Source organism: Bdellovibrio sp. ZAP7 (genome assembly GCF_006874645.1).
Lineage (GTDB): Bacteria > Bdellovibrionota > Bdellovibrionia > Bdellovibrionales > Bdellovibrionaceae > Bdellovibrio.
On the sequence record NZ_CP030082.1, the window covers coordinates 1,209,944 to 1,671,316 of the forward strand.

Sequence of the window (461,373 nt, forward strand, 5' to 3'; positions counted from 1 at the left end):
ACCACCATGAAGCACGGCTTTTTTCTCAAGCTCGCGGTAACCAGGAGTGGTTTTGCGAGTATCCAGGATTTTAGTTTTTGTATGCTGAACTTGTTTTACAAAGCGGCGAGTGACCGTCGCGATCCCTGACAAGTGACCTAAGAAATTCAAAGCCACGCGTTCGGCTTTCAAGATTTGTACGAGGTCGCCTTCGATCGTGCAGATGATTTGGCCATTCAGGACTTCATCGCCCTCTTCGAAATGCCATTTCACGCGGCAGTTAGGTTCAAGGGTTTGCATCGTTTGCTCAAATGGAGCTGCACCAGAAAGAACCAGGTCTTCTTTGGCTTTTAAACGAGCTCTGCCGATTTTTGGAGTGAGTGCGAGTGATTCTGTTGTGACATCGCCATTAGGCATGTCTTCTTTGATAGCGGCGCGGATTAATTCAACCAATGTCATAGAACCTCACATGTAGGCGTACCTTGATGTGAGGGTGAACGGAAAAGAAGGTACTAGATAGATTTCTCGGTTTCGCGCATAAGTTTATTCAACTCTTCGCGAACGATACGTTCTGCGATCTCGGGAAGGAGTTTCCAGCAAACGGATTCAATCACTTCGCGAGCTTCCTCACGAACAATCTTTTCCATCATTTCGTTGGACAAGTCCACCTTGGATTGGGTTTTACCCTGAGCATTAGCCGGTGAGGGTTTTGCCCCTGCAGCACTCGGTTGCGCTTTATTTGCAGAAGGACCTTTGTTTAAGGTCTCCATCATTTGATCTTTTACAGATTTTTCGACTTTTCCTAAGAAAGAATCCTCAGGTAAAGCTTGTGGGGGAGCCTTCGCTGCCACAGTTGTCGGTCTGTCAGTCAGATCGGGACCGTTTTCTTCAAAACTGATCTCTTCAAAATTTCCAGAAACTTCGATGTGCGCGTTTGAAAGATCCTCGTCTTGAGGAATTACAAACTTAGACGCAAAATCGTCTGTTTCGGCCTGAGGGATGTTCAATTTAAATTTTGTTAAATCCTGATGAGCCCAGCCATTTTCGTCCATTTCCTCTTCGCTTTTAGGCGTCGTCAAAGGAACAGAAGCGAATTCCTCATCAGGTATATCCAAGCTTAAAGCTTCGTCTTCGCTGATCTCTGGAATCGCATCTAAACTTAACTCAGAGTTTTCGGCAGGCATCTGCACTCCGCTCTCTGCCGGCATTTCTTCAAATTCAGGCATTTCGGGGAATGTCAGGTATGGGCTAACGGGATTTTCAGATGTTTTTTTAACGAGTTTGTTCACCAAACCACGCAGGTGCTCTGCATCGAAGGGCTTTTCCAAGCGGTCGTCGGCTTTGGATTCAGAGACTTTACCTTCATCGATTTCCATGAAGCCACTCCACATCAAAACGACGGGAATATTTGCAGTTTCGGGATCGTTTTTAAGTTCCTGGCTGACTTCGTAGCCGTTTCTTTTTGTCAAAAGTACGTCTGCAAAAATAATATCTGGTTTGAAGCTTTTCGTGACAGGTAAAACGTCAAGACCCACAGGGACTGCTTTTACTTCGACCGCGAAGTCGGACAATGCCAGTTGCATTACCTTTTTGATTGTGGAACTCTCATCTGCAAGTAAGACGCGTAAAGCCATAAGCAAAGTTAAATAGGATTTTGGACCTGAGTCAAGGAAACTCTAAGAATGAACAGAATTGATCGATACACATCTTGGCTTTTCTTCGGTTACTTCCTGGGTGGCCTTTTGATTTTCCTGACGTTGTTCACGGCTGTCGATGCGATGTCGACGATTTCTGAATACAAAGGTGTCAGCACAACCACGATTTTCACTTACTACCTTTACTCGTTTCCTGACATTATTTCGAAACTTCTTCCGGTCGCTTGTTTATTGGGCACAATCCTGACTCTGACGAACTTAAACAAGAATAATGAACTCGTCGCGTTATTTTCGGCAGGGATGAGTCTTCTACGTATCGCGACTCCGGTTTTGTTCTGGGTGACGCTGATTTCTTTGGGTGGTTATTTTATGACCGATCGCCTGGTTCCTCGCGCGAACACTCAAAAGAACTACATCTTGTACTATGAGCTTAAAAAAGAGCCGCATCGCTTTTCGACGGTGAAAACCAATAAGATTTGGTACCGCACGAAAGATGCGATTTTCAATATCAAAACCTTGAGTGCCAAGGGTGATCGCGCTCAAGGTTTGACGATGTACTTCTTTAGCGACGAGTGGGATTTGATTCAGATGATCACCGCTCACGACGTTGAAATTAAAGGCAGTCAGTGGCTCTTAAATACGGGGACGGTGACCTTGTTTACTAAGGATTCCAGCTTCCCTTTGACCACAGATTTTAAAACCAAAAGCATCGTGATGGCCGAAGATTCCAAGGATCTGCAAAGTGCGGGTCAGACAGCTGAAATGATGTCCCAGGGCGAACTAAAGCATTTCATCATGAAGAATAAAGATGCGGGTTTGGATACTATTGCCTATGAGGTGGGCTATCAGTCGAAATATAGCTTTGCCTTTGCGGGGCTTGTCATGAGTCTTTTAGGACTCCCTTTTAGTGTGGGGAGAGGCCGTTCAGGCGGGACTATGATCAATCTGGGTATCTGTCTGGGCCTGGTTTTCGCCTATTACGTGATGTATTCCTCTGGAATTACTCTGGGGCAGCATGGGTCAATACCTCCGGTGGCAGCCGCTTGGGCCCCGAATATCTTAATGACCGGATTGGCCTTGGTCCTTCTCAAAAGGCTGAAACGCTGATATAATGGGGGCCTCGTTGGAGGCCCTATGATCATGAAAATCCTCACTTTCCCTGACCCAAGATTGCGCGAGGTCGCAGACCCTGTATCGCTATCTGAGTTCGGCACACCTGAGCTTAAAAAGCTTCAAGAGGACATGATTGAAACTATGTACGATGCTCACGGTATCGGTTTAGCAGCTCCCCAAGTGGGCGAGCTTCGCCGTATGATCGTCATCGACACTCGCCCCAAAGACGAAAAGGGCCGTCGTTATAAAGATCAAGAAATGACTGATTTGGAAAAACAAGTTGAGCAACCTTTGGTGTTGATCAACCCAACGATCGTTAAAGGTGAAGGTAAAACGACTTTTGACGAAGGTTGCCTGTCGGTTCCAGGTTATTACGAAACCGTTGAGCGTTACGATTACATCGAAATGAAAGCCTATGATGTGAATGGCAAAGAGTTCATCGTGAAAACGGATGGTTTGCTTGCGATCTGCATGCAACACGAATTGGATCACCTTGAAGGCACATTGTTCATCGATCACTTGAGCTTCGTAAAATCCAACAAGATCAAAAAACAAATTCAAAAGCACGGCTATCCAACGAAAGAAGAATTGGAAAAAGCTCGTTCAAAACAAGTTGAAGGCGAAGAGCGTGAGTAAGGTCCGCGTCTGCTTCCTGGGGACACCAGAATTTGCTGTCACATCTTTGAAGGCCTTGCTTGCAGATGAACATTTTGAAGTTGTCGGAGTTGTGACTCAGCCGGATCGTCCTGCGGGTCGCAAAATGCAACTCACTCCAAGCCCGGTAAAAGTCCTAGCACTTGAGCACGGTCTTAAAGTTCTAACCCCTGAATCCCTTAAAAAAGATCCTGAAGCCGTCGCTGAAATTCGCTCCTGGGGAGCGGAAGTCGGCGTTGTCGTGGCTTTCGGTCAAATCCTGACTCAAGACTTTATGGATTCATTCCGCTTTGGATGCGTGAATGTCCACGGTTCGATCCTGCCGCGCTGGCGCGGAGCTGCTCCAATTCAACGTGCGATCGAAGCAGGCGATGAAGAATCCGGCGTGGCTTTGCAAAAAATGGTAAAGAAATTAGACGCGGGCGACATTATTGGTATTCGTCGCGTGAAGATCACTCCCGAAATGCATGCTTTACAGTTGCACGATGTGCTGGCTGACTTGGGTGCAGATTTATTGCGAGTGGAGTTGATGGATTATGTGCGCGGAAATTTGGCGCCAATTCCTCAAGATGAATCTTTGGTGACGATTGCACCAAAAATCGACAAGGCAGAGTCTTTGGTTGATTGGAGCAAGTCAGCGAAGTCCATCGACGGTAAAGTTCGTGGTTTCGTTTATGGACCGGGTACTTACACAGTGATTGATGGTAAAAAATTAAAACTCCATGTTGTGCGGCCTTTGCCCGCATCGGGTTCAGCTAAGCCAGGCACAGTGACGGCGGTTGACGCAGACTCTGTGACTGTCGCAACGGGTGATGGATTATTGAAATTGCTTGAAGTTCAGCCTGAATCCCGCAATCGTATGAAAGTTGCCGATTTCTTAAAAGGCCACACTTTGAAACCAGGAGATCACATTGGCTAAAATGGTTGCCCCTTCGATTCTGTCCGCGGACTTTGCAAACCTTGAAAAAGAGGTGAAAGCAATCGCCGCTGCCGGAGCAGACTGGGCCCATGTTGATGTGATGGACGGTCACTTCGTTCCAAATCTGACAATCGGTATTCCGGTTGTGAAAGCCCTTAAAAAAGTTTCTCCGATTCCTTTAGATGTTCATTTGATGATCACTGAACCTGAAAAATACGTGGCGGATTTCATCAAAGCCGGCGCTGATTATTTGACGATCCATGTGGAAGCAACAAAAGATCCCGCATCGGTTCTTCGCCAAATCACGGCGTTGGGTGCAAAGGCGGGGATCACTCTGCGTCCTGGAACTTCGATCGATACGGTTATTCCATTGCTAAATCTGTGCGATTTGGTTTTGGTGATGACGGTGGAACCTGGATTCGGTGGTCAGTCTTTCATGCACGGGCAGATCGCCAAGATCTCTCGCTTGCGCCAAGAAATTTCCAAACAAAACCTAAACTGCCTGATCGAAGTCGACGGTGGTATCAACGCCGAAACAGCCAAGCTTTGCAACGAAGCCGACGTCTTCGTCGCCGGCAGCTACGTCTTCAGTCAAGACTACAAAAAAGCCATCGCTTCCCTCAGGTAACAGTTCCCTTTTCGGAATGCAGCGCGGAACCGCCGCGGTTCCGAAAAGTGTCGCCTTTAAGAAAAGGCTGCATTTGTACTGTATGACCCGGTTACGACTCCAGTAGTGTTTCCCTGTCGAAATTACTCTGTTTTGAATTTCTCTGGAACGGTCTTATTAATGGTTCGCATAGTTAATAAACTGAATAACCATTATTTGCCGGGAGAAGAACGTGTCGAACGCGAAACTAGCACTTGCAGTTTTAACGGTCCTTGGAATGTCGTTGAGCTTTCAGGAAGAAGCCCACGCTGGTGGTGTAAAAGGCCACAAGCATCACATTAAATGTGGTCACAAACCACCGAAGCCACCTAAACCGCCAAAACCACCAAAGCCGCCGACGCCTCCAAAACCTACGACACCAACACCGACTCCTTCTCCGACTCCTGTAACGCCGGTGCCGACGCCAACACCAAGTGTTCCGGCAAACCCGCAACCGACGCCGCAACCATCGGCGACGCCAACTCCATCGGCAACTCCAAAGCCACAGCAACCTCCGGCAAAACCGGAGGAAAAGCCACCTGTGAAGCCAGCGGAGCCGACAAAGGAGCCAGCTCAAGAGCCTGCAAAGGAACCGGCAAAAGAACAGCCAGCACAAACGGATAATCAGAACAATGAGCAAGAGCCAAATGAAGCTGCTCCAGCTCCAGAACGTCGTGACAACAAACCGAAAAGAAAATTGAAGGCAAAATTATTGCCAGCGTTTTTCTTGAACTTCGACTGGGGTACTCAGGTTGTCAATAAAACGGCATATAATCCACGTTTGGCAAAAGCCCTGACTTCTGCAGTGAAAGAAGATTTCAATGCGGCGAACGACACTTTGCTTTCTGGTGATTATTCCGGGGGCTTTCAAGTGACGAAATATAAAAGTGTTGCTGCAGGTGTCGGCGTGAACTTGATGTTCTATTTTGAAAACGCCACGGGCCTTGCTCAATCTTTCTGGGGGAGCATTGGTTTGATTCCTTTTGAAGGTCGCGACATGGTCTCCACACGTAACGTAAGAACACAGTCAGAAGCGCGTAGCTTTCCAGCTCTGTCCTTGCCAGGAAAGGCTTCTGATTTTAATGCTTGGGCGACTGGTGACAATGTAACATATGCGTCGAATGGTGGAATTATCTTCTCATCATCAGTGGGCTTTGCCTCTGTGGGCGCAGGTCCAACTTACGTAGCGCAAGGAACTTTCCAAACTTATGTTGAAAAAATTGATAGCCAAAATGTTTACGTCCGTATTGATGACGTAAAAATTGATACTTTACAGGCTCAAATGTCAGTTTCTTTGGCAACAGTGAGTACATCGAAATTCAAAAGTGTTTCTGATGGCATTTCGTACAAGATTAACGTACAGGATCCAGACGGTGCTAAAGCTTATAGTGATTTGATCAGAGGAAATGTCGCGGGCGTGCAAAAGTATGCGGCTAAAAATCCTCAAGGTCCTGTGACTAAGTGGGAAAAAATCAATCAACGTCAAACCGGTAAGCTGAATAACTTTTTCTTTGGTATTCCAATTTTGGCTTACAAAACGTGGTCTGCAGGTAAAATCTTTGATATTTCTTCCACTCAAGCGTTCTATGATCAAACTAACTCCGATGTTCAATACGGAATTTACTTGAAAGAAAAACGCAGCAAGCAGGGTGACACTCATACGTCTATGACAGAAGCCTTTTACGGAGCTGTCGTTAAAGTGAAAGACTTGAAAGAGCGCAGAGTTGAAAAGGCACTTTTCGGACAATACACTTGGACTGCTGATGATGAATCTTCAAGTCACAAAGACGTTCGCACTGCGATCAAAGAGTTGGTTAAAAAGACGGGCATGGCAAATGTCCTGATGGTGAATCTGCCGACGTTAACTGATTTGCAGTATGCGAAAGTGAACTTCACAGCGACTTTGGATGAAGCACAGACTTTAAAAGTGATGCACAAGATTTCTGCTATGTCTGAATATCAATTCAAAGCGCTAGTAAATAAAAAAGCTGAAGAATACACACGCAACTCCGACACCTGGGAACTTTGCCGTAAAGACGAAGGCATGAGCAGCTGTGATATGCGCCTTAAGTGGAGTGCCAATGATGCCGCAGAAAAAATGTACTCTGCGGTTGGCGATATGGAAATGTATGCGAACCGCAACGACAAAGCGTTCGCCAATTCGTATGCAAATTTCGGTAAAGAGATGCTACGAAGCCCGTTCTTGTTCCAAACAGTATTGGATATCGCTGGAGCAGGTGTGGAGATGAACTACTCAATCAACAACACGTTCATGTCTTCGTATAATGTGAAGTACACGACCACGAATATTCCTGGTCGTTACTTGAAAGAATATGTGAAGCCAGTGATCTCTGAAGTTCCTGGCGTCACGAAAGATGCAGTGAAAAATGGCTTGGCAACTCTGCCACCATTGAAACCAGCACTTTAAAGAGGTAAATCTCGGGGCGGAATCTTTCCGTCCTCCAGATACACCATCATGTAATTTTCAGAAACAGCCTTCAGTGCACTGGCAACCCGGCGAGAAATCGCCGGGACTAACATGGAATAAGCCACGTCGATATCGACGAATTTAAAGTTTTTAATTTCCATCATCGACACCACAACGTTTTGTGCCTGCTTCTCGCTTAAATCGATCGTTCCGAACAGAAAACTCAAGTATTCACCTTTTACGTCTTTGTTCGAGATGTAATCGATCGCCAGGACATGGGTCGGGGTGATGTTAATTCCCAGATTTTCGCGAACCTCTCGCATCAGTCCATCCATTGGGGATTCCTCGGCCTCAACCGTGCCACCAGGCAGGATCCATCCCGCAGAATAGCTGGGTTGAACTAAAAGCAGCTGGTTTTTATAAAATATCAGGGCACAGGTGCTAACGCGTTTACCGGGGAGTGATTCATAATATTCTTTGTCGTCTCTAAAGGCGGGTCTAGCCATAGTGGTCTCCTTGACCTCGAGCTCAGGTGCTTCCAGAATTGTAGAGCAAGTAGTTTTATTTTTGTTGTTACAAAAGGAGAAGATGATGAAAAAAATGTGGCTCGTTCTGGCTTTGTTCTTGGGACTATCGGGCACAGCGCACGCTGGCGTTATGATTGAACCATATTTGGGTTTTGAGATGGGTAAATTCACTGACAACAATCCAGATGCAAAAACAGAGTTGGTCAACATGGGGGCGCGTCTTGCTTGGACTACTCCTGTCATGTTGTGGCTTGGTTTGGATTACAACTTGGGTGTGAGCGGTAACTACAAACCTGATTCAGGTTCTAACGAAACAATGAAGCGTAATACATTGTTTGCTGTGGCTGGTATCGACCTTCCGATCTTGCTTAGAGGTTGGGTTGGTTATGGTGTAACGAGTGAATTGAAAATGGATGGCGGCTCTAACGCGAAATACACTGGCAACCCGATCAAAATTGGTGTGGGTTTCACAGCTCTTCCGTTCATTTCTTTAAATCTTGAGTACATCAACGAAAACATCAACAAAGTTGAAACTAACAGTGGTACGGACAACAGCCCAGACAACAAAGCAAGCTCTTATATGTTGTCAGTTTCCTTGCCTCTTCACTTCTAATTTTGATCTCACAATTCGAGAGAAAAAAAGCCGGTTCACAGCCGGCTTTTTTATTTGATTGGGCGCAGCGTTATCGGTAAAGTCGGGCCTCGTTTTAAGACTGAACCCGAAAGGCCCCCACCATGCAACTTACCGGTGAAAACATCACTATTGAAAACCTTTATAAAGCCGCGCACACACCATCCACGAAAGTGGAGTTGGCGGACTCAGCTCGCGCTGCGATGAAAAAGTCCCGTGACTATATCGAAGGCCGTATTTCCGGTGGCGAAGTAATGTACGGTGTGAACACTGGTTTTGGTGCTTTCTCTTCAGTGCGCATTTCTGATTCTGAAATTGAACAACTGCAAAGAAACTTGATCCGTTCTCACTCCATGGGGATCGGGGCTCCTTTCACAAAAACTGAAACACGCGCGATGATGATCTTGCGTGCGAATGCTTTGGCTAAGGGTCATAGCGGTATTCGTCCGACAGTTGTTGATAAAATTTTGGAATTTTTGAACAACGACATCATCCCGGTTGTGCCATCTCAGGGTTCTGTGGGCGCATCGGGTGACTTGGCGCCACTGTCTCACTTGGCTTTGACTATCATCGGTGAGGGTGAGGCTTGGGGAGCTGATGGCAAACCAGTTCACGTGAAAGAATTATTAGAAAAGAAAAAAATCACAGCTCTTGAATTGAAGGCCAAAGAAGGTCTTTCCATGATCAATGGTTGTCAGGTGATGACTTCCATCGGTTTGCTTTCTTTGTGGGAAGCGCGCCGCTTGTTGTGGATCGCGGACCTTGCGGGAGCCATGACTGTTGAAGGGATGAGAGGTTCCAGAAAACCTTTCGATCCATTGATTCAAGCCAGCCGTCCTCACGCGGGTGAAGGTAAAACAGGTCGCAATCTTATCAAGCTTATGGGGGAGTCGAGTGAAATCGGCGACAGCCATTTGCATGAACACCAAGATCACCGCGTTCAGGATGCATACTCTCTTCGTTGTATGCCAGCGGTTCACGGTGCTGCGAAAGATGGTATCCGTCACGCCGTTAAAGTTTTGGAAATCGAAGCAAACTCTTCGACAGACAATCCGTTGGTATTCGCTGATGCGAACAAAGTTCTTTCTTGCGGTAACTTCCACGGTATGCCCGTGGCACACGCGATGGATTTTGCAGGTATCGTAATTTCTTCTCAAGCAAGCATTTCTGAGTGCCGTATTTCTAAATTGATCTCGACACAAATGAGTGACCTTCCTCCGTTCTTAACACCAAACGGTGGTTTAAATTCCGGTCACATGATCGTGCAAGTGGCAGCAGCTTCATTGGTAAGTGAAAACAAAGTTTTGGCACATCCAGCGTCAGTGGATTCAATCCCGACATCTGCTGAAAAAGAAGACCACGTTTCCATGGGAACCATTGCAGCAAGAAAATTTGCACAAATCCTAAGAAACGCAGAACACGTGGTAGCGATGGAATTGCTTTCTGGTGCGCAAGCGATTGACTTGATCGCTCCACTAAAACCATCCGCAGCTGTTAAAGCTGTGCATGATCACATCAGAAAAACAGTTCCGTTCGCAAAAGAAGACCGTATCTTCCATAAAGACGTTGAAGCTATCAAAGCGATGATGATCTCTGGGGAACTAATGAACATCGTCGAAAAAACAGTGGGTGAACTAGAGTGGTAAAACAGTGTCTCTGGTTGAGACACTGATAACCTAATGTTCCCAAATTCCTCTGTAATTTGATGGCGGTTTTTTTACGTCAATCACTTCTAATTTAGCCGTGGGCAGATAGCGCTCAGCCTGCGGTTCAATTTACACCTTCTCCTTCCGATTATAGACTACAATGGTAATCGGGGGATGAATGATGAATGCACCGTCAAAAATCGGAGCCCTGCTTTTCGCTCTGAGTAGTTTAGTTGTCAGTTGCGCTCCCTCAGGCAATTCCTGGCAATTGGATCAATCATCAAGTTCAGAAGAATCCGATCAAGGAGTTAAACCAACTCCGACGCCATCAGTGTCGCCAAAACCATCGGTAACCCCGTCGCCAACAGTTTCACCAACTCCATTTCCGACAGTTAGTCCGACGCCTTCAGTAACACCATCTCCAACCGTAACGCCAACTCCAACGGTAACTCCGACACCAACTGTCTCGCCGACACCTACGGTTTCGCCGTCACAGTCGCCAAGCCCAACGCCATCGCCGTCAGCGACTCCGTCTCCAACGGCAACACCAATGGTGACAATCACTGAGGTCGTGAACAGTCAGATGGCGACATCTCACGAAGCTAAAATTCCTGATATCCGTTACGAGTGGCAAAAAAAGCCGGAAATAATCATGCAGTCTCCAGCGGCCGCAGATATTCCAAGTTGGTTTCCTTACACGAAACCTGCATGGTGTACGTTGCTAAATTCTTGGATGCAGGTTTTTGAAGCCGAAGGCAACACAGCAACGAACACGCGCGTTCAATATCGTAATTTGAAAATTTACGTGCTGTCTGAATCCACTCGCACTTGGAAGCTTCTGTCCAATAATGTGGGCCCAGGAACTGACACGTGGAAATATCCATTCGATTTCGCAGCCGATGGTGGAACTCGTAATGAAACAACCGGCGGAGTTTCCTTCAAACCTAAGTACCCGCAATTTGCCCATGGTTATGGTTCGCAAAACACCATCGTCCCGCAAGACGTACGCGCGGTGTTCGTATCGATGGACACGCGTTTGATATTGGATAAAGCAACCGGCACAGATGATCGCGCTTCTGCACGCTATCTGGTGAATGTCGGCGCTGACTATTGGCCGAACGCTCAAGCCGTTAATAACTCCTGGTCCTATGCGCCGGGAGTAGGGCAAGGCCGGTTTATCATTGCGACTCCCGAGTGGAGAAAAGCAACTATGATCGTGCCTAATGGTCGCTATGGTTCATCAATGCAGGAAATGATCTCGAATCCGCCTCCTTTAGATTAATAATATAAATTCCTAAATAAGAAGCACTGCAGAACCTAACAAGGGTTTTGCTGTGCTTTTGCAGAAATTCGACAGCTTCTTTTGATTCCCTCGCAAAGATGGTGCTAGATTGGCGGCATCAAGAGGAGTTGATATGAAAGCATTGACGGCGTTGATTCTTACAAGTTTCCTGGTTCTTCCCGCGTTTGCGAAAAAAACGATTTGGGTGACTGGCACTGGCAGTGCTTCTGGTTCTTGCAAAGGCGGAGATTCTTTCTGCCCACGTAATCTTCAGTCTCGCGCTGAAACCACCGCGAAAAACAATGCAAGTTCAACTTGCACTATCAAGGGTGGCGTCTCGATGGGAATTCCATCTTGTTCATCCCATTGCTCGCCAGGATATATTTCCCCGGGCAATAGCGCTTGGGTAAGCTGCAATGCCAGCTGCCGTGTAAGCTGCCGCGTGGATGACAACGTTCCTGGATTTGGTTTGCAACCAAATGGTTTCTTCGAAGGCACTGACGAAGAAATTTAATAAAATTAGATTTCGATAAAGCGACCCACCCGGGTCGCTTTTAGTTTCATCTCAGACCGATCGCTCGGGGAACGCTAATTCTATGCATTGATATACGACTAGTGGCTTAAAACCATTTCATACTTGATCGGCTTGATTATGGTTGCTACTTGTAGGCAATGGATTTTATTGGTCACATATCATTTTCTGTCTCAGATTTTCAAAAATCTCTAGCGTTTTACGATGCAGTACTGGGCGAGCTTGGACATCAACGAATGTATACCGCTGCTTCAGGGGCAGGTTGGGGTAGATCTGTAGGAAGAGAGTTTTTCGAGATCAAAAAACGCGTTGAAAAGGCAAGCGCACCGAGTGAAGGTTTTCATTTGGCTTTTCATGCTAACAAAAAAGAGGAAGTTCATCGATTTTATGAACAGGCTCTGAAGCATGGAGGCCGAGACAATGGAGCTCCTGGGCCTCGCCCTGATTACGGAACAGACTACTACGCAGCTTTTGTCATTGATCCTGATGGCTATGAGCTTGAAGTAAAATTATTCGTGTAGACTGACTAAACCTATTGTTTCTAATCAAAAGCCTGTCCCTAAAAAGACGGGCTTTGTCGCGTTTAGAGGCCGTCCTATGGCGATAAGCCACGTACGAAATTGATTCATGCCAGACCTGTAAAATGAAATAGTGTCCTCTGAAATAAGCGGCGGAAAAATTTGGATTCAGCTGTGAGGAGCGGTTTTAATCGTCGTCATTTAGTTTTACAAAAAAATTCAGTTTCTGCTCTCGTTTGCTCCAGGAGATTACGCCGAGCTCCTATTGCGCTTTGGTGACCACAGCCGGATCCTATTCACTCGTGATTAGGAACTCTGGGGCTGATCTCTGCAGTCTCAATTAACGTAAGGATGATTCATGCAAAGAAGACAAGTCTTGCAATCCGTTGGCAGCTCTTTGGTTACTGCTCTATCACTTGCTACTATTTCCAGAACTGCTGAGGCAGCAGTTTTGCCACCAAGTTTGGCTCAAGGAGACATCGGGTCCGTAGCAGAGCTGCGCACTACAAAACCCTCAGCTAATGGCGCTAAGATGACAGTAAGAAGCTATCATTCGGGGCTTAACGTTGGTGGTGGCGACTTTATCGGTTATTTATCAAGTGGAACAGATGATGGCGGGACTGTCTTTGCTGGCAGTGGCTTTTATTGGCGTCGTGTGATCAATGATCCCAACAATCTGACGGTGTTTGATTTTGGTGCAAAGGCCGACGGTAAAACTGATGCATTACCGGCAGTCAGAGCGATGTTTGATTGGTCAAAAGCTAACTATCCCACACTTGGCATTCAGTTTCCTGCGGGCACGTTTTTTATGTCAGGTTTTAATTTTGGAGCAGCAGAAATACCATTCTTCCGTATGGCGGGAGCGAACGTAAATTTCGGTTATTTCGCGGGGACGACGTTGCTTTCGGATGGAGCTACGAGTTCTTTGATTAAAGTAAATGCGCGCAGGGTAGAGCTTTCAAATCTGGTCTTCAAGGGACAGGCTGATACAAAACCAAATTACCAAGGGTTCTTTGATAATATTTGTACTGGTGGACAGTTTTTCCGAGGCTCCTGTTTGCGCTTTGATAAAGTAGGGGGCGCTTCTATAAGTCTTTTGGATACTCTAGATTGCAAAATTGACCAATTTTACGCAAGTGCCTGTCAAAATGATGTGATCAGAGCCCGTTGGTCAGGGCGAGCAGCTGGAAATTGGGATCACAGCACTGCGATTGAACTTTCCAATTTCAATTTGCAAAACTGTAAAAGCGGCAAGGTTTTAAACTTGCCACGCTGTACTCAGTCGCTAATTTATAATGGGTGGATCGAGCACTGTACTAATCCAGGAGATATCTCCAACGGACAATGGATTCTTGATGCATTCAGTATTGAAGACTGTGAGAACCCGTTGAATGCGCGTTGGTCGCGCTTGAATTCGCGTCAGATTAATTTGCAATCTGGAAGCAGTATTGACAATTCCATGCAAGGCACTGACCCTAGCCGCTGGTTGAGTGCTTGGGAGATGGGTTCATCAAGAGTTGAGTCCTTTGGTGCCGCTTTCGACGGAAGTCTGAAATATAATTTCCTTACTTCACGTTTTAGACTTAGCAACGATACTGGTCAGGCGACTTGGTTTCAGTTGGGAAATTTCTTTACGCCTAACATGGGAGATAGTTGGGAAATTGAATTATTTGGTCAAACACAGTACGGCAACGGTAGTGACACTCAGGTACTAATGAATCCGGTTAATGGGAAAACCACTGGCGGGCGCGCTGTCATTCACATGCAACACAAAACGGATAAGTTGGCAGAGGCGAGTTGGTCAGCAGAAGGAAATTCTCCGGTGCAGGAAGTGCGAATTGTGCAACGATCTGCTACAGATACTAGAGTATTCGTGAAGATTGCGAACTGGACGCCAATTGTTATGGTGTTAATGAAGACTAACGGTAAGGATCGCTTTATGGCTGGGCAATGCATACGCTTTGACGCCGTCATGACAGCTGAAACTCCTCCGAGTAACAGTCTAGTAGCTCCTCAGCGCTTTAGTTTGCACAATGGAAAAGCCGGAATCGGTGGCAACGAGCAGGGTGATTTGTTGATGGCGTCGCGAGTTCTAACTGCTTCGCAGGTCGACACAAGCAAAGCCAAAGGCTATTTGTCTGTGGTGATCAATGGTGAACAAGTCGCCATTCCTTATTTTGATGTGAAGTAAAATTCTTGTTTCTAATCCAGAGCCCGTCCTAAAAAGACGGGCTTGTTGCGTTTAGAGGTTGGATGGAATGAATAGATTCAATATGCCTGTGCGTTTTAAGCCATGAGTTGGCTTAAAAGCATTTACTAAGTGACCTGTCAGAGATTCGTAGCTATAAGAAACTATGGTTGAATTGAAACCAACGGAATTGAAAGGATACAGAATCCAACTTCGCTCCTTAAAAAAAGGGGATGCAGTTCCGTTGTTCCATCACTATTTTGGCTCCACATCGTCCTCTAAATTCCTCGCACGCCAACCTTATAAGTCCATTGAACAGGTGGACGATTTTCTAAATCAGTGGACGCAAAACGCTTGGAGTTCGGCTGGGAGTCCGTTTGCATGGGTCATTGCAGATATTGTTGCGTCGGAACCCATCGGCATCTTTCTGGTATTCCCGAAAATGCAAGAAGTTGAAATTCACTATGGAATCTCAGAAATGCACGCGGGTCACGGATACGCATCTGAAGCTTGTGATCTAGCTACAACTTGGCTGCTTGATCAGAAAGGAATTGAACTTGTTCAGACTGCTGTTGACGTCGAACATTTTGCGACGCAAAGGGTTCTAGAAAAATCAGGATTTCAGAAAAAAGAAATTCTAAAGAATCGACTGGTACTACCGGCTTTTGGACCAGAATCTCGCGATGCAATTTTATATCAAAAAAATAAGTTAGCTTTGGCCAAGTAATCCTTATTTTCCATTCAAAGCCTGATCAGAAATGATCAGGCTTTATGCCGCGGCCTTGAAGCGTGCCTTCAAGTTTTACGCGGTAAAGTTTCATCAAAGGTTCTTTGGCAGCTTCGCCTTCGATAATTCCGATAGCTTCCGCAATGGCTTGCAAAGTCGCCATACCTTCCGGAGTGTTTTCTGCGCGCATGTGTACTGGTGACTGGTTTGGTGTTTTGATCATCACTCGCGGGACATCTTTTAACTCATGATGACGATAGTGAACTTTACTGGCCTGGCGCCAGTTTCCATCCGGAACAATCAATTGAATGGGGCGGGGATCTTCGGCGACAAACTCTGCCGTCAATTCCCTGGCATCATCTGAAGGATAAAACATGACGGTGCGATACTCCGGCGTCAGCAAATCACTCAAGTCCAAAGCATTTTGATCGGCTCCGCGAATGCGCATTTCGCTGTTCACCAAGGCTTCAATCGCCAGTCTGCCGGTGTTGGTTGTGCGTTTGAGCTCTTTGGCATGTACGACCAGGCAAAGGCGGGTTTTTAGGTCTAATTTAGGAATGAACGCACAGACACAGCGGCTTTTGTTTAAAAAGCAGACGGGGCAAGGGTCTTTGGTCTTTCTTTTACGTTCTAGAGTCATCGGGCCCACTATTGATGCAGAGCGCTTAATTGTCAATACCAGCGACCTTTGTTAGGTTCTAGCTCTTCAGATTTCAAAGGAGAGCACATGTCTCGCGTCGTTAAGGCCCCAACGGGTAACAAGATGGTTTGTAAAGGCTGGTTGCAAGAAGCCGCTTACCGCATGATCCAAAACAATTTGGATCCAAGCATCGCTGAACATCCAGAAAACTTGGTTGTTTATGGTGGTATCGGTAAAGCTGCTCGTAACTGGGAATGCTTCGATAAAATTCTGGAAGCACTTAAAGAACTGGAAAACGACGAAACTCTTTTGGTTCAATCTGGAAAACCCATCGGTATCTTGAAAACTCACGAAGACGCTCCAAGAGTTTTGCTTGCGAACTCGAACCTTGTTCCTAAGTGGGCTACTTGGGAAGTCTTCAACGAACTGGATAAAAAAGGTTTGATGATGTACGGCCAGATGACGGCGGGTTCATGGATCTATATCGGAACTCAAGGGATCATCCAAGGAACTTACGAATCCTTCGTTGAAGCTGGTCGCCAGTACTTCAATGGCGATTTGAAAGGCCGTGTGATCCTGACTGCTGGTTTGGGCGGTATGGGTGGAGCACAACCTCTTGCAGGAGTGTTTGCTGGCGCTTGCGTGCTTGCGGTTGAAATCGATCCAACTCGTATTCAAAAACGTCTTGAAACAAAATACATCGACGAAGTTGCGACAGATATCGACGATGCGATTGCTCGTATCAAAAAATACACCGCAGCGGGTGAAGCTAAATCCGTAGCTCTTCTTGGTAACATGGCGACAGTCATTCACCAATTGATCGACAAAGGTTTCACACCGGATCTTTTGACAGACCAAACATCTGCGCATGATCCGTTGGTGGGTTATATCCCTGAAGGTTACACTGTCGAGACAGCAAAAACTTTCCGTGAAAAAGATCAAACGGCTTACTTGAAAGCAGCTTACGATTCCATGGCGAAACATGTTCGCGGTATGCTTGCGATGAAAGACAAGGGAGCTGTTACTTTCGATTACGGAAATAACTTACGTGCCCGTGCTCAAGAAGCGGGTGTTGAAAATGCATTTGATTACCCAGGATTCGTTCCTGCTTTCATCCGTCCATTGTTCTGCAAAGGCTCGGGTCCATTCCGTTGGGTTGCACTTTCTGGTGATCCAGCTGATATCAAAGTGACTGACGATGCGATGAGAAAGCTATTCCCACACAAAAAAGATCTTCTTCGTTGGTTGGATATGGCTGAAGAGCGTATTGCGTTCCAAGGCCTTCCGGCGCGTATCTGCTGGCTTGAATACGGCGAGCGTGCGAAAGCGGGCGCGATGTTGAATCAGCTTGTGGCAGAGGGCAAAGTGAAAGCCCCGATCGTTATCGGTCGTGATCACTTGGATTGCGGTTCTGTGGCTTCACCAAATCGTGAAACAGAAGCGATGAAAGACGGTTCCGATGCAGTCAGTGACTGGGCATTGCTAAACGCCATGGTGAACACAGCTTGCGGAGCTACGTGGGTGAGCTTGCATCATGGTGGTGGTGTAGGCATGGGTTACAGCCAACATGCGGGCCAAGTTATCGTGGCAGACGGCACTGAAAAAGCCGCTCGCAGACTTGAGCGTGTATTAACTGCGGATCCAGCAATGGGTGTCTTCAGACATTTGGATGCTGGTTATGATCTTGCAAAACAAACTGCAAAAGAGCGCGGCGTAAATAGCTGCTGGTTGTAGTCTCAACGCGGTTACATAATTCTACCAAAAAGACTGTTACTTAACTGGCCGAAGTGAAAAACACTTCGGCCTTTTTTCTCACATTAACGCTGTCTCTGCTTGATAATTTCACTCTCAGCCGAGGGCTGCTTATTCTCAGCTAATTCTTGTTTGCATTCTTGTGCCATCAGTCAGACCATTAAGTGATGGTTTAAAAAACTGGAGGTCTTCATGATGTCTCACAAGATTGTTTTCACCACGCTTTTAGCTTCACTTTCATTAGCTCCCTTAAGTTTCGCAAATGCTCAAGCCAAAGGCGCACCTGATGTGGTGCGAGTGGGAAATTTGAAATTTGCGCACTATGGTGCCATCAGTTACATGTCGGAATACTGCGGTAAATATAATTTGAAAGTTCAAGAGCGCGTGTTTGCAAAAGGTATCGATATCATGCCAGCGATTATCGCTGGAGAAATCGATGTTGCGGCTAGTGCAGCTGATGCTGCCATCGCGGGTCGTGCTAGCAAAGTTCCTATTTACGCGATTGCAGGATTCGCTGAGGGTGGCGCTCGTATCGTTGCGGGTAAAGATTCCAAGATCACCTCTGTCAAAGATTTCAAAGGTAAAAAAGTCGGTGTGGCCCGCGGGGGAGCGCAAGAATTATTGCTTTTGGCAGAGCTTGCGAAAAACAATCTGACTTGGTCCGATAAACCAGGCAAAGACGTGACGATTGTCTACATGGCCTTTGCCGATTTGAATCAGGCATTGGCTGCGAAACAAATCGATGCCATGGCGCAAAGTGAGCCGCAGTCTTCCCAAGCCATCAACAAAGGCTGGGGAACTGAATTGTTGAAACCCTACGATACAGAAATGGGTAAACCAATTCGTACGCTGGTCATGACCGAAAAAATGTATAACGAGAAAAAGCCGGTCGCTGAAAGATTTGTAAAATGCTTTGTCGAAGTGACTCAGCTTTTCATGGATAAACCAGAGATCGCTGAAAAATTCGTTGTCGAAAAAATGTTTAAAGGTCAGATCACAAATCAGGATTTTAAAGATGCTATCGGCAACTCTCCCTATGTGTATCACTTAACTGCAGAGCACATTCAAATCACGACAGACTTTATGCAAAAATTCGGTGTGGGTCGTATGCAAAATCCCCCGAAAGCAACGGACTGGGTGAAGCTTGATTTGTTGGAAGATGCGAAAAAATCTTTGGGTGTGAAATAGGGGCGTTGATGGCTAAGGCTAAAATAGATTTCCTATCGCGTATCAAAGGGATTTGGGTGCCAATACTTGCCATCGCCATTTGGGAGCTGGTGGTCCGTATTGGGTGGGTGAACCCGCAAGTTCTTCCGGCCCCCTCGGCGGTGATCGTTCGTTGGTACCAATACCTGATGCCCCAAGAAGCCTATGATCCTGCTTCAGGAGTTTCCAGATTTTCCTGGATGTTTTCTGGCGAACTGGTTCACGATTTGTGGGCCAGCTTTTATCGTGTGATCCTGGGATGTGTGATTGGCGGAGTTTTAGCGTTGCCACTGGGTCTATTGATGGGAGCAAGCCAAAAGGTTTACGATTACTTTAATCCTTTGGTTCAAGTGCTTCGTCCTATTCCCCCGATTGCCTACATTCCGCTTGCGATCTTGTGGTTCGGTTTGGGAAATCCTCCGGCAGTATTCCTGATTGCTTTGGGAGCTTTCTTTCCGATTCTAATGAACACCATCGTGGGAGTGCGCGCCGTGGATTCTATCTATATCCGTGCAGCTCGTAACTTAGGTGCGGGATCTTTTTTAATGTTTAGAAAAGTCATCGTACCTGCAGCCATGCCGTACATTCTAAGTGGCATACGTATCGGTATCGGAACGGGATTTATCTGTATGATCGTTGCAGAAATGATCGCTGTAAACTCCGGTCTTGGTTACCGCATTCTGGAAGCTCGTGAATATTTCTGGTCTGATAAAATTATTGCAGGGATGTTCTCGATCGGTTTGTTGGGGCTTGCGATCGATACGGTGGTGGATAAATTGAACAACTACTTGCTCCGTTGGCACCGAGGTCTTGAATAATGGCAAACACAGAAACACAAATCAAAGTTCAAGGCGTCGATAAAATCTTCGTTGGTGGCGAAGAGGGTAAAGACGTTATCGCTCTGAAAGACATCAATCTAGAAATTCCCCGTGGGCAGTTCTTGTGCCTGCTGGGGCCGTCAGGCTGTGGTAAGAGCACTTTGTTAAACGCAATTGCGGGATTCTCGCTGCCCACGAATGGCCAAGTTCTGGTCGAGAATAAAATGATCGAAGAGCCAGGACCAGATCGTGGAATGGTTTTTCAGGAGTACGCATTGTTTCCGTGGATGTCGGTTGAAGACAACATTACTTTCGGTCTGCGCATTAAAAAGAATGTGCCCGAAGAGCAAATCCAAAAGACTTTGGAATCATTGTTAGAGAAATTGAAGCTAACAGAGTTCCGTAAGCGCTTCCCGAAAGATCTTTCCGGTGGTATGCGCCAACGTGTGGCGATCGCGCGCGTCTTGGCCTTGGATCCACCGATTATGCTTATGGATGAGCCCTTTGGAGCGTTAGATGCCTTGACCCGCAGAAGTCTGCAAGACGAGCTGATCAAGCTGTGGCAAGAAACCAAAAAAACCGTGGTCTTCGTCACTCACAGTATGGAAGAAGCGATTTATCTCGCCGACCGTATTGTGGTCATGACGTACCGACCAGGAACTGTGAAGAAAGATCTGATTGTGGATCTTCCTCGTCCAAGAAATCCAGCGGCCACTGATTTCAATGCCCTTAAACGTGAAATCAGCGACATGGTTATGGCCGAGCAAAACCGCTTCCAAAACGCTCAAATTCGCGGTTCTACCGGCGACTAAATCAAATTCCTATTCAATAGTGCACTCAATTCGAGCGAGTTCTCGGCATCAGCCGAGAGCTTGATACGAACTTTCACAGGGGCTAAGCATGCTTCAGCGTAAGTCATCCTATAAGTTATCCTGGCATTCATCTTATCTTCGCTGATCGCCACATTAAAATGATTGGGAAAATAGTTTTGATTCGTTTCGAACTGTAAATAGGTCGAATCAATCTCCACATGCAAGGGTTGGCTAAGGAAACCTATGGCTTTTGAAACATCAAAGTCTAACGTCCAAAGAATGTTTTCATTTTGCACTTCAGCGGGAACATCACCACGCTGAATGATGTCTAGAACGCGGTTGATGTGTTCTTGAGTTAGGTTCCCCTTGTTCATCGCCGCAGCGACGGCCGCTTCATTTGAGCGTTGCAGAAAGGTATCGATTCTTTTGCGGTACAGTCTGCAGCTCGTCTGTTCCTGGGTCTCATTCAGCACCTGGGCTGTTTGAATTTTAATTTCACCGACCAACTGATCGGCGAAGGCGGACGGTGAACTGATTAAGATAAGACTCAAAAGAAACCATTTCATAAATCTTCCTTAGTCTTTTGAAAAGCCAACAGATCCGCTAAACATGACAGGCGTTGTGATTTCGACCGTCTCTTCCGCCTTGGAGTTATTCGCTGAAATATAGGAGTCTGTTTTAGAAGCTCCCCCGAATGTTGAGTTGGCGATATCCAACACAATCGCGCCAGCCTGGCAATAGGGATGAGCACATTTTCTTAGGCCCTCAGCTGCGGCAGAAGCCCCGTTTTTACCTGGCGTTCCTGATTCCACAGGCGGAAGTGAAACCCCAAGCCTTGCCATGGAAATGTCATCTAAAACTTCCTGCATCAGTCTTTGTTTAATATCCCAGGCGGTCTGGGCTTTGACTTCTGCACAAACGCGAGAGTCATTACAACTCATCGTCAGTGAAAACCAGCCCGAGGTTTCGGCAGTTTCTATGAGTGAAGAGGCCGTGGCGGTTTTAAAGAATCCACCTTTGGATGAAGACTCGCGAATTTTTTTAGCTAACAATCCTTTATTGTAAGTGGCAGTGTAACCAAATGTCGCACCTACTTCGTATTTGTAGAAGGCAGTTGGCGTGATGAGGCCTGCTAAAACCTGGGAATCGATTTGCTCAGGAATTTCGCGCGTGAAAGGATCCCGAAGTTTACAAGCTCCAAACAAGCTTAAATCCAATCGGGCAGAGTAGCTTCCGGCTCCAACATTGCTATCCTTGGGAAGCGGCAGGTCCTCGTTAAAAGCAATACGCATATCAGGATCTTGGTTTTTTGCCTGATTCCAAGCAAGCGTAACTTCTTTCAGCGGGACCGCCATGAAGGCCACAGGAACAGCGGTATTGTATTGACGAAAGCGTTGAACATTTTTTTCGATGTTCATATCAAAGATCATTTCCACCGAGGCACCTAATGCCGAAGCCAAGTCGCCATAGTCGGATTTAATTTTTTCACGCGCCTCGCGAATGGTGGTCAAGGCCTCCTCGTTGACCTTTCCCTTGATAGCTTCTGTCGTCTGTCTGTTGAGTTCTGCCATCATTTTATTCAAGGAGCTGATCTCTGAGCAGCGGCCCAGGTTGCCACTGGTGATTCCTGTGACTTTGCGGGAAGCTTGCGCCGGAGGCAGTACATAAGCCGTCTTGCAATCCGCGGTTAGAAAATAGCCACCGCTGTTCGGTGGCGTGCGGATGCTTTTTGCTACTTCACAAGATGAGGAAATTCTTGGACCTATAGCAAATGCCGAGCTTGAAATCATCGATACGACGAGGAACCATTTTTTCATAAATTTTCCTTTTTCAAAAATTCCTTCGCCAGATTCAACATTTCGTACGAATCACTTCTTGGGTCCGATATTTTAGGAAAGTCTTCCAGAAGCAATTGAATGCTTTCTGATTTGGGTTGGTTCTCCAGTTGCAGTATCACTGAGCCCAAGACATATGCCTGAGTGATCGTCAAAGACTTCGGATCAGGTTGTTGCCACTGAATTTTGCCCATTTGCGAGCTCCAAGATTTGTGCAATTGACTTAAAATCGTCGCTTGCATCTGAACCTGCGAAGAGACACCCGGCGTATTCTGTCCATTATTTTCAGGCGGGGGAGTGCCGGGATTTTCACAGGCTGTTAGCAGTGAAACTAAGCAAATGAGTCCGAGCAGGTTTTTCATTTTAGTCTCCGATATTTACATCCAACGTTTCCCCAATAACGCAATTCAACGTGTATTTGGGATTTTCAGGTTTTACGTAGTCAATGTTCATTCCCCAATTATTATAAAGCTCAGAGTCTTTCGCAGTCGCTTTCTGGGTGGCATTTAGAGTCACATAATCGGCTTTCACCGAATTCAAGAAGGTTTGAATTCTTTCGGCAGAATTAAGCATTTCTGATGTTGCCACGACAGAACGAGCGGCAACACCCAATGCGAAGGCCTCTGCAATTTCATTTTGCTTCGGAGTGTTCTTGTTGCTGACTACGTTGGGTTGGAATTTCCAGAACTGTTGGTAAATGGAAGTATAAGCACTTTGCTTGATCCACATGGTTTTGTCTGGAAGGGCTTTTTCATATGTGATATCTCTTACGACCGAGAATTGAACAGTTTGCTCCATAAGATCACAGGCCAAAGCGTTCTTATCCGAAAGATCAATTTGAATCTCCCGACCATCGGACTCACGAACTTTAGCACCGATCAAGGAAATTTCATTTTCTAAAGATCCTTTGCTTTCGCGGTACTCCGTATCGTTAGAAATCCAGTAGCCATAGTTTTTTGTCAGGTTTATTTTTGGTTCACCTACCACGACAGAGTTTTCAAAGGTCGAAAACTTGGCAAGAGCTGCCGCCGAAATTCCATCCCCGGGAATAACTAGTTTCGCTTTAAATCTCTTTCCAAGAAAGATCGACAATTTACAAAGATCGCCAGCTTTCGAATTTCTTTTTGCGTCGACAATCACCTTTATCGGTGTGTTTTTAACGAACAGGCGGTGAAAGCGAGAAGCACCTGTGGGCAATTTGTAAACTTCAGCGCGCAATCCCGTATCAGGATCCAGATAAATACTTTCGCTTTTAAGGGAGGGAGCCCACTTTCCAAGTGAACCCCAATCTGTTGCCTGAGCGTTCGCAGTCGCCGCGATTATTAGAATGAATGTTGCGAATTTCATATAATTCTCCAATTAATTGAAACCTGATGTGTGATCCACGGTCGTTGTTTGATTTGCTTCCAAAGTGATATGTTCACTGATCCAGGAATCATCTTTAATGTCTTTAGTCAGCTCGCTCACACCATTGCGGTCTACTCTTGTGTAGATCGTTTGAGTGCTGCAGCTTCTGGATGCCCCGATTCCAAAGAAACCCGAATTGCTTGAGCAGACCTGTCTTGTACCGGTTGCCACGTCATCGGTGCCCGGTTGAATTTCAGGAGCGCCTGCAACCGGTTCTTCACTGAAAATACCCAGCTGCTTTAACTTGTTCTCTGCACGAAGAAAGTACTGTTGAATACTTTTGTTGATAATGCGAGCGAATGGGGAAAGCTCTTCGCCATCAGCGGTGCCTTTCATATAGTCGTCAAAGCTGTAAGGGCGACCTTTGTCGTCGATAGTAATACTGAGGGAATTGTCAAGTCCGCCGGCGATCACGCCTTGGGTGAAGTCTCTGCGAGTGTACTTTCCTCTTTCAATGAAACTTTCGATGTTGTTTAGGAAATCCGTTGTCTTGATAGTTGCATTCACGTCCAGCTTGATCCCAGTTTGCACATTAACCTTATAAGCAAGATTCAGTGCGACAGTTTCGCTAATCAGTCTATCTAGATCCTCGCGGTTGTCTTTGGTATTACAATAAGCTGACGTCGAAATATCAACCAGACCAGTCAGTCCACCGTTCATCGCCACATATGTTGCCTCAGAATCCAGAGTCACCCCTGAAGCCGCGGGCACGCGATAACTTGGAAAATCGACATTCAGAATCGTTTTTCCGACTGTGGTTTTTGCTGACTTTCTTGAAATAACCAAAGTTGAGCTGGTGATTAATGCCGGTGTGAACTTCGTTGGACCATTAGAACCATCAGGCAATGCATTTGCTATACGGTAAGCTTCCACGTTTTGCATGATGCGATCTTCAAGAGTGTACTTAACACGCAAGGCAGGCATGAGGTCGTAGATACCAAAGATATCGTTCTTTCTTTTCGTGTAATAGGCAATTTGCTTTCTGAGCTCTTTGATTTGCAACTCGTAAAGATCTTTCTTGTCAGCAGGGGCCTCTGTGATTTTCAAGATCACTTGATCAAGTTCTGCACTCAGGCTGGCGATTTTTGCATCGTAGTCAAATGATTGGGATTTTTTATTAAGGATTTCCTTACAAAAACGATCGGAAGCCCCTGGCAGTTTTGCCCAAGTTTTAACCGCCTTAATTGTTTTCTGAGGCAATACATAAGCAGTGCTGCAGTCTTTGCTAAAATAGATCGGGGCCTGGTTTTCCATCGACGGAGCTTTGACCTGACAGGATTTCTCTGGCTTAAGAACGGCGAACTGGCTTTCCTCAGGCGCGGCATGAGTAGGCTGGACCATGCTCAATGACAGGATGGTTCCTACGAGCAATTTATTTTTCATGGAGATCTCCTTTATGTAGGTTCGGAAATTATTTAACTTCTTTTTCTCGTTGTGTGCCGCAGACGATCCATCTCTTGGAGGTCTTGTTGGCCCGTTGGCTTTGACTGCTGTATCCGATTTCGATGTACTCTAATTTTTTTAAATCAGGAGTTTTTACGAACTCGACGGCCCAGCGTTCATCACGGCCCGTGGCATCGTCGTAGTTTCTGTCGCGAAATCGATAATGCAGCATTCTCGAATTTTGGATTTCCAATTGATGTGTTTTTGAGTAGTCGAATTCAGGAATATAAAAGGGGACGTAGCGCTCAAAGCCAGTTTTGTCGACAACGAGCATATCGGCGATGATGGTACCATGAATTTCACGGGAGGATTTTGCGACTCTGCAGACCTGAATTTCAATGTGGCAGCTACCGAGGTCGTAGCGGCCTTCCATTTCTCTAAGAAATTCGATCATGCGCAGATCTTTGGGATTGTGCGCAGCATGCGTGGGACACGCGCCTAATTTAGCCCAGCTTTGCTGTGCCAAGAGTACCAGTGCGATGATGAAGAAAGTCTTCACGGGGCCCCCTCGTCAGAGTGACGTGAGGCTATCGAGCAAAGGGGATACCAGTGACTTTAGAGCTTGAATTCGATTTTAGATGAGCTGAGTGAATTTGGTCCGGTGCCCGAGACTTGAATTTCGGACATCGGCCGGACGATTTTCGTGCGGGCTATTGCCCGCATTGGCAGTCGGTACCAAGGCAAGAAAGAACCTTGCCATGATTGTTAAACTGAAACTGGAAAACTTTATTGTCGTGCATTTCCAAGCTCACGGAAGAATTATCCTTAAGCTTCAAATCCATCTTTTTTTCAACGCGGGTGATTTTTCCAGTTGCTAAAAGCTTTTCAACGGTGTCGTCAACTTTTAACGGAATTTCTTCCGGAAGATCTTGCGCATCCAATTTATAGAACTTTACAGTCTTTTTGGATTTCGCATTCGTATTATCAGCACCGATCACATGCACACGACGTTTTGTGCCGTCGGGTTGGTCCAGGTGATAGTTTTCCAAAGTCGTTTCTTCAGTTTTAACACCCAAGCTTTTACGTAAGTATTCGACCAAAGCTTCTGGCGTTGCCACAGCTTGAGCAGCGATTTCGGGAGCACAGGCTTTCAAAGAGTCATTGAATGTGTCTTTGTCAGAAACTGCCACCGGTGATTTTGCCACTGTTGCAGTTCCGGCCTCAGAACCTGTCACAGCTGTATTCGGTGCAGAAGCGCTTTCTCCGGCAGAGATCACGGCCGTATTGGCACCACTATTAACTGGTTTTTCGTGAAAAAGAATATGCAGGAAATAATAATCCGCAGCCACTCCTAAAATGAAAAGTACTGCAGCCCAAAAAAACCAATGCCTAAACTTAATTTCTTTCATAATTCCTTTAATCCTGTTTCAGATTCGGAACCCAAACATCCCATGACTTACAGCTTCTTGCACGCTGCGAAGGTCCACGGAGCTGACCCCAACGGTACTGTGCTTCGTCCATGGGATTGTTTGAAATGAGTCCCGCAAACAATCTGCGTTTGAACTCGGCTAAGTCAATGTACTGACCAGAAGAATATTCAGTGGTACAAACAGAAATTCCGTCAACGCCCACCGGGGCCATTTTTCGAGTTTCGCTGAGCATGCTTTCTTCGATGAAAGGATAAATCTTGTTCAGACGCACACGCATGTCCAAGCTTAAATCGGATGCATTGTTGGCCAGAACCAACTCGCGGTAAACTTTGCGCAAAGTCACATAGTCATCAAATACGCGTTGGTCACGGCTTGGTGTGGAGTAAGTGTCATAGTCTTCATACGACATACAACCACGAGTGGAGCGCAAAGCATTCAAACCATCGTTCACCGCACTCACTCGGCCGACCAAACCTTGGCAAGTTACTTTCATCAAACGCGCCATCATTTGCTCATCCGTTTCGCGACGAAGTTGCAAACGGCCTTGTGCGTATTTCACCCAGCGTTTCAAAGGAACTTTGTATTGTTCTTCGCTGTAGCCCGGAACTTTCCAAACAGGTTGGTTCAAATACTCAACCGGTCTCCAGTAACGGAAGCCCGCGCCACCCGCCGGAGTTTGATCGCCTTCAAAAACCCATTCAGGGTTTGGCCAGGATTGGCGCTCTTGCAAAGTCGAACCTGAAGTACGACCCACCGTGGAGTTGTAAACCAAGTGAGGTACACCGATCGGCAGCATTTCTTTGATTGTCCAAGAATGGTGATTTACCGCAGTTGTCAGAATCAAAGAGCCTGCACGAACAGTGTTGCGTGAAATCGCAACAGGGTAGGTGTCATTGGCAACGGATTTAGTGCTGACCATGTCATAGATATACAGCAGGAAACTTTTCACACGTTGTTCTTCACGCTGCTTATCGAAACGCTTCATTTGATTTGAAATCGTGCGACCATAAGCCGTGGGATCTTGAATCACGAAGGGAAGTTTATTTTCGTAAGCGAAAATCAAACGCATGGAATACACAGTGTCGGCGCAGTCCGTACGGAGACCGTAATAAGGATTGCTTTGGCCATTCGGAAGCTTTTTGCGGGCAAAGAAATCAATTTGCCAATTGTTTTCAACCCACTCAGAGAAGCGGTCTTCCCAAGCCGGTGACCAAGAGTTAACTTCTGTCCACACGGCCGCGTGGGCAAAACTACAAGAAACCAAAACCACAAGAAGCAAAATCAAACGTTGCATGATGACTCCACAGATTACGCGAGGAAAACGGTACATTGCCGGTTTTTAAGATTCAAACAAAATGCCCTGCGGCCAAGCCCCATTTTAGCTAGAGGTGACGTGTCATAAAATTCGGGCGAGTGCGTATTGAAATTCATCTGGTGAGTCATAGAATAAAGAAGTCGGCCGTTGCTTTTGCGGTCAGCACTCTGGAGGAGATATGAACAACTTGAAGTGGGTCCTAGGTCTTGTGTTCCTTGTGGGGACAGCAAACGCGGCCATTCGAGAGATTCCCGTCACGAGCGGCCGTACGCTGCGAGCTCAGGTCGACAGCTATGTCGAGCTTCTGCAGAAGGAAATGGGCCTGGCTAAGAATAATAAAGAGCGTTTTCGCGCGATTCGCCGGGTGACTGACGAAATTAAAGTCGTGCGTGAAAATAATATGCCTCAGACAGCAGCAGATGAGGCCTACATGGATTTAATGTTGGCTGTTTTTGATTCCGTACCAACCGAGAAAAATTTCAAAAAAAGTGACTGCACACGCTACGAAAGCGATATCTTGAATCAATACGAACCCACGGCGGATATAGAGCCAATGGAGCCTGCGGTTAAGCCTGCTTGGTTTGCCCTCTCCGTACTGTGTAGATAATGCCCTTGTGATTTAAGTCCAAATCCGCTAATTCTTCGGGGGATTAATGTTTAATGCCCTACGAGGAGTTATAGAGTGAAAAAGCTTATTTTGATGATCGCAGTGACGGTGTCTTCTTCAGCATTTGCAGCCCCTAGCACGCCAGAATTCGTCGATACTTTGGTAGATACAATTAACGCGAAACTTGTGGTGATCAATAACGAGCGCACACAAGAGGGTGCTAAACTTTATTGCAATCAACTGAATGCAGACCAAGTAAATCTAATCGCTGCGTATTTCCGTAACAAAAAAGCGAATGCTTGGAAAACGTTGAGTTCGGTAAATGCCAGCAGCTTTGTGAGCTCTGTAGGTTTCAATCTTTCCTGCTTCCCGAAACCGTGCAAAAACTATGATGATTTGGTTCATGGTATTTGCAATGCAAAATCCTATAAAATGGATCGCGCGCTTTTGACAAATTCCTTAGAAGCCATCAAGGGTGGAAAAATCTATGTCAACACGACAATGGATGAAGTGGCTCGCTAGTAGCCATTATCATTGTAAAGTTGAAATTTAAAAAGGGACCTAATGGGTCCCTTTTTTTGTCCTGCATAATCACATCTTGAACAGACTTTCAGTTTGGGTCGAAATATTTAAAACAAATATTTCCAAGGAACATCCATGACTGGTCGGTCGTTTAAGGTCTTGCTCGTTTTCGTGGCTTTGGTATTTCAACTTCCTTTCCAAGCGGCACACGCCGAACCGGAACCGGGAGCGGAAATGTTCATCTTCCATCTGGGATATTTTCTTCCTTCCTTTGATACAACTTTGCGCGTGGATAATAAGGCTCTCGGCCGCGGGGATGAAGTAAACCTTGAAAACGATTTGGGTCTTGATGTTGAAGAAACGACCATTCGCGCAGATGCCCTCTGGCGGAAGTCAGAGCATAATCGCTTAACTCTAGGAATATTTAATTTTAATCGAACGGGCAATCGGGTTATCAACCGTCAAATTCAAATTGGTGATCAAATTTATCCGGTCGGCGCGACTGTGAATACCAATTTTAATTTCACGGTGATTCCCATCGCTTGGTCTTATGCATTTATCAAAAACTCAACTTGGGAAGTTGCTGCAGGAGCCGGTCTGCAGTGGTCGCAAATTAGTTTTAAAGCGGAAGGCAGTGCTTCACTAAGTGGGCTGAGTGGCAGTCGCGAAGCCACAGCCTCTACAAATGCGCCGCTCCCCCTAATAGGAATCGATGCAAAATACTATATCTTTGATAACTGGAGCGTGGGCTCGAATCTGGGGGTATTTGCTTATAAAGTTTCAGCGTCGAATATGGACATGCAGGGTAATGTCGTGAATGCCACTATTTCTACGGATTGGTGGTTCACTAAGTATGTGGGCGCTGGTGCTGCACTGAACTGGTATTATGTTGGTGTTGACGTGCAAGGCAGTAAGTGGACGGGGGAGTTTAACTACCAATACTTGGGACCCCAACTCTTTTTATCAGGGCGATTTTGATATTTTTGTTCGCCATAGCAATCAGTGCGACGTTAGAATCAGAGCATGAGCAAAGTCGCAGTCTTTTTTCAAAGTGAACCACCTCCAGCCATCGATGGAATTAAAAAACCTTTTAAACCCGGCGGCTACAGTGATAGCGGCGCTGATATAGCCTATGCCCTTAAGGAAAGTGGTCAGTTTGTGGCGACGCCGGTGGCTTTTCCTGAACCACAAAATGATAAAGACTGGGTCTTTCCTGATAGCGAATCAGGCTTTGCGAAAGCCTATGAAGCTGGTGCCAGAGTCTTTTGGCTGAACACTGTTTTGTACGTGGGCCATCCCGTTGAGAAAATAAAATATCCTGATGTAAAGTTCGTGGGACAGCTTCCTGCGGATGTGCAAAAGGCTGACGATAAGTTCGCGACCAATAAGCTTTTGCGAGAGCGTGGACTTCCGGTGGCTTTTTCTGAAGTTATTAAGCTTGAAAACTGGCAGTCATTAAATTTAACGGCTCCCATGATGATTAAACCTATCCGTGGTCGTGGCAGCCAAGGTGTGGAAGTCGTCAAGGAATCCCCAGCATTGAAAGCGTTGGTTGAAAAGTGGAAGGCCTCTGGGGAGTTTGGTGATGCTTTTATGGCCGAAGAGTTTTTGCCCGGTGACGAGATAACGATCACGGTGATGCCGGCAGGGACTTATCGTGTTCAAGGGGAGAACGTCGTTAAAGACACTCCCTGGGCATTGCCTCCGGTGCGACGTGTGAATCATGTCGAAGGGGTTGCGCCTTACAACGGTGTCGTAGCGGTGACCTCTAATAGTGTTCTTCTGTCGCCAGTTGAGGCGCAGGAAGCCGCTATTCACAGTGCGGTACAGGCTTGCGAGCGAGCTGGAACTCTTTTGGAAATTCATGCGCCGATTCGCATTGATTGCCGTCAAAACTCCGACGGAAAGTACCTGATTTTTGATTTAAATATGAAACCGAATATGACGGGGCCAGGAAGGCCGGGGCGGGATAATCAAGACAGTCTGTCTGCTATTGCTGCCCGAGGAATTGGCTGGGACTTTAAAGACTTGCTGCTAGCGATGCTAGAGCAAGCCTTTAAGATGGTCGTTAGTAGCCAAGGATATCTACGTAAGTAATGCCTTTAGCAACGCTGGAAGAAACTTTAGCGCGTTGGCCTTTGATTTGAATTCTGCCATCCAAGAACAACTGTTTGAAAGTTGTGCGAGTGATGTTGAACAGATTCAGGTTTTCTTTTTGATTGCGAAGGGCGTTTAATAAAACCACATCCAAACGTTTGGCTGATTTGTGAAGCTCAATCGTCACGCGAAATGATTTAGGTGGTTGTGGTGGAACGTGATTTACGCCTTCGTATGCATCCATGGGGTCTCCGAATTTAATAAGGCCGAAAGATGCCACGGGAAGGCCGCATTTGTCCATTTTCTTTGAGGTTGAGGGCTCTTATGGGGTCCGAGCCCTAAAAAAATGCCACGAATTGGGCTCAAACCAGCTGTTTTTAGTTACATTTGCCGACCGGGCCGTAAGTAACGACACTTTGGCAAACGAAAGCAAGCTTTTGGCCTTTTTTGATATTTAAAGTCTGAGAGATTTTCTTAGAAACCTTTTTTACGACAGCGTATTCAACTGTGACTTCGGCTTCATTCTCAAAGCATTCTTCAGTATAATTTTTCGCTTCAAATTTTGTCCTATTGGTTTGCTTTAGAACTAAATTGAAGATGTTGCCATCCTCGTCCTTTTCAATGCCATCCCAAGTTACCAGATTTTCTTCTTCAGAAAGTTTGTCTGATTCAATTCTGTAGGCATCCATGGGACGGCCCGCGACGCCGATTTTCACTTGGTTGCCGTCGATCGTATACGCTGTGCAATTAGAAGTTAAATAAACACCACCTGCAAAAACAGGGTTAGCAGAAATAAGAAGCGCCAAGGTTACAAATACAGATTTCATAAATACTCCTATGTTTTTAAAATTTAGTGGCAGTCTAGGCCTGTGGGAGCCTGAACCGTGGTAGTGCAAGCGAAGCGCAGGGTTTGGCCCACTTTGATGCCTTTTGATTTGGGTAAATAAGCAGATACTTTCGTGACCTTCGCCAGTCGAACCGAGTCCCATCTATGACCTTGAAGGCAGCCGTCGTCGATAATATCGCGAGTGACAATAGTTTCTTGGATAACGTTTAAAACAATTGCGGCATATTTCGGAATATTGTTGCCATAAGAAATGCCTTCAAAATTGACCCACTTGCTTTGCTCTTCTTCAGAATCTGATTCGATCGAGCGAGCATCACCTGGCAAAAGATAAAGGGCGATAGTTTGGCCCGTTGGAGTTTGAGCGATACATTCTTCAGTCATAGTTTCTTCTGTCGCGTAGGCTGTAGAAGCTGAAATGACTAGTGCCAAAATTGCGATTAAGTTTTTCATAATATTCTCTATATAAATTCTGGTGAAAAATTAAGTTAGCAAGTTGCCAAGTTGAGAGCGGAGTTCAGACAAAGTCTTTTCTACTTCTTCAAGTTTGATAAATAGATCTGCGTGCTTTGGCTTACGACCCGTCATCAGCTCAAACAGGGAAACGTCTAATGCTTTTGAGAGCTTTTCATAGGGCTCACCCAGAATCTGACGGCCATTTTCCCACTCACGGTAAGTGGTTACAGGGATGCCTGTAAGATCTGCGATTTGTTGGGCAGATTTGTCTTGTTCTGTGCGTAGTCTTTTAAGGCGTTTCGCTAAAGTTTCCATAACATTCTCCGTGGAGGCCGTTATAGACAGATCGCTGCCATGCGTAAATTAGAATGATTCGATAGAATTCATCGAAAAAGTAGAAAGGTGCCAGGTCCGATAGCGCCTATTGGAAGCGGGTGATGTATTGGCAGCGTTGGCAGAGGTTTTCGACCAATTTATGGTCTTTAAAACCTTTTAAAATTTTCATAGCGCGGTCGGAACCAAGGATGGATTCAACGGAGGCGTCCTTTACATTGCCGAGTGGAACTTTGCCTTCTTTGTCCAGGCAGCATGGCACTAAAGTTCCATCAGCAAGGACGCCAAAGTGGCTGGAAAGGCCATAACAAGTGCCTTTGGTGCCGAGTAAGGGCAGGTCAACCGAGGGCCACGTGAACTCAGTATCGAAGTGCAAATATAAGCGATCTTGGATGCGAATACTTTTGTTCCTGCGAACGTCGATGGCTTCGTTAAAATTAAAACCAAACTCAGTGCCTACGCGGTCTAGCATCGAGCGATTGTGGGCACCAGTGCCCAGCGGGGCGTCCAAATTCCACAGACGGAAATTCAGATACAAATCTGGACGCTCGGCCATTGCTCGGCGAGTGTAGTTAAAGATCTTATTCAAATAGATAGTTGGGTCTTTGTCTCCATAGTTGTCATGGAAGCTGTGCAAAGAGAAATTCACCTGACGCAAAATCGGGTGTAGCAAAAGATCTTCTTTCATCGCATTCATCAAGACGCCGTTGGTAACCAGGAACACGGGAACCTGATGATTCGCGCAGATATTGATGAACTCTGCCAATTTGGGGTGCACCAAAGGGTCGCCCATCAAATGTAAAGTCACTTGGTCAGTCAGCGGGGCCACTTGCGTGATCACGGATTCGAAAACCTCCAGGCTCATCATTTTCTTTTCACGCTCAACAGGCGGACAGAAGCTACACTGCAGATTGCAGATGTTGCTGATCTCGATATTCACCTTGTTAAAGCGGTTCTTAGATTTAATAAGTCAGGATCCTTAAAATAAAAAAGGCCCCTGGGAAATCCCAGAGGCCTTGGATTTGGAACTCTCTTACATCTGACGAGCGCGTTTTTCAACCGCCAGGGCGGCTTCACGCACAACTTCTGACAAAGTAGGGTGGGCGTGGAAGGATCTTGCAAGATCTTCACTGCTGCCACCGAACTCCATACACACAATCACTTCGTGGATCAGCTCAGATACGCCAGGACCCACCATGTGAGCGCCCAAAAGCTTGTCTGTGGCCTTATCCGCGATGATTTTTACGAAACCTTCAGTGAAGCCTTTCGCGCGCGCACGGCCGTTTGCCAGGAATGGGAATTTACCCACGTTGATTTCGATACCTTTTTCTTTAGCTTGTTCTTCGTTGATACCTACAGTTGCAACTTCTGGGTGAGTGTAGATCACGCCTGGAACTGTGTTGTAGTTCACGTGACCTGCGCCACCAGCTAGCATTTCAGCAACTGCTACGCCTTCTTCTTCCGCTTTGTGCGCAAGCATTGGGCCCGCGATAACGTCACCAATGGCATAGATGCCAGCAACTGAGGTTTGGTAGTGAGCATCGACGATGATGCGACCTTGTGGATCCTTTTGGATACCAGTTTCTTCAAGACCCAAGCCTGTTGTGAATGGTTTGCGTCCAGTTGCTACCAGAACAACTTCGGCTTTCGCAGTTGTTGCTTTGCCGTCAGTCAAAGATTCGTAAGTCACTTCAACGCCGTCAGCAACAACGTTAGAGCCCGTTACTTTCGTCGAAAGAAGGAACTTCATGCCTTCTTTTTCCAAGTTACGTTTAAGAACGTTCATGCAGTCTTGATCTGTAGCGCCGCCCAAGCGGTTCGTGTACTCGATCACTGTTACTTCAGCACCCAGGCGCTGCCATACAGAACCCAGTTCAAGACCGATCACACCACCACCGACAACGATCATCGTTTTAGGAACTTGTGGCAGGATCAAGGCACCTGTGTTGGATACGATTCTTTTTTCATCGTATTTTAGGAATGGAAGTTCCACAGGAACAGAACCAGAAGCAATCACGATCGCTTTAGTCGTCAACACTTGAGTATTACCGTCGTCTGTTTTCACTTCTACTTTGCCAGCTCCCAAGATTTTCCCGAAGCCGTTGATGCCTGTGATTTTGTTTTTCTTGAATAGGAAGTTAATACCATCAGTGTTGGCTTTAACCACTTTGTCTTTACGAGCGATCATCGTGCCCAAGTCCAATTCAACTTTAGGAACTTTGATACCATGAGCAGCGAAATCATGTTGAGCCGCTACGTAATGTTCAGAACTTTCCAAAAGAGCTTTGGAAGGGATGCAACCTACGTTCAAGCAAGTGCCACCGTAAGTTTTGTCTTTTTCAATAACTGCCGTTTTCAATCCCAATTGAGCTGCGCGAATTGCGCCTACATAACCACCGGGACCGGAACCGATAACAATAAGATCAAATTGATTGTCTGACATTCGTAACTTCCTTTGATGTGCACTACAGGGCGGAGTTTTTAATTACTCTCTTGGTATACGCTATTTTAGCATTCGCGGTCACTAAGTAAGGTTCGTTTTAGGCGAGGCTTTTGGCTGAATTTGATTTGATGTTGGTTAGCGGCACATTTTGAGGCGCGAGAATTACTCAATATATTTAGCTATTTATGATCCAGATCATGCTTCACTAAGAAATATTACCTAGTACCTTGCATTCCGAGGTACCATGGATTACTTTGTAGCTGTAAGGGGCACTCATGAATGTTCAATTTAAAAAAGGCGTGATCGAACTCTTGGTTTTGTCGCTGCTGAATCGCAAAGACCGCTATGGGTATGAGCTGGTCGAAGCGATCTCAGAAAGCATCGAGATAGCCGAGGGGACGATCTATCCCTTGTTAAAACGAATGACCGATGAAGGTTATTTCAAAACCTATCTGCAGGAATCGGCGGAGGGGCCTCCGCGCAAATACTATCAAATGACGACGAAGGGTCGGACGTATTTCGACGAGCTTCGCAAGGAATGGCGCGAGTTTTCAAAAAGTGTTGAAAAGATTTTGGGAGAATAAATGACGAAGGCAGAGTTTTTCGAACAACTAAATGACGGTTTGAAAAAAGTAAGAAAAGACGAACGCGCCGATATTTTGGCGGAGTACGAAGAGCATTTCCATCATGCTTTGGCGAAAGGTAAAACGGAAGATCAGATCTGCAAAGACCTGGGTTCGGTGGATCAAATCATAAAGGACTACCGTATTGAAAAAATTTTGGCCGATCAAGTGACGGGGGAGACCGGTAATGCCAAGTCTATCATGCGTGCTGCACTTATATTGATGGCACTGGCTCCGTTGAACTTCCTGGTTTTCATTGGACCATTCCTGGTGACGATGTGTTTGCTGGTCGCCTTTTGGTCTGTGGGGGGCTCGCTGTTTTTAGTGGGTGCAGCGATGTTCTTTACATTGTTGGTTAAAATATTCTCAAGCTTATTGGTGCCAGTTTTGATGATTGGGTGCGTGGGGATCGCATCCCTCGGGATTTTCTTTATGCTCTTGTTATTACCAATTACTCAATTAATGGGTGCAATGACATTTAGATATTTGAAATGGAATCTTGATTTTGCGAGAGGTCACTAAGATGAAAAAGTACTATATCGTTTCTTTGATTGCGAGTTTCTTTGTTGCGGCTATCTGCCTGGGAGCCACGGCTTCATTTGTATCCACTTGGAGTAAAAAAGAACGTGATGAAATTGAGAAAATCGCTTTTTCTAAAACTTCTTGGGCTTATAAACTGAGACCTGACGCCGAAGAAATCGGTAACGCCTCTAACACCAATCCGCTGGAAATTTCTTTGGCGGGAATTACTGAAGTTGAAGTGGTGGTTCCGGATGGCGATGTTAAAATTTCCGCGGGTAAGGACGCCGCAGGAACATTCACGGCGCAAGAATTGGCAGAGGGCTGCCAGTTGCGAGTGACTCGCCGTAAGGATGAATTGACCATTCGCTTTTCAAAAATTGATAAGAAAAGCGAAGGCTGTTCAGGAAGTTTGATCGCAGAGATTCCTTCGTCGGTGGACTTGCACATCACTGGTGGGCAAGGGGATGTGACAGTCGAGAAAATGAAGGCTGAAATTAAGGCTCATATCGGTTCTGGTAAACTTACGATCGCGGAAAGCAAAGGGGGCGTTCGTGGCGAAGTGGGCGTAGGCGACGTTTTAATTTCGGGAGCATCTCCAGAAATCAAAATTGAGCTTGGCGTTGGTAAACTTGATGTAAAACTCATCGAAAAAATCAATGAGGGAGAATGGTCTTTAAAAGTTGGCATGGGCAGTATCAATGTCGAACTTCCGCAAGGGCAAATTGTAAAAGAAAAGTATAAAACGGGAATGGGCAGTAGAACCCTCTTGAATAAGGAAAAAACTGACGCAGAGTTTGAAATCAGCGCCACCTCTGGGGTGGGCGATATCGCAACTACGGTCAGGTAAAAAAAGGGTTCTTCGGAACCCTTTTTTCGTTTACTTTACGAGTCTTTTTGCCCTCTCTGGCATGTCTTCTGAAATACCTCTTTGCATAGATTAATAAAGAATTTCTATTCCAAGGAGAACCCTATGGGCATGTCTAAGGTGCATAAGTTTTTGACAGTGAGTGGCCTGTTATTGTCCTCGGCGCTGGCACCCTCGGTGGTGATGGCAGCTGAGCAGTGTTCGGCTATCTTCGCCGCAGAAACCCAGGCTCCAGCTCCAGCAGTAAATCCTGCGATTTTGATGGGTCTTTTAAAGCAGCAGCTGCAGGCTCAATTGGGCGAGTATGCCTTTCAAATCGTAAAGGGTGATCCGACTGAAGTTCTTAAAACGAAATCCATTTCTCCTTTGAATGTGCGTGACCTGGCAGAGCTGGGCACGGTCAAACAAGAGGCGATGCTTTTAAATCAATTAGCTGTGTTGTCTAGTTCCGGCAAACTGACTTCTTCGTTGGTTTCGCTTTTGGCGCAGTTGAAGGCTCTGCCGGAATTGGGAGGAAAACCAAATCCATTGATCGGACTTTCTAAAGAAAAGGAAGCCTATCTGATTGAAACCGCTGTCAGCAACATCGAAGGTGTTCTGGCCTTGCGTGGATTAACGAATCCTTCTGTTAAATATGTCGAGTGGTCGGCACTTTCTAAAACGATGACGGAGCGTTTGGATAAATCTCCAGCGGGTCTGGATAATATTTTGCATTTTGCTAAGTCTGAATTCCATAAGACTTCTAAAGTTCAAATCTTGATCGACGGGGAGCAATCATTCGCCTTGCGAGACAGCTTGATGAGTAAAGCCAAAAAGTCCATTGATGTGATGACATGGGCTGTTTACTCCGACAAGACCGGATTTGAAGCAGCGGATCTTTTGATCGCCAAACACAAAAGTGGCGTGAAAGTTCGCTTGATCGTGGACGGTCAAGTGGCGAAAAAGCCGGGATATACTGAGGTCGTTCAAAAAATGGAACAAGCTGGTATTGAAGTAGTTCGTTGGACGAATCCCTCCCACGTTTTCGAAGGTCAACATCGTAAGATGCTGATCATCGATGGGGAGCATGTGATTTCTGGTGGTTTGAATTTTGGTGATGTGTACAGCCATAAAAATCCAGATATGAATGTTCCACGCTGGAGAGATACAGACGTTTATGTTCAAGGTGAGTCGGTGAACGAAAGCCGCCGCCTGTTCGCTGACGTTTGGAATCAGCAAGTAAAAGAAAAGAACCTGTCTTATAAGACAATTCAAGTTCGTCAATCCAAACAAGTGGCACCAGAAACAGGTGATGTGGTTGCAGTTTTGAATCATGACCCAGTAAAAAATCAAAACGGCAGTACTATTATGATGACGCTTCTTAAAGGTATCCGCGAAGCGAAAAGCACGGTAGATATTGAAAATGCTTACGTCGTGATGTTCCCGGCTTTGAAAAATGAAATCCAGGCGGCAGTGGCGCGCGGTGTTCGTGTGCGTGTTCTTACGAACTCTCACACCTCTGTGGATGAGCCGATCGTAAGTCTTCCGATCTTAAGAAGTGCCCATGATCTGGCAGCAGTTGGTGCGCAAGTTTATTTGAAAAAAGGCGCGACTCTTCACTCTAAGCTTGCGGTGATCGATGGCGAGTACTCGATGGTGATGTCTTATAACTTGCATCCACGTTCTGAAAAGGTGGAAGGCGAGATGGCTGTGGTTGTAAAAGGCAAACGCTTTGCGGATACAGTGACTCAGGCCTTTATGAATGACATCAGCTCAGATCGCGCGACCGCAATTCCTTTTGCAGATGCGATCCAGTTGCCAAGCAGCCCCGAAGTGATTCCAGTTCTGCGAATCTTCTTTGATATGCTTTAATCGGGTAACAGTTCCCTTTTTGTACTGCGATGCGGAACCGATGCGGTTCCGCACGCACAATAAGGGGCTAAAAATCTAAACCATTGTTTTAAGCAGGCCGCCTTCAACTCTCATAGCAGAACCTGTGATAGCAGACGCTTCATCGGTCGCAAGGAAAGCCACGACATTGCCGATTTCTTCAGGGCGAATAAAGCGCTGAATGATCGAAGTTGGACGAGCGGTTTTAAAGAAGCCCTCTTCAACTTGTTGTTCAGAGATATGATCTTTCTCGGCTAATTGTTTTAGGAATGTGCCAACGCCTTCTGATTTCGTTGGTCCAACCAAGACAGAATTTACGGTTACATTCGTGCGCGCCGCTGTTTCAGCAAGGCCACGGGCTAAAGCCACTTGCGCGGTTTTTGAAACTCCATAGTGAATCATCTCTGTTGGAATTTGCAACGCAGACTCGCTGGAAATAAAGATCACACGACCCGCGTTCTTTTTCATCATGCGCGGGAAATAATGACGAGAGAGGCGGGCACCCGACATGAAGTTTCCATTCCACATTTTTTCCCAGTCCTCATCGCTGATATCAGCGAACTCTTTAGGTTCAAAGATACCAAAGTTATTTACCAAAACTTCCACTTCCGGGAAAAGCTCGGTCACTTTGGAAATACCAGCCGTGGTTGTAAGATCTGCCGCAACTCCATGAAGGGAGGTTTTGTTTGCGCCAGATTTGATAAGCTCATTGATGGCGTTATTCACGCGCTCTTCCGTGCGACCGTTGATGATCACATCGAAACCTTTTTTCGTCAGGCTTTGCGCGATGGCGAAACCAATTCCAGCCGTGGAACCTGTGACTAATGCCAATTTATTTTTTTTCATAGAGCACCTATTTTTTTCTCACTAGCACGTCAACGGAGTAGTGATTGTAGTTAAGGAAAAATAAAACAACTGTGTAAAGCAGGATGTAAATCATCTGGATGCCGACGATTTCCCAGTTTTGGATCAAGCAGCTTCCAGCCATCAACATAATCATCACCGCCAGTCCTGCAATGGTTGTCGGCATTAAGAACAACCCCAAGATTAGTAGCAACCCGATGATCGCTTCAAGGGGAGGAATCGCATAAGCAAATGCTTGAACCGACCAAGCGGGAAGGGGAGCGTCTTTAAATGTCTCTGTGATCCAAGCAACGAACTTGGAATAGTTCGGTCCAAAGCGCACAATTCCGTGAAGAAAAATGTTAATCCCCAAAGCGATACGCAAAATTGAGATGGCTAAATCCTGGTGGTTGAGTTTCATATGGGCTCCTGTTTCTTTGTGAAAAGTCCTGATGAGCTCAGATTAGACCTTTTCTGATGCGATGATAAGCCCTTGTTTTTGAGAAACATTGTTTCTAAAATAGAAAAAATGAAAATCCAGAATATTGAAGACATTGTGGCCTTTTTATCCGTTGCTGATGCGCAGGGTTTTACTCAAGCCTCGCGCAAGGTAGACATCCCGGTTTCGATTCTTAGTAAGCGTGTCGCACGTTTAGAAGACGATCTGGGGGTGAGGCTGTTTCAACGTTCCACTCGTGCGGTGGCCCTGACAGATGAGGGTAAGACGCTGATGCCGCAGGCTCGTCGTCTGCTGGGTGACATCAAAGAGATGGAAGAACAGTTTTCTGATAGTGATGAACTTAAAGGTCCTATTCATCTGACGATGCCATGGGGTTTATCACAGGGGCCGGTCGCGAAGATTCTGACAGAGTTTCGCAAGCAGCATTCCCAGGTCGAAGTCGACGTGCATTTCAGTGATGCCTATGAACGCTTGGTTGAAGCGGGATTTGATCTGGCGATTCGTTTTTCCACCTTAGAAGACTCCACCATGATTGCCAGAAGGTTGGGACCGAACTATTTAAAGATGGTCGCAAGTAATGCTTATTTGAAAGAGCACGGCACACCTAAGACAGTGAAAGATCTGAAAGAACATTCCCTTTTGATGATTGGCATTCATCGCCACCGAAAGTTTATGAAAAGCGGGCTTTCACTGAATGAGATCGCCAGCTCCTCGTCGGTCATTTCGAACAATGGATTGTTCCTAACCGAGGTCGCAAAGTCGGGGGGAGGTATCGCCATTCGTTCGCATTGGGATGTGGCGGAATCACTTCGTCGTAAAGAGTTGGTGGAGGTGGTCGTGAATGATCGCCTGGAATCAGGTCATGATGCTTATATTGTGACGCCGTCGAATCGGTATATGTCAAAACGAGTGCGTGCCCTGATGGACACGCTCGTTAAAGAATTCCCTAAATTTTTAAAGGAATAGTTCTTAGTAAGAGGACATCATTCCTTGGTAGCTGGTATAGCTTTCCACCGGTTTGAAGTCGAACTCACCCTTTTTAGTCAGATCGCTTGCGATGTAAGCGATAGAGCCCGGCGATTGTGGATTCACTTTGGCTAAGTGATAACCCACATACTTAGGAGATGTGATCGACATTGTGTAGTTGTCGACGATTTCCCATTTCACATCCACTTCGAAATCCATGATCTCTTTGATCTTATCCGTGTTGATCGCAATTAATCCACCTTTGGAATTTTTAAACTGGAAAAGCATTTTATCCACACGCAATGCTTGGCGGATGAAGCTGCCACCGTTTTGTAGATAAGCGCGGCAAGGTTCTGACATGCCACTATAAACCCACATACCGAAGGCGATTTCATCCAGGTATTCAATGGAAGCACCATCAATGTGCACATCCAATGTTTTTAGCTGAGTGTAGCTGGTTTTAAGTTTGAATAATGGTGTACCACTTGCTGCTAGGAAGTTTGCATCCATCCCCGCGCTGATCGACATCTTTTTGGAGATCTCTGGCAGCTGAGCATCCACAGATTGGTAAAGTTGCGTGTCTGCTCCGTTATAGGAAGTAGGGAAGCACGTTTTAGATGGAGAAATGATGCGCAGTTGATCAGGAGAGCCTGCCAGCAATGCACCCACACCCACTTGAGACAGTGGTTGTTGAAAAGGAATGTAACCTTGATCTGAAATAAAGTTCTCGTAAGTAGTCTTAGGGCTGCAAGCCACAAGTCCGCCCATAACCAATCCCATCAATAGAATTCTTGAATCTAAAAACATATATCCTCCCAGACGAGGAAATTTATCGGCCGATTGTTTCGCGGCTTTAGTCCAGGCGAATGTGTCGAAAGTTTTTACGGCGGCAAATTTTCACGGGCTAAAACGTGTTGATGTGAAGCAGATCTGTAAACGAAGAAGACAAAATCGCCACTTGGAATCCAAAGTAATCAACGCTTCCAAGCGCCGCTCATAAAAAAACCCGCGATTGTTAACCGCGGGTTTCTAAAACTTCTAACTTTGACATCGAGAGATTCGAAAGAACTTTCGCCAGCATTCCATTTAGCGAAGAACTTTTTGTCAGAAAAGAAAAACCCCGCTTTGTGAGCGGGGTTTTAAGAGTTTTAGATTTCTAGAAGAAGTCTTTCAGGATCTTCAACAAGCTCTTTGATCTTCACTAGGAAGCTCACGGCTTCTTTGCCATCCACGATTCTGTGGTCGTAAGTCAAAGCCACGTACATCATCGGGCGGATTTCAACTTTACCGTTTATGGCCATTGGGCGGTCTTGGATTTTATGAAGACCCAAGATCGCTGACTGAGGCGCGTTTACGATCGGAGTTGAAAGAAGGGAGCCGAACACACCACCGTTTGTGATGGAGAATGTCCCGCCACCCAAATCGTTTGGAGAGATCTTGCCATCGCGACCTTTTGCAGCCAGATCGCGAACTGCCACTTCAACACCTGCCAAGGACAATGTGTCTGCGTCTTTGATGTTCGGAACCATCAAGCCTTTTTCAGTGGATACCGCGATACCGATGTTGTAGTAGTTGTGGTATTCGATATCAGTGCCAACGATCCATGCGTTGACTGCAGGGAAAGCTTTCAAAGCTTCAACAGAGGCTTTCACAAAGAAGCCGTTGAAACCAAGGTTCAGACCGAATTTCTCTTTGAATTTATCTTTGTACTTCGCGCGAAGCTCCATCACTTTCGTCATGTCGATTTCGTTGAAAGTCGTAAGAAGTGCCGCCGTGTTTTGTGCTTCTTTCAATTTTTCAGCAATACGCTTACGGATCGTTGTCATCGGAACAAGTTTTTTATCGCCTTGTTTCGAAGGACCTGTAGCTACTGGAACAACAGTTGGAGCCGCAGCTTTAGCTGCCGGTGCTGCAGAAGGAGCTGCTGCTGCTGTTGGAGCGGCCGCTTTTCCTGCTGTACCCGGAGTGGCTGCAAGAACATCACCTTTCGTCAAACGGCCATCTTTACCAGTGCCCGCAACTTGAGAAGGATCGATTTGGTTTTCAGTCACAATTCTTTGCACCGCTGGTGAAAGATTTGGATTAGAACCGCCAGATCCTGCCGGAGCAGAAGACATCTGTGCAGGAGAAGCAGAAGTTTGAGCTGCTGGTTGTGCGGGTGGTGGAGGTGGAACTGCACCTGCCGCCGGAGCCGGAGCACCTGCGCTTGCTTTAGCATCAGTATCCAGGGTCGCAACTGTTGCACCAATCAAAACTGTTGCACCAGCTTCACTGCCTGGAAGGATCGTCAACACACCATCATTTTCCGCGACAACTTCAACGCTGGCTTTGTCTGTTTCAAGAAGCATCAAAACTTCATTACGCTTAACGAAGTCGCCGGATTTTTTAGTCCAGCTGCCGATTGTCGCCTCGGTGATAGATTCGCCCACTGCGGGAACTTTAATCTCTTGTTTCATGTTGCTTATCCTTTAGCTAAAGATGCTTTTAATAATGTCAGCTTGTTCCGTTTTGTGCCTGTGGACTGAACCCACCGCTGGAGAAGCCTTTTCAGGACGACCCGCGTACTCAAAACGAAGTTGCAATCCGGCTTTTTGAACCACTTCAATAAATTTGAAGTAAACATGTTGGAATGCGCCCATGTTTTTCGGTTCTTCCTGAGCCCAGATAAGTGTCTTAGCCTTAGGGTAGCCCTTAAGAACTTCTGCCACTTGGCGAGCCGGGAATGGATAGATCTGCTCAAGACGAACAAGCGCGATGTTATCCTTTTTAGATTTTTCTCTTTCTTCCAAAAGTTCGTAATAGAACTTACCGGAAACAAATACCACTGTATCCACTTTGGATTTATCAGTCGCATCTCCAAGAACCGGTTGGAAAGAACCATTTGCCAGGTCTTCAATTGGAGAAACAGCTTTTGGATGTCTCAACAATGATTTTGGCGTCATGATCACAAGGGGTTTTCTGAAATCACGAACCATTTGGCGACGAAGTGCATGGAAGATCTGTGCTGGTGTCGTCAGGTTGCACACTTGCATGTTGTACATTGCACAGCTTTGCAAGAAGCGCTCAAGACGGGCAGAGCTATGCTCTGGGCCTTGGCCTTCGTAACCATGCGGAAGTAACAACGTCAAACCAGACATTTGCTGCCATTTGGATTCAGCCGCAGCGATGTATTGGTCAATCACGATTTGCGCGCCATTGACGAAGTCACCGAACTGAGCTTCCCACATCACCAAAGAGTTTGGATCGTAAGTGGTGTAACCGTATTCGTAACCCATGACACCGTACTCAGACAGAATCGACTCTGCCACCAAAAGTTTTGCTTTCGGGTTTGTATCAGCCAGAGGGAAGAACGCTTTATTTGTTTTTACATCATACATGCCGGCGTGACGGTGAGTGAACGTACCACGAACGCAGTCTTCACCTGTCAAACGCACAGACTTACCTTCGGCAAGAAGAGATCCGTATGCCAGAAGCTCGCCCATGCCCCAGTCCACTGGATCTTTTCCAGAAGCCATGTTTTTACGGCTTTCCAAAAGCTTCAAAAGTTTTGGATGAGGAGTGAAGTCTGCTGGGTACGAGGCTGCTTTTTCACCGATTTGTTTTAGTTTTGCCAAATCGAAGGATGTATTCACTGGTTTGTCGGCATCGGCTTCAACACCTTTGCGAAGACCTGACCAGTTGCCCTCGAACTTAAAGTTTTTAAGTTTCGGTGGAGCTTTCTTAGTGTCTTCGAAGATTTTTTGCAGACGATCCATCGCTTGTTGGTAAAGATCATCAGCCGTTTTTTGATCTACGCTGTTTTCACCCGCCAATTTTTGCGCGTAAAGCTCACGCACAGTCGCGTGTGCTTTGATCAGATCATACATCAAGGGTTGAGTGAATGCAGGTTCGTCACCCTCGTTGTGACCGTACTTACGGTAACAGATCAGGTTGATCACAACGTCTTTGCCGAATTGTTGACGGTAGCGAATAGCGATATCCATACCACGCACACAAGATTCAACATCGTCACCGTTTACATGAATCACCGGTGTGAAAGTCATTTTCGCTGGATCAGAAGCATAACGAGTGGAGCGCGCATCTTTTGCACTTGTCGTGAAGCCCACTTGATTATCGATGATAACGTGGATTGTTCCGCCAGTTGTATGAGACTGAACTGCAGCCAACTGCAAAGTTTCCTGGATAATGCCTTGGCCAGCGAAAGCGGCGTCCCCGTGAATCAAGACGCAGACAGCAGATTTTCTGTCGCCCGCGTTTAAATCTTGAGCGGCACGAGTAATGCCCAAAGCAACTGCATTCACAGTTTCCAAGTGAGAAGGGTTGTAAGCCAAAGTCGCCTTCACGGAAGATCCGTTAGTCGCTTTCTTTTCGGTTTTATAACCCAAGTGATATTTTACGTCGCCATCGAAATCTTCGACGGCTTTCTCAAGTTCTAATGGACCATTGAAATCACCGAAGACGTATTCTTCGCCCTTACCGAAGAAATTCACCAGCATGTTCACGCGTCCGCGGTGAGCCATACCCATGTGAAGTTCTTTGATGCCAGCTTGTGAACCACGGTTCACGATTGTGTCCATCATCGGAAGGATTGAGTCGGCGCCCTCAACCGAGAAGCGCTTTGTTCCCACGTAACGTGTGTGAACGAATTTTTCCAAAGTTTCAGCTTTCGTCAAAGAAGCCAAAACAGTTTTCTTTTCTTCAGGAGTAAGTTTGAAAGAAGATCCTTCGAACTCTTGCTGCAACCATTTGTATTCAGCTGCAGATGCATCCGCCGCTTGCAAAGCGATTTTACCGCAATAAGCTTTTTGCAAGTGAGTGATGATCTCAGACAAAGAAGCATTTTGTTTTCCAACGATCGCACCGATTTGGAATTTCGCGTTCAAGTCTTTGTCACTCAAACCGAAAGTTTTAAGATTCAACGCTTCGTTAGCAGTCGGTTTGTAAAGTGGGTTCAAATCCGCTTCAAGATGTCCTTGAGCGCGGTAAGCTTGAATCAACTGGAAAACTGAAAGCTCCTTGTCAGACATTCCGAATTTGCCAGATTGGGCAAATTCAACGCCTTCAAAAAAACTTCTCCACTCGGGAGCAAGTGTTTCAGGCTTTGCTTTGAAGTCACCATACAGTGCTTCAATGTATTCAAGATTTGAGCTGTTGATACCATTGTTGTTCACGACGAAATTCCTCACTTTAGGCAGACCTTGTTTTTTCCAAAAACTCGCGCGTTTGTAACGTGTTAATGCGTAGCAAAAATCGAGAGTTTTCATATTCAAGGATGCACGGTCATGTTAGCTCTTATTTTATTGAAAATGAAGGAGTTTAAGCGTGTATAAGTTAGTGCTGATTAGACACGGTGAAAGTGTTTGGAATCAAGAGAACCGCTTCACAGGTTGGCAAGACGTTGATCTTTCCGAAAAAGGTCGTGCCGAAGCTGCAAAAGGAGGCAAATCTCTCAATGACAAAGGCTTCAAATTTGATGTTGCTTACACAAGCGTTCTAAAAAGAGCTATCAAAACCCTCAATTTCGTTTTGGACGAGATCGATCAAGTGTGGCTTCCTGTCCACAAAGACTGGCGCTTGAATGAACGCCACTATGGCGCTCTTCAAGGTCTTAACAAGTCTGAGACTGCGGCCCGTCATGGCGAAGACCAAGTTAAGATCTGGCGTCGTAGCTATGATGTTATGCCACCGGCTATGGAAAACAATGATCCACGTCATCCTTCGCACGATCCGCGTTACAAAAATGTGCCCGCAAGCCTTTTGCCTAGCACGGAATCCCTAAAAGAGACGGTGGCTCGCTTCCTTCCACTTTGGAACGAAACTATTGCTCCCAAAATCAAATCTGGCCAAAAAGTGCTAATCGTTGCCCACGGGAACAGTTTGCGAGCTTTGATCCAGCATTTGGAAAATATGACGCCGGATGAAATCATGGGCGTGAATATGCCGACGGGTATTCCGTTGGTCTATGAACTTGATAAAGATCTTAAGGTGATTGGCAAAGAATTTGTCGGTGATCCTGAAGAAGTGAAGGCAGCAATGGAAGCTGTCGCGAATCAAGGTAAAGCGAAGTAGACCAAATTACATATGTTTTCAAAAGGGAGATTTTAAGAATCTCCCTTTTTTTTGACCTCGCCTTGACACTTTTTAAATCAATTCCATAGTTAATTATGAGAAGTGATCCGGAAGCTTCCTCGAACTGTAAGCACTCCAGCCCTGCTGGAGTAGATTCTCTGCACAGCAGAGTTTAAACGTTTATATAGGAGGATTTTATGTCAATGCGTTCATTATCACCATGGTCCGCTCGTCGTCCAACAAACGATCTTTTTAGTCAATTCGAAGAGTTTTTCGGTGACTTGGATCGCGGGTACACACCTGCCGCTCGCTCGACGATGGACTTTTCTCCCTCTGTAGATATAGAGGAAAAAGAAAATGCATATATCGTAACGACGGATTTGCCGGGCTTCAAAAAAGAAGACATTAAAATTGAAATGGCAGACAACGTTCTGACTATTTCAGGCGAAAGAATCAAAGAAGCCGGAGATAAAAAATATTCCGAGCGTTCTTGGGGCAAATTCCAACGTACATTCAGTCTTCCAGTGCATGTTGCTGGAGACAAAATCGAAGCGTCTTATAAAGACGGTGTGCTTGAAGTGACTCTGCCGAAAGCAGAAAACGCAAAAAGCCGTTCGATCAAAGTGCAATAATCCACCTTCGCCAAGGCTACGGCGGACAGGTCCCCACGGGGCTTTGGCAGCCGTAGCTTCAGCGAAGGATGCTTAGCTAAAGTTTGGGGTTGGTAAGACAGATGCTTGAGCTTCCCTCCAGGGGCCGCCTTGCTTTCTATGTCTTTCCTCCCGAACAACCTCGACACACATTCTTTTCTCTCTCCTCTTCGAACCTTGTATTTATAGGCCTCGAAGCTTTCCGAGAATCTGCCTTATCAACCCCCAAATTTTAGCTAAGCATTTTCAACCTTTCCCGAGGGGAAATGTTTTTGAAAGTGACTACCTTTTAGTCACGCTCTCGAAATGAATGACTCAAGAAGAGCATTTGTGGCGACTCCAAATCAGCTGGGGTACAGTGTTTCCTGTGCTTATGAAAGTCGCCAGGAGGGTGCATGAATACATCGTTCAATAAACTTGTGATCGCAACCGGGATGGTTTTTATCGCTTCTTGCAGTCCACAATCTGCAACGAATTTAAACTCCGAAGTCGCCTCGTCTCTTTCGATCGATTCATCCAGAGAAGCGCTGGTTAATTTCAAATTGGTCGATGCGCCTAATAAAGATATTAAATCTGTTGTCGTAGATATCGACCATCTTGAGGTCGTGGTTGCGGGTGCGAGTAAGGTCGGACGCTTGATTTTGGCGAAGGGCCTGGGTTCGGTAGATCTTTTGAAATTGCAAAATGGGATCAGCCTGCCACTGCAGGAAATCGTGGCTCCTAATGGTTTGCAAATTCAGCAGATTCGTCTGATTTTGAAAGATTCAGGACACTATATTATCAAAGGTGATGACTCTATCTGCGAGCTGAAAACTCCAAGCGCTCAAAAAACCGGTGTTAAAATCATCCTAACTAATAAAGTTCAGTTTGAAGCTGGCCAACAATATAATGTGACCTTGGATTTCGATGCGATGAAATCCATCGTTTTGCAGGGCAATGGTGGTTGCTTGTTAAAACCAGTGTTGAAATTGATTTCTGTAACCAAACAACAACTGCCTGAAGTCGTAGATCCACAACCGACAGTGACGCCGTCTCCTTCTGTGGAACCGTCACCAACAGTAACTCCGGAACCGCCAGTGGAAATCATCACAACTCCGGATGAAAATGATGGTTCCGGTGACGGCTGGGATTACACCCCCTTGGTTGATGGCCAAGAGCCGATCGTTGATGAAAGTCAGTTGCCATACTTGTAAGATTTCTCGGTATTAAAATATATCGGCGGAGCCAGTTCCGTGCTGGCTCCTCGCTTTTGAGGAAGCAATGAAGAACGCAGAAAAAAATGTCTTCCTAGGTGCCATCGATGAAATTCTGGAAGAACATTTCGAGCAGAAAAAGAATGAAGTGCCGGTTTTTGTAAGTCGTCATTTTAGCCTCGGCGAAGCATTGAAAATCCAACGACAATCTGTCTTGTTGGATTTGATTTTTTATCCCTTAAATGCTCTTTGGGCGATTCCTTTCTTAACTGCTAAAAAGGGGATCGAGATCGCGGATAAACTAGGGTGGTCCCAGGGGAATTCACTTATTAAAAAAGTTCCTGCTGGGTTTAAAACCCGCTATCAGAAGGTTTCTGAAAGAATATTGCTGGATGAACTCCTGGCCTCTTCGCAGGATGAGGTGTTTCAGAAACTGCAAAATCAACTGCAGCTTGAATCGCACTTTTCTGATGCCGAACTTACCCAGATAAAGAGAAAAATTACGGATCTTTATAAAGAAGAAGTCGATAAATTTTCTTCAGCTCAGGTGCTGGTGACGGATTTAATTACTACGGTACTTTCGTTGTGCGTGGGTAAGATGTTTTTTAATGATGGTGGCTTGGGAGTTACCGGCATGGGCTCAAAAATTGCTCGTAACGTCGCTAATAAAGATGCTGCAGATCACTTTGTTTTCGGTAAGAAATTAGGCTCCGCTTTTTATAATGTTTTTCCGGTGGCCCCGACGCAAACTCAAGTCGTGGCAGCTACATTGGGTGTGGGTGTGTTGCTGACGGTTTGTAGTATCGCGGTTGCGGTATTTAGTGATCCTTTGCGAAAAGCTTTGGGTATTCAGGATTATAAGCTGACATCCTTGGTTCAATCCTTAGAGCAAAATCTGTATGTCCTTTTGAAGAATGAAATTAAGAATAAAATGAAGCAAAATAAGGTCTCTATAGCGGCCTAAGGTTCGCAATTCTGCATTGCCACAGATGAGCTGATAAAGTGATGCCGAGCTGATGTTTATGCGATATCAGTCAGGATAGAGGTTTATCCGTGGAAAAAATGATGACTGAAAAAGATAAAATGTTGGCCGGTGAGTTGTACGTCGCGGATGCGGCCCTTCAGGCCGAGCAAGTTTTGGTACAACAACGAGTTTTGGAATACAACCAATCAAATCCAGCCGACACAGAAAAACGCACAGCACTCTTGCAAGATATCTTTGATGACGTGGGCGAAAGGGTGACTGTACGCCCACCGTTTCACGTGGATTACGGCAGTAACACCTCCATCGGGGCTCGTACTTTCATCAATTTCAATGCAGTATTTTTGGACTGTAATAAAATCACCATCGGTGAGGACTGTCAGATTGCTCCGGGTGTGCAATTCTATACGGCGACTCATCCGTTGGATTCTAAAACGCGCAAAAGCGGGCTGGAATCAGCGCATCCCATTACTATTGGGAATAACGTCTGGTTAGGTGGCAATGTCATCATCTGCCCGGGCATCACTATCGGTGATAACACCGTGGTGGGGGCTGGGTCTGTGGTCACTAAGAGCCTTCCGGCGAATGTGTTGGCCGTGGGAAATCCTGCAAAGGTAATTAGAGAGCTGCGCTAAGTTCGACTGCGGCGCATTCCAAAAAGGGAACTGTTACCTTTCGGGATTTCGTGGTCTACTAGGTCCCATGATTTTAATTCGCGACATTTCGACTTTACTGACGATGGCAGGGGCGGCTTCTAAAGAAGGTCGTCGTGTGACCGAAGCTGATTTGGGAATCTCTCAAAAGCAGGCGATCTTAATCGATAAAGGCGTGATCCAATGGATCGGTCCTTCTGGTAAAGTTCCAAAACAGTTTGCGAAATCTAAAATCAAAGAAGTGAGCGCCAAAGGTCTGACAGTGTTGCCGGGCTTTATCGAGTGCCACACGCATTTGATTTACGCGGGCAATCGTGCGGCTGAGTTTGAACTGCGCAACAATGGGGTTTCTTATCAAGAAATTGCTGCCAAGGGTGGCGGCATTTTGTCGACGATGAAAAACACGCGTCAATCTTCTGTCGCGGAACTTGCACGCACGGGGCAAGAACGCCTGGATCACTTTGTTTCTCAAGGTGTGACGACGGTGGAAATCAAATCTGGTTATGCATTGAACTTAAAAGATGAAATGAAGGTTCTGCAGAGTGTGCAAAAGCTTGAGGGCGCGCGCACAGTCGCGACTTTCCTGGGGGCCCATGCGCTGCCTCCGGAGTTTAAAACTTACGAAAGTTATCTGCTGCATCTAGGTGAGGTGGTTTTACCTGAAGTTAAGAAAAAGAAACTCGCTTCACGCGTGGATGTCTTTATTGAAAAGGGATTTTTCCCTTTGGCTGAATCTGAAAAATACCTACGCCGAGCTCAAGAGCTGGGCTTTGATGTTTTGATTCATGCGGATCAAATGACATTGTCGGGCGGGGCTGATCTTGCTGTAAAGCTGGGTGCCTTGTCAGGTGACCATCTTTTGCAAATCACAGGCAAAGAAATCAAGAATCTTGCAAACTCCAATGTCACTTGTGTGCTGCTTCCGACAGCGGATCTTTATACCAAAACGAATTATCCCAAAGCCAAAGAGTTGATCGAGGCAGGGGCCCGTGTGGCGCTTGCGACCGATTTTAATCCCGGCACTTCTCCAACTCAAGAATTGAACTTGGTGGGGTTGTTGGCACGACTTGAAATGAAGATGACTCTGCCACAGGTGCTATCGGCATACACGGTCGGGGCAGCTCACGCTTTGAATCTGCATAAAGAGATCGGTTCATTAGAGGTTGGCAAGTCTGCTGATGTTTTGTGCATCGATCAGAGCTGGGATTGCCTGTTCTACTCGGTGGGTGAACGTCCGAAGAAGCTTGTTTTCTCTCGAGGAAAGAAGATTTTCGACAGTCTTAAATAATCCAATGCGTCACAAATTTAAGAATCTTACATGGATTATAAATTTTTGTTTGAACTAGGTGCTCTTTTCTTTCTAGTCTTGTGGTGTATCCGGGGGGAGCAACAAGATGAGATCATCGTACACGACATTAATGCAGTCGAAGTATTTCAATCCTGCGTTTAACAGCGCCATCTTCGATGGGCCCGTTCGAATCTACTTTGCTCAGTTTCATGAAGCCTTGGCTTTGAAAATCTATTTTATGATTCAACAGCAGTTGTCTGCCGAAACAGCAAAAGCCAAAGAAGCCGCAAAATCTTCCGGCGCTAACATCCTGGTGATGGTTTACCCAACTTCCGACAGTTTCCAACTTTCCTTCGAAAGCGCTAAAACAGAGAATCCTCTGGAATGCGAAAAATGGGGCGAAGACGTGGTCATCGGATTACGTGGACCGCTCGAAGATGAGAATTTGGATCTATTAGTCGATACATTGCGTATGACGATGAACAACTGGCAGCCGGCTAGTCTAGTTCGTCCTAGCGCAATTCAAGAACTCTGATATCATTATTTACATGAATAAACGCGGTCAGATCGTGGTGGAGTACGTGCTCCTCCTCGTCATTGCAACGGGCGTAGCAGCTTTGCTCGTCAGTCAACTTGTCAGTCGTAACACTGACAAGCCAGGCGTTTTAACGGCTCAGTGGCAATTGATTCTTAATGCCGTTGGTGCCGACATTCCAGATTCCAATAAAAAATAGGTAACAGTTCCCTTTTCGGAATGCATCGCATTCCGAAAAGGGAACTGTTACCTATAGGAATGGATTTCCGCGTTTGTGGATTTCTTCTTCGATCGCTGCCTGCATTTTCTCCTGAATATCCTGGGCAATTTCATGCACCAATTCAGCGTCTTCAACCGCTTCCGGTTTGTAAGGCAGGTGAATCGGTTCCAAGAAACGAATGCGCCATTTTGCTGGCAACGGGATGATATTCAAAGGCAGTGGAATCACCGAGCCTTTTAGGAATTTGGTGAATTTAAGCTTCTTAAGATTGATATGAGTTTCTTCAGCTCCCAAAATCACCACCGGAACAATGGGGCTTTGGGTTTCTAAAGCCATACGCACGAAACCGCGTTTGAACTCCTGCAATTGATAGCGTTTCGAAGTCGGTTTAAAATTTCCGGCTTCGCCCTCCGGAAAAAGAACGATGGCATTTCCTTTTTTTAGGGAGTTCACGCCGTTTTCATAAGTCGCTTCCGTGAAACCCATTTTGTGAGCGGGGATAGCGGTCGTTTCTGTTAAAAACCAAAAATGATGAGTCAAAACCCTTGGAACGCGTTTACCTTCTTGTTGCACGATGTGCCCAAGCAAAAAAGCATCGAATCCAGAGTATCCCGAGTGATTAGGAGCAATCACGCAGGCACCACGGCGGGGAATATTTTCGGCCCCTAAAATTTCCATACGGAAGTATTTGCGAAGGATCTCAAGCAGAAAACGGGGCAGCACTCGAAAGATTAAGGTGTCCTTGTCGAGGTTCTTCAATCCGAAGATTTTTTCGTTGGGTTTCTGCAAGAAATTCATCATGATAATTCTCAGGCCCCATGTTGCTTCATCGATAGTTTTTGAGGTGAATTTATGTCTTCTAGTTTTATCATGGCGATTGATCAAGGAACAACCAGCTCCAGGGTTTGCATAATCAATCAAGCCGGAGGTCTCGTTTCTGAGGCTCGTGAAACCTTTAAGCAAATTTTTCCTAAACCAGGTTGGGTGGAACACGACCCTGAGGACATTTGGTTTACGACACAAAGATCGATGCGCCTGGCGATTGAAAAAGCGAATATCAAAGCTTCAGCGATCAAAGCCATCGGTATCACCAATCAACGTGAAACAGTGATGGTGTGGGATAAAAAATCGGGCAAATCCGTATACAACGCCATCGTTTGGCAGTGTCGCCGCACTCAAGCGCAGTGTGAAAAATTAAAGAAAAACAAAAAAGAGAAAATGATCACAGCGAAAACCGGTTTGGTGCTGGATCCGTATTTCTCGGCGACAAAAATTCAATGGATTCTCGCCAACGTCAAAGGGGCTAAAGAACGTGCTCGCAATGGCGAATTGGTGGCGGGTACTGTGGATACGTATTTGCTGTCGCGTTTGACTCAAGGTGAATCCCATAAAACGGATGTCACCAACGCTTCCCGTACGATGCTGATGAATATTCACACGGGATGGTGGGACGAAGAACTGACAAAGCTTTTTGGTGTGCCAGAAAGTATGCTTCCTGAAATTTGTCCTTCAAATGCTGATTTCGGTACCACTCGTGGTTTGGGTTTTATGCCCGATGGAATTCCTATTTGCGGAATCCTGGGTGATCAGCAGTCAGCTCTTTTTGGTCAGGCTTGTTATGATGTCGGCGAATCTAAATGTACTTTCGGTACGGGCAGTTTCCTTTTGCTGAATACGGGTAAAAAGGCTGTGAAATCTAAAAACAGATTGCTGACGACGATTGCCTGGAAGCTTAAAGACGGGGACATGACTTATGCCCTTGAAGGCGGTGCCTTTGTTTGCGGAGCTGCTGTTCAGTGGCTTCGGGATGGCTTGGGTTTGTTCCAACAATCTTCCGAAATTGAGGCGTTGGCAAAAACTGTTGAAACAACAGATGGTGTGGAGTTCGTTCCGGCTTTGACGGGTTTGGGGGCTCCTCACTGGCAACCTGACGCGCGCGGCGTGATTTGCGGTTTGACCCGCGGAACTACGAAGGCCCACATTGCGCGGGCGACTTTGGAAGCTATGGCATTGCAAAATGTGGATATCCTAGTCACCATGGAAAAAGACTTGGGTAAAAAAGTTCGCTCTGTGCGAGTGGATGGTGGGGCCGCTGCAAATGATCTGTTGATGCAGATGCAGGCGGATTATACCGGTGTGAATGTGATTCGCCCGAAAAATCTGGAAACAACAGCCTTGGGTGCCGCTTTTATGGCGGGACTGGGGTGTGGTTTCTGGAAAGACATTAAAGAGATCAAAAAAATCTGGGCAACTGACAAAGAATTTAAAGTTAAAATGTCTACCAAAGAACGCAATGCTCGCAAGGTTCGTTGGCAAGAGGCATTGAGCAGAGTTTAGAATGCAGCTAGGTCAAAATATCTTTAAGAAAGTTCCAGTCTCGGAAAAGAAATTTCTTTTTCGAGAGTTGGCTCATGACAAGATTCAAGTCTCCGTTAAGGGCGATGACGATTCGTTTTTCAATTTGATCGCCGTGCAAACGGAAAGAGACGAAGATCTTCTTTGTCATCACACTTCCAATTCTAAAATGTTCACTAAAAACCAATCGGTTGTGGTGAACTTTATGTTTAAAAATGAGCGCTACTTTTTCCGCACGGATCTGGTGTTTTCCACGGGTTGGGCGCACCTAAGAATTGACGGGGATTTGTTTCAACTACAAAGGCGCGCCAATGCCCGCATTGATCTTCCGCAGAAATACGACGGCGTTTTCAATCTTATGCAGCATAACGCGCAAAAGTTTTTCATCGATTGCAAAATTTTGGATATCAGCGCTGGTGGTGTGCGTGTGGCCATGGCGAATGACATTCCTGCATTTAAAGAAGGCGATAATATTCGCGGCACTGTGCGCTTGGGAATTCGTCGTCCGATTGAATTTGAATTGGAAGTGCGTTTTTCTTCCAGCAAAGATGGAATTCAAACCGCCGGAATGCAGTTTAAAAACGTCGACACTCGTATGGAAAGCCGTCTGCTAAGTCTTATGGTGGATTTGCAGCGAGAGATTTTCATTAAGTATCCGTCACAGAAATAAATCCAAAAAGCTCTACCCAAGATTCATGACTGCACTGAGAATGGAGTCATGAACGTCGACCTTCCGAAAAGAAAATTCACTCAGTTTATCGGTCCCGGTGTTTTGGTAGCCGTCGGTTATATGGACCCGGGCAATTGGGCCACTGACCTTGAAGCGGGTTCTCGTTTCGGTTTTAATCTGCTTTGTGTGATTTTATTTTCGTCTATCGCAGCGATGTTATTGCAATCCATCTGCGTACGCGTGGGTGTCGTGACGGGAAAAGATCTCGCCGAACTTTGTCGTGATCAATATCGTCCCTGGGTGAAAAATATCCTATGGGTCTTGGCCGAGATCGCAATCATCGCGACAGATATCGCTGAAGTCTTAGGAACAGCCTTAGCCTTTAATATGATTCTGGGAGTTTCAGTTGAAAACGGGATCTTGCTGACAGCCTTTAACATGGTCTTTATCTTTATATTGCAAGGTAAAGGCATGCGCAGGATTGAAGCGATCGTCCTCGCCTTTGTCTTAATGATCTTGCTTTGCTTTGTGGTTCAAGTTTTCTTAAGCTCGCCGCCGTGGTTGGAAGTTCTAAAGGGATATATTCCAAAACCCAGTTCCTTCAATACGGCGCACGCGTGGTACGTGGCGATCGGGATTATGGGAGCCACCGTGATGCCGCATAATTTGTATCTGCATACAGCCGTCGTGCAAAGTCGTGTGGTCAAGGATACTCCCGCGGAACTGAAGTATTCGATTCGCATGATCACCTGGGAAGTGATTCTAAGTTTGGGAATCGCGTTCTTTATTAATTCCGCGATCCTGATTGTGTCGGCATCGGTCTTTCACTTAAATCGGTATTATGAGATCACAGAGATTCAGGATGCTTACAAATTGCTAAGTCCTCTATTGGGAGCAAGTGCTGCGAGTTTCTTGTTTGCGTTGGCATTGTTCGCGGCAGGGCAAAGTTCAACGATCACAGGAGCTATTGCGGGACAGGTGATCTTAGAGGGATTCATGCATTTTCATATGCCAGTCTGGATTCGTCGCGCGATTGCGCGAGTCCTGGCAATCATCCCCGCCTGGATTGGGGTGCACTATATGGGCGAGCACTCCGTCGGGAGATTACTGGTGGGGACGCAAGTGATCTTAAGTCTGCAGTTGCCTTTTGCTGTGGTTCCTCTGTTGATGTTTGCTTGTTCAAAAAATCTTATGAAAGAGTGGGCATTGTCTGCGAAGTTTAAGACGGCGGGCTGGGGTATTTGTGCTGTTATTATTGTAGCCAACATCTATATGTTGATGCGCTTGATTCAGGAATAAAAAAAAAGCCCACTGGGGGGCGGCTTTTTAATTTTTAAACTTGTTGGTCTTTTTGTTCGTCCATGATCTTTTTCAGACGACCCACAAATGATTTCAGCATGCAGTTAGCCCAGACAGGCAGGTCATTTAACAGTTCTTGAAATCCGTCTTCAGAAACTCGAACTACCACTACGTCCGTTACACACTTCGCGGAAGCAGAGCGGGGAGCATTGTCCAGAAGTGCGAACTCGCCAAAGGATTCTCCGTCAGCGATCCGGTTGATTTCCACTTCTTTACCCGCTCGATCCATGGTGCAGATTTTAACTGTGCCCGTTTCGATGATGTAGAAATGCTTTTCCACGTCGCCTTGAAAGAAAATAAATTCGCCGGCCTTATATTCCTGTTTGTGTAACTGCTCGAGTGCTGACATCCGTATCGCCTCTGGTTTTTTTGATTTTATACAAGAATTGTACACAGAATTGCGGACTGCAAGCAAGAGGGTTGAATTTGTCGAGAATGCGGTCTTATCATGGACTCATGAAGATGAAGTACGTCTTACCCATTTTAATCGCATTAGGCAGTTCTTCCGCAAAGGCTTTCAACACCGTGTTTGTCGGTGATTCTCACAGTTATGGGCAGTTTGGCGAAGAAATCGATAAATATCTGCGGAGTGTTTCCAAAAATGTTACGTCGATAGCTGGCTGTGGATCATCGCCTTCAACTTGGATGGCGGATGGAAAGAAGTTTAAATCCACCAACTGCGGTTATTGGAGACGGGACATCAAAGGCCAGGAAATCCGCGTGAAAGAGCACCAGGTGGATTCCTTTTCCAAAGAGCTCAGCGCTTTACATCCGGATCTGACGGTGATTGCCCTGGGCACAAACATACTGTCAACGCCGACGAATATTCTAAGCGAAAAGAAATCGATTCAGGCCATGCTCGACACCATTAAAAAGAATGATAGCGAGTGCATCTGGATCGGGCCGCCGGATACAGGAAATAAGACTTTGAAACTAAATCTTGCTGATGGCGTGAAAGAAATCAAAGCGTTGGTTGAAAAGGCGAACTGCGCCTTTGTCGATAGCTCTGAACTGACAAAGTATCCTGCCGGAAAAAGTGACGGTATTCACTACGGACCTAAGGATTCGGCAGAGTGGGGTAAGAAAGTCGTGGCGAAAATAGAAAAGCTGCCTCAAGTTTCACGGGCTCGTGAAAAAGTGGTGCAGCCTTTGCTTGAAGAGGATACGACAGGGACGACGTCTGAACCAGGCGCCGTCCGCTAGATTTTCCGATTAAATCAGACGGCTCAAATCTTTGACGTTTTTGATGTAAGAAATTTTCTTATCACCAGAAATTTTCAAATCCGCCAAGTGGCGTTTATTTGAGTACGGAATAACAAAATGTTGGAAGCCGAGTTTATCAGCCTCTTTGATACGGCTTTCAACGAATGAAACCCCGCGAACCTCGCCCGTCAAACCGATCTCGCCAAAGAAAACCGTTTTAGCGTCAAGATCACGACGACCTTCCGTTGATAAAATGGCAGCGGCCACCGCTAAATCTGCAGCCGGCTCCACCAATTTCAGACCACCCACGACATTGACGAAAATATCGTTACTGGATAAGCGCACATCCAAGTGACGATCCAAAACCGCCGTCAATAAATGCAGACGATTCACATCAATACCCAAAGAAGTACGACGAGGCATGGCCATATTCGTGGAAAGAGTCAGCGCTTGTACTTCACATAAAAGCGGGCGCGTCCCTTCCATTGACGCGAAAACCGCGGAACCGATCAATTGATCGCCACGTTCCTCCAGGAAAAGTTCCGACGGATTTAAAACTTCTTCCAAACCTTTGGAGTTCATTTGGAACACGCCCAATTCGTGAGCGGCGCCGAAACGATTTTTTAAAGTTCTGAGCAAGCGGAAGTCATAAGAAGTGTCGCCATCAAAGGACAGCACACAGTCCACCATATGTTCCAAAACTTTGGGACCTGCGATGGTTCCATCTTTGGTGACGTGACCGATTAGGATCACGGCGATGCCGTCTTGTTTTGCCAGACCCATCAAATGCCCGGCACACTCACGAACTTGAGAAACCGAACCCGGGGCTGCCTGCAAATCAGACAGATACATTGTTTGAATCGAGTCGACGACCAAAACATCTGGTTTTTTATGACGAGCCAATTCCATGACGTTATGAAGGTTGGATTCGGCACCCACTTCGATGAGAGGGGAGCGAATACCTAAGCGATGGGCACGGGATCCTGTTTGCGAGACACTTTCCTCGCCGGAGATGTAGAGGATTTTGCGCTTGTCGGAAGCTAAGCCGCCAGCCATTTGTAAAAGCAAAGTCGACTTACCGATTCCCGGTGATCCACCTAATAACACGAAGCTTCCACGCGCGAGACCGCCGCCCAGCACGCGATTCAGCTCTTGGAATCCCGTATCAAAGCGATCCAATTTAATCGCCTCGAGGCTTTGGTCTAGAGAAACCGGTTTTCCTGCACCAGGTGCGGTGCTCGTTTTTTCGACACTTCCTGTCGACCATCCTCTGGTTTTAGGCTCCTCCAGCTGCAATTCCTCGACGAAAGAATTCCAGGCGCCGCAGTCCGAGCACTTACCTTCCCAGCGAGGTCGCTGGGCTCCACAATTTTGACAGGTATAGACAGTTTTATTTTTCGATTTTGCCATAGATATTCGGTATCATTGTTAAATGATGGTGACAAGGATGATGCCATCATTGATTCGAGGGAGTGACGGGATGCGGACCACTACTGTAAAAGCAGTTTTGCTATCTATTATGCTTTCAGCGCCGATGGCGATGGCTCAGTCTAATAAAGACGAGCTGGATTCTTTTAAGAAAGCTTTAGATCAATTTAAATCTGGTAAATACGAGCAAGCCATCCCTACGTTTCAAACGATTGCTCAAAATAAATCTGAAATGGAAGAGTATGCGCGTTATTACTTGTCGCAATCTTTCTTAAAAACTTCCAAATTGGATGAAGCTTACAAAGAGTTGGAGCAAATCCAAAAACTTTCTCCGAATGTGAAAATGACGATCGACGTGCAAACGACGATGGGGCAAATCGCGCTTGAAAAAAAGAATTATAAGCAGGCGGCTGACATTTTCACGAAACTTGAAAAACGCACACGCAATACCGAATCTTATCCCGAAGTTATTTACAACCTGGCGGCGGCAGAGCAGGGCCTGGGTAAGCGTGCTTTAATGTGTAAGTGGTTGGTGAAACTCTACGAAAAACACCCGGGCTATTCTAAAGTGGCTCACTGGGAAGTGGACCTGGCGTCTTCGAAATTTGAAGGCAAAGAGACTGCTTGTGCGACTAGTACGGAAGACTTCCGTACCCGCGTCAGATACTTGCTGTTCGCAGGTCTTGATTCTCGCGCACAAACTGAAATCAATGCCATGAAAACCAATCTTGCTAAAATCGATAAGTATCTTGCAGATAAATTGCAAGTTCAGTTCTACATGCAGGAAGGGGAGCTGGGGAAAGCGGTTGATCTTTTAAAACCTTATTATGAAGAGAAAAAACGCGACTTCGATTACTTGATCCTGTTTGCATCGGCATCGGCTCGTGCCGGTGAAGTGCAATTGGCGGTGGGTTCTTATTACTCCGCTTACAAATTGTCTCCGCGCTCAAAAACCGGCCGTCAGGCATTGTATCAATCTGCATTCCTTAGTTATCAGTTCCAGGACTATGATGGTGCGGCTCGCAGATTCCAAGAGTTCATGAAGCTTTATCCGACATCGGGTCTTTCTAAAGACGCGAAATGGCACTTGGCTTGGTTGAAGTATCTTAAAGGTGATTATACCGGTGCCTATAAAGCTTTCGCAGAAATGCAAAGTGAGAAACGCAGTAACAAACGTGCGTGGAAGACTTTCCCGAATGATCGCGTGAATTACTGGATGGCGATGAGTTTGTTCCGCCAAGGTAAAATAGTTGAAGCCCGTAACAAGATGACGGCTTTGTCTAAAGATCCTCTTTTGGGTTACTACGCAATCGCAGCTCAGGCTCGATTGAAAAAGATGGAAGTGATTCCTTTACAAAAGGTCGCAACTACGAATTTGCCCACGACTCCACGTATGATCGCTCGCTTTTCTGCGAGTGAATTCTTAATGCCGAATGTGGATGATATCAGCTTCCGTGGTGACGATTCTGAATCCGAAGAGAACTTGATGATCACTCAGTACTCTGCTGATGATGAAAAAGAAAGCGATGAAGAAGCCGACGTGGAAGCAAACCCAGACAATAAATCTGTGGATGTTGCGCAAGGTGAAGATGGTGCTCCGGCTGAAGGCGATGAAGCAGCTGAAGGTGGCGATAAATCCGTGGCTTTCTCTTCTCCGATTTTAATGAAACGCTTTGAGCGTGCACGCGATTTGATGATCATTGGTGAAAACGAGTGGGCTCGTTGGGACCTTTATGACATCGAAAAGAAAACGCGCAATCGCGATTATTTGAAAACATTGATGTCTGAGTACTCAACAGCGGGTCACTTTAATCGCTCTTCTTACATCGCGCAGGTGACGTTCGGTACGACGCGTGCCTCTCAAGGTGTTGAGGGCGGTCGTGCAATGTGGGAGCTGGCATACCCGCGTGCATATTCTGATTCTGTTGATAAATATACAAAGCAGTTCACGGTTCCGACAGAACTTGTTTGGGGCATTATGAGAGCGGAGAGTTCTTACCGCCGCGATGCGATTTCTCCGGTGGGTGCTTTGGGATTGATGCAGGTTATGCCGTTCACAGGTTATAAAGTAGCGACGTTAGTGGGCGATAAAGATTTTAAACCGCCGCAATTGCTTGAGCCTGATGTTGCGGTAAAAATCGGTTCTCGTTACTTGAAACGTTTGATGGACCGCTTTGATAACACGATTCCATTGGTTGCTGCAGGTTACAATGCGGGACCTCACCGTGTGAAAAACTGGTTGGTGTCTTTCGGTACTTTAGAAACGGATGAATTCATTGAACACATTCCGTTCCTTGAGACTCGTAACTATGTGAAACGTGTTGTGTCCAACGCATATGTTTATGCAAAATTGTACGGCAACAAAAAGGATCTTTTCCCATACCTATCAGAAGCGGTGCCCGTTAAGGTTAACGCAGAGTTGGTTGGCAAAGAAAACTGGGACGACATTTAGTATTCGTCCAAGAGAGCAGCATTGATTAACAACTGGGTACGTTTTCTGATTAATAAAGCGATCGAGATTATTGCGTCACTGGCGGTGCTAGTGGCGCTTAGTTTTTTGTTGCTGAAGGCTTTGCCTGGCGGTCCATTTGATAATGAGGCGGCTCTTCATCCGACGGTTCGGGCAGCCTTGGCAGAGCAGTGGGGACTTCAGGATTCCACGGTTTCTCAGGTTTCCAAATATTTGGGATCGTTGGTTCGCGGGGATTTAGGGGTGTCGATGGCTCATCCAGATCAGCGAATCTCCACGATGATCGCAAATGGCTTTAGCAATACGTTAAGTTTGAATCTGATTTCTTTGGTTTTGGTGGTTGTCGGAGCCTTTGTCTTGGCGTTGCTTTCCCAGCGTTATAGCGGGGGCCTGTTTGAAAAGAGCGTCGATCAATTGATGATCACGTTTATTTCTTTACCCAGCCTCTTTTGGGGACCTTTACTGATTTATCTGTTTGGTTTTTATTTCAATCTGTTGCCGACGGCATTCTTAACTTCTCCAGTGAATTACATTTTGCCGGTTCTGACTTTAAGTCTGCGCCCTATGGCGTCCTTGGTTCGCCTGCTTAAGACGTCCTTAAAAGAAAACTATCGCTTGGATTACGTGCGCACCGCCAAAGCCAAAGGTGTTGAAGAAGGCGATGTCCTGCTTCATCACGTGCTTCGAAATTCGATGATTCCGTTTTTAAGTTATCTCGGGCCGTTATTGGTGGGGTTGCTATCGGGTTCCTTCCTGGTGGAAATGCTTTTTGCAATTCCAGGCTTGGGGGGTCAATTCATCATGGCTTTGGGTGATCGCGATTATACGTTGATCGTGGGTCTGACGTTGTTTTACGGAACTTTGCTGATCATCGTAAATTCTGTGATTGATATTTTAATGCGCGCTGTGGACCCAAGAATTCAGGAGGAGATGTGATGAAACGTCCCTCGGTGATTCTGGCCATTTCTTTTTTAAGTATTTTGATTTTAGCGGTCTTAATCGGTCCGTTTGTATTCACTCAAGGCTTTGAACAAAACGTCGATCAGATTTTGCTCGCACCATCATGGGCGCACTGGTTCGGAACGGACTCGTTGGGACGTGATTTGTTCGCGCGGGTTTTGTTGGGAGCTCGGGTATCGTTAACCGTAGGCATCGTCTGTGCTATTTTGACTTTCCTGATCGGCTTTACTTACGGTTCCATCGCCGGATGGTTTGAGGGAGTCCTTGATCGCATGATGATGCGCTTTTGTGACATCATTATGGCGATTCCAAGTTTCATCCTGGTGGCGGTGCTGTGCTTAAGTGTGCAAGTCATTCTGCCAATCGCAGACCCGCAGTGGGCGGCACTGGTTGGGTTGTGTGTCGGGATTTCTTTTACTCATTGGATTAACATGGCTCGTGTGACTCGCGGGATGGTGATTGAAACCAAACGCAAACCGTTTGTGGAGGCCGCGATCGCAGTCGGGGGCAACCGTCCGCATATTTTGCTTCGTCATATCCTGCCTAATATCGGAAGTACGCTGTTGGTATTGGTGGCGATGCAAATTCCTACCAACATTTTGTATGAAAGCTTTATGAGCTTTATCGGGATCGGTGTTCATCCTCCTTATACAAGTTGGGGAATTTTGGTAAGCGAAGGATGGAAGACTCTATCAAGCTTTCCGCATCTGATTTTATTCCCAAGCTTAGTCTTGTTCCTGACAGTGTGGAGCTTCCACATTCTGATCGATAACCGAAAGCAGACGTAGTCGCTTCGAACAACTGTTGATAAACTTTTAGTAACCATTTTTTGAGTGACCAAGGGCTTGTTTCGGATTGAGGGATCTGCCGCCATATTGTGAACACCAATAATCCTCATATACTGATTGAACAGGAGAACAAATGATCAAGACAGTATTCGCGAGCCTGGCGTTCACAGTCAGTGCGGCCCATGCAGCCCCATTGGCAGCCGTCGACAATTCCTTTAATTGCGATAACACGATTAACAATCTAATCAGTGGCGCAAATATGACGGCGACGGGTGGTTTTGATCCGATCCTGACGGTGGAAAACGGTCGCGCGAAAATCAACAAAGAATCAAAGCGTATCAAAAGCTTTAAAACCGATGCTAAGTACGTCTTCGTGACATTTAAAAAAGATATCATCGTGAACGGCAAAACCGATACGGTCGAAGAAACTGTAAAATACGAAGTGAATGACCAGGGCTATATCATTAATTATGAAAATGATAGGGCCGGGGTTAGAAAGTACGATCCGATGAGAAGATTCGGAACCAAAGCGAGGCTATCTAAATTGAGCGACGGCAACTGCGCGATCGATCAATTCAGTAACGTCGTGGGAACTCCAGATGGTTCAACTGCAGAAGTTGTTATTCAGGATAAAAAGTTTTGTGATTCTGTGAAGGATGTTATCTCTCAGATGAATCAAAAGACTTTCAGCCAATGTAATTCTTTGTTGGATAAAGCCGCCGAGGCCTACGAAGCGCGCGCGAAAGAATTGGGTAAAGAGAGTAAAAAGCTAGCAATCTTGGGTGAAGCCCCAACCAGTACAATTGCTCTGACGCTGCAAGCACTGAACATGTGCGCACCGGACGAGTGGTACGATAAAGCGATGAGTCCGATGGGGATGATGAGAACCCTAAAAGCCGTTCCGGTAGAGGCTGCAAAAAATACTTCTGGTTCTAAGAAAAAAGGCGTAAATAACTAAACTGCAATATCCACCTCCGCTGCGGAGGTGGGAATTGCAAAACATTAAGACTGATAAATAAAAAAGGCCTCTGAAGAGAGGCCTTTTCTTTTTTGGAATCTGAAAAGTCTAAATTAGAATTTATAAGTCAGATCCAAGTAGTGACCAAAGCCTGAAGTTTCCCCAGCGAAGCCACCACTTTTGAATAAAGCCATGTTCTGATAGTACTTTAAACCGTAACCAGCAGCATATTGCTTAGAATGCCAGTAGATACCATTGAACCACTCAAGTGACCAGCTAGTGCGATTTACATCATCTGCGATTTTGTTCGCGCCGAATTTATAATCCAGATATCCCTGCCAAGTGATGAAGGATTGATTCTGGAATTCCACGAAAGGCTTAAACCAGTTGGTGGAAAGGATATAACCATTCCACTCGCCCTCATCAGAAGCGCCATAATTTTCACGTACGTGACGAGCCATCAAGTTCGCACCCAATTTCCCAAGCCATGGGATTTGGATGTCAGAACCAAAACCAATGTATTCCTCAAACAAGGCGCGATCGCCCACGTTGAACAAAGTAGCCACATACCACTCTTGTACAGGACCCAGAGACAGATCGTGACCTGTCATGAAATCCAAAGAAAAGCGCGGAGCAAATTTAAAGAAGAAGTTGTCGTCTTGAGTCGCAGCCGTTGAAGTGTCGCCATGACGATCGCTGTTCGGGGAATTGAAAATATCAAAGATATCCAAGTAACCATAAAGATCCAGGATCCCAGAGCGTCCACCAAACTCCATCTCAAAATAAGTGTCCTGCTGATTTTCAAATGGAATCTTGTTGTCGATAGATTGCATCAGATTGAACTGCAACCAGCGGTAATCACCTTTATGAATATCGCCATCCGTAATTTTCGCAGCAAACGCATTTTGCAAAGGGGAGAGAGCAAGCAATACCAACAACGTACTAAAAATTTTCTGAATCATGATTCCTCACTGGTTTTTGAGTGAGCTCAGTAAAGTAGCTCCTGCACTTGAGGTCAAGATTGTCAGATTCATTTCCGCTGCGGTTCCGCGCTGCATTCCAAAAAACCGGCAGGCGCCTTTTGAAAGTTATCAAATGTAAAAAAAAGGCCCTTATAAAAGAGCCTTTTCAAAGAATTAAGTTTTTGAGTTTCAACTAAACATTGAAACGGAAGAATAAAACGTCGCCGTCTTTCACGACGTACTCTTTACCTTCGACACGGTATTTGCCCGCATCTTTTACCGCTTGCTCGGACTTGTAAGTGAACAAGTCTTCACAGTGATAAGTTTCCGCACGGATGAAACCTTTTTCGAAGTCCGTATGGATCACGCCCGCTGCTTGTGGAGCTTTCGTGTTTGCACGGATTGTCCAAGCACGAACTTCTTTTTCGCCCGCTGTGAAATAAGTTTGAAGGCCCAACAAAGTGTAAGCTTCGCGGATCAAACGATTCAAACCTGGCTCTTCAGCACCCAAAGCTGCCAAGAAGTCTGCGCGATCTTCCGGTGGCAACAATGCGATCTCTGCTTCCATCGCAGAACAGATCATGATCGTTTTATTGTTCTCTTCAGCAGCGCGAGCGATAACGGATTTAGTCCAGTCATTGCCACCAGCTGCGAAGTCAGAATCAGAAACGTTCATAGCATAAAGAACTGGTTTAGCAGTCAACAAATGCATTTCTTTAAGAAGGGGAGCCTCGAAATCGTCCAAAGTGACTGAGCGAGCTGGAAGACCTTTACCCAAAGCTTCTAGAACTTTCTTAGCGACTTCAACTTCCGCTTTCAATTTCTTGTCAGTGGAGTTCTTAGCTTGTTTTTCGATACGTTGAAGACGTTTTTCAACTGAATCCAAATCAGCTAGCAAAAGCTCTGTGTTGATGATTTCGATGTCACGGATAGGGTCTACAGAGCCCGCAACGTGCACGATATTTGGGTCGTCAAAGCAACGAACCACGTGAACGATCGCATCTGTTTGACGGATGTGAGAAAGGAATTGATTCCCCAAACCTTCACCTTGGGAGGCACCTTTAACAATCCCCGCGATATCCACGAATTCCATTGTCGTTGGAATTACTTTTTGTGGCTTGATGAAGGAAGTGATCTTATCCATACGAGGATCTGGAACTGTTACAACGCCCACGTTTGGATCGATAGTACAGAAAGGGTAGTTGGCTGCCTCAGCCTTAGCTGAAGTCAACGCATTGAAAAGCGTACTTTTACCAACATTCGGAAGACCGACGATACCGACTTGTAAAGCCATTAGTAACTCCTTAAAAACCTGATTTTAACACGGGGAAATGTAACTTACCCGTTGAATTTTGTCGAAGCTTTTTGAATGCCATCTAGAATGATGCTCTCAATTGCGTCGATACCTTTGTTGAGGAAGTCCGGCATTTTATCGAACTCTTCCTTGGTAAATTTCCCCAGAACGTAATCCGCGACTGGATAGTTCGGGTTTTCGGGGCGGCCGACACCCAGTTTAAGTCGGGCATAGTCCTGAGTTCCCATTAATTGCGAGATACTTTTGATTCCGTTGTGACCACCGTGACCACGGTTTTTATGAATCTTCATTTGATTGAAGGGCTGGTCGATGTCGTCGTGGATAACGATCAGGTGATCCAGAGGGATTTTAAAATAGCCCATCAGCGGTTGCACCGATTCGCCAGAAAGATTCATGTACGTTTGCGGCTTGCAGAAGTAAAGCGTGTGACCTTGCCACGTCGCTTGCGCCACTTCGGCTTTGAATTGATTCTTGATAGAAGGATTGCCCAGGCCTTGCATGAAATAGTCGACAGCCATAAATCCAATATTGTGACGAGTAAGTTTGTACTCTCCACCAGGATTTCCAAGACCTACGATTAACCATGAAGACATAAAGCACCTCGTTCAAAATCAAAAAAAAAGGCAGCCCTTTGAGGGAGCCGCCTTTTTGTGTGTGCAATAGTTTAAAACTATTTTTTAGCAGCTGGTTTAGCAGCAGCTGGAGCAGCTTTCGCGCCTGCAGCTGGAGCAGCGGCAGCAGCCGGTGCAGCAGCAACTGGAGTTGCAGCAACTTCTTCTTCTTGAGCAGATACAACCGCGATAGTTGTGTCAGCAGAAGAGATCAATTTAGCAGAGCCAGTGATTTTCACGTCAGATGCGTGAAGAGCGTCGCCTACTGCCAAGTTAGAGATGTCAGCAGTGAAGAATTCAGGGATCTCAGTTGGAAGAACTTCGATCTCGATTTGACGGTTAACTACGTTCAACATACCGCCTTCAGACAAACCAACTGGTTTACCTTCAAGACGAACTTCAACGTTAACGCGTACTGCTTTTTTAAGATCCAAAGCGTAGAAATCAACGTGTTGTGGGCGACGAGTAACAGGGTGAACGTCAACTTTTTTAACAAGTACAACGATACCGTTTGCTTCTTTAACTGGAGATTTCAAGTTGAAAAGAGCATTTTCGTAAGCACGAACGTTGTACTTAACGATTTCTTTTTCGCCAACAGAGATGCTAACTGGAGAGATAGCTCCGTAGATAACTGCAGGAACTTGGCGGTTAACGCGCAATTCGCGGCTGTTACCTTTACCAGTTTGACGAGCTTCTACGTTTAGTTCGATTCTATTTTTCATAATGTCTTCCTTCTAGTCCGATAGAGGATTGGTTGTTTCGCTCCTTGTGGGAGCTTTTAAATTTCAAATAAATTCATCCGCCGAAGCCCAAAGGGCGAAGGAGGATTAATCAAACAAACTGCTGACAGAATCATTGCCGTGGATACGCTTGATCGCTTCAGCCAAAACTGGAGCTACGGATACCACTTCGATTTTCCCGCAGTTTTTCGCTGCTTCCGATAACGGAATCGTGTCGGTCACCCAAACTTTTTCGATTGGGCTGTCCTTCAAACGGGCGATGGCAGGGCCTGATAAAACAGGGTGCGTTGCAACAGCGAACACACGTTTTGCCCCATTCTTGTAGAGACTGTCAACTGCTTGTGTAAGTGTTCCAGCCGTATCGATCATATCGTCCACGATCACGGCAGTTTTTCCAGTCACATCCCCGATCAAGTGAAGCGCTTTTGCCTCATTTGGGCCGGAACGGCGTTTATCGATGATAGCCATGGAGGATTCGATGCGTTTTGCGAAGGCGCGGGTTCTTTCCACTCCCCCGGCATCGGGACTCACTGCAACAAAGTCAGATCCAATACCGTGGGATTCGCGCCAAGCACGAGCCAGGGTGGGGATGGCGAACAAATGGTCCACGGGAACGTTAAAGAAGCCTTGGATTTGAGCCGCATGCAAATCCACGGAAACCACCCGGTCTGCACCGGCCGTGGTGATCAAATCGGCCATTAGTTTCGCAGAGATAGGGGCGCGAGGAGCGACCTTTCTGTCTTGGCGAGCGTACCCGAAGTACGGGATCACAGCCGTAATGGAAGCTGCCGAGGCTCTGCGAAGAGCATCGAGCATCACGAAAAGCTCCATATAGCTTTGGTTCACGGGAGGGCATGTACTTTGGATTACAAAGACATCCTGACCTCGAACACTTTCATGAATTTCTACTTGGATTTCGCCGTCGGCGAAAGTGCTGACCTCGGAGTAACCGAGTTCGATACCGGCAGCCGCAGCCACCTTCTTAGCCAGCTCAGGGTTAGAATTAGCGGTAAATAATTTAAGGCCCTTCATCATTACTCAAGTCTCCAGAGTTGACCCGACATTGTCGGAATAGGGTTTATGTTTGGAGGACACTAACAAACCGTTATTACGGAGTAAAGTTAGGAACGTTTTTTATTCTAAAAAGCGGAAGAAATAAGCAGTTTTAGGCGGTTTTGGCCGCAGCGGGCAAAGAAGAATTCGTACTTGCGGAGGACTCACATTCGTCAGGCGGGGGAGTGGGTCACTAGCCTAATCTCCGAGGGCCTTGGTCTACATTTCGTGTGGGAACGCAAAACTTTCTCTGAAAAATGTCAAGAAGCGGTAAAAATAAGACGTAACGCCATAAGAAATCTTGAATCGCGTAAAGGAACTTTGAAATGAAGAGTTTGATAACAAGTCTTGTCTTCGCCTCAATGACAAGCTTTCTAATTTCATGTTCCTCTGGTGGAGATTCGAACACCGATGCTGTCACGGCTCCACCAGATGAATCGTCTCAGTCACCAGCTCCCTCGCCAACGGTATCTCCTTCTCCGACTGTGACACCTTCGCCAACTGTAAGTCCTTCCCCAGAGCCGACCGTGAGCCCGTCGCCAACCGTGGCGCCAACGGCCGAACCTTCGCCGTCGCCATCGCCGACTGTTTCGCCTACAGCGACACCGTCTCCTTCGCCGGAGCCGACTGTTTCGCCTGCACCGACTGCTTCACCAGCTCCGACAGCAAGTCCTTCCCCGGAGCCAACAGTGACTCCGCAACCGGCTCCTACTGTAACGCCATCTCCGACGGTCACTCCGTCACCAACGGCTTCGCCATCACCGACAGTTACTCCTTCTCCTACGGCGAGTCCTTCACCGGCGCCGACGGTCACGCCGTCTCCGACAGCGAGTCCTGCTCCGTCGCCCCAACCAACAGTCACTCCGTCGCCAACCGTAACGCCTTCTCCGACTGTGACCCCGTCTCCGACGGCATCGCCAAGTCCTTCTCCAGAGCCAACGGTGACGCCATCGCCGACAGTAAGTCCATCTCCAAATCCGTCGCCATCACCATCACCATCACCATCTCCATCACCAACACCGGTGATGAAATGCCCGACGAATTTTGAAATGGTGAGTGCGAATTCTTCACTTGGAACTTCGGCATTCTGTATCGCTAAATTTGAAATGAAACAAAGTTCCGGCTCAGCTGTATCGACGGCCTCAGGTAAGCCGTGGATTGCGACGAAGGCAACGGCAGCAGCTGCGTGTGCTGCACTTGGTATCACGTATCGTTTACCGACGAATGCCGAGTGGAATGCGACAGCTTTGGAAATTTATAATCGCGGAGAAAATTGGTCGGGTGGAGTAAAGCTTTCCGGAAATCTTTATACCGGTTATTACTCCGGTTGGAGCGAACCTATTGCCGTCAGCAACACAGCAAATCCTTACGATGGAACGGGAAAAAACAAAGACGAAGAACGTCGTACCTTTGTTCTTGGAAGCGGAGCCGTGATTTGGGACTTCGGAGGCAATGCCTGGGAGTGGGTCAGCGACACGATTTATGGAAACTCCTACTCTCCAGATTTGTCATCACCATATGGACGTAATTATCATAACAATAATTGGGACGTGAAGCCTGGCTCGAAAGCGATGCTGGATTTCACGGGCATGACCGATACCCCTAAAAAAGATGTCTTTATGGGGAATCTATTCGGCGGCAGCTCGGGCAAGGTTATTCGCGGCGGAGCAAACTGTGTGAACAATCGCGGCACCGTTGGAATCTTCACAGCGAACATCGGCGACATCACGGCAAATGAAGTGCAGGCTCCTGCGTCGTGGGGAATCAGCATTCAGAACGTGGGCTTCCGTTGTGTCGCAACTCCAGGACAGTATTAATTTTTTTATTTAATTGCACGTGCCGGATTCAGCGCGTTTCAGCTTGAGCGTATCGAAAATTTTTAGCGCGTTTAACAAAAAAAGCCGATCTTGTGGATCGGCTTTTTATTTTTTTAGATATTGCCTGTCTCTTTAAGTTTCGCCAGGAATTGTTTCGTGGCTTGAGCGCGGTGGGAGTGTTGTGCTTTAAATCCGCTCGCAAGTTCCGCCAGGGTTTGCGTTTGTCCTTCTGGAATGAACACAGGATCATAACCAAAACCATGCAGACCGGCTGGTTTACTTGCAATCGTGCCCTTCATCTCGCCTGTGAAAACCCATTCTTCGCCTGTTGGCGTATAGACGACAGTCGTGCAAACGAATTTCGCATTCTTATTTGCCATAGGTTTCAGAGTGATCATTTTCAAAAGCTTCGAAACGTTTTCGCTATCAGAAGCCTTGGGACCCGCATAGCGAGCAGAGTGAATTCCTGGAAGATTGTTAAGTCCTTCCACCTCAAGTCCGGCGTCCTCACCTAGAACCCAAACATTGTTTTTAACGGCGCGCAAAGTTTTAGCTTTGATACGGGCGTTGTCCAAAAATGTTTTTCCGTCTTCTGGACGGGGCGTGAATGACGTGATTTCACCTTGATGATGAAGGTTCAAATCCGCCACTTCGTTCAAAAGAATGCGGTATTCAGTAAGTTTGCCTTTATTGCCAGTTGCAATCCAAAGTTCCATTTACAAACTCCTTTAATTAAACGCCAGCCAAACGGTAAGCTTCGCCAACGATCGCTGCCTGGTGAATGAATAATTCACGGCAACCTTTTTCAGCAACGTCCATCATCTTGTTCAATTGCTGACGAGTGAATGGCATATGTTCCGCTGTTCCTTGAACTTCAATGAAGGTTCCTTTGTCTGTCATGACAAAATTCATATCAGTGCCGATCGCGCTGTCTTCGTCATAGTTCAAATCCAACAGGATGTTGTCCTGATGAAGACCTACGCTGATCGCAGAAACATAATTGATCAAAGGCATAGATTTAATCTCGCTCACTGCTGCAAGCTTTTTAAGAGCCAACGCCAAAGCAACGTAACCACCAGTTACCGAAGCCGTGCGTGTGCCGCCATCAGCATTCAAAACGTCACAGTCGATGATGATTTGTTTTTCGCCCAATTGTTTCAAATCAACCGCCGCGCGCAGGGAACGACCGATCAAACGAGAGATTTCTTGAGTGCGACCCGAGTTCAAAGATTTTTCGCGTTTATTACGAGTGTGAGTTGCGCGAGGAAGCATGCCGTACTCCGCTGTGACCCAGCCAGCACCGGTGCCTGCCAACCATTGGGGAGCTTTCGCTTCGTAGCTGGCAGTGCAAAGAACTTTTGTTTTACCAAATTCCACCAAAGCAGAGCCTTCAGCGTATTCAGCAACATTCGGTGTAATTTTGATATTTCTAAGTTGGTCGAAAAGACGGCCGTCGCTGCGCATAGGTACTCCTTGAAGCGGCTGGTGAAAAATATCCATCTGCTGCGTTGTCGGGTGCGGTCCTCGCTCCGACGCACCAGGAGTGCGCCTGCGCTGCGGTTCGCTCCCTCCGCCTTGCATCTGAATGTTTTTGATCAGCCTCTATAGAATGGTTAGAGGCCCCTAATTTAAGTTCTTGGCCGAGGAGTTGTCCATCTTTTCTTTGTATGAGACGAGGGCGTTATAGATTTTTTCGGCGAGATCTTTTTGATAATCCTTTTGTTGCAGGCGTTTGGCCTCGCGCGGATTCGAAATAAAGCCAATCTCAATTAATACAGCAGGCATAGAAGTCTTTGAGATCACATAAAAGGGAGCTTGTTTTATGGTGGCCTGCATGGCGTTTTCGTCGTTCTCCCAAATCGTCGTGAGAGCCTTCGTTAAACGCAGGCTCGAGAACATACGGTTTTGACGGCGCAGGTCTTCAACGATGGCAGCAATATCTCCTTTTTTGGAAAGCTCATCACCACCAGAAATAGTGTGCAGGTCGCGGGCATTCATGATGGCCTGACTTTCCTGGTTCGCTAGAAACAGGCTGTCTTCATCAGAAGGCATGTTGTTTTGAAAGAAAAATTCCACGCCACGCGCACGCTGATCTAAAGCAGCATTGGCGTGAAGGCTTACATACAAGTCTGCATTGGCTTTTTCAGCGGTTTTCACTCGCTCGGGTAGGGAAATCGCGCGATCTTTTTCGCGAGTCATGGTGACCAGGAAGTTTGGATCTTTGCTTAACAGGGTTTGCAGTTTTTGAGCGACTGTTAAAACGAGCTCAGCTTCTCGAATGGAATTGTAAACTGCTCCCTTGTCGACACCGCCGTGACCTGGGTCAATGACGATATGAAAAGAGGCGAACGCTGGAGTTGCCCACATACTCAGCAGCAGAGCACAGAAAGACTGTTTCGTTTTGAGAGAGATCATCTTCTATAAGTAGAAATTCCAGCGGCGGTTCTGTCGAGTCCAGTCAGCACGAGATTTTTTTGATCCAGTAGGAAGGCTAGGAGTTGGGCCGACAAAGGGCGCTCTTCGTCTAAAACCTCGACACTGGTAGTGAACCGAGCACTGTTTAATTGGATTTGAACATAATCTTTGGTTGGCACCTCCATTGCTCTAGTACTAAAGCAACCCCCCCTTGCGGCCAGGACCCTCCCCCCCCATCCTGGTCGCTTTTTTTTTGCCTAAAATGCATATATCCTAAGTTCCTGTTAGATAACATCTATAGGAGACAGACATGCATTCTAAATCACTGGGGATTCTTCTTGTTGCAGCACTGATCACATCGACGGCGACTACAAGAGCAATGGCACAAGCCGACAGCAAACAAATTGAAGCCGAAGAGGCGATTGCGGATTCTGAAGGCGCAAAGGCTGAAGCTGCTGAAGCGAAACGCCGTGCCGAAGAAGAACGCAAAGCCCGTGATAAGGCACGCTCTGAAGCGCAAAATGCAATCGCTAAAGCTCGTAACGCAGAAGCGGAAGCTAAAAGAGATCAAGCAAATGCTGAGCGCGATGTTGCTAAGCTAAAAGCAGAAATTGCGGGTCACGACCGTGATCAGAAAAAAGCTGAAAAAGAACAAGCTGAAGCAATCGCTCGCAGCAAAGCCGCTCAGGAAAAAACTGAAAAGCAAAAAAAGGTTCTTGAAGAAGCCGTAGCTCATAAACAAGCGGAAGAAAAGAAAGCGTCTGAAATGAACTCTCAAGCAAAAGATCTTGAGAAGCAGGCGGCTAACGCCACTGAAGCGGGTATGAAGGCGACTAGAGAAGCTGATGCCGCTAAACTTGAATCTGCAAAAGCGGCTCAAAACCTTGCTAAAACTAAGTTGTTGGTCGAAAAAGCGGTTGCTGAAAGCAAAGCTCGCGATGCTAAAGCGAAACAAGACATTGCCCGCGCTGAAGCTGAGAAATCAAAAGCTGAAGCAGAAATGGCTCGTTTGAAAGCTCAACAAGAGCAGTCAAAAGCCATGGTTGAGAAAACTGAAGGCGAATTGAAAGCAGCTACTGAAGAAGCTAAAAAGCTGAACTCTCAAGCTGAAGACGAACGCAAAAAGTTGAACGACATCAAAAAAGACGAAGAAAAAGTTAAGCAAGCTGCGGCTAAAGCAAAACAAAATCTTGAAGACAACCGCATGAAGTACCGCGCAGAAGAAGCTAAAGCTTCTCAAGAGTTGGCTCGTGCAAGAAAGTCTATCGAAGATAACGAAGCAGCAGCGAAACAAGCTGATGCAGAACTTGCTAAATATAAAGCTAATGCTGAAAAAGCGAAAGCTGAGCTAGAACAAATTTCTTCTCGTATGGAAGATGCAAAAAACAAAGCAGAAGACGCAAAGATCCGCGCTGAAACGGTAAAAGCGGAATCTGAAGCAGCTGAAGCGCAAGTTGAAGCAGCTAAAATCAGAGCCGGCACAGCAGGTGTCGATTTGAATGCGGCTCCAGCAGCAGTGAAAAAAGAGACTAAGAAAAAGAAAAAGTAATTAGATCGAAAGATTTGAAATAAAAAACCCCGGTGATGAACCGGGGTTTTTATTTTTAAATACACATTGTCTTCCGCGATCGTCTTTCCCGCGCTACCCGGAAAAGGTGCGTTAATCAGATTGTGTGTGCTCTATTTTTTGTCTTTAACATCTTCACAGAAGGGCAGCGTATAAGACTGGCTGCCGTGTTTGAATGCCACCGGTTGGCCTGTCGTTAGGTGAGCTGGGGAGAAGACAAGGTTTGATTGTGTTTTCTTTGGAACAAGATCAGCGCGAGGTCGCCCGCTGTTATCCAGATGAATTTCCAAGCCCCATTCCAAGTATTCCAAATTATAGGTTACAAGACCGTGTTGCAGGCCTTGCTTCGCGCGCAGCTTATCTTTTTTAAAGTTGATGCACGAAGGTTTAAATGTGACATCGCTTACGCGGGTTTGAATGCCGTCGAAGGCTTTATTCTTTTGATCGACGTCCCACAACACCACGTATTTGCTTTGTGCATGAAGCTTATTTAGTTCGGCGTTCACATCTGCATTGAATGACTTCATCAAAGGATCTGTGAAGCGACTGATCAGGCTGGCCGTGGCACCGCGAATGCTTTCGGAAACTATCGTCTTATTGCAATCAGGATGTGGAGAGCTTGCTGTCGCCAGCCCCGGAATATTTAAGCACGCAAAGTTGGAACCGAAGCTTACGTGATAAAAAGGCGCCTTTTTTAGGTTCACATCCGCAGCGGTACCCATCGAATTTAAAAGTCCTTTTACTTCCATCGAAGCCGTCATCAAAGGGGAGCCGGAATTACCCTTCATTGTTTCGCAAGGAACCATCGCGATGATTGGGCTTTTTACTCCCGTAAAGAATGGATTTGCCAAAGAGTTTTGAATCGCAGGGCAAGTGACTTTGCGTAAGATCCCGGTGCCCTTATCCGTCGGGTCGATTTTAAACATCGTCACGAGCTCGCCATCAGAAAAACCATTGGTATTGATCGGGGCATGCATGCGCGGAGCTTTTTTAGCTAGTTTGAAAATCGCCCAGTCCGGAGTCAGTGGTGTGTCTTTCAGTGGTGAAGAAACAAATTTGATTTGTTCGCAATCTTCATGCTGTTCTTCGCGACTGCGAGAAGCGGGGAAGGTGACCACGATGCGGCCCTTACAAGAAGCATCGTTTTGACGAATGTCCTCGGGAATACAGTGTAGATTTGTGGCGATAGTATCTTCCGCGACCAGAACCCCAGTGCAAACTGATTTTCCATCTTGGATAAGTCCCACCACGGGTTCGGGGCAGGCATCCAGGTTTTCACAGGTCACCGGATACGGTGCTGATTTAGCACTCGCCTGGCTCTGTATCAAAATGAGAATGGAAAAAATCACGAAGGTTTTCACACTGTACTTATCGGTGAATATCGAAACCTGCAAAAGCCAGTTGCCACAGTTTAAAAGAGCCCAAGCGCGGCTCTGTCGCTGCCCCAAAAAGTCTGACCCGCAATATTCCATGAGTCATCGTTGCGGCGTCTCTATCGCTCTGTTTGGAGCTAACAAATTCAGTGAATCATCTTGATTCACTTTTCTCTCGAGTCGTTCTGCGCACACGAATTGCAACATAATCTTTCAGGCAAACGAAGTCTTCCTACTCACGTCCACTCAAAGGAGAGAAACCATGGCCACTATTCCCTATGTTATCGAAAGCACCGCAAGCGGCGAACGCTCATACGACGTCTACTCGCGCCTATTAAAAGACCGCATTCTGATTTTAGGTAGCGTTGTAACTGATGAGGTCGCAAACGCCTTGATCGCGCAGATGTTGTTCCTGGAATCAGACAATCCAGAAAAAGACATCCATCTGTATATTAACTCGCCCGGGGGTTCGGTGTCGGCGGGACTCGCGATCTATGATGTTATGAATTATATCAAGTGTGAGGTGGCGACTTATTGTATCGGTGTCGCTGCGAGTATGGGTTCTTTCCTATTATCAGCAGGGGCGCCCGGAAAAAGATTTTCCATGCCCAACAGTCGTATCTTGATTCATCAGCCCCACTTGGGTGATGGCGGCATCGGCGGGCAGGTGAGCGATATTGAAATCCACGCCCGCGAACTGGTGCGCTCGAAAAAGAAATTAATCGACCTTTACGCAGAACACACCGGTCAAAGCGCCAAACATCTGACGAAACTGATGGAGCGCGATCACAACATGACGGCTCAAGAAGCCAAAGAGCTTGGTTTAATTGACGGAGTGATTGAATCACGAAAGAAAAGAATCTTAAAAAACGCCGGATAAAAAAAAGGGACCTTGATAGGTCCCTTTTTGTTTTACATGGGCTGAACAGTGGGTTGTTGGAGCTGTTGTTGGTCGGAGTCGCCGCCGCCGCCACGGTAGTAAACCGTTTGGGTTGGGTAGGCGAAATCGACTTTGAGTTCCGCGCCGATTTTTAAGATCTCAATAAAGATCGCTTGCTGGCGTTCCATTTCTTCGGCGCCGGTGAAGACTTGAAGATGGAATTGTACCAAAACGTTTAACTGAGAATCCGCAAAACCATTAAAATTCACGGTCACAGTGTCTGGAACTACCACCGATTCCTGGCGAATTGCGTAGCGAACGCGGTCGCAGAATTCTTTAATTCTGTCTGGGGGTGTTTCGTAGGCGATTCCGATGACCTGACGAACGCGGCGATAAGGGCGGACACCCATATTGTCGATGGTTTCTTTAGCCATCATCGCATTGGGAATAGTGATGACGGAGTTATAGAAAGTTCTTACGCGAGTGGATCTGAAACCGATCTCCTCAACTGTTCCTTCCATGTCTTTTACTTTCACCCAGTCGCCTAATTGGAAAGGGTTGTCGATCAGGATTGTCACTGAACCAAAAAGATTGGCAGCCGTGTCCTGAGCGGCAAGGGCTAAGGCCAAACCACCCAGCCCCAGGCCGGCCATCAAAGACATCACGTTTAAACCGAAGCTTTGCAGGATCAACAAGAAACCCAGGATAACCACCAGGGCTTTCATGGTTTTTGTCGCAAAGGGAACTAAGTTGTCATCCATTTTGCTTTCAGTTTTTGCTGCCACATCGGCGAAAACAAAACCCAAAGCGTCCACGCAGTAATAAACCAGGCGGATCACGTGGAAGCCCAGCATGCCTTTTAGGATGTACTCGTAATAAGTTTCAAACTTACCGCTGACTTCGATGGCATCATCAATTGCAAACCACAACAGAATGATAAAAATCCAGGCTAAAGGGCGTTCGATTTCAAATCTAAAGAAATACGCCGTAAAACTTTTAACGAATTTTTTAGCGATCGGGTTATGGATCTTTAATTGTTTAAAGCACCACTGAACAATCGGGCGGAGTGCAAAACCGGCAACAATGCCGCCGATCAGGATAATCCACTTCCAATTAGGCATCACCAGATAGGAATGCTTTAAGAAAGACGTGAACTCGGTAGAAAACCACTGTGTACCTTCAAATAAGAACTTTTCCATGCGTGCACCTCAATTAGTTCATTTGCAGGTCATGACCTGTATAGATCAAAACCAGGATCACAATACCTAATACAATACGATAATAACCAAAACCGCGGAAACCGTAACGGCTCACAACACCGATGAAGAACTTAATCGCAACCATGGCCACGATAAATGAAACCACCAAACCCACCAGCAAGATATTGATCTGCTGAGGTTCGATTGTTTTATAAATTTTCAAAAGCTTGTACAAAGTGGCAGCGGCCATCGTCGGAACTGCTAAAAAGAAAGAAAACTCTGCCGCTTCTTTTTTATTCATTCCTAACGTCAAGCCCCCCATGATCGTAGCACCCGAACGAGAAACACCGGGAATCATCGCGATCGCCTGAAATAAGCCCAGCTTCACGGAGTCTTTATAATTCAGATCGTTCGTTGTGCGACCCACTGCTGTCAGATGTGCAAATGCCTTGTCGGACCACACGAGGACTAATCCCCCCAGAATCAAAGACCAAGCCACAACTTGTACGTTACCCAAAAGGTGCTCAACCACATCCTTGGCCAAAAAACCAATGATGGCAGTCGGCAGGAAGGCCACGAACAATTTTTTATAAAAGCTCCAGTTTGGTAGGAAGCGTTTCCAGTACAAAACTAGTACTGACAAAATCGCGCCGAACTGAATGATGACCTCAAAAGCTTTGGTAAAAGTGTTTTCCTCAATGCCCATCATCGAGCTTGCGATGATCATGTGACCAGTGGATGAGATGGGTAGGAACTCGGTGATTCCTTCAACGATACCTAAAATAATAGAATGCAAATAGCTCACGGATGCCTCGAGTTTCAATGTTGATCATCAGCCCGCAATATTCTTGTAAGCTTCATTGCCGTGTTCAACTTTCGATCACACGTGTCATTAAAATAAGCTGTAGTTTAAAAAAAATCTGTTTTTCGTAAGAAATCCGAATATGATTTTCGATAACCACGGAGGGAATAATGAAACGTGCATTACTAATGGGTGCAATGTTGGTTGGATCTCAAGCATTCGCAGGGGAATACTTGGTTAAGTACAACAACACAAGCGCTCTAAATATGATGAACTCGATGTCTTTGGTATCGGCTTCTGCTTTGAACGTGATGGATCACAATCAAAACGCAAGCTTGGTTAAAGTAGACATCATGAAAAAACAAGAAGCTCAAGTTTTGGCAACTTTGTTGTCTCAGCCGGGCATCGAATACGTAGTACCGAATGCAAAAATGAAAGCATTCACTCACTCAGTTGACACGGCTGCATTGCGTGAACAATGGGCGATGGGCAAAGTTAACGCTGAAAAAGCATGGCAACGTGCTGGTAACAAAGGTAACAAAGGCATCATCGTAGCAGTTATCGACACTGGTGTTGACTACACTCACGAAGCTTTGTCTCCAAATATGGTAGCAGGCTACAACTTTAAAGATAAAAACAACGACCCAATGGACAAAACGTCTTACCAAAACCCAGGTCACGGTACTCACTGTGCTGGTGTTATCGGTGCGACTGGTTTGGTTGATGGTGGTATCGTTGGTATTGCTCCAAACATCTCTATCATGCCACTTCGCTTTTTGGGCGAAAACGGTTCTGGTGATTTGAATGACGCTATCAAAGCGATCGACTACGCTGTTGAAAAAGGCGCGCAAGTGATTTCTGCTTCTTGGGGTGCGACTATTCCAAGAAACCAAGCTGAACCACTTGTTGAAGCTATCAAACGCGCTGACGACAAAGGTGTTATCTTCGTTTCTGCCGCTGCAAATGACGGTAAAAACAACGATACAACTGAAGTTTACCCAGCAAACAACGGTTTCCCGAACTCAATTACGGTTGCAGCTTCTGGTCCAAGTGATGCTAAACCATCTTGGTCAAACTACGGTACAGCAACTGTTCACGTAGCTTCTCCTGGTGAAGACATCATGTCCACTTTGCCGAAAAATAAATACGGCAACTTGTCTGGTACTTCTATGGCGACTCCGCTTGTTTCTGGTATCGTGGCTCTTATGAAATCTCAGGACCCTTCTTTGACGGGTGCTCAGATCCGCGCGATCTTGCAAACAACAGGTGCTAAAGTTTCTATCCAAACTGCTTGTAACTGCCGTGTTGATGCATTCAACGCAGTTGACGCTGTTTTGGCTAAGAAAATGGTAGTTGTTCCAGCGGCGGCGACTTTGGCTGCTAATGAAACAGTGAACTTGGCTGTTTTGAACGGTAAAGCACCATTCAAATTCACAAGCAGCAACTCTGGTGTTGCATCTGTAAACGACAGCGGTGTTATCACTGCGGCGTCTAACGGGACAACTGCAATCACAGTGACTGATGCTGATGGTAAAACAGCTTCTACATTGGATATCAATGTAGGCAAAAAAGCTTCTCAAAACCCAGGTAATCCTGATCCAGGCAACCCGGGTAACCCAGGCGATGGTTCTTGCCCAATTGGCGATCAGTCAATGTGCGATATCATCTGCCAAATCAAACCAGATCTTCCATTCTGTAAACAATAGTTTCAGGGAAACATAAGAGTTTGATTCCAAGGAAGGGCTCCATTTAGGAGCCCTTTTCTTTTTTGTTGTGTGAATGCGAATATTTCTTAATAATTAATGTCATATGAAAAGAAAACCTTGGGCCATCATCGTACTCGCACTTCTTCACATCATCGCGCCTCTTGGAAGCTTTATCTTTAATGCGGTCCGAGCGGGACGCACCTTCGAAGCACAGTGGTATTTTTGGACAAAAGTACTTCCACCCATGTTCATGGTTATTTATGTCCTTTTGCCAATCTTGGCGGGGATCTTCATCTACCTTTGTAAACGCTGGTCCTACTGGGCGTATCTTGGCTGCTTGTTGATTATCTTTATCACTAACGTGATGGCGTTCATTAACAGCATGAGTTGGTTGAACTTCTTCTATTTATTAGGTGTTTTGGTGGTGGATCTTTTGGCGGTGGCCTACTTTGTGGTACCAGCAGTTCGCCAAGTTTACTTCGACCCAAGAATGCGTTGGTGGGAAGCAGCACCTCGTTTTGTTTTTAAAAATCCAGTGATGGTGAACGGTTCTGAAGGCGAAATCAGCAATATCTCTAAAGGTGGTATGTTTGTTCGCACGTCATTGAATCTTTTTGAAGATCAAAGCGTGAACCTTGAATGGCAATTTGAGGGTGTCACTTATAAGGGTCTGGGCACCGTAGTTTTCAAAAAAGCAACAGGCGATGGTTACGGCATCCAGTATAAAGAGTTGGATTCTCCTTCTGAAGTGAAGGCACTTTGTAGTAAGTTAAGTTCTCGTGGCCAAATGGTTCCTGAGCGCTTGCCGGGACCTGACGACAGCTTCGGCGTTTGGCTTAAAAAGGTCTTCAAAAATCGAGAAGGCTTGTTCCCTAAAAAATAGGATCCAAGTACATGTCTTTTTATTCGCAAAGTTTCCCGCATTTGAAGGTGTCTTTTAAGAAACATCAACTGTGGGTGACTTTGGATAATCCTGAACAAAGTAATGCGATCACTTACGAGATGATCGATTCTTTGACCAAAGTTCTTCGCCATGCCGATTTTGATTCTGAAGTTCGAGTGATCGTCCTAACCGGCGAAGGCGCGAACTTTTGCGCCGGTGGTGACGTCAAAGCCATGGAAAATAAAACCGGAATGTTCGCGGGGGAGCCCAACGAACTTCGCATGCGTTATATCCACGGTATTCAGCAAATTCCAAAATGCATCGAGGAACTATCCACTCCGCTGATTGCTATGGTGAACGGTGCCGCGATTGGGGCAGGCTGTGATCTGGCGATGATGTGTGATCTGCGCGTGGGATCTGATAAATCCAAATTCGGCGAAACTTTTGTAAAATTGGGTTTGGTGCCGGGTGATGGGGGCAGCTTCTTTTTGCAAAGAGTGATTGGATATTCCCGCGCGATGCAGATGTCTTTAACGGCAGATTTGGTTGTGGGGGAGGAAGCCTTTAAGTGGGGACTTCTGAACTATTACGCTTCTGGAGATTTAGTTGCGGAAACTGAAAAAGTGGCGGAGAAAATTGCTGCTAATGCACCAGTAGCCGTGCAAATGACCAAGAAATTGATGAAGGCTGCCTACTTGCAAGATGCCAATAACGTTTTGGAGCAAGCTGCCGCTTATCAAGGGATCACGCAAAGAACCCAAGATCATTTCATCGCTCTGCAAGCTATCAAAGAAAAGAAATCCCCTGAATTCAGTGGGAAATAATCTTTGATGGATCTGCAGACCTATTTATCCAATAAAGAAAAATTAAAAACCACGGGTCCCGTTTATCGGGAGCTGTGTGATGCTTGCGTGCAGCCTTCCTTTAGCTGTTACTGCGAACATGTGAAATCCTTTGATCCAGGAATGGATGTGGTGATTTTGATTCATCCGATCGAGATGAAGCGCAGAATTGCCACAGGCCGCATGTCGTACCTTGTTTTGGATAACTCCTTCTTGATTCGTGGCCAGGATTATTCGAATGATGCTGAAGTGAATGAACTTTTGCAGGATCCCGGTCGTCATTGCGTGATGCTTTATCCGGGAAAGAATTCTGCTAATTTAAGTGAAATGTCTGAAACGCAAAAAGCCGAACTGGTGCCCCCTGGAAAGCGTCTGACTTTGTTTGTCATCGACGGGACGTGGGCGACAGCAGTAAAAACCATTCGTCAAAGCACGAATCTGCAGGCGATTCCCAGAATTTGTTTTTCTCCGGATAAGCCTTCTAATTTCCGGGTGCGCAAGCAGCCTAAGTCTTTTTGCTATTCCACGATTGAAGCGATACACCAAACAATCGAGCTTGTCGGTGGTGTGTTAGGATTCGATGTTCATTCTCGTCGTCATGATGACTTGCTTTATGTTTTCGATAAAATGGTCGAACGCCAAATCGAGTGCGCTAAAAGTGGCGAAGCAAAACCAAGACATCTTAGATACAGTCGCGATCTTAAAAAACAACTGGGGCTGACTGGAAAAGTCTTTTAAGGATCGGAGTTCATCTGGGACAAATATTAGAAGTGTTCTGGATTTTCCTGCGCTTGGGACTTACTTCATTCGGTGGGCCGATCGCCCATCTGGGGTATTTCCGCGATGAATTTGTCGAAAAAAGAAAATGGTTTGATGACCATTCCTATGCGGATATTGTAGCCCTTTGTCAGTTTTTACCAGGACCTGCGAGCAGCCAAGTGGGAATTTCTATCGGACTTTCCAGGGCTGGAATTGCCGGAGCGATCGCCGCATGGGTGGGCTTTACTTTGCCGTCAGCAATTGTGTTGATGACATTTGCTTTTGGTGTCGCCGCTTACGGGGGAAGTTTAAAAAGTGGTGGGCTTCATGGTTTGAAAGTCGTCGCAGTCGCTGTCGTCGCGCAAGCCATCTGGGGTATGGCCAAAAGTCTCACTCCTGATTTTAAGCGCGCGGCAATTGCAGTGACCGCTGCGGCATTGACGCTTTCATTTTCTTCGGCGTTAGTACAAATCGGAGTCATTGTTTTGGGTGCGATCTTGGGATTGATCTTGGTTAAAAATGTTTCAAGCCTTCCGCACACATCGATTCGAGTTCCGTTAAGTCATCGCGCAGGAGTGATTTCATTGGTTCTGTTTGCGGGATTGCTTTTCGTTCTGCCACTTCTTGGTTCCATGAACGAGTCAGCAAAAGTCATCGACAGTTTTTATCGCACGGGCTCTTTGGTTTTCGGTGGCGGTCATGTGGTACTGCCCCTTTTGAAAGCGGAAGTAGTGAATACCGGATGGGTGAGTAGTGATGCCTTCATGGCGGGATACGGAGCCGCGCAAGCAGTGCCGGGACCACTTTTTACTTTCGCGGCCTATCTAGGTGCTATTCTAACGACAAACTTAACCGGGGTATTCGGTGCCGCTGCCTGCTTGATTGCCGTCTTCTTGCCATCCTTTTTAATAGTGTTCGGAGTGCTGCCGTTCTGGGAAAAGCTCCGCCGCATTAAAAAAATGCGCTTCGCAGTGGCAGGAATCAATGCCTCCGTCGTCGGACTTTTGATCGCAGCTTTTTACAATCCTGTTTGGACCAGCGCCATTTTCACAGTGAAAGATTTTATTTTAGCCATAATCTGCTTCGTTCTTTTGCTGTTCGCAAAAGCACCATCATGGGCCGTCGTCATCTTAGGCGCACTGGCCGGTGCGGTCCTTTATTGACTTTGCTGTTCTTCTTGAATTTTTTTGATTTGTTCGGCGATTTGTTCAGGTGTTAAAGCCTTCATCGCGGATCTGCGGATGTATAAAACTTCCAGCAACATATAGACGATCAAGCTGACTGTTAGCCCCACGCCTTTAAGCAGAGCCCAAGCATTCGAGCTCCAGTGAAGGGCAGCCCAAGTTGCCAGGACCGCGTGCGCGGCAAAAAAGATCCCCATTCGGAAAGTCATGCCACTCATGCGAGTTTTCATGAACTCTGGAAGTTTCTGTCCTTGTTGTTCAGCTAATACCACAATCAATGGCTTTTTAATAAACCACGAAACCCACAAAGCAATCGCAAAGGCTGCTTCCATGATCGCGGGTTGCATTTTAAACCAGATGCCTTCGTCGGAAATTAAAGAGACACCACCCAAAACCAATAACAATCCGTTACCAATCCAAGTGATCTTCTGAACTTTTTTATGCTTATAAAGTTCAAAGCAAATTTCGCCCACACCAAATACCATCCCGGCGATCAAACCCGCGATGGTGCCGTACTGATCTTCAATAACTGTAAAGGCAATAACCGGCAAAAGCCCGGCGAAAAAGACCGCCATGGCTTTAGATTTGGCAGAATTCTGCTGCATTAAAGAGTGCCCTCGAAATTCACCGCAGTTCCAGAATGTGCTTCCACAATTTCACCGTGAGCATGCGCTAATTTTCCAGATACCACTGTGTGAGTGACCCAACCAGTCACTTGCATGCCATGGAATGGGGTCCATCCGCAGCGGCTCGCAATCCAGGAATTATCAATCGTCATCTGCTTTTTCAAATCCACGATCGTGATGTCGGCATCATAACCTTCGCGCAGGCGTCCTTTGTTTTTGACGTTGAACACGCGGCAAGGGTTTTCAGTGACCAGTTCCACGAACTTTTGCAAAGACAAGCGGCCTTCATGGACGTGGTTCAGCATAATCGGAACCAACGTTTGCACACCAGGAACTCCCGAAGGACTTGCTGGGTAAGGACGGTCTTTTTCTTCGCGAGTGTGAGGCGCATGATCGGACCCGATCACATCTACTGTTCCATCTTGCAAGGCCTTCCACAGACGATCCAAGTGACGTTTTTCACGGATCGGTGGATTTTGTTGCGCGTATGTTCCCAAACGGTCGTAACAATCAGGAGCATATAATGTTAAATGCTGAGGCAGAACTTCGACAGTGGAGATATCTTTTGCATTCTGCAAGATGTCCATTTCTTCAGCTGTGGAAACATGCAGAACGTGGATTTTACGACCCGTTTTGCGAGCCAAACGTAGCAAACGTTGGGTTGAGTTCACTGCCGTTTCAACGTCTCGCCATACCGGATGATAGTGAACATCAGCCATTTCAACTGCGATATGACGGCGCTCGCGCAGGCGCATCTCGTCTTCGCTGTGAACGATGACTCGACGATGGCCCTGATTTAAAATATTTTCCAGCGTCTCATCGTCTTCAACTAACAGGCTTCCGGTGGAGCTGCCCATGAAGATTTTGATCCCAGAGCAATGGGGCAAGATTTCCAGGTTTTGCAAAATACCCACATTATCGTGAGAAGCTCCGGCAAAGAACGCATAGTTCGCATGCGCACGGTTTTTTGCCATATCCAATTTATCTTGAAAGTGAGCGACCGTGGTTGTGGGAGGGTTGGTGTTGGGCATTTCAAAAATGCTCGTCACTCCACCCAAAACGGCTGCTTTGGTGCCGGTTTCCAGGTCTTCCTTGTGGGTTAAGCCGGGTTCGCGGAAATGCACTTGGCTATCGATCACGCCAGGCAAGATGTGGAGTCCAGTTGCATCGATCATGCATGGTGCAGAGTCGAAGATTTTTTCGCGAATCTTAGTGATGCGGCCGTTGCTAATTCCGATGTCGGCCTGTTGTTCAATCAAACCGATGTTGGAGGGGTGGGGAAGTAAACAGGTTCCGCCTCTGATTATTATGTCGTACATAGACACCTCAATGAGGGGACTGTACCACCAGACTGGATCAAAGGTCTAGCATTGACGACAAACGGCTGATAGACGAGAATTTGGATTGTGACAATCGACCAAATTCTTCATTTTTTCAGTCAGCACAATGTAGCCATCATTGAAGGCTTAGTAGCAGCGATTATTCTGCTAGGTCTTTTCGTGGGATATCGCGGATTTTTCGGTAAAAAAGATGCTGATTCCGGCCTGGGTGGCGGATTAGATTCAGCTCAGTTGGAAAAGACTCTGCAAAAGATTTTGGATAGTCAAGGTCATGCACCAAAAACGGGCGATGAAGCCTTGGCTGCTGCGTTTAAAGACGGCGCGGCCGGTCACGGTGAATCCCCTGAAGAGGTTCAGCAACTTAAATTGAGTCTCACGGAAAACATTAAAGAACTTGAAGTGATCCGTGCGGAACTGCAAATTGCTGAGAAAAAAGTTGCCGAACTGCAGGCGAATCCGCCAGCGGGTGGTGGAGATGCGGCTCCAGCTGCAGCAGTTGATACTTCTGCACTTGACAATAAAATCAAAGATCTTGAAGCTCGTTTGGCGGAATACGAAATTATCAGCGAAGACATCGCTGATCTTTCTCGTTATAAAGAAGAAAACGAACAGCTCAAAACTGAACTCACTAGCTTGAAGCAAGCACCTCCGGCACCAGCGCCAGCGCCGACTCCGGCAGCTCCAGTTGCTGAAGCTGCTCCGGCTCCTGCGCCAACTCCGGAACCGACTCCAGCTCCTGAAGTAGCCGCTGAGCCAGGGATCACTGAAGCCGATGTTGACGCAGCAATTGCAGCCGCGGAGGCAGAAGCAACTCCGGCAGCTGCTGAACCTGCTCCCGAAGTTGCGGCAACGGAAGCCGCATCGGCAGAATCCGAATCTATTATCGATGATGAATTGATGAAAGAGTTTGCGGCCGCGGTAGAAAACCAAAAAAAGGACCTTGATTCCGTCGCGGAAAAAGCCGGAAAAGGTGAAGCCGCCGCAGGAAAATCCACTGAAGATAGCCAATTGATGGATGAGTTTGAAAACTTCGTTAACAAGAAAAGTTAGGTCATCATGAATACGAAAATCCTGTTGCCCGTTTTGTTTATCGGTTTTTCTTCAAGCGCTTTCGCAGCTAAAAACATTCCTTCACCTGATACTTTAAGTTCCGCAATGGAAGTCCTGAATTTGCCAGGGGAAAATCGTCGCATGGCGATCGATGGCAACCCTAAATTCTATGACAGTTTTATTTCTTTGGCCTTCAGTGACAAGCAGCCGATGAATATTCGTTGGAAGGCTTTGATGGGAGCTGCAGAAGCAAAACGCCTTGAAGCCACGGCGGATCTTTTGAAAGCCGGCTCCCATGATCAGTGGTATATGAGAAATGCCGCTTTGATTGCTTTGTCTGAAGTAAACCCAACTCAAGCTGATAAATTGGCGCAAAAGCTGGTGAAGGATAAAGCCCTGGTGGTTCGTTCTGCTGCGGTTGAGGTTTTGGGTAAAAATATGTCTGATGAGACTCGTGGCCTTTTGTGGGAAGAGTTGAATAAAGATTATAACTTTAAAAACAAACAAAGCCTTTGGATCCGTCATCAGATCGTTGAGCAATTAGCGAAAAAACCAATGGATAGCGAAATGAAGACTTTCGCGGGTCTTTTAACGGATAATGACCAAAGAGTTCAGCTGCCAGCGGTGCGCGGCCTGCAAAAACTAACCGGGGTTAAGCTCGGGGAAACCAAGCTTAAGCAAAGCGAACTCGTGAGTCTGTGGAAAGACTACGTTAAAAAAGAAAAGCTATAGAAAAAAAGGCAGCGCCCCAGCTGCCTTTTTTATTTCCTGGAACACTGAATACAATAAGTCTTCATGAAGTGGTCCCGTCCTTCCATGTCAGGACTTCAATCTCTGAAAACTCGAATATATGATGCTTCTTACATATTAGGAGCATTTTCAATGCTACAAGGAGCGTTTCTATGAAATGGATCATCTTAGCCCTTTTGTCTTTGTCAGTTGTGGCTGCGAGTGCCTCAGATAAAATCAAATTTAACTTCTTAGACACTGAAGTTAGCAAAATGATCGAAGCTTATTCGAAATCGACAGGACAGAAATTCGTCGTGGATCCTTCTGTTCGTGGTAAGGCGTCCATTTTTGTCCAAGAGCCCATTACGACTGAAGAAGCCTTCAATCAATTGTCTTCAGCTTTGGCCGTGAATGGTTTTGCGATCAGTAAGCAAGGCGACACTATGATCGTGAAATCTGCTCGCAACATTCAACGTGATTTGATTGAAGTTAGCACCGAAGTTCCGGCATTAAAGCCTGAAAGAATGGCGACTTGGATTTATACTTTTAAGAATATCGCAGCTGCTGAAGTCAATCGCAGTGTCCGAATCATGCCTTCTAGAGATGGCGAAATGAACACATTCGATAAAAACAATCAGATCATCTTTACAGATTGGACTTCGAATCTGAACCGTATGGCGGCAATTTTGAAAGAACTTGATAAACCAGCAGATCCGGCCGCAGCCAAATTAGCGGCAGAGGATAAAAAAGGTTCCATGAAAAGGGAAGCCTCTAAGAAAAAAGAAGAAACTAAAACTTCAAACTAAAAAAAAAGGCAGCTGATGAAGCTGCCTTTTTTTTCTTAGACTTTGCTGCCCATTTTGTTATCGATTGAAAATCTACCGCCACCATAACAAGCAAAGAAAATACAGACGAACATGTAAAGAAACGCCAACTCTTTCACGTTAAAGGGATCGGCTGCATGCACGAAAGTTCCCGCAACAAACATCGTGAAAGCCATAAAAATCGCCGCCGGGCGAGTCAATAAACCCAACGCCAATAAAACTCCGCCGACCAGTTCACTGAGTGCCGCTGCATGGGCGAACATCACTGGCATCGGAAAACCCACCGAAGCCACACCTTGAATCAGTTGTTCGGAAATGGGGAACTTACCCAGTCCGTGAACGAATGCCATAACTAAGCCGACAAAAATCCGGAAGATGGCCAAGCCAACTTGTCCCGTGGTTCCTGTATTCGTCGCGAAAATAAAATTCTTAATGTTCATGATGTGCCCCTCTTGTGAGTTTGTTCGTTAAAAGAATTTCTTGTTCGCGTCCTAATGGCAACCAAATACAGCGGCTGAAATGGGGGTATTTAACACTTCTAAGTACTGGCGCTTACTATCAGGCAGTTTTTGAGGAAATATCGCTATCGACAAAGTGCATTGCCAATCCTTAACTCTGCTGTTACTTTCACCGCCGTTAATACGTCCTTTATAAATTCAAGATCTGGTTGAATGTCTCTACCAACTTCCTCAAAAAGTTGACTATCGGAATGATTATTAACTGACACATAAATTTTTAGTCAGTGGTAGTTATGATAAATCAATCCGGGTCTCTTGAAGTTCACGATAGCTCTCGTTTCAATAATCTTTTATCTGGTGTTTTATTTGTTGCCTTGGGTTCCTCCAGTTACGGCATGCTTTCCACTTTCGTAAAACTCGCTTACAAGCAAAATTTCACCACGGCCGAGGTCACGGTTTCTCAAGTGATCTGGGGCGCTTTGATTTTGACGATCATGAATGGTCTTTTTAATAAGAACGCTAAAAAATTGACGACGATTGAAACTCGTCAATTGATGATTGCTGGGATCCCGGTGGGACTGACCAGTGTTCTTTACTATCTATCCGTGAAATATATTGATGCTTCTGTCGCTGTCGTTTTGCTGATGCAATCAGTATGGATGGGGATCGTGGTTGAAACGATTCGCAGCAAGCGTGCTCCTGGCATCGACAAAGTTTTGGCAGTGGCGATGATTTTATTTGGCACCTTGATGGCGACAAATGTTTTTGGTGCTTCCCATAATTTGGATATGCGGGGAGTGGTGCTGGCGGTGTTGGCGGCGATGTCTTTTAGCTGGGCGCTCGCTTCAACTCAAAGTGTGGCGTCTCATTTACATCCCATCAAGCGCAGTCAGATCATGATGTATGGGGCTTGCATTGTTGTGGGGTTGTTTGGATTTCTAACTCAACTCGGGCCTTATTATCTGAACGTGCGCCTGATCGGCGAAGAGTTCATTCGCAATCAGCCCTTTAATTTTTCTATCTTTATGTCTTACGGTTTGATCATCGCGATCTTTGGAACGGTGATTCCACCGATCATGTTGAACAAAGGGTTCCCCATCGTGGGAGTGGGCTTAGGGAGCATTATCTCGGCCGTTGAACTTCCTTTTGCGATGACGATTTCATTCTTGGTATTAAACGAATCCGTCGTCAGCACGCAGTGGCTGGGAGCGATGGTCATCATCATGGCGATCGTCCTTTTAAATTATAAAATGATCTTAAGAAGTGACTGTTAAAAAACGCTCTTGATCAAATCGGCCAATTCATTTAGCATTTAAGAAGTGGCATCAAGTCACGTATCACTCAAGGGAGGTCCTTATGCACATTCTATCTGTACACCAGGGCCTTCATTCGCACCTGAACTAAGCAATACAATTTAGGTTTTCGAAAAGGCCCTTTAGTCATTTTCAATTTTTGAAATTAACTTTAGGAGTTTTCATGTTTATTTCCGATAAGGAATTTTTGTTTCTTTTTGGTTGGGACGACTTTTTTGAAAGTCAGGTTCCTAGCGATTCGTCGTCGTCTTTATTTCCTGCCCGTGTTGTATGCGAAGAAAGAAATCTCTATCGCGTGCAATCGGGATTTGAACAAGTATTTTGGGCGTCCGTTACTGGCAAGATGCAGTTTAATGCGACCTCAAGAGTCCAATATCCCGCAGTGGGGGATTGGGTATTAGTGGAGCTACCCCATCAGTCCGACCGCGGGGTCATCCACCGAGTGCTCGACAGAAAATCGACTGTTCACCGAAAGCAGGTGGGATCAAGTGCTGACATGCAGATTCTTTCCACGAATGTGGATTATGCATTTATCACCTCATCTGTGAACGCGGATCTAAATTACCGTCGTATCGAAAGATACCTGGCGGTGGCTTATGATGCGGGGGTGGTACCGGTCATTCTTTTAACTAAGGCGGATACCGTTCAGGGAAGTATCGACGAAGTTTTGGCCGAGGTTCAAAATGAATTTGCGGGAGTGAAAGTGCATACCCTTTCCAGGGATGAATTCCAACAGGCAGAGTTCCTGCCGGAATACCTTAAAAAGGGCACGACTTCGGTGGTTATTGGTTCTTCGGGCGTGGGTAAGTCGACCTTGGTGAACTTCTTGATTGGTGAGGACGTCATCAAGACACAGGAAATCAGGGAGGATGATGATAAAGGTCGTCACACCACCACGTCTCGGCATCTTTATATTAGCCGTTACGGTGGATTGATTATCGATACTCCGGGAATGCGTGAGTTGCAGTTATCCGATCATTCTGAAGGGTTAAGCAGTCAGTTCGCTGAAGTGGAGGAGTTGATTAACAGTTGTCGTTTCAGCGATTGCCAACATCAGACTGAGCCAGGTTGTGCGGTGAAAGCGGCGTTGGAAGATGGAACTCTGTCTGAAGAAAAGTGGCGCAGTTATCTTAAGCTTGAAGCCGAAGTGCGCGCAGGTTTACGGAAGCAAGACCGCGTTCTGGCAGCCGAAGATCGCAAGATGTGGAAGAAGTTAACCAACGATGCGAAAGAACGGGCCCGGTTTAAGAAAAGAATCAGGTAAAACCCAATAAAAAACCCACCGAGGAGGTGGGTTTTTCTTTATTCTGGATCAGCTCCGTTCGGGGCGTCTTCCGTTTGGCTATTGCCCTGGCCGTTGTCTTGGCCATTGTCATTGTCGTCTTCGGAATCTGCAGAATCATCTGGAGGCAGTTCTTTTTTCTCGTTTTGCAGACTTGCATCCAGTTTTGAAGGTGTTTTTGCAAGCATCGCATTGCAAGAAGGCTTTGCTCTATAGAAATGCTTCCACATTTCTTCGCCCGGTTTTCCCTTAATCTCTGGAGACTGAAGCTCGGAGCCCATGTAAGAGCTCATCTTGGCCCATTCTTTCAGGTGTTTCAATTTACGTGGAATTTTGCGTTCCCCATCACATTCACCTTGGGAGGCTTTTCCGCCTTCAACGATAAAGCTGTAAGCTTTCGGTGGGCCCTTCTTTTTTGCGAAGGCAAAAGAACCGGGATTCAAAGTCGGCTGAAGAAACAGAACACTTGCTAGGACGAAAACTTTTTTAAAACTGATTTTCCACATATAGGAAAATGCTAACAGCAAATCCCCCGGGAAGAAAAGATTAAAAGTAAGTCGTGTACCTGTTGATTTTAAACTACAACCCACATTTTCGTCTTTAAAGAACGCCAAAACGCATAAAAATAGACTGATCTATATCATGGTTTCGAGATTTGAACCGGGACGGAGACAATCTTTTTCATTTATGTTGGCGGTAATTGAAAACCCTTAGTTGTGGAAGTTGAGGATAAAAAAAATGGGTAATAGGCGGTTGTGGTTATTATTTACTTTCGTCGTCGTGGCATCGTTTGCTGTCTTGGGATACTATGGCAGCGAAATTTACAGGCAGGCCCCACCCATACCGAAGCAAGTTGTAACAACCACAGGTGAAGTTGTTTTTACGGCTGAGCAAATTAAAGATGGGCAGAATGTATGGCAATCCATCGGCGGTCAGCAAGTAGGTTCGATCTGGGGGCACGGAGCTTATGTCGCACCCGACTGGAGTGCCGACTGGCTTCATCGCGAAGCCGTTTTCATGGTAAATGAGCTCGCTCAATCTCAGCACCAGAAAAAATTTGATGATCTGAGTGATGAAGATAAAGCCGCGATAACAAAACGACTCCAAAATGAAATCCGTAAAAATTCCTATAATGTGGAAACAGGAGTCCTCACGATCAGTCCTGCGCGGGCCGCGGCGATACGTGAAAACAGTCGTCACTATTCAGAAATTTTTATGGATGGTCCTGATGGCGATAAACTTCGTGGCGCCTATGCCATTCCTAAAAACGCGATCAAATCAACTGATCGCATGGGAATGATGAATGCATTTTTCTTTTGGACTTCTTGGGCTTGTGTGACCGAAAGACCGGGACACGACATCACTTATACCAACAACTGGCCTCCAGATAAGTTAGTCGGAAATGAAGCGACGGGTTCGCTCTTACTGTGGACAGGTTTCAGTGTGATCTTGCTTCTTGCCGGGATTGCATTGTTAGCTTGGCACCATGCCGTGACTTCAGCAGAAGGAGTTCCAGCAGAAAAGCTCCCAAAGTTGGATCCTTTGTTGGGCTTGCAGCCAACCCCCTCTATGTCAGCGACCTTGAAATATTTCTGGGTGGTGTGTGCTTTGATGGTGGTGCAAGTCATCATGGGCGGGATCACCGCTCACTACGGAGTTGAGGGAAATGGTCTTTACGGAATTCCACTTTCTGATTGGATTCCTTATTCACTCACTCGTACCTGGCATGTGCAGATCGGTATTTTCTGGATTGCGACTTCGTGGCTGGCGACGGGTTTATTTATTGCGCCAGCAGTTTCTGGACATGAACCAAAATTTCAGGCAGCCGGTGTGCACTTCCTTTGGGTGTGCTTACTGATCATCGTTGTGGGGTCGTTAGCAGGTCAGTGGTTTGCAGTGATGCAAAAACTTGGCTTTGAAATGAACTTCTGGTTTGGTCATCAGGGTTATGAGTATGTGGACTTAGGAAGATTCTGGCAGTCTTTCTTGCTTATTGGTTTATTCTTGTGGCTCTTCTTAATGGCCAGAGCGATTTGGCCCGCATTTAAAAAGCAGGAGGAAAATCGCCACCTGTTGACGATGTTTATGATTGCATCCGCGGCCATCGCACTCTTTTATGCCGCGGGCTTTATGTGGGGTCGTCATACCAACTTGGCTATTGCGGAATACTGGAGATGGTGGGTCGTGCATCTTTGGGTGGAAGGATTCTTTGAAGTCTTTGCCACTGTCGTGATTGCGTTCTTATTCACGCGCATGGGACTTATCGATACGAAAGTTGCAACAACCAGCGTGTTGTTTTCAACTATCGTATTTTTAGCGGGTGGTATTTTAGGAACTTTCCATCACTTGTATTTCACGGGAACTCCGACAGCGGTCTTAGCCTTGGGTGCGACCTTCAGTGCTTTGGAAGTTGTTCCATTAGTGTTGCTAGGTATCGAAGGGTACAGTCACTTTAAAGTCAGCAAAGCTGCAAAGTGGTTGGAAGCTTATAAGTGGCCAATTTACTTCTTTATCGCCGTGGCGTTTTGGAACTTGGTCGGTGCCGGTATTTTTGGTTTCTTGATCAATCCACCGATTGCACTCTATTACATGCAAGGTTTGAACACCACGCCGGTGCATGGACATACGGCTTTGTTTGGCGTGTATGGAATGCTTGGTATTGGTTTGATGCTCTTCGTTTTAAAAGGAATGGCCGCACGCCATGTTTGGAAAGACGGTGTGATTCGTTTTGCCTTTTGGTCGATCAATATCGGTCTGGCTTTAATGGTTCTGATCAGCGTTTTGCCAATTGGTTTTCTACAAACATTGGCAAGTGTTCAACATGGTTTTTGGTACGCGCGTTCTGCCGAATTTATGCAGCAACCGGGAATGGATACTTTGCGCTGGTTGCGCGTTATCGGGGACACGATTTTCACGGTTGGAATTCTGGCTTTGGGCTGGTTTGTGATCGGTCTTAAAGTGGGATTTTCGGTCAAAGGTACAGTGGACCTTTCACTGGAAAATCATCCCTCCGGAAAATAGTAAAAACAAGAACGTCTCTAAAAAAGCCCCTTGGTTTCCAGGGGGTTTTTTTTATTCTCCCACCCGGGTGGAATCCATAGTCGTGTTTCAGTTTATAACTCGAGAAATTGATTTGGATCATTTACCGTGTTTATCTGGCATGCGAATGTTTACGCAGGGATCTCATAGTACAGGGAGACAAAATTATGGGTCATTTTAATAAGTACGGCGCCTTGATGATGTTGGCGCTATCATTCATTTCTTACGGAGCAAATGCCGCTGACGAAGTTAAGGGGGAAGAAGTTGCCGTTCTTACAGATGCGCCCCTCGTTCCTCCTCCGATCACGCGTAAAAATCCAACGAAAGTAATCGTTAATCTGGAAACAAAAGAAGTAAAAATGCGACTGGCCGAAGGTGTGGATTACACTTTTTGGACATTCGGGGGGAAAGTTCCCGGTAAGTTCATTCGTATCCGCGAAGGGGATCAAGTGGAGTTCCATCTTCACAACCATCCTTCCAGCAAGCTTCCGCACAATATCGACTTGCACGGGGTGACTGGACAAGGTGGCGGTGCCGAAGGTTCCTTCACAGCGCCCGGCCACAGTTCAACTTTTAATTTTAAAGCCTTAAACCCAGGCCTTTACGTTTATCACTGTGCAACTGCTCCTGTTGGGATGCATATCGCAAATGGTATGTACGGTTTGATTTTGGTCGAACCTAAAGAAGGCCTTCCAAAAGTGGACCGCGAATACTATGTCATGCAAAGTGAGATTTATACGAAAGGTAAATACGGAGCACCGGGCTTGCAACCTTTCAGCATGACGAAAGCGGTTGAAGAAAAAGCCGACTACGTTTTATTCAACGGGAGTGTCGGGGCATTGACAGGTGATAAAGCCCTGACTGCCAAAGTGGGCGAGAAAGTTCGTCTCTTTGTGGGTAATGGTGGACCGAACTTGGTGTCTTCATTCCACGTCATCGGTGAGATCTTCGATAAGGTCTATGTCGAGGGCGGAAAACTGGTAAATGAAAACGTGCAAACGACTCTGATCCCAGCGGGTGGGTCTTCAATCGTTGAGTTTAAATTGGATACGACAGGAACATTTATCCTGGTGGACCACTCCATCTTCCGTGCCTTTAATAAAGGTGCGTTGGGGATGTTGAAAGTTGAGGGTGATGCTAATAAAGATGTTTACTCCGGTAAAACTCATGATGGTATCTATCTGCCAGAGGGTGGCGTGATTCAAGAAATGGGTGCTGAAGCGCCAAAACCTATTCCAGCCAAAACTTTGGAAGAACGTCTTTCTGGTGGTAAACGTATTTTTGAAACTTCCTGCTTTGCTTGCCATCAAATGAATGGTCAAGGTTTGCCAGGAGCTTTCCCTCCACTGGCAAAATCGGATTTCTTAAATAACAACAAAACGAAAGCAATCTCTGCAGTGATCCATGGTCTTGAAGGACCGGTGAAAGTGAATGGCAAAGAGTTTAATTCTGTGATGCCAGCACAAGTTTTGACTGATGAAGACACTGCGAATGTTTTGACTTACGTATATAGCATGTGGGGCAACTCCAAAAAAGTGGTTACTCCAGACGAAGTTAAAGCGGTTCGTGCTCAAGGAAAAGCGAAGTAAGTTATGGGCAGGAGTTGGAAAATTCTCATCTCGAGTTTATTGATCTCCAGCTTCTGTTCCTCTGTGTTCGCGAACGATTCTTTAATCAAAATACCTGCGGGAGAATTTAAGTTTCCCGCACTCTTAAATAAGACCTCCGTCAAAGTGGCGGAGTTTTTTCTTGATAAACATGCTGTTACAAATGCGCAGTACTTGGCATTTGTAAAATCCAATCCCAACTGGAAAAAATCCCAGGTTAAAACTATTTTTGCTGACGCCGAATACCTGCAGTACTGGCCTTCTGATGTTTCCTTTGGAGACTCGCGCTTGGCAAATGCTCCGGTAGTTCGGGTCAGCTGGTTTGCGGCAAGAGCTTATTGTGAAAGTCAGGGCAAACGTCTTCCGAGCTTGAATGAATGGGAATATGTGGGCCTTGGTACTTACAAAGGACAAAAAACTATTCAAGGCACCATCCTTGAATGGTACGGAAAAACCTCCGAATGGCCTTTGCCGCAAGTCGCAAAAAATGAAGCGAACTCCTATGGACTTCACGATCTGCATGGATTGATTTGGGAATGGGTTGAAGACTTTAATTCTTCGCTGGTAACTGGGGAATCCCGCGCAGACAGCGCCTTGGATAAGAACCTGTTCTGCGGAGCCGGGGCTTCAGGTGCGGCGGATCCAGCGGATTACGCGGCTTTTATGCGCTATGCATTTCGCAGCAGTTTACAAGCCAAATATACGATTCAAAATCTAGGTTTTAGATGTGCAAAAGATAAGGAATAATTTTATGAAAAAACAAATCATCCCCCTTTGCTTCTTAGTGGCCGGACTTTATTCAACAGCGCAAGCCACTCATGATCACAGTGATCACAAAGGCCATGCCCAACAGGACGCAAAGCAAACGGCCAGCGCTCCGCTTTCGGGAGACTCGCTGTTTAATACGAACGCTAGTTTTAAAGATCAAAACGGCAACGCTATTAAGCTTGAATCGTTCCGTGGTCATCCAGTAGTGATTTCTATGGCTTACACGGGCTGTGCTTACACTTGTCCGATGATTTTAACTCAAATGCAGCAAGTGGAAAAAGCGATCGAGAAAACTGGCAGAAAAGACGTGCAATTTGTTTTGATTACTTTTGACTATATGAATGACACTCCCACAATTCTTAAAGCATATGCGCAAAGGAAAAACTTAAGCGGAAATTGGAAGCTTCTAACTTCTGCAAGTGACAAGGAACCACGTGAAATTTCCAATCTTTTAGGGATTAAGTATAAAAAAATGGAGGGTGGGGATTACGATCACTCTTTTGTTATCACGGTTCTTGACTCTGAAGGCGTGATCAAAGGCCGTCAGGTCGGTGCCAAAGGGGATACAGAAACTTTGGTTGGTTACTTACCGAAATAATTAGAATATTTGATCGAGATCAAGGCGGGGGAGAGAGATTTTCTCTACAGTGGGTGTAAATGGAGGTTATAGCAATGACTGAATTTATCATCGAAGCCCAGAAAATTTCCCCCCAGCAGCGCCACAGTTTTATTGTCGAAAGTTTTGACAACCTGGAGGGCGGGGACGCGATCGTGATCGTGAACAATCATGATCCTTTGCCACTGCTCAGATTTTTCGAGCAAAACCGCGCCAGCGAATTTAAGCAAGAATACATTCAGTCAGGTCCCGGAGTCTGGAAAGTTCGTTTAACGAAAAATAAAAAAGAAGGCTGCTGCGGATTTTGCGGTGGTAACTAACATCCTCTGCGCTCGCACATTTTAAAAAGACAACCGTCTTCTTTAGCGATGTGCTGGCGCAGGAAATCTTCGTAATCCTGTTTAAATATTTTAAAATACTTCGCATACATTTCAGAACCCTCCTGCGAGCTTAAATATCGAATCGCCTGGGAAAGTTCATGGCCAAAGGCATGCTCTTCCATCGGGATACTTAAAGGGTTTTGTGGTGTGCACCAAGAGGGGATCGCATAGGCGTCACTGCGGGGGCCCCCGTCGGCATAATACTTTTCCAGCTTTACTTTTACTTGTTGAATCGGACTGAATTCCAACTGAATACCACGATAGTAAGTACATAAAGGCCCGCCATGGGAAAGCCAGGGTTCGTGTGCAACCCCGGGAAACAATTCCTGCTCTTCTTTGGGGTGATGGACCTTTTCAACAAAGTCTAAAATTTTAATGAAATCACTTTCGTGATCAAGCATGTGAAGTATGATTTGATGCTCTTCGCGAAGTTTTTTTAGTAGGTCGATCATTGCGGACCTCCTCAAGGGCTTTTTTATCTATGACTTCGATGTGCTTTTCGTCGGTTTTAAGCCAACCTTTTTTTGTCCATTCGCTTAAGATGCGGATCACCGTTTCACTTTTAGCACCGATCTTAAGGGAGATATCAAAGCGGGTCAGAGGCATTTGAATACGCTTTTGCGAAGCGCGGGGCTGCTTTTCCAGCATGCGCAACAGAAAATCAGCCATGCGGTTTGAGACCAAACAACTTGATTTGCAGAGGTCATTTTGAAATTCCAAAAAGCGGTCCGTAATTTGTCTTGTGACTTCGCTTTTCACCCGAGGAATGTTCAAAAGCGTGTGATTAAAGAAATCCAGAGGGATCTGAACAAGTACGCAATCTTCCTGGCAACGCACGGTTGCGGGATATTTGGGTAACGGCAAACTTGCCATGGTGATTCCTAGAAACTCACCTCGGCCCAGAAAGTTAAAGATCTTTACGTCTCCTGCAGCCGTGCATTCCTGGATTTTTACAGATCCCGAAAGGATCAGATAGATATATTGAATGGGATCATCCTTTTCAAAGACGAGCTCCCGGCTGGGCAAAGGAAGTAGCTTCATATAATAAGCCATTTCCTGTAAATCGCGCTCGCGCACCGAGCTGAATATTTCTAAATTATGTAATTTATGTGCCAAATCACCCATATGCCACCCTGGGCTTATATTGGCAGCCGCTCACATCTACTTCCATGATCTAAATCAATAAATGGCACTTTTTGATTTGGATCATGGAAAAAGGAGTGATTTCGCCTCATTCTGGGGATGAGGATGGTAGGTCATTATGAATAAAAACCAACAGCAAATCGATGCATACAGATATTTTTTTCCAGCAGGCTGGCTTCTTGGAATTTGGGGAGTACTTCTATGGATTTTATTTCCATGGAATCTGGTTACTTACCCGGGATTGTCACATCCAGAAATAATGACGGGGGGATTTTTCCTTTGTTTCGTCTGTGGTTTTTTGATGACGGCAGCTCCGCGCTTTACAAGTTCTTTCGGGCCTACAAGAATCGATCATTGGATTTCCTGCTTCCTCATCGCACTGCTTTTTGTAGGTTTATCCACTCCAAAGATTTTCTTTTATGGTGTTGTCGTTTTGATTTTTGTTTTCTTAATCAGTTATCTGGTCAGACGATTTTTAAATCGCTCTAGCAATCCGCCGGATTCTTTTGTGTTTGTGGGAGTGGGGTTGGCTGCGGGACTGATGGGCAGCTTAATCTTGGTGGCCGCCGAAGTTTTTAATGTTCCAAGAGAGCTCTACAATTTGGGACGGCTCTTTTTCTTGCAAGCTTATATTTTATGTCTGGTTGTGGGTGTAGGCAGTCGCTTGATTCCGGCACTTTTGGGTTGGGCACCGATGCCAACGGAACAGGCGAAAACTTTTAATCCTAAACGTTATCTGTGTTTGGCGATTTTATTTTTGGCGACTTACGCGTTGGAGGCCTTCGGATTTACGGTGTTATCGCAATTGTCTCGAGCCCTGATCTTTAGTTTTATCTTTTTAAGAATGTGGAAGATCTATCGTTTGCCAAGTCGTACCGCCGTTCAAACTTATTGGCTGTGGATTTCGGCTTGGTTGGTGATGCTGGGGCAATGGGGTATTGTTGCGATGCCGGATTTCCGTGTGCATTTACTGCATGTGATTTTGGTTTCGGGTTTGGGACTTATGACTTTCATGATTGCAGTCCGAGTCGGCTTATCCCACGGGCGTCATGACATGACCCTAGAAAAAAGCTCCAAGATGTTAGCCCTTGGAGCTTTTTTGATGTGTTTGGCTGGTTTTACACGCCTATCTGCGGGAATTGCTCCGGCACTTTATCAGTCTCATTTAATCTATGCGGCGTATACATGGATTCTGGGGCTGTTGATTTGGGGATGGGTTTTCCTGCCAAAGATGGTGCGGGTGAAGTAGCATGATAGAAACGTCGGGCGGCCTCTTTCTGGCGAGCCGAGCTAAATGCAGAGATCCGTTTTAAATACCCAATCACTCGTGTGGCGTGATCAATATTTTCACTGCCACATGAGGAGCAGGCATAAAGAGTTCTTTTATCAATATGCTCACACTCATTGCAGATCGTGATTTTGATATTCACACACCAGTAATTGCATCCTGATTTCGCTGCGGCTTGAATCAGCTTCAAAAATCCTTCAGGGGTCAGAGTTTCTTCCAGATTTAAATGCAGGGCAGATCCTCCGTCCAGATACTGCATCATCTCGTGACCGTGTAAGGTCATTTTGTCTAATGCATTTACATCTTCATTTTCTACGACATAAAAATAAGAATTATAGCAAGGGCGTGGCACATATAAGCCGTCTTTGCGATCCCATTGGGCGTTTTTTACTCCCAAGTTTTCTGCAGGAACAAATTCAGTATTAAACATATAGCCGTATTTTGATTTGGCTTCCTTATTGGCGTCATAGATGACTTTTAACTGTCCACGAACGAAGTCTTTATACTCCCGGGCGTTTTCAACTTTTAAGCCAAAGTATTCGGCAGCTTCGACCATCCCATTGATTCCAATAGTTAAAAACTGTTTGTCCAGGGAAATAAATCCGGCAGAGTAAGCACTTAACAGGTTTGCCTCGTAATACTCTTGCATCAAGCGACGGTAGGCCACTTGGTACTTTTGAACTTTTTCAACCATGGTTTTAAGATTGATATTTTTTTGAACCAAACGATTCATATTGATGGTGATGACATTGATGGACCCGGTGGCGACACCGCCAGCTCCCAAAGAATAGCTAAAGGTATTGTCTGAAATTTCATTACGTAAGCGGCAACAGCTGGCCAGGCTGTCAGCGGACTCACTCATATACATGAAAAAGCTATTGCCCTGACTTAATTCGGTTGCGCACATTTTCGCAAACGCCTGGTCCCGAGGGCCTTCTTTATCCGTTAACATTGCAGCGGTAACGACCGGGAAGGTTAGGATCGCATTTTTTCTTTCCTGATTAAACCAGCTCATGAAATGACCTTGGAGTTTTTCGACTCGGTTCCAGCTGGGTTTTGTGCCGTCTGGGAAAACAAAATCTCCGAACAAGGATTTGAAATAGTATTCATCGTAAACTGAGATATTCCAGAAGACGGATTGATATCCCCGCGCCGCAGCCGGTTGATTGATTGCATAGACCACGTGCTGTAAATGATTGTTAATGATTTTTCTGTGCGTGTTTAAATAGTCAGGACCGTAGTCCTTGGCCGCAAAGTGATCAAAGTACATCAGCCACTCAACACTTGCGACGGCTCCGGCAAACTGCGAGGAAATCGCAAAGATTAGATTCACAAAGCAGCCACAGAAGCTTTCTAAGTGTTGGGGGGCTTTGGATTCTCCACCTAGGTTTTTTAGACCATCTAGCAGCAGGGGATACATCGAAATCGATGCACAATAGGGTTTTAACGACGTTTCATCGTGCACGTAGATCTCGTGCTCTTCGATTTGACGAATGTATTCTTTGGCGAGCGGTGATCCAAAGATTTCTGCGATCTTTCTGGCGACCAGGGTGCGGTTGATTTGAATATTGATGTCTTTATTAATTTCCGCCTCCAACGTTGCGATGTTTTTATGGGTGACGTTGGCGTTCGCATCAAGCTTTGAACCTTCAGCAGCATTTTGCGCTGATTTATAGCCATCAATGAATTTAATTTTACTCTCGATTTGCTCAGGGGTGAGTCGGATCATGGGGGATCTCCTTGTTGTGTTCACGTTGAAAAAGATGATTAAGAATTCGATTGTTTTTTAGGTCGTAAAAGATTTGATTGGTTGAAGGGGAATCTAGTCCCCCAAGTTCTCTGCGCCAGGGGCCGACTTTTAAAAAATCCAAATGTGACTTTAAAGCGGGGGAGGCGTCAGCAGCGCCGGTGTAAAATGCGGTTAATAGGTTTCTTTCTCGAGCAGTCTTTAGAAACTCGATAAGTTCAGACTCACGCCACTCTCCACCTAAAAATAGAACGGTGGTAATACGGTCGTGGTATCTGTCGATGATTTCATTGAATAGTGGGATGTCGAGTTTGTAGCCGTTTTTCTCGCTCCACAATTCCGTCGAGTGGCAGCCGGGACATTTTAACGGGCAGCCACAAACATAGAATGCCAGGGAGATGTGATGGGGGACTTCTTGAAAAACGATGTCGTACTTGAAAATCTGCATACGCTACCTTCGATATGAAAAGGATAGCGCTCGATTTTTTGAAGGCACTAGGAATTGTGGGAATTCCTGATCTGGATCACCTTATCTAGTTAGATTCGACGCGTTCTATGATCTGGATCTGTTTATGGTTCATGCGAATCAGACCTTCTTCTTCCAGTTCCGCCAAAGCGCGAGAGAAAGTTTCTGGGCGCAGTCCTAGCATCAACGCAACGTCGTGCTTTTTGCCATCAAGTTTGATCAGGGGCTTTGCCTGTTGTTCACCCAAGCGGCAGATATGCATCCAGACTCGGTCTTTCGCAGACGGTGTATTGATATTCTCGATAACCGTATTTAGATTATCCATCCAGCGTACCAAAGACGTAACGACCGACTGATAAAGTAGAGGGCTTTCCGCCAAAATCGTTTGAAAGTCTTTTTTAGGGATATAGAAAACTTCCGAAGCTTCCAATGCCGTGGCTGCATCAGCATTTTTATCCTGACCCAGGATGCTGCCTTCACCGAAAGTTTTGCCCGGACCTAGAATTTGTAAAACGATTTCCTTCCCAGCCGGGGAAACTTTAGAAATCTTCACGGAACCTTTCGCAACCAAGTAAAGACCACGGGCATCTTCCTGTTGATCAAAGATCATCGTATTTTTAGCAAAGGTTTTTTTTTGCAGAAAATTGAGGACTTGATTAGTCACTTTTTCTTCGTGGCTTGAGCAGATGGGGCAATTATCGGTCGGACGCTCTTTCATACTTCCTCACTCGCAGGGATACAGAGGTTTTCAGTATTTTAGACCTCTCTTATGCCTTTCACAAGACGAGCTTTCAAGGTCGACGCAGGGTGGATTTTAAGTGCCTCAAATCTGGACCAAGGTTTCCTTAAGGTTTAAAATAGCGTGAGCTCTCGTCGACCAGATTAAAGCCGTCGACCAAGTTTCCTTGGATATTAGCTCCCCAGTGAAGGTGAGGGCCGGAGACTCGCCCGGTTTTTCCGGCCAGACCGATGATTTGACCTTTTTCTACCATGTCACCAACGGTGACGAGGCGTTTGGAAAGGTGATTGTAGACTGTAAAGATACCAATCCCGTGATCGATGATCACGATATTTCCTGACATATAGAATTCTTGGGATAGTACGACTTTACCGCGATTGGCAGCGGGAATTTTCTTACCGACTTTCGCGCGGAAATCGATACCCAAGTGTTCGCCAATTTTTTTGCCATGGTTGTAATTTCGTTTAATTCCGAAAGGACTTGTGATCTTGCTTTTAAGCGGAGAAATAAATGGTTCTTTAAATTGCAGGGTATCTAAGGAAGAGGCATACACCTGTTTAGCTAAAGCCAGCTCTGCTTCCACACGTTTTTTGATTTCATCAGAAATAACGACGCGAGTGGAATCGACATGCAGATTTTCGTGAGCGAATTCTTTAGGCTCAACTGTAAAGTTAATTTTAGTCAGAATCTTTTCGTCATCCTTTAAGACGCATTGAAACGGTTCCAGTTTTGAAAAGTAACTTTCAGAAACAACGACAGTATAGCCATCCTTGCTATTTTGAATGGGTAAACGCAAATCGCGGCAGGAAAAGTTGGGATGAGCGGCTCCGCCAGGGAATTTTAGAAACTTCACCTCGCCCGGTCTGATTTTTTCTTGCTGAATGGCTTCTTCCGCCAAAGCGAAATTACAAAGCGTGATCAGAGAATATGTTAAGGCTAAGAGGCGGGCTGTGCTTTTTAGTTTCATTTAATTATTGGAACACACAAATGCGCTTAGAGAGAAATGCCCAAGCAATTGACATAGCGCTTTATCGATACATGTTGTTTATTACCAAATGTTAACTCCATAATATTTGTTGGAGGGACCACGGATGAGATCATTATTTGTTTTAGCTCTATGCTTATTTGTCCAGGCAGGACATGCAGAGCTTATCAATGTTCAGCAGTTAAATCAGAAAATTCAAAGAAACGGTGGCGAGTGGCAGGCGCAAAGCAACCACATGACCAAGCTTTCTAAATCAGAAGCAAAACATCGCATGGGTCTGAGCTTGGACCAGGCCGCGGATGTTGAGTTCGTGATGCCAGAGTCTCCAAACCGCATCGAATTGCCTCCGGTTTTGGACTGGAGAAATAAAGACGGTCAAAACTGGGTATCTCCAATTTTGGACCAAGCAAACTGCGGAAGCTGCGTGGCTTTTGCGGCGGTCGGAGTTTTTGAAACTCAGTACAAAATTAATTCCTTACTGCCAAACTTTAACGCTAAATTTTCGCCACAAAACTTGTTCTCTTGCGGTGGCGGTAAATGTGATTGGGGATGGCGTCCAGAAAGTGCTGCACGTTATTTGAGCGCATCAGGCGTTCCCGACGAAGCTTGTATGCCGTATGCATCGGGTGCGACCGGGGAAGACGTAGCTTGCCGTGCAAGCTGCCCGGATACAGCGCAAAGAAGTGTGAAGCTTGCAGGCTATTCCACGCCGACTCGAGGTTCACAGGATCTAAACGCTGTGAAAATGGCGCTGCAAAAAGGACCATTGGTCACGACTTTGACAGTGTATGCTGACTTTATGGCGTACGCGGGTGGCGTTTACAAACACGTCGATGGCAACTACCTGGGTGGTCACGCGATTTCTATTATCGGTTATGATGACACCAAACAAGCTTTCATCATTCGCAACAGCTGGGGCGAAGAGTGGGGTGAAAAAGGTTTTGGTTATGTCGCGTACTCGGATCAATCCGGTGTGGGTGATGATACATGGTTATACAAAATGCAACCTCTTGCGGGCGGCGTTTCTGTAGAGTCTCCGAATGACTATTCTTACTTTACGAAAACGGTTCCCGTGAAAGCGACTTCGACTTACTCTTCCACGGATTCTTTGGCAGTGGCTATTTACAACAGTCAAAACCAAGTGGTGGCGAATTTGAATTGCCTGACTGCTGACTGTGCCCAGGACCTTGATGTCAGTTCTTTGGCAGACGGTCGCTATGAAGTTCAAGTTTTCGCGATGGGAACTCGGGGTGAAAAGGTTGGAACTTCCGAAAGACATTTCTTTTATGTTGTGAACCAAGCACCTTCTGTGGGTATCACTTTCAAAGGTTACGACGGCACAGATCTATCCAAGGCTTTGAACGGTCGTATTCAAGTGGAAGTGGCAACAACTTCTAGCTCAGTTCCACTAAGCTCAATCGAATTCCACCATGTGGGTCCAGATGGTAAAGACCAAGTTCGCTCGGCTTCGATTGTTCCGGCAAGAATGACGATGGGCTGGAGAACGAATCTTGTTCCGGATGGTCAGTATGAAATTTGGTTCACGGGTCACGTGAAATCAAACGGCATGGATGTTGTGGTTGAAAGCCCTCGCCAAAAAGTGAAAGTGGCTAATTAAAACAAAATTGATCACAAAATACAAAACCCGCTGTTTAAGGCGGGTTTTGTATTTTTAGCGTTGAGCGGATTTCGAAAACAAGGAACTCCTCGCCATCTTCGATGACGCGATTGACTTCTTTCATGCCGAGTCGCTTGGCAAGGGCAACCGACGCCGTATTGGCGGGCATTATTTGGGCGATGATTTTTTCAAATTTCAAAGTATTAAAGCCATAGTCCAGGCAAGCTTGCGCCGCTTCACGGGCGTAACCTTTTCCCCAGGCTGACTTCATGAAGCGATAACCCAAATCTATTTCCTGAATGTCTTCAATCCACTTTAATCCACACCAGCCTAATTTTTTGCGGGTTTGTTTTTCGATCACGACAAAGCGACCAATGCTGCGATCCAGGAATTGAGAGCGAATGCTAGCTATAAGTTTACTGGCTTGAGCGGCATCGATCGGGCCGTCGGGAACATAGCGCGTGATTTCGGGATCAGAATTCAACTCGACCATAAAATCGACGTCATCAGGGCGATGGGGCCTTAGTTCTAATCGATCAGTGAGTATTTTGAAATTATCTATAGTCATCTTTTAAAGATAACAGGCTTCCGCATGTCTTTGAAGGCGGAAATCGCGGAATGGACATTCTGCTTTTAGTTTAAAGCGGATAATGAGCAGACTTTCCGGGTTGAAGGTCGGAGGGACGAGTGCTTATTTGAGCAGGCTCAAAAACTTGCACCGTGATTTTTTCGGCAGTAATCACAAAAACTACGGGATTGATCTTTCCATAGAATCCGGCAGGCTCACCGTGCATTTCTAAGGTCATATTCGTTTCAGGATTCTTTTCTTTTAATAGAGCGTTGAATTTCTGTTCCCATGCGCTTTTCATTTTCATCAAGGCCGGCTGGTTCACAGAAATATCTAGGTCAGAAGTTTTTAACTGCGCTTTGCCGTTAATGAAGCTGCCACCTAAAATAATCGTTAAAGCAGGGCCACTGTGAGTGAGCTGCAAAGCAGGCAATTGGCTTTGCAGGTATTCGGCATAACGAATCACGTCTTGAGCGTCATACCGCGTGCCGAAAAGCTGTTTTTGCTCCAGCTGGAAATCCTGATAAAGCTCTTTACCAGATTTACCTGCAGAATGGCCTTCCGCAAATTTAAGATCATGGCGTTGAACCAATGCCAACGTATAGTCTAAAAGACGACGTCCCCCAATATGCCAAGGCGCCAGGGGATTGGGATCTTTCTTAGGAACTTGGCGATAGGCCTGCCCGATGATTTTTAGCTCTTCAAGCTGTTGTTCGGCGGTTTCGCTTTGGATTTTCTTTGCTAAATGGCGCGCTATGAAAAAATCTTTGGAGCCTTTGGAAAAATCACTGATCAGTTGATCTTCGCGGTTGTTGGTGAATACCTGCGCACAAACTGGAGTCGCAGTGACACTTTGTGTGAACAGCAGAAAGAATATCGACAGCATTATCGCAGGTCTGCGATAGAGGCTATTTAAGATTAGATTTAAATGGGAAACAAGATTCCGCAAGTTCATACAGAACTACCTCCAAAGTGAGTGCCAGGGGAGTGTCTCAGAATGAGAATTCCGTCGTACGACGCGCACAGCAACCGGAGCGGCAGTGGATATTGATTTTCTGAAATGTTGAGAACAAGCTCGGCAGGGTATTTGCCGAGCTTCGTGGCTGGTATTACTTTTTATTGCTAACCAGAACTTTAAACCCACCGACAGAGAATCGTTTCAACGAAAAGATCTCTTCCATCTGTTTCTTGTCCATTTGTTCGAATTCCTTGTGAACTTTTTTATTCACTTGCTGGCTGTGAGCTTTGGATTTGTAAACGACGAAAGCAAAGATCACCGTTTCTTCTTTCTTTAATTTACAAAGTTTTGGGAACGGCAATCCATAAGGCACGTCCAACTTGTCGCCGACACACTCATAGTAATCAAGCGCACCGTGCTTCATCCAGGTCTTCATTCCCAGAGTAGCCATCTTTTTATATTTCTTTACATTTTTCTTAGGGATTGGAATCACATATCCGTCAACGTATCGACTCATAAAAACCTCCATGGTTGATTTAGTTATTGAAGCATTATTGGAGGTTCAGGCCAAGTGAACATAGCCAAGGCGAAGTTGATTTTTGTAAAGTGGGTAATTCGTAAGGTCGTGAAGGGTGTAAATATTTAATTGTTTGCGAGTAAATCTGATGATGAAATAGTTTGATGATTAATAAGACAAAATTAAGCGCCATTTTTAACTCGAAAATCTTGCTTGCTGTCGTATTTGTTGCAGGATTGATGAGTGGGTCAGAAACCCTCGATTCGGTTGAGTCCAGTCGCCCTCCAATGACGTGGCAGGCAGTTGGAATACTCTTTTTATTTGGAATTTTCGCCATGTGCTTTGTGCTTGGTATTCAGATTCTAATTAAGAATAGCAAAGGGCTGAAGTACGGTTGGAAGGGATTCTATATAATAAGTTTCTATCTGATGGGTTCTGGCATTGGGGCGACCGCTGTTGCGATCACACGAAATTCTTTTGGTCCAGCTGCTGTAGTATTTATCTCAGTCGCAGCGGGAATAGGTGTGGGACTTTTAATCTTGAAGTCATCGCTAGAAGTGATTGCCCCAAAAAATGGAAACAAGTGACTTCAGATCGACGCGTGCAGCTACCGGAGCGGAGGTGGAAATTGCGAATCGTTAATTCTAAATTCGCGGCGCTCGTGAATACGAACGCCTAAGTGAGAAAGCGGAAACTACATTTCCTCAAGCGCGATATTGAAATCGTGTTCGGAGATCGCTTCGATACCTTCTTCTTCCAAAATATCTTGCGCTACAACTTGAGCATCAAGAAGTTTGTCTACGTTGTCGCTGACGAAGCTAGTTTTAAAGATCACTTTCTTTTTAGAACCTTCAACACCGATCACTGCAACTGCACCGTCAACGCCCGTGATGAATACTCCACCCAAGATGTCAGAAGACGCGTTGATTTCTTTCAGATGAGTTTTGATAAGCTTTGTAAGTTCAGATTTGATCTCTTGCATGGGAGGCTCTTTTCTAAGAATGAATTGGGCAAAAAAAAACCCGCGTTTCCGCAGGTTTGATATTTCTCTCAGAGGCTCATTTCCGGAGAAACTTCCATCAGAACGCATCCGATGAACAAAATTGGTAGTGAGAGGCGGACTTGAACCGCCGACCTACGGATTATGATTCCGTTGCTCTAACCAGCTGAGCTACCCCACCAACCGAACGCTTTCGCGTGAGCCGCAATTTTTATTAGTTCTGCGTCCTTCTGTCAATCCTTGCGTTTGCGTTAACTTAAGATTTTCAAAAATCCTAAGGCCCCCGGTCTTTGGTCTTGACCGTGCTGTCATATCACAATGGAATAATTACTCGGACATAATGGTCATTCTCAAGGAGGGGATAATTATATGAAAAGACTAATGATGGCAGCTCTGTTGCCGGTAATTGTGGCAGGTTGTACGAACTCCCAAAACAACCCGCTTAGCCCTGTGGTTGGCGGCTCTAACCGCGACATCAAGGTGTCAGCGAACCAACTTACGATCACTGCGATTGATGGAACGCCTTTATCAGACGCGCAGGTTTTGATCGGGGATGCATTGAATTCTCCGTTTGAGGGGAACCTTCTAACTGCTGACGCAAATGGTCAAATCGAGATCCCAGCGGGTTGGACTGACACTCAGCCAGTCACGATCAATGCCAAAGGTTACGTTCGCCAAACTTATATGGCGGTAAACCCAGGGGCGGTGACTTTCAAACTTCGCCCTTTAAATACAGTGAACCAATTTGAAGTAAAGGGGACGGCTCAAGGTCTTCCGATCAAAAATGGCGATGGCAACATCGACTTCGGCTTGGTTATGCAGGGCTTTAGCAAAATGCAGCTGTTCGCCTTCAATATGGATTCTGTATTGAGTGCGCAAAACGATAAGATCTCGGCACTTGGTCAAGAGATGGATATCCCAGCGAATCTTTCTTTGCCAAAACAAAGCGAGAAGTATGCTTTGTTCACGGTGACTTTGGATAAACCGGCTTACCGTATATATTTCGGTCAACCAGGAGTAACTCGCGTGTTTGTCGCGCGTGGGACTTTCCCGTTTAAACAAGTCGTCGACGGCGTGCGTGCAGGTAATAAGCTTTATGAAATGCTAAACGTGTTTAACCTAACGGGCGGCGCGATCCGTGACGTGAACTTGTCTAAAGGAAGCACTTCTTTGGATTTGCCAACGGACGAGATCAAGTTCTCGGTTAAAAACACGGTTGTGGCTCCTCAGTTCCGTGCGGATGAGACGTTTATGGCGGCAGGGTTGTCGGCTCAAGGTGGCTTGTTGCTTCCAACAGATGTTAAAAAGCTGAACGCTGGTCAAAAAGTTGCCTTAAACACAGCTCCCAACATGGAAGCGAATGTTTTAGCGGTTTTGACTAAGACCGAAGACCTTCGTAACAACATCGACCGCGTATCGACTGCGATCATCCCGATGGCAGGACAAACGACTCCACAGGTATTGCCTTTGATCAATAACCCAACAGTTGGAGCGGGTGGTCTTGAGATCGCAATGCCGCAGGTTCAGGGAGTGGCGGGAGTGAACCCCCTAGCAACTTACGCTGTGTTCTCAAACGAGATCCAAGTTCAGCAAGGCGCTGACAAGGTGAAACTGATGAACCAAACGTGGGAAGTTTACGCTGACAAATGGGTGAGTAACCTTAAAGTCCCAGCTTTCCCGAACGACACGCTTTTGAATGGCAACAAGCGTTGGGAAGTGAACTTTTTAGGCTCACAAACGGCTTCACAAGCACCAATGGGTGCTGCTATGATCGAAGCTGCAACACATGTCACACACAGCTCGATTAACTTCTAGAACTATTTTCGCATCTCTTGTGATCATCACAGGCTGCACCGTTATTGGTTGCAGCCTTTTTGATAAAAGACCTTCCGCCAACCAACAAATGGCGAAATTCAACAAACAAAGAGTGTTCTTCGCGCCCTACGACAATGTGTGGAGAGCAGCCCACGCTGTGATCAAATATCCCATCGCCCAAGAAAACCAAGACACCGGTGTGATCGAAACCGAATACATCAAAGGTCTTGATGGCTGGCTTCCCCCTGACGTCGCAAAACCACCATCCAGTGGTATCCGTTATAAATTGATGTTCACGTTCGCAAAAGGAACTGCCGACGGCAGAGAATCCACGCGCGTGACAATCGATAAGAAAATGGAAATCCTGCGCGACTTCTTCTCACAACCCGAACCGATGGAATCGGATGGGCTGGAAGAGAAGATTCTTTTTTACAGGATTGAGCGCGAGCTTGTGGTTATGGATGCGCTTAAGCGGGCTGGGAATTAGAGCTACTTCATAGGAATAATCTGAACCTCGACTTGATATCCGCGAGCAGTTAGCGATTTATATTTATGCGCAAGACTAATTTTCGAAAAAAAAGTGAGAATTTTCGAGAGTGGTTTTTTTTGCTTTACGGCTATGGCGAAAATGACTTTATAATCTGATGCCTTAAAAACAACGGGACGAACTTTTCCTGCCATCTTATGGTAGGCAATTACCCCGTGATTTGAAATTTCCGTCCGTATGTTCGGTTCTTGAGAAAAAAGCATACCAGAGACATGTCCCTGGTATAGTAGATGGCTAATCGACGATGCGCCGGTATGTTTTTTCACGTGAATTAAATGCTTGTCGTTGGTGAAAATATCGCAAAATTCAAATTTGGATCTACCTGCGATTTTTATAAATTGTTGGTCCATGCACGCCGCTTTTAGCGCGGCGGAGGCGCGCACATTATACGCACCTTCTTTTTCTGTAAAGCCCATTGCTGGCAACGGTAAATTAGAATGGACTATTGAGTTGATTGTTGTCTCAATCCCTTGCAAGTATTTTTGCTCAATTTCATACCAGTTTCCCTCGAGAAGTTTGTATGTTTTACCTTTCGATATGACTTCGCCATTTAAACATTCAAACACGGTCCACGAGTAGACTTCATTTCGTTTGAGACTTTTCCCTGGTTTGGTGGCTTCATGCTCATAGGCTTTAAGTCGATGTGATTTTAATATTTCGAGCGATAAATCTAAAGTCGATCCTTTTGCTTCTTCCTGTTCTTTCTTGGTTTTGAAGAAACTGAAGTATGATTCAATTGATGGGAATGTGTTGACGAAATTCCCTCTCTGGCCGGAGAACGAATACGAGTCTACTTTTGCGTCGTCAATTATTTCAGGCGCGCCTAAAAATAGTTCGGTAAAGTCACTGTTTTTGAGTTTGTTCATCAAAAGGTTTTCAAGCGGAAGTGTAATTTGGTCATCTGTTATTAGCTTAACATTATCGATCCACCCAAAGTCCGCTTGATAAGTTTTCTTTCGATAGTTGGTCAACAGCTCAGAACAGAGTGTAGCGATTTTCTCCAAAGGTTTTTCAGTGCGAATTGTTAATGACGATGAACCCTTTAAGTACTTAGCAAAACTATTTTCTAAATGACCTTCAACGGACTTGATTAGATCGCGATCAATTTCTATTTCAAATGCATTGAAATCAACGGGAGATGAGGCTTGTTGTTTTGTGTGAATTGATAATTGTTCCAAGGATCGTTTGTCGACGGTTTTGATTTTGTCGCTGGCTATGTTATTTAGGCAAACTTTGAGGCCGAAATCATTGACTATGTGAGATAGCTCCACCATGTATCTTCCAGCTGGTCCGAAAGTTAAGGCGAAAATGGAATTGTTGACCTCAACTATCAGTACGGCAGATGGTGAAGTGAGTGATTGAGGTAGTGATTCTTTGGCAATATGTGAACTAAGGAAGTCGTACCATTGAGGTGCTGTATCTTCAGGCTCTTTGAATGAAAATATAACCTGATCGCATCCTGAAATTCTTAAAGATACGGATCTGGAGCGGTAATCCTCTGTGATGTAACTTCTAAGGTCATCAGGCTTTCTTTTGAACAAGTACACATTTAAGAGCGTCATGTCATATTCTCCGATAGGTTTCTGATTCGGAACGACCCACCCAACTAATAAATCGTTGAGTGTATATTTATCGGTTTTTTTGTAGATAAATTTATGTTTGGTAAATAAGTGTTCGAAAATATCCTTGATTGTATCAATTTTGAAAAAGTTTGTTTGTTCTTTAACTGCGGATTGGTGATCGCTCTGTGAAACACCTAGCGAAACTATTTGAAGCAGTTGTAGGCGTCGTCACAATGCGAAACGTTGGCTTCATTCTGAAAGAGGATGTAATGATAGATTTGTGATGGAGGTCTTATGAAAAGAACAATTTTTGTTTTTAATGATGGCACAGGCCAGGCTTTGAAATCTGATGCACAATCGAATGTTGCCAAGATTTTTAATGCACTTCCTGGGAAAGTAATTTCCCACGAAGAGGCTGATTCCTACAAATTCGATGAAAACCAAGCATATCATGCGTTTTATATCCGTGGGATTGGAACTGAATCACTTAAACCGAAAGATAAAACAGCGGATACGAGATCCTGGTTTCAAAAACTGGGAGATTCGATTTCAGGTAAAGCAGCAATAGGTGTGGAATTGGCCACCGGACATTCTATCAGTGATCGTGTTGAGCGTTCGCTTAAATGTATAGAGTCGTTATGGCAAGAAGGTGATCGAGTATTTTTCATTGGATTTAGTCGAGGTGCTGCATCAGTTCGGTTGGGAGCGGCATATCTTGGGTCAAAAATTCCTAAATTTGAGGTTGAATACCTACTTGTTTTCGACACAGTTTATTCGGTTTTAACTGAAGTTCAAATTCGCGAAGAACCAAAAAGAACAAACTTCGAAGAGACGAACATTGGAACATTCGTAAAGAGGTGCGACCACATTATTGCAGGTGATGAAATGCGTGACATGTTTCCTGTTACGCCAGTTACGGTTAGGCCTGGGGTGCGTCAAATTCTCTTTGCGGGCTCCCATTCAGATGTTGGCGGCGGGAACCCCTCGGCATCGTTGTCGGATATTTCACTTGATTTTGTGATGGGTGAGTTAAAAGGGCTTGGGATTCTATTTGATTCAGCTAATGTTGCCGCACTACAAATACGTCCTGATCCAACGGCGAAAATTACTTTTGATAAATTCAATGGGACGGGCCAGACGCATTTTCCCAGAGATTTACGCAGTCTCAGCTTTTTGATTCATGAATCTGTTTTTAAAAGAGCAAATGCAAAGCAGTCAGTATCAATTGCGCTTGCACAATTAGCCACTTTCGACACAACTTCGAAAGAAGCTCTAGTAGAAGTCGCTTCTGTAAACACCAGATTCGGTCACTCTTAAGTTTAATGTTTGTATCGATGGTGTCGAAGAATTCGTACTCCTTAGTACGAATTCTTCGATTCTAGATATTTATTTCTGGGTTTTTACGATTTGCATCGCACTTGCGATCAAACCGCTCATGTCACTTAGGTTAGCCGGAACGATGATTGAGTTGTTCTTACTTGCAAGTTCTCCAAATGCATTCACGTATTGTTCTGCAACTTTTAAATTAACAGCATCCGCACCACCAGGTTCGCGGATTGCGGCAGCGGTCTTTCTGATTGCTTCTGCGCTTGCTTGGGCGATAGCTAGAATCGCGGCAGCTTCACCTTCGGCTTTATTAATGGACGCTTGTTTTTCACCTTCAGACTTTGCAATCGAAGCTTCTCTTTCGCCCGCAGCGATATTGATCTGCTCTTGCTTGCGACCTTCAGATGCAGCAATCAACGCACGCTTTTCGCGTTCCGCAGTGATCTGAGCTTGCATGGCATGCAGAATCTCTTTCGGCGGCGTCAAATCCTTGATCTCGTAACGAAGAACTTTAACACCCCAGTTAGCAGCAGATTCATCAATCGCATTAACGATCGTCGTATTGATGTGATCACGCTCTTCAAAAGTCTTATCCAATTCCATTTTACCGATCACCGAACGTAAAGTCGTTTGCGCAAGCTGAGTGATCGCAGCGATATAATTTGATGAACCATAAGAAGCACGCATTGGATCAGTAACTTGGAAGTACAAGATACCATCAACCTGCAACTGCGTATTGTCTTTCGTGATACAAACTTGCGGTGGAACATCCAAAGGAATCTCTTTAAGTTCATGTCGATAAGCTAAACGATCAATGAACGGTACGATCATATGAAGCCCAGGTCCCATAGTTGTATGGTACTTACCCAAGCGTTCGACGATCCAAGCATGTTGCTGGGGAACCACGTATACGGTCTTAAAGACGAAAATGACCGCGACGATAAGAATGACAGCTGTAATAAAAAATCCTAATTCCATTTAAGATAACTCCTTTTAATTCAATTTTTCTACGTAAAGTCGGCTGCCGCGAATCGCACGGATAATGTATGTGCCACTGACAGCTTCGCCGTGGATTAGCTCAATGTCCCACATGGCGCCGCGATAGTTTGCACGAGCTGTTTTTCCATCGATCCAAGTGTCGACTTTGACGGTTTGACCGATATCGATGTTCACGTTGGGATCTTTTTCGCTGCTTACGTTGTGAGGCTTGCCAAAGCGCGTTTTTCTAAGAATCAGAGTCGAAGTGATCCATACAACGGCGGCAACAATAGTCTGCAATGATGAATTGGCACCCATTAAAGCTGCGATCCCAGCAGCAGCAAGACCAATTGAAATCATGATGAGATAAAAGGTTCCGGTAACCAGTTCCAAACCCAATACCAATCCGGCCAAAATTAGCCACATTACCCAAGAGTCCATTTCACTTCCTTGTCATTGTTGTAAACAATATTTAGTCATTTAGTATGTTGTTTTGACAAGAACATTATTTATACCGGAAGATTTTCAGGAAGGTATCGGTCAGGAGGGCGGATGGTCGCTATAATTAAGTTATTCGTTTTTGTGTCTCAGGTGTTCGCATCATCAACTCCGACTCCTGATTGGGATAACTGCAAATCTGATCAGGATTGTATCCTTCCTCGCTTGAACTTTAGCTGCCGTGTGATGAAGGTAAAAGACAACATCGACTTTAAAACGGTGATTTCCTATTCTACTCATCGTCGTGAGTGCGAGAGAATGCCCTCTGTTCGTGATTTGAAAATATCGACCGACGACTACGTAGGATCTTGCGTTCAAAAGAAATGCATGGCTCGTCTTATTGGCGCCCTGCCTGTTTCCAAAAAAGAGTTGCCAGATGACGTTGCGAAGTTGTGTCAATCTGGTGATTTTGCCGACTATGGCGAAGGTTGGCTCGCAGGTGGTGGCAAGGAAATTCCTGGGCTTCCGAGGCAAGCACTTTATTTGGCCTGTAAGTATCCTGACGGCAGCTATTTCATATCCTGTATTTCATACTCAGATCGAGTTGAGGTTTCTTCTGCGTGGGCAATTAAAACGGGAAGCACTTACAAACAACAATTCGATAGAAATCAAGAGGAGCTACCGACGCAATGTCCACCTCATCCCGAATTATCTAAAGAAGCTATGGTTGAATTAGTTAAAGGTAATGGCAGAAAAAAATATAAGACACCTGGTCAATAAGGCAGTATGCGCACAAGTCTTCTTTCAAGTTTGAAAATCGTTGCGATGATGCTCGCGGTGGACAAAGAAATTCACCTCAAAGAGAAGGCGTGGTTCTTTGTGATCTGCAGGAACTATGGTGTTTCTTTTCGCGAAAAGCTGGAGCTTAGTGAATATCTCAATGGACGTTCCTCCCAAAGTTTGGAAGAGATCATTAGGGATATCGTTGAAGAGGAAGATCGTCGTCGGCTTTTAAACTTCGTACAAATGGCGATGCGGCAGGATGGATTAGTTAAAAACACTGAAATTGAGCTGTTTTACCGAATTAAGAAAGGGTTGGAGCCGAACCTTCGCAATGATTATGTGGAATTGGGTAGGGCGCTTCGCGAGCGAGAGAAAGAACTTATCGTTTGGGAGCAGCTTGAGAAATTAGGTAAAGCATTCTCTCAACCTGTTCGACCATGGTTTGGATATAGCTACTATATAAATGTTGATATTTGGTACCTGATTTCTTATCTAATAGAGAGCCATAAGCTCAAAATAATCACTTCAATTTTGATCATCGCAGCCGTGTGCTACTTGATTCATCTTCATTAAAAACTACGTGAGCTTCGCGAGGTTTATGGTCAAAAGGCACATTTCACCGTTAGATCTCCATTAACAAAGATTGATCTAATCTAACAGCAGGAGTATGTTGAGGCTCTGACCGTAAAAAGTAAGGATCCCCGATGAAACTCACTGACATCACTAAAGCTATCGCCCGCGAACTTGGAACTTCTGATCTTAAAGAGATCAATGCACTTCTTAAAAAAGAACCGGCAATCAAGTTCCGCATCACGGGTAAAGCCTTGGGGCATTTTGGTTTCACGGGGAATATCAAAAGTGTATCTGAAGAGGGTGTTAAGGCCTTCATGGCGAACAAAGTATCTTTGATCCGTTTAACTGACATCGAGACTTTCGAAAAAGCCAAACCGCGCGAAGAACGCCCTGTAAGACCTGCTAAAACAGAAAAGGCGGCGACGCCCGCGCCGGCTAAAGCCGCTGCTGCTAAAGCTCCAAAGGCCGCGGCAAAACCCAAACACCAAGATCTTGAAGACGACACCGACTTTGACGACGATGACAATTTCGACGGCGAAGATCTGCAACCTAAAAAGCAAAAAAAGGGCAAGCCTAAATCCGCAGGTAAAAGCGGCAGCAGATTCATTCCTACCGCTAAAAAATAACTTCAAGAAATTTTGATCTCGGAGCGAATCACAAATATAAATACAAATTCGCATCTTTGCGGTTCTTCTTGTTAAGAACTCGTGGATTTACATGGTGGTTGCCGGGATTTTACAATCCAAAATGCATTAGCGTTTCAAATTGAGACATTTCGAGTCTAGTGGATTCCTAAAGTTGCCGATAAGTATTCATATGAAGGCAAATATCTTGTACGTTTTTGCAATGCTGGTGACCTCATTCATCATTTCAGGGTGTACCCTAGATCTGAATTTGGTAGGCACTAAGCTAGAGATTCCAAGCTCGGGCAACACCAATGTTGTTGGTCCAACAACAGTTCTGCCGATGGGGCACCATACTCTTGCATACAATAAAGCTGTGGGTAAAAATCAATACGTCGGTTTGGATAGGTCGTATCAGGGTCCTAACGGTGGCTTGATTGACAATGCCGGGAATACGACTTTCGTGGGCGATAATGGCGTTTATACTTTCGATTCAACCGGTGTCCAAATTTTCAAAGCATCAATATCATACGCAACATACCCTAACTGGGTGACTGAACGCAGCCCGATGGTCAAAGATTCCAACGGGAATATTTATGTTGTCAGCAAAGTAAGCTTCAGTGGGGGAGCACAAGGTATTCTTAAAATTGCGCCCGACGGAACTTTTACGACTCTCTCGATTGTGGGAGCGGGTGGACAATTTATCAATGGTGCTTATGATATTGCTTTGATCAAACGCACCAACGGCACGGAAGAGCTGCATTTGACACCCTATTTAAATTTCAACCCCAATCCGGTTGAAGTCTATGCACTTGATGGAACTTATTTGCGCTCATATGGGGCGGCTGCGAATACAACTCTCTACTTCTTAGCTCAACATCCAACGTCTAAGAAAATCTATGTGTCGTCCAATAACTGGATCACTCGTGTGTATATTTATCAAGAAGACGGTACAGCTGATGGCTTCTTTGATTTAAGTGCGACACTTAAACATGCGGTTGACGTTAAGTTTGATTCAAGCGGCTATATGTATGTCGCAAATTATGGCGATCCAAACGACCAGAACAACGATCCTGACCGCGGTCTAAATGTGTATGACATTTCTTCAGGCACGCCGGTCTTAATCCGTACTTTACGCACCAGTGTTGCGCATCCTATTTCCATGTACCGTTTCGGTGTCTCTCCTGACGGCACTAAAATTATCGCCACCAACTCCTTGACCCCGGCCTCCGCAGTGGATGAGTTATGGCAATTATCCGGATCGTCTTATCAATATGTGAAAGACCTAACGAGTAAAGGAAGTGCTGCCCCTGATTTTAATAATTCAAATACCACCGCGGGCTTTGCTGTGGACCGAGACGAAAATATCTATATAGATGATAACGGCAATAAGCGCGTGAAGGTCTATTCAAAAACCGGTACATACTTGCGCGAATTTTCAGTCGATAACGCTGGAATCACTTGGTGGGCCGATCACTTCGTAGCTATAACCAGTACGGATAAAGTGGTGACTGGCGGTTACGAATTTTCCGTGGGCGTTCATACCTCAAAAGTGTTTTTCCAGGTCCGTTCAAAAACGGGCGTTGAGGAGAGTGCTGGCTTCGTTTATTTCTCGAACAACCTGGCAGCTCCAAGGTTTATCGGGATCGATTCTGAAGATCAAATGTGGTTTGATGACGGAGGATCGATTTATCGAGCCAATCTGAGTGGAACCATCACGTATTCATTTGATTACGCTGCTAATCCTGCGGGATTAGGGGTGGCAGGAGCGCTGGGCGCCCAAGCCATAGGCGATAAAGTTTATTTCTTAGATTCAGGCGACTTTACACTGCACGCAATTGATCTTCAGGGTAATCCTTCCCAGGTCATGGGAGCTTCAGAGTACGCTCCGGCAAATCTTTTTGCGGTTTTACCTTCGGGTGGTATTCAAGCTCTAGCTGGCGGCAAGTTTGCTTGTTTGGCTTATGATATGTCCTTTAATCCACTCTATGTGGTGATTGATCCGGCAAATAACTATAAGATCGTTTCAACTATCACTTCACCTGATCCCACTGCATTTTCCACAATGATGATTTGGACTTCTGCTGGGCTTGTGAATAAAGGTACTTACGACCGTATTTTCTTCTGGGATGTTCAGTAACTAAGTCGGTACGGCAGCCTTAATATTTAAGACTTGTGCGCTTCTTTACAGAGGCGCATATTCTTAAATATCACTTCTTCCCCAAGGCACAGTCATGATTCAGTCTTCTTCTTCGTCCTCGACTCTTACTCCGGCAATTCCCGGAGCGACGTCTAAAAGTTTTCTGGCGTTAGCAATGGGTGGTTTCGGTATCGGGATGACCGAGTTTGTGATTATGGGGCTGCTTCCGAATGTGGCTCAGCATCTGAACATCACGATTCCTGAAGCCGGGCATGTGATTTCATCTTATGCCTTGGGTGTGGTGGTCGGTGCACCGCTATTGACAGTGCTGGGAGCCAAGTATTCTGCCAAAAATTTATTGTTATTTTTGATGGCGCTTTTCACCGTTTTTAACGGTGTGTCGGCGTTGGCGACGGACTATTATTCGTTGATGCTGTTCCGTTTTATGGCGGGGCTGCCTCACGGAGCCTATTTTGGAGTTGGAGCAGTTGTTGCCAGTCGCTTAGCGAAACCGGGTAAAGAAGCCTCGGCCGTGGCCAGCATGTTAACCGGTCTTACGATTGCAAATGTCGTGGGAGTTCCCTTGGGAACTTATGTGGGCGTCCGCTTTGGTTGGCAATGGGCTTTTGTGATGGTGGCGATTGTGGGACTGGCCACAACATTGGCTTTAAAATCTTGGATTCCCGCAATTCCAAAAAATCCAACGGCAAGTTTCAAAAGTGAATTTAAAATATTTAGAAACTTCAATCTGTGGATCTGTATCGTGATCACCGCTATTGGCTTTGGCGGCTTCTTTGCGTGGATCAGTTATATTGCTCCTCTGCTGACAGATGTGACCAAGGTGTCGCCTGAAATGATTCCGTTGTGGATGGTTCTAGCCGGCGTGGGTATGACGGCGGGAATTATCTTTGGCGGCAAACTTGCGGATCGTTTTTCGGCATTGAAGGCTGCCATCGCACTGATGACAGCAATGATGTTGATGTTAATTTTAAGCAGTTTGTTAGCCGAGTACCAGGTCGCAACATTCGTGATGGTTTTCTTAACGGGAATGTTCGCAATGGCGCAATGTCCACCGGTGCAAATGTTGTTAATTCAAAACTCTCAAGGTGGGGAGATGCTGGGTTCTTCTTTGGGGCAGGCGTGTTTTAATATAGGAAATTCTTTGGGAGCATTCCTTGGGGGATTGCCGTTGGTCATGGGATATAGTTATGCGGCTCCAACATTGGTGGGCGCGATGATGTCGCTGGTGGGAATTGTTTTTGCCTTCCTTTTGATGAAGCGTGTTTCCGGTTGGTTCTGGGTGCGTTAGTCACCCGATTATTTGGAATAATTCACCTGATAGTGTAGCTCGACAAAAAGATTTGCGATGGGAGTCGCCGATAGCAACTTCATTGGTGGATGTATCTTTCTTGGAAACAGCGGGGCACCACCTGATAAGGTTAACGGTGCGACTTGAATGATCATCTCATCCAGCAACCCAGCATCATAAAACTTGGCAGTCAGCTCTCCTCCGCCAACAATCCAGACGTTTTTATCACCGGCGGCCTTTTTCATTGCTTCATGCACGGGGCGCACATCACCTTGAACAAAGCGCACATCAACACCGGGAATAACCGGCAGCTTGCGAGTGGTAAAAATCCACGATGGCATTTTATAGGGCCAAGCAGCGGTTTTGTCAGAGGCCTTGGATACTTGGTGTTCGTAAAGCCACTCGTAAGTATGTGAACCCATGGCGATGGCACCCACATCCTTGATAAAGTTCTCGTAAGTCGGCGGGACTTCACCATCACTAAATTGAAAGAGCCAATCCAAAGAGTTGTTTTCATCTGCCAAGTAACCATTCAAACTTGTCGCGCCGTAAAACTGTGTTTTCATAAATTGACCTTACGTTAAGCGGAGAGAACTGTACAGCTTTGGAAAACCTGACTGCCTGGTCTTTTGTCCATCAAATAAAAAGAGGTCTGTCATCCTTTCGAAGGACAGAAAATAGCAAACATTCTGATCTAATGAATGTCATGAATCATACAATCTCATCTTTTCTGATTATTTTTCTGTTTGCGACCACGGCTCGAGCTGAAAGTAATTCCTTAGTGTCAAACTGGGGAGTGGAGGCCGGAGCTCTTTATCTGAATCAAAGTTCTGGCGGCGAGACCACCACGATCCTTCCCATGCTTGACGGGGGGCTGTGGCTGTCTGGCAATTGGGCTTTAAATGTTCAAATCGGTGGGACCGCCTATAAGGACTCATCGACAGACAAAACTTTTACGATCGGCGTGGCTCGTATAAATCCAGTTTATCGAATTCCTGCTACGAAATTTTCTGTTGAGGCATTGCTGGGGATGCAGAAATGGGAAGAGCAGGATGCTAAGGCCGATCTGGGTCTTCGTGGGAACTATGTGGTCGGCAATGACTGGCTCAGCGAGCTATTTTTCGGTGCGGGCTCTGTCCAGCATGATGAAGTCACTAACTATGTAACGGTGGGAATGAAGAAATGGTTTTAAATTCAATTTATTCACGAACGATTTTCACTGCAGCAACCTTGAGTTTGATCTTGGCTTCCTGTGGGCGTGGGCTTGACAGTAAATCTTCTGGTTCAAGTTCCCAAACCCCGGCAACTCCAAGCACGCCCGCAACTCCGGCGCCAAGTGCTCCGGTTCTTACAATGACCTACTATCCGGTAAAAGAATTGATCTTTGATTGGACGGATTCTGATTCGGAAGACAATTACAAATTTATGATGGATGCCACGGGATCTTCGGGGTGGACAGAGCTTTCAACATTAGGACAGGACTTGGTGATGCATCAAGATTCTATCTATACGACGTTGAACGAGCGCATTGGGGCAAAATATAAAATCATGGCCTGCAATACCGGCGGTTGCACGGATTCTAACATCGTGACGGTCAATGCACCGATGACCGCAGCGATTGGATATTTCAAGGCATCCAATTCGGCGGCTTCTGATTCATTTGGTTATAAAGTTGCAGTTTCAAAAAATGGAACTTATATGGCAGTGTCAGCGACCGGAGAGGACAGCAACGCGACAGGTGTCGGTGGCTTGCAGAGCAACAACTCCGCATCCGGCAGTGGTGCCGTATATATTTTTAAACGCGATGGCAGTACGTGGGCGCAAATGGCTTACATAAAGCCTTCCAACACGGCATCCAACATGAACTTTGGACAATCACTTTCCCTGTCTGATGATGGTGACTATCTGGCTGTCGGTGCAAATATGGAAAGTACGACCGCTGCGACTTCCGGAGCTGCTTATATTTTCAAAAGAACTTCCTCGACGTGGGCGCAACAAGCTTTTCTAAAAGCTTCGAATCCGGAAGCAGCTGATGAGTTCGGTATCTCCGTGGATATTTCCGGAGATGGTACCACGTTAGCGGTGGGAGCCTATACCGAGGACAGTGCTGCCAGTGGTATTAATGGCGATGAAACCAGCAACGCAGCATCCGCCGCTGGTGCCGCCTATGTTTTCACTCGCTCAGGGACTTCCTGGTCACAAGAAGCCTATATCAAAGCTTCGAATCCCACCAGTGGGGATCGTTTCGGCGCGTCCGTGTCGATTTCTGCTGATGGAACTGCGTTGGCAGTGGGTGCAAGTCAAGAATCCAGTAATGCCACAGGCGTTGGTGGAAATCAGAACAATGAATCTGCACCAGCGTCGGGGGCAGCGTACGTCTTTAGAAAAACAAACTCGGTTTGGTCGCAACAAGCTTATATCAAGGCTTCCAACCCAAGTCCCTATGATAACTTTGCGAACAATTTAAGCTTGGCTGATGACGGTCTGACTTTAGCGGTTGGATCTTATGGAGAAGCCAGTAACGCAACCGGCGTTAACAGTGGCAATCAGGCTGACAACTCGCTTTCAATTGCGGGGGCGGTTTATATATTTTCATTTAACGGCACCGTGTGGTCGCAACAAGCTTACATTAAAGCCAGCAATACCAAAGCAAGTTTGGTATTTGGCTGGAGTGTTTCTCTTTCTGCCGATGGCAATAAACTTGCGGTGGGTGCCTATCAAGACAACAGCTCCGGAACAAGCGTTGATGGAAATCAATCTGACACCAGTGCCACGAGTGCAGGATCAGCATTTTTATTTTCCAGAACGGGCACCACTTGGAGTCAACAAGCCTATTTCAAAGCTCCCAATGCAGAGGCTCAAGACTATTTTGGATACAGCATCGCATTGTCAGGCAATGGAAATTATCTGTGTGTCGGAGCGACGGGTGAAGACAGTTCGGCCACGGGAGTGGGTGGGGCTCAGACCAATGGAGCGTCAGCTGCGGGAGCTGTTTACGTCTATTAACTTTGCAGATCTTGTGATTGATGGTAAGTGTTGACCTTATGGCCGTATCGGTACTTTTGGTGCTTTTAAATATTTTAATTTTTGTGACGACAGTGGTAACGATCACGTACGTGATTCCTTACCGTAAAATGGCACCGATTCGTTGGCTTCTGCTGTTGAGTGCTTCATTCTGTGTGGTTTCGTTTTGCACTTTGGTCGTTTACGTCAGCGATGACTTTCATACAAAAACTTTATTTGCGCGTTTCAGATTTTTTGGGCTGGGGTTGATGACCCCGGCCTGGCTCTTATTTTTAAGCACCGTCTTTGGCCGATGGAACTGGCTGCAAAAAAGGCTGGTAACTGGCGCGGTATTTTTGCCAGGCGTTTGCACGTTCCTATTTACTTTGATTCCCCCTTGCAGAGACTGGGTGGTTACTGACTTTAAAGAGTATTCCGCCTATGGCTTAGTGACGGCACAATACAGTGGCGGCGCCTGGTTTATGCTGCATTATGTGTGGGCCATGTCGTTAGTGATGACGTCTTTGATTTTGGGAATTTATATTTTCGTCAAGGAAAGTGGAATTCGTCGTCGGCAAGTTTCTGTTTTATTGGCGGGAAGTATTTTGGCGGCGGCAGTTGATATCTACTGCGTTCTAACAAATTCGCCATTGCGCTGGATGATGATTTCCAGTGGAACATTTTTGTTGAGTCAGGCAGGTATCATCTATGCGGTGCTCGCGCACCGTTTGTTGAATGTGGCGCCACTTGCAATGATGCGGATTTTTCAAAATCTACCGGATCCCGTTATTGTCGTTGATAATCTGAACGTTATTCGCGGTGCCAACAAAGCGGCTCTTCGTGTTTTTGGATTGGTGAAAGATGTGGTGGGGCAAAATATTGAGGATGCTCTGCCAAAGATTTCCTTAAGTGCGGGTGAGTTATCGATCGCTGACGAATTTGATGACGTTCATTTTTTCAATCTAAGCATTGAACGTTTAGATCATGAGACGAACAACGAATCCGGCCGAATTTTATTTTTTCGCCAAATCACCGTGCAAAAGGGAATAGAAGCTCGCTTAAACGAGAATATGGAATTTAAGGCTCGCTTGTTGGCGCTGATCGCGCATGATCTTTCGGGATACATGGAAGGTCAGATGTTGCTTTCCCAATCCATTCAAGATGATTTAAGTCTGGAGCTTCGTAATCGCACGGATATGCTGATTGATTCCACTTTCGCATCAAAAGGATTTGTTAATAACATCATGAGTTGGGTCAAAACGCAGGGCAATTCATTTGAAGTTATTAAAAGACCCTTTGAGTGGAACGCGCTTATCAGTGAGTGCATCGAGCAGGTTGCGACTCAGGCCAAGATGCGAAAAGTTGTTTTGACGTTTGAATCGAATTGCCGGCCTTTGGTTACGGACGGGGATTCAGAAATGCTTTCATCTGTTGTCAGAAATCTTTTGTGGAATGCAATACGTGCCTCCAGTGAGGGCAGTGTTATCTTCGTGTCATTAATGATTGTGAAGGGTGAAGTCGATGTGGTTGTTAAAGACCAAGGCGTAGGAATGACGAATGAGCAGTTGGAGGCCCTGCGGTTTAGCTCAGGATCCTTTGCTTTGAACGACTATTCGAAAGGGCAGGGATTTGGCATTGGCTTGATGATCGTGCGTCACTTTATCAAACTTCATGGTGGAACTTTTCTGATATCTTCTGATCTAGGTGTGGGAACCGAGGTTTCTTTTAGAATTCCCCTTTAAAAACCACGCGATCATTTCAGCGGTGTTACGTGCGCCACTTTTGTTCATGATGCGCACCCGGTAGGTTTTGATGGTCGTGATTGAGCAATCCATTTTAAGTGCAATTTCCGCACTGGTAAGCCCCTCAACAATAAACGTCAGAACTTGGTATTCACGTTTGGTCAAGGCAGCTCCGCCATGGCCTTCAAGCAGTAATTTAATTCCGGTGTCCATATAAGTGGCACCCGGTGAGTGCATCACGAAATCAAGAGCACTTTCAATATTTGCAGAGGAGTTGTTTTTTTGAAGCAAGCCGCTGATGCCGGCCTTAAAAGCTTGCTGCAATAAGTGAGTGTCCGTTGACGCTGTCAGAACAAATATTTGGCAGGTTGGTTTGATCTCACGAATGGACTGGATCACTTCCAAGCCTTGCATTTTCGGAAGTCCCAGGTCGATAAATACTAAATCCGGAAGGCTTGCTTTGAAAAGTTCAAGGGCTGTTTCTCCTGTCGTGGCAGTTTGAATGATGACTTGATTGTGTAGCTTTTTACGCAAGATGGATTCAATACCCAGTAAACTGATATAGTGGTCATCACAAAGAATAATCCTGGACGGAGCATTTGCTAGCATGGATTCACACTAACATGGTGGTAATCCCCGACCAAATCTTTTGTGCTAGATTCGGTCTCGGTTCCTGGCGGTCCAAGGTCCAGGAATGTTAACTTAAATGTGTTTATTTTTTTCTAAAACTTTATCAGCTAATGCCGATAAAGAGGGAATGAAAAAATTAATCATGACAATGTTTGTGATCGTTCTTGCACAACACTCTTATGCCGCGGAAATTGGCGAAGATCCTTATAGGAAAATCGAGCACATCACTTTAAAAAACGGAATGCAGGTTTTCTTGGCTCCTAGTGAAGAGGCCACAACGACAGAACTTCGATTGGAAGTTGGTGTTGGTTGGGAAGTCGAGCGTCAAGGTGAGTACGGGATGTCGCACTTGCTTGAGCACGTTTTGTTTCGGGATAAGCAGCTTAAAGATGAAATGACTTATTTGCAGTTGATTAAAGAAGCGGGTGGCAGTGCCAATGGGACGACGATGCCTCGTCAAACTGCTTACTTTGGATCTATTCCTGCAAAAAAGGGCACTTGGTTGCTTGAAAGCTTCGGTAAGATGATTCTTGAACCCAGCATTATTCCTGAATACGTAGAAAAAGAAAAAGGTACGGTCGAACTTGAGATCGGCCGCCCAGGTCCTATCTCTGAAACATTGGGTTTTAATCCAATGGACTATATCTATCCGGCATATTTCAAAGGTCCAAGCTTTATGAAGAGTGAGTTTGGAATCTCTGATAACGATGATAAATTCACTCGCACGGAAGAACAGCTTTCCAATCGCCGTCTGCAAGTGGATCAGCTGAAAACGCACTATGCTGATTGGTATTACCCGGCAAACATGAAGCTTTTCGTGGCCGGTAAATTCGATCGCGCCCAAGTTATGGCCGAGATCGATAAACGGTGGGCAAGTATGCCAGCCCGAGAAGGCAAAAAGCTAAAAGCTCCACCAACACCAAAACCCGCAGATCGCCCTTATGTTCGCCGTATTTTGTGGGAAGACACGCCGTATGTCTATATCGGTGGTAAAGCTTGGAATAGATCATTTAAGGACATCGTTATTGCAGCCTCTTATATGGACTTTCTTTCGCATCGTTTGATGAAGGAAATTCGTAACGTCAAAGGCCAGACTTATTCTGCGAGAAGCTTTGATTACTACTCGTATGGTTATGGATATGGCGCTTTACAATTCCAAACTCCTAAGGAGCATCTGCAAGAGAATGTCGATATCGCAAAATCATATTTGCAAAACGAAGCTCGTGACGGAAAATTCACCGAAGCGCAAATGAAAGAAGCGATCACTCTGTATCTTTCCGAATATCAACTGATGGGTCGTGACGCTGAAAAGATGATGCATCTTGCTGGTAATTATGAAAATCAACTTGTCGAGTATGGCTCTTTCAAGTCGCCATTCGAGATTCTTCAAAATGTCACCTTGGAAGACTATAATAAGAGCCTGCAAGCAACGTTTGATGAAAAGCATGCCTATGACGTGGTTTATACTCCGGCGATGTTTTTCTCCTTCGACGTTTATGTGATGTATTTCCTGGTGGCGGTGGGCTCATTCATTGGGTTGCGTAGACTGTTTACAAAACCCTTTGCTCATGATCGCCTGCAATGGATTCGTAAAGTTAAGTATCCTCCAGTGAAAGCTTTGGAAGCCCTGGGTGTGATTGTTATGTATTACGGGGTTATTCACACGCAACTATTCCTAAGCTCTCTGTTCACGAGCTCGCAGTTCGTGCAGTCGCATTTATTCTTGTCACAATATGTGTATGGGGCCGTGTGGATGTTTGCGACGATTCTGGTCGCACAGGGTGTGTTCTCGTTGATGCCAAGAAAGCTTATGGTGGTTGATGGTAAGCTGATGATCAAGAGTCTAACTTACTATTCGAAAGTTATTCCTTTGGATCAGATCGCGAAGGTTGAGTCCTTTAACTACTTTAAGAAGGCCTTTAATTTTAAACTTTGGATCAAGCAAGTGAACTTCAGATACTTCTTTGTGAACCCAATGTTCTGGCAAAAAGGTCTGATGATTGAACTGAAGAATGGGAAGGCCTATTACTTCAGCGTGAATGACGCCGAAAAGTCCTGCAAAGAGTTGGTAGGACTCCTCCCAGGCAAAGATAAAACAGACGGCGAGATTTCTAAAGCCGCTTAAAACGAAAAAAGCCAGAGTCTCCTCTGGCTTTTCTTTTTTCGCGATTCAGCGATTAGAACTTATTAATTTTATCAACCAATTCAGGGTAGTCGATGAACGGGTTTCTGTTACCTTGAACAGCTAGGATCGCATTGTTGCGAGCCATTTCTTCTTCGTCCACTGGATCTTCTTTATCCCATTTACGCAAGAAAGCTTCTTGGCGTGGGCTGATTGGCAAGCTGTAGTGTACAGAGAAATAGAACAATGCACGAGCTACGTTCCCTTTGTGAGCTTGAGGTGGTTCGAAAACATCTGCTCCGCCACCGCCTTTTGGCTTACCGAAACGAGCTACTGGGCATTTCAATGTTTTGTTATCTTTTTCCACTTCACCGAACTCGTAGTTACCACGAGTAGAGTTCATTTCGTTGTCTGTTGGGTACAAGTGATGCAAATCAGATTTTTGCATTGCCACGTTGAACTGACCAGAGAAACGGCTTTGTGGCCATGTGTGCTCTGTGTTCAAGATGTTGCCATCTGGGTATTTACCTGGAGCTGGTCCACGACCAGAAGCAAATTCAGATTCAGTTCTGTAAACTTGGCAATAAACGTCTGGAAGGGCGTATTGGCCGTTTACTTTAGTCAAATAGTAAGTGCCCATCAACCAAGCGCGTGCACCATCATAACCAAGAGAGATATGTTGGTAGCAACCTTCGCCAGAGCAGTTTTCAGAAATTTTGTCGTAACCGTTTGCAACTTGTTTGTGTTGGTTGCGAAGGATGTAAGCGATTCTGCTTTTCAAAGCTTCGTTAGAAGCACCGTTAGCAAGATCTTGATAGAATTCTTCACCGTAGTAAGAAATTCCGTGAGAAAGGGGGGCGGCATTGATCGAGATCGCGAAGAACATCGAGCAAACAACTAGAACTAAAGAAAGCATTGCTTTCATGGGACCTCCATAGACAGGCATTTAACGGTGCCCGGTAGATACGCGATTCCATATTAATCGCTTATATGCGGTTTATCTTGCCCAATGGTTTGTCCCATCATCCAAAAAGAGGCAACTATCATTTCAAAATTGTTAAGGCCATGGGCGTCAATTGTGTAACAGATGAGCCGAACTAACGTTAAAACACAAATGAGCGTTAAAAATCTTAACAAAACGCTGACGTAGTCAACAGCGCTGCGATCTACTCGTAGAATTCGACTTTCTTTTCCTCAAGATCTGTTTGCTCAAGTAGCACCCTCAAAAAAATTGTTGTCGATTTTCGATCATAGTTCGTGATCTTCCATGAGAAGCCATCTTTGAATTTGATCACGTAGAGCGGATAGTTTGAAACCGACTGGTTCGGAGCGATCTGTTTGGCGGCGACAATGATTTCTTCAACTTGGTCGTAAGTGTATGTGTGAGATTTAAATGAAAAGAAGCTGTTAAGAATAATGCGATCTTCACGAAGATAGGAAATATCTCTTAGCATATTCATATAGACTGCAAGGCAGACGACTGCGCCCCATTTAAGCGCGTAAGGATAAAGTTTCTCCTCATCAAAGCCCTGCTTTTTTGCGTAAAGATAGCGCAGGATTTGGTAGTCGTGTTCACCATATTTTTTGCGTAAGATAATCGCGACCAAAGAGGGCATGCTAAGAAGTGCGTAAAAGAACGCGGGAATTGCAATAGCCATCTCTCCGACATGGTCGATCGCTAAAAATTTTGGCTGTAAGCTTAGATAGACATACCGAAGGTTGCCCAAGACATACACAAGTAAAAAACCTGTTATTGTCACAAGCACCACATAAAGGGCCAAAGAGAGAAATAAAATTTCGCTTAGCTGATTTCTGTGCGCATCTGTCACTTGCGACTCATCAATTGGGATCGGTCCCATCGAAGTTGTGTTTCGCATTAGCCAGTAAAATCCAAACGTCAAAAATCCTGTGAGCAGGGCCAGACTGATATCATAAACCAAATTCATTTCTTAGTCCTCGGGATGAACGCTTTCAATTTCACTTTCTAAGTGTATGCATAAAATACTTAATAAACAATATGCTGTTGTGTCGAAGTGGGGGTAAATATTAAAAGGCTTCTAGCCCGGGATATAGCTGGCGATCGAGGGAGATCAATGATACGTTTCCTTTATGGAAAAACCTTTCTCTCCCGCGGCTGATCGTAATAAAGAACCTATTTTGGAAGTGCTTAAGAAAGTGCTTCGTCCTGAAGACCAAGTTTTGTTGGAAGTGGGATCGGGGAGGGGTCAGCATGCTATTTATTTGGCGCCGTTTTTTCCTAAAACAACTTGGCAGCCAACTGAAACGAGTGAAAACCTGCCGATGCTAAGGGAAGCCATCAAAGAGTCGGGGATTCGTAATATCAGAACTCCGTACCGTCTTAAAATTGGCGAAGATGATTTTCCGATTCGTACCTATGACGTGGTTTTGACGGTGAATACCTTTCACATCATGCATTGGAAAGAGTGTAAGTCCTTTATCAAACTGATCAGTGGTCGCTTGGAAGAAGGCGGCAAAGTTCTGATTTATGGACCGTTTAACTATAATGGCAAGTTCACAACTCCTAGCAACGAAGAGTTTGATAAGACTTTGAAAGAGAAGGATCCACAAAGTGGGATTCGCTCTTTTGAGGATGTACTGGCTGCGATGTTTAAGAATGGCTTTGAGTTGATCAAAGACTATGAAATGCCGTCCAATAACCGCATGCTTTATTTCCGTCGCTTAAAATTCATCAGCAAACGTTAAGATAAGCCGAAGCAAGACCAAAGTATCGCATCACAATGAGACCCGATTCGGTCTCATAAAGTTTTTAATGTTTACACGGATGGATGCCGAAGAGTTAGGACCACTAACAAGGAGCGTTCCCGCGTGGAAACAGCATCTTCGACCACTTCATCTTCTCAATCGGGCCGCTTTAGTCTGGAATTCACGGGCAAGGGTTCTGAACTTGCCCTGATCATGCTAAAAAATCTTTTTCTGACGATCATCACTTTAGGGATCTATCGTCCTTGGGCTAAAACAAATTTCCGTCGTTACTTGTGGGAAAACGTGCAGTTTATGGGGGACCGTGCCGCTTACGTGGGGACGGGTGAAGAACTGTTTTACGGTTGGTTGAAGCTTTTTGCGATCATCGCCGCTCTTTTTGGGGTGAGCAACATCGTCAAAGTGGTGGCGCCTTTTTTGTCGGTGCCATTAAGTATCGCGGGTATGTTTTTGTGGGCTTTCGTATTTGCGATAGCGACGTATTCGGGTCTTCGATACCGTCTGTCGCGTACAACCTGGAGACAAGTTCGCTTTGGTGTGGATAAAGACAAAGAACAAACGAAAGCCTTTTTAAGACTTTACGCTAAAGGGGTTTTGTTTTCGATCCTGACGTTGGGTTTTTACTATTCTTACTTTCAAAATCAAAAAAGAGCTTTCTTGGTAAACCGTATGCGTTTCGGGACTGTCCATTTCTCTTATGATGGCACGGACAAAGATTATTTCGTTCTAAATGCCAAAGGTCTTTTGTTATCCATTATCACTTTGGGTTTCTATGGCCCATGGTACATGGCTAGTGTCATGAGATTTAAAATGGAGCACACACAATTTCAGGGTGCTCGCATGGAATTCACGATGTCTGGTAAAGACATCTTCTTTTGCACTTTGATTGCTTACCTGGGCGCAATTTTTTCTTTCGGTTTGGCAGTGCCTTGGATATTTGCTTGGGGCCTTGGTAAAATCGTTGAAAATATCCATGTTGTTGGAGATGTTGATTTCGCCCAAGTCCATAGTATGAAAAGCGATGGCAGTGCTTTGGCCGATGATATCGTCGCCGAATACGATCTGGATCTAGGTTTCTAATCAATGAGATCTTATCGCGCTAAGTACTTTGACGGAGAAACTCCCTCGTCAGTGGAAGTTTTGGTAAAAATAAACGAAGCCGTTCTGGAAATCTCCAAGGATGGCCGTTTACTTGATACCTGGCCGCTTAAATTGCTTCATCGTGATCCCGTACATATTTCAGTGATCGTTATCCTATGCCAAGGGGAGCCCGATGCTCGCCTGGAAATTTTGGAAAAGGACTTCCTGGAAGAACCACAATTAAAAGTAAAATTTAAAAAAGAACAGCCGCTGCAGTTTAAGAAAAGTCAGGTTGCCCTGTGGTTATCAGCTTTGGTTGTTGCGGTGGGCGTGGTATTTTTAGCTGTAAAACCCGTGACCAAGATGATTGCACGAAATATCAGCCACGCCCGTGAAAAACAGATGCTGGGCGCGATCACTCAATTACGACCACCCACGATGTGTCAACTTTCGGTTTCTCAGGGGATTGCGTTTGAAAAAATGCTTTCTAAAGTTTATCCGCTTCAAGAAGGCGATAAAGACCTGGGAATTGAATTTCATATCATTAAGAATGCCCAAGTAAATGCCTTCGCACTTCCTGGGGCACAGATCTGGATCCTAAGCGGACTGCTAGAAAAAGCCCAAAGCCCGGAAGAGATTGTCGGAGTTTTGGCCCATGAGATCGAACACGTTAAGCAACGCCATATTTTGGAATCTATCGTGCGCAGTACGCTTTTAACGTCGTTGATGGCGATTTCAGTGGGTGATGCTTCGGCCGTGTTGGTGGTGGATCCGCAGACTGCTTCGCAAATCTTTACTTTGAGTTTTGATCGCGAGATGGAAGCAAGCGCTGACAAAGGTGCTTTAAGTCGCCTGCGTCAGTCCAAAGTTTCCACGCAAGGGATCATTGATTTGTTTAAACGCCTTGATGAAACGGGGCCTGCGTCTAAGATTCCAGAATTTATTTCTACTCACCCGGCCGGTAAAGCCCGCATTGAAATGTTTGAGCCTTATTCGATCGCTGCTGACAATAAACCGATTTTAACTTCAGAAGAGTGGAAAGATTTGAAGCGCGCCTGCCATTAAGGTATGTTTAAGGTGCAATGTCAAAAGTTACACTTTCCCCAGCACAAGTGCGCGCGCTTTGGTTGCAGTCTCAAGGATTGCACGAAGCGCATCCCTTTGGCAGCGGACCAAAAGCTGTCGTTAAAGCGATCAAACACTTGGGATATGTGCAGATCGATACCATCCATGTGATCGAACGTTCGCATCATCATATTTTGTATTCGCGAATCCCTGATTATAAAAGATCCAACCTGCACCAAGCACAAACCAAAGATAAAACTGTTTTTGAGTATTGGACTCATGCCTTAGCGTATATTGCGACCGATGATTTTAAGTACTTCATCCCCGACATGAAACGCCGAAAAGAAAATCCTTCAAGCTGGTACAAGGATGTGACGGCAGCTGATGTCAAAAAAGTATTGGCCACCGTCAAAAAGCAGGGTGCGATTTCCATTCGTGACGTGAATGACGAAGAGCTGGTGGAAAAAGATCATCCCTGGGCCAGCAAAAAACCGTCCAAGCGACATTTGCAGTGCGCCTTTAACGGTGGGGATTTAGTTATCGCCGAACGTATCGGCATGCTTAAAAAATATGAGCTGACCGATCGCCATTTTGGCTGGGCAAAACGACCGAAGGCAGCCACTCAGGCTGAAGTGTTTGATTATCATATTGATCGAGCGTTGCAGTCGCAAGGGGTGGTAAGCTTAGAGTCGATCGCATATATGCAAAAGGCAGCATTTAAAAAGGAAGTCTCTAAGCGAATCGAAGCTCGAGTTCGCAAGGGATTGTTATTGCCTTTAGAAATCACGGGGTCTGAAAAAGTTCAGTTCTGGATTGATCCAGCACATTTAGATTCGGAAATTCCCGAAGCGAATGATCTGACACATATTTTATCACCCTTTGATCCATTGGTGATTCAGCGTAAGCGCTTTAATATGTTCTTTGGTTATGATCACAGATTCGAAGCGTACTTGCCGAAGGAAAAACGTAAATATGGCTATTTCACGTTGCCCGTGATTATTGGGGATCAGGCTGTTGCGGTCCTGGATTTAAAAACAGATCGTCAAAATCAGGAATTGCTTATCCAGCAGTGGAGCTGGCTTGGGAAGCATAAGTCAAAAACGAATAAAGCATTGATTGAAGGCGAGCTGAACCGTTTTGAAAAGTTCCAGCTCGCAAAATAGGTTTACAGATCTTCCAGGCGCTTTGACCAGTAATATGGAACGATCTTTTTCATCTTAAAATCTCCGAACTCTTTGGCGCGGACCCATGGGGTGTCTTTAGATTTTTTCACCATCATAAAACCCTTATTCGAAATACCCATGATGTAGCCATTTTCCATTTCTGCAAAGGATGTGATGTTTGGATAGGTCTTTGCTTTACCGTCAACTTTAAGATCCGCATCCCGAGTTGCTGCGAAGTCTTTCGGTTTCGGCATGGAGTAGACTTTTCCATCGCCCATTAGCAATGATAGGGAATTGTCCCAACTTTGATAGCGATCTGAAAAAGCCACGGGTTTAAGTTCATTAAAACGATATGTTAAGAACCCATCGCCATCCATGCATTTTAATTCATTTTTAAATAAGAAACAGTTATCGACATTTGCATAAATGTCTTCGATTTCTTCTCTTTCGGACGGGGACATACCGCTGAAAGCGTTGATTAAAGTTCCCTCGCGAAGGATCCACTCGCGGGTGAAATCATACTTTGTCACAGTTCCGTTTTCAAAAAAGACGGTTGGCAATCCCGCGTGCAGAGTAAGACCGATGGTTTTATCGGTGAATTCTGCAAGACGGTATTCTTGATTTCCCTGATAGAAGGCAAGAATATTGTCCTCATCCAGGAAAATTCCACCTTTTTGCAGTCCCAGAGGAGCTTTATTGAAATTGTTCAAGGCTCCCAGCACGATGTTTGAACGGGATTCTTCTTTGACGGCCTCATTTTTTGTCGTCATATACACTTGAAATTGAAAGCCCAGGGAAATGCCATAGGAACCTTGTTCTTGATAAGTATTGTCACAAGCTCCTTGGGTTGACTCCAGAACTCCGTGAGTGCAGTCCACATGGGCGAAACCATCAATGTGGCGTGCCTCGTGAACTAAAAAGCCAGCAGCTTGATTTGGCGTACTTTTTTTCATCGAAGGGCAAAGATGCATAATCCCTTGGTCAGCTTCAGAAAAGAACACTCTGGCGGCAGTGCTTTCTTCGCAGTCAGAGTCGTTTGACGTCTCGATTTGAATTTTTTTAATACGCTTCTTAAGGAAATTAATCCCACCTTCTTTGCTAATCAAAGTCTGAAAGTTAGAAGGGATTTTGCCATTGGGCATTTTGCGTAGGTAATCGATACCTTGCAATGCCACTTTAAAGATACCCTGATCGCAGACATCCATTTCATTGTAAGTCTTAGTGACTTCGCCAAAGCCATTGATGTCTTCAAATTGGTATTGGGATAAAGCGTATCTTAATAGTTCTGGATTGATGCATTCTTTGCCACTGTCATCAGCCTGAGCCACGCCTGTACAGAAAACAATCAAGGATGAAATGAGAATTCCAAGAACAGTGTTAGATTTTAAAATTCTCATTGTCCATTATCCTTACTGGCCAATTTTTCTTGAATCATCATATTGATAGCGCGAGTGAGCTTTCCTGGTTTTCCGTGACGAATTCCTCCGGCACTGATGGAAGCAAGGAATGTCAGGGTCTTATTCTGTTGCACATCGATAGTTTTTTCTAGGATCGGTAAAACTTCTTTGGAATTGTCCGTCAAGCGATCTAATGATTCCAGGGCTGTGACTCGAAGGGGAGTTTCAGTTTCCTGCGCGCTCGCTTTGAAATTAGTCATCACGATAGTGCCAAGTGCCGGGATCGCCTTGGCGCCAGCTTTAGATAGCAGATAAATACTTGCACGGCGAACAGAGTGATTTTGATTCGTATCGATAACTGCTGAACCTAATTGTTGAATTTCTTCAGAAGTTAAATGATCGGCCTTAGAAGCTTCTGGCGGAAGTGCCACATCGGGCCGAGAAAGCATCATCGCCACATAGTTCACCTGGCGCTCTAGGCGAGGGGAGAACTGAGTGCGAGGCATTGCCGCTGGTTGCGTGGAAGGATTCGAAGCTATAGTCGCTGAAGGAATTTGCGCCATTGGAGATGGCTGAGATTTCATAGCAGAGTTCTGTGATTTCACGACCGTGTCGGCGGCTACGGAGTCATCGGTGATGACAGCAGCATTATGGGAGTGATTAAACCAGTAGATACCAGCAATCAAAGCCACCGCACTCAGCAAATGAAATTTCCCAAATTGAGACACTCGCTACCTCCACGAATACCAAGAGGAAAAGCGAGATTCATACCACAGTCAGGGCACTATTAGTTCACTGTGGTATCAGAAACGATGTCTAGGGTTGTTTGCGGAGACAAGAAATGGCGCCAAGAGCGCCGTTTCAGAATGAGAAAGGCCCAGCCCGTTAAGCTGGGCCTTTTTATTTTAGTACATATCGCGAGATTGACGCCCACTGCGACCGCGAGAACCGCCACGACGATAGCTTTCGTCTTGATATTGATTGCGAGAGCTGTCCATTGAGCGGTAGTCAGGATTTTCGAAATCCATTCCTTCCCAGCTCTGACCCATTCTTTGCGGAGTTTCATCACGTTCATAAGCACGATGTTCTTCATCGTAAGGTCTGCGCATTTCATTTTGACGACCGTATCTGTCGTCATCAGAATTCATATTGTAATTGCGGTTAAATCCGCGACTGCCTTCGTAGTTTTCATCAAAATAGCGTTGGTCACGGTTGCGATTGAAATGTTTGTATTGATTTTGGTTTTGTTGGCCGTATTGGTTTTGATTGCCGTAACGATTTTGACGACCATAATCCTGGCCATATTGTGTTTCACGGCCGTATCTTTCCGGGCGATTTTCACGGGAGTTGCGAGAAGCATTTTCAAAACGATCCTGTCCATAAGCTCCGCGTCCGCTGTAATAGTCAGCGGGATGACGATGTTCTCCATACGCTGAACTATGACGTTCATGCTCATCAGAGTAATAGTCATTTGAACGCGGTCTTGATTCATAGCCATAATCTTGGTAGCCGCCCCGGTCCATGTTGTAGCCTGAACGAGATTGTCTTTGTCTGCGTGAACTCATAATTTTATTCCTCCTGTGTTTGATGAAGACATTCAGACACGGGATCTTGCCGAGCGGTAGCAGGTCCTTCAGAAGAATTTCAATTTACAGACGGGGGTTTGAGCACGCACAAGAACTCGACCTGTATAAAAACAAAAAAGCCACAGGAGGGCTGTGGCTTTTAAGAGTATTTTTTAAATACTAAAATTAGTTAAGAATTGTGGCGAATTCAGCTTTGTTTTGTTCAATCAACGTCAGAGCTGAAGTGATCGCAGTTTCAATGCGCGTTTTTTCTGCAAAGTACGGAACCAAAGCTTTATTTAGCTCAGACTCACGACCTTGAGTGGCTTGAATTTTCGCCAGCACATTTTGAATCTTTTTGTCCGTCTCGGAAAGTCCGGCAACCGATTGTGAACGAGCTGTTTGGTAACCAGACTGAGTCTGCTCCAATGCTTTCAATTCGTTTTGCAATCGAACGACAACGTTTGCTTTCGCATTCATGTCTGCTTTTTTAGCCGAGTAGCCAACGCTTTGATCATAAGACTGAAGTGCCGCAGTTCTGTTCGTCACTTCATCACGAGCGCGGGAAACAGCAGCTTCAGCGCCAGGGCGTTGATTACGCAGATCAGATATTTGGTTTTGCAGATTCGGGATCGCACTTTGCTGATAGTTATTAATTTGATTCGCAACGTTCGTGTAAGCTTTCATCTTTTGATCCAAATCGCTACGAGTCACATTGGCGTTTTGAGTCAGACGATTTTGCACATTTGCAGTCTCGCTATCAGCATAGTTTTGCACTTTGTACATCAAGCGATCGCAACGCTCGCTGCCTCCACGGCGGCAGTATTCAGTGATCGGGTGCCATTGAATACGGTCATAGCGCTCGCGGTTGTAATCGAAGCTTCTCCAGATAGAATCTGTGGCATTCGCGTACTGACGTGCTGTTTGGATTTCTCCATCAAGCTGCGACAGTTGACGGCTTAAGCCTGACACCTGATCTTGAGCATCATTCAAAGCGGATTGTTTACTTTGAATGCTTTGATCGATGCTGGATAGCTGACTTTGATAGCGAGCCAGATCATTTTTCGAGTTTTGCACAAGTGTGCTCAAGCGTTTGTATTCCGCTTCATAGGGAGCCAAAACTTTCCAAGCGTCATCGTAAACTGCATTTGCACCCGCAACTTCAACTTCTTTGGCATCGATGCTCGCTTGCTGAGTAACGATTTGTTGATCCAAGTTTTGAATCTTTTGTTCCAAAGCAGACTTTTGGTTACGCAAGTTCACAAGTTCTTTCGTTGTCAATTGATCCAAAGATCCCGTGACCGAGCCAAGTTCTTGAATTTGTTTTGCGTACTGCGTGTTCAGAGCAGTCAATTGTCTTTGGTAGGTCGCTTTTTGCGAGTTTGCGGCAACCGAGCCTTGGTACAAAGAACGAAGGCGAGCGGCTTGCTCTTGATCAAACTTCAAAGGATCCATCGTCGCCGTTTGAGCTGGTACGAAAGATTTTTCGAAGTCTGAAGAAAGCAGAGATTTACCACCCGCACATTGAGAGATCAATGCGTCAACGACGTCGCTTGAACCACGCAAAGAAAAGTCTACGGCTTTGCTTGGTTCATTCGGTGCAAGGACTTGAACCATCAAACGTGTTTGGCGTTTGATGTAAGAAATCAAAGCATTTGAATCTGTTGGCACATGCCAGAAAGTCAAATTCCCTGAGGCATCTTGCATTGGGATAAATGCAAAACTTTGAATTGGTGCAACTTCAGTGGAAAGACGGAAGGCTTTTGCAGCCCCTGAGCTGTCACGAAGCCACGCCTCGACCGGGAATGTGCCAGATCTATCGAAGCTTAACTCAAAGCGATAAGTAGCTCCCGCAATCGTGCGGGAAGTGGAGGCGATGCAAGTCGCGTTGGCATCGTTCAATGACCAGTCTTTGACGGTCACTGGTTTTGCAAATGCGATAGCAGAAACTAAAACACCAGATGAAATTATTGTGAGTGAGCGTAGTGCGTTCATTTTTAGTTCCCTTCAGCTTGAATCAATTCAGAAGTTTCCAAATTCATATGACGAGGACCACCTTTGCCAGGGCCGCCCGGACCGTTGCCAGGTTTACCAGGCGCAGGTCTTCCAGGACCGGGACCCGGTTTCGGCGCAGGCGGTTTAGGCGCTGGAGCCGGTGGCTTCGGAGCCGGCGCAGGCGGTTTAGGTGCCGGAGCTGGTGGCTTCGGAGCTGGAGCTGGTGGCTTCGGAGCTGGAGCTGGTGGCTTCGGAGCTGGAGCTGGTGGCTTCGGAGCTGGAGCTGGTGGCTTCGGAGCTGGAGCTGGTGGCTTCGGAGCCGGAGCTGGTGGCTTCGGCGCTGGCGCAGGTGGCTTCGGAGCTGGCGCAGGCGGTTTAGGCGCTGGAGCTGGTGGCTTCGGAGCCGGAGCTGGTGGCTTCGGCGCTGGCGCAGGTGGTTTCGGAGCTGGCGCAGGTGGTTTCGGAGCTGGAGCTGGTGGCTTCGGAGCTGGAGCTGGTGGCTTCGGAGCTGGAGCTGGTGGCTTCGGCGCTGGCGCTGGTGGTTTCGGAGCTGGCGCTGGCGGTTTAGGTGCTGGTGCAGGAGGCTCTGGGCGTTTTGGGCACCAACGAGAAGAAACTTCTTCTGATTCTGTCGTGCAGTTTACGACTGTGCAGTTTGCGAAGTTGCGTTGGCAAAGATTCACTGCAACTTGTTCAGCATTCCAGCGATCTTCGCCAGAACCTTTTACTGTGATTCGATTTCCTAGATAGTCTGTTCCGACAGCGTCACAAGTTGCATACTCAAGGTTGCAAGTCTCAACACAGTCACCATGTTTTGCTTGGCAAGAGCCGCAGCTATCATGGCCACCCCAATGTTCTTCCCAGCCTTTATCACGAGTACTGCATGTAACGCGTGACGCAAAAGCCGGTGCTGTTCCGAATGACAGCATAAAACTTAAAAACAGACTTAGTGGTTTCATTTTGGACTCCTCCGTGGAGAATTACTCATAAATGCAACTCGTATACCAATTAAATTGGTGTACTTTTGCACCAAGGCGTAAGAGAAAGTGTTAACAATACGAATGCGTTGACCAGCGGAGGAAACAATCATGGCGTACCATGTTCACAGCGATAAACCTTATTTTGACTTAGTAATCGGCGACAAAACTTATTCTTCTTGGTCGATGCGTGCCTGGTTGGTCGCCGTTCAATCTGGTCTTCCATTTAAAGAAATCAATATCAAGCTTGACGAAAAAAACACGGCGGCACAAATCGCCAAACACACAGACTCTGGAAAAATTCCGGTATTGAAACAAGGTAAGCGTGTGATCTGGGATTCACTCGCGATTGCTGAATATTTGAACGAACTTTCGCCAGAAGCAAAATTGTGGCCCGAAGACGCCGGCACTCGTGCCTTGGCCAGAAGTTATGCCGCAGAAATGCATTCCGGTTTTCAAAGCTTGCGCTCGGAACTGAGCATGGATTTGAAACGTACTCAGCCGATTCGTCACATGACCGAAGCAACAGCGCGTGACATCGAACGTCTTCTAAAAATGTGGAAGGATGCTTTGAAAGTCAGTGAAGGGCCATTTCTATTTGGTGACTTCTGTATCGCTGACGCCTTCTTTGCACCTGTGGTGATGCGTCTTCATCACTACGGAATTAAAATCAACGACCGCATGGTGAAGCAATACATGAAAAACATCCAAGACCATCACGGAGTGCAGTTCTGGGTCGAGGACGCAAAGACCGAAAAATCAAAACCAATTCAATTTAAATAATTCAAAGGGACCCAGCGGTCCCTTTTTTTATGAGCGAAATTGTCAGAGATGAGACGTTAACGGAGTATTTCTTGGTAGCGCGGTGTCGGCACCCTGTTTTTCGGCATTCTCTCGTCACAAACCTTCTTCAATTTACCGGGCAAAATCATAATTCAAGAATGATTGAAAATGATATCGCCACCGAAAAAGCTCTGCCTGGTCTTCGTGAATTAATTCGTACCTATCTTTGGTTAAAGTTATTAATCGCCATGGCTTTGGGAGTGGGGACGGGATTCCTGCTTTTAAACTTAAGCGAAAAGTATCCTGGAACATGGGTGGCAGTATTAGCTGATTGGTTGGCGTTGCCGGGATCGGTCTATCTGACAGTGATTCAGATGGTCGTCGTACCATTGATTCTCTCATCCATCGTTTTGGCTCTGTCGCAGATTTCCCAAGGTGGGAAGGCTAAGAAAATTGCGACCACTGCGGTAGTTTATATTATGTGCTCAACTGCCATCGCCGCAACAATCGGTATTACTGTCGTAGAAATTATAAAACCCGGTGAAGCGATTCAAGAATCCGCGAAATCAATGGGTCAAATGGATGTCAGTGCCAGGCCGGGGCTAAACATCACTCCGCAAACAATCGTAAAACTGATTCCTGAAAATATTCTGGGCTCGCTTATCAGCGGGAATCTGCAAGAGATTATCTTAATCGCGATCGTCTTCGGTTTGGTGTTTTCAAGAATGGACCGCGATAAGTCCCGCACGTTTTTGGAATTCTTAGTGGGTACCAAGGCTTTGTGCATGCAAATTATCACATGGACCGTAAGACTTGCGCCTTATGCGATCTTTGGATTGATGGTGCGAGCGATCGTTAACTCTGGCGCGAGTGTTCTGTTAGGAATGGCTGGATATTTATTTTCAGTGATGTTGGCATTCTTGTTGTTAGCGGTGGTGTATCTGTTGTGGTTGATGTGCATCGGAACCGGTCCTTTAATCTTCCTGCAGAAAAGTAAAGAGCCTTTGCTTTTAGCTTTTTCTCTTTCAAGCTCCGCCGCCACAATGCCAACCACTATTCAGACAGCGAAAGATAAGTTTAAGATCCAGCCCGAGATTGCAGATTTTCTGATTCCCCTGGGAACTTCGGTGAATATGGCGGGCTCCGCATTGTGGATGTCTTCGGCGACGTTGTTTTTAGCACAAGCTTTTGGCGGAGACATTGATTTACCTACAGTCATCACAATTATTCTGATGACGGTCGGGGCTTCGCTGGGAACTCCAGGCGTGCCGGGGGCCGGCTTGGGAGTTTTAAGTTCAACATTAAGAAGCGTAGGGGTTCCGCCCAGTGGCATGCCACTGATTTTAGGTATTGATCGCTTAGTCGATATGGGTGCAACAGTGATGAACGTCATGAGTGATCTGGTGATGTGCTTAACCGCGCAGTGGAATATCAATCGTCAAGAGCGCAAGAAATAGTTAGTTACATTTTTGATTGCGATAAAGCATGAAAACTTCAGCGGAAGTCAGTTCTTTGTTCCAAACCGCGAACTCATCCATGCTGCCTGAGAATGCAATAGACGTCGGCGATGTATTGGTGCCGGAAGGCGCTCCGACCAAATAAAAAGGATAAGCGGCGTCACTGGTGAATCCGCCTACACCTGTAATTTGATACGTGTAACCACCATATGTGGCAGCATTCGGACAAGTACCCGGGGAGGCAAGATAAACACTTCCAGATCCTGTCGTAATAAGCTCAAATCCGTTCATATAGATTTTTACGCCGGTCGCATTGGAAGTTCCATCCCATGTGACCGTAATCATGCGCCAAGTATTATTGAACGAAGTCGCAATCGGACAAGTCTGAACGACCATATTTGTGATCGAGTGAACCTTTCTAAAATCAAATGATCCACTTGGACTTAAGGTAAAATAGTAGCCGGCAGAAGTACCGTTATTACTTTTATAAAACAGACGAATCGGGGTGCTTGAGGGAATGCCCATATTCACCCAAAAGTTCCAAGTAGCCGCCGGCAAATCAGCTAGTGATGCCGCCGACGTCGAAATAGAGTCATTTGAATTTCCGGTGGCGGTTAAATAGTTCTTAAGAAAAGCGATACTAGCAGGCGCACCCGGATGATCCGCAAAGGACAGGGTTGAAGAAGGACTGCTTGCCGTTGCATTCGCGACTGCAATTTCGGAGGCGACGACGGAGCCATTGGTAACCGTGCCTGTGCCATTCAAATGATAAATTGCCTTAAGACTGTTAGCCTGAGGCACCCATGAAGAAAGCGTCGTTGGTTGGCAGCGAAGAGTGGGGTAGCCCCTCATCGCAAATGACATATTCATTTGTGCGAAAGATTCAGCGCTAATAACTAAAAGAATTAACGCCAGCCATTTCATTACTGGAATCCTGTTGACCAAGTGATGTAGCAATCAAAGTTCCCGGCGTTATTTACAGCCAGGATTGAAAAGACAGTATGAGTCGCAGAGATCGTCGCTTGAATCGGGGGAGAATAACGGGAAGTCGTGCAACCCGAGAATGAATAAGTACGAGACGTTGTATCTTGAACGACGATCGTGTAGTTACCACCATGAACCAAACCGTTTAACGTTATGACTGATCCACCCACAGCGGTTAATAGCTGTGTATTACCCAATGCCAGATTCACAGTTGATCCCGTCACGGCTGCTGGAGGAACGCTGACGATAGGGCCTTTTACTTGCAAGCTGCCAGCGCCAGTAGCCAAGCCGACGATGACATTCCCGTTGGTATCGATGTCCAAACGATTCGTGCCGGCAGTTTTCAAAGAGAAATTATTCGCGTCGTTTGTTCCAACCGTAGTTGCAACTCCATAGGAGTTACCACCATTATACAAAATTCCCGTCGGAAGATCTGCCGAGGCAATTGCTCTAAAAGCGGGAGTGCCAGCAGCGCCACTGGGTGCCGCCATAAAAGTCGCAGACGCCTGAGTGCCAAAGTTAGTTCCACTCACGCTGATGTTTTGGCAGCTCAAGTTGTCCATCGCGGAGTTATAGGTCAGTGTCTGACTAGCAGTACAAGAAGTTGGTAAACTTACAGTTCCTGTGACGATCGAACGTAAATCTGTCATCGTCACAAAACCCGGCGTCCAAAGCGTGCCATCATAGCGAAGTACTTGTCCTGACGTTGTTGGTGTTACCGCAGCTATATTAGTCCCGCGCAAAGCCCCCACTGTTGGGTTTGGGTAGCTGTTCGTTAAGTCACCGCCCGCCGTCGCACCGATTTGCATCGCATTGACGATACGAGAATCATTCCCGGCGGCAACAGTTCCTGTTGTTGTGCCCGCATTCAAAGTCAGGGTGGGTGTCGTCGTACCATTTGTAACAGTGATATAAGAGTTTGCCGAAGAAACACTTGTTACACTAGCCGTTGCCGAAACCGAAGCGCAGGACAGAGTTGTTCCGTTGTAAGTTAGATACTGGCCAGCAGCACAAGTCGGCAGTCCCGCTTTTAAAAGAAAATCAGTAACGTCTTTATCAGCAAGCTTCATCGCATTGATTGAAACTGGAATATTCCCGATCACCACATCGGGGCTCATCGATACGCTATTCACTTTGATATGCAAAGAGCGAACAGTGAAACCTGTGATCGTGGTGCTGGCAGCTCCCTCACAATTCACACTGCCACTGGAGGCGAAAATACGATCTGCTGTATTGCCCGTGCTATCGGTGCGTGTACCGATACCCACGATGGCGCTAAATTCACCGACACTGCCGGGAGTAATGGTTTGCGTTTCTTCAAATAAGATACAGGCGCCCGTGAGAATTTGAAATGTGACCGTAGAAGAAGTGGTGATCGGAGTGCCCCCCGAATCCGTCAGGACACCTTCATAGGTCAATAAACTGCCGGGAGCAGCGGAGACAGCCCACGTCAGTTGACCCATTAAGAAAATAAAAATGCCGAACAGTGATTTCTTCAAGTTTCCCTCGAAGATCTGATCGGCATTAAACTAAAGTTCGCTGAGTCTAGATACCTAAAATTACTAACCTTTTAGACTCATGGATATTATCCCAGACGGCAGCTTTCTTTCGATGCCATTCTTGGGGCTTTATCCAGAAGGCGCGACATACAAGCACCTTCCGTTTTGAAAGCTGACTTTTGGCCAACTTCAAACTTCAATTCCGTGGATCCCACGGAAGCAAACGACATCAAAGACCCAATCAGACCCAAACACGCAATTGCTAAAGCGATTGTTTTCATTTTCGTTCCTTATCCCATTACTAACAGCTAGAGAATTTATCGGAATAATATGGCCTGGACCTAAGGCTTATTTGCGAAAAACTTAGACGAAATTCTAAGAATTCCGTCTCAGAATGAGACTTCGGGGGAATCTATGAAATACGTATTGGCCACGCTTGTAACACTGATCGCTGTCAGCGCAAATGCCATGATTTGGTTTGAGCCCATGGTCAGTTACGAAGCCTCCGGAACCACAGCCGTGGATTTTACGACAGCCGGGAAAGCTCTAAAGGGAGTGTCCTCCGATAACGGCACCAGCATGGGTGCGATCAACTATGGCGCCCGCTTGGGATGGCTTGGTAAAAACCAAGTATGGTTCGCCGGCGAGTACATGGCGGCCTCCGGTGGGAAAATCAAATACAACACCCGTGAAGATGAATTTGAACGTGAATCGATCGGTGCTGATTTGGGAGTATGGCTCGATCGTTGGAATTTGTGGGTGGGGTATAACTTCACTGATAAATTGAAAGTCACTCCACTAAACGCGACTCAGAAAGATGAAATCACAGGGACAGCGATTCGTGTGGGTATTGGCTATATTTTGGCGCGCCATCTGGCGTTCAATGTTGAAGGTGCTTACCGTACTTACAACGAAGGGAAATCCGTCAACGATACGACGCTTAATGATTTCCCCACGTATATTGATAAATTCACGCAAACGACGGTGAGCGCGGGATTTTCGTTTCCGTTCTAAATATTTTCGATCTTTCCAGCCAGTTCGTCGATGGCTTTCAAGAATTTAGAATCTTGAGGCAAGGACGTATGCGCATTGATAATGACCGCCGTAAATAGTTTGTCTGAATCGTAAGCTTTTTCTTCGATTTTGCCGATCGCTTCCAGTTGTCGGATGGCGGCATCGTGTTCGAGAGCCCACTTTTTATAACTTTCCTTGGTCAATTTAATATTCGCAACCGAATAGGTTGCTTCTGTTCGTTGCTGACGAGTTTTTGGATCGACAGATTTTTCACTGAGTAGGGCATTGGTGATAACATCCGAAAAAAATCCGGCTGTTCCATCAATCCAGCGCTTGTAATATGTTTTCGCAAGAATGCCGTCTCCGAAGTCGACATGGGGGCCATAGGTGGATTTCACGCGCAGATTTCCCGTGACTTTGATCAGCCCCAAGTTTTCCAATTTGACCAGGTACTTGTCGAGAGAAATTTTTGTAAGTTTATATTGCTCGGCAATTTCTTCAGGCGTTTTGCCATCGTGGATCTTTAGGAAAAATGCCAGGTAGTTCATGTTTTTCGCTAAAAACTTTTGTTGTTCTTCCGTCAGCGTGCCCTCATCCTTGGATGATTTGGCATTGGCGGTCAGTGCGTGCAAATCAGAAAGATTCAAATCCAAAATTTCACAAATTCTAAAAAGATCATTTAAACCTAAGTCATGATCACCCATCCAACGTTTGATCGTTGGAACAGAGACGTCAAGTTCTTGTGCCAAGTCTTCGTAAGTCATCTTACGTTTTTTTAGTTGCTCTTTAAGAACCGTTTTAATTTTATGAATTTGAATATCCATGATTCAGTTTCTCCAATTTCTGTAGCCAGCGCCGAATTCTTTTTCCAAAAGTGCCATATCGATTTCCGATACGCCCGTTGCAAATAACCAATTAAAAAATGCTTTCATAGTGTCCTCCGTTTTAGGGGTGAGGTTTCTGAAAACATATTTGCCGTGGATTTTAGGGCCTCGCAACTGGCGTTTCTAAGGTATCAGTTCCTGATCCTAAAGGGCAACTTTGGGCTCAAAATTCGTCGAAAGTATCCAAAATAGATCCGTGCCAGGTGGGGCATAATTCTACATTTAACGAGGAGGAATGGTTCAATCACGGGCGTGCAGGGTTTCTAAATCAATTTAATTGTTTTAAAGCACTTCATATCTTTGCACGTCCTTTGCTTCAGAGAAGTTCGTCATAATGAAAAGGGGAGACATTTCATGAAGGTTTGGATTTTTATTCTTTTTCTTTTTCCTCTGAATCTCTGGGCGCAAACCTCCACCGAGACCACCCCAAAAGAAGAATCCATGGGGCAGGATGCCTTGATTAATAAATCAAGGAAACTTTCAGCGCTGGAAAAACAAGAACAGCTGCGCATTTTGTATTACAAACCGATTTATTTTGCCTATGGCGAGCCGACCAGCAAATTGCAATACAGTTTCCGGGTGCCACTTTTTGAAAAGTTCCCTTTAAATTTCGCCTATACACAAATCATCTTTTGGGAGCTGCAAGAGGAGTCAAAACCTTTCTTAGATGCGACTTACAATCCTGAGATGTTCTATCGCATTGATTACGATAAAAAGACAATTCGGTCGTTGGATCTGGGGCTCTTTGAACATAACTCCAACGGGAAGGCGGGCGATCAGTCGCGCTCATACAACCAAAGCTATCTGCGTGCGAACTGGGCCTTTGAGTCGAAAAGCTGGGTGGTGCAGTTTTCAGCGAAAGTAAAAGCCATCTATGGCGTCGACGAAACCAATCGCGATATCTATGATTACGTGGGGCCGGTTGAAGGAGAAGTTAAATTTATCCAGCTGTTTGATTCGATATTTGATCAATTGGAAGCGGTGATTAATATCAATCCGGGCGGCAAGTGGTCGACGGAATTTGATAAGGGTGGATATCAGCTGAGTTTAAATTTCCATGTGGGTGGCTTAAAAGTCGTTCCTGCATTTTATGTGCAGTATTACCATGGGTATGCGGAAACTTTGGTGAATTACGATCAGTCAGTGGATGAATTTAGAGCGGGCTTAATGTTCTAAGCCCGCGTTCAAGATATTAACCTCTAATCAGTGGCAGGATTTCACGTCGGTGATTCACACCCAAGTACGTATAGCTTGATTCCAATGTGCCATACACACCATAACCTTGAGTTGTTCCTACCTCGTAGTCTGCTGGTTGCATGCCCATGGCTTGCATGATCGTGATCAGCAATTGGTTGTAAGGACGACCGCGTTTGTAATCGCCTTCGTCACCACCAATAGGACGGCGCAAGTTTCCATAGGAAGGGCCATAGTCAATGTGACGGCCGGGCTTTAAGAAGCCACCCGCACTGCCTGCAAGCAAGACGGGATTATTCACAGAGTTGTGGGCATTGGTATTTTTCGTCGTACCTTGGTCATTACCCCACATGATCAGGGAATTATCCAAGTACGTCGTACCTGTCGTTGAATCCTCAACCACATCCATACGAGTTAAGAAGCGTGATACGCGGTTCGCAAAGAAAGTCATCATCGCAAGTTTCATCGCGCGAAGCTCGTCCGTGCCAGCGTGATTGATGTCTTCATGGAAGCGGTTTGAACCCGTGATCCCAGGAACAAAGTTTACCGAACCACTGAAATAGTCGTAAACGTGCATCATCAAAGTTGCCACTTGGATTTTTCCGCACTTAACGCCCACCTCGATCACGTCAAACATCTGATCAATGACCACTTGGTAGTCTGCAGGATTTGACGACTTCGTCGGTGACGACGTCGGACCCGTCGGTGAAGTACATGTCATCGGCGGGGGAGCTGTGACATTGGCGTTTAGTTTCTTTTGCAGATCACTGATCAAAGCCATGTGTTGCTCAACGCGGGCTAAGTCATCCTTGGAAAGACGTTTATTCGAGCGTAAGTTCACATACTCTGCATAAACTTTATCAACGACCAGGATATCACGACGAGTCAGCTTATCCGCTGCACTTGGTGTCGTCGTTGATGTCCCCGTACCAAACATGCTTGAAAACACGGCCGATGGATTGAACTGACCAGGCACATAGGCCTTGTTTAAAACACTCACGTGCGAAGCACCGGTATAGTTTCCGTCATCCACCGATTTAACGTAAAGATTCAGCGGAGAGCCACCATATAGATATTTTGCAATCACTTGGTCAATACTGCTGGTCGCCTCGGAAAGCACGCCACCAGTGAGCATACACTCGGCATTGTGATTCGGAGTTTTTGAAAGGGGATCCAGACGGGAAAGAATCAAAAGTTTCGAGCGAAGGGAGTCAAACTGACTGCCCAGCACTGGAGACATATTATTTGGAATCGCGGATAGAGCGACTTCGCGGGCGTAAGTTTGCTTTTCACTCCACGTGAATTTCGCTGGGTCGGGAAGCCAATGCTCCACGGCCTGACAGTGACCATTATGAATGGCGATAAAACGTTTTTTAATAGTCGGCCCGGTTTGCGCCTCGGCTTGCGGAAGCATGGAAGGCAGAAAAGGCAAAGCGAGTGCAAGACCACCGGTGCCTCTTAAAAACTGACGACGTGATAACTTATTCCAATGCATACGAACCTCTTACAGCGCCCCACGTTTACGCAAACGGAAGTTTGCATCAAACGCTGGCGATTTAATCATATTTAAAATTGTACCTGGTTGATCACCGCTTGAACTCGCCTTGGCTGGATCGACTAATTGCGAGAAGCTCGTGTTCATCGAGCAGTTATCCGCCGCCGTGATTGCACGACCCAACGTATAAGTACCCCATTGTTTCACCATACAAGCCGGTCCCCGGGAAGAGTTGGCGATTGCTGATGACATCTCTGCCAAGCCATTGACCTCGGGATCACTGCCGGAATCGATATTTGGTTTTACTTTGGCATTCACGGGGTGGTTGGCCAGGATGTTCCCGTTCGCATCGAAAATACTTTCAACCGTACGGTACTTACCAAAGGCGTTGTAATTTTCCATCACAAAGCCCATCGGATTGATCAGGGAGTGACAGGCCTGACAGCGCACTGGAGAAGTACGGGTTTCAATTTGCTGACGCTGAGATTGTTTTGGATCTGGAACTGGCGGAGCAAAAAGATCTTTTTCATCCGGTGCAATTGTGGGAAGTGGAATAGAGTCGCAAAGAATATTTCTGCGAATCACCAGACCACGGTGCACAAGGCTCGTGTTATCAGTCGGGCTGAACATAAAGCCCACACGACTCATCAGGCCTGGGCGTTCACCAGCAGGCAGGGCTGCACCTTTTGCGGCACCATAAATCAGAGTCAATGCCTGACCTTGAGTGAAGCTCATAGGTGAAGTCATCATGTCGCGGTAAGTGCCGGCAACAGAGTAAGTGAAGTAATTCGTGAAGTCCTTCATCTCTTGCATACCTTCAGGTTGAATCGAAGCACGCGGCACATTTCCTAAGAACCAAGCCGAGTGATTTGAAGAAGGCATGCGGTTGATACCAAGCCATTGATTATAGAACTCTGCCACGTGCTCTTTGGATTCAGCTGTTGCAAAGACACGGTTGACAGCGGTTTTATAACCTTCGACCGTTGACAAGTTTCCGCTGACAGCATCATTCATCAAAGCCGTATCCGGGCCGCGGCCCGTTGCCAGAAAGGCGATACGGGAAGCAAGTTCGTAATCTGTGATCTTAACTAAGTCTTCACGACCATTCACCGGCGTACCGTTGAGCTCCATTTTGTAAATGAAGTTCGGCGATTGAAGCATGGCCATGATCGCAACCGTTAAACCATCATTTAGATTGCCACCATATTCAGAGTTATAAAGATCTTTATAAACTTGTTGCTCTGCTGTTGTCATCGGACGGCGGAAGGCCAAGCGACCAAAGCCGTTAAAGAACGAAGTCCAGCAAGTCTCTGTCATACCGCTGTTGGTATTACAGTTATTCATTGCTGCCGCTCTCCACGTCGAGCTTGTCGCGAACAAGGCCGCAACTTTTTTAGCTAAGGTCAGATAGGCCTCAACGTGGGCCGCTGAAACCGTCATATCAGTCGAGTCAAAAACGCCCGTTACTACGTCAGCAGGCAAGTTATCGATATCAGTTTGCAGGGAATCAATGTTCGCTCTGCCATAGGAAAGGACTTTTAATGAAAGTAGATATTCACGACGAGACAGACGGCGGAAGTCTCTGACACCAGGATCTTCACCCGGTTGGCAAGAGAACGTATTTGCCGGTACCACGGGAGCCGTCGGAGAAGGCGACACCGTGGGTGATGGAGACACCGTTGGCGATACTGTCGGAGACGGGGACACTGTCGCTGTCGCCGTTGGTGACGGAGAAGGCGATACAGTAGGAGAAACCGTTGGCGAAGGAGACGCCGTCGCAGTGGCGGTCGGAGACGGCGATGCGGAAGGCGATGGTGTCGGCGTCACTGTGCCTGGTGAACCAGGGTTCAGTGCCAATGCAATCAGTTGCAATTGTGTTTCAGATAATGAAGAGAACGCAAACATCTGCGGCACATTAGTGATCGCAGTTTTAATATCAATCAATGACTTACCGGATTTGGTGGAGTTTTCAAAAACTCCGTGGCAGCCCGCACAGTTCTGGTTATAGAGGTCGCGACCTTGCGCAAACTCTGTGGACTCATTGATGTACTCTGGTTCGTTAGTCCCAGCGACACTTTGCAGATTGCTAATGACGGTAAAACCCTCTCCACAGTTTTGAAACGACAGAATCGTTACCGTGGAAGCGGCTAGAAGCAGATAAGGCTTTACCCCAATTCGCAGTGCTTTTGCGAAGATTGCCTTTTTCAAATCATCCCCCAATAAACATAAATCAAGTGACTCCATTTTACTGAAGGAGACAGGAACATTAACTAATTCTTTGTCATTCGACTCAATTCAAGTCGAACTCTAGACGAAGGGTTCTGGTGTTTCCTGGAATTCACTTCGAAACGTTCGTGGAATCTACAGGAAATTAAGGAATCATTTCTCCTCGGAAATATGAAACACTCAAAATTTTTCACGAGTTAAAAATGAATTAACAAATGTGCATAAGAATAATTTGAAAATCGAGCTCTAGCCGAGGTTCTTGCAATGAACTCTGTTGTGCGCCGTTGCATGAATGTTGAGTGCTCCAGGAGATTACGTACGTGTCTAACTCAGACGTTTGGGACTTGTTTCTCCTCTGAAATTGAACCAAATTTGCGGTAAAGTTGAATGTGTTTTAGAGTCGTGCGTTATTTTTCACGGAAGTTCCCCAAACGGTGAATGGTTCTTGGTGTTACAAAGTTGTAAAATCGTGGCTCCAATGGGATACAACTGAGTCACTATGACAGGCACGTACCGAAGTATTCTCATTGAAGAAATGCGCAAGCGACAAAGAAAAAATCCCGCGTATTCCATGCGAGCATTCGCACGCGACATAGGTGTTTCAGCATCGCGCTTAAGTGAGTTGTTGAATTCCAAAGTAGGACTTTCAGATTCCAGGGCAACTATCGTAGCGGACCGTCTGCAATTGAAGGGTAAGGAAAAAGCATTCTTTATCGATTTGGTTCAGGCGGAACATGCTCGCAGCAAGCTTGCTAAAAAAGCAGCGAGCGAACGCGTGAAGGCTTACCTTCTGGATGCCAAGAAAATTTCTGACGACGATTTCCATTTAATTTCTGACTGGCAAAACCTTGCCGTTTTGGAACTGGTTGATATTCCAGGCACACCTCACAGCTTTTCCGCGATCGCGAAAAAATTGGGAATCAGTGTCGCTGAGGCCGAAGCAACCGTAGCTCGCCTGATGAAAGTTGGATTGCTGAAAGAAGAAGGAGGCCGCTGGGTGGTTTCCGATTCTGATTCTACGACGACAGCCGACGTACCATCGATTGCCATTCAAAATTATCACCGTCAGATGTTAGAACGTGCGAGTCGTTCACTGAGCGTCGATCCCGTGGAATCTCGGGACCTGTCCTCGGTGGTGTTCAGTCTTGATTCCACCCAATTGGCTTATGCCAAAGAGCGTATTCGTGAGTTTCGTCGCGTGCTATCACAAGAACTGGCAGGGATGCCCAGTAAAGATAAGGTTTATAGTTTAGCTATTCAATTGTTTGAGCTTAAGGGGGATGAAGCATGAGGCACATGATTGGCGTTTTAGTTTTATTTCTTGGTTTGAATGCGTTCGCCGTGCGCGAAGTGCAAAACGGCGGCGGTGGAGTCAATACCAATGGTCAACTGGAAACGTTTTTTTCGGCCAATTTTCGTTTAGAGGACCAACCAGAAGATGCGCAGAAAATTCCGGGCTTGGCACGGTTGATCGCTGAGATCGATGCGTTACCAATTAAAGCGTACGCCAAAGGCCGCCTCCTTGAAGTGGTTTTTCCAACTGCCGATCGCAACTATTATCGCATCAAAGGCGGGGAGTTCGACCCAATCACTCGCCGCAGAGTAGCGGCAGAATATGCAAGAATTTTAGGGGTTCCTGCAGATAAGGTTGTCTTCTTTGCGGCCAGCTCTCCTCAAAGTAAAACAACTGTCTTGATGAATGAGTTTTACAAACTGAAGGAAGTTGAGCAGGCGGTGATTCTGTTGCACGAAGGGCTTTGGATTTACAATGCCACTTTGGAATATACAGATGTCCTATCTCTTGAGCAGGATGCGCAGGCTTACTTTCAGGACCACTCTAACACCAAGGCTCTTTTAAGCATGATCACAAAGCTCAGTGACGTATTTTCGGATCGCTCATTGCCTTTGAGTGCGACAATGGCACTTGACTATAAAGCGGGAATTTTCCCGGTAGCATCCTCAAACCCGAATACCGTAAGATTGGTTGATTTAGTCGGCCCTGGATATTTGGACTGCATGTTTTTGCATGATTTTTCGAACCATAAGAGTCGCATCGCTGAAATTGATTACGTTCGAAACTGCAATCAAATCATCCAGTACTACAGCGTGATGCAGGCAAGTAAATATCCTCAGGCCACATATTTTCAGGCCCTCACGTTGTACCTAAGTCGCTTTGGTACCATTGATGTTTTGGATACTTACCGTGACACCACTCACTTGAGTGGAAGCCTCGCCAAAATGAATTACGAAAGCTTCCGTGATAGTATTTACGTCGATATCCAACAGCCTATGGGCGGTACGAAGTTGGATTTGAAAATCTATAATGGTGAAAATGAGCAGATTGGTCGCCTGCGATTTTAGTGTCTATTTCTGAGCCAGCTTCTCGCGCACCAAAGGAACCACTTTGGTGCCATAGAGCTCAATACACTTCATTAGATTTTCATGGGGAAGTGTTCCTAAGCTGTATTTCAAATCAAATCTTGAAACTCCCAGGTGCTTCACAGTCGTTGCGATTTTTTCTGCTACAGTTTCTGGCGAACCGACGTACAACGAGCCGTCGGCACCTATCTGTTGAATAAATTGTTCTTTTGAAATTGGCGGCCAACCACGGTCACGACCAATTCGATTCATCATCGTTTGATAATGGGGCCAGATGGTTTCTTTGGCTTCCTCGTCGGTGTTGGCGACAAATCCAGGAGAGTGCACCCCAATCGGCTGAGTGCGCTGATTAAACTGCGACAAGGACTTATAATAAAGATCTACGAAGGGTTTAAAACCTTTGGGATCGCCACCGATGATTGCCAGCATAAGAGGGAAACCATAGTGAGCGGCGCGCAGAACCGATTTTGGTGTACCGCCGACGCCGATCCAAGTGCGAAGTTTTCCTTCGGGCTGTGGAAAAACGCTTTGCTCTGCAACGGGAACACGAGTGTTGCCCGACCAATTAACCGGATTGCCTTTAAGAATTTGTGCAAACAAATCCAGTTTTTCTTCAAAGAGTTCTTCGTACTGTTCAAGATCGAAACCGAACAGAGGAAAGGATTCGATGAAAGATCCGCGTCCCATGATCACTTCCGCGCGACCATTTGAAATGGCGTCGATGGTGGAAAATCTTTGAAAGACCCGAATAGGATCGTCAGAACTTAAAACTGTTACCGCTGAACCCAAGCGAATCCTACTGGTTTGTGCCGCGACGGCTGCTAAGACAACTTCGGGAGCGGAAACTGCAAAGTCGTCGCGGTGATGTTCGCCGACTCCGAAAAAATCCAGACCCAATTGATCTGCCAACACTCCTTCAGCGACAACATTACGAATGACTTGAGCCTGAGAAAGTTTTTTTCCGTTTAAATCAAATGTGACATCACCAAACGTATCCAAGCCCATTTCAAGTTGCACTGCCATAAGAACTCCTGCTGCTTTAAGTGTAGCGGGTGTTCCGGGCTTTTAGCATTGTAAAAGTTAATAAAAAAACGGTAGGATGACAAACATCCGAGGTTCTAGATGTCTTACTGTTCTGCTCTGAAGCATATGTCTGATGAAAAAAAGGCGATTCACAAACCTTATCATGACAAGGCCTATGGTTTTCCAATTCATTCGGACGACGAATTGTTTTGTCGTTTGATTTTGGAAATCAACCAAGCAGGCCTTAGCTGGGAAACAATTCTTAAAAAGCAGGACACCTTCCGTAAGGCGTATCATAACTTTGATATCAAGAAAGTTGCCGGCTATAAAGCTGCCGACCGCAAGCGCCTGATGAATGATCCCGGTATCATTCGCAATCGTTTAAAAATCAATGCAGCCATTGAAAATGCCAAGACGATCCTAGAACTGCAGAAAGAATTTGGCTCCTTCAAAAAATGGATCGAACATCACCATCCTTTAACTAAGGAAGAATGGGTTAAACTTTTTAAGAAAACTTTTAAATTCACCGGCGGCGAAATCGTGAATGAATTCCTGCAAAGTGCGGGATACCTGGCCGGAGCCCACGATCCAAGTTGCGAGATTTACAAAAAAGTCCTTAAAGCTAAGCCGATGTGGAATCGCGAAATGAAAGTGAACGGCAAGGTGGCTAAGAAACCTGCTGGTACGAAATCGCCAATTAAAGCCAAACCTAAAAAGAAGAAGTAAATATGGCTCAGCAAGACTCCGTTTCAGATTTGATTAAAGTGATTCAAAAGTTTTGCGAAGAGCGGGACTGGGATCAATTTCATCCTCCCAAAGATCTAGCGATCGGCATGTCTACGGAAGCCAACGAGCTTTTGGATCTGTTTCGTTTTAAAACCGAAGCTCAAATCCAAGAAAAAATGGGTTCGCCGGAGTTTAAAGAAAAAGTGTCTGACGAACTGGCGGACGTATTTTTCTTTGTCCTGCGTTTTGCACAGATGAATCAAATCGACTTGGGCGGGGCTTTAAATAAAAAGCTCGCTAAGAATGCGGCGAAATATCCCGTTGAAACGGCTAAAGGCTCTAACAAAAAATATAACGAATAGTTTTACGCCAGTTCCATGGAAAGCATTTTGGCCATCGGTCCGATAGTCATATCACTGTCTTCATTGGCTGCGCTGATATATAAATCCACTTTGGGAAAATAGCGAACCGTAATATTGGCATCCAATGTGTCGCAATTTTTTGCAGGCGTGGTCACTGAATGTCTGCGGCACATCACCGGACGATGTTCATAGATGCTGCAAGAACCTTCACCATTTAAAAATACACAAGGGTTATCAAGATTGCGCTTTCCTTGTTTCCACTGGGGATCCTGCAGTTCGCGCTGGCTTTGCTTTTTTAGTCGTTCACGATCAATTGCGTGACCCTCTTTTACCAAATTTCCCAAGATGCGGGCCTCGTGGCTGGTCACTTCCACTTCCATATGGCAACAAGCCGAACAACCTTTGCGGCAGCTGATTTGAATATCTTTTTCGGAATCAATTTCTTCTTCGACCAGGGCGTGAAGGGCGCGGGCGCGCAAGCTTCCGGTTGGCACTTCCATTAAGTCATCTCTGATGCGGGAAAGCTCGTTATCCAAGGATAAGAGGAAAGCTTTAAAAGTTTCAGCATCCAACTGAGTCTCGTAACCATGCACGAACTCTTTAAAAGACCGTGTCAGGCGGGGATGCTGCTTTAAAAAATCAGGAAGTGTCATTGTAAGAGTTTAACTTTGTTTGCTAGGATATGCCATGACTTTGCCACTTCAGTACTTTCAGCTTTGGTTGCTGAAATTCTTCACATTTCTTTTGGGATGTATGTCCTGTTTTTACTTTCAAGCACAACTGGGGATGACGCCAGTAATGGGGGCCGCCTTGACGGGGCTGCTGGGGACGTTTATTCCAGAAACCAAGCGCATTGAAAAAACTCATGTGCACGCCAATATCTACATGGGTGCATTTGTGGCGATGGGTTCTAAAATTACGGATCAAGGTTTTTGGCAGATCCTTGTGGTCTCGGCCATGGGCAGTTTGATTTACTTTGCAATGAGTCGTTATTTCAAAGGCATGGGCGGCCGTTTGGGGTTGATTGCGTTTATCTCTTCGCTTTTGGGACTCGCGCTAAAGGTGATGGTATGACCCTTTTCGGTGTGATGGCTGTTGCGTCTTTAAGTGCGCAGGTTACTTATTATTTAATTCATACAAAACATTGGCCGACGGTGCGTGCTTCCGCTTTGCCGACGTTGATATTCGTCGTGATCTTGCAACATTCTGGTATCAATTGGGACGGAGCTTTACAGGCGGCTTTTTTCGGAGCCACCTTCGTCGGCATGACTGATAGATCCCGCCTGGGCTGGAGAAGAGTGCTAATTGCCAGTTTGATTTTTTCTCTGGTGTTCACTTTCCTCATTCCTTATGCGAAAGGCATCGGGGGAGGTTTGGGAGCGGCGGCGTTTGCCTCGTGCTCTGTGGTTTATTTTTTAACAAATGCCGTAAAGAAGATGGTGAAGTTCGCAAGGCCTTAAGAGTCCAAAGTGTGTACTATGCGGGACTTGATATTGTTTTCTTGAGCGTCTCTCCGCCAGTGCATACGCTTAAGGCATGAGTAATAATTATTTTGCATCCCCTTTTGCAGGCAAATCTCTTAAAGAGCAAACTACAAATCCTAATATTATTGTTGGCGAGTACAGCTACTATTCCGGCTATTATCATGGGCATTCTTTTGATGATTGTGCTTGGTATTTGCCAAACGATCGTTCTGATGTGGATAAACTTTATATCGGGAAGTTCTGTTCCATTGGTTCTGGTGTCAGCTTTCTGATGGGCGGGAATCAAGGGCATCGTAAAGAATGGGTTTCAACCTATCCCTTTGCTTTCATCACCCAGGATCCCACGTTTCAAAAAGCAGCGAACTCCTATCGTCCTGCCGGTGACACGGTTATCGGTCATGACGTGTGGATCGGCGCCGAAGCGATGATCATGCCGGGAGTTCGAGTGGGAAATGGTTGCGTGATTGGTGCTCGGACTATGGTTACCAAAAATATTGAGCCCTATACGATTGTTGTTGGTGGGGGAGAGGTCGTCCGCAAAAGATTCTCGGATCCTGAAATTTCCATGCTGATGGAAATGAATTGGTGGGATTGGTCAAAAGAAACCTTGGAGGAAGCGATGCCACTGCTGACTAACAATGACATCGTCGCTCTTTATCGCTTTTGGGAAAAACGTAAAACTCAGGCGCCCGTGGTTTTGTAGGCGCCTTTTCTTAGATTGATTCCATATTCCAAATACGCCTTCATAGCACAGATCATTTGTGACCAGCCCATGCAGTTGCCATAGGAATTCTTGATATCTTTTTCGGTTTCTTGCCAGCCGGTTTCAGAGACCTTCACTTTGGTTTCGCCGGCGTTTAAGGCTTCAAACCGAAACTCGACGGTATTTTGGCCCTCGCCCGATGGATTTCCCCATTCAATGACGATTAATTTGTTTGTAATGATTTGTTTTGATTTAACTGGAAAAGGCCCTGGGAAGTCAGCGAATTCCCATTGCACCGTCGTGCCTTCTTTCAGCGGAGCAGACGCGCCTGCGGTGGAGAAGTACTTGCTGATTTGGTTGTTATCGTAAACGGCATTGAAAACATCTTGGATAGGTTTTTGTATGATGATCCAGACTTCAAATTCAGGAATCATAGTGGCCTCCGTTTTCGAGTTAGAGCTGATTTGCCAGCATTCAAATGCTGTTTTAGTGGGATTCTAGATTCTTTAATGATTGAATGAAGTCGATTTCATTGTAAAGTGTTTGTATGACGTCATTTGAGAAACAAATTGAGTGGATTGAAAAAAACTTTCGTGAAATCAAGGAATCTGATCAAGTTTCATTGGAGCTTAAGTACGCAACGGTTGATAACTTTATGAACTTTGATGTCTATCACGGGTTCAATCGCTGTTTTGTTTCTCCCTTGGCTTATGAAATGTTCATGCGGGCTTGTGCAGAGTTGAAACGCAAACATCCACGCTTGAAGTTTTTAATCTGGGATGCTCTTCGTCCTCGTACAATTCAGGCGCAGTTTTACAAGCACCTGGAAGGTACACCTTTTCAAAATTATGTCGCTCCTCCATTTCCAGGTTCTTTGCATAATTTTGGCATGGCCCTGGATCTGACTTTGAAAGAACGTGACGGAGATTATTTGGACATGGGCACTGGCTTTGATGATTTCAGGGATCTTGCTCAGCCCAAATTGGAATCGCAATTTTTGAAGTCCGGCGAATTGACTCAACTGCAGTACAGTAACCGTATGATTCTGCGAACCTTGCTCGAAGACCAAGGATTCAAAGTTCTGGAGCACGAGTGGTGGCACTTCAACGCTCTTCCCAAAGACCAAGTTCATGGTAAGCATCCGATTTTGGAGTAGTTCAGCTGCCAGGGGGGCAGGCTTAGTAAAATCCGTCGTCTCATTTGGAAGATAGATCTTCCCCTAGCTGGCGTAAGATTTAAAATTTACCCGCTCTACCAAGAAAAGATGTGTCATTAAAAGTAATGTAATTGAAAATTTATTTGACGTGATTTTGCAATTTCTTATGGGCTTTGTCAGAGTGTTTTATCGTTATTGCGAGAAGCTTGGTGAATTCCAGAAATTCTATTCCAGGATAGGCTTATAGAACGTATACGAACGCCTTTTGAATGCTTTTGTAAACCGGGGCAGCAAACTCAATTGACCGAATAATTCGTTTTTAAAACCCATGCTATAAATCCTAAATGCAAATGGCCAACCCTAAAGCAAAACGAGGAAGTATGGATTTAACATCGGTATCAAATGCGGAGCTTTTAAATCGAGTGGAGAAATTGGCGCGGACTGAGCGTAAAATCACTCATTTGATTTTGAGGCATCTGGTTGAGGTTGAGACTCGTCGGCTGTATTTGGATTTGGGCTTTACCTCTCTGTTTAAATATATGATCAGCCATTTGCAATACTCCGAAGACGCGGCCTATCGTCGGATTCAGGCTGCGCGACTTTTAAAGAAAGTTCCTCAGCTAAATCAAGCGATTGAAAATGGCGATCTTAATTTGACTCAGCTTCACCGGGTGCAGAAATGCCTAACCAAAGAGCTGGAAAATGGTAATGCAGTCTCATTGGAAAAAACTGAAGAGGTGCTTGAGTTGATTCAGAAGAAATCCAGTATGGAAACTCAGAAAATTCTAGCAATTGAATTTAACCAGCCAATTCAAATGCATGAAACAATCAAATCTCAACGTGATGATTCCCTCCGTATGGAGATCAGTTTTTCGCCAGAGCAAATGGCGGATCTTGAACACGCCAAAGATTTGCTATCGCACGCATTGCCGAGCCCAACGTGGGCAGAGTTATTTGCATATTTGGCGAAAAAGCAAATCCAAACGAAACTGGGTCAAAAGAATAACAAGGATCTAAACTCAGTGAAACCTAATGTTGCGAATGAAAATAGGCAACGCGCTTCAGTGGACGTAGCCGCGAAAGATTCAAAATCTGCAGAATTTGTTCTTAAGAAAAATGCAAACGAAGGCGAGAGAATTAATAAACGCAAGCACATCAAAACAACCAATCGTCGCATGCTCTTGGCAAAATCAAATCATCATTGTGAATACGTTCATGGGGATGGGCAACGCTGTTTAAGCAAGTATCAGCTTCAAGTGGATCACAAGCTACCTTTGGCAATGGGTGGGACAAATGATATCCAGAACTTCCGTATTTTGTGCCGGACGCACAATCTGTCAGAGGCTCGCAGACTAAGACTATCAAAATATTGATGCAGCATTTCTGGGTAGCGCGAGTTAAAATCCCCGGTTACGGAAGCCGGGGATTCTATTATTAGAAGATAAATTGTCGCCAAGGTTGGATTTGGCTTCGTAAAAGAAAGAATAAGAAAATTATTTCCCCATCGGTGGAGATACAGGTTCATCGGTGCTTGTTCCCTTAGGCTTCGTTTGGCTACCTCGACTTGCATCGCCTCGGTGCTTTTTAAAAGCTGACGAGGATGGGTCTTTGCGTTCTTTTGTCGCGTCTCCGTTGTGCATGTTTTCTCTCTCCGCTGGAGAGTTGGTATTGGCGGTTTGCTCCGAGGATGACTTCGTATTCGATTTATCATCGGCATGTGACAGAACTGGTGCAATGAACATTAAAACGACTAAAAGTAACTTCATGGTGAACTCCTTTGGTTGAATATTTCTCAGGTGTGAACATGCGGACCATCAAAGCGAAATATCGAATGTGATTCGTTGTGAACGCCTGTACAAACATTTCAACGCTGACGATGACAGAACTTGTCGTCAAGGTGACATCCCGAAAACCCGTCAACCCACAAAAAAAATGGCCCTGGGAATGAAGGGTTTCACCAGGGCCTAGAGGGACTCTTGTTCTTAAGGAACTTGTATTTTTAAGGGAAGAGCGAAGGACCATAATTACTCAAGGTGTTCGGTAACACGAGTTAAATGTCCGTAAGATTTTGCCAAATATAATTAAAAATACGTCATCAAATTCGCTTTCATAACGCCGCAACCACCAGGATAACATTGGCGATGCTTTTAAAATTTATCTTCAGCTTATTGATGATGTTTGGTGGAGCAGTCGCAGTGGCCCAGTCTGAAAAACAAGCTCCTACCAAAACCTTGGTGATTTTGTTTGTGAACTCAGGCAACGCCCTGATGTCAAAAGATGATATGGCCAGGGTCGTTCGTGCATTCTAGGAGCTGGTACGAGTTCGGGAGTGTAGAAGAACCTATAGTCGCCGCGATTTTTTCAATCTATGCAAAGCCGGGAAAGAAAATCCCCTGCAACTGGGGTGAGCTGGTTCGTTCTAACCTGCGCATTGATTATCAGCGGCGTGTTTTCTATTTCGAAACGAATTTGAGAGAGCATCTTTCCGCGCGCATTCAAGGAGTGGAGTGGATCACCCCCGGCTTGGCCAAAAAGTTACCTGCTGAGTTTCGTCGTATCAAAAAGGATCCAAGGTCTCTCAGGAAGAAATGATGTTTTGCGTTAGATAGACTCGATTCCTGGATGTGTGACTAGGGCTGTCTACTAGCATTAAACGTGCATTTTCTAAGTCCTTGATTATACACGGCAAAAATAACTGCTTCAGAGACTTGAAAAAAAGTAATCGGGCAGCTTGACGGAATGCCATCCGAACCCACATTTATCCTGTGTTATTCAAGCTTTAAACCACGGTTGCCTACAGCAGAAGAAGTTCCAAAGTAGGCTGTTATTCAAGGAGATTCAAACATGGGTAAAATCATTGGTATCGACTTAGGGACGACTAACTCATGCGTCGCTATTATGGAAGGCGGAGAAGCCAAAGTTCTTGTGAACGAAGAAGGCGCCCGCACGACTCCCTCAGTTGTCGCATACACTAAAGACGGTGACCGTCTTGTAGGTCAAATCGCTAAACGTCAGGCTGTGACGAATCCAGAGAACACAATTTACTCTGCGAAACGTTTCATCGGTCGTCGTTTCGAAGAAATCGCTGAAGAAATCAAACTTGTTCCATACACTGTTGTCGCTAAAGGCAATGACTGTGCATTCAAAGTTCAAGGCAAAAACGTATCTCCAGAGGAGATCGGTGCCGCAGTTCTTGCGAAACTTAAAAAAGTTGCGGAAGACTATTTGGGCGAGCCGGTAACTGAAGCAGTTGTGACTGTTCCAGCTTACTTCAACGACTCTCAACGCCAAGCTACGAAAGATGCTGGTCGTATCGCAGGTCTTGAAATCAAACGTATCATCAATGAGCCAACAGCGGCGGCATTGGCGTACGGTATGGATAAGAAAAAAGAAGAGAAGATCGCTATCTTCGACTTCGGTGGTGGTACATTCGATATCTCCATCCTAGAAGTTGGTGACGGTGTTGTTGAAGTTCGTTCTACGAACGGTGACACTCACTTGGGTGGTGACAACTTCGATACAGTTATCTTGGAATGGTTGATCACTGAGTTCAAAAAAGACCAAGGTATCGATTTGAAAAACGATAAAATGGCTCTTCAACGTTTGAAAGAAGCAGCTGAGAAAGCAAAAATCGAACTTTCATCTGCTCAAGAGACTGAAATTAACTTGCCGTTCATCACGGCAGATCAAACAGGTCCTAAGCATTTGCAAACGAAATTGTCTCGCGCAAAATTCGATCAAATGACTGAAGATCTAGTAAAACGCTCTATGGAGCCTTGCCGCAAAGCTTTGGCTGATGCTGGCTTGAAAGCTTCTGAAATCGACGAAGTGGTATTGGTGGGTGGTTCAACACGTATCCCTTCAATCCAAAAAGCAGTTAAAGACTTCTTCGGTAAAGAGCCAAACCGCACAGTGAACCCAGACGAAGTTGTTGCGATCGGTGCAGCAGTTCAAGGGGGCGTCCTTGCCGGTGACGTGAAAGACGTATTGTTGCTAGACGTAACTCCGCTTTCACTTGGTATCGAAACTTTGGGTGGTGTGATGACTCCGCTTATCGAGCGCAACACAGCGATTCCTACTAAGAAATCACAAGTGTTCTCGACAGCAGCAGACAACCAACCAGCAGTGGACATCCACGTTCTTCAAGGTGAGCGTAAGATGGCTGGCGACAATAAAACGCTAGGTCGTTTCGAACTAGTGGGTATTCCACCAGCTCCACGTGGCGTTCCTCAAGTTGAAGTAACATTCGACATGGACGCGAACGGTATCTTGCACGTATCTGCGAAAGACATGTCTTCTGGTAAAACTCAGCAGATCAAAATCACGGCACAAAGTGGTTTGTCTGAAGAGGAAATCAAAAAGGCCGTAGCAGATGCTGAAGGTCATGCTGACGAAGATAAAAAGAAAGCGGAGGCAGTGACTCACAGAAACAACTTGGACAACTTGGTTTACCAAACTGAGAAATTGATCAAGGATTCTGGATCTCAATTGCCAGAGGCTGAAGTTAAAACTGCGAACGATGCGATCGCCGATGCTAAAAAAGTTCTTGAGAACAAAGGTGCATCTGCTGACGAATTGAAAGCAGCTTTCGACAAGCTTCAATCTTTGACTCACACAATGACTTCTGAGCTTTACAAAAAGCAAGGAGCTCAAGGTGGTGACGCTGGTCAAGGTGGTGCAGCAGGTGCTGAAGCCGGTGGCGAGAAAAAAGCTGACGGCGACGACGTGATCGACGCTGATTACAAAGACGTGAACTAATCGTTCCTCCCGTAATTACTTGTAAAAAACCACTAAGCCCCCGGCGGAAACTCCGGGGGCTTTTTTTGGGTGCCAAGTCCTGTTTCTTGTTGCATCGCAAAGATGTGTCCTTCCTTGCTTAGGTAAGTCCGTACCTTTTAAAATAGGTCTATGGAATTGATTCAGATCTTTCAAGATGCTCGTGTTGAGAAATTCAAACGAGGCGATGTGATTTATAAGATGGGTGAAAATCCCCAAAATATCTATTTTTTGAAAGAAGGGTTGGTCGGCCTCGTCGTGTGGGGTGAGTCCGGTAAAGATCATTTGCTGCGCTTATTTAAGAAGAATCAGATTTTTGGACACCGCAGTTTTTTCGCTCAAGAACCTTACCATGCCTCTGCGACAGTTCTGGACGATACCACCGTCTTGGTTTTATCGAAGGATGAGATGCGCGTGCGTATGAAGGGAAACTGTGATCTGGCCGAGAAGCTGTTGCAAACGCTGGCCACCGAGCTTCGTCGTTCTGAAGAAAAGCAAGTGGTATTGACTGAAAAAGATGTGACCGCGCGGATTGCGGAGTCCGTGGTCTATTTCAAAGATCTTCATCCCACGCATTCATGGACTCGCCAGGAAATCGCGGACTTCTGTGGCACCACAGTCGCCACCGTCATTCGCACTCTGGCAAAATTTGTGGAAGACGGCCTCATTGAACAACGAGGCCGTGAAATTGTGATTTTGAAAAAAGAAGAGCTACTGTCTCAAGGGTAGCTTGATATAGCTGGTTCCGTTGTCTTCGGGAGCCGGCAAGTGACCTGCGCGAATATTAATTTGAATACTCGGTAGCAATAGTTTTGGTGCACTTAACGTGGCGTCGCGCTTGGTTCTGAACTCTATAAACTGATCTTTTGTGGTCTCTGCTTTCAGTTGAATGTTCTTAGCCTTTTCCTCACCCACGGTTGTTTGATATTGCAGCTCGCGACCTTGCGGTTGATAGTCGTGACAAACAAAAATGCGGGTTTCGTCAGGCAACGTATAGATTTTGTTAGTGATCGAATCAAACAAAGCCTCGGCACTTCCGGCGGGGAAGTCACAACGGCCAGTTCCAGAGTCCGGCATAAAAATCGCGTCTCCCGTGAACAATGCATCTTCTATCAAATAGGAAGCGCAGGCGGGAGTGTGGCCGGGAGTGAAAAATGTTTTGATGCGAATCGATCCGGCGTTTAGAACTTCATTTTCTTTCAACAAGATATCAAAGTCGGCCCCAAAGACGTTAAAGTCTTTGGGCATGTTGAAGACCGGCTTAAACAGTTTTTGCACTTCAGTGATTCGTTCACCAATCGCTACTTTGATTCCGGGAAAAATATTTTTAAACAGTTGCGAGCTGGAGAGGTGATCCGCGTGGGCATGTGTTTCTAGCACAAAGTGGGGAGTCAGCTTATTTTCTTTGATATAAGCGACGACCTGATCCATGGATTGAGTTGAAAGCTTTGATGTTGCAGGATCATAGTCCCATACAGGATCGATAATAACAGCATCAAGGGTGCTTGGGTCGTGAACGACATAGGTCAGTGTAAATGTCGCCGAGTCAAAGAAGTGTTGAATACGGATCTTGTTCATAAAGAGACTCCTTTTTTGTGCCTTGGCTCATGTCCCACAATATTCCAAATCGAATGGGGTTCGTTATGTCGGTCATCATAATGGGTCTGCCAAGAATAGCTTTAGGATGTCTACATGTGAAGGAGAAAAAATATGCGCGAAATCACATGTGAGGATCTGCATAAAATGCTCAAAAAGATCAGAATCATCGATGTGCGTACACCCGAGGAGTATCGGGGCGAGCTCGGGCATATTAAGGGCTCTGAGCTTGTCACTTTGGGGCCAGCATTGGAGAACTTTTTAAAGACCCAAAGACATGATCAGGAAATGGTCTTCGTATGTCGCAGTGGGGCTCGCTCTGGACAGACGACTCTGGCAAGTGAAGAGTTAGGCTATAGAAACACCTATAATCTGGTCGGAGGGATGCTCCGCTGGAATGAGCTGGGTTACGAAAAGGAGAATCAATAATATGATGCAATCAATTCTTATGGCACTTGCGGGCGGTGCTTTGATCGGGCTCGCGGCTTCGTTGATGCTAGTTTTAAATGGCCGCGTGACGGGAATCAGTGGCATAGCGAATGGGCTCTTAACTTTGCAAAAAGGCGACTACTTGTGGAGAGCCACCTTTGTTGTGGGTTTGATTGCGGGTGGAGTAGTATTGGCGTATTTCCAAGCCGAGATGTTTGCGAACACGAGTGCACGTTCCGAGGTGATGATCGCCATCGCCGGAGTGATTGTGGGATTTGGTACAGTGCTGGGAAGCGGCTGCACCAGCGGGCATGGCGTTTGTGGAATTTCAAGATTATCCCCACGCTCCCTGATCGCAACGATTATTTTTATGTTGGTGGGTATGATCACGGCGACGATTTTAAAGTCGTTCTTGGGGGTGTAAAGTGAAGCGACAACATATTCAGGCTGGAGCCTCCCTTATCGTCGGATTTATTTTCGCATTGGGATTGGGAATCTCTGGAATGACTCAACCTCAAAAGGTCATCGGATTTCTTCAGTTAGGACAAGGCTGGGACCCCTCGTTGATGTTTGTTATGCTGGGAGCGATCCCGGTGAATGCCGTGGTGTATTTTTTAGTCAGAAGAAAGACTTCTCCTTTGTTAGATACTCGATGGCATGTTCCGACTTCCCGTGAAATCACCAAACCGTTGATGCTTGGGAGTGCCTTGTTTGGTTTTGGTTGGGCCCTCGGTGGATATTGTCCTGGGCCCGCTTTGACTTCGTTAGGTGCTGGCTCGAACAGTGCGATTTTATTTGTCGTATTTATGTTTTTAGGAATGATTTTGCAGCGTGGATATCAGCGCTGGATCAAGTCTTAAGGTTAAGGGAGGCCTCATGGAACTGCTCGGATACTTTGGCGCAACCCTTATTGGGGTGTCTTTAGGATTTCTTGGGGGCGGGGGCTCGATTTTGGCTGTTCCCTTGTTAGTGTATATTTTTAAACTGCCAGCCGCGACCGCCACATTGTACTCTCTTTTTATTGTCGGTTTGACAAGTTTAGTGGGCTTTGTGCGTGCGGCCCGCCTTAAGCAAGTAAGTTTCTCTGCAATGATGAGTTTTGCGATTCCAAGCCTTGCGGGTGTTCTTTTAGTTCGGCGAGTGCTCCTTCCTCTGATGCCGGGTTTTTTGGATTTTGGCTTTATGACTCTCAGTAAAGACACTTTGATAATGACGGCCTTTGCGCTGGTCATGTTGTTGGCGTCTATTGCCATGATTCGCCCGGGTAAGAAAGATGTGGAACAAAAACTTCAGGATCCGTGGTGGCTGTCCGCTGTGAAAGCCTTGGGTGTCGGGGCGGTGACTGGATTTGTGGGGGCCGGGGGGGGATTTCTGATTGTGCCAGCTTTGGTCGTTATGAGTCGTTTGCCGATGAAGATTGCTGTCGGTACTTCGTTGGGAGTGATCGCCTTCAATTCACTGTTTGGATTCTTAAGCGATGCTATCAGCGGTGTGGCGATGGATTTTGTGTTTGTATTGAAAATTTCAATCCTGGCAATTGCCGGAATCATCGTAGGATTAAAGTGGGGACAAAATACTTCTGATGTAAAATTAAAACCTCTCTTTGGGTACTTCGTTCTTATTGTCGGTGCGTTGATTTTTATGTCGCAGTTTTCTTATTGACCTCACTCTCGAGGGGAATAGGATAAATATTCGAGAGGTTTCTATGCACAATGAAGTTTATCCCATCAATCCTTCTTTAGAAAAAAATGCGATCATCACACCAGAAAAATACAAAAGCATGTATCAAAAATCCGTTCAGGATCCTGAGGGCTTTTGGGCCGAGCAAGCCGAGCGTCTGCACTGGTTTAAAAAATGGGACAAAGTTAAAAATACTTCTTTCAAAAAGCCCGTTAGCATTAAATGGTTCGAAGGTGGGAAACTGAATGTTGCCTACAACTGTATTGATCGTCATCTGGCAACCAAAGGCGACAAAGTCGCGTTGATCTGGGAAGCGGATGATATCAATACCGCCGCTAAAAAAATCACCTATAAACAACTTCACCAAGAAGTTTGCCGTTTTTCCAACGTTCTTAAAAAGATGGGCGTGAAAAAAGGCGATGTGGTGACAATTTATATGCCGATGATTTTGGAAACAGTTTATGCGATGCTGGCTTGCGCGCGTATTGGTGCTGTTCACTCGGTGGTCTTTGGTGGGTTCGCTCCGGACTCTATCAGCGATCGCTTGTTGGATGGTAAATCTAAGTTCATCATCACTGCAGACTCTGGATGCCGCGGTGGTAAATCAGTTCCCCTAAAAGACAACGTCGATAAAGCGGTGGCAAAAGCTGGCATTGTTGAAAAAGTTTTGGTGGTGAAGTACTCCAACTCTGCAGTGCAAATGAATGCTGTCGATGTTTGGTATCACGACATGGTTCAAGGAGTGAGTGATCAGTGTGAAGCTGAACAAATGGATGCAGAAGATCCTTTGTTTATTCTTTATACGTCCGGTTCCACAGGGAAACCCAAGGGTGTGTTGCACACGACAGGTGGCTACTTGCTGTGGGCCAGTGTGACTCACCAATACGTATTCGACTATCATGATAAAGATATTTACTGGTGCTCGGCCGATGTGGGTTGGGTGACGGGTCACAGTTATATCGTGTATGGACCTTTGGCAAATGCCGCGACGACACTTTTCTTTGAAGGTGTTCCAAACTATCCAACACCGTCGCGTTTCTGGCAGATCATTGAAAAACACAAAGTGAATTTGTTCTATACTTCGCCAACTGCGCTTCGCTCGCTCATGCGTGAAGGAGATAAATGGGTGAAGGACTGTGATCGTTCTTCATTAAGAATTTTGGGAACTGTCGGCGAGCCGATCAATCCTGAAGCTTGGATTTGGTATTACGAAGTGGTCGGCGACAAACGTTGTCCGATCATGGATACTTGGTGGCAAACGGAAACGGGTGGTTTTATGATCACGCCGATGCCGGGTGCGACACCGCTTAAGCCTGGTTCAGCAACTTTGCCGTTCTTTGGTGTGCAGCCTCATTTGCTAACGCCTGAAGGTAAGAAAATTGACGGTGCCGGCGAAGGAGTTTTGGCGATCGCTGATTCTTGGCCGGGTCAAATGCGCACGGTTTACGGGGATCACAAACGTTTTGAAGAAACTTATTTCTCAGCTTATCCAGGATACTATTTCACGGGTGATGGATGTCGCCGCGATGACGATGGATATTACTGGATCACCGGCCGTGTTGACGACGTGATCAATGTTTCAGGTCATCGCATGGGAACCGCGGAGGTGGAATCGGCCTTGGTTGCAAATCACAACGTCGCAGAGGCTGCTGTTGTGGGGTATCCTCACGATATCAAAGGGCAGGGGATTTATGCTTTCGTGACCCTGAAAACGGGAATCACACCATCAGAAGACCTGCGTAAAGAGCTGATTCAAACGGTCCGTAAAGAGATTGGGCCCATCGCCACCCCGGATTTAATCCAGTGGGCGCCGCGTTTGCCAAAGACCCGTTCGGGCAAAATCATGCGTCGAATTTTGCGAAAAATCGCGGAAAATCAACCAGATCAGCTGGGTGACATCACCACGCTTTCTGAGCCCGGAGTGGTTCAGGAGCTTGTAGACAACCGAATGAACAAGTGATAGGTTCCTGGGCATGACTACACGCATGATGACTCTTATCGTAATGGTTTTGGGCGCGGCATTTTCTCGTATGATCCCGCACCCGTGGAATTTCACTGCAATTGGTGCCATGGCTTTATTCGGTGGCGCTTATTTTTCTGACAAAAGATTGTCGATGGCAGTTCCCTTGGCAGCGTTGATGTTGAGCGATTTGTTCTTGGGTGGTTTTCACTCCACAACATTCTTTGTCTATGCCGCTTTCGCGTTGATCGTGATGATGGGCTGGTATTTGACTGAGAAAAAATCAGTGGCGCGCATCGGTGGTTTGTCTTTGGTTGCAAGCTCGGTGTTCTTCCTGATTTCAAATCTTGGTGTTTGGATCATGGATGGCATGTACGCTCCGACTTTCAAAGGTTTGGTTGAGTGCTACGTCGCTGCGATTCCATTCTTTGGTTATCAAGTAGCAGGGGACTTGTTCTTCTCTGCGGTGATGTTCGGTGGTTATGAGTTGGTGAAAAAGTACGCTTTCTCTCCAGCGGGTAAATTGGCGTAAAGCTGAGTTATCTAAATTAAAGTATTTTTTAAGGACTCCCGCTTGGGAGTCTTTTTGTTTCTGGCGGTTATGAGTTCGGTAAAACTAGGTCTGCATAGACCGATCCTAAATGGCAAAGTTAACTTCCCTCTGTGTTTGGCACCGATGGTAGGGCTGACTCACGTGGCTTTACGTGAAGTGATGCGCGAGTATTTGCCTGAGGGAGCCTACACGATCTGGCCGACTGAAATGTTGAACTCTCGCCGTATTCCTGATGAAAATCTTGAAACGACTCCTGAAACCATGCGTGCGGCCCACGAGCCGGGCCTGGTTCCGCAAATCCTTGGTAACGAGGAGCAAGCTATCACAGACAGCGTAAAGCGTCTGATCGAGTGGGGTGCGGAAGCCATCGACATCAACATGGGTTGTCCTGTGCAAAAAGCTTTAAAGCATAATTACGGTGTGGCCCTGATGGGTGATCCAAATTATGCCGCCGAAGTCGTGCGCATGACCGTCAAAAATTCCACAGTTCCTGTTAGTGTGAAGCTTCGTGCAGTGGGTTCGACCAAAGAGTTGGATGAATTGCTAACGTTTGTAGGTGGCTTAAGAAACTCTGGTGCTGCGTGGGTGTGCTTGCATCCGCGCACGGCTGCGCAAAAGCGTCGTGGCTGGGCGGACTGGGAGCAAATCAAACTTTTGCATGCAGCGGTGGATTTCCCCGTGATCGGGAACGGCGATGTGCAAACGGTCGAAGACGCAATCTTGATGTTAACTGAAACCGGCTGTGACATGGCGATGTCGGGGCGTGCATTGGCCGCTCGTCCATGGATGTTGTGGCAATTGGGTGAGGAGTTGGGTTTTGCAGCTCCCGCTGGTAAAGAAGGCCTTAAAGCTCCGCGCACTGCTGAAGAAGAGGGTGCCGAGTACGGTCGCGTGTTAGTGAAGTTGATCGAACGCAGTCGTCATTATTTTGGCGAAGAGCGCGCGATGAGAAAAGTGCGCTTCTATGTGCGCACAACCAGCGTGTGGTTGGCGTTTGGTAATGCGTTAACCGGGGTGTGTGCGAAGGCACGTAATGTTGACGAAATGCTTGAAGGTGTCGCAAAGTTTTTCGCAGTCCCGCATGAGATGTCTTTACGAACAGAGCTTCGCCAATAACTTCGTCTCAAATTGGGATCTTACGTTCCCTGAAATTGTGAAAGATAAAAATCCCTTTTATGCTTATCGAGCGGGGGATTGATGACATCTAATCGTTTCACTTTGTCGGATTCGCTATTCAGTGCCAGAGCTTTTTTCGGCATTTCTGTTTTACCCATTTTTCTTTTATATGCCTCGGCTCTTTTTCTTTACGAGGTTATTCAAAAGCCTGATTTTGAGAGCATCTTGGTGGTCTGTGGTTTTTTCCTGGTGACTGCTTTTTGCATAGCGGTCATGAAGCGTGGTTTAGAGCCCACTGTCGCTGATTTTGAAAACGACACATTGAATATTCAAGCACATGGGCTAAAAAGCTTTTCAGTTGCAGTTCACTCAATTAAATCAGTTTCGTTTCTCCAACGCTCCAATCTTCAATTTAGATTAGAGAACGGAAAAAAAGTCTTGTTAGCTCGAATGCTTTATAGCCCAGAAGCGCTTCCCTTTATGCAGGAGCTATTACATCGCAATCCTTCTATCGACGCTGCAGAAGTGATGCGGGAGTTGGAAAAGGCAAAAGCTAAGATCGCCCCGAAAGGGCAGTATTCCATGCAAATAACGAGTCTCACGCGCATGGTGTCGGTGGTGTTTCTCGTTAACTTGGTTGCCTTCATTTTATATTTCACTATTTTCCCTTTTGCGGTCGGTGCGACAGTTGAAAAATTGCATCGGTTCACGTCGTGCACTTGGGCAAAGGTGTTTTTAGGAACTTGGGCTGCTTGCATGGCGGCCTGTGTGGGCACCGTCCTGTTAGGAATGTTCACTGTATCTTTAGAAGATCTTCTGTATTGGCGCCGTTCCTGGGCTGATAAGGCGCGAGCTATGGCTCAGCTATTAATGCAGCCAAAAAACTTCACTTTTTTTTATATCGGAATTTTTTTCGTCAGCATGCTGGCGTTAGTTGCGCGGGTTGATTCTTCAAAACCGTCAAGAAACGTCGCGACTTCCGTTTCGGCATCGACCTCTTCAACTGAGGTTTGCAAAAAATAATCTGGTGGGTTTTTGAGAGGTCGAATTACTTTTTAAAAACCCAGTAAGGGCTCTTGGCCTTCACTGTTTTCAAATTATATTTCTGCGCAAACCACTGCATTGTCTTTTCAGAAAAGAACGACACGTGAGTCAGATCACGGCGGTAGTGCCAGTCATGAAAGTGCGCCTCGCCTTTGTGAGCGGAAGTCATGACTGCTAAGATGCCGCCGTTTTTTAGCATGCGCAGTTGCTGTTCGATATCGATTTTAGGATTTTGCAAATGCTCCCACACTTCGGTAGAGGTCACGATGTGGTACGATTTCTTTAAAGCATCCTGGTCGGGCTGATAATACAAATCATAGTTCGTAACTTGAAAGTCCTTGGCGACGAAGCACGCCCCCAAGAAAGCCGTCGGTCCGCAGCCGTAATCCAAAAGCTGAAGATCGTTCGCAGCTTTTCCTGATTTTGCAGCGTAGTCTTCAACATCTTTCATCAGTGGGGAAAGAAAGGCCCGATAACCTGCCTGATCCTCATTTTGATGAAAATCGTAGCGCGCTTTTTCCTCGACCGCGGTCATGCGCTCCTCAGGAGCCATAAATATCAAATCACAATTGTCGCAGTGAAAATAACTGCGCTCAGGTTTTTTTGTGACCTTGAAACGGGCTGAATCTGGGTTTTCGCAGAGTAGACACTTCATACTGTCCAAGACCTTGTCCTTTTCTGGAAATTATGTCAAAAAGAAACTGGAAAGAGGTGTCACATGGCTAAAGTGCTTATGTATAAAAAGAATCCATGCCCTTACTGTGATCGCGCAACGACTTTTATGACGAATAAGGGAATCGATTTCGAAGTGATCGACCTCACTGACAAACCTGAAGAAATTGATCGCATCAAAAACGAAACAGGTTGGAGAACAGTACCCATCATCCTGATCAACGGCAAACTTGTTGGTGGCTATACGGATTTGAAAGCTCTCGATGAAGAGGGCAAGCTTGATGAAATGTTAAAAGGCTAATTCCATCCTACTTAAGACTGGGTTTCACTCGGGAGTCCTTACGAGTCCCTTGTGAAACGAGTCTAGTTCCATTCTTCCGCGCAGTTAGATTTTCTCCATCTGATACACCCGCGCTAAACTATAAAAGTGTCTAGAGTTTACAACAGTTGCAAAGTTTCTTCGCAGCTGACTCCAATCTAGAGCAGGTAGGACGGGTCCCTAACTTGCAGTACTTTTCTGAATGCTAAAGGGAAGATTTCTTATGAAGTCCATTCTAACGATTTTAGTTGCTATTCTTGCGGGCGAGTCTGCTTTTGCGCTGTGCCCGGGTAATATCGCGACCACAACTCTGTACAATATGGATGGGCTTTCACGTCAAGGGTGTAAAACTGGTAGAGGTAAAGCTGGTACCTGCATTATTCCGTTTATTTCCATTGCTGCGGATGAAGACTTCAACAGGATGGGGACGGTGATCTCTATGCCTGCAATGCACGGAAAAAAAGTGAAGCTACCCAATGGAAAAATCGTATCTCATCCAGGATATTTTCTGATCGAAGACACGGGTGGGGCTGTTCAAGGTCGCAATAAATTTGATTTCTTTGTCGGCAATCCTCCCGTCAATGCGACTTCCTTTGGTAACGTCGAAAATCAAGATGTTCCGTTGGTGGATAAGACAGTTTGTATCGATGCTAAAAAGTTTGTGAAAATTCCCAAGTACAAGCCTTCTGAGATGAAAAAGAGAGAAGAAGACCGTGTGATCAATCCAGAATATAAAAGAGCTGTGCGCAAAATGGAGGTTTTCTGGAAAGCCGCCAAACTGAAGCGCCCGGATCTGGAAGAGATCATTCAAAGCGGTGGTTCTGATGCGGCTCCAACTCATTCGGGCCAAGGGGTGCAATAATGAAAAAGTTTATTAGCCTCATGATGATTTTGAATTTAAGTGTCATCGCCCACGCAGCCCCTCCAGCTGAAGAAGAAGGTGTCGAGCCTGAAGACGGTCCATTTTATGTGATGGATTATGATGAGTTTAAAAATATCACCAAAGAACAAAAGGCTTATTACTTAGGAAAATTGATTGTGGAGATTCCGAAAGTTTCTGCGCTGAACGATATTTCTAAGGATGATATTTTGGCTGCTGGCAAAAGCCTGCAAAAGTGGAGTGACATGTCCCAAAAGATTAGCAAGGTCTGCTATGGTAAATCGGCCCCAGCTTCTTGCCAAGGCCTTCGCAAAGCTCGTAACGATGCTTTCCATCAGGGGGAAAAGCGCTAGTTCTAGAACTGCGATTTTCTCTCTAACACGTACAAATAGGTTCCGGTTCCAAAATCTTCGCCGCCACCTGTGCAAATGCGAATATCTTCATCCACATATGTGTTAGCTAAAAATCCTTTTTTACCAATCGGGCCAGGTGTGGGAATTTTATCATAAGTTCCAACTTCCGCACGCATTGCCAGCAAATAGGATTCAGTTCCTGCGGCAACCCAGTTGGGTGCGCCCACGGATTTTGTAAATTCAATATTGAGTTTGTCAGTGTCTATAGCAAACTTTCCTCGTAAAAATCCCATGGCTTCAATACCAGCAAATTTATTCTTTGCCACATTCCAGTAGTAACCATCAGGAAATACCACTTGGAAAACTGCATTGGCTAAAGCTCCGGCGCCAGGCACTCCGCCACCGGGGCCGTCCGACCAAACTTGCTGCCACGATCCCACGACTTGGGGAAGTTTTTCTGTTTCAGTGCGGGCAGGGACGAGGCTCACAAGTTCGGTGACTAACGGATTTAATTGCGCGCGCACATCGGCGCTGTTGTCGTCGCCGTCAAACTCTCCTTGAGCCGCGCGAGAAATTTCCAATATCTGTTGTTTAAGTTCGGCGACGCGATCGCGACTGCCGCCGGCCATGGCGTGGGATGTGATTCCCAATGATAGTGCCATTAAGATCGCGGTGGCTAAACGTTTCATTTTCATACAGGACCTCCTGGAATTCAGAGTATGAAGTCTCTAATTGAGGCTGAAAAGTGAAGTTCAATTGTATTCCCGCACTCTGAACACATGTCTGGAGTCGCATCAAAGAGTTTTGACAGTTTCCCTCTGAGAATCGCTATATTTCATCTCACAAATTGCCGATCAATATGTAATCAAAAAATATTCAAGGAAGTTGATTGCAAGTGCGCGTTTTGGTCCTGATTTTCATAATCCTGTTCGGCAAACATACGTGGGCTGTCGCCGACGTGGGTGTACTTGCTGCGTGCACAAACGTGGCGTGCTCGCCACAGTCCTCTTCGTCCAGTGTCCTTGCACAATTTGCCAATCAGTGTGCGATTGAAAGTAAAGCTTTAAAGTGCGATGAGTTGGCGTCGGAAAATTCTGCTCATGCTGGTTTGATAGCGAAGTGTGACGTTGCTAGTTTATGTTCACAAGCAGAAGAAAACACCGCCGCTGATGAAGTGAAGTCTTGCCTTCGCGGTTACAAAAACTCTTTAATCGATACAGGTATCGCTTTGAAAGACATGGTCGTCGGGCTGGGTAATCAGATCGATGCTACTTGGGAAAATATTAAAACCAACGAAAAACTTCGTTCCGAATTTGTATCACAGTGTAATCAGTCCTTGGCCTGCAAAAAGGATCTGGTAAAAGATGATCCACGTTACGCCTCGATGTCGGATGAGGCATTAGGAAAGATCTCTGCAACCGCTTTGTTTGTTCAAGTTCAGGATCGCAAGGCCTATTTGCAATCGATGCACAGAAGCGTGCCGAATACGAAACCACCAGAAATGCATCCGCAGGACAATGAGCTGACAGAATCCCAAAAGGCAAAGCTTGCGGATTTGTCTGCGATCATCAAAGCGAAGTTGAAAAAAGAATACCAGAAGTTCAATTGCTATACTTCCAAGGCACAAGCCGAGATGGCTTGTTATGCTGTGGGGCAGGTGATTGATCCTACTTTGCTGGCGGGTGCTGCTTTTAAGGGTGCTCGGGCAGTTAAAGCCTTGAGTAAAATGGAAGCCCTTGATGCGGAAGCTGTAAAAGTAAGTGCTTTCGCGGGGCGTACGGATTTTATCAAAAAGTACGTGGACTATAATCCCACGACCGTTGCCCAGAATGAAAAATTCATCGCCTTGGCTGAGAAAGGCAAAGACGCCAACGCCTATTTCGTGAATATCGAAAACAGTCAGATGAAATATTTAAATGACAATCTGAAAGACAAGAACCTTGTGACTAGTTTAACGAACTATCACAAAGACCTCGTCTTAAAACGTATGGAAGACCTGCAAAAGGAATTCCCGGACTTAAAAATTTCCGAGTATTCCGATTTCAAGTCTTTGCGCTTTGCTTTTGAGGGTAAAGTTCCTAAAGATTTGGAAAAGCGTCTGGCGACTCTTTTCAAAGAATCCAATGACGAGTTTTCCAGGTACATGAAGGACAACGACCTTTTGCGTTCCAGTGATAGGCCGCAGGACTATTTCAAAGCAGGTTTCGGCAAAACCGCGGATGAGGCGGGAATTGCCGCTCGCTATGCCAGAAAAACAGAACCGGGCGAGCTGGTTTCCTATAGTGATTCAAAACTGAAATCAGACTTAAACGCCAAAATTCAATCCGTTGAACAAGACCGCGTTTCTTTGCAGCAGCAACTGGGGCAGACGAAATTGGTAGAGGGTGATACCTTTAAGCCCGAGGTTTTTGATATCGTTCGTAAGAACATGGGCGACTCTGCGACGATTAAGTCAGCATTGTCAAATCGCTATAAGCTTTCAACTCTTTCCGATAAAACTGTTGAAGATCTGCAGCGCTATGTGAAAACCAGCGATGAATTTTCACCGGGCCTGATGATCGCCAAGCGTGAAAGTGCCAATTTGAATGATGCCGCCCAAGGTGGTTTCACTATGGACTTTGTTGGGTTGGGTGCTTCCAACATGAAAGGCACCGCTGATGCTTTGGCTAAATCCAAAGATTTAGATATGGCATTAAGCGAGGCTCGTAAGGCTGAAAAAACTGTGACCCACGACGTAAACACTCAAAAGCAGTTTTTCACAAAGGTCGTGACTGAATCCGTGGAACCTGGAAAAATCAAATCCGTTTGTTCAGGTGATGACTGCGTGGCGATTGCAACCAAGCCTTTAAGTGAGCAGGAGAAAGTCAAAGTTCTAAGCCGAGTGGCAGATAGCAAGTATGCGTCTAAAATGCGTTTTGCTTTTGTTAATGACGGGGTTAAGTCAGCGGAGGCTAGAAACTCTTTAAGTACGCACGGGGAGTCGATTGAAAAGCTTCTGCGTAAAAACTTGGGTTCTGTCATGGATCCAAATAAGCTCGAGGGTGTTACTTTCGGTATCGACATGCGTACGGATACACTTAATCAGGGCTCCGTAAAACTCCTGATGGGGCAAAGCCCTGACCTTTATCTAACCAAGCTTGAGCAAAAGCGAATCAAAGAAGCATTCAAGCAATCCGTCGCTGAATTTAACAAGACCGCCTATAAAAAAGGACCTGCGGCTCGATACGAGGCGTCTCCTTAGTCTTTACACAATTCTTCTATACTCTAAATATGAGCTTCGGAACACTGCGGGAAGTTTGACTTCCCCTCGTATTCCGGAGCTAATGGTAAGAGGAAAGAGGATCTGCTATGCGTAGTTGCAGAGTGTTTTTCATCACGATTTCAATGACGGTCTGTTCGTCACTTGTGTGGGCCCAGCAGCCTTTGACATATCAAGAGGCTCTTAATCTTGTTAAAAAGAATAACGCCGATTTGCAGTTTTCTGAAGAGTCTTTGAATGCCAGCAAATACACCGTTGAAAGTAACAAGAGCGGATATTTCCCACAACTTTCAGCGAACCTGGGTTATGCGCAAACGGGTACCACGGACAACACCACTGGAGCAGACTCCTCATCAGGGGGAGCTTACTCTGCCTATTTAAGTGCATCGCAAAATGTGTTTAAGGGATTTGCGGATTCATCTAAGGTCGAACAAGCTCGTGGACAAATGAAGGTTTCAGACGCCGCCTTGCGCACGACACGTTCACAAGTGAGCTATGATCTTAAGTCTGCTTTTGCGTTTGCCATTTTCGCGACAGATTCCATTAAGATTTCTGAAGAAATCGTAAAGCGCCGTAACGACAATTTGCGTATTGTTCAACTGCGCTATGAAAGTGGTCGCGAGAACAAAGGTTCCTTGCTTTTATCGCAAGCGAACTACAAGCAAGCGCAATTGGATAACTTGAAAGCCAAGCATGATCGTGATACCAGCGAAGCGGATCTTAAAAAAGTAATCGGTTTCGATGGCGACGAACCACTGAACATCAAGGAAGAAATTCCTTTGATGAGTCCACCATCAAAAGAGCCGGATTTCAAATCGATTGCTGCGTCAACGCCGGACCGTCAAACTTACCAGGCGCAAGTGGAAGTTTCAGAGGCTTCGGTTAAAAATGCGCGCTCAGGATTTTTCCCAAGTTTGGATCTGTCAGCAACAATGGGTGATTACGGTAATAACTTTTATCCCAACAATCAGGATCGTTGGACGTTGGGGGCAACTTTGACTTTGCCTTTGTTTAACGGTGGCCGTGATTACTATGCGACCAAAAGTCAGACATCCCAGCTGTATGCTGCGAAAAGCAATCTGGCGGGTATTGATCGCACCCTGCTATCCAGTTTAAAGAAAGCATACAAAGACTATGTCGAAGCAGTTGAGCAATTGTCAGTCTATGAAGCTTTTGTGCAAGCGGCGCGTACACGTGCTGATATTGCACGCGCCAAATACAACAATGGTCTGATGTCTTTTGAGGACTGGGACAATATTGAAACCGATCTGATCAATAAAACCAAACTGTATCTAGCCTCGAAACGCGATCGCATTGTTGCGGAAGCCGCGTGGGAAAGAGCTCAAGGTGTGGGAGCGTTGCTATGAAGAATCTATTTAAAAATAAAATCACCTGGGCCGTTGTCGCTGTGTTAGTTCTGGGCGGTGGTGGATACTACTCCTGGAATCAAAGTAAGCAAAATGAAGTGACATACAAACGCCTGCCCCTAAAAAAAGGCAATATCGAAGTTACGATTTTGGCGACGGGAACGGTGCAACCCGAAAACCGTCTTGAGATCAAAGCTCCGGTGGCGGGGCGTATGGAGCAAGTCCTGGTTCGTGAGGGACAAAAGGTCGTGAAAGGTCAAATCATCGCGATCATGAGTTCGACGGAAAGAGCTGCGATGCTGGATGCAGCCCGAGCGAAAGGTGCTGAAGAGTACAAGCGTTGGGCGGATCTTTATCTTGCCACTCCGATCATGGCGCCGATTTCAGGAACGATCATTTTAAGAAGTGTTGAACCCGGTCAAACTTTCACCACGGCTGACGCGATTTTGACGATGTCAGATCGCTTAACCGTCAAAGCCCAAGTGGACGAGACTGATATTTCCCAAATCAAATTAAAAGAACAGGCCGAAATCGTTTTGGATGCTTATCCCGGCGAGAAAATCAAAGCCACGGCTGACCAAATTGCTTTCGACTCAAAAACCGTCAACAGTGTGACGACTTATATCGTTGATGCTTTACCGGAAGGTAAAACTCCGGAGTTCATGCGCTCGGGGATGACAGCGAACGTGACTTTCTATGTGAAGAATAAAAAAGATATCCTGGTTGTAGCCAGTGAAGCTCTGCGTGTGCAAAGTGGATCCACGTACTTGATGATCCAGGGTGCTGATGGCAAGCCTCAGAACCGTGAAGTTAAAGTCGGTATCACTGACGGAAAATTGACGGAAATCCTAGAGGGCGCAGAAGAGGGCGAAATTGCCATGGTTCAGGAAGTGAAATTGTCTTCCGGTGGCAAACAAGGTTCAAATCCCTTTTCACCATTCGGCAACAAGGGTGGCAGCAATCGTAAATCTGGAGGCGCCGGCGGTCCTCCAAGATAGTTTTAAGTTATTAAACGTTTGATTGTGAGCAGATTATGATTGAAATTAGCGGCATAAAAAAATCATATAAAATGGGAGACAACATCGTCGAGGCCCTTCGAGATGTGACTTTGACCATTGAAGATGGCGACTTTGTCGCAATCATGGGACCTTCGGGCTCTGGTAAGTCGACGCTGATGCATATCTTGGGTTTATTGGACGTGCCGACAGCGGGCTCCTATAAACTTCATGGTCGCGAGGTTTCAAAACTTTCTGAAGATGAGCTCGCGATCTTACGCCGCGATGAAATCGGTTTTATCTTTCAGCAGTTCAATCTGCTGCCAAGAATGCCGGCGTGGCAAAACGTGTCTTTGCCGCTTTTATATTCTGAAAAGAAATTTGATTTCTCTAAGGCCGAAGTGCTTCTGGGAAAAGTAGGCTTGGGCACTCGGGGTGATCATAAACCGAATGAGTTATCAGGTGGTCAGCAGCAACGTGTGGCAATCGCACGGTCTTTAATTAATAATCCTCGTATCATTTTCGCCGATGAACCCACAGGAAACTTGGACTCGAAAAGTGAAAAAGAGATCATGGATATTCTAAAATCCTTGAATGCTCAAGGTATCACGGTCGTTATCGTCACCCACGAAGAAGAAATCGGGGCGCAAGCCAATCGCTTGATCCGTATGCGTGACGGCGTCGTGCAAAGTGACGAGCGTAAAGTGCCTTTGAATAAAAGCAACGCCCCGCTATCGGATCAGTCCTTGGATTCAGCTTTTCACTTTGGCGAGTTGATTGAGCACTTCCACCAAGGTTGGAAAACGTTGGCAGCCAACAAAGTTCGTTCAGGACTTTCCATGCTGGGTATTTTGATTGGTGTCGCAGCAGTCGTCACTATGCTGGCATTGGGCGCAGGCGCGCAGCAATCGATTGAAAAGCAATTGTCATCTATGGGCTCTAATCTTTTAATTTTGCGCGCGGGGAATGTGCGTGTGGCGGGGGTTGCCCAGGAGTCGGGCGTAAGGATTCGTATAACCACCGATGACGTGGCAGCCTTGAAAGCCCAAATCCCTTCGATTAAAAATATTGTTTCAAATGTAAATGGACGGGGCCAAGTTACTTATCTTAATAAAAACTGGAATACCTCCGTTGTAGGGGTATCGACGGCATTTGTCGAGGTAAGAAACGCAGAACCTGTGTTAGGCCGTTTTTTTTCGGATGACGAAAATCAACGCCGCGCTTTGGTGGCGGTCATTGGCAGAACTGTTTCAAGAGAGCTATTCGGTGATAAATCCCCGATGGGCGAAGTGATCAAAATTAATAAAATCAATTTCACCGTGATCGGAATGCTCCCAGAAAAAGGTGCGCAAGGTCCGAATGACCAAGACGACCGCATCGTCATTCCCGTGCAAACCGCAATGTATCGCATGTTTGGTAAGAACTACGTGGACTCTGTCGACGTTGAGGTTGCGCAAAAAGAATTGATCGACGAAACTCAATCCTCACTGAAGGAAGTTTTAAATAAACGCCATCGGGTGCCTTTGTCTGCTCAAAGCGATGCGTTCCAAATCTTCAACATGGCGGACCTTCAGCAAGCGATCGAAAGCAGCAGTAAAACCATGTCGATGCTTTTAAGCTCCATCGCCGCTATTTCATTGTTGGTCGGTGGTATCGGGATCATGAACATTATGTTGGTGTCGGTCACAGAAAGAACTCGTGAGATCGGTCTGCGCAAAGCCGTCGGCGGCCGCAAGATAGATATCTTAATGCAATTCCTGGCAGAATCCGTCGTGGTTTCGGTGATCGGTGGATTGTTGGGGATTGCTCTGGCCTGGGGAGTAACTGCAGGCTTAGCGGCAGCAATGGGTTGGCCCATGTCCATCTCTGCAAATGCAGTGGGCCTGTCCTTCTTTTTCTCTGCCTTCATCGGCATCGTCTTCGGTCTTTACCCGGCAAAGAAAGCCTCAGAACTTCATCCGATCGATGCCCTTCGCCACGAATAGGTACGGACACACTTTGTCCATAACCGATTGTTCTTTTTAATTACCGGGAACGGTTTATGGACAAATGGTGTCCGTACCTATTCGGTAACTTTTAGAAGGTGGGAGTGGAATTCTTGGGGTTTTTTTAAGATCTTGATTTGGTCGAAAACTTCTTTTGCCTCGGTATTTTTCAACGACAAAGCCTTCAACCACTGTTTCGTGCGGGAAACTGCGAAATAGTCATTGATGTACTCAGTGCTGGCAGCAAAGAACTGCGGAAGCAAAGGCTTCGCACGTTGCCAGTTCATTTCTTCGACAGTCTCTTGTTTGAGGCTTTGTTTGATCTGTTTAAAAATAAACGGGTTGCTCATCACTCCACGGCCAATCATGTAATCGTCGCAGCCCGTGACTTCCACGCAGCGGTGAAAATCATGAACATTCCAGATTTCGCCATTCGCGATAATCTTGATCTTAGTTTTTTCTTTAATGCGAGGGATCCATTCCCAGTACGCAGGTGGTTTGTAACCATCTGTCTTTGTACGGCAGTGGATCGTCAGCCAGGAAGCGTTCGCTGCTTCAACTGCTTGCGCAATGTCAATACATTTTGTGGGATCGTCAAAACCCAGACGGATTTTCGCAGTCACTGGTACGTGAGCTGGTACAGCCTTACGAACTGTATCCACGATCGTGTGAACACGGTCGCAGGATTTTAGCAACGAAGCGCCACCATCGTGACGGTTCACAGTTTTAGCTGGGCAGCCAAAATTCAAATCAATACCTAAGGCTCCGAGTTTGACGGCACGTTCAGCATTCAAAGCTAACGGCTCGGCTTGACCTCCTAAAAGCTGTACGAACACCGGTGTGCCCCAGCGTGTGCGGGAGCCCGTGCGAAGTTCAGGACAGTTTTTAAGAAACACGCTCTCGGGATGCAGGCGATCGGTGACGCGTAAGAATTCTGTCACGCACTGATCCACGCCACCGATCTGAGTAAGAGTATCTCTCATCACCCAGTCGACAACACCTTCCATCGGAGCCAAGAAAAGCTTCATGTCTAGAGTCCGCCCATCTTTTTCACGATATCAAAATGCTTTTTATCCACAGGCTGCACGGAAAGGCGGGAACCTTTGGCCAAAACCAGCATGTCTGACAATTTCGGGTTATCGCGAAGCTCTTGCAAAGAAACGATCTCAGAAAATTTCTGAACGTATTCCACTTGCGTGCAATACCAGATGGGTTTTTCTTTGGTCGCTTTGGCATCAAAGTATTCAGATTTTTTATCAAACTGGGCTTTATCTGGCTCTGCCACGTGAGAAATACGGGCAAGGCCAGCGACACCAGGTGGTTCGGCATTGGAGTGATAGAACAAAACCATATCGCCCACTTGCATATCTTTTTGCATAAAGTTGCGAGCTTGGTAATTGCGCACACCTTCCCACCAGGTCGTTGAATCTTTTTTCAACTGATCGATGGAGTAAACGTCAGGCTCAGATTTCATCAACCAATATTTCATGACTGCGCCTCTTTAGTTTCTTTCACTTTGCCGGATTTAAAGAACCATTGGCCCTCTTGACGGCGGAAAGTGGAAACTTCGTGATGAACGTATTCTTCGTCATCAACGGAATAGAAAGCTTTGAATTCAACAGTTCCTTTGTTGGCTTTTTCTTCAGCTTTAATAATTTCAAGTTTTAAGAATTTAGCGCGCTCGGCCCATTCTTGGTTCGCTTCATCATCGATGTCGCCCAAAGATTGAGGGTCGGTTGTATCGCGCAAGTACTGCATTTGATTTTTCGCAAAAGCAGCATAACGAGAACGCATCAAGGCTTCCGCCGTTGGCGCTGTCGCTTTTCCAGAGTGGTAGACACCACAACATTCACTATAGTTTTTGTCGGATCCGCATGGGCATTTCATAGGGAGGCAACCTAACACAGTGCGCGCCCAAAAAGCACCTGCAAAAGCAAAATTGCCCTCTCTTTGGGAGTCCAGATTCGGCAGGGAACGCGGCGCATCCCCAATGGGTACGGCGTACCTTTTTGAGAGGGCAGGCCCTACAATAATTTCATTGTGAGGTGCGTATGCAAAGATGGGCTCTGATTACTGGGGCAACGGCGGGTATTGGTTGGGCGACAGCAGAGGCTTTAGCGGCTCAACATTTTTCATTAATTATCACAGGTCGCCGCATGGACAGGCTTGATGAATTGGAAGCCACTCTTCATAAAAAATTCCCTCAGATCAAAGTCATCAAAGCCAGCTTTGACGTTTCTGATCGTTTTGAAGTGAGTGAATTTATGAAAGCCCACCAAGCGGATTTGCCAAACGTGGAAGTGCTTGTGAATAATGCGGGCCTGGCAAAGGGCACCGACAAAATGCAAGACGGCTCTTTGGATGACTGGGAGACGATGATCGATACGAACATCAAAGGTTTGCTTTTCATCACTCGCGGAGTGGTTGAACACATGGTCAAAAAAAATTCCGGCCACATCGTAAACTTGGGTTCCGTTGCGGGCCGATGGACCTATCCGGGCGGGGGAGTGTACTGTGCTACTAAATTTGCCGTGCGTGCACTTTCAGAGGGCCTGCGTATGGATTTGCTGGGCACGAAAGTCCGCGTAACCAATATTGAGCCCGGCATGGTTCACACTGAGTTTTCATTTGTACGATTTGATGATCAAAAGAAGGCAGACAAAGTTTACGAAGGTATGATGCCACTTGAACCCAAGGACGTGGCAGAAACAATTGCTTGGTGCGTGGCTCGTCCGGCGCATGTGAACATACAAGAACTTGTGATTTACCCAACGGACCAGGCGCATGTTGGAATGGTCAACAGGAGGTCGTAAATGAGTTTCCGTACAGAGAAAGACACCATGGGGGATGTGCAAGTTCCCGCTGATAAATTTTGGGGCGCGCAAACCCAACGTTCGACTGAAAATTTCAAAATCGGTGGCGATAAATTCCCGCGCGAGATGATTCGTGCCTTGGGCATCCTTAAAAAAAGTGCGGCCCTGACAAATCAAAAGCTGGGCATCTTGGATGCGAAAAAAGCCGACGTTATTGTCAAAGCCGCCGATGAAGTGATCTCTGGAAAACTTGATGCGCATTTCCCGTTGGTTGTGTGGCAAACAGGTTCGGGCACTCAGACCAATATGAATGCCAATGAAGTTATCGCCAATCGCGCCATGGATATGATGGGCGTAAAACTTCCCTCCAAAGAAATTCATCCGAATGATGACGTGAACAAAGGCCAGTCCTCGAATGATACTTTCCCGACGGCGATGCACATTGCAGTCGGCGAACAGGTTTATCACCGTCTGATTCCGATGATGGAAAAACTTTATCTGGCTCTTTCAGAAAAACAAAAAGAGTTTAACGATATCGTAAAAATCGGTCGCACACATTTGATGGATGCAACTCCGCTTACGTTAGGACAAGAGTTTTCAGGTTACTCGACACAAGTAAAACATGGCATTCGCCGAATTAAAAACACTCTGCCGCATCTTCATGAGTTGGCACTGGGTGGAACTGCCGTTGGGACGGGACTTAATACTCATCCAAAATTCGCAGTCGAGGCAGCCGCGGAAATCGCACGCGAGACAAAAATTCCATTTGTATCCGCAGAAAACAAATTTGAAGCCTTAGCCAGTCACGATGCCTTGGTTGAAGTCAGCGGGGCATTAAACACCATCGCCGTTTCTTTGATGAAAATCGCGAATGACATTCGCTTGTTGGGTTCTGGACCACGTTGTGGTATTGGAGAGTTGCATTTACCAGAAAACGAGCCGGGCAGTTCGATTATGCCGGGCAAAGTGAATCCCACTCAGTGCGAGGCTATGACTATGGTCTGTGCGCAGGTGATGGGAAATCACGTCGCTGTGACTATCGGAGGAGCGACGGGGCACTTTGAATTGAATGTGTTTAAGCCTGTGATCGTGTTTAACGTATTAAACTCAATACGTTTGATCTCAGATGCCTGTGAGTCGTTTGTCGATCACTGCGTGTCGGGAATTGAAGCGAATCAGAAGCAAATTAAAAAGCATCTCGACAACTCGTTGATGCTGGTAACGGCGCTGAATCCTAAGATTGGGTACGACAATTCGGCGAAAATCGCTAAAACTGCCCACAAAAATGGCACTACGCTGCGCGAAGAAGCCATCAATCTTGGACTCCTCAGCGGCGAAGAATTTGATAAACTAGTTAGACCTGAAGATATGGTTGGCCGATAGGCCCCTTAAGACCGGAGTACGTAGTTGATTAATGAGTTACTGAAGAAGGCAAGTTGGTTGAGCAATGAGGACATCCGTCCTTACGTGTTCGTGCGTGAAGAAAATGAAATTGCTCAGCCTGGCTCTTTTCATAAACTCGATTGGTTCAAACAAAGTCCGATCTTTAAAGATCCCCTCGACATCACTGAGATTGCTTTTGCTGATCGTATTTTATCCATCGAAGAGCGGGCATTTGGTCCCTCCAATATGGCGATGCCTCGTTGGGTTTTCTATGACTGTGCGGTGATGCCAGGATTTGTTGCGGGATTTGCGGCTCGCCCAAAGGTGCTTTCCAAGCTGGTTCGCGAGGTTTTGGATCCGAAAAAATACCCCGCGTCACTGAGTCCCATCAAAGCTTCCAAAGTTTTAAAGGAGATCGAATCCCTTGACGAGATGGATTGGGTCCCACTTTCTTTGTTTATTATTATCCCCACAATGCACAAAGGGGAGTGGGTGGCTCACAACCTATGCTCGGTTAATTCGTTATTACCGAAGGAAGAGCAGTTTTATGGGCTGGGCTTCCTCTCGAAAGCCTTCGGTTTGTGGTATGCCAATGTCGAGCAGTGCTCTGGGATGACTCAATGGGGCAGCCCAGCATTGAAGCTTCATTCGCATTATGGACATTTAGAGGTGATTGGGGCTTACGCTCCGGTGCATTCTCATGCTAAAACTATAACTTACCGTGTTCGAGTTAATACTCATTGTTGGGAGAAGTTTTTCAATAAAGAGGAAGACTTGGCGTTTTTGGAACACTACGGACCGACAGGGACGTTCATTGATCCAAAAGACGAAACCAGCATGTTGGGCTTCCAACAACGTATCGAACGCGAAGAGGGTCCTTTCTTTTTAAGCGCCGGTGAAATTGCGCAGAAAAAGTTAGAGGACAAGCTAATGATTTATCAATTGAAACAACAATACTAGGATAGGAATAGAAATGACGATGAATACTTTGCCGCCAGTAGCGAAATCTTTTTTTGCATTCTGTAAAAAATGTGATGCTGATAGATACCATGTAGTTTTGGCACACACGTCGGCAACTTCTGCAAAAATCAAATGTGAGATTTGCGGTTCTCAAAAAACTTATTCTCTTCCTAAAGCTCAGACTAAAACTGGCAAACCTTTGACAGGTGCTGCAGCTAAAAAACGCGAACAAACTTTGAACTCGCGCAAATCATCTCATAAAAACGAATACGAAATGTTGATGGCGAACGGTGGTTCCACTGCGACTTACAACATGAAGGGCAAATTCGAGAAAAACACGAAATTGCAACATCCTAAATTCGGTTTGGGTTTCATCAAAGATGCAGCTTCTGACAAAATCGAAGTTGTTTTCGAAGATGAGGTTCGTACACTTATCCACAACCGCGTATAGGCAATTGCCTGCGAAATAAGCTCCAGGAGCGAATTTCGTGAGTTACGCTTAACAGCAAACATTGATTGGCGTCGCATGAAAGTGCGACGCTTTATTTTTCTAATGCGTCGTACGGAAGTACGACGTTTTTGTTTTTTTAAGATAGACTGGATTTCATGGATTGGTTGAAGGGGTTGAACCCTGAACAGCAAAAAGCTGTTAAACATAACTTCGGTCCCTTGCTGATTCTGGCAGGGGCGGGTTCCGGCAAAACGACGGTGTTGGTTTCACGTACAGGAAGAATGATTTCTGAACGTGTGGCGCAATCATCGGAGATCTGCGTTTTGACCTTTACCAACAAAGCCGCACGCGAATTAAAACATCGTGTAAAGCAAAAGTTGGGTGGAGCCGGGGACGGCTTGTGGGCTGGTACCTTCCACTCCTTCGGTTTGCAAATCCTGCGTCGCTTTCATAAACACGCGGGCCTTTCTCCGCATTTCGGTATCGTCGATCAAACGGACTGTAATGCTGTTCTGAAAGAGCTCATCAAAAACATCGCAAATTCGGGCAAAGACAAATTCGACATCGATAAGATTTTATCGATGATCAATGACCGTCGTACAGGAGTGGCACACACACACGAAGGTTTTGACGAATACCACGAGATGGTGGAAGTGCTGGCGCCAAAATTCGAAAAACGTCTGGAGCATCTGGGTGTGGTGGATTTTGAAGGTTTGTTGATCAAGCCCTTGCAGCTTTTTAAGCAGCATCCGGAAATTTTAGAAAAAGTCCAAAGTCAGTTTTCTCAAGTCATGGTCGATGAGTTCCAGGATACGAATCGCATGCAAATGGATTTAATCCAGCAAATCGTGAAACCTCACAGCAATATCACTGTGGTGGGCGACGATGACCAATCGATTTATGGTTGGCGTGGAGCTGAGATCAAAAACATTTTGAATTTTCCGCATGAACACAAAAAATGTGAAGTGATTATGCTTGAGCGTAATTACCGTTCGTCGGGGGAAATCCTGGCGGTTGCCAATGCGGCGATCTCTAAAAATAAAAATCGTCACGGCAAAGTTCTGCGCGCCGAAGCCGCCAAAGACACAGGTGTTTTGCCTGAGGTCTTTATTCTTGAGCGCGAGGAAGACGAATGTGAATTCGTCGTACAGGAAATCCAGCATTTCTTAAAAGAAGGTTACAAGCTGAAAGACTTTGCAGTTTTGTATCGTTCCAACACTCAGGGTGGTCTGATCGAGGCGTCTTTGCGTCGCGCCGGTATTCAATACAATATCTCGGGCGGGACTTCGATCTTTGATCGTAAAGAGATCAAAGACATCATGGCTTATTTAAAACAGTCATTCTCTCCGAATGAAGTTTCGCTTCGTCGTATTATCAACGTTCCCAACCGCGGGGTGGGTGATACGACAATTGAAAAGCTGACGGAGTTTTCGCAGAAACGCAGAGTCAGTTTCCTGGACGCTTGTCGTCTTTGGAGGGACGCCGAAATCCCGGAAAAAACGGGAGAGGCGATCGAGGACCTATTAGGTTTCATCGAATATCTGCCAACGCATATTTTGGATTTCAGTGTCGGCTCGTCACCAGGTGGAAAACTTGTCGAGTTGTTCGATCAATTGGGATACAAAGAATATGTGATGAATACCGCCGCTGATCCAGCTTCTGCCGAGAAAAAGTGGATCGTGGTCGAAATCTTGGGTCGCATTCTGGATGCTTACTTAGGTCGTCGTGCCCACGAAGTGGAGTACATCAAATCGTTCGTCGATTCGATGATGCTTCGTGAAGATCACAACGAAGAAGAAGATCAAAACAAAGTTCAACTGATGACATTGCATGCGTCAAAAGGATTGGAATTCCCCGTCGTTATTTTGGCAGGGATCGAGGAAGATTTGCTTCCGCATAAAAACCTGGGCTCTGATATCGATGAAGAACGTCGTTTGTTCTATGTCGGTGTCACACGTGCGAAAAATCGCCTGGTGATGTCTCGTTGTCAGCAGCGTAAAAAGAACGGTGTGGTTCGTCCTTCAGTTCCTTCGCGTTTCTTGTTGGAAATCCCGACAGAACTTTACAAAGAATACCCATTGGGCGCACGCCCGGTAAGTGGACAAGCCCGCGACGACCTGGTCGCAAGCTTCCTATCAAAATTAGATAGTAAAATTGGAAAATAAATAAAAAGCCGGAAGAGATTCCGGCTTTTTATTTGTTCGAGATCTTTTTTCTTTTGCTAGAATTCGCGGGGAGCTTCGAAGGTGTGTTCTTTTCCGCTGATGGAAATTTTTAATTTTCCGGCGTGCAGGAACATTCTGTCGGTTTTATAAATCTCCGCGATGCGCTTATTGAATTTTGGGTCCCCGTAACGGGTATCCCCTAAGATTGCGTGTTTGGCGAGGGCGGCGTGTTTACGAATTTGATGTTGTCGGCCCGTGAATAGTTTCACTTCGATTAACGAGGTATACTGATCTGATTTAATAACCTTAAAATCTGTGCGCGCTTCCACGCGGTCCTTCGCCAGTCCCTGAGGATTGTTGCGTCCCTCGGCTTTGTCTGAAATCGGCGTGTTCCAGTTTTGCCACTCTTCAGTTATCGGCATCGAGCCACGCAACAAAGCGAAATAATACTTTTCACAGCTGCGGGCTTGAAGCTGCTCGGCCAATTCTTTGGCCATGCGTGTGTTTAAGGCTAATAGCAGCAGTCCGCTGGTCTCTTTATCCAGGCGGTGCACAGGGTGGATGCCCTCGAAAGTTCCGGGAATTAATTGCTTTTCTAAAATGTGGACGACATCGCGGGGGTCGTTGTGAACAGAAACTCCTGGAGGCTTGTTGATGAGAAGCCAACCTTCACCGCGTGCGACAATTTCTAATGATATCACGCTTCGCAATCCTTTAGGATTATTTCAATTTCTGCAGCAGAAAGATTCTTCGTGCAAAGTTCAGAAGCGAAAACCTTTTGTTCAAAGCGGGAAATTGCCAGTTTGCGAGTCGAAGCCAGAACGATCATGTTAAACATGAATCCCACCCAGCTTAAAAATGCAAACAATGACCCCATGATGTACAAACTGGTTTTAAAAGCCTCGTGATCTTGGGCTCGAGAGTTTTCTTCTAAGGGCAAAATGCGGCTTTGAGATTCACACCAGTACTTTTGCACCGTCGCCAGGTTCTTTTGCAGTTGTTGGAATGCAGAACTTTTAGTTTTCTTTTGATGAAACCAATAGTGCGCACCCGTAGTAGCTAAGGAGGGGAAGATTCCGATGATATAGCTTGCTGCCATTTCAGGAGCCATGGTTTTCCTTTGTAATAAAGAGTCCTCATTATAGGTGCTTGGGATGATTTTTGGCAAGTTTACCCAGAGAATCTCGAGACCAGGGCCCTGAAGTTTTAAAATAAACTTCAGGAGGAATCATGAATGCGGATATCGAGGTGTTTTTAGAGTTTTTAAAAAATGAAGACGATTTGGACTATGGTGACTTCAAACGCGAAGTGGATTTGCACCTGATGCGTCTTATAGAGAACTTAAGACCTTTAAATCGGGAACAGCAACTTCGCCTGGCCCGAGTTCGTGAAGAGCTTCTATGGATGTATAACGACGATATAGAGGACATGAGAGCCTATTTGGCTGATGAAGTCGCCCGCCTAGACCCAGAGCGAGTTCGTAGTGCAAGCGACGCGCCTTTTCAATTGTGACAGGGACTTCCCAAGCCCTGGTAAAAGGCGCTACGCTTAAGGAACGTCAGAGGAGGACTTATGTCCAAAAAGCATCATCATAAATCTTCGCATAAAAATTCTTCTTCATCGACACCGGCAAACAGTGTGGGGCAAGAGATGCATCCATCCGAAGTGGAGTATGATTCTGCCGTGGAAAATACCATCGACAAAGCCGATGAGATCGCAGTTTCCTCTTCTGACGATATTAATACAGAAGCCCAAAATGAGGGCGTCCCGCATCCAACTCACGAACCACATCATGACAGCGGCACTTTCAATGCGGGTTCCGCTGATGATAAATTGGCTCCAGAGGAAATGTCCTATGAAGGCGGACCTACGGAAGAGCACCATGAAAAATCCCATGTGGAATTTTATGGGTCGGAAATCATTCGTATGAAAGCTCCAAAAGTTATGGAGATAGCTGACACGGTTGTGGACGAGTGGAAAAAAGACGGCGACTTTGAATCCCTGCCTGTGGGGCATCCCCTGGCTGCGATGGCAGCAGGCCGTGCTCTTCGTAAAGCGAAAGAAGTGGAAAAGAAGCTGGAAGAAAAAGGTGTCTTTGCCATGGCGAAAATGGGTTTGGATTACGTGAAATCTGAAATTGAAAAACGAAAAAAGCAGTAATCCCCAGTGAATCGCGAAGCACGTATTTTCGAATCTTTGACAAAAGCTCTTGCTCCTTCGGTTCTGGAAATCGAAAACGAGAGCCATATGCACTCCGGTCCGGCAAGTGAATCGCACTATAAAGTTTTGATCGTATCGTCTGCGTTCGAAGGAAAATCTCGTGTTGATCGTCAGCGCAGTGTTAATGATGCCTTGAAATCTGAATTTAGTGCAGGTTTGCATGCCCTGACGCAAAAGGCCCTAACCCCTGCAGAGTTTGAAATGCACAAAGACGCACTTAATTTTATTTCTCCTGAGTGTCGTGGTGGTTCCAAAAGACTTCCCAAATAGCATTCGCTCCTGATCTAATATTCCAGATGAAATTTGTGTTTCTGTTTCTTATTTTTTTCAGTCTGTCGTGTCCGGCGATAGAACCACTTAGGGTGGCTGCCGTGCAGGGGCCGCCTCACGTGATGAATGCGGAGGCTAATCCGGCACAGGGGTCGGGCCCGGATTTCATGATTAAGTATGTTTTTTCGGAGTTAAAAAAGAAATTCAAAATCGATGTGGTTTGGAAAAGTTCTCCTTTTAAAAGAGAACTTCGCGATTTGGAAAACAATCAAATCGATGTTTTATTTTTCATCGTCAAGACTCCGGAACGAGAAAAGGTTTTCGACTATTCAGCAGAACCTTTCATTTCTGAGCACGCTGGAATCATCGTACCTAAACATTTTCATAAAGGTAAAAACTTTGCGTCGATAAGTGATTTTGCCGGTAAGACGGTGGGTCTGATGGCCGGTGCCTCAATGCCCCCAGAATTTAAACAATATAAAATAAAGACGATCACATTGTCGGGAATTGATCTGGGGGAGCGTCTTTCTAACCTAGTGGAAACGAATCGAATTGATGGTGTTTTTGTTCATCTTTCATCGGTGACTCGGGAAATGGTTGAATCACACAAGTACCCCAATTTAAAGAGTGTCGAAATTACGGATATCCCTATGTTCAATGTGTACGTGGCGTTTAGCAAAAAGCTTTCCCCTGAAATCAAAAGTGAAATTGATAGCCTGCTTAAGGCGAACCGCAAATTTTACCGTGCTAAAAATTAAGCGCCGCCCCAGCTTCGATTAGTCTTCAAATTGTGCGAGCTTGGATTTCAACTCACCCAGAAGTTTTTTGACTTCCTGCAGCTGTTCCTGCTCAGGGGACACTTTGTTGGTCATTGTCTCAGTGATAACATCCCACGAATCCAGAGCCTGTTTAAGGTCTGCATTGAGATTGCCAAAGAGGCTTTTTTTGCCTGTCTCTTTAGCAGTGGAAGCAGTCGTTGCTTCTTTCTCAGTTGTGTTAGCGCGCGTCGTACGTGCCGTTTCAATGATGTCGTTACTCATGAACCAATTCTGTAAATTTAATGTATCGGACGTGCATCATGCACGAAGGCGATAGTGTTATCGTAGGAACTCCATTTGACAAGCATTTTCACTCTTAATAAATTGGCGCTTTCAAACGGGGTGACATCATGTCTCAAGAGATTATCTACACAATGAAAGGTGTAAGTAAAGTATATCCTCCAAATCGTTACGTTTTGAAGGACATTTACCTTTCTTACTTCTACGGAGCTAAAATCGGTGTTCTGGGTCTGAATGGATCTGGTAAATCCACTTTGCTTAGAATCATGGCAGGAACAGACAAAGACTTTTTGGGGGAAGCTTTCCCTTCGAAAACGATGAAGGTGGGTTACTTCGAGCAAGAACCTCAACTGGATGACGCTTTGACTGTTAAAGAAAACATCTTTGCGGGTATGGGCGAGCTTCCTAAGGTGATGGCGGAATACAATGCGATCAACGATAAGTTTGCAGATCCAGATTTGGATCCGGATGAAATGAATAAACTCATCGATAAGCAGGGTGCTCTTCAGGAAAAATTGGATGCTTTGGGCGCATGGGACGTCGATCAAAAGATCGAAATCGTGATGGATGCTCTTCGTTGTCCAGATGGCGACATGGGTGTGACGAAGCTTTCCGGTGGTGAAAAACGCCGTGTGGCTTTGGCTCGTTTGATCATGTCGGAGCCAGATATCTTGCTTTTGGATGAGCCAACGAATCACTTGGACGCAGAATCTGTGGCATGGCTTGAGCAATATCTTTCTAAGTTCCCAGGAACTGTTATTGCCGTTACCCATGACCGTTATTTCTTGGATAACGTTGCGGGTTGGATTTTGGAATTGGACCGCGGTGAAGGTATTCCTTGGAAAGGGAACTACACTTCTTGGTTGGAACAAAAAGACAAGCGCACAGCGAACGAACAAAAAGATCAGGCTCGCAAAGCTAAAACTTTGGAAAAAGAGTTGGATTGGATTCGTCAGGGAGCTAAGGCTCGTCAGGCGAAATCTAAAGCGCGTATCTCTAACTACGAAAACCTGTTGAAGGAAGCATCTCCGGAGAAAATTCAAGAGATGTCTATCTACATCCCACCAGGGCCTCGTTTGGGTGATATCGTTGTTGAAGCCAAAGGTATTACGAAGGCTTATGATCACAAAGTTCTTTTGGACGACGTCAGCTTTACGATTCCTCGTGGTGCGATCGTGGGTGTTATCGGGCCGAATGGTGTCGGTAAATCCACTTTGTTCCGTATGATCACAGGCAAAGAATCTCCAGATTCTGGAACGTTCAAAGTCGGTGAAACAGTGAAGATTTCATACGTGGATCAAACACGTGAGACCTTGGATCCGAACAAAACGATCTTTGAAGAGCTTTCTGGTGGCGCCGATGTGATCCAATTGGGTACACGTGAGATTCCATCTCGTCAGTACGTTTCCTGGTTTAACTTCTCTGGTTCTGACCAACAAAAGAAAGTCGGTCAGTTGTCAGGTGGTGAGCGCAACCGTGTGAACATGGCGAAAATCCTTAAAGAGGGTGGAAATCTTTTGCTTCTGGATGAGCCAACGAATGATTTGGACGTAAACACAATGCGTGCCCTCGAGGAAGCGCTGTTGGAGTTCGGTGGATCTGTTGTGGTGATTTCGCATGATCGTTGGTTCTTGGACCGCGTCTGCACTCACATCATGGCGTTCGAAGGGGATTCTAAAATTGAATTCTATCCTGGAAACTTCACGGAATACGAAGAAGACCGCAAAAAACGCCTGGGCGAAAATGCAGGGCCAAAACGTATAAGATTTAAGATGGTTTAGTTAAAAACGGAGCTCTCACTCGGCTAGGGGTAGCTGTAAGGTGACCTTGGTTCCTTGCGGGTGAGAGTCGGTCACGGTCTCGGCGGATGTGACTTCGATCGATCCGCCCAGCATTTGAATGTATTCCTTCACCAAAGGCATACCATAGCCGGTGCCTTTTTCGCCATGAGTCCCAGCACGATTGGTCTGGCAGGCAATGTTGAACAGATTTTCCAGAATCTCTGGTGGGATGCCCACACCATAATCCTGAATAACAATTGAAACGACCTGTTCCTTGGTGAATACACGGATATCGATGCGATCACCTGGATGAGAGAACTTAACGGCGTTGCTGATGATGTTTAAAAGCACCACGTTCCCTAGAATCGTTTTTTCAGCGTTCACCAACATCTTGTCTCGGGACATATCTAAAGAGAGCTTAATACCCTTTGGGGCCGCTAAAGCCTCGGCATTTTCATAGATGTCGTTCAGGATTTTTGCCAAAGACATCGGGCGCAGGGGGAGTTTCGCTTTTCCATCCTTAACCGATTTTAAGTGGCGCACCTGATTTAGGAGATTGTTGATCTCCTGAACAGCGCGTTCCATCTTTTCCAGCTCATTGCCTCCCGTAGACTGCTCTTCTTTGGCGCGAATCAGCTGGAGAGTCATGGATGACAGGGTGTTGGCGATATCGTGCAATAGCACGCGCAAAAGGTTTTCCACGTCGTTGTGCTTTTCACGCAGGTTCTGGGTGTAAGCGGCTTCGTTACGCAAATAGACATGAGTAGTGAAGCTTGTGAAACCAATAAAGACGATCAAATTCAAAATCAGTTCTTCCCGAAACACTTCGGGGGAGGGAATCAGATTGGGGCCCGTTTGCATATTGTGGTTTAGCCAAAACACTGTGAAGGTGGCGGCGACACAAAAGTATCCCGAGATCGCGCCCCGAGTTCCGAATAGAATCGCCGTCGCCAGTGGAACCACTGCCAACCAATAAATCCCCGGGGCAAACAGCCCGCCAGTCAAATGAATCAGCATGATCATCACGAACACTAAAGAGAGCAATAACAGAACAGCTGCATGGGCATAGAGCTTAAAGCGGTACCATAGCAATGGTGGGCCCAGCAGGATCGTCACAAATAGCGGCACCAGGATGTGATTATATTGAGGAGCAGCAAATGCGTAAGAGAAACGATATATATAGAACAAAGACATGAGGGAGCCCACGAAGTACATTATCTTCAAATAGAGCAGACGTTTGCGATGGTCCTCGAACGGGAGGGAAGTAAATACCTTCATGTGTATTTAAAGTTTCGGATTAACGTAAGTTATTCTTAAGACTGGAAAATGGATCTTAGAGTTTCGAAATGTTCCTTTAGCTCCATGAACTGCTGAGCGTTTCCGCCGTGGTCGGGGTGGAGTCTTAAAGCTGCCTGACGAAAGGCTTTTCTCAATTCAGTCTCTGTAAAACCCTCTGACAAACCATGGATCCAGCATTTGAAAAACTCAAAAGCTTGGCTTTGTGCCGGGGAAAAAGAGTGGGGCTTGCGCTGTGGACGAACTGCTGGGCGAGGATATTGTCCACGTGGAGTTTGCAGTTCTGTCTTATTAATCTGACCTAAAAGATAGGCTAAATGGATCGGATCGGAGTCCATGACAGAAGAGTAATTTGCTTGGATCGTTGGGGTCTCACCCATCTTTTCGCGCAAAATTTGTTTGAAACTCGTCTGAAAACTCATGCCTTTCTATTCGGAAAACCATGGTTTTCAAGGAGTCTAGAGGTGTGAGGTGGATCAAAATTAGACCTTTTTCCCTCGAGAAAAGGCGGTTTCTCGAGGGAAAACAGGCGTTTTTCGACGTGAAAAGGCCGTCTTCAGAGGGAAAAATGCGGTTTTTAGAGGGGGTGCGAAAAAAAATGGGGGTCCTGCATTTTTTTTTGGACAAACGCCTAGACTTGGATACACACTTAACTCATTCGAGATAAACAAGACAATAATCCTAACGGAGGAATTAACAATGGCAAAAGCTACTAAAAAAGCTACTACTAAGAAAGCTGCTCCAAAAAAAGCTGCAGCTAAAAAAGCAACTACTAAAAAAGCTGCTCCAAAAGCAAAAGCTACTACTAAAAAAGCAGCTCCTAAAGCTAAAGCAGCAAAAGCTCCTAAAGCTAAATCTGCTCGCAAACCAAATGCAGCATTCATGAAAGCTTTGACTCCATCTGCAGCTTTGGCAGCAGTTGTTGGTGCTTCTCCACTTCCACGTACTGAAGTTGTTAAAAAACTTTGGGCTTACATCAAGAAGAACAATCTTCAAGATTCTAAAAACAAACGTAACATCAATGCAGACGCAAAACTTAAAGAAGTTTTCGGCGGCAAAACTCAAGTTAGCATGTTCGACATGACTAAACTAGTTTCTAAGCATCTTAAATAGATCTTAGTTATCTAAGAGTGAAAAAAGCCCGGGTGACCGGGCTTTTTTTTTGCCTTCGTGTCGGGATGGTTGAAAAGCGGCCATCTGCTGCGTTGGAGCGGGCCGTCCTCGCTCCAACGTACATTGAGTACGCCTGCGCTGCGGGCGGCCCACTCCGCCTTGCAGCTGACCACTTTTGAACCATCCCTCGGGCCAGTGTTTTACGATCACGGTATTCTATGGCTGGCTGGCCCTTTCGGGCGCCGCTGTTTTGGCTGGCCGTCGCCTTTCGGCGACTTGGCGCCGCTTTTGGGGTGGGAGTGGGGAGCTTGTTCCTTAGGAACTCGCTGATTGTTCAGGTTTTTGTCTCAGTTTTTTGGGGTGGACTCGGCTTTTGGTTCTGGGGTTGCGGTTCTTTCGTTTGGGTAATCCTTGGCTTGGAAGTGGGAGGGGGGTGTGTTATACCTTCTTCCTATGGGAATTAAGCCTCTTTCTCTTGAAGAGATCAAAAAAATGACTGTGGCCTGCAGGATTGCGGCTGATACTCTTACTTATCTTGAAAAGTATGTGAAAATTGGAATCTCTACTCAGGAGATTGATGAGCTTGCTAATGATTTCATGCAAACTCGTGGGGCTAAGTCGGCTTGTCTTGGTTACCATGGATACCCTAAGTACACTTGTACGTCTGTGAATGAAGTTGTTTGTCATGGGGTGCCTGATTCTTCTGTAATTCTTAAAGATGGCGACATCATCAATGTGGATGTGACGGCTTGGATTGATGGGTTCTTTGGGGATACTTCGCGTATGTACATGATTGGTGATGTTTCTGATGAAGCACGCGATCTTGTGGAAACTGCGCAGTTGGCTCGTGACAAGGGGATTGAGGCGATCACTCCTCGTGGTTTTACGGGTGATATTGGATTTGAAACTTATAAGTATGTGACTCGCAAAGGCTACACGGTCGTTAAAGAGATCGGTGGACATGGCGTGGGGCGTACTTTCCACGATGAACCTTTTGTTCCCGCATTCGGTAAAAAGGGTAAGGGCGAGCGCCTGGTTCCTTTTCACTGTATCACTGTGGAACCGATGGTGAATCAAGGTGTTGAGGATGTGGTGGAGTTTGCTATTCCGAATTCTTCTATCAAGTACTACAACACGGCGGATGGGAAATTGTCGGCTCAGTATGAGCACACCGTGCTTGTTACGGATACCGGCTACGAAATCCTGACTCTTCCATAAATTTTAAATTTAGATTTTTTTAATTAACAAAGGACGTTTTCAAATGGCTCTTACAACGACGAATGGAAAAGCGATGAAAAAGAACGCAAAAGCTGCTGTAGCGGCGAATTCTAAAACAACAACTTCTAAGAACAACCGTGACTTCATGGTTTGCAAAGAGGCTATGGAAAACCCAGAGGTTTTCGCTAAGCTTGCTAAGTGGGGTCGCGAAGAGATCTCTATTGCTGAAACTGAAATGCCAGGTTTGATGGCTCTTCGTAAAGAGTACGGAAAACAAAAACCATTCAGAGGTGCCAAAATTGCTGGTTGCCTTCACATGACTATCCAAACTGCCGTGTTGATCGAAACACTTGTAGAGCTTGGTGCTGAAATCCGTTGGTCTTCTTGCAACATCTTCTCTACTCAAGATCACGCTGCTGTGGCAATTGCTGCTGCGGGTATCCCAGTATTCGCGTGGAAAGGTCTGACTGAGACTGAGTTCAACTGGTGTATCGAACAAACTATCACTGGCTGGGGTAAAGATGGTTTCAACTTGATCCTGGACGACGGTGGTGATTTGACGAACATGATGCATGAACCACGCTTCGCAAAAGAATTGAAGAAAATCATCGGTATCTCTGAAGAGACAACGACTGGTGTTCACAATCTAGAAGTTATGTTGAAAGCAGGAAAGTTGAAAGTTCCAGCAATCAACATCAATGACTCTGTCACTAAATCTAAATTCGACAACTTGTACGGTTGCCGCGAATCACTTGCTGACGGTATCAAGCGTGCAACTGACGTTATGATCGCTGGTAAAGTGTGTGTGGTTGCTGGTTACGGCGACGTAGGTAAAGGTTCTGCGCACTCTATGCGTGGTTTGGGTGCTCGCGTTCTAATTACTGAAATCGATCCTATCTGCGCATTACAAGCAGCTATGGAAGGTTTTGAAGTTGTGACTATGGAAGAAGCAGCTCCACTAGGCGATATCTTTGTAACTGCAACTGGTTGCTGCGATATCATCACTGAAAAGCACTTCACTAAAATGAAAAACAACGCGATCGTTTGTAACATTGGTCACTTCGACATCGAAATCGATATGGCTTGGATGAACAAAAACTCAAAAATCCGCGAAGTTAAACCACAAGTGGACATCCACACTTTGAAAAACGGCAACCAAATCATCATCCTTGCAAAAGGTCGTTTGGTGAATTTGGGCTGTGCTACGGGGCACCCAAGCTTCGTAATGTCGAATTCATTCACGAATCAAGTTTTGGCTCAGTTGGAGCTTTACACAAATCGCGACAAATATCAGGAGATCGCTGTTTACCGTTTGCCTAAGCACTTGGACGAAAAAGTGGCAGCTCTTCACCTTGGTAAATTGGGCGTGAAGTTGACGAAGCTTTCGCAAAAACAAGCTAAGTACTTGCACATGAATCCATCTGGTCCATTTAAACCAGACCACTACCGTTACTAAGTTCTTTTTTTAACAAAAGAATCAAAGCCTCGTTGGTAACAGCGGGGCTTTTTTATTTTAAGGGCTCGTATTCAAAGCGGGGCGGATGTTGGGATATTTGCTCAGATCACCGTGTAGGCGCTCTTTAAGTGCCGCTTCGAATTTAGGAAGATCTTTTTCGAATTTCTTTTTCATAGAAACGTAAACGGGGACTTTTACAAAGGGCTTATCCATTGCCAGGATGGTGCCCCTTGCTTCGGGATTGGCGTTGACGGTAGCTTTGCCGACCTCTCTGATGGTAATACAATAGTCGGTCTTTTTTTCGATGACGGTTTGAATGCAGTGAAATGGATTTGAAGTTTGAATGAACTTCAAGCTCTTTTTTTTTGCCTCGCGAATGATGGCTGCATTGTTTTTAGAGATCGCACCACGATATTTGCGGAGTTTTTTTTCTTTTATAGGGCGAACTTTGGAATAAAAGACGGTCCCTTCCGTTAGCGCCACCGGAAATGAAGTAGTAATGATGGTATCGCGGCCATCTTGGTCAGCTAAGTCATCATAAGCGACTGTGTCCACACTTCCTGATTTCAGCATTTCGTGAGAGCTGTGAATCGGAACGGGTGTTAAGACCACTTTGTAACCAATATCCGAAAAAGCTTGAATCAGAATATCGTGATACTCTACCAACGCTTTATTGCGCGCGTATTTATAAGGAATCCCCATCGAGACCTCTTGCATAGATTCCGCACTGGCAGCGAATGCCGTCGTCACAAATAGGGATAAGAGCCAATTTAAAATAGGCGCCTCTGAGTATTAAGTTTTAGATGTTTGGAATTTACTAAAGGAAATGACGTTTACAAGAATTTTTTGAATCTTAACTGAATCGTCATGAAGTGAGGGGTGGGGGAAAAAGGAACGGGCAGCCCGGCTCAACGAAGCTGCCCGCAGTGTGAAGGGAGTTTAGAGATTGACAGGGAAGGACAAGCTTACGATATAGCTTTTGTTTTGTCCGTCGATGCCATCTAGGTTCCCAGACAGGGGACCGGCTTTTTCAATTGTAGTTTTGTCATAAGTTGCGTCTTGATACTCAAGGTTTATGCTGACGCTTTTTACGTAAATACCAGCGCCGATGCGGTAACCTTTAAGATCAGAGAACTTCGCGTCCACGCTGTTGATCTCTTGCGGATTCAAAGCGCCCGTCATGATGTAAGTACCCCAAACGCGGATGCCAGCCAGTGGTGTTTGCACACCCAAAGTCAAACCAGCGTCATATGCATCTGAAGATCCATCTCCATTCAATGCTGAAGAGTGATAAGTTGGTTTTGAATAACGACCGTCCACGCCCAAGAAAAGGGATTCATAGACATGCACGCCAAAGCGCAGACCTAAACCGAACCCTTTAAGGTCTTCTTTGGATTCATTGAGTGGTGATGGCCATTTAACTGTTACATCACCAGTTTGATATGTCAGCATCGGCTCGATGAACATACCACCAGGTTTAATATCGCTCGATGATGAAGATTCGGTCGTAGTTTCTGTCGTCGTTTTATCTTGGGCAAATACGGAAGGGGTTGCCAAGAAAGTGATTGCCGCGATACTAAGTGCTTTTTTAAAATTCATTTTGTGCTCCTGTAAAAAAAGTCCTGAAATGAGAGTCGGCGAGATTCCAAGGCGAAACTAGTTCGCCATGTCTTTTACTTCTTCCTTAACTTCGCCAGCGCGATTTTTAATTTTTTTACCTGCGCACTCCATTTTTCCATTCACCATTTCGCAACCAGCTTCCTCAACACGGTTTGCACCTTTTTTGAAATTTTTCTTAGTGTCTTGTGCTGCTTCTTTCGCAGTCTCTTTGATGTCGTTCGCGAAGCTGTAAGATGTGCCAAGCAACAAACCAGCCATTACAAGTGAAGTGAAAAATTTCATAAACATTCTCCTTTATCTCAATTAAACGGGGTTATTTTCCCGTGCATGTTTCATACAGAATGGATATTGCAACTGGGATGCCGAGTGTGAAATGCAAATTAAGCAGATTTCAAACCAAGACTGCCAAACGACGGGGCAAGATTCCACAATGCGAGGTAAAATTGTCACCCCAAATAGGTCCTTGATGATTTCTGGGACTTTCATTTAGAATGTGTGCATATCAACATGTGGGGTACATTGTGAGTGATGATGATTTCAAAGTTTCACCCGAAGACCAAATTCGCTATTTGCTTCGCCGCATAGGCGAGCTGTCTCGTGTCGAAGAGGGTGGAGTGATTGATTTTGAATTGGCAAAAAAGTTGGGTCATCAAATTAAGGGGAATGCCGACACTTTTGAATTTCCCAATTTGACGGCGGCAGCGAAAGAGTTGGAAGCGATGGCTCTGAGCCAGAACGAACTAGGAGTTAAGAACGTAACTCGCACGCTTTTGAATTCTATGCGCGAACAGTTGAAACAACTTGCGCCGTAAAAAAGAAAAAGCCACGGTGTCGAGTCTTCAGGTGACACCGTGGCTTTTAAAGTTTTGATCTAGGACTAGTTTTTGCGATTTCCGCGCATCAATAAGCCACCGATAAGCAGTCCCAAGCCAGCAGCGCCAGCGGCCACGTAAAGTGGATTTTTCTTAGCAATTTTCACAGCTTTATCAGCATATTCCATCGCTGAATCTTTAAAATCAGCTGCGTAATCACTTGCGGCTTGTTTGGCATCGTTGAAATCAACGCTGTTCACTGCATCTTTAGTTTTATTATATGTCGATTTACCTGTTGATACCATTTGGTCTGTAGTTTGTGCCATGTGGCCTCCTTGTTGAATCGTCATGGTTGTGAGAGAGAGACCGCCCCCTTGGTTTCTCGGCGGAGAAATCCAAAGGGGCGGCGGAGAACCCGTGACCGCTGAAGGATCCAGTCACGGAGCGAACAATAACTTTAATTAGTGATTGCGTTTGCGTTCTGCTTCGTCGCGTCCTTGACGAAGTGAATCCTTAGTCGATTCCGCATAGCGATTCATCAAAGAAGATACTTTTTCCGAAGCGTCTTCTTTAGCAAGGCCGTATCGTTGTTGCACGATACCGGCGATCGCTTGAGCATCACCTTTTGTTTTTTCAAATTCGTCGTCAGTGATATTGCCCCACGTTTTGCGAAGCTCACCTTTGATTTCATTCCATTTTCCTTGGATGACATCTTTATTCATAACTACCTCCTTCGGTTGGTTATTCGTATTTTACTAGGATTACTGCTTTAGAAGCTTTGTTTCCTACCAATGCTTGGCGGTTGCCCACGTCGTTTGGTGCGGCGCCAATGTTTTCAAATGTGGATTTTGTTTTGTTGTCGTCTGAGTTTACTAGCTCAGCGAAAAAGCCTGGGCGTTTAGCCATGTTGTGGCCGTCGATATCAGCGTCAGTTTGAAGATCTTTTTTAAAGAAGTCTTTCACAGCTGCCACGCGATCGTCCGCTAGCTTTTTGTCATTGCTCGCAACTTTTTGTCCCTCAGCAGGGTATTCACGGTCAGCCCAAGCCAAAACTTGGATCTCTTTCACTTCGCCGCGAGCATTTGCTACGCCAGCAAGCTGACGAAGTTTTTGCTTCTCGGTGTCTGTCACAGTGTTTTTACCTTGAGGGAAATCTATCACTGTATAATAAGTCGCGCCGACTTCAGCCGCTGCTTGAGAAACTTTGGATGGAGTTTCTTGTTTTGCTTCTTTTGGTTCTGTTGTTGCGCAACCTACTGCGAATGCTGCTGTAGCTGCCAATGCCGCCGTTCCGAAAAGTACTTTTTTATGCAACATAATCGTTATCTCCTTCTTGTCATTTACAGGGCCTAACGCCCCGGACAAAATATCATTATGCATTTCGAGGGCCACTCGACTTTTTTGCTCAAATCAAAATTATAGCTAACAGAATCTGTAAAACATTACGTTTGGGGCAGAAATGGACTTTTGAGTTGTAGCTAAATGCCTCATGGGTTTTTAATTGGCTCATCAACTGGGGGTACAAAAGTTATGAATTCTCCAAAACATATTCTACTTATTGAAGACGATTTGGATCTTGCGGAACTGGCGGTTGCCTATTTCCGACAAAAAGATATTTCGGTTCATCATTGTTCTGAACCGCTCGAAGCACTTCAAAAAATTAAATCTGGCCGAGTCGCGCCAGATGCGATTATCACGGATTTGAATTTGCCACAGATGTCAGGTGTCGATTTCATTCGACAAATGCGCAACGAAGGATTGATGGTACCAATTATTTTGGTCACTGTTTCTAATGACGTCGACACAGCTGTGTCAGCGATTGAAGCCGGCGCTTACGACTTCGTGGTAAAGCCAATTCATTTCCCGCAGTTATTAATCTCTGCACAGCGCGCCTTTAAGTATAACTATTTAAATCGTGAAAATAAAAATCTGCGCGATGCCATCGATCAATCGAAAGGTTTAAGTCCTGACGGTATCATCGGAAAAAGCGAAGGCATTCGTCGCATCATCGAGCTTTCAAAACGCGTCGCAAAAAGTTCTGCGACAGTTTCCATTACGGGAGAGTCGGGTACAGGGAAAGAAGTCTTTGCGAAAGCCATCCATAAATGGAGCACTCGCGCTGACAAACCTTTCGTTGCGATCAATTGCTCTGCCATTCCTGAAAACTTGCTGGAATCTGAACTTTTTGGTCATGCCAAAGGTTCGTTCACCGGAGCTCACGATAAAAAGCTGGGCTTATTCGAAGAGGCGGATGGTGGAACCTTGTTCTTGGATGAAATCGGTGACTTAAATCTTTCACTTCAAGCAAAACTTTTACGCGTGCTTCAAGAAAAAGAAATCAAAAGAGTCGGTGAAAACCAATCACGTTCCATTGATGTGCGCGTGGTAACGGCGACTCACAAGGATTTGCGGGCCGAAGTTCAAGCCAAACGTTTCCGTGAAGACTTGTTCTTCCGTTTGAACGTGATTCCGATCACGATCCCGCCATTGCGCGAGCGCCGCGAAGACATTTTGCCATTGGCGGAGTTCTTCCTGAAAAAATTTGCAGATCTAAATAACTCCGGTATCACCGGCTTTAAGAAATCTGCAAAGGAGTTCTTGCTAACACAAAATTGGCGCGGGAATGTCCGTGAGCTGGAAAACGCGGTGGAACGTGCCGTGGTCCTAAGCTCCGGTCCCGAAATCGATGTTTCGGCCTTCCTATTATTTGATGATGGTCCGATTCAAGAGGAAGCTGACGTGGATGATCGCAAAAATGCGTTTGTCTTCCGTTACGGGGAGACAGTGGCGCCATTGCAGGAGCTCGAGAAAAAATATATCCAGTTCGTCTATGAAAAATGCGACCGAGTTAAAGACCTTACGGCAAAGACCTTGGGGATTGACCGTAAGACCTTGTATCGCAAACTGCAAGATGAAGTCGGTGCTGAATTATCGCACTAAAAAGAAAAGCCGGGGAAACCCGGCTTTTTTTATTTCCGGTAAGGACATTCGTAATATAAACTTAATACAGTTTTTAAGGAGTACTCGAGGCTATGTCGACTGTAAAAGCCGGTTTTATTGCGTTTTCCATAGCGACGTGTATTGGAGCTCTAACATATTATGGGTCTGGTTGTGTTCAGTTTCTTGTTAGAGGTAAAGTCTGTGGTGATGAAGCCATAGGACCACTGTTAATTTTGGAGTTCGTAACAATTCTGTTTGCCGTCACATATCTGGTTAAGATGGTAGCAGAAGCAAAAAAGAACAAGCATTTCAAAAATCCATTTAACAGGGATGATGGTAAGCTTTAATATTGACGAGATGTCTTTGTTATCTGGTATTTGCTTCTGATACTTGACTGTTCAACGTCCAGAAGTCCCAAAGATAACCGATTCCAAAAAGGCCTACGGTCAGTAACCAGATGATTCCCGTGACCCATTTACCCAGGTAAAAGCGGTGAAGGCCGAAATATCCCAGGAAGGTCAAAAGGATCCACGCAACGGTGTAATCGTTTTTTCCGCTGCGATAATTTCTGGCGGCGTCTTTACTCATGCCGGGAATCAGAAAGATATCAATCAACCAACCTAGGCCCGCTAAACCCAACGTCAAAAACCAGATGGTGCCGGTGATCGGTTTGCCATAGTAAAAACGATGAGACCCGGTAAACCCGAAAATCCACAGAATATAACCGATGGTTTTAGAGTGAGTTGGAGTTGGCACCAGTGTCTCCTATCAAATGAAAGAAACTATTTTTTAAAACTCAAATTATCACAATAATGACGAAGTTCTTGGATGCTCTCGCGGATATCATCCAAAGCGCGGTGGCTGTTGGTTTTTTGATAAACGTATTTGAACTTGTTATTGATGATCACTTTCCACGAAGAGACATCGACCTGGCGATAGTGCAGGCGACCCGCAAGATCTGGCATGTACTTATTAATAAACAGACGATCCTGCATGATCGAGTTACCACCCATGACCGGGCGATCTTTGGGATCGGGCCAATGCTTTTTTACCAAATCCACAAGCTTTGCTTCAGCTTGGTCTTCGGGCATTCCATTGGGAACTTTGGCAGTCAGACCGGATTTCTTATGGTGCTCGGTATTCCAAGCATCCATGCTGTCCAAGAATTTTTGCGGTTGCTTCACAACGGTTTCAAAAACATCCAGCTCTTTAAAGTTTAAATCTGTGACGATTGCTGCGACCTCGATGATGCGCTCTTTTTCAACATCAAGTCCCGTCATCTCCATATCAAGCCAAAAAATTTTATCCATGTGATTTCCCGTCGTTAAAACTTATTTTGGCGTAGCGGTGCCAGTTTGCAAAGCTGTTTCAACTGTCTTGATCAGCTTTTTCTCGTCCCAAGGTTTATCGATCAACGCAAACACTCCCAGCCTTTGTGCTTCCTGGATAATGTCTTTCTGACCGTATCCCGTGTGCATGATGAATGGAGTGTTCAGACCGTTCTCACGCATCCATTTAAGAACCTCAATACCGCTTTTCTTGGGCATCTTTTCATCAGACAAAACGGCGTCGTAATGGCCTGATTTAAGCTTTTCGATGCCTTCAATGCCGTTGGCTGCGGTATCGATGGATTGGGCAGAATCTTCTAAAATGGCGGTCAGAACTTCGCGAAGATCTTCTTCGTCATCAATGATTAGGAGTTTGCCGGTACGTACAGGTGCTTGAATAATCATGGGACAAGTATGTCTGAAATAAGTGGGGGAGTCATCGGGTGAACCCCGCAAAAACAGCGGAATCCGCTGTATAGTTGCAAAGAAAAGCCTGAGATTTCCTATGTTTGCACAAAAATGCAGCATCTAACCCCGAATCGGTGTCTATGGTGCATCAGCGAATCGACTGAACTAAAAGAATCATTAAAATTTTTAAAATTAATGTTGATCTGCTGGGGCCGAGTAGCTATAACAAGTCTTCCAAAACACCACTGGGGTGGTAGTTAAGTTGGTTATAACGTCCGCCTGTCACGCGGAAGGCCGCGGGTTCGAGTCCCGTCCACCCCGCCATTTTTTCTCAGAAAACATGGCCAAAATCACCGAAGCTTAGTCTTCGGTTTTTTTATGCCTAAAATCTATTTTGCTAAATTCATCATAAGCTGGCTTCCACTCTTTTTACTGCACGTCAAATATAGGCGTCGGCACCATCAAACGCGGGAAGGGCACCACGTTGTTGAGTCTTGTATCATATTTAAAAACCAAATTTCCGACGGCGAATAAAGCGTAGGGTGCAATCACAGAGCCTCGGAACTCTCCCACATATCGACTGTGAATTTCTTTGGCATTAAGGCGAACGTGATCGAAAATAGTGGAGCGTCGATAGGAATTAATCACGCTGGAGCCGACCCAAGCTGGAAGCTCGCCCCATTTTCCTGCCCACTGCCAATTATAAGAGGTGTAATTGGACATTTGCGCCCCTCCGTTGAGGCGGCACATAGTTTCGTAGGCAATGACAGGATTAACCAAAGTTCCCCCGCGATTGATGACCCTATTATCTGTCACAAGATCGTAACCACTGACGGCATTGTGGGACCCGCTAAAAAGCTCTCTGGCGTAGGCGCACTTGCCTAAATCTACAGAGGGATCGCAGGCAGCGTAATTACCATTCGAGATATATTTAGTGTCCAAATAAAGCGAGTGCTCAGGTCTCAGCGGACATCCCATCCACTCCCAGGCGCTCGCATTGCCATTTGATTTGACCGTGATAACGTCGCCCGCCGCATCCTTCAGTCCTGACGGATTATTGGGGTTCATGATCTTTTGGGCATCAATCCAGTTGTTATTAGACTTGCGCACGTAACTGACTTCGTAAAGACCTACACCCAAATGAATATTTTTAGAGCTTGTGATTTGCAGTGTGGGGGAAGTGGCAGATCCCGTATATTGAATCGCCTGGGCTCGGTCCGTCTCAATAAAAATATTTCCTGCAGCATAAATAGAGCAGCCCACGTCATCAGTTTCGACGTTCAGGTTTTTGAAAAAGACGGTGCCACTCAGAATAATACTGCCATAGCAAACTAAGGTTCCAGAGTTGGTGATATAGTTGCCATATCCATTATTCACGATACTAAGACCACTTAAGCCGGGTTTTGAATTTGGTCCTTTGAACACAAATGAGGTCGTGGAAGCAGATAAACTTGAATCCAAACCAAGAATCTCGGCATCACTCGGAGCCCGAATGACGATCGAAGATTTCTTTTTCAGACCACCTTGTACATAGGGTGGAACTAACTGAGCGGATTCAACGGAGGGAGTGGTATTGATTTGAACAAATCCATCTGTATCCATCAAGATCGAGCCTTGGGAGTCGGTAAGGGGGCGATAGTTATTCCAGGAATTGGTTAAAAAATTAAATAGATTGATTGGCGAAGAATTTGGATCACCGGTTGCCTGTTTAATAAAGTTTTTATCCGTGACCGTGATATCGGGTATATAAATCGATCCCGTCACGCTAAAGGGAACATCGCTGTTGTCGACGTGATACATGGTCGAAGATTGTAAAAAGCCAACCCCTAAAATCCCCGAGGCATTGGTGTAAGCATTGCTGTTCACATTAAAGTCTGTAATCACATCGGCCTGAATCGTCGCATGACAAAGAACGCAGGAAAGAGGATTGCGTAATGCGAGAGCCGGGTACATGCTCATCACATAATTATCCACGTGTACGCCGAAGGATTTGATCACTGTGGTGATGCCGTCTGTTACTGAAAACGTGATAGCGGTAGTATCAGTGGCCGAACCGTGTGCCTGTCCCATTTGCAGTGACAATGTCCCCGTAAAACCACTGACATTGCAACTTGCAATATCCACGTAATATCCATCCGCTGTCGACGCAGAACAGGTCACATTCTGTGGGTCGGGAAAATTAACATCTCCACCGGGATTTACGGTAAAACTCAAATCAAAGACTGCATTTTGAAAACACTTATTTCCGCATTTCTCGGCAGCTGTCCCATTGGCGCCGGGCCACGCGGTCACCGTGAGAGGTTCGTCGACAAAGTTCACTGTCACCGCAATATGTTTTACAGCCGAATGAGGAAACGGTGTCACTTGATCTGAAAATCTAACGGCAATATCGCATGGACCTCCGTTGTGATCGGCTCCCAGATAGCGATTGAAATAATGAGTTGTGGGAACAAATCCCACTTCGCCAGTTGCTGAATCAATAGTGACGCTGCCATAGTCGGAACACTTAGGAGAGTTCGCAGTTCCCAACGCGTAGCTGCCAGCTCCCTCTTCATCTGAAGAGACATCGACGTCCCCCAGAATAAATGATGGAGTTTCATTTCGATCAATAGCGACACTAGAGATCACGTTCAAGCTGGGCGTGACCGTATCTAAAGTGACAGACACATCTGGACTAACAGTGACATTTCCGGCTTCATCACGAACCCAAAGACGAATTGTATGAGTGCCGTCAGGCCCCGGCAAGTTCACATAGTGACTGCCGACCGCACAGCTGGTCCAGGCTGTGCTGTTTAATGCAGGCATTGTTGCTCCGTCCGGAACAAAAGCAATTTGATAATAGGAAGCTCCGCCCTGATTGGTATCAGTACAAGAGTGCAGAGTCATGTCCACAGGATTATCAGAGATATCCGTATAGGTAAGTGAGATACTTGGAATGGAAGGAGCTGTTTGATCCAAAATATAGGCAACAGGAAGAGGGTAACAATAAATATTGCCTGCCGCATCTTTAGCCAAAACACTCATCGCATAACTGCCCTCGGTGGCTAGGGCGGGGAATACTTCCACCTTATAATTTCCACTGTTATCTGCTTTCGTATCACCAAGAACTTGCCCAGAGCAGGTGATTGAATTGTACAGCGTGATTACGGCACCCGGTTCTGTCGTACCCTGCACAGAAGGCGTCGGATTAGGACTTACCGCGGCTGGAAACATATCAGCGGTATCAATCACGGGGATCGTATTATCATAAAAAACGTCAAATGGATTTGCCCCCGAAAGGTTCACATTGTTGTGGTCAACGGCTGCTCCCGGAGGCAGCGTTAGAGAAACCTCACCCACGCCCGTCGGAATCAAAACCACCTTATAGACGGTTTCAGACTGCTGAATAATTTGATCCAACGTAGCGTTCTGAATGATAAAGCGCTCTGAATTGAGTTTTACAGGAGGGTTATTAAACGTAACTAGAACTTCAACCGGTTGTTGATTGGTGTAGTAACCTAGGATGCCGACTGATTTTAGTTCTGCTTTGAGACTGGGATGCTTCACATTGACATTAAGAGAGCACGCACTCACGAAGAGCGCGACAGCGACCCCTAAAAGATAACATGCAAATACGTACATAAAACGTTCCTACCAAAAGTTTCCAAAGGACCGACTCTTTTATTACGGAACGTTTCTTGTTTAGCTAAAGACCACTAATGAGATAAATAGGATTTTATTTTGAGACTGCACAAATGATCGTATTCTTCTTGCTCATATCTAAATAAGAGGCTTATTGAGATCTACCTGTTAAAGATGTTTTACTAAAGAATGCTTTACAGGCGGTCCTTTATGGGAAATCTAGGTTAGTCGATGTAGGAGCTGCCATATTTTTGAAATATGGCCTTTAATTTGCCCGAAGTTTTGATTTCGGTGATGGCTTTATCCAAATCTGCTTTTTTTACACGACCTTTTCGACTGACAGAGCAAACTATAGGGTAATCGCGCAGGAAAAACTCTTCTCTGTTCTTAGTGATGTCGGGATTGTCCAGGCGGAAGTAATCGATAAATATTTGATCCGTGACGACGTACTGGATACGGCCGCTATTAAGCTTCTTTAGATTGCCTTCTTCAGATACGTTGTCTTCACGTTTTATTTTGCCGGACTCAAAATAGGGGTCCAGCGATGGGTAAACATATTGAAGAATTGTTCCGATGGTTTTGCCCTCTAACCCACTTAATTTTTTCGGCATAGGTGAGGGACCTAATATAATTTCTCTTTTGATAAAAAGTGTTTTCGAGAAATCATGCTTCCCAACCGCATCATCCCACACGGTGCTTGTATAACAGAGAATATCTAATTTGCCCTTGAGCAAATAGCTATTCAGTCGATAATGCGTCACCATACTGAAACTTGCTTTGCGTCCCATGGCCTCGGCCAAAGCATTGACATAGTCGACGACAAGGCCTTCGTACTTTCCTTTTTTTTCAAATACTAAAGGAGGAGCAAGTCCCTCCGGAATGGCCGCACGAATTTCAGTCTTGTCCTCTGCCAGTCCTGGATGTGAATGCATCAGAATGAAAAAAAACGATAAGAAGATCTGTTTCATTTATGCTATTCATTTTATGCGACCCCTTAGTGAACCGCAACAAATGACAAAGACGAGGCAAGTTTTCAAGCGTATTTGTAATTTTCGGCTCCAATCTCGTCCCATGGCCGCCATTTTTTCTAACTTGGATAGCACTAAGTGCTTGAGATCAGAGAGATGGATGCTTTAAGTAAAAAAAGCCAGGTCTTCAATAGGGATCCTGGCTCTAGGGGACTGCTTTTTAATTTAATACCGTCAATGCGATAATATATTTTCCGTTCACTTCGATCAATTTAAGTACAGAGATGTCGATCAAAGTGTCTTCGTAAAAGTTGGTCAGGGCGACGTCTTCATATGATGGCTTGGTTTCTCCACGAAAAACAACATCACCGTATAGAGCTCCATTCTGATTTTTCAAGTTTGTAGCGAAGCAAGTAACCCCGTCACAACCTAGCTCTGGAGCGACTACGCCCAAGCTTCCAGAGGAAATCCATTTGGTCGCACCTGTTTCAGTATTTTGAATTTGCACCGCAATACTTTGCTTGGATAAGTGGGCGTTGACGATTTTGCTACCTGCGAATGCAGGCAAAGACGAGACGATAGTAATCAAAAGTGTAAGAATGCTTTTCATGTTAACTCCTGTTTTTGTTTAGGAGTGATGTATACAATAGAAAATTTATTTTTTCTGCGGAACCGTTTGGATTTATTGTTCCGTTTTTGAGGAATAATTTGGAGCAGTTGGTTTGTTGTGCCTGGTCGCGGAGGCCGCTTTTAGATTAACCCGCCTTCAGTTAACAGCGCGGCTCCAGAAATTCCAGGCAGCTCTTCAGTCAGATTTTTAACCAAGAACTCAAAGCGTTCGATGGCTTGTTCTTTGCGAGCGGCATCGGTGCTTTCTAAGCCATCAGCCAGTTCTCGCCACTCTGGAGAGCGCAACAAAACTTCTTGCAGGGATTTCGTGAACACATCAGCCCAGGTAGGCTGGCTGAATGTAAAATTCAAAGACAAAGAGTCCTCTTCGGTGGTGGTCTCGTGCCAGTAGCCTCGCGGAACGAATAAGACGCAACCGGGTTTCATGACACAAGTCATGCTGTCTTCCGGTAACTCTTCAATCAAATGGGCGTGACATTGTTTTTCCAGGGCAGCAGGCATTTCCAAAGAACCTGTCGTAAATCGCTCTGTAGGGAAATCAACCGATTCATTCGGAGCTAAACGCCACGTCTTAGTGCCTTGAATTTGAATCACGAAATTGGCATTCGCATCGAAATGCAGTCGAGTGCCACATCCTGCCGGAGTCGCATAGGCGATCGAGCGCGCCTTGCACAGATCATTTTCTTCTCCGCCCGTGACCAAGCCCAAATCCCGGCGGATTTGTTTTAAAGAAGCCGCGATGGTTGCATCCTGACTTTGCATGGAATCAAAAACCAAAGTCATATTATTGCGATAAGCCTTTAACGCGTCGGAGGGCTCTAGGTGAATGGAACTGTATTCGTCATCAAAGTCAGGCAGGCAAGCGCGTACTTTGCGCTGGCGGGCCGCAATCAACAGTTCCAGATCTTGTAATTGTGGCAGATCAAAGATGGTTTGAAGCTTGCCCGGTGTGGGCTGAATGAACAAAGGCTCCAGTGGCCAGTTGGAGCTAAAGAATTCTTGAACACTAATGGGAGCTATAAGATCTGCCAGGCCGATTTTTTTCATGGACTGACTGTAGCAAATTGCTGATGGGGCTTCAATAAAAAGACCATCCGTTATAAAATCTGGTAATGGCTTAAAACAAAGGACATCAACTATGGACGCCCACTACGGCAAAGTGATGCAAGCAAGAGATCAAATCAAAGATAACGGCAGCAGAATGTATTTTGCTTATTCGGGAGTATTGGATCGCGAAGCTTTCGAAATTTGGCTGGAAGAACACAGCTATCAGTTTTTCACCTTACCTGAAGGCCAAGTGGCCGAAGCTAAGGGCGTCGATTTGATTTTTGACTTTCCCTCGCGCTGGTGGGGAGGGCGTGTGGCTGGGTTGGTTAAAAAAGAAGGCTCTTCTGTTTTCGGCAGACTTTTTGAAATTCCCGCGAAAGAGTGGCCGATTGTTCAGCACAAAGAAGGCGTTGTGACGGGAATGTCCGTCGAAACGACTTTGCGCGTTTCAGTTAACGGGCAAGAGTTTGAAGCAACGGCCTTTGTAACGTCACCGAATCGTCGCAGTCTTGAGGGACCTGTTAGTGAACGTTATCTAGAGGCCTTGGTGCGTGGTGCTCAGGCTTCGGGATTGCCAGCTGAGTACGTGGCTTCATTACCGGCTAAAGCTCGATAGCCACTCTACCAATTTGGAATCAGTATAAAAATTTGGTGGAACATTTGCCAAGAATCTGCGTCTTAAGCAGTCTGGAAGTGACGCGGGCAGCAACCGCAGCGGGTGTGCGGTCGTCCGCATTTACTTCAATGCGTTCTCGATCGCATCGATCAACATCGGATCATCAGGTGTTACATTGGGTGCAAAACGAGCGATGATTTTGCCGTCACGACCAATCAAAAACTTTTCGAAATTCCATAGGATGTCGTTTTTGTTTTCGCGGTGAATGCCGTAACCTTTAAGAACTTCTTCAAAGTCTTCGCCAGCTTTTTTATTCGCATTAGGTTCAGTCTCGGTCAGAAATTTATAAAGCGGGTGCTGACCTTCGCCTTTTACCACGATCTTTTCAAACATCGGAAATTTGACTCCGAAGTTCGCACGACAGAATTCTTGAATCTCGGCATTTGTGCCAGGCTCCTGGCCTTCGAATTCGTTAGCGGGAAAACCCAAAACCGCAAAGTCTTGAGAGTGGTATTTTTCAAAGACTTTTTCCATAGCCTCATACTGAGGTGTGAGACCGCATTGAGAGGCTACGTTCACAACTAACAAAACTTTACCTTTATATTCGCCCAGATTCGTGTTGATGCCGTTGATGTTCTTTAACGAAAAATCATAGATAGAATTCATGGTCTAGCTCCTTAGGTCAGCGATGCGTGGATTTTCTATGATTATGCAGGACGATTTATTCCGTACAAGAACATGCTATGTCGCAGGCAGTTACCGAAGCGCGGAGACTGACGCGTACTTGTCTTTGATTTTTTTCCAGGTCCCGTCAGCCACGATTTCATTCACGGCCTGGGTGATGGAGGTAAGGTCTTCAGGCCTTATAATGGAACGGTAGTAAATAACGATATCATAATTTTTTGATTGATCCGCAATGCGAGTGAAATCTGATTTCATATCCAACGTATTTTGAAAGTACTGATTTACGAAATCAGTCTGTATCACCGCCGAGTTCTTTGTTCGTTTCAGAACTTGGAAAGTGTTTTGAATGGAGGGGGCCGTTACAAATCGCTGCTCGCGTTGCAGTTTTTCAGTTTCTTCCGGGGTGAAGTAAATTGTTACGGCTGGAAGTACAAGAAAGCGAATAGAGGGATCATTCATGGCCTCTTCAATACTCTTAATTTTATTCTTAAGAGTAGAAGAGATCAGCATTTCTCTGGGGACTGACTCAATTTTTATGGACTTGGCAACTTGATCAAAGGTCGGATTTTTTACGGTCATAACCACCAAATCCACACGATGGGCTTTTAGCTCTATCAGCAGTCGCGAGCGGTTTAACGGGGTTGAAGAAAATTTACAGCCTGTTCGTTTAACTAGTTCATCAAGGAATTCGACGCTGATCCCGGAGTCGCGTCGATTCGCGCTATCGCGCATATACAGAGGTTCCGATTCATTTAACGCCACTTTATAGGATCCGATACAAGAGGTTGGAGAACCTTGAGCAAAACAACAGGTTAAAAATGATAGAACAAAGGCAAATCTCATGACATCAGTTTACCATCCGTCCCATCTCGTCCTAACTGTCTTTCAACAGCTCTTTCGTTTCTGATTCGAGTACTTTGGTCTTGGCAGGAATTTGGTCAGCAATAAATTCTGCCACCGCCGCAATCGTTAAGGAAGGATTCGTGCCCGTTGATGTGGGCAGAATACTTCCGTCGACGACGTAAAGTCCTTCATAACCAAAAACTTCGCCACGAGTATTTACAAAGCCGGTATCCTCGTTATCACCCATAGGGCAGCCACCTAAGGGATGGACGGCAATGACTTTATCTAAATGAGTTAGGGGATTGTCCAGGAAAGTTCCTCCCAGATTTTGCGCAATCTTTTTCATTTCCTCGCGCAGGCGATCGAAATGAAGAGAACTGGTTTTTATGTCCCAGTTGATAACCGTTTGGCCGTCGTCTTGAAGTGAAACCACGCCATCCGAACGATCACGACCCATGCCCAAAAGAACCATCGCCTTTCGCGTGAATGCTCCGCGATCCAGGGCGGAGGCAAAATCATCGCCGACGTTGATTTCAGTTAGGGTTTTTAGGCGCAAAATTTTGCGGAAGTATTTTTTCAGGGTGCTTCCCACAAGGCAAAGTGCGCCGATCATGCCGGTAATCTGTGGCACCTTACCCGAAATATACCAGGCGATAGCATTAGGGAAGCCTGCATCCTCCAGATACATGCCATGAGGGAAGCTATCTGGATAGTTCTTTAAAGAATATTTGATGGCGCCCGTAATTACCGGCCCGTTCGTGGGATCTAAATTTTCTTTGGTGTTTAAGACCATCCCCAACAGATCACCATTGCCACACCACTTTTGCCCCAACCAGCGATTTAGTTTTGGAAGAATCCCATTCTTTTTCATTTTTAGTAAAAGGGACGTGGACCCCACAGAGCCAGCAGAGAGCACCACCTTTTTTGCCGTCAAAACAATTTCTTGGGACGGAAACTGCGGCACGTGAAAGGTGATTTTGTAGTGGTCCTCGAGGAATTCGACTTTACTGACCTCCGCTTCAGTTCTGACATCTAAGCGACCGTCATTCGCTTTCAGATTTCGTGCGCGGAAAATATAATTTAAATCCAAGGTGTTTTTTGCGTGGATATTACAACCCAGGTCACATTCTCCGCACTTATTGCATTTCGATTGAATAGCCCCATGAGAGTTTAAAGTCTGATGACCGGGGAATTCGCCTTCAAAGCGCACAGCCAAAGGCGGCAATTGAAATTCTGCCGGAGTGAGCGCTGCGGGATGCTGCTGCATTTGCAGGGAAGCCTTTTTTAAAGCGGCTGTTTTTGGAGTGTCTTGATAGTAAGGATCCGTGTTAAAGGGATAGGGGCGAGCTTCCATCATGGAAATCACTTTGTCGTAGTAGGGCTCTAGCTTCTGTCTGGTAAAACCACCAGGCCAACCTGCAAAGAATTCTTCAGGCATGCGATACAAAACATTGGCGTAAATCAAGCTTCCGCCGCCCAAACCACTTGCTGTCAAAGTCATGACGTCGCTGTCGGGAGTGTCGCGGAATTCCATCAAACCGTACTTGCCGTCTTCGGGATCCCAAAACATATTTTCCTGAATCTCATTCGGACGGCGCGGGAACTCGTGCATTTTCCATTGGCGGCCCCGCTCCAACAAACAAACGCTGTAGCCTTTTTCCACCAAACGACAAGACATCACCGAGCCGCCAAAACCAGAACCAATCACCACATAGTCAAAATCAAGCTTCATACAGACAAATCCTTACGCGACACAAATTTGATATTTTGGCAGCACGTCATGCAAAACTGTAAAGCGATAGAACAGCAAAGCATCATGCATCAGCTTCCAGTTTGATTTTAAAAAGTCTTCTTTGTAGGGAACATTGGTAAATTCAAAATCGTCATTAAGCTCAAAGTCTTCAAAAGCTTCGGCAAGCCAGCTTTCGGGACCTTCTGGAGCATACTTCCACGTGTCTGTTCCGAATTGAAAGCTTCCACATTGAATATGCTCGCGCCATTTGCTCAGACGTTCTTCACCTTCTTCGCTGTCGATGCTTTCAAGCAGTTCCTGCACTTTGCGAAGATCCTGATCAAAAATTTTTACGAGGGGAAGATTGTTGGCCTTGCGCACTTCCTGATAAAATTCCAGGACGTGTTTTACCGCGAGCATATAGTCTGCAGGATTATTGCGTTGAACTGTACGCCCTTGCCAATCTTGATAACTCCAGCGCAAATAGGGGAGATCAGGGTAGGAAAGCACGGTGCCGTGACCAATGGGATTGTATTCGCCCACAAAAAATGAACGAACCCAGTCATAGAATCTGCGAAAAGGATTCCTGCGATAATACTTTTTTCGATAGTTCATCATCCCGGTATCCAATGCGCCTTCACCATCATAGATCTCGCCCACTTTGTTGATCTTATGGGTGATGCCTGCAAATCCCTGGTGAGCCCAAGTATCAACAAAGGCATGAGTGGTGACTCCTAGCAGGTGATAACCGAAAGTTTTATGAAAGTTTTGAACACAGCTTTTCACGACATCCTGAGCGATCACACTGTTGGGGCGGCAGACTAATTTTTGCGCCAGGGGATCAAGACTGGAATCACGAACTTCATTGCCCGGTATAAAGTGAAAGGGAATCCACACGTGGTGGTTTGCCAATTCTTTAAAATTTCGATAATCTAGCATCTTGTGGGCGCTGGCGCGAAATTCATAGGCGGAGCAATTTTGAAATAAGATCGTACCCGAATTGACGGCATCATCGACATATTGCGAACTGCTAGCAATGGTGTTGGCTTCAAAAGGTGTGAATCCGCTCATTCGAGCCAAGACGTAAGTAACTCCCAGATGAAAATCGATTTGCATGTTAGCCCTTTTGCTTATTCAGGAAAGCCAGAATTTTTGGAAAGACTTCGATGTGAGCATACTGCCCCATGAATGTGTCTTGATGCCCATAACCTGGTACTTCAAAATATTCGACGGCGGCGCTGTTCTTGCCCTTCTTTAAAGCGTCGTAGGTCATTTTGTTAGAGCCGGGAAAAATATTGTTCTCGGCCCCACTGATAAATAGAGTCGGCGGCATGTCTCTTTTTTGACATTCTTCCAGATAGTTTTTCGACTTATCGAACGAGACGGATGCTTTCGCGAAGAGCATTTTTCGGATGTGACGGTAATAGTGAAAGCTTGTACCACCAAATAAGTCCACCAAGCGACGATGTGTTGTCGGGTGAATATTGCGATGAACGTAGGCTGCGGGATATCCCCAGCCCCACATGAAGCTTACCAGATGACATGCGGGCTCTTTGCATTCATGACGAATACCGCGCTCCATCCAGTAAAGCCATTTTCCAAATCCTGGTCCTGGGAAATAAGCCATGCGCGGGCTGACGTAAGCATATCCAAAAACATATTCCAAAAGCTCCGGCCCAAAGAGCATTTTTATAAATGCCTGCCAACGAACTTTGGGTGTTAGGGACACGCTGTTTGAAACGATGCTGGAAATACCTTTGACGTGTCCACCGGCCAAGGAAGCCATAAATGAAATCGAACCGACACAATGACAGACCACGTGAATCTTGGTGTCTTCGCCACATTGCCTGCGGATAAATTCCACAGCGGTAGGGATGTCATTTTTGGCGATATCGTCCAGATTATAGCGGTGCGGGCCCAGATTGTAAGTGAAGCGACCGCTGCCTCGCCAATCCAGTGACCAAACATCGGTAAAGCCGTTGCTGTGGAGGTAATTTACGAAGTTTTGATGCTCCGGCATGATGAACATATCTGTAGAGGTGGTAAGCCCATGCAGGAGAAGAACTATGTTTTTGGATTCTTTGACTTTAAAGCGTTGAACCGAAATCGTCAGACCATCTGGGGTATCTAGGGGATAAAGATTTTTTTCACCCATAGCTACGCCTTGAGTGGTGTTCATCGGATAGATGTGTTCATTCCATCGAGCGGCAGTCGTAGTGAAAATAAATGGCGCATAAGATTGCCAAAGATTTTTTGCAAAAACATTCAGAAACTTTGCGACAGCCTCTTGTTCTTCGAGTGCGGAGGGGGCGTTACTTTTAAAGGTCGTCAGTTGTTTGATAAAGTCGCTGACGGAAATTCTTAAAATTCCCACGCCGGTGACATTTTTGGTTTCACCGGGATTATAATCAGAGTGTCCTTCCCAGATATAGTAATACAATGTCGTCGTCTGTGACCACATTTCGAAGGAATCCTCTTTGATAACTTCCTTAAAGCCAAAGAATGTCCAGGATTTTCCGTGCGGGTCTTTCAGGAAAAGCGTGTAGTGCATCTCTTTCGCCGTGTCCCTGTCAGAACTTGCTTCCGGGCGTACAAAAAGATTGAACAGTCCTTTTTCGATATTGAAATCAGTGATTGTGCCGATGGCTCGAGCTTGCAGCTGGGGATCGGCGATAAAAGTGTCCAGGTCTGAAACTTTGATCGTGAGAGTAAATTCAAACGGCACTCGAGGTGTGGACTCTTCCAGGTTTTCAAAGTCAGATTTTTTAAGAGGGTTGCTGGTGGAGAGAGCGAATGGTTTTGCCATGAAATGGCCAGCCATTCTCTCGGTGAATTCGAGAGTGGTTTTAGAAAGAGTCATCACAATCCTTTGTTTAGATTAGAATAGGAGGATTGTAATTTGCAGTAAATCAACAAAAGGGAATGAGGACCAATGGGCGGTGGGCGAAAATTGCAGTTAAAAGTACGCATGTAGAGCTGGAAAAAAGTCGGTGCTGTTTACCTACGGGTTTGTAAGAAACTATACGGTCAGAGGAATTTTTACGACGACCTTGGTGCCACGAGGATGATGAGGCACGGCTTCTTCCTGGGACGTGATCACAATGCTTCCACCCATCATCGTCAGATACTCCTTTACCAAGGGCATGCCATAGCCAGTTCCTTTTTCCCCTTGAGTTCCTTCTCGCGTGGTGGCGGCATCTAAATGGAAAATCTTATTCAGCAGATTTTCGGGCATACCGATTCCATAATCCTGGATTTCGATGACGGCCATGGACTCTGTGGCATAAGCCCGTAAATCAATGCGATCGCCTGGCAACGAGAACTTTACGGCGTTACTAAGTAGGTTCGCTAATACGACATTATTAAGAATTGTTTTTTCACTGTTCACGATCATTTTATCGCGGCTTAAATCCAAAGCGATTTTAATTCCTTTTTGAGTCGCAAGAGTTTCTGATTTCTCCATGACTTCATTAAGTACAATCGCAATAGAAATCGGATTTAACGGCATGGATGCTTTGCCATCTTTAACCGATTTCAGGTGACGAACCTGATGTAAGAGATTGTTGATATCGCTGACCGCTCTCTCCATTTTATCAAGCTGTTGCCCCATAGGAGCTTCTTGCTCTTGATCTTCGCGGGCTTTGATAAGGTTGTAGGTCATCGATGACAAAGTGTTGGCGACATCATGTAAAAGTACGCGTAAAAGGTTCTCAACGTCCCAATGTTTTTCCTGCAGTCTTTTGGTATATTTTTGCTCGCCTTTTAAATAAAGGTGAGTCGTGATACCTGCGAAAATTAAAAAGGTGCAGACGTTAAAGCTTTTTTCAAAATCATAATCGCCATAGGTAGCGATGATATTCACGCTGCCACCTTGTAGTTTTAAAATCCAGAACCACACCATGGTAGCAAATACAATTGTGTAACCGATGAAGGCACCGGAAGTGTTTAACAGCACGCCAAAACCGAAAGGAACGATTGCCAACCAAAAGATCCCAGGTGCTGCAACTCCGCCGGAGAGATAAAGAAGATATACTAAGACCGCTGTTGCCAGAAGAGCGCAAGACAAGGCGGCGATTTTATAGTTCTTTAAGCGATAGAGAATGATCGGAGGCACAAGAGCAGTCCCTATCCAAAATGAAAATAAGCCGGGATTGTAATCAGAGACTCGGTACTCGAAATTAAATTTGAAAAGGTACACAGCAGACATAGCCAGGCTGACGAAATAAATCATCTTTAAATAAAACAGTCGCTTTTGCTGGGCTTCCTCAGCTGTCTCTTTAAGCTCAAACATACCGGATGGTTTCTACCTCTTGTCTTGTTTACTTGTCGGCCCAAGTACAAATGAACGGTAGGACACTACGCAAATGTAATAAACAGGCTAGACTTTACTACGGAAGGGCGGAGGGGGAGGGTTTCCCTGTAACAATAGGCGTAAACATTATGAGAACACCTCTCGCCGCATAAGTTTCCCGAAATATTTTTAGCTTATAAAGCAATCTATGCGTTCCGGAGCAGATTTCTTCGAATCTTGTTAAATAGTAAGTAAACAGAAAGCTATTCTTCTTGCCCGCCAAAACCATCCGTACTAAGCGTAGCCCAAATAACAGGAGACTTTATGAAACTATTTATCGCTTTGGCTTTGGCCCTTCCGATGTTCGCATTCGCATCTGGTGAAAAATATCAAAATCGTTCTGAAAACCCATTTGTGCCTGAAAAAGGTATCGTAACTGCAAAGCAAATTTGCGTTGACGAAAAAAATGAAGTTTTCCGCGTTTTCGTTCCTGCTCACAAACAAGAATTCTGCAAATCATACAAGTGGGACCATTCAGACTCTCATTACCCGAAAAAAGTTTGTGTAGGTCGCACAGTTAAAGACATTCCGGCTCAAACTGTTTCTGTGTCACCATTCTATCAACAGCTTGTTTGCGTAAAATACGATCGCAAAGATTCAACACGTCCAACGTGTGTAAAATCTGAAGTACGTACTTTGCAATACCCAACAAGCTACATTCAATACACTTACGAAGCAGCTGACTGGCGCCAAGAGCGTCCAATCCGCACTCAAGAAAAACAGATCGAAAGCTGTAAGTAATTTGAAAAGGGGCCTTGAGCCCCTTTTTTTTGACCTAACAAATTACCCGCTGACGACGATTCCCATCTTAATGAGTTTTTCTTTTTTAAGAGAGAGCTTTTTCATAGTAAAGCCACCGACAACACAGAAAACTCCCATTGCGGGGAACCAGGCGATCCAGCCGTATTTATCTAAAAGCCAGCCGATCAAAGGCATGGCCAGGGCTGAACCATAATACTGAAATGAGTCGATCACGCCGGAAGCGAAGCCGGCCATTTTTTTTCCCCCAATATCCATGGGCGCAGCTGCACCGACAATTGAATGAGTGGCGTTAATTGGAAATGAGCTTGCAACAAGTAAACCTACCCCGATGATCGCGTCGATTGACTTAAGGTTCATTAACAGCCCTCCGCAGAAAAAAGTGACGGCAGCCATAAAGTAAAGTGCCATCGCCACGGGAGCTCGTTGTCCCAGGAGGTACTTATCTGAAAACCATCCAGAAAGCAGGGAGCCTAAAACCCCCACGAATGGAATCAGTGTCAGCGCCCACATAACTAAACCTGAACCGTTTCCCTGAAGATGCAGCTTTTCCACAAAGAAAAGGGCTGCCAGCTGATCGGAACTGTGTCGGGCAGCCCCCGTACAAGCATAGGCCAGAGCATAGTACCATACCAACGGATGCTTAAAGATTGTTTCAAAAGATTCCCTTAATGGGACACGAACACCGTCTTCATCATCAATTTCATCGACGATGGTGTCCTCGGGAAAGCCCGCGTCCTCAGGGCTTTCCTTAACAATGAAGGCAATTAAGATCAGGGCGGTGGCAGCGATGAGTGGAGGAATTCGAAACAGCCATTGCCATTGGTTTTCAGCAATAACAAAGGTGCCAATTGCGAAACCCGTTAGAATGAGCGGTGCAAGTTGCGCCGTGACCATTTGCCCCAGCTGCACCATAAAACCGAAGATTCCTGAAAAGGTGCCTCTTTCCTGACGACGAAACCAAGCGGCATTGATCTTGACCATACCTGGGGCTCCCCAGGACTGCAGGTAGCCGTTTAAAAGCAGGATGATACTGAAAGTAGAAAATGTTGAAATCAAAGGACTAAAACCACAGACTAGGTTGATAGCGATGGTTCCAAAACCTCCGATCAACATCGCGTTCTTTCCTCCGATCCTGTCAGAAAAAAGTCCGTTGATGAGTTGTCCGGTTCCATAGGCAAAACTAAAGGCAGCCCAAAGAGTCGATATGTCAGTTTTAGAAAAATGAAATTCTTGAACTAGATACGGAGTCGCTGAGCGAAAATTATAGCGACACATATAATAAGACGCGTAAGTGATTCCCAGAGTAACCCAATTGAAAATGCGTTTTTTTCTAAAACCTTTGGGATAACGGTGGCACGGTCCGGAGTTGCTTTCATTTCTCACGGTGCAACCTTTTTGAACCGAAGTCCTCGCAAAATGCCGCTTTGATCGGTGAAAATATATTGATCCTTATAGGACACTACATTGGTGTATGTGCCTGCCCATGTTTTCTCGGGTTTCCACACGGTGATCAATTTCTGGTTCGCTCTTGAATAAATATAAAGGCCTTCTGCGCCGGGGAAAATAATCTGATCTTGATCGTTGATCACGACAGAGGCGTATGTTTCTCCACGAGTGGGAACGGGCAAAATCCAATCAAGAGTTCGATTTTTCAAATCGAATTGATAAATTTTTCCGTAAAGATCAGAAACAATCAGATGATTATCTAAAATCACCGGTGCACTGATCAGAGCGCCCGAAGTGTTATAGGAAAAGTATTCCTTGCCGGTTTCTTTGTCATAGCAACTTAATTGACCATACTGGGGAGTTTTATAAATATCGCCCACTGAAAAACAGACGACATTTTCCCAAAATACCGGTATGCCCCAAACTGAGGTGGGCAGATTTTTTTCCCAAAGAGGCTTGCCTGTTCTTAAATCTAAAGCGTAGGCCTTTGTGGGAGTTTCCTCGTAGCCTTCCTCTAAACCAGTGCCGATAAAAACTTTGTTTTTATCGATAGCGGGGTAGGAGTCGACGTGACCGATGGACGCTTGCCAAATCTTTTTTAAACCTGATGATGTGATGGCGTAAAGTCCGTCTTTGCCAGCTGGGAACAATAAGATATCCTGACCATCGACTGAGGCGCTGACAGCGGATCTTTCAACGTGGCCCGTGGTTGAAAAGGCCCCAGCAAACTTACCGGTTTTTAAATCAAACGAGTACAATCTTGCCCCATGGGTCAGATGGATTCCTTCGCCGACAAAAAGTCGGTTATTCAGGATGAGTGGCGCCGCCATCACGGGTTTTCCGATTTCAAAATGACGGATGACTTTTCTTTGCTCTAAGTCCACCTCCATGACTTTTCCGCGATCCAGGCCGGCAAATAGAGATCCACCGCGAATAACGGGAGTGCCAAAAACCGCACTATGCAAAGGAATCTCCCAAGCAACTTCCAGAGTTCGAGGGGAATCCGCCATTTCGGAGGGAGTGATTACGGGAGGAAGGTCGGAGTAATTTTTTTCCGAGGCCGGGGCGGAGGAATTCTGGATATCGACCCACCAGAGGGGATAGGGCCCGTTGCTGATGTAATTGAAGGTTTTAATGCCTGCATAAACCACGAGATTCGACAATAAAGCTAGGACAATCACTTTGGGTTTCATCAGAACTTCGAAAAGTCTTTTCGGGCCTTCTGCTTTCAGTTCCACTCCGAAAAATGCCGCCACCCACGTGGCAAGACTGGTCAGAATCATTCCAAGAATGGTGAAAGGCAAAACTACTGTCGGAATAATTGCCAGTTTAGTCGGCTCGTCTAATTGTGCCGTGATTTCCATCAACCCAAACATATTCACCTTCTTTAAAGATATGACTGGCTCCGCGTACTTCGCCTACGGCCGGGAGTCCCATTTCACGAGCGACAATAGCACAATGTGAAAGAACTCCACCTCGTGATACAACAACACCTTTTGCCTTTTCGAAAAGCGGCGTCCATCCAGGATCTGTCGCTTCTGCGACCAGAATATAGTTTTCTGGCCAAGACTCTAAATTTTCACTTTCAGGATCATTAACGATGTGGACTTGACCGTATGCAATCCCAGCCGAGAGAGAAACGCCTTTTACTAAAGATGCTAAATTCTGAGAGCTGGAGTCTTCTTTTAAAACGTTCTTAAGATCTTTCAAAGAAAACACCATTGGCAAATCGATGTTTTTTAAGAATTGAGTTTTATTCTGACGGTCATGAATCAGCGTCATCAGCGGGGTCAAATCTTGCGCGGGCTGCAAAGACAAAATTTCGTCCAGGGTTAACCAGAAAATATCATTGCCAAGGTCAAAGTTTGAAGAAATCGCAAGACATAACCAGCGAATTTGAGCGTAAGGCTTCATCACGGTCATCTTGATTTCTTCTCGAATCTGTAAAAGATTTTGCAGCTCTTTAAGTTCTTGGACAAAGATGGGACGTCTTAGATTCGAAATATTTTTTTCGAGTTCTTGGATAGTAATATTTTCGGATGTCGTCCGTGAAGCGCTGGGCTTAGTGGGTGTAGGTATTTTTGTTTCAATCCAGCGGGGGTGAGAAAGTTCAAGCTCGCCCACGCCGCGATGGCCATATTGACTTATAAAACTTTGCCACTTTGTTTGTGATCCTTGAATCGATTGATGGTCTTGGTTCATCAGGCTCGCGATGGTGTGGAGTTGAGGGCCGGTTAAAGTTTGCAGCGCATGTTCTGAGTTTTTCTTATCAATATCTTTGTTAAGAAGTGCTAAAATTCCTTGAGTGGTTGATTCTATCAACAATGTCACTATGAATGTACTTTGCATCACTTCGGTGGTGAATTGGTGGCAAAGATCTTTAAGCATTTGTTGCTGGGAATCCAGCTTATGATTTTGACATTCCGATAGCAGTTCAAAAGCGTTTTTGTTCGATGCCGGAAGGGATTTTGCGAGTTGAACGGCTTTCAGTCCCATTTCTTTTCGTTCGGTTTGAATTTTCCACGCGACTTGCGCCATTTTAAGAACACCCACAGGAGCTCGCGCTAAAGTTTTAAGATTGACCTTGTCCCAGGCAAATTCCAAATGAGGACGAGGATATGGATGAATTCGATACGGTGAATTTCCGAAATAAACCGGTTCCAGGGACTTCAGATTCAGATACGCTCGACCAAAAACACGATCTAACAAGCTGAACGACGGTGTTCGGTGGCCCAGTCCTTCATAACCGATGGATTTTAAAGCTAAGTCAAAGGCATGGTTTTCTTGAAAGGTTTGTTGCCAAAGATCGAATGTCAGTTCCGACGGAACGCCGGTCCACTCCGCAAATGTGTGGCCATCCCACGCCGTATCTTCTGAATGAAGGTCTGTCAGTCTTTTCAGTTCTTCGTCTAAAGTTTTTCGGAAAGTTGCTGGCGCAGCCTGGGCAGTGATAGGGCGGGACTGCAGTATCCAGAATCTTCCGTCCGCATCGATAGCCCATTCCATGTCGGCTTTATATCCGAGTTCCTTTTCGACCTTTAATCCCCACTGTACAATAGTGTCCAAGTACTCGGAGCGCCACCCGGTGGGTGTTCCGGTCTTATCATCCTTGCTAAATCGGTAAGGCGTCACCTGCCCGGAAACAAGTTGTTCCCCTTGCCCCTCTACAACTTCCACCAACCAGGTGCCTGAAGAATCCCGAGGATCGGTGGAGAAAAAGACCCCCGAATATTTTGATTCGATCATCCGCTGGACAAGAACATGCATCGGAATTTCTGGCTGATCGAAGTGGGATGCGTATGTTTTACTGGAAGTTCGGTGCACGGCTTGAAAGCATGTTTTTACTGCGCCCTGGAGCTCGTCAGGGCTTTTGATGTGTAACAGTGTGACAAACTGTCCTGCATAACTGAAGTCCCCGCTGTCTTCACCTGAGGCAGAACTTCTGGCCGCGACAGGGAAACGTCCCAGAGCATTCCACCAAGACAAAAGGGGAGCATAATCATCAGGGCTTTGGGGTTCTTGAAAGACAACAAACCCCGGAGGCACTGGAAATCCTTTTTGGAGGAGCTGTGCTAGGGTTGCCGCTTTGCCTCCCATGCGTCTCAGTTCGGTCGTTGTGGCATTGCCAATATCTTGAAAGGCAGAGATATCTGTCGACATAGGGACCCTCGTGACTCTGAGTTACCACTTTTGCTTGTGGCGAGCAATTTGAACACCGATGTACGACGTCAGATCTATCCGGGGTGGATGTTGTTGAAGCACAGGCAGAAGCGGGATAGTTTTTTTGCAGTCCTTGTTCGGAAGTTTTGCCTTGTACCCTAAATCGGCCTTCAATTAATTTTTCAAGGGGGGAAAGATGCTAAAATTATTTATTGCTCTGAGTTTGATGATTCCAGTTTATTCTTTTGCAGCTGATGAAGCGGATCACGTGATGATGAAACCAGATCAGATGAAGTGGGTGGATGCGCCACCTTCCTTACCTAAGGGTGCCAAAATGGCGATCATGTACGGTGACCCCGCAGTTGCCGCCCCATTTGGTATGCGTATAAAAATGCCTGCAAAGTACATGATCCCACCGCATTTCCATCCGCAGGATGAAAATGTCACTGTCATCTCTGGAAAATTTTGGATGGGGACTGGTGATGATGCCAAGGCCAAGATGATGAAGCTTCCGCCAGGAAGTTTTGCGCGTATGAATGCGGGCACTCATCACTTCGCTCGGGGTGAAGGGGCCGTAGTGCAAATCAATAGCATGGGACCTTGGGGAATTACTTATATCAATCCAGCAGATGATCCACGTAAACCAAAGGATCTGACTCAGCGTTAAACCAAAAAAAAGGGTCTCGTGAAGAGACCCTTTTTCAATTCAATATTTGAATTTCAAATTACAGCATTGAAGCGACAGCGTCTTTTTCTTCTGTCAATTCTTTCAATGTGTTGTTCATTTTCTCGCGAGAGAAAGCGTCGATCTCAAGACCTTTTACGATCTCGTATTCGCCGTTTTTGCAAGTCACAGGGAAACCGTACATGATGCCTTCTGGAATGTCGTAAGAACCGTCAGAAGGGATACCCATTGTAACCCATTCACCATTCGTTCCCAACCACCAGTCGTGCATGTGATCAACTGCTGCAGAGGCTGCAGAAGCGGCAGAAGACAAACCGCGCGCTTCGATGATCGCGGCGCCACGTTTACCTACTGTAGGGATGAAAGTGTCTTTGTTCCAAGCATCACCTTCAGCAGTTCCAAGTTTAAGTAACTCAGGAACTTTTGCACCGTCAGCTGTTGCGAAGCGAACATCTGGGTACATCGTCGGGCTGTGGTTACCCCAAACTGCCACTTTTTTGAAAGAAGCAACTGGTTTGCCAGTTTTAGTAGCTAGTTGAGACAATGCGCGGTTGTGGTCCAAACGAAGCATTGCTGTGAAGTTTTTCGCTTTTACGCGACCGTGCTTCATCGCAGATTTCATCGCGATGTAAGCGTTTGTGTTTGCTGGGTTACCAACAACCAAGACTTTTACATTTGGATTTGCGTATTTACCGATCGCTTCACCTTGAACTGTGAAGATTTGACCGTTTGCAGTTAGAAGATCTTTACGTTCCATGCCTGGTCCACGAGGACGTGCGCCAACAAGAAGAGCAACGTCAGCATCTTTGAATGCCACAGCTGGATCGCCGGTCGCGATCATAGAGTGCAATAGAGGGAACGCGCAGTCATCAAGCTCCATCATCACGCCTTTAAGCGCTTTCTGAGCTTTTTCATCTGGGATCTCTAGAAGTTGAAGAATAACGGGTTGGTCTGCACCCAACATCGCGCCACTGGCGATGCGGAATAGAAGTGCGTAACCGATTTGTCCTGCAGCGCCTGTGACTGCAACACGTACTGGAGCTTTCATGGTGGAATCCTTTCGAGTTGTGCTAACTCAAAGAATTTAGACCTCTCCGCAGACGTCGTCACGATTCAGTTCGATTTATTTGACTTTTGACTGGTGGCGAAAAATATACTGGTATCACTGTGGCGTTGCTAAGTAATTGAATATACTTATAAATGCTGATTTTTGAAAGCTTTTTGAGAGTGCTGGCGGGCAAGCCAGCCCTTCGCTATTCGTTGCCCTCAGAACTAATTTTAATCGGGCAGTTCGTTACGCACTTCGTGCCTGAAGGATAAGGAACGCCATTTTGAAAGTGAGAAAGATCTAACTCTCCGTTTTTGCCTTTTCTGATTTTAGCAAACTGAGGAGCTGTTCTAACAGGCTTAGCTGAAGCGATCGTGCGACGTTTCGGCAAAGTTTTGCGATTTGCGACTGTCACAGATTTTTTGCCTGTTGTCGCAGCTGAATCGCTCGCTGTAGTTTGAGCCACAGGTTGTTGGAAGCTCATGCGAAGCTTTTGAATCTGTTCTGATGTTAGTTGAGGCACATCGGCGTCGACGGTAAGAGTAGGTCTCTTTTCTCCAAATCTGATTTTTCCAAAAGTGATAGCACCAACTAGTAAAACCACAAAGGAAACCGAGAATATCTTTGCAAAACTTGTCGCTGTCGATGGCTTCGCTGGTGGTGCCTGACGCATTTTTGGAAATTGATAGAAAGGCATCACCGCGATAGCTTCAACTGGTGGCTTCGGCTTTGGTCCCAAACCCCACATGTCCGGTGCTGGTTTCAGTACCGTTGACGGAACAGGGCAGGTGATGTCAGTCAGTTTTTCCAGGGTAATACCTGAATGGTAAGATCCTTCCGCAATTTTAATTTCGAATTCATCAAGCTCACCATATTGGTCGGTGGTCGTGATATCGGTTGCAGCGACGGCCATGGTTTTTTCATCCTCTGCCACAGAGGCGCGAATCTGATCCATATTGGCGTTATACTCTGCTGAAAAAACATCTCTTAAGTAATCAGCGAATGCGAGCGGCGAGAAGTCGGGGTGAAGTGTAGACAACACCGTCCCTAATAAACGCGCCAGCTCATTGGCATCACCCGCACGTTTGGAAAGATCTTGGTGAAGCATGATAGGTAAAATTCCTATCAATTCCTCAGAGCGATCTTCCATGTTGGCATGGCTTAACTTATCGATATCAAAATTTGAAACCGCTTGTTTAACATCTTGGACTGTTGTTTGGGAATAGAAGCGACGATTCGCCATCAACTCCCACAGAACCACTCCCAGTGCAAAGATATCAGAAGCACTGGTCACGTCCTTACCCTGAACCTGTTCGGGACTCATATAGGCGACTTTGCCTTTCACTTGTCCGTTTTCAAGGTCTTTGTCTTTGGTAGCTGTCGCAATCCCGAAGTCGATGATTTTTACTTCACCTTCAAACGAGATCAAAATGTTATGGGGACTGATATCGCGGTGGATGAGTTTCAACTGACGACCTGTTTGCGGGTCGACAGATTGATAAGCATAAGCTAGGCCCAACGAGACTTGGTGGATGATATAAAGAATAAATGAAGAACTTAAGCGCACTTGTTTTTCGTGCAGGTAAGTCATCAATTGGCGCAGGGTTACGCCATTGATGTATTCCATCGCCATATAACCGCGATTATTGAATTCACCAAAGTCATAGATCTTTACGATGTTCTGATGACTTAAATTCGCACTCATGCGGATTTCATTAAAGAACATCTCTTTAAGTTGTTCAGGGTTTCCAGTTTGCAAAGTCGTCTTGATCGCAACAAGTTTACTTACGCCAAAGCGGGCCTCGGTTTTTCCCAAAAAGACTTCTGCCATACCGCCTTCAGCGATACGTTTAATAATTTGATAAGGTCCAATTTTCTTTAGCGTGTCCATCTCGGTATTACTATTCGGCCTGTTTTCCTAGACACATGATGGGCATTTTGTGTTTCATAATGAGTTTTCTAGAGGTAAATTGCTTGAACGCCTAAGAGGTAGCTAGCATAACTTCGCGGCATTCAAGGGGAAAAACAACCCATTGTTGGATTTTGAGGTAACCAGAACGTTGAAAACTAAAAAATGGCGGTTTCTGAACTTCAAAAACTTTGAAAAACATTTCGACGAAATTCCCTCGGAAACTGTCGTCAGAAAATTCAAAATTTCATTCATTGGGAGCACCCTTTCGCGCGGGAAATTCCCAGTCTTTTTCTTTTTAAAAACTGGGAACATCTTCTGCCTGTTTTATCATCAGTGATATATAACTGGAGGTTCTTCTTCTTGGCGATCTTTTCGCTCGAGGCGCTCTTGGATTTCTGTTTGTTCGTGGTCCATGGTCACGCCGACTTTGTGAATGCCGATCATCACCCAGCCATAAAAGCCCGCTCCTAAAAGCGTCAGACAACCGAGGCCGGTGAGTACCAAAGATGTTACAGAGGCATAGGCAGGTGGTGCCTCCCAGGTGCCCTTAATGATCGTACCGTTGATGGCAAAAAGTCCTAACGTCACCAGATTCAAAACCATGTGAATAAGGCCATCACGCTTCGCCGCGGTTTTGGTCGGAATGCCAAAGGCCCAATCAATAAATCCCGGGATTGCAGCGATTAAGGCCGTTCCCACCGCCGCCACATTCGAAAAAAATCCCAGTCGATACCAAAAAGTATCGGCATTGCCATAGTTGTAAACGGCAAAGGCGATAAAGGTCACAAGATAGAAGGTGATCGGAAAGGCGACCAGCATGGGATGAAGGGGATGATTTTTGATACTTGCTTTACTATACATGTTTCCTCCTCTGAACAGTTCAATTATAGAACCTAATCCCGAGGCGGAAACCCTAATGAGCGAAACTTGTGCGCTCACATGAATTTAGTGATGAGTTTAGCTAAAGGTAGAGGGTATTTTTTAACAACGTTCTTTTGATACTCTCCGATTCTTTGTTGAGGATTGATAAAATAAAACAATGCAGGGGGGATTTTCTATGAGCTCGCGGCTTAAAATATTCTTTATTTACTTTGTCTTGTTTTTTTCTTCCCCCTTATTCGCCGCGATGTGGGGCCCCACGATGGGGACTAATGGCAAGACATTAGCAAAACCTGTGGTCTGTTCGGCACCCCAAGGCCAGGTTTGGGTCTTTGCAGTTCGAAGTAACAATTCACTTTATGATTCTGTCGTCTTTAGGTCGTTGTCTGATACGTCAGAAAATCCTTGGGCCTTTGTGACTCGTATACGTAAGGGGACGGCTCCTGCCGCCGCTTGTTGGAGTTCTTTTGATCTTCACGTGTTCTATTTGGAATTGGATGGCAGTGTTTGGCAGAAAAGTTGGGTGCCCTATCAGGGGTGGGGAGATTCCCACTCCGTGGCGGGATATCGAATCCAAAGCATCGCAACAGCGGTTCGTCCTGGAGGACACATCGACTTATTTGCAAGAGGCAATGACAATTCGTTGTGGTGGCGAGCTTACCATAGCGGGCACTGGGACGGTTGGAAGTCATTGGGAGGTTTGATGGATTCAGAACCCGCAGCCACAGGTCGAAATAATTCCTCAACAGTCGATGTGTTTTACCGCGGACTTAACAATGGATTGTGGCAGTTGACGAATCGGTCGGATCACTGGGGAACCTGGCAGGGGCTGTTGGGGTCTTTCGATAGCGGTCCGGGGGCGTGTTCCTGGGGAAACAATCGTGTCGATCTCTTTTCCCGAACCTGGAATAAGACCATCCAACATTCGTATTTCAATGGTGTGACTTGGTCAGCCTGGGAAACGCTGACACAGATGGTTTTTTCTGCACCGGCCGCAACGGCGATCGGCCCCGATCATATGTACTTATTTTTTAACGATGACCAGGGCGTGATTTTATACAAAGAGTATCGCTGAGGCTTTAAGTGGATTTTGCAGCAAGTAAGCAAATCTGTTCTGTCAGTTCGTAAGATTTTACGAAGGAAGTGATCGGCAAAAATTCATATTTGGAATGGAAATTTAGAGCGCCAGTGAAATAATTGGGTGTCAAAATTCCTTTCGCTGAAAGAGCCGCACCGTCAGTCCCGCCACGCATCGGAATGACTTTCGGCTCGACGCCGATTTTTTTCAGCCCCGCAAAAATCAAATCAATGGCGCGTCGGTCTTTGCCAATGGCACTGCTGATGTTGCTATAAGTGTCGGTGATCTTCAAAGAAACCTTTGCTGTCGGATATTTGGCAGTGATCACTTGGGCTGCGATTTCGATTTTCTTTTTTCGCTCAGCAAAGCTTGACAGGTCAAAATCACGAATCGACGCTGTAAGCTTCGCTTCTTGTTGAGTCGCCGTCATGCCGTTAAACCAGATATAGCCTTCGCGACCGGCCGTATTTTCCGGAGTTTCTGCGCGATCAAATTCACCTATGAAATCTTGTGCCATCAAAATGGGATTTACCAACACGCCTTTGGCAGACATGGGGTGAGCCGTTACTCCGGTGAAAGTCACATCCGCGGTTGCGGCATTAAAGTTTTCATAAACGACTTCGCCCAGCTCGCAACAGTCAATCGTGTAACCAAAATCCACATCAAAGCGCGCAAGATCCAAAGCTTTTGCTCCTAAAAGACCAATTTCTTCGTCAGGAACAAAAGCCACCACGATATCACCATATTCTTGATCGTCGCGAAGATTTGCGAGCAACGTCATAACAACTGTGACGGCGGATTTATTGTCAGCTCCCAAAACACTGGTGCCGTCGCTAAAGATGATATCTTGCCCTTTGTAAGGTAATATTTCCGGATGTTCTGAGACGCGCAGCCAGATATTTTCTTTTTTATTTAGACATACGTCTTCACCCGTAAAAGTAAGAATTTGCGGATGGATGTGCGGACTCAGTCCCACGTCGACCGTGTCGATATGGGTGATAAAACCAATACGTGGTCCACCTTTTTTTGTCCCCGGTTTTACCGCGGTCACAGTGGCATGTTGGTCGATCTGAACATTTTGAAGGCCCAAAGCTTTTAATTCTGCAGCTAACAACTCCGCCAGTTTTTGTTGCCCCGGTGTGCTCGGTAGGGCAGAGACTTCGTCATTGCTTTGAGAGCTTACCGCCAAGTATTTAAAGAAACGTTCTATCAGTTGTTTTTCAATTGCCTTCATAGCGTGAGCATACCTGAAAGGAATTGATCTGCGAATAAACTGGGTTAACGCAGGGCGTGTCTTGGGCCTGTCTTGGGCCTTGAGCATCTTTTCGTTGCGCTTACTGCGCCATTTCTGGGTTTTATTGACAAGGGTTGGTCAAAGAATTAACCCCTGCGGATGCATAAAATACTACTTAATCTGTTTATCCTTTCTCTTTCGATTCCGGCATCTGCCTGTCCTGAATTAGCGGGCAATTTTGACTGCGTTTCTGACTCGGGCCCGGTGAACTCATTCATCATCAGCAAGGGAGTTGAGGCGAATCAGGTCATCTATCAAATCAACGGAACTAAACTTGTCGCAAACGGCGTTCCAGAAACTCGTTCCAAAGGCGATGGATTCCCGACGACTTATACAACAAGCTGCGAAGGTGAAAGTTTGCGCGCCAGAATGCAGACTCATGTGTCTTCTGCGATCTGTCCTTCTTTGCCATTGGATGTGGATTCCATCACGTTGTTCACAAAGTCTGGTAACGATATCGTAATGGACGATCAGACGATTTTGAATTGTCCTGATAAAGCTCCAATGAATATTCGTCACAAATACATTTGCAAAAAGAAATAAGGTATTGAAATGAAACTTCAAAGATTTTCGACTCTGATGGCAGTTTGTACTTTGTCTTTGTTTGCCACTTCGGCAAATGCCGCAAAGTTTTTGATTTCTTTTAAAGATCAAAACCAGGCGCAAGCTTTTAAAGCTCTGGTGCAAGATCACCAGGCAGACGGTGTTCGCATAGCGGATGATTTGGCAGAACTAAAAGTCATGATCATCGAAGCTGCTAGCCAGGGACAGATTTTGAGACTTGTTGATGCCAAAGATTTGAACTTTATCGAAAAGCAAAAAACCTATGCCGCTCCTCGTGCGCAGGTTATGCCGACATTAACTTCAAATTTGCCGCGCATGACTTTGTTCGGCGCCCAGCTGCCGGTCTCTCAAGGTCTTAAAATGATCAGTGTGCCACAGGCCTGGACGATGACTAAAGGGGCCGGTGCTCGCGTAATGGTGATCGACTCTGGTATCGATAAAGGTCATCCAGTTTTTGCGGGTCGTATCGAAAAGGTACAAAACTTTACTGAAGATGGCGGTCCCCAGGACGTGACGGATACAGAAGGTCATGGAACACACGTCGCCGGCATTATCGCGGCTCAGGCTGCGTTGGAAGAAGTGGGTGTTGCACCCGAAGCCAAGCTTTTGATCGCCAAGGTGTGCAGTTCTAAGGGCTGTAATAATGATGCTGTTGCGAAAGCCTTGCTATGGGCTTTGCGTGAAAAAGTCGACGTCGTAAACATGTCACTGGGCGGTGGCGGGAGCGTCCCAGAACAATTCATGATCAAGCAATTGGACGGGGAGCAAATCCCCGTGGTAGCAGCGATGGGTAACAACGGGATGGAAGCGACACCAATGCCAGCAGGATACATTTCTGTAACTGCAGTGGGTGCCGTGGATTTCAATGGCAAACGCGCAGCCTTTTCTAACTGGAGTCCTGCATTGGATTTGATGGCTCCGGGGGTAAGCATCCGTTCCTCTGTTCCTCGTGGCACAGGTCGTATTGCCGTTGCCAGCTTTCAAAATGCAGCGGGGGAGTTTAAGGTTCTGCCAGCGGTGACTTATGCAAATGTCCCGGTGAAGTCTTTGAATGAATCTGCAGTGTTCGGCGAATTCGGTACAGTTGATGACCTTGCGAACTTGGCAGTAAGTGGAAAAATTCTGGTTGTTAAGCGAGGCAATTTGCCACTGCTTGAAAAGATCAAGAATGCTCAGACAGCGGGTGCCGCTGCTTTGGTTATTTGCAATAACGACGGCGCCTTGGTGAGTGGTTCATTGAGCGAAGACCCTAACGACATCAAAATCCCAGTGATCATGGCGGAAACAACTTCCGGAGAGGATTTGATTCTTAACCTGCTTAAGACAGAAACCTTGGTTGTTCGTATGGAAATCCAAGGTGCTGACTATGCAGAGTTCAGCGGAACTTCGATGTCATCTCCTTACGTTGCAGGCGTGGTGGCTTTGATGAGATCTGTGGTACCGGGAATCACTGCGTGGAAGATTCGTGAAATCATGAACGGATCAGCAACTCCGATTAAGACTGAGATTGCAAATCAAACGGGTAAAGGCCTGGTGAATGCCAAAGCCTCGGTTGACGGAGCTTATGCCGTTCGTAAGAAATATAAGAAGATCAAATAATGAAAAAGCCACTGAGAAGTCAGTGGCTTTTTTTTTAACCCTGTATTTGCTGTCTATGATTAAGAAGGATTTTGAATTTTGCTGCGAATTTTGCTCGCGCGAATTTCATCCTTGGTTAAGCCGGCTGCTTTTTTATAAAGCTGCTGTGCTTTTTCGGCTTGCGATTGCATCGAGTAAGCATCTGCCAAATGCTCGGCAATGATGCTGGCAGATGGTTGATATTCGTAGGCCTTCTCCAGAACTTTTACCGCTTCCGAGAACTTTTTTTGTTTAAACAAAACCCAGCCAAAAGTATCTAGCACATAACCGTCCTTCGGGGATAACTCCGATGCACGGCGAGCCATTTCTTCCGCTTCAGGCAGTTGTTGATTCATCTCTGCCAGGGAAAATGCCAGGTAGCTGAGGCTTTGAACGTGAAATGGCTCCTGCGCCAAAACTTTTTTCAGCTGGGTGATCATGGGTTGTTTTTTGCCCATACGGTCCAGCATGATCGCCTGTTGAAAGCGCATTTCTGTGTTGTCTGTGTATTTTGTAAGACCTTTTTCAAGAACGTCAGCAGCCGTTGCATAGTCTTTCTTAGCTTCCAGCAGGGAAGCGTGCATGATGTAAACTTGCGGGTCTGAATTTTCATTCAGAACTTTAGAAGTCAAAGTCAGTGCGTGGTTGATTTTTCCTTGGCCTTTTAGAAGGTAGGCCGCATGGACCATTGCTTCACCATAGTGCTCGCTTTTTGCCGGGATTTGCAGGTAATTTTGGATGGCGTTTTTCGCGTCACCGGATTCTTCGTTGACCGCTGCCAGATAATAGCGCGCCGAATCCTCGGTTGGGAATTTAGTCACAAGGTCATTTAGTTTTTCAGTGGCCAAAGAAAGTTTTTTGTTTTTGATCAAAATAAGAGCCATCTTAAGCTCAGCATCGAAAGTGCTTTCAGCGTTGCTAGAGATATAATCCAGCTGACCATAGGCTTTGTTCAAATCGCCATCGTCGATGTAAATTTGCGCGATCATTTCAGACACTTTGGTGCTGAAACGTTGATTCTTTTGGAAGTCTTCGCATACCGCAAGGGCTTTTTTGGTGTTGTTTTGTTGCAAGTAAAGGTTTGCCAGGGAAACCAAAGCGTCTTCGAAGTCAGGTTTAACTTTTAAAGCTTTTTTAAATGCAGTCTCTGCCGCAAGTTCATACTTTGGAGCTTTTTGATCAATACGCATCAATCCCACATAGTAGTGAACCAAGTAGGGGATGTCGAACTTTGGATTTTTCAAAAGTGTGTCGAAGTACTGCTCGGCCTTTTTAAAGTCTTTTTGAATGGCGTACAAGGAGCCTACGTTGATAGCTGCATCACTGTTATTAGGTTGCAGGCGAAGGACCGCGTTGTATTGAGCAATCGCTTTATCGTAAGACTTTTCAGATGAATATAAATCACCTAACACAAAATGCGCTTCCACGCTTTTTGGGTCTTTCTCGATGGCTTTTTCCGCGTTAAGGATCGCCTCTTTAGTTTTCTTTAATTTTTTGTATTCTGCAGACAAACGCATATACACAGTCGCTGCATTGGGATCAAGCTTTGCCACTTTTTCAAAGTGCTCAATCGCGCGCGCAGGTTTTCCTTCGCGGCTAAAGACATCGCCTTTGATAAAATGAAAGTCAGCGTCTGCACGCATATTCAATGGATCAGAGGGGGCGGAGGGAACGACGATGCCTTGCAATTGCTCAGGATTTGTTTTTTCTTTTGTTGCCTGACTTGCGCAGGCTGAAAGGGCTAGCAAAAGGCCAATACTTGTCGTTGTCTTTAGAAGCATCGAGTTCTCCTTGTCAGTCTGCATTGTAGAGAACTTTGCCAAGTTTTAATAAAATAGTTGGCAAATGCCGAAAGGACTCGTCCTTCATCTAAATTACTTCAGGTCTTAGATGGGGTTGAAAAGCTTTGCTGTAATGTGTTTGGGAGATTTGTTCAGATTTACTTCTACAAAGCTGAGAATACTTTGTTTGCAATTTCATAGCCTGGAGAGATTCTAAATACATGAGCAAGTGGCACGTTCGCGTATGGATTTATTTTCTCTGCGTCTTTTGCGCGCGCGGGACGGCGCAAGCTGCTTTTCAGCTACGAGACGTCGACGTGCAAAAAATGGCGAACTCCGTTGTCGCCCTGATGTCTTACTCGGCAATTCCTGATCTTGCTTCCAGTTCACTGTCGATTAATAACGCGCAAACTGGAAACCCGTCGATTGCGATGACTCAATTTGGTGGGGGATTCACGATCAGCAAATCTACACCTCTCTATCTTGAAGGGGCTGCAGCTTACAGCCGCTATGATCCCAAATTTATTGCCAGTGACGGAGCTCAAGAAAGATCGGTGCCTTTAAAGTGGAATTCAGGGACAGTGCAAGGTGGAGCGGGGTGGGACTTTGAAATCTATCGTCGCTGGGTGATCCGACCTATCTTCAATTTCTCATTCAGCATGCTCTTTAGTGATACTGAAATCGGTGCAGCTCTTATCGCGGACTACAAGGATTTGGAAAATATTGATTTCTTGGATAATGGCAATGTCAGCATCGGTGGATTGGGCGGTGCCTTGATGTTGGCCTATGAGTTTCATGATGACGTGATCGGAACAGACGTGGACTTGCAGTTGCGCTATTCGTACATACATTTGCAAAGCATGGGTGGCAGTCGTTCCATTAGTGGCTATTCGGATTCAAGCACCGCGAATCTGTATTACCGATTTCGTGCACCGATGGGGGATTTGCGAGCGTTAGGGGAGCCGTTTCGTTACGTGCTGGAGGGGTCGGCCTCTCAATACTTTGGAGATCAGGTTGGTGTTTTGGGATTTCATTATCTGGCGACAGCAGGCTTAGGGATTGAATTGGACTCGTCGGACTATAACGTATGGGTAACACGCACCCGTCTTGTGGGACGCTACATGTTTGGGGATAACGTGAGTGGTTATTCTGTGGGTCTGGCTTGTTCCTTCTAATGTTTCGTTGCGGGATCTCCGTCTGTCAGGGCCAATGGGTTTCTGGTTTTAGATGAATCTCTTTTAAAACGGGACCTGTCTTCATGGTAAATCCAATGGAGTAATTTCCTTTATCCGAAGTCGCGATATTGACCAGATCTTCGATGATGCTTTTAATGTTAGGTCGTGTTTCGCCAATGCGCACCTGGGTTTTGCCATCAAGCTCCCAACAAAATCTAATCAGCATGGCTTCTTCCAAAATTTTGTCGGGGTTGATTCTGTGAGGGAATCCTTTTTGATCCATGCGTTCGTGGCTTTGCAGAATCATCATTTTCATGGGCTCACTTAATGGAATTTTACGGGCCAGGCACTGATTCAAGCTATAGATGGGATGCTTTTGGTATTCCATAAGTTCTTCGCCGTGCATGGCTTCGATTTCATGGGCACGCAATTTTGCAGATGTTGAAGGGGAGAGTTCAAGATAGCCAATATCAGAAAGAAGGGCCGCGATCATTACTTCTAAGGCTGTTCCAATCTTAGCTTCCTGGCTTAGGACCGCTGCATAGGCGGCGATAGCAGGAGCACGCTCCAGGGACCCGAAGTCACCCACCGAGGAGCTGTTGATCACATCGAAAGGATTTTTGACTTCACCTAAGGACGTGAGAAGTGATTTAGCAAAACTCTCGCAAGTTCCATAGAGCTCTTTGCCTAAGGCAAACGATGCTGCTGAACTTTGATCACTGATCATAAGAGCCAGAGCTAAAAAGGACTGACTCATCTGTAAAAATTGGAGACGGCAACGGCGCAGGGCACTTGCTTCATCGTTTGTATTAAAGCTTCGACTGTATTCAACCCAGTTTTTTAAATCCTGCCGTCGTAAATAAAGCTCACCCATTTCGGAAAACTTTTTTAAGAAGGCGGAATTAAGCTTGGTTTCGGGTTTGGCAACTTTTAGGAACTTCTTGTTTACGGGCATCATGTAAAATAATGGAAAAGCGGTTTCCGTATCTGGCATCAAATCATAGACCTTGATGGGTATAAATGCGGAACGAATCACCTGAGTGGTTACGAACTCCAGTTTGCTGGTGGAATAGAATTCATTTTCCATAAGCACCAAAGAGGCACCAGATGTTTTTACGATGCGGGCGTCTTCGGGTTTAAGTTTAGAGTTCACAACCGCGATAATATAGCTATCAGCAGCCACCTGACAGGCGACCTGCACCATTCCGGCAGCTTCATTGGGTTTTTCAATTTTTGCACAGTCTAATAGAATACAGGTGATGGATTTATAGGATTCGGTTTTTTCAAAGAAAGTGTCAGGATCATCGAAGCTTTCAAATTCAAACGAGAAAATCTGCGCGAGCTCTGTGGCCCTTTTGGTGAATCTTGGATCTTGAGAGACCGCTGCTAAGTCGAGACTTCTCATGGTGAAGCCTCCCTCTGCTATAAGGGTCACTCCATCTTAAGGTCATTTCAATATGTCATTAGAAAGTGTCGGTCTCGACTTCCCAGTCGGCTGTTAGTCCAACTACGGCGACTTCTTTCGCATAGGGATTAAGTTCAGAATCCTTCATGGCATTAGCAAAGTACTTTTGTGCCAGGCGCACGTGTTGGCTGTAATAAAGGGGTACGAGTTCTTTTCCGCAGGTCTCACAATCAATTAGCAACTCGTCTTCTTGTTTGTGAGTAGTGTCGCAATGTTGGCAACGACGATAGTGTGTTTTTTGGTTCATGAACGTACCTACCTCTAAGTATGATACATCTATGATAATGCGAGCAAAGCTGACTCACAATTGACAGTCTCATTTAAAGCTAGCTAAATCGCTCAAGATTTCTTAAGAAGTGAGTTACGAGAAACGCTTAGGTGATCATATTGGTGACCATCTCATATCTATTTTTAAATTTTCGTCGCGTATGCAGTGATCCCGATACATTATCAATTTCTAATGAATCGGGACCATTGAAGATTGTTCTATTTTGAGAGAACCAGTGTCGTCACACTCATCGCTGGCATCGTGTAGTAAACTTCGGAGCCTGAGACGGAGATGCTGCCTAATGCCTTCGGCGTGGGACTGCCATCAGCAATCTGGTATGCGGCTCCTTGTGTATAACCACTGCTATTGGCAATGGCGATTTTAGTAGAAAGCGCCGCGGACGTTTTATTTAAGATCACCAGATAAATCTTAGAAGAATCCGTCGATGACTGCATCGCATACACAGATGTTTTTTCGTTATTCGTTGAAACCGCGCGAACTGAGATATCACCCACGCGGCCACCGGCGCCATCGTAGTTCACGAAAAGCTTCATTGCGCCATAAATGTAAGGGGAGTCTTCCCGGTCCCAGTGAGTCGCAAAGAACACGTCCTCGCGACCAAAGATACCTAAGACATCGGCTTCGGCGATACCACCAGAAATAATTTGGCCACCGCCGTGATTGTATTCCGAGAAGGAAATTTTAGTTCCTGGATAATACTTGTTAATACGATCTTTCAAGCGCGGGATCCATTGAATTGGCGCATTTAAATAGTCATCCGCAATCCAGCTGGTTTCTTTATAGGTCGGGTCCCACAAAGAGCGAGGCGCTTGCAAGCGAGCAGCAATCACCGCAGCTGTTTGTGGAGCTGTCTCGTCAAGTACGCGATAACCATCACCACGAGCTTCAGAACCCCAGTGCATATCGATCACATCTACCAGGCGCTTGCCGTAGGATTTTTCAGCGGCAGCCATTTGTTGCAAGAACCACGACATGTATTCACCGTTCGAGCGGTCCGGAGCGTCTTGCAAGCTCATCATTTCATTAAAGCCGTATGCCACAGCACCAAACACCATAGAATTCGGAGCTTGCTCTTTGATCATACTTGCAAAGCGAATTGTTTTTTCTTTCATTTCCGCATATGTCGTTTTTGTAGGATGGATCAAAGGGTGTGTCGATTTCCAAATTCCGGGCTCGTTGTCCAAGCTATAGAAAATCTTGCGACCCGAAGACAAGTCTGTTTTGAAAGTATCCTGGAAGAATTTAAGGGCTTCGTCTTGATAAACATAATTATCAGACAAGTTCGCAACGGCAGAGCTCACGCTGCTTGGTTTACGGTCCAAGTTTTGACGGAAGCGCATGTTCGTGGGACTTGCGGCCTGTGTGATCGTACCATTTTTGTCGGCAGCGATGTAATCCACAATGGGAATGGTCACAAGCGGGGTTGCTTCGTATGAGTAAGCTAACTTCACGCCTAGGCGCACGGCCTCTCCGGCAACCTCGCTGCGACTGCCGCAATTTACCAGGTCGCAAACACGGTTGCCGCTGGTATTGTTATAGTCGGTACCACTGTTCGTGGCGTTGTTTTCCCAGTTATAAGTCGTCCAGCGATTTCCGCCCATACGAAAAGCACCGATACCCTTCATCATGCTGGTCTCATAGTTCGTACCATAGATATAAGGAGAGATCGCATGGCGATCCAAATTTACATCAATATTGAATATGACATCTGTCGCAGAAGGTGTGGCCGACGGAGATGGTGAAGGAGATGGTGAAGGAGATGGTGAAGGAGATGGCGATACCGTTGGCGACGGAGAAACTGTCGGTGAAGGGCTTACCGTGGGCGATGGTGATACTGTTGGTGAGGGCGAAGCTGTTGGCTTTGGTTTGGGACGACGTCTGCCACCAGATAGATTGCTTTGAACTTCGAGATCGCCATTGGCAACCTGGGCTGATAAATCTGTTTGTGAGCAGTTTTGGAAGAGTAACATCATTAAAAGCGCAGATAAAACCGTCGCAATTTTTTTTCGCTTACGCCAAAGTGTTTTCATATATCCCCCACTAACAATGATGCAAGTATTCGATCTTTCGAGCACTGAATCTTAAGGGAACGGCTCACTTCTGTTCAGATTTCCTTAACGAAAGGTCAGCAGGAGTGCGAAAGCGTCAAACTTTTTTCCGTCTGAATAATCGCCAAACAGCGGCGAATTGCCAAGGTGTCATAAAGCTGGACCTGTTCCACTGAGAGTGTTGAGATAGAATATGTGAAGGGGGTCTTATGGGTAAATTTCTTGGGTTATTCATAACAATGCTGTTGTTTGCGGGATCATTGTCGGCGAAAGAAGGCGATTATAAAAAACCCTCTGATGCTGAGTTAAAGAAAAGACTGACTCCCATGCAGTATCAGTGCACACAACAAGCTGCAACGGAAAGACCCTTTAATAATGCCTATTGGGATAATAAAAAAGAAGGGATCTATGTCGATATCGTTAGTGGTGAGCCTCTTTTTAGCTCAACAGATAAATATGATTCTGGTACGGGCTGGCCCAGCTTCACCAAAGCCATTGATGACAATGCGGTTGTGACTAGGGCAGATCATGAAATGTCGGTGGAAAGAACAGAGCTTCGTTCCAAAGGCGCAGACTCCCACTTAGGACATTTATTCGACGACGGCCCGGCGGATAAAGGTGGTAAACGCTATTGCATTAATTCTGCCGCCTTGAAATTTATCCCGAAAGAAGAGATGGAAGCCAAAGGCTATGGCCGCTATCTAAAACTCTTTACTAAAAAGTCCAAATAGCTCAAAAAAATGTCAGTGAACTCTTGCTGTTTTGGTGGCAACACTGGTGAGAGTCGCTGACGTACTTGCCTCAATTAATTTCACATCGAAATGTTTTTCCACCAAAATTTGGCGCACCTCTGCTTCAGAATAATAGTGTGTTGTGCCCGCCGCAGTCGTCACTTCGCCGGTCCCCAGGGGAAGACTTACGAAGAGGGCTCCATCTTCCGGCAGCATCAAATGAATCAGTTCAAGATTGTGTTCCAACTGATCCTCGGGCATGTGGTCAAAAGCGGCACCGCCCCAAATGCCGTGCAGGTTTTTGGGTACTTTGAGAGAGGCTAGATTTTTGACGGTGCCTTGGATCATTTCAATGCCTTCTTGTTTCCACTTTTTAACGAGGTCCTCATTTTCTTCAATACAAACGACATTGAAGCCATTCGTTTTAAATTTGCTCAAAAGCTCGGTCGAACCCGCGCCCAGTATCAAAACTGTCGATGCTGGCTCAAGCAGCGATAGAAACGTCTTCACACTGTTCAGATACTCCGGTGGAATGATGGCGTTACTCACGAGTTCCATAAATCCTCCGGCACGAGACGAACTTTCCCGTGATGGCTGCTTTCATGTTTGATTTTTCTTTTCGGAAGTTCGATGGGCTTTTCTTTAATATTTTTGTATTCGATCTGGCTTAAGATGTGTTTGATGATATTCAAACGAACGCGCTTTTTATCCTCTGAAATGGCGAAATACCAAGGCGCCCATGACGTGTTGGTTTTCTTAAACATATCGTCACGAGCCTTCGTGTAATCATCCCAACGATCATAGGATTTCAAATCCATTTCCGAAAGCTTCCAAGTTTTTCGACCGTCTTTGATTCGGTCCTTCAGGCGGCGCTCTTGTTCCTTGGGGCTTACCTCTAACCAGTATTTCAATAAAATGATCCCCGAATCGACCATGGTTTTTTCTAACAGAGGAGCATTCTGTAAAAACACTTCCACCTGTTCTTCCGGGCACCACCCCATAACTCGTTCTACGCCGGCGCGGTTGTACCAGCTTCGGTCAAAGATCACGATCTCACCAGCCGCAGGGAAGTGCGGAACATAGCGCTGCAGGTACATCTGACTTTTTTCCCGCTCGGTAGGAGCGGGCAGGGCAACCACGCGAAAAACCCGAGGGTTGACTCTTTCGGTCAGGGCTTTAATAGTTCCACCTTTGCCGGCGCCATCGCGGCCTTCAAAGACAATACAAACGCGGAGGCCTTTGTGCACAACCCAACGTTGCAGTTTCACAAGCTCTATGTGTAATTTCCTAATTTCCGCTGCGAAGACTTTTGAACTGAGAGGTTCGGAATGATGCTTATCCAGAGCTCTCATGCTTTGTTTCTTGGTCATTTGCTTCTCCGAAATCTCAGTGTGTTTTAAGTTTAGAAACGATCCCCTTTGAAGAAAACAAGGGAAGGGTTTTTCTGCCAAGAATCGTCATATGTCTGAAACTTACACTGGACTCCAAGTGTGAATGGACACTTGATTTGAGTTCAGTCCGGTATGAATCTCGCATTTTCCCGAAGAAATTCTTCAGGAGAAACTCCAGTGTCTAAAAGTCATTCAGCACGCTTGTTTATGGGTGCCGCGGTTTTCGCGGGTGCAATCCTCCTGGGCAGCCCGGCGTTTGCGGCCCGACGCTCCTGCATTGAAAAACAGGCGCTGGACAAAGTTTTGACAAGTTTCATGTTCGTTCAAAATGATGACAAGGAATCGCCAGTAAAGCGTTATTCCGAAAAGGATGCCTGTGACACCGGCGACTTCCGTGGTGTGGTCGACGCCATTCTTTTTATGAAAAACCTGCCCTCCTTTAAAAATACCCCTGAAAAGTTCAAATCCCTGATCAGCGAGCAAGGGCCCTCAAAGTTCCTGAAAACTCGCATTGAAAATATCGTCCTCGAGACGGATAGCAATCATGTCTGCGCGGATGGAGCCGGGGCGTACGTCAATCAAAGTGAACATGATACTAAAATTATGCACGTGTGCCCGGCGCTTGTTTCCGATCAGTCGACGCCCTTGATGGCTGCGGCCGGACTTTTACACGAGGCTCGGCATATTGACGGTTTTGAACACATCGACTGCGATCACGGCGAATTTTTTGGCACCGTCTATTCGGCTTGTGATAATACCTATGAGGAACAGGGTTCTTACGGAGTCGGCACAGCCTTTCACCTGTATGTCTATCTTGGCACTAAGAACGAGGCCCTACGCGATGAGGCTCGCGCCAACGCCGCAATCGAGTTGGTTCGACGCTTTAACAAGACTCCGCTTGGAATCAAACAAGGTGCCCTGGTTCAATCTAATGATAAGAAAATTTCATTTTATGATGGGACAAAAGTTTCCTTGCTGGTGGAGTTGCGCTTAGATGTCGCAGCTTCCACGGTGAAACGGGGATTTCCTTATTTTTTCTTTAAAAATGGACAAGTTGCAAAATACGATTTTACTTCCGACTGGCCGATGGTGGAAGGTCCTTTAGTGGAGACCTATAATAAACTGAGTGAAGACGAAATGGCCGACGTCCGTGATATCACTGTGGGCTCGGTCTATTGCATTTTACTTTCAAAGCGAGTGACGTGCTATGGGAACAACGGATCGTCTGGGTTTAGATTGTATCAAATGAATCCCGTGAATTTTTATCTAAGACCCGAGTGGGGCCCTGACTGGATAGCCGTCCGTGGCAGCGATGGAAAGATCTATCGCTTGCCGGATGAACCAACGGAGTTTGCAAATACCAGTGAGGCAGATTTGGAAACCATTGACAATCCTTATCCTGCTGTCAGTTCTTTTGCAAAGGTTGCGGGGAAGGTTGTCGGAGTATCTCCTAAAGGGAATATCGTGGAAACCACGGATGGGACCAACTGGAGCCAAGTAAAGCCTTACTCTGGCTTTAAGTTCAAAAAACTATATCCATTCTATTGGTCGAAAAAACTGGAAGATTTATAGAATAAAAAAAGCGCAGTCAGAAAACTGCGCTTTTGTGATTTAAGCGGCTTTGTTTGAGCCCGCTGAATCTTTCATCGAGCTTACCAGCTCGGTCAGAATCTGAGCATCTGACAAAAGCTGTGCTGAAGTTTCATTTAGGTTATTGGCATAGTCTGTATTCTGTGCAGTTAGTGCTTCTACAGAATGAATTGTCTCAGTCACGTTGCTCAGCTCTTGACCTTGTGCCACGCTGGACGTCGCGATCTCTTTATTCAAAGTTTGCACCCGCTCAATGGAGCTTAGGATTTCGCTTAAAGACTTATTGCTAAGGTCCGCGCTCTTTTCGCCAGCCTTAATCGTATCGACATTTCCTTTAACCAAAGCAGAAATATCTTTGGCAGAGCTTGAGCAGCGTTGTGCCAGGGTACGCACTGCTTCTGCAACCACGCCGAAACCACGACCGTGCTCACCAGCACGAGCCGCTTCCACGGAGGCATTCAACGCCAGCAAGTTCGTTTGGAAAGCAATGTCTTCAATTACAGTCACGATGTTATTAATCTCATTGGCACTTGAAGAGATTTTTTTAATTGAGTCGATAAGTTCCCGGATGTGTTTTGCACCATCTGTCGCGATTTCGCGAGAAGTCGTGGAAAGGGACTCAGCTTCCTTCGCAGATGTCGTATTTAGTGTCACCTGTGAAGTCAGGTCTTGGAGCATCTTAAGAGAGTTTTCGAGACCACGGCTGACACTTCCAGCGGACTCATCCAATTTTTTTCCTGTGTCTTCGATGGTCGTACAGCCCTCAAAGTTCTTGCCGGAAATGTTCGTTAATTGGGCGATCGTTGTATCTTGCAAAGAAATGAAGGCGCCGTAACGGCGAGCAATCAACATCAATGGAATCGCTTCCAGAATCACGAAAGTTGCATGCAAAAGCACGATACCAAAGCCGGCTTCGTAATTAAAGACACTCTTAGGTAACCACATAAAGAATGCCAAATGGTGAACCGCAATCGTTGCTGCCGCTGTTAGAATTGCACTCAGCATACCAAAGCTTAAACAGAAGGCCAGGGCGACGAACACGTGAAAGTGCATTTCGATCATGCCATTACCCAGATGGATCAACATTCCGGAAAAACACATGATCGTCATCGCTAGTAAATTAGGCAGAAGGGCCGTGGCATTACCCATAAAGTACAGAGCCGTCGGCACAGATAAAATAAAAAGACTGCCTCCCCAGGCAAGCCACTGGCTGTGACCATTGGTGGCTGCTAGGTACGAAAACACCGGAAGGTGCAAATACAAGCTTATTAAAAACATCCACGAGCGAGAGCGGGTAAACGATTGTCTAAAGTTCATCTTTGACCTGACCTGTATATTTCATTGAAAAAGGATCAACAATTTTTTGAAGTTTGCGACTGACGGCGCATCCGAAGATAGGAAAGTTTGCAACGCCGCCAGATCCCTGCAAACCGCGCAGAATTTCCAAGTCCCGTACCGGGCTGCCATCCTGAACAGATTTTTCGGAGTAACCACCGGCATAAACGGTGTCTCCTTTGGGAGTTGTGATCAGTAAGAACGGCACTCCCAATTTAGAAATGTCTTCTTTTAAATCATCGGGATCTAGCGCACGGGTTTTAAAACCTTTTTGATGCAGCTCCGTGATTTGTGGGGGATGACCGATCACCAAAATTTCTTCGTTCACATCTTTTTCAGGTCCACGGGCTAACAAGTATTCCACAATTTTTGCGGAGCACTTGCAGGACTCGCTCACTACGTGTGTTAGTGTCCACTTGCCGCCCTGACTCTGGGCCAGGGACGGGAGCGCAGAAAAGCTCATTAGATGCCAGCCATAAAACTGCGACACCATGAAAAGGCTTCCTGTAGCCCAAAACACTAAGATTGAGGTCAAAAAAAACTTTTTGATCATGCAGGAGCGCTTCGGATTTTCTTCACCAATTTTTGATAACCGCGGAGTCGCGTTTTCCTGAATTTTCAGCGAATTGGACAATGGTCGTGCCGCAAGAGTCCCGAAAGCTGCGATAATGAGATAGCAATTCATTTATAAAGGAGTTTTTATGCAAACCTCCCAACAGAAAAGCAACTTTCCCTCAGTTCATAAACATTCCACCCCTCAATCACAGCTCTTAACGCTTGATCGAGCATTTGATGTTCCCGTCGAAGAACTGTTTAAAGCCTTCACCAGCTCTGAAGCTTTAAAAGCGTGGTGGTGGCCTCAAGGGCTGTATGCAGATCGTGTCGATATTGATTTCCGCGTAGGCGGCCGGGTTTTCATTAACATGAAAGGGTACGATAAGGGCGGTGGAGGAATGATCAGCACCTACGAAGAGATCGTCGATAACGAACGGATTGTTATGACGGATCAGTTCGCAGATGAAAATGGGAAAGCTATTACTGCTCAAGAAGCTAAAATGCCCGGTGAGTGGCCGGAGGTAGGTTACATCACGCTGGATTTTTTAGCGGAAGGAGCTGACGCAAGTCGCTTGGCACTATCCCAAGAAGGTGTGCCAAATGAATTGCAAAGTGACTGCGTTCAAGGCTGGATGCAATCTTTCGATAAGCTGGAAAAATATTTGGCGTCTGAAAGGCACTAAAGGGAATTGCAGCTTAACGAAAATGTCTGTTTCTCGCCAGCTTCGTTCATCAGAACCATTTTGCTAGAGCCCGTTCCTTGGTGAACTAAAAGATAAAATTGGTTATCCGTGCTTTCGAAAGCGGAATAACCATTCGCATACACCGAATGAACTTCTTTTTCAGACACCAGGCGAGATCCTTTATCATCTTTAAGAGTCACTAAGGCTCTTCGAGATATTTCGTTCGTGATTTGTACCAGGAGGTTTCTGCTTCCATTTTGGGGGATGCATGTAACTAAAGCGCTTTCTGCAAATGCAGGCAGGCCGAAAGAGATGATGGCAATTGAAAAAAAGGTTTTCATAAAGCTCCTAACGGTGGACGTTGCTAGATTTGGAATGGGTGTAGCAAATTCAACGGTGATTGGGAACCTTTGAAGCTTTAATAATATGCAATCACAAGGACTCCATCGGAATTGATGGAGTAATAAATCAAAAAAAGCCGCTGATGAAAGCGGCTTTTCTTCGTGGAACTCGGTGGATCTACTCTTTAAGTTCTCCCACGGGAATAACACCTAAGGATTTGAAACTATCCAGTGGCATATTTTTGTCTCGACGAACTCGGTCAAAGTAGTAGTCATTGTCTTGGTAGACAAACTGACGGGGATCTTGGTCATTCCCGAACCAGATATAGAAATCACTGCAGTTGATGCCTCCACGTTCACAATCCACCCATGCCCATAGCACAATCATTTTTTGCGGATCAATGGCGCCCGCCGAGAATCCTAACTTTTTAGCGTTTTGCGCGAATGAAGCCAGGGGCAAACCTTTCGAATTCAAAAGGCCTTGGACCATCTCTTTCATTGGAGGCATGGGTTGCCCTGGGGCTCTTTTATCCGCATAGTTCCAGAATTGTCCTGCCGTCGTATAGTTAATCAAGTCATGGTTCCAAATCAGATTTTGCGGACGGTCATACAAGGCTTCGCCATTCATCACGCGCTTCATGGTTTTAGGTAAGCTGAAGAATGCGTTGTCTGGATAGATGATCGTTTCACTTTGAATATTAGGCAGCAAAACTTCAAGGTACGATTTCACCATCTCGGGTTCGTTTCGGTTGCGTTTGATATCAACCATCAAAGCCAAAGCCAGAATTTGATAGGAACGATATTTCTCCAGCTGATCATTGATATTTTTGAAATATTCCACATCAATAACGGGATTGTTATCGCGTTGAATTTGCGCGAAAACTTTTTGTAAAGGTTCAAGGTCGGTCGAGGGTGTGAAGTTCGCGTGGATGGCGTTAATCAAGGCTTCCCCGGTTGCCAGAATTTTGTCTTCTGAACCTTTGATATTGGCAGCGATTCTTTTTGCAGCTTCTGCATCAATGACTTTGCCATCCTTCATATTCGCCAAGGCTTGCTTGTTTTGATTTAAAATATATTTTAGTTGAGTCGAGAAATCCTCCCAAGCTGTGGCAATGGGGCGCATCCCAGTTTCGTAACGGCTCACTTTGATTTCAGTTTCGATTTTACTAAGAGTATTTTGGATCTCGGTTAGGCGGCCCATCACTTGGTTTAGCAAATCCAGAATTTTGCTTTGTTTGTCCTCCAGACCCAGGCCTTTTTCTAATTCATTAAAGATTTGGGCACCGGCTGCGCCCACAACACCGGCGGCTAATTTTTCAGCAAGCCAGGATTCAATTCCCTTTGGTAAGGGAGCCTCCTCAAGGTGAATATTGCGATCGTCGCCACGAGTATAGGGAGAGATATAGTCCAGATCAGCGCGTGCAAAGGAAGGGGCAATTGCAGAAGAGATGCTCGAAAGGATCAGGGCCATGTGGATGATTTTTGTTTTGAACAGTTTCATAATGTCTCCTATGACCGATACCTATTGCAGCGGCGGTGCCAGTCGAATTGGGCATTAAAGTGAATACAGTGACTTTAAACGGAGGGCTGCCGGGCATCCGGCAGGGGTGTCTGCCGCTATCTCGGCATTGCCGAGTAACCGACATGTAAGAGAAACTCTTCTGTTTATTAAATGCACATAAGGCGAAATAACTTGGCACAGCTGATGCTATGGGGAATAAGTAACTTCATCTGAAAGCGGGTCAGTTTATGAAAGCACTTTTTGGTTTCGCCTTTTTGATTTCAACCTTGGTTTCCGGATTGGCGCAGGCGGAGGAAATGAACTCTCCCGTTCTTATCCAGCAACAGTTTTCAGATGCCCCAGCTACCCCGGCAACAATTAACGATACACTTTTAAGCACTTTATCTTTTCAGTTCATCACGTCCGATTTGCTGCCAGGACAGAAAATGACCGTGCAATTGGCAGAAGGTTTTGCGCATTTTGATGTACAGCGAAATGAGGCGGGGAAGTTGTTCCTAACTTTTGAAACTGGATATCCGGAAGAACTTAAGAACTATTCAATCGAAGAAATTCAGCCGGATTATTTTGAACTGCAAATCACTGCTTGGAATGTTATGACGTATCCAAGTGCTCAAATCCGTGCCCAGATGTTTTCCGGAACGGGGCAAAGCCGCCAGGTACAGTTCTCAAATCGCATTTACCCTTTGATCAACATCACAGCTAAGTCAGACTTGCCAAAGCTTGCCGAGAAATCCACGGATGTTCTGAGAATGAGTGAATGGTTTGATATCTTGTTTCAGGGGACCCAAGTGAAAACGGGAACGTTGATTCAGGTGGGAGTTTCATTCAAAAAACCATTTAATAACTCGGAACTCGCCGAGGTGGTTCCTGTCGTAATTCTTCCGACAACGGCTTATCAGCCCGAACTATCAAAACAGCTAGAGCGTGCGATTGCGAACTGGATCACTGCCAACGCGGTAAACATTGACCACGGCTCCCTAGTCATTGACTTTACTATTGTTAAAGAGGCACCCGACGGTGGCAGCGTTCCTGGATATATTTTGAAGGGGCTGGACTTAGACTTCACTAATATCGCACTCTGAAACAAGACCTTGTGCTTAAATTTTCTCCTTTTCTTGAGTCTGGATGCCATCGATTACAAAATGACGACTCAAGCATCTAAGGAGAAACACCATGCAAAAATATATCGTGGGCCTTTCAGCGGCTCTATTGGTTACAGGTTGTGTAACAAAATCTAAATACACTGCAGACATCAACGAGCGTGATGGCGCTTTGGCTCAAGAAAAAGCTGCGGTGACAGCTTTAACAACAGAAAAACAACAACTGACAGGCGAAAAGCAGCAGCTTGAACAAAAATTGATCGTGGTCACAAAAGATCGTGGTCAGTTGAAAACTTCTTTGGACGAGATGAAGCAGGCGATGGCAGAAATGAGAGCTCGCCAGGCTGAAGAAAGAAAACGTCTTAAAGAATTCGAAGACCTGACAAAACGTTTCCAAAAATTGGTCGACACAGGAAATATCTCAGTTAAAGTTATTGATGGAAAAATGGTTGTAAGTTTGGGCTCTGACGTTTTGTTCGGTTCTGGCTCTGCGAAACTTTCACCAGCAGGTCTTGAAGCGATCAAAGAAGTTACCAACCAACTTAAAACGATCCCAGGCAAGTCCTACCAAGTTGAAGGTCACACAGACAATTTGAAAATCGCGACAGCCGTTTTCCCTTCTAACTGGGAATTGGCTTCGGCTCGTGCCTTGAACGTAACTCGTGCGATGATTGATGCAGGTATGCCAGCTGCTAACGTCAGTGCGGCAAGCTTCGGCGATACTCACCCGGTTCAATCGAATGACACTCCAGAAGGCAAAGCGGCAAATCGTCGTATTGCGATTGTGGTCGTGCCAGATCTTTCGACAATGCCTGGTTATGAAGAGCTTAATAAAATGAGCTCTAAGCAAGAAGCGGCAGCAGCTGCTCCGGCGAAATAGTCTGATTTGATTCAGAAAATAAAAAGGGAGCCCGCTGGCTCCCTTTTTTATTTAGACTTCTTCTTGTTTTAGGGCTTCAAGCAGATTTGCGAAGCATCCACGAAGTTCTTCTTCAGAGTGTTGTTGACGAATCAATTCACTCAAAATCACGTCGCTGTTCAGAGCTTCTTGAAGTGCGCTTTTAAATTTTTCAACGGAATGATGGCCTGGATTCAAAAGTTGTTTATCCATGACTTTAACAAGAACCGCAGTGCTTTTAGAGCTGGAAGGTTTTTTATGTTGTTTTACGAGTTCGATCAGACGAAGCACTAGGGGATTAGTTGTTGTACTCACAGGGTTCCTTTACGGGTTTAATAACAAATTTAAGCAAATGCTCCGGCATCAGCCAGAATTTGCAAGGACTTCAGATCCTGCTTCAGTGTTGCGCCTTTTAAGTAGCTACTCACTGTGCATGTTCCGCCATCATTGATGGCCTTGACTAATTTTAAGAGGCTGTCAGCCTTTGAAGTTTCAACTAAAGCGCCACCAAAACTGAAATAGTATTTATCTTTGGCCGTCTGACTTTGTTGCCATAGGATCAAAGCCTTCGGATTGCGCAGTTCAATACGAGACTTCGCAGACAATTTGAAATCAATTTGTGGGATAGATTTAAAGCCCTGTAAAGAAATATGCTGCATCCAGGATTTCAAGAACGTCTCTTGAATTTCTGCAGCCGACAGTTTCTGTAAAGATGCAATCGACTGCTGATAAGCCTCAGGCAGCTCGCTCACTTCACCAGCCTTACTGTGCAAAGTTTTAAATTTTGTCATTGGCGCAGAAGCCAAGACTCCGCCCTTAGAATTCAAAAGATCTTTCAAAGAGTCCGAGAAAAGTTGTTTGTGAGGCTGATCCACCCACACACCTAAGCTCCAGGTGGCGCTAAAGGATCCATCAGACTCCGCAATATGCCAATCGGCCGACGGCCAATAAGTCATGTCGCCGGGACCTGCCTCAAGCACGACTGATGCCTTTTTATGCTTATCATATTTAAAAGCGCGATCCAGGGAGGGGTTCTTACGAACATATTCCTCACTCCAAAGACGGAATTTTTTTGTGCCTGCCACGGGAAAGCTAAAAACACCGCAGGAATCCACGTGAACTCCAAACGGAGTCTTGCGGTAATTCCCCAGGTACAAACCCATTTCAGCAAAACGATTCGGGAAGCCGACATGTCGATAAAGTTCGTCAGTGAAGTCCGTCAGCAGGTGGTGTTTTTTAAGGTTCACTTTCAAAAGTTCATCACAAACCAGGCAGTAATCGGGGAAGAGCTTTTTCATACGCTCGTGATAGCCCTGAAGGGATTTGTCCTCTTTTTCAGGCAAAACCTGCAAAACGTCTTCGGCATCCGCTTTAAAGCCATCGATATAGAATTTAAACCCCTCAGGATCGTTTGATTTACGGCAGCGGTCGCTATAAAGCACCAAAAGGTCAAAGATTTCGGCAGCACTGATTTCCTGTAAAGAGGATTGGACGTTATTCAGGGACAGCGCCTTTTTTTCCCAATGGTTTTTGGCGAAGTTTTTCCAAAACTTTTGATCGAGTTTTACGGGTGTCGCCAAGGAAGCTCCAATACTGATAATTGCGGAAAAATTGGTTCTGGCAACATTCGTTTAGAATCCATTTTGAGTCAAATAAAGCACTCTAAAATCTGCCTGGCGTCTGAGGGGCTTGTAAATTTATCAACGAGATCTGAAGGGGTGCATAAGCCCTTGTGGCCTATCGGGAATTAGCTTAAAAAAGAGCATCTCTGGAGACCCCAAAATGAACCTAGCCGCCGTCACCTTTCAAGATGAAATCAAAACTATCGAGCTTAAGCGTGACGTGACCAAGCATATGAAGCAGGGGCATCGCTGGCTTTTTGCTAACTGCTTTGACGACAACAAATCAATCAAGTCAGGCATTCATCTTTTGAACTTTAAGGGTGAAACCTTGGCCCTGGGTATTTGGCAGGCTGACACTCAGCTGCGCTTCCGTGTTCTGGTTTTGGCGGATGAGCCCATTTTTCGTCGCAATAACATGAAACGCACATTAGAGCTTTATTTTGAAAGCCAGTGGCGTAAGGCCGTTGAAATCCGCAGAACCTTCGATTTGGCGGTGACGAACTCCTTTCGTTTGATCAACGGGGAAGGCGATGGTCTACCTGGTTTGATCGTGGATATCTATAATGACACCGCGGTTATTAAGCATGACCATGCCGTCATGGAAAAGACTTGGAATGCTTCCGTTATCGCCCAAAAAATCCAAGAGGCCTTCCCGCAAATTAAATGCGTGTATCTAAAGCGTCGTAATGATGCTGAAGAAAAAGGTACCAACATTGTTGGAACATTGGCGCCTGAGACTCAGTTCTTGGAAAATGGTGTTCTTTTTGCCTCGAACATCCGGGATGCAGCAAAGACGGGCTTTTTCCTGGATCAACGGGATAACCGTAAAATGATCCAAAACTTCGCCAAAGGGAAATCGGTCTTAAACCTTTTCAGTTACACAGGTGGTTTTTCTATTTTCGCCGCCAAAGGTGGCGCGACCGAAGTGACTAGCGTCGATATCGCTAAAGTAGCTATTCAAGCGGTCGCTCGTAATTTCGAAATCAATGACCTAAAAACGGTTCATAACGATGTGGCGACGGATGCCTTCGCTTATCTTGAGCAATTGAACGTGGAAAAGAAAAAATACGACATCGTTATTACTGACCCTCCAAGCTTTGCACCGAATGAGAAATCAGTGGAGCAAGCAAAAGCGGCGTATACGAAAGTATTCTCAAACTCTATCAAGCTGGTAAACCCAGAAGGACTATTTGCTGCGAGCTCTTGTTCTAGCCATATTTCCACAAAAGAATTCATGGACATCTGCCAGGAAGCTTTTTCTCGCGCACGTAAAAAGGCGACATTGGTTTACATCGGTGGACAACCAGTCGACCATCCCTATCCTTTGGCGATGGAAGAGCTTCGTTATTTGAAGTTCGCCCTGTTCCGCTTGGATTAGTCTTTAAAGGATTAGAAATGAAAACAATTGCCAGTCTTCGCCAGGAAATCGATCAGGTCCATAAAGAGCTACATGCACTGTTATTGCGACGTCGTGAATTGACCATGGCGGTTTGGGAGATCAAACAGCAAGAAGGGCAGCCATTCTTTAATGCCGCTCGTGAGGATCAAATTCTTCAGGACTTCTTAAATATGGATGGCAAGCAAGGACAAGATCCACAATTTGATGAGCTTTTAAAAGGAGTGATGAGTTCGGTCCTCCGAGAGTACGAGAAATATTTAAGATTTCATTACGATAAATAAATAAAAACCGGCACACCAGCCGGTTTTTTAGTATTCAACTCATAATAGGTCTAGTATTCCGATTAAGAGTCGGCAAGGTAGGCAACCATTCTAAGTTTAGCCCTTCAAAGAAACATTTAGGAACCCGTTACATATGGTGTATCCAAAAATGAGCGTTTTAAATTTGAGGTAACTATGACTATTGGAAGTAAATTGGTGAGTCTAGGAATCGGGATGAGTTTGGTGTCTGTATGTGTGGCTGCCTTTGCTTATTGGGGGCAGGCTCGTACCCAAGACAAATACGAGAATGTCGCACGGGGGGTTTTAGATGATGTCATTACCACGGACTCAGTCTTTTTGGGCTTTAAGCAAGTTCGAATTTCTATCAGGACTTTAGGCCTTGAAGGCATTACCCCAGCCCAGGAAGAACAGGCCATCAAAGAAACGATGGCCGCCATCCAGGATGTCGACACCGAATTAGCAAAGTTTGAAAGATCTAATCTTCTTCCGGGAGAGAAAGAACTTGTGACTCCGCTTTTATCAAGATGGAAGGAATTTAAAGGCATTGGCGGTAACATTTTAAATTTTCAAAAGATGGGAACGGCAGAAGGCCGCAAGAATATGACGGCGATTTTCTATAAAGAATGTCCCGAAAGCGCACAAGCGTTTATGAATGCGGCGATTACGCTAAGGGCTTTTTTAACTCATCAACAGAAAGTATGGGTAGAAGACGCGCGCGAAACGGCAAAGGCAAACAATGTTATGCTCATGGTTATTTCGGCTGTGGGAATTTTTCTGGGCCTTGCAGTAAGTATTGGTTTCTCGTCTAAACTTTCTAAAGATCTTTTAAACGTCAGCGATGACCTTGCACAGGGCTCTTCGCAAGTTTCTTCCGCTTCGGAACAAATCGCACAAACTGCAGCGACCTTATCGGAAGCTTCAAGTAAGCAGGCCGCATCTTTAGAAGAGACAGTTGCAACAGTTGAGGAATTAACATCCATGGTGCGTTTAAACATGGATAATGCGAAGCAAGCGGCAGCCCTGGCTGGTTCGACCAGAGATATTGCAATCAAGGGCGAGCAAGAAATTAAAACTTTGATTTCCTCTATTCAAAGTATTACCGCGGACTCTAAGAAGATCGCGGAAATTACAACGGTCATTGATGATATTGCATTCCAAACGAACCTTTTGGCGTTGAACGCCGCAGTCGAGGCCGCTCGCGCGGGAGAGCAAGGGAAGGGATTCGCTGTTGTGGCGGAGGCGGTTCGTAATTTGGCACAAAGGAGTTCTGAATCTGCTAAAGGAATCACGACACTTATCAGTGAAAGCGTTGAAAAAATCGAGCGCAGTTCTCAACAGGCTACAATCGGGGGCAGTGTCTTGGCCGAAATCGTGTTGTCAGTACGGAAGGTTTCGGAAATTAACGATGAGATCGCACATGCAAGTGAAGAGCAGTCTTCTGGTATCGTGCAAATAGGTCAAGTGATGAACCAGTTAGATCAAGTGACTCAACAGAATGCGGCTTCCTCGGAAGAAGCTGCTGCTTCTGCCGAAGAATTGTCTGCTCAATCAAAATCGTTGATGAGTGGAGTCGGCAATTTGACGGGTATGGTATCGGGTAAACAGCACGGCGTCAGCGTTCAAGTTGCGGCCTAAAAAAAGATAAAATTTCAAAGGCTGTCCCGTGTTTGCACAGGGACAGCTATTTTTTGCGACTTTGGTATTCTTTTTCTCTGCCGAAGTGGCTTTCAGAAAGACCATAGCTTTCAACGTTGCCCAGGTCTTTAATCAAAGAATCCAGATCCGTTTTTCCTTGGATGAAATCAAGGTGTGCTTTGATTTTAGTGATCAATTCAGCACCGCGCTCTTTCAAGGCTTCGTAACGAACAAAGCCCAGACCGTGAGATTCCCACTCTTTAACGTAACGAGCAGCTGATTGAGATTTACCGTTGTACATCGTATTACGGCACTCTTGATCCGGCTTGATTTGGTGCCAGTTACCGAATTGGTCTTTCAATTTCACATCGTGCTTTTCACAAGGCTTACCGCAGTCCTTAAAGCTCGTACCCTTGCTTAGGAATGCTGCAAATACACAGTGCTCCATGTGGAAGCTTGGCATGTATTGGTAAGCAGTTACTTCAAAACGCTCAGCTTGACCCGCTTGAATCAATTCGCTGACCTGTACATGGTTAAGGTCGTAACCCAAGCACACACTGGAAAGGCCCTTGTCGAGCAAGTATTGCGCTGTCAAATGATTGGCAACGTTCAAGCTGAAATCACCCAGGATTTGACCTTTGTAGTTATTGGCTTGCAAGTATTGAACAGCACCCAAGTTGCGGGCCAGGATGGCGTCAGGGTTTAGGTTCAACAGGTGTTTGATGTTGCGTTGTTCGTTGGGTTTTAAGATTCGAGTGGTGGCAACGCCGACTTTGACGTTTTCAGATCTTAATACATTCAAGCTAGGTTCGAAATCCAAACCAAATTCAAAATCCAAGATCGCAAGGTTGATATCCGAGGCCTGCAGTTCGCCATTCTTAACAGCGTTCGCAACGTCCTCAACCTGACCCTTGTCACGCAGAAGCAAGTTCAGCTTAAGGCCTTCTGCAGTGCGAGCGGTGATTTTTTTGCTGCCAATCCACTCCATAACTTGAGCGTCAGGAGTGATGGCTGGAGCTGCACCATTTTGAATGCGCAAGTCAGTCAATTCTTTGACTAGCTTTTGGCGAAGTTCTTTCACTTGTTTGTTTGGCAAGAACAGGGGTGTGGTTGAATCCAATTCGGCTTCAAAACCTTCGCCACGGAAAGGGCTTCCCATCAGCGCAAAAAGCTCTTCGCGCAAATCCAGGGAGTTTAAGCCCTTGTTTTTTGCTGGCTCACAGATGTTTTCGGAAGTTCCGACCACTGTGTACTTGCCATCAGAATATTGAACTTTCAAAGGCTGACCCAAAGAGGCTTCCGCGCGCACATTCACGGGCAGGCGTTTTTTTCTTTGCTTGTCTTCAACACTCAAAGAGACGTCTTTCTTAAGATCTTTGTCATGGTTATAGAACACACGAGCGCCGTTATAGAAACCTTCCATCGCGATGTCTCTTGAAAACTCTAAAGAAAAACGGCGAGGGGAAAGGGACTTAACTGCGAACACAAAGCCGCCTTTTTCAGCGTCTTGACCATGGCGATCTTTATAAACCCACAAGATACCGTCACCGGCCTGGATGAAGTCAGCTTTAAGACCTTGTTGAGCTTTGTCTTCAGTGATTTCAACTTCTAAAGAAGTCGGGTTCACTTTTATGACTTTACCGAATTCAAAACCGCGATGAGCGCTGAACGTACCTTCAACCAGTTCCTGGTGATTCACACCATGAAACCAACCGCTGTAGAAACCACGGGAGAAAGCTGTGGCCATTTGTTTTTTAAGCAAAATTGGATTTTGCAAAGACTGGCTGTTTTGCGCCGACGTGATTGCTTCATCAAAGCTGCGAGCAGCCGTTGCCACGTATTCTGGAGTTTTTAGACGGCCTTCAACTTTGAAGCAATCAACGCCCGCTTCAAGCAAGCTTGGAACTTCGTTGATGCCGCAAAGGTCTTGTGGAGAAACCAGAAAGGACTTGCCGCCCAGATCACGCTTTTCACCATCGACATGCATTTCGTAAGTAAAGCGACAGCTTTGCGCGCATTGCCCACGATTGGCAGAACGGCCACCGATACCTTCAGAAGTAAAGCATTGCCCAGAGTAGCTTACGCACAAGGCGCCATGCACGAACACTTCAATTTCTTTCGTCGTGTTTTGTTTGATGGAGTGAATTTCTTTAAGAGAGTTTTCGCGGGCTAGAACAAAACGTTGAATCCCCAAGTCGTCAAGCCACGTGATGGCTTCAGCATTAGTGACGCTCATTTGTGTCGAACCATGGATGCGTTGCTCTGGAGCCATTTGACGAATCAAACGGATCAAACCCAAGTCTTGAACGATGAAAGCATCTGGTTTGAGCGGAAGGATTTTTTGCAAAACTTCAACGGCTCCACGAAGCTCGTTCTGAAAAATCAGGATATTGAAAGCCAGGTTCACCTTTACGCCATGAAGGTGGCAAGTATCGATGATGTCCTTAACTTCTTCGATTTGAAAGTCGTGACTTCTGCCGCGGGCATTAAATCCCGGCACGCCCATAAAAATAGCATCTGCACCGTTATGGATAGCGGCCAAAGCCATATCCTTAGTACCAACTGGAAGAAGCAGTTCTGGGCGTTTCAAATCTGTTTTTTGCATGGGGCGTTTTACCAGATTTGGCCATTTTCGCATAGGGGGGAAGTGCCTTTTGAGCAAAAAATTACTGCTTCCAGCCCCTTAGAATGTATAGTCGATATGCAGTAGTAAGGTCAGGGCCGTCGTATTGGTTATCAGAGGAATATTTACAACCACCTCCTCACATCCGAGCATTGTGGAAATTGCAGGGGGTGTGACAATTCATATCAGACGCCCTTGTTTTGCATCTGAGGAGCCCTAATTTGGCAGAGCCTCAAAACAATTACAGCACTCTGTTTTCACACTCATCTTTTTTGGTTTCCTGAAATAGGGTCGTCGGCGAAGGGGTTTCAAGATGAAGATGCAGAAATTTCATTTACCGACGATTTTCTTTTTGTTGATCACGTTTACTTTTCATATGCGAAGCCTCGCTGTTGTCGAGGGTGTGATTGGAAATGTGCCGCTCGAAAAAAATGTCAATCTTGCTTCGCAGTTGCCTGCAACCAATGCACCGGAAATTATCATTTCCCGAAAACAATATGTGATATCTTATAACAAAGAGAATCGCTCGCTTAATTGGGCCGCCTGGGAATTAGATCCCTCGCGATTAGGAAATGCTGATCGAACCAATGGGTTTTCTCAAGATTCAGAGCTTGAAACTTTTCTGGAAAAACAAGGCGGAAAGTATCGCGCGGTGACATCGACCGAATATCGCGGCACTTGTTTTGATCGGGGCCATCAGGTGCCCTCTGCCGACAGAACCGACAGTGCCAGAGACAATGAAGCCACGTTTGCGATGAGTAATATGATTCCCCAAACAGCGTTTTTAAATCGCGTGTTGTGGGAAGATCTGGAACGCTACACCCGCGATCTTGTTTCCCTCAAAAAGAAAAAGGCCTATATCATGGCCGGTCCTATTTATGATCAAAACTTTGGCTCTATCGGACCAAACAATGATATTCCTGTGCCTTCAAAGAATTTTAAAATCATATTTTTATTGGAACCTCACCAGACGGCGAAAGAAATCACAAAAGACACCCCCGCCTTGGCGGTGATTTTGCCAAACACTCTCCCAGATGGAAGTGCAGCTGCCGTCGGGGAGTCGGGAGATTGTTCAAAGGCTTCTGACATTTCTTCGGACAAAGCCGATTGGAATCAGTACCGCTCGACCATTGATCAAGTAGAACGTTTAACTGGACTTCGTATTCTTTAAATCAATTCCGACGTAAACGACGGGATTATGTGAGAATACTCTGAGATTTTATGAATTAATTCATACTGTTAAATTGTGCTTAAGTATCTGCAAAGGAATCACGATATCTTACTATTCAAGAAATTTTGATGGAGATGCAGATGAATATTTCAGTTTGGTTTAAAGGCATACGTGGACGCCTCTTGTTTTCAACAATGCTACCGGTGTTGGCGGTAGGTATTATGACTTGGATCGGTTTCTCAGTGACTGATGACCTGGGTAAGAGATTGGATTCTGCATATGAAAACACGATTCCCAATATGGATGCCCTTAGTATCGCAATGGAAGCTCGCGCGAGCATGGGTTACCGAATCTGGATGGTCCTTGGGGTCGATTTGGCAGACACTGAGTTCAGAAATACAAATATTCAGAATTTGGAAGGCCACTTAAAAGAATTCCGCGAAGGCCTAAAAAGATATGAAGCGGCTCCCTTTTCTCCTGGTGAAATGGAACTCTATGCACCATTTAAAGAGAAAAGCGAAAAATACTTTTCGATCACGGAGCAGGTTATCAAAGACCTCAAACTTGGTACAAAAGAAGGCAATGAACGCGTCATGATGCAAATGCGTGGAGGCGAATGGCAAACCATAGGTGCAATCGCTAGAAAGTCTTTTGATAAAATCACAGATTTTTACTCAGAAAATAGCGCCAAGTTTAATACTCAGCAAAAGCAGGAACGCGCGGATGCTCGCATGTGGACTGGTATTGTGGGTGCCTCATCTTGCGGACTTTTATTGTTCGTGTTGATGTTTATTGCGCATAGACTTGCAAGTTCTGTTGGAAATATTTCTAACAAAATCAGCGAAGCAGGAGCCCAAGTGACTGCGGCTATTGAACAGCTGTCAGCAGCGGGACAATCTTTGTCTCAATCTTCAACTGAAGCAGCAGCAAGCTTAGAAGAAACCGTGGCAAGCCTTGAAGAAATGACTTCCATGGTGAACTTGAATGCTGATAACGCGAAACAAGCTGCGGGTCTTTCTACAGTTTCTCGCGAATCGGCAGAACGTGGCCAATCAGAAATTCAAGTTCTGGTAAGCTCGATGTCTGATATCTCGGCGTCATCCCGTAAGATCGAAGAAATTATTAACGTTATTGACGATATCGCATTCCAAACAAATCTGTTGGCATTGAATGCGGCAGTTGAAGCTGCGCGTGCAGGTGAACAAGGTAAGGGCTTTGCGGTTGTGGCAGAGGCAGTTCGTACTCTGGCACAAAGATCTGCGGAAGCGGCGAAAGATATCACAGTTTTGATCAAAGATTCTGTGGATAAAATTGAACGCGGAACTCAAGTTGCAGATAAATCTGGTACCGTGATGGCCGATATCGTGACGTCAGTTAAAAAGGTTTCTGATCTTTCTGCCGAAATTTCTTCTGGTTCCGGCGAGCAATCGACAGGTATTCAGCAGATTTCCAAAGCCATGAATCAATTGGATTCAAGTTCTCAGTCGAATGCGGCTTCTTCTGAAGAAATCGCATCGACGGCAGAGGAAATTTCCGCTCAATCAACACAAATGCAAAAAATGATGGAAGATTTAAGCTTCTTGATTTCAGGTGAGCGTGCGTTGCCGGTTGCTGCTCCTGCGGCGGCAGCAGTGGTTAAAAAAATCCACAGTGTGAAGCGAGGCCCATCAAAGTCCAAAGCCCAGGCTTCGGCAGAATTTCTGCCTATGGATGAAAATGAAGAAAGCGGACGCGGTACCCTAGGTAAAGCGTCAAGTTTCTAACATTCAAAAAGCACATTGAATAAAACCCCGGTCATTGAAAGTCACCGGGGTTTTTTTATTACTTCCTAGTGCGAGATTTTGGTTTTGGTGCTGGTTTGGTCATAGGTTTTCCAGGTCGACTGCCTGGTTTGCTGAGTTTGTTGCCACCCGTATTTTTCCCAGAAGCTTTCACCGGCGGTTTCGCACGGGAATTGAATTTGGTTTTGTCCCGGTCTTCCGGAAGTTTTCTGCCTTCAAGATCTGCGATAAAGCGTTCGTCACGTTCTGTGACAAAGTTAATTACCACACCTTTGCGACCGGCCCGGGCGGTACGGCCTGCGCGGTGCAGATAGTTTTCTTTTTGCTTGGGTAGATGGTAGTTGATCACGCGATCTACATTTGGAATATCCAAACCACGACCGGCTAGATCTGTTGCCACTAACAGCTTCACTTTGCCTTCAGTGAATTTTTTAAGATTCGAACGGCGCTCGGCCTTTTCCATTTCCCCGCGATAAATCACGGCGGCATAACCGTTATCGGAAAGCTCCTGGGCCAGCTTATCGCATTGCTCACGAGTGTTCGCGAACAGAATAGTTCCGCCATCAGCAGGTTCTTTCAAAATCTTTTCTAATAGCGGCCAACGGCGGCCGTCTTTAACAATGCGATTTTGCGTCACCAAAGTTTTGACAGTTTTTCCAGCGCCCGCACTGCGGTAAAGCTCTGCTTTCGCAAACATTCCGTTAATCAGTTCTTGAACTGCCGGGGAGACAGTTGCTGAAAACAGTGCCAGTTGAACTTCTGTCGGGCAGGCGTAATAGATATTATTTGAATCAGAAATGAATCCTTGATCAAGCATCTGATCGGCTTCGTCAAAAACCAGCATGCGCACATCTGTCAAATCGATGTACTTAAGGTTCATCATCTGAATCAGACGGCCCGGAGTTGCGAGCAAGATCTCAAAAGGACCAGAAGTATTACGACGTGCTTGCTCCATCGCCATACCACCCAATGCAGGACGAACTCGCAGACGAGTATCATGGGTCAAAGTTTTAAAAACTTTGGAAACCTGCTCACCCAGTTCACGGGTCGGGACCATCACTACGGCGCGTGGACGGGAGTTTTCTGTCACTTCTTGACCTGCGTCTTCAAGGGATTTCAATGCGTGAAGCAAGGGGAGGGCGTAAGCCAAGGTTTTACCGCTGCCGGTTTCGGCAACGCCCACCACCGATTGCCCACCCATCAAAGTGGGAATCGCGTTATTTTGAATTTCCGTGGGATTCGTAATTTGATTCGATTTTAAAGTCTTAACCAATGAACCTAAGAGCCCGTAATCAGAAAATTTCGCCATGGTGTTTGTCCTTATTGACAGCGTTGTTGGATGATATATTTGATCACACGAAGTTTTTCAGTTGGATTTTTGACGTCCCAGATCCACTTGAAGTCGCGACAGTCTTGCCAGCCAGGAAAAACCATCTTACCAAAAGTTTCGTCGCCATCATCCTTCATCAATCTCTTATAGACAATGTCTTGAATCGGCAAATAAGAACTTTTTGGCAAAATATTGCGCGAAATCAGGTCGATCACGACTTCAACACTCGTCACAAAGCCGATTTGTCCTGGCAATGTTGGATATTTGGATTCACCGCGACTGGAGTAGGCCTCACGAATATAACTAAGTGCAGGAATGTGGCTGAATTCTTTTCCCATCTGATCGTACACGATGGTGTCGAATTGACCGTTGTCGCCAAAGAATAAAACCAACTCCGGATTTTTATCTGCTAATAGCTGACGAATGACTTTTTGTTTCAATTCGGGGTCTTGCTTGATTCCCTTATTCATATGCAGTTTGGTAATAGGGAAGTGATTTTCTTCGAGGAAATCTTCGTGCTGCTCGCCCATTAAAAACCTAGGGGCTAAGCTAACATAATGGAATTCAATATCCCCGTGAGAAGATTTCAGATCCTGAAAGATCTCAGCCATTCCGACGAATTTACTGTCGTCGTCAAAAGCGGAAGTGGCAGAACCGGCTTTAGAAAGAATGTGGGAAACCTTTAAGGTGTCATCGATATCGGAAATGACCAAAATTTTGGCTTCAGCCGTTGCCGTTAACAGCAATACCAGGATCAAGGCCCAAAGGTTTTTCATAATTCGCTCCTAGAGAGGTTCGGCGTCTAAAACGTAGACAAGGGTGTAAAATGACCATCAAGGCCTAATTCAGTCCTCATATGTTTAGTGTCAGTGAGTTCCTTAGGCAAATAGCAACATAGATGCCACGGTCTCTGACGGGCATGGATTGAGCACCTGAGTTATAACAAATCCAACGCAAATCACTTCTCCGAATCCGTCCTCCAGAAAAGAATATTTTCTACAAGGAGAACTTATGAGCAGAAACCGAGCTACCTGGGATGCCAGCGAGTGCGCCCTTATATTGATTGATTATCAACCCGAGATGTTTAAAGGAATAGGTTCCAGCGATCCGCACATGGTTGAAACCAATGTCTGTGCTCTTACAAAGGCTGCCGTGGCGTTTGATATTCCGGTTGTTCTAAGCACAGTGGGAGTAAAGATGGGTGTCAATCAACCGACTATCAGAACTTTGCGTGCAGAACTCCCCGAGTTGCAAGAGATCGATCGCTCCAGTATGAATGCCTGGGAGGATGAGGCTTTCTTAAAGGCAGTGAAGGCGACAGGACGTAAAAGACTGGTTTTCTGCGCTCTTTGGACGGAGATCTGTCTGGTTTATCCCGCAATTGAAGCTTTGAAAGACGATTATGAAGTGACTTTCATCGCTGATGCAGTAGCTGGTCAATCCAAAGAAGAACATGAAATGGCCATTGAACGACTGATTCAGGCCGGCGCAATTCCTAATACGTCCATCGCCATGATGGCCGAATGGTTTCGTGACTGGAAGTCGCCTATGGCAACCAAAGGCCGCGAGGTATTTTCAGCTCTTATTCGCGAACATCGCGCCACTCATGCAAACTCACGCTTTCAACCCGCGCCAGATTCCTATTCCAGTCAGTCTGAAATGATGTAATTTAAAATAAAAAGTTGTCCAGCACAGTGATTGAAGTCACAGAGTCGGACAACTTTCTTTTCGTATTCACGAATTTTCGCGGAATTATTTGCGCCAGAGTTGTCATTGTAGTTTGTGGAATTTGCAAAGCAGCATCTGTACTCGAATCTGGCGCCTGTACAGAGGGAAAACGACAATTCACGCCGCGTTTTAAAAATAAATTTAAAGCCTCACGAAAAAATCCCCACCCAAAAAAAAACGGCGTTATAACCCGACCACCAAAGCGAGTTTGGTAAAACAAATTCGAAAACTAAATTTGGAAAAGGTGGTAATTATGAATTCAGTAAAGTCTTTATCAGTGATCGCAGCAATCTCTTTCGCACTCGCTGCTTGTAGCTCTAGTAAAAGTGAAGATAAAAACAGTGAGGCCGTTGCCCAGGCTGAATCTTTGAACGGTGAAAACGTTCACTGTGAAAATGTGGAAGTTATTTCCATTCCCGAAAGCAAAGAAACTCCTGCGGTGAAGATGAAATATGAAACAATCATCGACTCTGTCCGCTCCGCTTCAAAAGAAGGCGTCGTCGAGAAGATTTCCGACAAAGGTACGAAAGTATTCAAAGTCTATATGCAGAACAAAAACGGTGAGTACGAGTTGAGTTCTTCTCAAGACAGTACTTTTCAATCCGACGAATCAAAAACCGTGACGACATTGGAAAATGGTGATGTTAAGGAAGTTGGTACTTTGAAGGTATCTAGCGCTTCCGGGAGTGAACCCCAGCTCTCTGAAAATTCCTACGACCAGATCTCAAGATCAAAAGATGGCGTTAAGAAAATTGTTTATAAACTAGTGAATGGCGTCGAAGTTCCCGTTTATGACTTCGAAACGACTGAACAGGAAGTCGATGGCGTAAAAACGATCACGACTCTTTTGAAAACTCCTTATGTTCAAGAATCTAATGGAGTTAAGTCCTCAATTGAAAGCTCCCAAAGCACTTGCACGATTTCCAAAAAATAGTTCTCCCCAGAACAAGCCGTGCAAACCCATAGTCCCTTGGGCATCCTCTGCGGAGGATGCCCATCTTTTATTTAAGCTCGGGCGACAGAAACTACGCGAATGCGTTTAACTTTACCGTCCGCTAACGGCCAGTCGATAGTTTGTCCTACACGAAGTCCGATCAGGGCAGCACCTACGGGGGCCAGGATAGAAACTTTGCCCATTTCCATGTTGGCTTCGTTGGGATAGCTTAATGTCAGGGCCTGTTCTTTCCCGGAATCCAAATCCGTAAAGGTCACTGTGGAATTCATGGCCACGACATCGTTTTCAAGTTGTTCAGCGGAAACGAGTTGGGCACGACCTAACTCTTCTTCCAGAAGTTCTGCCACCTCAATTTTTGCAAATGATAGAATAGCGGATATTTTTTCGTAGTCTTCGCGTGAAATGACTAATGATGGAAGTTTCTCCATAAATGGTCTCCTTTAGTAAGGGTGTATTTAATTTTCAGTTATTTAATGCGACTAGATAGCGATAGCAGCCACAGAGCAGACTCTGCGGCTTAAGAAATAAACTTCAAAACCAAACCACACGGAGGTGGCAGCATTTTGGTAATAGAATGGCTGCGGACTATCGTAAATATCATGATTCCGGCAGGGTATCATAAATTACGGATTAGTGCTACTGAGTTTTGCTTTCAAGTAATGAAGCTGCGTAAGTGCGTTGATTTGAAGCATATTCTTGAGAGCTGACATAGCAGCCTTTGATTTTAAGCATGCAAATCAATCTTCATTCGAGATTTTCTCTTTTAGAGATTCAAATCATCACTCAGACGTAAGTCGAGAGAAAAAAGAATCATTCATAAACTGAAAGGAAACTATCATGGATCGTCATCTGGCGAAGCGAGTATTAACTTCCGCGCTGCTACTGCAAGTTCCCGTGCTGGCAAAAGCAGAAACATCAATCTTTAATTCATTCGAAAAAGTCTCTGTGTTGGCGACACAGAACAAATTCGAAGGAGCTGTACGTATCAACGATATCTCCCGTAAAAATGGGGGAGATCTTTACACCCTGGATTTAGCAAAACCCCTCCCACTGACTGTCATTAAAGCGAAACCAAAATCCGGCAAAGTAAAAATCATCAGCGTGAATCTGATCACCGATAAGAGTGAACGGATCATCGTAAAGGCTTTTAATGGTGTTACTATCAGCGACAATGACAAAGAGTTGTCTTCAGAAAATCTGAATTCCGCTTCTTTGATTTCAGCTATCGAGATTCAAGCAGAAGCCATGGGCGGAAGTGCGGTACTGGATTTCAACGCGATCTCCACCCAAGAAGCACCGAAGTTGGCTTTGCGTGAGACTGGTAACAGTCCTATTCCTCCAGGTAACGACAATGGAAACTCTTGTAATAAGAAATTCGATGCTGTGTTGAAGGATAAACTGGATATCGTACAGCTTTGGGCTTCTCGTGCGGAAGGCAGTGCGCAGGGTTCTTGGCAGGAAAAATATGCGACGAAAGAGTATAACAAATTCGTTGCGGATTTTATCGTCACATTGAAGGCTGATAAAACGACTTTCGCGTCGACTGATTATACTTTGACGCTTTTGAATTTCTTTGCTGAGCGCCATAACTCCAGTCGTGCGGAAAGCGCTTTGGAGCAAGGGTACAAATTGATGGCAGACGAAACGTTTGAAGTATTTATGCTATCTTTGCAAAGTGATCAAATCTGTCGTCCTGTGACGAGTGAGTCTTTGATCAAAATTGCTTTGGATTTCCAAAAACGTCAGGAAGCCAACAAACCGGATAGTCGTGCGAGAAAACTTTACGAGTCCATGATCTCAAAAATCGGTAAGTTGATTCCTACTCACTATCGCAAAGAGCTGACGGCGAAAAATCTGTCTTTCCGCGCAGCCGATTCAGAAGGTTATAAAAACCACAAACTTTTCGTAACTAGCAAAGCCGAGAGCTTCCTAAAAGGAACTTACCAGGAAATGAGCTTGAGCGCTTATGGCGTTGCCGAGCAGGCTTTATTGCGTGAAGTGAAGGATTTGAATAACGAACAAACATATCAAATGATCGTTGAGTTCCAAACGAAATACAACGATACGGCCAACTATCCTCAAGAGGTGATGTTGAAGTATCTGACGATTCTTTCGGAGCACAGCAATTTTTTGAGATTGAATCCAGGTCTTTAGAAATAAAAAAAAGCCAGTGGGAACAAACTCACTGGCTTTTTTGCTTTTTAGAATCCGACACCGGCAGAGATGGTGTTTTGGACGTCACTTTTATCCCAGTCGTTGTCGCGGAAGACAACCGTCGAACTCAAGTTAATCGAAACCGGTCCGAAGTTAACCCCGATTGAAGCACCCGCATAGGGATTGTATTGAATCGGGCGTTTATCTGTTGTCATCACGCCACCCGAAGTGGATTCACGAATCGTTTGCGTCGCTTGCGCCCCGGCACGACCCGTCATATGAAACCATTCCACACGGTAGGTAGAGGAAACCCCGAGCTTTAAACGCTCATCATCGGTTTTTACTTTTTCAGGAGCTGTCGAGTAGTCCTCAGTATCAGAGGCTTTGGAGTATTCAGTTTCTAATGAAAGCAAATCCACACCCAGGCTGAGGCGAAGGCCATACATGGATCTTGTTTGTAAATGGGCGGTAGGATAATCGCGGTAAACCGTTTCAATACCATAGACAGGCTCGATGCGATAACCCGTACCTTGAGCCAGAGTAAATCGTGCGGCGAGAGCTGAATTTGCTCCAATACAGGTGCCCAGTACTACGATCCACTTCAGTGTAGATAGCTTCATTAGTCCTCCATGAACCATGTTAGTTTACACAAAAACCCAGGGGGATACCCAGGCCTTTTTAAAAAAAGAGATGTTTTGGACTAGTTTGAGCCAGTGCTGCTATACTGAAGTTATGAAAACCACGAAATCAGCTCTAACATTCTGGACCCTTATAACGTTCCTAACATTTGGCGCTTTCGCAAAAACGTCAGAGAAAGCAAAGCCAAAGACAAATGCTCCAACCGAAGTTTCCTATCTGGCGGGCGGGTGCTTTTGGGGGATGGAAGAGTTGCTGCGTAAACTGCCTGGTGTGACTCACATAGAAGTGGGATACATGGGTGGCAAGATTCCGAATGCGAATTACAATATCGTACATACGGGCACGTCCAACCATGCAGAGACCGTGAAAGTCGAATTCAATCCGCAACAGTTGAGCTATGAAAATCTGCTCCTTTATTTTTTTAAAATCCACGATCCCACAACTTTAAATCGTCAAGGCAATGACATCGGCACCCAGTATCGCAGCGCGATTTTTTATACTTCTGATCAGCAAAAAGAAACGGCTCACAAAGTGATCGCTCGAGTCGGTAAATCCAAAGCCTGGGGTAAACCTGTCACCACGGTTCTGGAAAAGGCCGGGGAATTTTGGAAAGCAGAAGAAGAACACCAAGACTATCTACAGAAAAATCCCGAGGGTTATACTTGTCACTTCGTGCGTAAGGTGGATTTTTAACGCCGCGTCCGGTGCAAAGTGTTTTGAAAATCTTCGGCACAGCAATTGCTATCTTTCTTCATTGGAAGGTGAATGCCATGAATATTTCAGCACTAGTTAAGCAACGTCACATCGCATCTTTTTTAATTCTTGTCGCTCTTTTTCAGGCCCCCTTTGCCGAGGCAAAATCCTGCGGTTCTCGTCAGAAAGTCGTCTGTTCGGGCATCGTCACTGGCGAAAGTTCCAGTGGAAATATCACCTATGTTTTAAACCGCGTGGTTTATAATTCCTGCGGTAAAGTGGTGTCAGATAAATTCCACCGCTTGATGGGCTCTCCCGCGGACGTGGAAAATGAACTGCGCAAAGCTCGTTGTCCCGCAGACATTTTCTAATGCAAAATTCCCCATTTTTCAGGGGAGTTTTGGGACATTGCTATGGCTTTAATCACTTCACATTCGTTAAGCAGCCGCTTCGTTATTGCCCAAGCAATTGACGATGCCCTTTTTTTCGCTGCAAAAAAATGTCTCCTTATTCTTCAGTCGCATTTAATTTGGCTCTCGCTTGGTATGGCCCGTGCACATGACCTCTGCGAACAATCTAATCTGGAGTCTTAAATGAAATTGATGGGTAAAGTTTTAATCGCAGGAATGATCACTTTTTCAGCTCTTGCAAACGCTGCCACACAATCCGGTGTTGAAGGTGTTTTAGAAGTTCCCGTGAACGCAGGACAAGTTGAACTGAAGGCTTATTCTAAAATCAGTGGCGGAGTGGTTTTGAATTTAGATCCCGTGAACTCGCAGAGTCTGAGCATCAAATGCCACCAAGGTTTTGGAAAAGTGACGATGATGGTTTTTCTAAAAGGAAACGCTTTATCTCAGCAATTGACGGGTTCCGTGGAAAGTCAGGAAGCCTGCGAGCAGGAGTTGCGCGTGATTTCTGAAGCGGTTGAGCAGGGTGCCGGGACTGTGCGTATCGAAGTTCGTACCAATCATACCCTGGGCTTTGCTACTTCTCGCTAATTTGAAACTTATATGTTAGTGTTTTTAGGAAAGCCGGTTTTAGCCGGCTTTTTCTATTTACGTGGCAAAGGCGGGCGTATGCTCTATCGCTTTCAAATTGAACTTTCCGATATTGATCGTGGTGTGTACGAGTCCTTGGATTTCCGCGTAGCTCAGCATCCTTCTGAAACCTATCCCTACATGTTAAGCCGGGTTTTGGCGTACTGCTTGTCCTATGAAGAGCGCTTGGAGTTTACGCCGGGGGGCTTGGCCGATCCTGAGGCTCCGGCCTTACGTAAACTGGGATTGCAAAACTCGGTGGACCTGTGGATTGAAATCGGGAATCCTTCAGCGCGAAAACTGCACAAGGCTTCGAAGGTTGCAAAGCTTGTAAAGGTATATACTTATAAAAATCCCGAAGTTCTTTTGACGGAAGTTCGTGGCGGCGAAGTTCATCGCGCCCAAGAGCTTCAAATGTTTGCCTTTGAACCAAAGTTTTTGGAAGCGGCCGCCGAAAAAATTGAAAAGAACAATCGTTGGACGTTATTGGTTCAACAGGGAACGTTGGATTTAACCATCAGTGAGGAAACGCTGACCGGTGAAGTAAAGCCCGCGATCTTATAGATTGTCGGGATATTGTACGCGCGGGAAAGTTTTCACAGCGCTCCCGTTAAAACCATCGTCACAATCATACACATCGTAGGTCGTTTGCAGTTCGTCGTCTGCATTCAATGACAAAGTAAACTGCTTCTGTGCACACAGGCCGTGCTCTTTGATTTTTACGTATCCTTCATAATTTAAACTAAAGATCACACGGTCCGCCGTGGCTTTCGCTGTTTGGCAGCGTTCTTTCGTGCAAACGGGAGACCCATCAAATTGGAAGACTTGTTTTTCCGGAGAGATCACGATCTCGCCCTTTTTGGTTGTAAAACCATTCCAGCGAATCAAGCGAGTGCACTCGTCACTGTGAAATTGAACCACAGCTCCTTCAGCCATTTGATAAAGGCCTGTCAAATCAGGGCAATTGCCAGCAAATGCAGTGGTGGAAGTCACAAGTCCGAAGGTGAAAATTATATTTCGCATCATAAGTCCTCTTTTTAAGCCTGACACAGGGGAAATTCGCTGGCTACACTTATTCTGTTTAGAAACGGGGGAGTCATGCGAAATATCTTTGTGTTAGCGGCATTGCTTTTCATCGGTGGAGGCGCAGAAGCTTGCGTTGGCTTTACGGGATCCTATTCCACGTTTCGCGCGGTTGCCGGAAAATATCATGTCTTGGTTCTGGATCAGAACGATTGCAAGGCTGTGGCGGCGGGTTCTTTCCAATTGGACGAAAAAAACAGTGTAGTTACCGACGAAGTCGAACCCAAAGTTTTTTATGTCGAAAAAAACTATACGAAGCTGTGCGAGCTTACCACCTGTCGTGTATTTACCACAACCGCAAGTGGTTTGGAATTTGCCGAAAACGCTTCAGTTTATATCGATGGCACGACCTGCCGCTATGATCGTGTGTCCTGGTCACGCCAGGATACGTGGGATCTTAAGATCACTTATAGAATCACAGACGCCTCGTCAGCTTGTCGCAAATACCGAGGAGCCGCGAGTGTGGTCCTCAAAGATATTAAACACATTAATTGAGCGGCAGATTTTTTGAGTTTGCCGAAATGTTTTCGTAAAGCTTTGGAACCCAGGGTTTAAAAATTTTGGGTTCCGGCGCCGTTGCGACTTTCCTGAAGTCCACGGGCGACAAAATCACTTTCCAGTTTTTATAGTTACTTTGTGCTGCCAGAACGAAAAGTTCTTCGATAGCTTCATCACCTATTGCGATACATCCAATTGAAACACTTTTCCCATGGATCATAATGTCAGAACCAAGATTTTTTCGGCCATCTTCTTTGGCCATCTGTTTGTCGAAATCAGTCGGGTAGTTAATTCTCAATGCCAGATGATAGGCGCTGTTAGGGTTGAGGCTTTCAATTCCATATATACCTTCAGGAACTTGGTTATCGCCTTCCTGAAGTTTTGGCCCGGATTTTCCGCTGGCAGCATACACCGGATAGCTTTTAATGAATTTTGAATTTCCATCTTGATCAGTTGAAAATATGGATAAAGTTTTTTGCGCTTTAATATAAAGCAGAGTGATATCTTTGGGTGGGTAGGCCACGCGTTTTGCAAGAAATAAAGGTTTCAGGCTCGCACTCACTTTGGGACCGTATTCTTTGACACGTTTTTGGACAGTGGATTTACCGAGTAGTTGGAGTTTGATGCTATTGAAGAGCGGCAATTCCAAAGTGATGTAAGCGACGGTGAGTAAAGCACAGCCATAGAAAAGTCCCTTTAAGACATTCATTATTGAGACTTTTAAATTGAATTTCATGGAGCTCCCACCTGAATTTATTGTATAGACTCACATTCGGATTGGCGAGCGCAAATCAATGCGAACAATTGCTCGGGATTTGTTCCGAGTAAATATTTGGAGTCACTGTGCTCGTGAATACTCCGAACAAACCGCAAATGGTTGTTCATACTCCAAAAGAAAATCATGAACTTCCATAACCAATTAAAAAGCTTATTGCGACGAATGTATGCGAATACAGGAATGGCAAGATCAAGGTAGTGCCTTTTCGATCTCTTAATATCTTTTCGAGACGGCACTGAAAGCCCGAGGAAAATTCCACATTTTGGATTCAATAATTGCTCAACTTCCATCTCGAAATTCACGCCCAGGGCCGATAGGAAAGGCATGGGAACGCACGTACGTACTGGAAAACCATCGCTACTGCGCGCACGATCACAAAAATGGATCGTGGCGGTTTCCCTATTTCTTACTGCTTGTTCCATGGATGCGTTGATTGATGACTTTAATAAGATCAATACCAGCAACATCACAGGTTACATCGCAAATTATTCTGCAAACTCTAGCCAAGCCTCTGCACAAAGTTTAACGACCTGTACGACGCCTGTTGTGAATCTCTATAAGTTGGATGCTAATGGGGAGAGAATTAAACCCGCTGCGGCTTCCACGGGGGTCGACGAAACCGGTGCTTATACTATTAATTTGCAAAGTGCGGGTTTTGAAACTGAGGCATTGAAAACAAATCCGATGCTTATTGAAGTCAACGGATGTTCCGCCGGTGTTTTCTTTAGACCGATCACGGGTTACTCCGAGCAAAACGTCAATATGTCATCGTCGTTGTTGGGCTTTATGGTCAACACCGATTATAAAGCGAAACTGGCAGCGGCCCTTCAGGATAATGGCGCCGATTTGCAATCTTTGATGTTAATCTTGGGTTCGCCAGACAGCATGCAAAAGTCTTATGAAATCTTAGTGGCGAATACCGAAGCCACCGATAAGTTCACACAGATTTTTGGCGTGGGTCCAGAGGCTTTGTTGGATGCATCTCCTGAAGTGACTTATGTCAATGTACCGTCCTTAGTACAAGAACGCGTCACTTACCAATTCGAGGCGGATTCATCGCATTGGTCACCAAGCTATACCACGATTTATGAGTGGAAAAAGAACGCTTCATCCCTGGGGGCGGGGAAGTCCTTTTCTTTTGCACCAGGTGGGAACTCTCAAGGCAACCATACCCTGACGCTTTACGTGGGGCAGGATGATGGCTCCGGTCACGTAAATACGACGAAGCCAAACAAGGTCTTTACGGTTCCCGTCGAGATCACAAACAATGTTCCTCCGCAGCCACCGAGCTTTACGGTGACATCTCCGTCGATCGCAGGTGGCCAGCCGGTGAATACGCGCAATCTGGTGATTGGTATTCAGACCGGGGCTGCACTTGCGAACTGTGATACTTTTAGTTCCTTGGTAATGACTGAAAGTTCAGCGATGCCAAGTGAAGCTACGAACTTTCCAATTGTGTGTACCCAAAATGGCACGCAAAGTTTGAATGTTACGCTATCTGCGGGTGAAGGAGCGAAAACCCTTTATCTTTGGGCAAAAGATGCTTCGGGATTGATTTCATCCGTTCCAACAACACTTGCTGTTGTTCTGGACACGGTGACACCGACGGTGACGATCTCAACTCAACCGTTGGCGCAAAGCAAATCCAGTTCTCAAGTATTTGCCTTCACCGGCAATGATGGCAGTGGAACTATCGATCGCTTTGAGTGTAAAATTGATGCGGATGCCTGGACTTCGTGTTCAAGTCCTCTGTCCCTGGCGGGCTTAGCAGAAGGCGATCACACATTTAATGTCAGAGCTGTCGATACGGCGGGGAATATCTCCACTCCGGATTCTAAAACTTGGCATATCGATTTAACGGCTCCGACGTTGACGTTGGCAGGACCACCAGCAATTACAAATTCTTTGTCTTCAGTTTTCACTCTGACGGGAGTGGACACAGGTGGTTCTGGTATGGGCGGCTATCAATGCAGCTTGGATTCCGGCGGCTATGCAAGTTGTACAGCGGTGGTTAACTATGTTTTAGTAGCAGGCAGCCACACCTTTAAAGCGCGTGCCTATGACGTGGCCGGAAATGTCTCAAACATTCTGACTCACTCGTGGACGATCGATACGACTCCACCAATAGTGACGATTACATCGAAACCTTCTGCAACAACGAATGCCACGACTGCGGCTTTTGGTTTTGTCGGTACGGACTCGGGTGGTGCGAGTATTTCGGGTTACGAGTGTGAACTTGATGCCGGGGGATTTGCGGCTTGTACAACAGGTAAGTCATATTCCGCATTGGCTGATGGCAGCCATACGTTTAAAGTTCGTGCCACAGACACTGCGGGGAATTTGAGTGCCGTCACGACATATACATGGGTGATTAATACTGTCACTCCGATGGCATCCATTACCTCATCACCGGACAGTATTACGAATCAAACTTCAGCGACGTTCGCGTTCTTCGCGACTCCGCCATCAGGTGGTTCGATCGCAAGTTATCAGTGTAAATTAGATGGCGGTGCCTTCGGTGCTTGTACTTCTCCACACACTTATAATGGATTGGTGCAGGGGACTCATACTTTTACGGTTCATTCCGTGGATAATCTTGGCAATGACAGCGATGATACATCCTATACTTGGGTTATTGATACGACGAATCCTACTTTAACTATTACCGATCATCCGGCTCTGAGTACAAACTCTGCGACAGCACAGTTTAAATTCACCGGTGCCGATACGGGTGGCGGAGCTATTGAGAAGTACTACTGCGATATCGATGGTGGTGGCTTTACAGAATGTGCGAGCCCTAAAAATCTAACATCGTTAGCAGAAGGCTCACATACTTTTCAAGTGAAAGTCATGGACACGGCAGGCAACACATCGACAGTGGCAAGCTATACGTGGTCTGTGGACTTAACGTCACCGGTACTGACTCTGTTGACGAAGCCAAACAGTCTGACGAATCAAACGACGGCATCGTTTACGTTCAGCGCGTCCGATGCCGGCTCTATCTCTGGATATGAATGTAAAATTGACGGTGGGACTGCGGTGTCGTGTGTGTCAGGGGTATCTTATTCTTCTTTGACAGCTGGCGCACACAATTTTGAAGTGGTGGCCATTGACGATGCTGGAAACTATTCGTCTTCGATTTCATATTCCTGGACAATCGATTTAACGGCACCGACTGTGACGATCACGGCGAAACCCGCTGCGAACTCCAACTCGTCAACGGCGACATTCAGTTTCACAGGCATGGACACGGGCGGTGGTGCAATTGCAGGCTATAAGTGTAAAATTGATGGTGGAGCTTATTCGACTTGTATGTCGGGTGGTTCTTATAACTCTCTGGCTGAAGGCAGTCATACTGTTTATCTTTATGCATCGGATACGGCTGGAAATGATGGCACTCCGATTTCCTACACATTTGTGGTGGATACAGTTGCTCCCACACTGACGATCACGACGCCGGCTAGTAATGGCTATGTGATTCCAGTTGGAAATGTTTCTGCGGTTACGTTCAGCGGTGCTTGTTCTGAAGAAGGTCTTTCGGTTACTTTGACCGGGGTGAGCGTCGTTCCGGTTCTGTGCTCAAGTGGTGCTTATACGATTGTTGCCAATATGTCTTCTTTGCCAGATGGTACTTATACGATTTCGGCAGTCCAAGTCGATGCCGCAGGAAATAGCGGTGCCTCTTCGAATCGGACAGTCATCAAAGATGCAACAGCTCCAACGATCACAGTCACAACTCCAAGTGTTGTTAAAGGTGGTGGAGTGATCTCTGCAACTTGGACTAACACCGAAGCCAACGTTGCCGCGAGCTCTTCATTCACGGTCGAGCTTTATGATGGCACGACGTGGACCAACGTTGGCACTAAAACGGCGACGGCAGGTGCAAATAGCGCTGTCAGCTACTCGTTGACGGGGATCACGGTTCCAGTTGTAAATACCGGTTCTGCTAAGATTCGTGTTTCGTTGACGGACGCCGCTGGCAACGCAAAAACAACGACATCGGGATCGTTTGCCATTGATAGCAGTGCGCCAACTCTTTCAAGCTTCACCGTGAATGGTGGTGCGCCTTCAACGACGAACAACAACGTTTTGATCGGCTTTAACGGGACGGACAGTTACAGTAATATCGCTAAAATCTGCATGCAGATGACCGCGACCGCACCGACAGCTGCAAGCAACTGTTGGATTCCTGTGAACTCCTATGGTTTGACGGCGGCAAAAAACCTGGTGACGTCTTCGATTTACTATAACGTGGGGTTGGTGTCAGGAACGTTTAATATCTACATTTGGTTGATGGATGCTGTAGGTAATATTTCGACAAATGCGGCTACGGCGGGTGTTGATAAGGGCAGTGTGGTTTATAACTCGCCAAACCCTCCTGGCATCAGTGCAATTCAATTAACTTCAACGGATACACCGAATTCGCCCCCAGCAGGATCAGATCTGATTGTGGGTGCAGGGCAGGCTATTTATTTGAAATGGAATATTACAAGCACTACAGGTCTCGCAACGAATCCTATCAAAGTGACTTATACCACTGATGACGCCACAGAGGGTGGAGTGCTTTCTTCAGGGTTGGCAAATGCTGGCAACGGCGGTTGTAACGTCACTGCAGGTTACACAGGTTGTGCTGTGTTCACAGCTCCAGTGGGCACATACTTCCGCTTAAAAATTCAGGCGACAGATTCCCAAGGCTTCTTTACAACGATCGCAAGTAATCCCCTGAACTCGGGTAAGATTAATTTCTTAGCGGGTAATACCGACTTGGGCCTTAATTCCAGTGCGAAATCAGCCATTATCAAGCCAACGGGAACTTACTCTCTGGCAGTTCTTGATGATGGTCGCATCTTTGTGATCGATACACGCGGTCTTGCGTGGGTAAATCCAGCAACGGGTGTATATGAGATTCTGGCGACAACGGCATCGTCAGCTTCTGGTGACGGTGGAGTCTTAACAAGTGCCAAGTTCAAAGCACTCAATGGTATCTGGGTTGACAGTAATAATGATGTGCTGGTCGCAGATAGTAACTACATCAGAAAGATAAACACTAAAGTCAGTCCAATGACGATCTCTCGCTTTATCGGGGGAGGCACTGACACAAGTTCTTACGTGGCCGTGGCTACCAATTATAAAGCGAGCGTGATGAAGCATCTCACCGTAGCCTCAAATGGTGATATCTATTTCACGGGTGAAAATGGCTTGAAGGTGCGCAAGTACACGGCAGCCACAGGAGCGATCAGTCTGATCACTCTGTCCGGTACGGGTAATAGCAGCTCTTCCACTCAGAATAATGCCCTTTGTACTTTCAGTAACTACTTTGTGAGTTTCGATTCTTCTGGTATTGCGGAAAGAATGGGTTGGTCCATGTCTTCGGGCAATGCATCTTCATCTTGTCCTTTGGGGTCCACTTCGGAAACAAAAGCCTACGCGCAAGTGGATCCAACGACGGGTGTGGCACAGTTACCGGCACCATCCCGCGTGAACTCTTCAACGGGTTACCGCGAGTATGTAGACTTCTATAATGATAAGAGCGGTAACTTATATACCGGTTACTCCAATTCAACCAATGCTCAGGGTATTTTTAAGTTTGAGCCTGTTTCCATGACCTGGACGCGTATCTATGGCAGTGCCAATTTCGGAACTTGCGCTGATGGAACCGCTCAGGAAAATTGTGGGATCGTAGCGGCCTCTATCGCCTTTAACAGCCAGGGACAGCTATTCTATATCGATGGTAAATCCAATGCGGTTCGTACTATTGACTATGAAGGTAAGGTCAGAACTCTAGTGGGGGACCGTCTGGGATCTGATGATGGAAAAAATGCCCTGGTCAGTCGTTTTGCAAATCTGACCGATGTGAAGGGTTGGACGTCGTCTGGAACGAACTATATTACGATGTATGACTTTGACGACGTCCGCATTCGCGAGTTCACACCAGGTGGATCTTTAACGACTCTGGCGGGCCAGCAGTATTCAAAAATGCCGACCAATGGATCGACGGCTGCTACGAATCCGTTGACGAATGTATATGATGCCGCTCCGACGCGATTCGTGTTAGGCGCGAACGGTGATATTTATATGCCAAGAACCGCTGCGACGATCGCGAAGATTTCGCGGGCCACGGGCAATTGGGAAGACCTCAATACGAATGGCGTTTACGGACCAGGCCCCGTGGCTTTAAGCGGGAACAAACTTCTGGTATCGACATTCTCTTATAACGGAACTCTGAACTCCCTGGTGGACTCGCGCCTAAGTATCGTCGATACTGTTGCGAAAACAATTAGTCGTGCCGCATATGATGGAAGCACGTCCATTGGAACGACGATTTGTGCGGATGGTTCCCTGGTGAATGGCGGATGTGCTGTAACGGGCCTTGCGAAAGACGAAAGCTATCAAGGCGCATTTGACGTTGCTACGAACAGCTGGTTGGTCGCTGATACAAATGGCTACCGCATTGCTAGCTTTGCCTTGGATGCTTCCGGCAACATGAGTACGCTGTTTACGGCTCCTCGTGCATTCTCTAAATTTGCGATCAACCGCACTTCGAACTTATCTGTAAATCATGTCTATATCTGTTCAAGCGGTTCGCTTTATAAATATGACTTGAACAATTCGGGAGCCGAGACATTGTTAGCTCTGCCAAATTCGACTTTCACCTGTGATGGTCCTATCACTTACGATAGCAACCGCAATAGCTTGCTCTTCGTCTATAAACAAAATGGCCTTCAGGGTGTGGCTGAAGTCGTAAGCCCTTAGGTCACTTTCCGAAGAGTAATTTTTTAGACTGAAACAGTACTTTTCAATCATGCCTCTGAGGGTAGACTTAAGCTGCATCCATGTAAGGAGGTCTTATGAATACCCAAACTCAAAAGGACACCTTAGCTGTCGGAAAAAAACTCGTCGATTACTGTAAAAGCAATAAAGTGGTCGAAGCTATCAATGACCTTTATGGCAAAGACATCGAAAGCCGGGAAGCCTTCGAATCACCTGGAATGCCTGCAGAATCCCGAGGAATAGAAAATGCGCTCAAAAAAAACAAACACTGGGAAGAAACGATGGAGATTCATTCCTCCCAAATTGATGGTCCATTTCCTTTGGGCGATCGATTCGCAGTCCACTTTAAATACGATGCGACTGATAAAAAAACTCAAAAAAAATGGGCTATGGAAGAAGTGGGAGTCTACACCGTGAAAGACGGAAAAATTGTGAAAGAAGAATTTTTTTACTCGATGTAGGTTTGTGATTTTGAAAATGAAAAAGGCTGCGTTGAGGCAGCCTTTTTCATTTTCAAAATTTACTTTGCTTAGTGGTGGTCAAGTCCACCCAGTTGAGTCGGCGTGTGAGTCTCTTCGCGAACCGTGCAATTGGAATAGAATAAGCAAATGAAGAGATAAATTGCAGATAGAGTTAGAAAACCTTTTACTCGGATTTTAGCCATTCCATAATCTCCCATGCGGCCAGTTCTTTAATATTCTCGTCTTTTTTGCGTCATTTAACGATAGCTAAAGATGCAAAACTGCTCCGTATTCTCAAACTGAAACGTACGAGTGTTAAATGCGATTTGCTTTCGAATTTCATTTCAGCAATTTCGCGTAGATAGAAAATACTTTCGTGTCACAAAATTTTAGCAATGACGATTCGTGATGAGAATGCTTAGTGACATATTCCAGAGTAAGGTCCAGGCAATTTTATGAAAATGACGAAGAATTTTACAGCCCCTTCCTGAGCTTAGAGCGGAGCTGAAAGGCTGTCGGATATTGGGTGAGACGAAATAAAAAAAAAGCCGAGTCACAGTGACTCGGCTTTTTTAATAGCTGAACAGAACAAAGTCTAGCGGCAGATCATTTTGGAAACAGTGTTGCTGTATTCGTAACCCGAGTCGTTTTCGTCGTACTCTAGAGTTGAATTAGCTTTTCCCAAGTCGCCCAAGGAAAGCTTTGCCCATTTCTCGGCACGTGAGCCCAAAGAACCTGTGATAGATTTATCACCAGAAGATTCACCCAGGTTGTAAGAGCCAACATCTGCAGTCCACACGTCAGTGTAGTCTTCAGAATTTTTGGATTTCGTTTTCTCCGTTCGATAGTCGAAGGAAACACCGTTATTCAAAGAAACTTGTACGTTCACTTTGCTGCCATTTTTATCGATACCCGTGCAAGAAACCGTTCTGGCTTGTGACGTCGCTGCAGCAAGTAGAGTGGCAGCAACTAAAAGAGACTTCATTTTCATAGACACCTCGAAGAGTAAGTTCGAAAAAGATGCGTTGTTATACTGCTAATCAAAAAAAAGTGGGGGATGAAACGTGCCGAGTGAAAAACTGGTAGGAGTGTCACAAAAATTGACACCTTGCTGGGGTGATCCCTAAGGTCTCATTAGCCCTATTGCTAGAAACGCCCTTTTTGGATCAGAACAAGACTCGACACTCACATCAGTAGTAAATAGCGTCTTGTTAAAGCACAATTGTTAATAGGGGATGCACACATATGAAATCTGTCTGGAAAAAACGCCAACGTATTATGTCGTATACGGCGCTTCTTGCGCTGATGCTCCTATTCCAAAACTGCTCCAGCACGGGTTTCGAAACACCGGCAAGTACGACAGGCAGCCAGTCAACTCCAGGTACGACTCCCAGTCCATCTCCCACGGCAAGCCCTTCGCCGACCGTAAGTCCGTCACCAACCGTTTCTCCTACAGCAAGCCCAACGGTAAGCCCGACAGTGTCACCAACGGTGAGCCCGTCACCAACGACAACGCCACTGCCAGCAGCTGATGTAACATTTAATATTGATGTGAATTTAAATCGTCACACGATTTCTCCTTATATCTATGGTTCAAACTATGAGACCAGTTTGTTCAATAATATTGGTTCCTTCCGCATGGGGGGTAACCGTTGGACGACTTATAACTGGGAGAATAATGCGACCAATGGTGGCACCGACTATAACAATTCCAGCGGTAATCGCGTTTGTGAACTCGTGAACTGCGGTAATAACAGTGAAGTTCCGGGGGAGGCGGTGCGCCTGGGTGTTTTGCTGGCCTATAAATATGGAGCCGCTCCGGTTGTGACGATTCCGATCGTTGACTATGTTGCTGCCGATAAAAATGGGACAATCACAGCACAAGCCTCGGATACGAATCCACGCTTTAGAAGAAATCTGGATCGTAAGCCGTCCTCGGTGACGACTCCTGTAGCAAGCCTTAATGACAACTACGTTTATCAAGACGAAGCGGTGACGTACTTCCAGAATACTTTTAAAACGGAACTCGCAGCAGGCAAGAAAATACACTACATGCTGGATAACGAACCGGCGATTTGGAAAACCACGCATCCGTTGATTCATCCGCAAAAGACTTCCTATGCCGAGATGAAAGAAAAGACGATTCGTTTTGCCAGTATGATTAAAGAAAAAGCACCGAACTCAATGGTGTTCGGTCCTGTGGCTTATGGTTTTAATGAAATGATGAGCTTGCAAGATGCCGACGATCGCAGCAACGGTGAATACATGTCCTGGTACTTGCAGCAATTAGCTGCCGCAGAAAAAACTTATGGCAAACGCCTGGTGGATGTTTTGGATATGCACTGGGGTTCTGAGGCTCGTGGTGATGGCAACCGTGTGCTTGATGAGACCGTCGCGCAGACGGCAGGCTTGATTGCGGCGCGCCTGCAGGCGCCGCGTTCGTTGTGGGATCCCAACTATAAAGAGACTTCCTGGATTGTGGATGATTATTTAAAGGCGCCTCTAAAGTGGATTCCACGGTTAAAAGAACGTATTGCGACTTATAACCCGGGCACAAAGATTTCTTTTTCTGAATACAATCACGGTGGTGGCGGCATCATTTCTGGTGGTATCGCTGAAGCTGATGTTTTGGGTATCTTCGGCCGTGAAGATGTATATCTTGCGACTCACTGGGACCGGGAAGATTCGCCGTACATTTATGGTGCGATGAGATTGTTCGTGAATTACGACGGTGCGGGTGCCCGCGTGGGTGATATCTCGGTAAAAGCCGTTTCTACGAGTGATGATAAGTCTTCGGTGTATGCGATGCAGTCCTCCACGGACAGCAAGAAGCTTTATATCGTGGCGATCAATAAAACGTCGGCGGCATTAAGCACGAATATCAGCATTGCAAATGCCGGGTCCTTTACGAAATACTCGCGCTATATGATCTATGACGGTGTCTCCACGCCGAAGAGCATGGGTGACACGGCAATCAGTGGCAGCGCCTTTAATTACTCGATGCCGGCGATGAGTGTGACGACGATGGTTCTGTCGGCACCGTAAAGACTGGTTTATCCGACATTCCTAAACGCCCGACGAATGGCAGCTTCAAAGCCGGTCGGGCAAAGTCGATTCCAAAGTTCATTCCTAAAAGGTTGATTTCGATTCCCTCGGCCAATCCTACCGTGGCTCCCAGCATGCCAAATAATGAAAGCTGCACACCTGTACCAGATTCGGTGATGCCCACAGGTTGTGCGCGCCCGATCCAATCCTTGCCGATCGCATGCGGTGGCAGATCAGTGTAAATTCCCGGTGTATTTCTCATTACATAAGAAACAAAGGTGTTGCTGTTGGGGCCGGGATAAACGCGGTAAGAATCCGGGTAAGGGTAACTTTCCACGGCTTTTAAAATATTCGGAATCATTTCAGCCGCAGCGTCTCCACGAATATCCAAATGCAAAGTCGGCTCATTGCCAAACCATCTTTCGTCAGGTTGACGGTGAGTCAAACGGACCACGGGCCACCCACGATTCGCGTAGTAGCCAATGACCTCATAGATATTCCACTGACTGGCATCTTTTTCTTTATAGGCGATCCACGAGTGGACGGCGAGATTGCCTTTCCATCCATAAGTTCGCGCAGAATAAATCTGCACCACCGCGCGAGATTCTTGTTGAGGAGTCGGAGCTATGCCGATGGAGCTGCGATCCGCAGTCCGCCAATCACTGGCAGCGGCTAAGAAAGATTTAAAAAATAGAACACTCACTAGTAACAGCGATTTCTTTTTCATGCTGATCAGAATAACTGATAACTGCGAAAAGCAACAGCCATGGAGCGCCATAAGACAGACCAAGGTAGGCCGCGAGATCCGCGCCCACCTTGAAAAACAAGTGATTCTATTGTTCCGGTATTATTCGGGGCGTGGATTTTTTTGTAGATTGCAACCACCGACGAGTTGGTCATTCCAAACTCCTTCGTACTGATAAACAGTATCTGACATACCATCGCTGCCTTTTTTATTTAATTGAATGCGAAGTTTCGCTTCTCCATTAATGGATTTGGCTGTCAGGAAATTTCCCATTTTGGTGTGAGTCGATGGCCAAGTCACGAGCTCCTCATTTGGACGAGTTAGAGCCAGTTCATGCATCTCAGTGTCGTAAGTGACCTGTTGAAAAGGCTCCGTAAAATTACACCAATAAGTTGTCGCAAAAGCGGTCGGTGCAAAGATGATGCTCACGAAAGCGGCTAGGACATGCTTCATAGATTCTCCTTTTGTATTTGTTGTAGGAGGAGATTAAGGGGGGAATCCTTGTTTGGTGTACTAACAACTCGGTAATCCGGCTTTTAAGTGCTGAGAATCACAGGGCTCCGTGGGTCATTTAAGAGATGGCAAAAAAGGGGTGCCTATTTTGTCGTTTGTTTTGGAAAGGATTTCCCGGTTTACAGGGGTGGAAAGGGGTCAGCTCGAATTTAGGCGGACAAGACCTCTCGGCATAGAAAATGGATAGTGGTCTCTATCAACCTTAATAAGGAACCATTTATGTCTAAACGTTATACAAAAATCTTTGCAGCTTCTGTTTTGATGATGATTATGGGTCTTTCCAATGCGCATGCAGCGATGGATAAAGACAATGCGATCGATGCTCAATCTGACGTTGAAAGCGCTTTTGCAAATCTAGATGAAGCTCAAGGTGGCTTTGATGAATCCGTATCTGAGCTTGGCGCTGCGAAAGCTGATTTCGCCGATCGTACTCGTGAACATAAAGACACAACTCAACGCACTCGCCGCGAAATCAAACGCTTGCAAGTAGAGGCTGATCGTAACTCCAAGCAAACAACTCGTTTGATTAGTGAAGCAATCACTTTGCGTAAGCAAATCGAAAAAATGGACTCCCAAGAAAACGATGCTCGCAATAAATTGGCACGTATCAATGAAAAATTGAATAAGGCCAAGGCGGACCGCGATCAATCTCAGGACAGAAAAATGCAGATGACGGCTCAGATCAATGCAACTCGTAACGAAACAGCTCGTACGAATGCGGCTTTGAAAACCGAGCAAGCGAAATTGGCTCGTGCTAAAAATGAAGAGCGTCAATCAGCTGCGATGCTTAAGAAAACGGATGCTGATTTCTTGAAAGCTCGTGCAGCTTATGAACGTGAATCTAAAAAGCTTGAGCAACAAACGATGGCGGCTTTGTCGAATGCTGACAAGCACAACAGAAAAGCTCAGCAAAACATCGAAAAAAGAAAACAACTTCAAGACAAGTTGAACCAAAAACGTCAGAAGTTGAGTGAAGCGAAGCAAAAGCAAAAACAAGCTTTGGCTCGTTTAAGCACATTGAACTAAAAAGCTTTGCGGCTTAAAAATGAAAGGGACCCGACGGGTCCCTTTTTTTATTCGTAGTGGCGATATTTTTTGCGGAACTCAGATTCGATTTTTTGATAAGTTCCATTGGCAATGATGGTTTGCATTCCCTTTTCAAAGATGGCTGCGTATTTAGAACCGTCTTTGTGTTTTTTCGAGAAGTTTACGTACAAGGAATCTCGGGAAACTCTTCCCAAGGCTTTTACTTTCTGCCTTAGTTCTGGGTTCTTTTCCAGAATCGACTCTCCCGTTAAGCCCCACAGGACGGCGTATTGAATGCGACCGGCTGCCACTTTTTGCAGCTGGGATTTTTCATTCGGCCCGTTTTCCGTTTTGATGCTCTTGTTCGCGATAAATTCTGAAGGGTACGTGTAACCAATTGTAGTTCCAACCACTTTACCCTGAAGATCCGAAAGCTTTAAGCCCGCTTTTTCATTTTGGCGGCCATAAATAACCATATCCGCTTGGAACAAGGGGGTCTCATGAAAGATATAATTATCTTTGGTGTTCTGATTGATCAGAGTGTCAAAGCAACCAATAGAGTTGCCTTTGTCGACCTCCATCATACAGCGAGTAAAAGGCATAGGGCGTATGATTGCCGTCACACCTTGTGACTTAAAAGCCGCACGCACGATATCGGGCGCAAGTCCCTGAACGTCTTTATAATCCTGAGTGGCGGAGGAGTATGGTGCCCAGTCGTCTTCCCCCACCAGGGTGATGGTTTCGGCCTGGGATGGTCCCGAAAAAAGCAATGCAAGAAGAAATATCCAACGAGAAGAGATCATCAAATTAAGCTACCTCAAAAATGGCACTAATTATACTAGTATTTGTTCATGTCCAGTTATACGAGCCATCATCATCTTTATAACTGATGTACAAGTGGGGGCCTTCGTAATAAGATGCCGCCATGGACACAGACAATTCCCAGAAACGACCGGTTTATATTCCTTATTCAGGAACTTTTCTTTTGGACATTTCTTTACTGAATAAAGGAAGCGCATTTTCTGAAGAAGAAAGAAGCAACCTCAATCTCCATGGACTTTTACCAGAACACATCGAAACTATTGAAGAGCAAGCGGGTCGTGCTTACAGTCAATTTTCGCTGATCAAAAACAATCTTGATCGCCACGTCTTTCTACGTCACTTGCAAGATACTAATGAAACTCTGTTCTATTACTTGGTTGTTAGGCACATCACTGAAATGTTGCCCGTGATTTATACTCCCGTGGTGGGGGAAGCCTGCGAACACTTTTCTGAAATCTATCGTGCCCACCGTGGTTTATTTATTTCTTACTCCCACCGGGATCGTATTGATGAAATGCTTCGCAACGTAACGAAGCAAAAAGTAAAAGTGATCGTGGTGACGGATGGTGAACGAATTTTAGGTCTAGGCGATCAAGGCATCGGCGGTATGGGAATTCCAATTGGCAAGTTATCTCTGTATACGGCGTGCGGAGGTATCAGTCCTGCGTACACTTTGCCTGTCGTTTTGGATGTGGGTACGAACAATCAAACATTAATTAACGATCCACTTTATATGGGTTGGAAGCATCCACGTATTTCTGGGGATGAATATTATCAGTTTGTGGATGAGTTCATTGAAGCCGTCAAACGTCGTTGGCCTGATGTGCTTTTGCAGTTCGAAGACTTCGCACAAAAAAATGCTTCACCTCTGTTGAAACGTTATCGCGATGAGATCTGCTGCTTTAATGACGACATTCAAGGCACAGCCTCGGTTGTTGTCGGCAGTTTGATTGCAGCCAGTCGTGCAGCCGGTGGCCAGCTCCGCGATCAAAAAGTAGTGTTCCTGGGGGCTGGTTCTGCGGGTTGCGGAATTGCCGAACAAATCGTGGCACGCATGAAGCAAGAAGGACTTTCTGAACAAGAAGCCCGTGCTCGTGTCTTCATGGTAGACCGCTATGGTCTTTTAACAGACAAGATGCCAAACCTTTTGGAGTTCCAAGCTCCGTTGGTGCAACCAACAGATTCTCTTCAGTCCTGGGGACTGTCAGAGGGCGAGATTTCTTTGTTGGAAACTGTTCGTCACGCAAAACCGACAGTATTGATCGGCGCCTCGGCTCAGCCTGGATTATTCACTGAAGAAATCATTCGTCTGATGCACAGTCATTGTGCTCGTCCGATCGTGATGCCTTTGTCGAATCCGACATCTCGTGTGGAGGCTTTGCCAGAAGATATCATCCGTTGGACCGAAGGCTCGGCATTGGTTGCGACCGGCAGTCCTTTTGCGCCTGTGGCTTTCAACGATAAAATCTATCCCATTGCTCAATGTAACAACTCTTATATTTTCCCAGGCGTAGGCTTGGGAGTGATCGCATCAGCAGCCCGTCGTGTGACGGATTCGATGATGATGGCGGCCAGCGAGGCTTTGGCAGATTGCTCTCCGATGGCTATTTCTGGAGAGGGTGTTTTATTGCCTGAACTAAAAGACATTTCCTCTGTTTCAGTCGAGATCGCATTCAGAGTGGGTAAGGCTGCCCAGGTCGATGGAGTGGCCGCTAAAATGACGGATGACGAGCTCTTAGCAGCCATCCAGCATAACTTCTGGAAACCGGAATACCGCACGTATCGCCACAGAGCCGCGACTTAAGATCGAGGAGAGCTGACTCGGCCTTGTCGATCTTGAGCTGGGTGCATCAGCGACCCGCCATCGTGGCTCAGCCGTGGCCCGCTTGCGGCGGGTGCGCGCATCCATGCGCCCACGGAGGTCGCTTCTCACCCATCCCAAGGTGTCTAAGAAATAGTCGAAAAACAGAATTCTGAAATTTCTCACGAGAGCTAGTAAACTGAGTTCTATGATTCAGGAACTTTGGCATTCATTCCCCAGAACGTTAGTCGAAAGAATTAATTCGCTGCTGGACGAGGCTGAGCCAAGTCAGGCCAAAGCCTTTCAGCTTTATAAAAGCTGTCAGGCCGACGGGCTGTGGGATGAGTCGTTTGAAAAGTTTCAGAAAAAACTCAACGCCTTTTATGCTTTGCCGAAACACGATCGTCGCAAAAGCGCTATGGACCAGGCCTTAAACGGTCCGATGCCTTCAGCGACCTTTGCCGAATTTCATCTCAACTTTAGAAATGCAGCCATCGATAATCGTTCTTTGCAAACTCTGGCCAGTTGGACTCATCATCTTTTGCGCGTGGGTGGCAAATATACGAGTGTCGTTATTGCCGAAGATATTATTTCCAAAACTTTGAATTACATTACTCAACCTCCAGCGTTTGAAAAATCCTCGAACATTGATTTTGATGATTTTTGTGAAGCTTGGAGAAAAACGGTTTTTAAAAATTACGGAAAATCTCACGACGCCGAGATGACTCGGATCGTGGGGGAGTTGCGCTACTTAAACAGTCAGCTTGTGATTGAGGAACAGCAGCGCCGTGACCGTCCGGTGATGATCCCAACGATCTATCTGACTCAGACAGAAATCGATTGGACCATGGCAGTGATGGAGGCTGCGGAAGAAAACTTAGAAATGCCCAAGTATCCTCTTTCCAAAGGACCGCAGAAACCTCGCTTGATTGAACTCTTGCGTGTGGTACAGCTTTATAAGATCGTGCAAAACACGCAGCTTCCAGAGTTCGTGAAACACCGGGAAAGCATTCGCGCGACCATCTTGGATCGCTGTCAGCGACTGCTTGTCGACAAAGCAAGTTAACGATTTAAAGCCTCTAATCTATCCAATAAGACTTGGTATGGCCACGGGCGTTACCGCCTGAAGTCATGCCTATCTCTCTTCTAGAACCTGTGCTCTATTTTTGAGACCTGAATATCAGTTTCTCGAGGGGGAATCGTGACTAAAAAGTCCGCTCGTAAAAAGTTATCGCCACGCACACAAGCCATTCACGGTGAAGCACTTTCAAAATCCTGGGAGTTTTCTCATCACTTGATTCCGCCGATGACGGCATCTACAACATTCCGACTGGGTTCTTTAACCCGTGGTGCCGAGGGCTTTAGCACATTTGCAGGACCGCAAAACTCTGATCAGCCGATCTGGATTTATGATCGCTTGGAAGAGCCGACAACAAAGATGCTTGAAGACCAGCTGGCTATTTTGGAAAAAGGCGATTGTGCCGTGACGTTTGGTAGCGGCATGGGTGCAATCTCTGCGACCTTGATGACGTTGATGAAAACCGGTCAGAAAGTGGTTTCGCATAAAACTCTTTATGGTTGCACGTACAGCTTGATCACAAACTGGTTGCCACGTTTTGGTATCGAACATTCCTTGATTGATGTGAATAATTTTAAAACTCTGGAACAAGAACTGAAAGATCCAAAAACACGCGTGGTGTATTTTGAATCTGTTTCTAATCCTATTCTGGAAGTCGCTGATCTGGAGAAAATTGCGGAGCTGGTAAAAGCGGCCAATAAAAAACGAAAACCCGATAATCGCATTTATACTGTGGTGGATAATACTTTCGCAACGCCTTGGTCTTTGCGTCCTATCGAGTGGGGCATTGATTTCGTTATTCAAAGTTTGACTAAAAATATCTCGGGTTTTGGGACAGAGATGGGTGGGGCTGTGATCTGTCCAAAAGCTTTCGATGGCCAGCTGCGTGTGGCTCGTAAAGACTTTGGTGCGATCATTCATCCGTACTCCGCTTGGCACATCCTGGTTTATGGGATCTCGACGCAAGCCATTCGCTTTGAACAACAACAGGCGACAGCTTTGAAGGTGGCTCAGTTCCTGGAAAAACACCCAAAAATCGAGAGCGTCACTTATCCTGGATTGAAATCTCATCCGCAAAGCAAACTGGCGCGTAAGTATCTGGTTTCTCCCGAAAATAACTTTGCTCCGGGCACGATGATCTCCTTTAAACTTAAAGGCGACATGAAACGCTGTCAGAAATTTGTCGATGATGTCGCGCAAAATTCTTATGCGATCACTTTGGCGGTTTCCTTGGGTCTTACAAAAACTTTGATCGAAGTTCCAGGGTTCATGACTCATTCAGCGATCCCGGAAAACAAACGTGGCGAAAGTAAAATTGACCCGCGTGCGATTCGTCTCAGTATCGGTCTGGAAAGTGTGAAGGATATTATTGGGGATCTTGAAGACTCGTTGAAACAAGTCTAAGAAATCCTATTGACCTGACTTCCTGATTGCGACATAAAGCTCAGCACAACTAGGGGTGCTGCTATTCGGTGTTGAATGGCGGCTGAGAAATACCCTTTGAACCTGTTTGAGTTAGAACTCGCGTAGGGAAGTCACATGAAAATACCCTTTCTCTTGGTGTCCGCCATTCTTGGTGGATTAAGTTTTGAAGCCCGCGGGCAGGAAGCCTCTGCCGCCATCCAATTACAACCTGTTTTAGTGAGCGAGACCGCAGACACTGATGCTTCTGTGCTTGGGTTTCCTGGATTTACTTTGCAGGAAGTTCCTTTGTCTGCCTCTAGTTACGATGATGGCGATCTTCAAAAAAATCAGATTCATCGTCTTTCAGATTTAACGACTTTAGATGCCTCTTTGACGGATAGTTACAATGCCACTGGTTACTGGGACATGGTTTCAATTCGTGGTTACACGCTCGATAATCGCAATAACTTTCGCCGGGAAGGTTTGCCGATTAATGCCGAAACCTCGATCCCTTTGGACAACAAAGCCGATGTGCAAATATTAAAAGGCCTTTCTGGAGTGCAAGCGGGCATCAGTGCCCCCGGTGGTTTGATCAATTATCTGGTCAAGCGTCCCACCGGAAAGCGATTTATCAATGTGCGCTCTGATGCCAGTGATTCAGGAAATTTCCTGGTGTCGGCGGATGCCGGTGGATTACATCAGTCAAATGAGAATTTAAGTTATCGCTTCAATGTCGCTCGGGAATATCTGTCGCCACATTTAGAAAACGCTAAGGGCACAAGAACATTGCTTGCTGGAGCGGTCAGTTATCGTCTTGGTAAGGCAAGTTTATTGGACATCGAGTTGGAGTGGTCACAGCGTTCGCAACCCAGCCAGGCCGGAATGAGTTTATTGGGTTTCAGTCTGCCTGTAGTATCTGATCCAAATATCAATCTGAACAATCAGTCTTGGTCTCAGCCTGTGAAGTTTGCGGCCCTCACAGGGACTTTACGTTATACTCAGATGTTTACTGAAAATTTAAATTGGGTGACATCACTTGGCGGTCAGAATCTGGTTAATGGGGATCATCTGGCTTACGCTTTCGGTTGTACGAAAGAGGGAAACTTTGATCGCTATTGCTCTGATGGTACTTTTGATTTCTATGACTTTCGCAGCGATGATGAAAAGCGCGATACACAAGCACTGCGCACGTCTCTCGACGGAAGGTTTCAATCATCACGGTTTGCACACTCGTGGAATTTTGGCGTGATGGGCTGGAAATCAAAAGAACGCTATCAACGACAAGCCTACAATTTTGTTGGCGAAGGAAAAGTCGACGGTTCTGCCGTTGTTCCCGCGGATCCATCTTTGACGGATGAAAGCACAAATCGCGACTCTGACAATCTTCAGGTTTTTGCTTCGGATTCTGTAAATTGGAATTCCTGGACGGGATGGTTCGGAACCAGCTGGAATGGTAGCGAGCGCAGTAGTGTGCGCACCGATGGTTCACGCCCGACAAGCTACTATCAAAGTTTTATTTTGCCCTGGGCGGCCTTGTCCTATCAGTTTGAACAATTCATGACTTATGCGAGTTATGCCGAAGGGATGGAGTCTTTTGTTACTCCGAACCGAAATACCTATGCTCGTCCTGGTGAATTTTTGCCGGATGTAAAGTCAAACCAATACGAAGTCGGATTGCGTGGGGGGCGTGATATTCGCTGGGCTACGGCTCTGTTTGAAATTCATCGCCCGGTAGTGATCGATCAGGCGCCTCTTTATCAGGTGGACGGTAACGATGTGCATCGTGGAATTGAAGTAAACTTGCAGCAAGTTTTGCAAAGATGGAGCTGGAATTTCAATGGCATGCTTTTGGAAACTAAACGCGAAGACAGCTCTGTGAATCCGGCTCTGAATGGGAAAAAGGCCATTAATGTTCCAGATGCGACCGTGCGCACAGGAGCACAATATCACTTGCTCAGCGTCGCTGGTATGTCGGTTGGTGGGCGAATAGTTTATGAGGGCCCACGTGCGATCCTTGCGGATAATTCGCTCACCTTGCCGGGATGGGTGCGCTGGGATGCGGGGTTTGGTCTAAAGAAAAATTGGGGATCCGTCCCCGTGAGAGCGGAGGTCTTAGTTGAGAATTTGCTTGATCGGAAATATTGGAGAGAATCTCCCACACAATATGGTCACGTGTATTTGTATCCCGCTGCTGAAAGAATTTTGACTCTGAGTTTTCAGGCGGAAATCTGAAAAAAAGGACGGGGAGACCCGTCCTTTTTAGGTTGGCTTTTGGAAGTATTATTCAGCACTGGCCATGCGATCTTCTTTCGAATTTTTTTCTTCAACTGGAGTGACAAGGTTAAAGGCTGGATCAAAAGTATCCAATGTCGCAACCAAATCATCCAATGCTTTGGTTTTGCCATCTGATTTAAGCTTGTCGTTTCTTTGCAGGTCATCGGATCTTGCCATACCTCCAAGGATTGAACCGAAGTCTTCTGATGACATGGTGTAAGTCGCATCGACTTTTTCTCCTGGCACCATTTTTCGAATATTCAAAACAGAGTTATTGAGCTCCAGGACTTGCTTTTCTTTGGAGTTATTTAAAGACAAGCCGATTTTCATTTTCTTGCCTTGAGCTTTTTCAGGATTGATATGCAGTCCCGTGTACTCAATTAACATAGAAAGCGGCAATGTGCGGGTGTCGATGAACTGCATAGTTGGCATTTTTGAAGCGCCACGTAGTTCAGCCGCTCCCGAAAGGTAAACGTCGCGCCATGGACCGCTTTCAGCTTGGAAGCCCATTTGCTCCAAAGAGGCTGCTTGAAGTCTGAGGGCTTCTTTGTTTGTGGGCTCAGCATATACCAAGTGATTCACAACTTCAGCCGCCCAGCGATAGTCGCCCTTATCAAAGGCTTCGCGCCCAATTTTTAGGACTTTCTTTGCTCCACCCATGGCCGTCACATAGCGTTTGCCAGCTTCCACGCGAGGATGCTTGTGAAGAGTCGCGGGGTTGGCATTATAGAATCCCAGATACAATTGATATGTGGCTTTGACGTTGTGGCTTAAAGAACCATAGTAACCACGGTTATAGAATTCTTTGGCCAATTCATCTGGAAGTTCCATTTTTTCTGCGATTTCTTCGGCATCATAACCTTGGTTCGCCAGTCGTAGGGTTTGGTCATTGATGAATTTATACATGTCACGCTGTTTGGTGATATGCTCTATTACTTTGGCGTTGCCCCATCTTGGCCAGTGATGAGAGGCAAAACTCACGTCAGCTTTTGAGCCAAACATGTCCAACGTAGTTGTCAAAGCATTCGCCCATACCATCGGGCTGCGCACTTTTGCTCCACGTAGCGTGTAAAGATTGTGCATCGTTGACGTGGCATCTTCTGAAAGGCAAAGAGCCTTCAGCTGTGGAAAGTAAAAGAGCATTTCTGATGGGGCTTCAGTACCAGGGGCCATTTGGAATACGATTTCGATTCCATCCACCGTCAATTTTTCACCCGTTTTGGAGATTGTTTTATTTGGTGGAATCAGACCGGAAGTGCCCAGCGAAGTTGCTGGCCCCAAACCTGTTCCTAAATTTCCAGCTGAAGAGTTTTGAATACCAGCTCCATACATATAGATCGCTCGGCGTCCCATCGCATTTCCGGCATAAAGATTTTCGCTCACGGCTTCTTCGACAAGGCCTTCAGGTGCGATGACTTGAATCTTTTTGCTTTTAGCGTCTTCGGCCGTGATCACTCCAGCGGCTCCACCAAAGTGATCGACGTGACTGTGAGTGTAGATTACGGCTTTCACTGGGCGCTGGCCCAGTTTTTCATTTGCCAACTTCAAGCCCGCAGCAGCGGTTTCTGAGGATATCAATGGATCAATAACAATCCAACCGGTCTTTCCTTCGATCAACGTCATATTCGAGACATCAAAACCACGGATTTGATAAATCTTGTCAGTGACTTTGAAAAGTCCATTGATGCGCGTCAGTTGTGACTGTCTCCATAAACTTGGATTGGCCGTATCTGGTGCTTCAGTGTCTTTAACAAAATTAAAAGCGTTCAGATTGTAAACGGTTTTACCTTCAGCATTTTTGATCACGGGATTGTCAAGTGTGGCAATGAAGCCCTTCTGAGCAAACTCGAAATCTTCTTTATTCGAAAAATCCAACATCTTACTATAGCTTTGGTTGATTCTTCTAGTAGTTTCAGTGGCTTTTCCTTCAGGTAAATCTGCTGCGGAAGCGACCGAGGCCGTGAAAGCGAATACAGTCGCGCTGAGAGCCGTGCTGCTCAAAAAGTTCTTCATAATTTCCTCCTGGATAATCAATTATGGTTTAGTGTCGCCTGGAGAGCCAATCTGCTATGGACAATGTGTGAGAAATCACCCATAATGTTCGATGCCCATTCAAGTGGTCATATTGACAAAGGACAATGCGTGTTTCTTGCTCCTCTGAGTCTTCAAAATGTTGCTCAACTTCGTCACCCGAGTGAGCGTGTTCCCGTAGGGGAACAGCGTGAATTCGCCGAAGGTTTGGACCTGATCGCCGACAATGGTTTTGACGGCTACGAAATGCACCAAAGCCCCAGCGGTTCCATGCAACTTAAAATCTTCATGGATGACAAAAAGGATGCGGGTCGATGCACTGTCAAAGTTTTGCAGGACGAGACCTCTGGCGTACTGGATTTCCGATGTGACCAATGTGGCACGCGCGGTGACACTAAAATTACTTGTTCGCACCAATTCGCAGCTTATGTGATTTTATGGCAGGCGCTTACTTTGGAAGAAGACGCTCCTGCAGATCCGCGCATTGAAAAACTCGCAGAAGATTTAAGAGGGCCCAGCCAACGTTCGCGCCAAGGTGTAACACCGGGCTTGGAAGCTGAAGCCACGGGATTTTTGCAGTCGATCACGCTTTATTCCGAAGAAGCTCCAGTTCTTCGCGGAGAAACCTTAAGCTCGCTTTTAAATGAAACTGAAAAACCACATCGCCTGATTGATGTTTCTAAGGAACAGGAAAGCCTGGCACCTTCGTTGTGGAATCTGCCGGATGTGTTTCGTAGAAAGCTCACTGCTTATTCTGAAAACTATTTTAATGAAGTGAACGAACAAAACCGCATTGCCGGAATGGTTCGGTATAATTTTAGCAATGGCGTGCAGGTTTCAGCCAAAGATATTCTGCGCCATCCACTTTACAAAAGCGTTCCTAAGGATTTATTACCTCAGCCACGCAAGCCGGATTCCGCATTTGATAAATGGCCCTTGACCCTACAGCGTGACAGTCTTTTTATCAGTCAGGGCCTTCGCGAAGTGGAAGAGATCATGCAAGTGGTTCTTTCCAACGTGGCGACAAAACTTAATCAGGGACAGCTCGAAGTTTATATTCAAGGCAAGAATTCACAAAAAACTTTGCCTGTTCGCTATATCGATTTCGATATGAGCCGTGAGTTTGAATGGCGCGTTGATTTTACGGATAAAGACACGCTGATCGCTCGCTTTGCTTTAACCAGCCCGGAACGCAAAAAGCCTTTTGCCTTTTTCGAATCTTTTGCATTCGAGGCAGAAGAAGGCGTTTTGGCTGTGCATCCGTGGTACCGCGAATGGAGTCAATTCGTTCAGGTATTAACGGACATCCATGAAGATGCTTTGCAATTCAGTCTAAGCTCTCAAGACTATCCTCGCGTAGAGATCGAAGGGGAGCTTGAAGCGAAACGCATGGTGAAGCACCTGCGCTCGCGCACGATTCCTTTGCATATCACTGGCGAAACGAAAGTTTTGCCCGAATCCCAAAGTATCACGGGTATTTATTTAACGGAAAACGGCAGCTTCCATTTGCAACACGAAGCGCGTGTTATGGGCCAAAAAGATCTGGCCCGTGCAGGTTGGACAGCACGTTCCTCTTTATACCTTCACGTTTTGTCGGAAGGCCTGCCGTACTTCTTGGGGGCGGATGCCAAAGACGTGGCGACCCGTGCGCGCGGTAAAAGGGATTGGGATTTAAAACTGCTGCGTCACTTGGGCGTGCTTCAATACTTGACTCTTGAGACTTTGAACTGGCACTTCGCGGGTGAGCTGACGGATGGTCGCATTGTCGAGGAAGACGAAATCTTTAAACTTGTACAAGACAATATTCAAGCTCTCTTGGTCAGCGGTACGGGCGTCGTATTAGCTCGTGATATGTCTTTGCAGGAGCTTTGCTCGCGCAACGTGCTGGTTTATTTCGATGACTATGTTTCTAAAACTCTCGCAGCCTTGAAATCCAGTGAGTCCTTTTATTCTGAATCCGGCGAAGTGATTTTGGAAGGCGCTGTCGAGCGCGAATTCCGCCTGATCTATGAAATGTTGAAACGTCTGGTGTCGACAACCAATGGGGATGCCTTTAAAAAATCTCGCACGTCATTCCTGTCAAAAATTTGGAATGGCGAACCCGAGAAGGATCCAACTTTGCGCTCGGGATTGTTCCACTTCCCGAATGTTCGTAAAGAAGGCTCTCACACTCATGACACCATTGAATCTCTTCAGGCCCTTTTGCCATTTGGCTTTAAGATTTACTACAAAGGTCAGGCTCTGCAGGAATTAAATGAAGATGACTTCCAAGTGGATTTCCTTTTAACCAGCGATGCTTCCGAAAAGTATTTCAACTGGTTTGAATTGAATCCAAAATTCTTCCTGAAAGGTCAGGAGATCGACGCCCAAGCCATGACAGGTTTTGGTGGCGGTGGAGTGATCGAGTACGACGGCAAGCTTTATCTAGTTCCTAAAAAGCAAATGCCAAGCCTGCGTCGTCTGGAAAATTTCTGGCGCAAACTGCAAGGCGGGAAATCCGATGCGAAAACCAAAGGTGGTATCGGGGAACGAGTTTATAAACTTCCTCGCCATCAGATTTTGGAACTTTTGGCATTGCGGGCTTCCGGCGTCGCCATTCGTGGGGATCACGAATGGAAAAAGATTTGTGATTTCTATGATGGATTGGGGCAGGGGCCTCGTCCGGTGCACATTCCTAAGACGGTGAAGGCTGAGCTTAAACAGTATCAGGAATATGGCGTGCAATGGTTACAGGATCTTTATAATCTGCGCCTGGGTGCTTTGCTGGCAGATGATATGGGTTTGGGTAAGACCTTGCAGACGCTGACGTTCCTGGAAGATCTACGTGTTAAAGAAGAACTGGGACAGGTTTTGATCGTTGTTCCTTCGTCATTGATCTTTAACTGGCAAAGTGAAGTACAAAAATTCGTACCCGATTTGCCTCTGGAAGTCTTTACCAATAAGGACCGCGATCGCTTGGGTAAAAAACTTTTCACCAAGCAGGATTGTGTCCTGATCACGACCTATGGTCTTTTGATGGAGCATGAGGACTTCTTGTCCCAGGTTCACTGGAAGACATTGATTTTCGATGAAGCCCAGAATTTAAAAAATATCACGACTAAACGCACCAGTGCGGCTCGTTCCTTGAATGCGCAATTTAAAGTCTGTCTAACTGGTACGCCGATGGAAAATCACTATGGTGAATTCTATTCTTTGGTGGATATACTGGTTCCAGGCAGTCTTGGTAAAATTGAAGACTTCCGTCGCCAATTCGTAAATACCGAAATGGTCACGCGTGAAGAAATGGATGATTTGAAATTAAAGATCAAACCATTGCTACTTCGCCGTACTAAAAAAGAAATCCTGGATCAGCTTCCAGAAAAACAAGAAACGAAGATGAGCATCGCTTTTGAAGACAAGCAGATGGAAATCTATCGTGACATCGCCTTGTCATATAACCAAAAGGTTCAAGAGGCGATGACGACGAACGGTGAAGCCAGCGTGCAACTGCAAATGTTGACGGCTCTTCTTCGCTTACGTCAGGCCTGTTCAGATCCTGCAGGTTTGCCAAATGTTCGTTACGAAAAAGTACCACCGAAATTGGAAACCTTGCTGGAATCGATTAGTGAGATCGTGGAATCCGGCGAAAGTGCTTTGGTATTCACGCAGTTCCTTCAAACCCTGGAACACACGGCCCGACTTCTGCACGAGGCCGGTATCCCAGTCTTTGTGCTTCACGGGGGAGTTCCAACAGCTCAACGCCAAAAGATTTTGGCCGAGTTCAATGCGACCAACGGTGGTGCTGTGCTCGTGATGACTTTGAAAACGGGTGGTGTGGGTCTGAATTTGACCAAAGCCAGCTACGTCTTTCATTTGGAACCGTGGTGGAATCCTTCGGTTGAAAACCAGGCAACAGACCGTGCACACCGTTTGGGGCAAAGCAAGGCTGTTCAGGTGTTCCGCTATATCATGCATGAATCTTTAGAAGAAAAAATCGAAGTTCTGAAAAATCGCAAAGGCGTTAAATTCCAAAACCTATTCGGCAATGCTGAATCAACGACAGATTTAGGCGGCAGCGCGAGTGGTGCTTTGAGCAAAGAGGATTTCGATATCTTGTTAGGGCTTAAATAATCAAAAGGTACGCCGTACCTTTTAGGGTGCGGCGCAATTCCGAATTATACTATTTTACGATTTTAACTTGGAACTTTTGCGCTTTGATTTTGCCGTTGCGAAGGCTGTTCAAAGCGTGATTGGCTTGATCCGTTCGGATCGCAACGTATGTATAGGTATCATGCATTTCGATTTTGCCGATATCGCCGGCTTTCAAACCACCCGCAGCACCGGTCAAGGCACCCAGAATATCTCCTGGACGGATTTTGTTCTTGCGACCGCCAGAAATCATCAGCGTTTGCATCGGGGCTTGTTTCCATTCCCAGTTCAAACCGAATTGGTTTTTGAAACCTAAGTTAGGTTTTTGGAATTTACGACCCGTGATGTTTTCAATTTCAATCAATTTCAAAGTATCGCGAGCTGATAGCAATGTCACAGCCACTCCGGACTTACCAGCGCGACCCGTACGACCGACGCGGTGAACGTAGGTTTCTGGCTGCAGAGGGAAGTCATAGTTCACCACCAGCTCAAGATTTTCAATATCCAATCCGCGGGCGGCAACATCGGTGGCTACCAAAATTTTGGCGCTGCCATTTTTAAACAAAGCCATTACGCGTTCGCGATCTTTTTGCTCCAGGTCGCCATGCAGGCAGGTGGCGCTGGCTTTTAATTCCGAGAACTTCGCCATCAAATCATTGACGGTGTTTTTAGTATTACAAAAGACGATGCAAGACTCAGCTTGATGCTGTTGCAAAACGCGCATCAGGTTTCCAGCTTTATCTTTTTCTTCCGAGTCATAAGTGACTTCTTCGATTTGTAAAGCTTCGGCGCCTTCTTCGATGGATACTTTTTGCGGATTTTTTTGATAGCGTTTGCTTAAATCTAAAACGGCATCAGTGAAAGTCGCTGAAAACAAAACTGTTTGGCGATTCACGGGAAGCTCTCGCATTAGATTTTTAATTTCAACGATAAAGCCCATATCGAACATCTTATCGGCTTCATCAAGTACGACAGTTTTGACATCATCCAAGAACAAGCGCTCTTTCGAGGCCAGATCCAAGATACGCCCGGGAGTTCCCACCGCGATCTGTACGCCTTTTTCAAGTTCAAGCTGTTGTTCGCGGCCTGTTTGGCCACCGCCAGTCAGAGCAATCGTTTGCAGGCCTGGAAGCCCACGGCCCAACTTACGGACCTCGGTTAATACCTGGATAGCCAGTTCGCGAGTCGGGCAGATGATAAGTGCTTGCAAAGTCTTTTGGTTGATTTCCAGTTGTTGCAAAATCGGCAATAAGAATGCCGCCGTTTTTCCACTGCCAGTTTTGGATTGGCCGATGACATCTTTGCCCGCCAGAAGTACGGGAATACTCTTTTCTTGAATAGGAGTCATAGAGCTAAAACCCAGTTCTTCAACGACAGTCAAAAGCTCAGGTTTAAGATTTAGTGCAGAGAAAGAATTCGTCGTATTCAATTAAAGGCTCCCGGGAATGGAGCCCAATATAGCAGAACTTAAGAGGAAATTCTAGTGCGCACTAGTTTTGAAGGCCGCTCAGCGCTTGCAGCCAAGGGCTCGTAATCTTTGACAATTGTACGTTGCTCTCGACCGGAAGGTGAGGGGCAAGCTCAGTTAATGCCAAAAGAGTGACGACTTTCTGTGGGAAATCCAAGGTCGTCCCGTCGCCATTCACATAGAACTGCTCCTTAGGATTAAAGAGCTGTTTGTTCATGGCATAATAGATTTCCTGGGCACTCCAAAGGTACGCATCAATCTTAGTCAGCTTCCAGGCCGCCAAGAGCGCACGAATAGCATAGGCTTGCTCGTAAGCGCGATATGGAACTTCAGCAGAGCGTTTAAATTCTTTCAGCTTATATTGCGATTGAACCAGGGAGTCTTCGTTGATCAGCTGGTTAGAAATAAAGTTCGCCAGGGACACGATCAAAAGTTTTAGATCGCGGCGACCCTCGATCAAGTCATCAAGGTTCGAGCGACCATTGCTGTCTTTTTCAAGCAAGATACTGGATTTTGTTTTTTCAACTCCATCCGTTGCTGCTAAGAACTCATTCAAGGAAAGCAAAAACTTCGCGACATCCACGGAGCGAACGATGTTGGATTTCACACCGTCTTTCATGTCAACGATTCCGCCCATAATGGCTGTCTCGTTGCTGGTGGAGTATTGATCTGCCCAGATGATGTTATCATCCAAAGTCACCAAAAAGACGGGAGTGGCTTTTTTCGTGATGTCTTTTAATAGAACTGCAACATCACCCACGTTCAAGGCAAAGAACATGTCTTTCGGGAATAAAGGACGTGCGAACTCCGAAGACTGAATGTCCTCGATTAATTCCTGTGCTTTAATATTTCCCAGGTACTTATCAAAACTGCTGACTTTCCAGTCGGCTGTGATTTTCAACATCTGGCTTAAGCCATCGATTTGTTCAGCAAAGGATGCAGCCGAAAAATCCTTGGCGTAATCCATTCCCGGATTCACATGGAAAGGATCCTGAAGAGTCACTTGATCAGGAATGCGGTAGGAATACGGCATCTCGGAAAGTTTCATGATGTCCAAAGGGTGTTTCACTTTCTCAACTGGAGAAAGTAACGCCGGTACCAAGCGGTCGTTGATGTCGCGATACCCACCGATAGTGATCAGCTTGTTAACCTGTGAAAGAGCTGTTTGCAGCCCCAGGCTTGCGTCGTCAGTATTTTCCATCAGTAAGGATCGCGCCATCACTGAAGAACCTGCCGTGTTGGCTTTAAGAGAAGCCGGGGAGCCCACGCCTTGAATTTGCAAAGGTGATTTCTTAGTCAGTTGCAGTTGAATAGAAGGCGTCTCAAAGCCAGCAACTTTACCCTCATAAGAGTTCATTTTCTTAACTGACCACTTATGCAAAAGATCTTTGACGTAGGGTTCGTAGTTGTTTTGAACATCGCGAATATCAGCGGCTTTCTTAGTGATGCCATTATCTACGTTATCAGCAAAGATAACTGGGATCTCATGCACGAATCCCAAAGCAAAGTTCTCGACCACATTGGTAAGGAACTTTAACGCCGTTTCATTTAAAGTATCGCGGATTTTCAAAACACCGAACTTTTCGATCTTTGGCAGGATAAATACTTTTTTAGTAATGCCATCGATCGGGCCACCACGACAGCCCGGTGTGCGCAAACACTCTAGCTCTTTTTCGTTTTGCTTACGAAGAAAATCATAAAGCGTTTCGTTCGCCGAGCCATAATACTTCTCGCGCTCTTCGGGAGTCAGGGTTCTCCATACGTCAACCAGAACCGTCAAGGCACCTTGAGCATCACCAATGACTTCAATGCCACGACCGATTTGCAAGCCTTGACTCAGTTGCTTGCTGTATTCGTCCGGCAAAGTGACTTCGAACTCTTTAAGGAGTTGCTGAATTAATCCCAGGTTTTTATAGAAGTTTGTGGATTCATAAAATGACTTCGTGAATGCCGCCATTTTAGCAAAGTAAGGCTTAGTTTGAGCCGATATTTCAGTAATCAATCCTTCTTCGACAGGAGCACTTAAACCCAACGAAGGAATTTGGCCAATGAAGGATTCTGTGAAGTTTTCAACTTCTTTAATCAAAATCTCCACGCGCACCTGGCGACTGGCCCAAGGGAATTGCTTACCAATAGAAATCAGACGCTCACGCAATTGCACTTTGGCGCGAGCCAGATCACTTTGAATAGTTTCAAGACTGGAAGTCACTTCCGTCTTAGTCTGCGCAATCACCAGTCCCGCATAAGGTGCCAGCGCTAAAGCCTGATATGACGTCGTTTTTGGTTGGGAGTAAAATTTTTTAATCCAAGTCAGACCCTTTTGGCGCAAAGTCGGATTGTTCGTTAATAAACCCAAAGTGTGAACATTTTGAGCCTGGCGGAAGAAATTTGAAGTCGAGACTTCACCTTGCCACGAGATATCCAATTTCGTGGCGTCAGACTCACGCAAACCTTCGCGTAAATTTACGTCTGAAAAACGAGGGCCGAAAATTTGAGTTCCACCGCCCAGGCTTGGTGATTGAACTTTAGGGGCACACGCCGCCAACAGGAGAGTTATCGCTAAAGAAATGCGTAATGCTTTTTTCATCAGTCCCTCCTAAAAGAAAAGCATCAGGTTTAATTCCTGAGCCAGTTGACGTTCCACATTCACTCCCGCGACATAATCGGAAATTTCCAAAGATGCGATCATTGGGAGTAAAGATTTCTTTTTAAAATAAGATGAGACTGTAGAATACACAATCTGCGCTTTCACTTTATGAAAGTTCGACGCTGTGTATTTGGAAAGCATGTCGTAACGAAGACCGCGGGAACCGCTGTATGAATCGGCCTCTTTATTTCCGTACTCGTATCCTGTTCCCAAACTCAGTTGATCGTTCCAATCATAAAACAGATTGCTGCCTACTATTTGAGAATTTCCAATTTGACGATGGATGCGCTCTTTGTTGACTGCATCAGGCAGCGTATCGTCTTCATTCGAGGGAACACGCTCCGTGATTTGATCTGGAACGTTTAAGATATAACTTGCGAAAGGAACCGCCGTCATTTTCCAGAACTTGTACGAGTAGGCGATAGTATTATTGATATTTGTACGACCAAAATTATTCAGCGCTGCCAAGTCATCACAATCATATTGTGGACCTGTCGGTAAATTGATCTGCGCCTGATAGATCAGCGCATTCTTTGAATCGTCAAAGAATTTATAGATGCTGACCAACTGAACGTCTCCCACAAAGGAATCGTTGTGGTCTTCAAGTTTCTTATAGCCTTTTTGCGCTAAAGTATCGTTGGTTGCTTTGCCCAAATCTGTATTAAGAGCCTCATCAAGCTCCGGGCTTAAACCAGAAAACTGCTGACGGTAATAGTCGATGTTTGAAAACTGCTGAGACAAAGTTATACGGTTGGTATAGTTCACAAAAGGAACCCCGGCAGCCACAGTCCATTTAGACGTCACTCCGCGTGCAAAAACAGGTGCGAAGTAATTCACGTGCGGTTGAGTGTCTACGTGTAAGACACCCAGGTTAAATTTATCACCCAAACCTGAGGCGCCAAACTTGTTTAAAGCCGTAATCAGCTTACGGGCATCGGCATTGAATTTTTGCAGGGTTTTGGCGTCGAAGTTAACAGACTTATAATCACCCAAAGTGATCAGGCTGCCGTCGTCTGTATATCTTTCACCAATGCCGTCAAGATTGCCATAGCGGAAGGAGGGACTATTGATGCCCTCTGGGAGAGTTTCGGTCGATAGCAGGGCGAAGGCACGGGAGGCACCCAAGAAAAGGCTACTTGCTATGAGTAGAATGATCACTACTTTCACTTTTATCCTCACCAGAATGCGACTCCGGTGTTATAGCCGGAATGCATAAAAAAGTCTTGTAGAAAGGTATCTTTTTACAGAATGTAAACTATGATGTTCCCACTGTGCTGGCTTAAACGAAGAATTTCTGCTAGAGTCCGTACACTATGACGACACTTAAGGTATTTCTTTCCGACTCATTTCATCCGCAATTAAATCTTGCGACGGAAGAATGGATTTTCCATAACCTGGATCCGTCCAGTCAGATTTTATTTTTGTGGAGAAACGAAGAGACTGTCGTCATCGGTCGCAATCAAAATCCCTGGTCTGAGTGCAATCTTGCACAAATGAAAAACGACAATGTTCATCTGGCTCGTCGAACGACGGGCGGTGGCGCTGTATTCCATGATTTGGGCAACACCAACTTTACTTTTCTTTCGCCTAAAGATGGCTACCGCCGCGAGAACAACATTCAGATTATCTTTGATGCTTTGAAAGAGTTCGGTATCCAGGCCGAAGCTTCAGGTCGTAATGATTTGATGGTGCCATTCCATGATGGCCCCCGCAAATTCAGTGGCAGTGCTTATCGCGAAAAGAAAGACCGCGCCTTTCATCACGGAACTCTGCTGTTACATGCAGATTTAACTCGTCTGGGTAATTACCTGACACCAAATCCCAAAAAGCTTCAAGCCAAGGGGAAAGAATCCGTTCGGGCGCGTGTGACGAATTTGAATGAGCTTTCTAAAGACATCAACCATGACAATGTGTCAGAGGCGATGATCCGCTCTTTTGAAAAATTCTATGGTGCCAAAGCTGAAGTGATCATGCTGAATCTTGAAAGCCTGCCCAAGATTCCAGAGCTAAAAGAGCAATATGATATTCTTTCTTCCTGGGAGTGGTTGTATGGATCCACTTTGGAATTCACTCACAAAATGGATGAATATCTGAGTCTGGGGTTCTTTGATTTTCATTTCATCGTCGTTGACGGTGTGATCAAAGATCTAAAGATTTATACAGACTGCCTGTATCCGGCACTTATCGAAAACATGCAACACTCGCTGATTGCAAAACACTATTCCGGTCACAGCGTAAAGAACGCCTTCGCAGAAGTCGTTCAAAAGTTTCCGGACCTTGAGCCACAGATTAATGAACTTGAATCCTGGCTTGTAAAGAATATTGAAATTTAAGGATGTCCCTGTGCAAGTTGATATTGGTAAATTAAATAAATTAAAAGCCGTGAAAAAAGCTGAATTCGGAATGTTTCTGGATGGCGGTGATGACGGGGAGATTTTATTGCCTCGTCGTTATGTTCCTGACGATTTAAATGTCGACGACGAGATCGAAGTGTTTGTTCATTTCGACTCCGAAGACCGCCTGATCGCTACGACTGAAAAACCGAAGGCCATGGTGGGTGAGTTTGCCCATTTGATGGTAAAGTCGGTGGAAAATGTCGGAGCTTTTCTGGATTGGGGCTTGGGTAAAGATCTTTTCCTTCCTTACGCAGAAATGACTCGTGACCTTCGCGCCGGTCAAGCGGTGGTTGTATTTATTTATTTGGATAAATCAGATCGTATCGCTTCTTCCATGCGTCTGGATCGTTATATCTCCAAAGAGCCTGGTGACTACAAAGAAGGTCAACAGGTAGATCTATTCATTGGGGCGCAGACCGATCTGGGTTTCAAAGCCATCATCAATGGCAAGCACTGGGGTATGATCTACACGAATGAAATCTTTGATCGTATCGTACATGGCCAAAGGTTGAAGGGCTATATCAAGAAAGTCCGTGAAGATGGGAAAATTGATTTAAGCCTGCAAAAGACGGGTCATCAAAGCTCAGAGGATATTGGACCTTTGATCCTTGAGCGCCTTCGCGAAGAGGGTGGCTTTTTGCCGATCAATGACAAAACTGCTGCCGAACTAATTTACGACATGTTCGGCGTCAGCAAAAAGAAATATAAAATGGCTTTGGGTGATCTGTATAAAAAACGTGTGATCACAGTGAAGGATGATGGAATCTATCTTAATAAATAGATTCCGAATCGACTTTCGTCAAAGAAGGTTGTTTGACCAATCCCGGCGGAAAATAGTTACCCTTCACAACGTCCTTGCTGGGGCCATAGAATCTGAAAGTCAGATTATAGTTGCTGCCGGCGGGAGTCGGTAGCCAGTTCTCTTCCGGTGCACCTAGCGGCAGCTTGCTCGCGAAATACAAAGTCACAGATCCATCTGCGTTCGGTTTGATATTTGATCGATTGTTGATTACGAACTTGTTCGCAGGATTCGGGATCACTTTATAGTTTTTTGAATCTACACCGGTGATGCTCCAGAAATATTTCGCGCGAGTGGAGGGTAGCTTATCTTTAGGAAAGGTCAGAGTGTAAACCGCACTGCCATCCAAAAGCTCACCCTTGGCATCGTTTCTGGCGCTGTAATAAACGGCTTCGTTATTGTTGTTGGCCCAGATGCCTGCATAGTTAACCAAGGCTCGCGCTTGATAGTCGTTTCCATAATTTCCAAAACGTCGCACAAGGTTCCAGCCATTTTTTGTGCGTTCCACTTTTTCTTTGAGCGCGAAGAAAGAAGGGATAGCTTTTTCTCTGATAATTTTAGCTGTGGCTTCGCGGGAGTTGTCGTGTCGGGCGGTTCTTTCCACTGTCAGAACTTTGATCTGCAGTCCGCCCATATTCGGATTGATGTCCTTTTCAGAGGAAAGTATCGAGGCAGCATTTTCAAAAATCTCAATGCCGGGAAGCTGATCGTGCTCAAATTCGACGATCTTTGGTGACTCTGTGATTTCCGGTTTACCGGTGGGATAAATCTTAATCTGACGTTGCAGTTTCACTGCTTCGTTGGGATCTTTGCCGAGTTCTACTCGGGCTAAGATGCGGGATTTTTTCGAGGGCAGAATCACTTTTTGAACCTCAGGGGCCAAGGTGACCTGTGAATCCTTTGAACAGACGGCGAACTTCCCGAAGGGATGCTTGGGATAAGTTCGGTCATTTAGATTTGCCGTGGTCTCGCCCCAGCCATTTAGGAATTGAACCGTATAATAGCGGTCTTTGATTTCAGGAATCTCCACGATGGTGCAACTGTTTTGGTCGATGGCCACCCAGGCTTCACTGTAGGCGACATCCAGGTTGGGGTTGGCCCACTGAACTCCACCGACATCCCGATGCTTGATTTCATTCCATTTCATATCGTCTTTGGTGAAATCTAAATTTTCCTGACGCAAAACCAGGATTCTGGCCATCAGATACTGATAGGCGTCGATGACCTCTTTGTCGGTGATGTTTTTTACGGGACGAGCCAGGGATGTTGTGGTGAACAGCAATGATGATGCGACAAATATCATCCATACAGTTTTCATAAAAAACGTCTCTCCTTACTTGTAAGACACGGTTCATTGTAAAAAATGATCTTGGATTTACCTACATGCTTATTGGCAACTCCAAACAGTTCTAAGTGCACTTGGCGCGCAAATTTATTCATCATGGATTTCAAAACAAATGGGAGGATTTAATGAATCGCTTTATGCTGGTTGCCTGCATTTTTTTACAAGCCTGGGTCGCCAAGGCCGAGGTAACGGGCGAGGAGATGAATAAAGCCAACAATCCTTTGACGCCGCTGGCGGCCGTAAATCTTCATGACTATGTGCAAAGCTCAGTCTATTCCACGGACGAAACACTGAATACGGCGTATTTGCGAATCGCTTCGCCGATGATGTTAGGTGGTCATGCGCAATTAGCGCGTATGACAATTCCCTATTCTTTTTCTGCTTTGGAAACTCCGACAACGACAACTTCGGGAGTGGGAGATGTCAGTGTGTTTGACGTTTTTCTATTTAAAGGAGTCGGTTCGATGGAATTTGGCGTGGGGCCGCTGTTAGTTCTACCCACAGCATCGAAGGATGAGACTGGAGCTGGCAAATGGCAGATTGGTGCCGCGGGAATCATCATGGCTCCGCAGTTTTGGGGCCTTTTAGGTGCTTTGATTACCTATCAGCATGATTTCGCCGGAGACAGTGATCGTCCCACACAAAATCTGGCAACGGCACAGCCCTTCGTGATTTGGAATATGCCGGCCGGTTTCTATTTAAGATCCGCGGGTATTATGATCTTTAACTGGGAAACTGGGGATTACAATATTCCGTTGGGAGCGGGACTGGGGAAGGTTTGGAAGCTTCAAGGGGGAACCACAATTAATCTGTTTGCGGAACCTCAGTGGACCGTGGCCCATGTGGGAGACTATACACCGAACTTTCAAACGTTTGTTGGTTTGAATTTCCAGTTCCCTTTGAAATAATCAGTAATTCACAGAGGACGAATACATAAATCCCAAGGTGTCGGAGTTGCTCGCTCCGACTTCGCTATTCTGAGAATACTTATAATACAATCCGAAATTGGCTTCATATGTTCTGTTGTTATAATTGATACCGGTTGAAAGCATCGAGATGGATTGGTTCGACATTTGCGTAAAACTTCCTCCTCCCATAAAGCGAACACTTCTGAAGGGCACTTTAATCCCCGTTGAGATATTGAAAAGGCTAAGATCAGATTCTTGCTGAATCGGTGTCGAGGGTAGTGCATATTGAGGTGCATAACTTAGATCCAACAGAAAAGTATTATCGCTGAAATGAAAGACCTGACCGACAGTCACTCCCAATATGGGATCGGTATGGGGAGTGTAGCGACCAAAAGTTTCTGTGGCTTGCGTATCTCCAGTACTTAATTGATTCTGATAGAGGTCTCCTTCGGAATACAGATTCAAAGCACGCCATTGTAAGGTTGCACCGATGCTATAGTCATCCCGGGCGCGCCAAACAAAACCGGGATTTAAAGCGATATAGTTTTGTTGTTCGAATTTTTTTTGATTTAAAGACGTGGTCGTTCCCGCCGAAACCGTATTAATGATTGAATCCGATCTCAGTTCATTCCAAGTAAAGGCAATAGAAAACCCCCAGGCCAAGGACTTATCAATCAAGCCGCCATAGGAAAGTCCCCCTTGTGCATATTGAAAGCGCACATCTTTGGCTGTCACTCCCCCTGAGGCATCTTGTATCCGAAAGGTGTTGTCGACATTGGTGGGATAGGAATAGAAGAAGCCGGTTTTTATTTTTTCATCGACACTGAAAACAGCCGATGTCATTAAAGTCGAAGAGGTGAACGATCCTGTTTGATTGTGAAATGCCGGGTCCTGCATTTCTTGATAGGCGATACCCGTGCCGGAAACAGTCAGGTTCAGTTGATATTCACAAAACCCCAAGCCTGCGGGATTGTAAAGGGGACTGCCGGGGGAACATAAAAGCCCCACGCCAGCATTTCCCAGAAAAGCTTCCTGACTGCCCACAGGGGAGAAATAGTAAGAAGCCCAGGTGCAAGCGGGACTCAGGAATAATAAAAGTAAAACGAAATACTTCATTCCAAGTCCCACATTCTTAAACTAATCAAGTGAGAACATCAGGTTAAGACCCACGGATTTATAATCAGCAAGTCCTTTTGCCATCGCCGAATTGTTGGCATCAAAGTATAGATCCAGGCCCCACCGGGAATTGAATTTAAATGTTGAACCAAAGACAAACGGAAATGACGGGGTATCAATACTTGAAAGTTTGCAATTTGGATCGCCGGAACAGGAGCTCGCAATGTTGATAGAGGCAATAAAACCCAGGTAGATCCCAAATTTTTCCTGCGGCTTAAACAGGATCGTGATGGGAATATCCAGATAGTCCAAATTGAAATCAATCTTGGTGCCTGAGTCACTTTCCGTTTGCAATGGTCTTTGTGTGTACAGCAGACCAGAGCGGAAGTGGGCGATATTTCCCTCTAAAGGCATGTGCACAAAGGCGCCAGCCTGCAAACCTGTGCGAGCATGGGTCGAGATACCGGGCCCATAGGCATAACCGTTTTGTTGGCGAGCTCCCAACTCAATTCCGTAATCCAAAGCGGCTTGAGCCGTGGACGTAAATATGAAAGCAGCAACGAGCGAAATAAAATACTTTTGCATGAATGTTCTCCTTTGGTTAATTAACGACGAAAGCCACCACCGCCACCACGAAATCCACCGCTTGCGCGCATGCCACCACCGCCGTGAAGGGCGGGAGCACCGCCACCAGTGCGTTGCATGTCAGCCGCTGGTTGACGGGGTTGTTGTTGAGGCGCACGGCCTTCGTGGGAGCGTTCTAAATTTTGAATGTTGTCGGGTTTGCTGACGGGGGTCCAAGTATCCGGACCATTGTATTTGGACCAGTCGCCTTTGCCATTACGACGATACACGCTGCCATCGTGTCCTGCGTAAACGGTGTTGCTATCAAGGCCACGAGCAAACTTAGTGTTGCCAATCGTGTTGATGGCAACTCCATGTCCCCCAGAGCCCGTAATCACCGTGCGTTTACCCCAGTTGTGATAAGTGTTATCAACATTGATGTTTACATAAGTTGGACCCCAGCAGCAAGATCCCCATCCCCAAGGATACATCACGGCGCCCATCGAAAAGCCCATGTAAAATCCGGCATCGTATCCCCACCCATACCCCACGCCAAATCCGTAAGTATAGGGTGGGGGATACCACGCAGACGAAGAAGTATAGGCGCTATAAGCATAACCGGTTCCATACACAATCGTGCCGTCAGCGGAAACGAATGTGCCGTGATACCCTGGCGTATAGCCAACAATCACATACTCTCCGTTCGTGCCGTAAACACGCACGTAAGTGACGTAATACAAGGGTGATGACGGTGGAATTTGATAAATCTGATCAGGAACAGCGATCGAAACGTCCCAAGGTCCTTTCGCCGTCGTCGAGTTAAACCAAACACCATCTTGAACCACATAGAACAAACTTGGATTCAACATTAGCATCGGGGTGTTGCAATTTTCTGCATACTGCATTGATGTCCCAGGAATCTTTTGCCATTTGATTTCGCCATCGCACACCAAGTTCTTTGGTTTTAGAGTGCGAGGCACTTGCGCGGTCTGAGGAATTTGACTGGTAATCAAAGCTTCCTTAGCTTGGGGAGTTCCCGGTACTGATACCAAAACCTCGGCGACCTGACTGGTCACAGGAATTTTCGCAAAATCTTTTGGCAGGTTTTTGCCTTTCGCAAAACTCCAAGGTCCTTCAAGGGCTTTCGCTGTGAACCAACGCCCAGAAATCAAAGTGTAAAACTGCTGAGACGAAGACTCCAAGAAGATGGAATTAGGAGAATTTGAAACATAAAGCAGGCCCGTGTTTTCGACCGCTGAATATTTGGGAGTGCCTTCAGATTGTAAAAGCTCCGTCGGGCGAGTCGCGATAAAGACTTTAGGAGTGACGCCCGGTGGGAAGATTGAATTTCCATCCGATGTTCTGCCTTCCAAAGGATCTACGGTTTTTGCTTTTAACAGTTCCTCTTTGGCCATCACAAACTTTGACGAGGGTTCTGATTTGGTCACATTAAAAGGACCCGTCGCACTGGGGGCCGAGAACCATTTCCCCAAAGCCCACAGGTAATATTCCTTGTCGCTGTTTTTTAAAATCAGCGCACTTGTATTCACCACACGCTGCACGTTTTTTTCTTTGCCAGCAGGCCCTATAACCGGCTCGCCGGAAATCATAATTAAAAGGCTCGGCTGAGTCGCAAAAATCACCTGGGGTGGATCATTTTTCAGTTCCGGAGATTTTCTTTTTTTATTAGAGGAAAAAGCGTCTAAATTTGAAACCACGTTGTGATAGGGGATTACATAGTTTTTGCCGTTCAGTGATTTCTCAAGTCGCGCTTTCAGCTCCTCGCGTTTGGCGGCGTTCTCAGGAAACTGCAGATCCGTGACCTTGATCGTTTGCAGTGTCAGGGTGTCATCGCCCTTGTCGATTAAAGTGCTCGCTTTCAACAGAAAGGACCCATAGGAGTCTTTGCCGTCTTTTTGATATTTAAAGGCGGCACGAGCGGTGATGACGTTGTTATCGAGGGATTCGACTTGCGGTTGAAAAACAGTGATTTTTTCTTTCGCTGCGGTTTCTACATCACGCGGCCAGATGACCGTTGTGGCGGCAGCAGGCGTTTGCTCCTTGGTATCTTTGGCTTCAGGAGCTGCACGAGTGGCTAGCCCAATTAAAAGTACAATGCAAACAGCAGCTGAAAACTCCAGTCTCATCGCGTCCCTCCTGATCTTATTTCAACCAGAATAGGGGATCAGACCGAAATTAGGACGGTCCTGTGGTAATAAACACATGAGCGGCGCCAGATAAGTTTTCTCTGCGTTGCTGCGTCTTCGTTGTACTAGTAGTGCAGCTTCATCCTTGCGCCTTGATAACACTTATCTGGCGACGCTCATGTTTAGTCGTGGGCCTGTTCAGGGGATTTCTTCGAAGGTGCCTTTTTCGCGATTTTTGCGAACGTTAGGGACTTTGAAAATCTGATTATGGAAAGAGATGTAGAATCCTGGTGGCAAAAGTTTGGCAGCCAGCATAGCTTCCGTCACATTTTGTGTCGCATCACTGTCATCAAAGCCCATCGGAATCATAGCGCCTGTGAAAACCACAGGAACTTTGGGTGTACCGATTTCTTTAAAGCAGTATTCAGCCGACACATGCATCGTGTCTGTGCCGTGCAAAAGAACGATGGGGCAACCACGTTGCATTTGATCTTTGACTGTCGCCGCAATCAGGGCGCGGTCTTCATCGTTCATGTAAAGTGAATCTTTGCTGAGCAGGGGATAAACCAAAATATTGGTGTAAGGCAAACGCAGCTTGGAAAGAATGCGATTCTTGATGCTGGTGCCACGATTTTCCAACGAGCCATCAAACTCGTTGTAAGTCTTTTCAATCGTGCCACCGGTAGTGATAATGACGACGTCTTGTACTGGAGTTCCCATATGTCGGAGATCCTATGCTAAGATCTCCGAACTAGCTACTAATTTTCGCTAACTTGCTGGCCACAAGCTTCATCAAGGCTCATGGTATCTTTTTTGGGATTAAAGATTTTGCCCAATTTACCTGTCAAACCGCCAGTGCCTTTTTTATACACTTGGCATTTTTTGATCAAACCGAAGTGGTCCGAGATCATCATGCGGTGCAAACCAACGCGCAATGTATCAAGGCTCGTCTGAGCTTTTACGCGATTAGTGTACGCTACTGTCAAAGAGTTGCCCGCATTCAAAACGTGCAACAAATCTGTCATACCCATTTTGAATTTTTTAACTTCATTTTCGTACAGAGCTTCCAAGTTAGCTTCTGCCTGGCGAGCCAAGTTCAATTGCATTTGGCTTTCGCGCAAAGATCCAACAGTTGTCTCAACGATTTTAATTTGGTCCTGATCGATTTGTTTTTTCTGCAAACGAATCGCATCCAGTTCGCGGTTTCCGATTTTCAAGATCAAGAAGTTACCGAAATTGAAGTTTGCAGAACCTGCACCCTCAGCATCAGAGAACGCACCCGTTGGTCCACGAGAGGCACCCAAAGTTGCTCCCGTAAGGAAGGACCAGAACGCACTCCATTTAGCCGCTTCAGTAGCTTTTAACATAGAAGCCAGCTGACGAAGTTCTGGAGATTTAGCCAAAGATTGGTCGATCGTTGTTTGCATGGATTGTTCTTCTGCTGGAGAAGATCCAATATGGAAAGCTTCGATTTTGATATCCGTGGAAAGAGGCAACGCCAACATGTCGCGAATCGCCGCTTTTTCCTGAAGGATCAAAACGTCCATTTGGGAAACTTGGATCTTAGCCAATTGAGTTTGGGCCTGAGCTTGCATGAGCTCTGATTTTTCTCTCATGCCGGCATTCACGGCTCTTTGAAGCATGTCTTCGATTTTTTTGTAGTTTTCGTATTGGTACTGAATGATCGCGCGAAGTTCCATATCGCCTTGGATAGTGGAGTACAATGCGTATGCAGAAGAATACGTGTTCAATTGAGCGATGTAGTACGCTTCACCTTGAGCATTCAAAAGATATTGGTTTTCGCGAAGATCCAACCATTTGCTTGGCAGCAAGAATGGCAAAAGCATCGTTACTGACGCCAGCGAGAAGCTGAACGTGCTGTCGATCGCCGCACCCAGGTTGATACCTGGAAGCAGATTTCTGCGGGCGCGATCGACGCTGTCTTTCGCTTTGTAAACGTTGTTCAATTGAACAGCCAATTCGATATTGCTTTCGAGTAGGCGTGTTTTCAAAGTGCGTGGATTGATGGTGATGCTAGTTGGTGCCGGTGCAGCTTTTGGTGCAGCAACAGCTGTTGCGGTCATGATAGTTGCAAGAGCAAGCGCTGCCAAATTTCTCATTTTGAACTGAAACATATGAGTTCCCCTTCGAGTGGTTGAAAAATTATTCGGCGCCTAACTATAAGTCAAATCTTCTGTGAAAAATAAGAATTAAACGGCCCTAAACATCATAAGTCATTCGCGTTTACGTACCCCTTTGAGAACCGCTTTGCGGAAGACTTTTAAAGATAAAATGAGCTGTTAAAATGACCGTTAGGAAAACATCGATTTCGAGGAGCAGTACGTTGGAAGATCAGAAGTCGTTTAATTACAGTATAAGTCATAAAAACAAGATGCTTGTTGTTTCCTTTAGCGGCGAAGAAATGAGTCCCGTCGTGGTCCCAGCTTTGGAGGCCGTACGAGCTGAAATTCTTGCCAAAGAGGAAGTCGTTCAAGTCGTGTTTTATTTTCAAAACATCGATCGCATATCAAACGAGGCGCTGGCCAGTTTTGCCCAGCTACAAAGAGATGTGCGCGCTAAACCCGCAGATCTAAGGCTCTGTTCCCTTAAAGAGTCCTTGCGTGAAAAGCTATTGAGGATGGGTGTGGTCCGAGGACTTGAGGTTGCTGAAGATTTAAAGAGTGCCCTCTTGTCTTTCCCGCGGGCAGCCTGATATTGTTGACTCCTTCACTGAAGGAGTCGGCTGCTTATGAAAGAAACTAACTATAGTTTTAGAAAATACCAACCTGCCAGCTTGCGCTGGTGGCACTGGTTGAACGCTTTGGCGATCCTGGCCTTGCTGGGCACGGTGCTTTTGCGCAAAACCTTTTTAAGCTGGCGCACGAATGCTGAATTCATCAAAACTAAAGTGGAAGAGGGCGCGGGTTCCGTAACCCCGGAAGTGGCAGAGTCTATCGCGAAAGGTCTTCGCGATTTGATGTGGCAATGGCACTACTGGATCGGTTTCGGGTTGGGAGCTTTGTTACTTGCCCGCATCCTGATTGGCTTGTTCGTCGTTAAAAAATGCCCGGCAACTCAAGCCGTGCAAAGTGCCGCGGGCCTTAAAGAGGTGCCAAAAACAAAGCGTATCGGGGCCGTTCACTACACTTTGGTGAAAACCGGTTACGCGTTATTTTATCTGTTCACCTTGTACATGGTTCTTTCCGGACTCCTATTGTATTTCAAGAACGACCTGGGGCTGGCAAAGGATCTAACCAGCTTCCTTAAAGAAGTGCATGAATGGTTGATGTGGTTCTTCGTGGCATTCGTGGTGGGTCATATCGCTGGCGTCTTCATCGCTGAAAACCGCGGTGATAAAGGCCTCACATCAGATATGATCAACGGTGGGGAATAAAGGACTTCGCTGTATAACTTAAAGTGGAAGTTCAAATAAAAAAAGGCTGTCGGGAAGACAGCCTTTTTGCGTTTTAGTTGCAGTATTTGTAGTCCTTAATCGCTAGTTTAATGAAATCGGATCCATTTCCTTTAAGGATTTTTACTTTGCCCTCAGACGTTGGGATTTTTAAAGAGTATTTAGTCTTTGCATCACTCTGCATAACTTCCCAATATGTTGCGGCTTGAGCTCGTTCGGGGAACAATCGGAGATTTTTGCTAATGTCTTGGGGAGCAACACCTTTTTTTGCCATTCGTTTTGCATGGCTACTCATATAGCCATCAAGCATTGAAAGCACACAGGGAATAAACCTGTTGGAATCTTTCGTAGTGGCATCTCCTTTTCGGCATAGGTAACCATTGTAACTTGGCGAATCTTCATGATCCACGTGAAGTTGGAAGGGGCCGCCAAGATTGCCGTTGGGACCACCGCGTCGCGATCCTAGTTGGCGGCAGGTGCTTTCATAAAATGCCATTGCCCCTAGAATCGTAGTCCAGACTTCTTCTTTTTCCTTTTGGGAAAGAGTCGGGTATTTGGGGCAAACGGCGATGAGATCGGTTGTCCCTCTCGTTAAATTAGGGAATTTATTCTGACTGAACGCAAATTCAACCGATTTATAATAACGTCCTTCTTCTTCCTGATTCACGACTGCCTTACATGCCTTTTCTGCTCCAATCCGATTTAAAGATCTCGCGACATCAATGGCTGCGGCATCGCGGTCTTCAACTTCTTCAGTTTGATAGATTTGGTCAGTTATCGAAGAGCTTTTGAAGGATCCCGCAGATCCATGAGCTAACGAAAGGTTGCTGAAGATAAGGGCAACTAGAATGATAGTTGTGGTGTTCAAACTTTTCATATTTGGATTCATTTGCAGAGAAAATGCCTGCCTAAACATGTTTGTATGAGCCCCAGGATCGAAAAGGGCTGTCTAAGTTTGAGACACCGACAAACTTTGCGTTACCGGTCCCTTGGAGTCAAAATCCTCCGAAAGGATCCAGCGTGATATTATTCAGATAGAGCGGGCTCTGCGCACAACGCATTTAAGTAATCCCAAGGAATGAGGACCCATTGGGGGCCATACCGTAATGAGAGTTGGTATGGTGACAGCATGGATGAACGTTCAAAGTCTGCATATGACATATTGCACATTTGGCCAAAGCTAGTTGGATCAGAAAATAGGTTTTTTTGAAGTGACCGAAGATACTTTTCTAAAATGACCTTCTCTGGTGGATTTTCATCAGCGGAGACATCTTCCTCGGATTTCCCTTCGAAGTAGAAAGAGTTAAAATTCTCATGCAATTCGGTAATTGCTTCTGAAAGAGAAGTTTGTTTCTTTTCAAGAGTTTTAGATGACTGAATTTTGTTTATACTCTTTTTCACAAAGGATACGAATTTGGGCTCTCCTCGGTATTTGATCGTGCGAGATTGAGACTCATCCGGTGCAAAATAGTTGATGCTAGGCTCAAATACTTGTGGAAATGCTGACTTCCAATAAGCTGGTTCGTCATTAAATCCATAGATAGTTGCTTCGATCATAATATAGGGCATTATGAGAAGATCTTGAGCCGGATCTTCCTTGGCTGAGGAAAACAACCTCTTATTGTCTACGATCAATAGTAAGTTGTATGGTTGGGACAAAAAGCCAACATCATTCAAACATTTTTCCGAAAACTTTTTTGAGCGACATTTTTCGAGAATGGGGTCTAATTCGTTTTTAAGAACAGTATTTACGATTCTTAAACCAGGCAGAATTGAAGAATATTTATCTACATTACAGGTTCTATAGGTATATTTACGATTTCCGGTCGCAACTCCATCTTCATTCAATTCGTTTTCCAACCATGCGGAATCAAACTTACAATCTTGGCCAATGCCAAATAAAAACCAAGGACTAATGCTTATCCCAAAGTCAGAAATTTGTATCATCTTTGTCTTCAAAGCAGGGCTGTTCAGAAGTGCAATAAATAAACTGACATCTTTAAACCGCTCTTGAAATATACGTTTCGCTTCCAGGTTGTAAAGTAAAGATATCTCATTACTATTTAATGAATTGGAACATCCCAATTTTTGTATGAAATTTAAAATTTTCTTTGAAGCAATATTTTGGGGATATACGAATGATCTTGGAACAATAGATTTGTATAAAATCGGACAAGTAAGGCCTAGTGACTGAACTTTTCCAATTGCTTTCGCTGTTTCACCTGAGTTTAAGTCGTCAAATATCTCATTGAAAAGTTCACGATGATAGTCAAATGACTTGCTAATCTCTTGAGAAACGACTCTGTTTTTAGATTGAATAGCTAGCTTATTTAAAAAGTCTTTGGCTTCCTGTAGGTCATTCTGAAACAGTGAATCCAGGTTTTTATTGCTTTGATAAATCGTCAATCCAATTTTTTCGAACAATTGAATTTTTTCTTTAGAGTTTAAGGAGAATAGAATTTCAGAAGGTGTTTGTCCGTTTTTTGCCAGAAAATCAAAATTATATATTTCAAGACCCTCGAGATCTTTTGCTGTTAAGTCTACTTTGTATAAAAGAGAAAATAGTTTTTCTTGTACCGCGATCTCAGGTTTTAGACTCGAAGGCTGTACTGTTTTTGAATGAGGATTTTCAATATCTAAAGGCTTGGTTACGGAGCAACCAATAATGGATATAAATACTAAATAAATGCAGAGGTGTTTCATTGCAATTCCTCTGGTTGCTCCGGGAGTGGTGCTTCCTCAGAAGAAGCCTCAACGTTTGGATGACCTAGCCAATAAAGAACGATACCCACGTTAACAGAGTTGCCATCTTCACAGATAGGATCAAAGTCACATTTATCAACAGTTCCTTCAAATGGAACATTATAGAAAATTGGCTGGGCGCTAACCATCGGACTAAGAAGATCAATCCAATATTTTTTGTTGTTCGGACTTTCACCATTAGGTGACGAAGCTAAAATTAATAAGCGGGGGTCGATACGTAAAATTCCAGATTTAGTTGAAATTTCGATTGCTACATTCTGAAAGCTTGCCAAAGTTTTCAGAAGTTCAACAACTCTGGAGGATTGTAAGTTTCGGTGAAATTGAATTTTCAATTCGTTTTGAAGCCACGAATACAAATAAGGAACAGATAGTTCCGATTTTAAGTCTTTACATGTATTAGTGCTGGTGATGTTGTTGAAGTAATCAAGAAAACGATTTTCAGTAATTTGTAGGATTCCATCTGAGGTATTGTTGATTCCCCGATAATAGTACCAGTCGGAAATAGTCTGAAACAGGCGTACGCAAGATCCTGAGCTGATTCTATTTCTTAGAAATAACTCGTTCCATTTGGATTTTGTGTTTTCGGATTTGATCTCTAAAAGAATATTCATTAGTTGAGCGTTTTGATAGGGCTCAATTAGTGCTGTAAGTACTGGGTTTTGATCCAAGATGATTTTGGAATTCGCATTGTAGGCAAAAGAGGACATGTTTCTTGATGCCAAGAGATAGGTTATAATTTTTAGTTTTTTTTCTTGAATGGCGATGTCGAGTGCGTTTTGACGATAGAGGTCTTCTAACTCTAATGATTCAAGTTCAGATACAATATCTTCGTCATTTCTATTTTTAAAACTTTCAAGAAGAGATTCTTGGGGCGCCGATACGGCCTTAGCGTCTTTTTGTACTTTGTCCTTACGGAATGAGCAGCCTGACGTTACCAGGGTAACTGCGATAAAGGTCGTTAAAAAAAGATTAAAAGATAACTTTTTGGGCATCGCGCCCAGTGGTGCAAGTTTTGGCCTCGCATTAAAGCGATTTTAAATCGGGATCGGGTGTCTATAAGTTAGATAGGCGACTCATTTGGGCACCTGAAAAACAAAGGGTCGGTGATTGCTCACCGACCCTCGAAGTCGCCCACATAGTTGACTTAAATATCTAATTAATCGCGGAAACGACGGGGAGCTGAAGAACCGCCACCTGGGCGAGATCTTTTGATCCCTGGGTGATCCGCGCGCTCAGAACGCTCAGAACGAGCACCACGGTTGTCGTCGCTGCCGAAGGAACGTTTGCGGAAAGAACGCTCGCCACCACCATTGTCACCAGCAGGTGCACGGTTGCCACGGCCTTCTTCACGGTCATAACGCTCAGTACGTGCACTTGAGCTGCGCTCAGCACGTTGTTCGCCACCTGCATCGTTACCACGGAATGCGCTGCTTGCGCCCCCTGGTGCACGGCGAGGAGCACTAGCACCTCTGCTGCTTGGTCCATCATTTTGGTAACCACCATCGTTGAAACGAGGACGATCGCCATCATCACGACGGTTGCTACGGAAACCACCACGGTCACCGCGGTAACCACCACCCGTACGAGGACGGTCACGGTAACCACCACGATCACCACCACCATCACGGCCAGAAGTGAAGCGGTTGTTGTTCGGATCACGAGGCAACAATTCACGAGGGATACGGTCGCCCATGTAATCCAAGATCAAATCTTTTTTAACGAATACATCTGGGAAGTACGCCACGATAAAGCGTGCAAGGAGGTCTTCTTTAGAAAGATCTTTGAAATTGATGTCGTCAGCTTGAACCAAGTCTTGGATCAAATCAGCAGCCAAAAGAAGAGAAGCGTCGTCCTCTTTCATCGCGCCCACTTTATCCAATACGTTTTTGATTTTAAGACCCGCAACTTCATCAGCAGAAGGCACAACACCTTTAGTGAAAGTCGCTTTCGTCGTGTTCATGATACGACGAAGAAGAGTCAATTGATCAGAGTTCACCAAAGTGATAGCAGTCCCTTTTTGACCGTTACGACCCGTACGGCCGATACGGTGAACATAAGATTCTGCATCCCATGGCAAGTTGTAGTTCACAACGTGAGTCAAATCTTTGATATCCAAACCACGTGCCGCAACGTCAGTTGCTACGATAACTTTAACTTGTTTGGATTTGAATTTTCTCAAAGTTGCTTCACGCTCCTGTTGAGATTTATCACCGTGCAAAGAGTCTGTTGGGAAGCCACGTTGAGCCAAGATGTCAGAAAGCTCAGCAACTTCCATTTTAGTCTGGCAGAAGATGATACCGTAGAATTCAGGCAAAGTTTGCAACAAGCGAGAGATAACCTCTGTTTTGTGCATGTTCTTAACTGTGTAGTAAACTTGCTCGATAGTGTCAGCAGTAGAGCCCACTTTGTTCACGGCCACTGTCTCTGGGTTTTCCAAGTACTTTTCAGTGATACGACGAACTTCAGTCGACATAGTTGCTGAGAACAACCAAGTTCTGCAAGCTGCGCGATCACTGGAAGCAGCGTCGTCTGGGTGGGTTGCTGACAAGATGAAGTCCAAAGCGTCTTTGAAACCCATAGAAAGCATTTCGTCTGCTTCGTCCAGGATCACAGTTTGAACTTTGGAAAGTTTTAACATTTTTTGTTCAAGGAAATCCACCAAGCGGCCCGGTGTCGCTACCACAATGTGGGCGCCACGTTTGATGCCGTCGATTTGTGTGCGGTAAGAAGCACCACCGTAGATTGTTACTACGCGGATGCCTTTTTTCTTACCAAGCAAAGCCAATTGCTCAGCCACTTGCAACGCCAACTCACGAGTTGGAGAAAGAACAAGAGCTTGAGTGTCTTTGATTGTCGCATCTAGATTTTCGATAAGAGGAATACCGAACGCAGCAGTTTTACCAGTCCCTGTAGAAGCGAGACCGATGAAATCGTTCGCACCGCCTAATAGCAAAGGAATAGCTTGTTTTTGAATGGGCGTCGGAGTTGAGAAGCCCATGTCTTTCATCGCATCCATCAACGGAGCGCTAAGACCAAAGCTTTCAAATGTATCGACAGTAGTTAAAGGAGGAGTCACGAGTAGCCTTTCAGTTAGTGGAGCACTTAACCAAAGGGCCAAATTCGTTTGGGGTATTGGTATATGCTCTAGGAATGGCGCAAGATACACGATGTTAGGGGTAAAAGCTCAGGATATATTCCACCTCTGTAAGAATAATGAACTATTTGCAGAAACTGAGAGTATTTCAGACACTTACATTGCTCTCGTCGATTATAGCGATCCTCGTGGAATTAGAGTATCCAAGGCCCACTCGCGATAGGTGATTCCATTCTGGCACTCTCCCTCAAGCCTAGATCTGGCGCGACCTTCAGGGGGCTTGGACTTTAGAGCTCTCATGAATCTCAGAATTTCAGATATACTTTTGGAGATGCCTAAATTCCTGGCAGGGAGCCCGTCGTTGCTCCTTCGGTGTAAATAATTAAAAATTTTGGCGCATCTGGCGAAAAATCGCGATATACAGGGGACCATGATTCATTTATCCAACATCACAAAGCAGCAGGGGAACAAAGTTCTCTATCGTAACGGTTCATTCCAAATCAACGACGGCGAGAAAATCGGTCTGGTCGGTTTGAATGGTACTGGTAAAACCACTATCTTCCGCATCATCACGGGTGAGGAAGGCTACGATGGAACAGTTTCTAAATCCGATAAAACTGTGATCGGTTACTTCTCTCAAAATATCGAAGACATGCGTGGCAGATCTGCCATCGAGGAAGTGAAATCTGCGATCGGCAATATCGGCAACATGCAGGTGAAAATGCAGGAGTACGAAGCAAAGCTTTCGGACCCTGATTTGGATCCGGATGAAATGATGAAGATCCTGGAAATATACGGGGAGATGCAAGGGGAGTTCGAACGCCTGGGGGGCTACGATCTGGAATCCCGTGCAGCAGAGATCCTGACAGGTCTTGGTATCGGTCCTGAAGACTATCACCGTCCGACAGAGAGTTTTTCAGGCGGTTGGAAAATGCGTATCGCTTTGGCGAAAATCCTGGTGTTGAACCCGCAAGTCTTGCTGATGGACGAGCCGACGAATCACTTGGACGTGGAATCGATCATCTGGCTTGAAGAGTGGCTGGTGAATTTCAAGGGCGCGATTTTGATGACGTCGCATGATCGTGACTTCATGAATCGTATCGTGGGTAAAATCGTAGAGATCGCGAATAAAACGATCACGGTCTACGGTGGTAACTATGACTTCTATGAAAAAGAGCGCGACATCCGTAAGGAACAGTTAATCGCGGCTGCAAAACGTCAGGAAGATATGTTGGCGAAAGAAGAAGAGTTCATTGCTCGCTTCGCAGCCCGTGCTTCCCATGCGGCGCAAGTTCAATCTCGTGTTAAAAAGTTAGAAAAAATTGATCGTATCGAAATTCCTGAAGAGGAATCTGAAATCAAATTCGTATGGCCAGTACCTCCACGTGGTGGGGATGAGGTTGTGCGTTTTGAAGGCCTTTCGAAAGTTTGGAAGCGCGATGATGGCAAAGAGAAACAAGTGTTCTCGGGTGCTCAAGCCTTGGTAAAACGCATGGATCGCATTGCGGTGGTGGGCGTGAATGGTGCAGGTAAATCAACATTACTTAAAATTATCGCCGGTGAGGTTGAGCCTACCTCTGGTACCTGTGCTTTGGGGGCTTCCATCAATCTAGGGTACTTCTCTCAGAACTCTTTAGATGTCTTGGATCCTAAAATGACGATCGTGGATGAGGTGCATTCACGTATGCCGACAGCCGGTATGGGGACTGTGCGCTCGCTTTTGGGAGCGTTTAAGTTCTCTGGCGAAGAAGCTGAAAAGAAAATCTCGATCCTGTCGGGTGGAGAGAAGTCTCGTGTGGTTTTGGCGACAATCTTGGCGCAACCCGTGAATCTTTTGATCCTGGATGAGCCTACGAATCACTTGGACATCGTTTCTCGTGAAGTTTTGCTGGACGCTATCAAACAGTTTCCGGGAACTGTGATGATCGTATCGCATGATCGCCACTTCTTGCGTGAAGTGACGACTCGTGTATTCGAAGTTGATAAAAATCAGCTGCGCATCTACGAAGGTGACTACGATTACTACATCCACAAAAAGAAATTAGAAGCGGCCGGAAAATAAGGCTGACAAATAATGAAGCTCGCCTTTGATTTGCGCGATTTTAAAATTCCTGTGGACCGACTGGCTCCGCAGGAATCCTTTCGCACCCGTCAAAAAGACGTCCTCTCCTATCGATTCTATCCCACGCGTTCCGAAAAATTAGTTATTTTGTATCATGGTGTTGGCGGTGACAGTCGCTACCTGTGTGCGCTGGCGAGTGCGATTGCCAAGGCGGGGATTGCCCAAGTGGTGACACCGGATTTTCGCTGCCATGGTGCCAGCCTGGGGGCATCAGACATCATTCCTGCCAATCAACTTGAAATAGACCTGGAAGAACTCATCATTCATTTGAAAATGAAGTTTTCGATCAAGAAGATGATCTTATCGGGCCATTCCCTGGGCGGAGGCTTTACGTTAAGAGTGGCTGCCTCCGATGTTGGCAGGCAGTTTTCAAAGTTTGTAGCTTTGGCACCTTATCTGCCGCAATCATTCCATGCTCTGACGCCTGATTTGGGTGGCTGGATTTTTATGGATAAAGATGGCGAAGGCATTAACGTGAATTACCCGGAGATTTTTAAATCCGGTGAAGAAAAGACTCATTACAGTTCTGAGTTTGTTCGAGCGGCTATCGTTCCTGAGGATTTACTATTTCGTCTTCATAAAGAAAACGTTTCCCTTAGCGTTGCGACGGGGGACAGAGACGAGGTGGTCATCGGGGCTCGCCATGTGGAGATCTTTGAAGGGATCGCATCTGGCGTCGTTTTAGAGAAGGGTTTGAACCATCTTACGATTGTCTCAAAACCATCAGTCGTCTTGTCCCTGTATGAGTCGTAATTGCGACCGTAAATATGATTAATTTCACTTAAGCTGACAAAAGTCCTGCCGATAAGTTCAACAGAAAATAGAAGATTACAGAACTTATATAACCAAATCTTGAACGTAGGCGGGGGTTATGAATTCTGAACTGGGAGTGTTCGCACTCCGTCAGATTGTTTCGTCCATGGTAGTGCTGGGGCCACTGATTGTGATTACAGGGGCCTTTAGTTACGTCTTTAATCAAAATCGCAAAGCCGTGATAGCTTACGTCGTGATAGGTTGTATTCTGACCATCATCGGCGGATTGAATCTCTATCACGATTTCGGTGCCAAGAAGACCGGAGAAATAGCACGCGAAAAAGAGTAGTGGTGGGAAAAGGCTCGCAGTGATGCGGGCCTTTTTTATGACACGATGTGGGTCCCATTCGATAGCAAACTATGGTCTTCTTTTGTTATGGAAAATCGCAAAAAGAAAATCCTTAGTTGGGCGCTATATGATTGGGCGAACAGCACTTACTCCACGACGGTGATGGCGGGATTTTTCCCAGTCTTTTTCAAAATGTATTGGAGCCAGGGCGTGGATGCCACGGTTTCGACGGCACGTTTGGGCACAGCAATTTCCATTTCCAGTCTGGTGATCGCATTTATGAGTCCTACTTTGGGAGTTGTGGCCGATCTTCGCGGGCTTAAAAAACTTTTCTGTCTTTCCTTTATGTTGATCGGGGTTATCGCTTGCGGGTGGATGACTTTCATTCCGTTGGGTGATTGGTGGAATGCGATCCTGGCGTATAGTATCGCGATGATGGCCTTCAATGCGAGCTGCGTATTTTATGAATCCCTGATGCCTTTCGTCGCTGAACCCAAGGAAATGGATTACGTGTCTTCGTTGGGATATGCCCTGGGATACCTTGGTGGCGGTATTTTATTTTTGATCAACGTTCTGATGCATCTTTTCCCGGAATGGTTTGGATTGCGAGACGGCGTACAGGCAGTGCAAGTTTCTTTTATGACTGTGGCCGTCTGGTGGTTCGTGTTTTCGATTCCTCTCGCGCGGAATGTTCCTGAACCGGCGGTGCCAGTTTCCAAAGACAACATCTGGAAACTTACCAATCGCAGCATCTTGACCTTGCAGGCGACCTTTAAGGAACTGATAACGAAAGAGCGCAATCTGCTGATCTTTATGATCGCTTATTGGATGTATATCGATGGCGTTTACACCGTCATGACCATGGCCGTGGATTACGGCATGTCGATTGGCTTGGGCTCGAAAGATTTGATCGCGGCTCTTTTAATTACGCAGTTTATCGGATTCCCTTGTGCTTATTATTTTGGAACGGTGACCAAGCGTTTTGGCGCCAAGTTACCGGTCTTGGTGTGTATCGGAATTTATTCCGTCACAGTGGTTGCTGCCATGTGGATGAGTCAGGCATGGCATTTCTATTTGCTGGCGGTGATAATCGGAATGGTTCAAGGGGGCGTGCAATCTTTGAGTCGTTCATTGTTTGGAAAAATGGCGCCGAAACATCAAAGTGGTGAGTACTTTGGTTTATTCAATCTGGTGGGCCGATTCGCCTCGATCCTGGGGCCGTTGATTGTGGCCTTTACCGTGACGATCACCGGGAATTCTCGCGTGGGAATGGTGGGCTTGTTATTGCTATTTATCGTCGGGGGAGGACTCCTTATGAAAGTTAAGGAGCCTCAAGAGCACGGTTAGTGCTTTTTATCGGATTCAGCTTTGGATTCATCTGAAGCTGAATGCGGCTCGGAAGAGGGTGACTGCTGCTCTTCGATAATTTTTTTGGCTTTTTTGCCAGTGATCCCCATCCATTCCGGCAAAAAGACGGCAACGGCCACGAAAATCATGGTGATGATAACAAAGAAAATGCTCATGCTAAGAATGAGTTCCATCTGCGGGCCTCCAAAGAATGTATCTTTTCTAGTCCATTCGCGCCCAAAAGGGAATGTGAAATTTAATAATGGACTTTACCCCCTGAACACGACATAAACCTTCGATATGACTTACAATCCACGCGATAGATACTTTAAAAAAGCAAAAGAAGAGGGCTTTGCCGCTCGTTCTGTTTTTAAGCTTGAAGAGATCGACAAGAAATACAAAATTTTTAAAGGCAGTGGCCAGACCGTTTTGGATTTGGGTGCTTCGCCAGGCTCGTGGTCTCAGTATGCCTCAAAAGTCGTAGGAGCCAAAGGGCGCGTGTTGGGTGTGGATTTAAGCCCGGTGACGGTCAAGTTGCCAAATGCTGTATTTATCCAAGCCGATCTTCGTGATTTGAACCTGGAAGACACTTTCCGTGATCATGGATTCCATCCTCCGTTTGATATAGTGATGTCTGATATGGCGCCTAAAACAACAGGCATCCGTATGACTGACCAGGCTCGTTCCATGGAGCTGTGTGAGCTGGCGTTGGATGTGGCTCGCAAGTTTTTAAAAAAAGACGGACACTTTGTTTGTAAGCTTTTTCACAGCGATGACTTTGCCAAGCTTCGTGAGGAAATTAAAAAGTCCTTTGCTAAATGTGAAGTGATGAAGCCAGATTCCACACGCAAAATTTCTAAAGAGATCTTTTTGATCGGTCTTAATAAAAAATGATTCAAATCGTTTTCGAAAACTCCCATTTCGTGATCTGCGATAAGCCGGCAGGGGTGCTTTCCACTCCCAGCCGTATGGGAGCTGAAGACGAGCGCAATTGCCTAGGCATTGCTTTGCAAAAGCAATTGGGGCTGCAAATCTATCCTGTCCATCGCTTGGATTTTGAAGTGTCAGGTTTGGTGATGTACGCGAAAACGGCGGAAGCTCATCGTAAAGCCAATGCGTGGTTTGAACACAAACAAGTCAGTAAAACCTATCGTGCTTTGACAACTGCTCAAGATTTTTCTCATATTCCTGCGAATGTTAAAAACCCGCGCGAGAAATTCACCGTGGCCACCGGACGGAAATTTGAATGGAAGTCGCGCATTCTGCGGGGCAAGCGCCGCGCCTTTGAAAGCCCTGAGGGCAAAGACTCTTTGACGCTGGCAGAGTATTTGGGAACGAATGCTGACGGTTTCTTGCAATGGGATTTGCAGCCGGTGACGGGTCGTTCGCATCAATTGCGCTTTGATTTAAGCCGCCATGGTTTTCCGATTGTGGGCGATGCTTTGTATGGATCTAAAGTTCCAGGCGAAGGCAAAGACGCGATCGCCTTAAGAGCGTACAAGATTGATTTTAGCAAAGCCCCTGGTCACCAGGAGCTTCAACTTCCCGGTATTATTCAATTGGCCTGAGAGATCGGTGCCACGGCTTTCTTAGGATGGCCGTCGACGCGGAACTGGAACAAGAAGTAAGGCGGCACACATGAACCGCGATTGCTTTCAAAACTTTCCGCACAAATATAGTCATCACGGCAAGGGTTCAGCTGATCACAGCCACGCAGTCCCACTCCTAACGAGTATTCTTTTAAACAAGCGTCAAAGTTTTTAGTCCCGATACAAGCGTTGAAACCTGGGCGTGCGGCTGGCAACGGACCACAGCTGGCTTCCGCTGGTAAGTTGTCACAGCTAAGCGTTCTGACGTTACCGTTTAAGAAACCACCAGTGCGTGTGCCAGGCATCTGACTTTGTGGCGAGCACATCGCGTTTGGAAGTGTCACAGTCAGCTTGTCAGAGGTGCGGATGTATTTATCCTTACCGAAAGCAGTCGTCACGATTTTACCCATCTCGCATGGATCGCCGACTTGTTGAGTTTCGGTCAGGCAAATACCTAAGCCCAAGCTGTCTTCTTTTTCTAACAGAGTTTTGCAAGTAAGGCCTTGAGCGCATGTCCAACCACTGAAGGATGGATCTTTGCCTGTCGAGCAGTGTGCGCCCCAACCATTCATCAAGCCCGTACCGATAAGTTTTTGCGAACGACGCTCCTGAGGGCGGGCGGCGAAACCGCGGGAGTAATCAATCTTTTCATTGCGAGCAAAAGCATCGATGATTTCGCGACGACGAGCCAGGTCCCCCATAAAGTGGGCAGAGCCCGGAAGGAAGACAGAGTTGCCGGCGTATTTGCCTTGAGGATCACGGCCCGTGAAATGAAAGCCACCGATCGCACGCGTTTGATGGCAACCCACGCAAGTGGATTCATTCAGGCGGCGCAAAAGTGCCGTGCCAGATTTGATGTTCTCAAGATCCTGCGATTTAACTGAGTCTGTTGCCGTAGATGGCAACAAACCATAGAACAGACGATTGCCAGAACGGTTGATTCCGCCGGGAGCAATTGAAATAGCGCTTTTCGCCAAAAACTTTTTTGGCAGAATCATCGTGCCGTCATCAATTGTTTTCAGGTTCTGTGGATTTTTGATCCACTCCACAAGTTCATTCATAAGGGCGGGATCCGCCTGCAAGCGAGCGCGGTCGATTTGGTTTTCCAAAGTCGTTTCTGCGAATCCTTTGCCTGTCCACTCGTAAGCTTTTAGCAGGTATTCTGCATGCCCACCAAAATCAGGACGCTCAGACGCAGCCATGCGTGAGATCTGCATATTGATCTCTAGATCTTTTAACTGGGATGGAATGAATACCGATGGATTCAAGGGGCCAGACGTTAATACATCCTGAGCGGTGGATTCAGAAGTCACTGTCTGCCAACGTTGGGCAATACCCAAACAACCTTGCTGAGAGATTCTGCTGCCTTGGTGCAAAAGCAAATTGATCGTGATCGGCAAACGGGAAGCTACGTTCACACCTTGGCTTTCCACGTTATAGGCCAAACGATAGATGAAACGAATTTCACCGCAGTAGTTTGGATTTTTATAGCCCACGTCCATGCGATTGATCACGCCGACCAACGCAAAACGGGCGCGGGCGTGAGTAAGGTAATTCAAATCGAAAAGTCTTTGTCCAAAAGCCAAACCCACCCCAGAAGCAGGATTGTTCTTTTGATAGATATCCATTTCAGTTCGTAAACTGTCCAAAATCACTTTGAAGTTGGTTTTGGAAAGAACCGAATTGTCCACCACGCCTAATTTCTGACCTGGATTTACCAAGTCAGCCAAAGCGAATCCTTGGGCTTCGAGGGATTTTAATACCTCGGGCTTAGAAATGCTTAAAGCATTTTCTAAATTTTCCCCAGCCACAGCTTGTACCGTGACTGCCGAAAAAACTAAAATCGCAAGAAGGCGTAGAAGTGATTGAGTCATATTACAGACCATCCGCTTGCAAGGCTCTGAAACCATTTAGCAGGTGCAGATATTCTTGCGCCAGAGTGCTGGAGTTTTTAGACACCCGATTCGACACCTGGCAGGTGTGATCATCACAAGTCATCACCGATTGGCAGGACTTCATCGTGCAGCTCAATTGAGCATCATTCACCACAAATGAAACCAACATATTGCCTCGACCGGCTTCGATTTCAGCAAGGGCCTGGTAGCACTCGTCCACGGTTTTTCTCGTTTTATAAACAGGACACAACCATTCTTTGGCAACTTGGCTGAACTCTGCCGCGCTGGAGTTGCGTTGCAGGGATCTTTCCGCCAAGAAACCGTAAAGGGATGCCGCCATCGCTTTTTGACAGTCTCTTTCATTCAATTGACAGAAGAATTTGTAATGGCTTAGCAGGGGACCCTGGAAGTTACCCCATTTGCCGGCATAGTGAGAAAACATCGTGCGCATACGAAGGCAGCCACCTTCAGAACATTTCACATTCAAATCAGGATTGAAAGTCGCCCAATCCTGATTCGGAGCGCGGTTTTCTTCGTCGACATAAAAGTGACCGTCGCTGTGCAGACGCTCAAAACGAGTGCCGGTGAAAGAACCCGCCACCGCGATATCCCATTTGTTGGAAAGGCTTTGCGCATTCAACCAACCGCTGTTGCATCCATGAATGATCGCAAAGGCGTCGGAAGCAAAGTGGCTCGCAATGGAGGCCACGATGGGCTCGCGGAAATCAAAACGGAATCCCAAGCCATCTGCTTGAGTGCCCAATGACGGGGAGTTGTGCCCAAAGAATTCCAAGGAACGTATGTTGTTGAATTTAAGAATCTCTTTCGAGCCAGATTGTGTTTCAAGCTTCACGTCATTGCTAGTTACGAATGTCCAACCGCTTTTGGAAAGGTTTGCAGCGTTGTTGGCATTCTCTAAAACTGAAATCAGAACGATTTGATCTTGAGGAAAGTTACGCTTGTAAAGTTGTGCACGTCCCAAGGCTGTCAATTGGGGTTGAACGCCTAAGTCAGTCCCGCGGCCCGACAACAAAATTCTGACGCTTTTATTATAGTCGATGGGACCTTGCTGTGTCGGTACGGCGATAAAATACGCTTGCGCTGGGGACAGCGTCGTCAAAGAAATAAAGAATGCGAAAAGTGCGAAGAGGGTTTTCATATTTATTCCTTTGTCGCTTGTTTGCGAATTGTTGCTAATGTCATCGGGGAGGCCGAGATTAAAAAATTATGAACGTAATTTCCCGCTGCCGAGATCACGCGGACTTCCACGTTTTTTTCACCACCCGCAATGGCCAAAAGTTTGGCTTGGCTGATTTTGACATCGTGGGAATGTGTGCTGAGAGCTTTAGGATCCAGGTGGCTTTGTCCGATAAAGGTTTTAAAGCCTTCAACGTCATAAGAATCCTGATCCACTGGAGTTGTCTTTAAAACAATTCCGTCAGCAGGTGGTTGGATCAGGGCTTTGATCGGAATCGTTAAAGAATGAAAGTGTTCAAAAAACGGAGAGTCTTGAGTCTCGACAGAGAACTCGCCCACATGAGCAACGCAAAGAGAACCCATCTCAGCCGAAAAAGCTGTGAAGTTGTTCAAGTTAAGGAAGTCGCGACGTGAAAGACCCATATTACTATTTTCCCGCACGACCGCGTTGAATTTTAACTTGGGCAGAACGAGACGCCGTAAAATAGAAATAGTGAGCGATGTTTCCCTTCGGAGTCATCACGGTGATTTTCACTTCTTTTTCGCCACTGGCAATGCGATCCAATTCATTCTTTGTGAAGGTGACTGAATGGGAATGAACACGAAGGCTTGCACCATCTAGGCCTGTCTCTTTGATAAATTCATTGAAGGCTTTTTCATCCAGGGATGCCTGATCAAGAACACTTGTACGTGTTGTATAACCTTGTTCAGGGGGAGCAATCAAAACGGAAACTGGAATTGCCAGAATATGAAAGTGCTCATAGCGAGCAAAGTAAGTTGCTTCCGCAGTGACTTGATCCATGCGAACCAGGCATGTGTCATCAGCTTTGGCCGCTTCCACTGCAAAGGACCTATTAGACAAGGCTAAGGCTGCGCCCGCCACTGTGGCATTTTTTAAAAAGTTACGTCTGTTCATAGGAATGGTTTTACCAGACGTCCTAGGAACCAGATAATTGTTTCGGTTTATAGTGGTGCCCAATGGTTACCACGAAATAAGTACATAGGGGTGGCTAAGAGTTCGACACCTAGATTTCGCGCTTAATCTGCGCCAGGTAAGACTTGATGAAGGCCACCCGATGTTCAGCTTCTTTTTTAGCGGTCTCAGTGTTCAGGTGGTCCATCAATTTAAAGAGTTTTTGATAGAAATGGTCGATGCCATAGTTTTTATCATCCAGATCACGCTTTTCAGCCCAGGGGTCTTCTTCAGAATAAAAAGGACGGCTCATCAGCGAGCTCGTTGCAAAACAGCGGGCAATACCTATGGCTCCCAGGGAGTCCAGGCGATCGGCATCTTGAACGATTTTAGCTTCGAGCGTTGTGGGCTTTATGTTGGCACTGTAACTGTGGGCTTCAATCGCATGACGAATATCTTCCAAGTACTGTTCTGGATAATCCACGGATTTAAGATACTCGACGGCTGCTTCAGCAGAAAGGGCCGAGGCATAGGGTCGGCGGGGATCACCTTTAGGCACGTTGATAAAGTCATGAAAGAACGCTGCTGGCATGACCACTTCCCAGAGACCGTGCTCAGCTTCACATAAACTTTTAGCGGTATTGACGACGCGTTGAATATGCAAGAAATCGTGTGCAGGATCGGAACTGGGATAAAGCACACGGGCTTTATTCTTAAAGAGATGGAACCATTTATTTTCGTCAAAGCTAGTTTGCGATTGATTCATGACTTCCATCTCTTTAGTTTGAATTACGGATTTACTCGTTTCACGGAAGGAGACGTAAACTTGTCAAAATACGCGTACAGAGGTTGATCTGAGAACTCGTCGACATGGTCGAAAGTCACGTATCCGTAACCTCGGTCACCCCATTTTGGTCCCCACGAGTTTTTGAACATAAATGCGCGTCTTTCCGTGTTGTACCCAACTAGCAAGACAGCGTGACCCGCGCAAGCAATTTGGCCACTGGCGCATTGCTCAGCGATTTCTTTATTCATCGTGAATGTACCTTTGGCGTCGTTGATATGAGGGATGGCAACATTCAAAGTAATAACCACAGAACGGTTTTGTTTAATTTGTTCCATCGCCAGTTCGGACCATGAACGCGAGGAGTGTCTTTTGGAAATTTCTTTGAATTTCAAACTTCTGTAGCTGACCTTTGGAATCTTCTTTTGGCGCAAATCAAAGAAGGACATTTGACCGGCATTGAAAGGTTTGGTGAAATCCAGGCTTTCTTTTTGATACGGCAATTGGTCTTCTTCATAAAGGTAAAGGTCGTTTTGCAGGCTTGCCATAATGTCGTAAGTGTTTCCAAATTCAACTTCCGGGCGCCAAGCATTGATGATTTTATGACGGAAGATTTCGAATTCTTCGGAAATGTCATAGTCCTCACCAGTTAATGTTTTAAAGGCACTTTCCACGGCCGCAGAGACAGCAAAATAAGCGCAAGTATTACGTCTTTCCTGGTCCTTAACCGGAGTCTGCAAGTGAGTCAGAATAGTTTCTTCGGCTTTGGCGTCTTTGACGTAAACCGAGCACAGCAACGCGGCCGTGAAAAAGAGAGTGCGGATCACAAATGTCATTTTATTTCCTTCGCATTAAATAATCGCCGAGAGATTTTGCAATCCAGCTGCCAGATGGAGGCGAACTGAGGAGGCGTACACGAGGGAAATCACATTTGTGAAGATAATTATTACCTGTGTGTTTAAGGTTTCACCACGGGAGAAGTTATTCGGGCTCCGGTAGATCCACCAGGCTTTGCGACTCATCCCATGGCTGCCACAGAGCGACTTTGTGTCCATCGGGATCGTAAATCCACGCGAATTTTCCGCGTTCATTTTCATCGACATAGTCGATGATGCGAACACCGGCTTCCGCTAGGGATCCGATTAGGGGCGCCAGATTTTGAATGCGAAATATTGTAGTTTCCGGCAGGTCTTCATTCTCCTGAAAATGCTCTTCCATAAAGCCGCCGTTGAGATCACGGTGAAGATGAAGTTTTTCTTCGTACCAACGGTTCAATGCTTCGGGTCTTTGAATGAAGTTTTCCATATAAGGCTATTTTCCGCCACAGACTCGCAGTGAACAAGCCCAGTCTTAAACGCGTGCTTAGTGGCAAAGCCTAAGACCTAAAGATTGTGAAATGATCAAAGACTTGAGGCTCGTTTATTTCAGAAAGCCAAGGATGGGATTGAAAAATACGGTGGCGGATGTAACGTCCTCGTGCCACAACTTGGATGCTGTGCTTTTGGGCGATCTTCCTTAAGTCTTCCAAGGTTTTGTCGACCGCAGGTGCGCTTCCGAAGTCAAAAATAAAATAGTAGTCTGCAAGAACCGGTACAAACTGGGGATCCGTCAGATCTTGGGTTTTAATAGCCGCCAGAGGGTAAGCGAATTTTTTTAAGATTCGATTGCCTTCATCCACGCGCTCGGCCACCAGTTCGTACCCGGTGAATTTCACTCCGGGATAATGTTTGCCCACCACAAACGCCATGCGACCATACCCACATCCAAGATCCACGATGTGCTGGCCGTCTTGAGGTTTCAATAGTTCTAAAATAAAACGTATTTCAGTGTAAGGAGTCTGCAGAGCCTGAACTGGAAGTCCTCGCCAAAAATTCACCGGGATGTTTTCATCCGCTTGAACATTGTAGTCCTGGGACTTGAGCAAGGCTTGCTCAACTTCGGCGGTTTTAAATCCCAGCCACTCATCGACGACAACCGAATGTTCCTGTGCTTCCAGGTACGTGTGCGCTTCTTCGTCGATCAGTGGAAAGGGCCCGTCAGGGTTGAAATCAATCTTGCTCAATAACTCTTGTTATAGGCTTGAGATATCATTCTGTAAAGCGGTAATCCTGACGTTGGATTTCAGTTTGCCGGCCAAGGACCGATCGCGGATACCTTCTGTTTCCAATTTCAATTTTATTAATTCAGGATCGCGCAGAGTTGGATTTTGTAACATCAGCGCGGCCGCAAGCCCGGTTACCCATGCCGTTGCCTGCGAAGTTCCGGTCATCATTCCAAATTGGCCACCGGGCAGGGAAGAGTATACGTTCTTGCCCGGGGCCGCGATATCTACACTTTGCGAACCATAATTACTGCTGTCGATCAGATGACGATCCGAATCCATGGCGGCGACAGAAATAATATTTTTAAGCTTATAGCCGGCAGGGTAGTAACCCATTTTGTCGGTATCACGACCGTCATTACCGGCGGCAGCGACAAAGAGAATTCCTTTCTCTTGAGCTTCACGGATAGCCTGCTCTTCCAAAGCACTGCGTGTGTCCCCGCCGCCGGAGTAGTTGATAATATCGGCCTTCATTTTGATCGCATACCGAATTGCACGAACGGTATTGAGCAAATTGACTCGGCCACTTTGTTCCGGATCGTAATATTTTAAGACCATGAATTTCACTCGCGAAGACAGAGTTCTTTGGCGAATAATACCCGCGATATGTGTGCCATGCCCGTGACTGTCACTGACATCGCTATTTTCAGAAACAAAATTCCATCCATGGAGGTCCCCGGCATATCCGTTGCCATCGTTATCTAAGCCATTGGTTTTTTCTTTGGGATTTACCCACAAGTTGTCTTTGATCAGTGGGTGGTTCACATCAATCCCTGTATCGATAATCGCAATAACGATGTCTTTATCAGGGTCGGACGTGCGGGGTTGAGCAACGGAAGACCATAGAAATGGTGTTGCTGAGAGAATTCCAAAAAATGATTTCTGAAGTAAGTTAAGTGATCTCATGTCTGCCCCCGTGAATAGGGACATTGCATTTGGCGGGCCAGGTATAAGCAAATCTAATGCGGTCTCATCCGGAGATTTGTCACTTGTGTTTAGAAATCGCTATACAGGGTCTGAGGGCGTTTCAGCTGTCTAAAAGGCGACATACATAGACAACTTTTATACAGGGGTTAATAAGTTCGTCCTTTTTAACCCCTGGTTTTGCTTATGATGGAACAGTGTTTTATCGGTGGCCACGGTTCTTTCGAGAGCAGATGTGTGCCGCCTGTTCGTAAGATTCAATCCCTGTACCAGGAAGGCGGAAGTATTGATTTCTCACGCAAGTCTCGACAGCGTCGGCGTCGCTAGTACCTCGGCATGCAATAGCTGCCACACGGTAGGTTTCAATGCCACTGCCACTGATGACGCTATATAGTCTGCGCATACAATCTTTGATTTGCTCCACAGGTCCTGGGCTTGAGCAGGCGATGCTGGCGACCGAGCGAGATTCTTCCCCGGAGCCTGGTAGCATGGCATAGATACTGTCAGTGCAGGAAGTTCTTCTCTCTGCGTTTTCACCGCCATTTTTGCAAAGATGAGCAGCTTGTCTGTAAGACTCCAGGCCAATGCCGGGAAGACGGCTGTATTGTCGTTGTATGCATTCAGTGACGCTGTTGATGGGTGCACGTCCACTGCACGCAACGGCCGCCACTTCGTAAGTTTCAAGGCCGACGCCTGTCATGGAGAAGTATACGGAAGACAAACAACTTTTTGCTTCCTCAGTTTCGCGACCACTTCGACACGCAATCTCTGCAATTTTTCGCGTTTCAAAACCCGATCCCGGCAAACTGAAGGAGACTCCGTCAACGCAATTCTGATAATTGGCGTGGACTGTTAAGGCCAAGAAATTCAGTGCCATCGCTAGAAAGATTGATTATTTCATTATTTTCCTCCGTTTGGTTTGGTGATGCGAAACTCGCAAGAAACGCATCTGCAAGGTGCAAGCCATTAAATTTGGTGTCGTTATGAAACTGATTAATTCTGGGCAACACCCGTATTTTGACGAACTTCTTTGGCCGTGCTAAAACTTGCACCATGGAAGAAATACAGAACAAGATTTCATATAGAGATAAGACCCAATTTTACCGCGAGCTGAATTCAGAGGCTTTTGCCTTGTCCGAAAAAGAATGGTTCGTGAACCTTGCAAACTTTTCTGCGCTTTTGAATCAGCATTTGCCGGAAATTAATTGGGTTGGTTTTTACCTGAATCATAATGGGGAGCTTTTGCTTTCTTCATTTCAAGGTCTGCCGGCTTGTACTCGTATTAAGATGGGGAAGGGTGTTTGTGGGACTGCTGCGCAGACTTTACAAAGTCAGCTAGTGCCGGATGTTCATCAGTTTCCTGGGCATATAGCATGTGATGCTCGATCGCGTAGCGAGGTTGTGATTCCCTTGGTATTGGGGGATCGTCTGTTGGGTGTGCTTGATATTGATTCGCCTCATTTGAATCGTTTTGATTTGGAAGATGTGAAAGGGCTCGAGGAGTTTGCTCGCATCTTGCTTGAGAAGACGGTGTGGCCGAGTTCCTTTGCTTAACCGGTGGAAATAAAAAAGGCCGGTTTGTACCGGCCTTTTTTATTGAGTTATGCGACTCTTTTGATTCCTGAAGGGTTCGCGACAGTGTATTTGTTGCGGCCCGTTTGTTTGGATGTGTAAAGAGCTTCATCGACTCTTTTGTACCAGCCGTCGGGAGTTTCTCCGGCTTCAAGTTGGGCGATTCCTAAACTTGCGGTAAAGCGGATTTCCAGGTTGCCGTGGACGAAAACTTCCTTGCGGATTTTTGCCATGCAATCGTCGACCATTTTGATCGCTTGTTTGGTGTCGCAGCCAGGAAGGATCACAGCGAATTCTTCACCGCCAAGGCGGGCTACGAAGTCTTCTTCGCGGGCGAAGCTTTCTTGAAGCAGGCGCACGCATTGTTGAAGAACGAAGTCGCCGATATCATGGCCATAGGCATCGTTGATCTTTTTAAAGAAGTCGATATCGAATAACAGCATGGTGACCGGATCGTGATCGAGCTGATTGATCTGGATATAGCGTTTTACTTGCTCGTCGAAACTTTTACGATTGTGGGCGCCCGTTAAATGGTCGGAACGCATGGTGCGATTTGCTTCCATCAATTGCTTTTTTACTGTGGAAAGACTTTTTTTGACCGTTTCCATACGTTTTGAACGGCGTTCATTCGAAGACGTTTGATGCTTTAAATAGAAATCGATAAATTCGCGGGATTTTGCGCGCAAGTCTTCAATAGAATTTGATTCCACGGCCTCACGCAGTTGAGCCAGGCTATTGTTCACCTGGCCTTCAGATGTGGCTTCGGCAGCGACCTCTTCACCTAGATTGTCTGCGAAGTCCCAGATAATGCGCTTGAAATCATCAAAGGTGTTTTGCACGTACGTGGTTTCATCGATACGATAGCTTGAGATAAACTGACGGAAACGGAAAAGTGCGCTTTCCAGTTCTTCACCTTCCAATGTCATGAGCTCTTTGGCAACGGTATCCAGCTTCGCGCGCACTTTGCGAATTGAGTGATTTTGGACTTCGAATAAGTTCTTGTTATAGACATCCAAGATGTACAACAACGTTGCGCGATCTTCGGATAACGTAGGCTTATGGTCACTTTTGGTTTTTGCGTGACCCTCAGATCCCCAGTCCATGTCCAACTGATCAACCAGCTTTTTCATCCACTGTTTCAACTTGCGCCTCCGCGTACACTCCGACTCTCGTCGGAATAAAAATCATCATTCCTATTTCGGAAAATACGAGCCGAATATTAACGATTTCCCGACGCTGGTCCGGCAGATTCTCACAATGATACAGGTCTGGTTGGTGCTTTTTCGCAACGATGTGAAGCTTTGCTCAAGTCCTTCCCACAAGAAGTCTAAAGTAATCTGGAACTGACAAAAAAGGAGTCACTTCATGGGAACAAGTGCGCAGGTTTCCGGCCCTGATTTTACGAAAGGCGTTTCAGCTGAAGTTCTGAAAGATGGTGAAACTCTTTTGGGACACGTCGGTGATAAAGCGGTGCTTTTGGTGAAGGTAGAGGGCGAGGTCTACGCCGTCGGTGCCAACTGCACCCATTACGGGGGGCCGTTGAATCAGGGACTTCTTTCCGGCCACCATATTCACTGCCCTTGGCATCATTCCAGCTTCAATGTGAAAACAGGGGAGGCGGAAAAAGCACCGGCCCTTGTACCGCTTTCATGTTGGAGCACGGAAGTTCGTGACGACAAGGTTTTTGTGACTGGCAAAAAAACCATTCCTCAGCCGGTATTGCGGGGAACTGAAAGTCAGCACATCGTGATCATCGGTGCCGGTGCTGCGGGCACGGCCTGCGCGGTCATGCTTCGTCGTCAGGGGTTTGCCGGCACCATTCAAATGGTCAGTCATGATGATTCACTTCCTTACGATCGTCCCAATTTATCCAAAGACTATTTGGCCGGCAATGCCCCCGAAGAATGGTTGCCGATCATGAAGAGTTCGTTTTTCGATAAAAATAAAATTCTGCTCAACCTCAATGTGTCAGCTGTTGAGATTAATGTGGATCAAAAGGCGGTACAGCTGTCTGATGGCCGCATGCTTTATTTTGATAAACTTTTGTTGGCAACTGGTGGGGAGCCTATCGCTCCACCGATTGTGGGGATAGAAAGTAAGAATGTGTTCATGCTTCGAACTTTAAAAGACTGCCGTCGCATCATTGAGAAATGTCGTGAATCGAAATCCGTGGCGGTGGTGGGAGCAGGGTTCATTGGTTTGGAAGTTGCCGCCTCATTAAAGCAGCGGGGAATTGATGTTCATGTTATTGCTCCTGAAGAAATGCCTTTGATGAAGACTTTGGGAATTCACGTCGGAAGCTATCTGAAAAAAGCCCATGAATCCCATGGCGTTCATTTTCATTTGGGAAGAACAGTTAAGGAAGTCAAAGAGGACTCCGTGATTTTGGATGATGGTTCGACTATAGCCTGTGATTTTGTCGTCGTGGGAGTGGGGATTAAACCCAACCTTTCCCTGGCAAGACAGGCGGGATGTGAAATTGATCAAGGTGTTTTAGTGAATGATTATTTGGAAACCAGCATTCCCGGAATTTATGCCGCGGGAGATATCGCGCGATGGCCTGACCCTCGCAGTCTGAGACCCATCCGTGTGGAGCATTGGGAGGTCGCTGAACGTCACGGTCAAGTTGTTGCCGCCAATATGTTGGGAGCTCGAAGTAAATATCTTGATGTTCCTTTTTTCTGGACACAGCAGTACGACAAAATCGTTTGCTATATTGGTTTTTCCGATCGTTTTGATCGCATGGAACTTTTAGGAGATCCCGGTAAAGACGATTTCGCCGTTATTTACTATGAGGACGATCGGGTCGCAGCCTTTATGACAGTGGGAAGGGATTTGGAAAACCTCAAAGTCGAGCAAGCTTTGCAGCGGATTGATTATCGCAAGGTGGAAGAGCTTATCACCGAGTACGAACATCACTTAAAAAAACCGCAAAAACCTTTGCCCAACTATTTCGAGCCAAGTCCTTAAATATGTTTTAGTTCTTTTTTAATTTTTGCCAGAGTTTTTTGGTCAAAGGCTGGTAAGACCGGATTTAGTTTTTCCAGCCTTTCGAGTAAAATCGAGGAGATAATGAGATTGCGTAAATTCTTATCATCGCCAGGAACGATAAACCACGGTCGGTCTGTGTGGTGGGTTTCCTGAATCACTTCTCCATAGGCTTTTTGATAATCGTGCCAATGGCGTCGTTCCGCTAAATCACTCAGTTCAAACTTCCAATGCTTTTCGGGGTCGTCGATTCGTTCGCGAAGTCGCGAAGCTTGTTCTTTGCGACTGATGTGCAGGAAGAATTTCAAAATAGTGACGCCCTCCCGAACCAGCATTTTTTCAAAGGCATTCACATCGGAAATGCGTTCTTTAACTTGTTTAAGAGGGAGGGTTTTATGAACCAGAGGTACGATCAGGTCTTCGTAATGACTCCGATTGAAAATTACCATTTCCCCACGTTCCGGAGTCTGCTTGTGAATGCGCCACAAATAGTCGTGGCGCACTTCGATGTCCGTGGGTCTTTTGAACGAGACAACTCTTAACCCTTGAGGATTGATCGCGGCAAAGACATGTTTAACAGTGCCATCTTTACCCGACGTATCCAGTCCCTGCAAAATGATCAAAACTTTGTGCTTTGATTCCGCAAAAATCAATTCTTGTAAACGGCCAAGCTTTTCGCTGATCAATTCAAATTCAGACTTTAAAGCCTTTTTTGAAACTTCCTTGGCTTCAATAGTCGATACCTTGGCAAGATTTTTTGATGTCGGGTAAAAATGCTTTTCTTTAATCATCTATCTAGTGTGTGGCGCGCACTTCACCTCCGTCAAGTGCTGCATCCAAAGAGATTTCTGTATCAAGTAAACGGGAAACCGGGCAGTTGTTTTTGGCATCTTCGGCAATGGTTTTAAATTGGTTTTGATCAATACCCGGAATTTTTGCGCGCAACACCAGGTTTGAGTGAGTGATAACCCAGTCACTGCCATTTTTTTCGATACTTACAGCGGCGTTTACGTTGATTGTTTCAGCTGTGAAACCTTTTTGGCCCAATGCTGCACTAAACGCCATGGCAAAACAGGAAGAATGGGCGGCGGCGATCAATTCCTCGGGATTTGTCCCTTTTTCCGTGCCGAAACGACGACCGAAGGAATAAGGTGTTTTATTAAGAACGCCACTTTCAGTGGAGATCTCTCCCAGACCTTGTTGAATATTGCCCTTCCATTGAACCGATGCTTTTCTTTCCATACTAAACCTCCTGTTGTGATCCACAAAGAATAGAAGGGAAAGGAGGAGACGTTGACCGCTGCCTGATTTATTTGTTAAAGATCAATCCATGACAGGAGCTCCAAGAAAAATTGCAGTGATCGGAAATGCGGGAGCAGGTAAAACCGTGTTGTCGCGTCGATTGGCAAAGCTTTATCAGCTTCCAATCACGCATGTGGATTCCATCCAGTTCGTGGAGGGAATGAAGATTCGCCCTCATAAGGAATCTATTACTCTTTTGTCCGATATCCAAAATCAAGAGACCTGGATCATCGACGGATATGGTCCTTTGGATATCATCCAAAGGCGTTTTCAGTTGGCGGATAAAATTGTTTTGATCGATTTTCCATTGTGGCGTCATTATTGGTGGGCAACAAAACGCCAAATTCAAAACCTCTGGTCTCCACGAAAAGAATTGCCCCCGGGATGTTCGGAGCTTTCCTGGGAGCACACCAAGAAACTTTATAAGACCATCGGCAACGTACACCGCTTAATGCGCCCTGAGCTTTTACGTATTTTGAATCGCGAACAGCAGGGAAAAGTTGTGGTAATTCGTAATCTTTCTCAACTAAAACGTATTTCCCAGTTTGGTTTTGGTGAGGGTGGCCTTTGACATCACTCCCTTAAGGAATTTTGAATTTATTTGGGCGGGGAGTTTCTGACGCGTACACTAGTTGTATGAGCCCAAACTTATACATCGTTGTCCTGGTTTTTTCTGGCACCATGCTGGTCAATGTCCTTACCTCTGCCGCTCTCTGGTACATCCACGGGAATCGTATCTTTGGCTATATCACTTTAAGCTGGGTGATCACTTCGATTAACTTTTTCCTGCAAAGCCAGTTCGTGGGTTATGACTATAAAATGCTGTTAGCCTTTAGCTTTTATTTGTTGGCTAGTTGGGTCTATTACGAGATCACATCGGCTCTTTTAGTTAAACCCGATCGGCGCTCCTGGGTCTATACGATACCGGTGACGCTGGTTATTCTTGGGCTTGTCACATTGCGCCTCACTCAATCCTTCCGCTTTGCTTCGATATTTTCGGCTATTGCGATTGCAATGCCGCTTCTTTGTGCCGCTCTTAAAGCTCGCAATGCCCGGGAGTCGCGCGGGGACACGAAGGGTTTCAAAATTCTCGCTCTGCTTTTGGTCTTGTTGGCCATTCACTATCTGGATTATCCGTTCCTGCGACAAAGTGAAACTGGTGCCGTCTTTGGATTTACGTTTGCCTTTCTGTTAACTTTTGCGTTTTCCATTTTCTTTCCCAGTTTCCTTTTATGGCAGTTGGCGGCGGAGTACAGTGGGCGTTTACAAGGGGAAGTGACCAAACAAACCAAAGAGTTGGTTGATTTAGACAATCGCAACAAGGCATTGATTTCCATTTTAGTTCATGATCTTGCGACTCCTGTGACCACGGCAATGATGTCGCTAAATAAAATCCAAGACGGGGACGCCCCCGTGATGCAAAGACTCAGTAAATCCTTGCGCTATATCATGACGACAATTGAAAAGGTTCGTGAACTTCAAGCGGTCACTTCGGGCAAAAAGAATTTGGATCTGAAAGTGTCAGATCCTGCGATTGCCGTCCACAATGCAGTTCAATACTATGCCGAACAATTGGCCGCGCAAAATTTGACGGTGCGATTTATTGATGAGCGCAAAAATCCGCAATCTTCAGTGTTGATTGATTCGCAGTTATTGCAGGCTCAGATTATTGGTAACCTGATCAGCAATGCAATTAAGTTTTCTCCGCGCGGGGAGGAAATTGTCGTCAGATTCAGTGACGATCTCCGCTTTGTATATATCGAAGTCATAGATTTCGGTATTGGAATACCGGCAAACATAGCCCCTAAAATTTTCTCTTTCAGTGGGGCGACGACCCGTATGGGGCTTCATAACGAAAAAGGAACGGGTTTTGGCCTTCCTTTAGTGAAGGCCTATGTGGATATGATGAATGGACGTATAGAATTTAAAACGAGTTACAAGGATCCATCGTTTTCACGCACTGTGGGAGTTTGTATGCGTGTTAGATTTCCTTTGGTCGTGCAGAAACCGCTTCTCTCTGAACGACGGGAGATGGAGTTGTAAATATCGCCCGCTGCTTATACCAGGAAGTAAACATCAGATGAAACCACTCAAAAACCTCCAGCACAATCATCGCTGCGACTTTAGTTTCCTCTGGGGTTAATTCTAGTTCATTTAAGTTGAGCTGGTGGGTTTCATCAATCCAGCTGCCTTGAGCATGGCTGGCTTCCTCAAAGAAGTGATGATCACCAAAGTATTTCAGTGCTTCCGGGGAGTGCGAATCAGAGGAGCGAACTGCTTCAATGAAAACCGCAAAGGCAAGCTCCAGGCACTCGATCATCAGAAGGCGCACGCCGGGGCTGGTTTTTTGAAACGTCAATGACATTAACTTATAGGTTGCCTGACGTACACGCCAGTTGTCGTTGGACCAAATCTGACGAAGCGCGGTGGTGGTTTTTGTGCCCCAGGCGCTTTGGCCGACATTCAGAGTCTCTAAGTCTTCCAAAAAAAGTTGCCAGTGTTCCAAATCTTCTTTGCAGTGATGATTAACAGCTTTTTCCAGAGTGGTGGTGGCGTGGGGATATTCAAGATTTAAGAGCAAATCCTTAAATCCTAAGACGAAGAAACTCATCGCGGGCGCAAAGGATAGAGGGGTCTTAGAAGAGCGTATCCAGTGTATCAAAACATGCTCATTCAATTTACTTTTTTCCGCGAACAGCATTTTGTTAAAATCCATTTGTACTCCGGTTGCAAAGTGAAAGTGTTCAGATCAATCTAGTGTGTATACTCCTTAAAGGATGCAACATATGCCGCAGAAAATGAATCTCCTGGTGGTCGAGGATGATCGGGATCTGGGAGAGATGATCGTCGATTCTTTGAAGGACCTTTTTCAAAGGGTTGAATTCACAACGAACTTTGAAAAGGCTCTGGAAATCCTTATAGCCTTACAGCCTGACGTCATTGTTACAGATCAAAATATCGAAGGCGGCTTTGGTATTGCCCTGGTTGCACATGCGAAAGAAAAAAATATGAATACTGTTGCCATTGTACAAACTGGCAACCCGTCTTTGGAATTGCAAACGGAGGCGGCGCGATTAGGTGGCGTTGAAATTATTGAAAAGCCTTTTGATGCGCAACTTCTGCATCTGCGCGTTTCGCAATTGATTATGGTCGAAGGCATGCGTCGGGAGATGGAACACTCCTCTAACAATATGATACGCGGGTTTTAATAGTTTATGAAGGTTCAGGAGATCGTTCATGGAAATGGATAGAGAGTCGGCCGCGCACGCCGCCAACACGAAGTTCAAATCGGATAGTTCGATGTTCAATATGATCGTCGACTCTGTTCCTAATGGACTGATCGTGGTGGATGCGCGTGGTGAGATTCTGATGTCCAATGCCGAAATGGAAAGAATGTTCGGCTATGAAAAAGGTGAACTGGTTGGGCAAAGCCTTGAAATCCTGGTTCCACGAGAAGTCAGAACCAATCATGTAGGACTGCGAGCAGGATTTTTTGAAAACCCATCGAAGCGACAAATGGGAGCGGGCAGAGACTTACGAGGTATCCGTAAAGACGGCAGTGAGATGCCAGTGGAAATTGGTTTGAATCCTTTGGTAACGGCGCAGGGGAATTTCGTAGTCGCTTCCGTCGTGGACATCACCGAACGTAAGAAAATGGATTTAATGTTGATTAAAGCCTACGAAGAAGTGCAGCAAAAGAATCTGGAAATGGAACAATTCGTTTACACCGTTTCCCATGATTTAAAAGCTCCTCTCGTCACCAGCAGCTCCTATATTTCTTTCTTAAGAGAAGATTTGCAGGCAGGACGCTATACCGACCTGATGGATTCCCTGGAGAGGGTTGAAAAAGCCAATAAGAAAATGCATGAATTGATTTACGATCTTTTGCAGTTGTCTCGCACCTCGCGCATGGAGCTCAGAGTAACTTCTGTTGGATTAACTCAATTGATCAGTGAAACAAAAAAAGATCTGCGCGATCAACTTGCAGAGAAAAAGACAAACATTTTGATTCCTGACAACTTGCCTGTGGTGCAAGGGGATGCCAAACGTCTGACTCAGGTGTTCGAGAATCTGATCATCAATGCTTTAAAGTATGCAGCTGTTTTCGAAAACAATTTAATCGAAATTGTGCAGAAAGAAACCGAAAAAGATTGGGAGATTGGGGTCAAAGACAATGGACCCGGAATTCCTGTGCAATATCATAAAAAGATTTTTGCCCTGTTTCAGCGCCTGGATAATCAAAAGGAAGGGACAGGTGTGGGATTAGCAATTGTTTCCCGAATCATGGCTTTGCATGGGGGACGAGCCTGGGTGGAGTCGGAACCTAATCATGGTGCGACTTTCTGGGTGTGCTTTCCTAAACAGCCTAATTTTCCAAAGGAGAACCATGATGGAATCCACTGAGAACAATGAACCAAGATCGCTGGCTATCCATCTGATTGAGGACGATGACGACCATGCAGGCATCGTGGTGCGCTTACTCGCCCGATCCGCCTCTTCCAGCAAAGTGGAACGCTCCCGGGATGGCGAAGAAGCCATTGAGTATTTGGAGCAAGCAAAAAATGTAGAAACAAAAAAGCTTCCTGATTTGATTCTTCTCGATCTAAAACTTCCGAAAAAAGACGGGCACGAAGTTTTGCAGTTTATCAAGCAAGATCCAGTTCTGCACTCTATTCCCGTCGTGATCCTTTCAACCTCCGATGCTGAATCAGATCGGATAAAAGCCTATGAGCTTTATGCGAATAGCTATTTGGTGAAGCCACTTGAGCTGGGAAGTTTCAAAGAACTCACGGATGAAATTATCCGATATTGGGGCGTTTGGAATACTCCGGCGACAGAAAAGAAAGACGAAGCAGAATCCAAGATCGAAACTTCACTCAAGGGGAATGTGATTGAAAACCGACCCTAGACAGTTAAGCATTTTGCTGATTGAGGATAACGACGAGCACGCCGATATTATTATGCGGCATTTGCGTCGTATCGATTCAATGAGCTTGAATGTGGTCAGGGAGCCCTTATTGGCCAAGGGTCTGCAGCGCTTGGCCGAAACCAAGTATGATGCGGTTCTATTGGATCTGCATTTGCCAGACAGTACTTTTTTGGAAACTCTTCCTCGCGTGGGGAAGGTGGCCAGTGAAACGCCGGTGATTGTGTTATCCTCCTTGGATGATCGGGGAAGTACGATCAAAGCCGCCCAAGAGGGCGCCTCAGACTTTCTTAATAAAGCGCATCTTTCTTCTGAACTTTTGGCACGAACTATTCTTAGCTCCATTGAACGTAAAGAATCTGAAATAAAAATTAAACTTCAATTGCATCAGACAGCACAGCTTTCGGAGCTGAGTCAATTTGCCCTGAACGAGGTGAATCTGGAGAAAGTAAAGCTTCGTTGCCGCGGAATTTTGATGAACTCACTTTTAGTGGACTATGTGCAATTTGTGGAACCACCCCAAAGTGGCAAAGACATTTTGGCGCAACGAGTGATCGATGACGGAGTTCCATTTCTTTTTGGAGAACTGAGTTTCCTTGGGATGGCAGAACAGAAAGAGTCCTTATTAAAATTGGGACTTAAATCCGGTATTAATGTGGTTATCACTACCAAAGATGCTGATATTCCGCCTATTGTGATGATGATCTATGATCATCGCGACAGAACTTTTAAATATGATGAAATTGAATTTGTTAAGGCTGTCGCCAATATTTTGTCCTCGGTGGTGACTCATGCCTATCTGGAAAAACAGCTGCAACAGAAAATTGAAAGCTTAAAACAGGCACATCAGAAAAAAGATGAATTTTTGGCGACACTTTCTCATGAGCTCCGCACTCCGCTGAATATAATCACTGGATATTTGGAAATTGTGCGGGAAACTGATCCACAATCTGAAGAGTATTTTAACGCCATGTCGATTATTGATTCAAATCTTAAGATTGAAACAAAACTCATCGGTGAAATTCTGGATATGTCGCGAATCATCACTGGCAAGATGAAGCTGGATCTCAGTTTCTATGCCTTGGATGATATGATTGATTCCAGTATTGATTCCTTAAGTCTTGCGATAGCAGCAAAAAAAATTCATCTGGAGATGCATGTGGCTCCAAATCTGGGCCGTATGTGGGGTGACCGGGATCGAATGCGTCAAGTGGTGTGGAACTTGGTTTCCAATGCGGTCAAGTTCACTCCTCCAGAGGGTACTATTAAGATATTTGCTAACAAAGTGAATGATCTCTTTGAATTTTGTATCGAGGATAGCGGCGTCGGGATTAGTGAAGAAAACCAGGCCGATGTTTTTAATCGGTTTTGGCAGGAAGACGCCGCGATCACTCGCCAACACATGGGCTTGGGGTTGGGGTTGGGGATTGTTCGACATATCGTTGAACTGCATGGCGGAACTGTCGAAGCTTTCAGTGAAGGTCGGGGCAAGGGCGCCCGATTTACCATCCGAGTTCCTATCCAGCAGGTGCGCGCTGTTGACCCGGTACCAGTGGAAAAACGCTCAGAAGAATCTAAACCGCTGTTCAATCGCAATCTGACGGGTATGCATCTGTTAGCCATTGATGATTCGGAAGACTCACTAAATTTACTGCAGCATCTATTAAAAAAATCCGGCGCAACTGTTGAGGCGACCAGCAATCCTCAGCAAGGCCTCGCCATGGCTAAACAAGATGGTTATGACGTGATCATTTGTGATATCGGTATGCCTATACTTGACGGCTACTCTTTGATTAAAGAATTACGTCATTGGGAAGAGCATGAAGGTCGCCCCTCGACCTCCGCCATCGCTCTTACGGCTTATGTCGGGCAAGAAGATGTCGATAAGGCATTGTCAGTGGGATTTCAGGCTCATATGCCAAAGCCTCTGAATCTCCCATTGCTGAAGCAAAAAATTATTGAGCTTGCGCCAGGGGAGTCATCCTCAGCCACCGGACAACTTTAAGTACAGCCACGGATTAAATACAGTACCAAAAGAATTGGAACGGGAATTCCTATCAGCCACAGAAAGATCCAACCCATTTTACCTGCGGTGTCTTTTAGTGAAGGTTTCATGTGATGTCCTCCTTTTTACATATGATAATTATATGATGATTCCTAACGCTGATGAGTCTTGAGTGATCATTGGTGTTTCTTTGCAGCCATTGAGATTTTTTCTTCTGGAGGAAGGTCGTATTTATTTCAAGTACAGCAATGTTGGGATCAAGCTTGACCCGTGTAAAATAACAGTTGGATAATTTTCGAGGATGGCAAAGTTAGGAAGAGTTTTCATTCTGTGCGTGCTGGTTTTCCTGGCTTTCTCTGCTCGAGCCTCGTCATGGGATTTAACTTCCAATGTCAGGCTCGGGGTGTCTTCTCCCGGGGTCAGCGATTTTTCTACTGTCGAATTTAATAGTTTATCAACTGGTACTCTGACTCAAGGCTATTCTGATAAAGACCCCTGGTTTCAAATTCACATTCAAAATTCCAGTGACCAGCCATTACAAAAGATTCTCTATTTTGATTCTCCTCAAATCGGACGCCTGACTTTGTGGCAAGAAGGGAAATATCGCCCGAGCTATTCTGGGCCGGGATATTCGTTGGAAGAAAGAGCTTACCCCTCACGTCTCGGAGCATTTCTCATTCAATTGGGACCGCAGCAAAATGGCGTATTTTATATTAAGCGCGACATTCACCATGCATTGAACTCCAAAGTCTTTCTGACGGATGAAAGTGATTTCTTAAAGCAGGAAAACTCTGCACGGATGATTTTCTTTTTCTATATAGGTGGAATTGTCGCCCTGGTTCTTTATAATTTTCTGCTGGGCGTGTTCACGACCGAAAAAGACTATTTGCATTACTCGTTGTTCGCAGGAAGCTTTGGAGCCACGGCCTTGGTTCTGCATGGAGTGGTGGATACATATCTTTTACCCATTCGTTTCATCGTTTTTTCAAACTATTTAATGTTCTTTTCCTCTCTGACGCTTCTATCGGCCTGTTTTTTTGTCGAGCGTTTTTTAGGAATCACCCGTGATTTCAAGCTGGGATTTAATGGCATTCGTGTTTTTAAATTTCTGGCTGCGGTTCCGCTGATCGCAAGTTTTGTGGTTCCCGAGCATCGCGAGTTGTTTTTCCTGGGGTTCTGGATAGATATTTCCATTGCCGCGGCGATTTTATTTTTTATTTTTAGCGGCTTTTACATGTTGCTGCGACACGCGCATCAATTAGCGACATATTTCTTATTTAGTTGGGTGGTTGTTTTACTCGGAACCTTCGTTTGGCTTGCGGCATTTTATGGCATTATCCCGAATAACGCTTTCACGCAATATTCGCTGCTGTTTGCGAACCTGGGCGAGATGGTGGTGCTCTCCCTGGGGCTTGCCTATAAAATTCGTGTTTTGGATGAACAAAAGCGCCGTGCCTTGCGTGCGGCAGAAGACAAGGATCGTTATCATCGCTTGGTTCGAGTGCTATCTCATGATGTGGCAAATACTGTATCGGGTCTTCTGTATCACTCAGAAATGCTAAAAGCCCACGTCGAATCTGGGCCGGCTGATATTCATCTGGACCGTATTCATAATTCAACAGGGCAGTTGATTCAGATTTTGAAATCGGTTCGTCATGAAGAGGTCTTTCATATCTTCCGTGAGCATGCCGAGATGGAGTTGGTGGATCTTAAATCGGTCTGCGAAGAGCTGGTGAATCACTATGCTTGGCAGTTGCGGGAAAAGCATTTAACGGCGGAAGTGAATATTTCTGCCCATTTGATGGTTCGCGCGGATCGTTCGGCTTTGTTAAATCAGGTGCTTTCAAATATATTTTCGAATGCTATTAAGTTCAGTGACGAATATAAAAAAGTATCACTCCAGGTGTTGGATGAAGGGGCATTCCGCATCCTGGAAATCACTGACGAGGGTGTAGGTATTTTGCCAGAAGAAATTGAATTGATTTTCTTTAGTAAAAAAATTGTCAGCCATCGTGGCACAGGAAATGAGGCGGGTACCGGTCTGGGAGCTTCACTGATTTCAGAATATATGAAACTATTTGGCGGCCGTGTCGAAGTGCAATCTCGGCACCACAGCAAACACGACGTTTCTGGAACAACGGTGCGACTGCTTTTTCCGATTCTAGGGTGACGCTGAGACTTGCGGGCCCTTCCGAATTAAGATAACGTTTGTTCAATGAATTCTATTTCTATTGCGTCTTTCTATCATTATGTTTTCGTTTGTCTGGTGGCTTTGTTTCCGCCGGTGAATCCCTTCGGTACTGCTTTTATCGTCGGACCATTTCTAAAAGGTCTTTCCACCAAGCGCCGTATGCAATCCGCAGCAGCAATTGCGATTTACTGCCTGGGAATTTGCATAACCTTTACCTTACTGGGGGGATTTTTCTTTAAGCTTTTTGGAATCTCGGTGCCCGTGGTGCAGATCGCCGGGGGCATGTTGATTGCGCGTATGGGTTTTTCAATTCTGTCTGCGACCGATCCCCAAGAGGATCAAGAGAAAGTCGTGGATAATGACAATGCTGCCCGTAATAAATCTTTGAAGTCAATGCTGTTTTATCCCCTGGCGTTTCCAACGACCACAGGTGGTGGGACGATCTCCGTCCTGATGGCTTTAAGTGCGAATAGCTATCACGAAAACCACGCCATCCATATGTTCAACCTCCTTGCGACTTCAGTCGCGTGCGTGATCTTGGCTTTGATCATATTTGCCTGCTATTCACTGACTCCAACTATTCTGGACCGCTTAAATCTGCAAGCACTTCAGGTGGCAAACAAATTTAGCGGTTTTTTGACGTTTTGTGTGGGAATCCAGATTATGGTGGATGGCGTCTTGGGAGTCGCAAAAATTCTTATCAAAGGCTGAAATTAGGGCTATCGTTTTTCTTATGAAAAAAAGAACAACGACTCAGATTCTAGTAAGCACGTTATTAACAGGAACTATGCTTGGTTGCGCAGGGGGAGGCTCCACTTCGACTTCGTCCAACGCTCCCGTAAAAAAAATCCACGAAAGCATCGTTCTTAAAGGTGTGACTATCGTCAACACACAAAACGGTCAGTTGCTACCGAATATGGCAGTGATGATTGACTCGGGAAAAATCTCAAAGATTATTTCGGCTGAGGCCGTTGGTGAGCAGGGCAGTAAGCGTGTCATCGACGCGACTGGAAAATATCTGGTGCCAGGGTATTTGGATATGCATGCGCACATCCTGGACGATTCTTCGTCTGCAGAGATGGGTGCCATCATGCTCGCACACGGAATCACGGGGTTTCGCCAGATGTCGGGTACTGACGAAATTCTGTTGCAACGTAAAGATGGTAAATTGAAATTGTCCGAAGACTCTCCGGAGCTTTTAGGAATGCCAGGTCCGGTTCTTTTGCGTTCGAATGCAAGTTCGGCAGATGCGGCTGTGGAACTCGTGCAAAAACAGCGTTCTGAAGGTGCCGACTTTATTAAAGTTGTTGATGTGGCCCCAAATGTTTTCTTTGCGGCTTTAGCTGAAGCAAAAAAAGAAGGGGAGTATTTCGCAGGTCATATCCCAGCTGGTGTCGATGCGGTGCAAGCATCCAAAGCAGGAATGCTTTCTATCGAACATCTGGGGCCTGTCGATTCCGTGTTGATCAGTTGCTCTACCAATGAAGCAAGTGTTCGTAAAGCTATTGGTTCTGAAGCGACCGTCAATATGTCGGCAGAAATTGGCAAGCTCACAGTCGCAAACCCCTTGTTAGTACGTTTGATGGCTAATCAAAATGCCTTTTTGAAAACCCGCACGATCATTGATACCTATAGTGATTCAAAATGCAAAAAAGTTGCCGAGACGTTTGCGAATTTCAAAACTTGGCATGTGCCGACGTTAATTCGTAACGTCACTATGCAACAGGCCGATAAAGCCGAATACACGAATTCTGCAAACCTTCAGTACGTTTCTCGAGGGACGCGCGAATACTGGGATGGAGTTTCTAAGCAGTTTACAAAAATTGTAAAACCGGTAGCTCGCGAAACTCTTCGTCAGTTGGGTGCGATGGACATGAAGCTGGTAAAACTATTTGATCAGCAGGGTGTGAAAATGATGACGGGAACTGATGTGGGCGGGATGTGGGTCGTGCCTGGAGTCTCTTTGCACCAAGAGTTCGATCTTTTAGCGAAAGCTGGGTTGTCGCCATTAAAAGTTTTGCAGATGACTACTTTAAATGGAGCAGAATTCTTGGGTAAGCGCTCCACAATGGGAACTGTGGAAGTAGGCAAAGATGCGAATTTGGTTTTGCTTGATGCAAACCCAGTCGTTAGCGTTGCGAATCTTCATAAAATCAACGGTGTCGTCAGAGACGGTAAATACTATTCCGAGCCGATGTTAAAGTCTCTTAAAGATGAAGCCGCGAAAAAATTGGCTACGGTTGTAAATACGGATAGTAGCAGTCTCGTTCATTAAAGAATTTCCAATACAAACAAGGGACTGCTGGGCAGAATCTGTATATGAACGAAATGTTTCGCCAAATCTCAAATAAAATTTCTCATTGGGTTGGAACACCGGCGGCCTTTGCCGTCGCGGTTCTGGGTATTGTTGCGTGGGCGATGTGTGGCCCGCTCTTTCATTTTTCAGATACCTGGCAGTTGGTGATAAACACGACAACCACGATCATCACTTTTCTTATGGTGTTCTTGATTCAAAACACGCAAAATCGGGATGCACGGGCCATCCACTTAAAGTTGGATGAATTGATTCGCGCCAACACCGGGGCTCGCAATTCATTGATTGATCTGGAAGAGATGTCTGATGAACTTTTAGATCAAGTACACGAAGACTTTAAAGCCTCGCACGAAAACATTACGTCTATAATTGAAGAAATCGAAAAGCAGAAAGAAAAGAGAACCAAGGACTAATGTTCCTTGTAGATCTTTTGATGATCCAAAGCCCAACGATATAAAGAATCCGGAGACAATCCCGGCGTGCCATCAAGGTCCCAGTAATTTTTGGGCCATACTTTTTTATTAAACATCATCGGGTGAGTCGGAATATTCAAAAGCTTGCCGATGATTTCAGAGCAGTACATCGCACTGTCATCCCAGGAGTACCAAAAATCAAAAGGCAAACCCAAATACGGGGTGATCTGCCGGGCATTCAATTCAGGCGTGACTTCGACGATTGCCGTAATGGTGCCGTGCTGGTTTAAGCGCTCTTCGCTAATCACCGCGACGCCTTCACCAGGATAAGCATTCAGCCAAAGGGGAGCGATATCATCGAATTGAATGGCTGTGTGAGAGAAGCGAGCGCCCGGCTCGTATTCAACTCGCTCGCCGCGAGAATTAAAAGTTTCCAGGAAAGCGATGCGCGTAACAGCCTCAGCAGGAAGCTGCGATAAAAGAGTGAAAAATAGTAGGGCTAAACGGATTCCCAAGCGCATGGGAGGGGTTGTCCTCCTTTGGGATGTGCCAGTCAAAATATTTCTGTTTGAAAAGTTAACGTGATCATTGTGTAGACCCCGGGGCCTTGCTATTTTTAACTGAGAATGCCGCATGGAGGCTGTCGTGAATAAAAATCAATCAACACCCCTCGTGTGCCTGCACGGGTTTCTATGTGATCCACGACTGTGGCAAGACGTTAAGGTTATCCATGCTTATCCAGGGCCGGTGCATCTCATTGACTTTAAATTCTGTAAAACTCTGGAAGACATGCTCGGGCAAATCGAAAGTCTGGCAGAGCCGCGCTTTCATCTGATCGGCTTTTCCATGGGTGGGTATATCGCGGAACTTTTTGCGACCAGATTTCCAGAGCGCATTGAGACTCTGACTTTGATTGCCGCTAACGTGGGTGCCTTAAGCGAAAGAGACATCTCCACTCGCATGAAAATGGCCGAGATGCTTTTAAAGGTGCAGTACAAAGGCATGTCAGAAAAAGAAGTTTCTAAATTCATTCACCCCGAATCAGCAAAAAATCCCCGCGTCGTGCAGGCGATCATTGAAATGAGTCGCGCCTATACATCCGCGATGTATGTGAACCAAATGCGGGCGACTTTGCACCGTGAAGATCTCACGGTAGCTCTGAATGCGCTTGATTTTCCTATCTCTATTATTGCAGGCAGGGAAGACCGCGTCGTTTCCTATCACTCCCTTAAAAAATTTCACGAAGCGATCTCGCGCTCGGACTTTCAGGTGATAGAGGAGAGTGGACATTACCTGCCACTGGAGAAACCCGATGATGTTGGTCGAGCTGTATTGCGAGTAATTTCTAGATAGCTCTTTTCGAATCGCAATAAATCGGGACCAAAGAAGGCATCATATTTAGGACATTTGAATATCTGACAAAGACCGCGTAGCATTTTTTGTATGACAACAATCAAATCAATGTGCGCGCTCGCCATCCTTTTGCTTTCTGCAAACCAATCCTTTGCTGCCAATGAAATACCTGTGAACGGAAGGCTGTTCATCGGGTCCACCGCCGTATCACCGTCGGATCTAAATACTTCGCTTGAATCGCAAAGTATGAAGAAGGTTGAAAACATCACTCAGTATGGGGTTGAAATCGTTTATCCCGCGTTTCGTTATTTGGATGTGGGGATTCGTTATACTCACAGAACATTAAGCAACGATGAAAACCCATCGAACACGAGTACAGATTATTGGGCCAAGCTTGATCAAGACACCTACATGTTTCTGGCCAGATTCCCTTTTCTAAAAACCGACATCGTAAGGCTTGATGCCTTTGCGGGAGCCGGGGGGAGTAACACGACTTACACGATTAAATCTGCTACCGAAGATGGTTCTTTGACGAAAAAAGCCAGTGGGTCCTTCTTTGCCACGCCATACGCGGCCGCAGGAGCCTCTGTGGCTGTGGGTTTCAAGTGGATTTACTTCGTGATGGAGTTAGGTATGGAAAGCAATAAGCCTGATTCTTTCGATCGTGCCGGAACCGTCAGCAGCAATATTAATAATATCGATCTTTCGGGTTCCTATTTGACGATCGGAATTCTATTCACCGGAGTTCCTGGTACTCTTGGAAAATAATTCTGCTAAATTTTCGGCTCGCAGTGAAAACATTGCCTAATTTTTCATCTTTTTAGGGAATGATATTGCGAGCTTAGCTATATTCCGCGCGGCTTTGCTGAGATCTTGTGCAAACTCTCGCCGCACCCCAAAAAACTCTTAAATATTTTTAAAATACTGCAAGATTTCGTATTGACTTTAACCCCCGCTTAGAACAAATTAGCACTTCCTCAAACGGACAGTGGTTCGCTAGCTCAGCTGGTAGAGCACTTCACTTTTAATGAAGGGGTCGATGGTTCGAATCCATCGCGAGCCACCATTTTTTGTTCATTTGATTTCCCTGTACGTTCCCATCGTCTAGGGGCCTAGGACACCTCCCTTTCACGGAGGATACAGGGGTTCAAATCCCCTTGGGAACGCCAACTTTTCTCACTCATCATGCTTCGCTTTCGCTTCGCCTGATTTCGAAAAGTTCCTGATTCACTTCGGCTCCGCCGAAGTAGTATTAAAACCGATCTGATGATCGGTTTTTTTATTTTCTGCATCTGGTTTTCAAAGACCAACCTTGCATAGACAATGAATTTCATCTGAATAGAATGTTCTTAGCAAAGGACGTGTCATGAAGCTAATAATTCAACTTTTAGTTCTACTAGTTCTCACAACTCCCGCTTTCGCCATCACAGTGGGGGATTCGCTGTCTTCGTTTAAAATTCAAAACCAATTCGAAGAGCCTGCGGAGTTAAGTTCAGAAACTAGATGGATTCTTTTTAGCAGCGACATGAACGCTGCAAAGATGCTTACAGAATACTTAAACGAAAACGCATCGAAGCTTGATCTCAGAAAAACATTGATCATCTCCGACATCTCGAAAATGCCGGGTCTTGTTGCCAAGATGTTCGCGATTCCAAAAATGAAAAAGTATAATTTCAAATTGGCTTTGGATAGAACCGGGGAGACAACGAAAGACTGGCCCCGTAAAGAGGGTTATCTGGTCATCATCAAATTATCAGAGCTAAAAGTGGAATCAGTTGAGGAAGTGAATACGAAAGAAGCCGTCACAAGTTTCTTCACAGAAAAATTCACGAAATAAAAAAAGGCCGTTTTAGACGGCCTTTTTGGCTTCCAACTATTTTAAATTTCTTAATTCTTCTCGCAAGACATTCTTGCGACCTTGCAGAAAGAAATCACTGTCTGATCCTGACAGCGTGCGATCGCTTCCTCGCGGGCCTCAGCTTCGCTTTTAGCGGTTGCATAGACACGCTTGCCGTTAGCACCCACCATTGTGCAAGTATAGGTGCCGACAAGCTTTGGAGTGTCTCCTGACCAGTCCACTGCCAAGGTGCCTTTTGTATCTGGCTTATTTGGGTCGATGACCTTCATGCCTGCGCAACCCATAAGTAAATTAGACAAAATCAAAACAACCAGTGAAGCTTTCACCATTCCGTGCCCCTTAATCCATTATTGGCGTGAAGTCCTAAGTATAGGGGAGTCTGACGGGCATCTCAAATGAAACGGCCCTGGATCCAGGGAAGGAATTTTATTGAGACAGTTATATAAAAAAAGCCCACTTTTAAGATGGGCTTTTGTATTTATAATTTTAAATAAACTCTAGTTATTGAACAACGGTTTTACCCAAAGAGTCTGCTCGCGACCCGGACCAACTGAGATCACGTCGATCGGAGTACCCAATTGCGAGCCCACGTAATCAATGAAATTCGTCGTTTGGCGAGGAAGATCTGACAAGGTCTTAACCTTCGTCAAATCTTCTTTCCAGCCGGTCATCCATTCAACCACAGGTTCTACTTTTTCCAACTCATAAGGAGACGTTGGAAGTTCACTGATCACTTCGCCATTGATTTTATAAGCTGTACAAACACCGATGCGGTCATGGCCCGACAAAACGTCGATCTTCATCATCGCCAGGTTCGTAATGCCGTTTACGCGGATCGCGTATTTCAAGGCAACCAAGTCCAACCAGCCACAGCGGCGCGCACGACCTGTTGTCGCACCAAACTCATGACCATCGGCTTGAATTTTTTGGCCGACTTCATCGTGAAGTTCCGTTGGGAAAGGACCTGAACCCACACGAGTCGTGTAAGCTTTGAACACACCAATTACTTTTTGAATGTTGGTAGGACCCACACCCGCACTCACGCAAGCATTTGCTGAAAGTGTGGATGAGGAAGTCACGTAAGGGTAAGTTCCGTGCAGGATATCCAGCATCGTTCCTTGGGCGCCTTCGAACATCACGCGTTTGTTGGCTTTCAAGGCTTTAGAAATGAACAGAGAAGTGTCTTTGGCGCGGTAAGGAGCCAAGTCTTCGGCCACTTCTTTCAGTTGCGCCAGCAAGTCGTCCAATTTGAAAGTGGAAGATTTGTAGTAGTTCTCAAGCATGAAGTTCTTTTCACGCAGAGCCAGTTCCAATTTTTCTTTCAAGGATTGTGGATCAAAGATATCGCCGAACAAAACGGCGCGGCGAGAAGCGCGGTCTTCGTAAGCGGGCCCGATGCCTTTGCCAGTTGTTCCGATTTTGCTACCTTGAAGAGCAGCCTCACGAGCGGAGTCCAAAGCTTTGTGGTAAGGAAGAATGATCGTTGCGGTATCCGAGATTAAAAGCTGTTTTGGATTTTGCAAATACCCGCCGGCGATCAGGCGTTTGATTTCGTCACGGATGCTGAACACGTCGATAACAACGCCTGAAGTGATCACGCAAGTCGTGTCAGGACGTAAGATACCACTTGGAACCAAGTGCAAAACTGTTTTTTGGCCGTTCACAACCAATGTGTGACCTGCATTGGCGCCGCCTTGATAGCGCACCACCATGTCTGCTTTTTCTGCAAACACGTCGACCAATTTACCTTTACCCTCGTCGCCCCACTGAGCGCCGACAACCACGATTCCTGACATAGTTCGATCCCTTCAAAAGCGCGATGAGCGCCCGGGACATGACGATAGGAAGCCGGGGTTTAAATGTCAAATTTTCTATTTGTCAAAAGGCGTAGCTCCGTACCAAGGCGCTCTTGGCGGGAGAGTGTCAGAAGTGCTTCCATCCACGAAAAAGGCCATCAGCTTATTTGCTGCAACCTGACTCGCTTTAAAGAAAGCATCTTCCGTATTTGCTCCAATGTGCGGAGTTACCACCACATTCGGGTAACCCAGTAAATTGGATGTCTTAGAAAGAGGCTCCTTCTCGAATACATCCAGGCCCACGGAACGCAACCATCCGTTTCCTAAAGCCTCACAGAGGTCATTTTCGTTAATAACTGATCCGCGAGAGGTGTTTACTAGAATAATGCCGCGGTGAATGTATTCAAAGTGTGAACGGTCGAGCATGTGCTCGGTTTCCAAAGTTTTTGGAACGTGAAAACTTATAACATCTGCTGACTTCAAAACTTCTTCGTAGCTTAAACGCGGGATGTTTAAACGTTCAAAGTTTTCATCAGCGGCATAGGGATCGAAAGCCACAACATTCATGCCGAAAGCTTGAGCAAGCTCTGCAACGCGGGAGCCAATGCGACCCAAACCGATAATTCCATAAGTGCGACCGGAAAGTTCAATGCCCGTGATCAAATCACGCTTCCATTCGCCATCTTTGACCATTTTTTGAGCAGGCATAAGGTTGTTCACGCATGCAAGCACCAAGCCCCAAGTCAGTTGCGCCGCTGATTGAACGTTCGCAGTGGGAGTGTGCATCACTGTGATGCCCCATTTTTCGGTGGCCGCTAAATCGATATGATCAAAGCCACTGGTGCAAGTGATGATCAGTTGCAGTTGACGGGCTTTTTGTAAAAGCTCTTCGTTAATAACTGTGCGACTGCGAATGATTAAAGCGTGAGCAGAAACCAAATGCTCCAAAGGCAGATGAATGTGACTGTCGCTGCGAATGACTTCGAAGTTTTCATTTTGTTGTAAGTAAAGGAAGCTATCTTGAGCAAAGCGATCCGTGATTAAGATTTTTTTCTTCATGGATTTTGCTCCAACCATTGTCTGCCTTCATCCACCACGACGGAAATTTGTTCTAGCGTCAAAGAACCTGGATCGAACTTACGTAAAACCTGTCCCAAATTGTCGATCAGTTTCAAAAGCTCCTGATCTTGAATATATCCCATATGACCCACGCGAATGATTTTACCTTTGGCTTGATCCTGGCCGCCCATAATCGTGATGTTGTGGGATTGCTCAAGCTCCAAGCGAATTTTTTGACCGTCCATCGTTTGTGGAACGACCAGAGCCGTCACCGAATCACTCGGAGATTTTGCATACAGAGTGAAACCCAATTTCTGAGCGAAAATACGCGTAAACTCAGCTCGGCGGTGAATGGTGTGGAACAAGCTTTCCAAGCCTTGCTTGTTGATCAAATTTAAAACCACATCCAAAGCGCGAGTGATCGCCACGTTCGAAGAAAAGAAAGTTTCGCCGGCAGCGTTGGCTTTCTTTTCCTTACGCACGTCATAGTAAAATCTTGGGCATTTGGCGGAATCAAAATAGCCTTGTGCTTTTTTAGAAAAAGAAATGAAGGCCATGCCTGTTGGAAGCATAAAGGCTTTTTGTGAGCCTGCGACTAAGCCGTCAATTTTCCATGCATCCATCGGCAGGGGATATGCTCCCAAAGCCGTGATCGCATCCACCAGGAACAGAGTTTCAGAATACTGGGAAACGATTTCAGAAATTTCTTTGATCGGGTGAGCGACAGCAGTCGAGGTTTCGCAGGCCTGGCACAGAACCGCACGAGTTTCTGGGAAACGTTTCAAATGATCGGCGACGGATTCAGGCTTCACAGCCTCGCCCCAGGGAACATTGATGATGGAAACTTCGGCGCCAAATGTTTTCGCCATTTCCGCCCAACGCTCTCCGAACTTTCCAGAGACGATTGCCAATATTTTATCACCCGGAGAGATCACATTGACAAGCAACGCTTCCATGCCGCCAGAACCGGTGCAGCTTAAAAGATAAACATCTTCTTTCGTTTGGAAAACTTGGCGAATGCCCTCTAAAATGCGCTTTAAAATCACGTCAAATTCAGGTGTGCGATGATGAATCATCGGCAATGCCAAGGCTTTACGCACCTCAGGATGAAGGTTTACGGGGCCCGGTGCTAACAAGCTGTATTCATCATTGAAAGTAGTCATTTTTCTTCCTTGATCTCTTCCTTAATTTATACTCAACTGGGTCGGTGGACGCAATATTTAAAGGCTCTCGCAGCATTCTGATTCTCTCTCTACTTTGCCTACAGCTTCTTTCGGGTTGTGCTTATCATTTGGGTGTGGCCAGCAGAACAATTCCAGGCGGGTACAAACAGATTTCCGTTCCAGTTTTTAAAAATAAATCTCAAGAGCCGGGACTTGAAGTTGCGTTCACCAATGGTTTGATTCACGAATTTCAACGCTCTCGTGTGGCACGTGTTGTGGACAACTCACTTTCAGAAGTGGCTGTGATGGGAACCATCGACAGTGTCAGTTATTTGCCAGGTGCAAAACGTGTCGCCGGTGACTCTTCGACTTTTCTTCCTAAAGGAACTGTTATCGCGTCAGAATATCGTATTCTTCTGACAGTAACTGTCAAAGTTGTGAGACAAGCTGACGGCACGCAGTTGTGGGCGGGAAGCTTTACGGGGGAGCGTACTTATGCAGCACCTCAGGTAACGCTTGCTGGCGTAAACTCGGTGGATCCTCTTTACAATCTCTCAGCCCGAAGGCAAAACATTGACCTTATGGCGAACGATCTCATGCTTGAAGCTCACGATCGTATTACAGAGAATTTTTAGACGATGGCATTAATTGATTCACAAAAATTTTATAAAGACTTGGAAAAGGGAAACCTGGCTCCAATGTACTTCTTATTCGGGGAAGAGCCGTATTTGTTGAATCAAAGTGTCGAGCGTTTCAAATATGCCGTTCTGACCGAGGGCGCGATCGATTTTAATTATAGCCTGTTTTACGCAAGTGACGCCGACATCGTGCAAGTTCGCGACGCCGTTGAAACTTTGCCGATGATGGCGCCTCGTCGTTTGGTGATCCTGAAGGAAGCTCAAGAACTGACAGACAAAGAATGGTCGCAATTGGAATCCTTGATCGAGGAGCCAGTGGACAGCACTTGTTTTGTGATCTTAGCTTCGCGCGTGGATAAGCGTAAAAAACAAATTCGCCAACTTTTGGACAAAGCCGAATGCGTCGAGTTCAAAAAACCTTACGAAAACCAAGTTCCATCTTGGATCAACTACATCGCTGAAACTTTGGGTTTAAAAATCTCCAACGACGCGATTCACTTGCTGCATAAATTGGTAGGACATCATCTGACTGAAATCGAAGCCGAGTTGAAAAAGCTAGGGGAGTTCGTCGAAGGTGCACGCCGTATCGAAGTGCAAGACGTTGCGCAAGTGGTGTCTCGTTCCAAAGAAGAAAGCGTTTTCGATTTCACCAAAGCTGTTGGTTTGAATGACCGCGTGAAAGCGCTCGAGTACCTGGTTCATCTTTTGGATCAAGGTCAAAATGAAATTGGTATTATTTCATTGGTCGCTCGCCATATTCGTATTTTGCTAGCGGTTAAGAAAGGCATGGAAGAAGGCCTGCACGGAGCAAAGCTAGCTCACTATGCGCAGGTTCCTCCATACTTCCTTGAAAACTACAGCGAACAAGCTCGCCTGTGGACTGCAAAAAAATTAGAGCAGACGATGGTCGTTTTGTCTGAGACTGACAAGGCTCTAAAATCTTCGCCTCTATCCAGCCACATTTGGCTCGAGAATATGGTCCTAAAAACCTGCACAGCTTAATTTCAGTGAAAAAGGTCCAACTGCTGCGTTGTCGCGCGGCTTTCTCGCTTCAGCGTGCCTGGGGCACGCTTGCGCTGCGAAAGCCTTCTCCGCCTTGCATTTGGGCCTTTTTGACTGAAATTACCTTCATTCTCATTTTGAGACGTCAATGAGTTAGCTGCAGGGGTGACGTGTTTTGCTCTTCTATCCCGTTTTTCTGTTTATATTCATTCTGATTTAATTCACACGGCATAGCTCTTGAAATGAAACCTCACTATGTGGAGGTTTCTATGAAACAGGTTATTGCTGCTATCGTTATGGTTTTCTCTGTACCGACAATCTCAATGGCAACGGCAATGTCTCCGGAAAGATCCAGATGCTGGTCGATGGAAGCATCGTTAGATAGCTATAAGGCCTGGAGTAAATCCTACAGTAAGTTTAAGGCCGAGGAATTGAACCTTGATGAGACGACGCGATTCTATCTAAAGCAAAAGGCCTTATCAAAGGTTGTGATGTTAACTGAAGACTTTGCTAAGCAAGCTCAAGTGAAAGCGCCCGTGAATTTAATTACTCAGGCAAAAGATTTGATTAAAGAGACCAAAGCCGGTCACATTCCACAGGCCTCAGCAGTAAAAATTATGACTTCAGGCTTAGAGCGATTTGAAGAAAAAATGGGTGAGATGATCAATAGAGCTGAAACCGACAATCAAGAGTGTTTCATGAAAGAAAGAGTTATTTATACCGAAAAAGATTCTGCTGTAAAGTCTTCCAAAGCTGTTAACTAGGATCAAAAGTTATTCTGAATTTAAAATTATTCCTTTTATTAATTTCAACAATCGCGGTTTCCCACACGGAAGCCGCAATGCCTATTTTATTAGACCAATCCGGCCTATTTCCCCAAGTCGAATGCTCCCTTCAAGGTATCCCAGGTTTGTGCGCCCTTGATTTAGGAGCAGAAAACACTTTCATTTCGGCGAAAGCAGCCAAAGGCTTAAAAATCATCGGCGAACAATCCATGCAAACCCTGGGTGGGATACAAACATATCCAACGGTAGAAATTAAATCGTTAAAAATAGGCAGCGAACAGCTAGCGCAAAACTTAAAAGCCTTAGTGCAACTAGAAATCCCAACAACCTCAGGCCAAGAACTGATCGGCACCCTCGGAGCTGACACCATCAAAGACAAAACCCTCATCATCGACAACGCTAGAATCCTGTCAAATTCAGCAGCAATCTACATCAACCCAACACAAGAACAATTGAAGCCCTTCAAAACCACAGGCAAACTGGTCCCGGCAAAACGTCCCATCATAGAAATCAAAATAGGAAACAAAACCGCTAAAGCACTTGTAGACACGCACGCCCAAAGCGCAGTGACCGGTACCTTCGTAAAAAACAATCCAGAACTCTTCCAACTATTGGGCCGCCAACAAAAAACCGACATAGCGGGCTTCACAAAGTTTTATATGATGGCGCAACCCACAGAGCAAATCTGCATCCAAAACCAATGCTCCAAAAACCTATGGCCCTACTTGGTAATCCCACCCCAAGAAAATATAGATATCATCTTAGGCATCGACCACATCCAACAATACACCTGGCTGCTATCTCCAAGGACCGCCACCTTTTCCGCAATTAAAAAGAAAAAATAGATCCCTTAGTTCATTCTCCAAAGATTGAAATCAGAACTTCGAACCTACCAAAGCAGCCGAAGCTCCTTTTCACACTTTGAAACAAGAACCGAGTTCTTGGCCTTAGCTGTGGGTAGGAGCGCTTGTGCAGCGACCTCCGTCGGCGCTGGATGCGCGAACCCGCCAAAGGCGGGCGACGGTGAGGCAAGGATGCCGTGTCGCGGAACAAGCCCTCCTACCCACAGCTAAGGCCACGCACCCCGAGCCCATGCCTCAAAGTGAGACAAAGAAACAAGACTGCAAACCAAAAGAAAAAATTCCGATAAGAACCCAATGGCAGCAGACTTTCAGAAGATCAACATTCCAACGATAGAGGACAAAGCCGGTGGCTTCCGCCGTCAGTATCCGCGTCGTGTGATGAAACGTAAAGTAGGCGTCCTTTGCGAGGGTTCCTATTTTATCGTGGAATCGGGAGAGATCGGTGAAGGTGGTATGTCGATTATTTCTGAATTCCTGCTCAATGAAAACGACGAAGTCGTCGTGAGCTTTCAAATCCCTCAGGGGGATTTCGTGTTCCTGCGTGGAGTGGTTCGTTCCACACAAAAAAAACAGGGTGACGCGACGGTCACCCATGGTCTTAGCTTTAGCAATATTAACTTTGCTACCAAAAGACAAATTCGTGCCTTTGTATCAGCGCGAACTCATTCCTCTTCTCAGGCTGCTTAAATAGAAAAGGGCGACTCAACGGTCACCCAATTTCTAACTCAAAATTATAAGCCACCTCTGACAAAGTCAGAGATTAATCCAATTACTTCGCAGTTGCGCGAGTAGAAAGACGGCTGATTTTGCGAGAAGCAGTTTCTTTTTTGATAACGCCAGTTTTAGCAGCTTTCATCACTTGAGAAGTGAAGTTTTTCAACAACTCAGGAAGAGCTTTCACGTCTTTAGCTTCGATAGCTTTAACTAGTTTTTTTTCAGCTGTTTTTACAGTGCTTTTACGAGCATTGTTTACTGCTGTTTTACGGATAGATTGACGAGCTCTTTTTGCTGCTGACTTATGATTTGCCAAGGTATAGCCTCCACTTAATCTTTATAAACGAACCAAAGGGATTAACATAGGGTGTCTGTGGAGGCAAGCGGATTAAAAGAAGATCGCAAAAAGGTCTTCAAAAGAGCCTTTTTCATGGCGGGCGGGACCCTAACGAGCCGCGTTTTGGGCCTATTCCGCGATATGGCTCTGGCTGCCCTCTTTGACCGTACGGTCACCGATGCGTGGACCGCGGCGTTTCGCTTACCCAATCTTTTCCGTCGGCTTTTTGGCGAAGGCTCTCTCTCTGTGAGCTTTATTCCCGTTTTTATTGATGCTCAGGCCGAAGATGCCTCCGGTTACAGATCCCGAAACCTTATAAATGCCATTTACACATTGTTACTGATTTTCCTGGGCGGAATGACCCTGTGGGGAATTATCAGCATGGAGCCGCTGTTAAAGCTGCTTTTAGCGGATAATTACGTGCTCGACGTTGATAAATGGAATCTGACGGTGCGTATGGCGCGAATCATGTTTGGTTTCGTGTTTTTCGTCTGTTCCTACGCTTATTTCATGGGCATTTTGAATGCCTTGGGGAGCTTTGCTTTGCCGGCCTTGGCGCCCGCTCTTTTGAATATTTCGATGCTGGTTTTTACCTTTATGCCGGGAACGTGGTTTCCTGAAATCGGGGACGGCCTGGCTTGGGGTGTGTTTATCGGTGGGTTGCTGCAAGCCGTGATTTTATGGTGGGCCCTGCGCGAGAGAAACTATCTACCGCGATTCACCCGAAAGCTTTGGAATTCCGATGTGCGCTTGGTTTTAAAAAACATGGTGCCGGGTCTTTTAGGGGCGGGGCTGCTGCAACTTGCGACCTTGGTGAACTTACATTTTGCGAGTGGTCTGGGTGAGGGGGCACTGTCTTATATTTACTGGGCCGATCGCTTACTGGAGCTTCCGTTGTCGTTGGTGGCAGTGAGTATTGGTACCGCGTTGTTGCCGACCCTAAGTGATCTGGCTCAACGAAAACAAAAAGAGCAGTTTCAATCGGTGCTTCAAGAACACTTTTTAATGAACTTGTATTTGGCGTGGCCCGCGGCGGTGGGGTTGTTTTGTCTGGCTCAGCCGATTGTAGAAGTACTTTTTTATCGCGGGCATTTCAGTGCCGCGGATGCCGTGGGTACGACAATGGTTCTTAAGATTTATGCGATCAGTTTGATTTTGGTTTCCTCGGTCCGAGTTTTGATTCCTGCATTTTATGCTGTGAAGAACACCTGGGTGCCCGCAGTGACTTCTTTGTTGGGCTTAGCTCTGCATATTACGATGGCGCCTTTCTGGATTCAGTCTTTGGGACTGCAAGGATTGGTGGTTTCAAGTTTGGTTGCAGCCGCGGCACAGCTCATCATGATTTTAGGTTTGATGGGATTGTATTCAGTCGGCATGAATTGGTGGGCTATGGCTAAAGAGCTTGCGAAAATCCTGGTGGCGGGTTTGATGATGGCGGTCTTTGCTGGAAGCATGGCTGATGCGGTGACGGCGACTTCATCAAGTTTGCTCAAGACGGTTTTTTTGGTGGGTGTTATTTCCGTCTGTGTTCTGGTGTATGGCTACACGTCTATGAAAATGAAAGTCGAGCAGGGGAGGTTCCTGCTCGACTTTGTAAAACGTAAAAAAACTTAAGCTTCGATCATTGATTTATCGATACCCAATACCAATTTGTTCAGCTCTACAGTCAATCCTTGAGCCGTCGTTGCAAGACCATTGATCTCGCCACCCGTGGCTGCGATTTCTTCTGAAGAAGCTGCGTTTGATTGAGAAGCCTGATCCAATTGATTCATAGCTTTACTTATTTGTTGGATACCTGTTGTTTGCTCACCACTCGCAGCGGCGATTTCATTATTCAAGTCAGAAACCTTTTTGATCGAGTTTACGATGTTGGCAAGAACGGTTCCGCTTTGATCCGCAATTTCACTTCCGCGTTCGATCTGAGAAACGGATTCCTTAATCAAAGATGAAATATCTTTTGCCGAGGCAGCACTACGTTGCGCCAATGCCCGAACGGCTTCTGCCACGACGGCAAAGCCTTTACCTTGTTCGCCGGCACGAGCGGCTTCCACCGCTGCGTTTAAGGCCAACAGATTCGTTTGGAAGGCGATATCATCGATGACTGAAATGATCTCTTCGATTTTCCTAGAAGACTGCGAGATCTGAGTCATTGCTGTGATCAGATTTTTGATGTCCGTTTCGCCTTCTTCAGCTGCCTGTCGTGAAGAGCCGGAAAGACTTGCCGCCTGTTTGGCATTGTCAGAGTTCATTTGCACCATGGATGTTAATTCCTCGAGGGCCGCAACTGTTTCTTCAAGGGAAGCGGCAGCTTCAGTTGAGGAATGGGAAAGACTGCTGCTAGCTTCGCTAAGTTGCTCGACCGAAGAGGCTACATTAGAGCTGGCGTCGGTTAAGCGGCTTGCGATGGAAGCGACAGCTCCTGACATGCGCGCAGCCAACAGACAAAGGATAGAAAAGATAGCGATACCCGCAACGACCGAAGTCGCGATTAGCATATTCGCGGCTTCTTTTTGAAGAGCTTTAGCCTCAAGTTCTTGTTTTTCAGATGTATCCTCGTAAAGTTTTGCAACGTCACGATTGAAGTTACGAACGATACCGCCGAATTTTGTGTAGGGACCCTTCAAAAGTATACGCGCTTCTTTTATTTTTTCAGGATCGTTTGTTTTAACCAGTTCAAGAATAGAGTCCATGGCCTTATAGAAATCTCCAATGACAACCTTAGCTGGCTCGAACATCTGAGCTTCCGTAGGCAAAAACGGTGCTTCTGAGTAAGACTTGTAGTTAGATTTAAATTCTTCAACACCTTCCAGTGCTGAAGTGATCGCTTTGGCTCGGTCCGTGTCGTTATCGGCATCCATCGCAGCAAGAGCTTGATAAGCGAATTTATTGCGCGCCTGGCGCATTTCGCCCATATACTGAAGATTTGGCACGATCGTGTTGCTATAGACTGTCAGCATGGCATTGTAACGGTTGACCGTCACAGTCGAAACTCCAAACAAGATGGCGAAGCCGATAATGGGGAGGATCGCCGTAAACATCAGACGACCTTTAATACCTCTGAACCAACTTGAAATACCCTGTGATTGCATATGAACCTCTATGGTCTTGTGGTGCATTCGTACAAGAAGGTTCATGAAGTGGAAAATTGAACTGTTAATAGGCGGGGAGCAGTCCCCACCTAAGATTACTTATTAGAATCCGTCAGTGGTGCCCACTTTGCGATCTGATTCCTCATCAAAAGGGATCATATCAGAGGCAGTTGAGGGAGCTGGCGCGCTCTTTTTCGGAGGGGCCATCGCTGTTACAGGCTTTTTGAAAGGAATGACCTTTTTCGAAGTCGTTGCAGCACGGGACTTTTTCACAGGACTCTCTGTAGGAGTCATCGCCGGAATGTCGGAGGTTCCATAGATCACTTGGCCCAGTTCCACAGTCAGGTTCTGAGTTGTCGTTGCTAGATTATTGATCTCTCCACTAGTTGCAGCAATTTCCTCTGCGGATGCTGCATTGGACTGAGATGACTGATCCAATTGATTCATGGCTTTACTGATTTGCTGAATACCTGTTGTTTGCTCGGAACTTGCTGCCGCGATTTCGTTATTCAGATCAGAAACTTTTTTGATCGAGCTTACGATGTTAGATAGGACCGCACCGCTTTCATCAGCAATTCTGCTACCATTTTCAATTTGCGAAACGGAGTCTTTGATTAATGAAGAGATGTCTTTGGCAGAAGAAGCACTTCTTTGTGCCAGAGCACGAACCGCTTCAGCAACTACGGCAAAGCCTTTACCTTGTTCACCGGCACGAGCTGCCTCGACTGCGGCATTCAGTGCTAATAAGTTTGTTTGGAAGGCGATGTCATCAATAACAGAGATGATTTCTTCAATTTTACGTGAAGATTGAGAGATTTCGGTCATAGCTGTGATCAAGCTTTTAATATCATTTTCACCAGCTTCAGCATTCTGACGGGAAGTGGCTGAAAGGCCCGCCGCTTGCTTCGCATTGTCTGAATTCATTTGCACCATCGACGTCAGCTCTTCAAGAGCTGCAACGGTTTCTTCAAGGGATGCCGCAGCTTCCGTGGAAGATTGGGAAAGGCTGTTGCCGGCTTCATTGAGTTGTTCAACAGCTGAGGCGACCTGTGCTGAAGACTCCGACAAACTGCTTGCGACGTGACCGACAGATTTTGAAAGTCGGATAGCAATGAATAAAAGGATTGAGAAAATTGCCAAACAGGAAACACCTGTTGTCATTAGAATGATAGTGCTGGACTTGGCAATAGTGCTTTTTGCTTCGGCAGAGTTCGCTTGGGCTGTTTTGTCATAGTACTTCATAGCAGAGCCTGCCATTTGATGCATGATTTTTCCAAGCTCCCACAGACGTCCATCCATTAGGTCTTGAACTTGTTTATGGTCTTCTGCTTTATTGGAGTCTGCCAAGCTTGCGACTTTATCCAAAAGGCCCAGATATTCATCAAGGACTGCATAGGCTTTCTTGTCGGTTTCTTGTAACTCTGGGGCGGCAGGAGCATTTTTGTAAAGCTCCATGTTCTCTTTAAATTCTTTGATACCCTCGCGAGCAAGCTTAATGCGCTCGTGACGTTTTTCTTCAGTCTCCATCGCTAAGGCTGCAAAAATCTGATAACCGAATTTATTCCGAGCCTGGCGCATTTCACCAACAGCTGTCAGGTTCGGAATTGTATCTCCGTTTGCGATATTCAGCAAAGTACCTAAGCTATTCATGCTCGAGCTAGAAATGACGTAATTAATGGCAAAACCCACCATTGGAAGGCAGGCAGCGAATAACAGTTTTCCCTTGATCCCACGGAACCACGAAGACAATGAAGTCTGATTCATGATAGCAGTCCTTATATTTTATTTTGAAGTTGCACGAGGAGAAGGTGCCTGATGAAGTAATTTTCGGTCCGAATCAAGGAAACTTGAAGTCTAGTTCTTGTATTTCAGTCAAAATGTGGAAAAAAAGGGAGAAGAACCCATGGTTCGTTCTCCCTTTAAGAGTATTTTCTAAATTAAAGGATTTAAAAGCCGTCTGTCGTTCCGACCTTACGTGCGTCATCTTCATCGAACGGGATCATATCTGCAGCAGGAGTGGCTTTGGTTGCTTTAACAGGGCCGGATTTTACCGGTGGCTTTTTCATCGCAATAACTTTAGCAGTGTGTGCCTTTTGGGTTGGTTTGGCTTTCATGACCTTTTTAGGCTCGTGGATTTCCTCAGTGAATTGACCTTTACCCATAACTACTTCTGTTAATTCCACAGTCAGAGTTTGAGTCGTCGTCGCCAAGTTACTGATTTCGCCACTTGTTGCAGCTATTTCTTCTGCTGAAGCCGCATTTGATTGAGATGATTGGTCCAATTGATTCATGGCTTTGCTGATTTGCTGAATACCTGTCGTTTGTTCAGAGCTTGCCGCGGCGATCTCATTGTTAAGGTCAGAAACCTTTTTAATTGAACTTACGATGTTAGACAATACCGTACCGCTTTTATCTGCAATGTCGCTTCCGCGATCAATTTGCGAAACGGAATCTTTAATCAATGTGGAGATGTCTTTCGCAGAAGAAGCACTACGCTGTGCCAGCGCACGAACGGCTTCCGCAACCACTGCAAAGCCTTTACCCTGTTCTCCAGCGCGAGCAGCTTCAACCGCTGCATTCAGAGCCAAAAGATTCGTCTGGAAGGCGATATCGTCAATCACTGAGATAATCTCTTCGATTTTTTTGGAAGATTGAGAGATTTCTGTCATCGCCGTGATCAGGTTTTTAATATCGTTTTCACCGGATTCAGCAGACTGACGGGACGTTGCTGCCAAGCTTGCAGCTTGCTTCGCATTATCAGAATTCATTTGAACCATGGAAGTCAGTTCTTCCAAAGCTGCAACAGTTTCTTCCAAAGAGGCAGCTGATTCAGTCGAGGATTGAGAAAGATTGTTACCGGCGCTGTTCAATTGAACAACGGCTGCAGATACCTGGTGGCTGGATTCAGTCAGGCGATGTGCAACGCTGCCGACTGTTTTTGACAAACGTACGGCAATGAAAATTAAGAGCGAAAAGACAACTAGGCAAGTAGCCGTGGTTGTAGCAACGATGATCGTTGTTGCCTGTGACATTTTCATTTCAGCTGTCTTGGAATCACTTACGGACTGACTTTCAAAGTATTTTACAGCGGCTGAAGTCATCGCTTTTAGGATGTTGGCGTTTTCTTTCGCACGACCATGAAGAAGTGCAAGTGCTGCTTTGTCGGATTCTGCGGTGTTCTTATCTAACAGTGCAACGATCTCTTCCAAAGCTGCACGATAGAGGGGAGCCGCTTTATCACCAGCGTTGTCAGTAGCTTCGATTTCCTTAGGACTTGGGAGTTTTGTGTAATTGCCATAGGCTTCGAAGTATTCAGGAATAGTTGTGCGTGCCTCCTCAATATGTGCTTTTCGTTCCTGGGCATCTTGTGCATATATCGCGGCTAACGCCAAATAGTTGAATTTATTGCGAGCCTGGCGCATTTCACCAATTTCAATAAGGTTAGGAGTCGTCTCTGTATTCGCTTTGGTAAGCATCGCATTGATTGCTTTCATACTGCTGAAAGCGATAACAAAGATGATTGTAAAGCCGATGACGGGAAGTACCGCCGCAAAAAGAAGTTTTCCTTTGATGCCGCGAAACCAAGAGCTGAAAAATGCGTCGTTCATATGAGTATCCTATTTGTTGTTTCCTACTATTCGGTTAAGGGGGAGGGGTTATAAAGGTCTCTTGACAGATGTAATGGGAGAGTTCCGAAAATCTGGACGTAAACAAATAAAAAGAGATCAAGCCGGGGGACTTGATCTCTTGCGAAACTTTGAACTAAATGTGAAATTATTCGTGTTATTTAACTTCAGCCAAAGAGTTGTAAGAGTCGCTGATTTTTTGTTGGCGCTCTACTTCTTTAGTCCAGCGATTGACTTCGCCTTTGTATCCTTGCTCTTTGCCCTTCCATTCTTTTTCTTCGGAAGCCAGCTCACGGATTTTTTTGTTCACGTTGTCATATTGCTCTTTCAGAGTGTCACGACGAGACTGCCATACCTTTTTCTCTTCACCCAATTGGGACAATTGGTTTTGGTAGTCCTGAACGTTGTTTTCGCGTTTCTTTTGGTTTTCTTTGATCTTAGCGATCATAGCTTCCAATTCCGCGATTTTTTGGTTTTCCGCTGCTGTTTTGGATTGCTCGTCTTTGATCAAGCCTTGCAGTTCCATTTCCTGTTTACCAAGCTTTTGCATAGACTTCGTGTTTTCTTCAGCTTGGGCAGCCACTTCTTTTTGCTGGCTTTCCACGGAAGATTTAGCTTTGGCAACTTCATTCAAGTTACCTTCAACTGTTTTTAGATTTTTTTGATACTCTGACAAATTTGATTTTGAGTTGTTCAAGTTCGTCTTAATCCGCTCCAAGCCGTCTTTCGCTGTATTTTGTGCGAATGCAGCAGTGGAGAAGCTTAAAAGGACCGTCATTGCTGTTAATTTAAGAGATGTTTTCATAAGTATTTCCTTCCTTAGTGCTCATTCATGCCGGCTACAGAGTTATCCTGAGGGCATACGTTTTTCAAAGATGAACGGTAGTGACCAACTTCGTCTTCCCAGATTTCACCTTTAAATTTCCAGTTGAGGCTCTTTTCTTTCGCTACTTTAAGTTCTGGACGTTCTTTTTCGTTCACTTCGCCACCAGCCATTTGATAGCGGATGTGCTCACCAGCGCCCGAATACAATTCGTACTGAAGAACGTCATTTTGATCCAGAACGCGGTTCAAGTTGGCAACCATGTTTTTATAGTTGTCTTGAAGGGCTTTACCCGCTTCTACACGAAGCACGTCTTTTTCTTTCTCAATACGTGCGATACCTTGAGTACGCAGGTTTTTGATCGAAGTACGGGCTTTGTTGGCGATGTGGTACTGGATTGAATAGCTCAAAAGCTTTTTATCAGCATCAAGGACAGCGGAAGATGGAGCCGCACCTGGCTTCATTTTAGCTTTCGCCGCGACTAAAGCTTTGCTGGCTTCATTTTTCTTCGTCAGGAAATCTTTTTCCATTTTAATCAATGTGAAAGAGATTTTGTTGAACTTCGTAATCTCGTCTTCATAGTTGTTGATCTGTTTTTGAACAGATACGAAACCAGGGTGACGAGCCAGTTCCACGATGAAAGCACGTGGCAAGCCATCAACTTCTTTCAAGTCAGAGTTTTTAGCCCAGTTTTTCACAGTGTCATAGTAGTCCAAAGATTTCTTGTGGGAAGTTTTATACTCTTCCAATTTCTTTTTCCATGGACCGTATTTGCCACGCATCTCTTCAAGGACTTGAACACCGTCACCGTATTGGCAAAGATTCAAGTAGCCTACTGTACGAACCACGAAGGATTCCGGGTTGAAGGCATTTTTAAAGAAGTCCGTGTGCAACGAGAACATGTTACCGGCAGCGCCTTCATAGTCCTCAGACAAGATCTGAGTCCAAGCGCTTTCAGTCATGGCTTGCAACCAAAGCGGGCTGGAACGGTCTACCTTCAGGTAAGACTGGAACGCCTCTTTGTACATGCTTTTTTGGAACTGGATACGAGCCATAGTGATCGCACCCACGTTTCTGATTTGAGATTTCTTGTCGTCTTCGGTCGCTTTCAACAATTTCTCGATGTTGATAACAGCTTCGTCAACTTTATTTTGACGATAGTTGAATAGACCTGAAAGCAACAAAGCCTCTGGATACTTTTTGGATTTTTCATCGATGTACATCAATGCGTCTTCCATCAGACCCAGATTACCGATTGAAGAGTAGTACTTCGCACGAGTGATTTGGTACTCATCGTTTTTAGTCACATCAATTTCGTATTTAGCAACCAAAGGGTCGATCAAAGAGATATCAGTCAACTCCAAAACCTTGATTCCTTCAACCAGGGCTTTCGTTGCTCTTTCTTGCCATTCTTTGTTCTTAGTTTCTTGGGAAACTTTGATCATGTAAGTTCTGAACTCTGTATTCAGACCCATGCCTTTTGCAGTCATCGCATAGTTGTAAAGAGCTTCTAGACGGTGCTCTTTATCATCCATCAGCTCTGCAAACAGACCCATCGCCAACTCATAGTTCTGTTGGATCTCAAGGAAGATCAAAGCTTGAAGTAATTTATAATCATTTGGACCCATTTCATCCATTTTCTGCAACGTCACTTGTGGTTCAGTTGTCGATGGATCTTTAACGGGACTCAACATTTTAACATCCGGGATTTTTGTAAATGCCTCGGGAGTTGTTAAAACTTTTGGAGGATTGACCACAGCAGTGTAAGGCGGAACCTTAATCTGCATTGGATCAATGGAAGGAGATTTTTTGATTTCCTTCACCACCAATTCACGAGAAGCGGGCAGGCGGAGAGGGCTCAACGGAATTGCTTCCACTTGGCGCTCTAAGCCGATATTCAGCTCTGGAATGGCTTTGACTTTGAAAGTTTCCGTTTTCCCTTTAACTACTTTCTTTTGATAGATTTCGTAGGTGGGAACGAGGCTGGATTTCACGCGCAGATTTGCAGCTGCGGGTGCACCCTGATTTTTCACGTTCAGCGCCTTGTGCTGAACTTCCTGTGCGAAAGCGGCACTGCACAGAAGCGGCAGTACCATCATTGCTTTCATTGGCTTTTTCATAAAGACCCCCCGGCCTTGGAAGACGGTAAACTAAATTAATGCCAATAAGTTAAACCGAACATCAACGACGTATCGTTAACCATTTTATCGCCCAATACGCGCGGGCTGCTTACTGTGTATGGCTTTTGCGATTCATTAGCCCATGTGTTGATCAAGTCTGCGCGCAACGCAAAGTGCTCAGAGAAAAAGATCTGCTGGAAAACACCCAGTTTGTAACCGATAGAAGATTTGGCTTCATTACCAGTTGATCTTGCGATCTCATAATTTACGTTACCCAGACCAACCGATACACCCATGTCGAAATAGATGATCGCTTTATCCAGAGCAGACATTTTTGCATAGAACGGAACCCAGATCGCAGAAGCGAAATACGATGATTTCAAGATATTGTGATCGGGCATCGCACCGTTCTGAGTATGGAACTGTTCTGTACTGTCATTTTCAGTCAGGTTCGCGTTGTTGTAAGAAACTTCCACGCCCCAGCGTTCATTGAAGAAGTAACCTACGTCAGCACCCATGATCGTACCTTCACTGAAGGCGTCGTTCACTGGAATACCAGCGCGAGCCGTCAAATAAAAGCGCTCTGCTTTTACATAACGACGGTTTTGTACCACGCCAAAGTCTTCGTCCTTAGCAGCCCAGTACTTGTTTTCTAGTTTTTTGATGTCAAGCTTGTCGCTGCCACGTTGCTCTGGTTGTGCAGATGGTGCAGGCGCTGGCTGTTTTGCTGTTTGTGCAAAAGCTTGAGCTGTCATCAAGATGAAAATTAATAGTGATTTCTTAAACATTTCGGTCCCCCGTCCTAATTGGTACTTTTAAACAAAAATGGATATGTAACTAGCACGCGCGTTCCGCCTTGTGGGGCAGGGAACTTCCATGCGGCTACACGATTCAAAATACAGCCTTCAACAGTTGAGTTCTTCAAAGTTGTATCGCCAATGATCTGTTGTTCAACTTGACCAGTACCACCGATCGTAAATTTAACAGCGACCTTACCGAACAAATCCGGATTCGCACTCAATTGTCTTTCGTAACAGTAAAGAATCTGACCCAATTTGGATTTGATATACTGAGCGATAACCTCACGGTCCAAACCACCCGTAATCTCAGATTCCTCTTCGATCAAACCAACACCGGCATTACCAGTGCCACCAGCGGCCATACCACCCATGCCGGAAGCGTTTTTACCGCCGCCTTTACCATTTGTGGAAATCAACACGCCACTCCCGTTACCTGCAGCACCCCAGTCACGACCAGAGCGTTCGATGTTGCCTACAGCTGCCAAGCCACGACCGGAAGGACCGGAGCCAGCTTTCACACCTTGAGCAAACATAACGTTCGCACTTTTCGCACCTTGTGCTGATACCTTACCAATCAATTTAGAAATACGACCGTCAGAGATCGATTTCATCATGTTGGCAAGTTTGCCTCCGCCACCCGCAGCAGGCGTATCATTTTTCGGAGAAGCGGCAGCCGGAGCTGCAGCAACTTGCTGCTGTTTAGCCGCTTCGGCCTTTTTACGCTTTGGCTTAATTTCTGTTTTAACAATGATCTTTTGCGCGACTTTAGGCTGTTCCACTGCAATCGAGTGAATATCTGTCTTAGGTCCAAACAATGCGGCTGTCACAAACAGGGCAGCGGCACCCAACATCAAGATCACGCCTTTTTTGGAGTCTTCATCCACCAGGGAAGAAGTGTTGAAGCGACCCATAGCCGCTGCATCGTCCATAGAAAGCGTTCTTTGTGATACTTCGACATCACCCAACAACTGACGATGCCATTCCTGAGAAGGCACGCAAGCCACTTTGGTGTTACTGAAATCAGGTTTAAACGCTTTGTTCAAAGGCTGGATTTTAGTCTGTAGCACTCGACCATGTTGTTTCACCATGAACAATTGGAATTTCTTACCAACTGATTCATCGCGGCCGGCTTTATCCAAGCGGGCATAAAGGTCGACATCTTTTTTGATCGGATCGAATTGCAATGTGCATTCATCCAAAGTTACAGTCGTGTCCTTGTTCAAGGCGATGGCCGGGGATTGTTTCAATCCGCTGGAGGTAGCCATATCCATATCAACATAGAACCATTGACCGTTACGATATTCAAAAACACCTTGAATACCTTTTGTCTTTGGAGAAATGGAAATAATATCCGCTAGGCGGGAAGAACCAAACGTTTGAGTTTCATTCGTTGGTCTCAATTTCCAGGTTTTTGCAGTCCCATCTTTTAGAGACTGACGTACAATCAACGTGAGCATAATACACCTCTAAGTAAAAATAATCTTAGTTATTCAAATACAGCGCTGATTCCCTGATGCGGCCGTCCATATCTTTTTGTACGTCATACAACGGCATAAATTTAATACCGCGTTTTTGTACTAGATATGCGCCATCAGGGTTACGAACTGTACCCTTGAGGTTCATGTCACCGAAATTTACTTCCTGGACTTTACGAACTGTTCTTTGCTTAGCAAAGGCAGTCGCTGACCCCAGAAGAAGAAAAACTGTCATCAATTGGATGAAAGCTTTCACTTGTACCCTCCATACTACAAGTCTCCCGAAGTTACGTGCTGACCGACTTTGTTTTGATTTTTGATAAATTGAATTTTCTTGCTTAACCATTCACGCAAATCTGCTTGCGCGCTGCTGGCTTTGAATGCCTTTTCATAGGAATCCAACGCTAGCGTGGGGCTTCCTTTGAAAGTCTCAAGGATATGAGCTTGTTCCAGAAGGTAGTCGATATTGTCTTTCTTATTCGCAGTGATCAAATCTTTGATCATTGCCAGAGCTTTATCGACCTGACCCTTTTGAGCATATGATTCACTCAAAAGCGTTCCCACATTTAAAGTATACAACTGATCTTTTTGGAGTGTAGAAAATTTTTCGACAGCGCGAGAGAAATCTCCCTCTGAGAAAGCCTTCACACCAGCGAAAGTTTCCATTTCTGTCGAAGGCATTTGCATGTCCAAAACCTTCTCAAAATATTGCATCGCGGATTTGATGCCATCTTCTTTATAAGTCAAACGAGCCTTTTGATATACAAAAGGAGACGCTTCAGGTTGAGCCTTCAAAGCAGCATCAATCAACCACATCGCTTTGTCGCTATAGCCTTTACCTTCAGCTCCGACGCTCGCATAGAAAAGACCAAGGGCTCTGGTTTCTTTGCTCTTAGCGAGTTCCAAGCCCAGTTTTTCCACGATATCGAACTGTCTAGAACCATAACAATTTCCAGCAACTTCGAAAGTGTTTACTTTTGAAATATCACCAGTCATTACAGCAGTTTTGTTGCATGTCTTATTAGGACGAATCTCATAACGAGACACCTTACCAATCATCATATCAGCTGATGCCGGAAGGAAAACACTCAATTTTTCTGGAGCAGGGAACTGAGCAATCGGTGTGATCGTTTTGTCAGCGCCAATGCTTACATAAGAGCGTGTTGTCGTCGCCGATTGACCAACAGTTGCCGCCAAAGCTTTTAGCTTCGCGTCGTTGTCGTTCTTTTTATCCTGGATAGGATTCGTCAACTTCGCAAGCTCTCCACGCAATTGCTTTTGGTCATCAGGACTCAAAGAAGCAGGAAGTGGCATTGAAGTTAAACTATCAATGTAGTTGCCATACACACGGTCAATACCGCGCAAAGCTTCCAACTGTTGATAAGGGTCTTTGGACATTTTCAAAGCAGTCACATAAGCCGTTTGCGCTTTATCAAGTTTTTCAGTTTTGATCGCAAGAACTGTCGCGAATTTCTCTTCACGAGCTTTTACGCTTTGGGCGATGAATTCTTTTTCCAAAACCGCAGCTTGAATCAGACGGGCAGCGGCACGAGTTTCTGCAGGTACAGAACGGCCGTTGGCCTTCATTGAAAGATCAAACGCTGCAGTCATTTTGCCGGCGTCAAGCAGAGCTTGAGCTTTCTCAATCATCGCTTCTGTCGTGTAAGGTTCGATACCTTTAGCAGAGATTTGATTCAAAAGCTTGTCGTACTCTGGAGACTTTTTGTCGTTTTTATAAGAATCAAGAAGCTTACCGTAAATACGCTCTGTCGTTTTGCTGTCTGCTGCTGAAAGGATACCCATGTAAGAGGCGCGAGCGTCTTTCACACGTTTTTCCATCACATAGATATCAGCTGCCGCTTCCAGGTATTGGTTGCGACCTTTTTTATCCAATTCAGCCACTTTCGCCAACGTATCAGCGGCTTTGGCCGTCTGACCGATGTCAGCATAGGCTTTGGCAGAGTCTTTCAAAGCATCCAGGTTCTTTTTATCGTCTGGATATTTTTGCACGTATTTCAAAGACATCTCGGCAGCGTCATAGACTTTGCCTTCAGTATAAAGAATACCAATTGCCTGCCACAAAGCATCCTGAGAAAGTTTGGAGTTGTCATGCTCTTTAGCGTAAGCAATCAACTTTTGAGCTGCTTGGTCTTTGTTTCCAGTTTTTGCAAACTCCTGAATTTCAGTGAAGTGAGCTTCTTCCTGGATCTTGTTCATGTTCTTTTTACGAGAAGCATCAGTTGTCGAATTCGCGATTTGTTTCGAGAACTCTTTGATGCCCACGAAGTCTTTTTTGATATTAAGCATATCCAAAACCAGGTCTTCTGATTTTCTGCGGATATCGTCGTTGCCTTTCATTGTCGTCAAAGGCTTCAACCATTTTTCAGCTTCAGGGTAGTTGTTTTCTTCGTAGGCGATGTGACCGATTTTGAATTTAACCGCAATAGCGTATTTCCCAGTAGGGTGTTTCGCCAAATAGTTTGCAGCCAATTCTTTACGCTCAGATTCCTTCAAAGGTTCTGATTTTTTCTCGATAGATTTTTCTTTGGAGAATAGGGCAGCGTAGTTCGCGTCATGGCGAAGGATATCGTCAGTGGATTTGTCACCCACGATTTTATACTGTGTCGAAGCCTCATCGAATTTACCCAGTTGGAAAAGAAGTTCTGCATAAGCAAAACGTGTTTTCAAATCCGGTTTCGCAGGATCTTCGATATCAAGCATCAGTTTAAACAATTGTTGAGTCAGGTTCGAGAACTCAGTGTTTTGTTTGTTCTTAAGCCAGATCTCCCACCATTTTTTAGCCATATCCAGGCTGGTGCGGCGGAAACCTTCATCACAGGAAGTGATCACAGCGTCTTTTTTCTGTTCTTTTTTCCAAGAGGAATCAGCACGGCAAAGATCTGAAGCAAATTGCATGTGCTTCAAGACCAAATCACGTTTTTTCAACGTCTCGTTGGCTTCAACCAGCAAAAGGTGGGATTTAACCACGTCGGGACCAGTTGGGTGTTTGTCGATGTATTCTTCCAGGAAAATGTTCATTTCTTTTTGACGACTGTGCGATTCGTAAAGTTTCGCAAGGTTCATCATAGACTCACCCAACTCATCAGTTGTCGTAATGTCTTCAAAGAAAGAATAAAGTTTGTTTGCAGGGTAGGAGTCACCAATAAATATCGTCAAATCGCGCAAAGCCTCTTTGCGTAGATTGTGACGGTTGGTTGGGACTTCACCATCTTGAAGTGGTGGATTGTTTTTTACAACCTGAACCAGTTTCTTGATACCGCATTCGCTATCGCGCATGTTGTAGCAAGCCCAAGCGGCTTTATACATACCGTAAGAATAAACACGGCTGTTCGGAAATTTTTCAAGTCTTTCAAATTGCTCCAGGGCCGCAGCAAATTTGCCTTGTTCATAAAGCAATTCACCCAAAGCCAAAGTTCCATCTGGAACCAGTGGTGATTTTGGGAAGTTCGTCAAAAGACGTTGGTAAAGTTCGTTCGAACCTTTCATTTGACCCACTTGTTGGTGAGCAAAGGCGTTGTTGAACAGAACCTCGTCCATGAAACGGAATCTTGGGAAATCCGCTTCGATTTTGGAATAGATCTTCATTGCGCGCTTAACTGACTCCGAGCCCTTTTCATTTGGAATCGGGAACGGGGAGAGTTTCATCATCGGATTGTCACGGTTCAAGTCAAAGAAACGACCGGACTTAGAACGGCGCATGTAAAGCTCCGCAAGGCGGTACCATAAGTCCGCCTCATTCGAAGAGCCTTTTTGTTTTTTGATAACCGCTTGAAGGGAGTCGATCGCTTTATTTTCCGAGCGAGTGATCATCAACTCGGAACGAAGAGCTTTCTTTTCGTTCTCACCTTCGTCATTAGACATACGGACTTCTGGGATAAGTCCTTTTTCATTCTTTTCTGCAAAGCACAACAACGAGAATAAATGTATTGCCAGAAGTAACGTTATAGTTTGCAGCTTCATAGTTTATTCTCCGACCATAGTCACCAATTTCAACTGAGGAAAGCCTGCCATAGATGCTGTGTACATCACTTTGCGAAGTGTCGCATAAGGAAGGTCTTTATCAGCCTGTAAAAGAATTTTTCCTTCTTTTACCCACTTTTCCTTTTCGGTTGAATTCTTGGCCATGTGGTCCAGTTTTTCGAATAATGGTTTAATAAAGTTCGCATCAGTGGACTCAAGGTCCTGGGCTAAGAACTCGTCGTTCTTAACGTCTGCGATTTTATCTTTGTCGATCTTCAAAGCATCCTTCGACAAAGAAATCTTAACAGCTTCCACTGGATTCGCAGTTGTTGCCGAAGTCGGCAAACGCAAGTTGGATTCTGGTAAAATCTCGACTTGGGAAGTTGAATAGCTTTGTAATAGGAACACTAGCAAAATCGTAAACATGTCGGTCATCGAAGTGATGTTCAAACCGAATGTCGATTTCTGTTTTGGAAGCTCATACGGACGACGGCGTGCCATAAACTAGCCCTCCATCATGTTCGAGAAGATAACTTCAGGGAACATATACTTGGTTTCAACTGTCTTCCCTTGCTTCGTATCGAAGACAGGGAAGGTCACTGTCTTATCGTGTGCCTGGCGCGCTTCATCCATTACTTTGACGATGTCATTGTATGGAACTTTTGCTTCAGGGTTTAATTCAATTTTGAAAACTTCAGGATTGGCCTTTTTGACTTCAACCAATTTTTGGTGAAGGGAAGGCAAATCATAAGATCCGTCTTTCAACGGGACCGTTTCTGTGTTTTCTTTACCAGCTTTAGTCACGACGATTGTATATCCCACTTTTGGGTCTACTTCGATAGCGACGACAGTTGGCGTTTTATCTTGATCATTACGCTGAATAGCTTCGGCTACGACTTGGGGAAGTTCAGTTTCGATCACCATCATTTGCACAAAGGCAGACGATAACAACAGAACTGGAACCAACTTTACCATCACGGCAAGCAGTGGTGCTAAGTCCAACTCGAACTCACTGTTATGATTAATTTTAATCTTTTTTCCGCGTCTCATATACCCACCCAATAAGAATTAAAGATCCATCTTTGACTTTAGGCCCGAAGGCTTCAATTAAGAAGCCTTACCTGGAGCAGATGGAGGAGTTACTACCGGAGCAGCAACGTGGTCTGGGAATACGTTTTGGCGAGACAAGTTTGGAATGTGTGCGCTTGTCAACAACTCTGCCAACTTACCGCATTTTTCCATCATCTCTTCCAGCAATTCATTTTGACGTGAAGTTAGGACAGAGAAGAACACCATCGCAGGGATCGCAACCGCAAGACCCAACGCTGTTGTATACATGGATACGGAGATACCTTGTGCCAACAACTGTTGTTTCATTGCAGGGTCAGCTGATGCTACCGCTTGGAACGAAAGGATAAGACCGTGGATCGTACCCAAAAGACCCATCAATGTAGCAACGTTGGCTAGCATGGAAAGGTAGTGTAGACGTTTCGTGTACAATGGAACGTTTTCAGCCATTGCGATATCGTGTGCTTGGAAGATTGTGTCGTCATCACGATCGGCTTTTTCAAGGATCGTTTTGAAAGCTGCCGCAAGAGGCTTCTTTTCAAGTTGCGCACAAAGAAGCAAAGCTTCATCTAATTTTTTAGCTAGAACTAGAGTTTGGATTTTACCCATGAACTCGTCCACATTCATGCCGTACTCTTTATAGAGCATTTTCGCACGTTCTGCGACAAGTACTAATGAACCGATACCAGTAAGAAGAATTAACCAGCCTACGACGCCAGATTCATTCATGAACTTTAAGAATGCCATTTGTTTCCCCCTTGGAACCGCCACCGCGAGCCCATTTAGTTAATTGAACCGAACCAGCTTCTGGCACTTGGAGGAAACGAACAGCATAGTGCAAGCCGGATTTCACGTTAAGTCTTTGTTTCGAGTAATTCTTTCGGACGATTTCGCATAGAACATTAAATTCTACAGGATTTACATCCGAACTTCTGAAATGAAGCATAATTTTTTGACCTAAGTAGAGGAGGGGATCGTTCAACAGAACTAAAGCCCCGTTCTCACTTACGGACAAAGTGTGACCATCAAAAAATGAGTGATCGTTGTGCGCGTAGATTGGAGTTTTCAAATCTCTACGCGGAAATTTTCTTTCAATGAAAGCGCCGGACAAGTGATCCTTTGTTTGGATCAAACGCGCCAAGCGGTCTTTCGAGAATTCTGGAAGCTCGCCAACGAGTGTCCAGTTTTCAAGATGCGGAGCCCAAGCATAGTTATAATCTTGAAGCTCAGCGTTTTGGATCATTGAGATCATGGATCTGTATTCGTAGGGACCATATTTCATGTCCCCGCGAAGTATGTACCATTGCTCAAGATTTGCTGCTGCAGATTGTTCCCCACCCATTACACAATCCTTTTCTTAGATCTTGATCGATTTTGGATCGAAGTTGATTTTCACGTTAGAGTTCGCATTCGGTACTGAGCTGCCATGGAAAGTGATTGTCAAAGTTGCGGCATCATACGTCCAACCGTTAACGGAGTCTTGTGGAACCACTGTGCCATCAACTGTTACTACGATCGATTCTGGAATCGGCTCGCGAGTCAGTTTGAAAGAGCTCGACAACTGGATGATGGAATCAGAGATCAACTCAAGAGTTGTACCGAAGTTCGAGCACAAGGAACCGTTGATACCACCAGTTTTGTTAGTGATTTCATGGTAACGAGTCGGGAACTTGTCAGTTTTCAATTGATCGCGGCAAGCAGTGTCTTGAATCGCGATATTGGAAACAGAATAGTTTCTGCCGCCAGTTGTACCACCAGTATAAGCATCCAAGAAGTCGATATAGTTTTGTACTGGGTACAATTTACTGTTCGTGTAGCTTTCGCTGAAAGTACTTACTGACTGAGAGAAGTCCTCTTCGTCAGATACGATGATAATTGCTAGAGTTGCATCTGGACGGCGGAAACCTGCATTGAACGGGTCATTCAGGATCTGTTTGATACTTTCAAATGCACGTTCGTCACCGTTACCATTGATACCTTGTTTTACGTTAGTAATGAAGACGTTGCTTAAGTTAGGAGTGTTCTTATCCATAACAAACACGCCCGAGTGCGTGGAATCAACGCCATCTCTAAGTCTTGCTTTAAGTGAGTTCGCATTGAACTGTTTTTCCCAAGCATCAGTTGTACCCACAGCCATGTGGAAGTCACTGTTGTTTTGGTTAAAGCGAGCGATGAAGGACTGGAAGTTTGCAGCCAAGTTGTCTTGAGATGTTTTCATGGAACCAGAGTTGTCGATCACCCAAAGGATATCGATTTTCTTTGGAACGTAGACAGCTTCCTGCTTATACGAATCTGAATCAGCGAGGATTGAGTATGTTCCTCCACTTTTTCCGCAACCAGCTAGCATTGTTAGCGCTGAAGCAACTACTACTGATTTGCGAGCGATTTGATTGATCATACGGTTTGCCCTCCTGAGCCCCACCATGTTCGTGATGGATTCAGTTTCGTTTAATTAGTGACAAAACTGAAATTGACCGCAACCTAGTGATTTTATTTTTTTATTCAAAAACGGTTTCACTATGAGACGCGGTAAAGTATTGAAATCATAGATGGTGAGTTCAAACACCAAGGTAAAAATAATTTTCAGTCGTCAACATTTTGGACGTTTTACCGGAAATATTTCTTGAGAACTCGGGGTAAGTCTGTGTTTTTTTAGGAAGTTCCTCGAATATGACGAACTTTTTGACGAATTTCACTTACATTTCTTGAGACCGTTTGCTGGGAACGGGGAGGGGTTTTCGCTGAAAACGGTCGACTTTGTTTTCACCCGTACGGAATGTGGGCGTAAATTTTTGTGGAAGTGGAAAGGCTTTCTGCAGATGTTCAGATTATTGATGTGGAGTCTTTGTGATGTTTGGAAAAAGAGTTCGACAGAAATTGTATTTGGGATTTTTTGTCTAATGGGATCATTATATTTTATTTTGCGGGTTTTATTTTTTTGCAGTTTGTGAGATGGGGACTTACATTAACTCATTAACTCATTAACTCATTAACTCATTAACTCATTAACTCATTAACTCATTAACTCATTAACTCATTAACTCATTAACTCATTAACTCATTAACTCATTAACTCATTAACTCACTCTTGGCTCACTAGCTCTATCTTTTCTATTTGTTTATTTTGAATTGCAAGTCTGGCAAATGTCGTTGAAAGATCCATCATCCATCATCCATCATCCATCATCCATCATCCATCATCCATCATCCATCATCCATCATCCATCATCCATCATCCATCATCCATCATCCATCATCCATCATCTATCATCTATCATCTATCAATCCCGTCGACTGTCAGTACTTTCTATTTTCAATTTGTATTCTTCGATAAAACGGTGTGATGAGTGTAATTTGCATTGTTCAGATTTATTAGTTCCCTGAGCTGTATTCTTAGGTTTCATATTTGATATATTTTTTATGTTTAAATCCCTGAGTGCTGAGAGGATTAGCACCGAAACGGTGTCTACACGATGTCATTGAAAAAGTTGTAACATAAAAAATGTTGACGTGATTTTCCTCTTGCGAGGATTGATTTGTTCGATCGATCTCTCTGTTGAATTTAAAAAATACAAAATGCCTGTTTATCCATGCAGGAAAGGCTTTTAACGCTTTTTATCGGCAGTTTAAATTTGATCTCAAGGCCACTGTAAAATTACTCCGGAAAACCCGTGCTATAAGAATCTCATCGAAAGGAATTATATGAACAAACTTTCCAAGATGAATAATGATGAACTAGAAGCTAGCTTTAAAGTGTTTGTAACGAACGAGCGCAAGATTTTGCATATCATTCTTGAGCACGTAAAAGAAATAGATTCACGAAGACTATTCTTGGAGCGAGGGTTTGATTCTACATTGAGCTATTTAATTCACACGCACGGCTATAGCAAAACGGCGGCGGAAAAGAGACTGTATGCGGCTCGTTTATTAAGAGACGTACCTGAAATGGCGGCCAAAGTGGAAGAGGGTAGATTGAATTTGTCCCAGTTGTGCCAGGTTTCAAGCGCTATAAAGCAGAAAGAGCGAGTTCAAAAGTATGATGTGTCATTGGAGGAGAAAGCTTCTTTGCTTGCGCGGGTTGATGGCAAGAACTGTTGGGATACGCAGAAGGAACTTTCCTCTGCATTGGATTTGCCCTTAAAGCCCACGGAAAAACAGCTGGTTCAAAAGGATGAATCGGTTCATCTGCAATTGACGCTTTCAAAAGAACAATATGAATTGTTGGTGAAGTCACAAGAGCTTGGATTTCATCTGCTGCAGCAGAATCGGGATCATTCATTGGCGGGCCTAATCGAAGTTCTTTGCAGTCAGTTCATCAGATTGAAAGAAGTAGGTTCGAAATGTGCTAACTCAAATGGTGCTAGTTCGAAAGGTGTCGAATCGGCGGCAGGTGGAGTAAGGGATCTGAGGGAAGTTCTTCTGAACAAGCGAGAAGGAAGTGTTGTCGATTGCAATGGAATTGGGGCTTCAAATAAAGAAGCAATGCAAATCAAAAACACCGAAACGGTGTCTATGGCGAGTCATAATAAAACGATCACGCCGAAAACTCGTCAATTCGTTTTAATGCGCGATCGCTGCTGCCAGTACGTGGATAAGAGTACCGGTTTGATCTGCGAAAGTAAAATGGGCCTACAAGTGGATCATATTATTCCGAGGTGGGCGGGCGGAGATAATTCAGAAGAAAATTTGCAAGCGCTCTGTGGTCAACATAATAGACTCCGCTATAGACAACAGGCTGGAGTGGTTATTAGTTAAAACTCTAGATAGCGGCGCTCATAGATGGGCGCTATTTTGTGAAATAGAGAATGGGGAAATTGTGTTTGAGAGCCGCAGAGAGTAGTTAGAAGATCGAAGAAATCGGGAAAAGAAAAAGCGAAAAAGAGAATAGCGAGAATAGAGAATAGAGAATAGAGAATAGAGAATAGAGAATAGAGAATAGAGAATAGAGAATAGAGAATAGAGAATAGAGAATAGAGAATAGGTGAATAAATAAAAAGAATTAATAGGGAAATAGGAGCGAATAGCGAAAGGTAAGGAGCTTCCTCATATAGATTTAGCCCCCAGTAAAACTATTTTTTAAGAGCCGCCTTAGCTTTCAACCAAAACTGTTCTTTCTCTTCAACATTCAAAGCGCCCCAGTCTTTGCCATCCGCAGAGGCGAATTCAACCATCTTATTAAACCGCTCCTCAAAGCGAGTATTGCCTTTACGAAGAACCTGCTCAGGCTCCATACCTAAATGACGTCCTAACTGCGCTAAAGAAAATAAAACATCCCCCAGCTCGTGCTCGATCTCTGAATCCACGTCATTATCCAAAGCCTCGCGCAATTCATCGAATTCCTCTTCGACCTTCAACATCACGCCTTCAACGTTTTCCCAGTCGAATTTATACTTCTCGGTGCGTTTGCCTATTTTATAAGCGCGTTGCAAGGCGGGAAGGGGTGGGACTTTCAAGGCGTAGTCATGCCTGGTCCCACTACGGGCGCCACCGCCAATATCAGTTTCTTTCTTTTTAATCTCTTCCCAGTTCTTAACGACCTCGGCTGAATCAGCAACTTTCACATCGCCAAACACATGGGGATGGCGACGCACCAACTTTTCTGCCACATTTTCAATCACATCAGCCAGAGTAAATGCTCCACGTTCAGAAGCTAACTGCGAGTGAAGAATCACCTGGAAAAGCACATCGCCCAATTCATCTTTCATCTTGCGATCGCGCTCGGCGGGAGCACTTTCAATAGCTTCCACCAATTCAAAAGTTTCCTCGATTGCATACTGGGTCAAAGACTCGTGAGTCTGCTCTTTATCCCAGGGGCAGCCGTCAGGACCGCGTAGACTTGCGACGATCTCGACCAAGGACTCAATATTACGTAATTCAGCAGGAGTTTTTGCCATACAGCGCCTCGACTTTTTGACGGAATCCGCTCTATCTTAGCGCAAACACAGAGTGATTTCGACAATTAAGTTAATTAGCGTTACGCTAATCGGGATAAGGACAACAGTCTGTATTATGCCTCAGCGTGGTAAAGGTTCAAAAAAAAATGAGAGTCATGCGACTCGGGTTAATTACGAAGATCACAGTCTAAAGTTTTTGGACTGGGTTGATTCGATTGGCCTCGAAAAAACTTTCTTCGGGCGTGCATTGCATATGCTGGAAGAAAAACTTTTCGTGCGCAGGGCCGCTTTTATCTTCCTGTACTGTGTTCTTTTGTCTTACACCATCTTTTATCAATTCGATGTGCCTTATAACTTCAATGTCGGGGACGTGGCAAAATACGATGTCACATCTCCTATCGGTTTTGAAATGACCGACGAAGTAACGACCGAAGAAAAGCGCATGAAGGCCGAGTACGCGGTGCCAGTCGTTTACGATTTTGATACAAGTGTTTTTGAAAGAGTCTCCCTGGGGCTGATCCATTCCTTCCGCACGATGCGAAACTATCAGCGTGAAGTGGTCTGGCCAAAACAGCCTGCAGCGCAAAGAGCGAAAGTTAAAGAATTCTTCCAATACAAAAAAGAATTTGAATCAGAACTGGGCGTCAGCGTATCAGACTTCATGTACGAGTGGCTGATCGATAACAAATTCAGCGCCCGTATCGAAGCGATCATGATTCGTAATCTGGAAAATTGGTACGAACAAAAAATCGCCGAAGCCCCAGATCGCTTTATCCCAGCAGGGCAGACGACAGTTGTGGCCCGCGTGGTGCACAGAAATAATCTGGGTCGTGAGTTCAACATCTCTCGCGCAGAAATCATGGATATCCAGGATCCTGATCACTTCACCCTGGAAGACCGCAAAGAGTTAGATCGCTTCCAAGAGGGGGATCGCGCCAATATCCTGTACTTCGCAAGATCGCTCTTGGTACCAAATCTGACGCTGAACAAACAAGAAACTGCCAGCCGCAAACAAGCCTCGCGCGATGCGGTGATTCCAGTGAATATCACTATCAAAAAGAATCAGGTGATCGTGGCCCAGGGCTCAGTGGTGCAGCCTTTCCACATGGCGGTCGTAAAACAAATCGAAAATATCCGTTCCGATAAACGTAAGGACCTGACAGCACTCGCAATGGCGTTGATGCTTTCGATGGCTATTATCGTTTTCTTCTCGTACTTAAAACGTTTCAGTCTCAACAGAGTAAAAGTCGACTTCAAAGACCTAATGGTCATGATGCTGATTACTTTTGGCACGATCCTTTTCACCAAAGTATACCTGTTCGTGATCGACGCGGCCTTCGTTTCAAAACTAGGACACCTGTTGCCGGCAACGTTCTTCCTATACGCAGCTCCGATTGCGACAGGACCGATGTTGGTGGGCCTATTAATTACATCAGGCGAGATCGTTTGGTTGTATACAGCTTTCGTGTCCCTGTGTCTGGGAATCATGGTCGATTACAACTATGCCCTGATGCTTTTTAGTATGATCGGCGGTATCGCTGCGGCCCGTGGCGTGTTTAATTGTAAAACTAGAAATGATATCTACTTTGCCGGGGTCAGAACCGGGGTCGTGAATGCCTTGGTTATTGCCTTCGTTTTAACGATGACTCGTTTTGATCAAGAGGGTGCTTTAAGAGAAATCCTTTTCGCCATCCCAGCAGGTTTCATCGGTGGTATCTTAAGTTCCCTGTGTGCCATGATGTTCATTCCGCTTCTGGAGTCCATCTTCAATTACACGACCGACGTAAAACTTCTGGAACTTTCAAACCTAAATCATCCACTTCTAAAAGATATGATCGTAAAAGCCCCAGGAACATACCATCACTCCATGATGGTGGGTTCGATGGTAGAGGCCGCGGCCGAAGAGATCGGCGCGAACTCCTTGCTAGGTAAAGTTATGTGCTATTACCACGATATCGGTAAAATGGAGCACGCGAACTACTTTATCGAGAATCAAAAACCCGGCAATAACCCGCACGATCATATCTCGCCATTTATGAGTAAAACGCTGCTAATCGCCCACGTAAAAGACGGGGTGGAGATGGGTGTCGCTTATAAATTAGGTAAGCCCATCATCGACGGCATTATTCAGCATCACGGAACAACGTTAATCTCTTATTTCTATAATAAAGCTCTGGATCTTAAAAAAGAAGAAGACCCAGAAATCAGCGATCAGGATTTCCGTTATCCAGGTCCAAAACCTCAATTTCGTGAGGCCGCCTTGTGTATGCTCGCGGATTCTATCGAAGCGGCGGCAAGATCCCTGGATGAACCAACTCCAGCGCGCCTGCAAAATATCGTTAGAAATATCGTGCAAAGAAAGTTCTCTGACGGGCAGTTGGATGAGTGTAATTTGACCCTGAAAGATATTTCCAAGGTTGAAGCCGCTTTTATTCGCATCCTTTTGGGTATATACCATCAGCGTATTGATTACCCACGCTCTGCCGGTGGCCAGTTGGGTGAATCCACGCCAACGACAAAACAAGGATAGTATGCAGGTTCTGATCATCAACGAATCGAAACACACCGTGCCCCGCAAATTCATTCAGGAATGGATGGATCAAGTGGTGGCCGAGCTTAAAAAGCGTAAAGTTTTAAACGCTGAAAAAGCCCGTCGTGAGTTGACGTTGGTATTCTTAGATAAAAAACCTGCACAAAAGATCAATAACGAATTCCGTGGGAAAGACTATGCCACGGATGTTTTGTCATTTGACTCGATGGATCCCTCCAGTTTTGGCGAACTTATTTTGTGCCCTGAAGTGCTGAAAAAACAAGCGAAGGAACACAAGCTGACTTTCCAAAAAGAGCTGGGTTACATGCTGTTGCACGGAACACTGCATCTCTTGGGATATGATCACGAGACGAATGAAAAAGACGCGAAAAAGATGTTCGATCTGCAAGATGCAATCTTTGAGCGTTTGCTGCGTAGCCCCACTTGACACCCTGACATTTAGAAATAACTATAATCGGGTCCAGGACTACTGGATCAGAAGTAGGAATATAAATGTCGATTATCACTGAATCCTCAGACGTTAAAAAACGTATCAACGAACTCGAAAGCTTCGCCAAGGAGCTTCGGGGGTATCTTTGACCTAGATAAAAAGAAAAAGCGCCTTGATGAGCTGGCGATTCAGGCGGAAAACCCTGCCTTGTGGGGCAAGCCTGATGAAATGCAAAAGCTCAATAAGGAAAAAAGCCTGCTGGATAAAGCCGTGGGTGAGTTTGATTCTTTTACGAGTCGATTGAGTGATGCTTCAGTTCTACTGGAAATGGCAGCAGAAGCCACCGATGAGAGTAGTTTCGTAGAAGTTAAAACGGAAGTCTCTTCCCTGGAAAAATTAGCTCAAGAATTAGAATTAAAACGAGTTCTTAACGGAGAACTTGATGGCAATAGTACGTACCTTTCTATCAACTCTGGTGCCGGTGGGACCGAGTCTTGTGATTGGGCGGAAATGCTTTTGCGTATGTACACGCGTTACGCTGATAAACACGGTTATAAAACTCAAGTGATCGAGATGACCGAAGGCGAGGGTGCGGGGATTAAATCTTGCACACTTTTGATTGAAGGCCCCTATGCTTATGGATATTTAAAAGCGGAATCAGGCGTGCATCGTCTGGTGCGTATTTCTCCATTTGATTCGAATGCTCGTCGTCACACGTCGTTTTCGTCCGTGTTTGCATGGGCCGAAGTCGATGACGATATCAATATCGAAATTCGTCCAGAGGATTTGAAAGTCGATACCTATCGCTCCAGCGGCGCTGGTGGTCAGCACGTCAATAAAACGGACTCTGCCGTTCGTATGACTCACATCCCGACGGGTGTGATCGTGTCTTGCCAAATTGAACGTTCCCAAGTGCAAAATCGTGAAAAAGCTTTGAAGATGTTGAAAGCAAAACTTTACGAAATTGAACTTGAAAAACGCAATGCCGAAAAAGATGCGATGAACTCGTCTAAAAAAGCCAATGAGTGGGGGTCGCAAATCCGTTCTTACGTGATGCACCCCTATCAAATGGTGAAAGATCACCGTACTGATTATGAAACCAATCAAGTCGATGACGTGATGGACGGTGATTTGGATGGCTTTATCATGGCTTACCTAAAAGAACAGGTGAATCAGGAAGTGAAGCCCACGTGAATAGAAACGCCCTCGTCTGGATCGCCTGGAAATTACTAAATTCAAAAAGAACCTTGTTCGGGGGAGCAGCTCCCTTGGCCTTATTTGGTTTGGTTTTGGGTGTGGCATCTTTAGTTGTATCCATGGCTGTGATGAGTGGTTTTGAGACGACTTTGCAAAAGGCTATGACCGATGTTTCGGGTTATGTGCAAGTCGTTAAACGTTCACGCTTTCCAGATGACTGGCGCGAACTGGAAGAAAAAATCCGTAAAGCTGATCCCAAATTAGTAAGTGCGGCACGCTTTGTCTTTGTGGAAGGCATCATGGCTCACAACGGGCAAATTTCAGGTGTGCTGTTAGAGGGCATCGATAAAGACCGTGTGAACCAGACGTTGAATTTAGGAAGCCGTGTGAAAGAGGGCTCTGCTGATTTATCACAGCCATCCGATGTGCCGTTGGCGCTCATTGGTTCTGGTCTTGCGAAAAAAATGGGCCTTCAGATTGGCGATCAATTCCGTGTGGTTCTGCCCATTGCAGATTCCTCTGATCCCTCAAGCTTTAACAGAAAAGTCGGCACCTTTAAATTGCAAGGTGTGGTAGAGCTGGGGAAATACGAATGGAATGAGCGCTTCATTATGATCGACCTGAAGGTCGCTCAAGAAGTGGCTGCTATTGGTGACCGTTATACGGGCTTAATGTTGAAATTTGATGACGCTGCTTATGCTCGCGAGGCGGGGTTTCGCATCAGCACTGCTTTGGGTTCTCCATATTGGGTTCGCGACTGGCGTGATTCGAATGAAAACCTTTTCGATGCGGTGGCGGTTGAGCGTCCCGTTATTTTCTTTGTCGTTTCCATCATTATTTTCGTGGCGGCTTTTAATATTTCATCCTCCCTTTTTGTGAATGTGATGCAAAGATTTAAAGACATCGCGATTTTAAAAACCGTGGGTGTCAGTCGCAAAGACGTGATTAAAATTTTTGCTGCCCAAGGACTTATCCTGGGGGCCGCGGGCTTGATCCTGGGTTTTATTTTGGGATTGATTTTATGTGTGCTCTTCAATTGGGCTCAAGGCCGACTGGGTTTAATCTCCGGTGCGGTTTACCGTGTTGATTCAATTCAAGTGAATATCCGCTTTTTAGACACCATTGCTATTTGTGTGGCGACGATGCTGATCTGTTTTCTGGCGACATTGGCTCCGGCAAAACGGGGCGCTGATCTTAATCCTATGGAAGGACTGCGAAATGAATAATCCAACAAGCAATTTTCTTTCTGTTCGCAATATTCACAAGTCTTATCCAAGTGGTAATGGCGAACTGGAAATCCTTCGCGGCGTTAGCATGGAGATCCATGGTGGTGAAGCTTTAGCGATTTTAGGGTCTTCAGGCGCAGGAAAAAGCACGCTTTTGCAAATCATGGGAACTTTGGATCGTCCGACCATGGGGGAAGTGACTTTTGAGGGTCGTAACTTGCTGGCGATGAATGACGAGGAGCTTTCAAAATTTCGTAATGCGGAAATGGGTTTCGTATTCCAATTCCATCACTTGTTAAGCGAATTCAATGCACTAGAAAACGTCATGATTCCTTGCCGTGTCGCAGGGGAGGCGCCAAAGGCCGCAAAAGAAAAAGCCCTGCATCTGTTAGAGTTCATGGGCCTTGCGGACCGGGCTGAGCACTATCCGAATCAATTGTCAGGCGGGGAGCTGCAACGTGTGGCGATTGCCCGCGCCCTGGTTCGTCATCCTAAAATTCTTTTTGCGGATGAGCCGACGGGGAACTTGGATTCAAATACCAGCGGTAAAATTCAGGAATTGTTCTTCCGTTTAAAAGAAGAAATGAAGTTGGCGTTGGTCATCGTGACTCATGATCTGACATTCGCAACACGATTTCCTAAAGTCTATAGAATGAAAGACGGACTTTGGGTTTAAGACCCAACAAGCCGTTTACTGACTTAAGCTCGGCTTATTCTTTTCAATCCAAGGAATGAAATCTGGAACGTACATCGCTTTTACGATGCCGTGACAAAATGTCATCGCATCGGGACCAAAAGTGGTGGAGATCACGGCTGCCAATTGAATCTGCTGGTTCACTTCGTAAAACACGGGTCCACCGGAGTCACCTTCGCAAGCGCCTTTAACCTCACCATTGGTTAAATACATCGCGCCCTTTTCTCCTTTATAGTTCACTAAAACATCTTTGATGCTTTTTGTAGTAAAGCGCAGATAACTTGAATCGCGGGATGTCTCAGTTGTTCGGCCGTAACCTGCTAATGTGACTTCCTGACTCGAAAGTTTTGCTTTGCCATCATACAAAGGAATCGGTTCATAATCTCCCGGGACGGGTCTTTCTAGTTTCAACAGTGCGACGTCGTTGAATTGCTTGTTTCCCTCATCGACATAGTCTTCATGGGTGATCCACTTCGTAACTGAAATGGAGTCTCTGGCGCGGTCATAGCCTGATTCTGGAGACATATCGATATGTGGAATGACGTAATATTTTACGATTGCAGGATTGATACAATGAGCGGCGGTGAGGACAATGTCTTTGTCGATAACGATGCCCGTGCAATATCCTCTGCCACCCATTTGGGTTGTGCCTAAAATTAGAACAACTTTCTTAGCCAACAAGTGATCAGCTGGGACTTCGGTTCCGCCGACAATGTTTGGATAGCGATCGATGTTTTTAAGAGACACTGAGCTGCAGGCGCCAAGACCTGCGAAGAAAACTAATGCTAATAGTCGTGCAAAAAAAATCATCATATCACCTCTGATGGATTAACTTCTAATCGGTATAAAAGATGGTGTTTTGAAGGGAATAATTGTGTTCAAGTCAGTTAGCGTTAACGGGGGGCAATTTCTAGACACCGTGCCGCCGCTAGTCACTCAGTCGCTTTTTTATGTACTAGACTTCAGTCGTGGGCTACGATTTTCGAGTTTAAAAGGTAACTATCGAGAAATCTTTGAGATTTTTGAAAATTGAGACCGTGAAAGGTCCCTCTCGGTTGGAGATTCGAACTTGATTAAGCTTCTGTGTACTTTGTTATTAGTTACTGCCACATCGACTGCGATGGCGGCTCCCAAGAAAAAAACTCCCAAGAAGAATGGGCCGACGGCGTCTGCGCCAGCTCAACCAGCTTCTTCTGGCATTACGATTAAATCCATCGAAGTTGCCGGCAATCGCAAAATCGAAAAAGATGCCATTCTGACTAAGATCACATCTAAAGCGGGTGCGGAATATAATGCTGCGACTGTTCGTGCAGATGTGGAAGCTCTTTTCAAGCTTGGTTTTTTCAATAACATCGAAGTCGATCGTCAAGTCACAGGCAAAGAAGCTGTGTTGACCTATAAAGTTTTGGAAAAACCATCCATCACTGAAATCACTTATGAAGGTAACAGCGAAATCAAATCAGAAGATATCGCCGATGCCACAGGTATCAAAGCGTACCAGTTGTTAAACATGTCCAAAGTAAAAGAAGCCGTCGAGAAAGTTCAAAAACTTTACGAAGACAAAGGTTTCTTTCTGGCTCGAGTGGAAGCGGAAGTTCAAAACATCACTCAAGACGAAACGGTGCGCCTGGTTTTCAAAATTCGTGAAAACGACAAAGTAAAAGTTCGCAAGGTGACTTTCCTTGGAGCTAAAAACCTGACAGAGACTGAGCTTAAAAGCAAAATGATCACTCAAGAGGGTGGTTTCTTCTCGGCGATGTCGGGCTCGGGTCAATATAAGCAAGAAGCTTTCGATCGTGACGTGCAGATCATTCGCTTTATGTACTATAACCAAGGTTACGTACAGGCGAAAGTGGATCGCCCTCAGGTGACGGTGACTCCGGATAAGAAAAACATCTACATCACTTTCCACGTTGAAGAGGGTGAGCAGTACTCCGTCGGTGATGTTGATTTCGCGGGCGACTTGTTATTCCCGAAATCTGAGCTTTATGAAGCGATCAAGATCGATAAAAACGGCGTTTTCTCCTATGAAGTTTTGCAAAAAGACATCAGCGAGTTGACGGCAAAATACGGTGACTTGGGTTACGCGTTTGCCAATGTGATCCCGCGCACGCGGGCTAACGATAAAGAACGTAAGATGGACCTGGTGTTCGAATTCGACAAAGGTTCCAAAGTTTACTTTGGTAAAATCAACGTCGTCGGAAATTCCAAAACCCGTGACAAGGTTGTTCGCCGTGAGTTGAAAGTTCACGAGGGTGAGCTTTACAACGAAACTCGTCGTCGTCAGTCCTTGGAAAACATCCAACGTCTGGGCTTCTTTGAGGATGTGAATTTTAAAACATCTGTGGATCCAGAAAAAACAGACGTGATGAATGTCGATATCGCGGTTAAAGAACGTAATACAGGGCAAATCCAATTGGGTGCCGGTTACGGAACTTCTCAAGGTTTCACGTTGCAAGGTTCGGTACAACAATCGAACTTCCTGGGTCGTGGTCAAAACTTGGGTGCGAATGTTAACTTAAGCGGAACGGGCAGTTACTATAGCTTGTCTTTCACAGAGCCATACTTCAATGACACTGAATGGTCTTTGGGTGGCGATCTCTACCGAAGTCAGAATACCGGTCGTGTGGATTACGACGAGGCTCACACGGGTATGTCTCTTCGTATGGGACATCCTATTGCTGAATTCACTCGTGGTTTCTTGCGTGCGAAATACGATAAGTCAGAATTGACCGAGCGTAAGGATTCAACTGGGAAAGTGATCACGGATCAGGACTTGTTCCCATTGGCGACAGCCTCTGGTGAAACGATTTCTTTGACGGGGACTTTGGAATACGACACGCGTAATGACCGTTTCTCTCCAACAAAAGGTATCTTTGCTTCTGCATCTTATGAATATGCTGGTTTCGGTCAGCTGAAGTACAACCGTGCAAGCACAAGATTCAACTACTTCAAAAACATCTTCTGGGATGTCGTTTGGAGAAATGACCTTCAGTACGCACGTATTGATGGTATTGATGGACAGGATGTACCGTTCAATGAATTGTACTTGCTGGGTGGACCTTACTCACTACGTGGTTTCCGTTCTTACCGTGTTGGTAAAATGAAGAAATCTCAAAAAATTTATAATGACCTAACAAATCCGGCTGTGACTAATCCGCCACTATCTGCTGAGCAAGCCGAAATTCAGGCGATGCGTTTCTATGGTGGTACTCAACAGGCAATGGCTCGTACTGAATTGCAGTTCCCTTTGGTTAAAGATGCTGGCATCATGGGTGCAGGATTCTTTGACGTGGGTGCTGCTGATGACGTCCTGACCAGTGATAGCTGGTTTGCAGACGTGGGCTTCGGTCTTCGTTGGTATTCACCGATCGGGGTTTTGAGATTCGAGTGGGGTTTCCCGCTGAACCGCGATCCGAATTACCACGATGCTTCGGTGTTTGAGTTCTCGATTGGTCCAAGTTTCTAATTTGATTTTGAGTGTTTAAAATTTTATGGAGGAATTTTTTATGAGAAAAATGATTATCGCAGCGACTGTGTTCATGATGACAGTGGCAGCTCAAGCGGCTGAAAACAGCAAAGTGGGCTTCGTAGACATGCAGAAAGCGATCCAAGCAACTTCTGCAGGTAAAAAAGCGAAAGCGGAACTAGAAACTGAGTTCAACAAAAAGAAAAAAGATCTTGAGAAAAAAGAAGCTGATCTGAAAAAGATGGGCGAAGATCTTGAAAAGAAAAAATCAGTTCTATCTGAAGATGCTCTTGGTAAAAAACAAGCAGAATTCCAGGAAGAAATGATCAAGTACCGTGATATCGTAGGCAAAAGCCAGATGGAAATTCAAAAGAAAGAGCGCGAATTGACGGCTCCAATTTTGACTAAAATGAAAACAGTTATTGGTAAATTGGCAAAGGACAAAGGTTACACTTTGGTTCTTGAGAATAACCAAGGTGTTTTGTACTCCACTCCGGACTCTGACCTTACAGACGAAGTGATTAAGGCCTACGAGAAAGAAAAATAGTTTTGAAAACTCAAAGGGCCCTAACGGGGCCCTTTTTAAATTCAAGCATAGCAAAGTTGCATTTAGGATACAGTTTACATGGCAAATTATAAAGTACACCCTACAAGCGTCCTTTCCCCAGATGTTGAATTAGCCGATGATGTTGAAATCGGACCTTACTGCCTTATTCAAGGTAAAGTAAAAATCGGAAAAGGTACGTACGTAGAAGGTCACGTCACTTTGGGATCTCGCTACGGGATTTTGGAAATCGGCGAGAACAATCATTTCTGTCCAGGTGCCGTTATCGGTGGTGCTCCTCAAGACGTTTCTTATAAAAATGAACCGACATATCTTATCATCGGGAACAACAATATGTTCCGTGAGTTCACGACTGTGAACTTGGCGACTTCTAAAGGTGATAAAAAAACTGAAATCGGAAACAACTGTTACTTCATGGCATACACTCACGTGGGTCATGATTGTAAGTTGGGTAATAACGTTATTATGGCGAACAACACTCATTTGGGTGGTCACTGTGAAATTGCTGACGGCGTATTTATCGGTGGTATGAGCGCACTTAATCAATTCACTAAAGTCGGCAAAATGGCCTTCATCGCGGGCAGCAGCATCGTTAACAAAGATATTCTGCCATTCTGCCGTGCTCAAGGGACTTACGCGACAATTCGCGCGACCAACAAAATCGGTTTGGCACGTAAAGGTTACGACCGTGCCGAAATCACGAACGTGCATAAAGCGATTCGTATATTGATCATGGGTTCCCACACTGTTGAAGAAGGCATCAAACGTATTCAAGAAGAATGCACGATGAGCCCGAACATTGAATATTTCATTAACTTTATCCGTTCTTCTAAACGCGGTATCGCGGTGAACAGAACTCCTAAAGGCTGGCAAGAAGATGAGTAAGAAATTGCGTGGCGCCGTTGTGGGCGTGGGTTACTTGGGTAACTTTCATGCTCAAAAGTATAAAAACAATCCCCATGTTCAACTTGTGGGTGTTTGTGATCATTTCCCGGCGCAAGCTGATAAAATCGCAGCAGAACTTGGAGTACAAAGCTTTCACCATCCTCAAGATCTGATTGGTCAAGTGGACCTGGTTACGATTGCAGCCAGTACTCAGAGTCACTATGAAGTGGCGAAATTGTTTTTGCAAAACGGTATTCACGTGAACGTTGAAAAGCCGATCACGGCAACAGTTCCTCAAGCCGAAGAATTGTTGGCCTTGGCTGAAAAACACAAAGTGAAATTGGCTGTGGGTCATATCGAAAGATTCAACCCTTCAGTGAATGAACTTAAAAAACACATGAAGAATGTCAGCACGATCGAGCTGATCAGAACGGCGCCTTACAAAGCGCGCGGTGCTGATGTCAGCGTTCTTCATGACCTGGCAATTCACGATATGGATTTGTTGTTCTGGTTGACGGGCAGTGAAATAGAATCCTTCGTGGCTTCCGGTACAAAATTAGTTTCTCCAGAATTGGATACAGCGTCGATTTCTTTCAAAATGAAAAATGGTATTCACGCGATCATCACGGTCAGCCGTATTGCGCCCGTGGCACAACGCTCGGTTCGCGTTGTCCAGGACGACTGCACTCTGTTTGCAAACACAGGCATTCATGAACTTGAAAAAGTTGAAAAGGGTCCTGGCGGCGATGAGCTGACGAAAGTGACGAAGTGGACTGTTGAAAAAGCCGATGCTCTTCAAAAAGAAACTGATGCTTTCGTCGATGCAGTTTTGAACGATAAAGTTCCTGTGGTGACAGGTCTTGATGGTTTGAAAGCCTTGCGTGCAATTGAAGACATTCAAAAAATGATTGGTAAGTAAATGGATCAAGTATTGTTCGTGGCCGCCGAGGCCTCCAGCGTCACTTATGCTCAAAGAATCCTTGAGACCTGGAAAAAGCAGGGTCGTAAGATCCATGCTTTTGGTGTCGGCAGTCAGGACATGGAAAACTTAGGCTTTGAACGCCTGGGTAAATCCGAAGAAATGGCCGTGGTGGGCGCAGCTGAAATTATCGCAGCCTACAAACCTCTGAAGGCGGTTTTTGACAGCCTTGTTCGCGAAGCTGAAAAACGTCGTCCTAAAGTGGCCGTGGTCATGGATTATCCGGAATTCAATCTGATGCTTGCTAAGAAATTACACGCGATGGGGATTCCGGTTGTTTATTATATTTCTCCGCAAGTTTGGGCATGGCGCAAAGGCCGTGTTCACACAATTAAAAAATACTGCAAAAAAGTTTTCGTTCTTTTCCCGTTCGAAGTTCCTTTTTACGAAGAGCACGGCGTGCCCGTGGATTTCGTGGGACATCCATTATTGGATGAGTTGGACGAGCGCCTGATTGATGATCCGTCTTATCTTAAGATTCATCGCAATCAAGTAGGTATCCGTGACGATGAAATCGTTTTGGGTTTAATGCCGGGCAGTCGTCGTCTGGAACTGAAACAGCATTTCCAAATTCAGTTGGATGCCGCACGTATTTTATCTAAGAAACATGCGAATCTTAAAATCGTCATTCTGACAGCTCCTACTTTCTCGAAAGAGAAAATGCAGGACTATCTGGAAGACTTCCGCCTGCCATACATACTTTTAAAAGATGAGCCATTCCGCATGATCCATTTGGTGGATATGATGCTTGTTGCTTCAGGTACGGCTACGTTGCAGGTTGGGCTTTTGCAAAAACCAATGGTCATCATGTACAAAATGAAATGGTTGACCGGAATCTTTGCACGTCTTTTGGTTCGCGGAACCAAGTACTATGGCTTGGTGAATTTGATCTTGGGCAAAGAAGCTGTCCCTGAACGATTCCAGGGTGATGTGACGGCAGAAAATATGGCGGCCTTATTGGATCGTTATATTACCGATGCGGCTTACAAAGCTTCTGTGAAAAAAGATCTCGCGTCTCTGCGCTCTCATTTGGGTGATAAAGGTGCCACAAACCGCGTGGTCAAAGCATTGGATGAGTATCTGACAGTATGAAGCCTTATTTAAAACCGCTTTCCTATCTTTACGAACGTGTCGTGAGTATTAAGAACTCAATGTACGATCGTGGAATGATCGGTGCCTACAAAGCGCCGGTGAAAGTGATCAGCATCGGAAATTTGACAGTGGGCGGGACGGGGAAAACTCCGATCACGGACTTCTGTTTAAAAGCTTTGGTGCGTGACGGAAAAAAAGTGGCCGTGGTCAGTCGTTCTTATCGTGCGGATGCCTCGGCTTCGGTGCGTGTGGATGTCACACATCCCCATGCGGCCCGCTATTACGGTGACGAGCCGGTATTACTTGCGCAGGCCAATCCCGAAGTGACAGTCTTTGTTGGAGACAGCAAATGGCGTACAGCCGAGTACTCGACCCGAAATCATGGACCCTTTGATGTGATCTTGGTTGATGATGGATTTCAGCATCGTAAATTGCACCGCGATTTTAATATCGTGATTCTGGATGCAACAGAACCTTGGGCTAACTATCAAGTTGTTCCTGAAGGTCGCGGTCGTGAATCCTGGGATGGGTTGCAACGTGCCGATTTAATTTTATTCACAAAGTGCAATCTTGCAGACGAGCAGAGTTTAAAACAGGTGCAAAGCCATTTACCTCCGGGTAAAGAAATTTTGTATTTTGGTTATGAGATTGTCGATATCCATAACGGAGAGTTGACTCTGCCGACTGAGACATTGCGGGGGAAAAAACTTTTCCTGGTCTCTGCCATTGCTCGTCCAGACGTTTTTGAAAAAATGATGCGTGCTTATGGTGAGATCTCAAAAAAGAGCCTGCACTATCGTGACCATCACCAGTATTCAAATGAGGATGCGCAAAAGATTGCCGCTGAATTTGAAAAATCCGGCTGTGACTATTTAGTGACGACCTCCAAAGATGCGGTCAAACTTCGTCGACTTTTGCCGGATCCTAAGCTGCTTTGGAGCACCAATCTTCAGGTGGAAGAATTCGGAGACAAAGGACGTCTGCATGAGATTATTGGTCAGCTTTTTAGCTAAAATCGGAATCTTCTTTAGCAGTGTTTTACCGCGTAAAATTCAAAGACTTTCAGGTTCTTGGATTGGCTTTCTGTGGTGGGACGTCTTTGGATTTCGCAAAAAGATCGTGCTTGGTAATTTGCAGATTGCCTATCCTGAGTGGACCGATGAACAACGTAAAAAAGTCGGTCGCGAGTCAGTTTATCAATTGGGCTATAACTTTGGGGAATTCTTTTTTATTCCCAACATGACTCGCCAGTGGGTGGATCAGAATGTGGTTTTTGAAGGTCTGGAAAACTATGAAAAGGCCAAAGCCCTGGGTAAAGGTTTCTTTTATCTGACTTTGCATCTGGGGAACGGGGATCTGGCGGCGAATGCTTTATCCGTTATCGGCCAGGATATCAGTATTATTACCAAACGTTTTAAAACTCAGTGGTTCAATGACCTTTGGTTTTCTATTCGTGGTGCGGGTGGAGTGAAGTACATCGATGCCCATGGGCCGACGAATGCTTTTGATATTCTGAAAGCATTGAAACGTAATTCTGGCTTGGTCTTCGTGCTTGATCAATACATGGGAAAACCCTTCGGGGTGGCGACCACATTTTTTGGAAAGCGCACAGGTACAGCCTATGGTCTGGCTCTGTTTGCGCAGAAAACCAAAGCGCCGGTATTGCCTATCTACACCTATGAGGGAAATGACGGGAAAGTTCATGTCGTTATCGAGCCAGCTATGGACTTGAACGCCTCAATCGTTGAAGATAAGGACCAGAGCATTGTGAATCTGACACAGTCTTTTTCTGACAAATTGGAAGAGATCGTGCGGAAACATCCGGAACAGTGGATGTGGGTTCACAGACGATGGAAGGACTTTTAGTGAATAAGTGTTCGTTGCTTGCAGGCATTGCTGTACTTTCTCTTTTGACTGCGTGTTCGACTTCGTTTTTGAAGTACGAAAAGCAAGATCAATTAAAAAAGATCGACGAATTCGATAAAGCGGTAAAAATCGAAGAGCCTTCTGCTCCCGTTGAGGCGAGCGAAAGCACCTCCGCTGCAAAACCGACGGAAGGTGTAAAAAGCACACGGGTCACTCCGGCGAAAACTTCCAAAGACTCCAAGTCTGCAAAGGTCGCGGCAACTCCAGCGCCTTTATTCAAAGAGCCTAAAAAAGCTCCATCAAAAATCAAAAAGGGCTCTAAAGCAGCTGCTCCTGCTCCTGTTGAATCCACTCGTCGTCCACCAGAAATCGAAGACGATGCTGGCTTTAACGGACGTCGTCCCATAGTAGATCCTTTCCGTGTGGGTGAGGAAGTCGTGCATGATGTTTCTTACTTTAAAATGTCAGCGGGGGAGTTGCGTTTTAAAACTTTGCCCATGGCCACGGTGAATGGTCGCAAATCTTATAAGCACAATATCGCGATTAAAACGATTTCCCTGTTTGCCTCCGTATACACAGTGGAAGATAACGTGGATATTTTCATGGATTACGAAACGGTGACGCCGACGGTGTTCGAACTGCACGTGAAGGAATCGGGTCAGTTGCGCGAAGCTAAAATGCTTTTCGATAACGTGAAAAAAATGGCGACTTACTGGGAAAAGAAAGTCACTAAGCAAGACGGCGAAGAAGAAAAAAGAGAACAGTGGGAGCTTGAAGAGTACGCGCAGAATGTTTACAGCGCGATCTATTACATGCGCATGTTCCAATGGGAAATCGGGAAAGAATACGCTTTCAGAGTTTCTAACGATAAAGAAAACCTGGTTTTCTCTGGTAAAGCCATTCGTAAAGAAGTTTTGGATACGGAGCTGGGGCCGATGAAAGCCATCGTCCTGCAGCCAAATATCACTCTGAAAGGTAAGTTTAAACCTATTGGTGAAAACTTGATCTGGCTGTCTGATGACGAGCACAAGTACATCTTACGTATTGAGGCTAAAATCAAAATCGGAACACTTGTTTCCCAAGTCGTTTCTATTAAACCAGGAAAAGCTCCTTAGAGCTTTTCCTACTTTCCGGTAAAGCCCTTAGAGCTTTGCTCATTAAAACTATGAAACTGCAAATCCGTAAAGCCCTTAAATCTGACATCTCTACTATTTTAAACTTCATCAAGCTTTTGGCGGATTATGAAAAGCTGTCACATGAGGTGGTCGCCACTCCTCAATTGCTGGAAGAACAAATCTTCGGGGATAAATCTCCGGTGCAAGTTCTGATTGCAGAACTTGATAGCAAGCCCGTGGGTTTTGCGTTGTATTTTTATAACTTCAGCACGTTCCTGGGTCGCAAAGGAATCTATCTGGAAGATCTGTTTGTGTTACCAGAAACTCGCGGGCAGGGCGTGGGTAAAAGCTTGCTTCAAGCTCTTGCTGTACAAGCTGTGGCGGAAGGCTGTGGACGTGTTGAATGGTCCGTTCTTGACTGGAATAAGCCAGCGATTGATTTCTATAAATCGATCGGTGCGGGTCCCATGGATGAGTGGACGGTCTATCGTCTGACCGGCGAAAATCTAAAAGCCTTTGCAGGTGGAGCTAAATAGTTATTTCGCCTGCTGATCGCGGGCGATGCGTTGGGCGGCCAGGGTCTCGATGACTTTGGCTAAAACCAAGTTCTGCGCCAACGTTTTATAAAACGCATTCTGTTCAATTTCTAAAAGCACGGTGTCTCTTTGCGTGGTCACGGTTGCGGTTCTGACGCCGCCTGAAACTAAAAGTGAGATCTCGCCAAAACAAGTTCCCTGATTCAGAACATTGATGTTTTGACCTTTTTGACTGATCACGACCGAGCCTTGGATCACGATGTAGCAAGTGTTTCCAGTTTGCCCTTCACGGAAAAGCACCTGATTCGCCGGAGCCTGCACCAAGCGCCCTGTGAAAATCAAAGCGTCCAGACTGTCTGTGGGGAGATCTTTAAAAAATGGCGAGGATAATAAGGCCTGCATTACCCAAAAGCGATGTTGCAGGGCTTGGGCTTTATCAGACTTAATCAAGTTGTCGTATGCCGGCAGATGGTGAACGCGTAAAACTTCGGAAGCAGAATTGGTGATCACGTCCGCATTTCGCGGCTGATTTAACAGAAATCCACGCTCACCAAAAAGAGCACCAGATCCAAGTGTCGCGACCAGTTGTCTGCGTGTTTCGGAAATCACTTTGTAAATAGAAGCCTGTCCTTTTAGTAAAACAAAAAGATCGCGGGAGGTTTGCCCCGAATGAGTGATACGAATATTTGGGGGCACTGTAAACACTTCGGCTTTTTGCAAAAGGTACGAAGCTAAACTTGGTTCTAAAGACCGAAAGAAGGGCAGAGTTGAGGGGTCTGGCTTTACCTGCCGACCACTCATCACGTCGATAGAGCTAAAAACCAAAGGTGAATCGTCGGAGTTCACTTTCTTAAAATAGTCTATGACATTTTGATTTGAAATCAATCGCTCCTGAACCAGAAACTGAATCAAACTGTAAAGCTCGCGAAAGCTGACAAGCCAGCCTTGTCCCAGAAAAAACTGTACCAGGCCCTCAATGGAAGATCCTGATTTGAAAACTTCAAGATAGGAAAACTGCAAGGCATTGAGCTCAAAACTGCCCAACCCCGAGGGCAGAAATACGGTACCGCCCCCAGCGTGTTTCTGGGTTTTAATGGCTTTAAGTTGAAGTGTTTCCCGTTCGATCTTCATTCCAGAGTCTTATCGGAAAAAGGGTTCTCGTTTTCTCCGAGCCCTTGGTCTTGAATTTATCATGCCAGACCCTGTCATTATGAGTGTCGGCAAGGGGATGCTCTACAATAGTGTCATGGCGCAAACAAATTGTCGGAACTTCTCTGGATATAAACCTTGTACGAAAAGTCAGACCTGTGATTCTCGGTGCGCTTCTTTTGACGCTCCAAAGTTATCTATTCTGATAGTCCATCTTGGTGCCTTGGGTGCGGTAGTTCGTAGTACCAGTTTATTAAAGGCCATTAAACGTAAGTATCCGTCTTCGATGATTACGTGGGTGACGGATGCCCCGGCTCATGTGCTGTTGCAAGATCATCCGGTGATTGATCGTGTTCTGACAACCAAGGACGCAGATCTTCTGCAGTTGGGCGCCTTGCAATTCGATGTGGCGATGGTAATTGATAAATCCCTAAAAGCAGTGGGCGTGCTTCGTCATACGCAGGTGGATCAGATTTTTGGCTTCACTGCCAACCCATTAACCGGAGCCATTGTCCCAGCGACACCTGCTGCAGAAGAGCTGTGGGAGCTGGGTCTTAACAATCATAAAAAGTTTTTTGAAAATAAAAAACCTGAAACTCAGTTGATGATTGAGGCTTTGGAGTTGGGGCCATTTAAGCGTGATGCTTATTGGGTACCCCTATCTGAATCCGAGACGATGGAACTTCATTTCCGTCGTCAGAGTTTTCTGACTGCTGGCAAAAAATGGGTGTTGGGATTTAACACCGGTTGCAGCAATGTGATTGCCGCAAAAAAGTTCACCATAGAGTTTCATCGTTTGATGATCAAATCCCTCCAGAGTCGTTATCCCGAGGCGCAACTCGTGTTGCTCGGAGGGCCGGAGGACACAGAGCGAAATGTGGAAATTGCCAAGGGGCTTTCAGTTATTTCAACAGCGACACAAAGCGGTTTGCGTGATGGTTTAATCAGTGTCGCCGCATGCGATGTTGTCGTCACTGGCGACAGTTTGGGAATGCACATGGCCATTTCCCAGGGAAAACAAGTTGTCGCATGGTTCGGTCCTACATGTGCTCATGAAATAGATCTTTATGACCGGGGAGTGTCGATTCTTTCGCAAAGCCCCTGCAGTCCGTGCTGGAAGAGAGCTTGTGAAAAAAGCATAATGTGCTACGATCAAGTCTCTTTGCAGGAGATCGTTCATGCCGTTGAATCTTGTCGTACAAACAGCCTTTCTGGGGGATTTGCTTTTGGCAATTCCACTCTTAAAGCGCTGTCGTCAGATTTGGCCTGATCATAAGCTTGGCCTGGTCTGCCGCAAAGGCTTCGGTGATTTTTTCCTGAAAACTCATTTGGTTGATCACGTTTTTGAAATCAAAAAGGGTGATGCCGATTCTTACAACCAAGCCTTGAACGGAATCGCTCAACATCAGGTGAACTACCTGGTGTCTCCTCACGAATCTTTGCGCACTATTTTCTTTTGCCGCAAGATCACAGCTCAACATAAAATTGGATTTAAAAAATTCTGGAGCTTTTTGGCGTTTTCGCAAACGGTGAAAAAACCGATGCTCTTACCAGATCCTTTGCGCCAGATGAGTTTGTTGCAAGAGGTGGATCCAAAGCTTAAAGACCTTCTTGCCTCCTACGCGCAAACAGAAAAGCCTTATACGACGGATTTCAACGGAAAGCTTTCGGCTCCGCCGGAGTGGTCTTCCATGAGCGTGCGTGCTGAAGTTTTAAAGTGCACGGATGCTTACCGGGATTTAGAAAAGCGTTATGACCTCAAGGGTGTGAATGATGATCGCGCGATTTTGATGTTTCCGGGCTCGGTGTGGGCGACGAAGCGTTGGACCAAAGAGGGCTTTATTGATACAGGGAAGTCCTTGCAGTCGCAGGGATACCAAGTCTATGTGATGGGTGGCCCTGGTGAAGAAAAACTTGCCGAGGAAGTCTCCGAAGCGATTCCGGGCTCTTTGTGTATTGCCGGTAAAACTTCAATCTTGGAATCGACACAGATTATTGCGCGAGCTCGTTTATTGGTAGGGAACGACAGCGCTGCATCTCATATGGCAGCTGCCTGCGAAACGCCATTGATTTCAGTTTTTGGTCCTACAGTTTTAAGATTTGGATTTAGACCGTGGTCTGCCAGTACCTATATTGCGCAGAAAGAAAATCTACCGTGCCGTCCCTGTGGGAAGCACGGGCACCAGAAGTGCCCGATTAAAACCCATGTTTGCATGACCCACCTGCCAGCAGAGCAGGTGGTGCAAAAAGCTGAATTTATTCTTCGCTCGTAAAATCTTTGACGTTGATGCCGTACTTACGGATTTTGCGCAGCAAAGTATTCTTAGGAATATTTGCTTGAGCCACCGTTTGGTTGATGCGGCCGTGATTCGCTTTCAAAGCACTCACGATAAATTCTTTTTCCATGCCTTCTTTGAATACGTCAAAATCCAGCGGACCATTGTAGCCCATGTTCGCGGTTTTTTCCGGAGCTTCTTTCGGAGCTAATTTCAAAGACTCGGGCAATGATTCTAAAGTGATCTGCTGAGAGTTTTCCACGATGAACGCACGCTCAACCACATTTTCAAGCTCGCGAATATTTCCCGGCCAGCGATATGCTTTCAACATTTCCAAAGCTTCGCCATCGATGCCATTGATCACGCGTGCGTGTTGACGAGAGAATTTTTTGATAAAGTGTTGCGCCAAAGCCAGGATGTCATCTGTGCGCTCACGCAAAGGCGGCAAGAAGATCGGCATCACGTTCAAGCGATAGAATAAGTCTTCGCGGAACGTGCCATCGGCCATCATTTTTTCCAGGTTGCGATTTGTCGCTGCGATAATGCGGGTGTTGGATTTCACCTCACGGTTGCTGCCGACAGGAGTGAATTTCTTTTCCTGAAGAACGCGCAAAAGTTTAACCTGCATGTCAGGACGAAGTTCGCCGATTTCATCCAGGAACAATGTTCCATTGTTGGCCATTTGGAATTTACCGATTTTACGTTCAATCGCCCCCGTGAAGGCACCTTTTTCGTGGCCGAACAGTTCACTCTCCATCAAGTTTTCAGGAATTGCTCCGCAGTTGATCGCCACAAAGCTTCCGGCTTTACGAGGGGAGTTGAAGTGAATTGCGCGTGCGACCAATTCTTTCCCCGTACCGTTTTCACCACGAATTAAAACTGTCGTATCGACTTTGCACAGACGATAGATCAGATTAAAGACGTCTTTCATCTTTTGTGATGAACCGACGAATTCTGATTCCACGTCGTCGTCAAAAATCGGATTCGACAAAGCCAGGGAAGAAACCAGATCGCGAGCCTCTTGGCTTTTACGAACGATTTCTGTCAGCGTTTGTGGGTTGACGGGTTTTTCAACGTAGTCGTAAGCGCCTTCTTTGATCGCAAGAACCGCATCATGCAAGTTGGAATGAGCCGTCATCAAAACCACAAAAGTGCGGGGATCGTGTTCTTTGATGGCAGTCAGCGCTTCGATTCCATTCATCTCTGGCATCTTAACGTCCATTAAAACCAAGTCCCAAGACTGTTGTTTTACTTTCTCAAAAGCTTCTTTGCCCGTGGCCGCTTCGTCGATGACGAATTCAATTTCCGGCATCGTTGATTTAAGGATTGAGATAACGGAACGACGCAATTCAGCTTCGTCGTCTACGATCAGAGTGTTCAATTGGTTGATCATAAGATCTCCTCGATTACATCGTCGGATTCAAGTGGCAGGGTAAAGGACACAGTTGTTCCTTGACCCACTTTACTTTCCATTTCCACTTTACCGCCATGAAGTTCAATAAAATATTTAACTAAGTAAAGACCCAAACCCGTTCCTTTGGTTTTAAGATCCTGATCACTCCCGCGAGTGAATTTACCCCAGACTTTGTCCATGTCTTCGGGTTTGATTCCATCACCGGTGTCTTTAACGATCACCTTGATGTCTTGTTCGGTTTCTGTGGAAGTTACCTCAATCAGTCCCTGAGAAGGGGTGTACTTGATCGCGTTCTCAACCAGATTGATCACAACCTCTTTGATCAGGGTGGTATCGAACTCAACCGAAAACATGGGCTCCAAGTGAGTCTGAATACGAATGCCTTTTTCAAAAGCTAATGGGCGTAACGTGACCAGAGCTTCCTCGATCACCTCGTTAATGTCTGCTGCATCCTTGTTGATTTTAAATTCGCGGGATTCCACGCGCAGGACTTTTAAAATCGACTGGATATAGCGATTCAGCTCATCACCGAACATGCGGAGGGATTTCAAATCCGTTTGCAGCTCCTGATCCTGATTCTGTGTCAGCAAGCGATCCACGATCGCTTGAATTTTAGCGATCGGGGTTTTCAAGTCATGGGAAATCAAGCTAACGAAATTGTTCTTAAGCTGTTCAAGCTCTGCCAGGTATTGTTGTTCCTGTTGCAGGGCAAAGTTTTTTCTTTCGATCTTGGTCGCCTGATAACCGATAAAGATCGTCCAGGTCGCAGCCAGCAAAACAAACGGCGCAAAAGCCGGGGACCAGAAGTAGAAACTATCAAAGACCCAGGCAGAAAGAGCCGCAAGCAACGTTGCAATCCACAAAATAAAGAACAAGGCCACAGACTGCGGATAAGTCAGGATGATAAAAACCGCAAAGCCCATCAGAACGAAAAAGCCAACCGCATACCACCAGAAATTTAAACGCTTGATCCATTTTTCGCCCAAAAGTGTATCCGTCACATGGGCCATAATTTCTGAACGGGACAATGTACCCAGCGGCGTCAGATAAACTGGCGTCGCCGAAGTCTCGGCCCCGATCAAAATGATTTTGCCTTTAAACGTATCCGGTGGAAGTTCATCGTAAAGGATCTCGCTTAAACCATACTGGGTGAAGTTATAAATCGAACCGCGATAGTTGATCGGAAGACCGGCTTGCGTTGTCGGAAAGCGCTTGCCCGTGATTTTCTCAACCAGGTGAGGCATCTCGGAACGCAAAGGAAATACCCGGCGAACCAGGCCGTCTTCGTCGCGACGTACTTCATTGGATCCAAGATTGCTGTTTTCACGGTTGCTAAAGGCCGGAGTTAAAACACGCTCCAACGAATTTGTCGTGGAGGCCCAAAACACGCGAGGGTCGAAAAAGTTTTTCTGTTCTTCATTGTTCAAGTGAACTGCACCGATGTTGTCACCGAAGTAAAGGGTGACACCGATCGCGCGGGGATCTTGTTTTAAGATTTTAGAAAGCAATTGGTTCCAGATCTTTTTATTCCAAAAAAAACTGTCAGTGATGTCGGTCGCTTCATCCAAATCCATCATTGACGACGAGCGGTCGCTGTAAACTCCGACAAAGTCAGATTGACGGATGGTGATTAAAACGATTTGCGAAGAGACCTTTTGGTCGCCGCGAACTTGGAAACGCTGGTCGTAAGACGTGGTCTCGTCAGCAGTAAGGGCCAGGCAACCGATGGCCCAACACAAAAGGCAGCGAAGCAGAAAACCGCGATGGCGCATAAAGTAGCGAAGCAGGACCTCGCTGCGATATAAAACGCGATTAAAATACTGGGAAAACGAAGCTTTTTGCACGCGTCGCAACATAGCAAATTTATTAAAAATATCAACTACTAAAAGCCCTTACCGCCAGGCGCAGAATTAGGTATATTGAAAAATATGCATATCTATCAAGGCGTCGGGCAGATGAGCTCCGTTTTAGAGTCTTCTGTCGTCACAATTGGCAATTTTGACGGTGTCCATCTAGGACATCAGCAACTCATTGAAACAGTCACGCGCGAGGCACAACATTATGGCGTGCCTTCGGTTGTGTATACTTTCCATCCTCACCCTGTAAAAGTGCTGTTTCCAGAGCGCCAAACGCAAAGAATGTTCGATCTGCGGGATCAGCAAGAACAGTTCGAAGCCCGGGGTATTGAGTGCGTGATTTTAGAGAACTTCACTAAGGAATTTTCTCAAGTCACAGCTCAGGATTTCCTGCAAAATTATGTGATGAACAAGCTTCATCCAAAAACCTTGGTGGTGGGGCACGATTTTAATTTCGGCGCCAATCGCACCGGGAATATTTCTTTTCTTGAAGGTTTCTGCGCCCAGCACGGCATTCGCTTGATCGTGATTCCTCCGTTTCAACTGGAGGGGCAGGTTGTTTCAAGTACCCGCATCCGTGAGGCCTTGCAGTCTGGGGAAATTGAAAAAGCCGAAAGACTTTTAGGTCGCCCTTATTATTTGCGCGGCACAGTTGAAAAAGGTTTTCAGCGGGGTCGTACAATCGGTGTTCCGACGGCCAATGTGCATCCTGACGTGGAATTTGTTCCACGCAAAGGCGTGTATTTTACTTACACTCGTATCAATGGTCACAATCATCCTTCGATCACCAACATTGGTGTGAATCCCACGTTTCAGGAAGACAACAAGGGCCCCGTGAAAATCGAAAGTCATATTTTTGATTTGGATGCCCAGCTTTATGGGGTTGAGGTTGAGGTGGAGCTTTTGCATTTCCAACGCGATGAAATGAAGTTCTCGGGTATCGAAACTTTGAAAGAGCAAATCTATAACGACATGGCCGCGGCCCGAAAGTACTTCAATGAGTAAAATTCTTGAGTTCCGCGAGGGGAATCCCAGCATGTTGTTTCGTTTTCTGCAGTTTCTTGCAGGAAAAAAGCCGGATCTTTTTCAGTTGGAGCAACATCAAACTTATTCTGCAGAACTATTGAAAGACGCGAGTGCTGCTTTTTTCTCTTTTGAGCAAGCACGCCTGCTTTATCCTTCTTTGCAAATTTTGCCAGCACAGGTGCGTATGCTGGAGTGTTTTGACTTTTACTTTCCGGAAGATGGGAAGTGGTATCCTCGCCTGCTTTATTATGAAGCCATTCATCGCGTACTGGTCGAGCGCGCTCGTGATTTGAATATTCGCGTGCCGGCCTTTGTGGTCGGCGAGGGGGAGTGCTTAAGAATTGCCGCAGCCGTTTGTACAGAGCTTGGTTTTTCGGAAATCTATCTGATTGGTGAAAATACCATGCAGCTTCATCGCGAAGCGCGCATTCTGTCCCGAGGAAACTTAGGAATTAAGTTTAAAGTGTTACCCATCGAAGAGCTTACAATTCAGGCAGTCAGTGCTTCTTTGATCATCAACACGGTTCATCTAAAGCATGAAAGCGAATTGTTAAAAGACTTGTCGTACTTTAATTTCATGAACACTGGCGGATATGCCTTTGACTGCAACCTTGGCAACTTACAAAGCGAGCTGATGGAAGAAGCGGAGCGTGCTGAACTGAAGGTTCTCCAGCCGTCAGATTTGTTGCAGGCTTTGGTCGAGATAGTTTTTGAAAAACTCAAACAAAGCGAAGTTCTTGAGCGCACCGACCTCACGGCATGGGTGAGGGAGTTCAAGGAGCAAAACTCTTCTTCCGTCTAGTTACAAAAAACGGCACCCTGGTATAAAGTTATGTTTGGGGAGCCACAATGTCTTCGATCAAAATTGGCGAAATATTAGTTAAGCAGGGTCTGCTCAAGCCGGACCAGTTAGCTCATGCTGTTGAAGAACAAAAAAAATCAGGTTCTCGCCTCACTGGCGTCATCACGCAACTTGGATTTCTTAAAGAAAATCAAATTCTTCGCGCGATGGAAAAGCACTTTGCTGTTCCTGGTGTCGAAGTCTCTTCATTTGAAATTGATCCTTCCGTTATTCAGCTTATTCCACGGGATGTTTGCGATCGCAATCAATTGATTCCACTTCAAAAAGCGGGATCAACACTGGTCGTGGCTTTCGCTGATCCAAGCAACATCATGGTGAAAGAAGACTTGCGCTTTATCACCCGATGCAAAATCCAGGCGGTGGTTGCGACCGAAACTGCTATTGCTGCGAGTATCGAGAAATACTACGGCGGTAATATCAACGTTAAGAATTTAAATACCATGGCTGAAGCTATGGAAGAGGAGTACGCAGCGAATGCGACCGCCACTGAAGTCATCGATTCGGATGCAGGTGGTGAGGAAGCTCCGATCGTTAAATTTGTGAATCAGATTTTGGGTGAAGCCATCATCAAAAAAGTGTCTGATATCCATTTTGAACCATATGAAAAAAGATTTCGTGTGCGTTTTCGTATCGACGGGAACTTGATCGAAGCTACGCAACCTCCCCAAGGGACGGGTGCTGCGATTGCATCGCGTATTAAGATCATGTCTAAACTCGATATCGCTGAAAAACGCCGTCCCCAAGATGGTCGTTTGAAAGTTCGTACCAAAAAAGGTCGCGAGATGGACTTTCGTGTCAGCGTTCTGCCAACGATCTGGGGCGAAAAAGTGGTCATGCGTTTGCTCGACAAATCCAATCTTCAATTGGACATGACGAAACTGGGCTTTGAAGAAGACGATTTGAAACTCTTCAAATCCATGATCAATCTTCCGCAAGGGATGGTGTTAATCACGGGCCCCACGGGATCTGGTAAAACCACAACAATTTATTCTGCCTTGGCAGAGTTGAATAAGCCTGACGTGAATATCTCCACAGCAGAGGATCCGGTGGAGTTCAACTTAGAAGGTATCAATCAGGTGCAAATGAATCCTGATATCGATTTGAACTTCTCGAGTGCTTTAAAATCATTCCTTCGTCAGGACCCGGATATCGTCATGGTGGGGGAAATTCGTGACCTTGAGACGGCTGAGATCGCCTTTAAAGCGGCCTCCACAGGTCACTTGGTTGTAAGTACTCTGCATACCAACGATGCCCCCGGCACAGTGATTCGTTTAACGGAAATGGGTGTCGCAAATTATATTATCACCTCATGCGTGAACTTGGTTGTGGCTCAGCGTTTGGTGGGTAAAAACTGTGAATCTTGTAAAGTGCCAATCGAAGTTCCGGCGCAAACACTTATAAATCTGGGAGTGCCCCAAGCGGAAGTTGGCGAATATAAATTGATGCGTGGAAAAGGTTGTTCGAACTGTAACAACTCCGGTATCAAAGGTCGTCTTGCCGTTTATGAATTGCTGTCCATGACTGAAAAAATGAAGGAAGCAATTCTTAAGAATGCTTCGACGGGACAGCTTCGTTTCTTGGCACGCGAACAAGGAATGAAAACTCTCCGTCGTTCTGCTTTGTTGAAATTAAAAAGAGGCCAAACAACGATTGAAGAAGTCTTGAATGCATCTGTGAAGGACACATAATGAGTTTGACAGAATTGTTAATGCAAGCGAAGGCTAAAAAATCTCAAGAATTCCTATTTGTCGTAGGCAGTGAACCCCGTGCTCGTAGCATGACAGGTTGGGAAAGCTTACGCGCTTCTCCGGGGTTGATGACGGAGTGGAAGCTTTTGCAACAAAGCTTTCTGGATGATCAACAAAAAGCAATGCTGGAAACCACAGGTGTGGTTGTCGGGGAAACCGCTTTGGAAAATACGCGTATTGGATTTTCGTTCTTTCAACATGAAAGTACGATGAAGGCCATTATCGATTTGGATCTGGATGGCTCCCGATTCGACATGCCACTTCCGGGCAGCTATATGGAAACTTGTTTGCGCATGAAGGGTCTTGTGATCGTTTCGGGCGCAGGGGAGTCGGGCCAAACCGGAACTCTTTATAAAACAATGCAAAAGATGGGCGAAGAAAGATCGTTCATGGGCGTGGTTTTTTCGACAAAACCTTTCCCGCAAGTGCGTGAAGCAAAATCCTGTTTTCTTTATCACAACGGAATTTTCGCAAGTAAAGACGAACGTGATAGTTTGTTAAATGGTGTTGATGTTGTGGTTTATGACGGCGCTTCTGACGATGCCAGCTTCCTGGAGGCTATGGCTTTGGCAGAGCGTGGCGTGTTCGTTATTTATTCTATGCGCGCACCGTCGTTGATGAATGCTCTTCGTCGTTGTCTGTCGGTGATGACGGATCGATTTGATCAACATGGCTCTTCGCGTTTTGCGGAAGTTTTTTCGATGGGTCTTGGCCAATATGCGATGGCGGGATTGGGTAATGACCGCGTGTTCGCGCACGAATTGCTCTTAGTGAAGCCTCAGATTCGTGAATTCATAGAACGTCAGGAAATGAGTTCTTTGCAAGCGGTTTTGACAACAGCTCCAGAGCACTCTGGCATTCTGACTTTGAATCAATCTTTGCTTCAGCATTTGATCCGCCGTCGTGTGGATTTGAAAACGGCTTTTGAAACATCTCGCGATCCAGACAACTTGGATCAGTTGCTCAAGAAGGTGGGCATCTAGATGGCTAAGTTTCAATACCAGGCTCGCGCCGCCACTGGAAATATAGTTCAGGGGGAAATCGAAGCAGCGACTCAGCAAGAGGCGATCATTCGTCTTCGTGCTCAGCAGTTGATGCCGACGAAACTGGTAGCGATGGCCCGTGCAACGGGTAAAAAAGCCAGCACACCGGCTCCCATGTTTGGTGGCCGCGTAAAGGGTAAAGATCTGCAGATCTTTACCCGTCAGTTTGCGACCTTGATCAACGCCGGTATCCCAGTGGTGGATTGTTTGAAAATTCTTTCAGAAGGTTTACGCCCCGGTCCTCTGCGTGAAGCAGCCGGCACGGTAAAATCTTCGATTGAAAGCGGTCGTCGTCTGGCAGACTCCATGGGGCAAGTGCCTCTGGTATTTGATAAATTGTATGTGAATATGATCCAGGCCGGGGAAGAAGCCGGTATCCTGGATGGTATCTTGAATCGTCTGGCTCTCTATATGGAGAAATCAGAAAAACTAAAAAGTCAGGTCAAGGGTGCCCTGGTGTATCCGGCCGTAATCCTGGTTGTAGCCTTTGCGGTTATCACTGGTATCTTGGTTTTCATCCTTCCAAAATTCATGGAGTTCTTTAACTCCGCGGGTAAAGAACCACCGGCACTGACTCAAATGGTCGTCGCGCTGTCTAATTCTATGATTCATAAATGGTACCTTTACGTTTTCGCTGTAGTTGGTATCCCCTTCGCGATTCTTCAGTACTACCGTACCGATGAAGGCCGCGACACGATGGATAGACTTTTCTTTAACGTGCCAGTATTCGGTGAGGTTATTCAAAAATCCGCTATCGCGCGATTGACTCGTACTTTGTCGACTCTGTTGTCTTCGGGTGTGGGTTTGATCGAAGCGATCGATATCTCGGCCAAAACCGCAGGTAATATCGTGATCGAGCAAGCTTTGCTTCGTTGTAAAGCCTCAGTGACTGAAGGTCGTACTTTTGCGTCTCCGCTTCTTAAGGAAAAAGTTTTTCCTGAGATGGTTGTGCAGATGATCTCGATCGGTGAGCAGTCCGGTACGATGGATATCATGCTGGGTAAGATCGCCGATTTCTATGAAGACGAAGTTGAAACAGCTGTTAAAGCGATGACTTCCTTGCTTGAGCCACTGATGATGGTTTTCTTGGGTGGTATCATCGCGGTTCTGGTTATCGCCATGTATCTTCCGATCTTCTCTATGGCAGACGTTGTTGGCGGGGGCTAATGCGCTTAAGTTACGCCCTTCAGAATAATAAAAACCAGGGACTGACAGTCGAGTTTGCTCGGGTCAGTCTCTTTGTTATTGTTCTTTTAGTCAGCGTTATTTCTACGATGACTCAAGGAAGTTTCGTGAACTGGTCGGTGCAAGCACCGTTTTATCTGGTTCTGACTTTGGCGTTGGGCCTGCATGTGGTTTGGATTTCCGAATGGGACCAACTGCTGCAACATCCAAAGGCGTTGTTCTTTGGTTTCGTGTTGGATTCTGTTTTCATTTCTCTACTGATTTACTATTTCGGTTTGAATCAGTCGCTTTTCTTGTTCCTGCATCTGGTAAATATCTTGCTTGCCGGAATCGCATGTCGGGGAGTGGGTGCTTTAACGCTAGCACTTTTCACCAGCATCACATTCACTATCGCGGCGTTATTTTCGCCGGAAATGAAAGCGCTGAATTTCTTTTTCTTGTTGGCGTTAAACAACATCGCGTTCTTCTCTGTCGCAGGTCTTTCCGGCTATTTGAGTGAACAGCTGCAGTCAGTTGGTAAAGAGCTTAAGAAAACAGGTTTAAGTCTTCGTTCTGCGCAGGAATTGAATCAGTTCATCATGGAGAATATCCCTTCGGGAATGTTGTCTTTCACCGCTGAAGGCCAAGTTTTGACGGCGAATAATTCAGCGTTGGAGATCTTAGGTAAATCTGCTCCTGCCGAGATCAACTGGTATCGTATTTTTCCAGAAACAGAGCGCGCAGCAGATAATTTTCGCGGGGATTTAAAGTATATCGAAAGCAGCGATCAAACTGCTAAAATTTTAGGTGTCACACTTTCAAAAGTGTACAGCCCGGATTTACAAGCGCCTCTTTCGATTGCCTTGATTGATGATTTGACCAAAGTTCGTCAGTTGGAATTCGCAGCTCGCCAAAATGAAAAATTGGCAGCGGTGGGTGGCTTGGCTGCGGGTATTGCTCATGAAATCCGCAATCCATTGGCGGGTATCAGTGGCAGTATCGAGATGCTGACGCAAACCGTGACGAATGATGACGATCGCAAGCTGATGAAAATTGTTTTGCGCGAAATTGATCGCCTGAACAACTTGATCACAGAATTCCTTGAATATGCTCGTCCTGAAAAGCCACCAACAGATGTTGTCGATATGGCGTTTTTATTGAACGAAGTTTTTGATGCTATAAAAACAGACACGAAAGTGCGCGCCGATGTTCAGCAAGTTCGTGAAATTGGAGCGGGGCTCAGAATTCTTGGTCACAAAGACAAGTTGAAACAGGTTTTCTTAAACATCGTTTTAAATTCGTATCAAGCGATGCAGGATTCTGCAATAGCGCAACTGACGGTGAAAGCTGTTGCGAATGAAAAATCAATCGTGGTTAGCATTCGCGACACAGGTTGCGGAATGAGCGAAGCCACTCGTAAGAAAATGTTTGAACCCTTTCATACGACGAAGCCCAAAGGTACAGGCCTTGGTCTAGCTGTGACTCATAAAATTTTAGAAGGTCATAGTGCCCAAGTCTTCGTGGAGAGTGAGCAGGGTGTGGGTACAGAGTTTGTTTTGACTTTCCCGAAAGCAAACTAAAGAATAGGTAATATATCACAGGATGTGGGAGCGAGGAACATGAAGCCGAGAATTCTTGTTGTCGACGACGAAGAATCAATACGCGAATTTTTAGAGATCATGCTGAAAAAAGAAGGCTATGAGATCACTTTGGCTGAAGACGGCCAAAAAGCAAAAGACCTTCTGACAAAAAAATCTTTCGACATGATCATCTCCGATTTGCAGATGCCCCATGTGACAGGTATTGAGCTTCTTAAGCACGTTAAAGAATCATACCCAGACACCGTGTTCATGTTGATCACAGCTTTCGGTACAACGGAAACTGCGGTTGAAGCCATGAAAATGGGTGCTTACGACTATTTGACGAAACCTTTCAAAATCGACGAAGTTCGTTTGAACATTCAAAATGCTCTGCGTTCACGCAATTTGGAAGTTGAGAATAGAACACTTAAGAAAGAGTTAACGAAAGAATACTCTTTCCAAAGCATGGTCGGAAACTCGCCTGCAATGCACGCGATCTTCGACATGGTTAAACGTGTATCTCAAACGCCAACCAACGTTCTTATAACCGGGGAATCTGGTACGGGTAAAGAAGTGGTGGCAAAAGCGATTCACTACAACGGGCCATTGAAAGATCGTCCGTTTGTAACCGTGAACTGCGGTGCGATTCCTGAGAACTTGATGGAATCCGAAATGTTCGGTCATAAGAAAGGTTCCTTTACCGGAGCTGTGGCTGATAAATCGGGTCTTTTTGAAGTGGCTGATACAGGGACATTGTTCCTGGATGAGGTCGGTGAGTTGCCGCTGACGATTCAGGTAAAATTACTTCGTGCGATTCAAGAGCGTGTAGTTCGTCGCGTGGGTGCAACGGAAGACGTTAAAGTTGAAGTTCGTATTATCGCAGCGACAAATCGTAATCTTGAAGAGATGGTGGCTAAGGGTACTTTCCGTCAAGATTTGTTCTATCGCTTGAATGTTATCAATATTAAAACGCCAAGCTTGCGTGAGCGTCGTGAAGACGTTCCGTTGCTGGCGAACCATTTCTTGAAAAAGTATAATGAGCGCCTGAATAAAAATATCGGCGCGATCAGTGCTGAAGCGATGGAAATTCTTAAAAAGTACGACTACCCAGGTAACGTGCGTGAGCTTGAAAACATGATCGAGCGCACGGTGGCTTTGGAGGGTGGTGCGACCATCTTGCCTGAGTCCTTGCCGCCAATGGTTAACACGGCTTCTGGCCGCAAAATGGCGTCTTCCAATGAAATTGAGATGGGAGATGACGGGGTTGACTTGGATAAGGTCATGGGCCAAATTGAAAAAGAACTTTTGGTCAAAGCGATTCATTCCGCTGGTGGCGTGAAAAAGAGAGCAGCAAAACTGCTTCACATCTCTTTCCGCTCGATGCGATATCGCATTGAAAAGTACAATCTCGGCGTCGTGGGTGACGACGAGCTTGACGATGAATAGTCCACTTTAAAGTGACTAAAAAGCCCCGCAAGGGGCTTTCATCATTTTAAGGCAGTAACAATATAAGGAGCGGGTCATGACGGTGCAGGAAGATAAAAAGAAAATAGTAGAACTACTTAACGAAATCATCGAGATGGAAATCTCGGCGGTGATTCGTTATCTGCATTATGCGTTGATGATCAAAGGCCCCAATCGTATCCCAATTGTTAAATGGTTCCATGATCAAGCCAATGAGGGTTATGCCCATGCTTCTATGATCGGTGAAAAGATCACGGCATTTGGCGGTCATCCTTCATTGAAAGTTTCTCCGGTTCCTGAAACAAACACGCACAAAGTTTTGGATATCTTGGCTGAGAGCTTGGATTTCGAATTGAAAGCTTTAGCAAAGTACAAAGAGCTTTTGAAGCACGTTGGTGATGACGTAGCCCTTGAAGAACTGGTTCGTGGTCAGATCCGTTTGGAGACAGAGCACGTTGAAGAGGTGCGTAAGATGTTGGATGTAAATCACTAATATCCCAAAGATTCTAAGAAATAAAAAAGCCAGGAGTGATCCTGGCTTTTTCTTTTTCAGCGTATGAACTTTTTGAAACTACCTAGAAACCCATACTGGGATTTCAAGGTGTTGAGCTTGGTCATTCAAAGTGAAATCAATACGAACATTCCATTGGCCCGGCATCACAAACCATGCGTTTGTTACTAGGTAAACTCCGTTCGCATTTTCAACGATGTCCACCGGAGAAGATCCATGGCCGTGATGACCCATGTTCATCCAAAGATCGACTTTGAAGTTTTGTAAGGGAGCTCCATCAAATCCTTGAACCAAGACTTGAAATTGTCCTTCAGTTGAAGCCGTCACATCGGTTTTATAAAGAAGTTGTGCGCACAAAGATTCCACGGTTTGTGAGCAAACGATTGTGCTAAGCTCGCCAGCTTTAGGGGAAGCAGGTGCTCCGTAAACCTGTGCGGAAGCCACGGAAGTTAAAGTAATGGATGCAACCAGCGTGATAACTGACATAAGCAATTTCATAAACTCTCCTTAATAGGTGCCTGATATAGCAAGGAATCTTGGGATTGCCATCACATATTTCTAAGCGCAACAATGAGTTGCATCTGTTAATTGTTGACGGCGACGGGATAGTTTTAGATCTAATGTTTCATGTAAGGAGTTCAAATGGCTTACGAGAAAAGAAGCGTCTCTACCGCAGATGGTGCGATGACGGTTCATATCACCAGACCTGAAAAAGCCGATACAAGGAAGCCCGCCTTGATCGTTTTGCAGGAAGCCTTTGGAGTAAATCATCATATTTTGAATGTGTGCAAGAAGCTTGCGGATCACGGTTACGTGGCTTTGGCTCCAGAACTTTTTCATCGTGCAGGTGATGGCGTCACGGTTGAGTACACGAACTTTCAAGCCGTGCGCCCGATTTTGGGAGAGCTTACGAACGCCCGCATGATCGACGATATGACTCAAACATTTAAGCTCGCTCAAAGCTTACCATTTGTTGAGACCTCTAAGGTCGGAACGATTGGTTTTTGCATGGGTGGATTTGCGGCTGTTTTGGCGGCTTGTCATCTTGATTTGGCGGCGGCGGTTTCCTTTTATGGAGGCGGTATGACAGAAGAACGTTCTGGCTTCGCTTTCAAACCCTATATGCACGATTTCAGCTCGATAAAATGCCCTGTGTTTTTAGGGTTTGGCGCTGAGGATCAGAGTATTCCTCCGGCGCAAATCGATCAGATTCGAGCTCAGCTTAAACAAGCTCATGTTCAGGCCCAAATAGCGGTGTATCCCGAGGCGCAACATGGCTTTTTATGCGACGAAAGAGCTTCTTTTAACCCCAAAATGGCTGATAAAGGATGGAAGGATATCTTTAATTGGCTTCAACAATATGGTATGATGACACTATGAAAATCAGCCAAATTAGCAAAATCTCTAAAGATACCGGTTTGAGTCCTGAAAAATTGGCCGTCTATTTTCAAGTGTCTAACATGACACTTCGTCGTTGGTTAAAGAAAGGCGGCACAGCCCGCGTTCCTTCCCAATACGACACGAATATCTATCAAGGTATTCTGGCTATGGTTAAAGACGGTGCCATCGACAAAGACCACGAATGCGTGAAAGAAGCTTACGAGTTCACACAGGTCTTGTTTGCTAACAACTCTTTCATGATGATGGACTTGCAAGCCGCTCAATTCGAAAACACCGGCAACGATGAAGACGGATTGATGGACTTATGTTTGCGCCTGGGTCAGCGCGATGACAGCTTGTCATACGTTCAAAGAAACGAACAAACTCTTCAAGACCTCGAAAAGAAAAGCCCCAGCATCCGCGAAAAAGTCACAGCACTTTGGAACGTCCTTAAAGACGGCGAATTGCAAAAGACTTCCAAATACGTTGCAGTCGGAGCATTGTTCTATTTAGTCTTCCCATTCGACTTCATCCCAGACTCCGTTCCGGGAGTAGGATTGCTAGACGACTATGCAATCCTGTCGATCGCAATGGATCACTACTTGCGAATCAAAAATCTAAAAGGCTAAAACCTTCGAAAGCATCTCCAAAAGAGATGCTTTTTTTATTTCTATTGTTTGAATATGGGGATTTGAAACGGCCAAATCCCGTCTGCCTTGGTCCCATCGGTCTCACGCCTGCTTCTCCGCGACACGCGATGCAAAGGGCTCCTGCCCTCTGCCCTACGGGCTGCGCTCAAAAATAGCAGGATGCTATTTTTGTCCGGGCTCACCGTCGCCGGCTTCGCCGGCTCGCGCATCCATGCGCCGACGGAGGTCGCTGCGTAGCAAGCATGAGCCCGCTGTGCCCAAGTCAGCCGGGCTTTGGCCGTTTCAAATTCAGTCTTTAAAATAGAAATAAAAAAACCATCTCTTTTGGAGATGGTTTTTTTGTTGGGGCTTTTATTTTTTTGTGGCTTCGTAGAGTGGGGTTACTTTTGGTAGAAGCGAAGAGATGTGATTCAAACGTGTTGAATCTGCCGGGTGAGTAGAAAGAAATTCTGGTGGTTTGTTGCCGCCGTTTGAGCCCATTTTTTTCCAGAGGGACATGGCTTCTTTTGGATCGTAGCCGGCTCTTGCCATGAGTTCGACTCCGATGGTGTCGGCTTCGGATTCTTGGCCTCTTCCGTGGGGTAGGGAGACCATCAGGTCGCCGAGTGTGCTGGCGGCACCGGCGTAGCTAGAGCTTAGTGTGTCTGTTGCTACTAAGATATTTAGTAGGTTTTGTTTTACCATTTCTTCGGAGACGCGTTCTCTTCCGTGTTCGCGGAGGGCGTGGGCTATTTCGTGGCCCATGACGGCGGCTATTTCTCCGTCGGTCATGTTTAGTTTTTCGATGATGCCGGTGTAGAACACGATTTTACCGCCGGGCATGCAGTAGGCGTTGATGTCGGGGCTGGTGATGACGTGGACTTCCCATTGCCAGGAGGGGGCATCTTTGCGGAAGATGCCGGTTTGAGGGATGAGTTTGTTGGCGATGGTTTGCACTCGTTTTAGTTGAGCCGGGTTGACATCCAGGGCGCCTTTCTTTTTGGCTTCGTCTTTGGTTTGTTGGAAACTTAAGGCCGCTGCTTGATTGATTTCTGCAGAGCTGACCATCATCAGCTGTTTGCGTTTTACTCCCACGGCGCCTTCGTCAGTGGTGCTGGCGCAGCCTGCGATGATTGAACTAACAAGAAGAATTAATAGTGAGTTTTTCATTGCATTAGCATGGCAAAATCACCGGGGTCTTGTCAAAGTCGGGTGTGTTATTCGGCGGAGTGACAGGATCTTGGCAAAGAACAGTCGGTGTTACTGGTTGCGACTGTTTTTCCAGGCGAAATAAATCAATGTGCCTGCCGATGTTGCCAGTGCCAGATAAAGGAAAATGTGATTTTCAGTGGAGGGGTCGCTGGAGGAACGAATACCGAAATAATAAACTGCGGTTTTTAAAATAATTCCGGATTGAATCACCGCCCAAACATACGGAAACATTTCGCGAAAAGTTTTTTGTTCCTGAGTTAATACCTTAGGGCGTTTTTCAAAAGTCGGTTCAAAATCCCAATAATTGTTGCGATGAAAATCCGTCACGACAGTATTCCAAGCGCGACGTAACTCCGTGCTGTTGATTTCAGAAGTTCCATTTTTCAGCAACTCCAGATCCAACTTTTCTAACGCCAAGGCACGCAAAGCAGTTTCGTCGGCTTCAGTAAAGAAGCCACGATTTGTGGTGAAATCTTCTTTGAAATGGGTCTGAGTTTCCGTCAGAGCTTTTTGTGCTTCAGCGTCCAGTGTGGCTTTCATGGCAGTTAAGTTATGACGGAGGTCTTGTCTTTGTCAAAAGGCTTATTGTTTTGAGTCGTCGCTAAATGGAACCTAATTATATGAAATAATCTGGAGGGATTCATGCGCTTGAAGCAAGTGGTATTGACGCTTTTATCCTCTGTTTTGTTAAGCTGTGCAAACTCGCAAGCGAACAATGCTCGGGTCACTCCGACAAATGGTGATGGGATCAAGCAGATTGCGGCAGACGCGTATATCTATGCTTACCCGATGGTGGTCATGGCCACAGCGCGCGAAGTAATGACTGCAGTGCCTCGGGCCGGCCGCGAGAAAGCTCCATTAAATCAAATCGCCAATCAACGCACTTTGCCTTCACCTGATACGACTCGGCCTTTTGCAGAAACGGATATTTTAAGCAGTCTTTCTTGGATTGATGTTTCGAAAGAGCCCGTCGTGATCAGTTTGCCTGATGCCGGAAAAAGATTTGTGATGTTCTCGTTGGTCAGTGCGTGGGGGGAAGTGTTTGCCACTCCCGGAAGTCGAACTTCAGGAAATCAAAAGAAAGACTTTGTTCTGACCGGTCCCGAATGGAAGGGGACCGTCCCAACCAATATGCAAAGAATTATCGCACCGACAAATTCCGTGTGGATGGTGGGGCGAGCCCAGTTGAAAGATACCGCGGACTATGACCGTCTGTATCGCTATCAGGATAAAATCAGTGTCAGCACTCTTTCGGAGTTTGGCAGTAAAACTGTAAAACCCATGTCTGTCGTATTCAATATCGATGTCGACAATCGCACACCGATTTTTGATCAAGTCGAAAGCATGGATGCCCGGGTTTTCTTTGAAGTCTTTGCGAAAGAACTAAAAAAGAATCCCCCGGCGCAAACTGATGGCGCAATGGTTTCTCGCCTGGCGGCTCTGGGAATCTTTCCGGATAAAGAATTTAACTATGATGCTCTTCCAGAATCAGTAAAAGAGGGAATTAACTCTGGATACTTTGCAGGACAGGATCAGTTTGCCGAGTTTCAGCGAGGTACTCCGAATATGAAAGTGGTCAATGGCTGGGGTACGCCGATCCTTTCAGGCAAATACGGCACCAACTACAAAGCCAGAGCCTTAATGAAGAAATTGGGATTCGATACCACGGCTCCGCAAGATATGTCCTTCGCCAGAGCGCTGGTCGACGGGCGGGGGGAGCGCTTAAATGGGAGCTTCAAATATCTTTTGAAGTTTCCGAAAAACCAAACGCCACCAGTTCATGGTTTCTGGTCGCTGTCCCTGTATAACACCAGAAAATTTTTTGTACCTAATCCGCTTGAAAGATATTCGTTGGGAAGTGGGCAACACTTGAAAACGAATCCGGATGGTTCTATCGATATTTACGTACAAGCCGTTTCTCCGGGCAAAACGCTGGAATCCAACTGGTTGCCTGCCCCGGCTGGTGAAGACTTCAATTTGGTGATGCGGATGTATTGGCCAAATCAATCAGTCCTTGATGGCACCTGGAAGATTCCGGCTCTGGAAAAAATACCGGAGTTTAAAAATCTCTCTGAAAATTTGTATTAGAATTACTTGGTTTTTTTTAAGGCGACGTTGAGGTCTTTGGCGAGATCCTGGAAGTAGTCGCCTTCGCGAAGTTTAATTTCCACAGGTTCCGCCGCGTCCTCGGGACGAGTTGCCTTATTGATGATGCGACGGATATTGAAAAGGGGACCCACGATTTTCGAAGTCACACGGTTCGTCAGGTAAAAACCCGCAACCAGGCACACGGCAACCACGATAAATTCGTTCATTAAAAACATAACTTTATGGCGACCAATAAATTCGGCAATCGACATCGAACCGTATTCGCCAGCCAAGGCTTTTTCTTCAAGCTTGCTTACCAACACCCAGCCCGCAATTACTTGGGCCAAAAAAATCCCGGTCACAAAAAGACCCACAAACATCAAGGCGTCGTATTGAACCTCGCGGTTGACAATCAATTTGCGGCGATGTTTTAAGATTCCCATTTTTAAGTCCTTGGCTTGCGTTTCTTTAAATATATCGTGATGCAGATGTACTTGTTGGATATTTCTAAGGAACTGCAGCGGCATTCTCAATTTAAGACGCCGCTGTCAGTTTCCTATCCATTTATTTTGGGAATAAATAGAATGCTTCGTCGACCATTTCATTCACTGTGTTGAACTTGTTTTCGTCCGGTGTCTTGAAGTGATCAAGTCCCACTTTACCTAAAATTTTAAACGGCGAAATATTCTGCTGAGAAAGGATCTCAAACTCTGCAGAAAACGGCGTAGAAAGTGTCGGAGACACGGTCTTTTTGTTCACTTTTACAAAGTAAATTCCTCCGCCTAAACCGTCGGCTAAAAACGGAATATTTGGTGCGGTCCCGGCCCCGATATAAGCGAAGTAAAGGTCTGTCGAAGTGGATAGGGAAATATGATCTTTTAAAGGTGAATCTAAAGCATGGGTATAGTGGTCGACAAATTCGCGGGCAAATTCATCGGCAATACCACGTCGGTCATAGCGATTGTCGTTCAAGGCTTTACGAATACGATTTGCCAGAGTATCGAAACCGGGAAGCATCTTGCGCAGTTGCGCCTCTAAGAATTTGGGTTGATACGTTGTATCGCCCTGATGTTTGCTGACCTCGTTAATCCAAGCTTTGAAAGACTCATAACCTGGTAAGGCTTTCGCCAAATTAATATAAGACTGATTTGAAATGAAGCCCGTCTTTTCCACAGACGCCATGTCGCTGCGTAAAAGAACGATATCGGCGTCACCGCGAGCGGCAATGGCTTCCTTCAAGGTCGGGTAGGCCAAGTTAGTATAAGAGATATACTTTTCGAGGAACGTCACGCGCGGAGCTTTTTTGATTGTGATCTGAATCGCAGAAGGGGCGCTTTCAATCTGCTTTTGTCCTTCAGCGAGCAAAGTCTTGGCTGCTTGGAAGTACTTCTCACGGCTGACCATGATCTTGTTTAAATGCGCTATATTATTCACTTCTAATGCATATTCAGTGTACTGTTGGAATTTTAATTCCATGAACTGGTACTGCGCCACGATGTCTGATAAGGAAGCTCCCGTGCGGGTTTCAAAGCTCTTTTCATAGTCTGTGTGCCAGCCACGAGTCTGCGCCAGGATCGCCATTGGGTCCGTGTCTTTGATCGTGATTGCGTTTTCAAAAACGCGTACCTGCCAAGGATGCAAATAGATTTTGCCTTTCTCATTGGCGTCTTTAATGACGTTATAGTCCACGATTTCGATGTCTTTAGGATCGATTTTTTGAGCCTGGACATCCAAGACATACTGCATGTGATCTCTAAAGATATTTCGATGCGCCAACGTCAAACTGCGACGGGCAAACGTGTGGGGAGCCAGGTCTCCACCCTCACCATAAAGAAGATATGTGCGGTCTGCGATCGGATAAAGCTTTCCGTTAAAGAGGGCATGGGGGATACCCATTTGGTTATAAAAGAAACCATCCGTCAGCATGGTGTAATTCGCATTGCCGATTTTAACGAACTTATTTCTAGAGGAAATCGTGTCGTTCATCCACTTGAATTTCTTTTTCATGGCTTTATCAAGCTCTATGCGCTTGGCTTCTTTGCCATAGGTTGTTGTGGTCGGTAAAATCGCTGTGCGCGGGGTTGAGTCACGGTTGATATTGTTCACCGTGGGTACTGCAGGATCTGTGAAAGTCACTTCGCGAACCATCTCACCGAACTCAGCAACACTGTTTCTGAAGAGTTGTTTCCAGGTTGGCAGATCATAGTAAATGTCATAGCCCGGGAAGGTATTCATTACACCTGGATAGCCAGCTTCCTGCAAAATGCGGTTCGCAAAAAGCATCGAGGTTCTGCCATTGCCATCAATAAATGGATGAATCGAAACAAAGCGATATTGAAACTCTGCCGCCAGATCAATCGGATCCATGGTGTTTTTATTTTGATAGTACCAAGTCGAAAGCTCGCTGATGGCTTTGCCGACAGTTTTGTAGTCTCCATACACAATCCAACCGCGACGCTTGTCTTTGCGACTGAGTGGGTAAGGAAGTTCGATGAATTTTTTAATCCAAGGATTGGCTTTCAAGGCCAGATACTGAGATTCCTTCAGCGGATGCAGGATGGGATCGCCCCCCACGTTTTGACGAACTTTAAATCCCGTCGTATTGCCGATCGACATGTTCTTCGGCATAATTTTTCCCATCAGACTCGCTTCTTTTTTCAAGCCTTCGGAACCCAGTTCATGGATGCGCATGATAAGACTGCGGCTGATATCCAAACGCCCAATAGGAATAGAATTCAAGTGATCGCGTGCATTGGCGTAAGCTTTGTAGTTTTCAAGGCCCCAGATTTCAGTTCCGTGCTTGCCATCTTCCTGGCCACGCTTCAAAGAACGATTCGAATAAAAGCGCAGGAAATCAATTTCAGCATCGAGCCATTTATCCCAACTTAATTTCTGATTGATCGTGGTAAACGTGGCTGGAGCTGCCGGATCCAAAAGAGGCGGAGTAAGATCCGTGTCCATGAAAACAGCTGAACAACTTAAACCCTCTGACGCGGGGCCTCGGGGATCCACACAAGCTTCGTTCACCGCGACAGGCGAAGGCGACTGACAAGATGTAAGAATCAGAGAAAGTGCCGAAATTGTTGTGAAAAATCTGTTTTTCATATGCTTCTAAAATCGGAACTAATGTGAATAACCTTGAGGGGCATATTATTGTTGCAATCCTCTGTTTTCCCGACAAAGGTAGAGCCCTGTTTACTTCTGGAGGGGAAATATGAAGTGGGCAATTTTTGCCGGGTTGATGCTGTCAGCATCCCTAAGCCAAGCTATTTGCATTCAGACATTTAACACTTACGGTCCGCTTTACGCGCCCAATATTGCGTCTCGATCTGAAGCGCTTTCAAAGGAAATTTTAACCGCCCCCTGCGATGTGATTCATTTTCAAGAGGTGTGGAATTCTGGGCAACAAAATGTGATCGTGGACATTTTGCAACCTCGTTACAACATTAGCGCTCCCAATATGGATTTGAAAATTGGTCTCATGGCATTGACCAAGGGCCAAATCAATTACACGGACGTTTACACATTCGTGCTTAATTCAGACAGCTTCATGGATTCTTTAAAAGACATCATGGGCGTAAAAAAAGGTTTCATGAATATGGTGGTGCAGTTGCCAGGAGTGGCGACGCCTATTCTTGCCACCAACGTTCACACGCATCCTTTGTCGGGGGCTGTGCGTATTACTCAGATTCTGGACATTTACCAATGGCGTTTACGTCATTTGGACTATCCATGGGTGATGACCGGGGACTTTAACTTCACGGCGGAGTCTTTCGAGTGGAAATTTTTTAAACTCTTGATGGGTGTTCGCGATGTGCAGGAAGAAACTGTTGGTTATAACGGTCAGTGCACATTCTGTGGTTCACAAAATCCTTTGTCTGATGAAAAAGGCAATTGGGTGTTAGATTATATCTTTGTTTCCAACATCACAAAAAACATGAACTGGAAATGGCAGATGGTTGATTCCCAAATCAATCTTCGCGGTGGTCAAAGATCGCCTCTTTCTGATCACTATGGTTTGCGTGCGCAGTTAAATCTTGAACAAGGTTCTATTGCAGCTGATTGGAAAACAGTTCCTGAAAGAGCTGCTGCGCTCAAAAATATGCTCGAAACTGCACGTAAGCATTTGCAAGCGGCTGAAAATTCTGATTATGACTACTACATCTCGTTGATGGATAAAATCATCGCGCAGCTTGATAGACAGTCCGGACCAGTTTGGGACTATTTGATTCAGTTTAACTAGGGGCTCAATGAAGATTTTCGCTTTTTTCGCACTCATAATTTCACTGGCGCCAAGGGCCGAAGCGGCTCGTTATATCGTCATAATGAAAGACGAAGCTCCGCTGTTTTCGGCGCACCCTTCGTTTGAGCGAGAAATTGTGGGACATGTGGAATCCAGTCTGCATCAGATCGGTACTTACATTGTTCAAACAGAAGATTCCTCGGATGTTGAACGTCTGAAACAGAATCCTGATGTGGTTTTGGTCGAAGAAGATCAAATCATTCCTTATGAATTAGAAATTCCCCTTTACCTGCAACGTGCAGAACTTAACATCAGCGGACGTGCTCCCGCGGATACTCCTGTGGCAGGTGTGCCGTGGGGAATAGCTGCGATCAAGGCACCGGCGGCTTGGCCACTTTCCCGTCAAGGGGAGGGCGCTCGTGTTTTGTTGATCGATAGCGGTCTTGATAAAACTCATCCGTCACTTAAAGGTAACTTCGAAAGAGGTCGCGACTTTACTGGTGAAAGCGATGGCAGTGATATCACAGATATTCGCGGTCACGGAACTCACGTGGCGGGCATTATCGCCGCCAAACAAGACGTGAACGGCTTTACGGGTGTGGCGCCAAAAGCAAAACTTTTAATGGCTCGTGCCTGTTTTGAAAAAGGTTGCTCAACCGCTGCCATGATTGCAGCGATTAACTGGGGCGTGACTCAAAAAGTTGACGTGATGAATATTTCTATTTCAGGAATTTCTTCCACGGCAGCTCAAGACGAAGCAATCAAACGTGCCGACAAGGCCGGTATCGCGGTTGTCGCCTCCAGTGGTAACTGGGGTTCAAATCGTGTGTTCTTTCCAGCGGCTCTGCCCACGGTGATCGCAGTGGGTGCGGTGGACCCAAGCATGCTTCGTGCGACGTTTTCACAATATGGCCCGGAGCTCGCCTTGGTAGCACCTGGCGTGGATGTGTATTCAACATTCCCAGCAACTCGCGGGAAAGTTCATTCCGTAAAAATCGAAACATCGACCGGCTTTTCTGTAAAGTATCTGGCCAGCACCTTCGGCGGCACACGTGAAGTTCGAAACTCCTTAAAAGGAGAGCTCGTGAGCGTGGGCGAGGGAGATACGATGGCCGACTATGACGGGAAAAACGTCAAAGGTCGCTTTGTCCTGGTTCGCCGAGGCAAAGGCAAGTTCATGAATAAAATCAATAACGCCATCAAAGCCGGCGCGACTGCGATTATCTTCGTTAACAATCGCCCAGGCCTGGAAGTGGGCAGATTCACGGATAAGGATAAAACCTTACCGATATCGATTTTCATGATCGAAAACAAAAACTCGCAAGTGATCGAAGACCGTCTGGCACGTGGGGAATCGGTGGTGGCTACTTTGCAGGCCACCTCCTCAGGATTCCAAGTCCTAAGCGGCACGTCTATGGCAGCGCCTCACGTGACGGGCGTCGTCGCCCTGATGAAAGCTGCCAACAAGAAGCTTAAATCCGCCCAAATTAAGAAAATCTTAATGGCGACAGTCACACCGCCAACCGCTGACAATTTGAAAAATGAGTACGGCAAAGGCATTCTGAATGCTGAGCAGGCCGTCCGATTTTCGACGCGCATTGACTCTGCTGGTAAAGCTGAATACCTGATGCCAGAGCTCTCTGTAACGCATTAAAAAGAGCTTGGCCGTTAAATTTGCCTTTATTATAATCAAATATGAACTCCCGGGAGCGATCCTATAGCTCAACTGGATAGAGCTTACGTTTCCTAAACGTCAGATCCCCGTTCAAGTCGGGGTAGGATCACCAATCACAACCTTCGTGGGTTTCTATGGACTCACTTTTTTACCTTTGCGAAACAGTAATTAGCACATTTTGAAGTGCTAACATAAAGTGCGACCCATGTTGGAAATCAAAAAAATCGGAATACTCTTAGCGACTGCGCTTTGTTTTGCCTTACCGGCACATGCAAAGAAGGTTTTCCGTGTTTTGATGGAAGACAACTGGCCGCCCTACGCTTACGTGAAGGACGGTCAACCCGCAGGTCTTTCCATTGACCTGGTTAAGGCCGCCATGCGTCTGGAAGGGGCCGAGGTTCAAATTCAGCAAGTCCCTTATCTACGTTGTATGGCCCTGACTGAGCCCGAGGGCAAAGAAGTGGCTTGCGCCAATACCGCAAAAAACGAAGAGCTGGCGGCAAAATATGTTTTCCCTAACAACTACCTTTTCCGCAGCCGCGGTCTGATTGTCGCGAACAAACGCTATGTGAAAGAAGCCCTTAAAAAACCAAAAAAGATTTCAGATCTCGAATATAAAACAGTGGCGTTGCCAAGTGGTTTTACTTTTGGTCCTGAGTTTGACGACAACACTCGCATCGTTCGTTACTACACCGTGAACGATATGACCGCGCTTCGCTTGGTTGAGTCGGGTCGTGTGAAGTTCGCAGCGATTGATGAAATGGTTTTGTATTATTACCTGAACCATCACCCAGAACTTAAAGATGCTTTGACGACGGTTATCGATCTTTCTAATGAGCCTATCTACATGCAGCTTTCAAAAACGCAGCCTGAAGCCATCGAGCTTCGCGAAAAGTTTGAACGTGGAATGGCCGCTCTTAAGGCCTCTCCTGAATACGATGCACTTTTGCAGAAGTACTTAGGTAAGGGAATTCCTGTCGATAAGTTTAAATAATTAAATTCTAGGGGAGTTTGAGTTTTTCGCTCATCGGTTTGTTCGCATCAAACAAGGCGTGGATCTTATTCCACTTCTCACACGTTGGCGATTCAATGAAAACACGTTCGCCTGTCCACGGGTGTGTGAACTCGATACTTCGTGCTTTCAAACACAAGCCTTCGATACCCAATTCATTTCTAAAAAAACGATTGTGATGGGAGTCGCCGTGATAAGCGTCCCCCAACAATGGATGCGAAATACGATTAAAGTGACGGCGGATTTGATGATAGCGACCGGAGTGCGGTTTTACTTCCATCAAAGAATAGCGAGCTGCGGGGAATTTTTTTCCCACGGCCACCGGAATTTCGATAGTTGCCTGTCGGATGAAAGACGTGTGAGCATCCACCAAATTTCCGGTGGAATCGAGTTCCAAAGGAACTTTGATATCGCCTGATTCTGGCACAAAGCCACGCGCCACCGCCCAATAAGTTTTTTGCGGAGAACGCTCCGCAAACATTTTGCAGATCGTGCCTGCTGCCTGGGATGAAAGAGCAAAAAGCAAAACACCACTGGTCGCCGCATCTAAGCGGTGCACCGGATACACATGTTGCTTCATCATATTGCGCACCAGATACAGGCAGATTTTATCGCGGGGAATTTTGTACTGCGAATCCTCGGGAGGATGGACGTGAAAACCCGAGGGTTTGTCGACGGCTATAAAATGAGGGTCTTGGTACAAAAGCTTCATGGGCTCCAGAACCTAGGGGGCTAGCCTCCTTTTGTCCAGTGAATCCTCTGTACGTTTGCAAAAGCTTTTAAAAAAATGGTTCTTGCCCCGGTGATAACGGATTCTAAAGACACTGGGGAGGTTTCCATGAAATCGAAGAAGGTTCTATTTGTTGCAACCAACTGCAACCGCCTGGGTGATACGGGGTTAAGAACAGGAGCCTTTCTATCGGAACTGACTCATCCTTATCAAGAAATTCAATCCGCCGGATATGAGATCGATATTGCCAGTCCGTTGGGGGGAGAGATTCCGTTGGATGGTGTGAAGATGGATGATCCCATCAATGCCGTGTGGATGAACGATGAGGACTTTCTGGAGAAAGTCGCAGGCAGTTTATCCGCCGAGGAAGTTCGCCCCGAAAATTATTGCGCGATTTTCTTTGCTGGCGGTCACGGTGCGATGTTCGATCTTCCCCAAAATAAAAAGTTACAGGAAATCACTTCCGAAATTTGGGAAAACGACGGCGTAGTTGCAGCTGTTTGTCATGGGGCTGCGGGCTTGGTGAATGTCAAAACCTCTCAAGGAACTTATTTGATCAAAGATCACGAAATCGCGGCCTTTAGTAACTCCGAAGAGGAAGCTGTCGGAATGGAAAACGTCGTACCGTTCTTGCTTCAGGATAAAATTCAATCCCGGGGAGCCACTTACACGCATGCTTCAAAGTTTGCCGCTCACGTGGTTAAAAGTGGACGCCTGGTCACGGGGCAAAATCCAGCCTCGGCCATGGGAGTTGGTCAAAGTGTTGTCGAAGTTTTGGAATTCATTGAAGACGGTCGCGAAGTCCCAGCAGTCAACTGGTGTGAATGGCACGTGAGTCCCTAGCCGGATCAATGTGCACTTGCTGGAGCTCTTTGAGGGCTTTGTGCTTTTAAAAGCAATTGCAAGGACTCATTTTGTTTTTTGAGAAGTTCATTTTGTTCACGAATCACAGCAAGCTCTGCTTCGACCTTCGTTAAACGCTCCTCTTGAGAAGCGAATTTTGCGGTGAACTCCTTGTAAAGATCTTTAATGGCATTGACGACGGCCCAGTGAATCGGATCCACATTCAATTCTAGATATCCATCTTTACGTGTTGTGACGGCATCGGGAATTACTTTTTGAACTTCTTGCGCAATGAAGCCCGTCTTTTGGAAATCAGAGGGCAGTTGCAGAGGATTATCTTTTTTGTAGGAATAGCGGACAGTGTGAAGCTTCAATACTTCGTTTAAGCCGTATTCATAATCTCCGTGAATGTCTTTAAGGCGGGCATCGGAAGCATTGGTCCAAGCTGTTCCGGTCGACAAACCCGCCGTGCCGACGACATGCAATCTGTAAGAGGGGCTCGTTGTCCCCATGCCGACATAACCTGTTGTGCGGGCAATGGAGATTCCTGGTACTTCAGTCCCCCCACTGAGCATTGTTAAGTCCAAGGTGTTATTCGTACTTTGATAGCGAACGATGGCACCGTTTTCGATCGCATCTTCCGTTAGTTTAATAGTGGGGCCGATGACATCGTTACTAGCGCTTTGTATTCTCATGGTCGGGTTCGTCGCTCCATATAGATCAAAGAGATAACTTGGAGTTGTTCCGATACCAACCAGGCCGCCCGCAGTAATTCTGACGCGCTCAATAGCATTCGTGCCGGCATCAGGACGAGTGGCTAATGACATATCCGATCCGCGATTGTTAGCGGTTGTAGTTGAAGTCGACATAGAAATGAACCCCGCGCGGCGGATGCTCGTGTTATTAGCACTATCAAGCCATTCGATATTTCCCAGGTTTACACCTAAGGCATCGGACGCATTTGAAGTTAATTGCAGATTTCCGGAGCCATTGGCAGCAGTCGTTGCCGTACCTTTCAGAGTCAGATAATTTCTGCCCGAGTAGAGGGAATCCATACCTGGAGAACTCGTACCAATGCCGACATCCCCATATTCATTGATACGCATGCGTTCGGTGAGGGTGTTGGTGTTGAAAGTATCGCCCACAGTATCGCCAATCGCCGTGTAGAAAACCATTTGGCCGCTGGATTCCCCGTGGGCAGTGCCGTGATCTTTTCCGACTTTAACAGCGATACGTCCCTGTGGATTTGAGGGGTTGGTCGTGTTGCCATCAAACATCGCGAAGTCAACGCTCACGGCAGAAAGATCATTAACGTCTGTAGTTGCGCCATTGTTTCCGGATTTTAAATAAAGTGCCGTTGTATTTCCAGAGACATCAGGCCCCGTGATTTGGAATAAAGGAACGCCATTGGTAAATGTACCAACGTTCAAGACATATTTAGAAGCATCAAAATTCATGGCTAAAGGTGCGGCACCCGTATCGTCATAAGAATTGAGGTAAAGGCCACTTGACCCTTGTATATAAAGGTCGCCGCGATAACGGGTTGTTTGACTGCGCAATCTTAAATTAGCAGTCGTTCCATTGTCAGAGCCGTTGTCGACCGTGAGTTTTTGGGCAGGCGAAGCCGTGCCGATACCGACGTTACCGCTGCTTGTGTATATCGGTGAATTCGCTAGGGTCGCACTGGCACTGTAAAAAGGGATATACCCTGTAGTGCCTGAGCCAGAGAGCGTTCCCGAAGGCAAATCAGCTAAAACCAAAGATCTAAATGTCGGAGTCGCCGTCGAATTTGTTGGTCCTGCAAATACTAAGTTCGCAGATTGCGACGCAAAGTTAGAACCTGTGATCGCGATTGTCGTACATACGAATGAGTCCGAAGCTGAACTCCAAATGACGGCTTGGCCTGCCGAGCAAGTTGTTGATGGCCAAGGACTGACGGAAGATGAGTTCAAAAGATCCGTATATGTTAGTTTAGTCGCCAACCAAGCAGCACCACTCCATCTTAAAGTTTGGCCTGTTGCCGAACCATTGGAAATAGAGATAACTGGAGTGGAAGTTCCCGTTGCGACACTTAAAGGAGCCGAAGCCGTCACGCTTGTGACAGTTCCATTGGTTGGAGTCACCCATTTCAAGCCACTGGTCTGAGCGCTATCCGCGGTTAAGACTTGTCCATCGGTTCCCACAGCCAAGCGCACATTATTAGTGCCATCGCGAGTGATTAAATCACCTTTGGTTGTTACCGGGCTGAGGGCATTGAAGCCTGCCGTGTTCGTACTTTGTCCTGTACCACCTTTAGTAATCGGCACCACAGCAGACAAATTTGCAGGTGATATATTAGTTAAGGCCGAACCATCGACGGCAGGAAGTTTTGCTGAAGAATCCAATTGAACGATTTGGCTTGCACCAGTTCCAACGTTGACTGCCAAGGTGACTGTTCCCGATGTTCCTCCACCAGTTAAGCCTGTGCTTGCTGTCACTCCGGTGATGGTGCCTGAATTCGAGGAGTCTGCAGCCGGGGCCCACTTTGTGCCATTGTATTTTAAGACCTGCCCCGTGGTTGGTGCCGTCGTGTCGACGCTGACACCTTTAATTTTATCTACGGAGGTGGTGCTTTGGGTGCCACTCACATCTCCGCTTAAGGACCCCGTAAATCCCGCCGCATTTCCAGAAATATTGCCACTGATTTTTGCCGCAGATATTGTTCCAGAAATTTGCGACTCTGTGATTGAAATCGTATAACAATCAAATTTATTTGCCGGGGTTATAAACGACAACGACTGACCGGCAGTACAAGTTGTTGGGAACATCGTTGAATCAACTTTATTTGAGAGCTGAGTACTTAATCCTGAAATATCAGAGATTGCTAAAGTCGCTGCCAACCAGGCACTACTGCCATCGTATCGTAGTACTTGCCCTGATGTCGGCGCTGTTGAGCTGACATTGACACCTTGAATTTTCGTTGCGTTGCCAAAGCGTGAGTCGTTACCGGCAGCCACAGTTCCCGCGGCTGTGCCTATGCTGATTCCGATGACCGGAATAGAGCTTGTCCCAGATTTCGTCAGAGGCGATGTCACGTTAACGTCACTGACTGTGCCGCTGCCTCCGGAGTCATTTTGACAAGAGAATGTTGAACCGTCATAGGTCAAATATTGACCGAGTGTACAAGTGGCTACATTCGTTTTCAAAACGAAATCTGTTGGTAAGTTATTTCCCAATCGAGCGGAGGAATAAGAAAATGTGGCAAAGGGCACTGAGCGAATTTCTGAACTTGGTGTGATGGCATTCCAGCCATTGCCGTCGTGGAATTGAACTTTCAGAAGCCGTGTTTCATTTTCAGCGGCAGTATAGGTGCCGCCTCCGGCGCAATCTAAAGCCACGGAGTTTTTAAACGCATCACGAATATCAGCGGTGGGACCGGTAGGAAAAAGGCGGGTGCCGACACCGATTGGAACGTCAAAGACACCTTTCGTTCCTTGCATATTCACGTGATCTTTTTGCTCGCGATAGAATACGCAATTTCCAGTGGCATTTGTAATTTCAAAGGCAAAGCTTACGTTATTGTATTCAAGGGGGTTGCCATCAGAACGAAGAATTCGTCCCTGATAGTTAAATGAATCTGGAGAGGCAGACGCAATGCTGCCTACAAAGGAAATCAAAATGAGAATTAAGGACGTACATGATCTCATGTTAAATTCATCGGCGTGTTCGCTTGCGTTCCGTAGAATCCTATGGAACACGCGAGGAATATTTCATAGATATAATCAAACCGTTTCAATTTGAATCGGTTTAGTTGTGAGGAATGGTCCTAGGTCTTATTCTGCTGGGAGAAAATACTTTTTTAAAACCTGCTGCGTGGGTTCTTTTCCCAAAGGGGAGAACCCACCATTGATGGAAGTATCCGTGTCTTCATCAACCAAGACCTGCCAGACTCCGACACTTCTCATCCAGTCGCTTTGAGAATTCCACAGTGACATCAAAAGAGCATCCCAGGCTGCTGCTTGATGTTGATAGTTGATCGGCGTGTGACCGTCTTCATACAAATAGGGCGATACAAAACATTTCTCGACACTGCGATAGCCGACTTCTTGAATGGCCAGATACTTTTCAGTGACGGCCGAGTGATTTATTTGTGTCAAAGCATTGCGCAGATTCAGAGCGTACTGAAAAGAAAACGGTGTTAAAACTTTGATCAGGTCATCATAGCCTGCTGGATAGTCTTTGTCAGCCGCACCCAAAGCGCGATAGTAATCGAGTCCTATGAAATCCAGAGTGTTCCAAAAATTACGAAGATATTGTTGATGGCGAATCTCGTCGTCGGTGCGCGCTGCAAAGGTCAGATCGTGGCGCCACTGTTCAAACTCGCCACCCCAGGTTCGCACTCCATCTTCTAAAACATATTGATCCGTATAGTTCGCACCATAGGTCATTTTCACTCGCGGACCTAAGGCATTCCGCGCACGGTAAGCCAGGTGCAACCAAAGATCGGGGCGGCCAAAGCGGCGTGGCGGATTGCGGCTGCCCAGTCCCGAGGTTAAGGAGTGCATCTCGGCTCCGATGGAATACCACGCGGCTTCGGTGCGCGCGGCGATTTTCATGTAGCGCTCGTGATATTCAAAAAAACTTTGAAACCATTTTTCAGGATCGTCTGGTTGAATCACTCCGTGCCACCACAAAGTTCCGTCTTCATCTTCATAGGGGAATTCTCCGTGGGGACCCACCACCAAAAGAATCGGGCGAAAGGCGATCTTAAGACCCAGGGATTTGGCATAATGGATGGTGGCTTCCAGGTGGTATTCTTCTTGTTGTTGCAGATCCTCGGGCACAACCGAACGGACGGTGTTGGATTTTCCACCCACCATCTTGCCGCGAAAATTAAATATCACGGTATCGACACCTAGATTTTTTATTTTATTTAAAAGGCGCTGCACCCTTTGACCTTGTGGCGTTTCGTCAACTCGAAATCCAGTGGGCCAATAGGTAATGATGTTCACCGCAGCTTCTCGTTCTGCGGAAGTGGCCTGGGCCGGGGACCAAAGCGTGGTCAGGACAACAAGCAGGGGGAGTAAAACTCTCATTCATTTATTTTTGACCAGATTCAAAAGATTACAAGCTGACTGGCAACAGGGTCTGGAGGCCTAAATCCAGTGTTGAAGTTCAAATTTACTCTGCCGGAAATCAAAGCCAGGATAGAGAAACAGCCGGTGAGGTATCAAAATGCCGATGCTCCTGATTTTGTTGTTTTCACTTTTGCCGAATACAAGTGGGGCTTCCTCGGTGGCTCCGCCGATGTATGAAAGTGTTTTATTTATCGGTGATGATCACGTTGCGGACGCTTTTGGAAATGCCGTTGATGCCTATCTTCGTACTATATCTATAGAGGTGAATACGATTGCGGAATGTGGATCTACTCCCGGAAATTGGGTTGGAGTCAGGACTGATTTCCAGTCAGCGAAATGTGGGTTCTGGCAGCGCGATGAAAAACGTCGCGAACGCAAAAGCAAAGAATTTAAACCCCGCTCGCTTTCTGAGGAGCTTGCAAAGGCAGATCCGGATCTGACCATTATCGCGCTGGGCACATACTTGCTAATGAATGAACGGGATATGCAAAACGAGCAATCCTCTGTAGAGAAAATGGTAAGTGAGGTCGAACGGATTCAAAGTCGCTGTGTGTGGATTGGTCCTCCGCGACTTAGCAAAGAACCGTATGCTTCCAATTTGGATTCCGGGGTCAGGACCTTAAAAAAGATTCTCAGCAAGCTTCACTGTGATTTTATCGATAGTAGTAAGCTCACTCGATATAAAGGTAAAGACGGTCTTAAATATCAAGTGGCGGCGGCGACCCGTTGGGGGGCGCAAGTTTCAAGAGAGCTTGATAAATTAAACCGTCCTTCCCCTCAGGAAGAGCAGTCTTTGAATCTGGAACCTACTTTAACAAACCCCTCATCTCCCTCGGGAACAGCTCCGCGTTGAGTTGTTCGCATCTATAAAAAATATTCTCACGATATACTGATTTCCCTCTTAAAACCGCCTCAAACTGAATCTTGCTAAGCGCCCCAAAACCGACGAAATTCTAGCGAACTCAGAGTGAAAATTTGAAGTCGAACGGATGATTTGAAGATCTCTTAGTCAAAACCCCCCTGATGCAAAAAACTTCTCCAGTATCAAGTTGAGATTGCAAGAGTTTTTTATCGTTTAACTGTCATTTGTACGTGAAAATTGTCGATAAGGCCTGGGGGGGCGAAATGCGATTCTTACTATTACCACTTATTATTCTAGGGATGGGAACAGGGACTAACTCTGCGAACGCGCAAGTTAAACCGGTTGTCACAGCCGCAGATCCTTCCGCAATGGAACTGAAAGCCAGAAAAATTTATGAACGTTTAACAGGAACTAAGCTTCCTGCTGACAGTCCCGTAGTTGCGCAGATGGTAACATTCTTGAATAAAGGAGATGTTGAAGGTGCCGCGAAAATTGCGACCGCTGACGACAATTTCTTAAATATCACAGTTAAGTTGATGGCGCTTAAGCTTTCAACACGTGATGAAACTATCAAGACAGATTTGAACGACATGGTTGCTGCATTTATTGGTGTGACCCGTGACCAAAGAGATGCGCGCGAGTTGTTAAACGGGAACTTCTATTACAGAGGCGCTGACAATCTGACAGGTGTTCGCTCTAATCTGGTTGCAGATATCCTGCTGACTAATAACCATTATATCGACCTCGAAGATAAACGTGTGAATCTTGCAAAAAACCTGGTGCGTGTAAATGGTCAGGTCATTGCGGTAGGGGATGCAGCAACTGTTGCCAATCCTGATCCGGCAGGAGTTCTCACTTCTCGTGCCTTTCAATCAGCGCACACGGTGATGGGAACAAACCGTCGTTTGGTGGAATATACGTTTCGCGAATTTATGTGTGTGCCTTTAAGCGAGTGGGCTGATACGGGTGCATCTGATTTGCGCATCGGTCGTGACATTGACCGTTTTCCAGGTGGAGACCATAACAAGTTTCTGACTTCCTGTAAGGGCTGCCACACTGTTATGGACGGATTCCGCGGTGCTTTTGCTAAATGGGAAGTGAACAATAACCCAGCGGGCATTAAACACGTAGATGCAAATCCTCATTCAAATACATCGGATGCATATACTATCATCGTGGATAATTCGACGGGCGTAATCCAAAAGTATAACAAGAATGCAAACGTTTTCCCGGCTGGATATGTCACAAGAGATGATTCATGGGTGAACAATGCAATTCGTGAGAAAAATGCCAACTTTTTCGAATGGCGCGGCAATGCTTTGTCAGGTAATGGTGCGAAAAGTTTTGGTACAACAGTCGCAAACTCCCGTCGCTTCAGTCAGTGTATGGCGAAACGAGCTTACGAAACTGTTTGTCGTAAGACTTTCGATGAAGCTAAAGACCTTGATAAGCTAAAAACTTGGGGTGTTGAGTTTGAAAACAGCGGTTACAAATTGAAAAGTTTGTTTGAAAAAGTCGCTGCTAAACCAGGCTGCTTGGAATAGTCGGAGGACGTCATGAATAAGAAATATACTAAGTTTTTATTTTATGTTCTGCCTTCAATGTTTTTTGTGACCGTTAGTTTTAATAACTGCGGTCGTTATGGAGAAATGCAGGGGGCGTCTGACCTGTCCTCGACAAGCTCTAGTGGTACTGCGACAGAATCAACAGACTCAGAAGCTCTTGGCATGCCCTATGCGCTTTTGTCGGCAGAACAGACTTTTGAATCGATGTTAAGAGTTGCCAACGTATCAACAGTCAGTGCGGCTCTCTCTACAGAATATGCAAATCGTTATGGCGCTTTGGCTGCAGGCAATGACCTTACTATGGCTAACGGTCCATTAATGCTAAGTGCAACAAGTTTAGGTGGTGAGGTTTGCAATTCAGTTCTTGCCACAGAAAAAGCGGAAGCCGCTGGCTCGCGTGATTTCTTTAATAGTATCAACTTCGCTGCAGGTGTGTCTTCAATGACGGATGCTCAGTTCAACGCCAGTGTGCGAGGTATGGCCCGATCTTATTGGGGGCGTAACGAAACAGCTGAGGAACTGGCATTGCTTCAAACTTTTAAAAGTGAATTTATAGCAGCTTTGGCGGCGAATGCTCGCACTCAAGCTGCGTCGACTAGCAATTTGATGCTGGCGACTTGTGCGGCGATGATTTCAAGCTTCGACGCACTTTCTTACTAATTTTGTTTTTGATTTTTAGGTTTAGTTCTCTGGGGGAGAATATGGCAAAAGATAAAAAAGAAATCCCGTTTTGGGCAGCTACCGGTCACAAAAAGCCAGTTACTCGCCGCGATTTCCTTTCTGCGGGAATCATACCCTTCGCTGCGAACTTGTTCGTACCGAATTGGGTATCGATGATTTTGGGCAATCAGGCTCATGCAGCGAATGACTGTCCTGTTCCTTTGTCATTAATTCCGATGGTAACTGTAAATCTAAGCGGCGGGGCTGCCATGGCGGCAAACTATGTCCCGCAGAATGCAGCTCGCCAACCCCTTGCTTCATACAACAAGATGGGCCTAGGTAATAATCAAGTACCTATTGAACGAGCTTTCGGAAATGCGCCTTTTGCGGGTAATGGCATTAGTAAGTTTTTGACTGGGGTTAAATCCAAAGCGTCAGCTGGTACCATGGGCAAGACAGCTTTTATCGGATTTTGCGTCGATTCTCAAAACGATACGAATCAGAATAAATTTGATGTGTCCGGTGCAGTAACTAAGGCGGGATTGGTGGGAACTAATCTGCCAAACATCGGTAATCGTAACACTCGCACGGGGATGAATCAGTCGGCGGGATTTGCAGTGCCACCGGCACCCTTGATTGTGCAAAACTATTCAGCGTTGTTGTCTTCAATCGGCTATACGGCCTCATTGTCGACGGCTTTGAATGCCAATCAAAAGAACTCATTGGTAAAGCTGATGAGTAATTTAACTCAGACTCAATCTCGTAAAATAGCGACATTAGATGGTGGAGAAACTGTAAAAACGGTTTTGGATTGCGCTGGAATTAAAAACGTGGATGTGATGGCGAAGGGCGCTTCGATCGTAGATCCGCGTTCGAATGCGACATTCGCAAATGTTTGGGGTGTTACCGCTAATACCGCTAACAATAATCGCGAACTTTTATTCGGATCCATGATTTATAATACTTTATTGGGACAAGCAGGTTCTGCAAACATTGAGCTTGGTGGTTATGATTACCATGATGGATCCCGCACGACCGGAGATACCAGAGATCTTGATGCCGGTACTGAAGTGGGGCGCATTCTTGAGAGCGCTTCTGTATTGGGCAAACCGGTTATGATCATGGTGGTTTCCGACGGTTCAGTTTATAGTAATGCCTCCGACGATCGCGCTGCCGGATGGGCGGGAGATCGTGGGCATGGCGTTGCATACCTGTTTTACTTCGATCCTAAAGGCCGTCCTGCGACAAGCGATTTCCAAGTGGGTCAATTCAACGACAATCAAGCTTCGGATCCAACGTTTGTAACTGGTTCGAATCCTGAATTGGTTGCGGCAGCAGTATTTGCTAATTGGTGCCAGGCCAATAAGCGAATGGATCTATTTGATAAAGTTGCGAATCGTATTTTAGATACGTCTCAGCTTTCTCAGGTGATCAAGGTCGCCTAATTTTTTTGCTTCTGCAATGCGGAAGCGATTTGTCGCCTGCTGGGGAGTGAGCGATAAATAGTTAATTGCGTGTTTGTATGTGTTTGGGGGAATGAGTGGGAAGCTCTAAAGTTGTTCAAAAAATTCTCTGGGCCGTTGGCGCTGTCATCACAGTTATTGCTTTTAATAACTGCGGTGAGGGATTCACTATGACAAACCTTAGCTCTGTATCCGGTGGCAGCACCGAGTTTTCTACAGCTGGCGGGGAGTCTTGTGAAGAGGCGATTGTTAAGGTCTATGCCGCAACTTTCCATCCGTTCTTAAATCAAACTTGCGGCGGATGTCATGTGTCCGGTGGTATAGGTCTGGGAGTTTTTGGTAGCCCCGATTTGGTGCCGTCATATGCCGCTTTCTCCAGCGTGGGGGCCGCGAAAATTTCAAGTCAGGCCGTGAATGGTTCTCATAAACCTCCGTATACAGGTCCACAAAACCAAGCTCGCATTACGGAGATTAATTCCTATTGGGGTGCTGCTCAGGATAAGTATGCTCAATGTTTGGTTGATACGGGTCAGGCTCAAGTTTCTGCAAAAGTTAAATCTGCAGCACTTAAAGTTCCTGCAAACCTTGCTACAACATTCGTAACGATGACATGGGATTTGGCAGGTGCAACTCCATCGGCTCCGTTAACTGCGACAATTGATATTCGTCGAGCTGTGATCGGTGGTGTGACTCAAGGGTATGAGTTTAGAAATCCAACTTTGCGTCTGAAAAATGTTTCTTCGGGAAGTTACCAAGTCAACACAGTGAATCTTTACGTCAACATGGCGAAAGCGGTCGAGGCGACAACATATCAAAACGTGTCTGCGGTAATTTCTACGACTACAGCCACGAATCTTTCTGCGGGCACGGCAAATGCCATTGTTGTCATGACTCCAAATGCGAATGATGTGATTGCCTTGGAATACGAAACTTTGAAATCGACGACAGCAACGGCTCCAACGCCGACTCCAACAGCAACGGCGACTGCTACCGCAACACCAACAAACGTGACTTATTCACAGTTGATTGCCGCAGGCGGAGTGTTTGCGAATAGCTGTGTGAGTTGTCATAGCTCAAGCAATGCGCGTGGTGGATTGGATTTGACAAAATATGCGAGCGCGAAAACAGCCGCCGCAAATATTCAAGCGCGTATGAATAACTCCAATAATCCGATGCCAACCAGTGGTATTCTCTCTGAAGCTCAACGTACGATGGTGGACGTCTGGGTTGCTAACGGTGCTCCTCAGTAAGGAGCGCCGCAAAAACTCCGAGCATTTGTAAGCTTTTTGATTTGCGCCTCATTCGTTGGAACCATAGACTTAAACACGAAATAAGTCTTGTCCATCAAATGAGGTTGCAGCGTGATTTTACTTCTTCCATTTTTGCTTCTTGCAGGACTAATAATTCCACAAGTCAGCCAAGCGTATCCGGATTTTATTTCTTACGGGTACAACACATGCATTACATGCCATTATAATGGGCAGGGTAACGGTCCTCTGACTGATTACGGTCGCGCTCTTTTCACGACGGAGATCGCCGCTCGCGATCTGGTATTCAATAAAAAATTATCCGAGGAAGAAATCGCTGCTAAATCGGGTTTTTTGGGTTCGACTCAATTGCCATGGTGGATTCGTCCAGGTATCAAATATCGCGGTCTATACTTTCAGCAAAATCCCGGCGGACCTGCCGCAGTTACAAAATATATCACGATGCAGGCGGACGCCAACGTCGCCGTTCAATTTGATCGTGGCGCGAAATACTTGATGGTTTTATCTGGTGGTTATCAGCCAACTCCGGCAGCTCGTGCCAACATCAATGATCCTGACAATAAAAACTTTATCTCCCGCGAACACTACTTCCGTTGGCAGGTAAATAAGAAATTCTACACGTACGTAGGAACGATGGATAAAGTCTTCGGTATTCGCACCGCTGACCATACGTCTTACAGTCGTTTGGTGACGGATGTTGCTCAAAATGACCAATCCACAGGCGTGATCACGCAATACTACGGCGACAATTGGGAAATCACGGGAGATCTCTTTATTGGTAACGTCTTGCAGGAAGATGAGGACGTTCGTCAAAAAGGTCTTTCTGTGATGATGGAATTTGACGTAGCAGACAAGAACCGTTTGGGTTTCGCAGTTATGCAGTCAAAAAATGATTACGTGGAAAAGACTCGCTTGGAATTCCATCAAAAGCTCGGCTTTGAAAAAGGCGACAGTCTGTTGACTGAGGTGGGGTTCGTGAAAGACAGCCCTCTGGCAAATCCAAGTGACAAGGTCGGTGGCTATTTCATGTTGCAAAGCTTACTGGGGATCACACGTGGTTATAATATTCTCAGTCAAATTGAGTATTACAATGCCACAATGTCATCAGAGTCAGCCGATGAATTTAAATGGTCTTTCGGTCTTTTGGCCTTCCCGATGCCGCGTGTGGAATTCCGCGCAGGTTTCGTAAATGGTCGCAAATTAAATGATACATCTGTGAATGCGGATGCTTGGATGTTGCAGTCACAACTGCATCTGTCCCTGTAGGAGGCGTACGTGAAACAGCTTTTGATTATCTTTTCGATCGTTTTACTGTCAGCTTCTGGTTGGGCTCAGAAAAATGGAGCGCCGACAAAATCCGTTGCTACTGCAGCGCCGACTACGGCACCTCGTGCATTGGAGCGTTGGTTGTTAACAGGCGAATACAACTCCTGGGTTGAGAAGCTTTCTATTTCCAATAACTCCGGAAGCACTCAAGACGCGAAAGCGTCGTACTATGGTTTCGGCGTGGGAGTAGAAAAAAACTTTTACTATTCCAAATGGGGTTGGGGAGTTGGTGGTGGAATCTCTGGTGGCAGCGCCGTCGGTGGAGACAAAAATACCGGCCTTAATTATTTCCAAGCCCGCGTGCCTTGGACCGCCCTGCGTATCACTCCCCGAATATTCTATCGCATGGGGCCGAAAGTAGATTTGGGATTCGATATCTCGTCCTATTTCAAAAACGTGGATTGGCCGACGGGTGCAAGCGGCGATCTGACCGTGCAGTCGGGGTCAAAAATGATCTCCGGCGGTTTCTTAGATTTAAGAGCGCGCGTAGGGCAGTCCTTCGAATACATCCAAAGCTTCGGAATGGTTTATAAGGATGAGACGATGTATTGGCGTGTAGGTTTGGCCTACCGATTGTAGGGGTTGATGAAAATGGCCCGATCGACTTCGTTGTCGGGCTATCTCCTCGCTCCGACGGGCATTTAGCCCGCCTGCGCTGCGGGGATAACCCTCCGCCTCGCGCTCGAACCATTTTGATCAACCCTGTTTTGCATTTTGAGACGGGGATGGATACGGGTTCGGGGACGTGGGGTAGATATTAGACATAAAAAAAGCCTGGTTTTTACCAGGCTTTTTTTATTGGATGTTTAGGATCCAGGTTTCTAGAGTTTGCAGTTGGTCGGAGGTGAGGTTGCCTCCAGAGGGTGGCATGTTTCCGGCGATACCTGTGCTGTTGCCAGCAATTTTCGTGTAAAGCTGAGAGCCTGAAAGGCTTCCTGGGGTCACCAGGTTTTGCGCTATGAATTGAGCTTCAGAGATATTGCCCCAAGTTTGATGGCTTGCTTGAGTGTGGCAAGTCGCACAGTGGTCGCGCAAGATCGTTTGAGCTGCCTGGAAAGCTGGCGTTCCGCCGCCACCCTCACCGTAAATATCAGCATCATAACTGGATGAATTGTAGGCTTTGCCACAGCTCAATGGAGTTAAAAGGGCCAGGCCCAATATAGCGGAAAGTACCAGTTTTGTAGTCGTTCTAAGTCCCATGTCTTTATTAAGCCATGGCTAAAGGAAACTGAAAAGCAAACAAAGGTCCAAGTCTTGTTCCCGAACGCTCAAAACCAAGGGTTACGACTCCAAATTTCACCGTTCAAATTTGGGTCGCCAGAACTCGCATCCTTTGAAAACAAGATCCTATTTCCGCTCAGGAGCGGGTGACATTTGCGTCGAAGATTGGAGAGGATTTGTTTTCGCAAACAAAGAAACCGGATTCGTTTTCTTAGTCGTGATTTCAGCCCCGGAGTTGATTTTAGAAAGAGTTTCAGTAGCTTTAGCGATTGAAGAGGCGGCGGTAAGATTCGGCTGCGCACCAGCCGATAGACAGCAAAAAAACAAAAGACCGATCAAAAGAGCCTTCATATAAAACACCTCATTACTGAGTCAACTATATCAAAAAATTAAGGCGCTTTGTATAAGCGTCATTAAAAACAAGACCGAATTACTTAACTACTAGGAGTTCGCTGCCGGCGGCAGTGAACGACAAAAACAAAGCTACGATTTTAGTGGTATTAATCTTCAGGAAATACTTCGACGAAGTCGGAGTGCGTAAGGCAAAAATTAAAAAACCGCCATAGGGCGGTTGTTCTTACTTCGATGGAGTCGAAGCGTAAGCAGTTGGTGCGGGTGGAGGGACTTGAACCCCCATGCTTTCGCGGAAGATTTTGAATCTTCTGTGTCTACCATTTCACCACACCCGCAGTGAGGTGATCTTTTTAATATCAGAAGGCCCTCATCCTCAACATCTTTTTTCAAAAAGCCTGATTTTTCTGAGTTTTTGCCCGCTTTTTCAGCGGGTTTTGTGCTCCAGGCCAATTTGACCCCAGTTTGAAAGAAGTTCAGGAAGCGTTCGATCAGTTGTCACTCTTTTATGCTGCCACCCAAAATAGGGGGAGTTCCTTAGGGTCGCTAAAGCCCGCAAATTCAAGGGTTTACACGGTGTGGACGAAAAGCGGCGCAGTTGGCATTGGCCTTGCTTTAGAGGGATTCGATTTAAAAAGGTTTTAGAAAACCACACTGAGGAGACTTTATGAAAAAGTATATCTATATTCTTGCGGCTTTGAGCATGGCGCCGGTATTCGCGTTGGCTCAATCCCTTGAGAATGATGTTGATGCTGAATTGGACGCTATGTATGCCAAGCAAGCGCCAAAACAAGCTGTTGGGACAAACACAACAGTTCTTCCTGCTGCCGCTCAAGGTGAAGTGCAGTCTGTGAAGCCACAACCTATCTATATTATTAACTCACCAGCGCAGGCCGCTCAGGCTACTGCAGCAACTCAGCAAGTTCAAAAACAGCCAACAACTGTTATTGAAGCTTCGCCTTTGGCTGAATCTCGTGCGGAAGCAATCCGTAAGAGCCGTCAGGACGCTGAGGTTCAAACTGAACAAAAGATCGTTGAAAAACTTGAGCAATCTCGTATGGAAGACGAAAAACGTCGTGCTGACGTATTGTTCGGTGATAAATTTAACAACTTAAATAATCAACAACAGGTTCCAGTTCAACAACCCGTAGCAGCTCCAGTAGTTGTTGCTCCCGTTGCGGCTCCGGCTCCAATTATCGTTGAAAAACAAGTGAACGACGACGCTGCAACTCGCGAATTGATCCGTCAGGAAATGGCTGCGTCTTTAGAGAAAAACAAACCAGTTGAAACACGCACTAAATACGTAGCGGGTTTGATCGGTATGGGTGACTATCCAGACGTTTCTAACGTTAAGGGTAACTACGCTCTGGGTGTGTCTTTCGGTAATAAAGTTGACGGCTTCATCATTGAAGGTTCGTTCCTTTACTCGAACTACACTGTAAGTCCAAATCAATGGACGATGAACAACCCGTACTACAACAATGTTGATATCAATCAATACACAGGTTCTTTGGCAACTAAGATCCAGTTCTTTGATGGTATCGTGAAACCAGTTATCGGTGGTTTGGTTGCTTACTCATACAGAACGTATGATTTGAAATCGAATAACTACACTTACAACTATAACTACAACTACAACAATAACAACCTGAAGTCTGATGCAAACTCACACGCAGTAGACTTGGGTGCTTTGGTTGGTGCTGATTTGGAATTCTCTCCAAAATACTCTATTGGTTTGGATTTCAGATATATGTGGAATCTTTCCAGCCGTATCAACTACGGAAGCAACTACAACGCGAACTACAACCAATGGATGAACACAAATCCAATCGAAAAACTGCAATACTATGTAATGACAGTTTCTGGTCGCATGAATTTCTAATTGTTCCCAAAATCTCTCAGTCCCAATTTCTCAGTGGTAGCGGAGTTCTGTAATGGAGCTCCGCTTTTTTTTTGGACAACGCCGGGAACTCCGGTACACAATAGTCCCATGCGTATCCTGATTCTTTCCTTATTTATGACTTTCCAGGCTTCAGCCGCCACAGTGGTTTCAGAAACTGTCGGGCAGGTGGGTGACTATGTGATCACCAGTCGCGAGGTTCAGATCACCTCTGTCATAGACGCCGTTTTATTTCCACCCAAAGATGCCAAAAAAAACACTCTGCAGGAAACCTCTCCAGGGTCTAAGGAATTCCGCAGTCATGTGACGGCGGTTTTATTGGAAGCCGTGGTCGCGATGGAGGCAGAAGCTTTCAACGTGGGCACTGTTTCAGATGCGGAATTGAACGAAGCTGTCGGAAAAATCGAAAGAGCCACGGCCGGAAAAACTTATTGGAGCCAACTGCAGCCAACCACTGTTGAGGTGAATAAGTTCACCACTCGTAAACTGGTCGCTAAAAGCTTTATCAAGTTTAAAACCAGCTCCATGGCCGGAATCGTGTCAGATATCGACGCCTTTGCTTATTACGAAAAAAACAAAGCCAAATTCGGTAGCACTTCGTTTGCCTCTATCAAAGACAATATTAAATCATTCCTTGCGCAACAGCAGCTCGAGGAGCGTCTGCGCTCCTGGTTTGAAGTGATGAAACGCAAATACAAGGTGCGAAACTTCCTTTAGGCCCCTATGAGAATCGAATCACTCTATTCACCCCATAAACCGGCGATGCGTGAACTTGTCGAGGCGATCCACCAGCAAGGTGGAATGCTGCCGCAATTTTACTGGCCACCAGAAATGCTGGGGGCTGAGATGGCGACGGCTGAAGCCGTGGGTATTTTTGAAGGGGAGGATCTGGCGGGTTTTGTACTTTACCGGGAAGTTCCCGATGCCTGGGAGATTTCCTTGGTGGCGACACATCCACGATTCCAACGCCGCGGTCTGATGGAGATCTTGATTAGGCATTTGATTGCCGCAAAGGGTCAAGGTCGCGAGTTGTGGTTAGAAGTGCATGAAAGCAATGAATCGGCCCAAAAACTCTATGAAAAGCTCGGTTTTAAGCTCACGGGCCGTAGGCCGCGCTATTATAAGGATGGGGCCACGGCGCTATTGTACTCCTGTCCCTAGGGCTAGATAAGTCCTTGCGCTCCTTCAATATTTTTGCTAGTTTAAGGACGTTCGATGGGCCCCGTAAGGCCCATTTTTTTTTGCCACTGAATTCTCTTTTGAGTTCCTCGGACAAAACGGGATGTGTCGGCCAGATACGTTGATTCTTATGAAATCGATGTTTGAGCCTACACACGCTGCAGGCCCTAGTTGGAAATTTGCCAACGGCTTTTAGCAGGAGTCACTTCATTAGTAAGCTGAAACCACCCGTATCGGGGTTGGTGGGCTGAAGCCGCACAGATGGTGCGTAAAGGAAGTGAAGAGATGTCTGAGAGACCCTCTTGGTTAGATAAAGTAGAAAAAATCGCAACTGACGCCGCTGAATCTCAGGGATGTCTGCTTTACGATATCGAATTCGTAGGCATGGGCAAGGGTCGTACTTTGCGCTTGTTCATTGATAAAGATGACGAGGGCGGTATCAGTCTTGAAGATTGTTCGAATGTTTCTAAAGCTTTAAATGAAGTTTTGGAAAAAGACGAAGATATCATTCCAGGGGCTGCATATGCTCTGGAAGTTTCAAGTCCGGGTTTGGAGCGCCACTTGGTAAAACCATGGCACTTCCAAAAAGCGGTAGGCAAGAAAGTGTATCTGAAAACATCCAAATCTCTGGAGAGTATGGGTGTGACAGATAAAAAATGGAAAGCTGCTAAAACCGTCGAAGAGGTTATTGAATCTGCCGACGATCAAGGTGTGCGATTCGTGGTCAAAGACGTCGAGATTAAAATCCCGTACGGTATGATCGAAAAAGCTAAAGTTTTGTTTGAAATTAATAAAGGTCAAAAAAAGTAGAGAGGATGAGCCATGGCTGAAAATATGTTTTCAGATCTTTCCAAAGTGATTGAACAAGTTGGTAAAGACAAAGGTATCGACAAACAAGTCGTTATCGATGCAATCACTCAAGGTATGCTTGTAGCTGCCCGTAAAAAATACGGTACTTACCGTGAAATCGAAGCGGCCTACAACGAAGAGACTGGCGAAGTTGAACTTTTCGAGTTCAAAGAAGTTGTACCTCGCGAAAAATTCGTCGACGAAGAAGTTGAAATCACTTATGACGACGCCGTTAAATTGGATCCAAACGTTCAAATGGACGACTCTATTGGTATCAAGTTGGAAGCAACTGACTTGGGCCGTATCGCAGCGCAAACTGCAAAACAAATCATCATGCAAAAAGTGCGTGATGCTGAACGCTCTATCATCTTCACTGAATTCGAAGAACGTAAAGGTGAAATCGCATCTGGTATCGCTCGTCGCGTGGAAAAAGGTGCGATCGTTGTCGATTTGGGTCGTACGGAAGCGTACATCCCACCTCGTGAGCAAATCCCTGGCGAACAATACAAACCAGGTGACCGTATTCAAGGTTACTTGTCTGAAGTTCGTCAAACGACACGTGGTCCACAAATTATCATGTCTCGCGCTGATGAACGTTATTTGATGAAACTTTTCGAAATGGAAGTTCCAGAAATCTATGACGGTGTGGTTGAGATCATGGCCGCGGCTCGTGAGCCAGGACAACGTGCTAAAATCGCAGTTCGTTCTAACGACCAAACGGTTGATCCAGTAGGGGCTTGCGTTGGTATGAAGGGTTCCCGTGTACAAAACATCGTACAAGAACTTCGTGGCGAAAAAATCGATATTGTTCCTTGGGATGAAGACATCACTCGTTTCGCGGTGAATGCTTTGGCTCCGGCTGAAATTTCTCGCGTATTCCTGGATGATACAAACCGTGAGATGGAAATCGTGGTTCCAGATTCTCAATTGTCTTTGGCTATCGGTAAACGTGGTCAAAACGTTCGCTTGGCAGCTAAATTGACGACTTGGAAATTGGATATTATTTCTGAATCTTCAGCGGCGTCTCGTACTGCGGAATCCATCTTCAATTTGATGTTGATCCCAGGCATGAACGAAACTATGGCACAAAACATCTTCCAATCTGGCTTCGGTTCGTTCCAATCTGTAGCTCAAGCAAGTGTACAAGAGTTGATGACGATCCCAGGTTATGACGATCCAGAAAAGGCAGAGAAACTTTCTAACGAAGCGAAAGCTTTGCTTACTAAGTATGAAGCAGAAGGTACTCCAGTACCAACGGCTCCAACCGTTGCCAAAGAAAGCAAAGCGGGCGGTTCAGCGAAAGCTCAAGCCGATGCCTTGTTGAAACAAGAGTTGCAAAAATTGAACTCTCAAGAAGCTGAAGAAGAATAGATTTTTAAAGTTTAAGTTACAGTTACTACACAGGGAGACTGAGTGAGTAATCCAAAAGTTTTTGAATTTGCTAAAGAGATCGGGATGACCCCGCTGGCTTTGATGGACAAAATCCGTGAATGGAATTTGCCTATTAAAAGCCATATGGCAGAACTAGATCCGCAAGTTCTTGAGCAGATTAAAATTAAGTTGGGTGGTGGTGATAAACCCGCTGAAGAAGCGAAACCCAAAAAAACAGCAGCTCGTAAGGCGCCAGCTAAAAAAGTAGCGGCAGCTGAAACAGAAGCCGCGGCAGCAGCAACTGCGCCGAAGCCTTCAGTTATTCGTCGTAAGACGAAAGAGGAAGCGGCTCCGGTTGAAGCAAAAGCAAAAGTAATTTCCAAACCCGAAGTTGAGGAAGAGGCGGAAGCTCCTAAAACAACTCGTGTTGTAGTTAAAAAGCCAGCAGCTGCGGCTGCTCCGAAGGAAGAGGTTGAAGAACCAACTCCAGCGGTGGTTGAAGAAAAGCTTGTTGCGAAACCAGAACCAACACCTGTGGCGGCGGCTCCAGCAGCGCCAGTGGTGGAGGCCAAAGTTGAAGCTCCGGCTCCTGTGAAAACAGAAGCTCCGGCAGCACCAGCGGCATCCGCTCCGATTCAGGCTCGTAAGAAAGAAGTTGTTGTTGGAACTAGCGGTATCGCAAGTTCGTCGACTCCGGCTTCTGCTCCGAAAAGAAATATCATTGGGCGCATGGATCTTTCCCGCGTTCAGACACAAGCTCCGCAGCGCTCACAAGGTGAGCGTCCACAAGGTGGAGGTTTTCAACCCCGCACGGGTGGCGGTGCAAGTGCTTCTTTCACAGGACCTCGCCCGGGTGGTTTCAATCGCCCAGCAGGTGGTGCGCCAACGCGTAACATCCGTCCTGGTTTCGTAGCGCAGCAAGCTCCTCCAGAGATACCAACTGAAGGTGGCGATCACCACCACAACAAAGAGTTTGATAAACGCAAACGCTTTGGTGCAGCTCCGGCTGTGGCTCCAAGTGCATTCAATGCGGGGCCAAGCGCTCGTGAAAAAGAAAAAGAAGAAGAAGTTAAAACGTTCAACCCCGTTGAGTTCCGTAAGCGTGAGATGGTGTTCCAGCCTAAAAAGAAAAAAGGCGTATTGGATCGCGATGCTCAGAAAACTCAAATCACAACAGCGGCAGCTCATAAACGTATCGTTAAAGTTAATGGCACAATGAAGCTGACGGATTTGGCAATGGAGATGGGCTTGAAAGCTCCTCAATTGGTCAAAGTTTTGATGTCGAACGGTGTTATGGCCAACATGAATACTTCGCTGGATTTCGATACGATCGCCTTGATCGTGCCTGAATTCGGTTGGGAAGCACAAAACGTATTCAAAACTGCTGATGACGTGGCGTCGGAAACTGCATTCGGTGATATGGATGCAGAAAAAATCACTCGTCCACCAGTTGTTACAATCATGGGTCACGTTGACCATGGTAAGACTTCCTTGTTGGATGCTATCCGTAATGCTGACGTTGCCAAAGGCGAAGCCGGCGGTATCACGCAGCACATCGGTGCTTACTCTGTTAAATTGGAAGACGGTTCTTTGATCACGTTCCTAGATACTCCGGGTCACGAAGCCTTTACGGCGATGCGTACTCGTGGTGCGAACGCGACTGATATCGCGGTTATCGTGGTGGCAGCGGATGACGGCATGATGCCGCAAACGCAAGAATCTATTAACCATGCGAAAGCAGCTGGCGTACCTATTATCGTTGCTGTGAATAAGATGGATAAACCGGGTGCGAATCCGGACCGTATCAAACAACAATTAACTGAACTTGAAATCGTTCCGGAAGAATGGGGCGGTAACACGATCTTCGTGGAAGTTTCAGCACTTAAGAAAACAGGCTTGAAAGAGCTTCTTGAGCAAATCAAATTGTTGGCTGAAATCGGTGAGCTTAAAGCCAATCCTAAACGTTCGGGCACAGGTCTTGTGATCGAAGCGAAAATGGAAAAAGGCAAAGGACCTGTTGCAACACTTCTTGTTAAAGATGGAACTGTTGCTGTTGGTCAGTACATCGTAGCAGGTACAATGAAAGGCCGCGTTCGTTCTTTGACGAATGATAAAGGTCAAAGAGTTGAATCTGTGGGTCCAGGTCTTCCTGTGGAAGTTTTGGGTCTGGATGGTGTTCCAGCTGCCGGTGATAAGTTCGATATCGTTAAAGACGAAAAAACTGCTGAAGAGATGTCTACGTTGAGAAAAGAACAAGCGGCGAAAGCTGCGGCAACTCCAGCGTCGAAAATGTCTTTGGACGAAATCTTCTCTAAAGTTAAATCTGGCGATGTGAAAGAGCTTGCGATCATCTTGAAAGCAGACGTGCATGGTTCTCTTGAGGCCATCAACGGCATGCTTTCTAAATTGGTAACTCCGGAAGTTAAAGTGCGTGTGATCCACGCCGCTGTCGGTGGTATCAATGAGAATGACGTGACTTTGGCGAACACTTCAAAAGGTATCGTTTTGGGCTTCAACGTACGTCCTGACTTGGGCGCACAAGCAAAAGCGAAACAATTGGGTGTCGACATCAGAACTTACTCGATCGTTTACGAATTGATCGACCAAATGAAAGCTGCAATGTCCGGTCTTCTTACTCCAGATATGGTTGAAGAAGTTATGGGCCGTGTGGAAGTTCGTAACGTGTTCAACGTACCAAAAGTTGGAACGATTGCGGGTTGCTTCGTTATCGATGGTAAAGTTCAGCGTAATAATTCGATCCGTCTTCTTCGTGAAGATAAGATCATTTACGAAGGCAAGATCGCATCGCTTAAACGTTTCAAAGACGACGCCAAAGAAGTGGCTCAAGGCTACGAGTGCGGTATCGGCATTGAAAACTACAATGACGTTAAAGTCGGCGATATGATGGAAGCCTTTATTAAAAAAGAAGTTGCTAGAGAATTGGGTCTATAATGAAAAACATGGGTGATGGGCGCAGAGTCGCTCGCGTAGAACGTGAAATTCAAGCTACCATCGCTCAGTTTTTGATCCGTGGTTTTAGAACACCGTTGCCAGGTTTGGTGACGGTGGCTTCGGTTAAAATGCCTGCGGATTTGCGTGCCGCAAAAGTCTATGTCAGTGTTCTGGGTTCCGATAAGGACCAGGAAACGGCGTTGGAGCTTTTGCAGGAACGTGCCTTTGAAATTCAAAACTATATCGGCAAAGAACTTAAAATGCGTTATTGCCCAAAACTGACTTTCTATGTGGATCACGCCACAGAACAGGTTTTGAAAGTGGAGCGCATTCTTTCTGATCTTGAATTGGAAAGAAAATCCAAAGAGCCTAAAGAAGACTCAGAGTCTGATGACGAATAATTCTGAAAATTTAAAAACGCCTCCGGCTAAACGGATCAGCGTCGATTTCAACGGCTTATTGTTAGTTGATAAGCCTTCT

The 461,373-nt window shown here is 45.8% G+C and carries 436 protein-coding genes, 6 tRNA genes, 1 pseudogene and 3 riboswitches (2 of these 446 only partly in view); of the genes and pseudogenes, 243 read left to right on the forward strand and 200 right to left on the reverse strand.

Annotated elements, in window-relative coordinates:
• On the reverse strand, window positions 1–438 hold the 5' portion of the coding sequence (gene nadC / locus DOM22_RS05910) for a carboxylating nicotinate-nucleotide diphosphorylase (RefSeq protein WP_142699485.1). The gene continues 387 nt to the left of window position 1, outside the view; the window shows 438 of its 825 coding nt (coding positions 1–438); the start codon lies at window positions 436–438; the stop codon falls past the left edge of the window.
• Between the two features lie 53 nt (window positions 439–491).
• The gene (locus DOM22_RS05915; RefSeq protein ID WP_256373421.1) at window positions 492–1,613 is read right to left on the reverse strand and encodes a PleD family two-component system response regulator; all 1,122 of its coding nucleotides are present in this window, start codon (window positions 1,611–1,613) and stop codon (window positions 492–494) included.
• Window positions 1,614–1,661: 48 nt separating this feature from the next.
• On the opposite strand from DOM22_RS05915, the gene lptG reads away from it, so the two are divergent.
• From lptG to DOM22_RS05940, 5 genes are all read left to right on the forward strand, one after another.
• The gene (lptG, locus tag DOM22_RS05920; RefSeq protein ID WP_142699487.1) at window positions 1,662–2,741 is read left to right on the forward strand and encodes an LPS export ABC transporter permease LptG; all 1,080 of its coding nucleotides are present in this window, start codon (window positions 1,662–1,664) and stop codon (window positions 2,739–2,741) included.
• 27 nt (window positions 2,742–2,768) lie between these two features.
• Window positions 2,769–3,383, forward strand: a complete 615-nt coding sequence (def, locus tag DOM22_RS05925) for a peptide deformylase (RefSeq protein WP_142699488.1) — start codon at window positions 2,769–2,771, stop codon at window positions 3,381–3,383.
• The gene (fmt, locus tag DOM22_RS05930) at window positions 3,376–4,320 is read left to right on the forward strand and encodes a methionyl-tRNA formyltransferase (protein WP_142699489.1); all 945 of its coding nucleotides are present in this window, start codon (window positions 3,376–3,378) and stop codon (window positions 4,318–4,320) included. Before def ends, fmt begins: the two co-directional genes overlap by 8 nt.
• A 1-nt stretch (window position 4,321) precedes the next feature.
• Window positions 4,322–4,948, forward strand: coding sequence for a ribulose-phosphate 3-epimerase (rpe, locus tag DOM22_RS05935; RefSeq protein ID WP_142702117.1), 627 nt, complete (start codon window positions 4,322–4,324; stop codon window positions 4,946–4,948).
• A 211-nt stretch (window positions 4,949–5,159) separates the two neighbouring features.
• Window positions 5,160–7,394: a hypothetical protein gene (locus tag DOM22_RS05940; protein ID WP_142699490.1), complete on the forward strand. Its 2,235-nt coding sequence runs from the start codon at window positions 5,160–5,162 to the stop codon at window positions 7,392–7,394.
• On the opposite strand, the gene DOM22_RS05945 is transcribed toward DOM22_RS05940, so the two are convergent.
• Window positions 7,391–7,900 carry an NUDIX hydrolase gene (locus DOM22_RS05945; RefSeq protein WP_142699491.1) on the reverse strand — a complete coding sequence of 170 codons (510 nt, stop codon included), beginning with the start codon at window positions 7,898–7,900 and terminating at the stop codon, window positions 7,391–7,393. The two genes, DOM22_RS05940 and DOM22_RS05945, sit on opposite strands and share 4 nt — an antisense overlap.
• Before the next feature lie 82 nt (window positions 7,901–7,982).
• Here DOM22_RS05945 and DOM22_RS05950 point away from each other — a divergent pair, with 82 nt between their 5' ends.
• The 7 genes from DOM22_RS05950 to DOM22_RS05980 all read left to right on the forward strand — a co-directional run bounded on the left by DOM22_RS05950 (window position 7,983) and on the right by DOM22_RS05980 (window position 15,445).
• The gene (locus DOM22_RS05950) at window positions 7,983–8,534 is read left to right on the forward strand and encodes an outer membrane beta-barrel protein (protein WP_246845862.1); all 552 of its coding nucleotides are present in this window, start codon (window positions 7,983–7,985) and stop codon (window positions 8,532–8,534) included.
• Between the two features lie 122 nt (window positions 8,535–8,656).
• Entirely contained in the window at window positions 8,657–10,198 is a 1,542-nt protein-coding gene (gene hutH / locus DOM22_RS05955; RefSeq protein WP_142699492.1) for a histidine ammonia-lyase, read from the forward strand.
• Window positions 10,199–10,376: 178 nt separating this feature from the next.
• Window positions 10,377–11,480: a hypothetical protein gene (locus tag DOM22_RS19990; RefSeq protein WP_142699493.1), complete on the forward strand. Its 1,104-nt coding sequence runs from the start codon at window positions 10,377–10,379 to the stop codon at window positions 11,478–11,480.
• Window positions 11,481–11,613: 133 nt separating this feature from the next.
• Window positions 11,614–11,994 (forward strand): hypothetical protein, encoded by a 381-nt coding sequence (locus tag DOM22_RS05965; protein WP_142699494.1) that lies wholly within the window; start codon window positions 11,614–11,616, stop codon window positions 11,992–11,994.
• Window positions 11,995–12,152: 158 nt separating this feature from the next.
• Window positions 12,153–12,533, forward strand: a complete 381-nt coding sequence (locus DOM22_RS05970) for a VOC family protein (RefSeq protein WP_142699495.1) — start codon at window positions 12,153–12,155, stop codon at window positions 12,531–12,533.
• Window positions 12,534–12,888: 355 nt separating this feature from the next.
• Window positions 12,889–14,721 (forward strand): amylovoran biosynthesis protein AmsF, encoded by a 1,833-nt coding sequence (locus tag DOM22_RS05975; protein WP_142699496.1) that lies wholly within the window; start codon window positions 12,889–12,891, stop codon window positions 14,719–14,721.
• A gap of 163 nt (window positions 14,722–14,884) precedes the next feature.
• On the forward strand, window positions 14,885–15,445 hold the full coding sequence (locus tag DOM22_RS05980) for a GNAT family N-acetyltransferase (protein WP_142699497.1): 561 nt from the start codon (window positions 14,885–14,887) through the stop codon (window positions 15,443–15,445).
• Between the two features lie 25 nt (window positions 15,446–15,470).
• Here the strand turns inward: DOM22_RS05980 and DOM22_RS05985 are convergent, their stop codons facing one another.
• Entirely contained in the window at window positions 15,471–16,085 is a 615-nt protein-coding gene (locus DOM22_RS05985; RefSeq protein WP_142699498.1) for a tRNA-uridine aminocarboxypropyltransferase, read from the reverse strand.
• An 87-nt stretch (window positions 16,086–16,172) separates the two neighbouring features.
• Here DOM22_RS05985 and hutU point away from each other — a divergent pair, with 87 nt between their 5' ends.
• The 4 genes from hutU to DOM22_RS06005 all read left to right on the forward strand — a co-directional run bounded on the left by hutU (window position 16,173) and on the right by DOM22_RS06005 (window position 20,673).
• A complete protein-coding gene (gene hutU, locus DOM22_RS05990; protein ID WP_142699499.1) occupies window positions 16,173–17,819 on the forward strand; it encodes a urocanate hydratase in 1,647 nt (548 codons plus the stop codon).
• Between the two features lie 213 nt (window positions 17,820–18,032).
• Window positions 18,033–19,025 (forward strand): ABC transporter substrate-binding protein, encoded by a 993-nt coding sequence (locus DOM22_RS05995; protein ID WP_371716806.1) that lies wholly within the window; start codon window positions 18,033–18,035, stop codon window positions 19,023–19,025.
• Window positions 19,026–19,033: 8 nt separating this feature from the next.
• Complete coding sequence (locus DOM22_RS06000; protein WP_142699501.1) at window positions 19,034–19,861, forward strand: ABC transporter permease; 828 nt, start codon at window positions 19,034–19,036, stop codon at window positions 19,859–19,861.
• Window positions 19,861–20,673 (forward strand): ABC transporter ATP-binding protein, encoded by an 813-nt coding sequence (locus tag DOM22_RS06005; protein WP_142699502.1) that lies wholly within the window; start codon window positions 19,861–19,863, stop codon window positions 20,671–20,673. The genes DOM22_RS06000 and DOM22_RS06005 overlap by 1 nt, the downstream gene beginning before the upstream one ends.
• Here DOM22_RS06005 and DOM22_RS06010 read toward each other — a convergent pair.
• The 8 genes from DOM22_RS06010 to DOM22_RS06045 form a co-directional block, all read right to left on the reverse strand.
• Complete coding sequence (locus DOM22_RS06010) at window positions 20,670–21,239, reverse strand: hypothetical protein (RefSeq protein ID WP_142699503.1); 570 nt, start codon at window positions 21,237–21,239, stop codon at window positions 20,670–20,672. The two genes, DOM22_RS06005 and DOM22_RS06010, sit on opposite strands and share 4 nt — an antisense overlap.
• A gap of 9 nt (window positions 21,240–21,248) precedes the next feature.
• Window positions 21,249–22,490, reverse strand: a complete 1,242-nt coding sequence (locus DOM22_RS06015; RefSeq protein WP_142699504.1) for a hypothetical protein — start codon at window positions 22,488–22,490, stop codon at window positions 21,249–21,251.
• Entirely contained in the window at window positions 22,487–22,870 is a 384-nt protein-coding gene (locus DOM22_RS06020) for a hypothetical protein (RefSeq protein ID WP_142699505.1), read from the reverse strand. The genes DOM22_RS06015 and DOM22_RS06020 overlap by 4 nt, the downstream gene beginning before the upstream one ends.
• Before the next feature lies 1 nt (window position 22,871).
• Complete coding sequence (locus DOM22_RS06025; RefSeq protein WP_142699506.1) at window positions 22,872–23,855, reverse strand: hypothetical protein; 984 nt, start codon at window positions 23,853–23,855, stop codon at window positions 22,872–22,874.
• A gap of 12 nt (window positions 23,856–23,867) precedes the next feature.
• Complete coding sequence (locus DOM22_RS06030; protein ID WP_142699507.1) at window positions 23,868–25,298, reverse strand: hypothetical protein; 1,431 nt, start codon at window positions 25,296–25,298, stop codon at window positions 23,868–23,870.
• Between the two features lie 28 nt (window positions 25,299–25,326).
• Window positions 25,327–25,857: a hypothetical protein gene (locus tag DOM22_RS06035; protein WP_142699508.1), complete on the reverse strand. Its 531-nt coding sequence runs from the start codon at window positions 25,855–25,857 to the stop codon at window positions 25,327–25,329.
• 151 nt (window positions 25,858–26,008) lie between these two features.
• A complete protein-coding gene (locus DOM22_RS06040; protein ID WP_142699509.1) occupies window positions 26,009–26,707 on the reverse strand; it encodes a hypothetical protein in 699 nt (232 codons plus the stop codon).
• 7 nt (window positions 26,708–26,714) lie between these two features.
• Window positions 26,715–28,022, reverse strand: coding sequence for a hypothetical protein (locus tag DOM22_RS06045; protein WP_142699510.1), 1,308 nt, complete (start codon window positions 28,020–28,022; stop codon window positions 26,715–26,717).
• A gap of 199 nt (window positions 28,023–28,221) precedes the next feature.
• Here DOM22_RS06045 and DOM22_RS06050 point away from each other — a divergent pair, with 199 nt between their 5' ends.
• From DOM22_RS06050 to DOM22_RS06065, 4 genes are all read left to right on the forward strand, one after another.
• Window positions 28,222–28,650, forward strand: coding sequence for a hypothetical protein (locus tag DOM22_RS06050; RefSeq protein WP_246845863.1), 429 nt, complete (start codon window positions 28,222–28,224; stop codon window positions 28,648–28,650).
• A 75-nt stretch (window positions 28,651–28,725) separates the two neighbouring features.
• Window positions 28,726–29,172, forward strand: coding sequence for a hypothetical protein (locus tag DOM22_RS06055; RefSeq protein WP_142699511.1), 447 nt, complete (start codon window positions 28,726–28,728; stop codon window positions 29,170–29,172).
• A 135-nt stretch (window positions 29,173–29,307) separates the two neighbouring features.
• Window positions 29,308–30,150 carry a hypothetical protein gene (locus tag DOM22_RS06060; RefSeq protein WP_142699512.1) on the forward strand — a complete coding sequence of 281 codons (843 nt, stop codon included), beginning with the start codon at window positions 29,308–29,310 and terminating at the stop codon, window positions 30,148–30,150.
• Between the two features lie 45 nt (window positions 30,151–30,195).
• Complete coding sequence (locus DOM22_RS06065) at window positions 30,196–31,269, forward strand: ATP-grasp domain-containing protein (RefSeq protein WP_142699513.1); 1,074 nt, start codon at window positions 30,196–30,198, stop codon at window positions 31,267–31,269.
• Here the strand turns inward: DOM22_RS06065 and DOM22_RS06070 are convergent.
• The 6 genes from DOM22_RS06070 to lpdA form a co-directional block, all read right to left on the reverse strand.
• Window positions 31,241–31,513, reverse strand: a complete 273-nt coding sequence (locus tag DOM22_RS06070; protein ID WP_142699514.1) for a hypothetical protein — start codon at window positions 31,511–31,513, stop codon at window positions 31,241–31,243. The two genes, DOM22_RS06065 and DOM22_RS06070, sit on opposite strands and share 29 nt — an antisense overlap.
• Before the next feature lie 133 nt (window positions 31,514–31,646).
• Window positions 31,647–32,096: a hypothetical protein gene (locus DOM22_RS06075; protein ID WP_142699515.1), complete on the reverse strand. Its 450-nt coding sequence runs from the start codon at window positions 32,094–32,096 to the stop codon at window positions 31,647–31,649.
• Window positions 32,097–32,119: 23 nt separating this feature from the next.
• Window positions 32,120–32,566 (reverse strand): hypothetical protein, encoded by a 447-nt coding sequence (locus tag DOM22_RS06080; RefSeq protein ID WP_142699516.1) that lies wholly within the window; start codon window positions 32,564–32,566, stop codon window positions 32,120–32,122.
• Window positions 32,567–32,596: 30 nt separating this feature from the next.
• Window positions 32,597–32,884, reverse strand: coding sequence for a helix-turn-helix domain-containing protein (locus DOM22_RS06085; protein WP_142699517.1), 288 nt, complete (start codon window positions 32,882–32,884; stop codon window positions 32,597–32,599).
• Window positions 32,885–32,990: 106 nt separating this feature from the next.
• Window positions 32,991–33,842: a radical SAM/SPASM domain-containing protein gene (locus DOM22_RS06090; RefSeq protein WP_142699518.1), complete on the reverse strand. Its 852-nt coding sequence runs from the start codon at window positions 33,840–33,842 to the stop codon at window positions 32,991–32,993.
• Window positions 33,843–33,935: 93 nt separating this feature from the next.
• Window positions 33,936–35,345 carry a dihydrolipoyl dehydrogenase gene (gene lpdA, locus DOM22_RS06095; RefSeq protein ID WP_142699519.1) on the reverse strand — a complete coding sequence of 470 codons (1,410 nt, stop codon included), beginning with the start codon at window positions 35,343–35,345 and terminating at the stop codon, window positions 33,936–33,938.
• Window positions 35,346–35,620: 275 nt separating this feature from the next.
• Here lpdA and DOM22_RS06100 point away from each other — a divergent pair, with 275 nt between their 5' ends.
• The 4 genes from DOM22_RS06100 to DOM22_RS06115 all read left to right on the forward strand — a co-directional run bounded on the left by DOM22_RS06100 (window position 35,621) and on the right by DOM22_RS06115 (window position 39,206).
• Window positions 35,621–35,929 carry a PadR family transcriptional regulator gene (locus tag DOM22_RS06100; protein ID WP_142699520.1) on the forward strand — a complete coding sequence of 103 codons (309 nt, stop codon included), beginning with the start codon at window positions 35,621–35,623 and terminating at the stop codon, window positions 35,927–35,929.
• Window positions 35,930–36,490: a DUF1700 domain-containing protein gene (locus DOM22_RS06105; protein WP_142699521.1), complete on the forward strand. Its 561-nt coding sequence runs from the start codon at window positions 35,930–35,932 to the stop codon at window positions 36,488–36,490.
• 1 nt (window position 36,491) lies between these two features.
• Window positions 36,492–37,337 carry a hypothetical protein gene (locus tag DOM22_RS06110; protein WP_142699522.1) on the forward strand — a complete coding sequence of 282 codons (846 nt, stop codon included), beginning with the start codon at window positions 36,492–36,494 and terminating at the stop codon, window positions 37,335–37,337.
• A gap of 129 nt (window positions 37,338–37,466) precedes the next feature.
• Window positions 37,467–39,206 (forward strand): phosphatidylserine/phosphatidylglycerophosphate/cardiolipin synthase family protein, encoded by a 1,740-nt coding sequence (locus DOM22_RS06115; RefSeq protein ID WP_210415694.1) that lies wholly within the window; start codon window positions 37,467–37,469, stop codon window positions 39,204–39,206.
• 75 nt (window positions 39,207–39,281) lie between these two features.
• Here DOM22_RS06115 and DOM22_RS06120 read toward each other — a convergent pair whose 3' ends face one another.
• Both DOM22_RS06120 and DOM22_RS06125 read right to left on the reverse strand, forming a co-directional pair.
• Window positions 39,282–40,070 (reverse strand): SDR family NAD(P)-dependent oxidoreductase, encoded by a 789-nt coding sequence (locus tag DOM22_RS06120; RefSeq protein WP_142699524.1) that lies wholly within the window; start codon window positions 40,068–40,070, stop codon window positions 39,282–39,284.
• Window positions 40,071–40,077: 7 nt separating this feature from the next.
• Window positions 40,078–40,488 (reverse strand): DoxX family membrane protein, encoded by a 411-nt coding sequence (locus tag DOM22_RS06125; protein WP_142699525.1) that lies wholly within the window; start codon window positions 40,486–40,488, stop codon window positions 40,078–40,080.
• Window positions 40,489–40,596: 108 nt separating this feature from the next.
• Here DOM22_RS06125 and DOM22_RS06130 point away from each other — a divergent pair, with 108 nt between their 5' ends.
• Window positions 40,597–41,493, forward strand: coding sequence for a LysR family transcriptional regulator (locus DOM22_RS06130; protein WP_142699526.1), 897 nt, complete (start codon window positions 40,597–40,599; stop codon window positions 41,491–41,493).
• A gap of 3 nt (window positions 41,494–41,496) precedes the next feature.
• Here the strand turns inward: DOM22_RS06130 and DOM22_RS06135 are convergent, their stop codons facing one another.
• The 3 genes from DOM22_RS06135 to DOM22_RS06145 all read right to left on the reverse strand — a co-directional run bounded on the left by DOM22_RS06135 (window position 41,497) and on the right by DOM22_RS06145 (window position 46,664).
• Window positions 41,497–42,300, reverse strand: a complete 804-nt coding sequence (locus tag DOM22_RS06135) for a hypothetical protein (protein ID WP_142699527.1) — start codon at window positions 42,298–42,300, stop codon at window positions 41,497–41,499.
• A 341-nt stretch (window positions 42,301–42,641) separates the two neighbouring features.
• Window positions 42,642–43,949: a 2-oxoglutarate dehydrogenase complex dihydrolipoyllysine-residue succinyltransferase gene (gene odhB, locus DOM22_RS06140; protein ID WP_142699528.1), complete on the reverse strand. Its 1,308-nt coding sequence runs from the start codon at window positions 43,947–43,949 to the stop codon at window positions 42,642–42,644.
• A 12-nt stretch (window positions 43,950–43,961) separates the two neighbouring features.
• Complete coding sequence (locus tag DOM22_RS06145) at window positions 43,962–46,664, reverse strand: 2-oxoglutarate dehydrogenase E1 component (RefSeq protein WP_142702120.1); 2,703 nt, start codon at window positions 46,662–46,664, stop codon at window positions 43,962–43,964.
• A 151-nt stretch (window positions 46,665–46,815) separates the two neighbouring features.
• On the opposite strand from DOM22_RS06145, the gene gpmA reads away from it, so the two are divergent.
• The 8 genes from gpmA (at window position 46,816) to DOM22_RS06185 (ending at window position 53,062) form a co-directional block, all read left to right on the forward strand.
• Window positions 46,816–47,562, forward strand: coding sequence for a 2,3-diphosphoglycerate-dependent phosphoglycerate mutase (gpmA, locus tag DOM22_RS06150; protein ID WP_142699529.1), 747 nt, complete (start codon window positions 46,816–46,818; stop codon window positions 47,560–47,562).
• Between the two features lie 197 nt (window positions 47,563–47,759).
• Window positions 47,760–48,194 carry an Hsp20/alpha crystallin family protein gene (locus DOM22_RS06155; protein WP_246845864.1) on the forward strand — a complete coding sequence of 145 codons (435 nt, stop codon included), beginning with the start codon at window positions 47,760–47,762 and terminating at the stop codon, window positions 48,192–48,194.
• Between the two features lie 413 nt (window positions 48,195–48,607).
• The gene (locus tag DOM22_RS06160) at window positions 48,608–49,405 is read left to right on the forward strand and encodes a DUF4382 domain-containing protein (protein WP_142699530.1); all 798 of its coding nucleotides are present in this window, start codon (window positions 48,608–48,610) and stop codon (window positions 49,403–49,405) included.
• A gap of 67 nt (window positions 49,406–49,472) precedes the next feature.
• Window positions 49,473–50,369: a DUF6635 family protein gene (locus DOM22_RS06165; protein ID WP_142699531.1), complete on the forward strand. Its 897-nt coding sequence runs from the start codon at window positions 49,473–49,475 to the stop codon at window positions 50,367–50,369.
• Window positions 50,370–50,467: 98 nt separating this feature from the next.
• Window positions 50,468–51,022 (forward strand): sugar O-acetyltransferase, encoded by a 555-nt coding sequence (locus tag DOM22_RS20185; RefSeq protein ID WP_142702122.1) that lies wholly within the window; start codon window positions 50,468–50,470, stop codon window positions 51,020–51,022.
• Between the two features lie 67 nt (window positions 51,023–51,089).
• Window positions 51,090–52,328, forward strand: a complete 1,239-nt coding sequence (gene hutI / locus DOM22_RS06175) for an imidazolonepropionase (protein WP_142699532.1) — start codon at window positions 51,090–51,092, stop codon at window positions 52,326–52,328.
• A 106-nt stretch (window positions 52,329–52,434) separates the two neighbouring features.
• Entirely contained in the window at window positions 52,435–52,863 is a 429-nt protein-coding gene (locus DOM22_RS06180; RefSeq protein ID WP_142699533.1) for a hypothetical protein, read from the forward strand.
• Between the two features lie 13 nt (window positions 52,864–52,876).
• Window positions 52,877–53,062 carry a hypothetical protein gene (locus tag DOM22_RS06185; protein WP_142699534.1) on the forward strand — a complete coding sequence of 62 codons (186 nt, stop codon included), beginning with the start codon at window positions 52,877–52,879 and terminating at the stop codon, window positions 53,060–53,062.
• Window positions 53,063–53,113: 51 nt separating this feature from the next.
• Here the strand turns inward: DOM22_RS06185 and DOM22_RS06190 are convergent, their stop codons facing one another.
• A complete protein-coding gene (locus DOM22_RS06190) occupies window positions 53,114–53,884 on the reverse strand; it encodes a lysophospholipid acyltransferase family protein (protein ID WP_142699535.1) in 771 nt (256 codons plus the stop codon).
• A 51-nt stretch (window positions 53,885–53,935) separates the two neighbouring features.
• Between DOM22_RS06190 and glpK the strand changes: the two genes are divergently transcribed.
• Genes glpK through DOM22_RS06205 form a run of 3 tightly spaced genes read left to right on the forward strand, consistent with a single transcriptional unit; the run spans window position 53,936 to window position 57,407 of the window.
• Window positions 53,936–55,420, forward strand: coding sequence for a glycerol kinase GlpK (gene glpK, locus DOM22_RS06195; protein ID WP_246845865.1), 1,485 nt, complete (start codon window positions 53,936–53,938; stop codon window positions 55,418–55,420).
• A 1-nt stretch (window position 55,421) separates the two neighbouring features.
• Window positions 55,422–56,108 carry a flagellar brake protein gene (locus DOM22_RS06200; protein WP_142699536.1) on the forward strand — a complete coding sequence of 229 codons (687 nt, stop codon included), beginning with the start codon at window positions 55,422–55,424 and terminating at the stop codon, window positions 56,106–56,108.
• A 48-nt stretch (window positions 56,109–56,156) separates the two neighbouring features.
• Window positions 56,157–57,407: an Nramp family divalent metal transporter gene (locus tag DOM22_RS06205; RefSeq protein WP_142699537.1), complete on the forward strand. Its 1,251-nt coding sequence runs from the start codon at window positions 56,157–56,159 to the stop codon at window positions 57,405–57,407.
• Window positions 57,408–57,441: 34 nt separating this feature from the next.
• Here DOM22_RS06205 and DOM22_RS06210 read toward each other — a convergent pair whose 3' ends face one another.
• The gene (locus tag DOM22_RS06210) at window positions 57,442–57,816 is read right to left on the reverse strand and encodes a Crp/Fnr family transcriptional regulator (RefSeq protein ID WP_142699538.1); all 375 of its coding nucleotides are present in this window, start codon (window positions 57,814–57,816) and stop codon (window positions 57,442–57,444) included.
• A 113-nt stretch (window positions 57,817–57,929) separates the two neighbouring features.
• Between DOM22_RS06210 and DOM22_RS06215 the strand changes: the two genes are divergently transcribed.
• The gene (locus DOM22_RS06215) at window positions 57,930–58,670 is read left to right on the forward strand and encodes an SGNH/GDSL hydrolase family protein (RefSeq protein WP_210415695.1); all 741 of its coding nucleotides are present in this window, start codon (window positions 57,930–57,932) and stop codon (window positions 58,668–58,670) included.
• Between the two features lie 9 nt (window positions 58,671–58,679).
• Here DOM22_RS06215 and radA read toward each other — a convergent pair whose 3' ends face one another.
• Window positions 58,680–60,080, reverse strand: coding sequence for a DNA repair protein RadA (gene radA, locus DOM22_RS06220; protein ID WP_142699540.1), 1,401 nt, complete (start codon window positions 60,078–60,080; stop codon window positions 58,680–58,682).
• Window positions 60,081–60,150: 70 nt separating this feature from the next.
• Here radA and DOM22_RS06225 point away from each other — a divergent pair, with 70 nt between their 5' ends.
• From DOM22_RS06225 to DOM22_RS06240, 4 genes are all read left to right on the forward strand, one after another.
• On the forward strand, window positions 60,151–62,550 hold the full coding sequence (locus DOM22_RS06225; protein ID WP_142699541.1) for a transglycosylase SLT domain-containing protein: 2,400 nt from the start codon (window positions 60,151–60,153) through the stop codon (window positions 62,548–62,550).
• A gap of 21 nt (window positions 62,551–62,571) precedes the next feature.
• The gene (locus DOM22_RS06230; protein ID WP_246845866.1) at window positions 62,572–63,504 is read left to right on the forward strand and encodes an ABC transporter permease; all 933 of its coding nucleotides are present in this window, start codon (window positions 62,572–62,574) and stop codon (window positions 63,502–63,504) included.
• On the forward strand, window positions 63,504–64,316 hold the full coding sequence (locus tag DOM22_RS06235) for an ABC transporter permease (RefSeq protein ID WP_142702125.1): 813 nt from the start codon (window positions 63,504–63,506) through the stop codon (window positions 64,314–64,316). The genes DOM22_RS06230 and DOM22_RS06235 overlap by 1 nt, the downstream gene beginning before the upstream one ends.
• 133 nt (window positions 64,317–64,449) lie before the next feature.
• The gene (locus DOM22_RS06240) at window positions 64,450–65,274 is read left to right on the forward strand and encodes a hypothetical protein (RefSeq protein ID WP_142699542.1); all 825 of its coding nucleotides are present in this window, start codon (window positions 64,450–64,452) and stop codon (window positions 65,272–65,274) included.
• Between the two features lie 113 nt (window positions 65,275–65,387).
• Here DOM22_RS06240 and DOM22_RS06245 read toward each other — a convergent pair whose 3' ends face one another.
• The 5 genes from DOM22_RS06245 to DOM22_RS06265 form a co-directional block, all read right to left on the reverse strand.
• Window positions 65,388–66,236, reverse strand: a complete 849-nt coding sequence (locus tag DOM22_RS06245; RefSeq protein ID WP_142699543.1) for an outer membrane protein OmpK — start codon at window positions 66,234–66,236, stop codon at window positions 65,388–65,390.
• 193 nt (window positions 66,237–66,429) lie between these two features.
• Window positions 66,430–67,530: a redox-regulated ATPase YchF gene (gene ychF / locus DOM22_RS06250; protein ID WP_142699544.1), complete on the reverse strand. Its 1,101-nt coding sequence runs from the start codon at window positions 67,528–67,530 to the stop codon at window positions 66,430–66,432.
• Window positions 67,531–67,574: 44 nt separating this feature from the next.
• Window positions 67,575–68,144: an aminoacyl-tRNA hydrolase gene (gene pth, locus DOM22_RS06255; protein WP_142699545.1), complete on the reverse strand. Its 570-nt coding sequence runs from the start codon at window positions 68,142–68,144 to the stop codon at window positions 67,575–67,577.
• Between the two features lie 77 nt (window positions 68,145–68,221).
• Window positions 68,222–68,884: a 50S ribosomal protein L25 gene (locus DOM22_RS06260; protein WP_142699546.1), complete on the reverse strand. Its 663-nt coding sequence runs from the start codon at window positions 68,882–68,884 to the stop codon at window positions 68,222–68,224.
• 105 nt (window positions 68,885–68,989) lie between these two features.
• Window positions 68,990–69,937 carry a ribose-phosphate pyrophosphokinase gene (locus tag DOM22_RS06265; RefSeq protein ID WP_142699547.1) on the reverse strand — a complete coding sequence of 316 codons (948 nt, stop codon included), beginning with the start codon at window positions 69,935–69,937 and terminating at the stop codon, window positions 68,990–68,992.
• Window positions 69,938–70,281: 344 nt separating this feature from the next.
• Between DOM22_RS06265 and DOM22_RS20055 the strand changes: the two genes are divergently transcribed.
• Entirely contained in the window at window positions 70,282–71,772 is a 1,491-nt protein-coding gene (locus DOM22_RS20055; protein WP_142699548.1) for an SUMF1/EgtB/PvdO family nonheme iron enzyme, read from the forward strand.
• A 113-nt stretch (window positions 71,773–71,885) separates the two neighbouring features.
• Here the strand turns inward: DOM22_RS20055 and rdgB are convergent, their stop codons facing one another.
• The 3 genes from rdgB to DOM22_RS06285 all read right to left on the reverse strand — a co-directional run bounded on the left by rdgB (window position 71,886) and on the right by DOM22_RS06285 (window position 74,187).
• Window positions 71,886–72,488, reverse strand: a complete 603-nt coding sequence (rdgB, locus tag DOM22_RS06275; RefSeq protein ID WP_142699549.1) for an RdgB/HAM1 family non-canonical purine NTP pyrophosphatase — start codon at window positions 72,486–72,488, stop codon at window positions 71,886–71,888.
• A gap of 16 nt (window positions 72,489–72,504) precedes the next feature.
• Window positions 72,505–73,236, reverse strand: a complete 732-nt coding sequence (gene rph / locus DOM22_RS06280) for a ribonuclease PH (RefSeq protein ID WP_142699550.1) — start codon at window positions 73,234–73,236, stop codon at window positions 72,505–72,507.
• A gap of 159 nt (window positions 73,237–73,395) precedes the next feature.
• Window positions 73,396–74,187 carry an N-acetylmuramoyl-L-alanine amidase gene (locus DOM22_RS06285; RefSeq protein WP_142699551.1) on the reverse strand — a complete coding sequence of 264 codons (792 nt, stop codon included), beginning with the start codon at window positions 74,185–74,187 and terminating at the stop codon, window positions 73,396–73,398.
• Between the two features lie 310 nt (window positions 74,188–74,497).
• Between DOM22_RS06285 and DOM22_RS06290 the strand changes: the two genes are divergently transcribed.
• Window positions 74,498–75,736 (forward strand): hypothetical protein, encoded by a 1,239-nt coding sequence (locus tag DOM22_RS06290; protein WP_210415697.1) that lies wholly within the window; start codon window positions 74,498–74,500, stop codon window positions 75,734–75,736.
• A gap of 131 nt (window positions 75,737–75,867) precedes the next feature.
• Here the strand turns inward: DOM22_RS06290 and DOM22_RS06295 are convergent, their stop codons facing one another.
• The gene (locus tag DOM22_RS06295) at window positions 75,868–77,115 is read right to left on the reverse strand and encodes a serine protease (protein ID WP_168196584.1); all 1,248 of its coding nucleotides are present in this window, start codon (window positions 77,113–77,115) and stop codon (window positions 75,868–75,870) included.
• A 220-nt stretch (window positions 77,116–77,335) separates the two neighbouring features.
• Here DOM22_RS06295 and DOM22_RS06300 point away from each other — a divergent pair, with 220 nt between their 5' ends.
• Window positions 77,336–78,007 carry an ATP-dependent Clp protease proteolytic subunit gene (locus DOM22_RS06300; RefSeq protein WP_256373508.1) on the forward strand — a complete coding sequence of 224 codons (672 nt, stop codon included), beginning with the start codon at window positions 77,336–77,338 and terminating at the stop codon, window positions 78,005–78,007.
• Window positions 78,008–78,039: 32 nt separating this feature from the next.
• On the opposite strand, the gene DOM22_RS06305 is transcribed toward DOM22_RS06300, so the two are convergent.
• Window positions 78,040–79,206 (reverse strand): mechanosensitive ion channel family protein, encoded by a 1,167-nt coding sequence (locus tag DOM22_RS06305; protein WP_142699554.1) that lies wholly within the window; start codon window positions 79,204–79,206, stop codon window positions 78,040–78,042.
• A 13-nt stretch (window positions 79,207–79,219) separates the two neighbouring features.
• Complete coding sequence (locus tag DOM22_RS06310) at window positions 79,220–80,011, reverse strand: undecaprenyl-diphosphate phosphatase (RefSeq protein WP_142699555.1); 792 nt, start codon at window positions 80,009–80,011, stop codon at window positions 79,220–79,222.
• Between the two features lie 167 nt (window positions 80,012–80,178).
• Here DOM22_RS06310 and DOM22_RS06315 point away from each other — a divergent pair, with 167 nt between their 5' ends.
• The 5 genes from DOM22_RS06315 (at window position 80,179) to chrA (ending at window position 85,361) form a co-directional block, all read left to right on the forward strand.
• A complete protein-coding gene (locus DOM22_RS06315; RefSeq protein ID WP_142699556.1) occupies window positions 80,179–81,714 on the forward strand; it encodes a S8 family serine peptidase in 1,536 nt (511 codons plus the stop codon).
• A 103-nt stretch (window positions 81,715–81,817) separates the two neighbouring features.
• The gene (locus DOM22_RS06320; protein WP_142699557.1) at window positions 81,818–82,597 is read left to right on the forward strand and encodes a PilZ domain-containing protein; all 780 of its coding nucleotides are present in this window, start codon (window positions 81,818–81,820) and stop codon (window positions 82,595–82,597) included.
• 11 nt (window positions 82,598–82,608) lie between these two features.
• Entirely contained in the window at window positions 82,609–83,421 is an 813-nt protein-coding gene (locus tag DOM22_RS06325) for an enoyl-CoA hydratase-related protein (protein ID WP_142699558.1), read from the forward strand.
• A gap of 6 nt (window positions 83,422–83,427) precedes the next feature.
• Window positions 83,428–84,177: a tRNA-uridine aminocarboxypropyltransferase gene (locus DOM22_RS06330; protein WP_142699559.1), complete on the forward strand. Its 750-nt coding sequence runs from the start codon at window positions 83,428–83,430 to the stop codon at window positions 84,175–84,177.
• 32 nt (window positions 84,178–84,209) lie between these two features.
• Window positions 84,210–85,361 (forward strand): chromate efflux transporter, encoded by a 1,152-nt coding sequence (gene chrA, locus DOM22_RS06335; protein ID WP_246845867.1) that lies wholly within the window; start codon window positions 84,210–84,212, stop codon window positions 85,359–85,361.
• On the opposite strand, the gene DOM22_RS06340 is transcribed toward chrA, so the two are convergent.
• Both DOM22_RS06340 and DOM22_RS06345 read right to left on the reverse strand, forming a co-directional pair.
• On the reverse strand, window positions 85,355–85,987 hold the full coding sequence (locus DOM22_RS06340; protein WP_246845868.1) for an inner membrane-spanning protein YciB: 633 nt from the start codon (window positions 85,985–85,987) through the stop codon (window positions 85,355–85,357). The genes chrA and DOM22_RS06340 overlap by 7 nt on opposite strands.
• Entirely contained in the window at window positions 85,987–87,327 is a 1,341-nt protein-coding gene (locus DOM22_RS06345; RefSeq protein WP_142699561.1) for a dihydroorotase, read from the reverse strand. Before DOM22_RS06345 ends, DOM22_RS06340 begins: the two co-directional genes overlap by 1 nt.
• A gap of 87 nt (window positions 87,328–87,414) precedes the next feature.
• On the opposite strand from DOM22_RS06345, the gene DOM22_RS06350 reads away from it, so the two are divergent.
• The 3 genes from DOM22_RS06350 to DOM22_RS06360 all read left to right on the forward strand — a co-directional run bounded on the left by DOM22_RS06350 (window position 87,415) and on the right by DOM22_RS06360 (window position 89,933).
• Window positions 87,415–88,398, forward strand: a complete 984-nt coding sequence (locus DOM22_RS06350; protein ID WP_142699562.1) for a hypothetical protein — start codon at window positions 87,415–87,417, stop codon at window positions 88,396–88,398.
• A 6-nt stretch (window positions 88,399–88,404) separates the two neighbouring features.
• Window positions 88,405–89,130: a HEAT repeat domain-containing protein gene (locus DOM22_RS06355; RefSeq protein ID WP_142699563.1), complete on the forward strand. Its 726-nt coding sequence runs from the start codon at window positions 88,405–88,407 to the stop codon at window positions 89,128–89,130.
• A gap of 170 nt (window positions 89,131–89,300) precedes the next feature.
• Window positions 89,301–89,933 carry a general secretion pathway protein GspD gene (locus tag DOM22_RS06360; RefSeq protein WP_142699564.1) on the forward strand — a complete coding sequence of 211 codons (633 nt, stop codon included), beginning with the start codon at window positions 89,301–89,303 and terminating at the stop codon, window positions 89,931–89,933.
• A 35-nt stretch (window positions 89,934–89,968) separates the two neighbouring features.
• Here DOM22_RS06360 and DOM22_RS06365 read toward each other — a convergent pair whose 3' ends face one another.
• The gene (locus DOM22_RS06365) at window positions 89,969–90,391 is read right to left on the reverse strand and encodes a DoxX family protein (protein ID WP_142699565.1); all 423 of its coding nucleotides are present in this window, start codon (window positions 90,389–90,391) and stop codon (window positions 89,969–89,971) included.
• Between the two features lie 186 nt (window positions 90,392–90,577).
• A riboswitch (purine riboswitch) is annotated at window positions 90,578–90,675 on the forward strand.
• A 27-nt stretch (window positions 90,676–90,702) separates the two neighbouring features.
• Between DOM22_RS06365 and DOM22_RS06370 the strand changes: the two genes are divergently transcribed.
• Together DOM22_RS06370 and rsgA are read left to right on the forward strand one after the other, a co-directional pair.
• Window positions 90,703–91,683, forward strand: coding sequence for a DMT family transporter (locus DOM22_RS06370; protein ID WP_142699566.1), 981 nt, complete (start codon window positions 90,703–90,705; stop codon window positions 91,681–91,683).
• A gap of 202 nt (window positions 91,684–91,885) precedes the next feature.
• Complete coding sequence (gene rsgA / locus DOM22_RS06375) at window positions 91,886–92,986, forward strand: ribosome small subunit-dependent GTPase A (RefSeq protein ID WP_142699567.1); 1,101 nt, start codon at window positions 91,886–91,888, stop codon at window positions 92,984–92,986.
• Window positions 92,987–93,024: 38 nt separating this feature from the next.
• Here the strand turns inward: rsgA and DOM22_RS06380 are convergent, their stop codons facing one another.
• Entirely contained in the window at window positions 93,025–93,531 is a 507-nt protein-coding gene (locus tag DOM22_RS06380) for a hypothetical protein (protein WP_210415699.1), read from the reverse strand.
• 211 nt (window positions 93,532–93,742) lie between these two features.
• Here DOM22_RS06380 and DOM22_RS06385 point away from each other — a divergent pair, with 211 nt between their 5' ends.
• The 5 genes from DOM22_RS06385 (at window position 93,743) to DOM22_RS06405 (ending at window position 99,354) form a co-directional block, all read left to right on the forward strand.
• Window positions 93,743–96,025, forward strand: a complete 2,283-nt coding sequence (locus DOM22_RS06385; protein WP_142699568.1) for a nitric-oxide reductase large subunit — start codon at window positions 93,743–93,745, stop codon at window positions 96,023–96,025.
• Between the two features lie 215 nt (window positions 96,026–96,240).
• A complete protein-coding gene (gene nirK, locus DOM22_RS06390; RefSeq protein WP_142702127.1) occupies window positions 96,241–97,632 on the forward strand; it encodes a copper-containing nitrite reductase in 1,392 nt (463 codons plus the stop codon).
• Between the two features lie 3 nt (window positions 97,633–97,635).
• Complete coding sequence (locus tag DOM22_RS06395; RefSeq protein ID WP_142699569.1) at window positions 97,636–98,397, forward strand: formylglycine-generating enzyme family protein; 762 nt, start codon at window positions 97,636–97,638, stop codon at window positions 98,395–98,397.
• A 4-nt stretch (window positions 98,398–98,401) separates the two neighbouring features.
• Entirely contained in the window at window positions 98,402–99,016 is a 615-nt protein-coding gene (locus tag DOM22_RS06400; RefSeq protein ID WP_142699570.1) for an SCO family protein, read from the forward strand.
• A 74-nt stretch (window positions 99,017–99,090) separates the two neighbouring features.
• Window positions 99,091–99,354, forward strand: a complete 264-nt coding sequence (locus DOM22_RS06405; RefSeq protein WP_142699571.1) for a DUF2249 domain-containing protein — start codon at window positions 99,091–99,093, stop codon at window positions 99,352–99,354.
• Here DOM22_RS06405 and DOM22_RS06410 read toward each other — a convergent pair.
• The gene (locus DOM22_RS06410) at window positions 99,351–99,866 is read right to left on the reverse strand and encodes a hypothetical protein (protein ID WP_246845870.1); all 516 of its coding nucleotides are present in this window, start codon (window positions 99,864–99,866) and stop codon (window positions 99,351–99,353) included. The two genes, DOM22_RS06405 and DOM22_RS06410, sit on opposite strands and share 4 nt — an antisense overlap.
• On the reverse strand, window positions 99,808–100,539 hold the full coding sequence (locus tag DOM22_RS06415; protein ID WP_142699572.1) for a Crp/Fnr family transcriptional regulator: 732 nt from the start codon (window positions 100,537–100,539) through the stop codon (window positions 99,808–99,810). The genes DOM22_RS06410 and DOM22_RS06415 overlap by 59 nt, the downstream gene beginning before the upstream one ends.
• A gap of 136 nt (window positions 100,540–100,675) precedes the next feature.
• On the opposite strand from DOM22_RS06415, the pseudogene DOM22_RS20060 reads away from it, so the two are divergent.
• Window positions 100,676–101,737: pseudogene (locus DOM22_RS20060) on the forward strand (NnrS family protein); the annotation flags it as partial.
• Here DOM22_RS20060 and nrdD read toward each other — a convergent pair.
• From nrdD to DOM22_RS06440, 4 genes are all read right to left on the reverse strand, one after another.
• Complete coding sequence (gene nrdD, locus DOM22_RS06425) at window positions 101,676–103,574, reverse strand: anaerobic ribonucleoside-triphosphate reductase (protein ID WP_142699574.1); 1,899 nt, start codon at window positions 103,572–103,574, stop codon at window positions 101,676–101,678. The pseudogene DOM22_RS20060 and the gene nrdD sit on opposite strands and share 62 nt — an antisense overlap.
• Window positions 103,555–104,040 carry an anaerobic ribonucleoside-triphosphate reductase activating protein gene (gene nrdG / locus DOM22_RS06430; RefSeq protein WP_142699575.1) on the reverse strand — a complete coding sequence of 162 codons (486 nt, stop codon included), beginning with the start codon at window positions 104,038–104,040 and terminating at the stop codon, window positions 103,555–103,557. Before nrdG ends, nrdD begins: the two co-directional genes overlap by 20 nt.
• Window positions 104,041–104,125: 85 nt before the next feature.
• Entirely contained in the window at window positions 104,126–104,776 is a 651-nt protein-coding gene (locus DOM22_RS06435; protein ID WP_142699576.1) for a Crp/Fnr family transcriptional regulator, read from the reverse strand.
• A gap of 127 nt (window positions 104,777–104,903) precedes the next feature.
• Window positions 104,904–105,764 (reverse strand): M23 family metallopeptidase, encoded by an 861-nt coding sequence (locus DOM22_RS06440; protein WP_142699577.1) that lies wholly within the window; start codon window positions 105,762–105,764, stop codon window positions 104,904–104,906.
• Between the two features lie 124 nt (window positions 105,765–105,888).
• Here DOM22_RS06440 and DOM22_RS06445 point away from each other — a divergent pair, with 124 nt between their 5' ends.
• Window positions 105,889–107,400: a C1 family peptidase gene (locus DOM22_RS06445; protein ID WP_142699578.1), complete on the forward strand. Its 1,512-nt coding sequence runs from the start codon at window positions 105,889–105,891 to the stop codon at window positions 107,398–107,400.
• Window positions 107,401–107,434: 34 nt separating this feature from the next.
• Here the strand turns inward: DOM22_RS06445 and DOM22_RS06450 are convergent, their stop codons facing one another.
• The 3 genes from DOM22_RS06450 to DOM22_RS06460 form a co-directional block, all read right to left on the reverse strand.
• The gene (locus DOM22_RS06450; protein WP_142699579.1) at window positions 107,435–107,968 is read right to left on the reverse strand and encodes a GNAT family N-acetyltransferase; all 534 of its coding nucleotides are present in this window, start codon (window positions 107,966–107,968) and stop codon (window positions 107,435–107,437) included.
• Between the two features lie 70 nt (window positions 107,969–108,038).
• Window positions 108,039–108,923 carry a hypothetical protein gene (locus tag DOM22_RS06455; RefSeq protein WP_142699580.1) on the reverse strand — a complete coding sequence of 295 codons (885 nt, stop codon included), beginning with the start codon at window positions 108,921–108,923 and terminating at the stop codon, window positions 108,039–108,041.
• 154 nt (window positions 108,924–109,077) lie between these two features.
• A complete protein-coding gene (locus tag DOM22_RS06460) occupies window positions 109,078–109,443 on the reverse strand; it encodes a DUF1428 domain-containing protein (RefSeq protein ID WP_142699581.1) in 366 nt (121 codons plus the stop codon).
• A gap of 164 nt (window positions 109,444–109,607) precedes the next feature.
• On the opposite strand from DOM22_RS06460, the gene DOM22_RS06465 reads away from it, so the two are divergent.
• Complete coding sequence (locus tag DOM22_RS06465; RefSeq protein ID WP_142699582.1) at window positions 109,608–110,030, forward strand: hypothetical protein; 423 nt, start codon at window positions 109,608–109,610, stop codon at window positions 110,028–110,030.
• A 107-nt stretch (window positions 110,031–110,137) separates the two neighbouring features.
• Here the strand turns inward: DOM22_RS06465 and DOM22_RS06470 are convergent, their stop codons facing one another.
• Together DOM22_RS06470 and DOM22_RS06475 are read right to left on the reverse strand one after the other, a co-directional pair.
• Window positions 110,138–110,425: a hypothetical protein gene (locus DOM22_RS06470; protein ID WP_142699583.1), complete on the reverse strand. Its 288-nt coding sequence runs from the start codon at window positions 110,423–110,425 to the stop codon at window positions 110,138–110,140.
• 122 nt (window positions 110,426–110,547) lie between these two features.
• Window positions 110,548–110,624 (reverse strand) — tRNA-Met (locus DOM22_RS06475).
• 188 nt (window positions 110,625–110,812) lie between these two features.
• Here DOM22_RS06475 and DOM22_RS06480 point away from each other — a divergent pair.
• Both DOM22_RS06480 and DOM22_RS06485 read left to right on the forward strand, forming a co-directional pair.
• The gene (locus DOM22_RS06480) at window positions 110,813–112,258 is read left to right on the forward strand and encodes a hypothetical protein (protein ID WP_142699584.1); all 1,446 of its coding nucleotides are present in this window, start codon (window positions 110,813–110,815) and stop codon (window positions 112,256–112,258) included.
• On the forward strand, window positions 112,230–112,745 hold the full coding sequence (locus DOM22_RS06485; protein ID WP_142699585.1) for a hypothetical protein: 516 nt from the start codon (window positions 112,230–112,232) through the stop codon (window positions 112,743–112,745). The genes DOM22_RS06480 and DOM22_RS06485 overlap by 29 nt, the downstream gene beginning before the upstream one ends.
• Window positions 112,746–112,747: 2 nt before the next feature.
• On the opposite strand, the gene DOM22_RS06490 is transcribed toward DOM22_RS06485, so the two are convergent.
• On the reverse strand, window positions 112,748–114,367 hold the full coding sequence (locus DOM22_RS06490) for a DUF6119 family protein (RefSeq protein ID WP_142699586.1): 1,620 nt from the start codon (window positions 114,365–114,367) through the stop codon (window positions 112,748–112,750).
• A 294-nt stretch (window positions 114,368–114,661) separates the two neighbouring features.
• Between DOM22_RS06490 and DOM22_RS06495 the strand changes: the two genes are divergently transcribed.
• On the forward strand, window positions 114,662–115,684 hold the full coding sequence (locus DOM22_RS06495) for a DUF2235 domain-containing protein (RefSeq protein ID WP_142699587.1): 1,023 nt from the start codon (window positions 114,662–114,664) through the stop codon (window positions 115,682–115,684).
• 69 nt (window positions 115,685–115,753) lie between these two features.
• On the opposite strand, the gene DOM22_RS06500 is transcribed toward DOM22_RS06495, so the two are convergent.
• Together DOM22_RS06500 and DOM22_RS06505 are read right to left on the reverse strand one after the other, a co-directional pair.
• Entirely contained in the window at window positions 115,754–116,671 is a 918-nt protein-coding gene (locus DOM22_RS06500; RefSeq protein ID WP_142699588.1) for an SPFH domain-containing protein, read from the reverse strand.
• A 15-nt stretch (window positions 116,672–116,686) separates the two neighbouring features.
• Window positions 116,687–117,112 (reverse strand): NfeD family protein, encoded by a 426-nt coding sequence (locus DOM22_RS06505; RefSeq protein ID WP_142699589.1) that lies wholly within the window; start codon window positions 117,110–117,112, stop codon window positions 116,687–116,689.
• 111 nt (window positions 117,113–117,223) lie between these two features.
• Between DOM22_RS06505 and DOM22_RS06510 the strand changes: the two genes are divergently transcribed.
• From DOM22_RS06510 to DOM22_RS06530, 5 genes are all read left to right on the forward strand, one after another.
• Window positions 117,224–117,889 carry a hypothetical protein gene (locus DOM22_RS06510; protein ID WP_142699590.1) on the forward strand — a complete coding sequence of 222 codons (666 nt, stop codon included), beginning with the start codon at window positions 117,224–117,226 and terminating at the stop codon, window positions 117,887–117,889.
• 6 nt (window positions 117,890–117,895) lie between these two features.
• On the forward strand, window positions 117,896–118,465 hold the full coding sequence (locus DOM22_RS06515) for a hypothetical protein (RefSeq protein WP_210415700.1): 570 nt from the start codon (window positions 117,896–117,898) through the stop codon (window positions 118,463–118,465).
• 131 nt (window positions 118,466–118,596) lie between these two features.
• The gene (locus DOM22_RS06520) at window positions 118,597–119,091 is read left to right on the forward strand and encodes a hypothetical protein (RefSeq protein WP_142699592.1); all 495 of its coding nucleotides are present in this window, start codon (window positions 118,597–118,599) and stop codon (window positions 119,089–119,091) included.
• A 190-nt stretch (window positions 119,092–119,281) separates the two neighbouring features.
• Window positions 119,282–121,228 carry a hypothetical protein gene (locus DOM22_RS06525; RefSeq protein WP_142699593.1) on the forward strand — a complete coding sequence of 649 codons (1,947 nt, stop codon included), beginning with the start codon at window positions 119,282–119,284 and terminating at the stop codon, window positions 121,226–121,228.
• Between the two features lie 94 nt (window positions 121,229–121,322).
• The gene (locus DOM22_RS06530) at window positions 121,323–122,537 is read left to right on the forward strand and encodes an MFS transporter (RefSeq protein WP_142699594.1); all 1,215 of its coding nucleotides are present in this window, start codon (window positions 121,323–121,325) and stop codon (window positions 122,535–122,537) included.
• Between the two features lie 8 nt (window positions 122,538–122,545).
• On the opposite strand, the gene DOM22_RS06535 is transcribed toward DOM22_RS06530, so the two are convergent.
• Window positions 122,546–123,103 carry a dihydrofolate reductase family protein gene (locus DOM22_RS06535; protein ID WP_142699595.1) on the reverse strand — a complete coding sequence of 186 codons (558 nt, stop codon included), beginning with the start codon at window positions 123,101–123,103 and terminating at the stop codon, window positions 122,546–122,548.
• A 140-nt stretch (window positions 123,104–123,243) separates the two neighbouring features.
• Between DOM22_RS06535 and DOM22_RS06540 the strand changes: the two genes are divergently transcribed.
• The 3 genes from DOM22_RS06540 to DOM22_RS06550 are packed head-to-tail and all read left to right on the forward strand — an operon-like array spanning window position 123,244 to window position 127,282.
• Window positions 123,244–123,729: a hypothetical protein gene (locus tag DOM22_RS06540; protein ID WP_142699596.1), complete on the forward strand. Its 486-nt coding sequence runs from the start codon at window positions 123,244–123,246 to the stop codon at window positions 123,727–123,729.
• Window positions 123,720–125,543: an integrin gene (locus tag DOM22_RS06545; protein ID WP_142699597.1), complete on the forward strand. Its 1,824-nt coding sequence runs from the start codon at window positions 123,720–123,722 to the stop codon at window positions 125,541–125,543. The genes DOM22_RS06540 and DOM22_RS06545 overlap by 10 nt, the downstream gene beginning before the upstream one ends.
• 38 nt (window positions 125,544–125,581) lie before the next feature.
• Entirely contained in the window at window positions 125,582–127,282 is a 1,701-nt protein-coding gene (locus DOM22_RS06550; protein ID WP_168196586.1) for a histidine kinase N-terminal 7TM domain-containing protein, read from the forward strand.
• On the opposite strand, the gene DOM22_RS06555 is transcribed toward DOM22_RS06550, so the two are convergent.
• Window positions 127,241–127,891 (reverse strand): response regulator transcription factor, encoded by a 651-nt coding sequence (locus DOM22_RS06555; RefSeq protein WP_142699599.1) that lies wholly within the window; start codon window positions 127,889–127,891, stop codon window positions 127,241–127,243. The genes DOM22_RS06550 and DOM22_RS06555 overlap by 42 nt on opposite strands.
• A 148-nt stretch (window positions 127,892–128,039) precedes the next feature.
• On the opposite strand from DOM22_RS06555, the gene DOM22_RS06560 reads away from it, so the two are divergent.
• Window positions 128,040–130,037, forward strand: a complete 1,998-nt coding sequence (locus DOM22_RS06560) for a pitrilysin family protein (RefSeq protein WP_168196587.1) — start codon at window positions 128,040–128,042, stop codon at window positions 130,035–130,037.
• 52 nt (window positions 130,038–130,089) lie between these two features.
• Here DOM22_RS06560 and DOM22_RS06565 read toward each other — a convergent pair whose 3' ends face one another.
• Entirely contained in the window at window positions 130,090–130,959 is an 870-nt protein-coding gene (locus DOM22_RS06565) for an endonuclease I family protein (protein ID WP_142699601.1), read from the reverse strand.
• Window positions 130,950–131,048: riboswitch (purine riboswitch) on the reverse strand. Its footprint overlaps the gene before it by 10 nt.
• A 152-nt stretch (window positions 131,049–131,200) precedes the next feature.
• Window positions 131,201–131,980: a hypothetical protein gene (locus DOM22_RS06570; RefSeq protein WP_142699602.1), complete on the reverse strand. Its 780-nt coding sequence runs from the start codon at window positions 131,978–131,980 to the stop codon at window positions 131,201–131,203.
• 163 nt (window positions 131,981–132,143) lie between these two features.
• Here DOM22_RS06570 and DOM22_RS06575 point away from each other — a divergent pair, with 163 nt between their 5' ends.
• The 4 genes from DOM22_RS06575 (at window position 132,144) to DOM22_RS06590 (ending at window position 136,084) form a co-directional block, all read left to right on the forward strand.
• Complete coding sequence (locus DOM22_RS06575) at window positions 132,144–132,758, forward strand: DUF938 domain-containing protein (RefSeq protein WP_142699603.1); 615 nt, start codon at window positions 132,144–132,146, stop codon at window positions 132,756–132,758.
• A gap of 123 nt (window positions 132,759–132,881) precedes the next feature.
• Window positions 132,882–133,856, forward strand: a complete 975-nt coding sequence (locus DOM22_RS06580) for a YjgN family protein (RefSeq protein ID WP_142699604.1) — start codon at window positions 132,882–132,884, stop codon at window positions 133,854–133,856.
• A 3-nt stretch (window positions 133,857–133,859) separates the two neighbouring features.
• Window positions 133,860–134,921 carry a M48 family metallopeptidase gene (locus tag DOM22_RS06585; RefSeq protein ID WP_142699605.1) on the forward strand — a complete coding sequence of 354 codons (1,062 nt, stop codon included), beginning with the start codon at window positions 133,860–133,862 and terminating at the stop codon, window positions 134,919–134,921.
• Window positions 134,922–134,938: 17 nt separating this feature from the next.
• Complete coding sequence (locus tag DOM22_RS06590; RefSeq protein WP_142699606.1) at window positions 134,939–136,084, forward strand: winged helix-turn-helix domain-containing protein; 1,146 nt, start codon at window positions 134,939–134,941, stop codon at window positions 136,082–136,084.
• 2 nt (window positions 136,085–136,086) lie between these two features.
• Here DOM22_RS06590 and DOM22_RS06595 read toward each other — a convergent pair whose 3' ends face one another.
• The 5 genes from DOM22_RS06595 to DOM22_RS19885 all read right to left on the reverse strand — a co-directional run bounded on the left by DOM22_RS06595 (window position 136,087) and on the right by DOM22_RS19885 (window position 142,000).
• Entirely contained in the window at window positions 136,087–137,481 is a 1,395-nt protein-coding gene (locus DOM22_RS06595) for a hypothetical protein (RefSeq protein WP_142699607.1), read from the reverse strand.
• Entirely contained in the window at window positions 137,478–138,209 is a 732-nt protein-coding gene (locus tag DOM22_RS06600; RefSeq protein WP_142699608.1) for a hypothetical protein, read from the reverse strand. Before DOM22_RS06600 ends, DOM22_RS06595 begins: the two co-directional genes overlap by 4 nt.
• Window positions 138,210–138,386: 177 nt before the next feature.
• On the reverse strand, window positions 138,387–139,046 hold the full coding sequence (locus DOM22_RS06605) for a hypothetical protein (protein ID WP_142699609.1): 660 nt from the start codon (window positions 139,044–139,046) through the stop codon (window positions 138,387–138,389).
• A 186-nt stretch (window positions 139,047–139,232) separates the two neighbouring features.
• Window positions 139,233–141,041 carry a hypothetical protein gene (locus DOM22_RS06610; protein ID WP_142699610.1) on the reverse strand — a complete coding sequence of 603 codons (1,809 nt, stop codon included), beginning with the start codon at window positions 141,039–141,041 and terminating at the stop codon, window positions 139,233–139,235.
• A gap of 2 nt (window positions 141,042–141,043) precedes the next feature.
• Entirely contained in the window at window positions 141,044–142,000 is a 957-nt protein-coding gene (locus DOM22_RS19885; RefSeq protein WP_168196588.1) for a hypothetical protein, read from the reverse strand.
• A 129-nt stretch (window positions 142,001–142,129) separates the two neighbouring features.
• Here DOM22_RS19885 and DOM22_RS06620 point away from each other — a divergent pair, with 129 nt between their 5' ends.
• Both DOM22_RS06620 and DOM22_RS06625 read left to right on the forward strand, forming a co-directional pair.
• Complete coding sequence (locus tag DOM22_RS06620; protein WP_142699611.1) at window positions 142,130–142,801, forward strand: glutathione S-transferase family protein; 672 nt, start codon at window positions 142,130–142,132, stop codon at window positions 142,799–142,801.
• 158 nt (window positions 142,802–142,959) lie between these two features.
• Window positions 142,960–144,258: a dicarboxylate/amino acid:cation symporter gene (locus tag DOM22_RS06625; protein ID WP_168196589.1), complete on the forward strand. Its 1,299-nt coding sequence runs from the start codon at window positions 142,960–142,962 to the stop codon at window positions 144,256–144,258.
• On the opposite strand, the gene DOM22_RS06630 is transcribed toward DOM22_RS06625, so the two are convergent.
• The 3 genes from DOM22_RS06630 to DOM22_RS06640 form a co-directional block, all read right to left on the reverse strand.
• Complete coding sequence (locus tag DOM22_RS06630; protein ID WP_142699613.1) at window positions 144,259–145,182, reverse strand: LamG-like jellyroll fold domain-containing protein; 924 nt, start codon at window positions 145,180–145,182, stop codon at window positions 144,259–144,261.
• Complete coding sequence (locus tag DOM22_RS06635; RefSeq protein ID WP_142699614.1) at window positions 145,182–146,741, reverse strand: hypothetical protein; 1,560 nt, start codon at window positions 146,739–146,741, stop codon at window positions 145,182–145,184. Before DOM22_RS06635 ends, DOM22_RS06630 begins: the two co-directional genes overlap by 1 nt.
• Before the next feature lie 86 nt (window positions 146,742–146,827).
• Window positions 146,828–147,022 carry a hypothetical protein gene (locus DOM22_RS06640; RefSeq protein WP_142699615.1) on the reverse strand — a complete coding sequence of 65 codons (195 nt, stop codon included), beginning with the start codon at window positions 147,020–147,022 and terminating at the stop codon, window positions 146,828–146,830.
• Window positions 147,023–147,155: 133 nt separating this feature from the next.
• Here DOM22_RS06640 and DOM22_RS06645 point away from each other — a divergent pair, with 133 nt between their 5' ends.
• Entirely contained in the window at window positions 147,156–147,755 is a 600-nt protein-coding gene (locus DOM22_RS06645) for a hypothetical protein (RefSeq protein ID WP_142699616.1), read from the forward strand.
• On the opposite strand, the gene DOM22_RS06650 is transcribed toward DOM22_RS06645, so the two are convergent.
• Window positions 147,752–148,579, reverse strand: a complete 828-nt coding sequence (locus DOM22_RS06650) for a helix-turn-helix domain-containing protein (protein WP_142699617.1) — start codon at window positions 148,577–148,579, stop codon at window positions 147,752–147,754. The two genes, DOM22_RS06645 and DOM22_RS06650, sit on opposite strands and share 4 nt — an antisense overlap.
• Before the next feature lie 414 nt (window positions 148,580–148,993).
• Here DOM22_RS06650 and DOM22_RS06655 point away from each other — a divergent pair, with 414 nt between their 5' ends.
• Window positions 148,994–149,815 (forward strand): phospholipase A, encoded by an 822-nt coding sequence (locus tag DOM22_RS06655; RefSeq protein WP_142699618.1) that lies wholly within the window; start codon window positions 148,994–148,996, stop codon window positions 149,813–149,815.
• A gap of 16 nt (window positions 149,816–149,831) precedes the next feature.
• Here DOM22_RS06655 and DOM22_RS06660 read toward each other — a convergent pair whose 3' ends face one another.
• On the reverse strand, window positions 149,832–151,328 hold the full coding sequence (locus tag DOM22_RS06660; protein WP_142699619.1) for a DUF1552 domain-containing protein: 1,497 nt from the start codon (window positions 151,326–151,328) through the stop codon (window positions 149,832–149,834).
• Between the two features lie 9 nt (window positions 151,329–151,337).
• Complete coding sequence (locus tag DOM22_RS06665) at window positions 151,338–153,536, reverse strand: DUF1588 domain-containing protein (RefSeq protein WP_142699620.1); 2,199 nt, start codon at window positions 153,534–153,536, stop codon at window positions 151,338–151,340.
• 517 nt (window positions 153,537–154,053) lie between these two features.
• Between DOM22_RS06665 and DOM22_RS06670 the strand changes: the two genes are divergently transcribed.
• Both DOM22_RS06670 and DOM22_RS06675 read left to right on the forward strand, forming a co-directional pair.
• On the forward strand, window positions 154,054–154,845 hold the full coding sequence (locus DOM22_RS06670) for a TIGR02147 family protein (RefSeq protein WP_142699621.1): 792 nt from the start codon (window positions 154,054–154,056) through the stop codon (window positions 154,843–154,845).
• Entirely contained in the window at window positions 154,842–155,915 is a 1,074-nt protein-coding gene (locus tag DOM22_RS06675; protein ID WP_142699622.1) for a hypothetical protein, read from the forward strand. The genes DOM22_RS06670 and DOM22_RS06675 overlap by 4 nt, the downstream gene beginning before the upstream one ends.
• Window positions 155,916–155,918: 3 nt before the next feature.
• Here DOM22_RS06675 and DOM22_RS06680 read toward each other — a convergent pair whose 3' ends face one another.
• Window positions 155,919–156,956: an LLM class flavin-dependent oxidoreductase gene (locus DOM22_RS06680; RefSeq protein WP_142699623.1), complete on the reverse strand. Its 1,038-nt coding sequence runs from the start codon at window positions 156,954–156,956 to the stop codon at window positions 155,919–155,921.
• A gap of 99 nt (window positions 156,957–157,055) precedes the next feature.
• Here DOM22_RS06680 and DOM22_RS06685 point away from each other — a divergent pair, with 99 nt between their 5' ends.
• The gene (locus tag DOM22_RS06685) at window positions 157,056–157,682 is read left to right on the forward strand and encodes a DNA-3-methyladenine glycosylase I (RefSeq protein WP_142699624.1); all 627 of its coding nucleotides are present in this window, start codon (window positions 157,056–157,058) and stop codon (window positions 157,680–157,682) included.
• Between the two features lie 2 nt (window positions 157,683–157,684).
• The gene (locus DOM22_RS06690; RefSeq protein ID WP_142699625.1) at window positions 157,685–158,044 is read left to right on the forward strand and encodes a nucleotide pyrophosphohydrolase; all 360 of its coding nucleotides are present in this window, start codon (window positions 157,685–157,687) and stop codon (window positions 158,042–158,044) included.
• 2 nt (window positions 158,045–158,046) lie between these two features.
• Here the strand turns inward: DOM22_RS06690 and DOM22_RS06695 are convergent, their stop codons facing one another.
• Window positions 158,047–158,697 (reverse strand): YkgJ family cysteine cluster protein, encoded by a 651-nt coding sequence (locus DOM22_RS06695; RefSeq protein WP_142699626.1) that lies wholly within the window; start codon window positions 158,695–158,697, stop codon window positions 158,047–158,049.
• Between the two features lie 34 nt (window positions 158,698–158,731).
• Here DOM22_RS06695 and DOM22_RS06700 point away from each other — a divergent pair, with 34 nt between their 5' ends.
• From DOM22_RS06700 to DOM22_RS06710, 3 genes are all read left to right on the forward strand, one after another.
• Window positions 158,732–159,118 carry a hypothetical protein gene (locus tag DOM22_RS06700; RefSeq protein ID WP_168196590.1) on the forward strand — a complete coding sequence of 129 codons (387 nt, stop codon included), beginning with the start codon at window positions 158,732–158,734 and terminating at the stop codon, window positions 159,116–159,118.
• Entirely contained in the window at window positions 159,115–159,504 is a 390-nt protein-coding gene (locus tag DOM22_RS06705) for a hypothetical protein (protein ID WP_142699627.1), read from the forward strand. Before DOM22_RS06700 ends, DOM22_RS06705 begins: the two co-directional genes overlap by 4 nt.
• A 76-nt stretch (window positions 159,505–159,580) precedes the next feature.
• A complete protein-coding gene (locus DOM22_RS06710; protein WP_142699628.1) occupies window positions 159,581–160,231 on the forward strand; it encodes a CatB-related O-acetyltransferase in 651 nt (216 codons plus the stop codon).
• Here the strand turns inward: DOM22_RS06710 and DOM22_RS06715 are convergent.
• Window positions 160,210–160,665 carry an SRPBCC domain-containing protein gene (locus tag DOM22_RS06715; protein ID WP_142699629.1) on the reverse strand — a complete coding sequence of 152 codons (456 nt, stop codon included), beginning with the start codon at window positions 160,663–160,665 and terminating at the stop codon, window positions 160,210–160,212. The two genes, DOM22_RS06710 and DOM22_RS06715, sit on opposite strands and share 22 nt — an antisense overlap.
• Before the next feature lie 113 nt (window positions 160,666–160,778).
• Between DOM22_RS06715 and DOM22_RS06720 the strand changes: the two genes are divergently transcribed.
• Together DOM22_RS06720 and DOM22_RS06725 are read left to right on the forward strand one after the other, a co-directional pair.
• Window positions 160,779–161,387 (forward strand): M15 family metallopeptidase, encoded by a 609-nt coding sequence (locus tag DOM22_RS06720; RefSeq protein WP_142699630.1) that lies wholly within the window; start codon window positions 160,779–160,781, stop codon window positions 161,385–161,387.
• Between the two features lie 380 nt (window positions 161,388–161,767).
• On the forward strand, window positions 161,768–162,760 hold the full coding sequence (locus DOM22_RS06725; RefSeq protein ID WP_210415701.1) for an HNH endonuclease: 993 nt from the start codon (window positions 161,768–161,770) through the stop codon (window positions 162,758–162,760).
• Window positions 162,761–162,880: 120 nt separating this feature from the next.
• Here the strand turns inward: DOM22_RS06725 and DOM22_RS06730 are convergent, their stop codons facing one another.
• Window positions 162,881–163,153, reverse strand: coding sequence for a hypothetical protein (locus tag DOM22_RS06730; protein ID WP_142699632.1), 273 nt, complete (start codon window positions 163,151–163,153; stop codon window positions 162,881–162,883).
• A 369-nt stretch (window positions 163,154–163,522) separates the two neighbouring features.
• Here DOM22_RS06730 and DOM22_RS19890 point away from each other — a divergent pair, with 369 nt between their 5' ends.
• The 3 genes from DOM22_RS19890 (at window position 163,523) to DOM22_RS06740 (ending at window position 166,892) form a co-directional block, all read left to right on the forward strand.
• The gene (locus DOM22_RS19890) at window positions 163,523–163,696 is read left to right on the forward strand and encodes a hypothetical protein (protein ID WP_168196591.1); all 174 of its coding nucleotides are present in this window, start codon (window positions 163,523–163,525) and stop codon (window positions 163,694–163,696) included.
• A gap of 535 nt (window positions 163,697–164,231) precedes the next feature.
• On the forward strand, window positions 164,232–166,145 hold the full coding sequence (dnaK, locus tag DOM22_RS06735; protein WP_142699633.1) for a molecular chaperone DnaK: 1,914 nt from the start codon (window positions 164,232–164,234) through the stop codon (window positions 166,143–166,145).
• A gap of 150 nt (window positions 166,146–166,295) precedes the next feature.
• The gene (locus DOM22_RS06740; RefSeq protein WP_142699634.1) at window positions 166,296–166,892 is read left to right on the forward strand and encodes a Crp/Fnr family transcriptional regulator; all 597 of its coding nucleotides are present in this window, start codon (window positions 166,296–166,298) and stop codon (window positions 166,890–166,892) included.
• Here DOM22_RS06740 and DOM22_RS06745 read toward each other — a convergent pair.
• Window positions 166,875–167,741, reverse strand: coding sequence for an MBL fold metallo-hydrolase (locus tag DOM22_RS06745; protein ID WP_142699635.1), 867 nt, complete (start codon window positions 167,739–167,741; stop codon window positions 166,875–166,877). The two genes, DOM22_RS06740 and DOM22_RS06745, sit on opposite strands and share 18 nt — an antisense overlap.
• A 132-nt stretch (window positions 167,742–167,873) precedes the next feature.
• Here DOM22_RS06745 and DOM22_RS06750 point away from each other — a divergent pair, with 132 nt between their 5' ends.
• From DOM22_RS06750 to DOM22_RS06785, 8 genes are all read left to right on the forward strand, one after another.
• Window positions 167,874–168,188, forward strand: a complete 315-nt coding sequence (locus tag DOM22_RS06750; protein WP_142699636.1) for a rhodanese-like domain-containing protein — start codon at window positions 167,874–167,876, stop codon at window positions 168,186–168,188.
• A 1-nt stretch (window position 168,189) separates the two neighbouring features.
• Entirely contained in the window at window positions 168,190–168,612 is a 423-nt protein-coding gene (locus DOM22_RS06755; RefSeq protein ID WP_246845872.1) for a YeeE/YedE family protein, read from the forward strand.
• A 1-nt stretch (window position 168,613) separates the two neighbouring features.
• Window positions 168,614–169,048, forward strand: coding sequence for a DUF6691 family protein (locus DOM22_RS06760; protein WP_246845873.1), 435 nt, complete (start codon window positions 168,614–168,616; stop codon window positions 169,046–169,048).
• A gap of 16 nt (window positions 169,049–169,064) precedes the next feature.
• Window positions 169,065–169,850 carry a sulfite exporter TauE/SafE family protein gene (locus DOM22_RS06765; RefSeq protein ID WP_142699638.1) on the forward strand — a complete coding sequence of 262 codons (786 nt, stop codon included), beginning with the start codon at window positions 169,065–169,067 and terminating at the stop codon, window positions 169,848–169,850.
• A gap of 43 nt (window positions 169,851–169,893) precedes the next feature.
• A complete protein-coding gene (acs, locus tag DOM22_RS06770) occupies window positions 169,894–171,828 on the forward strand; it encodes an acetate--CoA ligase (RefSeq protein WP_142699639.1) in 1,935 nt (644 codons plus the stop codon).
• Window positions 171,829–171,853: 25 nt separating this feature from the next.
• Complete coding sequence (locus DOM22_RS06775) at window positions 171,854–172,360, forward strand: DUF6580 family putative transport protein (RefSeq protein WP_246845874.1); 507 nt, start codon at window positions 171,854–171,856, stop codon at window positions 172,358–172,360.
• Between the two features lie 54 nt (window positions 172,361–172,414).
• Window positions 172,415–173,497, forward strand: coding sequence for a tRNA-dihydrouridine synthase family protein (locus tag DOM22_RS06780; RefSeq protein ID WP_246845875.1), 1,083 nt, complete (start codon window positions 172,415–172,417; stop codon window positions 173,495–173,497).
• Between the two features lie 81 nt (window positions 173,498–173,578).
• Complete coding sequence (locus tag DOM22_RS06785; RefSeq protein ID WP_210415702.1) at window positions 173,579–174,520, forward strand: hypothetical protein; 942 nt, start codon at window positions 173,579–173,581, stop codon at window positions 174,518–174,520.
• Between the two features lie 25 nt (window positions 174,521–174,545).
• On the opposite strand, the gene DOM22_RS06790 is transcribed toward DOM22_RS06785, so the two are convergent.
• On the reverse strand, window positions 174,546–175,196 hold the full coding sequence (locus DOM22_RS06790; protein WP_142699642.1) for a class I SAM-dependent methyltransferase: 651 nt from the start codon (window positions 175,194–175,196) through the stop codon (window positions 174,546–174,548).
• Between the two features lie 63 nt (window positions 175,197–175,259).
• Here DOM22_RS06790 and DOM22_RS06795 point away from each other — a divergent pair, with 63 nt between their 5' ends.
• From DOM22_RS06795 to DOM22_RS06805, 3 genes are all read left to right on the forward strand, one after another.
• The gene (locus DOM22_RS06795) at window positions 175,260–175,514 is read left to right on the forward strand and encodes a glutaredoxin domain-containing protein (RefSeq protein ID WP_142699643.1); all 255 of its coding nucleotides are present in this window, start codon (window positions 175,260–175,262) and stop codon (window positions 175,512–175,514) included.
• A 241-nt stretch (window positions 175,515–175,755) separates the two neighbouring features.
• A complete protein-coding gene (locus DOM22_RS06800) occupies window positions 175,756–176,394 on the forward strand; it encodes a 3D domain-containing protein (protein ID WP_168196592.1) in 639 nt (212 codons plus the stop codon).
• Window positions 176,394–176,765, forward strand: coding sequence for a hypothetical protein (locus tag DOM22_RS06805; RefSeq protein WP_142699645.1), 372 nt, complete (start codon window positions 176,394–176,396; stop codon window positions 176,763–176,765). Before DOM22_RS06800 ends, DOM22_RS06805 begins: the two co-directional genes overlap by 1 nt.
• 2 nt (window positions 176,766–176,767) lie before the next feature.
• Here DOM22_RS06805 and DOM22_RS06810 read toward each other — a convergent pair whose 3' ends face one another.
• Window positions 176,768–177,460: a PAP/fibrillin family protein gene (locus DOM22_RS06810; protein ID WP_142699646.1), complete on the reverse strand. Its 693-nt coding sequence runs from the start codon at window positions 177,458–177,460 to the stop codon at window positions 176,768–176,770.
• Window positions 177,461–177,654: 194 nt separating this feature from the next.
• On the opposite strand from DOM22_RS06810, the gene DOM22_RS06815 reads away from it, so the two are divergent.
• From DOM22_RS06815 to DOM22_RS06830, 4 genes are all read left to right on the forward strand, one after another.
• Window positions 177,655–180,006 carry a hypothetical protein gene (locus tag DOM22_RS06815; protein WP_210415703.1) on the forward strand — a complete coding sequence of 784 codons (2,352 nt, stop codon included), beginning with the start codon at window positions 177,655–177,657 and terminating at the stop codon, window positions 180,004–180,006.
• Between the two features lie 107 nt (window positions 180,007–180,113).
• Window positions 180,114–181,391, forward strand: coding sequence for a TolC family protein (locus DOM22_RS06820; protein ID WP_142699648.1), 1,278 nt, complete (start codon window positions 180,114–180,116; stop codon window positions 181,389–181,391).
• On the forward strand, window positions 181,388–182,389 hold the full coding sequence (locus tag DOM22_RS06825) for an efflux RND transporter periplasmic adaptor subunit (RefSeq protein ID WP_142699649.1): 1,002 nt from the start codon (window positions 181,388–181,390) through the stop codon (window positions 182,387–182,389). The genes DOM22_RS06820 and DOM22_RS06825 overlap by 4 nt, the downstream gene beginning before the upstream one ends.
• A 35-nt stretch (window positions 182,390–182,424) precedes the next feature.
• A complete protein-coding gene (locus DOM22_RS06830; protein ID WP_142699650.1) occupies window positions 182,425–184,371 on the forward strand; it encodes an ABC transporter permease in 1,947 nt (648 codons plus the stop codon).
• A 77-nt stretch (window positions 184,372–184,448) separates the two neighbouring features.
• Here DOM22_RS06830 and DOM22_RS06835 read toward each other — a convergent pair whose 3' ends face one another.
• Genes DOM22_RS06835 through DOM22_RS06845 form a run of 3 tightly spaced genes read right to left on the reverse strand, consistent with a single transcriptional unit; the run spans window position 184,449 to window position 186,258 of the window.
• Window positions 184,449–185,399, reverse strand: a complete 951-nt coding sequence (locus DOM22_RS06835; RefSeq protein WP_142699651.1) for a tRNA-dihydrouridine synthase — start codon at window positions 185,397–185,399, stop codon at window positions 184,449–184,451.
• A 2-nt stretch (window positions 185,400–185,401) separates the two neighbouring features.
• On the reverse strand, window positions 185,402–185,860 hold the full coding sequence (locus tag DOM22_RS06840; protein WP_142699652.1) for an EVE domain-containing protein: 459 nt from the start codon (window positions 185,858–185,860) through the stop codon (window positions 185,402–185,404).
• Entirely contained in the window at window positions 185,857–186,258 is a 402-nt protein-coding gene (locus DOM22_RS06845) for a YchJ family protein (RefSeq protein ID WP_142699653.1), read from the reverse strand. The genes DOM22_RS06840 and DOM22_RS06845 overlap by 4 nt, the downstream gene beginning before the upstream one ends.
• A gap of 164 nt (window positions 186,259–186,422) precedes the next feature.
• Between DOM22_RS06845 and DOM22_RS06850 the strand changes: the two genes are divergently transcribed.
• From DOM22_RS06850 to DOM22_RS06870, 5 genes are all read left to right on the forward strand, one after another.
• Window positions 186,423–187,184, forward strand: a complete 762-nt coding sequence (locus DOM22_RS06850; protein WP_142699654.1) for an SDR family NAD(P)-dependent oxidoreductase — start codon at window positions 186,423–186,425, stop codon at window positions 187,182–187,184.
• Window positions 187,185–188,567 (forward strand): class II fumarate hydratase, encoded by a 1,383-nt coding sequence (gene fumC, locus DOM22_RS06855; protein ID WP_142699655.1) that lies wholly within the window; start codon window positions 187,185–187,187, stop codon window positions 188,565–188,567.
• Window positions 188,568–188,591: 24 nt separating this feature from the next.
• Window positions 188,592–189,527, forward strand: coding sequence for a hypothetical protein (locus DOM22_RS06860; RefSeq protein WP_246845876.1), 936 nt, complete (start codon window positions 188,592–188,594; stop codon window positions 189,525–189,527).
• Between the two features lie 13 nt (window positions 189,528–189,540).
• Entirely contained in the window at window positions 189,541–189,978 is a 438-nt protein-coding gene (locus tag DOM22_RS06865; protein ID WP_142699656.1) for a hypothetical protein, read from the forward strand.
• A gap of 155 nt (window positions 189,979–190,133) precedes the next feature.
• Window positions 190,134–192,143: an ATP-dependent helicase gene (locus tag DOM22_RS06870; RefSeq protein ID WP_142699657.1), complete on the forward strand. Its 2,010-nt coding sequence runs from the start codon at window positions 190,134–190,136 to the stop codon at window positions 192,141–192,143.
• A gap of 56 nt (window positions 192,144–192,199) precedes the next feature.
• On the opposite strand, the gene DOM22_RS06875 is transcribed toward DOM22_RS06870, so the two are convergent.
• Both DOM22_RS06875 and DOM22_RS06880 read right to left on the reverse strand, forming a co-directional pair.
• Window positions 192,200–192,844: an RluA family pseudouridine synthase gene (locus DOM22_RS06875; protein ID WP_168196593.1), complete on the reverse strand. Its 645-nt coding sequence runs from the start codon at window positions 192,842–192,844 to the stop codon at window positions 192,200–192,202.
• Window positions 192,841–193,254 carry a hypothetical protein gene (locus DOM22_RS06880; protein WP_142699659.1) on the reverse strand — a complete coding sequence of 138 codons (414 nt, stop codon included), beginning with the start codon at window positions 193,252–193,254 and terminating at the stop codon, window positions 192,841–192,843. Before DOM22_RS06880 ends, DOM22_RS06875 begins: the two co-directional genes overlap by 4 nt.
• A gap of 119 nt (window positions 193,255–193,373) precedes the next feature.
• Between DOM22_RS06880 and DOM22_RS06885 the strand changes: the two genes are divergently transcribed.
• The 4 genes from DOM22_RS06885 to DOM22_RS06900 are packed head-to-tail and all read left to right on the forward strand — an operon-like array spanning window position 193,374 to window position 195,391.
• A complete protein-coding gene (locus DOM22_RS06885) occupies window positions 193,374–193,655 on the forward strand; it encodes a hypothetical protein (protein ID WP_142699660.1) in 282 nt (93 codons plus the stop codon).
• 60 nt (window positions 193,656–193,715) lie between these two features.
• On the forward strand, window positions 193,716–194,303 hold the full coding sequence (locus tag DOM22_RS06890; protein ID WP_142699661.1) for a hypothetical protein: 588 nt from the start codon (window positions 193,716–193,718) through the stop codon (window positions 194,301–194,303).
• Window positions 194,304–194,309: 6 nt separating this feature from the next.
• Window positions 194,310–194,633, forward strand: a complete 324-nt coding sequence (locus DOM22_RS06895; protein WP_142699662.1) for a BolA family transcriptional regulator — start codon at window positions 194,310–194,312, stop codon at window positions 194,631–194,633.
• A 26-nt stretch (window positions 194,634–194,659) separates the two neighbouring features.
• Complete coding sequence (locus tag DOM22_RS06900) at window positions 194,660–195,391, forward strand: ABC transporter substrate-binding protein (RefSeq protein WP_142699663.1); 732 nt, start codon at window positions 194,660–194,662, stop codon at window positions 195,389–195,391.
• Window positions 195,392–195,409: 18 nt separating this feature from the next.
• Here the strand turns inward: DOM22_RS06900 and DOM22_RS06905 are convergent, their stop codons facing one another.
• A complete protein-coding gene (locus DOM22_RS06905; RefSeq protein ID WP_142699664.1) occupies window positions 195,410–195,673 on the reverse strand; it encodes a hypothetical protein in 264 nt (87 codons plus the stop codon).
• Between the two features lie 128 nt (window positions 195,674–195,801).
• On the opposite strand from DOM22_RS06905, the gene ettA reads away from it, so the two are divergent.
• Entirely contained in the window at window positions 195,802–197,472 is a 1,671-nt protein-coding gene (ettA, locus tag DOM22_RS06910; protein ID WP_142699665.1) for an energy-dependent translational throttle protein EttA, read from the forward strand.
• A gap of 15 nt (window positions 197,473–197,487) precedes the next feature.
• Here the strand turns inward: ettA and DOM22_RS06915 are convergent, their stop codons facing one another.
• Complete coding sequence (locus DOM22_RS06915) at window positions 197,488–198,750, reverse strand: sensor histidine kinase KdpD (protein ID WP_246845877.1); 1,263 nt, start codon at window positions 198,748–198,750, stop codon at window positions 197,488–197,490.
• 35 nt (window positions 198,751–198,785) lie between these two features.
• Entirely contained in the window at window positions 198,786–199,190 is a 405-nt protein-coding gene (locus tag DOM22_RS06920; protein WP_142699666.1) for a J domain-containing protein, read from the reverse strand.
• A gap of 277 nt (window positions 199,191–199,467) precedes the next feature.
• On the opposite strand from DOM22_RS06920, the gene DOM22_RS06925 reads away from it, so the two are divergent.
• The 3 genes from DOM22_RS06925 (at window position 199,468) to ahcY (ending at window position 202,555) form a co-directional block, all read left to right on the forward strand.
• Window positions 199,468–199,881, forward strand: coding sequence for an SWIB/MDM2 domain-containing protein (locus tag DOM22_RS06925; RefSeq protein WP_142699667.1), 414 nt, complete (start codon window positions 199,468–199,470; stop codon window positions 199,879–199,881).
• Window positions 199,882–200,334: 453 nt separating this feature from the next.
• Window positions 200,335–201,099 carry a type I methionyl aminopeptidase gene (gene map / locus DOM22_RS06930; protein WP_142702134.1) on the forward strand — a complete coding sequence of 255 codons (765 nt, stop codon included), beginning with the start codon at window positions 200,335–200,337 and terminating at the stop codon, window positions 201,097–201,099.
• A gap of 43 nt (window positions 201,100–201,142) precedes the next feature.
• Window positions 201,143–202,555 (forward strand): adenosylhomocysteinase, encoded by a 1,413-nt coding sequence (gene ahcY / locus DOM22_RS06935; protein ID WP_142699668.1) that lies wholly within the window; start codon window positions 201,143–201,145, stop codon window positions 202,553–202,555.
• Between the two features lie 57 nt (window positions 202,556–202,612).
• Here ahcY and DOM22_RS06940 read toward each other — a convergent pair whose 3' ends face one another.
• The 3 genes from DOM22_RS06940 to DOM22_RS06950 form a co-directional block, all read right to left on the reverse strand.
• Window positions 202,613–203,257: a transporter substrate-binding domain-containing protein gene (locus tag DOM22_RS06940; protein WP_210415704.1), complete on the reverse strand. Its 645-nt coding sequence runs from the start codon at window positions 203,255–203,257 to the stop codon at window positions 202,613–202,615.
• A gap of 237 nt (window positions 203,258–203,494) precedes the next feature.
• The gene (locus tag DOM22_RS06945; RefSeq protein ID WP_142699670.1) at window positions 203,495–204,154 is read right to left on the reverse strand and encodes a hypothetical protein; all 660 of its coding nucleotides are present in this window, start codon (window positions 204,152–204,154) and stop codon (window positions 203,495–203,497) included.
• 57 nt (window positions 204,155–204,211) lie between these two features.
• Entirely contained in the window at window positions 204,212–204,457 is a 246-nt protein-coding gene (locus tag DOM22_RS06950; RefSeq protein ID WP_142699671.1) for a hypothetical protein, read from the reverse strand.
• A 239-nt stretch (window positions 204,458–204,696) separates the two neighbouring features.
• Between DOM22_RS06950 and DOM22_RS06955 the strand changes: the two genes are divergently transcribed.
• Window positions 204,697–204,987 (forward strand): Hpt domain-containing protein, encoded by a 291-nt coding sequence (locus DOM22_RS06955; protein ID WP_168196595.1) that lies wholly within the window; start codon window positions 204,697–204,699, stop codon window positions 204,985–204,987.
• Between the two features lie 65 nt (window positions 204,988–205,052).
• Here DOM22_RS06955 and DOM22_RS06960 read toward each other — a convergent pair whose 3' ends face one another.
• The 3 genes from DOM22_RS06960 to DOM22_RS06970 form a co-directional block, all read right to left on the reverse strand.
• A complete protein-coding gene (locus DOM22_RS06960; RefSeq protein ID WP_142699673.1) occupies window positions 205,053–205,313 on the reverse strand; it encodes a hypothetical protein in 261 nt (86 codons plus the stop codon).
• Window positions 205,314–205,448: 135 nt separating this feature from the next.
• Window positions 205,449–205,709, reverse strand: a complete 261-nt coding sequence (locus tag DOM22_RS06965) for a CsbD family protein (RefSeq protein WP_142699674.1) — start codon at window positions 205,707–205,709, stop codon at window positions 205,449–205,451.
• Between the two features lie 19 nt (window positions 205,710–205,728).
• The gene (locus DOM22_RS06970) at window positions 205,729–206,304 is read right to left on the reverse strand and encodes a hypothetical protein (protein ID WP_142699675.1); all 576 of its coding nucleotides are present in this window, start codon (window positions 206,302–206,304) and stop codon (window positions 205,729–205,731) included.
• A 213-nt stretch (window positions 206,305–206,517) separates the two neighbouring features.
• Here DOM22_RS06970 and DOM22_RS06975 point away from each other — a divergent pair, with 213 nt between their 5' ends.
• Together DOM22_RS06975 and DOM22_RS06980 are read left to right on the forward strand one after the other, a co-directional pair.
• A complete protein-coding gene (locus DOM22_RS06975; RefSeq protein WP_142699676.1) occupies window positions 206,518–207,927 on the forward strand; it encodes a sigma-54 dependent transcriptional regulator in 1,410 nt (469 codons plus the stop codon).
• Window positions 207,928–208,019: 92 nt separating this feature from the next.
• Window positions 208,020–208,274: a hypothetical protein gene (locus tag DOM22_RS06980; RefSeq protein WP_142699677.1), complete on the forward strand. Its 255-nt coding sequence runs from the start codon at window positions 208,020–208,022 to the stop codon at window positions 208,272–208,274.
• Window positions 208,275–208,293: 19 nt separating this feature from the next.
• Here DOM22_RS06980 and DOM22_RS06985 read toward each other — a convergent pair whose 3' ends face one another.
• Genes DOM22_RS06985 through DOM22_RS06995 form a run of 3 tightly spaced genes read right to left on the reverse strand, consistent with a single transcriptional unit; the run spans window position 208,294 to window position 209,660 of the window.
• Window positions 208,294–208,686: a TM2 domain-containing protein gene (locus tag DOM22_RS06985; protein WP_142699678.1), complete on the reverse strand. Its 393-nt coding sequence runs from the start codon at window positions 208,684–208,686 to the stop codon at window positions 208,294–208,296.
• A gap of 23 nt (window positions 208,687–208,709) precedes the next feature.
• Window positions 208,710–209,237, reverse strand: a complete 528-nt coding sequence (gene orn, locus DOM22_RS06990; protein WP_142699679.1) for an oligoribonuclease — start codon at window positions 209,235–209,237, stop codon at window positions 208,710–208,712.
• Between the two features lie 21 nt (window positions 209,238–209,258).
• A complete protein-coding gene (locus DOM22_RS06995) occupies window positions 209,259–209,660 on the reverse strand; it encodes a response regulator (RefSeq protein WP_142699680.1) in 402 nt (133 codons plus the stop codon).
• Between the two features lie 250 nt (window positions 209,661–209,910).
• On the opposite strand from DOM22_RS06995, the gene DOM22_RS07000 reads away from it, so the two are divergent.
• Window positions 209,911–209,987, forward strand: a tRNA-Asp gene (locus DOM22_RS07000).
• 105 nt (window positions 209,988–210,092) lie between these two features.
• On the opposite strand, the gene DOM22_RS07005 is transcribed toward DOM22_RS07000, so the two are convergent.
• From DOM22_RS07005 to DOM22_RS07020, 4 genes are all read right to left on the reverse strand, one after another.
• Window positions 210,093–213,284: an Ig-like domain-containing protein gene (locus tag DOM22_RS07005; protein ID WP_142699681.1), complete on the reverse strand. Its 3,192-nt coding sequence runs from the start codon at window positions 213,282–213,284 to the stop codon at window positions 210,093–210,095.
• 224 nt (window positions 213,285–213,508) lie between these two features.
• Window positions 213,509–214,252, reverse strand: a complete 744-nt coding sequence (locus DOM22_RS07010) for an ABC transporter substrate-binding protein (protein ID WP_142699682.1) — start codon at window positions 214,250–214,252, stop codon at window positions 213,509–213,511.
• Between the two features lie 220 nt (window positions 214,253–214,472).
• Window positions 214,473–214,862 carry a hypothetical protein gene (locus tag DOM22_RS07015; RefSeq protein WP_142699683.1) on the reverse strand — a complete coding sequence of 130 codons (390 nt, stop codon included), beginning with the start codon at window positions 214,860–214,862 and terminating at the stop codon, window positions 214,473–214,475.
• Between the two features lie 140 nt (window positions 214,863–215,002).
• Window positions 215,003–215,929: a JmjC domain-containing protein gene (locus DOM22_RS07020; RefSeq protein WP_142699684.1), complete on the reverse strand. Its 927-nt coding sequence runs from the start codon at window positions 215,927–215,929 to the stop codon at window positions 215,003–215,005.
• 91 nt (window positions 215,930–216,020) lie between these two features.
• Between DOM22_RS07020 and DOM22_RS07025 the strand changes: the two genes are divergently transcribed.
• Window positions 216,021–216,545, forward strand: coding sequence for a gamma-glutamylcyclotransferase (locus DOM22_RS07025; protein WP_142699685.1), 525 nt, complete (start codon window positions 216,021–216,023; stop codon window positions 216,543–216,545).
• 120 nt (window positions 216,546–216,665) lie between these two features.
• Here the strand turns inward: DOM22_RS07025 and DOM22_RS07030 are convergent, their stop codons facing one another.
• The 6 genes from DOM22_RS07030 to DOM22_RS07055 all read right to left on the reverse strand — a co-directional run bounded on the left by DOM22_RS07030 (window position 216,666) and on the right by DOM22_RS07055 (window position 224,095).
• A complete protein-coding gene (locus DOM22_RS07030) occupies window positions 216,666–217,211 on the reverse strand; it encodes a glutathione peroxidase (RefSeq protein ID WP_142699686.1) in 546 nt (181 codons plus the stop codon).
• Between the two features lie 90 nt (window positions 217,212–217,301).
• Window positions 217,302–218,072, reverse strand: a complete 771-nt coding sequence (locus DOM22_RS07035; protein WP_142699687.1) for a transporter substrate-binding domain-containing protein — start codon at window positions 218,070–218,072, stop codon at window positions 217,302–217,304.
• A gap of 31 nt (window positions 218,073–218,103) precedes the next feature.
• Window positions 218,104–219,804 (reverse strand): GMC oxidoreductase, encoded by a 1,701-nt coding sequence (locus tag DOM22_RS07040; RefSeq protein WP_142699688.1) that lies wholly within the window; start codon window positions 219,802–219,804, stop codon window positions 218,104–218,106.
• Between the two features lie 12 nt (window positions 219,805–219,816).
• The gene (locus tag DOM22_RS07045) at window positions 219,817–220,920 is read right to left on the reverse strand and encodes a DUF6765 family protein (RefSeq protein ID WP_142699689.1); all 1,104 of its coding nucleotides are present in this window, start codon (window positions 220,918–220,920) and stop codon (window positions 219,817–219,819) included.
• 1 nt (window position 220,921) lies between these two features.
• Complete coding sequence (locus tag DOM22_RS07050; protein WP_246845879.1) at window positions 220,922–222,610, reverse strand: alpha/beta fold hydrolase; 1,689 nt, start codon at window positions 222,608–222,610, stop codon at window positions 220,922–220,924.
• A gap of 213 nt (window positions 222,611–222,823) precedes the next feature.
• On the reverse strand, window positions 222,824–224,095 hold the full coding sequence (locus DOM22_RS07055) for a sensor histidine kinase KdpD (RefSeq protein ID WP_246845880.1): 1,272 nt from the start codon (window positions 224,093–224,095) through the stop codon (window positions 222,824–222,826).
• A 324-nt stretch (window positions 224,096–224,419) separates the two neighbouring features.
• Between DOM22_RS07055 and DOM22_RS07060 the strand changes: the two genes are divergently transcribed.
• Window positions 224,420–224,896: a hypothetical protein gene (locus DOM22_RS07060; RefSeq protein ID WP_142699690.1), complete on the forward strand. Its 477-nt coding sequence runs from the start codon at window positions 224,420–224,422 to the stop codon at window positions 224,894–224,896.
• 42 nt (window positions 224,897–224,938) lie between these two features.
• Here DOM22_RS07060 and DOM22_RS07065 read toward each other — a convergent pair whose 3' ends face one another.
• From DOM22_RS07065 to DOM22_RS07075, 3 genes are read right to left on the reverse strand one after another with little or no spacing between them, the layout of a single operon-like run.
• Window positions 224,939–226,300, reverse strand: coding sequence for an MFS transporter (locus DOM22_RS07065; protein ID WP_168196596.1), 1,362 nt, complete (start codon window positions 226,298–226,300; stop codon window positions 224,939–224,941).
• Window positions 226,297–227,739 (reverse strand): PQQ-like beta-propeller repeat protein, encoded by a 1,443-nt coding sequence (locus tag DOM22_RS07070; protein ID WP_142699692.1) that lies wholly within the window; start codon window positions 227,737–227,739, stop codon window positions 226,297–226,299. Before DOM22_RS07070 ends, DOM22_RS07065 begins: the two co-directional genes overlap by 4 nt.
• Window positions 227,693–230,023 (reverse strand): PEP/pyruvate-binding domain-containing protein, encoded by a 2,331-nt coding sequence (locus DOM22_RS07075; protein ID WP_142699693.1) that lies wholly within the window; start codon window positions 230,021–230,023, stop codon window positions 227,693–227,695. Before DOM22_RS07075 ends, DOM22_RS07070 begins: the two co-directional genes overlap by 47 nt.
• Before the next feature lie 196 nt (window positions 230,024–230,219).
• On the opposite strand from DOM22_RS07075, the gene DOM22_RS07080 reads away from it, so the two are divergent.
• Complete coding sequence (locus DOM22_RS07080; RefSeq protein ID WP_142699694.1) at window positions 230,220–230,690, forward strand: cupin domain-containing protein; 471 nt, start codon at window positions 230,220–230,222, stop codon at window positions 230,688–230,690.
• Between the two features lie 58 nt (window positions 230,691–230,748).
• Here DOM22_RS07080 and DOM22_RS07085 read toward each other — a convergent pair whose 3' ends face one another.
• The 3 genes from DOM22_RS07085 to DOM22_RS07095 all read right to left on the reverse strand — a co-directional run bounded on the left by DOM22_RS07085 (window position 230,749) and on the right by DOM22_RS07095 (window position 234,529).
• A complete protein-coding gene (locus DOM22_RS07085; protein ID WP_142699695.1) occupies window positions 230,749–231,756 on the reverse strand; it encodes a malate dehydrogenase in 1,008 nt (335 codons plus the stop codon).
• 205 nt (window positions 231,757–231,961) lie between these two features.
• Window positions 231,962–233,647, reverse strand: a complete 1,686-nt coding sequence (locus DOM22_RS07090; protein WP_142699696.1) for a serine/threonine-protein kinase — start codon at window positions 233,645–233,647, stop codon at window positions 231,962–231,964.
• Window positions 233,648–233,998: 351 nt separating this feature from the next.
• Window positions 233,999–234,529, reverse strand: coding sequence for a DUF2231 domain-containing protein (locus DOM22_RS07095; RefSeq protein WP_142699697.1), 531 nt, complete (start codon window positions 234,527–234,529; stop codon window positions 233,999–234,001).
• A 196-nt stretch (window positions 234,530–234,725) separates the two neighbouring features.
• On the opposite strand from DOM22_RS07095, the gene DOM22_RS07100 reads away from it, so the two are divergent.
• Window positions 234,726–235,622, forward strand: coding sequence for a hypothetical protein (locus DOM22_RS07100; protein WP_142699698.1), 897 nt, complete (start codon window positions 234,726–234,728; stop codon window positions 235,620–235,622).
• Between the two features lie 4 nt (window positions 235,623–235,626).
• Here DOM22_RS07100 and pepT read toward each other — a convergent pair whose 3' ends face one another.
• The gene (gene pepT, locus DOM22_RS07105; RefSeq protein ID WP_142699699.1) at window positions 235,627–236,859 is read right to left on the reverse strand and encodes a peptidase T; all 1,233 of its coding nucleotides are present in this window, start codon (window positions 236,857–236,859) and stop codon (window positions 235,627–235,629) included.
• Between the two features lie 159 nt (window positions 236,860–237,018).
• Here pepT and DOM22_RS07110 point away from each other — a divergent pair, with 159 nt between their 5' ends.
• Both DOM22_RS07110 and DOM22_RS07115 read left to right on the forward strand, forming a co-directional pair.
• Window positions 237,019–237,462, forward strand: a complete 444-nt coding sequence (locus DOM22_RS07110) for a hypothetical protein (RefSeq protein WP_142699700.1) — start codon at window positions 237,019–237,021, stop codon at window positions 237,460–237,462.
• 9 nt (window positions 237,463–237,471) lie between these two features.
• Window positions 237,472–239,082: a S8 family serine peptidase gene (locus DOM22_RS07115; RefSeq protein WP_142699701.1), complete on the forward strand. Its 1,611-nt coding sequence runs from the start codon at window positions 237,472–237,474 to the stop codon at window positions 239,080–239,082.
• A 59-nt stretch (window positions 239,083–239,141) separates the two neighbouring features.
• Here the strand turns inward: DOM22_RS07115 and DOM22_RS07120 are convergent, their stop codons facing one another.
• Window positions 239,142–240,881, reverse strand: a complete 1,740-nt coding sequence (locus tag DOM22_RS07120; protein ID WP_142699702.1) for a tetratricopeptide repeat protein — start codon at window positions 240,879–240,881, stop codon at window positions 239,142–239,144.
• 221 nt (window positions 240,882–241,102) lie between these two features.
• Here DOM22_RS07120 and DOM22_RS07125 point away from each other — a divergent pair, with 221 nt between their 5' ends.
• Window positions 241,103–242,056 (forward strand): hypothetical protein, encoded by a 954-nt coding sequence (locus DOM22_RS07125; RefSeq protein ID WP_210415706.1) that lies wholly within the window; start codon window positions 241,103–241,105, stop codon window positions 242,054–242,056.
• 25 nt (window positions 242,057–242,081) lie between these two features.
• On the opposite strand, the gene DOM22_RS07130 is transcribed toward DOM22_RS07125, so the two are convergent.
• The 3 genes from DOM22_RS07130 to DOM22_RS07140 form a co-directional block, all read right to left on the reverse strand.
• A complete protein-coding gene (locus DOM22_RS07130; RefSeq protein ID WP_142699703.1) occupies window positions 242,082–243,461 on the reverse strand; it encodes an HD domain-containing phosphohydrolase in 1,380 nt (459 codons plus the stop codon).
• 58 nt (window positions 243,462–243,519) lie between these two features.
• Window positions 243,520–243,768 (reverse strand): hypothetical protein, encoded by a 249-nt coding sequence (locus tag DOM22_RS07135; RefSeq protein ID WP_142699704.1) that lies wholly within the window; start codon window positions 243,766–243,768, stop codon window positions 243,520–243,522.
• A gap of 239 nt (window positions 243,769–244,007) precedes the next feature.
• The gene (locus tag DOM22_RS07140) at window positions 244,008–245,438 is read right to left on the reverse strand and encodes a glycoside hydrolase family 44 protein (protein WP_371716808.1); all 1,431 of its coding nucleotides are present in this window, start codon (window positions 245,436–245,438) and stop codon (window positions 244,008–244,010) included.
• A 73-nt stretch (window positions 245,439–245,511) separates the two neighbouring features.
• Between DOM22_RS07140 and DOM22_RS20235 the strand changes: the two genes are divergently transcribed.
• On the forward strand, window positions 245,512–245,712 hold the full coding sequence (locus tag DOM22_RS20235; protein WP_371716620.1) for a hypothetical protein: 201 nt from the start codon (window positions 245,512–245,514) through the stop codon (window positions 245,710–245,712).
• A 355-nt stretch (window positions 245,713–246,067) separates the two neighbouring features.
• Window positions 246,068–246,589, forward strand: a complete 522-nt coding sequence (gene msrB / locus DOM22_RS07145; RefSeq protein WP_142699706.1) for a peptide-methionine (R)-S-oxide reductase MsrB — start codon at window positions 246,068–246,070, stop codon at window positions 246,587–246,589.
• A gap of 12 nt (window positions 246,590–246,601) precedes the next feature.
• Here msrB and DOM22_RS07150 read toward each other — a convergent pair whose 3' ends face one another.
• Together DOM22_RS07150 and ppk2 are read right to left on the reverse strand one after the other, a co-directional pair.
• Window positions 246,602–247,147, reverse strand: coding sequence for a hypothetical protein (locus DOM22_RS07150; protein ID WP_142699707.1), 546 nt, complete (start codon window positions 247,145–247,147; stop codon window positions 246,602–246,604).
• Window positions 247,135–247,959, reverse strand: a complete 825-nt coding sequence (ppk2, locus tag DOM22_RS07155) for a polyphosphate kinase 2 (protein WP_142699708.1) — start codon at window positions 247,957–247,959, stop codon at window positions 247,135–247,137. Before ppk2 ends, DOM22_RS07150 begins: the two co-directional genes overlap by 13 nt.
• Window positions 247,960–248,157: 198 nt before the next feature.
• On the opposite strand from ppk2, the gene DOM22_RS07160 reads away from it, so the two are divergent.
• Window positions 248,158–249,552 carry a hypothetical protein gene (locus DOM22_RS07160; protein ID WP_142699709.1) on the forward strand — a complete coding sequence of 465 codons (1,395 nt, stop codon included), beginning with the start codon at window positions 248,158–248,160 and terminating at the stop codon, window positions 249,550–249,552.
• A gap of 39 nt (window positions 249,553–249,591) precedes the next feature.
• On the opposite strand, the gene DOM22_RS07165 is transcribed toward DOM22_RS07160, so the two are convergent.
• Window positions 249,592–250,887, reverse strand: a complete 1,296-nt coding sequence (locus DOM22_RS07165) for a methyl-accepting chemotaxis protein (RefSeq protein WP_142699710.1) — start codon at window positions 250,885–250,887, stop codon at window positions 249,592–249,594.
• Complete coding sequence (locus DOM22_RS07170) at window positions 250,877–251,269, reverse strand: hypothetical protein (protein WP_168196597.1); 393 nt, start codon at window positions 251,267–251,269, stop codon at window positions 250,877–250,879. The genes DOM22_RS07165 and DOM22_RS07170 overlap by 11 nt, the downstream gene beginning before the upstream one ends.
• A 337-nt stretch (window positions 251,270–251,606) precedes the next feature.
• Here DOM22_RS07170 and DOM22_RS07175 point away from each other — a divergent pair, with 337 nt between their 5' ends.
• The gene (locus DOM22_RS07175) at window positions 251,607–252,143 is read left to right on the forward strand and encodes an SRPBCC domain-containing protein (protein ID WP_142699712.1); all 537 of its coding nucleotides are present in this window, start codon (window positions 251,607–251,609) and stop codon (window positions 252,141–252,143) included.
• On the opposite strand, the gene DOM22_RS07180 is transcribed toward DOM22_RS07175, so the two are convergent.
• Window positions 252,140–252,484 (reverse strand): hypothetical protein, encoded by a 345-nt coding sequence (locus DOM22_RS07180; RefSeq protein WP_142699713.1) that lies wholly within the window; start codon window positions 252,482–252,484, stop codon window positions 252,140–252,142. The two genes, DOM22_RS07175 and DOM22_RS07180, sit on opposite strands and share 4 nt — an antisense overlap.
• A gap of 178 nt (window positions 252,485–252,662) precedes the next feature.
• Window positions 252,663–253,985, reverse strand: a complete 1,323-nt coding sequence (locus DOM22_RS07185) for a hypothetical protein (RefSeq protein WP_142699714.1) — start codon at window positions 253,983–253,985, stop codon at window positions 252,663–252,665.
• Window positions 253,986–254,233: 248 nt separating this feature from the next.
• On the opposite strand from DOM22_RS07185, the gene DOM22_RS07190 reads away from it, so the two are divergent.
• Window positions 254,234–255,088: a hypothetical protein gene (locus DOM22_RS07190; protein ID WP_142699715.1), complete on the forward strand. Its 855-nt coding sequence runs from the start codon at window positions 254,234–254,236 to the stop codon at window positions 255,086–255,088.
• 91 nt (window positions 255,089–255,179) lie between these two features.
• A complete protein-coding gene (locus DOM22_RS07195; protein WP_142699716.1) occupies window positions 255,180–255,986 on the forward strand; it encodes an OmpA family protein in 807 nt (268 codons plus the stop codon).
• 51 nt (window positions 255,987–256,037) lie between these two features.
• On the opposite strand, the gene DOM22_RS07200 is transcribed toward DOM22_RS07195, so the two are convergent.
• Both DOM22_RS07200 and DOM22_RS07205 read right to left on the reverse strand, forming a co-directional pair.
• On the reverse strand, window positions 256,038–256,319 hold the full coding sequence (locus tag DOM22_RS07200; RefSeq protein WP_142699717.1) for a hypothetical protein: 282 nt from the start codon (window positions 256,317–256,319) through the stop codon (window positions 256,038–256,040).
• 29 nt (window positions 256,320–256,348) lie between these two features.
• On the reverse strand, window positions 256,349–257,584 hold the full coding sequence (locus DOM22_RS07205) for a JmjC domain-containing protein (RefSeq protein WP_246845881.1): 1,236 nt from the start codon (window positions 257,582–257,584) through the stop codon (window positions 256,349–256,351).
• A 202-nt stretch (window positions 257,585–257,786) separates the two neighbouring features.
• On the opposite strand from DOM22_RS07205, the gene DOM22_RS07210 reads away from it, so the two are divergent.
• The 3 genes from DOM22_RS07210 (at window position 257,787) to DOM22_RS07220 (ending at window position 260,941) form a co-directional block, all read left to right on the forward strand.
• Window positions 257,787–259,004 carry a class I SAM-dependent rRNA methyltransferase gene (locus DOM22_RS07210; RefSeq protein ID WP_142699719.1) on the forward strand — a complete coding sequence of 406 codons (1,218 nt, stop codon included), beginning with the start codon at window positions 257,787–257,789 and terminating at the stop codon, window positions 259,002–259,004.
• Window positions 259,005–259,021: 17 nt separating this feature from the next.
• Window positions 259,022–259,306: a chorismate mutase gene (locus DOM22_RS07215; protein WP_142699720.1), complete on the forward strand. Its 285-nt coding sequence runs from the start codon at window positions 259,022–259,024 to the stop codon at window positions 259,304–259,306.
• Window positions 259,307–259,480: 174 nt separating this feature from the next.
• Entirely contained in the window at window positions 259,481–260,941 is a 1,461-nt protein-coding gene (locus tag DOM22_RS07220; RefSeq protein WP_142699721.1) for a methyl-accepting chemotaxis protein, read from the forward strand.
• A gap of 46 nt (window positions 260,942–260,987) precedes the next feature.
• On the opposite strand, the gene DOM22_RS07225 is transcribed toward DOM22_RS07220, so the two are convergent.
• Window positions 260,988–263,579, reverse strand: coding sequence for a U32 family peptidase (locus tag DOM22_RS07225; protein WP_246845882.1), 2,592 nt, complete (start codon window positions 263,577–263,579; stop codon window positions 260,988–260,990).
• A gap of 298 nt (window positions 263,580–263,877) precedes the next feature.
• Here DOM22_RS07225 and DOM22_RS07230 point away from each other — a divergent pair, with 298 nt between their 5' ends.
• Both DOM22_RS07230 and DOM22_RS07235 read left to right on the forward strand, forming a co-directional pair.
• Complete coding sequence (locus DOM22_RS07230; RefSeq protein ID WP_142699723.1) at window positions 263,878–264,735, forward strand: DNA/RNA non-specific endonuclease; 858 nt, start codon at window positions 263,878–263,880, stop codon at window positions 264,733–264,735.
• A gap of 140 nt (window positions 264,736–264,875) precedes the next feature.
• Window positions 264,876–266,498, forward strand: a complete 1,623-nt coding sequence (locus tag DOM22_RS07235; RefSeq protein WP_142699724.1) for a methyl-accepting chemotaxis protein — start codon at window positions 264,876–264,878, stop codon at window positions 266,496–266,498.
• Window positions 266,499–266,556: 58 nt separating this feature from the next.
• Here DOM22_RS07235 and DOM22_RS07240 read toward each other — a convergent pair whose 3' ends face one another.
• Together DOM22_RS07240 and DOM22_RS07245 are read right to left on the reverse strand one after the other, a co-directional pair.
• Complete coding sequence (locus DOM22_RS07240; protein WP_142699725.1) at window positions 266,557–267,825, reverse strand: DEAD/DEAH box helicase; 1,269 nt, start codon at window positions 267,823–267,825, stop codon at window positions 266,557–266,559.
• An 11-nt stretch (window positions 267,826–267,836) separates the two neighbouring features.
• Window positions 267,837–268,622 (reverse strand): phosphatase domain-containing protein, encoded by a 786-nt coding sequence (locus DOM22_RS07245; RefSeq protein ID WP_142699726.1) that lies wholly within the window; start codon window positions 268,620–268,622, stop codon window positions 267,837–267,839.
• Between the two features lie 235 nt (window positions 268,623–268,857).
• Here DOM22_RS07245 and DOM22_RS07250 point away from each other — a divergent pair, with 235 nt between their 5' ends.
• On the forward strand, window positions 268,858–269,514 hold the full coding sequence (locus DOM22_RS07250; protein WP_142699727.1) for an isochorismatase family protein: 657 nt from the start codon (window positions 268,858–268,860) through the stop codon (window positions 269,512–269,514).
• Between the two features lie 313 nt (window positions 269,515–269,827).
• Window positions 269,828–270,508 (forward strand): hypothetical protein, encoded by a 681-nt coding sequence (locus tag DOM22_RS07255; RefSeq protein ID WP_142699728.1) that lies wholly within the window; start codon window positions 269,828–269,830, stop codon window positions 270,506–270,508.
• Window positions 270,509–270,579: 71 nt separating this feature from the next.
• Here the strand turns inward: DOM22_RS07255 and rnk are convergent, their stop codons facing one another.
• Complete coding sequence (gene rnk, locus DOM22_RS07260; protein WP_142699729.1) at window positions 270,580–270,957, reverse strand: nucleoside diphosphate kinase regulator; 378 nt, start codon at window positions 270,955–270,957, stop codon at window positions 270,580–270,582.
• A 409-nt stretch (window positions 270,958–271,366) separates the two neighbouring features.
• On the opposite strand from rnk, the gene DOM22_RS07265 reads away from it, so the two are divergent.
• Window positions 271,367–272,683, forward strand: a complete 1,317-nt coding sequence (locus DOM22_RS07265; protein WP_142699730.1) for a beta-sandwich domain-containing protein — start codon at window positions 271,367–271,369, stop codon at window positions 272,681–272,683.
• A gap of 47 nt (window positions 272,684–272,730) precedes the next feature.
• Here the strand turns inward: DOM22_RS07265 and DOM22_RS07270 are convergent, their stop codons facing one another.
• On the reverse strand, window positions 272,731–273,303 hold the full coding sequence (locus tag DOM22_RS07270; protein WP_142699731.1) for a hypothetical protein: 573 nt from the start codon (window positions 273,301–273,303) through the stop codon (window positions 272,731–272,733).
• 112 nt (window positions 273,304–273,415) lie between these two features.
• Between DOM22_RS07270 and msrA the strand changes: the two genes are divergently transcribed.
• From msrA to DOM22_RS07290, 4 genes are all read left to right on the forward strand, one after another.
• The gene (msrA, locus tag DOM22_RS07275) at window positions 273,416–274,015 is read left to right on the forward strand and encodes a peptide-methionine (S)-S-oxide reductase MsrA (RefSeq protein ID WP_142699732.1); all 600 of its coding nucleotides are present in this window, start codon (window positions 273,416–273,418) and stop codon (window positions 274,013–274,015) included.
• A gap of 77 nt (window positions 274,016–274,092) precedes the next feature.
• The gene (locus DOM22_RS07280) at window positions 274,093–274,386 is read left to right on the forward strand and encodes a hypothetical protein (RefSeq protein ID WP_142699733.1); all 294 of its coding nucleotides are present in this window, start codon (window positions 274,093–274,095) and stop codon (window positions 274,384–274,386) included.
• A 222-nt stretch (window positions 274,387–274,608) separates the two neighbouring features.
• Window positions 274,609–275,013 (forward strand): hypothetical protein, encoded by a 405-nt coding sequence (locus DOM22_RS07285; RefSeq protein ID WP_142699734.1) that lies wholly within the window; start codon window positions 274,609–274,611, stop codon window positions 275,011–275,013.
• A 12-nt stretch (window positions 275,014–275,025) separates the two neighbouring features.
• Window positions 275,026–275,616 carry a YaeQ family protein gene (locus tag DOM22_RS07290; protein WP_246845883.1) on the forward strand — a complete coding sequence of 197 codons (591 nt, stop codon included), beginning with the start codon at window positions 275,026–275,028 and terminating at the stop codon, window positions 275,614–275,616.
• On the opposite strand, the gene DOM22_RS07295 is transcribed toward DOM22_RS07290, so the two are convergent.
• Complete coding sequence (locus DOM22_RS07295; protein ID WP_142699735.1) at window positions 275,611–276,078, reverse strand: hypothetical protein; 468 nt, start codon at window positions 276,076–276,078, stop codon at window positions 275,611–275,613. The genes DOM22_RS07290 and DOM22_RS07295 overlap by 6 nt on opposite strands.
• 72 nt (window positions 276,079–276,150) lie before the next feature.
• On the opposite strand from DOM22_RS07295, the gene DOM22_RS07300 reads away from it, so the two are divergent.
• Entirely contained in the window at window positions 276,151–276,630 is a 480-nt protein-coding gene (locus DOM22_RS07300; RefSeq protein WP_142699736.1) for a hypothetical protein, read from the forward strand.
• Here DOM22_RS07300 and DOM22_RS07305 read toward each other — a convergent pair.
• The gene (locus tag DOM22_RS07305; RefSeq protein WP_142699737.1) at window positions 276,623–277,369 is read right to left on the reverse strand and encodes a murein L,D-transpeptidase family protein; all 747 of its coding nucleotides are present in this window, start codon (window positions 277,367–277,369) and stop codon (window positions 276,623–276,625) included. The genes DOM22_RS07300 and DOM22_RS07305 overlap by 8 nt on opposite strands.
• Before the next feature lie 366 nt (window positions 277,370–277,735).
• On the opposite strand from DOM22_RS07305, the gene DOM22_RS07310 reads away from it, so the two are divergent.
• Both DOM22_RS07310 and DOM22_RS07315 read left to right on the forward strand, forming a co-directional pair.
• A complete protein-coding gene (locus DOM22_RS07310) occupies window positions 277,736–284,164 on the forward strand; it encodes an Ig-like domain-containing protein (RefSeq protein WP_142699738.1) in 6,429 nt (2,142 codons plus the stop codon).
• A gap of 95 nt (window positions 284,165–284,259) precedes the next feature.
• Complete coding sequence (locus DOM22_RS07315; protein WP_142699739.1) at window positions 284,260–284,643, forward strand: nuclear transport factor 2 family protein; 384 nt, start codon at window positions 284,260–284,262, stop codon at window positions 284,641–284,643.
• A gap of 68 nt (window positions 284,644–284,711) precedes the next feature.
• On the opposite strand, the gene DOM22_RS20150 is transcribed toward DOM22_RS07315, so the two are convergent.
• Window positions 284,712–284,846: a hypothetical protein gene (locus DOM22_RS20150; RefSeq protein WP_256373470.1), complete on the reverse strand. Its 135-nt coding sequence runs from the start codon at window positions 284,844–284,846 to the stop codon at window positions 284,712–284,714.
• Between the two features lie 392 nt (window positions 284,847–285,238).
• Complete coding sequence (locus tag DOM22_RS07320) at window positions 285,239–285,634, reverse strand: hypothetical protein (RefSeq protein WP_142699740.1); 396 nt, start codon at window positions 285,632–285,634, stop codon at window positions 285,239–285,241.
• 254 nt (window positions 285,635–285,888) lie between these two features.
• Between DOM22_RS07320 and DOM22_RS07325 the strand changes: the two genes are divergently transcribed.
• Window positions 285,889–287,688, forward strand: coding sequence for a glycoside hydrolase family 44 protein (locus DOM22_RS07325; RefSeq protein WP_142699741.1), 1,800 nt, complete (start codon window positions 285,889–285,891; stop codon window positions 287,686–287,688).
• On the opposite strand, the gene DOM22_RS07330 is transcribed toward DOM22_RS07325, so the two are convergent.
• Complete coding sequence (locus DOM22_RS07330; RefSeq protein ID WP_246845884.1) at window positions 287,633–288,391, reverse strand: DUF3750 domain-containing protein; 759 nt, start codon at window positions 288,389–288,391, stop codon at window positions 287,633–287,635. The genes DOM22_RS07325 and DOM22_RS07330 overlap by 56 nt on opposite strands.
• Window positions 288,392–288,535: 144 nt before the next feature.
• Window positions 288,536–288,886: a hypothetical protein gene (locus DOM22_RS07335; RefSeq protein WP_142699743.1), complete on the reverse strand. Its 351-nt coding sequence runs from the start codon at window positions 288,884–288,886 to the stop codon at window positions 288,536–288,538.
• A gap of 279 nt (window positions 288,887–289,165) precedes the next feature.
• Between DOM22_RS07335 and DOM22_RS07340 the strand changes: the two genes are divergently transcribed.
• Entirely contained in the window at window positions 289,166–289,972 is an 807-nt protein-coding gene (locus DOM22_RS07340; protein ID WP_142699744.1) for a hypothetical protein, read from the forward strand.
• Window positions 289,973–290,019: 47 nt separating this feature from the next.
• On the opposite strand, the gene DOM22_RS07345 is transcribed toward DOM22_RS07340, so the two are convergent.
• A complete protein-coding gene (locus DOM22_RS07345) occupies window positions 290,020–290,775 on the reverse strand; it encodes an ABC transporter substrate-binding protein (RefSeq protein ID WP_142699745.1) in 756 nt (251 codons plus the stop codon).
• A gap of 122 nt (window positions 290,776–290,897) precedes the next feature.
• Between DOM22_RS07345 and DOM22_RS07350 the strand changes: the two genes are divergently transcribed.
• The 4 genes from DOM22_RS07350 to DOM22_RS07365 all read left to right on the forward strand — a co-directional run bounded on the left by DOM22_RS07350 (window position 290,898) and on the right by DOM22_RS07365 (window position 297,309).
• Complete coding sequence (locus tag DOM22_RS07350) at window positions 290,898–292,598, forward strand: NAD-dependent malic enzyme (RefSeq protein ID WP_142699746.1); 1,701 nt, start codon at window positions 290,898–290,900, stop codon at window positions 292,596–292,598.
• 205 nt (window positions 292,599–292,803) lie between these two features.
• Window positions 292,804–293,661, forward strand: coding sequence for a hypothetical protein (locus DOM22_RS07355; RefSeq protein ID WP_142699747.1), 858 nt, complete (start codon window positions 292,804–292,806; stop codon window positions 293,659–293,661).
• Between the two features lie 135 nt (window positions 293,662–293,796).
• On the forward strand, window positions 293,797–295,077 hold the full coding sequence (locus tag DOM22_RS07360) for a PLP-dependent aspartate aminotransferase family protein (protein WP_142699748.1): 1,281 nt from the start codon (window positions 293,797–293,799) through the stop codon (window positions 295,075–295,077).
• Window positions 295,078–295,118: 41 nt separating this feature from the next.
• A riboswitch (TPP riboswitch) is annotated at window positions 295,119–295,223 on the forward strand.
• Window positions 295,213–297,309 (forward strand): TonB-dependent siderophore receptor, encoded by a 2,097-nt coding sequence (locus DOM22_RS07365; protein ID WP_142699749.1) that lies wholly within the window; start codon window positions 295,213–295,215, stop codon window positions 297,307–297,309. It overlaps the preceding riboswitch by 11 nt.
• Before the next feature lie 48 nt (window positions 297,310–297,357).
• On the opposite strand, the gene DOM22_RS07370 is transcribed toward DOM22_RS07365, so the two are convergent.
• A complete protein-coding gene (locus DOM22_RS07370) occupies window positions 297,358–299,364 on the reverse strand; it encodes an alkyl/aryl-sulfatase (protein ID WP_142699750.1) in 2,007 nt (668 codons plus the stop codon).
• A 129-nt stretch (window positions 299,365–299,493) separates the two neighbouring features.
• Between DOM22_RS07370 and DOM22_RS07375 the strand changes: the two genes are divergently transcribed.
• Window positions 299,494–303,492 (forward strand): DEAD/DEAH box helicase, encoded by a 3,999-nt coding sequence (locus tag DOM22_RS07375; protein ID WP_168196598.1) that lies wholly within the window; start codon window positions 299,494–299,496, stop codon window positions 303,490–303,492.
• Window positions 303,493–303,541: 49 nt separating this feature from the next.
• Here DOM22_RS07375 and dbpA read toward each other — a convergent pair whose 3' ends face one another.
• From dbpA to DOM22_RS07390, 3 genes are all read right to left on the reverse strand, one after another.
• On the reverse strand, window positions 303,542–304,939 hold the full coding sequence (gene dbpA / locus DOM22_RS07380) for an ATP-dependent RNA helicase DbpA (RefSeq protein ID WP_142699752.1): 1,398 nt from the start codon (window positions 304,937–304,939) through the stop codon (window positions 303,542–303,544).
• Window positions 304,940–305,000: 61 nt separating this feature from the next.
• Complete coding sequence (locus DOM22_RS07385) at window positions 305,001–307,565, reverse strand: hypothetical protein (protein ID WP_142699753.1); 2,565 nt, start codon at window positions 307,563–307,565, stop codon at window positions 305,001–305,003.
• A 9-nt stretch (window positions 307,566–307,574) separates the two neighbouring features.
• Window positions 307,575–308,792 carry a hypothetical protein gene (locus tag DOM22_RS07390; RefSeq protein WP_246845885.1) on the reverse strand — a complete coding sequence of 406 codons (1,218 nt, stop codon included), beginning with the start codon at window positions 308,790–308,792 and terminating at the stop codon, window positions 307,575–307,577.
• Window positions 308,793–308,938: 146 nt separating this feature from the next.
• Between DOM22_RS07390 and DOM22_RS07395 the strand changes: the two genes are divergently transcribed.
• Window positions 308,939–309,958 carry a lipoate--protein ligase gene (locus DOM22_RS07395; protein ID WP_142699754.1) on the forward strand — a complete coding sequence of 340 codons (1,020 nt, stop codon included), beginning with the start codon at window positions 308,939–308,941 and terminating at the stop codon, window positions 309,956–309,958.
• Window positions 309,959–309,968: 10 nt separating this feature from the next.
• Window positions 309,969–310,802 carry a S1 RNA-binding domain-containing protein gene (locus tag DOM22_RS07400; protein WP_246845886.1) on the forward strand — a complete coding sequence of 278 codons (834 nt, stop codon included), beginning with the start codon at window positions 309,969–309,971 and terminating at the stop codon, window positions 310,800–310,802.
• On the opposite strand, the gene DOM22_RS07405 is transcribed toward DOM22_RS07400, so the two are convergent.
• Complete coding sequence (locus DOM22_RS07405; RefSeq protein ID WP_142699755.1) at window positions 310,792–312,138, reverse strand: DUF1214 domain-containing protein; 1,347 nt, start codon at window positions 312,136–312,138, stop codon at window positions 310,792–310,794. The two genes, DOM22_RS07400 and DOM22_RS07405, sit on opposite strands and share 11 nt — an antisense overlap.
• 152 nt (window positions 312,139–312,290) lie before the next feature.
• Here DOM22_RS07405 and DOM22_RS07410 point away from each other — a divergent pair, with 152 nt between their 5' ends.
• Complete coding sequence (locus tag DOM22_RS07410; RefSeq protein WP_246845887.1) at window positions 312,291–313,073, forward strand: hypothetical protein; 783 nt, start codon at window positions 312,291–312,293, stop codon at window positions 313,071–313,073.
• On the opposite strand, the gene DOM22_RS07415 is transcribed toward DOM22_RS07410, so the two are convergent.
• The 5 genes from DOM22_RS07415 to DOM22_RS07435 form a co-directional block, all read right to left on the reverse strand.
• Window positions 313,074–314,189, reverse strand: a complete 1,116-nt coding sequence (locus DOM22_RS07415) for a hypothetical protein (protein WP_142699756.1) — start codon at window positions 314,187–314,189, stop codon at window positions 313,074–313,076.
• Window positions 314,190–314,210: 21 nt separating this feature from the next.
• Complete coding sequence (locus DOM22_RS07420) at window positions 314,211–314,774, reverse strand: outer membrane beta-barrel protein (RefSeq protein ID WP_142699757.1); 564 nt, start codon at window positions 314,772–314,774, stop codon at window positions 314,211–314,213.
• A 20-nt stretch (window positions 314,775–314,794) separates the two neighbouring features.
• A complete protein-coding gene (locus DOM22_RS07425; RefSeq protein WP_142699758.1) occupies window positions 314,795–316,900 on the reverse strand; it encodes a DUF3300 domain-containing protein in 2,106 nt (701 codons plus the stop codon).
• 198 nt (window positions 316,901–317,098) lie between these two features.
• Complete coding sequence (locus tag DOM22_RS07430) at window positions 317,099–317,620, reverse strand: asparaginase domain-containing protein (protein WP_142699759.1); 522 nt, start codon at window positions 317,618–317,620, stop codon at window positions 317,099–317,101.
• Window positions 317,621–317,658: 38 nt separating this feature from the next.
• Window positions 317,659–319,035 (reverse strand): TolC family protein, encoded by a 1,377-nt coding sequence (locus DOM22_RS07435; RefSeq protein ID WP_246845888.1) that lies wholly within the window; start codon window positions 319,033–319,035, stop codon window positions 317,659–317,661.
• Between the two features lie 209 nt (window positions 319,036–319,244).
• On the opposite strand from DOM22_RS07435, the gene DOM22_RS07440 reads away from it, so the two are divergent.
• Together DOM22_RS07440 and DOM22_RS07445 are read left to right on the forward strand one after the other, a co-directional pair.
• Window positions 319,245–319,613: an STAS domain-containing protein gene (locus tag DOM22_RS07440; RefSeq protein WP_246845889.1), complete on the forward strand. Its 369-nt coding sequence runs from the start codon at window positions 319,245–319,247 to the stop codon at window positions 319,611–319,613.
• A 36-nt stretch (window positions 319,614–319,649) separates the two neighbouring features.
• Window positions 319,650–320,294, forward strand: a complete 645-nt coding sequence (locus DOM22_RS07445) for a cytochrome b/b6 domain-containing protein (protein WP_142699760.1) — start codon at window positions 319,650–319,652, stop codon at window positions 320,292–320,294.
• Between the two features lie 73 nt (window positions 320,295–320,367).
• Here DOM22_RS07445 and DOM22_RS07450 read toward each other — a convergent pair whose 3' ends face one another.
• The 4 genes from DOM22_RS07450 to DOM22_RS07465 all read right to left on the reverse strand — a co-directional run bounded on the left by DOM22_RS07450 (window position 320,368) and on the right by DOM22_RS07465 (window position 326,151).
• Window positions 320,368–321,189: a hypothetical protein gene (locus DOM22_RS07450; protein ID WP_142699761.1), complete on the reverse strand. Its 822-nt coding sequence runs from the start codon at window positions 321,187–321,189 to the stop codon at window positions 320,368–320,370.
• 149 nt (window positions 321,190–321,338) lie between these two features.
• The gene (locus DOM22_RS07455) at window positions 321,339–323,015 is read right to left on the reverse strand and encodes a hypothetical protein (protein ID WP_142699762.1); all 1,677 of its coding nucleotides are present in this window, start codon (window positions 323,013–323,015) and stop codon (window positions 321,339–321,341) included.
• Complete coding sequence (locus DOM22_RS07460; RefSeq protein WP_142699763.1) at window positions 323,012–324,067, reverse strand: hypothetical protein; 1,056 nt, start codon at window positions 324,065–324,067, stop codon at window positions 323,012–323,014. The genes DOM22_RS07455 and DOM22_RS07460 overlap by 4 nt, the downstream gene beginning before the upstream one ends.
• A gap of 164 nt (window positions 324,068–324,231) precedes the next feature.
• On the reverse strand, window positions 324,232–326,151 hold the full coding sequence (locus DOM22_RS07465; RefSeq protein WP_246845890.1) for a DEAD/DEAH box helicase: 1,920 nt from the start codon (window positions 326,149–326,151) through the stop codon (window positions 324,232–324,234).
• Window positions 326,152–326,599: 448 nt separating this feature from the next.
• Between DOM22_RS07465 and DOM22_RS07470 the strand changes: the two genes are divergently transcribed.
• The 4 genes from DOM22_RS07470 to DOM22_RS07485 all read left to right on the forward strand — a co-directional run bounded on the left by DOM22_RS07470 (window position 326,600) and on the right by DOM22_RS07485 (window position 330,740).
• The gene (locus DOM22_RS07470) at window positions 326,600–328,231 is read left to right on the forward strand and encodes an ABC-F family ATP-binding cassette domain-containing protein (RefSeq protein WP_142699764.1); all 1,632 of its coding nucleotides are present in this window, start codon (window positions 326,600–326,602) and stop codon (window positions 328,229–328,231) included.
• A 12-nt stretch (window positions 328,232–328,243) separates the two neighbouring features.
• On the forward strand, window positions 328,244–329,044 hold the full coding sequence (locus DOM22_RS07475; protein WP_142699765.1) for an alpha/beta hydrolase: 801 nt from the start codon (window positions 328,244–328,246) through the stop codon (window positions 329,042–329,044).
• Window positions 329,045–329,162: 118 nt separating this feature from the next.
• The gene (locus DOM22_RS07480; RefSeq protein WP_142699766.1) at window positions 329,163–329,393 is read left to right on the forward strand and encodes a hypothetical protein; all 231 of its coding nucleotides are present in this window, start codon (window positions 329,163–329,165) and stop codon (window positions 329,391–329,393) included.
• 87 nt (window positions 329,394–329,480) lie between these two features.
• Window positions 329,481–330,740: an MFS transporter gene (locus DOM22_RS07485; protein WP_142699767.1), complete on the forward strand. Its 1,260-nt coding sequence runs from the start codon at window positions 329,481–329,483 to the stop codon at window positions 330,738–330,740.
• Here the strand turns inward: DOM22_RS07485 and DOM22_RS07490 are convergent.
• The gene (locus tag DOM22_RS07490) at window positions 330,737–330,934 is read right to left on the reverse strand and encodes a DUF485 domain-containing protein (RefSeq protein ID WP_142699768.1); all 198 of its coding nucleotides are present in this window, start codon (window positions 330,932–330,934) and stop codon (window positions 330,737–330,739) included. The two genes, DOM22_RS07485 and DOM22_RS07490, sit on opposite strands and share 4 nt — an antisense overlap.
• 106 nt (window positions 330,935–331,040) lie before the next feature.
• Here DOM22_RS07490 and DOM22_RS07495 point away from each other — a divergent pair, with 106 nt between their 5' ends.
• Both DOM22_RS07495 and DOM22_RS07500 read left to right on the forward strand, forming a co-directional pair.
• Window positions 331,041–331,634, forward strand: a complete 594-nt coding sequence (locus DOM22_RS07495) for an RlmE family RNA methyltransferase (RefSeq protein WP_142699769.1) — start codon at window positions 331,041–331,043, stop codon at window positions 331,632–331,634.
• Complete coding sequence (locus tag DOM22_RS07500; protein ID WP_142699770.1) at window positions 331,631–332,308, forward strand: RluA family pseudouridine synthase; 678 nt, start codon at window positions 331,631–331,633, stop codon at window positions 332,306–332,308. Before DOM22_RS07495 ends, DOM22_RS07500 begins: the two co-directional genes overlap by 4 nt.
• Here DOM22_RS07500 and DOM22_RS07505 read toward each other — a convergent pair.
• From DOM22_RS07505 to DOM22_RS07550, 10 genes are all read right to left on the reverse strand, one after another.
• A complete protein-coding gene (locus DOM22_RS07505) occupies window positions 332,296–334,203 on the reverse strand; it encodes a hypothetical protein (RefSeq protein WP_142699771.1) in 1,908 nt (635 codons plus the stop codon). The genes DOM22_RS07500 and DOM22_RS07505 overlap by 13 nt on opposite strands.
• A gap of 1 nt (window position 334,204) precedes the next feature.
• Entirely contained in the window at window positions 334,205–335,383 is a 1,179-nt protein-coding gene (locus DOM22_RS07510) for a hypothetical protein (protein WP_142699772.1), read from the reverse strand.
• Between the two features lie 2 nt (window positions 335,384–335,385).
• Entirely contained in the window at window positions 335,386–335,844 is a 459-nt protein-coding gene (locus tag DOM22_RS07515; RefSeq protein ID WP_142699773.1) for a hypothetical protein, read from the reverse strand.
• Window positions 335,845–335,848: 4 nt separating this feature from the next.
• Window positions 335,849–336,337 (reverse strand): twin-arginine translocation signal domain-containing protein, encoded by a 489-nt coding sequence (locus DOM22_RS07520; protein WP_142699774.1) that lies wholly within the window; start codon window positions 336,335–336,337, stop codon window positions 335,849–335,851.
• Between the two features lie 109 nt (window positions 336,338–336,446).
• Window positions 336,447–337,100 carry an HD domain-containing protein gene (locus DOM22_RS07525; protein ID WP_142699775.1) on the reverse strand — a complete coding sequence of 218 codons (654 nt, stop codon included), beginning with the start codon at window positions 337,098–337,100 and terminating at the stop codon, window positions 336,447–336,449.
• A gap of 23 nt (window positions 337,101–337,123) precedes the next feature.
• Window positions 337,124–337,954: a C1 family peptidase gene (locus tag DOM22_RS07530; protein WP_142699776.1), complete on the reverse strand. Its 831-nt coding sequence runs from the start codon at window positions 337,952–337,954 to the stop codon at window positions 337,124–337,126.
• Window positions 337,955–338,099: 145 nt separating this feature from the next.
• Window positions 338,100–338,423 (reverse strand): VOC family protein, encoded by a 324-nt coding sequence (locus tag DOM22_RS07535; RefSeq protein WP_142699777.1) that lies wholly within the window; start codon window positions 338,421–338,423, stop codon window positions 338,100–338,102.
• A 70-nt stretch (window positions 338,424–338,493) separates the two neighbouring features.
• Window positions 338,494–339,180, reverse strand: a complete 687-nt coding sequence (locus DOM22_RS07540) for a methyltransferase (protein ID WP_142699778.1) — start codon at window positions 339,178–339,180, stop codon at window positions 338,494–338,496.
• A gap of 9 nt (window positions 339,181–339,189) precedes the next feature.
• Window positions 339,190–340,125: a S8 family peptidase gene (locus DOM22_RS07545; protein WP_142699779.1), complete on the reverse strand. Its 936-nt coding sequence runs from the start codon at window positions 340,123–340,125 to the stop codon at window positions 339,190–339,192.
• 220 nt (window positions 340,126–340,345) lie between these two features.
• Window positions 340,346–340,864, reverse strand: a complete 519-nt coding sequence (locus tag DOM22_RS07550) for a hypothetical protein (RefSeq protein ID WP_210415707.1) — start codon at window positions 340,862–340,864, stop codon at window positions 340,346–340,348.
• Window positions 340,865–341,196: 332 nt separating this feature from the next.
• Between DOM22_RS07550 and DOM22_RS07555 the strand changes: the two genes are divergently transcribed.
• Window positions 341,197–341,697, forward strand: a complete 501-nt coding sequence (locus tag DOM22_RS07555) for a GAF domain-containing protein (RefSeq protein WP_142699781.1) — start codon at window positions 341,197–341,199, stop codon at window positions 341,695–341,697.
• 47 nt (window positions 341,698–341,744) lie between these two features.
• On the opposite strand, the gene DOM22_RS07560 is transcribed toward DOM22_RS07555, so the two are convergent.
• Window positions 341,745–342,857 (reverse strand): GGDEF domain-containing protein, encoded by a 1,113-nt coding sequence (locus DOM22_RS07560; RefSeq protein WP_142699782.1) that lies wholly within the window; start codon window positions 342,855–342,857, stop codon window positions 341,745–341,747.
• A gap of 223 nt (window positions 342,858–343,080) precedes the next feature.
• Between DOM22_RS07560 and DOM22_RS07565 the strand changes: the two genes are divergently transcribed.
• Window positions 343,081–344,685, forward strand: a complete 1,605-nt coding sequence (locus tag DOM22_RS07565; RefSeq protein WP_142699783.1) for an FAD-dependent oxidoreductase — start codon at window positions 343,081–343,083, stop codon at window positions 344,683–344,685.
• Here the strand turns inward: DOM22_RS07565 and DOM22_RS07570 are convergent.
• On the reverse strand, window positions 344,682–345,494 hold the full coding sequence (locus DOM22_RS07570; RefSeq protein ID WP_142699784.1) for a PPK2 family polyphosphate kinase: 813 nt from the start codon (window positions 345,492–345,494) through the stop codon (window positions 344,682–344,684). The two genes, DOM22_RS07565 and DOM22_RS07570, sit on opposite strands and share 4 nt — an antisense overlap.
• 4 nt (window positions 345,495–345,498) lie before the next feature.
• Window positions 345,499–345,945, reverse strand: coding sequence for an OsmC family protein (locus DOM22_RS07575; RefSeq protein WP_142699785.1), 447 nt, complete (start codon window positions 345,943–345,945; stop codon window positions 345,499–345,501).
• Between the two features lie 88 nt (window positions 345,946–346,033).
• Between DOM22_RS07575 and DOM22_RS07580 the strand changes: the two genes are divergently transcribed.
• Window positions 346,034–346,576, forward strand: coding sequence for an adenylate kinase (locus DOM22_RS07580; RefSeq protein ID WP_142699786.1), 543 nt, complete (start codon window positions 346,034–346,036; stop codon window positions 346,574–346,576).
• Window positions 346,577–346,641: 65 nt separating this feature from the next.
• Window positions 346,642–348,048 carry a sensor histidine kinase KdpD gene (locus DOM22_RS07585; protein ID WP_142699787.1) on the forward strand — a complete coding sequence of 469 codons (1,407 nt, stop codon included), beginning with the start codon at window positions 346,642–346,644 and terminating at the stop codon, window positions 348,046–348,048.
• Here the strand turns inward: DOM22_RS07585 and DOM22_RS07590 are convergent.
• The gene (locus DOM22_RS07590) at window positions 347,987–348,721 is read right to left on the reverse strand and encodes a hypothetical protein (RefSeq protein ID WP_142699788.1); all 735 of its coding nucleotides are present in this window, start codon (window positions 348,719–348,721) and stop codon (window positions 347,987–347,989) included. The genes DOM22_RS07585 and DOM22_RS07590 overlap by 62 nt on opposite strands.
• Before the next feature lie 70 nt (window positions 348,722–348,791).
• Here DOM22_RS07590 and DOM22_RS07595 point away from each other — a divergent pair, with 70 nt between their 5' ends.
• From DOM22_RS07595 to DOM22_RS07630, 8 genes are all read left to right on the forward strand, one after another.
• Window positions 348,792–349,214: a response regulator gene (locus tag DOM22_RS07595; RefSeq protein ID WP_168196599.1), complete on the forward strand. Its 423-nt coding sequence runs from the start codon at window positions 348,792–348,794 to the stop codon at window positions 349,212–349,214.
• 28 nt (window positions 349,215–349,242) lie between these two features.
• The gene (locus tag DOM22_RS07600; RefSeq protein ID WP_246845892.1) at window positions 349,243–350,409 is read left to right on the forward strand and encodes an ATP-binding protein; all 1,167 of its coding nucleotides are present in this window, start codon (window positions 349,243–349,245) and stop codon (window positions 350,407–350,409) included.
• A complete protein-coding gene (locus DOM22_RS07605) occupies window positions 350,393–350,914 on the forward strand; it encodes a response regulator (protein WP_246845893.1) in 522 nt (173 codons plus the stop codon). The genes DOM22_RS07600 and DOM22_RS07605 overlap by 17 nt, the downstream gene beginning before the upstream one ends.
• Window positions 350,898–352,937, forward strand: a complete 2,040-nt coding sequence (locus DOM22_RS07610; RefSeq protein ID WP_142699790.1) for a hybrid sensor histidine kinase/response regulator — start codon at window positions 350,898–350,900, stop codon at window positions 352,935–352,937. Before DOM22_RS07605 ends, DOM22_RS07610 begins: the two co-directional genes overlap by 17 nt.
• Before the next feature lie 301 nt (window positions 352,938–353,238).
• Window positions 353,239–355,107: a sensor histidine kinase gene (locus DOM22_RS07615; RefSeq protein WP_142699791.1), complete on the forward strand. Its 1,869-nt coding sequence runs from the start codon at window positions 353,239–353,241 to the stop codon at window positions 355,105–355,107.
• Window positions 355,108–355,152: 45 nt separating this feature from the next.
• Entirely contained in the window at window positions 355,153–355,839 is a 687-nt protein-coding gene (locus DOM22_RS07620) for a MarC family protein (RefSeq protein ID WP_142699792.1), read from the forward strand.
• A gap of 22 nt (window positions 355,840–355,861) precedes the next feature.
• Window positions 355,862–357,403, forward strand: coding sequence for an amidohydrolase family protein (locus DOM22_RS07625; RefSeq protein WP_168196600.1), 1,542 nt, complete (start codon window positions 355,862–355,864; stop codon window positions 357,401–357,403).
• Window positions 357,404–357,447: 44 nt separating this feature from the next.
• Entirely contained in the window at window positions 357,448–357,855 is a 408-nt protein-coding gene (locus tag DOM22_RS07630) for a low affinity iron permease family protein (protein WP_142699794.1), read from the forward strand.
• Here DOM22_RS07630 and DOM22_RS07635 read toward each other — a convergent pair.
• The gene (locus DOM22_RS07635) at window positions 357,852–358,376 is read right to left on the reverse strand and encodes a hypothetical protein (protein ID WP_142699795.1); all 525 of its coding nucleotides are present in this window, start codon (window positions 358,374–358,376) and stop codon (window positions 357,852–357,854) included. The two genes, DOM22_RS07630 and DOM22_RS07635, sit on opposite strands and share 4 nt — an antisense overlap.
• 124 nt (window positions 358,377–358,500) lie before the next feature.
• Here DOM22_RS07635 and DOM22_RS07640 point away from each other — a divergent pair, with 124 nt between their 5' ends.
• The 5 genes from DOM22_RS07640 (at window position 358,501) to DOM22_RS07660 (ending at window position 361,045) form a co-directional block, all read left to right on the forward strand.
• Entirely contained in the window at window positions 358,501–359,208 is a 708-nt protein-coding gene (locus tag DOM22_RS07640) for an alpha/beta fold hydrolase (RefSeq protein ID WP_168196601.1), read from the forward strand.
• Between the two features lie 90 nt (window positions 359,209–359,298).
• A complete protein-coding gene (locus DOM22_RS07645) occupies window positions 359,299–359,976 on the forward strand; it encodes a hypothetical protein (protein WP_142699797.1) in 678 nt (225 codons plus the stop codon).
• A gap of 222 nt (window positions 359,977–360,198) precedes the next feature.
• Window positions 360,199–360,274, forward strand: a tRNA-Lys gene (locus DOM22_RS07650).
• Window positions 360,275–360,301: 27 nt separating this feature from the next.
• A tRNA-Glu gene (locus DOM22_RS07655) sits at window positions 360,302–360,377 on the forward strand.
• Between the two features lie 197 nt (window positions 360,378–360,574).
• Entirely contained in the window at window positions 360,575–361,045 is a 471-nt protein-coding gene (locus DOM22_RS07660) for a hypothetical protein (protein ID WP_142699798.1), read from the forward strand.
• Window positions 361,046–361,095: 50 nt separating this feature from the next.
• On the opposite strand, the gene DOM22_RS07665 is transcribed toward DOM22_RS07660, so the two are convergent.
• From DOM22_RS07665 to DOM22_RS07680, 4 genes are all read right to left on the reverse strand, one after another.
• Entirely contained in the window at window positions 361,096–361,395 is a 300-nt protein-coding gene (locus DOM22_RS07665) for a hypothetical protein (RefSeq protein ID WP_142699799.1), read from the reverse strand.
• Between the two features lie 168 nt (window positions 361,396–361,563).
• Window positions 361,564–362,862 carry an adenylosuccinate synthase gene (locus DOM22_RS07670; protein WP_142699800.1) on the reverse strand — a complete coding sequence of 433 codons (1,299 nt, stop codon included), beginning with the start codon at window positions 362,860–362,862 and terminating at the stop codon, window positions 361,564–361,566.
• A 75-nt stretch (window positions 362,863–362,937) separates the two neighbouring features.
• Window positions 362,938–363,921 carry a D-2-hydroxyacid dehydrogenase gene (locus DOM22_RS07675; RefSeq protein WP_142699801.1) on the reverse strand — a complete coding sequence of 328 codons (984 nt, stop codon included), beginning with the start codon at window positions 363,919–363,921 and terminating at the stop codon, window positions 362,938–362,940.
• Window positions 363,918–365,084, reverse strand: a complete 1,167-nt coding sequence (locus tag DOM22_RS07680) for an alanine--glyoxylate aminotransferase family protein (RefSeq protein WP_142699802.1) — start codon at window positions 365,082–365,084, stop codon at window positions 363,918–363,920. Before DOM22_RS07680 ends, DOM22_RS07675 begins: the two co-directional genes overlap by 4 nt.
• Before the next feature lie 44 nt (window positions 365,085–365,128).
• Here DOM22_RS07680 and DOM22_RS07685 point away from each other — a divergent pair, with 44 nt between their 5' ends.
• From DOM22_RS07685 to DOM22_RS07705, 5 genes are all read left to right on the forward strand, one after another.
• Entirely contained in the window at window positions 365,129–365,719 is a 591-nt protein-coding gene (locus DOM22_RS07685) for an LptE family protein (RefSeq protein ID WP_142699803.1), read from the forward strand.
• A gap of 3 nt (window positions 365,720–365,722) precedes the next feature.
• The gene (holA, locus tag DOM22_RS07690) at window positions 365,723–366,724 is read left to right on the forward strand and encodes a DNA polymerase III subunit delta (RefSeq protein WP_142699804.1); all 1,002 of its coding nucleotides are present in this window, start codon (window positions 365,723–365,725) and stop codon (window positions 366,722–366,724) included.
• Window positions 366,725–366,993: 269 nt separating this feature from the next.
• Window positions 366,994–367,488, forward strand: coding sequence for a hypothetical protein (locus DOM22_RS07695; RefSeq protein WP_142699805.1), 495 nt, complete (start codon window positions 366,994–366,996; stop codon window positions 367,486–367,488).
• Window positions 367,489–367,565: 77 nt separating this feature from the next.
• Entirely contained in the window at window positions 367,566–368,354 is a 789-nt protein-coding gene (locus DOM22_RS07700) for a retropepsin-like aspartic protease (protein ID WP_142699806.1), read from the forward strand.
• Between the two features lie 312 nt (window positions 368,355–368,666).
• The gene (locus DOM22_RS07705; RefSeq protein WP_142699807.1) at window positions 368,667–369,059 is read left to right on the forward strand and encodes a PilZ domain-containing protein; all 393 of its coding nucleotides are present in this window, start codon (window positions 368,667–368,669) and stop codon (window positions 369,057–369,059) included.
• Between the two features lie 82 nt (window positions 369,060–369,141).
• Here the strand turns inward: DOM22_RS07705 and rpsT are convergent, their stop codons facing one another.
• A complete protein-coding gene (gene rpsT, locus DOM22_RS07710; RefSeq protein WP_142699808.1) occupies window positions 369,142–369,402 on the reverse strand; it encodes a 30S ribosomal protein S20 in 261 nt (86 codons plus the stop codon).
• Between the two features lie 57 nt (window positions 369,403–369,459).
• Here rpsT and murJ point away from each other — a divergent pair, with 57 nt between their 5' ends.
• Window positions 369,460–371,037, forward strand: coding sequence for a murein biosynthesis integral membrane protein MurJ (murJ, locus tag DOM22_RS07715; RefSeq protein ID WP_256373509.1), 1,578 nt, complete (start codon window positions 369,460–369,462; stop codon window positions 371,035–371,037).
• Here murJ and DOM22_RS07720 read toward each other — a convergent pair.
• From DOM22_RS07720 to DOM22_RS07785, 14 genes are all read right to left on the reverse strand, one after another.
• Complete coding sequence (locus DOM22_RS07720; RefSeq protein ID WP_210415708.1) at window positions 371,034–372,512, reverse strand: methyl-accepting chemotaxis protein; 1,479 nt, start codon at window positions 372,510–372,512, stop codon at window positions 371,034–371,036. The genes murJ and DOM22_RS07720 overlap by 4 nt on opposite strands.
• A 102-nt stretch (window positions 372,513–372,614) precedes the next feature.
• Complete coding sequence (locus DOM22_RS07725; RefSeq protein WP_142699810.1) at window positions 372,615–374,276, reverse strand: methyl-accepting chemotaxis protein; 1,662 nt, start codon at window positions 374,274–374,276, stop codon at window positions 372,615–372,617.
• Between the two features lie 182 nt (window positions 374,277–374,458).
• A complete protein-coding gene (locus tag DOM22_RS07730) occupies window positions 374,459–376,120 on the reverse strand; it encodes a methyl-accepting chemotaxis protein (RefSeq protein ID WP_142699811.1) in 1,662 nt (553 codons plus the stop codon).
• Between the two features lie 175 nt (window positions 376,121–376,295).
• On the reverse strand, window positions 376,296–376,943 hold the full coding sequence (locus DOM22_RS07735; RefSeq protein ID WP_142699812.1) for a hypothetical protein: 648 nt from the start codon (window positions 376,941–376,943) through the stop codon (window positions 376,296–376,298).
• Window positions 376,944–376,957: 14 nt separating this feature from the next.
• Complete coding sequence (locus DOM22_RS07740) at window positions 376,958–379,081, reverse strand: hypothetical protein (protein WP_142699813.1); 2,124 nt, start codon at window positions 379,079–379,081, stop codon at window positions 376,958–376,960.
• A 35-nt stretch (window positions 379,082–379,116) separates the two neighbouring features.
• Window positions 379,117–379,869, reverse strand: coding sequence for an outer membrane beta-barrel domain-containing protein (locus tag DOM22_RS07745; protein ID WP_142699814.1), 753 nt, complete (start codon window positions 379,867–379,869; stop codon window positions 379,117–379,119).
• A 14-nt stretch (window positions 379,870–379,883) separates the two neighbouring features.
• Window positions 379,884–381,338, reverse strand: coding sequence for an AgmX/PglI C-terminal domain-containing protein (locus DOM22_RS07750; protein ID WP_142699815.1), 1,455 nt, complete (start codon window positions 381,336–381,338; stop codon window positions 379,884–379,886).
• Window positions 381,339–381,363: 25 nt separating this feature from the next.
• Entirely contained in the window at window positions 381,364–381,612 is a 249-nt protein-coding gene (locus DOM22_RS07755; protein ID WP_142699816.1) for a hypothetical protein, read from the reverse strand.
• A 14-nt stretch (window positions 381,613–381,626) separates the two neighbouring features.
• Complete coding sequence (locus DOM22_RS07760; protein WP_142699817.1) at window positions 381,627–385,337, reverse strand: tetratricopeptide repeat protein; 3,711 nt, start codon at window positions 385,335–385,337, stop codon at window positions 381,627–381,629.
• A gap of 3 nt (window positions 385,338–385,340) precedes the next feature.
• Window positions 385,341–385,838: a biopolymer transporter ExbD gene (locus DOM22_RS07765; protein ID WP_142699818.1), complete on the reverse strand. Its 498-nt coding sequence runs from the start codon at window positions 385,836–385,838 to the stop codon at window positions 385,341–385,343.
• Window positions 385,839–385,841: 3 nt separating this feature from the next.
• Window positions 385,842–386,387 (reverse strand): biopolymer transporter ExbD, encoded by a 546-nt coding sequence (locus tag DOM22_RS07770; protein WP_142699819.1) that lies wholly within the window; start codon window positions 386,385–386,387, stop codon window positions 385,842–385,844.
• A 57-nt stretch (window positions 386,388–386,444) separates the two neighbouring features.
• Entirely contained in the window at window positions 386,445–387,152 is a 708-nt protein-coding gene (locus DOM22_RS07775; RefSeq protein ID WP_142699820.1) for a MotA/TolQ/ExbB proton channel family protein, read from the reverse strand.
• Complete coding sequence (locus DOM22_RS07780) at window positions 387,127–387,747, reverse strand: PilZ domain-containing protein (RefSeq protein WP_142699821.1); 621 nt, start codon at window positions 387,745–387,747, stop codon at window positions 387,127–387,129. Before DOM22_RS07780 ends, DOM22_RS07775 begins: the two co-directional genes overlap by 26 nt.
• A 15-nt stretch (window positions 387,748–387,762) precedes the next feature.
• Entirely contained in the window at window positions 387,763–388,803 is a 1,041-nt protein-coding gene (locus DOM22_RS07785; protein WP_142699822.1) for a hypothetical protein, read from the reverse strand.
• Between the two features lie 1,304 nt (window positions 388,804–390,107).
• On the opposite strand from DOM22_RS07785, the gene DOM22_RS07790 reads away from it, so the two are divergent.
• Window positions 390,108–391,160, forward strand: coding sequence for an HNH endonuclease (locus tag DOM22_RS07790; RefSeq protein WP_142699823.1), 1,053 nt, complete (start codon window positions 390,108–390,110; stop codon window positions 391,158–391,160).
• A 314-nt stretch (window positions 391,161–391,474) separates the two neighbouring features.
• Here DOM22_RS07790 and mazG read toward each other — a convergent pair whose 3' ends face one another.
• Window positions 391,475–392,299, reverse strand: a complete 825-nt coding sequence (gene mazG / locus DOM22_RS07795; RefSeq protein ID WP_142699824.1) for a nucleoside triphosphate pyrophosphohydrolase — start codon at window positions 392,297–392,299, stop codon at window positions 391,475–391,477.
• A 115-nt stretch (window positions 392,300–392,414) separates the two neighbouring features.
• Between mazG and DOM22_RS07800 the strand changes: the two genes are divergently transcribed.
• The 5 genes from DOM22_RS07800 to DOM22_RS07820 all read left to right on the forward strand — a co-directional run bounded on the left by DOM22_RS07800 (window position 392,415) and on the right by DOM22_RS07820 (window position 398,379).
• Complete coding sequence (locus DOM22_RS07800) at window positions 392,415–394,829, forward strand: HD family phosphohydrolase (RefSeq protein ID WP_142699825.1); 2,415 nt, start codon at window positions 392,415–392,417, stop codon at window positions 394,827–394,829.
• 1 nt (window position 394,830) lies between these two features.
• On the forward strand, window positions 394,831–395,277 hold the full coding sequence (gene ybeY, locus DOM22_RS07805; protein ID WP_142699826.1) for an rRNA maturation RNase YbeY: 447 nt from the start codon (window positions 394,831–394,833) through the stop codon (window positions 395,275–395,277).
• A 65-nt stretch (window positions 395,278–395,342) separates the two neighbouring features.
• Window positions 395,343–396,474 (forward strand): peptide chain release factor 2 gene (prfB, locus tag DOM22_RS07810; protein WP_371716664.1). Its coding sequence is split into 2 segments (ribosomal slippage): window positions 395,343–395,423 and window positions 395,425–396,474, totalling 1,131 coding nucleotides; the frame shifts between segments, so codons are not numbered across the junction.
• Window positions 396,471–397,703, forward strand: a complete 1,233-nt coding sequence (locus DOM22_RS07815) for an ABC transporter permease (protein WP_142699828.1) — start codon at window positions 396,471–396,473, stop codon at window positions 397,701–397,703. Before prfB ends, DOM22_RS07815 begins: the two co-directional genes overlap by 4 nt.
• The gene (locus DOM22_RS07820; protein ID WP_142699829.1) at window positions 397,696–398,379 is read left to right on the forward strand and encodes an ABC transporter ATP-binding protein; all 684 of its coding nucleotides are present in this window, start codon (window positions 397,696–397,698) and stop codon (window positions 398,377–398,379) included. Before DOM22_RS07815 ends, DOM22_RS07820 begins: the two co-directional genes overlap by 8 nt.
• A 15-nt stretch (window positions 398,380–398,394) precedes the next feature.
• Here DOM22_RS07820 and DOM22_RS07825 read toward each other — a convergent pair whose 3' ends face one another.
• Window positions 398,395–399,210, reverse strand: coding sequence for a trypsin-like serine protease (locus DOM22_RS07825; RefSeq protein WP_142699830.1), 816 nt, complete (start codon window positions 399,208–399,210; stop codon window positions 398,395–398,397).
• A gap of 256 nt (window positions 399,211–399,466) precedes the next feature.
• Between DOM22_RS07825 and bamA the strand changes: the two genes are divergently transcribed.
• From bamA to DOM22_RS07870, 9 genes are all read left to right on the forward strand, one after another.
• Complete coding sequence (gene bamA / locus DOM22_RS07830; RefSeq protein WP_246845895.1) at window positions 399,467–401,866, forward strand: outer membrane protein assembly factor BamA; 2,400 nt, start codon at window positions 399,467–399,469, stop codon at window positions 401,864–401,866.
• 40 nt (window positions 401,867–401,906) lie between these two features.
• Window positions 401,907–402,413, forward strand: a complete 507-nt coding sequence (locus DOM22_RS07835) for an OmpH family outer membrane protein (protein WP_142699831.1) — start codon at window positions 401,907–401,909, stop codon at window positions 402,411–402,413.
• Between the two features lie 78 nt (window positions 402,414–402,491).
• A complete protein-coding gene (gene lpxA / locus DOM22_RS07840) occupies window positions 402,492–403,316 on the forward strand; it encodes an acyl-ACP--UDP-N-acetylglucosamine O-acyltransferase (protein ID WP_142699832.1) in 825 nt (274 codons plus the stop codon).
• Window positions 403,309–404,235, forward strand: coding sequence for a Gfo/Idh/MocA family protein (locus tag DOM22_RS07845; protein WP_142699833.1), 927 nt, complete (start codon window positions 403,309–403,311; stop codon window positions 404,233–404,235). Before lpxA ends, DOM22_RS07845 begins: the two co-directional genes overlap by 8 nt.
• A complete protein-coding gene (gene lpxB / locus DOM22_RS07850; RefSeq protein ID WP_142699834.1) occupies window positions 404,236–405,387 on the forward strand; it encodes a lipid-A-disaccharide synthase in 1,152 nt (383 codons plus the stop codon).
• Window positions 405,384–406,400, forward strand: a complete 1,017-nt coding sequence (gene lpxK / locus DOM22_RS07855) for a tetraacyldisaccharide 4'-kinase (RefSeq protein ID WP_142699835.1) — start codon at window positions 405,384–405,386, stop codon at window positions 406,398–406,400. The genes lpxB and lpxK overlap by 4 nt, the downstream gene beginning before the upstream one ends.
• Complete coding sequence (locus DOM22_RS07860; protein ID WP_142699836.1) at window positions 406,372–407,253, forward strand: lysophospholipid acyltransferase family protein; 882 nt, start codon at window positions 406,372–406,374, stop codon at window positions 407,251–407,253. Before lpxK ends, DOM22_RS07860 begins: the two co-directional genes overlap by 29 nt.
• The gene (locus tag DOM22_RS07865; protein WP_246845896.1) at window positions 407,238–408,368 is read left to right on the forward strand and encodes a DUF3108 domain-containing protein; all 1,131 of its coding nucleotides are present in this window, start codon (window positions 407,238–407,240) and stop codon (window positions 408,366–408,368) included. The genes DOM22_RS07860 and DOM22_RS07865 overlap by 16 nt, the downstream gene beginning before the upstream one ends.
• Window positions 408,369–408,418: 50 nt before the next feature.
• Window positions 408,419–408,904 (forward strand): GNAT family N-acetyltransferase, encoded by a 486-nt coding sequence (locus DOM22_RS07870; RefSeq protein ID WP_142699838.1) that lies wholly within the window; start codon window positions 408,419–408,421, stop codon window positions 408,902–408,904.
• Here DOM22_RS07870 and DOM22_RS07875 read toward each other — a convergent pair whose 3' ends face one another.
• A complete protein-coding gene (locus tag DOM22_RS07875; protein WP_142699839.1) occupies window positions 408,905–410,035 on the reverse strand; it encodes a cyclic nucleotide-binding domain-containing protein in 1,131 nt (376 codons plus the stop codon).
• 115 nt (window positions 410,036–410,150) lie between these two features.
• On the opposite strand from DOM22_RS07875, the gene DOM22_RS07880 reads away from it, so the two are divergent.
• Both DOM22_RS07880 and DOM22_RS07885 read left to right on the forward strand, forming a co-directional pair.
• Window positions 410,151–411,323 (forward strand): glycosyltransferase family 9 protein, encoded by a 1,173-nt coding sequence (locus DOM22_RS07880; protein WP_246845897.1) that lies wholly within the window; start codon window positions 410,151–410,153, stop codon window positions 411,321–411,323.
• Window positions 411,232–412,326, forward strand: a complete 1,095-nt coding sequence (locus tag DOM22_RS07885) for a glycosyltransferase family 9 protein (protein WP_142699840.1) — start codon at window positions 411,232–411,234, stop codon at window positions 412,324–412,326. The genes DOM22_RS07880 and DOM22_RS07885 overlap by 92 nt, the downstream gene beginning before the upstream one ends.
• Here the strand turns inward: DOM22_RS07885 and DOM22_RS07890 are convergent.
• Together DOM22_RS07890 and DOM22_RS07895 are read right to left on the reverse strand one after the other, a co-directional pair.
• A complete protein-coding gene (locus tag DOM22_RS07890; protein WP_142699841.1) occupies window positions 412,310–413,722 on the reverse strand; it encodes a sigma-54 dependent transcriptional regulator in 1,413 nt (470 codons plus the stop codon). The two genes, DOM22_RS07885 and DOM22_RS07890, sit on opposite strands and share 17 nt — an antisense overlap.
• Window positions 413,719–415,599, reverse strand: coding sequence for an ATP-binding protein (locus DOM22_RS07895; RefSeq protein WP_142699842.1), 1,881 nt, complete (start codon window positions 415,597–415,599; stop codon window positions 413,719–413,721). Before DOM22_RS07895 ends, DOM22_RS07890 begins: the two co-directional genes overlap by 4 nt.
• 72 nt (window positions 415,600–415,671) lie before the next feature.
• Here DOM22_RS07895 and DOM22_RS07900 point away from each other — a divergent pair, with 72 nt between their 5' ends.
• From DOM22_RS07900 to DOM22_RS07935, 8 genes are all read left to right on the forward strand, one after another.
• Window positions 415,672–416,604 carry a bifunctional riboflavin kinase/FAD synthetase gene (locus DOM22_RS07900; RefSeq protein WP_142699843.1) on the forward strand — a complete coding sequence of 311 codons (933 nt, stop codon included), beginning with the start codon at window positions 415,672–415,674 and terminating at the stop codon, window positions 416,602–416,604.
• 31 nt (window positions 416,605–416,635) lie between these two features.
• The gene (locus tag DOM22_RS07905; protein WP_210415709.1) at window positions 416,636–417,427 is read left to right on the forward strand and encodes a hypothetical protein; all 792 of its coding nucleotides are present in this window, start codon (window positions 416,636–416,638) and stop codon (window positions 417,425–417,427) included.
• 47 nt (window positions 417,428–417,474) lie between these two features.
• Window positions 417,475–419,175, forward strand: coding sequence for a type IV-A pilus assembly ATPase PilB (gene pilB / locus DOM22_RS07910; RefSeq protein ID WP_142699845.1), 1,701 nt, complete (start codon window positions 417,475–417,477; stop codon window positions 419,173–419,175).
• The gene (locus DOM22_RS07915; protein WP_142699846.1) at window positions 419,175–420,218 is read left to right on the forward strand and encodes a twitching motility protein PilT; all 1,044 of its coding nucleotides are present in this window, start codon (window positions 419,175–419,177) and stop codon (window positions 420,216–420,218) included. Before pilB ends, DOM22_RS07915 begins: the two co-directional genes overlap by 1 nt.
• Window positions 420,219–421,445, forward strand: a complete 1,227-nt coding sequence (locus DOM22_RS07920; RefSeq protein ID WP_142699847.1) for a type II secretion system F family protein — start codon at window positions 420,219–420,221, stop codon at window positions 421,443–421,445.
• Window positions 421,445–423,022 carry a nitrogen regulation protein NR(II) gene (locus tag DOM22_RS07925; RefSeq protein ID WP_142699848.1) on the forward strand — a complete coding sequence of 526 codons (1,578 nt, stop codon included), beginning with the start codon at window positions 421,445–421,447 and terminating at the stop codon, window positions 423,020–423,022. The genes DOM22_RS07920 and DOM22_RS07925 overlap by 1 nt, the downstream gene beginning before the upstream one ends.
• Before the next feature lie 39 nt (window positions 423,023–423,061).
• Window positions 423,062–424,468 carry a sigma-54 dependent transcriptional regulator gene (locus DOM22_RS07930; protein ID WP_142699849.1) on the forward strand — a complete coding sequence of 469 codons (1,407 nt, stop codon included), beginning with the start codon at window positions 423,062–423,064 and terminating at the stop codon, window positions 424,466–424,468.
• Window positions 424,469–424,544: 76 nt separating this feature from the next.
• Window positions 424,545–424,979 (forward strand): bacterioferritin, encoded by a 435-nt coding sequence (locus tag DOM22_RS07935; RefSeq protein ID WP_181606899.1) that lies wholly within the window; start codon window positions 424,545–424,547, stop codon window positions 424,977–424,979.
• Window positions 424,980–425,057: 78 nt separating this feature from the next.
• Here the strand turns inward: DOM22_RS07935 and DOM22_RS07940 are convergent, their stop codons facing one another.
• Entirely contained in the window at window positions 425,058–425,495 is a 438-nt protein-coding gene (locus tag DOM22_RS07940) for a FixH family protein (RefSeq protein WP_246845898.1), read from the reverse strand.
• Window positions 425,496–425,639: 144 nt separating this feature from the next.
• Here DOM22_RS07940 and DOM22_RS07945 point away from each other — a divergent pair, with 144 nt between their 5' ends.
• Together DOM22_RS07945 and DOM22_RS07950 are read left to right on the forward strand one after the other, a co-directional pair.
• Complete coding sequence (locus DOM22_RS07945; protein WP_142699850.1) at window positions 425,640–426,377, forward strand: dienelactone hydrolase family protein; 738 nt, start codon at window positions 425,640–425,642, stop codon at window positions 426,375–426,377.
• Window positions 426,374–427,006 carry a YkvA family protein gene (locus DOM22_RS07950; protein WP_142699851.1) on the forward strand — a complete coding sequence of 211 codons (633 nt, stop codon included), beginning with the start codon at window positions 426,374–426,376 and terminating at the stop codon, window positions 427,004–427,006. The genes DOM22_RS07945 and DOM22_RS07950 overlap by 4 nt, the downstream gene beginning before the upstream one ends.
• A gap of 372 nt (window positions 427,007–427,378) precedes the next feature.
• Here DOM22_RS07950 and DOM22_RS07955 read toward each other — a convergent pair whose 3' ends face one another.
• Window positions 427,379–428,176 carry a M48 family metallopeptidase gene (locus tag DOM22_RS07955; protein WP_142699852.1) on the reverse strand — a complete coding sequence of 266 codons (798 nt, stop codon included), beginning with the start codon at window positions 428,174–428,176 and terminating at the stop codon, window positions 427,379–427,381.
• A gap of 90 nt (window positions 428,177–428,266) precedes the next feature.
• Window positions 428,267–428,758 (reverse strand): hypothetical protein, encoded by a 492-nt coding sequence (locus DOM22_RS07960; RefSeq protein ID WP_142699853.1) that lies wholly within the window; start codon window positions 428,756–428,758, stop codon window positions 428,267–428,269.
• A 102-nt stretch (window positions 428,759–428,860) separates the two neighbouring features.
• On the opposite strand from DOM22_RS07960, the gene DOM22_RS07965 reads away from it, so the two are divergent.
• Window positions 428,861–430,306 (forward strand): DUF1254 domain-containing protein, encoded by a 1,446-nt coding sequence (locus DOM22_RS07965; RefSeq protein ID WP_142699854.1) that lies wholly within the window; start codon window positions 428,861–428,863, stop codon window positions 430,304–430,306.
• A 2-nt stretch (window positions 430,307–430,308) separates the two neighbouring features.
• Here the strand turns inward: DOM22_RS07965 and DOM22_RS07970 are convergent, their stop codons facing one another.
• Window positions 430,309–430,749, reverse strand: coding sequence for a HAMP domain-containing protein (locus DOM22_RS07970; protein ID WP_142702151.1), 441 nt, complete (start codon window positions 430,747–430,749; stop codon window positions 430,309–430,311).
• A gap of 121 nt (window positions 430,750–430,870) precedes the next feature.
• Window positions 430,871–433,411, reverse strand: a complete 2,541-nt coding sequence (locus DOM22_RS07975) for a Fic family protein (protein ID WP_142699855.1) — start codon at window positions 433,409–433,411, stop codon at window positions 430,871–430,873.
• Between the two features lie 109 nt (window positions 433,412–433,520).
• Here DOM22_RS07975 and DOM22_RS07980 point away from each other — a divergent pair, with 109 nt between their 5' ends.
• From DOM22_RS07980 to DOM22_RS07995, 4 genes are all read left to right on the forward strand, one after another.
• Window positions 433,521–434,549: an endonuclease/exonuclease/phosphatase family protein gene (locus DOM22_RS07980; protein ID WP_142699856.1), complete on the forward strand. Its 1,029-nt coding sequence runs from the start codon at window positions 433,521–433,523 to the stop codon at window positions 434,547–434,549.
• Window positions 434,550–434,556: 7 nt separating this feature from the next.
• Window positions 434,557–436,203 (forward strand): S8 family serine peptidase, encoded by a 1,647-nt coding sequence (locus tag DOM22_RS07985; RefSeq protein WP_142699857.1) that lies wholly within the window; start codon window positions 434,557–434,559, stop codon window positions 436,201–436,203.
• A 57-nt stretch (window positions 436,204–436,260) separates the two neighbouring features.
• Window positions 436,261–436,336 (forward strand) — tRNA-Arg (locus DOM22_RS07990).
• 93 nt (window positions 436,337–436,429) lie between these two features.
• A complete protein-coding gene (locus DOM22_RS07995) occupies window positions 436,430–437,218 on the forward strand; it encodes an ABC transporter substrate-binding protein (protein ID WP_142699858.1) in 789 nt (262 codons plus the stop codon).
• A 7-nt stretch (window positions 437,219–437,225) separates the two neighbouring features.
• Here the strand turns inward: DOM22_RS07995 and DOM22_RS08000 are convergent, their stop codons facing one another.
• Window positions 437,226–437,948: a pseudouridine synthase gene (locus tag DOM22_RS08000; protein ID WP_142699859.1), complete on the reverse strand. Its 723-nt coding sequence runs from the start codon at window positions 437,946–437,948 to the stop codon at window positions 437,226–437,228.
• Window positions 437,949–438,074: 126 nt separating this feature from the next.
• Between DOM22_RS08000 and DOM22_RS08005 the strand changes: the two genes are divergently transcribed.
• Window positions 438,075–438,809, forward strand: coding sequence for a type 1 glutamine amidotransferase domain-containing protein (locus DOM22_RS08005; RefSeq protein ID WP_142699860.1), 735 nt, complete (start codon window positions 438,075–438,077; stop codon window positions 438,807–438,809).
• 5 nt (window positions 438,810–438,814) lie between these two features.
• On the opposite strand, the gene DOM22_RS08010 is transcribed toward DOM22_RS08005, so the two are convergent.
• Window positions 438,815–442,495, reverse strand: coding sequence for a tail fiber domain-containing protein (locus DOM22_RS08010; protein ID WP_142699861.1), 3,681 nt, complete (start codon window positions 442,493–442,495; stop codon window positions 438,815–438,817).
• A 126-nt stretch (window positions 442,496–442,621) separates the two neighbouring features.
• Window positions 442,622–443,884: a hypothetical protein gene (locus tag DOM22_RS08015; RefSeq protein ID WP_142699862.1), complete on the reverse strand. Its 1,263-nt coding sequence runs from the start codon at window positions 443,882–443,884 to the stop codon at window positions 442,622–442,624.
• 139 nt (window positions 443,885–444,023) lie between these two features.
• Between DOM22_RS08015 and DOM22_RS08020 the strand changes: the two genes are divergently transcribed.
• The 7 genes from DOM22_RS08020 (at window position 444,024) to DOM22_RS08050 (ending at window position 451,649) form a co-directional block, all read left to right on the forward strand.
• Window positions 444,024–444,779, forward strand: coding sequence for a hypothetical protein (locus tag DOM22_RS08020; protein ID WP_142699863.1), 756 nt, complete (start codon window positions 444,024–444,026; stop codon window positions 444,777–444,779).
• 272 nt (window positions 444,780–445,051) lie between these two features.
• Window positions 445,052–446,332: a hypothetical protein gene (locus DOM22_RS08025; protein WP_142699864.1), complete on the forward strand. Its 1,281-nt coding sequence runs from the start codon at window positions 445,052–445,054 to the stop codon at window positions 446,330–446,332.
• Window positions 446,333–446,344: 12 nt separating this feature from the next.
• A complete protein-coding gene (locus DOM22_RS08030) occupies window positions 446,345–447,013 on the forward strand; it encodes a hypothetical protein (protein ID WP_142699865.1) in 669 nt (222 codons plus the stop codon).
• Window positions 447,014–447,054: 41 nt separating this feature from the next.
• The gene (locus tag DOM22_RS08035) at window positions 447,055–448,458 is read left to right on the forward strand and encodes a hypothetical protein (protein WP_142699866.1); all 1,404 of its coding nucleotides are present in this window, start codon (window positions 447,055–447,057) and stop codon (window positions 448,456–448,458) included.
• 95 nt (window positions 448,459–448,553) lie between these two features.
• Window positions 448,554–449,726, forward strand: a complete 1,173-nt coding sequence (locus DOM22_RS08040) for a hypothetical protein (protein ID WP_142699867.1) — start codon at window positions 448,554–448,556, stop codon at window positions 449,724–449,726.
• Window positions 449,727–449,837: 111 nt separating this feature from the next.
• Window positions 449,838–451,010, forward strand: a complete 1,173-nt coding sequence (locus tag DOM22_RS08045) for a hypothetical protein (RefSeq protein ID WP_142699868.1) — start codon at window positions 449,838–449,840, stop codon at window positions 451,008–451,010.
• Between the two features lie 9 nt (window positions 451,011–451,019).
• Complete coding sequence (locus DOM22_RS08050; RefSeq protein WP_142699869.1) at window positions 451,020–451,649, forward strand: hypothetical protein; 630 nt, start codon at window positions 451,020–451,022, stop codon at window positions 451,647–451,649.
• Window positions 451,650–451,865: 216 nt separating this feature from the next.
• On the opposite strand, the gene DOM22_RS08055 is transcribed toward DOM22_RS08050, so the two are convergent.
• The 3 genes from DOM22_RS08055 to DOM22_RS08065 form a co-directional block, all read right to left on the reverse strand.
• On the reverse strand, window positions 451,866–452,270 hold the full coding sequence (locus DOM22_RS08055) for a hypothetical protein (protein ID WP_142699870.1): 405 nt from the start codon (window positions 452,268–452,270) through the stop codon (window positions 451,866–451,868).
• A 147-nt stretch (window positions 452,271–452,417) separates the two neighbouring features.
• Window positions 452,418–452,642: a hypothetical protein gene (locus DOM22_RS08060; protein WP_142699871.1), complete on the reverse strand. Its 225-nt coding sequence runs from the start codon at window positions 452,640–452,642 to the stop codon at window positions 452,418–452,420.
• A gap of 256 nt (window positions 452,643–452,898) precedes the next feature.
• Window positions 452,899–452,980 (reverse strand) — tRNA-Leu (locus DOM22_RS08065).
• 329 nt (window positions 452,981–453,309) lie between these two features.
• Between DOM22_RS08065 and DOM22_RS08070 the strand changes: the two genes are divergently transcribed.
• The 8 genes from DOM22_RS08070 to truB all read left to right on the forward strand — a co-directional run.
• Entirely contained in the window at window positions 453,310–454,524 is a 1,215-nt protein-coding gene (locus tag DOM22_RS08070) for a hypothetical protein (protein ID WP_142699872.1), read from the forward strand.
• Window positions 454,525–454,632: 108 nt separating this feature from the next.
• Window positions 454,633–455,259, forward strand: a complete 627-nt coding sequence (locus DOM22_RS08075) for a hypothetical protein (protein ID WP_142699873.1) — start codon at window positions 454,633–454,635, stop codon at window positions 455,257–455,259.
• Window positions 455,260–455,265: 6 nt separating this feature from the next.
• Window positions 455,266–455,703, forward strand: coding sequence for a GNAT family N-acetyltransferase (locus DOM22_RS08080; protein ID WP_142699874.1), 438 nt, complete (start codon window positions 455,266–455,268; stop codon window positions 455,701–455,703).
• Between the two features lie 303 nt (window positions 455,704–456,006).
• Window positions 456,007–456,531: a ribosome maturation factor RimP gene (gene rimP / locus DOM22_RS08085; RefSeq protein ID WP_142699875.1), complete on the forward strand. Its 525-nt coding sequence runs from the start codon at window positions 456,007–456,009 to the stop codon at window positions 456,529–456,531.
• 12 nt (window positions 456,532–456,543) lie between these two features.
• On the forward strand, window positions 456,544–457,941 hold the full coding sequence (gene nusA, locus DOM22_RS08090) for a transcription termination factor NusA (RefSeq protein ID WP_142699876.1): 1,398 nt from the start codon (window positions 456,544–456,546) through the stop codon (window positions 457,939–457,941).
• A 42-nt stretch (window positions 457,942–457,983) separates the two neighbouring features.
• Complete coding sequence (gene infB, locus DOM22_RS08095) at window positions 457,984–460,893, forward strand: translation initiation factor IF-2 (protein ID WP_142699877.1); 2,910 nt, start codon at window positions 457,984–457,986, stop codon at window positions 460,891–460,893.
• Window positions 460,893–461,294: a 30S ribosome-binding factor RbfA gene (gene rbfA / locus DOM22_RS08100; protein WP_142699878.1), complete on the forward strand. Its 402-nt coding sequence runs from the start codon at window positions 460,893–460,895 to the stop codon at window positions 461,292–461,294. The genes infB and rbfA overlap by 1 nt, the downstream gene beginning before the upstream one ends.
• On the forward strand, window positions 461,284–461,373 hold the 5' end (the start) of the coding sequence (gene truB, locus DOM22_RS08105; RefSeq protein ID WP_142699879.1) for a tRNA pseudouridine(55) synthase TruB. Its footprint extends 870 nt past the window's final position; the window shows 90 of its 960 coding nt (coding positions 1–90); the start codon lies at window positions 461,284–461,286; its stop codon lies beyond the right edge, outside the window. Before rbfA ends, truB begins: the two co-directional genes overlap by 11 nt.

Excerpts from the sequence above, each read along its gene's own strand:
- DOM22_RS05915 (WP_256373421.1), bottom strand. The coding sequence starts at position 1,613 with ATGGCTTTACGCGTCTTACTTGCAGATGAGAGTTCCACAATCAAAAAG.
- lptG (WP_142699487.1), top strand. The coding sequence starts at position 1,662 with ATGAACAGAATTGATCGATACACATCTTGGCTTTTCTTCGGTTACTTC.
- def (WP_142699488.1), top strand. The coding sequence starts at position 2,769 with ATGATCATGAAAATCCTCACTTTCCCTGACCCAAGATTGCGCGAGGTC.
- rpe (WP_142702117.1), top strand. The coding sequence starts at position 4,322 with ATGGTTGCCCCTTCGATTCTGTCCGCGGACTTTGCAAACCTTGAAAAA.
- DOM22_RS05945 (WP_142699491.1), bottom strand. The coding sequence starts at position 7,900 with ATGGCTAGACCCGCCTTTAGAGACGACAAAGAATATTATGAATCACTC.
- DOM22_RS05950 (WP_246845862.1), top strand. The coding sequence starts at position 7,983 with ATGATGAAAAAAATGTGGCTCGTTCTGGCTTTGTTCTTGGGACTATCG.
- hutH (WP_142699492.1), top strand. The coding sequence starts at position 8,657 with ATGCAACTTACCGGTGAAAACATCACTATTGAAAACCTTTATAAAGCC.
- DOM22_RS19990 (WP_142699493.1), top strand. The coding sequence starts at position 10,377 with ATGATGAATGCACCGTCAAAAATCGGAGCCCTGCTTTTCGCTCTGAGT.
- DOM22_RS05965 (WP_142699494.1), top strand. The coding sequence starts at position 11,614 with ATGAAAGCATTGACGGCGTTGATTCTTACAAGTTTCCTGGTTCTTCCC.
- DOM22_RS05970 (WP_142699495.1), top strand. The coding sequence starts at position 12,153 with ATGGATTTTATTGGTCACATATCATTTTCTGTCTCAGATTTTCAAAAA.
- DOM22_RS05975 (WP_142699496.1), top strand. The coding sequence starts at position 12,889 with ATGCAAAGAAGACAAGTCTTGCAATCCGTTGGCAGCTCTTTGGTTACT.
- DOM22_RS05980 (WP_142699497.1), top strand. The coding sequence starts at position 14,885 with ATGGTTGAATTGAAACCAACGGAATTGAAAGGATACAGAATCCAACTT.
- DOM22_RS05985 (WP_142699498.1), bottom strand. The coding sequence starts at position 16,085 with ATGACTCTAGAACGTAAAAGAAAGACCAAAGACCCTTGCCCCGTCTGC.
- hutU (WP_142699499.1), top strand. The coding sequence starts at position 16,173 with ATGTCTCGCGTCGTTAAGGCCCCAACGGGTAACAAGATGGTTTGTAAA.
- DOM22_RS05995 (WP_371716806.1), top strand. The coding sequence starts at position 18,033 with ATGTCTCACAAGATTGTTTTCACCACGCTTTTAGCTTCACTTTCATTA.
- DOM22_RS06000 (WP_142699501.1), top strand. The coding sequence starts at position 19,034 with ATGGCTAAGGCTAAAATAGATTTCCTATCGCGTATCAAAGGGATTTGG.
- DOM22_RS06005 (WP_142699502.1), top strand. The coding sequence starts at position 19,861 with ATGGCAAACACAGAAACACAAATCAAAGTTCAAGGCGTCGATAAAATC.
- DOM22_RS06010 (WP_142699503.1), bottom strand. The coding sequence starts at position 21,239 with ATGAAATGGTTTCTTTTGAGTCTTATCTTAATCAGTTCACCGTCCGCC.
- DOM22_RS06015 (WP_142699504.1), bottom strand. The coding sequence starts at position 22,490 with ATGAAAAAATGGTTCCTCGTCGTATCGATGATTTCAAGCTCGGCATTT.
- DOM22_RS06020 (WP_142699505.1), bottom strand. The coding sequence starts at position 22,870 with ATGAAAAACCTGCTCGGACTCATTTGCTTAGTTTCACTGCTAACAGCC.
- DOM22_RS06025 (WP_142699506.1), bottom strand. The coding sequence starts at position 23,855 with ATGAAATTCGCAACATTCATTCTAATAATCGCGGCGACTGCGAACGCT.
- DOM22_RS06030 (WP_142699507.1), bottom strand. The coding sequence starts at position 25,298 with ATGAAAAATAAATTGCTCGTAGGAACCATCCTGTCATTGAGCATGGTC.
- DOM22_RS06040 (WP_142699509.1), bottom strand. The coding sequence starts at position 26,707 with ATGAAAGAAATTAAGTTTAGGCATTGGTTTTTTTGGGCTGCAGTACTT.
- DOM22_RS06045 (WP_142699510.1), bottom strand. The coding sequence starts at position 28,022 with ATGCAACGTTTGATTTTGCTTCTTGTGGTTTTGGTTTCTTGTAGTTTT.
- DOM22_RS06050 (WP_246845863.1), top strand. The coding sequence starts at position 28,222 with ATGAACAACTTGAAGTGGGTCCTAGGTCTTGTGTTCCTTGTGGGGACA.
- DOM22_RS06060 (WP_142699512.1), top strand. The coding sequence starts at position 29,308 with ATGACTGGTCGGTCGTTTAAGGTCTTGCTCGTTTTCGTGGCTTTGGTA.
- DOM22_RS06065 (WP_142699513.1), top strand. The coding sequence starts at position 30,196 with ATGAGCAAAGTCGCAGTCTTTTTTCAAAGTGAACCACCTCCAGCCATC.
- DOM22_RS06070 (WP_142699514.1), bottom strand. The coding sequence starts at position 31,513 with ATGGATGCATACGAAGGCGTAAATCACGTTCCACCACAACCACCTAAA.
- DOM22_RS06075 (WP_142699515.1), bottom strand. The coding sequence starts at position 32,096 with ATGAAATCTGTATTTGTAACCTTGGCGCTTCTTATTTCTGCTAACCCT.
- DOM22_RS06080 (WP_142699516.1), bottom strand. The coding sequence starts at position 32,566 with ATGAAAAACTTAATCGCAATTTTGGCACTAGTCATTTCAGCTTCTACA.
- DOM22_RS06085 (WP_142699517.1), bottom strand. The coding sequence starts at position 32,884 with ATGGAAACTTTAGCGAAACGCCTTAAAAGACTACGCACAGAACAAGAC.
- lpdA (WP_142699519.1), bottom strand. The coding sequence starts at position 35,345 with ATGTCAGACAATCAATTTGATCTTATTGTTATCGGTTCCGGTCCCGGT.
- DOM22_RS06100 (WP_142699520.1), top strand. The coding sequence starts at position 35,621 with ATGAATGTTCAATTTAAAAAAGGCGTGATCGAACTCTTGGTTTTGTCG.
- DOM22_RS06105 (WP_142699521.1), top strand. The coding sequence starts at position 35,930 with ATGACGAAGGCAGAGTTTTTCGAACAACTAAATGACGGTTTGAAAAAA.
- DOM22_RS06110 (WP_142699522.1), top strand. The coding sequence starts at position 36,492 with ATGAAAAAGTACTATATCGTTTCTTTGATTGCGAGTTTCTTTGTTGCG.
- DOM22_RS06115 (WP_210415694.1), top strand. The coding sequence starts at position 37,467 with ATGTCTAAGGTGCATAAGTTTTTGACAGTGAGTGGCCTGTTATTGTCC.
- DOM22_RS06120 (WP_142699524.1), bottom strand. The coding sequence starts at position 40,070 with ATGAAAAAAAATAAATTGGCATTAGTCACAGGTTCCACGGCTGGAATT.
- DOM22_RS06125 (WP_142699525.1), bottom strand. The coding sequence starts at position 40,488 with ATGAAACTCAACCACCAGGATTTAGCCATCTCAATTTTGCGTATCGCT.
- DOM22_RS06130 (WP_142699526.1), top strand. The coding sequence starts at position 40,597 with ATGAAAATCCAGAATATTGAAGACATTGTGGCCTTTTTATCCGTTGCT.
- DOM22_RS06135 (WP_142699527.1), bottom strand. The coding sequence starts at position 42,300 with ATGTTTTTAGATTCAAGAATTCTATTGATGGGATTGGTTATGGGCGGA.
- odhB (WP_142699528.1), bottom strand. The coding sequence starts at position 43,949 with ATGAAACAAGAGATTAAAGTTCCCGCAGTGGGCGAATCTATCACCGAG.
- DOM22_RS06155 (WP_246845864.1), top strand. The coding sequence starts at position 47,760 with ATGTCAATGCGTTCATTATCACCATGGTCCGCTCGTCGTCCAACAAAC.
- DOM22_RS06160 (WP_142699530.1), top strand. The coding sequence starts at position 48,608 with ATGAATACATCGTTCAATAAACTTGTGATCGCAACCGGGATGGTTTTT.
- DOM22_RS06165 (WP_142699531.1), top strand. The coding sequence starts at position 49,473 with ATGAAGAACGCAGAAAAAAATGTCTTCCTAGGTGCCATCGATGAAATT.
- DOM22_RS20185 (WP_142702122.1), top strand. The coding sequence starts at position 50,468 with ATGATGACTGAAAAAGATAAAATGTTGGCCGGTGAGTTGTACGTCGCG.
- hutI (WP_142699532.1), top strand. The coding sequence starts at position 51,090 with ATGATTTTAATTCGCGACATTTCGACTTTACTGACGATGGCAGGGGCG.
- DOM22_RS06180 (WP_142699533.1), top strand. The coding sequence starts at position 52,435 with ATGAGATCATCGTACACGACATTAATGCAGTCGAAGTATTTCAATCCT.
- DOM22_RS06185 (WP_142699534.1), top strand. The coding sequence starts at position 52,877 with ATGAATAAACGCGGTCAGATCGTGGTGGAGTACGTGCTCCTCCTCGTC.
- DOM22_RS06190 (WP_142699535.1), bottom strand. The coding sequence starts at position 53,884 with ATGATGAATTTCTTGCAGAAACCCAACGAAAAAATCTTCGGATTGAAG.
- glpK (WP_246845865.1), top strand. The coding sequence starts at position 53,936 with ATGTCTTCTAGTTTTATCATGGCGATTGATCAAGGAACAACCAGCTCC.
- DOM22_RS06200 (WP_142699536.1), top strand. The coding sequence starts at position 55,422 with ATGCAGCTAGGTCAAAATATCTTTAAGAAAGTTCCAGTCTCGGAAAAG.
- DOM22_RS06205 (WP_142699537.1), top strand. The coding sequence starts at position 56,157 with ATGAACGTCGACCTTCCGAAAAGAAAATTCACTCAGTTTATCGGTCCC.
- DOM22_RS06210 (WP_142699538.1), bottom strand. The coding sequence starts at position 57,816 with ATGTCAGCACTCGAGCAGTTACACAAACAGGAATATAAGGCCGGCGAA.
- DOM22_RS06215 (WP_210415695.1), top strand. The coding sequence starts at position 57,930 with ATGAAGTACGTCTTACCCATTTTAATCGCATTAGGCAGTTCTTCCGCA.
- radA (WP_142699540.1), bottom strand. The coding sequence starts at position 60,080 with ATGGCAAAATCGAAAAATAAAACTGTCTATACCTGTCAAAATTGTGGA.
- DOM22_RS06225 (WP_142699541.1), top strand. The coding sequence starts at position 60,151 with ATGCGGACCACTACTGTAAAAGCAGTTTTGCTATCTATTATGCTTTCA.
- DOM22_RS06235 (WP_142702125.1), top strand. The coding sequence starts at position 63,504 with ATGAAACGTCCCTCGGTGATTCTGGCCATTTCTTTTTTAAGTATTTTG.
- DOM22_RS06240 (WP_142699542.1), top strand. The coding sequence starts at position 64,450 with ATGATCAAGACAGTATTCGCGAGCCTGGCGTTCACAGTCAGTGCGGCC.
- DOM22_RS06245 (WP_142699543.1), bottom strand. The coding sequence starts at position 66,236 with ATGATTCAGAAAATTTTTAGTACGTTGTTGGTATTGCTTGCTCTCTCC.
- ychF (WP_142699544.1), bottom strand. The coding sequence starts at position 67,530 with ATGGCTTTACAAGTCGGTATCGTCGGTCTTCCGAATGTTGGTAAAAGT.
- pth (WP_142699545.1), bottom strand. The coding sequence starts at position 68,144 with ATGTCTTCATGGTTAATCGTAGGTCTTGGAAATCCTGGTGGAGAGTAC.
- DOM22_RS06260 (WP_142699546.1), bottom strand. The coding sequence starts at position 68,884 with ATGAAAAATAGAATCGAACTAAACGTAGAAGCTCGTCAAACTGGTAAA.
- DOM22_RS06265 (WP_142699547.1), bottom strand. The coding sequence starts at position 69,937 with ATGATGAAGGGCCTTAAATTATTTACCGCTAATTCTAACCCTGAGCTG.
- DOM22_RS20055 (WP_142699548.1), top strand. The coding sequence starts at position 70,282 with ATGAAGAGTTTGATAACAAGTCTTGTCTTCGCCTCAATGACAAGCTTT.
- rdgB (WP_142699549.1), bottom strand. The coding sequence starts at position 72,488 with ATGGAACTTTGGATTGCAACTGGCAATAAAGGCAAACTTACTGAATAC.
- rph (WP_142699550.1), bottom strand. The coding sequence starts at position 73,236 with ATGCGCAGCGACGGCCGTCTTTTCGACCAACTTAGAAATATCAAAATT.
- DOM22_RS06285 (WP_142699551.1), bottom strand. The coding sequence starts at position 74,187 with ATGATCTCTCTCAAAACGAAACAGTCTTTCTGTGCTCTGCTGCTGAGT.
- DOM22_RS06290 (WP_210415697.1), top strand. The coding sequence starts at position 74,498 with ATGCATTCTAAATCACTGGGGATTCTTCTTGTTGCAGCACTGATCACA.
- DOM22_RS06305 (WP_142699554.1), bottom strand. The coding sequence starts at position 79,206 with ATGGAAAAGTTCTTATTTGAAGGTACACAGTGGTTTTCTACCGAGTTC.
- DOM22_RS06315 (WP_142699556.1), top strand. The coding sequence starts at position 80,179 with ATGAAACGTGCATTACTAATGGGTGCAATGTTGGTTGGATCTCAAGCA.
- DOM22_RS06320 (WP_142699557.1), top strand. The coding sequence starts at position 81,818 with ATGAAAAGAAAACCTTGGGCCATCATCGTACTCGCACTTCTTCACATC.
- DOM22_RS06325 (WP_142699558.1), top strand. The coding sequence starts at position 82,609 with ATGTCTTTTTATTCGCAAAGTTTCCCGCATTTGAAGGTGTCTTTTAAG.
- DOM22_RS06330 (WP_142699559.1), top strand. The coding sequence starts at position 83,428 with ATGGATCTGCAGACCTATTTATCCAATAAAGAAAAATTAAAAACCACG.
- DOM22_RS06340 (WP_246845868.1), bottom strand. The coding sequence starts at position 85,987 with ATGCAGCAGAATTCTGCCAAATCTAAAGCCATGGCGGTCTTTTTCGCC.
- DOM22_RS06345 (WP_142699561.1), bottom strand. The coding sequence starts at position 87,327 with ATGTACGACATAATAATCAGAGGCGGAACCTGTTTACTTCCCCACCCC.
- DOM22_RS06355 (WP_142699563.1), top strand. The coding sequence starts at position 88,405 with ATGAATACGAAAATCCTGTTGCCCGTTTTGTTTATCGGTTTTTCTTCA.
- DOM22_RS06360 (WP_142699564.1), top strand. The coding sequence starts at position 89,301 with ATGAAATGGATCATCTTAGCCCTTTTGTCTTTGTCAGTTGTGGCTGCG.
- DOM22_RS06365 (WP_142699565.1), bottom strand. The coding sequence starts at position 90,391 with ATGAACATTAAGAATTTTATTTTCGCGACGAATACAGGAACCACGGGA.
- DOM22_RS06370 (WP_142699566.1), top strand. The coding sequence starts at position 90,703 with ATGATAAATCAATCCGGGTCTCTTGAAGTTCACGATAGCTCTCGTTTC.
- rsgA (WP_142699567.1), top strand. The coding sequence starts at position 91,886 with ATGTTTATTTCCGATAAGGAATTTTTGTTTCTTTTTGGTTGGGACGAC.
- DOM22_RS06385 (WP_142699568.1), top strand. The coding sequence starts at position 93,743 with ATGGGTAATAGGCGGTTGTGGTTATTATTTACTTTCGTCGTCGTGGCA.
- nirK (WP_142702127.1), top strand. The coding sequence starts at position 96,241 with ATGATGTTGGCGCTATCATTCATTTCTTACGGAGCAAATGCCGCTGAC.
- DOM22_RS06395 (WP_142699569.1), top strand. The coding sequence starts at position 97,636 with ATGGGCAGGAGTTGGAAAATTCTCATCTCGAGTTTATTGATCTCCAGC.
- DOM22_RS06400 (WP_142699570.1), top strand. The coding sequence starts at position 98,402 with ATGAAAAAACAAATCATCCCCCTTTGCTTCTTAGTGGCCGGACTTTAT.
- DOM22_RS06405 (WP_142699571.1), top strand. The coding sequence starts at position 99,091 with ATGACTGAATTTATCATCGAAGCCCAGAAAATTTCCCCCCAGCAGCGC.
- DOM22_RS06410 (WP_246845870.1), bottom strand. The coding sequence starts at position 99,866 with ATGATCGACCTACTAAAAAAACTTCGCGAAGAGCATCAAATCATACTT.
- DOM22_RS06415 (WP_142699572.1), bottom strand. The coding sequence starts at position 100,539 with ATGGGTGATTTGGCACATAAATTACATAATTTAGAAATATTCAGCTCG.
- nrdD (WP_142699574.1), bottom strand. The coding sequence starts at position 103,574 with ATGATCCGACTCACCCCTGAGCAAATCGAGAGTAAAATTAAATTCATT.
- nrdG (WP_142699575.1), bottom strand. The coding sequence starts at position 104,040 with ATGCAGATTTTCAAGTACGACATCGTTTTTCAAGAAGTCCCCCATCAC.
- DOM22_RS06435 (WP_142699576.1), bottom strand. The coding sequence starts at position 104,776 with ATGAAAGAGCGTCCGACCGATAATTGCCCCATCTGCTCAAGCCACGAA.
- DOM22_RS06440 (WP_142699577.1), bottom strand. The coding sequence starts at position 105,764 with ATGAAACTAAAAAGCACAGCCCGCCTCTTAGCCTTAACATATTCTCTG.
- DOM22_RS06445 (WP_142699578.1), top strand. The coding sequence starts at position 105,889 with ATGAGATCATTATTTGTTTTAGCTCTATGCTTATTTGTCCAGGCAGGA.
- DOM22_RS06450 (WP_142699579.1), bottom strand. The coding sequence starts at position 107,968 with ATGACTATAGATAATTTCAAAATACTCACTGATCGATTAGAACTAAGG.
- DOM22_RS06455 (WP_142699580.1), bottom strand. The coding sequence starts at position 108,923 with ATGAACTTGCGGAATCTTGTTTCCCATTTAAATCTAATCTTAAATAGC.
- DOM22_RS06460 (WP_142699581.1), bottom strand. The coding sequence starts at position 109,443 with ATGAGTCGATACGTTGACGGATATGTGATTCCAATCCCTAAGAAAAAT.
- DOM22_RS06465 (WP_142699582.1), top strand. The coding sequence starts at position 109,608 with ATGATTAATAAGACAAAATTAAGCGCCATTTTTAACTCGAAAATCTTG.
- DOM22_RS06470 (WP_142699583.1), bottom strand. The coding sequence starts at position 110,425 with ATGCAAGAGATCAAATCTGAACTTACAAAGCTTATCAAAACTCATCTG.
- DOM22_RS06480 (WP_142699584.1), top strand. The coding sequence starts at position 110,813 with ATGAAAAGACTAATGATGGCAGCTCTGTTGCCGGTAATTGTGGCAGGT.
- DOM22_RS06485 (WP_142699585.1), top strand. The coding sequence starts at position 112,230 with ATGTCACACACAGCTCGATTAACTTCTAGAACTATTTTCGCATCTCTT.
- DOM22_RS06490 (WP_142699586.1), bottom strand. The coding sequence starts at position 114,367 with ATGACGCTCTTAAATGTGTACTTGTTCAAAAGAAAGCCTGATGACCTT.
- DOM22_RS06495 (WP_142699587.1), top strand. The coding sequence starts at position 114,662 with ATGAAAAGAACAATTTTTGTTTTTAATGATGGCACAGGCCAGGCTTTG.
- DOM22_RS06500 (WP_142699588.1), bottom strand. The coding sequence starts at position 116,671 with ATGGAATTAGGATTTTTTATTACAGCTGTCATTCTTATCGTCGCGGTC.
- DOM22_RS06505 (WP_142699589.1), bottom strand. The coding sequence starts at position 117,112 with ATGGACTCTTGGGTAATGTGGCTAATTTTGGCCGGATTGGTATTGGGT.
- DOM22_RS06510 (WP_142699590.1), top strand. The coding sequence starts at position 117,224 with ATGGTCGCTATAATTAAGTTATTCGTTTTTGTGTCTCAGGTGTTCGCA.
- DOM22_RS06515 (WP_210415700.1), top strand. The coding sequence starts at position 117,896 with ATGCGCACAAGTCTTCTTTCAAGTTTGAAAATCGTTGCGATGATGCTC.
- DOM22_RS06520 (WP_142699592.1), top strand. The coding sequence starts at position 118,597 with ATGAAACTCACTGACATCACTAAAGCTATCGCCCGCGAACTTGGAACT.
- DOM22_RS06525 (WP_142699593.1), top strand. The coding sequence starts at position 119,282 with ATGAAGGCAAATATCTTGTACGTTTTTGCAATGCTGGTGACCTCATTC.
- DOM22_RS06530 (WP_142699594.1), top strand. The coding sequence starts at position 121,323 with ATGATTCAGTCTTCTTCTTCGTCCTCGACTCTTACTCCGGCAATTCCC.
- DOM22_RS06535 (WP_142699595.1), bottom strand. The coding sequence starts at position 123,103 with ATGAAAACACAGTTTTACGGCGCGACAAGTTTGAATGGTTACTTGGCA.
- DOM22_RS06540 (WP_142699596.1), top strand. The coding sequence starts at position 123,244 with ATGAATCATACAATCTCATCTTTTCTGATTATTTTTCTGTTTGCGACC.
- DOM22_RS06545 (WP_142699597.1), top strand. The coding sequence starts at position 123,720 with ATGGTTTTAAATTCAATTTATTCACGAACGATTTTCACTGCAGCAACC.
- DOM22_RS06550 (WP_168196586.1), top strand. The coding sequence starts at position 125,582 with ATGGCCGTATCGGTACTTTTGGTGCTTTTAAATATTTTAATTTTTGTG.
- DOM22_RS06555 (WP_142699599.1), bottom strand. The coding sequence starts at position 127,891 with ATGCTAGCAAATGCTCCGTCCAGGATTATTCTTTGTGATGACCACTAT.
- DOM22_RS06560 (WP_168196587.1), top strand. The coding sequence starts at position 128,040 with ATGAAAAAATTAATCATGACAATGTTTGTGATCGTTCTTGCACAACAC.
- DOM22_RS06565 (WP_142699601.1), bottom strand. The coding sequence starts at position 130,959 with ATGAAAGCAATGCTTTCTTTAGTTCTAGTTGTTTGCTCGATGTTCTTC.
- DOM22_RS06570 (WP_142699602.1), bottom strand. The coding sequence starts at position 131,980 with ATGAATTTGGTTTATGATATCAGTCTGGCCCTGCTCACAGGATTTTTG.
- DOM22_RS06575 (WP_142699603.1), top strand. The coding sequence starts at position 132,144 with ATGGAAAAACCTTTCTCTCCCGCGGCTGATCGTAATAAAGAACCTATT.
- DOM22_RS06585 (WP_142699605.1), top strand. The coding sequence starts at position 133,860 with ATGAGATCTTATCGCGCTAAGTACTTTGACGGAGAAACTCCCTCGTCA.
- DOM22_RS06590 (WP_142699606.1), top strand. The coding sequence starts at position 134,939 with ATGTCAAAAGTTACACTTTCCCCAGCACAAGTGCGCGCGCTTTGGTTG.
- DOM22_RS06595 (WP_142699607.1), bottom strand. The coding sequence starts at position 137,481 with ATGAGAATTTTAAAATCTAACACTGTTCTTGGAATTCTCATTTCATCC.
- DOM22_RS06605 (WP_142699609.1), bottom strand. The coding sequence starts at position 139,046 with ATGAGTTCACGCAGACAAAGACAATCTCGTTCAGGCTACAACATGGAC.
- DOM22_RS06610 (WP_142699610.1), bottom strand. The coding sequence starts at position 141,041 with ATGAACGCACTACGCTCACTCACAATAATTTCATCTGGTGTTTTAGTT.
- DOM22_RS19885 (WP_168196588.1), bottom strand. The coding sequence starts at position 142,000 with ATGAAACCACTAAGTCTGTTTTTAAGTTTTATGCTGTCATTCGGAACA.
- DOM22_RS06620 (WP_142699611.1), top strand. The coding sequence starts at position 142,130 with ATGGCGTACCATGTTCACAGCGATAAACCTTATTTTGACTTAGTAATC.
- DOM22_RS06625 (WP_168196589.1), top strand. The coding sequence starts at position 142,960 with ATGATTGAAAATGATATCGCCACCGAAAAAGCTCTGCCTGGTCTTCGT.
- DOM22_RS06630 (WP_142699613.1), bottom strand. The coding sequence starts at position 145,182 with ATGAAATGGCTGGCGTTAATTCTTTTAGTTATTAGCGCTGAATCTTTC.
- DOM22_RS06640 (WP_142699615.1), bottom strand. The coding sequence starts at position 147,022 with ATGAAAACAATCGCTTTAGCAATTGCGTGTTTGGGTCTGATTGGGTCT.
- DOM22_RS06645 (WP_142699616.1), top strand. The coding sequence starts at position 147,156 with ATGAAATACGTATTGGCCACGCTTGTAACACTGATCGCTGTCAGCGCA.
- DOM22_RS06650 (WP_142699617.1), bottom strand. The coding sequence starts at position 148,579 with ATGGATATTCAAATTCATAAAATTAAAACGGTTCTTAAAGAGCAACTA.
- DOM22_RS06655 (WP_142699618.1), top strand. The coding sequence starts at position 148,994 with ATGAAGGTTTGGATTTTTATTCTTTTTCTTTTTCCTCTGAATCTCTGG.
- DOM22_RS06660 (WP_142699619.1), bottom strand. The coding sequence starts at position 151,328 with ATGCATTGGAATAAGTTATCACGTCGTCAGTTTTTAAGAGGCACCGGT.
- DOM22_RS06670 (WP_142699621.1), top strand. The coding sequence starts at position 154,054 with ATGACAGGCACGTACCGAAGTATTCTCATTGAAGAAATGCGCAAGCGA.
- DOM22_RS06675 (WP_142699622.1), top strand. The coding sequence starts at position 154,842 with ATGAGGCACATGATTGGCGTTTTAGTTTTATTTCTTGGTTTGAATGCG.
- DOM22_RS06680 (WP_142699623.1), bottom strand. The coding sequence starts at position 156,956 with ATGGCAGTGCAACTTGAAATGGGCTTGGATACGTTTGGTGATGTCACA.
- DOM22_RS06685 (WP_142699624.1), top strand. The coding sequence starts at position 157,056 with ATGTCTTACTGTTCTGCTCTGAAGCATATGTCTGATGAAAAAAAGGCG.
- DOM22_RS06690 (WP_142699625.1), top strand. The coding sequence starts at position 157,685 with ATGGCTCAGCAAGACTCCGTTTCAGATTTGATTAAAGTGATTCAAAAG.
- DOM22_RS06695 (WP_142699626.1), bottom strand. The coding sequence starts at position 158,697 with ATGACACTTCCTGATTTTTTAAAGCAGCATCCCCGCCTGACACGGTCT.
- DOM22_RS06700 (WP_168196590.1), top strand. The coding sequence starts at position 158,732 with ATGACTTTGCCACTTCAGTACTTTCAGCTTTGGTTGCTGAAATTCTTC.
- DOM22_RS06705 (WP_142699627.1), top strand. The coding sequence starts at position 159,115 with ATGACCCTTTTCGGTGTGATGGCTGTTGCGTCTTTAAGTGCGCAGGTT.
- DOM22_RS06710 (WP_142699628.1), top strand. The coding sequence starts at position 159,581 with ATGAGTAATAATTATTTTGCATCCCCTTTTGCAGGCAAATCTCTTAAA.
- DOM22_RS06715 (WP_142699629.1), bottom strand. The coding sequence starts at position 160,665 with ATGATTCCTGAATTTGAAGTCTGGATCATCATACAAAAACCTATCCAA.
- DOM22_RS06720 (WP_142699630.1), top strand. The coding sequence starts at position 160,779 with ATGACGTCATTTGAGAAACAAATTGAGTGGATTGAAAAAAACTTTCGT.
- DOM22_RS06725 (WP_210415701.1), top strand. The coding sequence starts at position 161,768 with ATGGATTTAACATCGGTATCAAATGCGGAGCTTTTAAATCGAGTGGAG.
- DOM22_RS06730 (WP_142699632.1), bottom strand. The coding sequence starts at position 163,153 with ATGAAGTTACTTTTAGTCGTTTTAATGTTCATTGCACCAGTTCTGTCA.
- dnaK (WP_142699633.1), top strand. The coding sequence starts at position 164,232 with ATGGGTAAAATCATTGGTATCGACTTAGGGACGACTAACTCATGCGTC.
- DOM22_RS06740 (WP_142699634.1), top strand. The coding sequence starts at position 166,296 with ATGGAATTGATTCAGATCTTTCAAGATGCTCGTGTTGAGAAATTCAAA.
- DOM22_RS06745 (WP_142699635.1), bottom strand. The coding sequence starts at position 167,741 with ATGAACAAGATCCGTATTCAACACTTCTTTGACTCGGCGACATTTACA.
- DOM22_RS06750 (WP_142699636.1), top strand. The coding sequence starts at position 167,874 with ATGCGCGAAATCACATGTGAGGATCTGCATAAAATGCTCAAAAAGATC.
- DOM22_RS06755 (WP_246845872.1), top strand. The coding sequence starts at position 168,190 with ATGATGCAATCAATTCTTATGGCACTTGCGGGCGGTGCTTTGATCGGG.
- DOM22_RS06765 (WP_142699638.1), top strand. The coding sequence starts at position 169,065 with ATGGAACTGCTCGGATACTTTGGCGCAACCCTTATTGGGGTGTCTTTA.
- acs (WP_142699639.1), top strand. The coding sequence starts at position 169,894 with ATGCACAATGAAGTTTATCCCATCAATCCTTCTTTAGAAAAAAATGCG.
- DOM22_RS06775 (WP_246845874.1), top strand. The coding sequence starts at position 171,854 with ATGATGACTCTTATCGTAATGGTTTTGGGCGCGGCATTTTCTCGTATG.
- DOM22_RS06785 (WP_210415702.1), top strand. The coding sequence starts at position 173,579 with ATGACATCTAATCGTTTCACTTTGTCGGATTCGCTATTCAGTGCCAGA.
- DOM22_RS06790 (WP_142699642.1), bottom strand. The coding sequence starts at position 175,196 with ATGAAGTGTCTACTCTGCGAAAACCCAGATTCAGCCCGTTTCAAGGTC.
- DOM22_RS06795 (WP_142699643.1), top strand. The coding sequence starts at position 175,260 with ATGGCTAAAGTGCTTATGTATAAAAAGAATCCATGCCCTTACTGTGAT.
- DOM22_RS06800 (WP_168196592.1), top strand. The coding sequence starts at position 175,756 with ATGAAGTCCATTCTAACGATTTTAGTTGCTATTCTTGCGGGCGAGTCT.
- DOM22_RS06805 (WP_142699645.1), top strand. The coding sequence starts at position 176,394 with ATGAAAAAGTTTATTAGCCTCATGATGATTTTGAATTTAAGTGTCATC.
- DOM22_RS06810 (WP_142699646.1), bottom strand. The coding sequence starts at position 177,460 with ATGAAAATGAAACGTTTAGCCACCGCGATCTTAATGGCACTATCATTG.
- DOM22_RS06820 (WP_142699648.1), top strand. The coding sequence starts at position 180,114 with ATGCGTAGTTGCAGAGTGTTTTTCATCACGATTTCAATGACGGTCTGT.
- DOM22_RS06825 (WP_142699649.1), top strand. The coding sequence starts at position 181,388 with ATGAAGAATCTATTTAAAAATAAAATCACCTGGGCCGTTGTCGCTGTG.
- DOM22_RS06830 (WP_142699650.1), top strand. The coding sequence starts at position 182,425 with ATGATTGAAATTAGCGGCATAAAAAAATCATATAAAATGGGAGACAAC.
- DOM22_RS06835 (WP_142699651.1), bottom strand. The coding sequence starts at position 185,399 with ATGAAGCTTTTCTTGGCTCCGATGGAAGGTGTTGTCGACTGGGTGATG.
- DOM22_RS06840 (WP_142699652.1), bottom strand. The coding sequence starts at position 185,860 with ATGAAATATTGGTTGATGAAATCTGAGCCTGACGTTTACTCCATCGAT.
- DOM22_RS06845 (WP_142699653.1), bottom strand. The coding sequence starts at position 186,258 with ATGAAATGCCCATGCGGATCCGACAAAAACTATAGTGAATGTTGTGGT.
- DOM22_RS06850 (WP_142699654.1), top strand. The coding sequence starts at position 186,423 with ATGCAAAGATGGGCTCTGATTACTGGGGCAACGGCGGGTATTGGTTGG.
- fumC (WP_142699655.1), top strand. The coding sequence starts at position 187,185 with ATGAGTTTCCGTACAGAGAAAGACACCATGGGGGATGTGCAAGTTCCC.
- DOM22_RS06865 (WP_142699656.1), top strand. The coding sequence starts at position 189,541 with ATGACGATGAATACTTTGCCGCCAGTAGCGAAATCTTTTTTTGCATTC.
- DOM22_RS06870 (WP_142699657.1), top strand. The coding sequence starts at position 190,134 with ATGGATTGGTTGAAGGGGTTGAACCCTGAACAGCAAAAAGCTGTTAAA.
- DOM22_RS06880 (WP_142699659.1), bottom strand. The coding sequence starts at position 193,254 with ATGGCTCCTGAAATGGCAGCAAGCTATATCATCGGAATCTTCCCCTCC.
- DOM22_RS06885 (WP_142699660.1), top strand. The coding sequence starts at position 193,374 with ATGAATGCGGATATCGAGGTGTTTTTAGAGTTTTTAAAAAATGAAGAC.
- DOM22_RS06890 (WP_142699661.1), top strand. The coding sequence starts at position 193,716 with ATGTCCAAAAAGCATCATCATAAATCTTCGCATAAAAATTCTTCTTCA.
- DOM22_RS06900 (WP_142699663.1), top strand. The coding sequence starts at position 194,660 with ATGAAATTTGTGTTTCTGTTTCTTATTTTTTTCAGTCTGTCGTGTCCG.
- DOM22_RS06905 (WP_142699664.1), bottom strand. The coding sequence starts at position 195,673 with ATGAGTAACGACATCATTGAAACGGCACGTACGACGCGCGCTAACACA.
- ettA (WP_142699665.1), top strand. The coding sequence starts at position 195,802 with ATGTCTCAAGAGATTATCTACACAATGAAAGGTGTAAGTAAAGTATAT.
- DOM22_RS06915 (WP_246845877.1), bottom strand. The coding sequence starts at position 198,750 with ATGAAGGTATTTACTTCCCTCCCGTTCGAGGACCATCGCAAACGTCTG.
- DOM22_RS06920 (WP_142699666.1), bottom strand. The coding sequence starts at position 199,190 with ATGAGTTTTCAGACGAGTTTCAAACAAATTTTGCGCGAAAAGATGGGT.
- DOM22_RS06925 (WP_142699667.1), top strand. The coding sequence starts at position 199,468 with ATGGCAAAAGCTACTAAAAAAGCTACTACTAAGAAAGCTGCTCCAAAA.
- map (WP_142702134.1), top strand. The coding sequence starts at position 200,335 with ATGGGAATTAAGCCTCTTTCTCTTGAAGAGATCAAAAAAATGACTGTG.
- ahcY (WP_142699668.1), top strand. The coding sequence starts at position 201,143 with ATGGCTCTTACAACGACGAATGGAAAAGCGATGAAAAAGAACGCAAAA.
- DOM22_RS06940 (WP_210415704.1), bottom strand. The coding sequence starts at position 203,257 with ATGGGGATTCCTTATAAATACGCGCGCAATAAAGCGTTGGTAGAGTAT.
- DOM22_RS06945 (WP_142699670.1), bottom strand. The coding sequence starts at position 204,154 with ATGAATTTTAAAAAAGCACTTAGTATCGCGGCAATCACTTTCTTGGCA.
- DOM22_RS06950 (WP_142699671.1), bottom strand. The coding sequence starts at position 204,457 with ATGAAATTTTTCACTTCACTTGTAATGGCTGGTTTGTTGCTTGGCACA.
- DOM22_RS06960 (WP_142699673.1), bottom strand. The coding sequence starts at position 205,313 with ATGGCACAAACTACAGACCAAATGGTATCAACAGGTAAATCGACATAT.
- DOM22_RS06965 (WP_142699674.1), bottom strand. The coding sequence starts at position 205,709 with ATGAATAAAGATGTCATCCAAGGAAAATGGAATGAAATCAAAGGTGAG.
- DOM22_RS06970 (WP_142699675.1), bottom strand. The coding sequence starts at position 206,304 with ATGTTGCATAAAAAAGTACTTTTCGGAACGGCGGCATTGGCAGCTACA.
- DOM22_RS06975 (WP_142699676.1), top strand. The coding sequence starts at position 206,518 with ATGAATTCTCCAAAACATATTCTACTTATTGAAGACGATTTGGATCTT.
- DOM22_RS06980 (WP_142699677.1), top strand. The coding sequence starts at position 208,020 with ATGTCGACTGTAAAAGCCGGTTTTATTGCGTTTTCCATAGCGACGTGT.
- orn (WP_142699679.1), bottom strand. The coding sequence starts at position 209,237 with ATGGATAAAATTTTTTGGCTTGATATGGAGATGACGGGACTTGATGTT.
- DOM22_RS06995 (WP_142699680.1), bottom strand. The coding sequence starts at position 209,660 with ATGATTATTCAAGCACCTGTACGTACCGGCAAACTCCTAATCATTGAT.
- DOM22_RS07005 (WP_142699681.1), bottom strand. The coding sequence starts at position 213,284 with ATGTACGTATTTGCATGTTATCTTTTAGGGGTCGCTGTCGCGCTCTTC.
- DOM22_RS07010 (WP_142699682.1), bottom strand. The coding sequence starts at position 214,252 with ATGAAACAGATCTTCTTATCGTTTTTTTTCATTCTGATGCATTCACAT.
- DOM22_RS07015 (WP_142699683.1), bottom strand. The coding sequence starts at position 214,862 with ATGAAAAGCATTCTTACACTTTTGATTACTATCGTCTCGTCTTTGCCT.
- DOM22_RS07020 (WP_142699684.1), bottom strand. The coding sequence starts at position 215,929 with ATGAAAAAAATCGGCCTGGCAGATCTTATAGCTCCCATTAGTGTTCAA.
- DOM22_RS07025 (WP_142699685.1), top strand. The coding sequence starts at position 216,021 with ATGGACGCCCACTACGGCAAAGTGATGCAAGCAAGAGATCAAATCAAA.
- DOM22_RS07030 (WP_142699686.1), bottom strand. The coding sequence starts at position 217,211 with ATGAATTCTATCTATGATTTTTCGTTAAAGAACATCAACGGCATCAAC.
- DOM22_RS07035 (WP_142699687.1), bottom strand. The coding sequence starts at position 218,072 with ATGAGATTTGCCTTTGTTCTATCATTTTTAACCTGTTGTTTTGCTCAA.
- DOM22_RS07040 (WP_142699688.1), bottom strand. The coding sequence starts at position 219,804 with ATGAAGCTTGATTTTGACTATGTGGTGATTGGTTCTGGTTTTGGCGGC.
- DOM22_RS07045 (WP_142699689.1), bottom strand. The coding sequence starts at position 220,920 with ATGCAAATCGATTTTCATCTGGGAGTTACTTACGTCTTGGCTCGAATG.
- DOM22_RS07050 (WP_246845879.1), bottom strand. The coding sequence starts at position 222,610 with ATGGCAAAACCATTCGCTCTCTCCACCAGCAACCCTCTTAAAAAATCT.
- DOM22_RS07055 (WP_246845880.1), bottom strand. The coding sequence starts at position 224,095 with ATGTTTGAGCTTAAAGAGACAGCTGAGGAAGCCCAGCAAAAGCGACTG.
- DOM22_RS07060 (WP_142699690.1), top strand. The coding sequence starts at position 224,420 with ATGAAACTATTTATCGCTTTGGCTTTGGCCCTTCCGATGTTCGCATTC.
- DOM22_RS07070 (WP_142699692.1), bottom strand. The coding sequence starts at position 227,739 with ATGTTTGGGTTGATGGAAATCACGGCACAATTAGACGAGCCGACTAAA.
- DOM22_RS07075 (WP_142699693.1), bottom strand. The coding sequence starts at position 230,023 with ATGTCGACAGATATCTCTGCCTTTCAAGATATTGGCAATGCCACAACG.
- DOM22_RS07080 (WP_142699694.1), top strand. The coding sequence starts at position 230,220 with ATGCTAAAATTATTTATTGCTCTGAGTTTGATGATTCCAGTTTATTCT.
- DOM22_RS07085 (WP_142699695.1), bottom strand. The coding sequence starts at position 231,756 with ATGAAAGCTCCAGTACGTGTTGCAGTCACAGGCGCTGCAGGACAAATC.
- DOM22_RS07090 (WP_142699696.1), bottom strand. The coding sequence starts at position 233,647 with ATGGACACGCTAAAGAAAATTGGACCTTATCAAATTATTAAACGTATC.
- DOM22_RS07095 (WP_142699697.1), bottom strand. The coding sequence starts at position 234,529 with ATGTATAGTAAAGCAAGTATCAAAAATCATCCCCTTCATCCCATGCTG.
- DOM22_RS07100 (WP_142699698.1), top strand. The coding sequence starts at position 234,726 with ATGAGCTCGCGGCTTAAAATATTCTTTATTTACTTTGTCTTGTTTTTT.
- pepT (WP_142699699.1), bottom strand. The coding sequence starts at position 236,859 with ATGAAGGCAATTGAAAAACAACTGATAGAACGTTTCTTTAAATACTTG.
- DOM22_RS07110 (WP_142699700.1), top strand. The coding sequence starts at position 237,019 with ATGCATAAAATACTACTTAATCTGTTTATCCTTTCTCTTTCGATTCCG.
- DOM22_RS07115 (WP_142699701.1), top strand. The coding sequence starts at position 237,472 with ATGAAACTTCAAAGATTTTCGACTCTGATGGCAGTTTGTACTTTGTCT.
- DOM22_RS07120 (WP_142699702.1), bottom strand. The coding sequence starts at position 240,881 with ATGCTTCTAAAGACAACGACAAGTATTGGCCTTTTGCTAGCCCTTTCA.
- DOM22_RS07125 (WP_210415706.1), top strand. The coding sequence starts at position 241,103 with ATGAGCAAGTGGCACGTTCGCGTATGGATTTATTTTCTCTGCGTCTTT.
- DOM22_RS07130 (WP_142699703.1), bottom strand. The coding sequence starts at position 243,461 with ATGAGAAGTCTCGACTTAGCAGCGGTCTCTCAAGATCCAAGATTCACC.
- DOM22_RS07135 (WP_142699704.1), bottom strand. The coding sequence starts at position 243,768 with ATGAACCAAAAAACACACTATCGTCGTTGCCAACATTGCGACACTACT.
- DOM22_RS07140 (WP_371716808.1), bottom strand. The coding sequence starts at position 245,438 with ATGATGAAGGGTATCGGTGCTTTTCGTATGGGCGGAAATCGCTGGACG.
- DOM22_RS20235 (WP_371716620.1), top strand. The coding sequence starts at position 245,512 with ATGACATCTGTCGCAGAAGGTGTGGCCGACGGAGATGGTGAAGGAGAT.
- msrB (WP_142699706.1), top strand. The coding sequence starts at position 246,068 with ATGGGTAAATTTCTTGGGTTATTCATAACAATGCTGTTGTTTGCGGGA.
- DOM22_RS07150 (WP_142699707.1), bottom strand. The coding sequence starts at position 247,147 with ATGGAACTCGTGAGTAACGCCATCATTCCACCGGAGTATCTGAACAGT.
- ppk2 (WP_142699708.1), bottom strand. The coding sequence starts at position 247,959 with ATGACCAAGAAACAAAGCATGAGAGCTCTGGATAAGCATCATTCCGAA.
- DOM22_RS07165 (WP_142699710.1), bottom strand. The coding sequence starts at position 250,887 with ATGAACTTTAGACAATCGTTTACCCGCTCTCGCTCGTGGATGTTTTTA.
- DOM22_RS07175 (WP_142699712.1), top strand. The coding sequence starts at position 251,607 with ATGCAAACCTCCCAACAGAAAAGCAACTTTCCCTCAGTTCATAAACAT.
- DOM22_RS07180 (WP_142699713.1), bottom strand. The coding sequence starts at position 252,484 with ATGAAAACCTTTTTTTCAATTGCCATCATCTCTTTCGGCCTGCCTGCA.
- DOM22_RS07185 (WP_142699714.1), bottom strand. The coding sequence starts at position 253,985 with ATGAAACTGTTCAAAACAAAAATCATCCACATGGCCCTGATCCTTTCG.
- DOM22_RS07190 (WP_142699715.1), top strand. The coding sequence starts at position 254,234 with ATGAAAGCACTTTTTGGTTTCGCCTTTTTGATTTCAACCTTGGTTTCC.
- DOM22_RS07195 (WP_142699716.1), top strand. The coding sequence starts at position 255,180 with ATGCAAAAATATATCGTGGGCCTTTCAGCGGCTCTATTGGTTACAGGT.
- DOM22_RS07210 (WP_142699719.1), top strand. The coding sequence starts at position 257,787 with ATGAACCTAGCCGCCGTCACCTTTCAAGATGAAATCAAAACTATCGAG.
- DOM22_RS07215 (WP_142699720.1), top strand. The coding sequence starts at position 259,022 with ATGAAAACAATTGCCAGTCTTCGCCAGGAAATCGATCAGGTCCATAAA.
- DOM22_RS07220 (WP_142699721.1), top strand. The coding sequence starts at position 259,481 with ATGACTATTGGAAGTAAATTGGTGAGTCTAGGAATCGGGATGAGTTTG.
- DOM22_RS07225 (WP_246845882.1), bottom strand. The coding sequence starts at position 263,579 with ATGCGAAAATGGCCAAATCTGGTAAAACGCCCCATGCAAAAAACAGAT.
- DOM22_RS07230 (WP_142699723.1), top strand. The coding sequence starts at position 263,878 with ATGAAGATGCAGAAATTTCATTTACCGACGATTTTCTTTTTGTTGATC.
- DOM22_RS07235 (WP_142699724.1), top strand. The coding sequence starts at position 264,876 with ATGAATATTTCAGTTTGGTTTAAAGGCATACGTGGACGCCTCTTGTTT.
- DOM22_RS07240 (WP_142699725.1), bottom strand. The coding sequence starts at position 267,825 with ATGGCGAAATTTTCTGATTACGGGCTCTTAGGTTCATTGGTTAAGACT.
- DOM22_RS07245 (WP_142699726.1), bottom strand. The coding sequence starts at position 268,622 with ATGAAAAACCTTTGGGCCTTGATCCTGGTATTGCTGTTAACGGCAACG.
- DOM22_RS07250 (WP_142699727.1), top strand. The coding sequence starts at position 268,858 with ATGAGCAGAAACCGAGCTACCTGGGATGCCAGCGAGTGCGCCCTTATA.
- DOM22_RS07255 (WP_142699728.1), top strand. The coding sequence starts at position 269,828 with ATGAATTCAGTAAAGTCTTTATCAGTGATCGCAGCAATCTCTTTCGCA.
- rnk (WP_142699729.1), bottom strand. The coding sequence starts at position 270,957 with ATGGAGAAACTTCCATCATTAGTCATTTCACGCGAAGACTACGAAAAA.
- DOM22_RS07265 (WP_142699730.1), top strand. The coding sequence starts at position 271,367 with ATGGATCGTCATCTGGCGAAGCGAGTATTAACTTCCGCGCTGCTACTG.
- DOM22_RS07270 (WP_142699731.1), bottom strand. The coding sequence starts at position 273,303 with ATGAAGCTATCTACACTGAAGTGGATCGTAGTACTGGGCACCTGTATT.
- msrA (WP_142699732.1), top strand. The coding sequence starts at position 273,416 with ATGAAAACCACGAAATCAGCTCTAACATTCTGGACCCTTATAACGTTC.
- DOM22_RS07280 (WP_142699733.1), top strand. The coding sequence starts at position 274,093 with ATGAATATTTCAGCACTAGTTAAGCAACGTCACATCGCATCTTTTTTA.
- DOM22_RS07285 (WP_142699734.1), top strand. The coding sequence starts at position 274,609 with ATGAAATTGATGGGTAAAGTTTTAATCGCAGGAATGATCACTTTTTCA.
- DOM22_RS07290 (WP_246845883.1), top strand. The coding sequence starts at position 275,026 with ATGTTAGTGTTTTTAGGAAAGCCGGTTTTAGCCGGCTTTTTCTATTTA.
- DOM22_RS07295 (WP_142699735.1), bottom strand. The coding sequence starts at position 276,078 with ATGATGCGAAATATAATTTTCACCTTCGGACTTGTGACTTCCACCACT.
- DOM22_RS07300 (WP_142699736.1), top strand. The coding sequence starts at position 276,151 with ATGCGAAATATCTTTGTGTTAGCGGCATTGCTTTTCATCGGTGGAGGC.
- DOM22_RS07305 (WP_142699737.1), bottom strand. The coding sequence starts at position 277,369 with ATGAAATTCAATTTAAAAGTCTCAATAATGAATGTCTTAAAGGGACTT.
- DOM22_RS07310 (WP_142699738.1), top strand. The coding sequence starts at position 277,736 with ATGGGAACGCACGTACGTACTGGAAAACCATCGCTACTGCGCGCACGA.
- DOM22_RS07315 (WP_142699739.1), top strand. The coding sequence starts at position 284,260 with ATGAATACCCAAACTCAAAAGGACACCTTAGCTGTCGGAAAAAAACTC.
- DOM22_RS20150 (WP_256373470.1), bottom strand. The coding sequence starts at position 284,846 with ATGGCTAAAATCCGAGTAAAAGGTTTTCTAACTCTATCTGCAATTTAT.
- DOM22_RS07320 (WP_142699740.1), bottom strand. The coding sequence starts at position 285,634 with ATGAAAATGAAGTCTCTTTTAGTTGCTGCCACTCTACTTGCTGCAGCG.
- DOM22_RS07325 (WP_142699741.1), top strand. The coding sequence starts at position 285,889 with ATGAAATCTGTCTGGAAAAAACGCCAACGTATTATGTCGTATACGGCG.
- DOM22_RS07335 (WP_142699743.1), bottom strand. The coding sequence starts at position 288,886 with ATGAAGCATGTCCTAGCCGCTTTCGTGAGCATCATCTTTGCACCGACC.
- DOM22_RS07340 (WP_142699744.1), top strand. The coding sequence starts at position 289,166 with ATGTCTAAACGTTATACAAAAATCTTTGCAGCTTCTGTTTTGATGATG.
- DOM22_RS07345 (WP_142699745.1), bottom strand. The coding sequence starts at position 290,775 with ATGATCTCTTCTCGTTGGATATTTCTTCTTGCATTGCTTTTTTCGGGA.
- DOM22_RS07350 (WP_142699746.1), top strand. The coding sequence starts at position 290,898 with ATGGACACAGACAATTCCCAGAAACGACCGGTTTATATTCCTTATTCA.
- DOM22_RS07355 (WP_142699747.1), top strand. The coding sequence starts at position 292,804 with ATGATTCAGGAACTTTGGCATTCATTCCCCAGAACGTTAGTCGAAAGA.
- DOM22_RS07365 (WP_142699749.1), top strand. The coding sequence starts at position 295,213 with ATGAAAATACCCTTTCTCTTGGTGTCCGCCATTCTTGGTGGATTAAGT.
- DOM22_RS07370 (WP_142699750.1), bottom strand. The coding sequence starts at position 299,364 with ATGAAGAACTTTTTGAGCAGCACGGCTCTCAGCGCGACTGTATTCGCT.
- DOM22_RS07385 (WP_142699753.1), bottom strand. The coding sequence starts at position 307,565 with ATGAAAAAAGCATTACGCATTTCTTTAGCGATAACTCTCCTGTTGGCG.
- DOM22_RS07395 (WP_142699754.1), top strand. The coding sequence starts at position 308,939 with ATGACGACACTTAAGGTATTTCTTTCCGACTCATTTCATCCGCAATTA.
- DOM22_RS07405 (WP_142699755.1), bottom strand. The coding sequence starts at position 312,138 with ATGAAAACTGTATGGATGATATTTGTCGCATCATCATTGCTGTTCACC.
- DOM22_RS07410 (WP_246845887.1), top strand. The coding sequence starts at position 312,291 with ATGAATCGCTTTATGCTGGTTGCCTGCATTTTTTTACAAGCCTGGGTC.
- DOM22_RS07415 (WP_142699756.1), bottom strand. The coding sequence starts at position 314,189 with ATGAAGTATTTCGTTTTACTTTTATTATTCCTGAGTCCCGCTTGCACC.
- DOM22_RS07420 (WP_142699757.1), bottom strand. The coding sequence starts at position 314,774 with ATGCAAAAGTATTTTATTTCGCTCGTTGCTGCTTTCATATTTACGTCC.
- DOM22_RS07425 (WP_142699758.1), bottom strand. The coding sequence starts at position 316,900 with ATGAGACTGGAGTTTTCAGCTGCTGTTTGCATTGTACTTTTAATTGGG.
- DOM22_RS07430 (WP_142699759.1), bottom strand. The coding sequence starts at position 317,620 with ATGGGAACTCCAGTACAAGACGTCGTCATTATCACTACCGGTGGCACG.
- DOM22_RS07435 (WP_246845888.1), bottom strand. The coding sequence starts at position 319,035 with ATGTTTCAGTTCAAAATGAGAAATTTGGCAGCGCTTGCTCTTGCAACT.
- DOM22_RS07445 (WP_142699760.1), top strand. The coding sequence starts at position 319,650 with ATGAAAGAAACTAACTATAGTTTTAGAAAATACCAACCTGCCAGCTTG.
- DOM22_RS07450 (WP_142699761.1), bottom strand. The coding sequence starts at position 321,189 with ATGAAAAGTTTGAACACCACAACTATCATTCTAGTTGCCCTTATCTTC.
- DOM22_RS07455 (WP_142699762.1), bottom strand. The coding sequence starts at position 323,015 with ATGAAACACCTCTGCATTTATTTAGTATTTATATCCATTATTGGTTGC.
- DOM22_RS07460 (WP_142699763.1), bottom strand. The coding sequence starts at position 324,067 with ATGCCCAAAAAGTTATCTTTTAATCTTTTTTTAACGACCTTTATCGCA.
- DOM22_RS07470 (WP_142699764.1), top strand. The coding sequence starts at position 326,600 with ATGATTCATTTATCCAACATCACAAAGCAGCAGGGGAACAAAGTTCTC.
- DOM22_RS07475 (WP_142699765.1), top strand. The coding sequence starts at position 328,244 with ATGAAGCTCGCCTTTGATTTGCGCGATTTTAAAATTCCTGTGGACCGA.
- DOM22_RS07480 (WP_142699766.1), top strand. The coding sequence starts at position 329,163 with ATGAATTCTGAACTGGGAGTGTTCGCACTCCGTCAGATTGTTTCGTCC.
- DOM22_RS07485 (WP_142699767.1), top strand. The coding sequence starts at position 329,481 with ATGGAAAATCGCAAAAAGAAAATCCTTAGTTGGGCGCTATATGATTGG.
- DOM22_RS07490 (WP_142699768.1), bottom strand. The coding sequence starts at position 330,934 with ATGGAACTCATTCTTAGCATGAGCATTTTCTTTGTTATCATCACCATG.
- DOM22_RS07495 (WP_142699769.1), top strand. The coding sequence starts at position 331,041 with ATGACTTACAATCCACGCGATAGATACTTTAAAAAAGCAAAAGAAGAG.
- DOM22_RS07500 (WP_142699770.1), top strand. The coding sequence starts at position 331,631 with ATGATTCAAATCGTTTTCGAAAACTCCCATTTCGTGATCTGCGATAAG.
- DOM22_RS07505 (WP_142699771.1), bottom strand. The coding sequence starts at position 334,203 with ATGACTCAATCACTTCTACGCCTTCTTGCGATTTTAGTTTTTTCGGCA.
- DOM22_RS07510 (WP_142699772.1), bottom strand. The coding sequence starts at position 335,383 with ATGAAAACCCTCTTCGCACTTTTCGCATTCTTTATTTCTTTGACGACG.
- DOM22_RS07515 (WP_142699773.1), bottom strand. The coding sequence starts at position 335,844 with ATGGGTCTTTCACGTCGCGACTTCCTTAACTTGAACAACTTCACAGCT.
- DOM22_RS07520 (WP_142699774.1), bottom strand. The coding sequence starts at position 336,337 with ATGAACAGACGTAACTTTTTAAAAAATGCCACAGTGGCGGGCGCAGCC.
- DOM22_RS07525 (WP_142699775.1), bottom strand. The coding sequence starts at position 337,100 with ATGAATCAATCGCAAACTAGCTTTGACGAAAATAAATGGTTCCATCTC.
- DOM22_RS07530 (WP_142699776.1), bottom strand. The coding sequence starts at position 337,954 with ATGACATTTGTGATCCGCACTCTCTTTTTCACGGCCGCGTTGCTGTGC.
- DOM22_RS07535 (WP_142699777.1), bottom strand. The coding sequence starts at position 338,423 with ATGGAAAACTTCATTCAAAGACCCGAAGCATTGAACCGTTGGTACGAA.
- DOM22_RS07545 (WP_142699779.1), bottom strand. The coding sequence starts at position 340,125 with ATGAGATCACTTAACTTACTTCAGAAATCATTTTTTGGAATTCTCTCA.
- DOM22_RS07555 (WP_142699781.1), top strand. The coding sequence starts at position 341,197 with ATGGAAGAAATACAGAACAAGATTTCATATAGAGATAAGACCCAATTT.
- DOM22_RS07565 (WP_142699783.1), top strand. The coding sequence starts at position 343,081 with ATGGGAACAAGTGCGCAGGTTTCCGGCCCTGATTTTACGAAAGGCGTT.
- DOM22_RS07570 (WP_142699784.1), bottom strand. The coding sequence starts at position 345,494 with ATGATTAAAGAAAAGCATTTTTACCCGACATCAAAAAATCTTGCCAAG.
- DOM22_RS07575 (WP_142699785.1), bottom strand. The coding sequence starts at position 345,945 with ATGGAAAGAAAAGCATCGGTTCAATGGAAGGGCAATATTCAACAAGGT.
- DOM22_RS07580 (WP_142699786.1), top strand. The coding sequence starts at position 346,034 with ATGACAGGAGCTCCAAGAAAAATTGCAGTGATCGGAAATGCGGGAGCA.
- DOM22_RS07585 (WP_142699787.1), top strand. The coding sequence starts at position 346,642 with ATGAGCCCAAACTTATACATCGTTGTCCTGGTTTTTTCTGGCACCATG.
- DOM22_RS07590 (WP_142699788.1), bottom strand. The coding sequence starts at position 348,721 with ATGGATTTTAACAAAATGCTGTTCGCGGAAAAAAGTAAATTGAATGAG.
- DOM22_RS07595 (WP_168196599.1), top strand. The coding sequence starts at position 348,792 with ATGCCGCAGAAAATGAATCTCCTGGTGGTCGAGGATGATCGGGATCTG.
- DOM22_RS07600 (WP_246845892.1), top strand. The coding sequence starts at position 349,243 with ATGGAAATGGATAGAGAGTCGGCCGCGCACGCCGCCAACACGAAGTTC.
- DOM22_RS07605 (WP_246845893.1), top strand. The coding sequence starts at position 350,393 with ATGATGGAATCCACTGAGAACAATGAACCAAGATCGCTGGCTATCCAT.
- DOM22_RS07615 (WP_142699791.1), top strand. The coding sequence starts at position 353,239 with ATGGCAAAGTTAGGAAGAGTTTTCATTCTGTGCGTGCTGGTTTTCCTG.
- DOM22_RS07620 (WP_142699792.1), top strand. The coding sequence starts at position 355,153 with ATGAATTCTATTTCTATTGCGTCTTTCTATCATTATGTTTTCGTTTGT.
- DOM22_RS07625 (WP_168196600.1), top strand. The coding sequence starts at position 355,862 with ATGAAAAAAAGAACAACGACTCAGATTCTAGTAAGCACGTTATTAACA.
- DOM22_RS07630 (WP_142699794.1), top strand. The coding sequence starts at position 357,448 with ATGAACGAAATGTTTCGCCAAATCTCAAATAAAATTTCTCATTGGGTT.
- DOM22_RS07635 (WP_142699795.1), bottom strand. The coding sequence starts at position 358,376 with ATGCGCTTGGGAATCCGTTTAGCCCTACTATTTTTCACTCTTTTATCG.
- DOM22_RS07645 (WP_142699797.1), top strand. The coding sequence starts at position 359,299 with ATGACAACAATCAAATCAATGTGCGCGCTCGCCATCCTTTTGCTTTCT.
- DOM22_RS07660 (WP_142699798.1), top strand. The coding sequence starts at position 360,575 with ATGAAGCTAATAATTCAACTTTTAGTTCTACTAGTTCTCACAACTCCC.
- DOM22_RS07665 (WP_142699799.1), bottom strand. The coding sequence starts at position 361,395 with ATGGTGAAAGCTTCACTGGTTGTTTTGATTTTGTCTAATTTACTTATG.
- DOM22_RS07670 (WP_142699800.1), bottom strand. The coding sequence starts at position 362,862 with ATGTCAGGAATCGTGGTTGTCGGCGCTCAGTGGGGCGACGAGGGTAAA.
- DOM22_RS07675 (WP_142699801.1), bottom strand. The coding sequence starts at position 363,921 with ATGAAGAAAAAAATCTTAATCACGGATCGCTTTGCTCAAGATAGCTTC.
- DOM22_RS07680 (WP_142699802.1), bottom strand. The coding sequence starts at position 365,084 with ATGACTACTTTCAATGATGAATACAGCTTGTTAGCACCGGGCCCCGTA.
- holA (WP_142699804.1), top strand. The coding sequence starts at position 365,723 with ATGGCATTAATTGATTCACAAAAATTTTATAAAGACTTGGAAAAGGGA.
- DOM22_RS07695 (WP_142699805.1), top strand. The coding sequence starts at position 366,994 with ATGAAACAGGTTATTGCTGCTATCGTTATGGTTTTCTCTGTACCGACA.
- DOM22_RS07700 (WP_142699806.1), top strand. The coding sequence starts at position 367,566 with ATGCCTATTTTATTAGACCAATCCGGCCTATTTCCCCAAGTCGAATGC.
- DOM22_RS07705 (WP_142699807.1), top strand. The coding sequence starts at position 368,667 with ATGGCAGCAGACTTTCAGAAGATCAACATTCCAACGATAGAGGACAAA.
- DOM22_RS07720 (WP_210415708.1), bottom strand. The coding sequence starts at position 372,512 with ATGCAATCACAGGGTATTTCAAGTTGGTTCAGAGGTATTAAAGGTCGT.
- DOM22_RS07725 (WP_142699810.1), bottom strand. The coding sequence starts at position 374,276 with ATGAATCAGACTTCATTGTCTTCGTGGTTCCGTGGGATCAAGGGAAAA.
- DOM22_RS07730 (WP_142699811.1), bottom strand. The coding sequence starts at position 376,120 with ATGAACGACGCATTTTTCAGCTCTTGGTTTCGCGGCATCAAAGGAAAA.
- DOM22_RS07735 (WP_142699812.1), bottom strand. The coding sequence starts at position 376,943 with ATGAAAACATCTCTTAAATTAACAGCAATGACGGTCCTTTTAAGCTTC.
- DOM22_RS07740 (WP_142699813.1), bottom strand. The coding sequence starts at position 379,081 with ATGAAAAAGCCAATGAAAGCAATGATGGTACTGCCGCTTCTGTGCAGT.
- DOM22_RS07745 (WP_142699814.1), bottom strand. The coding sequence starts at position 379,869 with ATGTTTAAGAAATCACTATTAATTTTCATCTTGATGACAGCTCAAGCT.
- DOM22_RS07750 (WP_142699815.1), bottom strand. The coding sequence starts at position 381,338 with ATGCTCACGTTGATTGTACGTCAGTCTCTAAAAGATGGGACTGCAAAA.
- DOM22_RS07760 (WP_142699817.1), bottom strand. The coding sequence starts at position 385,337 with ATGAAGCTGCAAACTATAACGTTACTTCTGGCAATACATTTATTCTCG.
- DOM22_RS07765 (WP_142699818.1), bottom strand. The coding sequence starts at position 385,838 with ATGGCACGCCGTCGTCCGTATGAGCTTCCAAAACAGAAATCGACATTC.
- DOM22_RS07770 (WP_142699819.1), bottom strand. The coding sequence starts at position 386,387 with ATGAGACGCGGAAAAAAGATTAAAATTAATCATAACAGTGAGTTCGAG.
- DOM22_RS07775 (WP_142699820.1), bottom strand. The coding sequence starts at position 387,152 with ATGGCATTCTTAAAGTTCATGAATGAATCTGGCGTCGTAGGCTGGTTA.
- DOM22_RS07780 (WP_142699821.1), bottom strand. The coding sequence starts at position 387,747 with ATGGGTGGGGAACAATCTGCAGCAGCAAATCTTGAGCAATGGTACATA.
- DOM22_RS07785 (WP_142699822.1), bottom strand. The coding sequence starts at position 388,803 with ATGATCAATCAAATCGCTCGCAAATCAGTAGTAGTTGCTTCAGCGCTA.
- DOM22_RS07790 (WP_142699823.1), top strand. The coding sequence starts at position 390,108 with ATGAACAAACTTTCCAAGATGAATAATGATGAACTAGAAGCTAGCTTT.
- mazG (WP_142699824.1), bottom strand. The coding sequence starts at position 392,299 with ATGGCAAAAACTCCTGCTGAATTACGTAATATTGAGTCCTTGGTCGAG.
- DOM22_RS07800 (WP_142699825.1), top strand. The coding sequence starts at position 392,415 with ATGCCTCAGCGTGGTAAAGGTTCAAAAAAAAATGAGAGTCATGCGACT.
- ybeY (WP_142699826.1), top strand. The coding sequence starts at position 394,831 with ATGCAGGTTCTGATCATCAACGAATCGAAACACACCGTGCCCCGCAAA.
- DOM22_RS07820 (WP_142699829.1), top strand. The coding sequence starts at position 397,696 with ATGAATAATCCAACAAGCAATTTTCTTTCTGTTCGCAATATTCACAAG.
- DOM22_RS07825 (WP_142699830.1), bottom strand. The coding sequence starts at position 399,210 with ATGATGATTTTTTTTGCACGACTATTAGCATTAGTTTTCTTCGCAGGT.
- DOM22_RS07835 (WP_142699831.1), top strand. The coding sequence starts at position 401,907 with ATGAGAAAAATGATTATCGCAGCGACTGTGTTCATGATGACAGTGGCA.
- lpxA (WP_142699832.1), top strand. The coding sequence starts at position 402,492 with ATGGCAAATTATAAAGTACACCCTACAAGCGTCCTTTCCCCAGATGTT.
- DOM22_RS07845 (WP_142699833.1), top strand. The coding sequence starts at position 403,309 with ATGAGTAAGAAATTGCGTGGCGCCGTTGTGGGCGTGGGTTACTTGGGT.
- lpxB (WP_142699834.1), top strand. The coding sequence starts at position 404,236 with ATGGATCAAGTATTGTTCGTGGCCGCCGAGGCCTCCAGCGTCACTTAT.
- lpxK (WP_142699835.1), top strand. The coding sequence starts at position 405,384 with ATGAAGCCTTATTTAAAACCGCTTTCCTATCTTTACGAACGTGTCGTG.
- DOM22_RS07860 (WP_142699836.1), top strand. The coding sequence starts at position 406,372 with ATGAGATTATTGGTCAGCTTTTTAGCTAAAATCGGAATCTTCTTTAGC.
- DOM22_RS07865 (WP_246845896.1), top strand. The coding sequence starts at position 407,238 with ATGGAAGGACTTTTAGTGAATAAGTGTTCGTTGCTTGCAGGCATTGCT.
- DOM22_RS07870 (WP_142699838.1), top strand. The coding sequence starts at position 408,419 with ATGAAACTGCAAATCCGTAAAGCCCTTAAATCTGACATCTCTACTATT.
- DOM22_RS07875 (WP_142699839.1), bottom strand. The coding sequence starts at position 410,035 with ATGAAGATCGAACGGGAAACACTTCAACTTAAAGCCATTAAAACCCAG.
- DOM22_RS07880 (WP_246845897.1), top strand. The coding sequence starts at position 410,151 with ATGGCGCAAACAAATTGTCGGAACTTCTCTGGATATAAACCTTGTACG.
- DOM22_RS07885 (WP_142699840.1), top strand. The coding sequence starts at position 411,232 with ATGCCGTTGAATCTTGTCGTACAAACAGCCTTTCTGGGGGATTTGCTT.
- DOM22_RS07890 (WP_142699841.1), bottom strand. The coding sequence starts at position 413,722 with ATGATCAACCAATTGAACACTCTGATCGTAGACGACGAAGCTGAATTG.
- DOM22_RS07895 (WP_142699842.1), bottom strand. The coding sequence starts at position 415,599 with ATGTTGCGACGCGTGCAAAAAGCTTCGTTTTCCCAGTATTTTAATCGC.
- DOM22_RS07900 (WP_142699843.1), top strand. The coding sequence starts at position 415,672 with ATGCATATCTATCAAGGCGTCGGGCAGATGAGCTCCGTTTTAGAGTCT.
- DOM22_RS07905 (WP_210415709.1), top strand. The coding sequence starts at position 416,636 with ATGTTGTTTCGTTTTCTGCAGTTTCTTGCAGGAAAAAAGCCGGATCTT.
- pilB (WP_142699845.1), top strand. The coding sequence starts at position 417,475 with ATGTCTTCGATCAAAATTGGCGAAATATTAGTTAAGCAGGGTCTGCTC.
- DOM22_RS07915 (WP_142699846.1), top strand. The coding sequence starts at position 419,175 with ATGAGTTTGACAGAATTGTTAATGCAAGCGAAGGCTAAAAAATCTCAA.
- DOM22_RS07920 (WP_142699847.1), top strand. The coding sequence starts at position 420,219 with ATGGCTAAGTTTCAATACCAGGCTCGCGCCGCCACTGGAAATATAGTT.
- DOM22_RS07925 (WP_142699848.1), top strand. The coding sequence starts at position 421,445 with ATGCGCTTAAGTTACGCCCTTCAGAATAATAAAAACCAGGGACTGACA.
- DOM22_RS07930 (WP_142699849.1), top strand. The coding sequence starts at position 423,062 with ATGAAGCCGAGAATTCTTGTTGTCGACGACGAAGAATCAATACGCGAA.
- DOM22_RS07935 (WP_181606899.1), top strand. The coding sequence starts at position 424,545 with ATGACGGTGCAGGAAGATAAAAAGAAAATAGTAGAACTACTTAACGAA.
- DOM22_RS07940 (WP_246845898.1), bottom strand. The coding sequence starts at position 425,495 with ATGAAATTGCTTATGTCAGTTATCACGCTGGTTGCATCCATTACTTTA.
- DOM22_RS07945 (WP_142699850.1), top strand. The coding sequence starts at position 425,640 with ATGGCTTACGAGAAAAGAAGCGTCTCTACCGCAGATGGTGCGATGACG.
- DOM22_RS07950 (WP_142699851.1), top strand. The coding sequence starts at position 426,374 with ATGAAAATCAGCCAAATTAGCAAAATCTCTAAAGATACCGGTTTGAGT.
- DOM22_RS07955 (WP_142699852.1), bottom strand. The coding sequence starts at position 428,176 with ATGAAAAACTCACTATTAATTCTTCTTGTTAGTTCAATCATCGCAGGC.
- DOM22_RS07960 (WP_142699853.1), bottom strand. The coding sequence starts at position 428,758 with ATGAAAGCCACACTGGACGCTGAAGCACAAAAAGCTCTGACGGAAACT.
- DOM22_RS07965 (WP_142699854.1), top strand. The coding sequence starts at position 428,861 with ATGCGCTTGAAGCAAGTGGTATTGACGCTTTTATCCTCTGTTTTGTTA.
- DOM22_RS07970 (WP_142702151.1), bottom strand. The coding sequence starts at position 430,749 with ATGGGAATCTTAAAACATCGCCGCAAATTGATTGTCAACCGCGAGGTT.
- DOM22_RS07975 (WP_142699855.1), bottom strand. The coding sequence starts at position 433,411 with ATGAAAAACAGATTTTTCACAACAATTTCGGCACTTTCTCTGATTCTT.
- DOM22_RS07980 (WP_142699856.1), top strand. The coding sequence starts at position 433,521 with ATGAAGTGGGCAATTTTTGCCGGGTTGATGCTGTCAGCATCCCTAAGC.
- DOM22_RS07985 (WP_142699857.1), top strand. The coding sequence starts at position 434,557 with ATGAAGATTTTCGCTTTTTTCGCACTCATAATTTCACTGGCGCCAAGG.
- DOM22_RS07995 (WP_142699858.1), top strand. The coding sequence starts at position 436,430 with ATGTTGGAAATCAAAAAAATCGGAATACTCTTAGCGACTGCGCTTTGT.
- DOM22_RS08000 (WP_142699859.1), bottom strand. The coding sequence starts at position 437,948 with ATGAAGCTTTTGTACCAAGACCCTCATTTTATAGCCGTCGACAAACCC.
- DOM22_RS08005 (WP_142699860.1), top strand. The coding sequence starts at position 438,075 with ATGAAATCGAAGAAGGTTCTATTTGTTGCAACCAACTGCAACCGCCTG.
- DOM22_RS08010 (WP_142699861.1), bottom strand. The coding sequence starts at position 442,495 with ATGAGATCATGTACGTCCTTAATTCTCATTTTGATTTCCTTTGTAGGC.
- DOM22_RS08015 (WP_142699862.1), bottom strand. The coding sequence starts at position 443,884 with ATGAGAGTTTTACTCCCCCTGCTTGTTGTCCTGACCACGCTTTGGTCC.
- DOM22_RS08020 (WP_142699863.1), top strand. The coding sequence starts at position 444,024 with ATGCCGATGCTCCTGATTTTGTTGTTTTCACTTTTGCCGAATACAAGT.
- DOM22_RS08025 (WP_142699864.1), top strand. The coding sequence starts at position 445,052 with ATGCGATTCTTACTATTACCACTTATTATTCTAGGGATGGGAACAGGG.
- DOM22_RS08030 (WP_142699865.1), top strand. The coding sequence starts at position 446,345 with ATGAATAAGAAATATACTAAGTTTTTATTTTATGTTCTGCCTTCAATG.
- DOM22_RS08035 (WP_142699866.1), top strand. The coding sequence starts at position 447,055 with ATGGCAAAAGATAAAAAAGAAATCCCGTTTTGGGCAGCTACCGGTCAC.
- DOM22_RS08055 (WP_142699870.1), bottom strand. The coding sequence starts at position 452,270 with ATGGGACTTAGAACGACTACAAAACTGGTACTTTCCGCTATATTGGGC.
- DOM22_RS08060 (WP_142699871.1), bottom strand. The coding sequence starts at position 452,642 with ATGAAGGCTCTTTTGATCGGTCTTTTGTTTTTTTGCTGTCTATCGGCT.
- DOM22_RS08070 (WP_142699872.1), top strand. The coding sequence starts at position 453,310 with ATGAAAAAGTATATCTATATTCTTGCGGCTTTGAGCATGGCGCCGGTA.
- DOM22_RS08075 (WP_142699873.1), top strand. The coding sequence starts at position 454,633 with ATGCGTATCCTGATTCTTTCCTTATTTATGACTTTCCAGGCTTCAGCC.
- DOM22_RS08080 (WP_142699874.1), top strand. The coding sequence starts at position 455,266 with ATGAGAATCGAATCACTCTATTCACCCCATAAACCGGCGATGCGTGAA.
- rimP (WP_142699875.1), top strand. The coding sequence starts at position 456,007 with ATGTCTGAGAGACCCTCTTGGTTAGATAAAGTAGAAAAAATCGCAACT.
- nusA (WP_142699876.1), top strand. The coding sequence starts at position 456,544 with ATGGCTGAAAATATGTTTTCAGATCTTTCCAAAGTGATTGAACAAGTT.
- rbfA (WP_142699878.1), top strand. The coding sequence starts at position 460,893 with ATGAAAAACATGGGTGATGGGCGCAGAGTCGCTCGCGTAGAACGTGAA.